This is a genomic window from Paenibacillus sp. FSL M7-1414 (assembly GCF_038003195.1).
Taxonomy (GTDB): Bacteria; Bacillota; Bacilli; order Paenibacillales; family Paenibacillaceae; genus Paenibacillus; species Paenibacillus amylolyticus.
Map to the genome: position 1 here is coordinate 1,903,161 of NZ_JBBOOS010000001.1, position 461,373 is coordinate 2,364,533.

At 45.8% G+C, this 461,373-nt stretch carries 386 protein-coding genes, 3 tRNA genes, 1 other RNA gene, 2 pseudogenes and 2 riboswitches (2 of these 394 running past the window's edge); of the genes and pseudogenes, 293 read left to right on the forward strand and 99 right to left on the reverse strand.

Going from position 1 to position 461,373, the window contains the following annotated elements; genetic code table 11:
• On the forward strand, nucleotides 1-335 hold the 3' portion of the coding sequence (locus MHH92_RS08740) for a bifunctional adenosylcobinamide kinase/adenosylcobinamide-phosphate guanylyltransferase (protein ID WP_036610092.1). 208 nt of this gene lie to the left of the window's left edge; the window shows 335 of its 543 coding nt (coding positions 209-543); its start codon lies off the left edge, out of view; its stop codon occupies nucleotides 333-335.
• Nucleotides 336-420: 85 nt separating this feature from the next.
• Here the strand turns inward: MHH92_RS08740 and MHH92_RS08745 are convergent, their stop codons facing one another.
• Entirely contained in the window at nucleotides 421-1,032 is a 612-nt protein-coding gene (locus MHH92_RS08745) for a DedA family protein (RefSeq protein ID WP_036610090.1), read from the reverse strand.
• 148 nt (nucleotides 1,033-1,180) lie between these two features.
• On the opposite strand from MHH92_RS08745, the gene MHH92_RS08750 reads away from it, so the two are divergent.
• The 8 genes from MHH92_RS08750 to MHH92_RS08785 all read left to right on the forward strand — a co-directional run bounded on the left by MHH92_RS08750 (nucleotide 1,181) and on the right by MHH92_RS08785 (nucleotide 8,495).
• On the forward strand, nucleotides 1,181-1,756 hold the full coding sequence (locus MHH92_RS08750; protein WP_036610088.1) for a cob(I)yrinic acid a,c-diamide adenosyltransferase: 576 nt from the start codon (nucleotides 1,181-1,183) through the stop codon (nucleotides 1,754-1,756).
• Entirely contained in the window at nucleotides 1,753-2,736 is a 984-nt protein-coding gene (locus tag MHH92_RS08755; RefSeq protein ID WP_340903244.1) for an RluA family pseudouridine synthase, read from the forward strand. Before MHH92_RS08750 ends, MHH92_RS08755 begins: the two co-directional genes overlap by 4 nt.
• Before the next feature lie 402 nt (nucleotides 2,737-3,138).
• Nucleotides 3,139-3,504, forward strand: coding sequence for an arsenate reductase family protein (locus MHH92_RS08760; protein ID WP_017689621.1), 366 nt, complete (start codon nucleotides 3,139-3,141; stop codon nucleotides 3,502-3,504).
• Between the two features lie 139 nt (nucleotides 3,505-3,643).
• Nucleotides 3,644-4,537, forward strand: a complete 894-nt coding sequence (locus MHH92_RS08765) for a 5'-3' exonuclease (protein WP_017689620.1) — start codon at nucleotides 3,644-3,646, stop codon at nucleotides 4,535-4,537.
• Between the two features lie 5 nt (nucleotides 4,538-4,542).
• Nucleotides 4,543-5,649, forward strand: coding sequence for a phosphodiester glycosidase family protein (locus MHH92_RS08770; protein ID WP_306068570.1), 1,107 nt, complete (start codon nucleotides 4,543-4,545; stop codon nucleotides 5,647-5,649).
• A 30-nt stretch (nucleotides 5,650-5,679) separates the two neighbouring features.
• Nucleotides 5,680-6,366, forward strand: a complete 687-nt coding sequence (locus tag MHH92_RS08775) for an MOSC domain-containing protein (protein WP_340903247.1) — start codon at nucleotides 5,680-5,682, stop codon at nucleotides 6,364-6,366.
• A gap of 72 nt (nucleotides 6,367-6,438) precedes the next feature.
• Nucleotides 6,439-7,317: an ROK family protein gene (locus MHH92_RS08780; protein WP_340903249.1), complete on the forward strand. Its 879-nt coding sequence runs from the start codon at nucleotides 6,439-6,441 to the stop codon at nucleotides 7,315-7,317.
• A 176-nt stretch (nucleotides 7,318-7,493) separates the two neighbouring features.
• Complete coding sequence (locus MHH92_RS08785) at nucleotides 7,494-8,495, forward strand: HRDC domain-containing protein (protein WP_076252426.1); 1,002 nt, start codon at nucleotides 7,494-7,496, stop codon at nucleotides 8,493-8,495.
• A 69-nt stretch (nucleotides 8,496-8,564) separates the two neighbouring features.
• Here the strand turns inward: MHH92_RS08785 and corA are convergent, their stop codons facing one another.
• Nucleotides 8,565-9,500, reverse strand: a complete 936-nt coding sequence (gene corA, locus MHH92_RS08790) for a magnesium/cobalt transporter CorA (RefSeq protein ID WP_340903251.1) — start codon at nucleotides 9,498-9,500, stop codon at nucleotides 8,565-8,567.
• Between the two features lie 451 nt (nucleotides 9,501-9,951).
• A riboswitch (SAM riboswitch) is annotated at nucleotides 9,952-10,075 on the forward strand.
• A 236-nt stretch (nucleotides 10,076-10,311) separates the two neighbouring features.
• On the opposite strand from corA, the gene metA reads away from it, so the two are divergent.
• The 6 genes from metA to MHH92_RS08820 all read left to right on the forward strand — a co-directional run bounded on the left by metA (nucleotide 10,312) and on the right by MHH92_RS08820 (nucleotide 17,209).
• A complete protein-coding gene (gene metA, locus MHH92_RS08795; protein WP_211081144.1) occupies nucleotides 10,312-11,229 on the forward strand; it encodes a homoserine O-acetyltransferase MetA in 918 nt (305 codons plus the stop codon).
• Between the two features lie 24 nt (nucleotides 11,230-11,253).
• A complete protein-coding gene (locus MHH92_RS08800) occupies nucleotides 11,254-12,441 on the forward strand; it encodes a PLP-dependent transferase (protein WP_105597999.1) in 1,188 nt (395 codons plus the stop codon).
• Nucleotides 12,438-13,610: a trans-sulfuration enzyme family protein gene (locus MHH92_RS08805; RefSeq protein ID WP_036669808.1), complete on the forward strand. Its 1,173-nt coding sequence runs from the start codon at nucleotides 12,438-12,440 to the stop codon at nucleotides 13,608-13,610. The genes MHH92_RS08800 and MHH92_RS08805 overlap by 4 nt, the downstream gene beginning before the upstream one ends.
• A 241-nt stretch (nucleotides 13,611-13,851) precedes the next feature.
• Nucleotides 13,852-14,988 carry a cyclic dehypoxanthinyl futalosine synthase gene (mqnC, locus tag MHH92_RS08810; RefSeq protein WP_074096829.1) on the forward strand — a complete coding sequence of 379 codons (1,137 nt, stop codon included), beginning with the start codon at nucleotides 13,852-13,854 and terminating at the stop codon, nucleotides 14,986-14,988.
• A gap of 233 nt (nucleotides 14,989-15,221) precedes the next feature.
• Entirely contained in the window at nucleotides 15,222-16,199 is a 978-nt protein-coding gene (locus tag MHH92_RS08815; protein WP_340903262.1) for an aldo/keto reductase, read from the forward strand.
• The gene (locus tag MHH92_RS08820; RefSeq protein WP_076252422.1) at nucleotides 16,196-17,209 is read left to right on the forward strand and encodes a zinc-binding alcohol dehydrogenase family protein; all 1,014 of its coding nucleotides are present in this window, start codon (nucleotides 16,196-16,198) and stop codon (nucleotides 17,207-17,209) included. The genes MHH92_RS08815 and MHH92_RS08820 overlap by 4 nt, the downstream gene beginning before the upstream one ends.
• Nucleotides 17,210-17,294: 85 nt before the next feature.
• Here MHH92_RS08820 and MHH92_RS08825 read toward each other — a convergent pair whose 3' ends face one another.
• The 4 genes from MHH92_RS08825 to MHH92_RS08840 all read right to left on the reverse strand — a co-directional run bounded on the left by MHH92_RS08825 (nucleotide 17,295) and on the right by MHH92_RS08840 (nucleotide 20,750).
• Entirely contained in the window at nucleotides 17,295-18,200 is a 906-nt protein-coding gene (locus tag MHH92_RS08825; RefSeq protein WP_051447155.1) for a YitT family protein, read from the reverse strand.
• 113 nt (nucleotides 18,201-18,313) lie between these two features.
• Nucleotides 18,314-19,552: a cation:proton antiporter gene (locus tag MHH92_RS08830; RefSeq protein WP_036610060.1), complete on the reverse strand. Its 1,239-nt coding sequence runs from the start codon at nucleotides 19,550-19,552 to the stop codon at nucleotides 18,314-18,316.
• A 4-nt stretch (nucleotides 19,553-19,556) separates the two neighbouring features.
• Nucleotides 19,557-20,051: a cation:proton antiporter regulatory subunit gene (locus MHH92_RS08835; RefSeq protein WP_036610059.1), complete on the reverse strand. Its 495-nt coding sequence runs from the start codon at nucleotides 20,049-20,051 to the stop codon at nucleotides 19,557-19,559.
• Nucleotides 20,052-20,345: 294 nt separating this feature from the next.
• Complete coding sequence (locus tag MHH92_RS08840; RefSeq protein WP_051447154.1) at nucleotides 20,346-20,750, reverse strand: hypothetical protein; 405 nt, start codon at nucleotides 20,748-20,750, stop codon at nucleotides 20,346-20,348.
• A gap of 171 nt (nucleotides 20,751-20,921) precedes the next feature.
• Between MHH92_RS08840 and MHH92_RS08845 the strand changes: the two genes are divergently transcribed.
• The 16 genes from MHH92_RS08845 to MHH92_RS08920 all read left to right on the forward strand — a co-directional run bounded on the left by MHH92_RS08845 (nucleotide 20,922) and on the right by MHH92_RS08920 (nucleotide 39,173).
• A complete protein-coding gene (locus tag MHH92_RS08845) occupies nucleotides 20,922-21,875 on the forward strand; it encodes a putative sporulation protein YtxC (RefSeq protein ID WP_051447153.1) in 954 nt (317 codons plus the stop codon).
• A gap of 415 nt (nucleotides 21,876-22,290) precedes the next feature.
• Nucleotides 22,291-24,228 carry a threonine--tRNA ligase gene (gene thrS, locus MHH92_RS08850; RefSeq protein WP_036610058.1) on the forward strand — a complete coding sequence of 646 codons (1,938 nt, stop codon included), beginning with the start codon at nucleotides 22,291-22,293 and terminating at the stop codon, nucleotides 24,226-24,228.
• Nucleotides 24,229-24,656: 428 nt separating this feature from the next.
• A complete protein-coding gene (locus MHH92_RS08855; RefSeq protein ID WP_081595013.1) occupies nucleotides 24,657-25,196 on the forward strand; it encodes a 3D domain-containing protein in 540 nt (179 codons plus the stop codon).
• A gap of 112 nt (nucleotides 25,197-25,308) precedes the next feature.
• Nucleotides 25,309-25,524 carry a hypothetical protein gene (locus MHH92_RS08860; protein WP_036610057.1) on the forward strand — a complete coding sequence of 72 codons (216 nt, stop codon included), beginning with the start codon at nucleotides 25,309-25,311 and terminating at the stop codon, nucleotides 25,522-25,524.
• Nucleotides 25,525-25,722: 198 nt separating this feature from the next.
• Nucleotides 25,723-26,751 carry a cell wall-active antibiotics response protein LiaF gene (gene liaF, locus MHH92_RS08865; RefSeq protein ID WP_036610055.1) on the forward strand — a complete coding sequence of 343 codons (1,029 nt, stop codon included), beginning with the start codon at nucleotides 25,723-25,725 and terminating at the stop codon, nucleotides 26,749-26,751.
• Nucleotides 26,752-26,754: 3 nt separating this feature from the next.
• Nucleotides 26,755-27,780, forward strand: coding sequence for a HAMP domain-containing sensor histidine kinase (locus MHH92_RS08870; protein ID WP_076252420.1), 1,026 nt, complete (start codon nucleotides 26,755-26,757; stop codon nucleotides 27,778-27,780).
• A gap of 18 nt (nucleotides 27,781-27,798) precedes the next feature.
• Nucleotides 27,799-28,461: a response regulator gene (locus MHH92_RS08875; protein WP_017689597.1), complete on the forward strand. Its 663-nt coding sequence runs from the start codon at nucleotides 27,799-27,801 to the stop codon at nucleotides 28,459-28,461.
• A 148-nt stretch (nucleotides 28,462-28,609) separates the two neighbouring features.
• Nucleotides 28,610-30,274, forward strand: coding sequence for a S1C family serine protease (locus tag MHH92_RS08880; protein WP_340903270.1), 1,665 nt, complete (start codon nucleotides 28,610-28,612; stop codon nucleotides 30,272-30,274).
• A gap of 174 nt (nucleotides 30,275-30,448) precedes the next feature.
• Nucleotides 30,449-31,138: a response regulator transcription factor gene (locus MHH92_RS08885; RefSeq protein WP_036610048.1), complete on the forward strand. Its 690-nt coding sequence runs from the start codon at nucleotides 30,449-30,451 to the stop codon at nucleotides 31,136-31,138.
• A gap of 1 nt (nucleotide 31,139) precedes the next feature.
• Nucleotides 31,140-32,600 (forward strand): sensor histidine kinase, encoded by a 1,461-nt coding sequence (locus MHH92_RS08890; RefSeq protein WP_253507037.1) that lies wholly within the window; start codon nucleotides 31,140-31,142, stop codon nucleotides 32,598-32,600.
• Between the two features lie 67 nt (nucleotides 32,601-32,667).
• A complete protein-coding gene (locus MHH92_RS08895) occupies nucleotides 32,668-33,621 on the forward strand; it encodes a 4-hydroxy-3-methylbut-2-enyl diphosphate reductase (protein ID WP_036669829.1) in 954 nt (317 codons plus the stop codon).
• 293 nt (nucleotides 33,622-33,914) lie between these two features.
• Nucleotides 33,915-34,979, forward strand: a complete 1,065-nt coding sequence (gene aroF / locus MHH92_RS08900; protein WP_036610039.1) for a 3-deoxy-7-phosphoheptulonate synthase — start codon at nucleotides 33,915-33,917, stop codon at nucleotides 34,977-34,979.
• 413 nt (nucleotides 34,980-35,392) lie between these two features.
• The gene (glnA, locus tag MHH92_RS08905; protein WP_074094318.1) at nucleotides 35,393-36,817 is read left to right on the forward strand and encodes a type I glutamate--ammonia ligase; all 1,425 of its coding nucleotides are present in this window, start codon (nucleotides 35,393-35,395) and stop codon (nucleotides 36,815-36,817) included.
• Nucleotides 36,818-37,056: 239 nt separating this feature from the next.
• Entirely contained in the window at nucleotides 37,057-38,145 is a 1,089-nt protein-coding gene (gene serC, locus MHH92_RS08910; RefSeq protein ID WP_340903275.1) for a 3-phosphoserine/phosphohydroxythreonine transaminase, read from the forward strand.
• A 139-nt stretch (nucleotides 38,146-38,284) separates the two neighbouring features.
• Nucleotides 38,285-38,752 (forward strand): tRNA (uridine(34)/cytosine(34)/5-carboxymethylaminomethyluridine(34)-2'-O)-methyltransferase TrmL, encoded by a 468-nt coding sequence (gene trmL / locus MHH92_RS08915; protein ID WP_017689589.1) that lies wholly within the window; start codon nucleotides 38,285-38,287, stop codon nucleotides 38,750-38,752.
• Nucleotides 38,753-38,918: 166 nt separating this feature from the next.
• Nucleotides 38,919-39,173, forward strand: a complete 255-nt coding sequence (locus MHH92_RS08920) for an AbrB/MazE/SpoVT family DNA-binding domain-containing protein (RefSeq protein WP_036610032.1) — start codon at nucleotides 38,919-38,921, stop codon at nucleotides 39,171-39,173.
• A 101-nt stretch (nucleotides 39,174-39,274) separates the two neighbouring features.
• On the opposite strand, the gene MHH92_RS08925 is transcribed toward MHH92_RS08920, so the two are convergent.
• The gene (locus MHH92_RS08925; RefSeq protein WP_340903277.1) at nucleotides 39,275-40,192 is read right to left on the reverse strand and encodes a serine hydrolase domain-containing protein; all 918 of its coding nucleotides are present in this window, start codon (nucleotides 40,190-40,192) and stop codon (nucleotides 39,275-39,277) included.
• 473 nt (nucleotides 40,193-40,665) lie between these two features.
• Here MHH92_RS08925 and MHH92_RS08930 point away from each other — a divergent pair, with 473 nt between their 5' ends.
• The 6 genes from MHH92_RS08930 to MHH92_RS08955 all read left to right on the forward strand — a co-directional run bounded on the left by MHH92_RS08930 (nucleotide 40,666) and on the right by MHH92_RS08955 (nucleotide 48,329).
• Complete coding sequence (locus tag MHH92_RS08930) at nucleotides 40,666-41,430, forward strand: alpha/beta hydrolase (protein ID WP_074094321.1); 765 nt, start codon at nucleotides 40,666-40,668, stop codon at nucleotides 41,428-41,430.
• 11 nt (nucleotides 41,431-41,441) lie between these two features.
• The gene (locus tag MHH92_RS08935; protein WP_017689585.1) at nucleotides 41,442-42,401 is read left to right on the forward strand and encodes an ABC transporter permease; all 960 of its coding nucleotides are present in this window, start codon (nucleotides 41,442-41,444) and stop codon (nucleotides 42,399-42,401) included.
• Between the two features lie 18 nt (nucleotides 42,402-42,419).
• Nucleotides 42,420-43,322, forward strand: a complete 903-nt coding sequence (locus tag MHH92_RS08940; RefSeq protein ID WP_036610027.1) for a carbohydrate ABC transporter permease — start codon at nucleotides 42,420-42,422, stop codon at nucleotides 43,320-43,322.
• A gap of 53 nt (nucleotides 43,323-43,375) precedes the next feature.
• Nucleotides 43,376-44,971, forward strand: coding sequence for an ABC transporter substrate-binding protein (locus tag MHH92_RS08945; protein ID WP_036610025.1), 1,596 nt, complete (start codon nucleotides 43,376-43,378; stop codon nucleotides 44,969-44,971).
• A 98-nt stretch (nucleotides 44,972-45,069) separates the two neighbouring features.
• Nucleotides 45,070-47,235, forward strand: a complete 2,166-nt coding sequence (gene bglX, locus MHH92_RS08950; protein ID WP_340903283.1) for a beta-glucosidase BglX — start codon at nucleotides 45,070-45,072, stop codon at nucleotides 47,233-47,235.
• A 77-nt stretch (nucleotides 47,236-47,312) separates the two neighbouring features.
• A complete protein-coding gene (locus tag MHH92_RS08955; RefSeq protein WP_340903284.1) occupies nucleotides 47,313-48,329 on the forward strand; it encodes a LacI family DNA-binding transcriptional regulator in 1,017 nt (338 codons plus the stop codon).
• Between the two features lie 298 nt (nucleotides 48,330-48,627).
• Here MHH92_RS08955 and MHH92_RS08960 read toward each other — a convergent pair whose 3' ends face one another.
• A complete protein-coding gene (locus tag MHH92_RS08960) occupies nucleotides 48,628-49,692 on the reverse strand; it encodes a phosphodiester glycosidase family protein (RefSeq protein ID WP_036669840.1) in 1,065 nt (354 codons plus the stop codon).
• A complete protein-coding gene (locus MHH92_RS08965) occupies nucleotides 49,689-50,099 on the reverse strand; it encodes a uroporphyrinogen-III C-methyltransferase (RefSeq protein WP_017689578.1) in 411 nt (136 codons plus the stop codon). The genes MHH92_RS08960 and MHH92_RS08965 overlap by 4 nt, the downstream gene beginning before the upstream one ends.
• Before the next feature lie 439 nt (nucleotides 50,100-50,538).
• Here MHH92_RS08965 and MHH92_RS08970 point away from each other — a divergent pair, with 439 nt between their 5' ends.
• The 3 genes from MHH92_RS08970 (at nucleotide 50,539) to MHH92_RS08980 (ending at nucleotide 53,374) form a co-directional block, all read left to right on the forward strand.
• Nucleotides 50,539-51,195: a response regulator transcription factor gene (locus MHH92_RS08970; RefSeq protein WP_017689577.1), complete on the forward strand. Its 657-nt coding sequence runs from the start codon at nucleotides 50,539-50,541 to the stop codon at nucleotides 51,193-51,195.
• Between the two features lie 136 nt (nucleotides 51,196-51,331).
• On the forward strand, nucleotides 51,332-52,555 hold the full coding sequence (locus MHH92_RS08975) for an aminotransferase-like domain-containing protein (RefSeq protein ID WP_036610015.1): 1,224 nt from the start codon (nucleotides 51,332-51,334) through the stop codon (nucleotides 52,553-52,555).
• Nucleotides 52,556-52,747: 192 nt separating this feature from the next.
• Nucleotides 52,748-53,374, forward strand: coding sequence for an FMN-dependent NADH-azoreductase (locus tag MHH92_RS08980; RefSeq protein WP_340903288.1), 627 nt, complete (start codon nucleotides 52,748-52,750; stop codon nucleotides 53,372-53,374).
• 112 nt (nucleotides 53,375-53,486) lie between these two features.
• Here MHH92_RS08980 and MHH92_RS08985 read toward each other — a convergent pair whose 3' ends face one another.
• Nucleotides 53,487-54,332: a DUF2161 domain-containing phosphodiesterase gene (locus tag MHH92_RS08985; protein ID WP_340903289.1), complete on the reverse strand. Its 846-nt coding sequence runs from the start codon at nucleotides 54,330-54,332 to the stop codon at nucleotides 53,487-53,489.
• Between the two features lie 361 nt (nucleotides 54,333-54,693).
• On the opposite strand from MHH92_RS08985, the gene MHH92_RS08990 reads away from it, so the two are divergent.
• The 5 genes from MHH92_RS08990 to MHH92_RS09010 all read left to right on the forward strand — a co-directional run bounded on the left by MHH92_RS08990 (nucleotide 54,694) and on the right by MHH92_RS09010 (nucleotide 64,819).
• Nucleotides 54,694-56,589 (forward strand): PrkA family serine protein kinase, encoded by a 1,896-nt coding sequence (locus tag MHH92_RS08990; protein WP_036669848.1) that lies wholly within the window; start codon nucleotides 54,694-54,696, stop codon nucleotides 56,587-56,589.
• 243 nt (nucleotides 56,590-56,832) lie between these two features.
• Nucleotides 56,833-57,840, forward strand: coding sequence for a globin-coupled sensor protein (locus tag MHH92_RS08995; protein WP_340903290.1), 1,008 nt, complete (start codon nucleotides 56,833-56,835; stop codon nucleotides 57,838-57,840).
• A gap of 129 nt (nucleotides 57,841-57,969) precedes the next feature.
• Entirely contained in the window at nucleotides 57,970-58,974 is a 1,005-nt protein-coding gene (locus tag MHH92_RS09000; RefSeq protein WP_340903291.1) for a LacI family DNA-binding transcriptional regulator, read from the forward strand.
• Nucleotides 58,975-59,250: 276 nt separating this feature from the next.
• Entirely contained in the window at nucleotides 59,251-62,073 is a 2,823-nt protein-coding gene (locus MHH92_RS09005; RefSeq protein WP_340903292.1) for an endo-1,4-beta-xylanase, read from the forward strand.
• Between the two features lie 265 nt (nucleotides 62,074-62,338).
• Nucleotides 62,339-64,819, forward strand: a complete 2,481-nt coding sequence (locus MHH92_RS09010; RefSeq protein ID WP_340903293.1) for an EAL domain-containing protein — start codon at nucleotides 62,339-62,341, stop codon at nucleotides 64,817-64,819.
• Nucleotides 64,820-64,958: 139 nt separating this feature from the next.
• Here MHH92_RS09010 and MHH92_RS09015 read toward each other — a convergent pair whose 3' ends face one another.
• The gene (locus MHH92_RS09015) at nucleotides 64,959-66,395 is read right to left on the reverse strand and encodes a SpoVR family protein (RefSeq protein ID WP_076252399.1); all 1,437 of its coding nucleotides are present in this window, start codon (nucleotides 66,393-66,395) and stop codon (nucleotides 64,959-64,961) included.
• Nucleotides 66,392-67,561 (reverse strand): sporulation protein YhbH, encoded by a 1,170-nt coding sequence (gene yhbH, locus MHH92_RS09020; RefSeq protein ID WP_036609998.1) that lies wholly within the window; start codon nucleotides 67,559-67,561, stop codon nucleotides 66,392-66,394. The genes MHH92_RS09015 and yhbH overlap by 4 nt, the downstream gene beginning before the upstream one ends.
• 309 nt (nucleotides 67,562-67,870) lie before the next feature.
• Between yhbH and MHH92_RS09025 the strand changes: the two genes are divergently transcribed.
• The 10 genes from MHH92_RS09025 to MHH92_RS09070 all read left to right on the forward strand — a co-directional run bounded on the left by MHH92_RS09025 (nucleotide 67,871) and on the right by MHH92_RS09070 (nucleotide 78,090).
• Nucleotides 67,871-69,205 carry an MFS transporter gene (locus MHH92_RS09025; protein ID WP_340903295.1) on the forward strand — a complete coding sequence of 445 codons (1,335 nt, stop codon included), beginning with the start codon at nucleotides 67,871-67,873 and terminating at the stop codon, nucleotides 69,203-69,205.
• A gap of 424 nt (nucleotides 69,206-69,629) precedes the next feature.
• The gene (locus MHH92_RS09030) at nucleotides 69,630-70,898 is read left to right on the forward strand and encodes a sulfotransferase family protein (RefSeq protein WP_100529485.1); all 1,269 of its coding nucleotides are present in this window, start codon (nucleotides 69,630-69,632) and stop codon (nucleotides 70,896-70,898) included.
• Nucleotides 70,895-72,826, forward strand: coding sequence for an asparagine synthase-related protein (locus MHH92_RS09035; RefSeq protein ID WP_340903296.1), 1,932 nt, complete (start codon nucleotides 70,895-70,897; stop codon nucleotides 72,824-72,826). Before MHH92_RS09030 ends, MHH92_RS09035 begins: the two co-directional genes overlap by 4 nt.
• 65 nt (nucleotides 72,827-72,891) lie before the next feature.
• Entirely contained in the window at nucleotides 72,892-73,026 is a 135-nt protein-coding gene (locus tag MHH92_RS09040) for a paeninodin family lasso peptide (RefSeq protein WP_179088635.1), read from the forward strand.
• 53 nt (nucleotides 73,027-73,079) lie between these two features.
• On the forward strand, nucleotides 73,080-73,217 hold the full coding sequence (locus MHH92_RS09045) for a paeninodin family lasso peptide (protein WP_174806426.1): 138 nt from the start codon (nucleotides 73,080-73,082) through the stop codon (nucleotides 73,215-73,217).
• A gap of 139 nt (nucleotides 73,218-73,356) precedes the next feature.
• Nucleotides 73,357-74,304 carry an aldolase gene (locus tag MHH92_RS09050; protein WP_340903299.1) on the forward strand — a complete coding sequence of 316 codons (948 nt, stop codon included), beginning with the start codon at nucleotides 73,357-73,359 and terminating at the stop codon, nucleotides 74,302-74,304.
• Entirely contained in the window at nucleotides 74,301-74,600 is a 300-nt protein-coding gene (locus MHH92_RS09055) for a lasso peptide biosynthesis PqqD family chaperone (RefSeq protein ID WP_036669864.1), read from the forward strand. Before MHH92_RS09050 ends, MHH92_RS09055 begins: the two co-directional genes overlap by 4 nt.
• 4 nt (nucleotides 74,601-74,604) lie before the next feature.
• Nucleotides 74,605-75,087 (forward strand): lasso peptide biosynthesis B2 protein, encoded by a 483-nt coding sequence (locus MHH92_RS09060; RefSeq protein ID WP_017689559.1) that lies wholly within the window; start codon nucleotides 74,605-74,607, stop codon nucleotides 75,085-75,087.
• Nucleotides 75,088-75,139: 52 nt separating this feature from the next.
• A complete protein-coding gene (locus tag MHH92_RS09065; RefSeq protein WP_340907650.1) occupies nucleotides 75,140-76,273 on the forward strand; it encodes a nucleotidyltransferase domain-containing protein in 1,134 nt (377 codons plus the stop codon).
• Nucleotides 76,273-78,090 carry an ABC transporter ATP-binding protein gene (locus MHH92_RS09070; protein ID WP_340907651.1) on the forward strand — a complete coding sequence of 606 codons (1,818 nt, stop codon included), beginning with the start codon at nucleotides 76,273-76,275 and terminating at the stop codon, nucleotides 78,088-78,090. The genes MHH92_RS09065 and MHH92_RS09070 overlap by 1 nt, the downstream gene beginning before the upstream one ends.
• 79 nt (nucleotides 78,091-78,169) lie before the next feature.
• On the opposite strand, the gene cysC is transcribed toward MHH92_RS09070, so the two are convergent.
• Complete coding sequence (gene cysC, locus MHH92_RS09075; RefSeq protein WP_340903303.1) at nucleotides 78,170-78,808, reverse strand: adenylyl-sulfate kinase; 639 nt, start codon at nucleotides 78,806-78,808, stop codon at nucleotides 78,170-78,172.
• 207 nt (nucleotides 78,809-79,015) lie between these two features.
• Between cysC and MHH92_RS09080 the strand changes: the two genes are divergently transcribed.
• Together MHH92_RS09080 and pdaA are read left to right on the forward strand one after the other, a co-directional pair.
• Nucleotides 79,016-79,426, forward strand: a complete 411-nt coding sequence (locus MHH92_RS09080; RefSeq protein WP_340903305.1) for a hypothetical protein — start codon at nucleotides 79,016-79,018, stop codon at nucleotides 79,424-79,426.
• Between the two features lie 97 nt (nucleotides 79,427-79,523).
• Nucleotides 79,524-80,303, forward strand: a complete 780-nt coding sequence (gene pdaA / locus MHH92_RS09085; protein ID WP_340903307.1) for a delta-lactam-biosynthetic de-N-acetylase — start codon at nucleotides 79,524-79,526, stop codon at nucleotides 80,301-80,303.
• A gap of 195 nt (nucleotides 80,304-80,498) precedes the next feature.
• On the opposite strand, the gene MHH92_RS09090 is transcribed toward pdaA, so the two are convergent.
• Nucleotides 80,499-81,347 carry a DegV family protein gene (locus tag MHH92_RS09090; protein ID WP_036609970.1) on the reverse strand — a complete coding sequence of 283 codons (849 nt, stop codon included), beginning with the start codon at nucleotides 81,345-81,347 and terminating at the stop codon, nucleotides 80,499-80,501.
• A gap of 105 nt (nucleotides 81,348-81,452) precedes the next feature.
• On the reverse strand, nucleotides 81,453-81,926 hold the full coding sequence (locus MHH92_RS09095; protein ID WP_340903309.1) for a hypothetical protein: 474 nt from the start codon (nucleotides 81,924-81,926) through the stop codon (nucleotides 81,453-81,455).
• Nucleotides 81,927-82,213: 287 nt separating this feature from the next.
• Between MHH92_RS09095 and MHH92_RS09100 the strand changes: the two genes are divergently transcribed.
• Nucleotides 82,214-82,600: a DUF423 domain-containing protein gene (locus MHH92_RS09100; protein ID WP_017689551.1), complete on the forward strand. Its 387-nt coding sequence runs from the start codon at nucleotides 82,214-82,216 to the stop codon at nucleotides 82,598-82,600.
• A gap of 125 nt (nucleotides 82,601-82,725) precedes the next feature.
• Here MHH92_RS09100 and MHH92_RS09105 read toward each other — a convergent pair whose 3' ends face one another.
• Entirely contained in the window at nucleotides 82,726-83,298 is a 573-nt protein-coding gene (locus tag MHH92_RS09105; RefSeq protein WP_340903312.1) for a hypothetical protein, read from the reverse strand.
• 269 nt (nucleotides 83,299-83,567) lie between these two features.
• On the opposite strand from MHH92_RS09105, the gene MHH92_RS09110 reads away from it, so the two are divergent.
• The 16 genes from MHH92_RS09110 (at nucleotide 83,568) to MHH92_RS09185 (ending at nucleotide 103,623) form a co-directional block, all read left to right on the forward strand.
• Entirely contained in the window at nucleotides 83,568-86,303 is a 2,736-nt protein-coding gene (locus MHH92_RS09110; RefSeq protein WP_340903313.1) for a hypothetical protein, read from the forward strand.
• Nucleotides 86,284-87,042, forward strand: coding sequence for a hypothetical protein (locus MHH92_RS09115; RefSeq protein ID WP_340903316.1), 759 nt, complete (start codon nucleotides 86,284-86,286; stop codon nucleotides 87,040-87,042). The genes MHH92_RS09110 and MHH92_RS09115 overlap by 20 nt, the downstream gene beginning before the upstream one ends.
• Before the next feature lie 144 nt (nucleotides 87,043-87,186).
• Entirely contained in the window at nucleotides 87,187-87,969 is a 783-nt protein-coding gene (locus MHH92_RS09120) for a hypothetical protein (protein WP_340903318.1), read from the forward strand.
• A gap of 19 nt (nucleotides 87,970-87,988) precedes the next feature.
• Nucleotides 87,989-88,531: a hypothetical protein gene (locus MHH92_RS09125; RefSeq protein ID WP_036609956.1), complete on the forward strand. Its 543-nt coding sequence runs from the start codon at nucleotides 87,989-87,991 to the stop codon at nucleotides 88,529-88,531.
• A 62-nt stretch (nucleotides 88,532-88,593) separates the two neighbouring features.
• Nucleotides 88,594-89,214 carry a hypothetical protein gene (locus tag MHH92_RS09130; protein ID WP_282322096.1) on the forward strand — a complete coding sequence of 207 codons (621 nt, stop codon included), beginning with the start codon at nucleotides 88,594-88,596 and terminating at the stop codon, nucleotides 89,212-89,214.
• Nucleotides 89,215-89,247: 33 nt separating this feature from the next.
• Nucleotides 89,248-89,820, forward strand: coding sequence for a hypothetical protein (locus tag MHH92_RS09135; protein WP_340903321.1), 573 nt, complete (start codon nucleotides 89,248-89,250; stop codon nucleotides 89,818-89,820).
• A 4-nt stretch (nucleotides 89,821-89,824) separates the two neighbouring features.
• Nucleotides 89,825-90,511 (forward strand): hypothetical protein, encoded by a 687-nt coding sequence (locus MHH92_RS09140; protein ID WP_338708252.1) that lies wholly within the window; start codon nucleotides 89,825-89,827, stop codon nucleotides 90,509-90,511.
• Nucleotides 90,512-90,514: 3 nt separating this feature from the next.
• Nucleotides 90,515-92,686, forward strand: a complete 2,172-nt coding sequence (locus tag MHH92_RS09145) for a hypothetical protein (RefSeq protein WP_340903324.1) — start codon at nucleotides 90,515-90,517, stop codon at nucleotides 92,684-92,686.
• A gap of 65 nt (nucleotides 92,687-92,751) precedes the next feature.
• Nucleotides 92,752-93,951: an SPRY domain-containing protein gene (locus MHH92_RS09150; protein ID WP_340903326.1), complete on the forward strand. Its 1,200-nt coding sequence runs from the start codon at nucleotides 92,752-92,754 to the stop codon at nucleotides 93,949-93,951.
• 59 nt (nucleotides 93,952-94,010) lie between these two features.
• Entirely contained in the window at nucleotides 94,011-95,444 is a 1,434-nt protein-coding gene (locus tag MHH92_RS09155; RefSeq protein ID WP_340903328.1) for a hypothetical protein, read from the forward strand.
• A 57-nt stretch (nucleotides 95,445-95,501) separates the two neighbouring features.
• On the forward strand, nucleotides 95,502-96,767 hold the full coding sequence (locus MHH92_RS09160) for an SPRY domain-containing protein (protein WP_340903329.1): 1,266 nt from the start codon (nucleotides 95,502-95,504) through the stop codon (nucleotides 96,765-96,767).
• Nucleotides 96,768-96,814: 47 nt separating this feature from the next.
• Nucleotides 96,815-98,920, forward strand: a complete 2,106-nt coding sequence (locus tag MHH92_RS09165; RefSeq protein ID WP_340903331.1) for a hypothetical protein — start codon at nucleotides 96,815-96,817, stop codon at nucleotides 98,918-98,920.
• 11 nt (nucleotides 98,921-98,931) lie between these two features.
• Nucleotides 98,932-100,890 (forward strand): DNRLRE domain-containing protein, encoded by a 1,959-nt coding sequence (locus MHH92_RS09170; protein ID WP_340903333.1) that lies wholly within the window; start codon nucleotides 98,932-98,934, stop codon nucleotides 100,888-100,890.
• 146 nt (nucleotides 100,891-101,036) lie between these two features.
• Nucleotides 101,037-101,297, forward strand: a complete 261-nt coding sequence (locus tag MHH92_RS09175; RefSeq protein WP_340903334.1) for a hypothetical protein — start codon at nucleotides 101,037-101,039, stop codon at nucleotides 101,295-101,297.
• A gap of 717 nt (nucleotides 101,298-102,014) precedes the next feature.
• Entirely contained in the window at nucleotides 102,015-102,776 is a 762-nt protein-coding gene (locus MHH92_RS09180) for a hypothetical protein (protein WP_340903336.1), read from the forward strand.
• A 544-nt stretch (nucleotides 102,777-103,320) separates the two neighbouring features.
• The gene (locus MHH92_RS09185) at nucleotides 103,321-103,623 is read left to right on the forward strand and encodes a YunC family protein (protein WP_017689545.1); all 303 of its coding nucleotides are present in this window, start codon (nucleotides 103,321-103,323) and stop codon (nucleotides 103,621-103,623) included.
• A 106-nt stretch (nucleotides 103,624-103,729) separates the two neighbouring features.
• Here MHH92_RS09185 and mtnA read toward each other — a convergent pair whose 3' ends face one another.
• On the reverse strand, nucleotides 103,730-104,803 hold the full coding sequence (mtnA, locus tag MHH92_RS09190; RefSeq protein ID WP_340903348.1) for an S-methyl-5-thioribose-1-phosphate isomerase: 1,074 nt from the start codon (nucleotides 104,801-104,803) through the stop codon (nucleotides 103,730-103,732).
• A 23-nt stretch (nucleotides 104,804-104,826) separates the two neighbouring features.
• Nucleotides 104,827-106,044, reverse strand: a complete 1,218-nt coding sequence (gene mtnK, locus MHH92_RS09195; RefSeq protein ID WP_340903349.1) for an S-methyl-5-thioribose kinase — start codon at nucleotides 106,042-106,044, stop codon at nucleotides 104,827-104,829.
• 296 nt (nucleotides 106,045-106,340) lie between these two features.
• Here mtnK and MHH92_RS09200 point away from each other — a divergent pair, with 296 nt between their 5' ends.
• From MHH92_RS09200 to MHH92_RS09245, 10 genes are all read left to right on the forward strand, one after another.
• Nucleotides 106,341-106,802, forward strand: a complete 462-nt coding sequence (locus MHH92_RS09200) for a Dps family protein (protein ID WP_017689542.1) — start codon at nucleotides 106,341-106,343, stop codon at nucleotides 106,800-106,802.
• Nucleotides 106,803-106,926: 124 nt separating this feature from the next.
• Entirely contained in the window at nucleotides 106,927-107,502 is a 576-nt protein-coding gene (locus MHH92_RS09205) for a DUF1802 family protein (protein WP_017689541.1), read from the forward strand.
• Between the two features lie 379 nt (nucleotides 107,503-107,881).
• The gene (sufC, locus tag MHH92_RS09210) at nucleotides 107,882-108,664 is read left to right on the forward strand and encodes a Fe-S cluster assembly ATPase SufC (protein WP_036609931.1); all 783 of its coding nucleotides are present in this window, start codon (nucleotides 107,882-107,884) and stop codon (nucleotides 108,662-108,664) included.
• 25 nt (nucleotides 108,665-108,689) lie between these two features.
• Nucleotides 108,690-109,994, forward strand: coding sequence for a Fe-S cluster assembly protein SufD (gene sufD / locus MHH92_RS09215; protein WP_315370735.1), 1,305 nt, complete (start codon nucleotides 108,690-108,692; stop codon nucleotides 109,992-109,994).
• Nucleotides 109,991-111,211, forward strand: coding sequence for a cysteine desulfurase (locus tag MHH92_RS09220; RefSeq protein ID WP_340903357.1), 1,221 nt, complete (start codon nucleotides 109,991-109,993; stop codon nucleotides 111,209-111,211). Before sufD ends, MHH92_RS09220 begins: the two co-directional genes overlap by 4 nt.
• Entirely contained in the window at nucleotides 111,201-111,632 is a 432-nt protein-coding gene (gene sufU / locus MHH92_RS09225; RefSeq protein ID WP_017689537.1) for a Fe-S cluster assembly sulfur transfer protein SufU, read from the forward strand. The genes MHH92_RS09220 and sufU overlap by 11 nt, the downstream gene beginning before the upstream one ends.
• Nucleotides 111,633-111,652: 20 nt before the next feature.
• A complete protein-coding gene (gene sufB / locus MHH92_RS09230; RefSeq protein ID WP_036669904.1) occupies nucleotides 111,653-113,050 on the forward strand; it encodes a Fe-S cluster assembly protein SufB in 1,398 nt (465 codons plus the stop codon).
• Between the two features lie 298 nt (nucleotides 113,051-113,348).
• Nucleotides 113,349-114,701 carry a jacalin-like lectin gene (locus MHH92_RS09235; protein WP_340903361.1) on the forward strand — a complete coding sequence of 451 codons (1,353 nt, stop codon included), beginning with the start codon at nucleotides 113,349-113,351 and terminating at the stop codon, nucleotides 114,699-114,701.
• Between the two features lie 209 nt (nucleotides 114,702-114,910).
• Nucleotides 114,911-115,630, forward strand: coding sequence for a M23 family metallopeptidase (locus MHH92_RS09240; RefSeq protein ID WP_340903363.1), 720 nt, complete (start codon nucleotides 114,911-114,913; stop codon nucleotides 115,628-115,630).
• 150 nt (nucleotides 115,631-115,780) lie between these two features.
• Nucleotides 115,781-115,921, forward strand: coding sequence for a hypothetical protein (locus MHH92_RS09245; RefSeq protein WP_017689533.1), 141 nt, complete (start codon nucleotides 115,781-115,783; stop codon nucleotides 115,919-115,921).
• 132 nt (nucleotides 115,922-116,053) lie between these two features.
• On the opposite strand, the gene MHH92_RS09250 is transcribed toward MHH92_RS09245, so the two are convergent.
• Both MHH92_RS09250 and MHH92_RS09255 read right to left on the reverse strand, forming a co-directional pair.
• Nucleotides 116,054-117,103, reverse strand: coding sequence for an HD-GYP domain-containing protein (locus tag MHH92_RS09250; RefSeq protein WP_340903367.1), 1,050 nt, complete (start codon nucleotides 117,101-117,103; stop codon nucleotides 116,054-116,056).
• 124 nt (nucleotides 117,104-117,227) lie between these two features.
• Nucleotides 117,228-117,974 carry a molybdenum cofactor biosynthesis protein gene (locus tag MHH92_RS09255; RefSeq protein ID WP_036609923.1) on the reverse strand — a complete coding sequence of 249 codons (747 nt, stop codon included), beginning with the start codon at nucleotides 117,972-117,974 and terminating at the stop codon, nucleotides 117,228-117,230.
• A gap of 120 nt (nucleotides 117,975-118,094) precedes the next feature.
• On the opposite strand from MHH92_RS09255, the gene MHH92_RS09260 reads away from it, so the two are divergent.
• From MHH92_RS09260 to MHH92_RS09290, 7 genes are all read left to right on the forward strand, one after another.
• Nucleotides 118,095-119,525, forward strand: coding sequence for a bifunctional metallophosphatase/5'-nucleotidase (locus MHH92_RS09260; protein ID WP_340903370.1), 1,431 nt, complete (start codon nucleotides 118,095-118,097; stop codon nucleotides 119,523-119,525).
• Nucleotides 119,526-119,598: 73 nt separating this feature from the next.
• Nucleotides 119,599-120,720, forward strand: a complete 1,122-nt coding sequence (locus MHH92_RS09265; protein WP_339188553.1) for an HD-GYP domain-containing protein — start codon at nucleotides 119,599-119,601, stop codon at nucleotides 120,718-120,720.
• Nucleotides 120,721-120,940: 220 nt separating this feature from the next.
• The gene (yfkAB, locus tag MHH92_RS09270; protein ID WP_091032604.1) at nucleotides 120,941-122,077 is read left to right on the forward strand and encodes a radical SAM/CxCxxxxC motif protein YfkAB; all 1,137 of its coding nucleotides are present in this window, start codon (nucleotides 120,941-120,943) and stop codon (nucleotides 122,075-122,077) included.
• A 46-nt stretch (nucleotides 122,078-122,123) separates the two neighbouring features.
• Nucleotides 122,124-123,476: a hemolysin family protein gene (locus tag MHH92_RS09275; RefSeq protein WP_339188551.1), complete on the forward strand. Its 1,353-nt coding sequence runs from the start codon at nucleotides 122,124-122,126 to the stop codon at nucleotides 123,474-123,476.
• Nucleotides 123,477-123,755: 279 nt separating this feature from the next.
• Nucleotides 123,756-123,995, forward strand: a complete 240-nt coding sequence (locus MHH92_RS09280; protein WP_036609912.1) for a spore coat associated protein CotJA — start codon at nucleotides 123,756-123,758, stop codon at nucleotides 123,993-123,995.
• Nucleotides 123,985-124,260, forward strand: a complete 276-nt coding sequence (locus MHH92_RS09285) for a spore coat protein CotJB (protein ID WP_036609910.1) — start codon at nucleotides 123,985-123,987, stop codon at nucleotides 124,258-124,260. The genes MHH92_RS09280 and MHH92_RS09285 overlap by 11 nt, the downstream gene beginning before the upstream one ends.
• 98 nt (nucleotides 124,261-124,358) lie before the next feature.
• Complete coding sequence (locus tag MHH92_RS09290) at nucleotides 124,359-124,928, forward strand: manganese catalase family protein (RefSeq protein WP_036669914.1); 570 nt, start codon at nucleotides 124,359-124,361, stop codon at nucleotides 124,926-124,928.
• A 191-nt stretch (nucleotides 124,929-125,119) separates the two neighbouring features.
• Here MHH92_RS09290 and MHH92_RS09295 read toward each other — a convergent pair whose 3' ends face one another.
• From MHH92_RS09295 to MHH92_RS09310, 4 genes are all read right to left on the reverse strand, one after another.
• Nucleotides 125,120-126,112: a 3-oxoacyl-[acyl-carrier-protein] synthase III C-terminal domain-containing protein gene (locus MHH92_RS09295; protein WP_253507122.1), complete on the reverse strand. Its 993-nt coding sequence runs from the start codon at nucleotides 126,110-126,112 to the stop codon at nucleotides 125,120-125,122.
• A gap of 54 nt (nucleotides 126,113-126,166) precedes the next feature.
• The gene (locus MHH92_RS09300; protein WP_036609902.1) at nucleotides 126,167-126,517 is read right to left on the reverse strand and encodes a hypothetical protein; all 351 of its coding nucleotides are present in this window, start codon (nucleotides 126,515-126,517) and stop codon (nucleotides 126,167-126,169) included.
• A 187-nt stretch (nucleotides 126,518-126,704) separates the two neighbouring features.
• Nucleotides 126,705-127,073: a carboxymuconolactone decarboxylase family protein gene (locus tag MHH92_RS09305; RefSeq protein ID WP_017689521.1), complete on the reverse strand. Its 369-nt coding sequence runs from the start codon at nucleotides 127,071-127,073 to the stop codon at nucleotides 126,705-126,707.
• Between the two features lie 12 nt (nucleotides 127,074-127,085).
• The gene (locus MHH92_RS09310; RefSeq protein ID WP_339188547.1) at nucleotides 127,086-128,717 is read right to left on the reverse strand and encodes a thiamine pyrophosphate-binding protein; all 1,632 of its coding nucleotides are present in this window, start codon (nucleotides 128,715-128,717) and stop codon (nucleotides 127,086-127,088) included.
• Nucleotides 128,718-129,128: 411 nt separating this feature from the next.
• Between MHH92_RS09310 and MHH92_RS09315 the strand changes: the two genes are divergently transcribed.
• Nucleotides 129,129-130,100, forward strand: coding sequence for a Gfo/Idh/MocA family protein (locus MHH92_RS09315; protein ID WP_339188545.1), 972 nt, complete (start codon nucleotides 129,129-129,131; stop codon nucleotides 130,098-130,100).
• Between the two features lie 179 nt (nucleotides 130,101-130,279).
• Here the strand turns inward: MHH92_RS09315 and MHH92_RS09320 are convergent, their stop codons facing one another.
• The gene (locus MHH92_RS09320; protein ID WP_339188543.1) at nucleotides 130,280-131,998 is read right to left on the reverse strand and encodes a methyl-accepting chemotaxis protein; all 1,719 of its coding nucleotides are present in this window, start codon (nucleotides 131,996-131,998) and stop codon (nucleotides 130,280-130,282) included.
• 294 nt (nucleotides 131,999-132,292) lie between these two features.
• Here MHH92_RS09320 and MHH92_RS09325 point away from each other — a divergent pair, with 294 nt between their 5' ends.
• From MHH92_RS09325 to MHH92_RS09360, 8 genes are all read left to right on the forward strand, one after another.
• A complete protein-coding gene (locus MHH92_RS09325; protein ID WP_047844222.1) occupies nucleotides 132,293-132,979 on the forward strand; it encodes an HAD family hydrolase in 687 nt (228 codons plus the stop codon).
• Nucleotides 132,980-133,184: 205 nt separating this feature from the next.
• Nucleotides 133,185-134,075, forward strand: a complete 891-nt coding sequence (locus tag MHH92_RS09330) for a carbohydrate ABC transporter permease (RefSeq protein WP_091014599.1) — start codon at nucleotides 133,185-133,187, stop codon at nucleotides 134,073-134,075.
• 22 nt (nucleotides 134,076-134,097) lie between these two features.
• The gene (locus MHH92_RS09335) at nucleotides 134,098-134,967 is read left to right on the forward strand and encodes a carbohydrate ABC transporter permease (RefSeq protein WP_047842312.1); all 870 of its coding nucleotides are present in this window, start codon (nucleotides 134,098-134,100) and stop codon (nucleotides 134,965-134,967) included.
• A 14-nt stretch (nucleotides 134,968-134,981) separates the two neighbouring features.
• The gene (locus MHH92_RS09340) at nucleotides 134,982-136,823 is read left to right on the forward strand and encodes a sensor histidine kinase (RefSeq protein ID WP_340903380.1); all 1,842 of its coding nucleotides are present in this window, start codon (nucleotides 134,982-134,984) and stop codon (nucleotides 136,821-136,823) included.
• A gap of 11 nt (nucleotides 136,824-136,834) precedes the next feature.
• Nucleotides 136,835-138,439 carry a helix-turn-helix domain-containing protein gene (locus MHH92_RS09345; protein WP_340903381.1) on the forward strand — a complete coding sequence of 535 codons (1,605 nt, stop codon included), beginning with the start codon at nucleotides 136,835-136,837 and terminating at the stop codon, nucleotides 138,437-138,439.
• 135 nt (nucleotides 138,440-138,574) lie between these two features.
• Complete coding sequence (locus tag MHH92_RS09350) at nucleotides 138,575-139,972, forward strand: ABC transporter substrate-binding protein (protein WP_340903383.1); 1,398 nt, start codon at nucleotides 138,575-138,577, stop codon at nucleotides 139,970-139,972.
• Nucleotides 139,973-140,040: 68 nt separating this feature from the next.
• Nucleotides 140,041-140,376 carry a cupin domain-containing protein gene (locus MHH92_RS09355; protein WP_339188534.1) on the forward strand — a complete coding sequence of 112 codons (336 nt, stop codon included), beginning with the start codon at nucleotides 140,041-140,043 and terminating at the stop codon, nucleotides 140,374-140,376.
• Complete coding sequence (locus MHH92_RS09360) at nucleotides 140,373-142,295, forward strand: alginate lyase family protein (RefSeq protein ID WP_340903384.1); 1,923 nt, start codon at nucleotides 140,373-140,375, stop codon at nucleotides 142,293-142,295. The genes MHH92_RS09355 and MHH92_RS09360 overlap by 4 nt, the downstream gene beginning before the upstream one ends.
• A gap of 62 nt (nucleotides 142,296-142,357) precedes the next feature.
• Here the strand turns inward: MHH92_RS09360 and MHH92_RS09365 are convergent, their stop codons facing one another.
• From MHH92_RS09365 to MHH92_RS09385, 5 genes are read right to left on the reverse strand one after another with little or no spacing between them, the layout of a single operon-like run.
• The gene (locus MHH92_RS09365; protein ID WP_053061509.1) at nucleotides 142,358-143,536 is read right to left on the reverse strand and encodes a YheC/YheD family endospore coat-associated protein; all 1,179 of its coding nucleotides are present in this window, start codon (nucleotides 143,534-143,536) and stop codon (nucleotides 142,358-142,360) included.
• A gap of 35 nt (nucleotides 143,537-143,571) precedes the next feature.
• Nucleotides 143,572-144,678 carry a YheC/YheD family endospore coat-associated protein gene (locus MHH92_RS09370; RefSeq protein ID WP_036669946.1) on the reverse strand — a complete coding sequence of 369 codons (1,107 nt, stop codon included), beginning with the start codon at nucleotides 144,676-144,678 and terminating at the stop codon, nucleotides 143,572-143,574.
• Nucleotides 144,678-146,051, reverse strand: a complete 1,374-nt coding sequence (locus MHH92_RS09375) for a YheC/YheD family endospore coat-associated protein (RefSeq protein ID WP_036609869.1) — start codon at nucleotides 146,049-146,051, stop codon at nucleotides 144,678-144,680. Before MHH92_RS09375 ends, MHH92_RS09370 begins: the two co-directional genes overlap by 1 nt.
• A 60-nt stretch (nucleotides 146,052-146,111) precedes the next feature.
• Nucleotides 146,112-147,302, reverse strand: coding sequence for a YheC/YheD family endospore coat-associated protein (locus tag MHH92_RS09380; RefSeq protein ID WP_340903387.1), 1,191 nt, complete (start codon nucleotides 147,300-147,302; stop codon nucleotides 146,112-146,114).
• A gap of 50 nt (nucleotides 147,303-147,352) precedes the next feature.
• Nucleotides 147,353-148,720, reverse strand: a complete 1,368-nt coding sequence (locus tag MHH92_RS09385) for a YheC/YheD family endospore coat-associated protein (protein ID WP_036609865.1) — start codon at nucleotides 148,718-148,720, stop codon at nucleotides 147,353-147,355.
• Between the two features lie 237 nt (nucleotides 148,721-148,957).
• On the opposite strand from MHH92_RS09385, the gene MHH92_RS09390 reads away from it, so the two are divergent.
• The 3 genes from MHH92_RS09390 to MHH92_RS09400 all read left to right on the forward strand — a co-directional run bounded on the left by MHH92_RS09390 (nucleotide 148,958) and on the right by MHH92_RS09400 (nucleotide 151,332).
• Nucleotides 148,958-149,305, forward strand: coding sequence for a YlbF family regulator (locus MHH92_RS09390; RefSeq protein WP_036609862.1), 348 nt, complete (start codon nucleotides 148,958-148,960; stop codon nucleotides 149,303-149,305).
• Between the two features lie 195 nt (nucleotides 149,306-149,500).
• Nucleotides 149,501-149,785 carry a hypothetical protein gene (locus MHH92_RS09395; protein ID WP_085981456.1) on the forward strand — a complete coding sequence of 95 codons (285 nt, stop codon included), beginning with the start codon at nucleotides 149,501-149,503 and terminating at the stop codon, nucleotides 149,783-149,785.
• A gap of 212 nt (nucleotides 149,786-149,997) precedes the next feature.
• Entirely contained in the window at nucleotides 149,998-151,332 is a 1,335-nt protein-coding gene (locus tag MHH92_RS09400) for a DRTGG domain-containing protein (protein WP_036609860.1), read from the forward strand.
• Nucleotides 151,333-151,480: 148 nt separating this feature from the next.
• Here MHH92_RS09400 and MHH92_RS09405 read toward each other — a convergent pair whose 3' ends face one another.
• The 3 genes from MHH92_RS09405 to MHH92_RS09415 all read right to left on the reverse strand — a co-directional run bounded on the left by MHH92_RS09405 (nucleotide 151,481) and on the right by MHH92_RS09415 (nucleotide 152,744).
• Complete coding sequence (locus MHH92_RS09405) at nucleotides 151,481-151,822, reverse strand: YtpI family protein (RefSeq protein ID WP_036609858.1); 342 nt, start codon at nucleotides 151,820-151,822, stop codon at nucleotides 151,481-151,483.
• A gap of 82 nt (nucleotides 151,823-151,904) precedes the next feature.
• Complete coding sequence (locus MHH92_RS09410; protein ID WP_017689500.1) at nucleotides 151,905-152,393, reverse strand: hypothetical protein; 489 nt, start codon at nucleotides 152,391-152,393, stop codon at nucleotides 151,905-151,907.
• 21 nt (nucleotides 152,394-152,414) lie between these two features.
• Entirely contained in the window at nucleotides 152,415-152,744 is a 330-nt protein-coding gene (locus tag MHH92_RS09415) for a YtrH family sporulation protein (RefSeq protein ID WP_026081169.1), read from the reverse strand.
• Nucleotides 152,745-153,012: 268 nt separating this feature from the next.
• Between MHH92_RS09415 and MHH92_RS09420 the strand changes: the two genes are divergently transcribed.
• The 8 genes from MHH92_RS09420 (at nucleotide 153,013) to MHH92_RS09455 (ending at nucleotide 163,340) form a co-directional block, all read left to right on the forward strand.
• Entirely contained in the window at nucleotides 153,013-157,158 is a 4,146-nt protein-coding gene (locus MHH92_RS09420; RefSeq protein WP_340903391.1) for a DNA polymerase III subunit alpha, read from the forward strand.
• Between the two features lie 309 nt (nucleotides 157,159-157,467).
• Nucleotides 157,468-157,959 carry a phosphatidylglycerophosphatase A family protein gene (locus MHH92_RS09425; protein ID WP_036609851.1) on the forward strand — a complete coding sequence of 164 codons (492 nt, stop codon included), beginning with the start codon at nucleotides 157,468-157,470 and terminating at the stop codon, nucleotides 157,957-157,959.
• Between the two features lie 284 nt (nucleotides 157,960-158,243).
• On the forward strand, nucleotides 158,244-158,432 hold the full coding sequence (locus MHH92_RS09430; protein ID WP_017689496.1) for a hypothetical protein: 189 nt from the start codon (nucleotides 158,244-158,246) through the stop codon (nucleotides 158,430-158,432).
• 405 nt (nucleotides 158,433-158,837) lie between these two features.
• A complete protein-coding gene (gene accD / locus MHH92_RS09435) occupies nucleotides 158,838-159,731 on the forward strand; it encodes an acetyl-CoA carboxylase, carboxyltransferase subunit beta (RefSeq protein ID WP_036609844.1) in 894 nt (297 codons plus the stop codon).
• Nucleotides 159,732-160,763: an acetyl-CoA carboxylase carboxyltransferase subunit alpha gene (locus tag MHH92_RS09440; protein ID WP_036609840.1), complete on the forward strand. Its 1,032-nt coding sequence runs from the start codon at nucleotides 159,732-159,734 to the stop codon at nucleotides 160,761-160,763.
• Nucleotides 160,764-160,868: 105 nt separating this feature from the next.
• A complete protein-coding gene (gene pyk, locus MHH92_RS09445; protein WP_017689492.1) occupies nucleotides 160,869-162,296 on the forward strand; it encodes a pyruvate kinase in 1,428 nt (475 codons plus the stop codon).
• Nucleotides 162,297-162,397: 101 nt separating this feature from the next.
• Nucleotides 162,398-162,934 (forward strand): acyl-CoA thioesterase, encoded by a 537-nt coding sequence (locus MHH92_RS09450; RefSeq protein ID WP_076318369.1) that lies wholly within the window; start codon nucleotides 162,398-162,400, stop codon nucleotides 162,932-162,934.
• Between the two features lie 7 nt (nucleotides 162,935-162,941).
• Nucleotides 162,942-163,340: an FxsA family protein gene (locus MHH92_RS09455; RefSeq protein ID WP_036669966.1), complete on the forward strand. Its 399-nt coding sequence runs from the start codon at nucleotides 162,942-162,944 to the stop codon at nucleotides 163,338-163,340.
• Between the two features lie 101 nt (nucleotides 163,341-163,441).
• On the opposite strand, the gene ytvI is transcribed toward MHH92_RS09455, so the two are convergent.
• Nucleotides 163,442-164,560, reverse strand: coding sequence for a sporulation integral membrane protein YtvI (ytvI, locus tag MHH92_RS09460; protein ID WP_036609832.1), 1,119 nt, complete (start codon nucleotides 164,558-164,560; stop codon nucleotides 163,442-163,444).
• 530 nt (nucleotides 164,561-165,090) lie between these two features.
• Here ytvI and citZ point away from each other — a divergent pair.
• The 4 genes from citZ (at nucleotide 165,091) to MHH92_RS09480 (ending at nucleotide 169,161) form a co-directional block, all read left to right on the forward strand.
• Complete coding sequence (gene citZ, locus MHH92_RS09465) at nucleotides 165,091-166,203, forward strand: citrate synthase (protein ID WP_017689488.1); 1,113 nt, start codon at nucleotides 165,091-165,093, stop codon at nucleotides 166,201-166,203.
• A 147-nt stretch (nucleotides 166,204-166,350) separates the two neighbouring features.
• Entirely contained in the window at nucleotides 166,351-167,643 is a 1,293-nt protein-coding gene (icd, locus tag MHH92_RS09470) for an NADP-dependent isocitrate dehydrogenase (RefSeq protein ID WP_036609828.1), read from the forward strand.
• A gap of 15 nt (nucleotides 167,644-167,658) precedes the next feature.
• Nucleotides 167,659-168,600: a malate dehydrogenase gene (gene mdh / locus MHH92_RS09475; protein WP_036609827.1), complete on the forward strand. Its 942-nt coding sequence runs from the start codon at nucleotides 167,659-167,661 to the stop codon at nucleotides 168,598-168,600.
• Nucleotides 168,601-168,735: 135 nt separating this feature from the next.
• Nucleotides 168,736-169,161 carry a hypothetical protein gene (locus MHH92_RS09480; RefSeq protein WP_017689485.1) on the forward strand — a complete coding sequence of 142 codons (426 nt, stop codon included), beginning with the start codon at nucleotides 168,736-168,738 and terminating at the stop codon, nucleotides 169,159-169,161.
• Between the two features lie 264 nt (nucleotides 169,162-169,425).
• Here MHH92_RS09480 and MHH92_RS09485 read toward each other — a convergent pair whose 3' ends face one another.
• Nucleotides 169,426-170,985, reverse strand: a complete 1,560-nt coding sequence (locus MHH92_RS09485) for a histidine kinase N-terminal 7TM domain-containing diguanylate cyclase (protein WP_340903406.1) — start codon at nucleotides 170,983-170,985, stop codon at nucleotides 169,426-169,428.
• 390 nt (nucleotides 170,986-171,375) lie between these two features.
• Between MHH92_RS09485 and MHH92_RS09490 the strand changes: the two genes are divergently transcribed.
• The 12 genes from MHH92_RS09490 (at nucleotide 171,376) to MHH92_RS09545 (ending at nucleotide 184,553) form a co-directional block, all read left to right on the forward strand.
• Nucleotides 171,376-172,248: an SDR family oxidoreductase gene (locus tag MHH92_RS09490; protein ID WP_047842322.1), complete on the forward strand. Its 873-nt coding sequence runs from the start codon at nucleotides 171,376-171,378 to the stop codon at nucleotides 172,246-172,248.
• Nucleotides 172,249-172,540: 292 nt separating this feature from the next.
• Nucleotides 172,541-172,888, forward strand: coding sequence for a cupin domain-containing protein (locus MHH92_RS09495; protein WP_036669973.1), 348 nt, complete (start codon nucleotides 172,541-172,543; stop codon nucleotides 172,886-172,888).
• Nucleotides 172,889-172,931: 43 nt separating this feature from the next.
• Nucleotides 172,932-174,752, forward strand: a complete 1,821-nt coding sequence (gene pnpS, locus MHH92_RS09500) for a two-component system histidine kinase PnpS (protein WP_036609824.1) — start codon at nucleotides 172,932-172,934, stop codon at nucleotides 174,750-174,752.
• Nucleotides 174,753-174,868: 116 nt separating this feature from the next.
• On the forward strand, nucleotides 174,869-175,597 hold the full coding sequence (locus MHH92_RS09505) for a response regulator transcription factor (protein WP_036609823.1): 729 nt from the start codon (nucleotides 174,869-174,871) through the stop codon (nucleotides 175,595-175,597).
• 152 nt (nucleotides 175,598-175,749) lie between these two features.
• Nucleotides 175,750-176,931, forward strand: a complete 1,182-nt coding sequence (locus MHH92_RS09510; RefSeq protein ID WP_340903413.1) for a methyl-accepting chemotaxis protein — start codon at nucleotides 175,750-175,752, stop codon at nucleotides 176,929-176,931.
• Nucleotides 176,932-177,158: 227 nt separating this feature from the next.
• Nucleotides 177,159-177,914 (forward strand): phosphate ABC transporter ATP-binding protein PstB, encoded by a 756-nt coding sequence (gene pstB, locus MHH92_RS09515; protein WP_036609821.1) that lies wholly within the window; start codon nucleotides 177,159-177,161, stop codon nucleotides 177,912-177,914.
• A 63-nt stretch (nucleotides 177,915-177,977) separates the two neighbouring features.
• Entirely contained in the window at nucleotides 177,978-178,637 is a 660-nt protein-coding gene (phoU, locus tag MHH92_RS09520; protein WP_036609819.1) for a phosphate signaling complex protein PhoU, read from the forward strand.
• A gap of 233 nt (nucleotides 178,638-178,870) precedes the next feature.
• Nucleotides 178,871-181,525, forward strand: coding sequence for a DNA polymerase I (polA, locus tag MHH92_RS09525; protein WP_340903416.1), 2,655 nt, complete (start codon nucleotides 178,871-178,873; stop codon nucleotides 181,523-181,525).
• A gap of 118 nt (nucleotides 181,526-181,643) precedes the next feature.
• On the forward strand, nucleotides 181,644-182,471 hold the full coding sequence (gene mutM, locus MHH92_RS09530; protein ID WP_036669994.1) for a DNA-formamidopyrimidine glycosylase: 828 nt from the start codon (nucleotides 181,644-181,646) through the stop codon (nucleotides 182,469-182,471).
• Between the two features lie 142 nt (nucleotides 182,472-182,613).
• Complete coding sequence (locus tag MHH92_RS09535) at nucleotides 182,614-183,387, forward strand: manganese efflux pump (protein WP_253507145.1); 774 nt, start codon at nucleotides 182,614-182,616, stop codon at nucleotides 183,385-183,387.
• Nucleotides 183,388-183,396: 9 nt separating this feature from the next.
• Complete coding sequence (coaE, locus tag MHH92_RS09540) at nucleotides 183,397-183,993, forward strand: dephospho-CoA kinase (RefSeq protein WP_100529451.1); 597 nt, start codon at nucleotides 183,397-183,399, stop codon at nucleotides 183,991-183,993.
• Nucleotides 183,990-184,553 carry a lytic transglycosylase domain-containing protein gene (locus MHH92_RS09545; RefSeq protein WP_036609809.1) on the forward strand — a complete coding sequence of 188 codons (564 nt, stop codon included), beginning with the start codon at nucleotides 183,990-183,992 and terminating at the stop codon, nucleotides 184,551-184,553. The genes coaE and MHH92_RS09545 overlap by 4 nt, the downstream gene beginning before the upstream one ends.
• An 82-nt stretch (nucleotides 184,554-184,635) precedes the next feature.
• Here MHH92_RS09545 and MHH92_RS09550 read toward each other — a convergent pair whose 3' ends face one another.
• Nucleotides 184,636-184,857, reverse strand: a complete 222-nt coding sequence (locus MHH92_RS09550; protein ID WP_017689472.1) for an alpha/beta-type small acid-soluble spore protein — start codon at nucleotides 184,855-184,857, stop codon at nucleotides 184,636-184,638.
• 116 nt (nucleotides 184,858-184,973) lie between these two features.
• Between MHH92_RS09550 and nrdR the strand changes: the two genes are divergently transcribed.
• Entirely contained in the window at nucleotides 184,974-185,441 is a 468-nt protein-coding gene (gene nrdR / locus MHH92_RS09555; RefSeq protein WP_036609807.1) for a transcriptional regulator NrdR, read from the forward strand.
• A 184-nt stretch (nucleotides 185,442-185,625) separates the two neighbouring features.
• Nucleotides 185,626-185,698, forward strand: a tRNA-Ala gene (locus MHH92_RS09560).
• A 160-nt stretch (nucleotides 185,699-185,858) separates the two neighbouring features.
• Here the strand turns inward: MHH92_RS09560 and MHH92_RS09565 are convergent.
• Entirely contained in the window at nucleotides 185,859-186,239 is a 381-nt protein-coding gene (locus MHH92_RS09565; RefSeq protein WP_340907653.1) for a tyrosine-type recombinase/integrase, read from the reverse strand.
• Between the two features lie 18 nt (nucleotides 186,240-186,257).
• Entirely contained in the window at nucleotides 186,258-186,383 is a 126-nt protein-coding gene (locus MHH92_RS30565; RefSeq protein ID WP_445744665.1) for a JAB domain-containing protein, read from the reverse strand.
• Nucleotides 186,384-186,997: 614 nt separating this feature from the next.
• Here MHH92_RS30565 and MHH92_RS09570 point away from each other — a divergent pair.
• The 4 genes from MHH92_RS09570 (at nucleotide 186,998) to MHH92_RS09585 (ending at nucleotide 191,878) form a co-directional block, all read left to right on the forward strand.
• Nucleotides 186,998-187,861, forward strand: a complete 864-nt coding sequence (locus MHH92_RS09570) for a HamA C-terminal domain-containing protein (protein WP_340903425.1) — start codon at nucleotides 186,998-187,000, stop codon at nucleotides 187,859-187,861.
• A complete protein-coding gene (locus MHH92_RS09575; protein ID WP_340903427.1) occupies nucleotides 187,858-190,077 on the forward strand; it encodes a DEAD/DEAH box helicase in 2,220 nt (739 codons plus the stop codon). The genes MHH92_RS09570 and MHH92_RS09575 overlap by 4 nt, the downstream gene beginning before the upstream one ends.
• Nucleotides 190,078-190,123: 46 nt before the next feature.
• Nucleotides 190,124-191,155: a phosphoribosyltransferase-like protein gene (locus MHH92_RS09580; RefSeq protein WP_340903429.1), complete on the forward strand. Its 1,032-nt coding sequence runs from the start codon at nucleotides 190,124-190,126 to the stop codon at nucleotides 191,153-191,155.
• A gap of 75 nt (nucleotides 191,156-191,230) precedes the next feature.
• Complete coding sequence (locus MHH92_RS09585) at nucleotides 191,231-191,878, forward strand: NADAR family protein (RefSeq protein ID WP_340903431.1); 648 nt, start codon at nucleotides 191,231-191,233, stop codon at nucleotides 191,876-191,878.
• A gap of 55 nt (nucleotides 191,879-191,933) precedes the next feature.
• Here MHH92_RS09585 and MHH92_RS09590 read toward each other — a convergent pair whose 3' ends face one another.
• Nucleotides 191,934-192,167 carry a hypothetical protein gene (locus MHH92_RS09590; protein ID WP_340903433.1) on the reverse strand — a complete coding sequence of 78 codons (234 nt, stop codon included), beginning with the start codon at nucleotides 192,165-192,167 and terminating at the stop codon, nucleotides 191,934-191,936.
• A 268-nt stretch (nucleotides 192,168-192,435) separates the two neighbouring features.
• Between MHH92_RS09590 and MHH92_RS09595 the strand changes: the two genes are divergently transcribed.
• Nucleotides 192,436-194,979, forward strand: a complete 2,544-nt coding sequence (locus MHH92_RS09595) for an HD domain-containing protein (protein ID WP_340903435.1) — start codon at nucleotides 192,436-192,438, stop codon at nucleotides 194,977-194,979.
• A gap of 420 nt (nucleotides 194,980-195,399) precedes the next feature.
• On the opposite strand, the gene MHH92_RS09600 is transcribed toward MHH92_RS09595, so the two are convergent.
• Nucleotides 195,400-199,020, reverse strand: coding sequence for an S-layer homology domain-containing protein (locus tag MHH92_RS09600; RefSeq protein WP_340903436.1), 3,621 nt, complete (start codon nucleotides 199,018-199,020; stop codon nucleotides 195,400-195,402).
• Nucleotides 199,021-199,414: 394 nt separating this feature from the next.
• Between MHH92_RS09600 and MHH92_RS09605 the strand changes: the two genes are divergently transcribed.
• The 4 genes from MHH92_RS09605 (at nucleotide 199,415) to MHH92_RS09620 (ending at nucleotide 210,579) form a co-directional block, all read left to right on the forward strand.
• Nucleotides 199,415-207,463: an immunoglobulin-like domain-containing protein gene (locus tag MHH92_RS09605; RefSeq protein ID WP_340903437.1), complete on the forward strand. Its 8,049-nt coding sequence runs from the start codon at nucleotides 199,415-199,417 to the stop codon at nucleotides 207,461-207,463.
• A gap of 276 nt (nucleotides 207,464-207,739) precedes the next feature.
• Nucleotides 207,740-208,549, forward strand: coding sequence for an alpha/beta hydrolase (locus MHH92_RS09610; RefSeq protein ID WP_340903439.1), 810 nt, complete (start codon nucleotides 207,740-207,742; stop codon nucleotides 208,547-208,549).
• A gap of 46 nt (nucleotides 208,550-208,595) precedes the next feature.
• Entirely contained in the window at nucleotides 208,596-209,117 is a 522-nt protein-coding gene (locus MHH92_RS09615; RefSeq protein WP_340903441.1) for a MarR family winged helix-turn-helix transcriptional regulator, read from the forward strand.
• Between the two features lie 112 nt (nucleotides 209,118-209,229).
• The gene (locus tag MHH92_RS09620) at nucleotides 209,230-210,579 is read left to right on the forward strand and encodes an FAD-binding oxidoreductase (protein ID WP_076318379.1); all 1,350 of its coding nucleotides are present in this window, start codon (nucleotides 209,230-209,232) and stop codon (nucleotides 210,577-210,579) included.
• A gap of 172 nt (nucleotides 210,580-210,751) precedes the next feature.
• Here MHH92_RS09620 and MHH92_RS09625 read toward each other — a convergent pair whose 3' ends face one another.
• The 3 genes from MHH92_RS09625 to MHH92_RS09635 form a co-directional block, all read right to left on the reverse strand.
• The gene (locus MHH92_RS09625; RefSeq protein ID WP_221823222.1) at nucleotides 210,752-211,048 is read right to left on the reverse strand and encodes a putative quinol monooxygenase; all 297 of its coding nucleotides are present in this window, start codon (nucleotides 211,046-211,048) and stop codon (nucleotides 210,752-210,754) included.
• Nucleotides 211,049-211,145: 97 nt separating this feature from the next.
• Nucleotides 211,146-211,796, reverse strand: coding sequence for a nitroreductase family protein (locus MHH92_RS09630; protein ID WP_340903442.1), 651 nt, complete (start codon nucleotides 211,794-211,796; stop codon nucleotides 211,146-211,148).
• A gap of 27 nt (nucleotides 211,797-211,823) precedes the next feature.
• The gene (locus tag MHH92_RS09635; RefSeq protein ID WP_036609779.1) at nucleotides 211,824-212,243 is read right to left on the reverse strand and encodes a MarR family winged helix-turn-helix transcriptional regulator; all 420 of its coding nucleotides are present in this window, start codon (nucleotides 212,241-212,243) and stop codon (nucleotides 211,824-211,826) included.
• 419 nt (nucleotides 212,244-212,662) lie between these two features.
• On the opposite strand from MHH92_RS09635, the gene MHH92_RS09640 reads away from it, so the two are divergent.
• From MHH92_RS09640 to MHH92_RS09705, 14 genes are all read left to right on the forward strand, one after another.
• Nucleotides 212,663-214,684: an AraC family transcriptional regulator gene (locus tag MHH92_RS09640; RefSeq protein ID WP_340903445.1), complete on the forward strand. Its 2,022-nt coding sequence runs from the start codon at nucleotides 212,663-212,665 to the stop codon at nucleotides 214,682-214,684.
• Between the two features lie 51 nt (nucleotides 214,685-214,735).
• A complete protein-coding gene (locus MHH92_RS09645; protein WP_340903446.1) occupies nucleotides 214,736-216,337 on the forward strand; it encodes an AraC family transcriptional regulator in 1,602 nt (533 codons plus the stop codon).
• A 108-nt stretch (nucleotides 216,338-216,445) separates the two neighbouring features.
• Nucleotides 216,446-217,426, forward strand: coding sequence for an ABC transporter substrate-binding protein (locus tag MHH92_RS09650; protein WP_340903448.1), 981 nt, complete (start codon nucleotides 216,446-216,448; stop codon nucleotides 217,424-217,426).
• Nucleotides 217,427-218,239 carry a (2Fe-2S)-binding protein gene (locus MHH92_RS09655; protein ID WP_036609771.1) on the forward strand — a complete coding sequence of 271 codons (813 nt, stop codon included), beginning with the start codon at nucleotides 217,427-217,429 and terminating at the stop codon, nucleotides 218,237-218,239. It begins immediately after the preceding gene.
• A 235-nt stretch (nucleotides 218,240-218,474) separates the two neighbouring features.
• A complete protein-coding gene (locus tag MHH92_RS09660; protein ID WP_253507187.1) occupies nucleotides 218,475-218,996 on the forward strand; it encodes a TetR/AcrR family transcriptional regulator in 522 nt (173 codons plus the stop codon).
• A 74-nt stretch (nucleotides 218,997-219,070) separates the two neighbouring features.
• On the forward strand, nucleotides 219,071-220,030 hold the full coding sequence (locus tag MHH92_RS09665; RefSeq protein WP_340903450.1) for an NAD-dependent epimerase/dehydratase family protein: 960 nt from the start codon (nucleotides 219,071-219,073) through the stop codon (nucleotides 220,028-220,030).
• 353 nt (nucleotides 220,031-220,383) lie between these two features.
• Complete coding sequence (locus MHH92_RS09670; RefSeq protein WP_340903452.1) at nucleotides 220,384-228,117, forward strand: beta strand repeat-containing protein; 7,734 nt, start codon at nucleotides 220,384-220,386, stop codon at nucleotides 228,115-228,117.
• Nucleotides 228,118-228,228: 111 nt separating this feature from the next.
• Entirely contained in the window at nucleotides 228,229-228,468 is a 240-nt protein-coding gene (locus MHH92_RS09675) for a DUF896 domain-containing protein (RefSeq protein WP_017689452.1), read from the forward strand.
• Between the two features lie 337 nt (nucleotides 228,469-228,805).
• Nucleotides 228,806-230,236 carry an NAD(P)-binding domain-containing protein gene (locus MHH92_RS09680; protein ID WP_340903454.1) on the forward strand — a complete coding sequence of 477 codons (1,431 nt, stop codon included), beginning with the start codon at nucleotides 228,806-228,808 and terminating at the stop codon, nucleotides 230,234-230,236.
• A 135-nt stretch (nucleotides 230,237-230,371) separates the two neighbouring features.
• The gene (locus tag MHH92_RS09685) at nucleotides 230,372-230,857 is read left to right on the forward strand and encodes a hypothetical protein (RefSeq protein WP_036609765.1); all 486 of its coding nucleotides are present in this window, start codon (nucleotides 230,372-230,374) and stop codon (nucleotides 230,855-230,857) included.
• A 251-nt stretch (nucleotides 230,858-231,108) separates the two neighbouring features.
• Nucleotides 231,109-231,855, forward strand: a complete 747-nt coding sequence (locus MHH92_RS09690) for a DeoR/GlpR family DNA-binding transcription regulator (protein WP_017689448.1) — start codon at nucleotides 231,109-231,111, stop codon at nucleotides 231,853-231,855.
• Between the two features lie 2 nt (nucleotides 231,856-231,857).
• Nucleotides 231,858-232,769 (forward strand): 1-phosphofructokinase, encoded by a 912-nt coding sequence (gene pfkB / locus MHH92_RS09695; protein WP_340903459.1) that lies wholly within the window; start codon nucleotides 231,858-231,860, stop codon nucleotides 232,767-232,769.
• Nucleotides 232,770-232,861: 92 nt separating this feature from the next.
• Nucleotides 232,862-234,829, forward strand: coding sequence for a PTS fructose transporter subunit IIABC (locus MHH92_RS09700; protein WP_340903461.1), 1,968 nt, complete (start codon nucleotides 232,862-232,864; stop codon nucleotides 234,827-234,829).
• Between the two features lie 200 nt (nucleotides 234,830-235,029).
• Nucleotides 235,030-235,818 carry a class I SAM-dependent methyltransferase gene (locus MHH92_RS09705; RefSeq protein ID WP_253507206.1) on the forward strand — a complete coding sequence of 263 codons (789 nt, stop codon included), beginning with the start codon at nucleotides 235,030-235,032 and terminating at the stop codon, nucleotides 235,816-235,818.
• A 139-nt stretch (nucleotides 235,819-235,957) separates the two neighbouring features.
• On the opposite strand, the pseudogene MHH92_RS09710 reads toward MHH92_RS09705, so the two are convergent.
• From MHH92_RS09710 to MHH92_RS09720, 3 genes and pseudogenes are all read right to left on the reverse strand, one after another.
• Nucleotides 235,958-237,098, reverse strand: a pseudogene (locus MHH92_RS09710) (zinc-dependent alcohol dehydrogenase).
• 79 nt (nucleotides 237,099-237,177) lie between these two features.
• On the reverse strand, nucleotides 237,178-238,341 hold the full coding sequence (locus tag MHH92_RS09715) for an oxalate decarboxylase family bicupin (protein WP_340903462.1): 1,164 nt from the start codon (nucleotides 238,339-238,341) through the stop codon (nucleotides 237,178-237,180).
• A gap of 142 nt (nucleotides 238,342-238,483) precedes the next feature.
• On the reverse strand, nucleotides 238,484-239,332 hold the full coding sequence (locus tag MHH92_RS09720) for an SDR family NAD(P)-dependent oxidoreductase (protein WP_340903463.1): 849 nt from the start codon (nucleotides 239,330-239,332) through the stop codon (nucleotides 238,484-238,486).
• Between the two features lie 168 nt (nucleotides 239,333-239,500).
• Between MHH92_RS09720 and MHH92_RS09725 the strand changes: the two genes are divergently transcribed.
• Nucleotides 239,501-239,938, forward strand: coding sequence for a MerR family transcriptional regulator (locus MHH92_RS09725; RefSeq protein ID WP_445744666.1), 438 nt, complete (start codon nucleotides 239,501-239,503; stop codon nucleotides 239,936-239,938).
• A 64-nt stretch (nucleotides 239,939-240,002) separates the two neighbouring features.
• Here the strand turns inward: MHH92_RS09725 and MHH92_RS09730 are convergent, their stop codons facing one another.
• On the reverse strand, nucleotides 240,003-240,938 hold the full coding sequence (locus MHH92_RS09730; protein WP_340903465.1) for an AraC family transcriptional regulator: 936 nt from the start codon (nucleotides 240,936-240,938) through the stop codon (nucleotides 240,003-240,005).
• A 240-nt stretch (nucleotides 240,939-241,178) separates the two neighbouring features.
• Here MHH92_RS09730 and MHH92_RS09735 point away from each other — a divergent pair, with 240 nt between their 5' ends.
• The 4 genes from MHH92_RS09735 to MHH92_RS09750 all read left to right on the forward strand — a co-directional run bounded on the left by MHH92_RS09735 (nucleotide 241,179) and on the right by MHH92_RS09750 (nucleotide 245,560).
• Nucleotides 241,179-241,916, forward strand: coding sequence for an SDR family oxidoreductase (locus MHH92_RS09735; protein WP_340903466.1), 738 nt, complete (start codon nucleotides 241,179-241,181; stop codon nucleotides 241,914-241,916).
• A 59-nt stretch (nucleotides 241,917-241,975) separates the two neighbouring features.
• The gene (locus MHH92_RS09740; protein WP_017689438.1) at nucleotides 241,976-242,878 is read left to right on the forward strand and encodes a LysR family transcriptional regulator; all 903 of its coding nucleotides are present in this window, start codon (nucleotides 241,976-241,978) and stop codon (nucleotides 242,876-242,878) included.
• Nucleotides 242,879-243,038: 160 nt separating this feature from the next.
• A complete protein-coding gene (locus tag MHH92_RS09745; RefSeq protein ID WP_340903468.1) occupies nucleotides 243,039-243,776 on the forward strand; it encodes a spermidine synthase in 738 nt (245 codons plus the stop codon).
• Between the two features lie 164 nt (nucleotides 243,777-243,940).
• The gene (locus MHH92_RS09750; protein WP_340903469.1) at nucleotides 243,941-245,560 is read left to right on the forward strand and encodes a sensor domain-containing diguanylate cyclase; all 1,620 of its coding nucleotides are present in this window, start codon (nucleotides 243,941-243,943) and stop codon (nucleotides 245,558-245,560) included.
• A gap of 50 nt (nucleotides 245,561-245,610) precedes the next feature.
• Here MHH92_RS09750 and MHH92_RS09755 read toward each other — a convergent pair whose 3' ends face one another.
• Nucleotides 245,611-245,973, reverse strand: a complete 363-nt coding sequence (locus tag MHH92_RS09755; protein ID WP_017689435.1) for a winged helix-turn-helix transcriptional regulator — start codon at nucleotides 245,971-245,973, stop codon at nucleotides 245,611-245,613.
• Between the two features lie 234 nt (nucleotides 245,974-246,207).
• Nucleotides 246,208-247,200 carry a Gfo/Idh/MocA family protein gene (locus tag MHH92_RS09760; protein WP_340903470.1) on the reverse strand — a complete coding sequence of 331 codons (993 nt, stop codon included), beginning with the start codon at nucleotides 247,198-247,200 and terminating at the stop codon, nucleotides 246,208-246,210.
• A 226-nt stretch (nucleotides 247,201-247,426) separates the two neighbouring features.
• On the opposite strand from MHH92_RS09760, the gene MHH92_RS09765 reads away from it, so the two are divergent.
• Nucleotides 247,427-247,510, forward strand: a tRNA-Leu gene (locus MHH92_RS09765).
• 105 nt (nucleotides 247,511-247,615) lie between these two features.
• Here MHH92_RS09765 and MHH92_RS09770 read toward each other — a convergent pair.
• Nucleotides 247,616-247,801, reverse strand: coding sequence for a hypothetical protein (locus MHH92_RS09770; protein ID WP_036609735.1), 186 nt, complete (start codon nucleotides 247,799-247,801; stop codon nucleotides 247,616-247,618).
• A 158-nt stretch (nucleotides 247,802-247,959) separates the two neighbouring features.
• Here MHH92_RS09770 and MHH92_RS09775 point away from each other — a divergent pair, with 158 nt between their 5' ends.
• The gene (locus tag MHH92_RS09775; protein WP_340903472.1) at nucleotides 247,960-249,114 is read left to right on the forward strand and encodes a sn-glycerol-1-phosphate dehydrogenase; all 1,155 of its coding nucleotides are present in this window, start codon (nucleotides 247,960-247,962) and stop codon (nucleotides 249,112-249,114) included.
• 222 nt (nucleotides 249,115-249,336) lie between these two features.
• Here MHH92_RS09775 and MHH92_RS09780 read toward each other — a convergent pair whose 3' ends face one another.
• Nucleotides 249,337-249,933, reverse strand: a complete 597-nt coding sequence (locus tag MHH92_RS09780) for a helix-turn-helix domain-containing protein (protein ID WP_017689431.1) — start codon at nucleotides 249,931-249,933, stop codon at nucleotides 249,337-249,339.
• Between the two features lie 448 nt (nucleotides 249,934-250,381).
• Here MHH92_RS09780 and MHH92_RS09785 point away from each other — a divergent pair.
• The 10 genes and pseudogenes from MHH92_RS09785 to MHH92_RS09830 form a co-directional block, all read left to right on the forward strand.
• Nucleotides 250,382-250,765 (forward strand): annotated as a pseudogene (locus MHH92_RS09785) (phage holin family protein); the annotation flags it as partial.
• A 286-nt stretch (nucleotides 250,766-251,051) separates the two neighbouring features.
• Nucleotides 251,052-251,339 (forward strand): Dabb family protein, encoded by a 288-nt coding sequence (locus MHH92_RS09790; RefSeq protein ID WP_017689429.1) that lies wholly within the window; start codon nucleotides 251,052-251,054, stop codon nucleotides 251,337-251,339.
• A gap of 173 nt (nucleotides 251,340-251,512) precedes the next feature.
• Nucleotides 251,513-251,974 carry a DUF86 domain-containing protein gene (locus MHH92_RS09795; RefSeq protein WP_340903474.1) on the forward strand — a complete coding sequence of 154 codons (462 nt, stop codon included), beginning with the start codon at nucleotides 251,513-251,515 and terminating at the stop codon, nucleotides 251,972-251,974.
• Nucleotides 251,975-251,984: 10 nt separating this feature from the next.
• A complete protein-coding gene (locus tag MHH92_RS09800) occupies nucleotides 251,985-252,899 on the forward strand; it encodes a DUF4261 domain-containing protein (protein WP_076249925.1) in 915 nt (304 codons plus the stop codon).
• A gap of 185 nt (nucleotides 252,900-253,084) precedes the next feature.
• Complete coding sequence (locus tag MHH92_RS09805; RefSeq protein ID WP_017689426.1) at nucleotides 253,085-253,462, forward strand: YtxH domain-containing protein; 378 nt, start codon at nucleotides 253,085-253,087, stop codon at nucleotides 253,460-253,462.
• Nucleotides 253,463-253,682: 220 nt separating this feature from the next.
• Nucleotides 253,683-254,492, forward strand: coding sequence for a glutamate racemase (gene racE, locus MHH92_RS09810; protein WP_076249991.1), 810 nt, complete (start codon nucleotides 253,683-253,685; stop codon nucleotides 254,490-254,492).
• 228 nt (nucleotides 254,493-254,720) lie between these two features.
• On the forward strand, nucleotides 254,721-255,932 hold the full coding sequence (locus MHH92_RS09815; protein WP_405158978.1) for a M14 family zinc carboxypeptidase: 1,212 nt from the start codon (nucleotides 254,721-254,723) through the stop codon (nucleotides 255,930-255,932).
• Between the two features lie 196 nt (nucleotides 255,933-256,128).
• On the forward strand, nucleotides 256,129-256,386 hold the full coding sequence (locus MHH92_RS09820) for a hypothetical protein (protein ID WP_017689423.1): 258 nt from the start codon (nucleotides 256,129-256,131) through the stop codon (nucleotides 256,384-256,386).
• A gap of 142 nt (nucleotides 256,387-256,528) precedes the next feature.
• Nucleotides 256,529-256,831: a heme biosynthesis protein HemY gene (locus MHH92_RS09825; RefSeq protein ID WP_036609727.1), complete on the forward strand. Its 303-nt coding sequence runs from the start codon at nucleotides 256,529-256,531 to the stop codon at nucleotides 256,829-256,831.
• 21 nt (nucleotides 256,832-256,852) lie between these two features.
• Nucleotides 256,853-257,074: a DUF1450 domain-containing protein gene (locus MHH92_RS09830; RefSeq protein WP_017689421.1), complete on the forward strand. Its 222-nt coding sequence runs from the start codon at nucleotides 256,853-256,855 to the stop codon at nucleotides 257,072-257,074.
• Nucleotides 257,075-257,173: 99 nt separating this feature from the next.
• Here MHH92_RS09830 and MHH92_RS09835 read toward each other — a convergent pair whose 3' ends face one another.
• A complete protein-coding gene (locus MHH92_RS09835; RefSeq protein WP_340903475.1) occupies nucleotides 257,174-257,572 on the reverse strand; it encodes a hypothetical protein in 399 nt (132 codons plus the stop codon).
• Between the two features lie 149 nt (nucleotides 257,573-257,721).
• Between MHH92_RS09835 and MHH92_RS09840 the strand changes: the two genes are divergently transcribed.
• Both MHH92_RS09840 and MHH92_RS09845 read left to right on the forward strand, forming a co-directional pair.
• Nucleotides 257,722-258,003 carry a hypothetical protein gene (locus tag MHH92_RS09840; RefSeq protein ID WP_036609724.1) on the forward strand — a complete coding sequence of 94 codons (282 nt, stop codon included), beginning with the start codon at nucleotides 257,722-257,724 and terminating at the stop codon, nucleotides 258,001-258,003.
• Nucleotides 258,004-258,177: 174 nt separating this feature from the next.
• Nucleotides 258,178-259,008 (forward strand): aldo/keto reductase, encoded by an 831-nt coding sequence (locus MHH92_RS09845; RefSeq protein WP_036670089.1) that lies wholly within the window; start codon nucleotides 258,178-258,180, stop codon nucleotides 259,006-259,008.
• A 298-nt stretch (nucleotides 259,009-259,306) separates the two neighbouring features.
• Here MHH92_RS09845 and MHH92_RS09850 read toward each other — a convergent pair whose 3' ends face one another.
• The 4 genes from MHH92_RS09850 to MHH92_RS09865 all read right to left on the reverse strand — a co-directional run bounded on the left by MHH92_RS09850 (nucleotide 259,307) and on the right by MHH92_RS09865 (nucleotide 263,988).
• Nucleotides 259,307-260,032, reverse strand: coding sequence for a DsbA family oxidoreductase (locus MHH92_RS09850; RefSeq protein ID WP_340903477.1), 726 nt, complete (start codon nucleotides 260,030-260,032; stop codon nucleotides 259,307-259,309).
• A gap of 82 nt (nucleotides 260,033-260,114) precedes the next feature.
• On the reverse strand, nucleotides 260,115-260,543 hold the full coding sequence (locus MHH92_RS09855; protein ID WP_340903479.1) for a cytidine deaminase: 429 nt from the start codon (nucleotides 260,541-260,543) through the stop codon (nucleotides 260,115-260,117).
• Between the two features lie 75 nt (nucleotides 260,544-260,618).
• Nucleotides 260,619-262,619, reverse strand: a complete 2,001-nt coding sequence (locus tag MHH92_RS09860; RefSeq protein WP_340903481.1) for an LTA synthase family protein — start codon at nucleotides 262,617-262,619, stop codon at nucleotides 260,619-260,621.
• 214 nt (nucleotides 262,620-262,833) lie between these two features.
• The gene (locus MHH92_RS09865) at nucleotides 262,834-263,988 is read right to left on the reverse strand and encodes a THUMP domain-containing class I SAM-dependent RNA methyltransferase (protein WP_036609715.1); all 1,155 of its coding nucleotides are present in this window, start codon (nucleotides 263,986-263,988) and stop codon (nucleotides 262,834-262,836) included.
• 238 nt (nucleotides 263,989-264,226) lie between these two features.
• Here MHH92_RS09865 and MHH92_RS09870 point away from each other — a divergent pair, with 238 nt between their 5' ends.
• Nucleotides 264,227-264,859, forward strand: a complete 633-nt coding sequence (locus tag MHH92_RS09870; protein ID WP_340903482.1) for an O-methyltransferase — start codon at nucleotides 264,227-264,229, stop codon at nucleotides 264,857-264,859.
• Nucleotides 264,860-265,037: 178 nt separating this feature from the next.
• On the opposite strand, the gene MHH92_RS09875 is transcribed toward MHH92_RS09870, so the two are convergent.
• Complete coding sequence (locus MHH92_RS09875) at nucleotides 265,038-266,249, reverse strand: asparaginase (protein WP_340903484.1); 1,212 nt, start codon at nucleotides 266,247-266,249, stop codon at nucleotides 265,038-265,040.
• Nucleotides 266,250-266,736: 487 nt separating this feature from the next.
• Here MHH92_RS09875 and MHH92_RS09880 point away from each other — a divergent pair, with 487 nt between their 5' ends.
• Complete coding sequence (locus MHH92_RS09880) at nucleotides 266,737-267,939, forward strand: cytochrome P450 (RefSeq protein WP_340903486.1); 1,203 nt, start codon at nucleotides 266,737-266,739, stop codon at nucleotides 267,937-267,939.
• A 114-nt stretch (nucleotides 267,940-268,053) separates the two neighbouring features.
• Here the strand turns inward: MHH92_RS09880 and MHH92_RS09885 are convergent, their stop codons facing one another.
• Nucleotides 268,054-269,265: an MFS transporter gene (locus MHH92_RS09885; RefSeq protein WP_211081777.1), complete on the reverse strand. Its 1,212-nt coding sequence runs from the start codon at nucleotides 269,263-269,265 to the stop codon at nucleotides 268,054-268,056.
• A gap of 204 nt (nucleotides 269,266-269,469) precedes the next feature.
• On the opposite strand from MHH92_RS09885, the gene hemE reads away from it, so the two are divergent.
• The 6 genes from hemE to MHH92_RS09915 all read left to right on the forward strand — a co-directional run bounded on the left by hemE (nucleotide 269,470) and on the right by MHH92_RS09915 (nucleotide 275,964).
• Nucleotides 269,470-270,534 (forward strand): uroporphyrinogen decarboxylase, encoded by a 1,065-nt coding sequence (hemE, locus tag MHH92_RS09890; RefSeq protein ID WP_340903489.1) that lies wholly within the window; start codon nucleotides 269,470-269,472, stop codon nucleotides 270,532-270,534.
• The gene (gene hemH, locus MHH92_RS09895; RefSeq protein ID WP_253507249.1) at nucleotides 270,527-271,477 is read left to right on the forward strand and encodes a ferrochelatase; all 951 of its coding nucleotides are present in this window, start codon (nucleotides 270,527-270,529) and stop codon (nucleotides 271,475-271,477) included. The genes hemE and hemH overlap by 8 nt, the downstream gene beginning before the upstream one ends.
• The gene (hemY, locus tag MHH92_RS09900; RefSeq protein ID WP_340903492.1) at nucleotides 271,477-272,901 is read left to right on the forward strand and encodes a protoporphyrinogen oxidase; all 1,425 of its coding nucleotides are present in this window, start codon (nucleotides 271,477-271,479) and stop codon (nucleotides 272,899-272,901) included. Before hemH ends, hemY begins: the two co-directional genes overlap by 1 nt.
• A gap of 185 nt (nucleotides 272,902-273,086) precedes the next feature.
• Entirely contained in the window at nucleotides 273,087-274,508 is a 1,422-nt protein-coding gene (locus tag MHH92_RS09905) for a CapA family protein (protein WP_340903494.1), read from the forward strand.
• Between the two features lie 24 nt (nucleotides 274,509-274,532).
• A complete protein-coding gene (locus tag MHH92_RS09910; protein WP_340903495.1) occupies nucleotides 274,533-275,285 on the forward strand; it encodes a glycerophosphodiester phosphodiesterase in 753 nt (250 codons plus the stop codon).
• A 46-nt stretch (nucleotides 275,286-275,331) separates the two neighbouring features.
• A complete protein-coding gene (locus MHH92_RS09915; RefSeq protein WP_340903496.1) occupies nucleotides 275,332-275,964 on the forward strand; it encodes a fumarylacetoacetate hydrolase family protein in 633 nt (210 codons plus the stop codon).
• Between the two features lie 122 nt (nucleotides 275,965-276,086).
• Here MHH92_RS09915 and MHH92_RS09920 read toward each other — a convergent pair whose 3' ends face one another.
• A complete protein-coding gene (locus tag MHH92_RS09920) occupies nucleotides 276,087-276,494 on the reverse strand; it encodes a hypothetical protein (RefSeq protein WP_076249913.1) in 408 nt (135 codons plus the stop codon).
• 389 nt (nucleotides 276,495-276,883) lie between these two features.
• On the opposite strand from MHH92_RS09920, the gene MHH92_RS09925 reads away from it, so the two are divergent.
• From MHH92_RS09925 to MHH92_RS09965, 9 genes are all read left to right on the forward strand, one after another.
• Entirely contained in the window at nucleotides 276,884-277,441 is a 558-nt protein-coding gene (locus MHH92_RS09925; RefSeq protein ID WP_036670114.1) for a MarR family winged helix-turn-helix transcriptional regulator, read from the forward strand.
• 58 nt (nucleotides 277,442-277,499) lie between these two features.
• On the forward strand, nucleotides 277,500-278,948 hold the full coding sequence (locus MHH92_RS09930; protein WP_340903499.1) for an aryl-sulfate sulfotransferase: 1,449 nt from the start codon (nucleotides 277,500-277,502) through the stop codon (nucleotides 278,946-278,948).
• A gap of 39 nt (nucleotides 278,949-278,987) precedes the next feature.
• Nucleotides 278,988-280,016 (forward strand): ABC transporter substrate-binding protein, encoded by a 1,029-nt coding sequence (locus MHH92_RS09935; protein WP_340903500.1) that lies wholly within the window; start codon nucleotides 278,988-278,990, stop codon nucleotides 280,014-280,016.
• Nucleotides 280,017-280,043: 27 nt separating this feature from the next.
• Nucleotides 280,044-280,820 carry an ABC transporter ATP-binding protein gene (locus MHH92_RS09940; RefSeq protein WP_074094443.1) on the forward strand — a complete coding sequence of 259 codons (777 nt, stop codon included), beginning with the start codon at nucleotides 280,044-280,046 and terminating at the stop codon, nucleotides 280,818-280,820.
• A gap of 17 nt (nucleotides 280,821-280,837) precedes the next feature.
• Nucleotides 280,838-281,611 (forward strand): ABC transporter permease, encoded by a 774-nt coding sequence (locus tag MHH92_RS09945; RefSeq protein WP_074094444.1) that lies wholly within the window; start codon nucleotides 280,838-280,840, stop codon nucleotides 281,609-281,611.
• Between the two features lie 228 nt (nucleotides 281,612-281,839).
• Nucleotides 281,840-282,649, forward strand: a complete 810-nt coding sequence (locus MHH92_RS09950; RefSeq protein ID WP_036609682.1) for a DUF92 domain-containing protein — start codon at nucleotides 281,840-281,842, stop codon at nucleotides 282,647-282,649.
• Nucleotides 282,650-282,661: 12 nt separating this feature from the next.
• The gene (locus MHH92_RS09955) at nucleotides 282,662-283,240 is read left to right on the forward strand and encodes a TetR/AcrR family transcriptional regulator (protein WP_036609680.1); all 579 of its coding nucleotides are present in this window, start codon (nucleotides 282,662-282,664) and stop codon (nucleotides 283,238-283,240) included.
• A 60-nt stretch (nucleotides 283,241-283,300) separates the two neighbouring features.
• The gene (locus MHH92_RS09960; protein WP_340903505.1) at nucleotides 283,301-285,232 is read left to right on the forward strand and encodes an ABC-F family ATP-binding cassette domain-containing protein; all 1,932 of its coding nucleotides are present in this window, start codon (nucleotides 283,301-283,303) and stop codon (nucleotides 285,230-285,232) included.
• A gap of 163 nt (nucleotides 285,233-285,395) precedes the next feature.
• Nucleotides 285,396-286,334 carry a hypothetical protein gene (locus MHH92_RS09965; protein ID WP_340903507.1) on the forward strand — a complete coding sequence of 313 codons (939 nt, stop codon included), beginning with the start codon at nucleotides 285,396-285,398 and terminating at the stop codon, nucleotides 286,332-286,334.
• A 119-nt stretch (nucleotides 286,335-286,453) separates the two neighbouring features.
• Here the strand turns inward: MHH92_RS09965 and MHH92_RS09970 are convergent, their stop codons facing one another.
• The 5 genes from MHH92_RS09970 to MHH92_RS09990 form a co-directional block, all read right to left on the reverse strand.
• On the reverse strand, nucleotides 286,454-287,494 hold the full coding sequence (locus MHH92_RS09970; protein WP_133384232.1) for a M42 family metallopeptidase: 1,041 nt from the start codon (nucleotides 287,492-287,494) through the stop codon (nucleotides 286,454-286,456).
• 113 nt (nucleotides 287,495-287,607) lie between these two features.
• Nucleotides 287,608-287,988 carry a LapA family protein gene (locus MHH92_RS09975; protein ID WP_047842377.1) on the reverse strand — a complete coding sequence of 127 codons (381 nt, stop codon included), beginning with the start codon at nucleotides 287,986-287,988 and terminating at the stop codon, nucleotides 287,608-287,610.
• A 132-nt stretch (nucleotides 287,989-288,120) separates the two neighbouring features.
• Nucleotides 288,121-289,911 (reverse strand): oligoendopeptidase F, encoded by a 1,791-nt coding sequence (gene pepF, locus MHH92_RS09980; protein WP_036609671.1) that lies wholly within the window; start codon nucleotides 289,909-289,911, stop codon nucleotides 288,121-288,123.
• 213 nt (nucleotides 289,912-290,124) lie between these two features.
• Nucleotides 290,125-290,310, reverse strand: coding sequence for a hypothetical protein (locus tag MHH92_RS09985; protein ID WP_036609669.1), 186 nt, complete (start codon nucleotides 290,308-290,310; stop codon nucleotides 290,125-290,127).
• 3 nt (nucleotides 290,311-290,313) lie between these two features.
• A complete protein-coding gene (locus MHH92_RS09990; protein ID WP_017689395.1) occupies nucleotides 290,314-290,547 on the reverse strand; it encodes a hypothetical protein in 234 nt (77 codons plus the stop codon).
• A gap of 162 nt (nucleotides 290,548-290,709) precedes the next feature.
• Between MHH92_RS09990 and MHH92_RS09995 the strand changes: the two genes are divergently transcribed.
• Nucleotides 290,710-290,907 (forward strand): cold shock domain-containing protein, encoded by a 198-nt coding sequence (locus MHH92_RS09995; protein WP_017689394.1) that lies wholly within the window; start codon nucleotides 290,710-290,712, stop codon nucleotides 290,905-290,907.
• A gap of 156 nt (nucleotides 290,908-291,063) precedes the next feature.
• Here the strand turns inward: MHH92_RS09995 and MHH92_RS10000 are convergent, their stop codons facing one another.
• Both MHH92_RS10000 and MHH92_RS10005 read right to left on the reverse strand, forming a co-directional pair.
• Complete coding sequence (locus MHH92_RS10000; protein WP_036670134.1) at nucleotides 291,064-292,236, reverse strand: MFS transporter; 1,173 nt, start codon at nucleotides 292,234-292,236, stop codon at nucleotides 291,064-291,066.
• Nucleotides 292,237-292,276: 40 nt separating this feature from the next.
• The gene (locus MHH92_RS10005) at nucleotides 292,277-293,617 is read right to left on the reverse strand and encodes a multi antimicrobial extrusion protein MatE (RefSeq protein WP_036670136.1); all 1,341 of its coding nucleotides are present in this window, start codon (nucleotides 293,615-293,617) and stop codon (nucleotides 292,277-292,279) included.
• 179 nt (nucleotides 293,618-293,796) lie between these two features.
• On the opposite strand from MHH92_RS10005, the gene MHH92_RS10010 reads away from it, so the two are divergent.
• Nucleotides 293,797-294,876, forward strand: a complete 1,080-nt coding sequence (locus MHH92_RS10010) for a tetraprenyl-beta-curcumene synthase family protein (RefSeq protein ID WP_017689390.1) — start codon at nucleotides 293,797-293,799, stop codon at nucleotides 294,874-294,876.
• A gap of 53 nt (nucleotides 294,877-294,929) precedes the next feature.
• Nucleotides 294,930-295,901, forward strand: coding sequence for a 6-phosphofructokinase (gene pfkA, locus MHH92_RS10015; RefSeq protein ID WP_036609663.1), 972 nt, complete (start codon nucleotides 294,930-294,932; stop codon nucleotides 295,899-295,901).
• 83 nt (nucleotides 295,902-295,984) lie between these two features.
• Here the strand turns inward: pfkA and MHH92_RS10020 are convergent, their stop codons facing one another.
• From MHH92_RS10020 to MHH92_RS10035, 4 genes are all read right to left on the reverse strand, one after another.
• Nucleotides 295,985-297,337, reverse strand: coding sequence for an MATE family efflux transporter (locus tag MHH92_RS10020; RefSeq protein WP_340907657.1), 1,353 nt, complete (start codon nucleotides 297,335-297,337; stop codon nucleotides 295,985-295,987).
• A gap of 204 nt (nucleotides 297,338-297,541) precedes the next feature.
• The gene (locus tag MHH92_RS10025; RefSeq protein WP_133384236.1) at nucleotides 297,542-298,723 is read right to left on the reverse strand and encodes a putative glycoside hydrolase; all 1,182 of its coding nucleotides are present in this window, start codon (nucleotides 298,721-298,723) and stop codon (nucleotides 297,542-297,544) included.
• A 163-nt stretch (nucleotides 298,724-298,886) separates the two neighbouring features.
• The gene (locus tag MHH92_RS10030) at nucleotides 298,887-299,075 is read right to left on the reverse strand and encodes a hypothetical protein (protein WP_029880762.1); all 189 of its coding nucleotides are present in this window, start codon (nucleotides 299,073-299,075) and stop codon (nucleotides 298,887-298,889) included.
• A gap of 174 nt (nucleotides 299,076-299,249) precedes the next feature.
• On the reverse strand, nucleotides 299,250-300,071 hold the full coding sequence (locus MHH92_RS10035) for a YitT family protein (protein ID WP_340903523.1): 822 nt from the start codon (nucleotides 300,069-300,071) through the stop codon (nucleotides 299,250-299,252).
• A 305-nt stretch (nucleotides 300,072-300,376) separates the two neighbouring features.
• Between MHH92_RS10035 and MHH92_RS10040 the strand changes: the two genes are divergently transcribed.
• From MHH92_RS10040 to MHH92_RS10055, 4 genes are all read left to right on the forward strand, one after another.
• Nucleotides 300,377-301,978, forward strand: a complete 1,602-nt coding sequence (locus tag MHH92_RS10040) for a DEAD/DEAH box helicase (protein ID WP_036609657.1) — start codon at nucleotides 300,377-300,379, stop codon at nucleotides 301,976-301,978.
• A 218-nt stretch (nucleotides 301,979-302,196) separates the two neighbouring features.
• Nucleotides 302,197-303,009 carry a YesL family protein gene (locus tag MHH92_RS10045; protein WP_036609655.1) on the forward strand — a complete coding sequence of 271 codons (813 nt, stop codon included), beginning with the start codon at nucleotides 302,197-302,199 and terminating at the stop codon, nucleotides 303,007-303,009.
• A 51-nt stretch (nucleotides 303,010-303,060) separates the two neighbouring features.
• A non-coding RNA gene (gene ssrS, locus MHH92_RS10050) (6S RNA) lies at nucleotides 303,061-303,252 on the forward strand.
• Between the two features lie 182 nt (nucleotides 303,253-303,434).
• Nucleotides 303,435-303,827: a DUF1499 domain-containing protein gene (locus MHH92_RS10055; RefSeq protein ID WP_017689382.1), complete on the forward strand. Its 393-nt coding sequence runs from the start codon at nucleotides 303,435-303,437 to the stop codon at nucleotides 303,825-303,827.
• A gap of 72 nt (nucleotides 303,828-303,899) precedes the next feature.
• On the opposite strand, the gene tpx is transcribed toward MHH92_RS10055, so the two are convergent.
• Entirely contained in the window at nucleotides 303,900-304,418 is a 519-nt protein-coding gene (gene tpx, locus MHH92_RS10060; RefSeq protein WP_036609653.1) for a thiol peroxidase, read from the reverse strand.
• A 148-nt stretch (nucleotides 304,419-304,566) separates the two neighbouring features.
• On the opposite strand from tpx, the gene MHH92_RS10065 reads away from it, so the two are divergent.
• Together MHH92_RS10065 and MHH92_RS10070 are read left to right on the forward strand one after the other, a co-directional pair.
• Complete coding sequence (locus MHH92_RS10065; RefSeq protein ID WP_036609651.1) at nucleotides 304,567-305,193, forward strand: rhomboid family intramembrane serine protease; 627 nt, start codon at nucleotides 304,567-304,569, stop codon at nucleotides 305,191-305,193.
• A gap of 69 nt (nucleotides 305,194-305,262) precedes the next feature.
• A complete protein-coding gene (locus tag MHH92_RS10070; RefSeq protein WP_036609648.1) occupies nucleotides 305,263-306,174 on the forward strand; it encodes a LysR family transcriptional regulator in 912 nt (303 codons plus the stop codon).
• A gap of 43 nt (nucleotides 306,175-306,217) precedes the next feature.
• Here the strand turns inward: MHH92_RS10070 and MHH92_RS10075 are convergent, their stop codons facing one another.
• On the reverse strand, nucleotides 306,218-306,898 hold the full coding sequence (locus MHH92_RS10075) for a zinc metallopeptidase (protein ID WP_036609646.1): 681 nt from the start codon (nucleotides 306,896-306,898) through the stop codon (nucleotides 306,218-306,220).
• A 28-nt stretch (nucleotides 306,899-306,926) separates the two neighbouring features.
• Nucleotides 306,927-307,355, reverse strand: coding sequence for a MerR family transcriptional regulator (locus MHH92_RS10080; protein ID WP_017689377.1), 429 nt, complete (start codon nucleotides 307,353-307,355; stop codon nucleotides 306,927-306,929).
• Between the two features lie 351 nt (nucleotides 307,356-307,706).
• Here MHH92_RS10080 and MHH92_RS10085 point away from each other — a divergent pair, with 351 nt between their 5' ends.
• Genes MHH92_RS10085 through MHH92_RS10095 form a run of 3 tightly spaced genes read left to right on the forward strand, consistent with a single transcriptional unit; the run spans nucleotide 307,707 to nucleotide 310,968 of the window.
• Nucleotides 307,707-309,107, forward strand: a complete 1,401-nt coding sequence (locus MHH92_RS10085; RefSeq protein WP_036609643.1) for an ammonium transporter — start codon at nucleotides 307,707-307,709, stop codon at nucleotides 309,105-309,107.
• Nucleotides 309,108-309,148: 41 nt separating this feature from the next.
• The gene (locus MHH92_RS10090; RefSeq protein ID WP_445744704.1) at nucleotides 309,149-310,234 is read left to right on the forward strand and encodes a DUF294 nucleotidyltransferase-like domain-containing protein; all 1,086 of its coding nucleotides are present in this window, start codon (nucleotides 309,149-309,151) and stop codon (nucleotides 310,232-310,234) included.
• A complete protein-coding gene (locus tag MHH92_RS10095) occupies nucleotides 310,231-310,968 on the forward strand; it encodes an exonuclease domain-containing protein (RefSeq protein ID WP_017689374.1) in 738 nt (245 codons plus the stop codon). The genes MHH92_RS10090 and MHH92_RS10095 overlap by 4 nt, the downstream gene beginning before the upstream one ends.
• Here MHH92_RS10095 and MHH92_RS10100 read toward each other — a convergent pair.
• On the reverse strand, nucleotides 310,954-311,445 hold the full coding sequence (locus MHH92_RS10100; protein WP_340903528.1) for a M67 family metallopeptidase: 492 nt from the start codon (nucleotides 311,443-311,445) through the stop codon (nucleotides 310,954-310,956). The two genes, MHH92_RS10095 and MHH92_RS10100, sit on opposite strands and share 15 nt — an antisense overlap.
• Nucleotides 311,446-311,671: 226 nt before the next feature.
• Between MHH92_RS10100 and MHH92_RS10105 the strand changes: the two genes are divergently transcribed.
• Nucleotides 311,672-312,223, forward strand: coding sequence for a TlpA family protein disulfide reductase (locus MHH92_RS10105; RefSeq protein WP_340903531.1), 552 nt, complete (start codon nucleotides 311,672-311,674; stop codon nucleotides 312,221-312,223).
• Nucleotides 312,224-312,305: 82 nt separating this feature from the next.
• On the opposite strand, the gene cimA is transcribed toward MHH92_RS10105, so the two are convergent.
• Nucleotides 312,306-313,925 (reverse strand): citramalate synthase, encoded by a 1,620-nt coding sequence (gene cimA, locus MHH92_RS10110; RefSeq protein WP_047842385.1) that lies wholly within the window; start codon nucleotides 313,923-313,925, stop codon nucleotides 312,306-312,308.
• 531 nt (nucleotides 313,926-314,456) lie between these two features.
• On the opposite strand from cimA, the gene MHH92_RS10115 reads away from it, so the two are divergent.
• From MHH92_RS10115 to MHH92_RS10125, 3 genes are all read left to right on the forward strand, one after another.
• On the forward strand, nucleotides 314,457-315,758 hold the full coding sequence (locus tag MHH92_RS10115; RefSeq protein ID WP_076249898.1) for a DNA polymerase IV: 1,302 nt from the start codon (nucleotides 314,457-314,459) through the stop codon (nucleotides 315,756-315,758).
• Between the two features lie 116 nt (nucleotides 315,759-315,874).
• Nucleotides 315,875-316,117, forward strand: coding sequence for a ferredoxin (locus MHH92_RS10120; RefSeq protein ID WP_017689369.1), 243 nt, complete (start codon nucleotides 315,875-315,877; stop codon nucleotides 316,115-316,117).
• 218 nt (nucleotides 316,118-316,335) lie between these two features.
• Nucleotides 316,336-317,778: a L,D-transpeptidase family protein gene (locus tag MHH92_RS10125; RefSeq protein ID WP_340903532.1), complete on the forward strand. Its 1,443-nt coding sequence runs from the start codon at nucleotides 316,336-316,338 to the stop codon at nucleotides 317,776-317,778.
• Nucleotides 317,779-317,820: 42 nt separating this feature from the next.
• On the opposite strand, the gene MHH92_RS10130 is transcribed toward MHH92_RS10125, so the two are convergent.
• Nucleotides 317,821-317,958: a hypothetical protein gene (locus MHH92_RS10130; protein WP_017689367.1), complete on the reverse strand. Its 138-nt coding sequence runs from the start codon at nucleotides 317,956-317,958 to the stop codon at nucleotides 317,821-317,823.
• Between the two features lie 255 nt (nucleotides 317,959-318,213).
• Between MHH92_RS10130 and MHH92_RS10135 the strand changes: the two genes are divergently transcribed.
• The 3 genes from MHH92_RS10135 to MHH92_RS10145 all read left to right on the forward strand — a co-directional run bounded on the left by MHH92_RS10135 (nucleotide 318,214) and on the right by MHH92_RS10145 (nucleotide 320,731).
• On the forward strand, nucleotides 318,214-319,311 hold the full coding sequence (locus tag MHH92_RS10135) for a quinone-dependent dihydroorotate dehydrogenase (RefSeq protein ID WP_017689366.1): 1,098 nt from the start codon (nucleotides 318,214-318,216) through the stop codon (nucleotides 319,309-319,311).
• 135 nt (nucleotides 319,312-319,446) lie between these two features.
• Entirely contained in the window at nucleotides 319,447-320,262 is an 816-nt protein-coding gene (locus MHH92_RS10140) for a GTP pyrophosphokinase (RefSeq protein WP_036609636.1), read from the forward strand.
• On the forward strand, nucleotides 320,249-320,731 hold the full coding sequence (locus MHH92_RS10145) for a DUF309 domain-containing protein (RefSeq protein ID WP_074094460.1): 483 nt from the start codon (nucleotides 320,249-320,251) through the stop codon (nucleotides 320,729-320,731). The genes MHH92_RS10140 and MHH92_RS10145 overlap by 14 nt, the downstream gene beginning before the upstream one ends.
• Nucleotides 320,732-320,948: 217 nt before the next feature.
• On the opposite strand, the gene MHH92_RS10150 is transcribed toward MHH92_RS10145, so the two are convergent.
• On the reverse strand, nucleotides 320,949-321,497 hold the full coding sequence (locus MHH92_RS10150) for a thioredoxin family protein (protein ID WP_047842389.1): 549 nt from the start codon (nucleotides 321,495-321,497) through the stop codon (nucleotides 320,949-320,951).
• Nucleotides 321,498-321,718: 221 nt separating this feature from the next.
• Between MHH92_RS10150 and MHH92_RS10155 the strand changes: the two genes are divergently transcribed.
• The 6 genes from MHH92_RS10155 to MHH92_RS10180 all read left to right on the forward strand — a co-directional run bounded on the left by MHH92_RS10155 (nucleotide 321,719) and on the right by MHH92_RS10180 (nucleotide 328,348).
• A complete protein-coding gene (locus MHH92_RS10155) occupies nucleotides 321,719-323,416 on the forward strand; it encodes an RsmB/NOP family class I SAM-dependent RNA methyltransferase (protein WP_340903534.1) in 1,698 nt (565 codons plus the stop codon).
• Nucleotides 323,413-324,159, forward strand: a complete 747-nt coding sequence (locus MHH92_RS10160; protein ID WP_076209012.1) for a pseudouridine synthase — start codon at nucleotides 323,413-323,415, stop codon at nucleotides 324,157-324,159. The genes MHH92_RS10155 and MHH92_RS10160 overlap by 4 nt, the downstream gene beginning before the upstream one ends.
• 268 nt (nucleotides 324,160-324,427) lie before the next feature.
• Nucleotides 324,428-325,231 (forward strand): Cof-type HAD-IIB family hydrolase, encoded by an 804-nt coding sequence (locus tag MHH92_RS10165; protein ID WP_101313407.1) that lies wholly within the window; start codon nucleotides 324,428-324,430, stop codon nucleotides 325,229-325,231.
• Nucleotides 325,232-325,328: 97 nt separating this feature from the next.
• Complete coding sequence (locus MHH92_RS10170) at nucleotides 325,329-326,369, forward strand: hypothetical protein (protein ID WP_340903536.1); 1,041 nt, start codon at nucleotides 325,329-325,331, stop codon at nucleotides 326,367-326,369.
• Nucleotides 326,370-326,475: 106 nt separating this feature from the next.
• On the forward strand, nucleotides 326,476-327,024 hold the full coding sequence (locus MHH92_RS10175) for a GNAT family N-acetyltransferase (RefSeq protein WP_036609623.1): 549 nt from the start codon (nucleotides 326,476-326,478) through the stop codon (nucleotides 327,022-327,024).
• Between the two features lie 193 nt (nucleotides 327,025-327,217).
• The gene (locus tag MHH92_RS10180; RefSeq protein ID WP_047842393.1) at nucleotides 327,218-328,348 is read left to right on the forward strand and encodes a glycosyltransferase family 4 protein; all 1,131 of its coding nucleotides are present in this window, start codon (nucleotides 327,218-327,220) and stop codon (nucleotides 328,346-328,348) included.
• Between the two features lie 134 nt (nucleotides 328,349-328,482).
• Here the strand turns inward: MHH92_RS10180 and MHH92_RS10185 are convergent, their stop codons facing one another.
• Entirely contained in the window at nucleotides 328,483-329,538 is a 1,056-nt protein-coding gene (locus MHH92_RS10185) for a YkvI family membrane protein (protein ID WP_253507299.1), read from the reverse strand.
• 204 nt (nucleotides 329,539-329,742) lie between these two features.
• Between MHH92_RS10185 and MHH92_RS10190 the strand changes: the two genes are divergently transcribed.
• The 4 genes from MHH92_RS10190 (at nucleotide 329,743) to MHH92_RS10205 (ending at nucleotide 331,560) form a co-directional block, all read left to right on the forward strand.
• Nucleotides 329,743-330,324 (forward strand): xanthine phosphoribosyltransferase, encoded by a 582-nt coding sequence (locus tag MHH92_RS10190; protein ID WP_036609617.1) that lies wholly within the window; start codon nucleotides 329,743-329,745, stop codon nucleotides 330,322-330,324.
• 97 nt (nucleotides 330,325-330,421) lie between these two features.
• The gene (locus MHH92_RS10195; protein WP_036609615.1) at nucleotides 330,422-330,751 is read left to right on the forward strand and encodes a hypothetical protein; all 330 of its coding nucleotides are present in this window, start codon (nucleotides 330,422-330,424) and stop codon (nucleotides 330,749-330,751) included.
• Nucleotides 330,752-330,870: 119 nt separating this feature from the next.
• Nucleotides 330,871-331,089 (forward strand): hypothetical protein, encoded by a 219-nt coding sequence (locus tag MHH92_RS10200; RefSeq protein WP_036609613.1) that lies wholly within the window; start codon nucleotides 330,871-330,873, stop codon nucleotides 331,087-331,089.
• A gap of 141 nt (nucleotides 331,090-331,230) precedes the next feature.
• Complete coding sequence (locus tag MHH92_RS10205; RefSeq protein WP_017689352.1) at nucleotides 331,231-331,560, forward strand: carboxymuconolactone decarboxylase family protein; 330 nt, start codon at nucleotides 331,231-331,233, stop codon at nucleotides 331,558-331,560.
• 73 nt (nucleotides 331,561-331,633) lie between these two features.
• Here the strand turns inward: MHH92_RS10205 and MHH92_RS10210 are convergent, their stop codons facing one another.
• Nucleotides 331,634-332,098, reverse strand: a complete 465-nt coding sequence (locus tag MHH92_RS10210) for a C40 family peptidase (RefSeq protein ID WP_036609611.1) — start codon at nucleotides 332,096-332,098, stop codon at nucleotides 331,634-331,636.
• Between the two features lie 5 nt (nucleotides 332,099-332,103).
• A riboswitch (cyclic di-AMP (ydaO/yuaA leader) is annotated at nucleotides 332,104-332,235 on the reverse strand.
• A 419-nt stretch (nucleotides 332,236-332,654) separates the two neighbouring features.
• On the opposite strand from MHH92_RS10210, the gene pelA reads away from it, so the two are divergent.
• Together pelA and MHH92_RS10220 are read left to right on the forward strand one after the other, a co-directional pair.
• Nucleotides 332,655-333,617, forward strand: a complete 963-nt coding sequence (gene pelA / locus MHH92_RS10215; RefSeq protein WP_340903542.1) for a pectate lyase — start codon at nucleotides 332,655-332,657, stop codon at nucleotides 333,615-333,617.
• A 176-nt stretch (nucleotides 333,618-333,793) separates the two neighbouring features.
• Nucleotides 333,794-333,877 (forward strand) — tRNA-Leu (locus MHH92_RS10220).
• A gap of 146 nt (nucleotides 333,878-334,023) precedes the next feature.
• On the opposite strand, the gene MHH92_RS10225 is transcribed toward MHH92_RS10220, so the two are convergent.
• Nucleotides 334,024-335,718, reverse strand: a complete 1,695-nt coding sequence (locus MHH92_RS10225; protein WP_445744667.1) for a carbohydrate-binding protein — start codon at nucleotides 335,716-335,718, stop codon at nucleotides 334,024-334,026.
• Between the two features lie 453 nt (nucleotides 335,719-336,171).
• On the opposite strand from MHH92_RS10225, the gene MHH92_RS10230 reads away from it, so the two are divergent.
• Nucleotides 336,172-336,966 carry a divergent polysaccharide deacetylase family protein gene (locus tag MHH92_RS10230; RefSeq protein WP_422395275.1) on the forward strand — a complete coding sequence of 265 codons (795 nt, stop codon included), beginning with the start codon at nucleotides 336,172-336,174 and terminating at the stop codon, nucleotides 336,964-336,966.
• On the opposite strand, the gene MHH92_RS10235 is transcribed toward MHH92_RS10230, so the two are convergent.
• The gene (locus MHH92_RS10235) at nucleotides 336,941-337,687 is read right to left on the reverse strand and encodes an N-acetylmuramoyl-L-alanine amidase family protein (protein WP_047842396.1); all 747 of its coding nucleotides are present in this window, start codon (nucleotides 337,685-337,687) and stop codon (nucleotides 336,941-336,943) included. The genes MHH92_RS10230 and MHH92_RS10235 overlap by 26 nt on opposite strands.
• Nucleotides 337,688-337,881: 194 nt before the next feature.
• On the opposite strand from MHH92_RS10235, the gene MHH92_RS10240 reads away from it, so the two are divergent.
• Nucleotides 337,882-338,100, forward strand: a complete 219-nt coding sequence (locus MHH92_RS10240) for a YqzE family protein (RefSeq protein ID WP_036609606.1) — start codon at nucleotides 337,882-337,884, stop codon at nucleotides 338,098-338,100.
• Nucleotides 338,101-338,229: 129 nt separating this feature from the next.
• Here MHH92_RS10240 and MHH92_RS10245 read toward each other — a convergent pair whose 3' ends face one another.
• From MHH92_RS10245 to MHH92_RS10255, 3 genes are all read right to left on the reverse strand, one after another.
• Nucleotides 338,230-339,030, reverse strand: coding sequence for a hypothetical protein (locus tag MHH92_RS10245; protein ID WP_340903544.1), 801 nt, complete (start codon nucleotides 339,028-339,030; stop codon nucleotides 338,230-338,232).
• 362 nt (nucleotides 339,031-339,392) lie between these two features.
• On the reverse strand, nucleotides 339,393-340,586 hold the full coding sequence (locus tag MHH92_RS10250; RefSeq protein WP_340903545.1) for a YqhG family protein: 1,194 nt from the start codon (nucleotides 340,584-340,586) through the stop codon (nucleotides 339,393-339,395).
• 3 nt (nucleotides 340,587-340,589) lie between these two features.
• Complete coding sequence (locus tag MHH92_RS10255; protein ID WP_051447131.1) at nucleotides 340,590-342,353, reverse strand: DEAD/DEAH box helicase; 1,764 nt, start codon at nucleotides 342,351-342,353, stop codon at nucleotides 340,590-340,592.
• A gap of 501 nt (nucleotides 342,354-342,854) precedes the next feature.
• Between MHH92_RS10255 and MHH92_RS10260 the strand changes: the two genes are divergently transcribed.
• Nucleotides 342,855-345,494: an adenosylcobalamin-dependent ribonucleoside-diphosphate reductase gene (locus tag MHH92_RS10260; protein WP_340903546.1), complete on the forward strand. Its 2,640-nt coding sequence runs from the start codon at nucleotides 342,855-342,857 to the stop codon at nucleotides 345,492-345,494.
• Between the two features lie 82 nt (nucleotides 345,495-345,576).
• On the opposite strand, the gene catA is transcribed toward MHH92_RS10260, so the two are convergent.
• Entirely contained in the window at nucleotides 345,577-346,224 is a 648-nt protein-coding gene (gene catA / locus MHH92_RS10265) for a type A chloramphenicol O-acetyltransferase (RefSeq protein WP_340903547.1), read from the reverse strand.
• A 231-nt stretch (nucleotides 346,225-346,455) separates the two neighbouring features.
• On the opposite strand from catA, the gene MHH92_RS10270 reads away from it, so the two are divergent.
• From MHH92_RS10270 to MHH92_RS10310, 9 genes are all read left to right on the forward strand, one after another.
• Nucleotides 346,456-347,016, forward strand: a complete 561-nt coding sequence (locus MHH92_RS10270) for a flavin reductase family protein (RefSeq protein ID WP_076318443.1) — start codon at nucleotides 346,456-346,458, stop codon at nucleotides 347,014-347,016.
• Between the two features lie 574 nt (nucleotides 347,017-347,590).
• Entirely contained in the window at nucleotides 347,591-349,684 is a 2,094-nt protein-coding gene (locus MHH92_RS10275; protein ID WP_340032414.1) for an acyltransferase family protein, read from the forward strand.
• A 258-nt stretch (nucleotides 349,685-349,942) separates the two neighbouring features.
• The gene (locus MHH92_RS10280) at nucleotides 349,943-351,256 is read left to right on the forward strand and encodes an extracellular solute-binding protein (RefSeq protein ID WP_340903549.1); all 1,314 of its coding nucleotides are present in this window, start codon (nucleotides 349,943-349,945) and stop codon (nucleotides 351,254-351,256) included.
• Between the two features lie 101 nt (nucleotides 351,257-351,357).
• On the forward strand, nucleotides 351,358-352,239 hold the full coding sequence (locus MHH92_RS10285; protein ID WP_340903550.1) for a carbohydrate ABC transporter permease: 882 nt from the start codon (nucleotides 351,358-351,360) through the stop codon (nucleotides 352,237-352,239).
• Between the two features lie 36 nt (nucleotides 352,240-352,275).
• Entirely contained in the window at nucleotides 352,276-353,130 is an 855-nt protein-coding gene (locus MHH92_RS10290) for a carbohydrate ABC transporter permease (RefSeq protein ID WP_235193817.1), read from the forward strand.
• A gap of 30 nt (nucleotides 353,131-353,160) precedes the next feature.
• Nucleotides 353,161-354,942 carry a cache domain-containing sensor histidine kinase gene (locus MHH92_RS10295; protein WP_340903552.1) on the forward strand — a complete coding sequence of 594 codons (1,782 nt, stop codon included), beginning with the start codon at nucleotides 353,161-353,163 and terminating at the stop codon, nucleotides 354,940-354,942.
• A complete protein-coding gene (locus tag MHH92_RS10300; RefSeq protein ID WP_340903554.1) occupies nucleotides 354,939-356,525 on the forward strand; it encodes a helix-turn-helix domain-containing protein in 1,587 nt (528 codons plus the stop codon). Before MHH92_RS10295 ends, MHH92_RS10300 begins: the two co-directional genes overlap by 4 nt.
• 90 nt (nucleotides 356,526-356,615) lie before the next feature.
• Nucleotides 356,616-359,192 carry a beta-mannosidase gene (locus MHH92_RS10305; RefSeq protein ID WP_340903556.1) on the forward strand — a complete coding sequence of 859 codons (2,577 nt, stop codon included), beginning with the start codon at nucleotides 356,616-356,618 and terminating at the stop codon, nucleotides 359,190-359,192.
• Nucleotides 359,193-359,407: 215 nt separating this feature from the next.
• On the forward strand, nucleotides 359,408-359,635 hold the full coding sequence (locus MHH92_RS10310) for a hypothetical protein (RefSeq protein WP_047842410.1): 228 nt from the start codon (nucleotides 359,408-359,410) through the stop codon (nucleotides 359,633-359,635).
• 134 nt (nucleotides 359,636-359,769) lie between these two features.
• Here MHH92_RS10310 and MHH92_RS10315 read toward each other — a convergent pair whose 3' ends face one another.
• On the reverse strand, nucleotides 359,770-360,885 hold the full coding sequence (locus MHH92_RS10315) for an FAD-dependent monooxygenase (protein WP_340903559.1): 1,116 nt from the start codon (nucleotides 360,883-360,885) through the stop codon (nucleotides 359,770-359,772).
• Between the two features lie 271 nt (nucleotides 360,886-361,156).
• Here MHH92_RS10315 and MHH92_RS10320 point away from each other — a divergent pair, with 271 nt between their 5' ends.
• Nucleotides 361,157-361,639 (forward strand): MarR family winged helix-turn-helix transcriptional regulator, encoded by a 483-nt coding sequence (locus tag MHH92_RS10320; protein ID WP_036609579.1) that lies wholly within the window; start codon nucleotides 361,157-361,159, stop codon nucleotides 361,637-361,639.
• Nucleotides 361,640-361,738: 99 nt separating this feature from the next.
• Here the strand turns inward: MHH92_RS10320 and MHH92_RS10325 are convergent, their stop codons facing one another.
• Nucleotides 361,739-362,038, reverse strand: a complete 300-nt coding sequence (locus MHH92_RS10325) for a hypothetical protein (protein ID WP_047842412.1) — start codon at nucleotides 362,036-362,038, stop codon at nucleotides 361,739-361,741.
• A gap of 214 nt (nucleotides 362,039-362,252) precedes the next feature.
• Here MHH92_RS10325 and MHH92_RS10330 point away from each other — a divergent pair, with 214 nt between their 5' ends.
• The 5 genes from MHH92_RS10330 (at nucleotide 362,253) to MHH92_RS10350 (ending at nucleotide 367,203) form a co-directional block, all read left to right on the forward strand.
• Nucleotides 362,253-364,277 (forward strand): Na+/H+ antiporter, encoded by a 2,025-nt coding sequence (locus MHH92_RS10330; RefSeq protein ID WP_253507341.1) that lies wholly within the window; start codon nucleotides 362,253-362,255, stop codon nucleotides 364,275-364,277.
• A 109-nt stretch (nucleotides 364,278-364,386) separates the two neighbouring features.
• On the forward strand, nucleotides 364,387-365,325 hold the full coding sequence (locus MHH92_RS10335; RefSeq protein WP_253507344.1) for an aldo/keto reductase: 939 nt from the start codon (nucleotides 364,387-364,389) through the stop codon (nucleotides 365,323-365,325).
• A gap of 66 nt (nucleotides 365,326-365,391) precedes the next feature.
• Entirely contained in the window at nucleotides 365,392-366,180 is a 789-nt protein-coding gene (locus MHH92_RS10340) for a polysaccharide deacetylase family protein (RefSeq protein WP_340903561.1), read from the forward strand.
• A 214-nt stretch (nucleotides 366,181-366,394) separates the two neighbouring features.
• A complete protein-coding gene (locus tag MHH92_RS10345) occupies nucleotides 366,395-366,601 on the forward strand; it encodes a YwbE family protein (RefSeq protein WP_340903563.1) in 207 nt (68 codons plus the stop codon).
• Nucleotides 366,602-366,621: 20 nt separating this feature from the next.
• Nucleotides 366,622-367,203 (forward strand): DUF4269 domain-containing protein, encoded by a 582-nt coding sequence (locus tag MHH92_RS10350; RefSeq protein ID WP_340903564.1) that lies wholly within the window; start codon nucleotides 366,622-366,624, stop codon nucleotides 367,201-367,203.
• Between the two features lie 22 nt (nucleotides 367,204-367,225).
• Here MHH92_RS10350 and MHH92_RS10355 read toward each other — a convergent pair whose 3' ends face one another.
• Complete coding sequence (locus MHH92_RS10355) at nucleotides 367,226-368,668, reverse strand: hypothetical protein (protein ID WP_340903566.1); 1,443 nt, start codon at nucleotides 368,666-368,668, stop codon at nucleotides 367,226-367,228.
• Between the two features lie 399 nt (nucleotides 368,669-369,067).
• Here MHH92_RS10355 and MHH92_RS10360 point away from each other — a divergent pair, with 399 nt between their 5' ends.
• The 20 genes from MHH92_RS10360 to MHH92_RS10455 all read left to right on the forward strand — a co-directional run bounded on the left by MHH92_RS10360 (nucleotide 369,068) and on the right by MHH92_RS10455 (nucleotide 398,413).
• Complete coding sequence (locus MHH92_RS10360; protein ID WP_076249870.1) at nucleotides 369,068-370,867, forward strand: sensor histidine kinase; 1,800 nt, start codon at nucleotides 369,068-369,070, stop codon at nucleotides 370,865-370,867.
• On the forward strand, nucleotides 370,842-372,455 hold the full coding sequence (locus MHH92_RS10365) for a response regulator transcription factor (RefSeq protein ID WP_340903568.1): 1,614 nt from the start codon (nucleotides 370,842-370,844) through the stop codon (nucleotides 372,453-372,455). Before MHH92_RS10360 ends, MHH92_RS10365 begins: the two co-directional genes overlap by 26 nt.
• 185 nt (nucleotides 372,456-372,640) lie before the next feature.
• A complete protein-coding gene (locus MHH92_RS10370; protein WP_036670214.1) occupies nucleotides 372,641-373,627 on the forward strand; it encodes an ABC transporter permease in 987 nt (328 codons plus the stop codon).
• Between the two features lie 17 nt (nucleotides 373,628-373,644).
• Nucleotides 373,645-374,553, forward strand: a complete 909-nt coding sequence (locus MHH92_RS10375; RefSeq protein WP_017689303.1) for a carbohydrate ABC transporter permease — start codon at nucleotides 373,645-373,647, stop codon at nucleotides 374,551-374,553.
• Nucleotides 374,554-374,686: 133 nt separating this feature from the next.
• A complete protein-coding gene (locus MHH92_RS10380; RefSeq protein WP_340903571.1) occupies nucleotides 374,687-376,216 on the forward strand; it encodes an ABC transporter substrate-binding protein in 1,530 nt (509 codons plus the stop codon).
• Nucleotides 376,217-376,398: 182 nt separating this feature from the next.
• Complete coding sequence (locus MHH92_RS10385; protein WP_076318457.1) at nucleotides 376,399-377,097, forward strand: hypothetical protein; 699 nt, start codon at nucleotides 376,399-376,401, stop codon at nucleotides 377,095-377,097.
• 299 nt (nucleotides 377,098-377,396) lie between these two features.
• A complete protein-coding gene (locus MHH92_RS10390; protein WP_036609555.1) occupies nucleotides 377,397-379,151 on the forward strand; it encodes a sensor histidine kinase in 1,755 nt (584 codons plus the stop codon).
• A 73-nt stretch (nucleotides 379,152-379,224) separates the two neighbouring features.
• Nucleotides 379,225-380,853, forward strand: a complete 1,629-nt coding sequence (locus tag MHH92_RS10395; RefSeq protein ID WP_237176029.1) for a response regulator — start codon at nucleotides 379,225-379,227, stop codon at nucleotides 380,851-380,853.
• Nucleotides 380,854-380,976: 123 nt separating this feature from the next.
• The gene (locus MHH92_RS10400; RefSeq protein WP_076249867.1) at nucleotides 380,977-382,662 is read left to right on the forward strand and encodes an extracellular solute-binding protein; all 1,686 of its coding nucleotides are present in this window, start codon (nucleotides 380,977-380,979) and stop codon (nucleotides 382,660-382,662) included.
• Nucleotides 382,663-382,851: 189 nt separating this feature from the next.
• Nucleotides 382,852-383,742 carry an ABC transporter permease gene (locus MHH92_RS10405; RefSeq protein WP_017689297.1) on the forward strand — a complete coding sequence of 297 codons (891 nt, stop codon included), beginning with the start codon at nucleotides 382,852-382,854 and terminating at the stop codon, nucleotides 383,740-383,742.
• 29 nt (nucleotides 383,743-383,771) lie between these two features.
• Nucleotides 383,772-384,650 carry a carbohydrate ABC transporter permease gene (locus MHH92_RS10410; protein WP_036670224.1) on the forward strand — a complete coding sequence of 293 codons (879 nt, stop codon included), beginning with the start codon at nucleotides 383,772-383,774 and terminating at the stop codon, nucleotides 384,648-384,650.
• A gap of 32 nt (nucleotides 384,651-384,682) precedes the next feature.
• The gene (locus tag MHH92_RS10415) at nucleotides 384,683-385,768 is read left to right on the forward strand and encodes a glycoside hydrolase family 53 protein (RefSeq protein WP_083656916.1); all 1,086 of its coding nucleotides are present in this window, start codon (nucleotides 384,683-384,685) and stop codon (nucleotides 385,766-385,768) included.
• A 91-nt stretch (nucleotides 385,769-385,859) separates the two neighbouring features.
• Entirely contained in the window at nucleotides 385,860-387,932 is a 2,073-nt protein-coding gene (locus tag MHH92_RS10420; RefSeq protein ID WP_340903582.1) for a beta-galactosidase, read from the forward strand.
• A gap of 211 nt (nucleotides 387,933-388,143) precedes the next feature.
• Nucleotides 388,144-389,583 (forward strand): NAD-dependent malic enzyme, encoded by a 1,440-nt coding sequence (locus MHH92_RS10425; protein ID WP_074094504.1) that lies wholly within the window; start codon nucleotides 388,144-388,146, stop codon nucleotides 389,581-389,583.
• 52 nt (nucleotides 389,584-389,635) lie between these two features.
• Entirely contained in the window at nucleotides 389,636-390,307 is a 672-nt protein-coding gene (locus tag MHH92_RS10430; RefSeq protein WP_340907658.1) for an HD domain-containing protein, read from the forward strand.
• 300 nt (nucleotides 390,308-390,607) lie between these two features.
• Nucleotides 390,608-391,675: an FUSC family protein gene (locus MHH92_RS10435; protein WP_017689291.1), complete on the forward strand. Its 1,068-nt coding sequence runs from the start codon at nucleotides 390,608-390,610 to the stop codon at nucleotides 391,673-391,675.
• Nucleotides 391,676-391,825: 150 nt separating this feature from the next.
• Complete coding sequence (locus tag MHH92_RS10440) at nucleotides 391,826-392,317, forward strand: pyridoxamine 5'-phosphate oxidase family protein (protein ID WP_340903585.1); 492 nt, start codon at nucleotides 391,826-391,828, stop codon at nucleotides 392,315-392,317.
• Between the two features lie 244 nt (nucleotides 392,318-392,561).
• On the forward strand, nucleotides 392,562-394,937 hold the full coding sequence (gene helD / locus MHH92_RS10445; RefSeq protein WP_340903588.1) for an RNA polymerase recycling motor HelD: 2,376 nt from the start codon (nucleotides 392,562-392,564) through the stop codon (nucleotides 394,935-394,937).
• A 310-nt stretch (nucleotides 394,938-395,247) separates the two neighbouring features.
• A complete protein-coding gene (locus MHH92_RS10450; RefSeq protein WP_076318462.1) occupies nucleotides 395,248-397,107 on the forward strand; it encodes an adenine deaminase in 1,860 nt (619 codons plus the stop codon).
• A 385-nt stretch (nucleotides 397,108-397,492) separates the two neighbouring features.
• Nucleotides 397,493-398,413: a hypothetical protein gene (locus MHH92_RS10455; RefSeq protein WP_076318463.1), complete on the forward strand. Its 921-nt coding sequence runs from the start codon at nucleotides 397,493-397,495 to the stop codon at nucleotides 398,411-398,413.
• A 170-nt stretch (nucleotides 398,414-398,583) separates the two neighbouring features.
• Here MHH92_RS10455 and MHH92_RS10460 read toward each other — a convergent pair whose 3' ends face one another.
• Nucleotides 398,584-399,504, reverse strand: a complete 921-nt coding sequence (locus tag MHH92_RS10460; RefSeq protein WP_340903590.1) for an AraC family transcriptional regulator — start codon at nucleotides 399,502-399,504, stop codon at nucleotides 398,584-398,586.
• 172 nt (nucleotides 399,505-399,676) lie between these two features.
• Between MHH92_RS10460 and yicI the strand changes: the two genes are divergently transcribed.
• From yicI to MHH92_RS10480, 4 genes are all read left to right on the forward strand, one after another.
• On the forward strand, nucleotides 399,677-401,995 hold the full coding sequence (yicI, locus tag MHH92_RS10465) for an alpha-xylosidase (protein ID WP_076318465.1): 2,319 nt from the start codon (nucleotides 399,677-399,679) through the stop codon (nucleotides 401,993-401,995).
• Nucleotides 401,996-402,070: 75 nt separating this feature from the next.
• A complete protein-coding gene (locus MHH92_RS10470) occupies nucleotides 402,071-403,081 on the forward strand; it encodes a phosphotransferase family protein (protein WP_340903591.1) in 1,011 nt (336 codons plus the stop codon).
• 19 nt (nucleotides 403,082-403,100) lie between these two features.
• On the forward strand, nucleotides 403,101-406,058 hold the full coding sequence (locus MHH92_RS10475; RefSeq protein ID WP_340903592.1) for a glycoside hydrolase family 3 C-terminal domain-containing protein: 2,958 nt from the start codon (nucleotides 403,101-403,103) through the stop codon (nucleotides 406,056-406,058).
• 82 nt (nucleotides 406,059-406,140) lie between these two features.
• Nucleotides 406,141-407,442, forward strand: a complete 1,302-nt coding sequence (locus MHH92_RS10480) for an MFS transporter (RefSeq protein WP_340903594.1) — start codon at nucleotides 406,141-406,143, stop codon at nucleotides 407,440-407,442.
• Between the two features lie 153 nt (nucleotides 407,443-407,595).
• On the opposite strand, the gene MHH92_RS10485 is transcribed toward MHH92_RS10480, so the two are convergent.
• Together MHH92_RS10485 and MHH92_RS10490 are read right to left on the reverse strand one after the other, a co-directional pair.
• The gene (locus MHH92_RS10485) at nucleotides 407,596-408,939 is read right to left on the reverse strand and encodes an MFS transporter (RefSeq protein WP_340903595.1); all 1,344 of its coding nucleotides are present in this window, start codon (nucleotides 408,937-408,939) and stop codon (nucleotides 407,596-407,598) included.
• A gap of 30 nt (nucleotides 408,940-408,969) precedes the next feature.
• Entirely contained in the window at nucleotides 408,970-409,416 is a 447-nt protein-coding gene (locus MHH92_RS10490; protein WP_235200756.1) for a MarR family winged helix-turn-helix transcriptional regulator, read from the reverse strand.
• A gap of 231 nt (nucleotides 409,417-409,647) precedes the next feature.
• On the opposite strand from MHH92_RS10490, the gene MHH92_RS10495 reads away from it, so the two are divergent.
• From MHH92_RS10495 to MHH92_RS10505, 3 genes are all read left to right on the forward strand, one after another.
• Entirely contained in the window at nucleotides 409,648-410,121 is a 474-nt protein-coding gene (locus MHH92_RS10495; protein ID WP_036609525.1) for an RbsD/FucU family protein, read from the forward strand.
• A gap of 267 nt (nucleotides 410,122-410,388) precedes the next feature.
• Nucleotides 410,389-410,847, forward strand: coding sequence for a GNAT family N-acetyltransferase (locus tag MHH92_RS10500; RefSeq protein ID WP_340903596.1), 459 nt, complete (start codon nucleotides 410,389-410,391; stop codon nucleotides 410,845-410,847).
• 77 nt (nucleotides 410,848-410,924) lie between these two features.
• The gene (locus tag MHH92_RS10505) at nucleotides 410,925-411,545 is read left to right on the forward strand and encodes a TraX family protein (protein ID WP_340019986.1); all 621 of its coding nucleotides are present in this window, start codon (nucleotides 410,925-410,927) and stop codon (nucleotides 411,543-411,545) included.
• 120 nt (nucleotides 411,546-411,665) lie between these two features.
• Here the strand turns inward: MHH92_RS10505 and MHH92_RS10510 are convergent, their stop codons facing one another.
• Both MHH92_RS10510 and MHH92_RS10515 read right to left on the reverse strand, forming a co-directional pair.
• Nucleotides 411,666-415,340, reverse strand: a complete 3,675-nt coding sequence (locus tag MHH92_RS10510; RefSeq protein WP_445744705.1) for a non-ribosomal peptide synthetase family protein — start codon at nucleotides 415,338-415,340, stop codon at nucleotides 411,666-411,668.
• Between the two features lie 79 nt (nucleotides 415,341-415,419).
• Entirely contained in the window at nucleotides 415,420-417,162 is a 1,743-nt protein-coding gene (locus tag MHH92_RS10515) for a methyl-accepting chemotaxis protein (RefSeq protein WP_221824293.1), read from the reverse strand.
• 510 nt (nucleotides 417,163-417,672) lie between these two features.
• On the opposite strand from MHH92_RS10515, the gene rpiA reads away from it, so the two are divergent.
• The 13 genes from rpiA to MHH92_RS10580 all read left to right on the forward strand — a co-directional run bounded on the left by rpiA (nucleotide 417,673) and on the right by MHH92_RS10580 (nucleotide 430,896).
• On the forward strand, nucleotides 417,673-418,344 hold the full coding sequence (gene rpiA / locus MHH92_RS10520) for a ribose-5-phosphate isomerase RpiA (protein WP_047842431.1): 672 nt from the start codon (nucleotides 417,673-417,675) through the stop codon (nucleotides 418,342-418,344).
• Between the two features lie 25 nt (nucleotides 418,345-418,369).
• Entirely contained in the window at nucleotides 418,370-418,969 is a 600-nt protein-coding gene (locus tag MHH92_RS10525) for a GNAT family N-acetyltransferase (protein ID WP_253507391.1), read from the forward strand.
• 15 nt (nucleotides 418,970-418,984) lie between these two features.
• Nucleotides 418,985-419,446 (forward strand): MarR family winged helix-turn-helix transcriptional regulator, encoded by a 462-nt coding sequence (locus MHH92_RS10530; RefSeq protein ID WP_036670259.1) that lies wholly within the window; start codon nucleotides 418,985-418,987, stop codon nucleotides 419,444-419,446.
• Nucleotides 419,447-419,732: 286 nt separating this feature from the next.
• Entirely contained in the window at nucleotides 419,733-420,821 is a 1,089-nt protein-coding gene (locus MHH92_RS10535; RefSeq protein ID WP_340903602.1) for a cobalamin B12-binding domain-containing protein, read from the forward strand.
• Between the two features lie 15 nt (nucleotides 420,822-420,836).
• Nucleotides 420,837-422,546, forward strand: a complete 1,710-nt coding sequence (locus MHH92_RS10540; protein WP_340907659.1) for an ATP-binding protein — start codon at nucleotides 420,837-420,839, stop codon at nucleotides 422,544-422,546.
• A gap of 36 nt (nucleotides 422,547-422,582) precedes the next feature.
• Complete coding sequence (locus MHH92_RS10545; protein WP_047842434.1) at nucleotides 422,583-423,536, forward strand: alpha/beta hydrolase; 954 nt, start codon at nucleotides 422,583-422,585, stop codon at nucleotides 423,534-423,536.
• Between the two features lie 68 nt (nucleotides 423,537-423,604).
• Nucleotides 423,605-424,318 (forward strand): class I SAM-dependent methyltransferase, encoded by a 714-nt coding sequence (locus MHH92_RS10550; RefSeq protein WP_340903604.1) that lies wholly within the window; start codon nucleotides 423,605-423,607, stop codon nucleotides 424,316-424,318.
• Nucleotides 424,319-424,386: 68 nt separating this feature from the next.
• Entirely contained in the window at nucleotides 424,387-424,572 is a 186-nt protein-coding gene (locus MHH92_RS10555) for a hypothetical protein (protein ID WP_340903606.1), read from the forward strand.
• Between the two features lie 55 nt (nucleotides 424,573-424,627).
• Nucleotides 424,628-425,065 (forward strand): GNAT family N-acetyltransferase, encoded by a 438-nt coding sequence (locus MHH92_RS10560; protein WP_340903607.1) that lies wholly within the window; start codon nucleotides 424,628-424,630, stop codon nucleotides 425,063-425,065.
• Between the two features lie 222 nt (nucleotides 425,066-425,287).
• On the forward strand, nucleotides 425,288-425,746 hold the full coding sequence (locus MHH92_RS10565; RefSeq protein ID WP_340903608.1) for a MarR family winged helix-turn-helix transcriptional regulator: 459 nt from the start codon (nucleotides 425,288-425,290) through the stop codon (nucleotides 425,744-425,746).
• The gene (locus MHH92_RS10570; protein ID WP_340903609.1) at nucleotides 425,743-428,910 is read left to right on the forward strand and encodes an MMPL/RND family transporter; all 3,168 of its coding nucleotides are present in this window, start codon (nucleotides 425,743-425,745) and stop codon (nucleotides 428,908-428,910) included. Before MHH92_RS10565 ends, MHH92_RS10570 begins: the two co-directional genes overlap by 4 nt.
• A gap of 205 nt (nucleotides 428,911-429,115) precedes the next feature.
• A complete protein-coding gene (locus MHH92_RS10575) occupies nucleotides 429,116-429,742 on the forward strand; it encodes a GDSL-type esterase/lipase family protein (RefSeq protein ID WP_017689264.1) in 627 nt (208 codons plus the stop codon).
• A 92-nt stretch (nucleotides 429,743-429,834) separates the two neighbouring features.
• Complete coding sequence (locus MHH92_RS10580) at nucleotides 429,835-430,896, forward strand: phosphotransferase (RefSeq protein WP_340903611.1); 1,062 nt, start codon at nucleotides 429,835-429,837, stop codon at nucleotides 430,894-430,896.
• Nucleotides 430,897-431,009: 113 nt separating this feature from the next.
• Here the strand turns inward: MHH92_RS10580 and MHH92_RS10585 are convergent, their stop codons facing one another.
• The 3 genes from MHH92_RS10585 to MHH92_RS10595 all read right to left on the reverse strand — a co-directional run bounded on the left by MHH92_RS10585 (nucleotide 431,010) and on the right by MHH92_RS10595 (nucleotide 434,707).
• Nucleotides 431,010-431,687, reverse strand: a complete 678-nt coding sequence (locus MHH92_RS10585; protein ID WP_026081149.1) for a tetratricopeptide repeat protein — start codon at nucleotides 431,685-431,687, stop codon at nucleotides 431,010-431,012.
• A 14-nt stretch (nucleotides 431,688-431,701) separates the two neighbouring features.
• Nucleotides 431,702-433,690, reverse strand: coding sequence for a translation factor GTPase family protein (locus tag MHH92_RS10590; protein ID WP_340903612.1), 1,989 nt, complete (start codon nucleotides 433,688-433,690; stop codon nucleotides 431,702-431,704).
• 141 nt (nucleotides 433,691-433,831) lie between these two features.
• A complete protein-coding gene (locus MHH92_RS10595; RefSeq protein ID WP_221824237.1) occupies nucleotides 433,832-434,707 on the reverse strand; it encodes an AraC family transcriptional regulator in 876 nt (291 codons plus the stop codon).
• Nucleotides 434,708-434,898: 191 nt separating this feature from the next.
• Here MHH92_RS10595 and MHH92_RS10600 point away from each other — a divergent pair, with 191 nt between their 5' ends.
• Both MHH92_RS10600 and MHH92_RS10605 read left to right on the forward strand, forming a co-directional pair.
• Nucleotides 434,899-436,416: a tagaturonate reductase gene (locus MHH92_RS10600; RefSeq protein ID WP_340903616.1), complete on the forward strand. Its 1,518-nt coding sequence runs from the start codon at nucleotides 434,899-434,901 to the stop codon at nucleotides 436,414-436,416.
• Nucleotides 436,413-437,927, forward strand: coding sequence for a UxaA family hydrolase (locus MHH92_RS10605; protein WP_340903617.1), 1,515 nt, complete (start codon nucleotides 436,413-436,415; stop codon nucleotides 437,925-437,927). Before MHH92_RS10600 ends, MHH92_RS10605 begins: the two co-directional genes overlap by 4 nt.
• Before the next feature lie 101 nt (nucleotides 437,928-438,028).
• Here MHH92_RS10605 and MHH92_RS10610 read toward each other — a convergent pair whose 3' ends face one another.
• The 3 genes from MHH92_RS10610 to MHH92_RS10620 all read right to left on the reverse strand — a co-directional run bounded on the left by MHH92_RS10610 (nucleotide 438,029) and on the right by MHH92_RS10620 (nucleotide 442,172).
• Entirely contained in the window at nucleotides 438,029-438,715 is a 687-nt protein-coding gene (locus MHH92_RS10610; protein WP_340903619.1) for an AlkZ-related protein, read from the reverse strand.
• A gap of 34 nt (nucleotides 438,716-438,749) precedes the next feature.
• On the reverse strand, nucleotides 438,750-439,706 hold the full coding sequence (locus tag MHH92_RS10615) for a helix-turn-helix transcriptional regulator (protein WP_047842441.1): 957 nt from the start codon (nucleotides 439,704-439,706) through the stop codon (nucleotides 438,750-438,752).
• Between the two features lie 438 nt (nucleotides 439,707-440,144).
• Nucleotides 440,145-442,172, reverse strand: a complete 2,028-nt coding sequence (locus MHH92_RS10620) for a beta-galactosidase (protein ID WP_340903621.1) — start codon at nucleotides 442,170-442,172, stop codon at nucleotides 440,145-440,147.
• A 128-nt stretch (nucleotides 442,173-442,300) separates the two neighbouring features.
• On the opposite strand from MHH92_RS10620, the gene MHH92_RS10625 reads away from it, so the two are divergent.
• The 14 genes from MHH92_RS10625 to MHH92_RS10690 all read left to right on the forward strand — a co-directional run.
• Nucleotides 442,301-443,134, forward strand: a complete 834-nt coding sequence (locus MHH92_RS10625) for an AraC family transcriptional regulator (RefSeq protein ID WP_101313423.1) — start codon at nucleotides 442,301-442,303, stop codon at nucleotides 443,132-443,134.
• Between the two features lie 143 nt (nucleotides 443,135-443,277).
• Entirely contained in the window at nucleotides 443,278-444,066 is a 789-nt protein-coding gene (locus tag MHH92_RS10630; RefSeq protein ID WP_036609494.1) for an alpha/beta hydrolase, read from the forward strand.
• 81 nt (nucleotides 444,067-444,147) lie between these two features.
• Nucleotides 444,148-444,813, forward strand: coding sequence for an SGNH/GDSL hydrolase family protein (locus MHH92_RS10635; protein ID WP_076208943.1), 666 nt, complete (start codon nucleotides 444,148-444,150; stop codon nucleotides 444,811-444,813).
• 12 nt (nucleotides 444,814-444,825) lie between these two features.
• Nucleotides 444,826-445,707, forward strand: a complete 882-nt coding sequence (locus MHH92_RS10640) for an SMP-30/gluconolactonase/LRE family protein (protein ID WP_036609490.1) — start codon at nucleotides 444,826-444,828, stop codon at nucleotides 445,705-445,707.
• 272 nt (nucleotides 445,708-445,979) lie between these two features.
• Nucleotides 445,980-446,318, forward strand: coding sequence for a VOC family protein (locus MHH92_RS10645; protein ID WP_133384299.1), 339 nt, complete (start codon nucleotides 445,980-445,982; stop codon nucleotides 446,316-446,318).
• Between the two features lie 320 nt (nucleotides 446,319-446,638).
• A complete protein-coding gene (locus MHH92_RS10650; protein ID WP_445744668.1) occupies nucleotides 446,639-449,719 on the forward strand; it encodes a X2-like carbohydrate binding domain-containing protein in 3,081 nt (1,026 codons plus the stop codon).
• A 269-nt stretch (nucleotides 449,720-449,988) separates the two neighbouring features.
• Nucleotides 449,989-451,536, forward strand: coding sequence for a response regulator transcription factor (locus MHH92_RS10655; protein ID WP_340903625.1), 1,548 nt, complete (start codon nucleotides 449,989-449,991; stop codon nucleotides 451,534-451,536).
• Between the two features lie 18 nt (nucleotides 451,537-451,554).
• Nucleotides 451,555-453,324 carry a sensor histidine kinase gene (locus tag MHH92_RS10660; RefSeq protein WP_340903626.1) on the forward strand — a complete coding sequence of 590 codons (1,770 nt, stop codon included), beginning with the start codon at nucleotides 451,555-451,557 and terminating at the stop codon, nucleotides 453,322-453,324.
• A 351-nt stretch (nucleotides 453,325-453,675) separates the two neighbouring features.
• A complete protein-coding gene (locus MHH92_RS10665; RefSeq protein WP_240768107.1) occupies nucleotides 453,676-454,959 on the forward strand; it encodes an extracellular solute-binding protein in 1,284 nt (427 codons plus the stop codon).
• Between the two features lie 141 nt (nucleotides 454,960-455,100).
• Nucleotides 455,101-455,991 (forward strand): carbohydrate ABC transporter permease, encoded by an 891-nt coding sequence (locus tag MHH92_RS10670; protein WP_036610887.1) that lies wholly within the window; start codon nucleotides 455,101-455,103, stop codon nucleotides 455,989-455,991.
• Complete coding sequence (locus MHH92_RS10675; RefSeq protein ID WP_062833750.1) at nucleotides 455,984-456,814, forward strand: carbohydrate ABC transporter permease; 831 nt, start codon at nucleotides 455,984-455,986, stop codon at nucleotides 456,812-456,814. The genes MHH92_RS10670 and MHH92_RS10675 overlap by 8 nt, the downstream gene beginning before the upstream one ends.
• 157 nt (nucleotides 456,815-456,971) lie before the next feature.
• Entirely contained in the window at nucleotides 456,972-460,019 is a 3,048-nt protein-coding gene (locus tag MHH92_RS10680) for a glycoside hydrolase family 2 TIM barrel-domain containing protein (RefSeq protein WP_340903627.1), read from the forward strand.
• Between the two features lie 170 nt (nucleotides 460,020-460,189).
• Entirely contained in the window at nucleotides 460,190-460,495 is a 306-nt protein-coding gene (locus tag MHH92_RS10685) for a hypothetical protein (RefSeq protein ID WP_127543817.1), read from the forward strand.
• Nucleotides 460,496-460,950: 455 nt separating this feature from the next.
• Nucleotides 460,951-461,373: the 5' portion of a hypothetical protein gene (locus MHH92_RS10690; RefSeq protein WP_340903628.1), read on the forward strand. The gene runs 12 nt beyond the window's last position; 423 of the gene's 435 nt are visible here — the first part of the coding sequence; its start codon is at nucleotides 460,951-460,953; its stop codon lies beyond the right edge, outside the window.

Here is a 461,373-nt window from a genome sequence, read left to right on the forward strand (position 1 = left end):
CCAATCTGTTTTTGGCGGATCAGCGAATTGTAATTGTAGACAGTCTGACCTCCTGGATGGCTGCCGGTTTCAGGGCAACAAAGGATCTGGATCATCAGCGTTCAGAGACACAGCTTTTGCTTGATGCATTATTGTCTTATCAGGGGAAGTTGCTTGTGATTACCAATGAAATGCATGGCACATTGCATCCTACCGAGGAAGAACGAATATTTACAGCGAGAATGGCTTCGGTTAATCGGATGCTGCAGATACATGCTGAAAAGATGTACTTGCTGGTATCTGGTCTGGCTATCGATCTTAAAAGTCAGGGTATGCGAAATGAAGATGAACGATAGCGAGATGACATAAACGGGTGATATAAAGAAGCCTCCTTAACCACGAATTGGTGGCGAGGAGGCTTTATTTATTAAGCTATTCTTTTTATTTCTGCTTTTTGCTACGTCTGATCCACCAGATGATACATCCGATGAGAATGATGGCCAGAATGACATACACTACAATGGAATAGACGTCCATAAAGTGCAAAATGCTCTCCCATGAAGCGCCAAGCGCAGCACCAACGCAGACTAGAATGACATTCCAGATCAATGTACCAATGGTTGTGAAGAGAAGGAATAAACCAAATTTCATATTGGACATGCCTGCGGGAATGGAGATAAGACTACGAACGAGGGGAACCATTCGGCAGAATAATACGGTCCACATGCCATATTTGTCAAACCATGCATCGACACGGTGAATATCCTCTTTTTTGATGCGCAGAACATGTCCCCAGCGTTCCACAATTTTCTCAAGGCGTTCGACGTCAATGAGTAGACCAATACCATACAGGATCACAGCACCAAAGACAGAACCAATAGTTGCGGCGATAATAACTCCTGGAAGAGTGAGACTGGTATAGGTGGTCATAAATCCGCCAAACGGCAAGATGATTTCGGATGGAATCGGGGGAAATACGTTCTCAAGAGCAATAATGAGTGCAATGCCTATGTAGCCGTATTGTTCCATGAAATCGGTTATCCAGTTTTGCATAATCGTCTCCTTTACTTTTGGTTTCCTTTGATTTGTCGTATACTCGGCAGAGCACACCAATTCTTATATACGTGTAAAGCGATAGACGGGTTTCTGAAAAAATGGCATTCCCGTATTCATTATTATATTACCAATTGGAGGGATAACGATGGGCATATATACACGAACAGGTGACGAAGGACAGACTTCGGTCATCGGTGGACGCGTCATCAAGGATGATGACCGAGTTGAGGCTTATGGTACGATTGATGAGTTGAACTGTTTTGTAGGCCAGGCGATCAGCCTTATTGACTCGGCTCAAGGGGAATTTGAAGATCTGCGTGAACACCTGTTGGAAGTTCAGCAGGAACTGTTTGATTGCGGGTCGGATCTGGCCTTTGTGAAGATTAGTGAGACCAAATATAAGGTGAGAGATGAAATGGTCACACGTCTGGAACAATGGATCGACCAGTATGATGCAGAGAACCCAAAAGTGGAACGATTCATTATTCCTGGTGGCAGTCAGCTGTCTTCTGCTCTTCATGTGTGCCGTACTGTATGTCGTCGCGCAGAGCGTCGCACGGTAACACTTGGACAACATACAGATATTAATCCGTCTGTACGACGGTATCTAAACCGACTGTCTGATTACTTCTTCGTGGTTGCACGGACAGCCAACGCGAGACAACAGGTGGCGGATATTGAATATGTGCGGAGCAAAAAAGTCTTCCGCCGCAAAGAATGAGCCAGTATTATTCGCCGATTGTCTACACGGTGACCGAACAAGAAGATGGCTGGCTGCTGAAGACCGTGCTTCAGCGGCGGCTGCTGGTGTCGCGTAAGCTTTTGTCCAAAATTAAGCTGACGGAGCAAGGTGTCATGCTTAATGGAGAGCGCGTGTACATTAGCGTCAAGGTAGCTACGGGTGATGTCGTTGAAGTTCGGATGGAGCAAGAGGAATCGGATGATATTTTGCCCGAGCCTATTCCATTTACCGTTCTGTACGAAGATGAGCACTTGCTTATTGTCAACAAGGATGCGGGCATCATCGTTCATCCAACACATGGACATTACACGGGGACTTTGGCAAATGGCGTTGTTCATTACTGGAAAACCAAGGGCGAGCGTTTCCGGTTTAGACCGATTCATCGACTTGATCAGGAAACGTCAGGTGTGCTCGCAATAGCCAAGAACCCTTATGTGCATCAGCATGTTTCTGAACAGATGATCGCTGGAACAGTAGACAAGAAATATATTGCACTTGTGCACGGCAGCCCTGTCCCGGAACAAGGGGCAGTAGATGGCCCGATCGATCGCGATCCTGAAGAGCCACACCGCCGAATCGTAACACCTGATGGTTACGCTGCAAGAACGTTGTACACAACCTTAACACGTTGGTCAGGGGGCAGCGCCAGTGCGATAAGCCTCAAGCTGGAAAGTGGCAGAACCCATCAGATCAGGGTACATATGACGTCCATCGGCTGCCCGTTGATAGGTGATCGAATGTACAAGACACTACCTGTGCATGAGATCGATGAGCAGACCATGGCTGTTCGAGAAGAACGGGATACCTGGATCGAACGCCAGGCATTACACGCTTGTGAATTGACGTTTGAACATCCAATTCTAAAGGAACGCATAACGTTCCAAGCTCCTTTTCCAGCAGATATGGCCGCGCTAGAGAAGCGTTTGAATGATGAGGCAGCTCCCAGAGAAGAACTGTAGGAAGCTGCGAAGGGGCTCTTAGTTTTGCACCTCGTATCGCAGTTTCCTGCACAGCCTGTCCTGTTTGGAGTTCAACGCTGTTTGTCTTACCCTTGTGAGGGATGCTTAATGCACCCGAACAACATGCCGTAGGCTAATCTTTATGGTTCTATGGTTAATGTATTGATGTTTACCAATTTGATGTTAAATATTTCAAGAATTCAAATCTCAAAAGCTTTTAAGGATACAAAAGCTGTAAGATTTTGATCCGAAAAAATATAGACGAATGTGAGTTTTTGATCTCATTCGCAAAAGTCAGTAAAATTACATGGCGATGGTATCGATTTGGAGCGACTTTTGGATTTGCGAAGCAAACCAAGGGAAGCGAGAAGTCGAAACCGGAGCAGAGGAGGAACACATACCATGAGTAACTTAAAAGTATATCAATATGCCAAATGCGGCACATGCCGCAAAGCTGTAAAATGGCTTGAAGCTCAAGGACATGAGCTGGAGTTAATCCCTATTTTTGACTCACCGCCATCCGAATCTGAACTAACAGAACTCATTCAAAAGAGCGGGCTGGAAGTGAAAAAGTTCTTTAATACGAGTGGGGAAGTATACAAAGAACAACAATTGAAGGACAAGCTTCCAGGCATGTCCGCTGATGAACAGATTCGTTTACTGGCTTCCAATGGTCGACTGATCAAACGTCCGATCGTTACGGATGGAGAAAAGGTGACGGTTGGATTCAAGGAAGAAACGTATGAGCAGGAATGGAATAACGCATAAACGCGCTGAATATCAGCCTTGAATTGTTCAAAATTCAGGGCTTTTTTGGCTGAACGATGGTTGGCGGAACTATGCTATAATGATAGAATTAGTTTCGATATTTTATATGCTAGATTTAGATAGGAGAGAACAAATTCAAGTGAATCAACGTAATGAACCTACTTTGTTGCTGGTAGACGGTATGGCGGTGTTGTTCCGTGCTTTTTATGCGACATCTGCAAGCGGATATATCAGACGTACAAAGGCAGGATTGCCTACCAACGCAGTCTACGGATTTATCCGTTATTTCTGGGATGCGGTTCAGACTTTTGGGCCAAGTCATGTCGTATGTTGTTGGGATATGGGCGGTAAGACGTTCCGCGGTGAAGAATACGCAGCTTACAAAGGCAACCGGGCCGAAGCTCCGGATGACCTGATTCCCCAGTTTGCTCTGATTCGTGAAGTCATGGATAGCCTGGGTATTCCGAATATAGGTGCACAAGGATTCGAAGCCGACGATTGCATCGGGACGCTTGCGAAGTATTATACCGAAGAGACCGATATGAATGTTATGGTACTGACGGGTGACCACGACATGTTGCAACTGATCAATGACCGCACAAGTATCATTATTATGAAAAAAGGCCATGGCAACTACATGGTGTACAACCCTGAAACGCTCATGGCTGAGAAACAACTGACACCTCGTCAAGTGATTGACATGAAGGGTCTGATGGGAGATGCCAGCGACAATTATCCCGGAGTACGGGGAATTGGTGAGAAAACAGCGTTGAAGCTTGTACAGGAATACGGCTCCATTGAAGGGATTCTGAGCAACATGGATAAACTGACCCCTTCGGTGCGTAACAAGATTGAGAATGATCTGGACATGCTTCATCTGTCCCGCAAACTGGCAGAGATTCATTGTGCTGTTCCGGTTGCCTGTGCGCTGGATATCTGTGAATTGCGTCTTGATCCGGATATGGTGATGGACAAGTTTGAACAACTTGAGATGAAGAGCCTTGGCTCTTGGATGGGAGTGGCAATAGGGTGAGCAACATGAATAACGTACGAACAGGCAAAAAGTGGTGGACAGGGGCTATGGCCCTTGTCCTGGCCTTGCCCGTAATTCTTTCGGGAGCAGTAAGTGCACCACAGACAGTAGATGCCAAAGCAGCAATTAACACCAAAGTACAGAAAGTAAAAGCAGCAGGACGTAATTTTACCGTACAGACCGTTTCGATTCCAAAGGGAACACCGGTTACCGTGGGACTCGCGAAGAAGCAAGTTGGCCAGACGGCAACATTGCCATCGATTGTGAAAGCCTATGGTGCGCAAGCAGCCATTAACGGAGCGTTTTTTGAAGCATATAACGGAGCACCAGATCCATACGGTATGTTAATAGCAAATGGTAAGGTCATACATATTGGAAGATACGGAACATCCATCGGATTTAAGGAAGACGGCTCGGCGATCATGGATTCACTTCAGGTGAGTTTGACAGGTAAAGTAACGGATACAAAAGGTAAATCACGCAGTTGGTATGCCACCTTTATTAATCGAACACCTTCAGCGAACGCAAGCATTACGATGCTGTATACGCCTGAACGAGGTGCCACAGTTGGGTTCAAAGGTGGCACTGCGGTTGTCATGGAGAAAGGTATCGTGACCAAAAAAGTGCCCAATACAAATGTAGCGATTCCTAAGAATGGCTCGGTATTGGTCTTCACAGGTAATCAGAAGTCTTCTTCGGACCGTTTCACCGTTGGTTCGACCGTAGAAATGAATTATAAGTATACGAACGCAGCAGGCAAAGAGATCCCTTGGCAAGATGTAGTGACTGCTGTTGGGGCAGGGCCCCGTCTGGTAAAAGACGGCAAGGTAGCTGTCAATCCGACGAGCGAAGGTTTCAAGGATGCCAAAATTCTTAATGCTTCCGGAGCCAGAAGTGGTATTGCGATCATGGCAGACGGTTCTGTTATGCTGGCTACCGTTTCCGGAGCAACAATCAAGGAGTGGGCAGCGGTGATGCAGAAGCTTGGCGCCAAACAGGCCATGAATCTGGATGGCGGTGCTTCCTCGGGTATGTATGCCGGGGGCAAAATGCTGACTTCTCCAGGTCGGCTATTGAGTAATACACTCGTATTTGGCGGCTCTGTGCGTTAAAAGAAAGTGATTATGGGAGGTATGACGCAAATGACACTCACATCTGATCGAAAGCCAGGGGAGGGCAATACAGCTGTTCTGGCCATTAATGTAGGACTGCCGCAACCGCTCCCTGGGCAGAAGCGTGAAGTGCTGAGCGGCATAGTGAAACATCCTGTATCCGACGCGGTTTTCCTGTCATTCACTGGAATGCCAGGGGACGCGCAGGCGGATCTGGTGCATCATGGCGGCCCTGACAAAGCCGTTTGTGTATACGATTACAGTCGTTATCCGGCGCTGGAACAACTGATGGATCGCAAGCTGGATTGGGGAGCTTGTGGAGAAAATCTGACGGTTGAAGGCTGTGCCGAAGAAGACGTACGGATTGGTGATGTGTACGAGTTGGGCGAAGCCACAGTGCAGGTCAGTCAGCCCAGACAACCTTGCTTCAAGCTGGGTGCGAGGTATGACTATAAGGAGCTGCCTGTTTATTTTCAGGAGACTGGATATACCGGCTTTTACTTTCGTGTACTGCAAGAAGGTGAGGTAAGGCCTTTATCGATATTTCGACGGATCAGCACCGATCCAGCCTCAATGACGGTTCTTGAAGCCAATCGAATCATGCATCAGGGGAAAGAAAATGTCGAAGGTATTCAGGCGTTGCTGGCCATTCCTGCGCTGTCAGACAGCTGGAGGCAAACGTTAATGAAACGATTGTCCAAGCTGGAGAACAAGTAGCGGGGTAATTATCGTGTCATCAAGTAAAGCAATTCGAATTCCTTTTTAAACTAACTTGGGAGTGTGACTAACATGACGATCTTAGGCGCAATTGAAGCAGGCGGAACCAAATTTGTATGTGGTATTGGCACAGAAAACGGAGAAGTTCTGGAACGCGTAAGTTTTCCAACAACAACACCGGAAGAGACCATGGCTCAAGTGATTTCATTTTTTGAAGGTAAAGGCATTGAAGCTCTGGGTGTAGGTTCATTCGGTCCGATTGATCCGATTGAAGGAAGCCAAACATATGGCTATATCACAACAACACCTAAACCACATTGGGGACAGTATAACGTGATTGGCAAGCTCAAGGAGCATTTTGATGTGCCGATGACATTTGATACGGATGTGAATGGTGCGGCACTTGGAGAAGCAACCTGGGGCGCTGCACAAGGTCTTGAGAGCTGTCTGTATATCACTGTGGGTACAGGTATTGGTGCAGGTGCTGTGGTTGGCGGTAAAATGGTCCATGGATTGTCACATCCAGAGATGGGACATATCATTGTACGCAGACATCCGGAGGATACATACGAGGGTTTCTGTCCGTATCATGGTGACTGCCTCGAAGGCCTTGCAGCAGGACCAGCCATTAACAAACGTTGGGAGCAACCGGCTTATGAACTGCCTGCAGATCATAAAGCTTGGGAGATCGAAGCACATTACCTGGCACACGCCCTGATGAACTATGTTCTGATTCTCTCTCCGCAGAAAATTGTCATGGGTGGCGGAGTAATGAAGCAGGAGCACCTGTTCCCGATGGTTCGTAGCAAACTGCAGGAGTTGCTGGCTGGATACGTTCAGCATCCGGCACTTCAATCCGACATTGACCAGTATGTTGTTTCACCAGGACTTGGTGACAATGCGGGTCTGTGTGGTTCACTGGCGCTTGCCAAGTTGGCATTGAATAAGTAGGTCATTAAGGGATTGACGAATTTTACCATTGTGGTATGATATGGGCAACAGCATAGTACGGTTAATGAGGAAGCACCTCTCTTGCATGGATTTTGCAGGAGGGGTGTTTTTTTGTGTTGCCTATAGGTAGTATCTCTAACTCGTATAAGCTGAATATTCAAAGGGAGGGAACGAAAATGGAAGTCATTTTCATGAACAGATTGTCCAGAATGTCAGATCAGAATGCAGAGTATGCACAGTTATGGATTGGGGAAGAGGAAGATAGTTGGCAGCTGGGATGGAGTCGCTACGAGGAAGGAGAGCGTGAGGACAGCATCTGGTATGAAGGGACTTCTTGGGAGGAGCTGCTTCATATTTACCGTCATCAGCTTGCCATACAGATGAGTGAGGGGTACCGACCGCAGTTGCAGGGGTTATTTCATGAGAATGATGATCTGAAGTCACGCAGTTATGGTGGACAGCGGCTCCATTGTTACAGTGAGTTATACGGCAATGAGCAATTATATACGGATCTGTGCACATGGCGCAGGAAGAGAGCTGTGTCTGACCGGAAGGCACCGTATTTTATTGCAACGAATCGTCTGTTGCGTTTGATCAGTGCCTTTGTTCCGCAATCGCTGGATGAACTGATGCAACTTCCGGGCGTAGGAGAGAGCAAAGCAACTGAGTATGGTACGGAATGGATGGAGATTACAACCGGATTGGAACGTTCAACGACATTCCCGCTGGACTGGGTATACACGGCGCTGAAGGAAGAAGAGTATGAGAGTTGGTTATACAAGCAGAGAGAGCAGAAGTATAAGCAGGAACTTGATAAGTTCACCACGCGTAAGCAGGTGCTTGAAGGCATGAAGGAAGGGTATACGTTAGAGGAGATTGTTAATCGATCCGGATTATCCCGACGCGAGTTGGTTGAGCTGTTAGAGGCACTGGATCACGAAGGTTATGACACCGATTGTCTTCTTGATGTGGAGCTGGCAGTGATGCCAGAGAACGAACAAGAGGCCGTATGGAGTGCGTATGAGGAGCTGGGAGATACGTTCCTGAAGCCAGTATTACATAAGGTGTATGGAGGAGAGAAACCCGATGGAGGAAGTCTGGAGCAGGTCTATGAAAGACTGCGCATGATTCGAATCCGCTTCCGTCGGCACGCAGAGACAGAGAAGAATGTTGGTTAATAATCAGAAATGAAAAAAGACGAGGCGTTTCTCCGGAGGAGCGCTTCGTCTTTGTTATTTCATACGAGTTCATACCCAGTCTTTCTTACGGAAAATGAAGAACATGCTCAGGCCCAGTGTAACCATCAGGCCAATCACAACAAAATAGCTGTATTTCCAGTTAAGCTCTGGCATATTCGTAAAGTTCATGCCGTATATACCGGTAATGACCGTCAGCGGCATGAAGACCGTGGTAATGGCGGTAAATACACGCATGATCTCATTCGCCCGGTTCGCAATACTGGATTGGTAGGCTTCTCGCAAGTTGCCCATTAGGTCGCGATAAGTCTCAAAGGTTTCAGATATTTTTACAGCATTCTCATAGATGTCACTGAAATACTTTTGCAGTTGATCATCGATGAGACGCAGATCTTTTTTGTTCAGGGTGTTAATGACCTCTTTCTGAGGTCCAAGGACTTTTTTCAGCCACAGAATCTCACTGCGCAGCCCGATAATTTCACTCAAATGTGACTTTTTGGTGTGCATCAGAATGTCTTCCTCAAGCTTCTCGATCCGTGCTTCAATTCGGTCACCTACGGTGAAATAATTATCAACAATCAAGTCAACCAGCAAATACAGCAGACGATCCGGTGTACTGATTTCCTGTTCCCACAGGATGGGTTTCAGTGTGCGCAATTCGCTGACCTTGTGCTTGGTAACACTAATAATGAAATGTCTGCCGAGGAATAAGTTGACCGCACGTAGAAATATCTCTTCATCATCAAAACGGATGCTATTAATCACAATAAAATAATGGTTCTCATAAATTTCAATCTTCGGACGTTGTTCTTCGTCACTAAGACAGTCTTCCACAGCCAGATCATGCATCAAGAACAGCGGCTGAAGTACCGCCAAATCGTCTATGTCTGCATCAATCCAGTAAAATCCTTCCGCTGGTGGAGTCAGCGCCTGCTGAATGTCGTCCACCGGAATAAATACACCGTTGTTTACCAACCGGATTTTCATCGTTAATCTACTCCTTCTGCACCCGCCAACTTGGCGGATATTATCATTATGGGCGCAAAAAGAACAAATCAGCCGGTCGGCAGCGGAGCCTGGAGATCAGGGCTGCGTTCACTATATAATCAAACGGAAGTCACGTCCCGCTGCCGGCATGCTGATGTCAGTTCTCTATGCAGTTTGTCGGAATTCGGCTGCCAGTCAGGCCTCGGGTCGCCATCCATTTAATATGTCACCTCTCACATAAGGGTTTATAACACCTTGTTTAGTATACCGCTGGTACAAGGTGCTTTCAAGCGCAAAAATGTGTCTATTTCGCGCCCTGAGGCAGTGTATGACAATGGATGATGAACGGTTCCGATCTGGGAAGCAGACATCGAACTGCAACTTGACGTGAGGGCATTAATGTAATAAAGTAGACGGTGAACCATATTCAATTACAATCTAATACAGCGAAATCTTATCAAGAGTAGGTGGAGGGACTGGCCCGATGAAACCCGGCAACCGGCGGTATACCGCACGGTGCTAATTCTTGCAGCGACTAAGTGTCAAGTGGCACTGTTGTAACTGAGAGATGAGAGAGGCGCATATCTATTTTACATATGACCTTTCTCGAAATCCGAGGAAGGTCTTTGTCATATGCCCCGACTTCTCAGCAGTGATTTTCGCTAAGGAACTTGAGGTTGTTTGTAACGTTGGATGAAAGAGCAATTCAATGTTTTTACAAGCTCAAGGCAGTCTATAACTGTATTGATGTGAAGACATCAAGCCAGGGGTGGCTGCATCTATCTATGCACAAGGAGGAGTTAGACTTACTATGCCAATCAAAATACCCGATACGCTACCAGCAAAAGAAGTACTTGAAGGAGAGAATATCTTCGTCATGGATGAAACTTCTGCATATCAGCAGGATATTCGTCCACTCCGTATCGCTATATTAAACCTGATGCCCACAAAGGAAACGACCGAAACACAATTGCTTCGTCTGGTGGGAAACACGCCTATTCAGGTGGATGTCGTTCTCGTACATCCCAAATCCCATACGTCGAAGAATACGTCTCAGGAGTATTTGGATCTGTTCTACAAAACCTTCGATGAAATTGAGCACCGTCGTTTCGATGGAATGATCATTACGGGTGCCCCGGTGGAACAGATGGATTTCGAAGACGTGAACTATTGGAATGAAATCCAGGAGATTTTCGAATGGACCAAAACCAATGTGACTTCAACCCTCCACATATGTTGGGCTTCCCAGGCAGGTTTATACCATCATTTTGACGTACCCAAGGTTGCACTTGATGAAAAGTGTTTTGGCGTTTTCCCACATACCATCAATAAACCACATGTTCCGTTGTTGCGTGGATTCGATGAAGTATTCAACGTTCCACATTCTCGTCATACGGAAGTGAGACGCGAAGATATTGAAAAGAATGAGAATTTAGAGATTTTGGCTGAATCCGAGGAAGCGGGGATCTTCCTGGTTGCTACCAGAGACGGCAAACAGATTTTTGCCACAGGACATGCCGAGTATGACCCGTTCTCATTAAAGTGGGAGTATGACCGGGATACAGCTAAAGGGTTGGATATCGCATTGCCTAGACATTATTATCCGAATGACGATCCTTCCCGTGTGCCACCAGCTACTTGGCGCGCTCATGCCAACTTATTATTCTCTAACTGGCTCAATTACTATGTGTATCAAGAAACACCTTACGATATTGGCCCGCAAATCTAATCGAGATTACAGGAGGATGCAGCAATGGAAGACAACAACAAGTTGAAAATCGAAAGCCGCTTAGCACAAATTGGGTCCATCAATGAACCGGTTACAGGCGCCATTAACTTTCCGATCTATCAATCCACTGCGTTTCGCCACCCGAAGCTTGGACAAAGCACGGGGTTTGATTATATTCGTACGACCAACCCAACTCGCAAAGTGTTGGAAGAGGCGGCCGCAGCGCTGGAGTCCGGTGATGCAGGATTTGCCTGTAGCTCAGGTATGGCCGCGCTGCAAACCATCTTTGCCATGTTTGGTCAAGGGGATCATCTGATTGTATCGCTGGATCTGTATGGTGGAACCTATCGTCTGCTGGAACGAATTCTGTCCCGTTTCGGCGTAACTGCAAGTTATGTGGACACGAATGACCTTGCAGCACTGGAGAAGGTTCGTCAGCCGAATACCAAAGCTGTATTTATTGAGACACCAACCAATCCACTGATGATGATCACAGATGTGGAAGCTGTCGCTTCCTGGGCGAAAAGTTACAACCTGTTGACCATTGTTGACAACACGTTGTTGACTCCATTTTTCCAACGTCCGATTGAACTGGGTGCCGATATCATCATTCATAGCGCTACCAAATATCTGGGCGGACACAATGATGTGTTGGCCGGACTAATTATTACCAAAGGTGAGGCGTTATCTGCAGAGATGGCGTTCCTGCATAATTCCATTGGAGCAGTATTATCTCCAAGTGACTCCTACCAGTTGATGAAAGGTATGAAAACGCTGGCTCTTCGCATGGAGCGTCATGAGCACAATGCACTTACTATTGCTAAATACTTGCTTGAGCACCCAGCGGTGGTTGAAGTGTATCATCCAGGTCTATCCGATCACCCGGGGTATGAGATACAGAACAAACAATCCACGGGTAATACAGGTATCTTCTCTTTCAAAGTGAAGGATGCACGTTATGTTGAACCGTTGCTACGTCATATCAAACTCATTGCTTTTGCCGAAAGTCTCGGCGGAGTTGAATCACTCATGACTTATCCCGCAGTACAGACTCATGCAGATATTCCGCTTGAAATTCGTGAAGCCGTAGGTGTGGATGACCGTCTGCTCCGGTTCTCCGTAGGCATTGAACATGCAGATGATCTGATTGCAGATCTCGGCAATGCTCTGACAGTTGCACAACAGGAAGTGGAAGGAGGAGTGCACTCATGAGTGAGTCCAACAACAAGCCCAATTCCGAGTTGAAATTTGATACCAAATTGCTCCATTTTGGCGATGAGATTGACAAAACGACTGGAGCCTCCAGTGTACCGATCTATCAAGCATCAACCTTCCATCATTTTGATATCTTCAATCCACCTCAACATGATTACAGTCGTTCGGGTAATCCGACACGTCAGGCTCTGGAAGATTACATCACATTGCTGGAGGGCGGCGCACGAGGCTTTGCCTATTCTTCGGGGATGGCTGCGATCTCAAGCGTGTTCATGATGTTCTCGGCAGGGGATCACATGATTGTAACGGAAGACGTATATGGAGGTACGTATCGTTTGCTTACTTCCATATTAAGCCGTATGCAGATCGAGACAACCTTTGTAGACATGACCAATATAGATGAAGTAAAAGCGGCACTCAAGCCAAACACCAAGGCAGTTTATATGGAAACACCTTCCAACCCTACACTGCGAATTACGGATATCGCTGCCGTAACTGACTGGTCGAAGGAACATGACCTGATCACGATTCTGGATAACACCTTTATGACACCGTACTATCAGCGTCCAATTGAGCTTGGTGTGGACATCGTCGTACATAGTGCTACGAAGTTTCTCGGAGGTCACAGTGATGTACTGGCAGGGTTAGCGGTTGCTCGCACGGAATCACTTGGCGTACAACTGAAACAGTTGCAAAATGGACTTGGAACTGTACTCGGGGCACAAGAATCCTGGCTTCTGATGCGCGGGATGAAAACCTTGGGGGCTCGTATGGCTCATAGTGAACGGAGCACAGCCAAACTGGCGGCATGGCTTAATGAGCGCAGTGATATTACCGCTGTGTTTTATCCTGGACTTGAGGATCATCCGGGCCGTGAGGCACATGAGCGCCAGTCCACAGGATATGGAGCTGTCGTTTCTTTTGACGTCGGTTCAGGTGATCGTGCAAAAGCAGTTCTTAACCGGGTGAAGCTCCCCATTGTTGCTGTAAGCTTGGGAGCTGTGGAGAGTATTCTGTCCTACCCAGCGATGATGTCTCATGCGGCAATGCCGGCTGAGGTTCGCCGTGACCGTGGCATTACAGATGGGTTGCTGCGCTTCTCTGTAGGTCTGGAAGATATCGAAGATCTCATTGTAGATTTGGAACAAGCGCTTCAGGAATCCTAACAAAAGTGGATGCCCGAATACGCCGATGCGTATCACTTAATCTCGAACTAATTCTTTTCCATATGTAAAAATTTTTACTTATTTTTAAAGCACCTGTACATAAGGTGCTTTTTTTCACATGTAACCTGTGTTACGATATGTGGAGTACAGAAATACGATGTTGCCACCAGAACTTGCTTCTCTTGAGCAAGTTGGGACGGATCGTTATATAATTTCTCTTCATGAGGGAGGCTTTTTTACGATGAGTACGGTAGACCGTATCTTAGATAAAGCCCTTCGGGGCGAACGTTTGGACTTGGAAGACACGATTCAGCTATTTGAATCCAATGAAGTGGACAAAATCGGGGCAGCTGCTAATGTCATTATGAAACGCATGCACCCTGAACCATACAGAACATTTGTAATTGGGCGTAACGTCAACTACACAAACGTGTGTGATGTGTACTGCCGTTTTTGTGCTTTCTACCGCAGACCTGGTTCGGATGAAGGTTATGTGCTTCCGGACGAAGTGATTTTCCAGAAGATTCAGGAAACGGAAGATGTGAATGGTACCGAGATTTTGATGCAAGGTGGAACGAATCCAAACTTGCCTTTCAGCTATTATACAGACCTGTTGAAAGCCATCAAAGAGCGTTTCCCGAACATCACGATGCACTCTTTCTCCCCAGCGGAGATTATGAAAATGGTTGAAGTATCCGATGGCCTTACATTGGAAGAGGTTGTACGTGCCATTCACGAAGCTGGACTGGATTCCTTGCCTGGCGGCGGCGCTGAAATTCTGGATGACCGCACACGTCGGAAAATCAGCCGCTTGAAAGGTTCATGGCGGGATTGGATGGACGTTATGCAAACTGCACACCGCATCGGTATGAACACCACGGCAACGATGGTTATCGGCCTTGGTGAATCGATGGAAGAGCGTGCATTGCACTTGCTCCGTGTACGTGAAGCTCAGGACGAATGTATTGCGAACAAGTACGACTCCGAAGGTTTCCTGGCATTCATTCCTTGGACCTTCCAGCCAGACAATACCAACCTTAAGCTGGAGCGTCAGACTCCGGAAGAGTACTTGAAGACTGTAGCCATCAGCCGACTGGTGCTGGATAATATCAAGAACATTCAATCCTCTTGGGTAACGATGGGTCCTGAGATCGGTAAGAAGTCGCTTGAATTTGGTTGTAATGACTTCGGTAGCACGATGATCGAAGAGAACGTTGTATCTGCTGCTGGTGCAACTTACAAAGTTAACATTGAATCCATTCTCCGTTTGATTCGGGAGTCCGGTTATATCCCGGCACAACGTAACACCCGATATGACATCGTTCGTATGTTCGACGAAGAGAATGCCGTACATGAAGATTTCGTAATGCAGAACTAATTCTAATTAATTCAATACTACTCTCCATAAACTTTGATCGTTAGATAAGTATTTATGAAGCCAAGCCCGCTGACTACTCCGTTTGGAGAGACGGCGGGCTTTTTGATTTCTTTCTGCGGTTCGAGGTCATCAAACAGTACATGTTACGCAATTGGCGATATTTTATATTGAAATTGAACTGTTACAATGAAAGGGAACTTGTGTAGTCAGACACGCTGGAAGGGGTTAAACCGATGAAGAGAAGAATACTTGGCAAGACGGAACTGGACGTACCTGTATTGAGTTTTGGAGCATCCTCACTCGGTTCTGTATTTCGTGACATTGACCGGGACGAAGGGATTCGCACTGTACATGCGGCTGTAGATGCGGGGATGAATTACATAGACGTTTCGCCTTATTACGGGCTGACAAAGGCGGAGACAGTGTTGGGTGAAGCCATCCGCAGCTTGCCTCGCAGTTCATATATGTTATCAACCAAAGCCGGACGGTATGGGGAAAATGAGTTTGATTTTTCACGTCAGCGGATTCTGGATAGTGTGCAAGAGAGCCTGGATCGATTGCATACAGACTATATCGACATTCTGTTCCTGCATGATATTGAATTTGTGCCAGCAGAGATCATTATAGAAGAAGCCTTTCCAACGTTGCTGCGTCTGAAAGAGCAGGGAGTTATACGACATGCGGGCATTTGTGGATTGCCCTTGCCGTTGTTCGAGAAGGTTCTGCCACAGATCGATGCGGATGCGATCATCTCGTATTGTCATTATTCATTGAATGATACCTCATTATTATCGTTATTGCCCCTGTTGGAAAAAAAAGAAATTGGCCTCGTCAATGCTTCGCCTCTTTCTATGGGCTTGTTGAGTACCCGAGGGGCTCCTGCCTGGCATCCGGCAGATGATCGGGTGAAAGAGCTCTGCCTGAAGGCTGCCCGCTTCTGTGCAGAACAAGGCAGTGACATTGCCAAGTTGGCCGTGCAATTCTCCACGTCGAATGAACGAATTCCGACAACACTGGTGAGCAGTGCCAGCCAGCGCAATATCCTCAATAATGCAGCCTGGATAGAGGAACCGATGGATCAGAGCCTGCTGGATGAAGTGCTGCGCATTCTGGCTCCATTGCATAACGAGACGTGGTCAAGCGGAAGACCTGAATATAATACGAAGCCAAGCAACACGACAGCAGAAGCATCAAAGGGGGAACTACGATGAGAGCCATTGTATGTGAAGAAATAGATCAATTGAAGCTCCAGGACCTGCCTCAACCGGAACGAGCAGAAGGAGAGGCGTTGGTTGCCATTCGGCGGATTGGGATCTGTGGAACGGATCTGCATGCGTACAAAGGCAACCAGCCATTCTTTACCTATCCTCGTGTTCTGGGTCATGAACTGGCGGCTGTTATTGAAGAAATCGGTCCGAACGAGGCAGGATTACAGCCTGGGGATCAGGTAAGTATTATTCCGTATCTGCACTGCGGTCACTGTATTGCATGTCGCAGTGGAAAAACCAATTGTTGTGCGTCCATGCAAGTCATGGGTGTGCACGTAGACGGAGGCATGAGAGAAAAAATCAACGTGCCTGTCTCACATCTGCTCTCAGCAGAGGGTTTGACACTGGATGAGACGGCAATGGTAGAACCATTAAGCATTGGAGCCCATGCTGTCAGAAGAGCAGGAATTAAACCTGGTGAGCATGTGGTTGTGATTGGAGCTGGACCCATTGGATTGGGTGTGATGGCATTTGCCAAACAGGCGGGGGCGCGTGTTATTGCCGTTGATCGTAATCTGGACAGGCTGGAGCTTAGCCGGACTTGGGCTGGAGCGGATGACCTGGTACAGGCCAATGAACATGCTGTACAACAAGTAGCTGAAATTACTGGTGGCGACTATGCTACAGCTGTCTTCGATGCAACAGGTAACGTGAATTCCATGAATGGGGCCATTCAATATGTGGCGCATAGTGGTCAACTCATTTTTGTAGGACTGGTGAAAGCGGATATTACCTTTCATGACCCCGAATTTCACAAGCGGGAGATGAGCATCCTGGGCAGTCGAAACGCAACCTGTGAAGATTTTGAACAAGTCCTGTCGACCTTGCGTCAAAAGAAATTAAGCATGGATGGGTATATCACACACCGAGTGGAATTTGATGAGTTACCTACTGCAATAGATCAATGGCTTTTGCCAGATTCACATGTAGTCAAAGCTATCGTTGAACTATAATATCAATTAATTATAATAACAGAAAAAAACGCTCTCTGACCTTGGTGGACAATACTGTCCATCCATAGGGGAAGAGAGCGTTTTTTTATTTTTCCGGATTCGTTACAATACCCGCATGTGGATCAATGTGACGCACAATGGACTTCAACCAGATCATCTCCAGCACATGTACCTCATAATAAAGTGCACCCGGGATTTGCCTGATCCATCCTTCCGCCATCGCGAGTTGTGTTGAGTCAGAAGTGGCTTCCAGAATTCCAGGTTCACGGCGTAGCCGTTTGCGTACAGCTTTTTCAACTTGAGAGCTTTGTGTGGTCAATATGCATACTTTGCGTTTGGAAGAGAAGCCCCTGAACGCAATGTACACCATTTCATAAGCAATAAGGTAGGCGATTACGGAATACATCGCTTGGTCCCAGCCAAAGACAACACCAGCGGCTGTCAGTATCAACAAGTTAAGAAGCATGATTATTTTTTCGATAAGCATCCGTTTTCCGCTAAACACACGTTCAGGTGGGCGGGAAGACGGATCACCGATTTCCAGCGTATCCAGTGTCCCGCCATACCGCACGACGAGTCCAATTCCGAGTCCGAGGCATAATCCGCCAAACATGGCAGCAGCCAGCGGATGCTCTACAAGTGGCGGCATGGGATGAAGCACAATGGCACCGATCGAAAAGACAACCAGACCTAGAACAGTAACCAGTACAAATTTCTTCTGCACAATCTTGTAAGACAGAAATATAAACGGCACATTGAATAAAAATAGGAACAAACCAATCCTCATTTCGGTCCAGTGGGCGAAGAGTGAGGAAATACCTGTAATGCCTCCAATAATAATCTTATTGGGGTGTAAGAACAATTCGAGTCCCACGGAGGCCAGAATTCCGCCCGCAATAACGAGAAACAGGTTTAACCAGCGGCGGGTAGACGATATCCTGGTCTTGGCGGTGTTTGGCACCGGATTAGCCGATATCAGAGGTGCTTTCATAGGTCATCCTCCTTAGTGCGGCTTTCGAGCCATTCTCCCTGGGTTAGTCACAGAAAGATCGGCGTAAGAGCCGCGAAGTACGTTAGTATGTCTGTTCTGTACAGACATAGGGATTATCCTTCTTTCTGCAGAACCTTTGGTTCTTCTTTCTTTTTCCGAGGATCTTTGAACTTAAATATTTTATCCAATAAACGGAATACATGTTTGGACTCTTTGGTTAATAAAGGACCCAGAATGGCCAGAATTAGGACATACAGCGCGGCAAACGGTTGAATCATTGGCAACAGTCCCCCGGCTTTACCCATGTTGGCCAAGATGATGGAAAACTCACCCCGTGACACAATGGTTAATCCAATATTCGCCGATGCTTTGGGTGATAGTCCTGCACTGCGCCCGGCCAGCATACCCGCTAGGAAGTTACCGAACAATGTAATAACAACTGCAATCAGAGCTAACCATACGGCATCGCCACCCAAGGACAACGGATCAATGGACAATCCAAAGCTGAAGAAGAAGATTGCTCCGAAGAAGTCACGGAACGGTAGAATCAAGTGCTCAATCCGTTTCGCATGTTCTGTTTCAGCAAGCACCAGACCAACCAGTAATGCACCAATCGCTTCGGCAACATGAATGGTTTCAGAGAAACCAGCTACCAGGAACAAGGCTCCAAATACAACGAGAGAGAATAGCTCATTCGATCGAATTTTAAGCAATTTGTTTAGTAGCGGTGTTGCTTTGCGTCCAAGGATAATCACGATAAGCATGAATCCGAGGGCAATAAGTGCGGACATGATGACGCCTCCGATGGAGGATGAATCACTAAGCACAAGTCCGGACAAGATCGAGATATATACAGCGAGGAATACATCTTCGAACATAATAATACCCAATATCATCTCTGTTTCCGGATTGGCCGTTCGTTTCAAATCGACGAGTACCTTGGCCACAATGGCACTGGAAGAGATGGTAGTTATACCTGCGATAATAAGTGCTTCTGCAACTGGGAAACCGGACACAAAACCGAATATTAATCCCAGCGTAAAGTTAATGCCGATGTAGATCGAGCCGCCTACTGCAATGGAGCGACCCGATTTAATTAAACGACCTACCGAGAATTCAAGTCCAAGGTAGAAGAGAAGGAACAGGATACCGATCCGACCCATAAATTCAATAAAAGGCTGACTCTCAATAAAACGGAAGTCCAGATGCCAGATTTTCATGGCATGTGGCCCAACGGCCATCCCGATCAGAATATAAAATGGAACGACCGAAAATCTTAGTTTTGCCGATAAAAGGCCGGCTGCTGCAATGAGCACAAGGGCCAGACCTACTTCGAATATCAAATGATCCATCTATTTACCCCCTTCCAGTCAGGAGGAGGGATTTAAACAGTTTCTGCTGATTGCGTTCGCCAACGGCTACCACCGTGGATTCTGCACTGATAACTACCTCCGGACCTGGGCTGATATGTTTTTTGTGATTTTTCTCTACAACGGCGATAACCGTTGCCCCAGAGTTTTGACGTACGTCCAATTCACCGATGGATTTACCGATACTTCCGAAGGATGGTTCGATTTTGTACCACTCGATAATCAGGTCGTCAAACGTTACTTCAATATTTTCAAGCTGTTTTGGTTTGTAAGTTAATCCGCCAACAATAGCAGCAATCTGTCGTGCTTCGTAATCGTCAAGTGTGATCATCGAGATGCTTTGATCGGGATCATCATACTCGAAGTGGTACATTTCCCGGCGACCGTCATCGTGAATAATTATGACAATTTTATCACCGCTGCTTGTTTCAATCTGAAATTTTTTGCCGATTCCCGGCAAGTCTGTTTCGCGTACATCCATGGATTGTTGCCTCCTTATAATTAGGGGCTGGCCATAGAAGACAGGCTTATTTCCCGAAAATGATTAATCTGCTGCTCAAGGGAACATCAAAAGATGCGGGTAAACAGAGCCAGAAATTCCTGACACAGCCATATGATTTGAATTTGTCGGTGTGGGTACAACAAAAATAGGTACTGTCATAAACATGGGTTTATCTAACGTGTGCTAAAAGGGTTATAAGTTATGCACAAGCGCACCGTCTTAAATTACAGAGGTGTCTTCATGCAAAAGCAACCTGTAAATACGTCGTAACGGCTAGTGAAGAGCGTTCACGTATTTTGGTGCTATAGGGGTGAGGGATACATACATGCTGGTAAACTTAATAGGTAGCAGAAATAATCTGCGTTTAAACAGACAATACCACGGTTTAAAGGACAGACCCGTTGTAGGGATTCGCAGCATCAATAACAATGCGAGGACAAGAAAGACAGGCTTATTATGCGTAACCGCAATCAGCTTGGACATAACTTGTGGATATTTGCGAATGACAGGTTTCTGCTGGGATTCGGGTATTTGCAACAGCACTTCCTTGTTGGAAGTTGCTTCTACAGACACCCCAACGGCAGATTCGGACTGCATCGGAATAGGGAAGCACAAGGCTTGGAAAACGCACAAAATGATAATGATAGTGTAGTGGAGTATTCTAGGTTGTTGTCTCATTTTGGCTTCCCTCCTTTCCCGTGAAATATACTGTTATTAAAATAATAACACATTTTTGTCTTAACTCCAAACCTCTTTATAATATACTGAGAAATCATGACACGCTTTCCATCAATCCGCTTCGTATATCCCCATCGGCCTTGCCATATACTTTGAACAGGAAGGAAAGGAGTGATTCTTGTGGAACTGTTTGCTGTATGGACCGATGTATCGGGGCAAGAGGAAGCGGATCAATTTTATCGTTGTGTCAAGGAAAAAACCAAAGGTTTACATATAAGTAAAAGAGGATTTCGGCTCACCTTCAAACATAATGATGGAAGAGCAACCTGGGTGTGCAGAGGGAATGAGAATCACGAAGACTTCCAGCAATGGCTTCCCCGGATCAGTGATCTGCTCTCCCTTGGACTCGCCGACTTCATTATGGAGACACAAGAACGGAGCATGGTGGAGGATATGATCGCCAAGGCGTGTTCTGTCATGGATGAGCATGAGGTGGAAAAGGTCAATCGAATCTGCATGCCACTTCTATTAAATGGTGATCTGGATCAGCCCGGACTTCGAGAGCGCCGTCGTACTACGTTAGCCAGTGGACTACGGCAGGACCTAGAGGATGTTCACTTTTTTCACCTTGAAGGCATTATCAACTTCCGCATACGGCCATATAAGCAGGAGCTTCAGGAATTAGTGGAGTATGCGCTGGATGAGTTCTGGATGGATCGGCAGTATGAAGAGTTTATGGGGTTGTTAAAATATTTTGTGTTTTTTCAAGAAGCCAAAGTACCTCTGGTTCATCTTGTACACAAGGGAATGCATGAATTTCAGGTCCTGGATGCTGGACTTAATCTGTTACCCGTGCAAAAGGATGAACAGGTCGTTGTGGAAATGCCGGGTCTTGAACTGGAGATGGATATTGAAGATATGATTGTAAGTACACTCATCTCAATCTCTCCTGAGAAGGTCATGCTCCATACACGCACCCCGGATCTGCCAATCATCTCGACCATATGCCAGATCTTTGAAGACAAAGTGCAAATATGTCATCATTGCCCGGAATGCGAAGTGCTGCGCTCAGGATTGTTGACAGGTCTTGACGCAAGTGATCTCGGCAATTATAATAACTGTTGATCCATGAATTTTTCATGTGAACCATTGAACCAAAAGCGTTGACAAAGACAACAACCACACGCAAGATCGGTGCAGAGAGAGGAACCAAGGCTGAAATTTCCTCCGGATATCCCGTATGGTTTACCCCTTTGTAGCTGCAATTTTGAAAGTGGAGTTAGAATATCGCCTTTATTGGGGATTATCCGCGAGTAAGGATCTGCCGGGTCATGCCCGTTATCGTCATGCCAATGAGGGCTGTATTTCCGAATATGGATGAATCAGCTGAATTAGGGTGGAACCACGAGTATATATCACTCGTCCCTTTGCCGGGACGGGTGTTTTTTGCGTTCCTTTGCAAAATGACTGGAATAGCAATAGATAATCAGTCCATAAATATCTGGACACAAAGGTTACATTAACAGGAGGAATGAGACAAATGGCAGTGAACATTAAATTACCGGATGGTTCGGTACGTGAGTACGCGGATGGCAGTAGCATTGAGGACGTAGCCGCTTCAATTAGCAGCGGATTGCGCAAAAATGCCGTAGCCGGCAAGCTGGATGGTATCGTGGTGGACTTGTCCACAACACTTCATGAGGGAGCATTGGTGGAGATCGTAACTCTGGATTCACCAGAAGGACTTGAAGTGATGCGTCATAGTACAGCTCACTTGATGGCTCAAGCAGTGAAACGTTTATATGGTAACAAAGAGGTACGCCTCGGTATCGGCCCTGTCATTGAAGATGGTTTCTACTATGATATGGACCTTGAACATGCGCTCAATCCTGAAGATCTGCAAAAGATCGAGAAGGAAATGGAACGTATTGTGAATGAGAACTTGCCAATTGTACGTAAGGAAGTTAGCCGCGAGGACGCGATCAAAACGTTCGAAGAAGTGGGCGATCCTTACAAACTTGAGTTGATTCGTGATTTGCCAGCAGACAGCGTGATTACGATTTATGAGCAAGGTGAATTCTTCGACTTGTGTCGTGGCCCTCACGTACCATCAACTAGCAAAATCAAAGTGTTCAAACTGATGAATGTCGCGGGTGCTTACTGGCGTGGAGATAGCAAAAACAAAATGCTTCAACGTATCTATGGTACGGCTTTTGTGAAAAAAGCACAGCTGGACGAGCATTTGCACTTCCTCGAAGAAGCTAAAAAACGGGATCACCGTAAGTTGGGTAAAGAGCTGGAAATGTTCACATTCTCCCAACTGGTCGGTCAAGGCTTGCCAATCTGGTTGCCTAACGGTGCGAAGCTGCGCCGTACTCTGGAGCGTTATATTGTGGATCTGGAAGAAAGCCTGGGATACCAGCATGTATACACACCAGTTCTGGGTAACGTGGAATTGTATAAAACATCTGGACACTGGGAGCACTACCAGGAAGATATGTTCCCGAAAATGGTAATGGATAACGAGGAACTTGTTCTCCGTCCAATGAACTGTCCTCACCATATGATGGTGTACAAGTCCAGCATGCACAGCTACCGTGATCTGCCAATCCGTATTGCAGAGCTTGGTATGATGCACCGTTATGAAATGTCGGGGGCATTAACAGGTCTGCATCGTGTACGTGCAATGACACTGAACGACTCACACATTTTTGCACGGCCGGATCAGATCAAAGAAGAGTTCGCTCGTGTTATCGAGTTGATTCAAACAGTCTATAAGGATTTCGGTATTAACGAATACCGTTTCCGTCTGTCCTATCGTGATCCGCAGGATACCGAGAAATACTTCCAGAACGACGAGATGTGGGAGATGTCCCAACGCATGCTGCGTGAAGTTGTGGAAGAACTTGACCTTCCATTCTATGAAGCTGAAGGTGAAGCGGCGTTCTACGGTCCGAAGCTGGATGTACAGATCAAAACAGCTCTGGGCAAAGAAGAGACATTGTCTACGGTTCAACTGGACTTCCTGTTGCCTGAGCGCTTTGAACTTGAATATGTGGGCGATGACGGACAGAAACATCGTCCAGTCGTTATTCACCGCGGTGTAATTAGTACAATGGAACGTTTCACAGCATTCTTGCTGGAGAACTTTGCAGGAGCTTTCCCATTGTGGTTGTCTCCGGTACAGGCAAAAGTGATCCCGGTATCCGGAAACTTCGACGATTATGCGCGTGAAGTGGAAGCGAAACTGAAACGTGCGGGAATCTCTGCTGAAGCCGATCTGCGGAACGAGAAGCTTGGATATAAAATCCGTGAGGCGCAGCTTGAGAAAATGCCTTATATGTTTGTTGTTGGTGAGAATGAGCGTAATGCAGAAGCCGTATCCGTGCGTAAGCGTGGAGAAGGCGATCTGGGCATGAAACCGGTCGATGAAATTATCGCTCAATTGAAAGAAGAAATTGCAACACGTTTGGTATAAATGAACAAATGATCTATCAGATAACCAGTGCATAAGTTGCGCTGATCACTCTGAATAACGTCTGAATAACATGGGATTGACCTATGTTATTCAGGCGTTTTTTCGTAGTGTTTGCAGTAAAAAGTATAGATTAATTGCTTTTTGGAAAACCTTTGCAGTGAGGGGGAGGTTATACAATGAAAAAGCAATTCTCAATTCAAAAGGAACATATACGGGGTTTATTGGTTGGCTGTGTAATATTCGCCGGGATGATGATCAACCTGAATCAGGCGGATGCCTATACATTTGAAGAGGAAAGTACAGTACTGCATGTCGAGAGTCAGAGCAGCGGCATTGAAGGTCCAATTATTGAAACTTCGAGCAAGTCTGATCAAGAATTTCCGGAACAGGTTAGCCATCAATACAGCGATGAGGCTCAGTTGACGACCATGGTGTATATGGCTTTATTGTGGTCACCACAACCAATGGTCATTCCAAGACCTGAGCTTCCAGAGAAACAAGTGGCAGATCCGTCTATGCCTGTGCTTGCTCCGCGTTCAGAACAAATCCTGGGTACACAAAAGGTTACAGCAACGGGATATACGGCAGGTGTTGAGTCTACAGGAAAAGGACCCAAACATCCTCAATACGGAATTACGTATTCCGGTGTCAAAGTACGTCGTGATAAAGAAACAGTTTCCACGATTGCAGCTGATCCAAAATTGTTCCCAATGGGTTCCATTCTGTACATTCCAGGCTATGGTTACGGAATTGTTGCAGATACGGGTTCAGCGATCAAAGGTAATAAAATCGATCTGTATTTCCCGACAACCAAGCAAGTGTACAAAGAGTGGGGCAAAAAGGATGTGGAGGTACAGGTGATCAGGCAAGGCGCTGGGAAATGCACAGAAAAGATGCTCAGCGAGTTGGCCGATGCAATCGATGTGTACAAATCTGTACCTGATTCGTGGTTGGACAAGGCCATTTAATTTCACATGTTGAACATGAATAACTGAAGTGCTCTCTTCACATAATACTGACTGGGGACGAACCCCGCGGTGTAGCAATGCATCGTAAATATGAAGAGAGAGGTGATTCGTTGTGGCTAAAAAATCACAAGGGTACCAAACGCCAAACGAGAAGTACAATGCAGAGTTTGGAGAAGAGAATGCAGCAGCAAAAGTGAAGCAATCCGCTCAAAACAAAGTACAAGATAATTTCCAAACACCTGATGAAAAATACAATGCCGAGTTCGGTGTAGAAAACACAGGCCAAACTGGCCAAGGTCAAGGCAAAGCATCGAAATACAAAAAATAATTGAAGATTCATTAATCAAATGAAGATTCAGCACCCTGGAGCTGCAGCTCCGGGGTGTTTTACATATGCGAAGTTTTTTACATTAATATCCTCCCATCTCAGTCTCAAGACCGAGATGAATTCCACCTGCCGCCGCTGTTCTCATTGTCTTGTCTGAGTTACACTGATTACATAATACAGACAAAGGAGACATGAGCGATGAAACGATCGACGCGTGACCGCTGGTGGGTTGGCATACCTCTTATTGCTATTGGTGCGATGATCTTGTTCAGACAATTGGGATATGACATTGATGTAGGATATATTTTCAGAACATATTGGCCGTTATTTCTAATCTGGTGGGGGGTCAAAGGAATCTCCGAGATTCGTCGCAACGGGGGTTACGCCTTTATAGGACCGGTAATTGTACTGGCAATTGGTGGTTACTTTCTTGCCCGTAACCTGGGATGGATTGATTACTCCATGGGGGAGTTCATTCGTTATCTGATCCCGGTTATGCTGATTGGCGGAGGATTGTTCGTACTGATCGGGCCACGACGTCGTGATCGGAAACATCATGACAAGATGCAGCCACCTCCAGCACCTGAGCAACCTTATAAACCGTTGGCTCCGGAGGATCTGGAGATGCCGTCATCGTTTGACGAACAGTTCGAGAAAACATTTGGCAAACCAAAACAGGAACAGAAAAACGATGCACATGGCCCTCACTTCACAGGATCAACGGATTCATCATCACAAGGGCATCAATATAAGAAGAAACATCAATCGTATAACTCTAACGATACCGGATACGGAGAACATTATGATGATGGCTACGGAAATGGTTATGGGGATTATGGCAGTGGCAATACCATTAATAAATCGGCGTTCATCGGTGATCTGTACATGGGGCAGGAAGTGTTCTCGTTGAAACCAATGAACATCTCGGCTTTTATCGGAGATACTGTAATTGATTTGACGAAGGCACAGATTCCTTATGGGGAGACGAAGATTGTCATTTCTTCATTTATTGGGGATGTGAAAGTATTTGTTCCGGAAGATATGGATCTGGGTGTGACGGTGACGACAAATTCCTTCATTGGAGATATGTCACTGTTGAATCAGAAACGCGGCGGATTCCTGAGTAGTGCCCAGGCTGAAACTGCCCATTACCATGAAGCAAGCAAAAAGGTACGGATTATTGTAAGTGTGTTTATCGGAGACGTCAAAGTGAATAAGGTGGGTTAATGCATGATTCGAACAATTCTCAAGGCCAATAAATGGGAACTGATGATGTATTTTGCGCTAACTGGTCTGATTACACTGGGCGGATTCTATCTATTGTATGGAGAGGTGTTGATGGGGGCTGGTCGTCAGCGGGCATGGACCTATGTTGCCGTTGTTGTGCTGGCCACCGCTATAACCGGATATATCGCTGCATTACGACTCCAACGCAAGATCGACCTGCTTGATCTCAACATGTTGAAAGTATCCAAGGGTAATCTGGCGGTGCGCATGCCTGAAGCGGATGACGCTTCGTTTGGTCGTGTCTATCAGGAGTTCAATGTCATGATGGATTCGATTGAGAAAAAGATGAGACTGCTTCAGCGCCTCGGTGAGCAGGAAGTCATTGAGAAGGAGCAAGCCTCGGAGCGGGCTGTGCTTGAAGAGCGCAAACGAATGGCAAGGGACCTCCATGACACGGTTAGCCAGCAGCTGTTTGCCATGCATATGTCGGCTTCGTCCTTACCGCGACTGCTGGAGATGAATCCGGAACATGGCGGTAAAGTACTGGACCAGTTAATCCAGATGTCGCATATTGCACAGCGTCAGATGCGAGGACTTATTGCCCAACTTCGACCGGTGGAGCTGGAAGGGCGTGACCTCACCGCAGCACTGGATAGTTGGTTTCCTGATTATTGCAGGCAGAATGGTCTTAAAGGTGTGAAAGAGCTGGAACTGGATGGCGGAATCTCGGATGCCATTGAGCACCAGCTGTTTCTTGTTATTCAGGAGGCGGTTGCCAATGTTGTGAAGCATGCAGAGGCTGGAGTGGTTAGTCTGTCCATACGGGAGAGTGAACATCAGATCAGTATGAGCATCAGCGATGATGGTCAGGGATTTTTACAGCAAGCGGAGCGTCCGGGTTCATACGGGTTATCTACCATGCGTGAACGGGCGGAGAAGCTTGGGGGGCAAGTTCAGATTATATCGAAACCGGGAGCGGGAACGACGGTGCGGGTATTGATCCCGAAATTCCCGAACGTTCCTGAGTGAACCAGAGGGGGAGACGCAATGAGTGGTAAAGTAAACGTGATGATTGTGGATGACCATGATATGGTGCGCATGGGCTTGAAAACATATCTGATGCTGGAACCTACTTTTCATGTGATGGGAGAAGCGGGCCATGGGCAGGATGCGCTTGATCAGTTACGTAAGTTAAATGATAGTGAAATGCCGGACCTGATTCTGATGGATCTGATGATGCCTGTAATGAATGGCGCTGAAGCAACAAAAGCCATCATGACTGAATTTCCAGGGATGAAAATTGTGATGCTCACCAGTTTCCTGGAGGATGATCTGGTTGTACAAGCGATTGAAGCGGGTGCGGTAAGTTATGTACTGAAGACAGTCTCTGCTGAAGAACTGATCTATGCTCTGCAAGGGGCATATAGAGGCATGCCTGTTATGACAGGTGATGTTTCGCAGGCGTTAACCCGGGGAATCAGACAACGTACAGCGAGAGAGAGTGAATCGGGACTGACTGAACGGGAGAAGGAAGTGCTGCTGCTTATTGCAGAGGGAAAGACCAACAAAGATATCGGAGAAGAATTACATATCAGTATCAAAACCGTCAAAACACATGTAAGTAACCTGCTGATGAAATGTGAGATGGACGATCGTACACAGTTGGCCATCTATGCGCATCGTCAGGGATGGGTGAAAACGAAAGGGTAAAATGCTGTCGTGACGGGGAAAAGAGTCTATTCTTATGTGCTTTTATCTCCTTTTTAATTGTTTTTAAGGTACGGTTAAGGTTTAAAGTACAAAATAAGGACAGTTAAAGAATATCTCTTGCGAATAAGAGATTGGGAGGTAGAGAGGCATGGACGAACGCAACTATAGATCGAACCGTCAAGACGAGGAAAACGAAACCAAACAAACGGAGAATCGCAATTCTTCCGGAACGGACGAATCCTCCTATTATTATTCTTATGGACCTTTTCAGTCCGTGAATCAGGAAGATACAGCAAATCACATGGGAAGCACTAATCAGCGTGAAGAAGGAAATGTAGAGATTACAAAACCTGATCCGGTGAGACCCGTACCTACTTACTATAATAGTGAACCATCCGAACAAGCGAAAAGATCATCAGCAGGCGGCGGAAACGGCTCAGGTAACGGTGGAGATCAAGGGAATGGCGGCAAAGGCAACTGGAACTATAATAACCGCAAGCCACGTTCTTCCGTAAGATCACTTCTATTTTCCTTTATTGCCGGGATGCTGGTCATCACCGTTCTCATGTACACAGCTGATAGAACAAACATGTTCACACCGGAGACGGCACTTACGAACACAGACAATCAAAGTTCAGGACAGGAAGCGTCCACAAACACAGGCGGAGGCAACAATGTCACAGCGTCGTTACTGCCAACAGGCAAAGAAGATGTGTCTTCCGTAGTAACAAGTACAAGTCCGGCTGTCGTCAAAATCGAAACACTCGCGAAGCAGTCCTCACGTACAGGATTGGGTCAGGGTGGATCAAATACAAGTGATCCGCTGTACCAATACTTCTTTGGTAATGGGGGCGGAACGGAAGGCAATCAAGGCCAAAGCCAGCAACCACAAAGCGGTAATCAGCTTGTGCCTATGGGCATTGGTTCCGGGTTCATTTTTGACAAAGAAGGATATATCCTGACGAACCAACACGTTGTTCAGGGTGCAGATGTAATCCAGGTAACCCTGGAGAACAACAGCAAGCCTTATGAGGCTAAATTGCTGGGAAGCAGCTTTGATCTGGATTTGGCTGTATTGAAAATTGAGAAAAATAGTGGTGACGATGCGTTCCCTGTAGCTCCACTGGGTGATTCCAACAGTACTCAAGTCGGTGAATGGCTTGTAGCTATTGGTAACCCTGAAGGATTCGAACACACGGTTACAGCAGGTGTACTGAGTGCCAAAGAACGTACGATCAGCATTCCAGATGAAGAAACAGGAAAAACACGTGAGTACAGCCATTTGCTGCAAACAGATGCTTCGATTAATCCGGGTAACTCCGGTGGTCCGTTGCTTAACCTGAATGGGGAAGTTATCGGAATGAACGTTGCAGTAAGCGCAGATGCACAGGGAATTGGTTTTGCAATCCCGTCGAGCGTCATCTCTGAAGCCGTTAAATATCTTAAAGAGAACAAAGAAGTTCCCAAAGAGCCAGTACCCTTTATCGGTGCGTCTCTGATGGCTCTCACGCCTGAAGTTGCTAAACAAATGGGAACAGACGTTACCGAAGGTTCAGTTGTAGCCAGCACGATCTTCCAATCACCGGCTTACCAAGCAGATCTTCGTGCATATGACATCATCACAGGTGCCAACGGTACGCCTTATGCGACAAGTCAAGACCTGATTGATTTCATCAAGAAACAGAAGATCGGCAGTGAAGTGACATTAAACGTGGTGCGTGACGGTAAGAAAATGGATCTGAAAATCAAAATCGGCAATAAAAATGATTTTGATACTTCACAAACAACAGATACACAACAGCAGCAACCATAAATATCAGGTAAGGATTGACAGAACGGAAGGGTTTGAAGGCCCTTCCGTTTTTTTGCCCTGATGAAGCAGAGTTACAATGGACCAGGACGAATTGGAGACGCCTACTTGAAGATGCAGATTGTGCTTCTGCCTGTTACAATGGATAAAACGTTAGGATAAAGGAGAAAGACCACCATGCGCTCAACTATTTTGATTGTGGATGATGACGAAAAAATTGTATCCATGCTCCGCCGGGGGCTGGCTTTTGAAGGATATGAGGTACAGACGGCTTCTAATGGAGCCGAAGGCCTCAGCAAACTGATGGACAAGGAGCCGGACATCGTTGTGCTGGATGTGATGATGCCGCAGATTGACGGATTTGAGGTATGTCGCAGATTGAGAGAAGCAGGCAGTAAAGTGCCTGTGCTGATGCTGACGGCCAAGGATGAAGTACAGAGCCGGGTGACCGGACTGGACACAGGAGCCGATGACTACCTTGTAAAACCTTTTGCGCTGGAAGAATTATTGGCACGTGTCCGTGCATTGCTGCGCCGCAAGTCAGATAGTGCGGGTACGCCGGACAACCGCTTAATGTATGAAGATATCATTTTGGACAATGACTCACGTGAAGTATTGCGAGATGGGCAGCGTCTGGAGCTGACTGCCAAAGAATTCGAACTGTTGAATCTGTTCATGCAAAATCCAAGACGGGTACTGTCCCGTGATCTGATTATGGATAAAATCTGGGGTTATGATTACAGCGGTGAGTCTAACGTGCTTGAAGTATACATTGCCATGCTCAGACAGAAGACTGAAGAATACGGTGGCAAACGTCTAATCCAGACCATCCGGGGAGCCGGTTATATTCTGAGAGGTGACTCCTGACATGTCCATTCGGTTAAGACTAACCGCATGGTATTCTGGTATTCTGGCCGCCGTGCTTATTTTTTGGGGGGTTGTCATCTATGCCTTTGTTTATTTTAATTCCTATCAGGAAGTCGAACAGCAATTAAAGGTGAAAAGTGCCCGGATTACGGATCAAATTGGTGTAAATCCTCTTTCGCAGTCGTTGGATCTGGACCCATTTACAGAGAGCCAGCTTCAGGAGGCACAAATTTACATTCAACTCTGGGATTATCAGAGTCGCTCAGGCATAATTTCCGGCAATATGAAAAAACTGGAGATTCAGTTTCCGGTATTAAAAGCCAATGAAATTCTTGAAAAGCGAGGCATATCCAAGATCTATGTGGATGGTACACCGTTTCTGGTGAATCAGCTTCCCCTTTCTCTTCAGGGAACCAATGAAGTACGTGGGATTCTTCAGGTTGGTGCGAATGTAAGTTCACAGGAGCGCTTGCTGGAAGCGTTGCTTAATATTTTGGTTTTTGGCTGGCTGGTAGCGATGGCCCTCGCTATTACCTCAGGTCTCGTCCTGGCTCGCAAGTCGATGCGTCCGCTCGTGACTGTCATTGATGCCGCCAATCAGATTCAATCTGGAGATGACTTAAGTGTACGTATTCAATATGCCGGGCCGAAGGATGAGATCGGACGTCTGATTGAAACGGTGAATAATATGCTTGAACGTACAGAATTGTCATTCCGTGGTTTGGAGGAGACGAATGCTGCCCAGCGCCGCTTTGTATCCGATGCGTCGCATGAACTTCGTACGCCGCTGACCACCATTCGCGGGAACGTGGACTTCTTGAAGAAGCTGTGGGATCAGGAAGGAACCGACCGACCGAATCTGGATGAGGAGACTGTCAAACAAATGTCGCTGGAAGCCATTGAAGACATGGCTGACGAGGGAAAACGTATGAGCAGGCTGATCAGCGACATGTTATCGCTGGCGAGAGCGGATACGGGTCAGAAAATTGAACTGAATCCGATCCCGCTGCAGATACTCGTACAGGAAGTAGCACGCAGAGCGCAATTTCTGGATCGTCAGGCAGACTGGCTTCCAGGAGATTTTTCCATCCTGAACGGCATTTATGTGAATGGTAGCAAGGACTATCTGCAACAGATGCTGTTTATTTTCATCGAAAATGCATTTAAATACACACCTGAAGGCTCTGTGACGCTGGATGCCGTATTATACAAGGGCCAGGTGGGACTACGCATTAGCGACACCGGTATTGGGATGGATCGGGACGAAGTGCCGTTCATCTTTGATCGCTTCTATCGGGCAGATGAATCCCGCGGGGCTACACCGGGCATCGGTCTGGGACTTTCGATTGCGAAGTGGATTATTGAGGAACACCATGGATCGGTTGAGGTTGTGACCAGACGTGGAGAAGGAACCACCTTTATTATCTGGTTGCCGGTTGTCTTTGCTCCGCCTATCGAATAAAGGTATAATAGACAGGACTGCAATTACATCGGCAACGTTGCCGAGAAAGAAAGCGGGTGGCAACCAAGTGGAAGTACTACGAATTTCGCCGCGGGGATATTGTTACGGCGTTGTGGATGCGATGGTGCTCGCGCGTCAAGCGGCACGCAATCTGGATTTACCACGACCTATTTATATATTGGGTATGATTGTGCATAACCAACATGTGACGGATTCCTTTGAAGATGAAGGTATTATTACATTGGATGGTCCGAACCGGATGGATATTTTGAGCCAAGTGGAGAGTGGCACGATTATTTTCACAGCTCATGGTGTATCTCCTGAAGTGCGCAAGTTGGCACGGGACAAAGGATTGACAACAGTGGATGCAACATGCCCTGATGTCACTAAGACCCATGATCTCATTCGGGAGAAGACGGCAGAGGGTTATCAGATCATCTATATCGGCAAAAAGAATCACCCTGAACCAGAAGGTGCCGTAGGTGTTGCACCAGATCTCGTTCACCTAATCGAGAAGGAAGAAGAGATCGAAGAACTGAACGTATCTCCAGGCAAAATCCTTATTACAAATCAGACAACGATGAGCCAGTGGGATATCAAACACATTATGAGCCGTCTGCTGGAGAAGTTTCCGGGCGCAGAGATTCATAATGAGATTTGCCTCGCAACTCAGGTTCGTCAGGAAGCTGTTGCGGAACAGGCAGGTCAATCGGACCTAGTTATCGTGGTGGGTGATCCTCGCAGCAATAACTCTAACCGTCTGGCACAAGTGTCGGAGGAGATTGCAGGTGTTACGGCCTACCGTGTATCCGATGTTTCCGAGATTCAGCAAGAATGGCTGAAAGGTGTAAATAAGGTGGCGGTTACTTCGGGTGCATCAACACCAACACCGATTACGAAGGAAGTCATCCTTTACCTGGAGCAGTATGAACATGACAAGCCGGAGACGTGGGAGATCAAACGTACCGTGAACATGAGCAAACTGTTGCCTCCAGTTAGAGAAAAAACACGTACACCTTAGGGCAAAGGAAATGTAAAAGTAAGTCTAAGTGTATGTGAATTAAAAACGAAATGTGAATGAGAAGAATCCTGTTATGCAGATCCGAATGTCGGAGCCTGTGGAGCAGGATTCTTTTTTTGTATATGGATAAGGAATGTGTACCTTGACGCAATCAGATAACTATGGTATATTCACTTTAACGGATAAAAGCTTAAAAGCGAACAAGCGTTTAAGCGCGACAGAGTTTTTATATTTAATCAGACGCACGTTAAGGAAATTATTGTGCTCTCATACAAGGAAGGATGGGAATTAATATGATCGTTATTGCAGGCAAAGCTACACCGGAGGAACAGATTCAGGATATCGTTGCAGTTATTGAAAAAGAAGGGCTTCAGGTGCATATCTCTCGCGGAGAGGATCGTACTATCATTGGTTTGATTGGTAAAGTTGAACCTAAAATGCAAGAGCATCTTCGCCAAATGAAAGGTGTCGAGAATGTCGTTAAAATCTCGAAGTCCTACAAGTTGGCAAGCCGCGACTTCCATCCGGAAGATACGGTGATCTCCATCAAAGGTGTAGATATCGGCGGAAAAGAACTTGTTGTCATGGGCGGACCATGTGCGGTTGAATCCGCTGCACAGATTGATGAGATTGCAGGGCTTGTGAAAGCTGCTGGTGGGCAAGTGTTACGTGGTGGTGCATTTAAGCCTCGTACGGGTCCTTACAGCTTCCAGGGAACGGGTGTAGAAGGATTGATCATGATGGCGGAAGCAGGCAAGAAACATGATTTGCTGACCATTACAGAAGTCATGACACCTGAGTATGTGGATATTTGCGCCGAGTACGCAGATATTCTGCAAGTAGGTACACGTAACATGCAGAACTTTGACCTGCTCCGCAAATTGGGTGAGTGTGGCAAGCCGGTATTGTTGAAACGTGGTTTCAGTGCGACATACGATGAATTGTTGAATGCGGCTGAATACATTCTTGCGGGTGGTAACCCAAATGTTATGCTGTGTGAACGTGGTATTCGTACGTTTGAATCCTACACACGGAATACGCTGGATCTGTCCGCGATCCCTGTTCTGCAGTCTCTGAGCCATTTGCCGGTTATTTCTGACCCGAGTCATGGTACTGGACGACGTGAACTGGTGGAACCGATGACAAAAGCTTCCGTTGCTGCGGGTGCCAATGGCCTGATCATTGAAATGCATACCGATCCGGATAACTCCATGACAGGAGATGGTGTGCAGTCTTTGTTCCCTGACCAATTCGCTAACCTATTGCAGGATCTGGAGAAATTGGCACCAATCGTGGGTAAATCATTCAGCACAGCCAAACAACCGGCAGAATTTTTCCCGGCACGTGTAGGCGTTTAATAAGAATTTCATAGTCAAGGTCTGGATCATCATCCGGGCATCTCCTCTGATCTCGTTCATTGCAACGGAATCAGATAGATGCTCGGTTTTTTGCATATTTTGCAGTTTTGAACGTATTTATTAATCAATAGTGATAAGAAACATTTATGATGTGAAGTTTTTCCCATGATTTAGGTTAAAATAGGGGTCGCTTTACCGCATTAAACCAGTTAAATGTATATAAAACTAGTTGTTATATGAATTTATGTTATTTATAAAGTGTGAGTATATCTAACATCCCTTCAAAAAATACCTTACATAAGTATTGACGATGTCATATTTTAAAATTTATAATGACGACAGAAAAAAATTCGAATTTAGACATTTTCTTAGTGGGGTTGTTTAATGTTCGGAATATTTGGGAGGACGAATACATGTCGGTTGAAAACGTATTGAAATCAATTCAAGAGAACAACATCGAGTGGGTAGATTTTCGTTTTGTAGATTTAGCTGGTCGTGCACATCATATCTCGTTGCCAGCTTCGGCTGTTGATGCAGACACGTTCGTAAATGGAGTAGCTTTTGACGGTTCTTCTATCCAAGGTTTCCGCGGAATTGAAGAGTCCGATATGGTTATGATGCCAGACCCTGAAGCGACTTATGTCGATCCGTTCACTGCACACCCTACATTGAATGTTATGTGTGATATCTTCACTCCAGATGGCGAGCGTTATGAGCGTGACCCACGCAGCATCGCTGTTAAAGCAGAAGCTTATTTGCAAGAGAGCGGTGTAGGTACAGCGGCATTCTTCGCACCTGAATCCGAGTTCTTCATCTTCGACGATGTACGTTATGAGAGCGGCACGAACAGCTCTTCTTACTATGTAGATTCCGAAGAAGCTTCATGGAACACGAACCGCAAAGAAGAAGGCGGAAACCTTGGTTTCAAAGTACGCACTAAAGGTGGATATGTTCCAGTAGCGCCAGTGGATACACAACAAGATATCCGTAGCGAAATGTGTCGCCTTTTGGAAGAAGCGGGCCTGTCGATCGAGCGTCATCACCATGAAGTGGCGACAGCGGGTCAAGCCGAAATCAACTTCCGTTTTGATACATTGAAGAAAACAGCAGATAACCTGCTTGCATACAAATACATCGTGCACAACACTGCACGTCAATATGGTAAAGTAGCAACATTCATGCCAAAACCATTGTTCGGTGATAATGGTAGCGGAATGCACGTTCACCAATCCATCTTTGATGGCGATTCCCCATTGTTCTATGACAAAGCGGGATATGCTAACCTGAGTGAAATGGCTCTGCACTACATCGGAGGTATCTTGTACCATGCTCCGGCACTGATCGCTTTGACTAACCCTAGTACAAACTCATTCAAACGTCTTGTACCTGGTTACGAAGCACCAGTAAACTTGGTTTACTCCAAAGGTAACCGTTCCGCGGCAGTTCGTATTCCGGTTGCAGCTGTGACACCAAAAGGTTGTCGTATCGAGTTCCGTACACCAGACTCCACAGCTAACCCATACTTGGCATTCTCCGCAATGTTGATGGCGGGTCTGGATGGAATCAAACGTAAAATCAACCCAACTGAGCTTGGATATGGTCCGCTCGACAAAAACATCTATGACCTGTCTGATGCAGATAAAGAAAACATCCGCAGTGTGCCAGCTTCCCTCGAAGAAGCACTTGATGCATTGGCAGCTGATAACGAGTTCTTGACTGAAGGCGGCGTATTCACAAAAGAATTCATTGAAAACTACATCAACCTCAAACGTGATGAAGCGAAAGCAGTAGCGATCCGCATTCATCCGCACGAGTACAGCCTCTACTTCGACTGCTAATCGGTTGGGGTCGGAACAGTTCTTGTTCCAACTTAAAGCCTCCGGGACACGCTCTCGGAGGCTTTTCCTTGAATTAAACAATGTAGTGCTTTAACTTTGCAGGGTGATAAAGGAATTTGATGACCTGAATTCAACACTTCAGTGCATATTGCCCTTGAAGCAGATAGAGAATACTGATATCATAGCGATAATATTCACTTTGTATGTCAGAGTTACGGATGGAAAGGGCGGGGGATTTTGTGACAAAAAGAGCGTATAACTTTAATGCAGGACCTGCGGCGTTACCACTTGAGGTACTGGAGCGTGCACAGGCGGAATTTGTAGATTTTCGTAATACAGGCATGTCGATTATGGAGATGTCTCACCGTGGAGCGGTGTATGAGTCTGTACATAATGAAGCTCAGGAGCGGTTGTTGTCGCTTCTAGGCAGTCCAAAAGGATACAAGGTTCTCTTTCTGCAGGGCGGTGCAAGCACTCAGTTCGCGATGTTGCCAATGAACCTGCTCGGTGCAGGGCAGACTGCAAGTTACGTGATGACTGGCAGCTGGGCGAAGAAGGCTCTGTCTGAGGCGAAGTTGATCGGCGAGACACATGTTGCTGCATCTTCAGAAGCAGAGAAGTTCATGAAATTGCCGGATGTTTCGAATCTGAGTTTGCCAGAACGTACGGCTTATGTGCATCTGACTTCCAACGAAACGATCGAAGGTACGCAATTCAAGTCGTTCCCGGATACCGGTTCAGTACCTCTGATTGCGGACATGTCGAGTGATATTTTCTGTAAACCATTTGATCTTAATCAGTTCGGCATGATCTACGCGGGTGCACAGAAGAACCTGGGTCCATCCGGAATTACGGTTGTAATTGCTCGTGAGGAACTGGTGAGCGAATCGCCTAAAACGATTCCAACCATGCTTCGTTACAGCACACATGTAGATAACAACTCCCTGTACAATACGCCGCCATCCTTCTCGGTATATATGGTGAATGAAGTATTGAAATGGATTGAAGAACAGGGCGGACTGGCTGGTATTGAGCGAAAAAATACGAAAAAAGCGGAATTGCTCTATAACACAATTGATGGTTCCGGTGATTTCTACCGTGGTTGTGTGGAACAAGAAGATCGTTCCCTCATGAATGTAACCTTCCGTCTTGCTTCTGAAGAATTGGAGAAAAAGTTCATCAAGGCTTCGGAGGAAGAAGGATTTGTAGGTTTGAAAGGACATCGCAGTGTGGGTGGTCTCCGTGCCTCCATTTATAATGCTGCTCCTTATGAAAGTGTTAAGGCACTGACAGATTTCATGAGCCACTTCCAGAAGACAAATGGATAATTAAGTATAGGTACGGTGTAATGGACCTTTGTGTCTTATCCTGTGCCTTACCAGAGCCTTCCACATTGACGTGTGGAGGGCTTTTCTTTAAGATTAGAGGATTGTCGTCAACATGAAATGAAAAGGAGATTGAACACATATGGCTTTACACATCGTTCTGGTTGAACCAGAAATTCCGGCGAACACAGGCAATATTTCGCGTACTTGTGCGGCAACCGGTACCCATCTGCATCTCGTACGTCCACTTGGATTTCGAACAGATGATGCTACATTGAAACGTGCAGGGCTGGATTACTGGCATGCTGTCCATATTGAATACCACGACTCATTTGCTGAGGTTCAGGAAAAATATCCGGAAGGTCGTTTCTTCTATGCAACTACGAAGGCCAAGAACCGATATAGTGATTTTAATTTTCAGGATGGGGATTTCCTCGTTTTTGGTAAAGAGACTAAAGGCCTGCCACCTGAATTAATTGCTGCGAATCCCGATACATGCATGAAAATGCCAATGACTGGTGACGTTAGATCATTAAATCTGTCCAATTCGGCAGCAATTATTGTATATGAAGCGTTGCGCCAGCTCAATTTCCCGGGGTTAGAAGGATAAATTTTGGTTATAAATGACGGCTAGAATTCGGAAAAAAAACATTTTCAAAAAAAAGGACAAAAAATGTTTATTTCCAGCAGGATTCGACAAAATCTTGGCGAATCTATAAACATAGTACAAATGTACCTAGAAATTTAGAGTAAGATAGGAGAGGTGTGCCGTAGCTATGAAGCCAGCTGGAGTAGTTCGCAAAGTTGACCAATTAGGTAGGATCGTATTGCCTAAATCTTTGCGTAAAAGGTATCAAATGAATGAGGGAGATCCTGTAGAAATCTTAGTACAAGGGGACCATATTATCTTGGAGAGATATCGTCCAAAATGTATTTTCTGCGGATCCATCGAGGAAGTCAACGAGTTCAAAGAGCGTTACATATGCGCACAATGTTTAGATGAAATGACTCAGCTTCCACAACACGGATAAGAAATAACGTCATGGGGTCCATTGACCCCGTGGCGTTTTTTTTGTTTTATTCTCAATTGAATGGCATAATTGCAATTTGAAAAACAGATAAAATACGTAGACTAACGCTGAGTGTAAAGGGGTAAAACCTCATTCCATACGGCATTCAGGATGCCTTGCATATTTTCTTCCTCACTATTAATACATATGACAGCTTCCTTTGAGGGAATTACGATACACAACTGACCATAGGCGCCATCGGCGCGGTAAGCATCATGGGAACACATCCAGAACTGATACCCGTAACCTTTTCCCCAATCACCGTCTCCAGTCGTTTCGATTTGCTGGGACGTAGCCTGTCGAATCCAATCCGCAGGTACAAGCTGTCTGCCTTCCCAAAAGCCCTCCTGCAACAGTAACTGTCCAAATCGACTCAGTTCCTCATTGCTTATCCAAAGACCTGCACAGCCAAGCGTTACCCCCAGTGGAGAGGTTTCCCACTCTACATCATGAATGCCAAGTGGATCAAATAACCGTGGAGTCAGGTAATCTTTCACGGTTTGGCCGGTAGCAGCCTGTAGCATGGCTGAGATCATAAATGTATCCCCACTACTATATGTAAATTGTTCTCCAGGTACCCTGTCCAGAGGCAGAGACATATAATATTTCGCCCAGTCCTTTTCGGTCAATGAAGCTCGTTCATCAGCCCAAAGAGGGGGAGAGTCATGACCCGAAGTCATTCGGAGAAGATCACGCAGTCTCAATTCTTGCGGCGATGGGAGATTGCGTTGTGCAACGGGTACATGATCATAAGAGAAATAATCACCAAGGGTCGCATCCAGATGCAACAGACCTTCTTCAAGCGCAAGACCAACGGCCATACATGTGAAGGATTTACTGATGGAATGTTGTACCCTGCGCTGATCCTTATCCCGGTCCCAATGGGCAAGCAGATGCCCTTTTTGTAATATGCGAATGGAAAAAACGTTCAAATGTTGCTCCGTAATCGTATGAATGAAACCTTTGAGTTGCTCAGACATATTAACCTCCCTAATATCAGGTGAAACCTGAGTAAAATCGGTTGGTGAAACGTTTCCGTAATTAGAATGCAAAATCAGAACCCATGTTAGTATAAACCTGGTTTGGTGTCAATTAAAGTTGTAATAGCACTTACTAAATTTTCATTTTTTCGTAATAATAGTGTCTTTGGACGCAAATTTAGACTTAAAAGAGCATTTTTTCGAGAAAAAAACGCGAAATTTGTAAAAAGGTTATTGACAGGATTTACTCATCGGGCTTATGATTTATTCGAAACGATTCGAAGAAATCGCTTCCACATTAAAAGTGTTGTAATGAAGTCCATGTGAATCAACGTTGGCTATGTTTTGAAACGATTCGAGAAAATCGTTTCGATAACCCATCGTAATACAAGGGAATCTACAACAGCCTGCAATCCAACGCCAGAGAAACGAATGAGTAAAGACAGCAGGCGATGATGAGAGGGGTTACATTTATGGCACATATAACGATCGAAACTGGATCGCCAACCTTATGCATGAATACCAGCATACATGTTGTGTCCAGTGACTCCGGAGAGACTTCAGGCGGTACACTATATCTGTTGCACGGGGCAGGCGATAATGCGAGTACCTGGCAGCGGTTAACCACAATTGAGATGTATGCAGCGCAATATGGCTGTACGATCATTATGCCGGAAGCGAATCGAAGCTATTACACCGATATGGAATACGGCCTGAACTACTTCCACTACATCACTCAGGAGTTACCTGAAATATGCAAGCGTCTGCTCAATCTGAATCCTGATCCGGAGAAAACATACGTCGCCGGTTTATCCATGGGTGGATATGGTGCACTGAAATGTGGACTAACTTATCCAGAGCGATATCGCAAAGTAGTGTCTCTATCCGGCGTAACGGATATCCAGACACGACTTCATGATCCCCATATGCCAGCGACCATGATCAAGGAAATGAAAGCGGTTTTTGGAGAACGTTTACAGGTGAAAGCCGATCAGGATATTTACGCACTGTCGGCCAAGCTGCTGGAACAGGGTGTTCCTTTACCGGATATCCTCAGTTGCTGTGGCGATAGTGACCCCTTTGTAGAGATGAATCGCGACTATGCGAGATACATGCAGGGGACTGCCTTTGATTTTCGGTATGTGGAGACGCCGGGGGCTCATGAATGGAAATTTTGGGAGCACCACCTGAGAACGATGTTTGATTTTCTGTACAACGACAAGACCATAGTAGAGTGAGGAGATGCAATGTGAAACCTGCAGCCGAAGGACCTAGCAAAAAGCTGAAGGGAAACGTGAAGGGCAATTCGCTCTGGACTGAAATCTGGAAGCACCGAATGACATACACCCTGCTTATTCCGGGGCTTGTCTGGCTAATTCTGTTTGCCTACATGCCGATGGGTGGCCTGTCTCTGGCATTCAAAGATTACAAGGCTAACCTGGGCATCTGGGGAAGTCCATGGAGCGGATTCGAGAACTTCAAATATGTTTTCCGTGATCCAACCTTTATCGACGCAGTATGGCGTACGCTGTACATCAATATTCTGAAATTGATTATTCAGTTCCCGTTCCCGATTATTCTGGCGCTGTTGCTGAATGAATTGCGGATGCGCAGAGGGAAAAAATTGTTCCAAACCGTTCTTACGTTCCCGCACTTCCTGTCCTGGATCATCGTATCCGGGGTAGTCATCAATGTGCTGGCATATGACGGACTGGTAAATAGCGCGCTCGGATTACTCGGATTGCCAACGATTAACTTCCTGGGGTCCGAATCCAACTTTGTACCAATGTTGCTGTTGACTGATATTTGGAAATCAAGTGGATGGGGCGCGATTATATTCCTGGCTGCCATTTCCGGTATTGATCAGGATCAGTATGAATCAGCACAGATTGACGGGGCTTCCCGTATGCAACAGATGTTCAAAATTACTTTACCGAACATCCTTCCAACCATCACAATCATGTTTATTCTCTCGGTTGGTGGATTGATGTCTTCCGGATTTGACCAGATCTTCAACTTGGCAAATGCCGCTACCAAAAATGTATCGGAAGTACTCGATGTATATATCTATCGGATTACGTTCCAGTCATCTACCGATTTCTCATTCTCGACAGCGGTCAGCTTGTTCCGTTCCCTGGTGAATATGGCCTTGCTGCTTCTTGCTGACAGATTTGCCAAGTGGCTTGGCGGAGACGGTTTGTTCCGATAAGAGAGGAGGAAAAATGAGATGAGCAAGAAAGCTAACAAAAAACCGAGAATTGGTACAGAAAAAATGACACTTCTCGATTACATTATTTTTGCCGTATTACTAGTGCTTGCCCTGATGATCCTGATTCCGTTCTGGAATGTCATCATGATTTCGTTTGCAACACAAAAAGAATATGCTGACAATCCATTTTTGATGTTCCCTAAAGAATGGACATTGGATTCCTACAAGGCATTGTTCGCTGACGGAACGATTCTGACGGGGTACAAAAATACAATTATATTGCTAGTCATCGGCTTGCCACTCAGCTTGTTCCTGACAACGAGCATGGCATATGGTCTTAGTCGCAACAAATTTCCGTTTAAGAAATTTCTCTTTTTCCTGGTACTGTTCACCATGATCTTTAATGGTGGTATCGTGCCACTGTACCTGATCATGAAATCACTTCATCTTACAGGTACGCTGTGGTCCGTTATCCTGGCGGGAAGTTTCAGTGCGTTTAACATGATTCTGATGATGAACTACTTCTACACCTTGCCTGAATCGCTGATGGAATCGGCGAGACTGGATGGAGCAGGAGAGTGGAGAATTTTGTTCTCCGTTGTTCTTCCGCTTGCTACACCAATTATGGCTACAATCACGTTGTTCTACGGTGTGGCTTATTGGAACAGTTGGTATGATGCGATGATATTCCTTCGAAAAGCGGATCAGTTACCGCTCCAGAATGTACTCCGAAATATTATCGTGACATCTACGACGAATGCATCCAATGCATCCAGTGTGGATGCTGCCCAGGCAAGCAACTTCTCAATGGGCATGAAGATGGCGGCCGTATTTGTCACCATGGTACCAATTATGTGTTTCTTCCCAATGCTGCAAAAACACTTTGCCAAAGGGGTATTAACAGGGGCAATCAAGACCTGATATACGTATAGGATTTTGCAATAAAATTCTACTAAAAAACATGGGGGTAAAACATGAAAACGAAGAAAAAGTTGTCAGTAAGAGCTCTCTTTGCTATCACGCTTAGTGTAGTTATGCTGATGGTGACCGCTTGTTCCAGTCAAGGAGCTTCAGGTGGTAACGAAAAAGATGCAGAGGGAAATTACAAAGACAACCTGACCATCTCTGTAGCTAACCTGACAGAAATCAAAAACGGGAACCTGGATAATGACTTCCACAAGTTCTGGACAGACAAATTTAATGTAACTTGGGACTACAACTATATCGATTGGGATTCATGGGGCGAGAAACTTCGTCTGTGGATCAACTCTGGCGACTTGCCGGATGTAGCGGTATGGAACTACGTACATGGCGATGCCATTAACAGCATTGAGCAAGGTTTGTTCTACAAATTCCCGGATGACTGGAAAGAACGCTGGCCTAACGTGGCAGCAGCTTACAATTTGACGGGTCTTGGAGACAAGTTGGAAGAATTGACGGGTGGAACATATGTCCTGCCTAGACCAATCTACTTCGAGAACAAACCAGCTGATCCACTGACGAACCAAATTGGTGTCATTGCGCTTCGTAAAGACTGGGCTGAAGCGGTTGGTTTTGAACTGAAAGATGCTTATACAACAACCGAATTGAACGAATATGCTGCGCTAGTAAAAGAAAAAGATCCAGGCAAAGTGGGTAACAAACTTGTACCTCTGTCCTACAATGCGGCAGATGCCATGACAAACATGATTATGCCAAACAGTGTGCATGCCATGACTGACTCTCCGTTCTACAAAGGTGAAGATGGCCAATTCCACTGGGGACCAGCAGATCCTGAAACGCTGACAGGACTTAAATTGATGCAAAAAGCCTATAAAGATGGACTGCTCAATCCTGAGTTCTACACATGGAAAAACAATGAAGGTCAAAACAACTTCAAAGTAACAGGTACAGCTGCTGTAACAAGTCTGGGCGGACTGGCTTCGTACAGACAAGGTCTGGATTCCGATATGAAAAAAAATCTGGGTGTAGATAGTGATGAACTGGTACACACAGCAATCGTAGTAGGCGATGACGGTAAATACCGTAACATGGAACAAGCCAACTTCTGGTCTGCATTGATCTTCAATCCGGAGATTAGTGACGAGAAATTCGAACGGATCATGGATCTGATCGATTACTCCGCAACAAAAGAAGGACAGTTGCTCATCAACATGGGCTTTGAAGGAAAAGATTGGAAATATGATGAAAACAACGAACTCGTTAGCTTGTTGCCAGAAGGAACGGTATTGGAAGATAAATATCCAGCACGTTTCGAAGGTCTGTATCTGCTCGGTGACGACTTCAGTGTTGTAAACCCTGCAATCAAAAAAGATTACCGTGATAGAGCCGTGAAATTGTTCGAAGAAAAAGCAAAACTTGGTACAGAAGGCAAATCGCTTGCACCATACGATTGGGATGTCAACCTGTACGATTCCAAAGCTAAGAGTCAGGCTTCATTTGACTACCAGAATGAGTATGCCAACTTGATCCTCAAAAACGGAGATCTAGAGGCAAACTGGAAAGAATGGGTAAACAGTAAAATGTCCCTGGTTCAACCTTATCTGGATGAGCTAAACGATAAATTCTAGTAATCATTCAGTAATTAATTTTGAACCCGGTGCGCGGTCTCTCCCCGAACGCAGCCGGGTTCTTTATTTCAACAACTTATAGTGGAGGATACGATTAGATGAATAACGAGCAGTTGTTAGACCTGGTAAAACAGATGACGTTGGAGGAAAAAACAGCTCAGCTTCTTCAGTTGACCGCCAACTTTTATGAAGGAACAAATGTTGAAGGTCAGATCACAGGGCCGATGGAAGAGATGGGAATTACGGAGCAGTCCGTGGATGCTAGTGGGTCCATTCTGGGGTTGTCCGGTGCGCAGGCCATCATTGATGTACAGCAAGCTTATATGAAAAAAAGCCGTTTGGGCATTCCGCTTTTGTTCATGGCTGATGTAGTTCATGGATTCAAAACCATTTTCCCGATTCCACTCGCGATCGGTTGTTCATGGGACACAGAACTGGCTGAGAAAAGTGCTGAAATTGCAGCACGTGAATCAGCTGTATCCGGTTTGCATGTTACCTTTGCACCGATGGTGGATCTGGTTCGTGACCCGCGCTGGGGCCGTGTGATGGAAACGACAGGAGAAGATCCTTATCTGAACAGTTTGTTCGCGGCTGCGTTTGTACGTGGATATCAGGGCGACAGCTTGAAGGATGAGCCAGATCGTCTTGCAGCCTGTGTTAAACACTTTGCGGCTTATGGAGCGGCTGAGGGTGGTCGGGATTACAATACGGTGGACATGTCTGAGCGTAACCTGCGTGAGTACTATTTGCCAGCGTACAAAGCAGCATTGGATGCGGGCGTGGAAATGGTCATGACTTCGTTCAATACGGTTGACGGTATTCCGGCAAGTGGCAATGAGAAGTTAATGCGCGGCATTTTGCGTGACGAGTGGGGCTTTGATGGTGTATTAATCTCGGATTGGGCTTCCATTCGCGAGATGATTGCGCATGGTGCTGCAGAAGATGATCGTGAAGCGGCATATCGTGCCATTCGCGCAGGAGTAGATATGGAGATGATGACACCTTGTTATGTACATCATTTGCCTGAACTGATTGAGAGTGGTGAAGTGGATGAGAAGCTCATTGATGAAGCCGTTCTGCGAATTCTGCAACTGAAAGAAAAGCTGGGATTGTTCGATAACCCACTTCGTGCAGCTGATCCTGAACGTGAACGTGAGATTGTATTCTCCAAAGAGCACCGTCAGGTATCGTATGAACTGGCAACGAAATCAGCTGTCCTGTTGAAGAATGATGAGAGCGTGCTTCCACTTCAAACTGACGCTAATGTTGCCCTTATTGGTCCTTTTGCACAGAGTCCTGATATTTTGGGCTGGTGGTCCTGCGAAGGAGTTAAGGAAGATGCAGTTAAGTTGGGAACAGCTCTGCAAGAACGCCTGACGGGTGGGAAAGTTCAATTTGCTCAAGGCAGTAATGTTCATACGATTACAGCTGAGCAGATTGCCGAAGCCCTGGAAGTGGCAAGCAAAGCAGATCTGATTGTCCTTGCTCTTGGTGAAGACTCCGAGATGAGTGGAGAAGGTGGCTCGCGCACGGATATTCGTCTGCCAGCAGCCCAATTGGAATTGGTCAAACAGCTCAAAGCAGCGGGAAAACCGATTGCCAGCGTTATTTTCAACGGCCGTCCATTGGATCTGCATGGTGTAATCGATGAATCGGATGCCGTTCTTGAAGCCTGGTTCCCAGGTAGTGAAGGCGGAGCAGCGATCGCAGATGTTCTGACAGGTGTAGTGAATCCATCTGCACGTCTGACGATGTCTTTCCCGCAGTCCGTAGGTCAGATTCCGGTCTATTACAACCATTTCAATACAGGTCGTCCACTGAACCCGGAGAAGACGGAAGAACGTTATGTCTCCAAATACATTGACAGCCCGAATGAACCTTTGCTTCCGTTCGGTTATGGTCTCTCATACACTTCGTTCTCTTATGGTGATCTTGAAGTGTCAAGTAATGAGATGACTACCGAAGAGTCCCTGAGCATTCAAGTACGTGTAACGAACACGGGTGAGCGCGCAGGCGTGGAGACTGTTCAGTTGTACGTTCGTGATGTAACGGGTGAAGTCGTTCGTCCTATGCGTGAGCTGAAAGGATATGTGAAACTTGCACTGGCGCCAGGCGAGAGTGGTACAGCCACGTTTACGTTAAATGAAGAACAGCTTCGTTATCACCATTCTGACTTAAGCTACCGCAGTGATCGAGGCGAGTTCCATATTCTTGTGGGTGCAAACAGTCGGGATACTCAGAAGAAATCATTCAGACTTGTTTAATCTGATGAATGGAAAGAGTAATGTGTCAGGCCTTTTGTTATGGAAGGCCTGATGAACATAACAGGGGAGCGAAGAATGTGGTCAGTATCAAGGATATCGCCAAACAGGCGGGAGTTTCCATCTCTACTGTGTCATATGCGCTGAATGGCAGCAACAAAGTGACCGATGAGACGAGTTCCAAAATTTTGGCCATTGCCAAAGAACTGAACTATGTTCCAAATGCCGCAGCAAGAACACTGAAGAAGAGGGAATCCAAAATTCTAGGTGTATTCTTGACCGATTTTAGAGGAGATGTGTATGGAGACTTGCTGAGTGGCATGAAAGCCGTATGTAATGCTCAAGGCTATGACCTGATCGTGTGCAGTGGTAAACAATCCCATCGCATGCTTCCAGAGAGAATGATTGATGGTGCGATCATTCTGGATCATACGTTTGCAAGTGAGGAACTAATGCAGTATGCCGATCGTGGGCACAAAATCGTTGTATTGGACCGTGAGATGGATCATCCCAACATTAATCAGGTTCTGCTGGATAACAAAGCCGGGGCGACACTTGCGATGGAACATCTTATTGAACAGGGACATAAGAAAATCTACGTGGTGACAGGACCGGAAGGTTCGTTTGACTCTGTGCAGCGGTTAAAGGCTGTGAGACAGGTTGCTGAACGTGAAGCCGATGTGGAATGGGTTGAGATTACGGGAGATTTCGAGAAGAGTGGTGGAGAACAAGCCGCAGATCAGATTGTGCAGGTGTATGATGGACCTGCAGCGGTATTCTGCCTCAATGATGAGATGGCTATTGGCTTGTGTGATCGTCTGGCAGACAGTACACTTGGCGTTGGTCAGGAGATTGACGTCATCGGATTCGACAATATTGAATTGAGCAAGTACGTCCAGCCGAGATTGGCAAGCATTGATTATTCCAAACGCAAGTGGGGATCGCTCGCTGCTGAACAATTGATCAAGATTATTGCTGGAGAACCCGTCGATCATGAACGAATTTATGTGACATTAGTTGAGGGTGGGTCGGTGAGTGGGCCTATTCCATCTGATTCGGTTATATCCATCCGGAATGACCGGGCGGTTAGCTATTGATCCCGAATACAGCAAGAGACAAGGCTTAGAAGAATCGAATCATTCTTTTAAGCCTTGTCTCTTGTTATTTCGAGGATGAAGCAATAGAAAAAGCCTCTCCGGAGAGAGGCTTGGCCTTTACAAGCCTTTTGTTTTGTCATTGTTGTAGGATGAAGTGAGAATGCCTGTAATGAAGAGAGTCAATACGATTGCAATAATCCAGAATGTCAGTGAAAATGACATGCCCTTCGCACCTCCTGCACAAGCTCATTTTCTTCTATTATAACCATTATAGGTAGAAAAGAAATGCTTCACCCTATTATTTGTAAAATAAAAAGTGTGTGGGCACTGGTCTGAGGCTGCCATCTGAAGGGTTATTCACAACCCGATTATTCAGAATAAGCGAGGATGATCCACCGCCATCCAGATTATAGGCGTCAATCACCCCAAGCTTGTACAACCGCCCTTGCAACTCTTCAAGGGTAGCACCGGAACTTCCGCCCTCATTATATCCGTCAACTACAATAATCAATAACTGATCATCCTTATAATTGCCAATGACTGTACGTGGTGCTCGTTTGGGTGATACTTTCCATTTGGCAGGAATTGTGGTTTTACGCCCATTCTGTAGCAGCACCGGAACAAACGTAGCCCCGAATTGCGGTTGCAGGCGATCCAGTGAGTTTTTGTCGGAGAACTTGCCTCCGACCAGTTTACCGGCATCGTTAAGTCCTACAAAAAACAGATCTTTGAAACTGGCCTGGAAACCATTCACGTATTTCCCGTCCATGACGGTTGTGCTAAGTGGATAACGTTTGCCGCCACTGTCAGCAAATCCACCTGCGTTAATCCCGGCAATTGCGCCGTTACGCTTCACAGCCTGCATGGTCGTCTCAGAACGCCCAGGTTCACTGTCTAGAGCCATCTGCATGGCTGTAGGGTCTTTTAGCTTGATCTTCATGGCATAGCCCTTATAGCTGCCAGGATTCACTCTGTACATTTCAATCGTTAGCCGGTCACTGTCTACCCGTTCAAATGGAACGCCAAGCTTGGATGAAATCCGTTTGTTGTAGATCGTTTCCGGACGATCCGCCTGGGTGGAAGCCTTCTGCACAAGTGTAGACATCGTACTAGTTGTTTTATTATAGAGCTGTGTCGTTCTTTTAATAGAAGAAGAAGTCTGGACAGCAGCATCTTTTGCCCCCGCAAGCTCTTGGCTAATTGCTTGGGTCCGGGGTGTAATCGTATCCTCTGACAGTTCGGTAGGCATCAAACCTCCGGGTTCAAGTGGAGGACGAAGCAGCAGCAGGCATAATATCAATCCAACAAAAGGAGCGAGTGCAAGCATAAAAAAACGATTAACCTGTTTGACGGGTGTAATCATTTGAGCAGGTCCATCTTTTTCTGGAGTGTCTCCAGTTGTTTTTTGACTTCGCTCAGCTGGGTATACAGTTTGTTGCTGTTATCCGTTTTGTCACTTGCATTATCCTTGGTGAAAGTCAGCAATTCATTGAAGGATTGAACCTGTCCCTGCAGGTCTTCTACTTCCTTTGATATCGTTGTTAGCTGATTTTCGTAGTCGGTTTTTAGTGCTGCAATCTGCTGCTGATTATGGGCTTGAAGCTGGTTAATCATCTGTTGCTGGAGATGGTTACTATAATAGTAGGTTCCAACGACTCCTAGTGCAATGAGAACAATCCACATTACCAGAAACAGCTTGATTGAAGATCCAGCCTTGCCTTTGGCGCTCCGGGTGTGATGGATGTCAGAGGACGGGGCAGATGGTTTCATGTCATCACTCCTGGTCATTTATAGGTACAAAAAAATTTCCAGTCCTCATTCTATCATGCCCCTATTGATTACGCAAAAATGAAATTCTTTACTTAATAGAGTAAAAAGAGATTGCATCGGAAGGAAGTCCTAGGATACAATTTCTTATAGATGCAATAAGTAGGAACTTTGGGCAGGTTTTTCGACTTTTTTAGATAGAAATGCAGGAAATTTATACTATATTTTGACCTTTCCGGGGATGGAAAGATGGACGTCATGGTGTTTTTATAACAAAATACAGTGAAAATAGAGCTTTTTTATCGGCTTCCTCCTGTATTTTTCTGTTTTTCGACATAATCCGACCTATGCTTCTTCTATACTCGGATTGTCGCATAGACGATGAAATCATCATGACAGAATTTAAAAGTTATTTGTCCAATACATAACAGGGGGAACAACAATGAAAAAAGTATGGCAGGTGGTCATCATAGATATCCACCCCACCAGCATGCTCGGTACAAAATTGATTTTGGAAGAGCAGCAAGATCTGACGGTACGTGGTATGACTTCGACCGGAACAGAAGGGCTCGATCTGGTGAATATTCACCAGCCTGATCTGATTCTGATGGATTATCGTCTTCCGGAGGGTCAGGCAGATCAATATATTGCTCAGATGAAGAATCTGTCAGCTCACAGTCACATCATTATTTTGACGGATGAAGACAATGTGAAGCTGTTTCGTCATCTGATGAGCCTTGGTGCAAGCGGCATGTTATCCAAACAGGCTTCCCCTAGCCAGCTGATTCATCTGATCTCTGGATTACGTGAGGGCCATGTGTCCATTCCATTGTCGTGGTTAAATAGTGCGGAATGGGCGCAGCCTGTGGAGTCTCCGACAGAAGCACGTGTCATTGAATTAACAGAAACCGAAACTTTTATCATGGAAAGAATTGTTCAGGGTGTAACCTATGATAAAATAGCGAATGAGATCAACGTTAGCAGACGTTCCATTGATAATTACCTGCGTAAAATATACGTGAAGCTGGAAGTGAGCAGTAGAGCACAGGCCATTGAACGTTATGCCTTGCATGCAAGACAAGTGAAGACGGGATCCTGACGAAACAGGTTTGTTCTTCCCATGATCACAACAGTTAGGTATGCATCCGGTCATATTCGATGGCGAGCAGGAATAGGTTGTAGGGCTGCGGACTGCGAGTACAGTTTCGGAATAGGGATGAAAGGGGAACGGATCGATGAAATATTTCTTTGCTTCCCGTACCAACAGGCTTTTGTCATCACCACTGAGGGATATACGTGAGATGTCTGGCAGGGATTATTTCATTTCTCTGGCAGAAGAATTGCCTGCGGAGGAGTTGTTTCCTTTCAAATTGTTGGAAGAAGCAGCGGTGTCTGTCTTTAGTTCAGGCCCCTCCGCATTGCAATATGGAGAGCCAGCAGGCTACACCCCCCTAAGAGAGTGGTTGAACAAAGACTGGAATGCACGCAAAGGCATACGAACGGTACCCGAGCAGATTCTGTTGACCACTGGTACCCAGCAGGCCATCGATCTGGTGATGCGTCTATTGCTTGAGCCAGGAGATTCTGTACTGGTTGAACATCCCACATCTCCAGGCTGTCTTGAGGTATTGGAGATGCAAGGAGCCAAGATTGTGCCCGTAATGGGTGATCGGGACGGCATACTGCCAGACCTTTTAGAGCATCACATGCAGCAGGTTAGACCGAAGCTGCTTTTTGCTGCACCCAGTTTCTCGAATCCGACCGGTGCTTTGTGGAGTATGGAGCGGCGGGAGGCTGTCCTTGAACTGTGTTCGCGCTATGGTGTACTGCTTGTGGAAGATGATTCTTACGGGGAGCTCCATTTTGATGGCCTTGAGCCAACGGAATTCTATCGTAAATATCCTTCACTCTTTGCACTGGATACTGCCGATCAGGGTGGACATGTTCTCTACATTGGTTCGTTCAGCAAAACGGTAGCGCCCGCTCTTCGAACCGGATGGGCCGCTGGACATCCTGCGCTGATTCAGGCAATGGCCTCGGTTAAACGAATTGCAGATGGTCAGTCCAGTCCGATGAATCAGCGGCTGTTGTATCAATTGCTTGCTCATTCCCCTTTTCGTTGGAGTGATCACTTATCCATGTTGAATCGGGAGTATAAGACAAGACTCAAACTGATGCTTGAACTGTTGAAGAGGCCGGGCTGGAAAGGGTGTCAGTACAACATCCCTGAGGGCGGAATGTATCTGTGGGTACAGTTGCCGGAAGGATTGGATAGTGGCGCTCTGCTTAAAGCGGCTTTGCCCAAAGGTGTATCCTTTCTTCCTGGATCACTATGCTCCACAGGTGTACAGGATCAACGTTACATCCGATTGAACTTTAGCCACCCAGGCCGGGATGAATTGCTGCTTGGCATGAACCTGATCAGTGAAGCCATTTCCGAATTTACGGCTCGTAGCTAAGTCACATCAAAAAATAGATTTTGTAGCAAAAATTAAAATTGGTTCATGACCAAAGTGATTACGTTATTGCATCCACTAACATTTTTATATATAATATGAATTAATGAGTTGTTGGTTTCTTTATATAAGCTACAATGGTGGCCAGTTCAGGAAAAGCACTCATATATTTTATCTAACGGGGGAAAATTCAACATGTCTAATATTTTATTTGTTAAAGCAAATGACCGTCCTGCAGATCAAGCAGTCAGCGTTAAATTGTACGATGCATTCTTGAGCGCATACAAAGAGTCCCACCCAGGTGACACAGTTACTGAGTTGGATCTCTACAATACAGATATTCCTTACTATGGCAACACTGTAATTACTGGTGGATACAAAGCTGCAAACGGCATTGAAGCAACTGCCGAAGAGCAAAAAGCTGCAGCACTGGCTGCACAATTGCAAGATCAATTCTTGGCAGCAGACAAAGTGGTATTTGCATTCCCGCTCTGGAACTTCACTGTTCCGGCTCCACTGGTGAACTACATTTCCTACTTGAGCCAAGCTGGTAAAATGTTTAAATACACAGCTGAAGGCCCTGTAGGTCTCGTAGGCGACAAAAAAGTGGCATTGCTGAATGCTCGTGGTGGCGTATATTCCGTAGAGCCAATGGCATCTGCTGAAATGTCCGTTAAATATGTAACTAACGTATTGAACTTCTGGGGCATTCAAAACCCTGAGCTTGTAATCGTTGAAGGTCACAATGCTTCTCCTGACCGTTCCCAAGATATCGTGGATGCAGGTCTGAAATTGGCTTCCGAAGTAGCAGTAAAATTCTAATAACAATCTTCTATATAGAACACATCAAAACACCTGTAGTCTCCAGTGGAGATTACAGGTGTTTTTTTGCATTCTCATTTTTTTCACATCCGTTACTTCATATGATTCCGGTTCAGATCTTGCCTGTATTTTTTAAGTACTGCTCCGCTGTTTCAGCAATGTGTGCTAGGTCGTCCTTATTTTCACCAGATACAGAATACGTTACATCGAGTTCATTAATGGTTCGTTCAATCATATTATTATCCTCAAGCATGTGTGCATGCTCGGTTAACGCCTGTACTCCCTTAATCGTCAAAATATACTTTCCACGGGAGAGGCGTTCAAACCAGCCATAATAATTTTTTTGCAGAATTGCTGCGGCAGAACCTACGCCTGTCTGTCTGGCAAGGTTGGCCGGAGAGGCTTCTCCGTTCGTCCGTAGAGCGGATGCGACACGCAAAGCCTTCTCACGATATGCTGTGACCAGCTGTCTTCGTGTGCTGCCTCCCGTATTGTAGTCTCCGCTGCGTTCGTCGAATTCCTTGAGCAATCGTTTCCGCCGAACACCGCTTTTACGGGCAACCTGATTGGGGCCAGTGAGGGGGATCAGGGCGGAGGGCTCGCACAATACATCAATCAGGGGAGCTTTGGTTTTGTAAAATGTGACAGTCAGCAGCCCCAGACCGAGCTGTCTGCATAGTGCGGTCAGTTCGCTCCAGCGTTGGTTCACGGCTCCGCGTTTACTGCGATTGCGCTCGACGGCCAGATACACGAACGGGCTAAGTTTCAAGCGCTGCATGCCCTGCAGCAACAGGGAGAGGTTAAATGTTTTTTTCATCTCCACAATGAGTGGTTCGTCCTGGTCTGATCTGACTCCGACGAGGTCACAATGTCTGACTTCCGCCTTGACGTCGAAGCCACGCTGCTCGAAAAAAGCCTTCACGGGCGAATATAATTCGGTTTCGTATTTCACTGCCATCGTCCGTGCTCCTTTCCAGAAGTGGCCTGTCTCTGACCATGTGTTGTCCGGTTTCCTGAATTTAGAACCCTCATTATATCATATTCGTTCTTTTTTTTCTGAAGGCACAAGATGTCTGATAGAACAGGGAAAAGCCAAAATTCGAAGCGGTTGATTGAAAAAAAGAGGTCAACTTATCCGAATTGCCGCATAGGTATGTAATACACTTTTCACAACAAAACAAGACGTTTGGACAGAGGGTGGCGGGACAACACAGGACCGCAAGATTGGTATTCAAGCAGGAGCCGCAATTCTATTGATTTCTTCATACCATTCGGAATGGTTGACAATCACACTAAAGGAGCCATGGGAGGTACCAAGCATGAATATTTTTGAACGCGTTGCGGAACATCGGGCAGAGAGTGACCGTTTGACATGGAACGGAACATTTGAAGATTATATTGCACTGCTGAGAGAGGACCCGACTCCGGCAATGACGGCTCACGCCAGAGTGTATGAGATGATTGAATCGTTTGGGGTGGAAGAAGTAGGTGGGCATAAGCGGTACAAGTTTTTTGAACAGGAGATCTTTGGGCTGGACCGTTCGATTGAAAAGCTGGTTGAAGAATACTTCCACTCGGCAGCACGTCGTCTGGATGTACGGAAGCGGATCTTACTCCTGATGGGTCCCGTAAGTGGAGGGAAATCGACGCTTGTGACGCTGCTGAAGCGGGGGCTTGAACAGTTCTCGCGGACAGAGAAAGGTGCCATATACGCTATTGATGGATGCCCGATGCATGAGGAACCGCTGCATCTGATTCCACTGGAGCTTCGTCCTGAAGTGGAAAAGGAAATTGGAGTCCGCATTGAGGGTAACCTTTGCCCATCCTGCCAGATGAGACTGCGTACCGAATATGGTGGTGATATCAGCAAGGTGCCGGTGGAACGGGTCATTGTTTCCGAAGATAATCGCGTGGGAATAGGAACGTTCAGCCCATCCGATCCGAAATCGCAGGATATTGCCGATCTGACGGGGAGTATCGACTTCTCCACCATTACGGAGTTTGGTTCGGAATCCGATCCACGTGCCTATCGTTTTGATGGGGAGTTGAACAAGGCGAACCGTGGACTGATGGAGTTCCAGGAGATGTTGAAATGTGATGAGAAATTCCTCTGGAATCTCTTGTCGCTCACGCAGGAAGGGAACTTCAAAGCAGGACGCTTTGCATTAATTAGTGCGGATGAGATGATTGTGGCGCATACGAATGAATCGGAGTATAAGTCTTTTATCTCCAACAAGAAGAATGAGGCACTGCAATCCCGGATGATTGTCATGCCGATTCCGTACAACTTGAAGGTATCCGAGGAAGAGAAAATCTATGCCAAGCTCATTCAGCAAAGTGACATGAAGCATGTTCATATTGCACCGCATGCACTGCGGACTGCAGCCATTTTTTCCATACTTACCCGCTTGAAGGAAACGAAAAAACAAGGCATGGATCTCGTTAAAAAGATGCGCATGTATGATGGTGAAGAAGTAGAAGGATACAAAGAAGCTGATCTGCGCGAGATGCAAAATGAGTATCTGGATGAAGGGATGTCTGGCATTGATCCACGGTATGTCATTAACCGGATCTCCAGTGCTTTGATTAAGCAAAATCTTCAGTGCATTAACGCGCTGGATATTCTGCGGGCGATCAAGGATGGTCTGGACCAACATGCCTCGATCACGAAGGAAGAGCGAGAGCGTTATCTGAACTTCATTGCTCTTGCACGCAAGGAGTATGATGAACTGGCCAAGAAGGAAGTGCAGAAAGCATTTGTTTACTCATTCGAGGAATCCGCAAGAACGTTATTCGAGAATTACCTCGATAACATTGAAGCATTTTGCAACTGGTCCAAGATGCGTGACCCGCTCACGGATGAAGAGATGGACCCGGATGAGCGTCTGATGCGATCCATAGAGGAACAGATCGGGATCTCCGAGAATGCAAAGAAAGCGTTCAGAGAAGAGATTCTGATCCGAATCTCGGCATACTCCCGCAAGGAGCGCAAGTTCGAATACAGCAGCCATGACCGTTTGCGTGAAGCGATTGAGAAAAAGTTGTTCACCGATCTGAAAGATATTGTCAAGATCACAACCTCAACCAAAACACCGGATGCAACACAATTGAAACGTATGAATGAAGTCATTAAACGTTTAATTGAGGAACATGGATACACCGCAGCCAGCGCGAATGAACTGTTACGTTATGTGGGTAGTCTGCTTAATCGCTAATCGGCAACGAACCATTCCGGATCAGGCTCCTGATGCCTGTTGTGAGGCTCCTTCACAGCAGGGTCAGGGCCTTTTTAATTACATGAAGGTCATATTAGTCTAAAAAGCTGACAAATAAGGTTAATTTTAAAGAGAATTAGTTCTAATGGTATATGTATATTTAGGTATTTTAGTCTATAATCAATACATATATTTACAATTTAAAGTAATTTAGTGTTTATTAAGGAGCTGACTGAACCAGATATGAGCAGTATTTCCGCAACAAGACAGAAGCAACTTGATTACATGGGATTAACCGCAGGGGATCTAAAACTGCTTGCCGATCATCGGCCTGTTTTTAAAAAAGTCGTTAATGAAGTGGTGGATCATTTCTACAATCATGTGGGGAATTATCCTGAATTGGTAGATCTGATCGCTCGATTCTCTACCATTGATCGTCTAAAAGAAACACAGAAGATGTACTGGTTATCAATGACGGATGGAATCGTGGACGACGCATATATTGAGCAACGGATTGCGATTGGACTTGTGCATTCACGGATTGGTCTGTCTGAAGATTATTATCTGGGTACCTATATGGTCTACCTGGATATTGCAACGAGCATATTCCAACAGGTTATCCCTAATTCCTGGCATCTTGTCATTCAGGCGCTCAGCAAAATGTTTAATCTGGATTCACAGCTTGTCCTTGAAGCCTATGAGAAGAAAGAAAAAGAAAAGTTACATCAGCTTGCCGATGACCAACAACATACATTACAGGCAATTACGCAGATTACCCAAGAGCTTACAGGCATGATTAGTGAATTAAATGAAAGTGCAATGGCGATATCAAGTGTAGCCAAAGAAACAGCGGCTTCTCAGGATCAGGCTCAGGTTATGCTTACCGAATTAACAGGAGAGATCCAGCAGATCGGAAAAATGGGTGAACTCATTCGCGAGATATCGGATCAGAGTCATCTTGTCGGCCTGAATGCAGCGATTGAAGCTGCTCATGCAGGAGAGTTTGGACGTGGCTTCGAAGTAGTTGCCAGTGAAGTACGCAAGCTTGCCGCCAGCTCCCGGGATGCCCAGGGTAAGATTCAGTCTAATCTGGAGCAGATCATGAAGAAACTGAGCAGTGTGCAGCAGGAGTCGGATCATACGTCCAGAGGGGCACGTAGCCAAGCGTCACGTTCGGCTGAACTCGCTGTATTTGCAACAACAATGGAGAAACTGTCTCTGGATTTGAAGAAACTGGAACAGCAGGAATAGAGCTTAAAAGCATTAGGAACCTTCCATACCGTTTCAGGCTGTTTTAAGCTATAATGGGTAGACAAACCTGCCGATGTTATAGAAAATGCAGCCGGAGACAGGGGATTCGAAAGAGGTTGAGGTGATCAGATGGCTTCTATCCATGATGTAGCCAAGGAAGCGGGAGTATCTGTTGCAACCGTTTCCAAAGTGATAAACGATTATCCTGATGTAAGTGAAAAAACACGCAAAAAAGTCAATATAGCCATTGAATTATTGAAATATCAACCCAATGTGGTCGCACGTGGACTTGTCAAACGCCGTTCATGGACGGTGGGAGTACTGTTAACGGTTCCGTTTACGAACCCTTTTGTGTCGGAGTTGCTGGAAGGGATCAAGACAGCGCTGGAGAACAGTGGATATGACCTGGTCCGGTTGTCTACTCGATTCGATGATCCGGCGTACTCGTTTATCAAACATTGCCGCAGTCGTAATGTGGATGGCGTTGTGGTATTCGGGGAAGGCAGAGAAAACACGAGTATTCAGGAACTGGTGGATGCAGAGATTCCAACGATGTTTGTTGATACGGACATGTTGGGCAAACGTGCCGGTTACATTACTACGGATAACGCGAACGGAATCTCGATGGGTGTCAAACATCTGCATGAGCTTGGGCACCGCAAAATTGCCTATATCTCAGGGACACTTGGACCTGCTGTAGCCAATCTGCGATTGGAAGGATATCGGGAAGGGCTGCGAGAATGCGGTATCCCGTATTCTACGGTATATCTGGAGATCTGCGATTATTCCTTCGACGGGGGAAGCAAGGCTGCCCGACGATTGCTGGCACTTCAGGATCAACCAACGGGAATTGTCTGTGCATCAGACATGTCTGCTTTTGGTGCGATTCATGAAATTGAAAAGCATGGACTGAGTGTACCAGAAGATATCTCGGTTGTTGGGTTCGATAACACGTATTATGCTGAGGTATTTAAACCGGGGTTGACCACGGTGAATCAGAATATCTATTCCATTGGCATTAAGTCCATCGAATATCTGATTGCCATGATCGAGAATCCATCTTATTCTCCTCCTGTGGTTACGGAACCTTCCAATCTGGTCATCCGTCAGACGACAGCACCTTTAAAAGCTTAAAAACGTAAATAGTAAAGATGTTTACACGAAGCACAGCTAATAAGCTGTGCTTTTTGTCGTTCTATATCTCATTTGGAAACATATGGTTGATGGAGTGGTGCAAGTCCTATAGTTTAACGGGTAAACAAAGTTTACTGGCAATCGTATAATGAAAGTGCTTACAATTTTCTGTCCATTAGCATCTATCCATCCTGTATAACGATCTTGTAAAGGGCTGGCACATGGCAGAGCAAAGGTTATTCTTCACAAACAACAACGAACCAAGGAGGAGATCGGATGCATTTGAGAAAATGGTGGAGCTTGTGCTTGTCGGCTGTATTGATCTTCAGTTTGTTCCCAAGTGTGGGAACAGGAGGGACACGTGCTTCGGCAGCGGACGTTAAGACTGGCGATGATAAAGTACTGTTCAAGGCTGATTTTGAAGATGGTGTGTTGGGACCATGGCGTCCACGTGCAAGTGAAAAGCTTGATATCGTAACGCAAGTAGGTCATGACAGTACACGCAGCCTGAGAACCTCTTCACGTACCGAAACGTTCCATGGACCCTTAATTGAAGTAATAGATCATGTACAGAAGGGCAGCACGGTTCATATTTCGTTTTGGGCCATGTACGATGAAGGGCCGGACAGTCAGGTCCTTAACGGTGCACTCGAGAAAGAATACAATAAGGACGCTTCGAGTCTTGAATATGCTACCTTTGCCTCCGCTACCTTGAACAAAGGACAGTGGAAAAAAGTCGAGGCAGATGTGGTGATTCCCGAAGAAAATAGTGGCATCACCGGATTCCGCATGTATGTGGAGACACCATGGAAGACGTCAGCGGAAGTGACGCCGGCAGATACGATTTCATTTTACGTGGATGATGTTCTGATTACGGCTGCTCAGAAAATTGAAATTGAGAAGGATATTCCGAATCTGGTCGATATCGTGGGACAAAATTACGCAATGGGAGCTGCCATCAATCAGTCTGCGCTAGACGCGGAAAACCAGCATTCCCAGTTGTTGACGAAACACTTTAATAGTATTACAGCGGACAATTTTATGAAAATGGATGCGATGCAGCCCAAGGAAGGAGAGTTTGTCTGGTCAGAGACAGATCGCCTGGTGAAGTTTGCCGAAGCAAATGATATGGAAATCAGAGGCCATACGCTGTTATGGCATAGTCAGGTGCCGAATTGGTTCTTTACTGATCCGAATGATGCATCGAAACCTGCCACGCGGGAACAGTTGCTTGCACGGATGAAAACCCATATTCAAACCATCGTGACCCGGTACAAAGGAAAGGTTCATACTTGGGATGTCGTCAATGAAGTCATCTCAGACGGAGGCGGCTTGCGGAATGAGGCCAGTAATTCCAAGTGGAGAGATATTATTGGGGATGTGGATGGCGACGGAGATGACAGTGATTACATTGAGCTGGCTTTCCGTTATGCACGTGAGGCTGACCCCGATGCTGTACTGGTGATTAATGACTATGGAATGGAGGGCAATGGAAACAAGGTGAATGATATGGCGAAGCTTGTAGAGAAGCTGCTTGCCAAAGGAACACCGATTGATGCGGTTGGATTCCAGATGCATGTATCCATGTACGGACCGGATGTAAAGCTCATTCGTGAGGCTTTTGAGAAAGTGATCGCTCTTGGTGTGAATGTACAGGTTACAGAGCTGGACGTTTCAATCTATTCAAGTAATTCTGAACTGGAGATGCCTGTCACAGATGAATTAATGCTGCAACAAGCTTACCGTTATCGTGAACTGTTCGACCTGTTCGACGAGCTGGGAAAACGCGGCGTAATGGACAGTGTTACAGTATGGGGACTTGCGGATGATGGTACATGGCTTGATAATCATCCAGTCAAAGGACGCAAAGATGCACCATTGTTATTTGATCGTAAGTTAAAAGCAAAACCGGCATTTTGGGCACTGGTGGACCCTACCACCCTGCCGATCTATCGTAATGAATGGACAGCATTGAAGGCCAGCCCTTCTTTCCCGAATCACAAAGGACAGGAAGATATTCTTTGGGGTGCTGTGAAAGGACTCGAAATTAATCATCTGGCAGATGGTACATCTGCGGTTACGGGTGAGGCTCGTATGATGTGGGATGCCAAAAAGGTGAATTTACGAGTGGAAGTGAAGGATACCACACGTCGCAAAGGGGATCAGGTGCAGGTTTTCCTCGCGGAAGAAATCAAGGGGACAGGCGCTGCAACTTCTGAAGCTGATCTGTCTGCCAAGAAGAAAAATCCGCCGTCTGCAAATGGTCAATATACATTTAAACGGGATGGCGGTAAAGGCAAAGATAAAAATACTTACAACGTACAGGAGACAAAAACCGGGTATGTTGTATACGCATCACTGCCTATGTCAGCTGCTTTACTTACCGAAGGCCAGGTCTTGTCTCTGGATTTTCGGATTACGGATGAATATGCTGCTGGAAAGACAGCGACCATTGTTTGGAATGATAGTTCCAATCAACAGCCCGACAAACCAGCCAACCGGGGCAAACTGAAGCTCGGTTCTGTCTTGAAACAAACCAAGGTCACTTATGGCAAACCTGTCATTGATGCAAAAAAGGATAACGCCTGGAAAAAAGCTGCATCTGTTAAAACGGATGTCTGGGTGGTCGGAAACTCCGGTGCAACGGCGACTGCACAGCTGTTATGGGATGAGAAATACCTGTACGTATTGGCAGATGTGAAAGATCCATTGCGAAGCAAATTAAGTTCTAATGCACATGAGCAGGATTCGATCGAGATTTTTATCGACCCTAGCAAAGATCAGACGACATTCTATCAGGAGGATGATGCCCAGTACCGGGTCAATTTTGATAATGAGGCTTCTTTTGGTGGAAATGCACGGAAAGAAAGTTTCAAATCAGCTACCCGATTAACAAGCGGAGGGTATACAGTTGAAGTGGCAATCCCACTAGACAGCGTTCGTGCTGAAGGGCAAAGATGGATTGGGTTTGATCTTCAAGTTAATGATGATGGCGCGGGAGATGGCAAGCGAAGCAGTGTGTCCATCTGGAGTGATTCATCAGGTAATTCTTATCAAGATACTTCCGGTTTTGGCAGTCTGTTACTGACTCGTAAATAGAATATTTAGTTGTGAATTAGAATATGAGAATGTTAGTTATTCAACATTGTATATCTGGAAATAAGTGTTGATTTTAAAGGCTGGGACGTTTAGACTATATACATTCATATAAACGGGTTCCAATGTATGACAACGGCTTCAACTAAGTCTGTTGTCACGAGTCAAATGATGCGGAGGGAGTGCCTGTCATCCAGACAGCGCACTCGCTTCTTTTTTACATTTTTGCATACATACAAGGCATTTCCCGGTTGAAAGGACAGAGTGAGTGGAGCACCTACATGGCACGTACAACTTAGAACTTGTTATTTTATCCTATATTATTGCATCGTTAGCTTCATACGCTGCCCTTGACCTTGCAGGCCGTGTAAGTCAGGCTAACGGGATGACGCGGAATGTATGGCTTACCTGCGGTGCAGTATCCATGGGGCTGGGAATCTGGTCCATGCATTTCGTAGGTATGCTGGCTTTTGTTCTGCCTACGCAAGTCTCCTATTCCACCGGTAAGGTTGTTTTATCTGTTCTACTTGCTATTGTCGCATCGGGGGTGGCCTTGAACATTGCGGGTAGACAATCGGGCAGGATAAGCAAGCTCATGATTGCTGGAGTACTGATGACGGCGGGGATCAGCTCGATGCATTATGTAGGAATGGCAGCGATGTCAATTCCGGTTACGTATGAACCAGGCAGAGTGGTGTTATCCATTCTGATTGCAGCGCTTGCTTCATTTGCGGCATTGTGGCTCATGTTTTTTTTCCGTTATCATCAATCAAGACACACCTGGGTTTACAAGATGGGCAGCGGTCTCATTATGGGTATTGGAATCTCTGGCATGCATTATACCGGGATGTCAGCCGCACATTTCCATCATTCACATGGCTCGATGGTAAGTTCAGGTATGCAGATTGAGCCAGGCATTCTCGCCTACTTGATCGCATCGGGCACATTTATTGCTTTGGGTTTGACGTTGTTTGGCATATTTATCAATCAGCGAATGTCACAGAAAGATCGACGGATTCATGAGAATGAGCAATGGTATCAGGCCCTGTATCATAACCATTCGGATGCCATTATTTCAGTGAACAAGGAAGGTATTGTCAAAGGCATTAATGCTGCTGTAACAACAATCACCGGATATCCTGAAAAAGAGGTCATGGATCGTTCCATTGATGAGATCGCTCAGCAAATCGATATAGAGTGGATAAGTGAATTTGATTCCATCGATTGGGATGATCATGGGCTGGAGCAGGCGCACTACATGGCCAAAATGAGAGATGTACAGGGTGAACTTCTGGACCTTAGTATTGTTGTAGTTCCTGTTGTCATTGATGGCAGACATGTGGGAAGTCACATTTTGATCAAAGACGTAACGGAGGAGAAACAGGCTCAGGAGAAGATTCGTCACCAAGCATTGCATGATCCGTTGACGGGGTTGCCCAATCGGCGCAAGTTGGATGATGTGCTGGCTTGTACGATTAACGATTCAGCAGAAAAAGGGAATTCTTTTGCCGTTATGGTGATGGATATAGATCGTTTCAAGATGATTAATGACTCGCTGGGACATTCCATTGGAGATGTATTTTTAAGAGAAGTAAGCAACCGGATCATGAAAGCCATAGAAGCTTCTGATCCCTTGGCTATGGAGAATGTCATGCTGGCTCGGATGGGCGGTGACGAGTTCACACTCGTTGTGACCCAGGATCAAGCGACAGAAGTACGAGTGGCAGAACTTGCAAAACAGATTGTTGAAGCCATTCAGTTACCTTATCGACTGAAAGAGAATGACTTTTACGTAACCGCGAGCATTGGAATTGCGATGTATCCGGATCATGGAGTGGGCGTGGATGCTTTGCTGAAACATGCGGATTCCGCCATGTATGAAGTGAAGAAAAACGGCAAAAATGGTTTCCAATTCTACACGGCCCAACTGGATTCGGAACTATATGAACGCATTGAGCTGGAGGGTTATCTTCGTAAAGCTTTGGAACGCGATGAGATGGTCCTGTACTATCAACCACAGATTCGTACCGAGGATAGCCGCATGATTGGTGTGGAGGCTCTTATACGTTGGAACCATCCACTCAAAGGTCTGCTCGCACCCAATGTGTTTATCCCGCTTGCAGAAGAGACAGGCATGATCTATGAGATTGGCAATTGGACGCTCCGGGAAGCATGCAGGCAGATGAAACTCTGGCATGCCAGTGGCGGACCACTCATTCCGGTATCGGTTAACTTGTCCAGCCAGCAGTTCCACCAATCCAACTTGGTAGAACAGGTCAAGAATGCACTCTTGGAGACAGGGCTGGATGCTCGATATCTGGAGTTGGAAATAACAGAGAGCATGATGATGGATGCAGCCGTATCCACGGCGATTCTTAATGAACTGACAGCACTGGGTGTCAAGATCAGCCTGGATGATTTTGGTACGGGATACAGTTCACTCAGTTATCTGAAGCATTTCCCGATTCACAAGCTCAAGATTGATCGTTCGTTTGTGACGGACATTACAGAGAGTCACAGCGATCAAGCCATTGTGGCGACCATTATATCGATGGCACAGAATCTCAAGATGGAAGTCATTGCGGAAGGCATTGAGACGAAAGGCCAACTGGATATACTGATGCAGAATGATTGCCGGGAGATTCAGGGCTATTATTTCAGTCGCCCACTGCCGGCAAGTGAAGTGGAGCATGATTTTTTTGTGCCGCTGCGATTGCAGGGTAATGGTACACCACCGGCACCATCCTAATTTTATGTATGCCAAGCAGCAAGTCCCCGTGTATGTCGGGAACTTGCCGCTTTTTTATGTCTTATCTTTTATTAATCATTAATCTCACTCATGATAAGAGCATTTATCTTTTCGTTTCCTATAATGATAATCGAAAACCTTACATAAACTTGCGGTGGTGTTTCTTGCCATCATACGTAAACCAGATCGGTTTATCCTCGACACGTGTCTCCACATGTACGGTACGTCCCCAGAGGCGATACAGATAAGGCAGGGTGCGTTCCATATATTTCAGGTCCAGCTCAATGCCTTCATATTGATGTTTGAGCACGAGTTCCCCTGTCCGCAGATAATCAGCATCTTGCACGACCAAGTAAGGGGAGCCCCCGTTGACACGTGAAAATACGAGCTGATCCCGTATGTTCTCCCAGGACTTGTCGGTGATTTTCCAGTCCGGGCCTTTTTTCTCAAATACGTAGAGGTCCAGATCCTCGGTTAATTGCTTGGTCATGTAATTGCGGATAAAGGAGGTATCGGAATCGAATTCACGCACCTCGAACATTTTGGCACGACCTTGGCCTGGTTTACGGCCCCAACGTTCCTGTTCTTCACGGGTTGGGTTATCCCAGCGCCGTTCAATATCCTCGAAAATCTTCAGTCCCAAATAATACGGATTCAGACTTTGTTTGGATGGCTGCACCACGGAGGAGTTGAGTTTGGCAAATTCGATCGTATCCTCACTGTTCAGATCGAGCTCACGGATAATGCGTTGATGCCAGTAGGATGCCCAGCCTTCGTTCATGATTTTGGTTTCCATCTGTGGCCAGAAATATAACATCTCTTCACGCATCATACTCATGATATCCCGCTGCCAGTCGGTCAACACTTCGGAGAATTCCTGAATAAACCACATGACATCCTTCTCCGGTTCAGGCGGAAAATGATGGACCTGAATACCTTCAGCGGGTGCTTCTTCCGTCTGCACGTCATCAAGTGACCATAGATCATCATAGCGACCTTCCGGCCGTGGTTTTTTCTCACCGCGCTGCTCCCGCATTTTCATCTCCATGTAGCGTTGTTTGTCCAAATGGCGGGGTTTAATCAGCTGTGGGTCCACATGTTCCTGAATTGCGATCACGGCATCGATAAATGCTTCGACCGCTTCCGTTCCGTACTCCATCTCATAATTACTGATCCGATCCGCCGTAGCAGCCATGCTTTCGACCATATTACGGTTGGATTTGGAAAAGCGGGCATTGTTTTTGAAAAAATCGCAGTGTGCCAATACGTGGGCTACGATCAATTTGTTCTGAATCAGGGAATTGCCATCCAGCAAGAAGGCATAACAAGGGTTGGAGTTGATGACAAGCTCATAAATTTTGCTTAGTCCAAAATCGTATTGCATTTTCATCTTATGAAATGTTTTGCCAAAGCTCCAGTGGCTGAATCTGGTCGGCATGCCGTAGGCTCCAAATGTATAAATAATATCCGATGGGCAGATTTCGTACCGCATGGGGTAATAATCCAGGCCAAAACCATTGGCAATCTCCATAATCTCGGCAATAGCGTATTCTAGGTCGCGGATCTCATCTGTCATCTAACGCTGCCTCCTTCCCGTTTCTGGAAAAAGCTGCGCAAAGCTTTGTACACTTCGCCTTTTTCTTTGATCACATAATACATGAACTGATCCATCTTGATATGACGATAAGCCGACATCAGTGTGCTGCTGCGGTTGTACTGATTCACTTCACCGTATCCAAACATATTGCTACGCTTCATTAACTCGCCGATCAGCTTCACACACCGTTCGTTATCCGAGGTCAGATTATCCCCATCAGAGAAGTGGAATGGGTAGATGTTGTAGCTTGAAGGCGGATATCGACTGTCAATAATATCCAGCGCCTTCATATATACAGAGGAGCAGATAGTGCCTCCGCTCTCGCCACGGGTAAAGAACTCTTCTTCGGTTACTTCCTTGGCTTCCGTATGATGGGCGAGGAAAACAATCTCAACTTTCTCATACTGACGGCGTAGAAAACGGGTCATCCAGAAGAAAAAGCTGCGCGCGCAGTATTTCTCAAACGAACCCATGGACCCGGATGTATCCATCATGGCAATAATAACGGCATTGGATTGTGGAATGATTTTGTCTTCCCATGTCTTGTAGCGCAGGTCATCCGGACTGATGTGATGGATGCCTGGCGTACCGGTCGTTGCATTGCGACGCAGATTCTCCAGAATGGTACGTTTCTTGTCAATATTGGACTGCATGCCTTTTTTGCGAATATCGTTGAAAACTACCGTATGTGTCTCAATCAGGTCTTTGTCTTTCTGCTTCAGATCGGGTAATTCCAGCTCAGCGAAGAGCATATCTTCCAATTCCTCAATACTAACTTCGGCTTCCACAATATCATGACCAGGCTGATCGCCAGCTTTTTCGCCTTTGCCGGGTTTCTGCGAAGCAGAGGGATCACGACCGATGACGTCTCCGACCTGACTGTCACCGTCTCCTTGACCGACATGTTTTTGCTTCTGGTAGTTATACACAAAACGGTACTCATCCAGACTGCGGATTGGTACCTTGATGATTTGTTTTCCATCAGACATGATGATGTTTTCTTCCGTAATCAGATCAGGCAGATTCTGCTTGATGACATCTTTCACCTTTTGCTGATGGCGCTGTTGGTCCTGGTACCCTTTGCGGTGAAGCGACCAATCTTCCTTCGACACGACGAACGAGTAAGGCTGGTGTGAATTTGACATGTAGGCACCCCCCATTGATTACGCGGCACAGTTTGGCCTGTCGGTAATTAAGTATATTCACGGGCGAGGACGATATGTGATGAGAGTGGATATAAAATGATACAATTACGCAAGTTCACCTCAGAGGTAAGGTGAGTCGTAATAACAGAACTGCACCATTTTTTACAGAAACAGTGAACAAGTGTGATATCCTTCCTATACAATAGGAGAAAGACATCGATCTGGCATCTAATAGAGGTTGTTTAAAAAGTCCAATTAGACTTGTTGAACTCGCACTAATATAGAGATGCATGAAAAGGAAGGATTTATGTGAATAAAAAGGCGATCAAGGCTTGGATTATGTATGATTGGGCCAACTCGGCTTACGCGACAACTGTACTGGCGGCAGTACTGCCTGTATTCTATGCTTCGGTGGCTGCCGCAACACTGGATACGGATACCGCCGCCTCCTACCTGGCCTATACACACTCCATTGGCATGTTGTGCGTAGCTCTGCTAACACCGTTGCTAGGCACGCTGGCTGATTTGTCAGGACGGAAAGGCGACTTCCTGCGTGTATTTGCAATTATAGGCGTCCTTGCCACATTGGGATTCAGCGCAATCGGTGAAGGGGACTGGTTTCTTGCTTCCGTGTTGCTCGTCATATCTACAATCGGTTTTGCAGGTGGTAACACCTTTTACGATGCAATGCTGCCGGATCTGGTACCCGTGGAACGAAGGGACATGATATCCTCCAAAGCTTATGCTTATGGTTATATTGGAGGAGGCTTGCTGCTTGCGGTGAACCTGTTGATGATTCAGCAACCGGGCTGGTTCGGGATGAGCAGTACATTGGCAGGCACAAGACTTGCGTTTATCTCCGTCTCGTTGTGGTGGTTGCTGTTCTCGATACCGATCTTTCGCCATGCTCCGATACGTCCTGCATCATCGGATCTGCCCGTAACCTGGACAGGGTATGCTGCGGTGGGAGTGCGCAGACTGCGCCAAACCTTTCGTCAGATGCGGCGTTTTCCCCAGTTAATCCGGATGTTGGTGGCTTTCTGGTTTTTTAATGACGGCATTAATACCATCATTCTAATGGCTACAATCTATGGGACAAGTATAGGTATAGGCACAGCCGACCTGATGCTCGCACTACTGTTAACCCAGTTCATCGGGTTCCCGTGTACATTGTTACTGGGAGCATGGGCACAGCGTTGGGGAGCAAAGCAGGTATTAATCGTTAGCTTATCGGTCTACATATGTATTGTGATTCTCGGTTATTTCATGACACAAGCGATCCACTTCTATGTGCTCGCCGGGTTGGTTGGTGTCGTGCAGGGTGTGAGTCAATCCACAGCGCGTTCCCTGTTTAGCAATCTGATGCCAGCAGGCAGAACAGGAGAGTATTTTGGTTTTGTGAATATTACAGGCAAATTCTCTTCGATCTTCGGTCCATTTGTGTTTGGTTATGTTGGGCAGATCACGGGTTCCACACGTTGGGGTATTCTGTCGCTCATCTTCTTTTTCGTCGCGGGCATTGCTGTATTGTTAACCGTGAAGGTACAGAAGGGTTTGCAGGATGCTACACGGGCAGATCAGGAAGAAGAGCGAAATGGGAGCGTTGGAGCTACTGGGAAAAGTTCAGATGTAAGATTTACCTGATGGTTGTTCACCCGTTTTCATATTAAGTTTCTCAACGGATTACGTATGGCTTCAGGCATTGTTCCTCACAGAACATGTCTGGAGCTTATTCGCGTTTGTGCAATCAGAACATAATTGATCCATGAATAAGTGCTTAAATGACAGACAGCAGAATACAGTGAAAGAGTATCAATTTATGAAAAGGTGAAAATAAAAGATTGACATGATACATTTTGTATCATAGAGTAAAACTATAAATACATATTGTATCTGAGAGTTGTCGAATGTAATCATGTGTTTTGCTTCATTCCCGGGTGAACTTCCGACGGAATATTGCAAAATGCTCACCTATAGCGTGCATATTACTCGTTTTGCCAAACACAAAGGTAGAGTCTGGTCTATCCCAGCTACACATTTATACTAATGAACAGAGGAGAGGCTGCCATTGATCGATGCTCAAGGTAACGGACTTGTTTTCTTACTATGTGTTCCCCGCAGTGGTAGTTCCTTATCCACCGTAATGCTGCAAAATCATAGTCGTATATTTGCCACCCAGGAAATGTGGTTTCTGATGAATCTTGTCGATTTACCCAAGGCTGATTCACGTGCTTACGGTGGCAGCTCCATCATGCGCCAGTTCTACAATGCCATGGTATCTGAGGATGTCTTTGAGAAGGCGTGCAGAAGTTTTGCTCTTGAAATCTACAATGGATTCCTGGAGGGGAGCGGAGCAGACTTCATCGTTGATAAATCTCCACGGTACTATTACATGCTGGAATGGCTGGATCGTCTGTTCCCTCAGTCCAAGCGTATTCATCTCCAGCGTAATCCTCTGGCCGTAGCTGCATCATTCAAAAAGGTAAACCGCCACACAGGAGAAGGATTCGACCTGATTCATAGTCTGCAGAGCCCCAAATTAAATATGAAATCCGTAGATCTCACACTTGGGATGCTCCGCTTGAATGATTATTTTGCCAAACCCCACTCCAATGCGTATGAATTGCAATATGAACGATTGGTTTCCAATCCTCAGGAAGAACTTGAGAAACTATGCGCATTTCTGGGAATTCGATATGAACAGGGAATGGAGCAGTATGGACAGTTTCTGGACAGTGCCAAGTCTGACATGTTCTACAGTATGGGCGTGGGTGATCCTTTCCTCTCTTCGCATCAAGAGGCACATCAGGGTTCTGTTAACAACTGGAAAAACATATTAGAACCACATGAAGTTGAACTGTATTGCCGTGTGATGGGGGCAGATCTGTTCCACCAGATGGGGTACAGTGAACAGCTCGCAGAAGCCGAACAATGGACGGGTGTACATTATGATGCAAGTCCGGATCAGGAGGTCATTGATCGAATCACGCATCAGTTGACAGCAGCGACCGGTTGCCAGTGGCAACCGCAATACCGAATGCAGCCAGCAGATTCTGTCGTTCATGATCCGCTTGGGAATCTTAATGACCAAGTTGTCGAAGAACCGGAAAAGACAGACCCGACGCTAGCTGCACTGGTAACGATCAGACAGCTGCAAGCCGCATTACGGGCAGCAGATCATCGTCTGGAACGGGGTTACAGTGAGCGAGAACGCTTGAAGGTCCAGCTGGCTTCTGCTCAAAGCAAAATACAGCGTATCAAATCATGGGTACCATTTGGTCATCAGATCAGCGCATGGGCTTCACAGCGCAAGATTCTACGGGGAGGCAAGTCATGAGCGCCATAGCAGGAATTGTTCACAACGATGGTCAGCAGGCGCTATGGGAAGACAGCTGGCGTCTGTACGCAAGCCTAGGGCATGTCCCTGCGGATACAACAGGAGTGTGGAAAGGCAATGAGGCGTTCCTCAGCTGTCATGCCCAATGGATTACACCGGAATCGGTTAGCGAGAAGTTGCCTTTATATGATGAGGAAAGTGGTCTGACCATCACGGCAGATGCCATTCTGGATAACCGGGAACAACTGGCAGATCAATTACAAATATCTAGAGCTGAACTGGCTATGTTGGCGGATAGTGAATTGATCTTGCGTGCCTATCAGCGCTGGGGAGACGATGTAGCCGTCCGATTGCTGGGGGATTTTGTATTCGCGATATGGGATGAGCGGAATCGAAAACTGTATGCAGCGAGAGACATTACAGGCATGAGAGCTTTTTATTACCGACATGATGGTTCACGTTTTGCTTTCTGCACACTGATGAATCCGTTGCTCGGGCTTGAAGGGGTACATAAAGAACTTGATGAGACTTGGCTGTCCGAATTCCTTGCCATTCCTGACATGCATGATTCAGCAGATATCAATTCGACCGTATATCGGGGAATAAGCCAGCTGCCTTCTGCACATACACTTGTCTTCCGGGATGGGAGACTGGAGCTGAAGCAATATCATCGCTGGAATGAAGTGGAACCTCTAAGGCTTAAATCCGATGGCGAGTATGTAGAAGCGTTTCGGGAGGTCTTTGGGCAGGCGGTTGGATCGCGCTTGCGAACGCACAGACAGGTGGCTGCTGCATTAAGTGGCGGACTGGACTCGGGAGCCGTGGTTGGTTTTGCTTCCGGAACACTGAGAAGTCAGGGAAAACGGCTGCAGGCCTATAGTTATGTTCCCGTACCGGATTTTACAGATTATACGTCGAAAACGTTGCTCGCAGACGAACGGCCTTTCATACGTTCAACCATTAATCATGTCGGCAATATCACGGAGAACTATCTTGATTTTGAAGGCAGAAGTCCACTTAGTGAAGTAGATACCTGGCTCGACATTATGGAAATGCCCTATAAATACTTTGAAAATTCATTCTGGATTCGCGGATTCTATGAAAAAGCGAGCCAGCAAGATGCAGGCATCCTGCTCACAGGCGCACGTGGTAATTTCACCATCTCCTGGGGTCCAGCTCTGGATTATTACGCCAGTCTACTGAAAAGTGGTCGGTGGTACCGCTGGTTCCGTGAAATGCAGCAGTATAGTGAACGAACGGGCATGCCCTTCTCCCGTATAGCCAAGATCACCGGGAAAAAGGCATATCCGGATTGGTTCAAGGCTCAGTCCAAAGGAGCCAGCCAGGCCGCTTCTGTACAGTTGATCCATCCTGATTTTGCGCAAAGAACGGGTGTACTGGAACGACTCAAATCCATTATTGTTCTGCAGGGTGGTGCCCAGGCGGATGCACTCAAAGTGCGTGCCGAGAAATTCAATAATCTGGCCATTGCGAACAAAAACGGTGCTGTCGCCACAAAATGTTCTCTCCGTTATCGGGCTTGGGAACGTGATCCGACAAGTGATGCCAGAGTCGTTCGATTCTGCCTGTCCGTACCGATTGAACAATATGTGAAACACGGGACGGATCGTTCGTTGATTCGCCGGGCTACTTCACCAGAGTTGCCTGACAAGGTCAGATTGAATCAGCGGGTACGGGGTGTGCAGCCGGCGGATTGGTTACATCGCATCATTCCGAATTGGGATGCTTTTACCGCTGAGTTACGTGCTTTGTGTTCTGACAGCAAGGTCGCTGGCATATTAAACACGGAGCGTATCAAGTCTGCCCTGGCCAATTTCCCGAGTCCAAGACCTGAACTTGCTTCGCATCCAGATCTGCGATTGATGATGCATAGTCTGATCGTCTATCGGTTCATTCGGAAATTCTGATATAGCCCGGTGAACTGTGGGCCCGGATTTTTCTTACATTTGACTCATGATAGGAGGTGAATACGATGCAAATGGAAAAAAAGGAATGGCAAGAACCAGCACTGGAAATATTGGAAGTCAACCAAACAATGGCGGGCACAGGTTACAAACATATCGACTGGGTTACGGTTCACGATGCGGATCTCTACGGAACTAGTTAGAAAGCTTTACCATATGCCATCATACTTAGAAGTGCGAAAAGGAGGTGAATACGATGCAAATGGAAAAAAAGGAATGGCAAGCACCAGCTCTTGAAGTGTTGGAAGTCAATCAAACAATGGCCGGTACTGGCTACAGACAAATTGACTGGATCACGGTTCACGATGCGGATCTGTACGATCCAACTTCCTAAGTTGTTTAGTTTTATGAAGTGTCATCATACTTAAAGGGCGGAAATGCAACAAATCCAGCTTTTCGCCTCCGCCCTTATATTGAGCAACATGAATATAAGGGCTTTTTTTTACATTTTATTACGAAGGAGGCGTCGTTCATTGTTGCCTGTGCATTATGTGGCGTATGGTCTGCGCTGGTCGAGTCAAATTCGAATGCCTGAACTACAGATCGCACCCAAGGATGCAGAGACTGATTTTGATGTCGTGGATGTGCACATCGAGTCTTCAGATCTGACCCTATTGTGGGAGGGTTGGGATGTAGGCAACGACAACTTTGTGGCACGAGAGGGCAGTCTATTTTTCGAAATCGAAGATACAGGTCTGTTTCTAATGGAACAAGGAAAGCGCATTGTTGTATCCCCTCAGCCAGGAGCGGATGAGAAGAAGGTCAGATTATTCATCCTGGGCACCTGTATGGCGGTCATTATGATGCAGCGTGGCATCCTTCCATTGCATGGCAGTGCAGTGGTTATTGATGGCTGGGCTTACGCATTTGTCGGACATTCGGGAGCAGGCAAATCGACACTGTCGGCCGCACTGGCATCACGCGGATATCCACTTCTCACCGATGATGTTGTTGCACTGACCTGGGATGCCGGAGGAAGAGCTATCGTATCACCTGGTTACCCGCAACAGAAGTTATGGCAGCCCAGTCTGGACGGCTTCGGCATGAAGGAGGAGGATTATGCAACGGTTCACGCAGAGATTACAAAGTATGCGATACCTGTTCAGCACTATTTTCATGAGATGGCCGTACCACTAGGTGGAATATTCGAACTTGCTCCACAACCAGAGGCAAACCATACAGCTGTTCAACTGGTGGAAGTGACGGGGCTAGAACGACTGCATCTGTTATGCTCGCATACGTTCCGTGGTGGACTCGTTGCAAGACAGGGGCTGGCACAGTGGTTGTTCGAGACGGCTTCAAGACTTTCAGCAAGTGTGGAGATTGGCAGATTAGTCAGAACGGGTGCTGAGTTTACAGCATTTGAGATGGTGGATCGGATCACAGATCATATACGCAAAGGAGTGCATACAGGACAATGACAGCGACTACGCCGATGAATGTGGAAGACCGGGTAACCCGGAAGGAAGGCAATCTGGTCAGTGATATGGGTAGTGAGAAAGTCATGATGAGCATTAGCTCTGGAAAATACTATAATCTCGGGAGTACCGGTGGACGAATCTGGGACCTGATCGCAGAAGAACGCACGCTGGGTGAAGTTGTTGAGGTACTTGCTGCGGAGTATGAGATTGAGCCAGATGTATGTCGTGAGCAGGTGGTGCAATTCATGGAACATCTGTCCCGTGAAGGTTTAATCGACGTTACTCGCGGAGTGTAGAATGATGTTGCGAAAAATAAAGGCTTATCTCTCGCTCCCGCGGTCGATGCGTCGACTGGTATGGGAGGCCTATATCCTCCTTGGCTGGGCACGCATACAGAAGGCTATGCCATTTGCCAAAATCGCGCCAGGGCTGGGTACGCCTATGGTAGAAACACCGATGACAGGACTCGAACGCAGCGAGGTCATCACTATACGGAATATTTCCAAAGCAATTTCGCTCGCCAGCAAATATACGTTATGGGAAAGCCGCTGCCTTGTAATGGCGATTGCCGGGATGAAGATGCTTGAGCGACGCAAGATAGAGAGTACGTTATATATGGGGACTGCACGGAATAAGCAAGGACATATGATGGCTCATGCCTGGCTGCGAAGTGGTAAATTGATCGTGACCGGAGCTGATACTATGGACCAATATACGGTTGTCGGTGTGTTTGGCAAACGGTGTCCGGAGAAGGGATCTGGGGAGATTGTCTATGATACATGAAAGTGAACTCTATTCATCAGGGTTTCCGAAGGAGCTTAAGCTGATTTTGAGCATGATTAGAGGTGATCTGACGGCTCTATCCCCTGAAGAACTCAAGGCGCGTTTGCAGGGAACCGATTGGCAGCTCTTTCTGCGGCTGGTCTATCATCACCGCTTATATTCTGTCCTTTATGTGAAAATGAAAGAATTGAACTCTGCAATCATTCCTGCAGATGTTATGGAGAGTCTGAGACAACAGTATACGGTCAATACGTTCCGCATGTTACATCTGACAGCTGAAATGGAGCAGGTGTGTGGAGCTTTTCGTGAACGCGGCATCCGCAATATTACACTAAAGGGACCGGCACTCGCACATGATCTCTATGGCGATGTATCGATGCGAACCTCCAAAGACCTGGATATCCTGATTCCGTTTGATGATGTGGAAGCAGCTGAAGGCATTCTGGCTACCCTCGGATACGTATCCAAGGAAGGGGAGCGGGCACCTACGGTGCGCAGCTGGAAATGGCGGGAACATCATATCTGTTACACCCATCCGGTCAAAAGGACTCAAGTGGAGATTCATTGGCGTCTGAATCCAGATTCGGGCAAAGAAACCGATTTTGAATTGCTGTGGAAACGTAGCCGGTTCAGTTCATACACACAGACACCTGTCCGTATGCTTGAACAAGAAGATCTATGGGCTTATCTCGTAACCCATGGTGCACGACACGGCTGGTTCAGACTGCGCTGGTTACTTGATATCGACCAGATGATCCGCAGCATGCCACTTGATGTGAAGAAAGTAGAGAGACGTCTGAAAGCGGAGGGTCGTTTATCGATCGGTTCGCAGGCTCTTTATCTGGCTTCGGAGCTGCTGAATACGCCGCTGGATGTAGAGTACAGGTCCTTGATGTCCTTGAGTGACCGTACAGGCAAGCGATTAGCCAACGAAGGCGCAAAGTTCATGAACGACAAGCTGGAAAGTCCGGCTGATATGAAGTCTTATCAATCGTATTTGTTTAAACTTCGAAGTACAAAACAGAAATGGTTCTTCTTTATTGAACGTTTATATCCAAGTACATGGGATGTGGATCAATTGCCGCTTCCACGTTCTTTGTTTTTTCTATACTTTCCGTTACGTCCGTTTCTCTGGTTCTGGCGGCGAATTAAAAGGTATACGGTGACGGAAAGGGGTAAAGTATGATCTCGGAATTAAGGTATTTCATGCGAAAGTTGCATCATGTCACGGGGCCCATTTTATATTGGAATCTGATAGGGATGATCTGTATCAGTCTCATGGAAGGGATCGGCATCTACATGCTTGTTCCGATGCTGAGTCTGATTGGCATATTTGAGATGGGCTCCACAGGCTTAAACATTCCCTGGCTTGGCGACGTGTTGAATCGTTTTTCTGAAAATAGCCAATTGTTACTCGTATTGTTCACCTTTGTGTTGATTGTCTCCGGACAGGCCTGGATGCAGCGTCTCCAGACGATCCGTAATACTCGAATCCAGCAGCAATTTGTACGAACGCTGCGCATGGAAACCTATGGTGCTATTATTATGGCGCAATGGTCATTTTTTCTCCAAAAACGAAAATCCGATTTTAACCATATATTAACGACTGAACTTGCACGTGTGAGCCAAGGAACGAGCATTATGCTGCAAATGGCAGCCTCGCTGATTTTTACGGGCATTCAGATCGGTCTTGCTTTCTGGTTATCCGCCAAGCTGACGGCACTTGTGCTGGTCTGTGGATTGTTATTATTTTTTGTCTTGAGAAACTTCGTCAAGCGGGCTAAGCAGATCGGAGACCAGACCTCTGAATTCTCCCAAAGTTATTATAACGGCATTACCGAGCATTTCAACGGCATTAAGGATATTAAGAGCAACATGCTTGAGCGCTCACACATGAACTGGTTTGAGCGCATGTGCAGACAGATAGAACGCAATGTCATTCAGTTTAGCCAATTGAACAGTGGAACACAGCTGATACACCGGATGTCCGCGGCAATCATTATTGCGGCATTCATCTATCTTTCTCTCCGTGTAATGACGGTACCTCCAGCAAGTCTGCTGCTCATCATCCTTATCTTTTCCCGGTTATGGCCAAAATTTACGGCAATTCAGTCCAATCTGGAGTACATCAGCTCCATGCTGCCTGCGTTTCGGGTAGTCAGAGAATTGCAAGCGCAGACGGCGAAGAGTCGTGAGATTAGTGAAGAGATTGCTTCGGCAGGAGACGTTGGAACTGATGGGATTCAACCTATGGAACTGAATGAATCTATCACCTGTGAGGATGTCTGCTATCGCTATGAGGGAAGTGATACGTACTCATTGCGAAATGTGCAAGCTTCGATTCCAGCAAGGGGCATGACCGCGATTGTGGGGAAATCGGGAGCAGGCAAGAGCACGCTGATAGATCTGATTATGGGCCTCGTAAGGCCTGAAACTGGTCGTATTCTGATTGACGGTGTGCCTCTGTCAGAAGAACGATTATTGAGCTGGCGAAGTTCCATCGGATATGTCTCCCAGGACCCATTCCTGTTTCATACGAGTATTCGTGAGAATCTGCGTCTGGTTGATCCAAATGCAAGTGAAGAACAGATGTGGCAGGCTTTGCAATTTTCCTCCTCTGCGGCATTTGTACGGAAGTTGCCTCAGGGTCTGGATACGATCATTGGTGATCGGGGTATTCGGCTATCCGGGGGCGAACGTCAGCGATTGGTGCTCGCCCGGGCCATGCTGCGGAATCCTTCTGTATTGGTACTGGATGAAGCAACGAGTGCACTCGACAGTGAGAATGAACAGTACATTCATGAGGCGCTGGAACGGTTAAAAGGACATGTGACCATTATCGTGATTGCACACCGATTGTCCACCATTCGAACGGCAGATCGTGTGATTGTGCTGGACGAAGGTCGTGTCATCCAGGAGGGCGGATATCAACAGTTATCTACAGACCCGGTAGGGACGTTCAGAAAGCTTTTGAACATGCAAGCGGGTGTTGTAGGACAATAAGTAGGTTATGACATAACGTAAAGAGGCGCGCCACGAGGGGCGCGCCTTTCATGTAAGTAGTTTGTATAATGAGCAAGAATTAATGAACGAGGGCTGTTTTCGTAGGGAGTGGCAGTTGAAGAGCGCCAATCTGCTCCAAATGCTGTACGATCTCTTGCACGGCTTCCTTAATGGACCATTGCTCTGTATCGATGATGAATGAAGGAGATTTTGGTACATCATAGGGGGCGGAAATGCCTGTGAAATGCGGGATGTCACCATTGCGGGCTTTTTTGTATAGACCCTTGGGATCACGCCGCTCACATTCTTGGATTGAACAGCGCACATAGATTTCAATGAAATCATCTGGTTCAAATAACTGTCTGACCATCTCCCGATCCTGTTCATGAGGAGAGATAAAAGCCGAAAGTACAAACAACCCGGCATCTACCATTAACTTCGATACTTCACCAATTCGACGCAGATTTTCTTGACGATCCCCTGCTGTAAAACCGAGATCACGGTTCAGTCCATGACGTACATTATCCCCGTCCAGAACATAACAGCGTACGCCTTGATCATAAAGATACTGCTCCAGGGCAAATGCAAGGGATGACTTTCCTGCACCTGATAACCCGGTAAACCATATGGCACGACTACGGTGCCCATTATGCTTCTCCCGGTCTTGTCTGTTGATGCTGGATGATTGCCAGGTTATATTGCGCTCTTCCTTCGACATGAGTATCCCGCCTTTTCCCTACCATGATATGTATAATATTTTAACATATTTACAAGATTATAGCACCTTATAGATTTCTTCAAAATAAGCGTGAATCGACAAAATATCGGGTATAGATGTAGTACATACATAAGCATTATGCATATATCCAAGGAGTATTTTGAATTGAATGATGCAAAATGCTCACATCGCAGGAGGAACAATGTCATGAACAAAAACATACAAAACATACAAGTTGGGTTCAAATGCCCGGATTGCCAACAGGATATCCGAGCGGAATTTATAGATGAACAGGTCAGCACGGTTCGTTGTAAAGGTTGTGACAGAGCGTATACACTTTTGAAGCCAACCATCGGTGATGAGATTCTACTGGATTGGGAGCAGGAGGCTTTGTATCACAAGCTGAGGGCAGAGCGGTCCGAACTGGATAATCACAATATGTCGGCCTTGATTATCAAAGTTATCGAGTTGCTTACATGGCGTGATCGGGGAGATGGACAGACCCGTGCCATACAGACCGTGAGGGAATGGCTTGCTTCCAGTGGCAAACCTCAGACCTTACTTGAATTATTCCATCAATCTCCGTCACAACCTGAAAATAAACGTTTCGATCGTTAATGATTTACATACATTAGCCGTTCCTGTGGCATATTACCTGAAGGTGTTCGTGTGTGCAAACGACTAACCGAATTTTTCAGGAACAGGAGCGGATAGAATGAAGCGAATGGTTCTATATATACTGTTGGGACTGTTATCCATCAGTATGGTACCGGCACAGACTGAAGCATCACCGGTTACCGGAGCGTATCACTTTGGCTTCAAAAAAAGTCAAAACGGTCAACTGCCCTCCATTGATCAGGAAGGCTTTAAATCAATCTTACAACATAACGATGCCATTTTCCTGGGGGATACAAAACAGAAGGAGTTGTATCTCACGTTTGATAACGGGTATGAGAATGGATTCACACCTGCCATACTGGATGTTTTGCGTACCAAGAAGGTGCCAGCTGCTTTCTTTGTGACAGGTCATTATCTGAAAGATCAGCCTGAGTTGGTCAAACGTATGGCGGCTGAAGGTCATATTGTCGGTAATCATTCATGGAGTCATCCGGACATGACTCGCATCTCCAATGAAAAGCTTAGAGAGGAACTTGAGAAGGTCAAGGCGGAGGTCAATCGGCTGACCGGTCAACAAGCGACCTTTTTACGGCCACCGCGCGGGATTTTTAACAATCGTACGCTCGCAGAGAGTCATGCCCAAGGGTATGTGAACGTGTTCTGGTCTGTTGCTTATAAAGATTGGGATACCAATGTGCAGCGTGGTGCACAATATGCTCATCAACAGGTGTTGAAACAACTCCATCCGGGCGCTGTCATTTTGCTTCATTCGGTATCCAAAGATAACACGGAAGCTCTGGGTTCCATTATTGATGAGGCCCGCAAGCAAGGATATGCATTCAAAAGTCTGGATGATCTGCGGACCAAAAGTTATTGATCCATTATCTTAATGAGCAATGGACCAAGTGTAGGTCATTCAAAAGTTTAGCAAAAATATTAAAGGGCATCCTGAGCGATTAAGCTCGGAATGCCCTGTTTAGTTTATAACGGTATGCCAGTCCAAGTATTGGATGTACCACATATAGATTTAGAAGAAAGGATTGGGTAATACGATACGATGTAACGTGTAATACTATAAAACAGTATTATAGATGATTCCAATCGTTTTCGGGCCGCAGTGACTGCATACTACACAACCAGCAGTGGTCAGTTCCACACGGGCACCCGTTTGTTCCTGCAAAGACTTCTGCAAGTCAAGCGCATCCTCTTCAGCCATGGTGTGAACAACAATCAGAAGGTCTGGATCGATCTGATCTTTCTGGCTGAGCGTATTATTCAGCATTTGTTCCAGAGCTTTTTCCCGTTTGCCGCGCACTTTATAGGCAGGTGCCATCTTGCCATCTGTTACCCGGATGACAGGACGAATCTTCAACAGGCTTCCAATCAGGTTCTGCATGCCCGAACAGCGTCCGCCTTTATGCAGATACTCCAGTGTATCGATGACAAACTCCGTGCGTACATTTGATTTCATTGCCTCAATCAGGTGTGTAATCTGAGTCAGGTTTTGCCCTTTATCAGCAGCATGTACAGCTTTCATAACCATCAGTGCAATTCCTGATGAGAGATTCTGTGAGTCAATGACCGATATTCGACCTTCAGGGAACTCGGAACTCGCTAGTCGTGCATTTTGATAGGTAGAGGAAAGTTCAGATGATAAACTGATATATAAAATCTCATCCCCTTGATCTATGTAAGGTTGAAATGCCGTTATGAAATCAGCGGGGGAAGGTGCAGCTGTTTTGGGAAGACGCCCATCTTGGCTAACACGTTCATATAGCTGTTCAGGCTTAATCTCAGCACCGTCTTTCAGTGATTCTTCACCAAACACGACATATAAGGGGATGATACCGATATCGTGCTGCTGGATCCATTCTGGAGCCAGATCACTTGTGCTGTCCGCAAAAATTTTGATTCGTGACATGTCAATCTCCTTTGAAAACAATGATTTTGGCAAAAAATATAGATTATACTTATGTGTAAACCCATTCATTTTAATTATAAGGAAACATGACGTTGATGCAAAGCGTTACATCAGCGTCATGCCTACCAAAATAAGTCCAACGAATAACAGAATCATGATCCCATTTAATATAGTTCCGATAATGGCAAAAACTTTCTTTCGATTCTTGAGGACAAGACCAATAATTCCGACGATGCCTCCGGCCAGATTGAGAATCAGGCAGACCAGAATGGCTAATGAAGCCAGAACCACTGCTGGATGCAAGGCGATCTCTTCTGTCTGCAACGGGGTGAGAACTCCGATGGACTCGTTTATAGCCATGGTGGCAATAAAGAATATCAGAATGTAACCCAAGATTGCAACCAACCCAATGACAAAGCTGGCGATCCCAGGTCCGGAATGTTTCAGTGGTGCCATTGGTTGCCTCTCATGATCTGGCGGGTAGGCTTCATACCCATTGTTATTGTATGGATCTGCATGGCTAGGATTCTGATCCGTGTTGTTATAACCTAAATTATTATAGGAATCGCGATTATCCATAATGTTGACTTGCCTCCCTTAATCATCGTACTGAGTGTTATTAACCTAATCGATGAGTAATGATTCTCCTTTTAAAATACAACGATTACATACCTGTTTACTTTTCCATAATTATCGATAAAAATCAAGGATTTACGCTTGTTTTCTACAATTAATAGGGTAGGGATAGATTTAGTAAGTATAAACAGACATATGATCTATGAAGCTCCACCCCGACTGGTAAAGGAGGAGTGGATTCGCTACAATAATAGGAGTGAAGTGTAGCTGAATTAAGGGAGAGAACTTATATGCAACGAAGATGGATGATGCTTGGAGCCGTAATGACCATGCTGTCGGTGGCAATTGGTGCGTTTGGTGCTCACATGCTCAAGGATACAATTGGACCCGCGGCCATAGCTACATATGAGACAGGTGTGCAATATCACATGATTCATGCATTGGCCTTGCTCATTATTGGCTTGACGGCTGGTCAACTTGGAGCATCTACGAAACTGAAGTGGGCAGCGCGTCTGTTGTTTATCGGAATTATCGTGTTCTCGGGCAGTTTGTATGTGCTTAGTATTTCTGGCATCAAGATTCTGGGTGCCATCACACCGATTGGTGGGGTAGCCTTCATTGCCGGATGGTTGTTATTGGCATTAGATGTATGGCAGCGAGGTAAGGATCGCTCCTGACCGCTCCAAACAAATCTCGGAGGGTTCAATCCTGTATGAACCATTGAAACTAAAAAAGCAACTTGCGTTAGAATGTCCCGTCATTCTAACGCAAGTTGCTTTTTGTTTTAATCCGATGAAGTTAGTTACAGAAACTCATCGATTTCATTGGTTCGGAACGTATACACCTGTTTTTCATCGACATGGTAGATGCTCACAATACTGGTATCTCGATCAAAATTCAGAATACGGCAAGGAATGCTCTGATGTTTACCGTTCTTGTTATTGACAACAATACGGGTGAGTTTATTCTCTTTAATGAGCGTGTCAATCCACGCGTCAAACGAGTTTCCATCGGATACATTGGATGTTTGGGTGGCAGGCTTTTTCTCGCTAACCGGTTTTTCTTGTTGATTCTGTGTTTTGACTGGAGCAGGTGAGGCAGGTGTCTGAGATGCAGTGGACGCCTTCTGTGCTGCGTTGGCTTTTTTGCGTTCGTTGTGAAGTGTGACGAAAGAGTCCTTCTTGGACTGGAGTGTCGCTTCAATAATTTTGCCTAGCTCTATGCCGGATTGAATCCGAAAGTCCGCAATTTGTTCTTCATTGTTTATGAACTCCAACAGGGACTGCAGTGCCAATGCATTTGAGCGGCTCTTAATAAGTATATCGACATTAAATAAAAAGCCGATGTCCTCTTGATTGGATAAGGTTTCTTTCATTCATCCCAGCCCCGTTAAAAAGTATGTCAGCTCAAAAAAACGCTTCAATTCACTATATCATTAAAAAGGAAATTATCATAGTGCTAGAGACGCAGAAATATGCCGATTCGAGATGAATCTAGTCCCGGAGTGCCCCTTGATTTCTCCCCAGAATAGAACAAATATTCTTCTTTTTTCGTCCCCTGATCGTCCTGTTTGCCTGCGCCAGTCGTGCGGGTCTAATCTATAATTTATTTAATCAGGACAGGAAGCAACAGGGGGAATCGGGAATGGGCAATGCATATCAGGATCGATTGAGATACGTTTATAAAATTACATCTTCCAGAATTAGAAAAGCGGATTATGATCTGCATCTTACTCATCAGGAAGCGACAGTAAATGGAGAAGTGGCATCTATTGGAAACCATCAGGTGTTTCGTTTTATAGATCGTATTCGAGGCTACAAGGATAGAGAGGCAGATCTGGCTAGAATCAAGTTGGAAATGCTGCATTTAAAAACCTTGAAAACCAATGCTGAACATAAAAGAACAATGAAGAAATTGCATGAAGAACTGAAAAATCTGAAGTTTGCCGATGATTACCTGCTGGTAGTCATTGAAAATAATAAAGACTATGATCGGCTGAATTCATCGAAAGCTTTCTCCATCAACGGCAAGAAATACAAGCGGTTATTGGCTACGACAGGTGGAGCCAAAAGTTCGACGGTCATCTATGTGAGTAAGGATATTCATTCGCTGTTGGAGAAAAGATTGAATAACGGCAGAGATCCCAATAAAGAGCTGGTTCCTGCCAAACTGGAGGCATATAAGGCCTTGGCTTGCAGTACAAGCACGCCTGTGTCACATCCCGAGCGGGTATTGGTTGTTCATGATTGTATAACTGAATTTGGCGCAGACATTATTCAGATTGATGATACCGAGACAGAATTCCCTCGCATAGAGAGTAGGAAAAATGATCCTATTCAGATGAACATGAGTGATGGGTTCGGTCTTATCTCTCCTGCACTTAGTGAACGATGGGCAATCGAGCTGGGACATGCATATATCCCGAGTGGATTTTGTATTCGTAATAGCTTCTGTAAAGGTATGGTCTTTACATTTGATTATCACGAATTTGCAGATCGAGTTGCAGGCAATTATATGGTGGACGATGCCTGGGGTAATCCTGTGGATATTCGAGAGGTAGACCTGATCATCACAACGTCCATGCTCAAACTCTGGAGCTCATACAATAGTATCGACGATTATCTGTTATGTTGCGGTTATTATGGCTACACGTTCAGCGTAACGAAGGTTACACCCAAAGAACTGGAGGATGAGCGTCATTTAAACTACCAGTTCATTCAATCGCTTCAATTAAATGATAACGAGATTAGTGAACTCATTACTCCCACGGTGGACTCGATTAAGGATGTACTGGGTGAGGACTATCGCAAGGCACTGTTATTCCTCAAAGGAATTCATATCCATGAGAATGACTACAGAAATAGTCCGGATGATTATATCAAAGGGCTGATGGTAGACCCACGACTTATAGATGATCCTTTTGTACGGAGCAAAATCTATACATTAATACGCAAGCGAATGAATGAAGCCAAGATCGGAGTTTTAAGAGTTAAGGGCAATTTCAGCATTATTTCTGGCGATCCCTATACATTGTGCCAGAGCATATTTGGCTTACCTTTAACAGGATTGTTGAGCTCGGGTGAGTTCTACTCCAGATATTGGAATGAGCAGCATGTAGACCGCGTGGCTTGTTTCAGAGCTCCAATGACTTGTCATAACAATATCAAGGTGCTTCGTTTCCAAAACACGGATGAGATGCAGCATTGGTATCGCTATATGAACACGGTCACGATCTTAAATTCGTGGGATACGACGACACATTCCTTAAATGGTGCAGATATGGACAGTGATCAGGTTTTAACTACAGATAACACAACGATTCTTGGGGCAATTCAGGAGCTTGATGCGATTGTATGTGTACAGAAAACCTCAGCCAAAAAAATTCCGGATGAGAGGGATCTGATTCAGGCCAACAAAGACAGTTTCGGTGATCTAATCGGTTTTACAACGAACAAAATCACATCGATGTTCGATGTATTAGCCAATTATGAGGAGCATAGTGCAGAATATCAGGAAATGATGTACCGAATTCAATGTGGTCAGCATTATCAACAAAATGCTATCGACCAGGCTAAAGGTATTGAATGTAAAAAAATGCCGAAGCACTGGTATGATATTCGCGCTGCGGTAACGGACGAGCCGGCCTTGAAAATGGTAGCACACAAGAAACCTTATTTTTTCATATACAATGACCCGGAACAGAAAAAAGAATATACCAACTATGTAGAAAAAACGAGTCAGAAGTGCTTGCAGTTATTTGGCATGACTGTTGATGAATTAGTTTCGAAGAAGGAGCTATCTCCGAATCAGGAACAGTTCCTTGCACAGTATGAACAGAGAATGCCTGTATCCACGGCACCTTCTGTGATGAACCGGTTATGCCATCAAGTGGAAGACGAGTTCAACAACTTAAAGTTAAAACAGACCGAGCGTCCGTTTGATCATACGATATTGATGAGTACAAAGAAATTCTCCCAGGCTCGTTACAAAGAGATTCAACGATTATATCAGATGCATAACGAAGAGCTACGTAGCTATATGACTAACTTGCGCAAGAGCAAGGTGAAAAAGGAAGAAAGATCAGCCCGATGGCAGTTGTTTGTTTCACGTTTCAAGGAGCAGGCACTGGAGATCTGCAATAACGAAGAAGATCTTTGCAATATGATTGTGGACATGTGTTATCGAAATGCCGAGAAATCAAAGCAATTTGTATGGGATGTCTCCGGGGATCAGATTATTCGCAATCTATTGCTCAGCAATGATCACATCATCCATTATCCGGTTAGAGACCCGGAGGGCGATATTGAATACGCGGGAAGAACCTTTAAAATGACCCAAATGCATGTGAAGGAGCAATGTCTTGAAAATCATTCTGAATGAACGTCATCATGCGGAGCAGGCCATTACACATGGGAAAATGGATAAGAAGCCAACCAAAACGTTGATTTGTCTAGCTAAATACGGGCTTGAACAGGGGAAGAACGCCGAAGATGCATATGCGTTGTTAAATCAGTTTATGACCAAATACTATCCAGAGTACAATGCTGTCCAGTGGGATACATTTCTCAATCGTATCATTAAGCAGTCTCAGAAGTATATCAAGGTAAGGGAGGAGGCAAGCAAGAGCACGCTAATCGAGATTGATCATGTACCTGTAACGCACGAAGAACTACAAAAGATCAAACAACTTAAAAGTAAACGACTCGAGAAATTGGCCTTTGTTTTACTGGTCTACAGCAAGATTAATAATCGAATCAATGAAAATGATACGTATTGGATTAATAATGAATGGAAAGAAATCTACGGCGATAGTCAAATGGCGGTAAGCAAAAAAGATCAGGGGTTATTGGTTCACAAACTTATCCAATTAGGGTATCTCAAAGAAAGTAAACGCGTCGATTCAACTAATGTACAGGTTTTGTTCGCTGTGGAGCATGGTGAGGTTGCCTTCCAGTTAGTTCGCTTCGATGACTTTGTGTTGGAGTACTCTCGCTGGAAAGGAGAAAATATTAAAAATTGTACCGTATGCGGAAAACGGATGCTGGCAAAATCGAACCGAATGAAATACTGCAAGGAATGCAAAAAAAACGGCATTAATCCCATTAGAAAACTTCTCTAAAGCTAGACACAGCAATGCTTTGCATGGTTGTTCAAGAATTTCTTTAATGATAAGCCAGAGACAGGTTTCCTAGTTATGGGGGAGGTATCAACTTGGAAACAGTCTTATAAAAAATATGCTACATAACGCTTAGGTAGGTGAATTATGTCAAATGGGATAGCTTTAGCACATGTAGAGTCTTTAATTAGAGAAGCGGTGAAACATAGCGGTCCTGGACAGCCTGGAGATCCTGGGGAAACTGAACTCGCCATCAAACGTGCACTGGAGGCTGCTGGCGAAGCCTTACAGGCTGCTGGCGAAGCCTTACAGGCTGCCGGAAAAGCAAAAGAGGCTTATCAGACGACTCGACTTGTGTACCAGAGTCCGGTTGCTGATTTTGAGGAGTTAAGTATGCAATACCCTTCTCCTGAAATAGGCTGGACGGTGCAGACGTATAAGGATGGTAAAAGATATCGTTTTGATGGACAGACATGGGTAGAGATTGATGTATTTGGTCAAAACCTTCAGGTGGTTAATTCCGATATGGATGGGCTCATGAGTACAGCTGAACACCTGAAATTAAATGAGATTCCGTTGGAAGTACAGGATCGGGTTATAGTCTTTTGCAAAGAATCACGGGTGTACCCGGAAGTACTGGGGATTTTAGCCCCCTTTCCATTCGATGGCGAGATTTTACATGTAAAGGGCTACTGTGGAGTTTCTGGAGATACCGCGACTGAAATAAGAATTGAACGATCCAAGGATCTCATTCACTGGCAGGATGTGATGGGGAGTCCACTGAAATTTGAAGCATTTCAACATCAAGATGATGGTGAGGCTACATTTGAGGTGAGAAAAGTGGAGGCTGGAGATATCTTCAGAATCAACATCATCGAAGCCGGTCCAAACACTCAACATCTTACGATTCAATTAACGATCAGAACATAAAAAAAGGAGATGGATTATAATGACACAACCAATTATTTCATGGATGGATGCTACACATAGTAATGAGATTATTACCCCTTTTGACTACAAGGTTATTGATGCGGATAGCAAAAGTGATATTTTTATTTTCAATGTATGGAACAATAAAAATGGTGCTTCGGACGTATCTAAAATGGAAGATTGCACGATTACAACGCGAGATATGACTGGTGGTACTGGAGACACGGAGGCTCATGATGTAGAAGTGGTGAAGAATAACTGGTTCCACGTTCAGGTTGATTCCTTGGGGGAGACAGACCTGGAAGAAGAAAGTTCACGTATTGGTAAGGATTTTTCCAAACCCATCGGAACAACAGGCAAGACAACCAAAGATCATACAGGAACTGCTTATGCAACACCATTTGCACCGGGACCGAAAGAAATCCTGGGCGTTAGTAACAATGGAAATCCTCAAGATGCGGCTGGTAACTATGTAACGCTATCCATTCAATGTGTAGTACCGCTGAACGCGAAAAGTGGCAAGCAACAGTTCAAGAAACGTATCTCTTATCGTTACGTGTAAAAAAAAACAGTTATGGGACAGGCTATTGCAGCCTGTCCTTTTTATTAAAAGGGGGAAGTCCTGTGATTCTAGGTAATACACAATTTACGCGCTCACCTGTATCTCAAGCTTATGTATGGATTGCTGATTACTATGATGGTACTTATTTAAGCGAATTCGATTTGCAGACACAACAATCAAACAGTTTTTATAAAATTAACAAGGAAAAGTTGGTCTCTTTTGGATTGATCGGGCAAGGATCTCACGTGTATCACAACGTTGCCAACGGTGTATTTCATATTAATGCGGATCGGTACTCTATATCATACGTATGTGAAGAACAAGAATACCCGCTAACGGGTAGGACCTTTCTATACAGTGACATCATTCAATTCAAGAATGTTTCTTCAGATGTGAATATGAGTGGACATTCAGGTCCTGGGAGTTCGGGGGCTTTCCATAATACGATTGAATGTTTTAACTTCGGTTACAAAAAAATGATGAATTTGAACGATGTGCAGATTAACTTTCAATGTGTGTGTTCCCTGCCATTGAAAGAAACTGCGTTTCTCCAAATTAAAATTACCTCAGATCAGGACCTGCCTGGGCAATTAGTTATTCGTAAAAATGGCTTTGTCATAGATCAAATCGTAGCCCCTCTGAAGGCAAATCATGCAGGAATCATAAACTGGGACATTCGTTGAGTTGGATTTTGAGATGAGATAGGTGGTGAAAGTATGGCGATTCAAGAAATAGCACTGGATATAGATCTATCCATAGGTGTTTTCAAAGATACGATATATCAGGCCCAGAAGTTGAAACTAAGAGAGTTGAGCCAAGATGCGGACGGGAATTCAATCTATCTTGGTAATGGATCTTGGGAGTCCACTCCCATTCGGATTCAGGATAAGATTGCTTCATTTAAAGGTGTGGCTGCAAGCGTAGATGTAGTAGGGGGAGCATCATACAAGATCTATTGGAGTACATCTGAGGATGGCTTTGAGTGGGGGGCGTATGAGGAAATTTTAGCAGATGTGACTGCTACTAAAGCTCCTGCAAAGTATATGAAGGTGAAAATTGAGATTGTTGCTGAGAAAGAATATTCGAATTTCTACATAGACGAATTTAAGGAGAATGGGAAATACAACAATTCCTTTGTCGAAAGTGACTCGGGTTCTCTAGGCTTAAAGAAGATATATCAATTGAACATGGAACGAGCATCGGACACTCTAGCAGGGATAGTGCTACGTCAGAAGGTTGAAAATACGAAATTTCAAAAAGTAGATGGAATCAGAGTGAGTAAGGGGTGATTTTATGGCAGTTCCAGCGACTATAGGCGTATTGAGATCAAATATAAGTGATATGGAGATTGGCGACTATATTGTATGGAGATATGATTCTTCTGGAGAGCAATTTATAGATGGCACTCTAGGAATAAACGAAATACCTGTAAATGGGTTGGTTGGTACTACAAGTTTAAACAACTACTACTGGTACGCTATTAAAGTAGACAAAGGTCTTTTAATCTCTGATCGCATTAGACATCATACTGTCACTTGGGATTCAATGAATGCAAATAAGATTATTGAAGGTTTGCCTAAAACCTTTGGTGGTGTCTCAGGAATTGTCCGTAGTATATCTGGTGGAGTAGGATATGCAGACAAAGATGGCAAACTGAGTATGAAGGACTTAGGATTGGGGGCATTTCCAAGTAATAATGAATATGACAAATATATTATGAAGTCCAACTTGGGTGGCAAGGCTAGACCCAATGTTGATAATGTTTGGCATCACCATAACATGTTTTGTTGGGCAAAGGAAACACCTGTTCTCGGCTCATGGACTACGAATAAAGGAACAGTCTTATCTGCACCCTCTTCAAGCAGAATAGTACGAGGATATGAACAGCGCGACGATAATAGAGGTGTTGCTTTTACAGGAAGTGCTTCGTCGCAGAATTATATTGGGTTTCGCCCAGTATTTGAATATAAGGAGGTGTAATGAATGGCAGTATTAGGAGATCAATTAGTTGCACCCGAATCAGGGTGGAGACGCTATGATGATACACATGTTGGCTTAAAGTATACAGGAACTTGGACCATCCCATCCCCATCCAATACAGTTTATTATGGTGGCAGTATAAGAGTAACTAGCCGAGCTGTCGACAATAACTATGTTAAATTTTCTTTTTTCGGAACAAAGCTTAGGATTATCTCTGACTTTTACTCAGATAGGCATTCTGATAACTCTATCACGATAGATGGTGTAACAGAGATGTATAGTGCGTTTCGTACAGTAGGTTCCCCTAGCCTTCAGCAATCCATAGTGTATGAAAAGACTGGATTACCTCTTGCATTTCACACGGTTACTATTGCAACAGGTCATAATCGTATAAATTTCACTTTAGATGCTATAGATATTGATGAAACGGGGTATCTGTATGGACACACTCTAACCTTCCCTGAAACAGGATGGAAGAGGTATGACGATACACACGATGCTTTTGTATATCATGGAGATAATTGGATATTTCAAACTCAAACAGGAACGCCAACTCTGTACAATGCAACCCATCACTATTCTGCAAAAGGGATGGGCGGCAACGAAATTAGATTTAAATTTTACGGAACCAAGTTAAGACTAATATCAAGTATAGGTTCGACTTTTGCAGATGATATTTCAGTGGTCATTGATGGAGCAACTGAAAAGTTTAATTCAAAAATGGCAACAACAATAGACGAAAGACAACGGTTAACCTATGAAAAAACTAATCTACCATTAGGTGTCCATGAAGTTAAGCTTATCAGCGGAACTAACGGAGATTGGAGATTGGATATTGATGCTATCGACATTGATGATAATGGACAACTTTTAGCTAGTGTTGGTTCGCGATTAACCGCCCCCGAAGCAGGATGGAAGAGATATGATGATAGTGTATCTTCTATTAAATATGTTGGAAGGTTCACTAACGGTGTTGGTGCGGGTGCATACAATGGATACTCTAATTACACTTCGACAATAGGAGACAAGATTGTCTTTGACTTTGAAGGAACTAAGTTAAGATTAATTGGAGCACGATATACCAATCGAAGTGATTTAATCGAAGTTTACGTTGATGGAAAATTGCATGGGACTCATTCACAACTAGGATCAGAACTTGCACAAGTACTTCAGGTTGAAATTGTGGGATTACCGAAATCAAGACATCGAGTAGAAATGGTGAATAAATCCAGTGGATCAACGACTACTTTTATGGCTCTTGATGCCGTAGATATAGACTCAGATGGTCGGTTATTTCATCCAGACGAAGTGACAAGTATTACTGAACTTGAAGTTGGTAAGCGTATTAGATGTAACTATGTTTCGAATACCGCTGGTGTGGCAGGAGAGTTTAAAAATATAGGAAAACAAACATCTGACTTTATATCAACAACATCTGTTCCAAGTGTGCCTAATGGTGACTTCTATTTCATTGTTGCTGATGCATATAATGGAAAGAAAATTTTAATTGCAGACAGGAACATTCAATCCACAATTTCATGGGATGCATTGAACAGTAGTGGTCTTGTATTTGGCGTTCAAAAGGAATTGGGAGAGAAGAATTATACCTTTCTTTATCGATTACTCAGAGGCGGTATCAACGCAACGGATAAGGATAATGAGTGGGATAAATATATTGTTAGCTCTACGCTGAATGGAGCAATCATTGCTGGAAGCAATGGTGTATGGAATTGGAGTGGAACCACTAGAAGTTGGACTTCTACTACTTACCCTTCTTTTACTGACAGAAGAGTTCAAAGAGGTGGAACATCCGCAGATGCTTTCATAGCAAACAACAACGGAAGTATAGCAACAAACACAAGTTCAACCGCTACTGGATATAGACCATTAGTGGAACTAGAAACTTTGCCAATGTTTAAATCCTTCGTCAAACATGATGGAGCCTATAAAAGGCTTGATACTGTAACTTTAGAATGGAATACAATTTCAGCAACTTTACCATCAGAAGACACTTTTATTAATGACGGAATGGATGATCTCTCTGTATTAGATAGAAAAAACGAAAGTTTCGTTCAGACTATGACTGCCAATGGATCGCTAGGATCAGGCAAGTTGTTCAAAGAAAGAATCGATCTGAAAAAGTATTTCGAAATAACAAGTGTAAGTGTGAAGTAGGGCTTAGATACTCTACTTCTTTTTGTTTTTTAAATAATGATAATATTTAGAAAGGAGGTAGCTATATGGAGAATATAGACATTAGACTTTCCAACGGTTCACTTGTCTTTACTTCGATTAATGGGAGCATTAGAACATCTATCGGCAAAACCAGTGGAAAGTGGTATTGGGAAGTGAAGCTAAATGGATCGGATGCGGCTGTGTATGTAGGAGTTGCAAACAGCAACTTTCCAGTTGGTAGCACCTCTCCAGCCAGTAATGCAAATTGGAGATGGGCATACAATGGAACAAAATATCCATCGTATGATCCATATGGAGCAAAATGGAATGTTAACGAGGTTATAGGTGTAGCCCTTGATTCTGACAATGGTACATTGGAGTTTTATAAGAATGGTGTGAGCATAGGGATTAGTCATACCGATCTAAAAACACTTGGAGAGGTTTTCCCTGTGATTGGAACTGGAGGTGGATCTTTCTCCAGAACAGCAACGATAAATTTTGGGTATACTCCATTTTCATATGCCATACCAAGAGGATATAGTTCTTACGCATCAGTCTACTCACATAAATTCTTACTTTCATCCAAAGACAAATACTATGGGTTTACTCTGGGTAGTTACAACAATTCTCTTCCCATCATGACTAGCAACACTACTCCAAGTGGAGCAGCAAGTGCTAGTAACGAAGCAAATTCTACGTATCTTGCATACAAAGCATTTGATAAAAGCACAATGACTAGATGGATAGCATCATCGTTAAACACAGGTTGGATAGCGTATTCGTTCCCTATTGTAAAGATCATTAAAAGATATGCACTTTTACCAAGAGCAGATAGCTTAGGAAATACGCCAAAAAGCTGGAATTTTGAAGGTTCAAATGATGGTGTTAATTGGGTCGTACTAGATACTCAAAGCGATATAATAGATTGGGTGGTTGGCAACAAAAAAAAATTTGATGTATGGAATCAAACAGGGTATTTGAAATATAGGTTGAATATACTAGCGACTGTATCTTCAGGAGTGCAACCTTCTATAGATGAGTTTGAATTGTTTGAAAAAACTGATAATGAGTTGGTAATTTCAAATGAAATGAATGAAGATTACTTTGCTAATTATGGTTCGAGTGGCGAACTTTCGAAGTTTAACTCAGCTATTAAAAAAATTAAATCAATTGAATCCAACTCTTCTACTTATGACTCAGGCAAAACCTTTGAACACACAATTGATATGTCAAAACGCCGAGTAGATAAAATTACACTTGGCTAAATTCATGAGGAACACATCTATAGGGTGTGTTCTATTTTATTTTGAAAGGAGATGGTTTAATGACAGAGATAGTTGCTTTAGGTGATGCTATTGATGCAGTAAGTTCTACTGGATTCATTCCTTGGGGAATTACCGTTATTGGAAATGAAATATTTGTATCACAATACAATGTAACTACCTATAGAATTAGAGTTTTTGATGCAGATGCCTATACCGTTAAAAGGGAGTTTAATGTTAGTGGTGTAACAGCAAATCAGTATGGGTCAATAGGTACAGATGGAACAAATTTAATGGTTTCCAATAGCAGTGAATGCATCGTAACTATAGACAAGGAAACTGGGGCTGTAATTAAGATAGGAACTATAAGTTATGGATTTAGTCTAACCGCAACATTTGATGTTGACCTTGAGAGAGACTTAATTGTGTTTCAAACATATTCTGGTGGTATGGTGTATATCACTAGATATTCCACAGGTGTAGTGTTAAACACATATAGAATGCCTATAACTACTTCTGGTAGTGGTGCAATTATTTATAGGAAAAAGGGGATTTCTAAAGCGCATATTGTTGTGTCTCAGTATTTCAATAATATGATTTTTGTTTCTAGCGATATAAGTAAATCTACAGAAAATCTAACATTTACTCAAATATATACGTATAACACTGCTAGATTAACAGGTTTAGGAGCGAGAGATAATCAGTTGTTTGTCGGTGTATATAGCCCCGGAAGCAAGATTTTTCGTTTGGATATTAGCAAACTGACAGCTAATCAATTCTTGATTTCAGCAGAAGATAAATATTATTCTGTAAGATCGGAGTCATACAGCCAAGATACAGTGATACCTGCCATGACTAGCAATGTCACACCACTAGGAAAAGCTTTTTCAAGTAGTGAATATTCAACAGATAGGGGCGCTTGGAGATCGTTCGACAAAACTCAAACAACCTATGCAAGTAGAGATGGAGCAGGAATGACAGGGCATTTAGGATATGAATTTAACATAGCAATAACTATCGGAAAATACTCTGTACAAAGTGCGACCGCTGATAGCTCAACTCTACAAGCGTTATCAAAGGATTGGACATTTGAAGGATCGGATGATGGGGTAAATTGGAATGTTCTAGACACTCAAACCAATCAAGCGTGGACAACTGCATACACAGATAAAGAGTATTATATTGATAAAAGCAAGATTGGAAAATATAAAATGTATAGACTGAATTGGAGTGCTACCAATGGATGGAGATATGCAATAGTGGGAGAACTAAAAATGTACCAATACACTTCAAGTTTGGTTCGGGAATTTCCACATGCCTCGGATGTTAATTTTATAAAGTATGGAATGAATAAAAATGATGCAATTGACTTAAATTCTTCCATATCTCACATACAAAATGTAGTTGAAGATGTTCAGTCTCTTGGTTCAGGAAAACTCTTCAGACAACCAATCGACAGGTCGAAGCATCAAGCAAACAAGATTATATTAGGCTAAATTTATGAGGACACATCTATATGGTGTGTTCTATTTGTTTTGAAAGGAGATGGCTGAATGGGAGATATTTTAGATGTAACACTAAGTCCCACTGATAAGAATGGTACAACTACCTTATCTAATGGGAACTTAACTGTTACTATGACCACTGCAACTACGGGGAATATTCGTGCCACACATGGTAAAACTACTGGAAAATGGTATTGGGAGATTAAGTACACTGGGCATGATTGGTTTTTTGTTGGGATCGCAAATATGAATTATCCCATCGCGAGTCCTGACTACTATGGAACAAGTGGAAATGCGTTAAATATTAGGACTATTTATGCAGCAACTGGAGCTAAATTTCCTGAAAATGTAGCATATAGTTCAAGACCAGCGGCTGGGGATGTAATCGGTATTGCCCTTAATCTGGATGAAGGAAAATTGGAATTTTATATAAATGGGAAAAGTCAAGGAGTATCTCACACAAACATATTATCAATGGGAGAAGTTTATCCGTTTATTAAGAGTCAATCTACAACCAGTAAAGTTATCACAGTTAATTTTGGTGCAACTCCATTTGATTACGATATACCATATGGTTTTTATTCTTACGATGGTAGACAAAGCAAATGGCATAATAAATTCTTGATTTCATCAGAAGATAAGTATTATTCAGTTTCAACCTTAAAATATAGCGACAATACTGTCATTCCAAAGATGACATCTAATACTGCTCCTTCTGGTATCGCAAGTGCAAGTAACACGAATATCCCATCATTTCCATATAGAGCATTTGACGGAGATATTGGTGGGACATGGTATGCAACAGCATCTTTTCCAATAACTTTACAGTATGAGTTTACTCAGTCTAGAGTTATTGGGAAGTATTCATTGCTTGGATATACCGCTGAGAACAATTCTAAAGACTGGACATTCGAAGGATCTAATGATGGAGTTAATTGGACTGTTTTAGATGAGCAAGAAAATCAGACGAATTGGACAGTTGGAGAGGTTAGAAACTTCTCATTCAAAAATACAGCCAATTTTAAGATATATAGAATTAATATAAATAGTAATAATGGCGGTAGTTTAATACAGGTTGCAGAATTGTTAATGTACGAAATATTAGAGTTTCCAAGAGTGAAATCTCTAGACTCTTTGTCTGAGTCTAATTTTTTGATTCATGGAAAGGATAAAAACGGAGAAATTGATATGCACTTGATGTTAAAACATCGCTCTTATCAAAGTACTGGTAGTAATATATTAGGTTCAGGCAAAGTGTTTAAACAAAAAATCGATACAACAAAAATACCAATCAAGAAAGCAACAATCACATAACGATGTGAAATGATTGTTTGATTTAAATTTAGAAAGGAGATGGGATTATGGCTACAATAGGACAGGCACTACTGCTTGCTGAGTCAGGTTGGCAAAGAATAGACAATAATAATAATGCTATTACTTATTCAGGTGCATGGACATCGGGAAATAGTAATGATTTTTACAATAATACGTATACATTCACATCAACTGCTAATGATAAAGTTGCTTTTACATTCAGAGGAACAAAGCTTAGAATAATCGGCGCTCAATATACTACTGGCAGTAGCGATATTAGCATTTTCATTGATGAAGTGGAAGAAAAGACAACTCAGAATGCCGGGTTAGTTTATCAGGTCCTTACTTATGAAAAAATAGGTATGGTAAATAAAGTTCACACTGTTGAGATAAAGAATAATCAAAATGCGATTGTATGGATTGATGCTATTGATATTGATAGTTCTGGTGAATTCGGTGCTACTGGCTTGTACAAAACGCTAGTCTTCCATGCCGATCAATATAAATATATCAATGGTACGAACTGGGCAACTCTGATGAATACTATTCCAACGGAAAATGATTATAAAGAATTCGGGATAGATGATATCACTACTATTCCAGAAGACATGTGGATGAAGTTGGTAGGCGAAATAGAATTTTGTTATTACACAACAGATTCAAGAGTTTCGAATGCATCCTTTAACATCGAAACCGAACCTTTTACTCTCGAAGAGGAGTGGGCAGACAAGGATATTGAAGTACTTTATTATACAGACGATCCCAATGCAACAGAATCGGTGGTAACAATCGAAACTGATCCCTTCACCCTAGCGGAAGAATGGGAAGATAAAGAGATCAAAATCATTGAATACACCGATGACCCCAACCAAACCGAATCAACGATTACAATCGAAACCGAACCTTTTACAATATACGACGAGTTGGGTGACAGTGTAGATGTTCTATACTACACAGACGATCCATCCAAAACGTCAGCGGAACTAAATACCATTGCTAACTACTCCCCATTGGATGAACTTGAGGGAGATTTTGACGTGGTAACGTGGACGAATGATGAAGAGGTAATCGCCGGAAATCGGGACATGATGCTGATGTATAACGCGCTACCGTTTGAACAATTAATTGTGCAACCAACAGACATAGCGTTATATGGAGACGTGAAAAAGGTTGTCGCTACGAAAGTAACGGAGAACAGTCCGGAAGGTATATTAAGAATGGCTGCTTCGTTCGACTCAGGGCTCACATGGAAGACATACCGTTTCAACAAGTGGCTTGATCTGGATATCCAGGATACAACGTTATTCAAAAGAAAAGGAATGAACCTGGACACACTCAACGCCATCCCTGAAAAGGATCTAATAGCTTTAACTCGAATTGCCTACTACTTCGATAGCAGTAAGCACTATGAAAACAGCTATTCGCTTGACGAAGTGAAAATGGTCGTTGATGCACCGCGACATGCAGTGGAGTTTAGAGATATGTCACTGCAACTGTTAAACACCACAGCCACAATCGACCTGACCTTCTCTGGTAACAAACTTACAGGTGTGCTGGATGATGCAGATCAGGGCAAGGTTAAATACCGCGTCTTGTTGAACGGTAAAACGTATTATCCGGCGGATGGCAATTTTACACGACTAGCAGCATCTCCATTCAATATTGAACTCAATATTGACGAGAGAAATGTTAATTTTGGCGTAGAGAATACATTGAAGGTTGAATTTCAGGATTATTGGGGTGCCGTAGACTCCCGGGAAATCAAGTTTATCGGATCGTATTCAGGATTAATGTTTATGGACGAGTCTGGAGATTTTCTTTCAGATACCTTTGGTGGTATTTTGAAACAACTTGATTATGGGGTGATCATTGCCGGACAGACGACGTTAACAAAGAAAGTCAGAATCAAAAACTTGCTTGGTTATGCTGTGGATCATGTTTACCTGGAGATGGATAAGAAATTCGAAACGGATGGTGTTGAAGTCCAATTATCCAGACAGGCCGACCCGTTTCTTCCGATCGATTATCTGACCTATGGTCTGATTCAACCGGAGGATAGCATCGATTTTTATATTCGTATCGCAACGGATATTCATGCCAAGCCGAATCCTAATGGCAATTTTGAAATGAAGGTCACAGCAGACCGGGTGTAGCTCTCAATACAATGAGACAGGAAGTGAGTGGAATTAATAACGGGGAGACTCTATTAGATAGTTATATACATATTAAAAGTCCGGAAAATCGTTTTACAGCAAAGTATATTCTGTACAATCAGGTGGATGAAGAACTGTCTTCAACCCTAATAGTTGCTACAAGAAAAGTGTCCGAGATCGTCTCTAGTGTATCCGTACGTGTCAGACGGTCACAGGAATTGAGCAATTCGCTATCGGTGATGTACAGGTCGCAAGGAGATCTGGGCGCAACCATTCAAGCGGCATCCAAAGTTGATCTTGAAGGCATGTTGTACGTTCGCCCACATAACCGTGCACACGGCAAATATGAATTACTGGAAGCACCGCGTGTAACTGTTAATCTTAAGCCTGTTGCTGATGCGACCACACGAAGCCAAACTCACCTGCAGACGCTCAACTTTGGTGATACACAGCGTATGATGATCGGTAGAGACGAGATAGAGCAATTCGAATCGTTTATACATTTCGGTGATTTGGATACTAGAATACCTGATCTGTTATATCTGGAAGACGCTAAATTGAGGTTATATTACACAGGAACCCTGGCACCTGGAGCACACATTGAGTTGCATCAGCCGGATACGTTGTGGCGTGAGTACGGGATTACGTATGCGAACAGACCTCATTCCATTCAGCTCTTATCGTCCAGTTATATCCTGGATACGACTGAACGTTATGTTGAGTTTGATATGATGGCATTGCTTCGAATGTGGAGAGAAGGTATTCTTTCAAATGTTGGAATGATTATTCAGTCTAGCGGTAACACGCCGATTTATTTCAACACTCGTGAGTCTTCCAAACCACCTGTTTTGCAGATCAAATATATCACTTCTCAAATTTATTCCATCGGTCGAACCGAAATTGAAAGTGAAGTTTTTATTTATGGTGTAGGTCGCAAGGATATAGCTTCAACGTTAGTTGTACACAGTGATATTGGGCTGAACTGGCTCAAATCTCAGTTGTACGTCCACCGTTATGAGGATCACATGCATCATGATATACCTCAAGTAATCGCGGTCAGCCGTCCGGACGTGGATGTAGATCTGATAGTAGCTAAACGTATAGATGCAGAACTAGGTTCGAACATTTCTATTGCTGAAAGTAGGACAGAAGAGAAGGAAACATGGGTTTCTATTTCTAAGCCCGAGCTTCATGCGCAGTTCATTACTGCTATACGAACAACTAAGGATACAGACGGTAATCTTGCCGTTAGAACAGGTCTAGACGACGAAAAAACTGTAGAAATCGCAGTGTCTCATCCTGACTTGCCTTCAGTCATTACGGTAGATAGACAAATGTCTCTAGTCAGTACGTTAACGATATCACAGCTGCTCGATGATGGACGGGATACGAGTTTAATTGTATCCGTACCAGATCTTCATGCTTCATTGGAAGTCTCCAATTATATAAAAGCAACTTCAACGTTGGGGTCTTTGCTTACGGTCATGTACGACGGTGATTCGACTGTGATTTCGGAGATTAGGGTTAATAACCCTGATCTGAATAGTGTTCTTCAAGTCAGAGCATTAGATCATGATGAGAGGGCAGGCAGTCTTGAGATTCCTTATTTGGAAGAACAGCTTGGGCAATTATATATTTCAAGACCTGATGTGCTTTCCAGCATTGAGGTCAAGTATATGGATGTTTTGGATGCACACATTAGTATCAAGGAAAGAGAATACTTGGATAGCTATCTTCAGGTGCGAGATTGGAAGGATATGCAGTCTACAGTAGATGTGAGACAGATTGTCGATATGGCTACTGAAGTGACAATTTCCAAGCCTGATCTGGCCGCGTATGTCTTACCAAGAGTTATTGCGAATGTAGAGTTAGATTCGATCACAAGTATCCGTAAACGGGATGCCGGTGATTTAGTGACCACAGTAATTGTGAAGAGTCCAGGAAATCAAGCGTATTTTTACATTTTATAAAATGAGTACATCATCAAAGAGGGCGTTGGCCCTCTTTTTTTTGCGTTTAGGCTCATGTCCATCCCTAAGCATCTGTACTTTATTGTGTAACAGTCGTCTTCTCGTTATGATACAATGTGTTCATCACACATTAAGGAATGAAGACCATGCATCAAGGGGACAGTGTATTTGAACAGATTATTAAGCAGAAAAGATTGAAGCCTATCAAGCCTGAAACTACAAAAGTTCTAGTTAAACCAATACATAAAAAGAAACTAGCTCAGGAGCAATTAAGTGATATGGATGTCCAGTTCAAAAAGTCGGTAGCTGAATCAATAGATCGAAGTGTACTTCATAGACGTGTACTGGGGATTAGAAGAGAGTTAATGGAGATAAGACGATTAAAGAATGATGAGCAAATGTTTTAAGGTACGCTGGACACAATGACATACAGTTTTCACGGCTCAAATATGATTAGTGTACCTAAAAAGCATGTATGTTCAACATACTACCTGTTAAATTAAACCGAGTATAGGACTACTAAGTTTACTGCATAATTGCAGATTAAGTTTATGTTTTTGCTTAAAAACGACCTCTTTCAATTTCTAATATAGGTGCTAGTCACCGTCATTGTGACGGAGAACTTTAATTATCTCACGACAATCTTAACCAACGAGATTCGTCTTATATAAATATTGAAACTCTAGTGTTAATCTGAGAACAGGTATTCTTTTGTTAACTTTATGAAATCTACCTGAAAGTAATCGGACTCAAAAGTAACAACGAATGTATACTTTTAAATCCGAGTTGAGCTTACTATGGGTATAACCACAGGAATCATTTTTTTAATAAATAAATCAACTGCAATTATCCTTTTTATAAATGTCCTTGAAAGCGTGAGGAGGACATTTGAGAGAAATAAATTCAATGATCTCTTTTTCAAGCTATATCAGTAAAGATGTACATAATTGCTAGTATTACCATGACAGCAAGAACGGCCCATAGTAGGGTATATTTTTTCATATTATCCTCCACCTTCTTGATGATAATTTAGTATAAATGTTTCAAATCACCTAATTAATGGTAACGTATATAAATCACCATGCCAATACTAATATATTAACCAAATGGGAGGAAATGATTCAATGTTAAGGAAATTCTCAAAGAGTGCTCTTGCACTAATTCTAGTAACAACGATATTTGCATCCATGGCATCTGCGAAAGATACTCCTGAACCTGAAGTATATACACCTGAGCAATATACAGAGTATTTGATACAACTTATTAATGATGGGGATACTGGAGCTACTCAGACATTAGAGCAGTTTAATAGTTTACCCACAACTAAACAAAAAGCTTTCTTAAGTTTTATTTTTTCAGAAGAATATGTAAATGCAATGAGCGAAATGTTGTCTGGTAACGAAACTTCATCGTATAAAAGCTCTAATCAAGAAATACCAATTGAAATAGAGTCCAGTTCTACTGATCAATTTCAAGCAAATCAATTATCAGCTGGCGCTTTTGCGGCTAGAGCTAATCAAGAGGCATCGGTGAGCAGGTCAGAGAAATTGAGCATATTTGGTGTAGATACATCCACAATAACTTTGACAGTTAGTTGGGAGCACAATGGAAATGCAGCTGTTAAGCCTCTTCAAGTAATCCAAGGACATCTAAATCGGAATCCAGGATTCACTCTAAGTGAGACATCAAATAATAGTCCGGGGTACATTTCAGAGGGATACTTTAATGCCACAGGGACTTGGACTATGCGAGCAACCGCATCTTTAGGTTTTGTTAGTGATACATTAGGAATTAACATTAAAGCTTCAACACCGTCTAATAAGTATTACTATACAACTTCTACTAAAAAAAATATGAATGCCACCAATGGTTGGGTGAAGTATTAATCATAGTTAAAATTTTTGGTATGGTGATGCGCAAGGGGGGAGTGCTCCCCTTGTATAATTTAAATTTATACTATCATCAAAAAATGATTGATCATGCTGTACGATATCAAGTCTTATTATTTAGAGGTTACAGTTAAACCTCAGGGTTTATTTTGCTTCCTCCTAGTCCTCTGGCCGCGGGCTTCCAATGAAAATCTGAATGGCTTGCTTCAGGAGTTTTTCATGAAAGGCACCGCTCTCTCAAATGGAGGATACAGATCTCGCCGGTTCACTGTTTCTTTAAAGTTTGGATATTTCCCTATGAAATTTCCCCATTCATTTTGAGCCATTTTATAGTCCGATAATCATGCTCATTCCCACTCTTAGGTAATACTTGGCAGTCAAAATATCAATTCCTCCATATTCTTCTATAATGTATCATGACAAACACTGTCTGAACTGTAAGTACCTACATTTTCTCAACCACGGCAGGTGTCCACACGACAATCCAGAATGAGGCATACAATTATCGTGACCTGTGGAAGAGGAGGTGGATCGGGAAATTATGGTGACGATGGAGCCTATTGTAGTTGGAGAACATGTATTAGTTGGGGTAGAAGTCAAGCTGCCCAAAACAACGTTGCTGACCATTAACACATCCAAAGGATATATCATGTGCGGAGCACTCGACGTGGGATTACTTAATGAGAAGCTCGGGGATCGCAAAATTATTGCAGCTCGGGCGGTTGGTGTGCGTACACTGGAGCAATTGTTGCATGCACCTATGGAGTCGGTGACAACAGAAGCCGAGGCCATGGGCATTACGGTTGGCATGACGGGTGTAGAGGCTTTGTTGAAAATGATCTAAGCACTAACAAAAGGGCTCCCTATGGGAAGCCCTTATTTAACGCCGTAATACAGAGCCTGGCACATCGTAGCTCCCACCTCTATACACACGAACGCTTTCTATTAAATTAAGCTTCTTCCTTCGCGAACAAGGCAGCCAGGTTTTCTTGGAAAGGAGCGCGAACAACGCCTTTTTCCGTGATAATAGCTGTTACATATTCGTTAGGCGTTACATCAAATGCTGGATTGTATACTTTAACACCTTGCGGTGCTGTACGTTTGCCAAATCCTTCAGTGACTTCTTCCGCAGCACGTTCCTCAATTGGAATGAGGTCCCCGGATGGAGTGGACAAGTCGATAGTCGACAATGGGCTGGCTACATAGAACGGAATATTGTGAGCCTTGGCAAGCACGGCCACACTGTAGGTTCCGATTTTGTTAGCTACATCGCCATTCGCAGCAACACGATCTGTTCCGACGATAACGGCATGAATCCAGCCTTTGGACATCACCATGCCTGCCATGTTATCACAGAGCAGCGTAACGTCTATGCCGGCTTGCTGTAACTCAAATGCAGTCAGGCGTGCACCCTGAAGTACAGGACGAGTTTCGTCTGCAAATACCTTCAGGTGAATGCCACGTTCCTGTGCGAGATACATTGGAGCAGTTGCCGTACCGTATTTCGCCGTAGCCAGTCCGCCTGCGTTACAGTGAGTGAGTACACCCATCCCATCTTCGAACAAAGGCAGTGCATTCTCGCCGATCATGCGACATACTTCTTCGTCTTCCTTCTGAATCAACAGAGCTTCTACTTCAAGAGCATCATTGCCCTCATCCAGGCTCAGGCCGGATTCAACGACCACATTTGCTCTCTGCATCATGCGATCCAGTGCCCAGAACAGGTTCACCGCGGTTGGTCGGGAAGTAGCCAGATGAGCACATATGGATTTTACGTGATCCAACCAACCTTGAACGGTTGTTCCGTCATATGATTTGGCACCCAATACAACACCAAATGCAGCAGCAATACCAATCGCCGGAGCACCGCGCACTTTCATGGAGTGGATGGATTCCCATACTTCCTCGGGTGTATACAATTTCAACATGAGGATCGTTTCGGGCAGCAGACGCTGGTCAAGCATTTCAAGCTTGTCCTTTTTCCAGATGAGAGAGGACAGAGGCTGATATTCAGGGGTTGTCATGGGTGGTTCCTCCGTTCCTTATGTTAAACCTTAGTAGTAGTAACAGCTGTGGATACAATATCCAGTACTTCGCCGATGGTATTCAAGCGACGATTGTTCTTGATCAATGCTTTACCAATGGCCAATGATTTACGCTGAGCATGTTCACGTTCAGTCGCATTTGGAATGGTATCTATATCCGCCACGTGAGCGAGTCCCACGATACGACGAACCATTTTGGCACCTGCGAAGCCAATGGAATCTCTGAACAATTGTTGCACATATAGATCCTGATACCCTGGCGTTTTTGCCATCGGATCAACGAGGTCATTAACCCAGAGGGCACGGAAACGAGATTCGAATTCAGTCCATACATCACGAACCATATTCAGCAAAAGCGTCTCACGCTCACGCAAAGCAGTCTCATCCTGAATCCATCCTGGCAGGGATGCGTAATTCAAGAGCAGGTTCGCAAGGACTGCACCGACATCAAATCCCATGGGGCCGTAATATGCAAATTCGGGATCGATGACCTTGGTTGATTCAGGTGTAACAAAAATACTGCCTGTATGCAGATCTCCATGAAGCAGTGCCTGCCCATGTGTCAGGAATTTTTCCCGCAGCAAGGCCACTTCAAGGTGAAGCTCTCCATCTGTACGAAGCGCTTCAGCCTCGTCTTCAATGAAAACATCATAATTATTTTTCTCAGCGATCCGGTAGGGTTCATCAAAGATCAGATCCTCCGTTATTTTGCATTGGTCCGGATTAATGAATCTGCCCTGTTGTTCCTTCTTCAATTGCTGATCCATGCCCAAGTCTGATGTAAAGAACAGCGTTCTTGCCATGAATTCCCCGATATGCTGTGCAAAAAGAGGATAGGAAACACCTTCGATCAGGCCTTTGCGCATGATCACATGATCACTCAGATCTTCCATAACCGTTAACGCAAGGTCATCATCGTAATGATACACTTCGGGTACCATCCCTGGACACAGACGATACTCTTCCTGCAGAATCTCACGTTCAATGCGGGCACGTACCAGAGAGAGCGGCCATGATTCTCCAACCACTTTCGCATAAGGAAGCGCCTGTTTGATAATGATACTTTTATCGGAGTTCTGATCCGTGATGTGGAATACCAAATTCAGATTGCCGTCGCCGATCTCGTGACAATCCAGATTTGCATCTGCCGCAAATGGACCCGGTAATGTTTTGGCCAGTTCAATTGCATCCTGGGGGGTAAACGGGCGATATTGGGACAAAGGTGCCACCTCCATATATATGAAGAAACAGGAAAACCCACTTCTTTGCTTGGTATATGTCAGTATATCGGAAATAACGCGGTTTTTGAACTTTTTTTTGAGACAAGTCAAGTCGATCCTGATTCGAACTTCCGGTTCAAGGGTAAAAACAAATAGGTCGGACGGTTGAGAGAAACACCGTTAACAAGCCTCTCCACTACATGTGGTGACACACTATTAACTCTCTGTTATGCATTGCGGGACAACCTGCTTATGATGGCATGACAGACTAATTTTAAATAAAGGATGGGATTAATATGGCTACAAAAAACAAAACAGATCAAGCGAAATCGGTGGAACAAGTACTTAATCGTCAGGTAGCTAACCTGAACGTATTGTATGTTAAAATCCATAACTATCACTGGTACGTTAAAGGACCTAACTTCTTCACGTTGCATGTGAAATTCGAAGAGTTCTACAACGAAGTTACGGTGCAAATGGATGAAATCGCAGAGCGTATCCTTACGCTGAAAGGTAGCCCAGCCGCTACAATGAAAGAGTATCTGGAGCTTTCCTCTATTCAGGAAGCAGCAGGCGGAGAAGACGCAAAAACAATGGTGCAAAACCTGATCGAGGACTTCGCTACACTTTCGAATGAATATCAGGAAGGTATCGAAGTGGCAGATGCAGCTGAAGATCAACCAACATCCGATATGCTGACAGGTTTCAAGGCTGACCTGGAGAAACACATGTGGATGCTTCGCTCTTTCTTGGGTTAATATAGCCAAGATTTTGCCTAATACAAATGGTCTCTTACGTAAGCTTTCTGAGCCCGGATCATGTTGTCAGAAACGCCCTGAGCGTCTATACTGCTGACAAGAACGATAGGGGAGGGGACCGCTTATGTTAGAACCAACGATACCGGCTTTAAAAGAATGGGCTTCTGCAATCAAAGCACTGGAAACGGGTCGCCAGATTATGGTGATGCGCAAAGGCGGGATTGTAGAGGAAACCCGACATTTTGAGCTGAAAAGTCCAGCGTTTTATCTGTATCCGACTTATGAACATCAGCGTAAAGAACTGATTAAGTCCTCGGATCAATCCTATGTTGAAGAATCACTGGCCGAATGGGTGCCCGAAGCTTCGACAATCCGTATTACTGCATATGCCGAAGTAACACAGGATCTGGAGATACGAGATCAGGAGATGCTGGATCGACTTCTTGACTTTCATATGTGGACAGCGGATTTTGCCGAAGACCGTTTGAAATGGAAACGGAAAGATCCGCTCCATGTATTGATTTTACGTGTGTACCTTTTGAAAGAACCGATGGAAATCCCCGTACTGCCTGAATATAATGGTTGCCGTTCATGGATTTCTATTCCGAATGGTCCGGTGCCGCGCGAAATGACGCCGGTGGTGGACGTTGCGGATTTTGACGAACAGGTACAGAAGATTAACGAGATGCTCAAATTGTAAATGGTAACATTATTTAACGGAGGGACTTGTCCATAATATGGATGAGTCCTTTTTTTAGATTAGTGTACAGCAGATGGCATAAAAGCTTGAATTGCTGTGATTTTTCTCACTGTGCATTTGTGCTTAAGATGTTTTCTGATTTGATTCAATTTGTCTTTTACTATAGAATCAGAAAGAATAAGGTTTCATGCAATGGACAAAGGTTCTTAGGAAATGACTTGATTATCATTGAGAATCAGTTTAGAATTATTCTAAAGTGTTCTTGCTTTGAAGATTCGAGTACAGGAGAAATTCAGGGGAAGCCCTGTTCAGATATAATAGGCGCTTTTTCGTTTTCGACAACTAACATCAATTTAATCAATGGAGGGAAACAATACACATGGCTACGAATTTCGTCATTGAAGGTCTGAAAGCGACGATCGAAGGTAAGGAAATCCTGAAAGGCATCAACCTGGAAATGAAAGGTGGAGAAATCCACGCAATCATGGGGCCAAACGGAACAGGTAAATCCACTCTGGCTTCTGCATTGATGGGTCACCCTAAATATGAAGTAACAGACGGTAAAATTACACTTGATGGTGAAGATGTATTGGATATGGCTGTAGATGAGCGCGCACGTGCAGGTCTCTTCCTGGCTATGCAATACCCAAGTGAAATTGCAGGTGTTACTAACTCCGACTTCTTGCGTAGTGCAATTAACGCACGTCGTGGCGAAGGTAACGAGATCTCCCTGATCAAGTTCATTCGTCAAATGGAAGGTAAAATGAAAGAACTCGACATGAACCCTGAGTTTGCTCACCGTTACCTGAATGAAGGTTTCTCCGGTGGTGAGAAAAAACGTAACGAGATTCTGCAAATGATGCTGCTTGATCCGAAAATCGTAGTACTTGATGAAATTGACTCCGGTCTGGACATCGATGCTTTGAAAATCGTGGCTGATGGTGTGAACGCTATGAAGAGCGAAGACCGTGGCTTCCTGATCATCACTCACTACCAACGTCTGTTGAACTACATTACGCCTGACTATGTTCACGTAATGATGCAAGGTCGTATCGTGAAATCCGGCGGACCTGAATTGGCTCACCGTCTGGAAGCGGAAGGGTATGACTGGGTAAAGGCAGAGCTGGGAATTACAGACGAAACTGTAGGCCAAGAAGCGTAAAGACAAAACGGAGGAGGATTAATTAATGACTACACAAACAATTCTTCCGGTTGAATCTGAAGCGCTTCGCGCCTTGTCGGAAAGCAACAATGAACCCGGCTGGTTGACCGAACAGCGGCTTGAAGCTTTAAAGCTTGCGAGCGGGCTTGCGCTTCCTAAACTGGAAAAACAAAAAATCGAACGCTGGAATGTCAGCGAGTACGGAACATATAAAACAAGTGAAGCTATTTCTTCTTTGACAGAAGTACCTGCTTCTATCAAAGATCTGGTTCAGGATCAAGCTGAAGGCAGTCTGGTTATCCAGCGCAATTCCGGTACGGTATACTCCAAGGTGTCTGCTGATCTGGCAGCAAAAGGAGTTATCTTCACGGATCTGGCTACAGCGGTTCGCGAACATGGCGATCTGGTAAAACAATATCTGAACACAGCAGTGAAAGCGGATGAGCATTCCCTCGCTGCATTGCATGTAGCACTTTGGAATGGCGGGGTCTTCCTGTATGTTCCGAAAAATGTCGAAATCGAAGTACCACTGCAAGCAGTGTTGCTTACGGACGACGCATCTGCAACGTTTGCACCTCACGTGCTTGTAGTTGCAGAAGCAAACAGTTCAGTAACTTATGTTGATAACTATGTATCTGGCGAATTGTCCGCACCTGTTTTCCATAATGGAGTTGTGGAAGTATTCGCAAAATCCGGTGCTAAAGTACGTTTCGCATCGGTTCATCAACTGAGTGTGAATGTAACTGATGTTTCATTCCGTCGTGCAGTGTTGGAGAATGATGCTTCCATCGAGTGGATTGTAGGCGAAATGAACAATGGCGACACAGCGAGCAACACGATGACCGTGCTGAAAGGCAATGGATCAAGTTCTGATTCCAAAGTCATCGCTGTAGGTTCCGGTTCGCAGAAAATCAACTACACCACAGAGGCTCGTCACTTCGGCAAGAATACACCAAGCCAGATGATTACACGTGCAGTTATGCGTGAAGAAGCTTCTGCAATCATCAACGGCATCACGAAGATTGAGAAAGGCGCTACCAAAGCTGATGGACAGCAGACAGAGAAAGTATTGATGCTGAGCCCTAAAGCACGTGGAGACGCCAACCCAATCCTTCTTATTGACGAGGATGATGTAACAGCAGGTCACGCGGCTTCTGTTGGTCAAGTCAATGCCGAGCAGATTCATTACTTGATGTCGCGCGGAATTAACCGTACGGATGCCGAACGCCTGATCATCTATGGCTTCCTGGCTCCGGTGGTGGCGGATATTCCTCTGGAAGCACTGCGCACCCAATTGCAGTCCCTGATTGAGAAGAAGCTGGGACAATGAACCCGTCCATTCGCGAGCAGTTCCCGATCCTCCACCAGGAAATTAACGGACACCCGCTCGTATATTTAGATAGTGCTGCAACTTCACAGAAGCCTCATGCTGTGATTGAAGCAGTCAAACATTATTATGAGTATGAGAACTCCAACGTACACCGTGGTGTTCATACCCTTGGAAGCCGTGCAACGGACGCTTACGAAGGCGCACGTGAGAAGGTAGCCAAGTTTATCAATGCCCGCCGTACACAGGAGATTATCTTTACTCGCGGTACAACGACAGCCCTCAATCTGGTGGCTTCATCGTACGCCCGCGCCAATTGCAAAGAAGGCGATGAAATTGTTATCACGCAAATGGAGCACCATAGTAATCTGATTCCTTGGCAGCAGGTTGCCAAGGAGACAGGTGCAACATTGAAATACATTCCGCTTCAGCCTGACGGTCATATTGAATTGGCTGATGTCGAGAAGACGATTACAAGCAATACTAAAATTGTAGCAATCGCTTATGTATCCAATGTTATGGGTCTGATCCATCCTGTGAAACAAATTGCTGAAATTGCACACCGCAATGGTGCTGTCATCGTTGTTGATGGCGCACAAAGCACACCTCACATGAAGGTGGACGTTCAGGATCTGGACTGTGATTTCTATGCATTATCCGGTCATAAAATGTGCGGACCAACCGGAATCGGTGCACTCTACGGCAAAAAGGCGCTGCTGGAGTCCATGGAACCCATTGAGTTCGGTGGTGAAATGATTGATGATGTGGGTCTGTACGAATCCAACTGGAAAGAGCTTCCCTGGAAGTTCGAAGGTGGAACCCCGATTATCGCAGGTGCGGTAGGGTTGGGAGCTGCCATTGATTTTCTGGAGCAGATTGGTATGGATGAGATCGCACATCATGAGAGTGTGCTGGCAGCTTATGCAACAGAACGACTGGCCGAGATCGATGGGTTAACCATCTATGGCCCAGCCAAGCGGCATGTGGGTGTTGTTACCTTTAATCTGGGGGATGTTCATCCGCATGATGTGGCAACTGTGCTGGATGCGAGTGGCGTAGCCATTCGTGCCGGACACCATTGCTGTCAACCGCTAATGCGCTGGCTTGAAGTTAGCTCAACAGCTCGTGCCAGCTTCTATCTATACAATAACGAACAAGATGTAGATCGGCTTGTCAGCGCCTTAATCCAGACAAAGGAGTATTTTGGCGATGCAACTTGATGATCTGTACAGACGTGTTATAATGGACCACTACAAAAACCCGCGTAACCGCGGAACATTTGATAATGACGCTGTCACGGTGAATTTGAACAATCCAACGTGCGGCGACCGGATTTCACTGCAAATTTTGCTGAAAGACGGAATCGTCCAGGAAGCCAAATATACGGGTGAAGGCTGCTCCATCAGCATGTCCTCTGCATCGATGATGACAGAGGCCGTCAAAGGCAAAACGATGGAACAAGCACTCGATATCGCTAACCGTTTTTCCTCACTGATGAAAGGTGAAGAAGTCGATTTCGACGATTATGAAGATCTCGAAGCCCTATCCGGTGTGAACAAGTTCCCTGCACGCATCAAATGTGCCACTCTGGCCTGGAATGCATTACGCAAAGGGATTGACGAAGAGAACAAAGTACAATAACGATAGGGAGGTAGAGCAAGATGGCTAAAAAAGCACCAGAAATGGAAGAGTACAAATATGGTTTTCGCGACGAGCACAAATCCATCTTTCAAACCGGTAAAGGTCTGACTGCAGAAGTGGTTACCGAAATTTCCAAGATTAAGAATGAACCGGAATGGATGTTGGAATTCCGTTTGAAATCTTTGAAACAATTCGAAAAGATGCCAATGCCAAAATGGGGCGGAGATCTAGACGGATTGGATTTCAATGAAATTCAGTATTATGTGCGTGCTTCGGAGAAACAAGGTAAAACATGGGAGGAAGTTCCTTCCGAAATCAAGGAAACCTTTGATAAATTGGGTATCCCTGAAGCAGAGCAAAAGTTCCTTGCAGGTGTATCGGCTCAGTATGAGTCCGAGGTTGTATACCACAACATGCAAAAGGAATTGGAAGACCAAGGTGTAATCTTCATGGATACGGACACGGCTCTGAGAGAGCATCCGGAAATCCTGCGTGAATATTTTGCAACGGTTATTCCACCAGCAGATAACAAATTTGCTGCATTGAATAGTGCGGTATGGTCCGGAGGAAGCTTCATCTACGTGCCTAAGGGCGTTAAATGTGAAGTACCTCTGCAAGCCTACTTCCGGATTAACTCCGAGAATATGGGACAATTCGAGCGTACACTCATCATTGCGGACGAAGACAGCTTTGTTCACTATGTAGAGGGATGTACAGCTCCAATCTACAGCACGAACTCACTGCACAGTGCGGTTGTTGAGATCATCTGTAAGAAAAATGCTCGTGTTCGTTACACAACGATTCAAAACTGGGCACCAAACATCTACAACCTCGTTACGAAACGTGCGGTTGCTGAAGAAAATGCAACGATGGAATGGGTCGATGGTAACATCGGTTCCAAACTGACGATGAAATATCCAGCGGTTGTACTGAAAGGCCGTGGAGCTAAAGGTTCCGTACTCTCCATCGCTGTAGCTGGTAAAAACCAGCATCAGGATGCAGGTGCGAAAATGATCCACTTGGCTCCGGATACAACATCTACGATTGTATCCAAATCCATCAGTAAACATGGTGGTAAAGTAACGTACCGCGGTTTGGCTTCCTTTGGGCGTCAAGCTGAGGGCGCGAAATCCAACATCAAGTGTGATACACTCATTCTCGATAATGAGTCCACATCAGATACAATTCCTTACAATGAAATCATGAATGATAACATCATGCTGGAGCATGAAGCTACAGTATCCAAAGTGTCTGAGGATCAACTCTTCTACCTGATGAGCCGTGGTCTGACTGATGCAGAAGCAACACAGATGATTATCATGGGCTTCATTGAGCCATTCACGAAGGAATTGCCAATGGAATACGCCGTTGAGATGAATAGATTGATCAAGTTCGAAATGGAAGGTTCCATTGGTTAATCCAATGCAGCGCCTTTCGAAGCCGTAAAGCTGAAGCTAGTTGCTGATGTTAAGCGGTAGATATCGTTTTATGTGATCGAATACCCTCTAGAACAGACTTTCTAAAAAGTCTCTCTAGGGGGTATTTTTATTCAAAAAATCTGGGGATAACAGTGATCAGAAGGTTATTCTGTTATCGGAGTGGCAAGCGGAAATATTCTTTAGTTCAATTTGTATATTTACAAATGAATAGATCAGCGTTATTCTTCCATTAACGAATATTACATATATTTGAATAGATTCTAATATGAGGAGGGGTATGATGCGAAGAAGTATAGTTAAAAAAGGAGCAGCCTTGGTATTGTCTGCTGTTGTTGCCTTTACGAGCTCTCCGTTATTTTTATCAACGGCGAGTGCTGCAGAAGGTGGATCGGTATCGGGTTCATTCAACGTACTTAGTTACAATGTAGGTGGCCTTCCGGAGCTGGTATCCAGTTCCAACCCCAAGGAGTACACCGTTCAGATTTCCCCAAAATTAAATGACTATGACATCATTAATGTGCAAGAGGATTTTAATTATCATAATGAGTTGATATCCCAAGTCACTCTGCCTTATCTGACGACAACAAGCGGAATTGCGGGTTTTGGAAGTGGGTTGAACAGTCTGTCCAAATATCCATTCCGTGACTTGAAACGTATTACCTGGGATAAGCGATCTGGTCTTTTTGACAATGGAAGTGATGAATTGACTCCAAAAGGATTTACAGCAGCTACATATGAGATCACACCTCAGGTGAAAGTGGACGTGTACAACTTGCATGCGGACGCGGGTAGCGATGATAAATCGCTTGAGGCCAGACGAGATAATATCAGACAACTCTCCAATTACATAAAGGAGCACTCGGACGGGAACGCAGTTATCGTATTTGGGGATACCAATACACGGTACACCCGTGTCGCTGACAATATAGAGCTACTCATGTCTGAGAATGGTTTAAGAGATCCGTGGATCGATTTGATTCGAGGTGGGAGTATTCCCGCTGATGGAGAAGCCCTTATGGATGCAAGCAATTTAAATGGACCCAACTATGAGATCGTGGACAAAATTTTGTATCGCGGAAGTAAAGCATTGTCCCTTAATGCACAGAGCTATCGGTTAGAAAATCAAACATTTGTTGACCCGAGTGGGAAGCAACTCTCCGATCATTATCCGATTACAGCGGAATTTGTGTACAGCACATCTTCTCAGTACCAACTAAGTTCAACAATCGGAGGATCTGGAGGAACTGGGTTTAATGATCTGAATCAGATTCCCGATGCCAGACCTAGCTCAGTGGTGCTTAATTCGGGCAACCGTGTAGACGGCATTTCAACGCTGTACAGGGATGGAACGAACCTGGTACATGGTGGTCAATCCAACATTGCCACACTGAACTTGGCAGACGGAGAGTACTTAACCGAGGCAACAATTGGTCAGGGGACACGTAATGGAGATAAACGGATCTTTTACGTGGAGTTGTCCACCAATCTTGGAAATAAAGTTGAAGGCGGACAAAAGACCTCGGATCAAATCAAACTTGAGGCACCAGCGGGGTGGTACATTGCCGGATTTTATGGAAGAGCAGGACAGGAATTGGATCAGCTAGGCGTCATATACAGACCTCTGAATTAGAAGTGAGCAGTGGTTAAAATGAAATAATAATATATACATCTCATAGAGTGTTCATATTAGCACAGCGCCGCTTGGAATATACGTTGGAGAGAGACCATAAGGTTTCCCTAATGATATTCTGAGCGGTATTTTTGTGGAATAAAATAAGACCAATAGCACAAGCCATTTCATAGATTTAAGCATTTAATGATAGAAAAGGATGTGAGTGTATGAGCGTGAACCCTTTCGAGGGATATCGGATTACAAGTTCATTCGGCTATCGAATTCATCCTATTCATGGTGGACAGACATTTCACCGCGGAATTGATCTCGTTACAGAGCCCTGGAATGGCCCCGTCTATGCCTTTATGGAAGGCAGGGTACGTTTTGCTTCCGAAGGAGTTACAGGCTCCGGATTCGGCGGTTACGGGCTTACAGTTGCCCTTCAAGATCATCGTGGCTACTTGCATTGTTATGCTCACCTTTCGCGGATTGCCGTAACCGTTGGGCAACGTGTGAAGCGAGGGCAGCTTATCGGGAATCAGGGAAGCACGGGTCAGAGTACCGGTCCGCATGTACATTATGAGATTCGTAAAACAAGTGCACCATCGTATGGGTACACAGCCAGCGAAGATGGTGTGACGGAACCGGGTGCGTATCTACAGGCTGAATACGGAACTGCATCTCAGGAACAGGAGGCACCGCCGATGACCACTGAGCAGAAGAAAATGTTTGAAGCCATGCAGAAAACGCTGGAGATTCAAGGGGGATGGATTCAGCAACAGGAGCAACTTTCCAATATGGATTGTCCCGCATGGGCGAAGCAAGCATTTGATTATTATCGACCGTTTATTATGAACGACAAAGGCAGTTATGAATTTTGGAGATTACTTGTTATCATGTACCGCAAGGAAAAAGGCATCCAGGTTCATTCGGAGTCCGACATATAGATCCCTGTAAAGAACAGGGAGTAACAAAAGGCTGATCCACTCAGGTAGATGCAGACAGACAACCATTTATCGAATGTTGCCTGTTCGCCCGGTTCATTCCAACGGAAACGTCATATGTTAGGGTATACCTGATGAAGAGGAGGCAATCACATGAGCGAAGTAGGATATGGCTGTGGTGGCAATGTAGGCGGAGTAGGCGGCGTTGGTGGATACAATATGTTCACAAACACTGGTGCAATCTTGGTACTGTTCATTCTGTTGGTTATCATCACAAAAGCATTCTGTGTCTAATCCAACATGATTGAATCGGAATAGACAAAAGGGAAGCCGATTACGGCTTCCCTTTTGTCATACGCCAACCTATAAGTTGGTTATTTCAGTTACTATGGGGTTCTTCGTATACATGCTGTGTACAATGAATAGTTACTGTACATAAATCTCAACGATAGCAATATCTCTTTCTTTCGCTAAATCGATAAAGGCCGTAGAGGTCTGAACGAGTGGTCGGAAATAATCCGCAGGATTATTCATGACAATGAGTCCCGTCTGACCCGTGGTGAGCAGAACCCTTTTACCGATAAAATTAGGCAGCATGTGCTTGATCAGTTCCTGTGTTGCTTCAGCATTTAACTGACCAAAGCTGAGGCTGTACAGCTCACACAGAACAGAGATCAGTTCCTGTTTGGTCTGGTATACCCGATTCGTCGTCATGGCGCTGTAAACGTCTGCTACAGCAGTTATACGGGCATATGGGTGGATCTCGTCTCCTCGCAGTCCATGAGGATAACCACTTCCATCCTCGCGCTCATGATGTTGAAGTGCAACCATTGCCAGAATTTCATCCTGCGTGGATTCTTTAATGATATCGTACCCATAGAATGTGTGTTTCTTCATTTCGTCAAATTCTTTCGTGGTCAATTTACCAGGTTTATGTAAAATCTCAGAAGGAATCTTGGACTTGCCGATATCATGAAGATATCCTGCTTTGGCTACAGTTAGACACTCCTCGGGGTTGTAACCCATCCAGCCGGCGATATAAAAAGCGAGCATTCCGACTTGCAATGAATGGTTGTACGTATAATCGCTATCCCCGTCAAGCATAAGCAACAAGGAGACAACATCTTTTTGTTTTTCCAACTGTTCTGTTAGGGTAAACAAAATCTCATCGACCTGTGTCTCATCAATAAAACCCTTCTCCATCGCTTGTTGAAATAGAGATTCAGTACCTTTGATCGTATCGTTAAACAAATTAGTTAACAGACGGGTTTGATCGGAAGGTAAGGTTTGTGCATCAGAGTGTAGGTCGGATGGTGTGTGTTCTACATCTGCGTACTCGATTCCATGTTGCAACAGTTTGGATAGGTCATCTTCACTGAGGGTGGAACCTTTCATCAGCATGTGGAGACCCGAACTGTTGTATACATCATTTTGTAACAGGTCACCCGGTTTAAGATCAGTAACATGCACTCTCACGTATAAACCACCTTTTCTCGACTAATATCGACACATATAATTATAATAACAAGAAAAAAATGGGTTGACAACGACTTATTTACTATTAACCCACTCTGTCTAAAAAGGTGTAAAGGCTCATTGTTTAGTTCTCCATGGGGTTCCATGGTCCTAATTGATGTCCCTTCCATTCAGATCCATCTTCCCAAATTTCCTTTTTCCAGATCGGAACGGTCTGTTTGAGTCTCTCTATGGCGTAACGGCTTGCATCATAACAGTCGTTGCGATGAGGCGAGGAAACAGCAATGACTACACTAATCTCTGCTACATCCACTTTCCCGATTCGGTGACTGATTGCACATAACACACCAGGCCAGCGATCGGAGATTTCCACACCAATGGCTGCCATCTGAGAAAGAGCCATCGGCACATAGGCCTCGTATTCAAGATGAACGGTGCGCTGTTCACCGGTCATTTCACGAGTTGTACCTACAAAAGTAAGAGCTGCCCCGTGATTCGGGGTAATCACTAGCGCCGTTGTTGCTTCCACGGACAAAGTGGATTCTGTAATTAGAAATAAGCCATCTTCAGTCCGATGCTCTGGAACGGTAGAGCGAAGCTGTTCATCGGATATATCCGTACCATCGCCTCCAGAGACGGGAGGGATCAACGCAAGTTCATCTTCTGAGCTAAGTATAGTATCGGCAGGAGCGTACTGCTGGTTAACTGCCAAAAAGGATGTCCTTATCTGAGAAGCTGCCTCTGGGTAGGCCAGACTCAGTTTTTCTTTTAAATCGGCAGCGGTTGGAATATCTCCAATGTACTCAAACTCCAGAAGGGATGTATTTAAACGTTCTGCAATGCCTGCAAATAGTTGAATTGTCAATTTCATAGATATGACTCACCTCTTTTTGATCTCTAAACCCTATAAATATATCATAACGACGCGGAAAATGTTATGCTTATCCATTAGAAGAATGAACGTTTATTGAAGAGCAGGGGAGGCGGTGTGATGAGCACCAGGGAGAAGCAAACGTTAACGATTCTGCACACCAACGACATCCACAGTCACTTCGGCTCCATGAGTACCATCGCCGCTATGATCAATGAGGAACGTGACCAAGGTGGCAACTTCCTTGTATTGGATATCGGCGATCATATGGACCGAATGGCCGTTGAAACAGAGGGAACACTGGGTACGGCTAATGTTGATGTTATTAACCTGACGGGCTACGATGCCATTACAATCGGTAACAACGAAGGACTAACCTTTACGCCAGATCAGCTCTCACAGTCCTACGCTGGACTTCTGTGTCCTGTGGTATGCAGCAATGTTGTAGAGCAAGATACTGGACTTGCGCCAGTGTGGATGAAACCTTCTCTGATTGTGGAGAAAGGTCCATTTCGCGTTGGTCTGCTGGGGGCAACGGCCCCTTTTACCACGTTTTATGAATTGCTCGGGTGGGATGTTCTGGACCCTGTGGAGTCATTAAAAGCTCAAGTGGAAACATTACGTGATGAAGTGGATGTTGTGGTTATTCTTTCTCATCTGGGGCTTTCGACAGATCGGAGACTGGCGGAGCAGATTACGGGAATTGATGTTATTCTCGGTGGACATACCCATCATGTTCTCGAAGAACCCTTAGTCATTGGTCAGACCGTGCTGGGCGCAGCTGGAAAATTTGGCCAGTGGCTTGGGAAAGTGGTTCTGGAACGAACAAGTGTGGGGGAACCTCTCCAACTGGTAAGTAGCGGTTGTATGGCTGCCAAGAGTATATTACTGGATGATCAGGTCGCGCTGGCAATCGCTACGAATCGTGCGGAGGCTCAAAGAACACTCAATCAGACGGCAGTGATAACGGATCGGGTGCTGCCCATCACGTACGACCGGGAATCCCCGTTTGCTACCTTGCTTGCACAAGCTGTTCGTCATTTCACGGGGGCACAGCTGTCTCTGGTGAATGCAGGTCAGCTTCTCGGAGAGCTTCCACAAGGTAATATTACAAAAGGAATGTTGCATTCCCTATGTCCATCTCCTATAAATGCTTGTACAATATGCTTGAGTGGAAGTCATATTCGTGAAGCACTTGAGCAGTCCTTGTTGGACGAGTTTTCAGGTAAGCCCATTGTGGGATTTGGTTTTCGTGGTCATATTCTAGGCACGTTATGTATGGACGGAATGGAAGTTCAATACAATCCAGATGCGCCAGCCTATGAGAAGATCCAGGCCATATCCATCAATGGGGAGCCTATGGACGAACAATGTGAGTATATCGTTGGGACACTGGACATGTTTACGTTCAATGTGGGGTATCCTCCTCTTGCTCATGGAACCCGTACGCTCTATCATCTTCCGGAATTCATACGCGATTTGCTGGAAACGGAAATAAAACGACCAGGGGCTCTGGACGACAGCCTGCGAGCCCGCTGGCATCAAAGCTAAATTTAAAGTACTTGCCTTCTGCTGAAGCGGCGGCTAGTGGTAATTACATCTACGGAGCGGGAGAGGATAGGCTGTGCGTTTAGTACATATAAACTTATTGCAGCCTGGCATGAAGCTGGGGAAACGTATTTATAGTGAAGAAGGCCTTGTATTACTTAGTGAGGATGTAGAGCTAACCAGTCGATTGATTGGACGCCTTAAGGATCTCGGAGTCGGTTATGTGTATATTAAAGATGCTGCGACAGAGGACATCATTGTTCCTGAAATGTTGCAGGAAGAGACCCGAAGGAAAGCACTGGTCGAGATTAAACAGCAATTTCAGAGCATGTCAGGACTGAAAACCAAAAATCGGATTCCTCATTTCGGTAAAGCGCTTAGTGGTGTGATGAATGCGATTCTGGAAGACATCGGCAGTCAGAAGGAAGCCATGATTATGCTGATGGACATGAACTCCAGTGATTTTGACCTGTATAATCATTCGCTGAATGTATGTGTGTATACACTGGTTCTTGGTGTCGCTTCGGGTTACACACGCCAGCAATTAATGGAGATTGGTCTGGGTGCCTTATTGCATGATATTGGCAAGACACAGATTGCACCAGAAATTCTGCATAAGCCTTCCAGATTAAGTGACGAGGAATTCAAAATCATTCAGCAGCACACTACATATGGACATCGTATTCTCAAAGACGAACCAGGTATACCGCTTCTATCTGCACATTGTGCATTGCAGCACCATGAGCGAATTGATGGCAGTGGATATCCCTTTGGGCTGAAGGATAAAGAGATTCATGAGTATGCCAAGTGGATTGCTCTTGCTGATTCGTATGATGCCATGACAACGAATCGAGTCTACAAGCAAGCCTTGCTGCCACATCAGGCCGTAGAGGTGCTGTATACGGGCTCAGGAACGCTTTATGAACAACGAATGCTGGAGAGATTCAGGGATTGTGTAGCGATCTACCCCGTGGGTCTATCGGTCACGCTCAGTACGGGAGAGGTTGGGGTGGTCGCAGCGATTCATCCACGTGTTCCTCAACGTCCACTTATCCGGGTGCTCAAGGATGCCGACGGCCAGACCTTATCTTCGCCCTACGAAATTAACCTGTCTACAGCACTGTCTGTGATGATCACAGGTGTAGAGGGTGTGGAGGATACACCTTCAGCGGCTCAAAGTGAACGGTTGGAAAGCTGAACAAGCTTAGGAATGATTAGCGCTCATGTCGTAATATCGGGGCCGTTTCGTGATTCGGCCCGGAGTTACCTGAGTGTTTTTTGTCATGTAATGGACAGGGTCTACGTATGCCGGAGCATTCAAAATTGTGCTATGATAAAAGATAACTCCAAAAAGAGAAACACAAGGTATGATGTAAATAAAACTTTTTAGGTTAATAAAAGGAATAAGGTGAAGAACAATGACCATGCTAAACTCAGGATCGGTACAACCGATGCCTTTATCTCCAACGAATGATCCGTGGGATCCGATTGGCTCTCTGCGTACATATGGACGCCATGTGCTGACCAGTGTAGAAATGACCGTGACACATCTGTGCAATATGAGGTGTGAGCATTGCGCCGTGGGAGATATGCTTACGATGCGTGAGGCGCCGGCTCTTCCGCTCCCTCTGATGCTAAAACGATTGGATGAAGTGGAGCATCTGCAGACGATTAGTCTGACGGGTGGCGAGCCAAGCTTTAGCCAGAAAACAGTGGATGAGATGATTATTCCGCTGCTCAAATATGCCAAGGAACGTGGAATTCGTTCCCAGATCAATTCGAATTTAACACTGGATATCAGCCGGTATGAGCAACTTTTACCTTATCTGGACGTTATGCATATCTCATTCAACTACCTGAATGCTGACGATTTCCATCAAGTTGGATTTGCGAATAGTGGCAGACCTGTGAAACGTGAAGTAGCGGTGAAGATGTATGAGAAAATGATTGAAAATTCCCGCAAACTGAGTGAAGCAGGCATGTTTATCTCTGCGGAATCGATGATTAACTTCCGTACGCACGACAAGCTGGATGGTATTCACCAATTGATTCGTGAGATGGGCTGTGTCCGTCATGAAGTGCATCCGATGTATAATTCGAACTTTGCTTCGTCACTGCCGGTCTTATCACTGGATCATATGAGAGCAGCGATTCATCGTTTACTTGATGTGCGTGACAAGGATATGTGGATGCTTTTCGGAACATTGCCGTTCTTCGCATGCAGTGCAGCAGAGCAGGATCGGGAACTGATCAACCGTTTATACAGCGAACCAAATGTGACGGTACGTAATGATCCTGACGGACGCAATCGCGTTAACGTCAACATGTTTACGGGTAATGTGTATGTGACGGATTTTGCTGATATCCCGGCATTTGGCAACATTCGTGATCGTAAACTGGATGATGTGTTCCATGAATGGTCAGCTGAACATCCGTTGAATCAAACGGTCAATTGCCATTGCGATATTGCATCCTGTTGCGGACCAAACCTGCTAGTGGCAGATATGTATTACAAGGGCGTAGATTTCAAATCTAGAAAGGCAATCACACGTTGATATTCCAGGTGTATTCCTGAAATAGATAGAAAAGGGGAGTTTCAACTTGGATATTCATACCGAATTTCATCTTGGACAACTGGTATTTAATCTGCTCTGTGTCTTTTTGCTCGTATTTTTGAATGGCGTATTTGTCGCAGCGGAATTTTCCCTTGTGAAAGTAAGGCAAACGCGCTTAACTCAATTGCAGAGTGAAGGAAACCGTTTGGCTGGTTATGCACTGAAGGTGAATAGTAAACTGGATTCCTATCTATCGGCAACTCAGTTCGGGATTACGCTGACATCACTTGGACTCGGGTGGCTGGGAGAACCGGCTATCTCCGAATTGCTCGTTGAGCCACTCATGTTTAAACTTGGTGTAGGAGATACAGGGCTTATTTCGACCGTGTCGGTCATTATCGGTTTTTGTATCATTACGTTTCTGCATATTGTGCTGGGTGAGCTTGCACCTAAATCGTTAGCCATTCAAAAAACAGACGGTGTGGCATTGTTCTTATCTGCGCCCTTGCTGTTGTTCTACAAAATCTTCTTCCCGTTCATCTGGGTACTGAATGTATCGGCCAATGCATTGCTGCGGCTTGCAGGTATCGAACCTGCCAGTGAAGGAGAAGCTCACTCGGAAGATGAACTTCGAATTCTGATGAAGCAGAGTGCCAAAAGTGGTGTCATCGATAAAGATGAGATCAAACTGATGGACAACATCTTTGATTTCTCCGATATGCTGGCACGTGAAGTGATGCTGCCACGTACAGACATGGATTGTCTGTACACACATATGTCTTTGGAAGAGAACCTGGAGATCATTAATGCAACCAAACATTCCCGGTATCCCGTAGCAGTAGAAGACAAGGATGAGATCATTGGATTCATACACATCACAGATCTGTTGCTGGCTAAACCGGAGCAACAACATGATCTGGCTTCACTCGTCCGTCCAATCTTAAACGTTCCTGAATCCATGGAAATCAGCCATGTGCTGCGTCTGATGCAGAAGAAACATTCTCAGATGACGCTGGTTGTGGATGAATATGGCGGCACAGCTGGATTGCTGACTGCGGAAGAAATTCTGGAAGAGATCGTTGGAGACTTGTATGACGAGTTTGAGGATGAGCGTCCGCATATGGAACGCAGTGGAGATTCCTTTTCCATTGATGGTCGTTCGCTTATTGAAGAAGTTCATAAGTGGACTGGAGCCATCATTGAGGATGAAGAAGTGGATACCATTGGCGGATGGCTTTTTAAAGAGCTTGGAGGTAGTCCAGCCAAGGGCAAAACTCGGGAGCTGAATGGGTACGTTTTTGAAGTGGAAGAATCGACTCGCTTGCGAATTACCCGTGTTCGAGTGTACAAGCAATCTGTCCCTCAAGACATGAATTCGGAAGAAAATCCAGCAGAATAGAACTCGTTGCAGGAGTAAGATAAGACGAGCAAAAGTATGTAATGACGCAGATTACGAAGATCTGCCAGGATATAAGACCTTTGGAAGTTACCTGAAAGGGGAACGAACCGAAGGTCTTTTTTTTATTTTAAATAAGAATTTGGAGAAATTCTGCACATAGTTGAAACGAATTTCGGATTAACTTCGGGGACAGCGTCATATGGATATAGAGACGGGAAGCGGGAAATAACTCAGTGTTATTCAATATGCACCAACGATGTAATAAGGAGGCGTTGTTTTGTGAAAGATCCGCAGCTTCGTGCTTACGCCCCTTTTGTGGGGCCGTTTGATCCTTGTCCGCCAGTAGCAATTCGGACGTATCTGGTACCTCCGCAGTTATTTATTCCATTTCAGCCCATGGGCTGGCCACAGTACAGCCCGGCGGAAGCGTTGAGATTGGGAACCTTATGGCCTGCATTATACAGCCCTTATACACCAGCCAGATCGAAGGGAAGGAAGGTGGAAGTGGATGGAACCTGAAGTGCCGAAACCCTGTGACGCTAAATACTACGAATTGCTTGAAGAACTTCAGGCGCTGGATTTCGTGTTAGTGGAACTGAATCTGTACCTGGACACCCATCCGGGAGACTTCCAAAGCATTGAGCAGTACAACAAGTTCAGCCAGGAGCGAATGAGGGTAGCCCATGAATTTCAGCAGTTGTACGGACCGTTGATGAACTTTGGGCATGCTTTCTCCAAGTATCCTTGGGAATGGTCTCAGACACCCTGGCCATGGCAAGTGTGACACATCAGCCTCAGGCTTCCTTGCAGGACTTTAGGGACAGGAAGCCCGAGGGTTAGAAGAAGGGCTGTATTTTAATAACGTAGAGGGAGGCGTCTTACATGTGGGTGTATGAGAAAAAACTGCAATATCCCGTGAGGGTTAGTAAATGTGATCCTCGTATGGCGAAATTGCTGATGGAACAATATGGCGGTGCCGATGGGGAGTTGGCCGCTGCCCTTCGATATCTGAATCAGCGTTATACGATTCCAGACAAGATTATCGGGCTGCTGACGGATATTGCTACAGAGGAATTTTCTCATCTGGAGATGATTGCCACCATGATCTACAAGTTGACCAAGGACGCGTCGGTGGATCAATTGGAAGAAGCGGGACTTGGGCCGAACTATGCTCAACGCGATTCTGCCTTGTTTTATACCAATTCCTCCGGTGTACCCTTTACAGCTGCCTACATTGCTGCAAAGGGTGATCCAATTGCGGATCTGTACGAGGACATTGCAGCAGAAGAGAAAGCCCGGGCTACATATCAATGGTTGATCGACCTGACCGATGACGTGGATCTGCAGGATAGTCTGAAGTTTCTAAGGGAACGTGAGATCGTACATTCCTTGCGTTTCCGGGAGGCTGTAGAGATCTTGAAAGACGATCGGGAGACAAAGAAGATTTTCTGAACGTTTGGTATAAAAGCAGAAGTCTGGCAGTCCAATAGGGCTGCTTTTTGCTTTGAGTTAACTGCTATGAGTTAATAAAGCCCGAAGCAGTGTACGTGGTGTATTGAGGGTTGCTTTCAAATAAAAAGACGATCCTTTTTGAATTTAAAATAAAAGGGATCGTCCTGGTTATTATTTTGGTGAATTATGGCCTAATATTCAACTACCATGGCAACATTTTGCCACCCGGCTCCAACGGTCCAGAACAGAACTTTGTCACCACGCTGAATCTGACCAGTTGTAACCGCTCGATGTAATGCGATGAATGGACTGCTGGTTGAGGTGTACCCGAATTCATCTCCGATATAGACGGCAATATCATCACCAATGCCGACATTTTCGGATACAGCCCGAATGTTACTAATGGATAGTTGGGAGAAGCAGGCGGCTTTGATCTCGTCTGGTCTAATCTCGTTGCGTGTCAGCAACGTACGAATGGACTCTGAAGCAGCATCCACACAGATGGAATCATCAAATGGGATGAATTTCACATGAAAGGCACCCGCATCTACACCCGTTTTGGCCAGCTTTGCCAAGCCTTCTGCAGGAAAAAGAGAATTACCATACACACAGGTATCCGTCTGATAGATTGAATCAATGAAACCGACAGCATGTTCATCTCGTTCTACAATAACCGCCGCTGCTGCATCACCGAAATTGGCGAAGTATACGGGATCATCGGGACTGGCGTGAGGAGCCACATAATCAGAGCCGATGATTAATGCGCGGCGAATTCGAGGATTGCCCAGCATCTGCCGGCTAACTTGTTCGAAAGCAGCAGTCATACCCGCGCAGTTGGCGTTGCTGTCAATACAGATCGTGTGAGAAGCTCCGTTAATCAGGCGATGGATCATCAGGGAATTCGTAGGAAAGATGTATTCTGGCGTTTGGCTTGCATAAGCAATCAGATCAATATCTGCACCGGTGAGTCCGGTTTTCTCCAGTAGGTTACTGGCTGCCTCATAGGCCATGCTTAGTGAATTTTCGTCATCGTTGTCAATTTTATAACGTGTATCACGACCCAGTGCCTGTAACAATCCACGAATATCTACACCTCTTGCATCAAAATGTTCAATATAAAAATCATTGTGCACCTTGGTTGCTGGATGATAGATATCGATATCTACAATACGAATTCCGGCCATCTTCATTCTCCTCTTGAGCGGAAGGGTGAATTCACAGCTTGTCCGCCTGGTTTATTAAGTGGTAACGGTAGATATGATTTCGAGATTGTCCAGACCGACTGATCGGCCGAGCCGGGACAATTGCATTTTTAGAATCGCGTTGTTCTCGAGGGTCAACACGACTTTTTTATATTCATCTTTTTTGAACAATTGAAGGCAGCCTTCCAGAAGAGGAACAATCTCCGGAGCAGTAACATTCAACTTTTTGCAATCGATGTTCAGGTCATACTCCTTGGTGTTAATAGAAGCGATCGTATCCTGATAGGCCGAGATGGAACGCAAACCGTCTTCTTGAGAGAAAGAACCCTCCAGTTCAATGTTTAACACCTTGTTTGGAACGTCAGTCTTCAGAATGAAATTTCCCATGTTTGATCTCTCTCCTTTAAATGAGTTAAGGCTATCCTGTTAGTGGATACACAGCCCCATAGGGCCTCTGCTGAAAGCTTCTAAGATGAGAGCTGGTTCGAAGGATAATTTAACCATATTATAAAGGTAGGAATGTAAAAAGATCAATAAAAAAGTCGAATCATGTATAAAAATGTAGAAAAGTGAATTACTGTATTTCGTCCAAGGTGGCAAGCAAAATATTAAATGCACTTATAATGCGTGGGGCACCCACACATGGCGCCAGATGTAGCAATATTCCCTTGAGTTGATCCACCGTCACTCCCACGCTCAGAGCCATCGTGTAATGTACGCCCAATTGTTCATACTGTCCTTGGGTGATCAACGAAGAGATGATAGCAACTTCCTTCCATTGATCCGTAATCGTGGTGCGCTGAAAGATATCCCCGTACGCCGTCCCCATAATAAATTCCGACAATTCGGGAAAATGTTCTTTGATGGGTGCGAGAGCTCTTGCGCCGTACTCACCAGATAGTTTCGCGAAACGGTCTAGTCCCTGAGCTACATGTTCACTCATGATATGCTCCTCCTAATTCAAATTTACGGTGCGGTGAGCTGTGGGTGGAATTTCATCTCGATCGGTCAGAAGCTCAATAACAGTTACCTGATTCAACGTCTGGGCTGTGTTCAACGCAGATGAGAATTCAGCAAGAGTCTCTGCTCGAAACGCAACCGCACCGAGAGATTCAGCAAATTTGGCAGCATCCATAGGAACTTCATATAATGTGCCATCAATTCTGCCTGTTGTTTTTTCCATTCCTTTGAGTGCCATGTCCAGTTGTTTGTTGTTAACGACAATGAAAATGACGTTCAGATTGTTGCATACCGCGGTATTGATCTCCGTCCCCAGCATCATGAAACATCCATCCCCGGTGATACATATAACGGTCTCTTCAGGTGAAGCTGCCTTTGCACCTATCGCCATACCAATGGCGTTCCCCATGCAGGCAAAGTAAGCGTCAAACACAAAGCTTCCTGGTTTCTTGACTTTATATCGCTGAACTGCATGAAATCCATGGCTGCCATCATCAACAAACAACTTATGATCGTACGGAAGCAGATCGCTCATTCCGTCTAGTACAGAAGCCAGAGACAGTTGGGGGAGATCTGGTAAAGGGACAGTGTAATCCATCGGTGCCGTGGTTCTCACAGGAGTAGGGAGGTCTTCTAATGTGCCCAGCAAATATTGTAGGTTGTCCTTCAAATCACCGGTGATATGTAAGGTTTGAGCGCTCAGAATCTTGCCTACAAATGTAGGATCAGCGTCAAATTGAATGAGGTGTGCCGGGTGATGTTCAGGCTTCAGATTGCAGAGGGTCATGTCACTTAGACGTGAACCGAGTACGATATAAAGGTCACTTTGGTTCAACATGTCGTCTGCATGTGGGAAACCTCCAACACCACAAGGTCCATGGTACAGGGGATGGTCCCACGCAATCGCTCCTTTTCCACCAGGAGTAGTAATGACGGGAATGTTGAACGATTCGGCCAATTGAAGCAATTCATCATGGGCTCTGGCGCGACTTACACCTTTACCAGCAATAATTAAAGGGCGGTTGGATTGTTGAATGAGAGGAAAAATGCGATTCAGGTTAGATACGCTAAGCAGAGGTTCCGGTTCGGGAATGACAATCCGGCATTGGGATAACAACTCGGTCTGTACGTCAAAAGGAATACAGAGGTGAACAGGGCCTTTATTAGGGCCGAGTGCAATGGAAAGGGCATGGTTCAGCAGTGTGCCGAAGTGATCTCCACGCTCAACCAGTTTGCTGAATAGCGTAGCAGGTCTGAACATTTCAGCCAGATCAGCCAGATAAGAAGAAGAATCCTGACACTGAGGGAGCCCCAGTTCCTGAATGGATTGATGACCCGTAATAAACAGTACAGGCAGATTGTTGGCCTTTGCATGAGCTGCTGCAGTAAGCAGATTGGTTCCGCCTGGGCCGGATGTGGCAAAGGCAACGCCGAGTTTACCTGTCTGTAATGCATAACCGGATGCGGCAAAACCTGAGCTGGATTCATGACGGCCTGGAATGAACTCTAATCCGTAATCCACCATTTTCAGTACAGCAGGACAGATGGATTTACCAATAATACCAAAGACATGAGTAACGCCTAGATTACGCAGAGTTTCTGCCAAATAGTCCGCAACTGTTCTCATGCGGGACACCTCGCTTCATGAAATAGGTTATTAGAACCATACGCATATTCCATTTATTGAATGCAAGTTACTGTCTAAGGTTGTAATAGGAAATATTCATTGTTATTAGGAAGAGTATCTTTTTTTGTGGTTTTTTGTCAACCTGTTTTTGTGAGTCTAAATTCCTGATTCTTAAGTTGGTAACGCTTTAAGTATTGCTGGATAAAGTAAAATTAATTGGTTATATATCCCTGCAACGAATTACCCAATCGCAACGAAGTTACAAATAATGTAAAATAATGACTGTAAATGATGAATTTCAGCCTCTAATAGCGACTTGAAAGCTAGAGGTTTATTTTTTTTCGTATCAATGCATCACATTCGCAATTCTTTGCTTTCTGCTATACTGGAAAGGAATTGGGAGGGGATGGAATGACAGTCATCAAGATGGCTCTGATTGGGCTGGGTAAAATGGGATTACATATGGTTCATCTAATCGAGAATACCAAGATGGACACGGAGATTGAGATTGTAGCGGTGTGTGATGCGAATGAGGAAGGTTTGGCGTCTTTTGCAGCTTCTCATCGGGGAGTTAAGACGTATACGGACTACAAGCAATTGATGAATGAACATCAGATTGATCTGCTGTATATTGCAGTTCCGCCGAAATTTCATTACCCGGTTGTCATGGAAGCACTGGAGCGCAAAATTCATGTTTTCTGCGAGAAACCGCTTGCCAATAGTGTAGAAGAAGCGAAAGAGATGCTGGATGCAGCAGAGCAGGCGGGCGTAGTTCACGCCATCCATTTCTCGATGCCGCATGAACCTTCCGTGCTGAAGTTGCAAGAGATGATTGAGCAGGGTACAGTGGGGACAATTCGCAAAATAGATCTCATTTTGCAATTCCCGCAGTGGCCACGATCATGGCAACAGAATGCATGGATTACGAGCCGGGAACAGGGTGGATTTATTCTTGAAGTGGGGATTCACTGGATTCATATGATTCAAAAGGTGTTTGGTGCCATCCGGGTTGTTAGCACTCAGGTTCAATATCCTGAGAATGGTGACTGTGAACTAGAAGTACAGGCTGCAATGGAACTGGAAGACGGAACCCGAATTCAGCTGAACGGCATCTCTCAATTTGCGGGGGAAGAACGTGTATCCATGGTGGTGTACGGTACGAAGGGTACGATTGCCTTGGAAAATTGGGAAGAATTGAAGACGGGTCTGGTGGGGCAGCCACTTTCTCCAGTGGAAGTGCTTGAATCCGCCAGTGAATTGCCGGTTCTTAAACATGTCATTGCCCGTATACAGGGCAAACCAGCTAAGATATATGATTTTAACGATGGGTATCAGGCACAATTGATACTTGAAGCGCTACGGAACACGGAACAATCGAGATAAGAAAAGGAGTGCTTAGGTTTTTTCATATGAGGTGCCCGGTGCACCTTTTCCTGATTCAGCTCTCCTTAACACCAAGAAGCATCGCAGAGGCTCGGGTGAGTCTGTCTGCGATGCTCCTTTCCTTTGATATATGTTCATGATACAGCTATTTAGATACTCGATCAGTATGTTGATTCAGTTCAAGCCAGCTTGAATTGCTTAACCAGCTGATCAAGTGCATCGGACATTTCATTCAACTGCTTGGACGTGTCAGACATTTCCTGCAGAGAAGCAAGTTGTTCCTCCGTCATCGCAGATACTTCTTCCGTGGCTGATGCAGTATCTTCCACAACAGCCGATACTTCATTGATGGACTTCATCACAGCCTCACTACCGGAAGTTAACTCCTCGACAACAGCAGATACCTCCAGAACTTCACCACTGAGGTTATGAATATGCTGAGTAATGGTTGAAAAAGCATTACCTGCATCCTCAATGGTCCGCAACCCTTCATTCACATGTAGAGTGCTCTCATCAACCACCTGCACCGTACTTTGAACACCTGCAACCACGGTTTCCAATATACTTGTAATCTCTTTCGCTGATGTTGCACTTTGGTCTGCAAGATTACGGATTTCCGCGGCAACGACAGCGAAGCCACGTCCATTATCCCCAGCGCGGGCAGCTTCAATTCCGGCGTTAAGTGCAAGCAGATTGGTTTGTCTCGCAATACCTGACATTGAATCTGCAATGTTGATCACTTGATCAGACATCTTCGAAATTTCATTAATGGCTTCCTGTACAGAGAGGAAGGATTGTTCAATGGAACTCATTTTACCTACAGCATTATCAATGCGCTGTTGCCCATCCACAGCAATGGATTCGGTACGAACTGCACGGCCTGCCACATCACTTGCCGAGGAGGCGACACGATTAAGCCCGTTGAGGGATTGCTGCATCGCAGCTACCATGGTTTGCGTAAGAGCAACCTGTTCATCAGCGCCTTCAGCGACACGTTCCATGGCAGTGGCAACTTCTTTTCCTGCAAGATGGCTATCAGCAACCCCTTTATCCAATCGATCCGAAGCTGTGCTCAGAATCATGGCATTGCTCTGAACGTCCAGCATCATTTGCTGCAAACCAGTGAGCATTGTATTGGCTGCCTCCGCGAGTTCACGAGTTTCGTCTTTCATTGGCGTAGCGATTCTCAGTGTCAGGTCACCATTGGAAGAACCGATGTCATTTAATGCCTGCTTTACGGTACGAATGTTTCTAACAATGGCACGTGACAGGACCAAAGCAGTGATGAACGAGATAATGGCCACAACGATAAGTGCCCCATACAGTTCCAAGTTCAGAATTGTGTTTTTTTGCTTCAGCGCTTCTGTACGGTTATCGGTTAACGTATGCTCGTTGGTTCGAAACGTATCGAGAGCAGTCCGTATCTGGTCCATGTCTCTTTTACCTGGATCATCTGCGAAAAAATCTCGAATGGCCTGTGTATTATTGGCTTGGCGAAGGGCGACCATAGGTTCACCAGCGACCTGGACCCAGTTCTCCATATTAGTATGTATGTCTTCCAAAAGTGCAAGTTGAGCCGGATTATCCGAAATTAAAGCAGCAAGTTCATCTCTGAGTGTAATAAGTTGCTCTTTTCCTTGGGTGTAGGGATCGAGATAGTTGTCCTGACCCGTGATGATGTATCCGCGTTGACCTGTTTCCATATCTACCATGTTTCTTTCGAGTTCATAGGTGAGGGCGTGTACCCTCATATCGTGATCGACCAGAAAATCCAGTTCCCGTTGGAGCTGACTTGTGCTGTTCTGAATCAGCAGGATGCAACCAGCCAGTACAGCCAGTACGAGTAAATATCCTAATCCGATCTTATAAAAAATCTTAAAGGTCTTTCGCTTTTTCATGTTTGTTATTCCTCTCTATGGGGTATATGTAGTTGTCGAAAAAACCGGAAATGTGATAATTATAGGTCTTTAGATTAGGTGTCTAAAGGACTATTTTTTAGTATTATACGTAAAGAAACTTCTTTTGTATATAGTTTGTTTAACTATAATATAACGTTTGGTTGATGTTGTATAAGGTTGGGGTTTATGATCTTTTACAATCGTTGGTTTACACGTTCAAACGTTATGTTTATCATGGGAAGGGAACGATTCCAATTACATATACAATAAACCAATCCGAAAGGAACATTGGACATGAATAAAGAGAAGGTATTGCTCAAACCGGAAGCGATGATTTTTGACATGGATGGTACGCTGTTCCAGACAGAGACCCTGTTGTTGCCAGCTTACCAGCAACTATTTGATACATTGCGTGCCGAAGGGCATTTTGAAGGAGAAACTCCACCCGAGGAACGGATGCTGGGAAGTTTGGGCATGTTGCTCGAAGATATATGGAAAGTGGTTATGCCTGAGGCATCGGAAGCGGCACATCGCCGTGCAGACGAACTGTTGCTTCAACTGGAGATTGAGGGGCTTGATCAAGGAAGTTCCCAATTGTATCCTGGGGTGAAAGAAACGCTGCAAGCATTAAAACAACAAGGAGTGCGTCTTTTTGTCGCAAGTAATGGGCTGGAGGACTATGTGAAGGGTGTGGCGTTTGCACACGAGATTATGCCTTTCTTTGAAGGGGTATACAGTGCAGGCCAGTACAAGACTCCTTCCAAAATTAATCTGGTGCAGATCCTGCTTGAGAAACATCGTATTCAGGACGCATGGATGGTAGGGGATCGCTCTTCTGATGTGGAAGCGGGTAAAATGAACGGTCAGGCAGTCATCGGCTGTGCATATGCCGGGTTTGGTCGTGATGAGGAGCTTGCAGGCTCAGATGTGCTCATCTCTGATTTTACAGAACTGCTGCGTCTGTATGATGAAGCAGAGTAGCCTCTACGCTGTATACGTATCCTGAGATTTAAGATTACGAACCACATGATATGAACCTGTAGACTCAACGGAAATTCGTTGAATACAGGTTTTTTTGTTTGGTCATGCAGTCACATTCTCCCCTGTAGAAAGTTGATTTCCCTATCCCGCTTTCCTCCATATTCCCTCTATACTTCATTCAAAAGCTATAGGGGGTCCGATTCTGGTGAAACCATCCAAAATACATGCCTATATGTTCATCTTTCCAAGTCTTTTTTTAACTGTTGTATTCGGGATCTATCCTCTGTTATGGGCGCTGCGTTACATGTTCTATGATTATCAAGGCATCGGGACGCCTGTCTTCATCGGGCTTGATAATTTTGGACGCATTTTGCGTGATGGGCAATTCTGGGATTCTGTAGGCAACACGGGTGTGTATGCCCTGGGCAAACTCGTCGTTACAATTCCACTGTCGTTAACTTTGGCGATTATTCTGAATCGCAAATGGAGAGGGCGATCCCTCTTTAGGGCGATCTATTATCTTCCCACTATTTTTAGCGCTTCGGTCATGGCGATTGTATTCTTTATTATTTTCAACTCTTATAACGGAATATTGAACCAATTGCTGCTCAAGTATCATGTGATCTCCGAATCCATTAGCTGGCTGGGGGCTGAACATGCCATGTTAACAACCATCATCATCGCCATCTGGGGGGCTGTGGGCAACTATATGTTGTTGTTCATTGCGGGTCTTCAGAGCATTCCTGAAGAGCTATATGAGGCGGCATCGCTGGATGGAGCGAGTGAGTTTCAGAAACTGCGAAATGTAACGATTCCGTTGCTGGGTCCTGTCTTGCAGATGATCATCATGCTGGCAATTACCACGGCGCTGAAAGGTTACGAGAGTATTATGGTGCTGACCGAAGGGGGGCCGTATGGCAAAACAGAGGTGATGTATCTGTATTTGTTCAAACTGTTGTTTCCCGTGTCGGCTGACACACAATCACTCCAGCAGCTCGGTTATGGCAGTGCGGTCGGTTTCACAACGGCTCTCATCGTAGGGGCTGTGACGCTCATTTATTTCCGTATATCCAAAAAGCTCAATGATGTCTATTAATCCCATTCAGGAGGAAACGATGATGACTCAAAACGTGCTTGCGCCCTCAGGGTCTCCCCAACTCATTCGCTGGACCAAACGAACGGTACTTTGGTTGTTTTTGATCGCAATCGCTCTGCTGTCGTTGTTCCCCATCATACTTGTATTGCTCGGTTCCTTCAAAACAAACCAGGAATTGACCGGAGGAGCTACCATCTGGCCGAAGATTTGGCAGTTCTCCAACTATGCTCAGGCTTGGAAAAGCGCCAATTTTTCGGGTTTTACGATGAACAGCGTGTTTGTTAGCATCAGTACAACAGTTGGCACACTGCTGGTAGCTTCGATGTCTGCCTACGCTGTGGATCGAGTGAATTTCAAAGGGAAAAAGGGGTACACCCTGCTCATGGCATCTACTCTGTTTATTTCCATAGGCGCGGTTGTGCTGCGTCCGCAATTTGACCTCATGGTCAAGCTGGGGCTGAATACCACGTTGTGGGGCGTTATTATTATACTGATCAGCGCACACGCTGCCACATACTTTATTCTGATTGGTTTCTTCAAGAGCATTCCGCGCGAACTGGATGAAGCGGCGATGATTGATGGCTGTAATTTCTTCACCACCTACTGGCGAATTATTCTTCCGCTCCTGCGGCCTGGACTCGCCGTTGCAGGTCTGGGTGTATTCCAGAGTTCATGGAATGAATATATTCTTCCTTTTGTGTTCACCATGAGCAATCCGGACTTGCAGACTTTGCCGGTTGGGCTGGCTAATCTGCGATATGGCATTGGAGCTGCAGCTGAGGTCCAACTGATGATGGCCGGAGCCTGTCTGTCCATTTTGCCGCTGCTCATCGTTTATATTTTTGCCAACAAATCATTCATGCAGGTGACCTTGGGAGCTGTGAAAGGATAGGCGTGAGCACAATCATGGAAACGGTTTTACGGGTTATTCCACTGTGCTATACTCATTTTAATTCACAGCGGACGGGCCAAGCCGTGTTCAAGGAGCGAGCGCCGATGATATTCGACTTTTATAAAATGTCCCTGAAAAAAAGAATACAGCTGCTGTACATTTTTCTCGTTGTCTTATGCATCAGTGTGACCGGGATATGCTCTTATCTCTTTGCTGCACGAAGCATTGAACAGAATGCACTTGAACTGAAACAAAGCATTCTGAACAAATCAGTGCAGGTTATGGATGAACATCTAAGGCACATTGTTGTATCCTCTTTTTCTTTTATGCTCAATGAAACGTTCACCCAGGTCATGAAGGACGTGGGAAAAAATAATACATCTCATTATTATCAGAATCTCTCGCTGCTGCAAACATCGTTTGCTCAATTGAAGCTCGTAGAGCCACTGATTGATACCGCATATTTGACAACACCCATCGGTGATTTTTTCTCGACCAAAGATTTTCCGAATCGCAATAACTCATTCGACAGGGAATACGGACGCTACGTGAAGCTGCAAGGCTGGAATACGATGTGGTTTGGTTCACATCAGAGTCAGTTATTCCAATCCCAAGGAAATGTGTTATCTCTGTTGCTTAAACCCATTGTGATCGATAATCATACCTATTCGAATGTATATATGGTCGTCAATATGAAGGAAGAGGCGATGCGAGACATTCTGACGCAGGATCTCATGAATAACCAGATTCAATTGTTTTTGCTGCACAAAAACGGAAATGAAGTCATTCGGCCCAGGTCCCAAAATTATGATTTCATTATGGAGCCTGACTTTACCCAACAGTTTAGCCGTGGCGATGCTGGGGATTTTACCTACAGGAACGATCAGGGGGAGGACATGCTTGTTAACTATTCGGCATTGTCGATGAACGAGGATTGGGTCATGGTAAGTGTACAGTCCAAGGCTGACTTGTTGTCCCCCCTACAAAAGATACGCTGGCTGATCATCCTGATCATGTTGTTTTGCATCTTGCTCGCACTCGGGTTGTCCAGCCTGGTGGCCTCCGCTCTGCTGAAGCCACTGAACAAACTGCGACGCCTGATGGTTGAGGTGGAGTCCAATGATCTGGATGTACGGTTTCGCAGCAAGTATGACGATGAAGTTAGCGCTGTAGGGCATCGTTTCAATCGAATGTTGGACCAGATTCAGATTCTGTTTGAAGAAGTACGGACAACGGAGCAAGACAAACGGCGGTTTGAAGTCAAGGCGCTCCAGGCGCAGGTTGATCCTCATTTCCTCTACAATACGCTTAATACGATGTTCTGGAAAAGTGAGAGCGGAGAGAAAAAGGATGTAAGTGAGATGATTGTCTCCTTATCCTTATTATTCCGTTTGGGACTGAATGATGGGAAAGACATCACCAGTGTGGAGCAGGAGATCAAACATGTCGAACAATACATGCAGCTTCAGCAAAAATGTTACGAGGATCTGTTCGTTTATCGGATTGAGGTGGGGGACCCCTCTTGTTACGCTGTTGATATTTTAAAAATATTACTCCAGCCCTTGGTGGAGAATTCCATCCTGCATGGATTCAAGGACAAAGAAGATTTGGGCGTTATCCTGATCCGCATTGATCGTCAGGGTGACACACTACGGCTGGAGGTGGCTGACAATGGATGTGGGATGGATGTAGCCAGCATCTATGCTGAGGATGTTCCTGACGGGGGACGCAAAGGTTATGCCCTATCCAATCTCCAGGGCAGATTAAGCCTGCACTATGGGGATGTGGCCTCAATTGTATTTCATAGCAGTACAGATGTGGGAACAACGGTTGTTATCACGATTCCGATCACCTGAGGAGGGGCAGTATGGGCCAATTGACGATGTGTGTTATGGATGATATCCAGGCAGTTGTAAAGGGCATATCTTCAACTATTCCGTGGGAAGATCATCAGGTTCGGATTGTAGGCACAGCGGGAAATGGAGAGCGCGGTTGGTCCTTGTTGCTGGAGCAGCAACCCGACATCGTGATTAGTGATATCAGGATGCCCAAGTTGAGCGGGCTGGAGCTAATGAAGCGGGCATTGGATGCCGGACTGCGAGCCAAATTTATTTTCATCAGTGGTTATTCGGATTTCCAATATGCACAGGAGGCCATCAAGCTGGGTGCATCCGATTATTTACTCAAACCGTTTACCCCTGAAGAAATACTCGGTGCGGTGTTGAAGGTAAGACAGGTGATTAAGGAAGAACAGGCACAGTGCAAACAGTTGGAACAGTTGGAGCAGAAGGTGGAGAGCAGCAGCCAGTACGAGCGTCACAGCTATCTACTGGGCTTGTTGCGTCATGAAGTCGGGGGATTCCTGAATGAAAGTCGCTGGAACGAGCTGCATATTGATCTCGATTCCTCCAATCTTATCGTCATAGTTATCGAGGTGGATGGTTATACGCGATATGGATACACGATGCATCTGGATGCCGAAATCGTTCCTTTTGCGGTTCAAAATATTGTTGGAGAAACCATAAATCGTTATACCAAAGGCGTTGTTTTACGGGAAAACCGATACCGGCTTGCAGCCATATTGAACACAACAAGCCAGATCGACGTCTCCGAGCTACTGGAGCAATGCCGCCAAAATGTGGAGCGATTCAGCAAAAAAACAGTCTCGATTGGTGTGGGTACGATTGCCCGCAGACCACAGGAAATTTGGACGTCCTACGCACATGCAGATCAGGCGATATCCTATCGTTTTTACAGTGAAGGAAATTGCATCCTCCAGTATGCTGAACTGGAGAATCAGGCATGTGTGGCTCCGGTATATCCTTTGGAGAAGGAGAAAGAGCTTTTTTACGCCCTCAAATGTGGTAATGAGAGCACCTGTCACCGCATCATTGATGAAATTCTCGAAGAATGGCAGGTCTCCGAAGGTTTTCCCGAGCCGCTCACGATGATTCGTTTACTGTCTGGACTGGCTTTTGCCATCTACCGTGCCTTTTGTGATGAGATTACAGCAGAGGAACGCTTGCGTCTGGAGGCCGACCTGACAGTGCTTGAGGCGATGCGCTCCTTGACGTTTGAGGGTTGGAGGGGATATATCAAACATTTTAGCAGCATGGGTTGCGAGATTATGGACAAAAAACGACTCACTGATGTCAAACAGGCGATTAGCAAAGCGCAGAAATATATCAGTCTGAATCTTGCAGAAAATCTGACGCTGCATGCCTGTGCCCAATCCGTGCATTTAAGTCCGAGTTACTTTGCCAATGCCTTCAAAAAGGAAACGGGCATAACGCCGATTCAATATATTACTAAGATGAGGATGGAAAAGGCCAAAGAATTGCTGGTTGCAGGTGTACAGGTGCAAGAGATCTGCCAGAGGCTGGGTTATGAGGACAGGCCTTATTTCAGCGGTTTGTTCAAGAAATATTGCGGCATGACGCCAACCTGCTTCCGGCAAATGTATGAGAACTGAAAACAGATACGGATCGTCATTTTTCCCACCATGCAAAGTCAGAATGTCCCTCACCTCCATGAAAGCGTAGCGATTATCATTACGTTAACGGATAACTCAAACAGGTTGTCCAGACAAGCATAAGGGGGCATATCAATGGTTAAAAAGTGGATGGTGACTACGCTAAGTGCATTGCTGGCGCTAAGTTTGGCAGGTTGTTCTGCTGACAGTGGTACTTCGGCAAATAGCGAATCGGGGACCAGCGGGGAGAATGCCGGAGGGAAAACCAAAATCATATATTGGACACCGGACCGCCATGATGCTGATTTTATGAAATCCAAGATCGATGAGTTCAACCAGACGAACAAGGACAACATTGAAGTGGAGATGACCGTGATGGGGGACAACTATCCACAGGCGGTCGATATTGCTTTTGCCAGCAAGCAGGCACCCGATGTGCTGCAAGTTAATGATTTTCAGACGTATTATCAGAAGGGGTATCTCGCCCCGATCGATGGATACATGAGTGATGAGATGAAGGCCGTGTTTAAAGACAGCTTGATTGAAAATAAAAACACGATTGATGGAAAAATATATTCCCTCCCCAATACAGGGCAGGTCTGGCGGCTTGTGTATAACAAAGATATTTTCAAAAAGGCAGGGATCGAGAGTCCGCCAAAAACGTTGGCTGAGATGGTTGCGGATGCCAAAAAAATTACCGAAGTTGGTAAAAGTGAAGGCATCTATGGCTTTGCCAGCCCATTCAAGAGCAGCAGCGGCTTCTGGAGAGCAGCCAATACAATTGCAGGTGCAAGCAATAATGTTGGTATTGATGGTTACAACTACAAGACTGGCCAATTTGATTTTGGGATGTACAAGGATATCGCAATGGCGCTTCGTCAGATGAATGAGGATGGCAGCATGCTGCCAGGGGTTGAAAGTCTGGACATCGATCCACTCAGAGCCCAGTTTGCTCAAGGCAAAATCGGAATGTACATTAACCACTCCGGTGAACCAGGTGTATATAAAGATCAGTTTCCTACAAAAGAAAATTGGGCAGCCGCTCCTGTACCAACTAATGATGGAACGATCAAGGGCGCTTCACAAGTCATCGGGGGCTCCTACATCGGCATCAATGCAGATTCTGCCAACAAGGAAGCGGCATGGAAGTTTATGGAGTATGTGTACAGCACAGATCTTCAGAGTGAGTATTACGAAAAAGGATACGGAATCTCACTGATTCCTGCTGTATTAAGCTCTGACAAAAAACCAAGCATTCCGGGCATTGAAGGTTTCCTGCCCAAACGTTATGATGCCATTTTCCCGGCAAATCCAAGTGTGGTAACTGAGAGTTCACTGGAAGGCACCAAATGGAGTGAGGCTTTTTCAATCTTTGTATTCACGGGTGGCGATCTCGATGCTGTGATCAAGGATCTGGATACAAGGTACAATGCAGCTCTGGAGAAAACCAAAGCGGCAGGGCTGACCAACATAACTGCTGATCCTTCGTTTGATTCTTCCAAACTTCAGGGTAAATTGTCCACAGAAGACTAATAAACGTTCATAGCGGCCGTGGTTTAACTACTTCGGTCGCTTATTCACAAGGAAAGGGGAAAAGCAAAATGATTATTAATCATGCGTCTATCGATGCACATATCGTGAACGAAACGAGTTCCCGGAAGATCTTGGGTATGGGCGGTACATTAATGATGGTGGAGGTTACCTTTGCTAAAGGTGGTATTGGAGAAGTTCACTCCCATGATGCGCACGAGCAGGTCAGCTATATCGTCAAAGGCAGCTTTGAGGTTCAGGTCGGTGAAGAAACTCGCATCTTAAAAGCAGGGGACAGCTTTTATGCCGGTTTTAACGTCCCGCATGGGGTTAAGGCACTGGAGGACTCCGTCATTCTGGATGTGTTTACCCCGTTCCGTCAGGATTTTCTTGAGGCGTCCGAATGAGCGATTTTTACCTTTCGGCAACGGACCTGCAACGGGCTGCCCAATATTATGAAAAACATTTTCCGGAAGAAGCCCGAAATTCGCTCACGATTGCCAATCGTGCCATCCTGAATGAATTTATCGTTCCTTATACCAACGATCTGAATCGCTGGATTCCGATGGGGACACCCGTGGACTGGCTTCACAACCCGACCAATGATCTGGAGTTCACATGGGGCATCAATCGACACTGGCATATGCTCGATCTGGGCAAGGCGTATCTGATGAAGGGCAATCCGCTATATGTAACAGCATTTATTGACCACTTCCGTAGCTGGAGACAGCAAAACCCTGTACCTGTAAATCTGGTTTACGACGAGGCTGTCTTCTTTCAAAAACCCGGTCCGTGGCGCCTGCTGGAGACGGGACTACGTGTGCAGTCCTGGATATCGGCATATAAATATATGGAAGCGAGTTCACTGATAGAAGAAGGCTTTCAGGCGGAGTTTCGACAAGGTTTGGACGAGCACGCCGAGTTTTTGACCCGTTACCTCGGCAGCACGGAAATCAATCATGCCATTATGCATATGCAAGGGTTGTTCATGATCGCTACGTTCTACCACCAGCACCCGCGAAGTCCATACTGGCGTCAAGTGGCGATGGAACGTCTTGAGCTGTGTTTGCTGCATCAGTTGGGTGAAGAGGGGATACAGGTTGAACTGACAACACATTACCACAATGCCAGCATCGAAATGTTTGGCACACCTTATCGGTTGGGTGAGATTTCAGGCCATCCTTTCTCGGCATGGTATGCCCGCTGTCTACGCCAAATGGCTGCATTCACCGAGGCGCTGATCCGACCAGATCATCAGTCTACCGGTATTGGTGATTCGGATTGGGTTGGCGATGGGCGACAACGACTGACCCTGCTTGGCGCGATCCTGGACGATGATGATTTGATGGCTCGCGGAACGGAGAGCTCGGAGTGTCTCTGGTTGTTGGGTGTGGAGAAATATGAGCGATGCCTCAGACTACAGGCTTCTTCTTCTCCGGCGTTGTCGAGCCGGGCTTTTCCGCAGACAGGATATTATGTCATGAGGGACAAGTATCAATATCTTTTTTTTGATGCGGCTGCCATGGGCGGAGCACACGGACATGCGGATGCGCTGAATGTGGAGTGGATGTGGAAGAACCAACTTTTCTTCACGGACACCGGACGTTATACGTATGAAGAAGGGAAATGGCGTCGGTATTTCAAAAGTACGCGGGCGCACAATACCGTCACGGTGGATGGTCTGGATCAGACACCTTATCTCTCCACACAGCAATGGGGTGAACCGGAGGCTCAGGCCACAACGCTACGTTGGGAGAGCAATGACAGCTATCACTTCATTGATGCTTCACAGGATGGATATACACATTTGCCAGATCCAGTTACACATCGTCGGTGGATGCTGGCAGGGGTGGAGATCCCTATACTATTAATTGTGGATTGGCTGGAGGCAGAAGCAGAGCATACTCTGGAGCAACGTTTTCACCTGCATCCGCAAGCGGATATTGCGTTGAGAATGAATGAAGCTGGAGAAATGACGGCGGATATGAGCTATGAGGCATCTTCCATAACGCTGACGATGCAATGGGTTACGGCAGGCATCGGGAAGGGAGCCTTCGCGTTGACGGAGCAGCCCGGCTGGGTATCTGAGGTGTATGGTTCCAAGTCGGAAACATCGGTCATCCAGGGCAAGACTGATTTCTCGGGTAAAGTGGGTATTCTGACGTTGTGCCTCCCCGCGGATCATACAGACCAGGTTACACGTGTAACCACATGCCAACTGGAACCTGACCTGATGAGATTGGCATTATCTTATGTGCAAGGTGAGGAAAAAGGGTATATTGTGATTGACAACGACACGCTGCGATGGTCGAAAGAACAGAAATAAAAACAGTGAAGCAGGAGCAGATGCTCGCACTTGGCGAACATAGACTCCTGCTTTTTCTTCACTCACTTGACTTTCCTTTTTCTTTTTACTCTGGGTGATTTTTGCGTAACGGGCCTGGGAATGGCTGGCTTTCTGGCCGTTCCGGGAGGTCGGTTGCGATATACCCATAAGGCATACTCCAGCGGCTGAGTGATGGCTTTATAATAGATATCCCGCTCCCCGATGCGAGCGAATACTTCACGTGCAGGTTTGGGATTAACTTCAAGCAGGTAGATACGCCCGCTTCTGTCAATCGCCAAATCCAGTGCCAACTCACACAGGTCCCCATACGTATCTTCCAGAAACGAAGCAACATCAATGCCGAATTTCTCTGCAGTTGTGTTAATTTCTGACCGGAGGTCGTCATCTTCGATCCATTGTTTCATGAGTCGGTCCATCGCTATTGCCTGACCGCCGCCATGCAGATTGGAGGTCACGCTTTTTTCTGCACCCATGCGTCCAGCACATCCAGTAAGCTCCCATTGTCCTTCACCGTTCTTCTGAACGAGCATGCGATAATCATGCACACGTCCATTCGGAAGCTGAAGTTGAATGCCCTTTTGTACAAGATACTTGTCTTTCATGTTCCAGTGCTGGAGCAACGCGCCAAGTCGTGATAAATGAACTTTACGTGGAGTGATGATACGACGCTTCTGATCCCGCCCTTGAACAAGCACTGTATTAGCCTCGCTACTGCTGCGTTCAATGCGCAGAATACCACGTCCGCCTGTTCCATTAATGGGTTTGAGATAGACCAGAGAAGAAACTTTAAGCATCCGGTTTACATCGGACATATCCTGAAATAGAGCGGTTTCCGGCAGGTGTTCACGAAAGTTGGCTTTTTGCAAAAGGGTCTGGTGGATGGTCCATTTATTGCGCAGTGGCCTGTTCAGAAAGAGCAGATGCCCATATTTCTCACGAAAAGCAAGCAATTGCTGGAACCTTCGGTTACGCTGAATCCGGCAACGATCAAAGATCAGGTCCGGGAATGATCGCCACTCCCTGGACCAGCCTTTTCCCTCATGAAAAACCATGGCTTCAATTTGTTTGCCGCCGGGGTGTACGTCGGCTGGTGTGAATACATAGATATCGAGTCCCCGCTTGCGCCCTTCAAGAATCATTCTGCGATAAACGCTTCGTTCTTCAAGAGCGCGATGTTCATTTAAGTACAACGTCATAATGCCCAGAACAGGTGAGGACACAAACAATCACCTTCTTTTTGCAGTATTCCTGTCTATCATCGTTTGGACTGACGGGCAAGATAAGCGCTGTAGTGAAATATACGTTCCAATGACCGCCGTCTGATCTGTGGTTCATCAAACTTCATGGGCTTTGCATTGGCTTCGAAGAACCAGAGTTCCCCCAGGTCATCAATGCCCAGATCCATGGACATTTCTCCGAGCGTGTAACCTGATCCCCGTTCTACCTGTCTTGCGATCATTAATGAAGTGGATTTCACACGTTTCATCAGGGTTGTTGACATTTCTTCGCCAAAAAGCTCGGTCAGCAGTTTCTCAGGGTCTTCTACGCTCCCGCCGCGCGGCACATGAGTTGTAATGCTACGGGAGCCAGCGAGTCTCGCTCCTACACCGGTTACGCTCCATTGGCCCTTGGTGTTCTTTTGTACAAGAACACGCAAATCGAAGGGGCGTTTACGAGAGGATGCCAGTTCAATGCCTTGTTGCATGATATAGGGCGTATGTCCGGTTTCTTTGCGAATTCGTGCCCATAACTTGGCAAGTGTAGATGCTTTATAGGTCGTGCTTCTACGTGTGGTTTGTATTTTGAGACGATAGGGAAGCCGTTCTTTTTCCTGAAATTTAAGCATCATGATTCCTTTGCCAGCTTTGCCGCTCTCGGGCTTAAGGTACAGATAGGGATACGCCCGCAGAACGGCACCCAGAGAAGAAGCACTTCTCATCCGCCGAGTATAAGGGATCAGTTGCTGAGTCGATTTGGATTTCCTGAGCCATTCGAACAGATCCCATTTGTTGAAAAAGAATGGGTTATACAGTTCGATTCCTGATTGCATGCATTCGTCAATTTTACGCTGCACAGAAGGTTTTCCTTCGTCTTCCCGGTTGGGAATACGATTGTACAGCACATGGGGAAGGGGGAAAGGTTGTGAAACCCACTTTCCACTCCCCTTGTTGTACGTATATCCTTTCACGGTGGGGCCACTCACGTTCAGATCCCGTACAGTTACAATGTACACCACGTACCCCATGCTCTCGCCTGTCTGTAAGATATCTTGAAAATTTTGATGATTTCCCCTGAACATACGCTGTTTATCATGCATGGTCAAAACAGCAATGACAGGTTTGAAATCATCATGAAGGGTCATCAAATCTCTTCCTTCTTCCGGAACTTGCTCAAATACAGGCAGTGTTCCAAGATGTGCTCCACCGACGATTTGCCCTCCACCCGGAGTGAAGGGTGACGGAAAATGGAGCGCCCGGGTTTGGCGTTCGCTTCGAACATCCATACATGTTCCTCCTGATCAATGCCCAGATCAAAGCCAATCTCACCAATCAGATGCTGGTGCTGGGTTTCAATCGCCTGGGCCAGTGTAATAGCGACGGATTTGGCATGCTGAAGAACTTCTCCCGCACGATCGCCGAAGTTGCGACTGAGCGCCTGCTCAGGAGTCATTAGGGAGCCGCCATTTTTGATGTGTGTTGTGACGCTGCCACGTCCTGCCTTTTTGGCTCCAATTCCGACAACAACCCATTGATTGTTACCATTTTTGTGCATGTGAAAACGGAAATCAATTGGACATTCATCAATCTCAATTAGGCGTATTCCCTGCTGAACTACATATCCGCGTAACTGTTTACCATGTCTTCCCTGAAGCATGCGCATCAGACTGTTGAAGGACCCAAAACGCAGGAGTGCATTACCGCCTTTTTTGCGATAACGTGCGAAATATCCACGTTTGGGCGAATAAGTCAGGCGGTAGATCCCGTTCCCCAGACTTCCTGCAGTAGGCTTATAGTAGACGAACTGATGGCGTTCCAACATTTCCTTCATCTGTTCAACAGAAGGATTGGTAATCGATTCAGGGATATACCGTCCTGCTGCCGGCTCGTTCTCCAGCAACGTATAGATATCCGATTTGTTGAAGAAGCTCCAGTTGAAGAACGGAATTTTTCGGCGAACAAATCGTTCCCGCAGCTGGTTGATGGCTGGTGAGAAGTCTGAACGACGGCTTGGTAACCGGTTGTAGACAACATCGGGCAGAGGTACGGTTCTGCGGGTAAAGCTTCCGTTATCATTCAGGAAAAAACCCGATACCGTCTCGTTCTGCCAATTGATATCCCGAGGAGTAAATGCGTAAATGTAGGATTTACGGCTGCCTTCACGGAGTAACTGTTTGATGAAACCAGTACGGGAACCGAATGGATTCGTGCTCGTCGCAGGCCCATCAGAAAGTACGCCGATCAGTGGACCCAACTGGACCTCATCATTTTGCAAATTACGGAGATAAATACTGCCCCGTTTGGGGACGTTCATCATATTACGGATACCTGAAGCGAGATACAGATGTTTACCTGCTTTTTTGATTGGTTTGATCGTTGCAGGTACCCGGTCACGCCCGAAGCGAAGGTGCACCGTTTTTTTGCCGGACAGGTTGAGGCTCTTCATTAAAGCGTTGGATACATAAACCACTTTATCCGGTTGCTTGGTGAAATGCAGATTGCAAAAGGTCAAACTCATGATTTATCCTCCTATCCTGAAAAGATCCTTGGGCTCCATGGCAAGCGGGCGCTGCGGGCCTCAGCCGCCGTGAATCGGGATGGGTTTCAGGCCAGCTTTGCTGGATGTATTCGGCAATTTCATTGGACGAAAGACGTCCGTGAGAACATGTTGTTGCAACAGATAACGGGCATAGGCAAGCGGCTGGGTATAAGTAAGGGTATGCATGCGTCGGTCGCCCGCTTCTGCAAATGAGGTGCGGCCTGGTTTGGAGTTGACTTCAATTAGCCAGAGTTGGCCTTCTGCATCTGCTCCGAAATCAAGCCCCAATTCGGCTAACCTGCCGAAACGGCTTTCCAGCAGGGTGGGGATAAGAGTAGCAGTCTGCCGGATGCTCTTCAGCAGAGTTTCCGTGCGGATCGTTCCATATCGCTGGAGCAGATATGCTTGGGCAGGATATGCTTTACCCCCACCGTGAAGATTGGACGTGAGTGAACCTTCGGGTCCTTCCCGTACCATACATCCGGTAAGTGTCCAGCGACCTTGCCCATTCTTTTGCATTAGAGCCCGTATGTCGAATGCTCTTCCATGATGGCTAAGCTCCAGATATGGCTGCACGATCATCTTACGCTCAGCCCGATGTAATGCTAGCCAGGAAGATACAGCCTGGGTATGGTTGAATGTAAGAAAAAAGGGTTCATTGTCCTCGTTACGCCCCTCCACGATCCATGTTGATGGAGTCGTTCCCTGAGACAGGCGAAAGGTATTTTTGCCATGAGTCCCGGATACCGGTTTGAAGAACAGTCCTTTGGGCCAACGGTCCAGCCATGTTTCCCAAGGAATATGCGAAACGATCCGGGTTGTGGGAGCAAGTTGTGACCTCAATTCAGCATTTCGGGACAACACACGATGTACCTCCCATTTTCCTGGAAGGGAAGCAGACCAATAACGGTGTTGATCTGTGCCGTTGGTTGGTATCCATTCCTTAAGCTGTTGTCTGACGTACCTGGAGATAGGGCGAAGACAACGATCCATAATGAGATCGACTGCAGGAACAGGTACCGAATTCCACTTCCCTTGATGATAGACATATCCCCATTGAAGAGGGAGATGGACTGCATCATTCGATATCGGGATCACAATAATCTGAAGGGCGTATTTCATGCTCCCCAAACTGAGACGACGGCAGAAAAGTTCATCCGTAAAGGGAGGTGAGCCTTCGGTTGCACGTACCAGAATGGCCAGTGTCTTGGTCTGAGATGTTGGAAACATTACGCTGCACCTCTCCTCTATCAGATTTGTTTCCCTTAGGGAATAACTTTTCAAAAACCCGCCAGGTAGGTAGAATATTCGAGCATGGCTTTGACGGAAGGGCGGATCTTGCTCTCACTCAGTGGTGTATTATCATTCTTGGATGGTTTGGAGTTGACTTCGAGCAGCCATACGCGCCCAGTGGTGTCCAAGGCCAGATCAATACCAAGTTCACCAAAATGAGCAGGGATGGCACTCTCGATCCCTTTGGCGATATCCAATGCTGCGGTGTGCAATCCTGCATACGCGGAAGCTTTGGCTGATCCAGACAACTGTGTTTTGGCAACAGCATCCTTGACGGTGCTGAGACTTCCACCCCGTGCCAGATTGGATACGTAGTGACTCCCGCCCGCAATCCGGGCGACGATGGAGGTTACACTCCATTTACCTGTACGGTTTTTTTGTACGAGCGCACGGAAATCCACGGGTCTGCCACTGTTGTCAATGAGAGTCAGCCCTTGTTGGATCTGATAACGCGTTGTTTTCATTTTCCCCGACATACTGGCATACAGTTTATCCAGAGAAGTATACGTTTGTTTCCGGGTACCCCCGACGCCAGTCGCCAGAGTCAGGAAGCTTCCGTCAATCTGACGTGAGACCCGGATGATCCCTTTGCCCAAAGAACCGCGGACGGGCTTCAGAAATACAACCGGATGTCGGTTGCACATCGTCTTGAGCATGGCAGACGTCTTGAGCAAATGAGACTCGGGAAGAACTCGTTTAAGCGTTGAAATGGACTTGAGTGCGTCAAACACTTCGTTTTTGTCCAGAAACTTTTCATTGAAGGTTTGCGTGCCGTAGAGCGATTTTACTTCTTTCATAAAATGCTGTACGCTAGGTTTGTTCTCAAGCTTGCGGGACGTTAGCCGGTTATTGACGACGTCTGCTACAGGCAGAACAGTCTTTTTCCAGCCGTCATCATACACCCAGCCTTTCATATAACCCGTTACCGCTCCAATATCCTCCGGTGTGAAAAAGGATACATAGGCGCCTTGCTTACGGCAGGCGTTCACCAGTTCTTGACAGAACATCGTGATGGAGCCAAAGGGCCGATCTGGCTGATCGGGATAATCCTGGCTAACCAGTACACTGATGTAGGGTCCAAGGCGAAGCGTACGGCTGGCTGAACGATAGGATACCCTCAGGACCGAACGTGGAACGAGACCGGTCTTGCTGGCAACTGTCTGATTGATGCGCAGCCCGTCATACCTTGGTACCGGAATAACAGTGACTTCGCGGCGGAAAGAGCCAAATTGCAGCTGAAGCGGCCTTCCTGAAGGGATTTTAAGCGCCTTAAGCACCCCTTCGCCCAGCATGATGACGTCGTCCTGCAGGATGCCCGAGCCGGTAACCTGAATCGTTACTTTTTTAGTGGACATCACGGATCTCCTTCCGGGCGGCAACTTGATGTCTGATCTCGAAGTTGAACGGCATCTGAACATGGCATGTGCTTCATCATATGAGGACATATAACCCTTGGTGATTGACCCATATGGATTAAATGCATTTGATTTCGAGGCAGGTTATGGATGGCCTGTTTCAGATCGCCCTTGTTTGACAGCGAAGAAAAGCGTGTATTAACACGGATGAACAAACCAATCTGAGGAGGAATAATAGTGAACATTTATGACAAAGCCAATGATTTGGCCAAAGCACTGAGAGAAAGCAGCGAGGTGGAAGAGATTACTTCCGCGATGAAGCTGATTGAAGCTGATCCGGATGCAAAAGCAATGCTGGATAACTTCCGTGATCAACAAATGGAATTGCAACAACGTATGATGAGCGGGGATATGCCAGCTCCGGATGAGATGGAGAAAATGGAGAAACTGTTTGAAGTACTGAGCTTGAATCTGAACATCCGTCGTTTGTTTGATGCGGAGCGTCGCCTCAGTGTCATCATTGAAGACGTGAATAAAATTATTGCTGATAGCCTGGGTCATCTGTACGGTGGCGCTGAAGCGTAAAAAGGTAGTTCAAAAAGTCCACTTTTGATTACGAAGGATGCCTAGCTTCATTCCATCTTCTCGGTACTGAAAACTGATCTTTTTGAACACGTACTAAAAGGTTGTCTTGTTTTTTACCTGAACCTTTCATATTAGCTCCTTATCGTTCATAGACTAGACATATAGAGTCGATCAAGAACGAAGGAGCTGTGAATGGTGAAGAGGTTGAAAAAAGCAAAACATGTGATCTATCTGCTTATTGCGTTGTCGATGCTGGTCATTGCACTGCCGCGGATTTCCTTTGCTGGAGGAATGGACTGGGTTAATATTTTTGGCATCGTATGGGTGCTGTTCTCCTTATTAATCGTTGGTGCACATCTGCATTTTATTCTCGGTGTGGATGAAGAGAAGAAGCGTGCACTGGAAGCCGTTCGCCGGGCGAAGCTGCGGCAGTGGGAGATGAAACTGTTGGACAAGCAGGAGCGGAGCGAGTCTGTATAAGGTACAGTATGAGATCCAACATGGAAGACCGGAATCCCTTGGTACAAAGGGGCCCCGGTCTTTTTTGGTACATACAGAATTAGAGGTTAATGGGATGATTAAATTCAGATGGCGAACTTGCCTGTGAGAATGGGTAGGGGTGGGGTTATTTTCCTAAAGCCGTGTTATAATAGATACAGTATAGTACAGATGCATCTTCGGGGGTGGTACAGTTGGACGGACAGGAAGAGAACGTCACGAAGCATGAACAGTTACTTCAACATATTGAACAACTGAAGGTTGGCAGCAAAATATCAGTACGTGGACTTGCGCGGGAGCTGGGTGTAAGTGAAGGGACAGCGTATCGTGCGGTGAAAGAGGCGGAGAACTTCGGGCTGGTCGTGACCAAGGAACGAATTGGAACGGTGCGGATCGAGAAGAGACCTCGGGGCATGTCGGAACAGTTGACCTTTGCTGATGTCGTGACCATTGTGGAGGGCCATGTGCTGGGGGGGAACGAAGGTCTCGCCAAACCGCTGCACAAGTATGTGATTGGAGCGATGAAAGAACAGGCAATGGCCCGTTATATTGACGCTGGGAGTCTGCTGATTGTAGGTAACCGTGAAGATGCTCACTCGCTTGCCCTCGAACAGGGAGCGGGCGTGTTGATTACGGGTGGTTTTGGGACAAGTCGTGAAGTAAGAATTATGGCTGACGAGCTTGGGCTACCGATTATTTCATCCAGACATGATACATTCACGGTGGCTTCAATGATTAACCGTGCGATCTTCGACCGGCTGATTAAGAAAAAAATTATGCTTGTTGAGGATATCATTGGTCAGAAACCTCGCTTGCAGGTATTGAAGGTGACCAGTTCAGCCGCAGATTTTCATATGTTGGTTTCAGAGACGGGTGAACATCGCTTCCCGGTGGTGGATGAATGGAACCGGGTCATCGGGATTGTGAGTCTGAAGGATGTTAGTGAGCTGAAAGAAGATCAAAGTATTGAGAAATGTGTGATACGCCGCCCGATTACGGCCTCATTGCAGACATCTCTTGCTTCTGCTGCCCAGATTATGACCTGGGAAGGCATCGATTTTCTGCCAATCGTGGATCGGAATCGCAAACTGATTGCGTCCGTCACACGCAAGGAAGTGCTTCAGGCCATGCGGGATGCACAGAAGCAGCCACAACTGGGAGAGACGTTTGATCATCTGATCTGGAACGGGTTTGCCGAGGAGCGCGGTGAACAGAACGAATTGTTATTTCACGGATTCATCATTCCTCAGATGGCAACGGATCTGGGTACGATCTCCGAAGGAGTTCTGTTGAATGTGATGACCCAGGCTGGCCGGCGGGCAGCGTGGGATGTTACAGGGAACGACCATGTGGTCGATAATGTAACGACGTATTTTGTTCGACCAGTACAGATTGAGGATCAGATCCTGGTTCGACCGTTAATTCTGGAAACCAGTCGTCGAACGTGCAAAATGGACATTGTGGTTACCCGTGAAGGCAGTGTGGTATGCAAAGCGGTAATGACATTGCAGTCGATTGACCATGCCTAGCAGGGTACGTTGCCTCGGGCATAGACAACAAAGAGAGTACTCCCTGATCAAGAAGCTCTGCCGGGTTGCGCTGTCGCGCGGTTCTGGCTTCGCTTAATGAAGGGGAAGTACTCTCTTTTTGCAGACACAATGATATAGCTTCAACGAATCATGCAGATTGTCCGGAGGTTTTACCTGATCCATTACTGGACCGTTGTTGAAGCCGCGCATAATAACTGCGGTTACGTATTCCGGCAAATACATTATACGCACCCATAATCAGAAATAGCGCTTCCACAATCACAGATAAAGTGGAACCTGTGAAGACAAACATCAGAATCAGTGCAAGCACGACAAGCATGCCACCCATCCAGATATTTGTCCACGAACGGTACAGACCGGCGCTGGTAGCATCCGAGCTTCTGTGTGAACGAATACTGTTCAACGCTGCAAAAACCATGGCAACAGCAAAGATGGCGATTAGAGCATATTTGAGTACATCAATGAACACAAAGACGCAGCTCCTTTTCTGGAAAGCATTTACTGCCCTTATTGTACCATGGAGAGATGCAGACAAGGGCAGTTTTTTGCTGTTACGCAGGAACGTGCATGCGAATCTGTACCCAAACTTGCAGTACCCCTTCCATAACCAGCATCGTTTTGACCTGAACGGTGTACTCCTTTTCCCTGACCGAGTACACTTTCTGATTCAGCATGATTCGCGTCATTTTGCTATACTCATCGATGTTGAATACATCTCTGCCCCGAAGCACCTCAAGTTCGTCTCCGAGCTTCTGTAACATCACTTTCAGAGAAGCCTCGTCTGGCCCCTTATCCGATTCTTCTGCACGGACTTTGATTTCCTTGATAACGGTTTGGCGTTTACTGTATTTTTTCAGCGTTTTGATATCCTCCTCATTCTGATGCAGCTGAAGCTGCAGCTCCTGATTGTTCAGCCACAATGCATTGTAACTCAGGTGAAATACGCCGTTGTAGACGACACATCCAGCGATCATTCCCAGAACAAACACAGCGGTCATTCGCATCAGCGGGCGGTAGCGGGAAAATGGCGGAATTCTCATGAACGCTGTTCCTGTCTCATATTAGCTCCGGCCTCCGCCGCACACCCATTTCACCAGCTCGGTTCCCATATGCGCGCCCATAAAAGCAGAGATCAAATACAGGATTTGTTTGACCGCCGGAGACAGGTTACCATCCAGGAAATTGCTCTCGATGACACGCATGGGATCTATTGTGCCGCCGACAGCGGCTGCGAGTGCCCATATCTTTATTTTTCCAGAAATATCGAGCATCGTCTGTGTCGGAGGCTGAAGAGAGATCACTGCTCCAATACCTCCGATCATCGCGCCGCCCAGCACGATTCCAAACGCAATAAAGAAATCAAGAATGGCTTTGGACAAAAATGTGCTCACTGGCAACACCCCTTTCAGACCTAGCAGCACACCTCCTGTCTTCGGTCTGTCACAGGGGGAGCGGCTTGTACTTCTATTGTATGGGCGTGCCCCCGAACGTTATGATAAAATAGAATAATAAAGTCTCCTTTTTATGAGGTTGTCATGAATTTTAATAGGTGATTCCATTTTTTTTATTTATTTAATTCATATATATGAGATAGATAGGGTAGCAGACGGATCAGAAGATCAATGCTGCGACTATCTGCGGCGAAAGGAAGAAAAAAACATGAGTTCTTTTGTGCATTTGCACGTTCATAGCGAATACAGTTTGCTGGACGGCGCTGCGCGTATTCCGGATCTCGTGAATAAGGCTGCAGATCTGGGAATGACGACACTTGCGCTGACCGACCATGGCGTGATGTATGGTGCAATTCCTTTCTATAAAGCCTGCGTTGAACGAGGCATCAAGCCGATTATAGGGTGTGAGGCATACATGACAGCAGGGTCCCGCAAAGAGCGGGGAAGCCGCAAGGATCAACCGATACATCATTTGATTTTGCTGGCCAAAAACATGACGGGTTACCGTAATCTGATGAAATTGTGCTCGATTGGACATCTCGAGGGTTTTCATTACAAACCCCGTGTAGATATGGAAAGTCTGGCTGCCCATCATGAGGGCATTATCTGTCTAAGCGCGTGTCTGGGTGGTGAAGTACCACAGCATCTGCTGCATGGGCGAGAAGAAGAGGCAAGACGTGCGGCGTTACGCTACAAAAATATCTTTGGTGACGACTTCTATCTGGAACTTCAGGATCATGGGCTTTCCGAGCAAAAAAGGGTGAATCCGCAGTTGATCAAACTGGCTGCTGAGCTTGAGATTCCGCTTGTAGCGACCAATGATGCGCATTATCTGTCTGAAGAGGATGCTGAGCTTCAGGATGTGCTGATCTGTATCGGAACGGGCAAGACCGTGGATGATGAGAATCGGCTTCGGATTGGAACCAATCAGCTCTATCTGAAAAGTGAAGAAGAGATGGCTCGTCTGTTTCCTCATGTACCGGAAGCTCTGGCAAACACCGTCCGCATTGCAGAGTCCTGTGAATTGAAGCTGGAATTCGGCAAATCGATTTTGCCGGAATACAGACCGCTTCCTGATGGACTCAGCCCTTCGGCGTATCTGCGTCAGCTGTGCGAAGAAGGAATGGAGGATCGTTATGCGCAGTCCACACGCTGGACAGATGCGGAGCTTCGATCCGAACTCGAACAACGATTGGCGTATGAGCTGGGTATAATCGACAGCATGGGATTCTCGGATTATTTCCTGATTGTCTGGGATTTTATCGCCTATGCGCATAAGCAAGGCATTGTTACTGGACCAGGCCGGGGCTCCTCGGCAGGAAGTCTGGTAGCGTACACGTTGCACATCACCGATGTTGACCCGATGAAATACAACCTGCTCTTCGAACGATTCCTGAATCCCGAGCGGATCTCCATGCCGGATATTGATATTGACTTCAGCGATGAACGGCGGGATGAGGTCATTGATTATGTCGCTCATAAATATGGCAAAGCCCATGTCGCCCAGATTATTACGTTTGGAACGATGGCTGCCCGTGCAGCTGTACGTGATGTTGGGCGGGCCCTGAATGTGCCTTATGGTGAAGTGGACAAGGCTGCCAAGCTGATTCCGGCGCAGCTTGGCATTAACATCGAGCGGGCCATGGAAGCTACACCTGAACTGAAGGCGCTGTATGAAACCAAGCCCAAGACACGTGAACTGCTGGATATGGCGATGAAGGTCGAAGGTATGCCACGCCATGCTTCGACGCATGCAGCGGGAGTGGTTATCTCCCGTGACCCGCTGACCGATGCGGTGCCCCTTCAGGAGGGCAGTGAAGGGACAGCGTTAACCCAGTATTCCATGGAAAACCTGGAGTCGATCGGGTTGCTTAAGATGGACTTTCTTGGTTTACGTACCCTCTCAATCATTGAGCGGTGTGTACGCTGGATTGGGGAACATGGAGAAATTCCGGATTTCCGCCTTATCCCCGATGATGATCCGTTAACGTACGAGATGCTTGGGCGAGGGGACACGATGGGCATATTCCAACTGGAATCTGCCGGGGTACGCCGTGTGCTGAAAGAGATGAAGCCAAGTAGTTTTGAAGATGTAATCTCTGTACTTGCCTTGTACCGTCCGGGTCCGATGGAGTTCATATCCAAATACATTCAGGGTAAGCATGGACAGATTGAAGTGGATTACCCCCATGTGGATCTGGAGCCTATCCTGAAAGATACGTACGGTATCATCGTGTATCAGGAACAGATCATGCAGATTGCTTCCCGGATGGCGGGTTTCTCGTTGGGTGAGGCAGATTTGCTCCGCAGAGCGGTCTCCAAGAAGAAACGGGAAGTGCTGGATCTGGAGCGTGGACACTTTGTACAAGGCAGCCTGAAACAAGGGTATAGGGAAGAAGAGGCAGACCTGGTCTACGATATGATCGTCAAGTTTGCCAACTATGGCTTCCCGCGTGCTCATGCCGCGGCATATGGTGTGCTTGCGTTCCAGACGGCGTATCTGAAGGCGCATTATCCGGTTCATTTTATGGCATCCATGTTAACAGCCGTAATGGGCAGTCATCGGAAAGTGGCAGAGTACGTGGTGGAATGTCGACGTATGGACATGGAGGTGCTTCCGCCGGATGTGAATGAGAGCGGTATTTTGTTTACACCTGTATTTGTGCCGTCCGGCCGCGCAGGAGCTGGGGATCAGAGCAATGTATCGCAGCAGAATGCGGGAGCAGATGCAGAGAGTAACCCTGGAAGCTCGGCTGAAGAACATGCCGCGAACGGTAATGAGAGCTCCTTCAGGGAAGATCGCGTTCATGAGGATGATGGGCATTCGGGACAAGCAGAATATGGTGAAGCACCTCTGCCGGATGATCCCGGTCCTGGACCGGAAGAGGACAGTGGCGGATATGAGTGGCAAGCAGCGACATCCATGCCTGAGGCATCCGACAACCGGAAGGAACCGGGATTGGTGACGGCTGCTTCAACGGAAAATGGTAATGACCAGGGGAAAGAAGCGTCTTCTTCGCACTCGGAGCAAGGTGAACTGTACTCTGTGAAGAAAAACGATGCAGTGTCTAATGCAAATGCGGATGAAGATAAGGAAAAATTAACGGGTGCAATACGATTTGGTCTTGCCGCTGTGAAAAATGTCGGTACCCAAGCAATGGAAAGCATTATGATCGTAAGGCAGGAGAGACCGTTCGACAGTCTGCTCGATTTTTGTCGTCGTGTGGATCTGCGTGTATGCAACAAACGGGTGATTGAATCGCTGATCCAGGCCGGAGCTTTTGATACATTACCTGGTCACCGGGCCCAATTGCTGGCGATGCTGGATGAAACTGTTGAGGCGGCGTTGAAATGGCGCAAGGAACGCGAGGATCTGCAGATTCAATTATTCGACTTTGTTGAGACGCCAAACTGGGAGATTGAATACCCGGAAATTCCTCCTTATTCCTCAGGGCAGCAACTGGAGCTGGAGCGTGAGTTGTTAGGCTTGTATCTCTCCGGGCATCCGCTGGATGACTATGAAGATGTGTTGGAATCGAGTGGGGCTGACCGGATCATGGAGCTGACCGAGGCGGCAGACGACACGATGACCGTCGCCGCAGGAATGGTTGTGTCCGTGAAGTCGATCACGACGAAACAGGGCAAGGCTATGGCGTTCATGGAGCTGGAAGACCAGATCGAACGCTGTGAAGTGGTTCTCTTTCCCGAGGTATGGAGGCGTAGCCAGCAACATGTCGGGAAAGGTGAACTGCTCGTCGTGCGTGCCAAAGTGCAGCAGCAGGACGAAGGGTTTAAGCTGCTGGCTGAGGAAGTGGTGCCGTTGTCACCGGCAGCACTGGAGCAGCAGCTGCGCAGCCGCGACCGGCGCGGCAAGCCCGGCAGCGGCAGCTCTTCGCGCCCGGCGCAGTCGGCTTCGCCGCGGCGGCCAGCGGGCGCAGGAGCCGAAGCGCAGCGCAGCAGCGCAGGCGGGGATGCTTCCGGTGCGCGCAGCAGCGGGAGCCAAGGCTCGGCAGCGACGCGCAGCGATGCGGCGGGTACGGGCGCAGCCACGGCTGCGGCTTCCCGGCCGGGCGGTGCCGCTGAGGCGGCTGGCAGCCCGGCGCAGAGCCGCGAACTGCGGGCGGTGGAGCAGCGGGTGTTCGTGAAGATTGCCCCGCATGCGGAGAAGCCTGAGCTTCTGGCACGTCTGAAGCAGCTGCTTCAGGAGCATCCCGGACCTGTGGCGACAGTGCTCTTCTATGAGCAGCAGCAGAAGCTGCTTGCGCTGAGTGATGCCTACCGGATTAAGCCATCACCAACCTTGTTCTCCGAGATGGAGAACATGCTGGGTGAAGGCACGGTCAAAATTAAATAAGAGGCTGTCCCGTAAGTGATAGCACTTATCCATAGTATGAAACCTGTTTGGCTCAATGCTGAACAGGTTTTTTTTGATTATTTTAGTGCGAGCTCGGTTCCCTGACGACAGGGTTTAAACAAACAAATTGCAGACTTGTTATAGGCCAGCTTCAGACCAGAGCGGAATGTACAATCCTGCAACATGTCCATGGTGTAAATGGTCTCAACCATCCGCACATTTTATGAACAATTTAACAGGTTGCTGCATACACTTGAGAACACCGAAGGACCTCGTGGTCCTCGGGGGATTGATGCGGGAGGTCGAGATATGTCATATGAAATCGTAGAAGCCATGCTGGCCCGGCGGGGTGTACGGATTGATGCAATCGCAGCAATTGTATACCGTCTGCAAAAAGGGTACCACCCCGAACTGACCTTGGACGACTGTGTAACCAGCGTGAAATCCGTTCTGCAGAAACGAGAGGTGCAATATACGCTCTATACGGGTATTGCTCTCGACGAACTTGCGGAGAAAAAACTCTTGCCCCAACCGTTACAGGCTATTATGGAAGCGGATGAATCCCTGTATGGAGTGGACGAGACTCTGGCCCTCGGCATTACTCATGTGTATGGTATGATTGGTTTAACCAGCTTTGGTTACCTGGATAAAGAAAAAATAGGTGTAATTCATGATTTGAACGAACACACAACAGCCATTCATGTCTTTTTGGATGATCTGGTCGCAGGGGTGGCTGCTGCGGCTTCTGCCCGGATTGCACACAAAAATATTAAAGCCAAAAAATACCCCTCAGACCTTTAACCCCCTGTATTTCCATGCTTGTCTGTTATGGTCAATCTAATGGCTCATATGAAGGTCTTCAAGGGCGGCTGACGCTGCCCTGATAAGCTTGCGGCTACTTATGGAAGAGGTATGAACAAGAAGATTTCGTCAACCATATGAGTTATTCGTGGGGGACTAATGTCCCTCATGATCCCAAATTCTCCCCAAAGGTCCCGAACCCTTTCTTGCAGAAAAAAAGTGAGGTATGTTATCATTAGTCCAATATACGGGCTCTGAACATTAGCTTAGGGGGCGGACAAGGCATGTGGACGGTGATTTACATTGCACCGACAGCAAAGGTTGCGGACAAGATCAAGACCAAGCTTTCGGAAGAAGGTTTTCTGGTACAGACCCGTCCCATCAGTTTATCCAAGCAGCAATTTGAGATTCGCGTCCCTTCTGGGGAATTGGAAGAGGTCCAGGAAGTGTTGAATTCCATTCTGCATTCCTGATTTGTTCGACATCAACGTGCCTTGGCAGATGAAGAAGTACCATCGGTACATAAGGGACTAATCGCGTAAGCGGAGAGAGGAATCGACTTGCATGTATTGTATGCTGCTGTCCTTCCTTCTTTTTTTGTTAGGACAAGGACCGACCTGGTTGCTCCCGGAGACCCTACCAAGATAGATTCAAACATCGGCGCAACAATCTTTCGGTTTTTGCAGGTAACATCAATCGTGCTGACAGAAGCCGGTGATCCTTGCCCTGTACCGGCGGATTTTTTTGTTGTGAATGCTGGACAAGGCCCATGGCAGCGTGTGGGTCGTAAGCGGTTTACCGTAACACGCGGATGAAGCTGCCACAAGCAGCGCTCTGCAGGTTGCGGCCATCAAATCAACGGCTGGAGAGGTGTAGTTGTGTTCAAAGATATATTCCAGAAGAAACGGAAGTACGCTACCATACCTTCCGAGCGTGCACTTCCCGGCGAAGGCCAGGAAGTCCTAGAACGCCCAAAACGTGAAATACCTGAAGGGCTTATGAACAAGTGCAGCAAATGCGGCACCATTCAATATAGCAAGGAATTGGAGAAAAATCTGAAAGTATGTCCTGCCTGCGGTTACCATATGCGTCTTAACGCTATGGAGCGCATTGCTATGGTACTTGATGATCAAGGATTTGTTGAGTTTGATGCTGATATGATATCGGTTGATCCACTTGGCTTTCCTGGATATAGCAACAAATTGGAACAACAGCGTCTGAAATCGGGCCTGAAGGAAGCGGTAATTACAGGGGAAGGAACCATTGATGGCCTGCCTGTAGTTGTTGCTGTCATGAGCTTTGATTTCTTCACAGGCAGCATGGGTTCTGTTGTAGGGGAGAAAATCACCCGTGCCATTGAGCATGCCACAGAGAAACGGTTACCATTGATTATTTTCTCAACATCAGGTGGTGCCCGGATGCAAGAGAGTATTCTTAGCCTCATGCAAATGGCTAAAACAAGCGCAGCTTTATCCCGTTTGGATGAACAGGGCGGGCTGTACATTTCGGTCATTACGGACCCAACGACAGGTGGAGTCTCGGCAAGTTTTGCGAGCTTGGGCGATATTAACATTGCTGAACCTGGCGCTGTATTTGGTTTTGCCGGCAGAATCGTTATCGAACAGACGATCCGTCAGAAGTTACCTGATGATTTCCAGACGGCTGAATTTAATATGCAACATGGTCAGTTGGACATGGTTGTGCACCGGAAAGAGCTTCGGGCCACTCTTGGCAAGCTTCTGGATATGCATAGTGAAAAAGGAGGGGTCTAAATGGCGGGTGAGTTGCCATATGAAGCGCCTCTGGTTGAGATGCGCAAAAAGATTGATGAACTCGTACAGTTTGGACAGGAAAAAGGGATCGACTTCACGGACGAGATTGCCCGCCTGGAAGAACGTTACCATAGACTTGAAGAAGAGATCTACACTGGCATAACAGCAGCTCAGAAGATGCATCTGGCCCGTCATCAGCAGCGCCCAACGGCGCTGGATCTGATCCAGTTGATATTTACGGACTTCATTGAGCTACACGGTGATCGCATGTTCGGAGATGATCTTGCGGTTGTTGGCGGACTTGCCAAGCTGAATGGAAAGACAGTAACGGTAATCGGACAACAGCGGGGGAAAGACACGAAGGATAATATCGCCCGCTTTTTCGGTAGCGCTCATCCAGAAGGTTTCCGAAAAGGACTGCGTCTGATGAAACAAGCGAACAAATTTGGCCGTCCTATTATTACGTTTATTGATACTAAAGGGGCGTATCCGGGTAATACTGCAGAAGAGAGAGGTCAATCGGAAGCGATTGCTCGCAACCTGATGGAAATGGCGAAGCTATCGGTTCCTGTTATTGTTGTGGTCATCGGCGAAGGTGGAAGCGGCGGTGCCCTCGCTATGGCTGTGGGTAATCGTGTGTTGATGCTGGAACATGCGATCTATTCTGCAATCTCTCCGAACGGCGCTGCTTCGATTCTCTGGAAGGATGCATCCAAGGCAGATCAGGCGGCTGAAGCAATGAAAATAACAGCCAAAGACCTGCTGGAGATGGAAGTCATTGAAGAGATTGTCCCTGAGCCACGCGGCGGTGCTCATCGGGATTATGAAGCGTCTGCTGCTTTCATCAGTGAAGCGTTGGTCCGTCATCTCGACGATATGAAGGGTTGGAGCGGGGATCAACTGAAACAGGATCGTTATGAGAAATTCCGTAAAATTGGATCGGTCACGTTTGAACCTCAAGCATCCATTGAAGCCCCTCAAGAGCTTGTAAAAGTCGATGTTGCGAGTAATTTGTCGGGAAATGCTGAATAATGTGACGAATTTCCTATACAAATGAGCAAAAGTATAGTAAATTTAATAGTTGGAAAAAGAAAAATAGATAAAGAGTAATACCTTTAAAATCGGAGGAAACCCAAAATGCGCAAAACGAAAATTGTATGTACCATCGGTCCATCCAGTGAATCTCTGGAGAACACCAAAAAATTGATTATGGCCGGTATGAATGTGGCCCGTCTGAACTTCTCCCACGGTGATTTCGATGAGCACGGCGGACGGATCATTGCGATTCGCCAAGCATGCGAAGAATTGAACAAAACAGTAGCGATCCTGCTGGACACCAAAGGACCGGAAATTCGGACAGGTAAACTCGAAGTTGAACCGATCGAATTGGTTCAAGACGAGTACATCACTTTGACAACAGAAGAAATTCTGGGAACCAAAGAACGTCTTTCCATTACGTATACAGATCTTCCGAATGATGTTGAACCGGGATCTACAATTCTGATCGACGACGGTCTGATCGGACTGACTGTGGTGGAAGTGCAAGGCACCGAGATCAAATGCCGTATCGTTAACGGCGGGTCGATCAAAAGCAAAAAAGGTGTTAACGTTCCGGGCGTTGCCATTTCTCTACCGGGTATCACCGAAAAAGACGCTAACGATATCGTATTTGGTATCGAACAAGGTGTCGATTTCATCGCTGCTTCTTTTGTACGTAAAGCAAGTGATGTACTTGAGATTCGTGAATTGCTTGAAAAACACAATGCTGGACATATCCAAATCATCTCCAAAATCGAAAACCAACAAGGTGTCGATAACCTCGACGAAATCCTTGAAGTGTCTGACGGCCTGATGGTTGCTCGTGGAGACCTGGGTGTTGAGATTCCTGCGGAAGAAGTACCATTGGTACAAAAACGCATGATCCAAAAATGTAACGTTGCGGGTAAACCGGTTATCACAGCTACACAGATGCTGGATTCCATGCAGCGTAACCCGCGTCCAACACGTGCGGAAGCAAGTGACGTGGCGAATGCGATCTTCGACGGTACGGACGCAATCATGTTGTCCGGTGAGACAGCTGCGGGTAAATACCCAGTTGAATCTGTTCTGACCATGTCCCGTATTGCTGAAAAAGCAGAATCTGCTCTGCCATACCAAGAGTTGTATCTGAAACAACGTGTTGCTCAACAAACAACAGTTACAGAAGCAATCAGCCAATCGGTTGCTCTCCAAGCTCAAGATTTGAACGCAAAAGCGATCATTACTTCGACTGAATCAGGACATACTGCACGCATGATTTCCAAGTATCGTCCAGAATCTCCAATCATCGCTGTGACAACGGAAGACAGAACTTCCCGTCGTTTGGCTCTGGCTTGGGGTGTAACTCCTGTTAAAGGAAGACTGGTTGATTCCACGGATGCTTTGTTCGAGAATGCAATTGAAGGCGGCGTAAAATCCGGACTTGTTAAAGAAGGAGACCTGGTTGTGATCACAGCAGGTGTACCTTTGGGTCGTTCCGGTTCTACCAACCTGATTAAAGTAAGCCAAATTCCAAACAACGCTTAATAGCGTCTTGGATGGAGAAGCAACAGGAAAGAAGCAATGGGGCTTTATTGTCCCGTTGCTTTTTTTCCATCTTATTGACACTTTACAACGAGGTAACACGTATGAATGATAGAGCGAAGGAGGCCGATAACGTGCGTGAACAGAGCAATGGTAACTGGTATGCGGCACGTCTTCGTGTACGCTATCAAGAAAGTGACCAGATGGGCGTGGTCTACCACGCGAACTATTTGAATTGGTTTGAAATCGGTCGAACTGAGATGATTCGCCAAATGGGGTATACATATCGTAAAATGGAGGAACAGGGGTTACTGCTTCCCGTAACCGGACTGGATGTGAAGTATCACAAGCCTGCCCGATATGATGATGAGATTATCATTTTCACCCGTATTGCTGCATTTAGTGGTCTGCGACTGAATTATGAGTATGACGTAAGACGCATGTCTGAAGAACCTGATGAGCATATGGCGATTGGAGAACGGGTATGGTCAACTGATGAATCACTCCCCGGTGAACGGCTAGTTACAGGTTCTACCCAGCATGTATGGGTGAATGGGGACTGGAAGCCAGTTCGGCTGGATAAGGCAGCCTCTGAGTTATACAGCGCGCTTGAAAAGGTGTGGCTTTCGGGAAAGGGGTAATACGTCAATGCGAAAATGGATGTGGGCTTTACTCTTAATCATTCCGGTGATTGAATTATTTGGTTTTGTTCTGATGAGTGACTGGATCGGAGCCGGAAAGACATTGCTTCTCATGATTCTCACGTCCTTGATTGGTATAGCAATGTTGCAGTTTGAAGGGCGAAAAGTACTTGTGGACGCCAAATCCGAGATGGAGCGTGGCAAGGTACCTGGAAGAAAAATGGTCGATGGTCTTTTTATTTTTGTCGGTGGTTTCTTGCTTTTGATTCCAGGCTTTGTGACGGATCTGATCGGGTTCACACTGGTATTTCCATTAACACGTCCGGTGTACCGTCTGTTCTTCCTGGGGTGGCTGGAGAAAAAAATGAAAAGTGGCAAAATTACGTTTTATCGTCGTCCGAAATGAAACACCAGTTGTTATGCAAAATGGAAAAGGCTCCGCTCAGCAGATGATTTCTGTTGAACGAAGCCTTTTTCTATTTTCCTGGGTGCTCATAAGGTCATGCCTCATCGGACACGTCCGTTGATGATATACGTTCTGAGGTCGCGTAATACGTTAGCCCGATTGAACGCATCGAGAATCACGAGACTGACAGGGCCAATAATCAAGCCCAGAACACCGAACAACTTCAAACCCACAAACATGCCAACCAGCGTGGCGAGTGGGTCGAGCCCTACACTGCTTGCAAGTACCTTCGGTTCAATAATCTGACGGGCGATCAATAAGATCAAATAGATAATACTAATCCCAATGCCCAGATACAGATCCCCATTCATAAAGAGGTACGCTGCCCAAGGCACCATGATAAGGCCAACACCCAGATAAGGAAGCAGATCGACCAAACCAATCATCAGAGCGATGGTGAAGGCTGAATTGACTTGCAATATAAGCAGTCCAATCATGACGAATAGTGCTGTAATCGAGATCATGATCAATTGTGCTCTTGCGTATCCGAACAGTGCCTTCTTAAGGTCGGTCCAGATGTCGGATATCGGCTTGCGAATGGAAGAGGGTACCCATCCCGATACGGTGATGTTGTGTCTGGTCCAGCTTTTGCTAATGAAGAATGTAGACAACAGAACAACGATTAATACCGCGCCCATGTTCGGCAGGGAAGTCAGCAGACTCAGAATCATGTTGAAAAATCCGGTGACCAGATCTGTGACGGCTGTACCCACCGTTTCAGTTGTTTTACTAATATTGCTGTTGATGGTTTCCTGGTAGTTGGGATTTTCCTTGTAAAATTCATTGATCTGCGCAGTCAAACTTTGAATGGTGTCATTCTGGGTCCAGCGCACAAACGTGTCCTTGATCTCATCAACATGAAGATCAAAGCTTGTCGTAAGTGAAATGACTTCTTTTACCATGCGGGTAATCGCCGCAGACAGCACTACCGCAATGGCTCCAAAATAAAGGATCAATGAAAGAGTCACAGCCAGCCAGCGCGGGAATCGTGCTCGATGCTGAAGCAGTTTCACTAATGGATTCATGGCATAGGCGATAATCCAGGCAATCGCAAAAGGGTACAAAAGCGGGAACAGCAAGTATATGGCAACGGCGATCAGAACGGCCGCAATGATAACCCATAAGCCACGGAGCAGGCGTTTCATTATTATTCTATCCAAGCATCAACTCTCCTTATTTCAATTAAGCCGACTTATGTATGATCCATGAAGCAGTATTAGAAATAGATGGCTATCTTAATTAATATAGAGCATTTACAAGGTTTTGAAACGCCGGGATGTTACCAGATCTTGTTCAAAAGCGGATTTTTGAACAAGATCTACGGGGATTCTTTCTTTTGCCTAGAGTATGCCTTAGTATTACAGAATATAGCAATAGAAAGTTCTCATACGACAGGATTGGTTAAAAAACATTAAATGTCAACCTTGTTTTTGTAAAGGCTTTCAAAAATGCTTTATCAGACCGATAAAGAAGTTTGATGTGCGAATGAACTCTCATCATGTTCACATAAACGACAAAATCCAGTATGATGTTATAAGTAAATACCGATTGACAGATAGGAAAACCGTAGTTTGAAATATTTGTTAATTTTAAAATGAAAATGTTTACAAAAAGAGAATAGGTGCATTTTGGCACTTATATGACACTCTGGAATGGTTCCTGATTTCGCTTATTAAAGGAGAGATGTAATATGACAGCTACCAAAGGTCTGGAAGGCATCGTTGCGACAACCTCTTCGATCAGTTCTATTGTAGACGGTGTGCTCACATACCGTGGTTACGATATCGACGATTTGGCTGAACATGCCAGCTTTGAAGAAGTTGCCTATTTGTTGTGGTTTGGTAAATTGCCAACAACGGATGAACTGAAATCCCTTCGTAAAAGCCTGAGCGATTACGCGCCGATTCCGAGCGAGTTGATTGCACAAATCCAATTGTATCCGAAAAACGTCAGTACCATGGCAGCACTTCGTTCCGCTGTCTCTGCACTTGCACTGTACGACGAGCAAGCGGATGAGATGACAACGGAAGCGAATGAGAACAAAGCGGTTAAGTTGCAAGCACAGTTGCCAACGATTGTGGCAGCCATCGCCCGTATCCGTCAGGGCAAAGAACCTGTGGCACCAAAAGAAGGCGCTTCCATCGCAGAGAACTTTTTATATATGATGACTGGTGAAGAACCATCCGAGACCGCAGTGAAAGCATTGGATCAAGCCCTTGTCCTGCATGCGGATCACGAGTTAAACGCTTCGACATTTGCAGCCCGTGTAACGGTTGCTACGCTGTCGGATATCTATTCCGGTGTAACTTCCGCCATTGGCGCACTGAAGGGACCACTGCATGGCGGTGCTAATGAAGCCGTTATGAAAATGTTGAATGAGATCGGTACGCCTGATCGTCTTGAAGCGGCAATTCAGGAAAAACTGAATAATCGTGAAAAGATCATGGGCTTTGGACATCGGGTGTACAAAAACGGTGATCCACGCGCCAAACATCTACAGAAGATGTCCAAGGAACTTGGCGAGATGAACAATGATACGCGTTTGTATGATATGTCTGTGAAGATCGAGGAACTGGTAACAGGACAAAAAGGACTGAAGCCTAACGTAGACTTCTATTCTGCTTCTGTATATACCCAACTGGAGATCGAACAGGAATTGTTCACTCCGATCTTTGCCATCAGCCGGGTGTCTGGATGGACTGCGCATATTTTGGAACAGCTTGCGGACAATCGCATCATTCGTCCACGTGCGGAGTACACTGGTCCTACAGAACAGAAATACGTTTCTATTGAACTTCGCTAATAGCCGCAAAAACAGTATAATAATATGGACGAGGTGAAGGGTTGGAAAGCAGAGGCTTTACTGGCTTAAGCTCTCAGGACCCTTCTCTCAACAAGACTAGTGGTATGATGAATACTGCATATACGAAACCTAGGAGGAATTTTAACTATGAAATTAGAAAAATTTGCTCACCCAACTGAAGGCGAAAAAATCCAAATTGATAACGGTACACTTCAAGTACCTAGTAATCCAATCATTCCATTTATCGAAGGTGACGGTACAGGCCGTGATATCTGGAAAGCTTCCAAACGTGTATTGGATGCAGCTGTTGAAAAAGCTTATGATGGCAACAAAAAAATCGCATGGTATGAAGTGTTTGCTGGACAAAAAGCATTCGATACATACGGTGAGTGGTTGCCGAATGATACACTGGAAGCCATTCGTGAGTATATCGTAGCGATCAAAGGACCATTGACTACGCCAATCGGTGGCGGTATCCGTTCCCTGAACGTAGCCCTGCGTCAAGAGCTTGACCTGTACACATGCTTGCGTCCTGTTCGTTATTTCGACGGTGTACCTTCTCCGGTTAAACGTCCTGAGTTGGTAGACATGGTTATTTTCCGTGAGAATACGGAAGATATCTATGCAGGAATCGAGTATGCTGAAGGTTCTGAAGAAGTGAAAAAAGTGATCCAGTTCCTTCAACAGGAAATGGGTGCTAACAAAATCCGTTTCCCTGAGACTTCCGGTATTGGTATCAAACCAGTTTCTTCCGAAGGTTCGAAACGTCTGGTACGTGCAGCAGTGCAGTATGCAATTGACCATAACCGTAAGACGGTTACACTGGTACACAAAGGTAATATCATGAAATTCACAGAAGGTGCCTTCAAAAACTGGGGATATGAAGTGGCTGAAGAAGAGTTCGCTGACAAAGTATTCACATGGGCACAATACGACATCATCAAAGAAAACGAAGGTACAGATGCAGCGAATGCAGCACAAAAAGCTGCTGAAGATGCTGGTAAAATCATCGTAAAAGATGCGATTGCCGATATCGCTCTGCAACAAGTATTGACTCGTCCAGGCGAATTTGATGTTATCGCAACATTGAACCTGAACGGTGACTATCTGTCCGATGCACTTGCAGCGCAAGTTGGCGGAATTGGTATCGCTCCTGGAGCGAACATCAACTACGTAACAGGACATGCTATCTTCGAAGCAACTCACGGTACTGCACCTAAATACGCGGACAAAGATGTCGTGAACCCTGGTTCCGTTATTCTGTCCGGAGTAATGTTGCTTGAGCACTTGGGATGGCAAGAAGCAGCTAACCTGATCTACAAAGGTATGGAAACATCCATTAACAATAAAACAGTAACGTATGACTTTGCACGTCTGATGGACGGCGCTACTGAAGTGAAATGTTCTGAATTCGCGGATCAAATCATTAAAAACCTGTAAGGGGAGATGTGAATCTTGACTATTCAGCGCAAAAAAATCACAGTAGTCGGCGCCGGTTTTACCGGTGCTACGACCGCATTAATGCTTGCCCAAAAAGAACTCGGGGATGTTGTGCTGGTTGATATTCCTCAACTGGAGAACCCGACGAAGGGGAAAGCACTCGATATGATGGAAGCAAGTCCTGTTCAAGGATTTGACAGTCATATCGTCGGTACTTCCAACTACGAAGATACTGCAGGTTCTGAGATTGTAATCATCACCGCTGGCATCGCCCGTAAACCGGGTATGAGCCGCGACGATCTGGTCAATACGAATGCGGGTATCGTGAAGTCCGTTTGTGAAAATGTGAAAAAATATTGCCCTGATTCCATCGTCATTATTCTAAGCAACCCGGTGGATGCGATGACTTATGCAGCTTATCAGACCCTTGGTTTTCCTAAAAACCGTGTTATCGGTCAGTCAGGTGTTCTGGATACAGCACGTTATTGTACCTTCATTGCGCAAGAGTTGAATGTATCTGTTGAAGATGTTCGTGGATTCGTTCTTGGCGGCCACGGAGACGACATGGTGCCACTCGTTCGTTATTCGAGTGTAGGTGGTATTCCGATCGATACGTTGATTCCGGCAGACCGCATTGAGTCCATTGTTCAACGCACACGTGTTGGCGGAGGCGAGATTGTGAATTTGCTGGGTAACGGCAGTGCCTATTATGCACCAGCAGCTTCGCTTGTTCAGATGACCGAAGCCATTTTGAAGGACAAGAAACGTATCATTCCAGTGATCGCTTATCTTGAAGGTGAATATGGCTATAATGATCTGTTCCTCGGTGTACCAACCATTTTGGGTGGTAATGGCATTGAGAAAATATTCGAACTTGACCTGACAGCGGAAGAAAAAGCAGGATTGGACAAATCTGCTGATTCGGTTCGCAACGTCATTTCGGTAGTAAACCTGTAAGTTTGAAAACTTTTTGAACAGAAGCTAAAAGAAAACCTCCGGTAAACCCGGAGGTTTTCTTTTCTTTGGATAAGTTCCCCAGTATAATGGGATGTGATGTATAGCACACCGAAAATGTTGAGGAGGATGAAAATTTTGACAATGATTATGTATTTGCTCCATATTGTTGGAGCACTGGCGATGGGATTCTATTTGATTCTGCCATTTGTGGTCGGTAAAATCCGTACCTTGAATGCTGCAGCACAAGAGGGAGCCTTTGCATCACTTCGTTCTTTGAACAAAGTCGCGCAGTATGGACTTGTAATCCAACTTCTTACTGGTGGTTACCTGATGACCAAAGGTGAGTATTCTCATGTTTGGATGGCTGTCGTTGTTGTTCTGCTCTTGGCTATTGCGGCTATTGGAGGAATTATGGGTAAACCGCTACGACTCGCTGCAGAAGGTGTGAAAAACAAACGTGATGTGGGTCCTGAGCAAAGCAAGATCCGTATGTTCAGTACACTTCTGGCTGTATTCTTGCTAATCATGGTGTACCTGATGGTGAATAATCAGGTGATCTAAATGCGTTGCGGACGGTTAATCCACCTTATGAAGATGTATTGTTAGTCGTTGGTTAAGCGTTTGCAGACGTACTTAGGACAAGCCGGATGAGATGTAAGATGGTGTTTCGTTGGAACAAACAAAAAATAGACAGCCTCATTGGCTGTCTATTTTTTGTTATTACCAAGATGAAATCAGCAGTACTCGGTTTATTTTGAACTGGAACTAGAGGGATCACTACCATACATATCATCATACATATTTATCTGACAAGGTCTACATTGGTTAGGTTGTACTCACAGTATACGCCCGCACTGCATTTCGACCATTACGCTTGGATTCGTACAAGGCAGTATCAGCATCGCGTAACAAGGACTCCAGCGAATCTGACCCTCCATTGTACTGGGCAATACCAAAGCTTGAGGTCAGCGTAATAAGCACTCCCTTAACATCCAGGGGGTCATTCAACAAGGCAACTCTCAGTTGTTCGGCAAGTTTCTCGGCTTCTTGAAGCGAGGTATTCGGAAGAGCGATGACAAACTCTTCGCCTCCATAACGGGCAAACAACATCTCAGGGCTTAAATATCGATTACAAACAGAGACCACATGAATGATGGCCTGATCGCCAACATCATGCCCGTATGTATCGTTGATGCGTTTAAAGTAATCAATATCAAATAAAATAAATGAAACAGGTTGCGGGTTAAGCTGAGCTTCACTCAAAATCTCCCGTCCTCTATGCAAAAATTGAGTGCGATTATAGATTTTGGTCAGACCATCAAAATAAGCCAACTGTTTCAGCTGTTCTTGCAAGAAGCGTTGTTCCGTTATATCAATTAACATAATTAGACTGCCCACAGTCTGTGCATCCTTGTTATATACGTAAGATGTCCTGACCTGATAACAGACGGTCTCTCCATTTAACTGCCAGTACAGATCAGTTTGCAATCCTTCTCTTCCGTATTCAACGGGAAATGTCTTTCCAGCAAGATTAAGCCAGATATCATCCAAGGGTTGGCCAATCATGGTTGTATTAAGCTCTGGCAACATGTCACGCAGAGATCTGTTGTAATCGACCAGTCGATTGAAACTATCCAGTACAATTACACCTTCACGCATGCTCTCGAAAATACTGTCTTTGGCGATGGGTACGATGGTCAGTAGACGTGAGGATAGAATGGCCCAGATATACATGGCAGATGTGATACACATGAGCACGGGGACGGGGTCCATCCCGCCGGGGGTCAAACCAAGCAAATACAGAAAAGCTGCGACCATAGGAATAATCTGTGAAGTAATGAGAGTAAGTAATTGACGACGATACATCTTCTTGGTGTGTCTCCATTGTCCAATCAGAATAAGGCAGGCACATAACAGACAGGAGAAGGTGAATGCACCATGTACAACATACCATTGACCCACTGCGATATCCATCAGAGGAACGGGACTATCTTCTCTTAGCCATACTTTTTTATAAAATAGATGATGAAAGTCATTGGTTGCAACCATACCTAGGGTAATGGAAGGGATTACAAACAGCGCGGCAGTTACCTTTTTGGATAACGTTTTTCCTGTGTACTTTATCATCAACATGAGGCCAAGAGATGCGGAGAAGGGCATGCCTATATACTCCACGGTGGTCCAAAACATCATCTGTTCCAGCGTGTTGCTGGCTAGCTCAATCGCATAACCAAAAGTATATATGGAGAGTGCTGCTGTGTAGAGAATGAATATTTTGGAACTGGGAATCTCGGATCTTCTGAAATAGGTATATAAACACAAAAAGACATTCAGCACAGCTGAAGTAGCGACGAGTGTTATATATGAATTAATATGCGATTCCATTGTCAGGTCTCCATGTTAGGTTAGAATGATTAAACCAATAAAGATGAGAGTTAAAGCACATCAGTATACTGTACATTGTACATCAGCCCAAGCAGCATAGGAATACACTTTGTATCATGAAACAGTCTAATTTCGAATAAATTTCGAATTTTTGGCCAAACAGGCATTGAAGCAAATTGGTTGTTTGATATCTAAAGAGAGTGGTAAATAACGATTAGAGACAGCACGCTGAGGCTTAAGTTGCTGTTCATCGCAGAAGAATAATCTGAACTGTTCATGCCATCCTACAGAATGAGACTTTTTCAGAGAACGAAAGACAAGGAAGTATACAGTTAGGGTCCATGTCTTCTGTAATCCAAACATGTTCACATTTTGAGAGGAGAATGTTAGATGTCAACCAACACACAACAAAATCAAAAAACAATGCCAGCACAGCATCAGGATCAACGCCCCGGTATTGAATCGGAGATGCATCCCAGACCGGAATTTGAGAAGCCTGAATACAAGGCAGCAGGTAAACTGACGGGTAAGGTGGCCCTTATTACAGGGGGTGACAGCGGAATTGGACGTGCTGTTGCTGTTACCTATGCCAAGGAAGGCGCGGATGTCGCCATTGTATACCTGAGCGAGCACGAAGATGCCAAGGAAACGAAGCGTCAGGTCGAACAAGAAGGACGCAAGTGCATCTTGATTGCAGGTGACATTGGTGATGATGCCTTTGCGAAGAAGTCGGTTCAGCAGACAGTAGATGAACTGGGCAAACTGGACATTGTCGTGAATAACGCAGCAGAACAGCATCCACAGCAGAATCTGGAGGATATTACGCCAGAACAGTTGGAGCGTACATTCCGTACCAATATTTTTGGCATGTTCTATGTGACGCAAGCAGCCCTGCCACATCTGAAGAAGGGCAGTACGATTATTAATACAACCTCTATCACAGCTTATCGCGGAAGCCCAACCCTGCTTGACTATTCATCTACCAAAGGAGCAATCACTTCGTTCACTCGTTCGCTATCGATGAATGTGATTGAGAAGGGAATTCGTGTTAATGCCGTTGCACCAGGGCCGATCTGGACACCACTCATTCCATCCACATTTGATGAGAAAAAAGTAAGTGAGTTCGGCGCAACGCAGCCAATGAAGCGGCCAGGGCAACCGGATGAACTGGCTCCCGCTTACGTATACCTTGCTTCGGATGACTCTTCGTATGTAAGCGGACAGGTGATGCATGTGAATGGTGGCGAAGTGGTGAACGGATAATACGTTAAGAACGTTTAGATTCAGGATAGGATTGATTATATAGAGAGGCGTACCGCTTTCAGCATGGCTGAGCGGTGCGTCTTTTTTATATCAGGTGAATATGTATGTCAAAGATGCGGATAGCACCTGTTTACAAAAGTCGGCATCTCTGTTGATACAACTATGATATTTTATTATTAGCCTTGTCTCACTGCAGTTGATAGCGTATTGCAAAGTACTGACTGAAAAGATTGGGAGTCCCCTAATCTGTGATATGATAGATCGAGCAATTATACTCGGAGGGACAAGTCATATGAAAATGAGTAAACAGAATGCAGCACATTATATATGGGGTGCACAGTGCGACGGTTGGCATCTCGTTCAAAATGAAACACTGAGCATTATTCATGAACGAATGCCCGCAGGAACGGCTGAAATACGACATTATCATTCGGTAAGCCGTCAGTTTTTTTTCATCCTCAGCGGTGAAGCATGTATGGAACTTAATGGAGAGACGTTTGTGCTGGAAACCCATGAAGGAATAGAGATTGCACCCGGAATGCCGCATCAGATGATGAATCGGAGCGACGAAGAAGTGGAGTTTCTTGTAATTTCCAATCCGGGTACCCGTGGGGACCGAATTGAACTGGATTCAATGTAGAGCAATTCATTAGATATTAATCTGATCATAAAGGAAGAGATAGATGAGACCGTTCCGAATTCGCCTTGCCATCATTATGATGGTGCTGATCGGCGTATCCGTCATTGTGGCTGGATATACGATGGGCAGAGTGTTTAAGACTACGCATATAGCCGCATTGGAGCAAACCATGGTGCGCGAAATTAATCTGCTCAAAGCAACTTTTCCATTCCATGATGCAAGTGATCCTACCTCGGAAGCCACACGAAAGTATTATTCAGATCGGGCGCTGGAACTGGATCGTCTGACGGATTCCCGGGTAACCTTCATCAATAAAGACGGCATGGTCATTGGGGATTCCGAGAGTGATCCGGCCTCCATGGATAATCACTTGAACCGTGAGGAGATTAAGGGTGCCGTCGGAGATGGATACGGGCAATCCATACGTTACAGTGAGACATTGGGACAAGACATGCTGTATGTAGCACTACCTGTGAATTCGGATCAAAGTGACATGATTGAAATACCTAGTGGCAAATTTGATGGTTACATTCGTCTATCCATGAGTCTACAGGCTGTGGATCAAGGGCTTCAGCGTGGTTGGATGATAATGTTTGCTGCACTTGGGCTATTGTTCTTAATTGTCGCGTTTGTCAGTTATCGGGTTGCACGTGGATTAACCTCCCCGATTGAGCATATTACAAAAGTGGCCCATCGGATCACCAAGCTGGAATACGATGCCAGAGTTGATGTAACGCGTAGAGATGAGATCGGACAGCTGGGGCTTGCCATAAACGGAATGGCAGACAGCTTGCAGTCCCAACTGAAGACGATCCGTGACAATGAAGCGTTGTTACAGAGTGTCCTCGCGAACATGACCGGAGGTATTGTCATGATCGACGCAGGGCAATCCATTGCACTGGTCAATCGGGAAGCGGAGCGTATGCTTGGTATTCAGGCAGGAAAGGTTACGGGTAAACCTTATACTGAATTGAAAAGACACTACGAATTAACTCGCACCATTGAAGAGAGTGTTGCACTGAAAGAACGGATGCATGAAGAAGTGAGTGTGTTCAACCCGGAGGAAAAACTGATCCGTATTGATGGAGTACCGATGTCCGAAGATGATGGTGGGTATCGAGGCATGTTGTTCCTGTTGCAGGACGTGACGGCGATTCGCCGATTGGAGTCCATGCGCAGTGAGTTTGTTGCAAATGTCTCTCATGAGCTCAAGACACCAGTCGCTGCGGTCAAAGGGTTTGCCGAAACGTTGCTCAGCGGCGGGGTACAGGATAAGGAGACAGAGCGATCATTCCTGAAAATCATCTATGATGAAGGAGATCGACTTAACCGATTAATCGGGGATATTCTGGAGTTATCCAAAATTGAATCGAAACGCGCACCGTTGCAATGCTCACCTGTGCATGTACACTCTTTCTTCGAAATGGTGCTGGGCACCTTGTCCAAGGTGGCGGAGAAAAAGCAAATTCGTCTGGAAATGCATGTTCCGGAGGAACTGTACATTGAAGCGGATGAGGACAAGATGAAGCAGATTTTCATCAATCTGTTATCGAACGGCATCAACTATACCCCCGATGGTGGACGAGTGAAGTTACAGGTGACGATGGATAACGATGATGAAGTTGTCTTTGCGGTGTCAGATACAGGAATTGGCATACCGAAAAAAGATTTGCCGCGAATCTTCGAACGGTTCTATCGTGTTGATAAAGGCAGATCCCGTAATTCAGGAGGCACAGGCCTTGGGCTTTCCATCGTTAAACATCTGGTGGAATTGCATCATGGCAAATTGTCTGTAGAGAGTGAACTGGGCATGGGGACAACGTTCCGTGTGATCCTTCCATTCATTCAGGAAGAAGAGATGTAGGCGTCTAGTATCAAAATGTAAAAAGTGTGTATTGTTTTACACCGCGTTAACAAATTAGTGCTATGATAGAAAAAGTGTTGTGGCAACAGACAACCTATGAAGAGAGAAGGGGTATCATGGCACAGCGTTTACTAGTTATTGAAGATGAACCTACATTATCAAGATTACTCACGTATAACCTGACACAGGAAGGTTATGACGTTACGGCAGAGGATCACGGATCTGCAGGATATGATCGGGCCTTGTCCCAGGAATTTGATCTCATTTTGCTGGATTTGATGCTTCCGGGCATGAATGGTCTGGACATTCTGAGCAAGTTAAGAATACAGGGTGTTAGTACACCGGTTATCATTCTGACGGCCAAGAACGGTGAAGCCGAGGTTGTACAGGGACTGAAATCAGGTGCCGATGATTATATTACCAAACCGTTTGGTGTATCTGAGTTATTAGCCCGAGTGGATGCGGTATTAAGACGTTATTCCAATGGTGAAGATTTACCACAGCTTGAGGACAAAGATGGCTCACGAATTATTCTGGGAGAGCTGGAGATTTATCCTCTGAAATATGAAGTGACACTGGGTGGACAATCCATCAGTCTGCGTCCGAAAGAGTTCGAAGTACTTCTATATTTGGCCAAAAAGCCGGGTGTGGTACTGACAAGGGATGATCTGATGAACGCTGTGTGGGGCTTCGATTATATCGGAGGTCAACGAACCGTGGACGTTCACGTCAGTTCATTACGTAAAAAGCTGGAGCTGGACCCGGAATCGGTTCACATTGATTCGATTCGTGGTGTAGGTTATAAATTGGTTGTCAAAAGAAAAACTCCCCATCATTCAAGTTAGCAATGATCGGGGAGTTTTATTTTACGTTCATTTAACATAAAGGAAGATTTTTCTTTACGTAGAGGGAGTAGCATGGACTTATCTGAGTGATGCTTTGTACCTACATAACCCGCCTCAAGACGGAGGTATTAATTAAAGGAGATTGCGCATTTATGCCCATGTTGCTCGAAGTGAAACCTGACCAGCCTCATGTTGTTTTACATAATGAAGAATTAACGACACCCATAATGGAGCAAACTGAAGTAGCACTAGTTGCTGAAGAATCTGTGATCCATTTGCAGGACTATTATCGTCAGGTACCTGTCGCGGGAGTCCATACCACCTGTGGAGAAGCTGCCACGATGATGAATCAGGATCAGGAGCACCCATGTATTGTATTGTGTGATGAGCAGATGAAACCTACTGGATTGTTAATGCGAGAGACGTTATATCGGATGTTAAATGGCCGTTTTGCCGCAGATCTATTCTACCGTAAGCCGGTCATACAAGTAGTGAATACATCTCCCGTTATTGCAGATATTCATATGGAAGCCGCAACGATTATTGATATCGCACTTGGACGGAATGAACAGCATTTCTACGATTGTCTGCTGGTTACGGAACAAGGCAGACTGCTTGGTGTGCTGACGATGCGAGACGTAATGTCCCTCTCTCGCAGACTGCAACAGGCTGTTACGGAAGAGCGTATACGTACAGTAACCGAGAGCAGACAGGAGATATCCAGAATCAACGATGCGGTCACCAAGCTGGTGCATGCAGCGAATCAGACCGTTAATGAGGCCCGTGAGATCATGGCATTGTCCAAGCAGGGCGAAGAGAGTTTGAAACACGTTGATGCTTCCTATAACCGGGTACATCAGCATATGGAGAGTCAAGGACAACATGCGGATCACATGCTGAATTCGATCAAAACAGGCTCAGGCATGGCACATTCCATTCGCTCCCTGGCAGATCAGAGTGGTCTCCTTGCCCTGAATGCTTCCATAGAAGCAGCTCATGCCGGTGAATATGGACGAGGTTTTCAGATTGTTGCAGGTGAGATTCGAGCGCTCGCAAAACAGACCCGTGAGGTTGCGGGGAACATGTCTTCATTGTTAGAGAATATTGGTGGATTGACCCTTCAGACTGTTGAACTGGTTAAGGCAAGCGGAGCGGAGATTGACGACAGTTCGGTACATGTCACCGCAGGGGGAGCAACGTTCCGACAACTGAACAGTGCGGTGAGAGATTTGTCTCGTATAGCAGAGGAGATCGCCATGGAAGGCGGGAAAGCTGGAGAAGTGGCAGAGCACATTCGTACGAAGCTGGATGAGATGGTTACGAATAGTGAGTAATATAAAGTAGTCAATAAGGCAGACATCAGCAATCAGATTGATCCATCAAGCAGATCATGAAGGTTAAGGATGTCTTTTTTACATTCCGTTAACATGAAAGTGATACTGTTTTTACAATGAAAGGGTAGGATATTAAAGATGGCCGAGCAGCGATGAAAGATTATCAGTATCGGTCTCAACGTAAAGGGAGTTTCCGTGTCCCTGCAGCGAAGGAGAAGTGAACATCCATGAAGGACCTCATTCACATTGAAAATCTTAATTTATATTATGATACGCATCACGCGCTTAAAAATATATCGATGGATCTGCCGGAAAAAACCGTTACTGCGTTCATCGGGCCGTCAGGTTGTGGTAAATCGACATTGCTTCGCACGTTAAACCGGATGAATGACATGATTCCGGGTGTTCGTGTGGAAGGACAGGTTATGCTGAATGGCTCTGACATTTACAGTAATGAGATCGAAGTGGAGACACTGCGCAAACGAGTTGGCATGGTGTTTCAACAACCGAATCCTTTTCCAAAATCCATATACGATAATGTGGCTTATGGACCGCGCTTGCACGGGGTAACCCAAAAGGCTGAACTGGATCAGTTGGTGGAACAAAGTCTTGTCCATGCTGCCCTATGGGATGAAGTGAAGGATGTATTGAAAAAGTCGGCACTTAGTTTGTCCGGCGGACAACAACAGCGTCTCTGTATTGCACGGGCGCTGGCTGTACAGCCTGACGTTCTACTGATGGATGAAGCAACGTCTGCACTCGACCCAATCTCCACATTGAAGATTGAGGAGCTAGTGAAAGAATTGCATCACAAGTACACGATCGTTATGGTTACCCACAATATGCACCAAGCGGCACGGGTATCTGGACGCACGGTATTTTTCCTGAATGGTGAAGTGGTGGAGGCAGCTGATACGGAGACGTTATTCTCCACACCGCAAGATTCCCGAACCGAGGATTATATATCTGGAAGGTTCGGTTAAGCGAGCTGAATTGGAATGATCCCGGCATACCCGGAGATGATGGATAAGGAGGACATGAAATCTATGATTCGCAGAAAAGAATTTGATCAGGAGCTTGAAGAGCTGCGTACCTTGCTCAAACAAATGGGTGAACATGTAGGAGCAGCATTGGATGGTGCTATTGAGAGTTTACAAACGATGAACGCGGAGAAAGCTCAGGTCATCATCAAGAATGATGCGAATCTGAATGCCCTTGAAGACAAAATTATGGAACTTGGCTCCAAACTGATCATCACACAACAGCCGGTGGCAAAGGATCTCAGACGTATTATCGTGGCATTCAAAATCTCCAGTGATCTGGAGCGTATGGGAGATCTTGCGCTCGACGTGGCGAAGGTGACACTCCGTATGGATGGACAGAAGCTAATTAAACCTTTGGTGGATATCCCGCAAATGGCAGAAATCGTGAAATCCATGATTGATGAATCCATCGAATCTTTCCTGAAAGAAAACACAGACCTGGCCTATAAAATGGCTCAAACGGACGATCAGGTGGACCAACTGTATAGCCACATGATCAGTGATCTCTACACGTTAATGTCAGAGCATCCGAATCAGGCTTCTCAGGCTATGCTGCTGATGATGGTTGGGCGTTACATTGAACGTATTGGCGATCATGCAACCAACATTGGTGAGAGCACGGTATACCTGGTGACAGGTAAACGTCCGGATCTGAATCAATAGAAGAGCATTGCTTTGGAATTGGGGAATCAGTACTGATTAAGTAATGCAATCATATGAATGGAAAAGGACTTTCTCTCAGGTAGGCTGTGTACAGCTGTCTGTGGAGAAGGTTCTTTTTTGTGATTAAATGTGAAGTGAAAGAGGCTATTCTTTTTGATGTGACAGGTGGGTATGGTATCATGAGAGTAGATGTAATTTGAAGAGGTTGACCATATAATACGCGAGGTGCTGGAATGGACAAGTTTATTCTCATAGATGGAAATAGCATTATTTACAGGGCGTTTTTTGCAATGCCGCCTCTGACCAACTCGAAAGGTCTGCATACCAATGCGGTATATGGCTTCACTACGATGCTGCTGAGATTGCTTGAAGAGCATAAGCCTACACATGTCATGGTTGCATTTGATGCAGGCAAAATCACGTTCCGCCACGAAGGGTATCAGGAATACAAGGGTGGACGGGAGAAAACACCACCAGAGTTGTCAGAGCAATTCCCTTTGCTCAAGGAACTGTTGAAAGGACTTGGCATTGCTCAGTTTGAGCTCGCTGGATTTGAAGCGGATGACATCATCGGAACGTTAACCAAACGCGCAGATGAAGCGGGTAGACAGGTGCTCGTTGTATCGGGTGACAAAGATATGTTGCAGCTTGCTTCCGAACATGTACATATCGGGCTGACGCGTAAAGGGGTAACCGATATTGAGCTGTATGATCCTGCTCAGATTAAGGAGCGTTATGGTCTGACGCCGCTACAAATCATTGATCTCAAGGGTCTGATGGGCGATGCGTCCGATAACATTCCGGGGATTCCAGGGGTTGGAGAGAAAACAGCGTTGAAGTTGCTGCACCAGTTCGGATCGGTAGAAGATGTGCTGAACGGCACTAGTGAGCTGAAAGGCAAGATGAAAGAAAAGATCGAGGCCCATGCCGAAGATGCCCGGATGAGCAAACAACTCGCGACGATTCACCGGGAAGTTCCGCTGGAGCAGACGTGGGAGGATATGCAATTCGCTGGATTAAAAGAAGAAAATGCGGGCCCTGCATTGGCCAAGCTGGAATTCAAATCCTTGCTCGAACGCCTGTCGTTCAGTGGTAGCATCGGTTCTGAACAGGAAGCGGTCCCTGCTGCCGAAGTTGAATCCTCCATTGCAACAGAGGACAACATCAGTGAGCTGTTCAGTTCCCTCGATTCCATTGATGTACTCCACGTGGAGACACATGGGGATAACCCGCACCAAGCGAAATTGATTGGACTTGCTGTAGGTTCCGCTGGAACGTATACGTTCATATCTCCTGAATTGCTTCATTCCGAGGCTGCGGCTCCAGTGCGGGCATGGCTTGGTAATTCAGACCAGCCAAAGCGGGGTTATGATCTTCATCGTGTAGACCTGGCCCTGCATGCGCATGGCATTGAATTTGCTGGTGCGTCATTTGATGTACAACTGGCAGCGTATTTGCTTGATCCAACCGAATCCAACCAGACGATTAGTGGACTCACGACCAAGTATGGTCTGCCGTCACTTGTGGAGGATGACACGGTTATGGGCAAAGGGGCCAAGTACAAGGTACCGGAAGTGGAGATCTTGGGTGATTTCCTATGCCGCAAAGCTGCTGCAGTAGCAGCCATTATTCCACTTCAGGAGCAGGTGTTGGAAACGGATGAGATGAATTCACTGTTCCATGAACTGGAGATGCCGTTGTCACGTATATTGGCAGACATGGAGAAACAGGGCATCAAGGCCAATACAGCCGATCTACAGGCTTTAGGCAGTGAGTTTGAAGAACAGATCAGCAGGTTGATGGCTGAGATTTACAAGCTGTCAGGAACGGAATTTAATCTGAATTCACCAAAGCAACTGGGTGAGATTTTATTTGATAGACTGGGCTTGCCAGTGGTGAAGAAAACAAAAACGGGTTATTCCACAGATGCGGAAGTATTGGAGAAATTGGCTCCTTATAATGATGTGGTCAAGCATATTCTGCAATATCGTCAGCTTGCCAAGCTGCAATCCACTTATGTGGAAGGATTGCTCAAAGAGATATCCAATCGGGATGGCAAGGTGCATACGTATTATCGTCAGACCATTGCTGCAACAGGACGACTTAGCAGTCAATTCCCGAACTTGCAGAACATTCCAATTCGGATGGAAGAAGGTCGCAAAATCCGGAAGGTATTTGTTCCTTCCGAGCCAGGATGGTCCATTTTGGCAGCAGACTATTCCCAGATTGAACTGCGAGTACTGGCCCACATTTCGGACGATGAGCGCTTGAAGGAAGCGTTTGTCAACGATATGGATATTCATACAAAGACCGCTTCGGATGTATTTGGCGTGAATCCTGAGGATGTGGATGGGGATATGCGTCGTTCCGCCAAGGCAGTTAACTTTGGTATCGTGTATGGAATAAGTGATTATGGCTTATCACAGAACCTGCATATTACACGTAAAGAGGCTGCGCAGTTTATAGATCAGTATTTTGAAGTATTCCAGGGTGTCCGCCGATATATGGATGACATTGTGAAGGAAGCTCGTCAGGATGGTTACGTCAAAACGCTGTTGGAACGTCGTCGCTACCTGCCAGAGATTAATGCCAGTAACTTCAATCTGCGTTCCTTCGCAGAGCGTACGGCGATGAATACACCGATTCAGGGAACAGCGGCAGATATCATCAAGCTGGCCATGGTACAGATGGATGAAGCGCTGCGGGAACGCAAGTTGAAGAGCCGTATGTTGCTTCAGGTGCACGATGAACTTGTATTCGAAGTGCCTGCGGATGAATTGGAACTGATGAAAGAGTTAGTCCCTTCTGTTATGGAAAAAGCATTGGAACTGTCGGTTCCGCTGAAAGCCGAAGTCAGCTTTGGTGATAACTGGTACGAAGCGAAATAAATCAAGTGCTGCGCGGTTTTTCCGGTATTTTACAATAGGCCCTTCCATGTTGGAGATATAAGAAAAGGGTCCCGCTGAGCGCCATCTTCCGTTATAATATAGGGGAGGTGAGAACATCATGCCGGAATTACCGGAAGTCGAAACAGTCAGAAGAACATTGAATCAACTTATTGTGGGCAAAACGATTGATCATGTTACCGTTAGCTTGCCGCGGATTATTCAGCGGCCGGACGACATAGATGCATTTGCAATGGAACTCGCGGGACATACCGTCATTGGGGTGGAGCGCCGCGGCAAGTTTTTGCGTATTTTGCTGGACGGGCTGGTGCTTGTCTCCCATCTGCGGATGGAAGGAAGGTACGGTGTGTACGAGCAGCATGAAGATGTGGAGAAACATACACATGTGATCTTCCATTTTAATGATGGTACGGAATTGCGTTATAAGGATGTGCGTCAATTTGGTACGATGCATCTGTTTAATGCAGGTGAGGAACTGGTGTCCAAACCTCTGCTGAAGCTGGGACTGGAGCCGCTTGATCCAGCCTTTACGGTAACTGCATTCCGCGAGGCGGTTGGCAAGCGTACAACCAAAATCAAGGCTGTACTTTTAAATCAGGCATATGTGGTTGGTATCGGGAATATTTATGTGGACGAGGCTCTATTTCGCGCAGGTATCCATCCCGAGACCATCGCCAAGACACTGACCGAAGCTCAGTTAACGGTGCTTCATGAAGCGATTGTGGCTACGTTGCAAGATGCAGTGAATGCAGGTGGATCTTCCATCAAGTCCTATGTGAATGGACAGGGTGAGATGGGGATGTTCCAGCATCAACTGAAAATCTATGGACGCAAATCAGAACCTTGTACAACTTGTGGTACGTTAATTGAAAAAACGGTGGTTGGTGGCCGTGGCACGCATTTTTGTCCGAACTGTCAGCTGCTGTAACATGAACTGAATGAACGAAATGATGAAATCATAGCACCCTTGGATTCCTCCCTCCATATACTGATATGGCAGAAATAAGCGGGCGTATACCCATACTGGCATCTTCAGTTGGCACGAGTACCGCACAGAGGAGGAGTCCGGGGTGCTGCATCATTTTATTTCATTGCTGGCGCTTGCTTTGGCGCTTAGTTTAGATGGTTTTGGAGTCGGGATTACATATGGGTTACGGAGGACTAAGATTCCCCTGTTATCTATCGCTGTTATTTCGATCTGTTCAGGATTGGTTATTGCCTTGTCGATGCAAGTAGGTGTGTTGTTGTCTCATGTGGTGTCACCGGATATCGCTTCGATCGTGGGAGCTGTTATATTGATAGGTATTGGTGCATGGTCACTGTTGCAACTAATTCGAAAGCAAGGCAAAGAACAGCTGGAAACAGACACTGGAATGGGTGAGGGAACAGAAGCAAAGGTAACTGGAGTGGGAGAAGCACAAGAGAGACTGTCGGCTTCAAAGGGCAGAAATCAGGTGCTTGCACTGGATCTGGAACAGTCGGCTTCAAGTGGATCACTGGAACGAATGGTATTTACACTGGAGCTGCGCAAGCTGGGCGTTGTCATTCAAATTCTTCGGAGTCCCTCCAAGGCGGATATGGATAACTCGGGGAGTATATCTGCTCAAGAAGCGATGTGGCTGGGTATTGCCCTGTCTCTGGATGCGTTTGGAGCAGGTTTGGGAGCGGCACTTCTGGGATTCCCTACACTATGGACAGCACTCATTATTGCACTGTTTAGTGGGGCTTTTCTGTCACTCGGCATGAAGGTTGGCCTACGATTCTCAGCTCTGCGCTGGATGCGAAGACTGTCTGTATTGCCAGCGCTATTGTTAATGATTATGGGAATAATGAAGTTGTTATGAGGTGAAACGATGAATATAGGCTTAACCGGCGGGATCGCGACAGGCAAAAGCAGTGTTTCCGCCTATCTCGCCAGTAAGGGAGCGTTGCTCATCGATGCAGACGTTATTGCCCGGGAAGTTATGATGCCCGGGCATCCCGTGTTGGCCGCCGCTGTTAAGCGGTTTGGACAAGCCATACTGAACGAAGATGGAACACTGGATCGGAAAAAGCTCGGAAGTATTGTTTTCGAACAACCAGAGGAACGAAAGGCATTGGAGGCTATCACACATCCGGCGATCCGAAGAGAGATGCGCGAACGGGCTGCTGCATACGCGTTGCAACATCCGGATAAACTTGTGGTATCTGATATTCCTTTGCTCTACGAATCAGGTCTGGAGGACGGTTTCGAGGAAGTCATGGTTGTATATGTCCCGAGATCGGTGCAACGAGATCGCTTGATGAGTCGGGATGGAATGACTGCAGCACAGGCTGAGGCTCGAATGGATGTACAGATGGATATTGAGCGCAAAAAACAGCTGGCAGACATTGTCATCGATAACAGCGGCTTATGGCCTGCGACGGAACAGCAAATTGACTCATATCTACAGCGTAAGGGTTTGTTATGAGAATATTGCGTAAGAAACGTGTATTGCTGTTGATGTTTGTTTCCTTTGTACTGGTGTTATTTCTGAATACAAACTGGATGGCATGGTTCTATCCCATACATTATAAGGAAGAGATCCGTGCCCAATCTCAGAGCTATGAGGTTGATCCGTTTCTAATTGCTTCCATTATCAAGGTGGAGACCAATTTTAAGACAAGCAAGGAATCCAAACGAGGTGCCATTGGGCTCATGCAACTGATGCCGGACACGGCGAACTGGATACTGGAACAAGCCAAAATTCCCGACACTTCGCTGGAGGAATTGAAGCACGAGCCAGAACGAAATATTCAGTTAGGCACATGGTATCTGCGGAATCTGTCCGATCAATTCGATGGCAATGAAGCAGTTATGATCGCTGCCTATAATGCGGGTCCAGGCAAAGTGAACAGTTGGCTTAGAGATGGTGTATGGGATGGCTCGTTCGATACAGTGAAAGATATTCCGTTTGGTGAGACGCGTCACTATGTACAAAGAGTCATTTACTATTATAATCAGTATGTAAAGATCTATAATACGTTCTAAGTATATAAGTAGAAGCACAGAGCAGGCCGGTTATTCACCGGCCGCTCCATGCTCCTCTGTGTAGCGTATTACGATGCAGATATTATTGGTATTGACCTGCCAATTGCTGTTCTGCAATTGTTACCAGACGCTTCGTGATGTATCCACCGATCGAACCGTTCTCGTAAGAAGTCATGTTACCTTGGTATCCGTCTTGTGGGATGCTGATTCCGAGTTCTTGAGCAACTTCATATTTCATTTGCTCGAGTGCTGCGGAAGCTTTAGTTACCACCAAGTTGTTGGAGTTACCATTGCTTTGTGCCATTGCTGTTCACCTCCTCGCGGGTTGGTAAAAGTATTATGTGTCGGCAATGCGTTTTTCATTACAAAATCAGTACAGGGAATATGTGGTAAAAAGTAAAACGTGGGAAGTGATCTGTTTTGAAGTGTCCTTATTGCGGTTATATGGGTACCAAAGTGCTTGATTCGCGTCCGGCCAACGAAGCAAAATCCATTCGTCGTCGCCGTGAGTGTGAGCAGTGTGCCCGAAGATTTACAACGTTTGAGATGATTGAGGAGACTCCACTGATCGTCATTAAGAAAGATGGCAGTCGTGAAGAGTTCAGCCGGGACAAAATTCTCCGCGGGCTTATTCGTGCCTGTGAGAAACGTCCAGTCTCCGTAGAGACCCTGGAGATGATGGTATCTGAAGTGGAGAAATCTCTGCGTAATACAGCCGATGCTGAAGTTGAGAGTCGCCAGATTGGTGAGCTGTTGATGGAACAGTTGTTTCCAGTCGATGAAGTGGCGTATGTCCGTTTTGCGTCGGTATACCGCCAGTTCAAAGATATCAATATGTTCATGAAAGAACTGAAATCCCTGTTGTCCAAAGACGATCTGGAGGATTAGTGAAGTTGGTAAAGGGAGAAGAGCAGTCTGGAGTTCCAGTCCGTGTGTACCAGAGAAATCGGTTGTTCTTCTCCAATCACTTTGGATCTTGAAAAAGTGATTGACAGCGAAAGCTGGATTTTATATGATATAGGAGTCGCCTGTAGAACGTTGCAGGTTGGACAAGTTATCTATTTCATATCCTGGGGCCTTAGCTCAGCTGGGAGAGCGCATCGCTGGCAGCGATGAGGTCAGGGGTTCGATCCCCCTAGGCTCCATAATCAAGAACGCCATCACATTATTGTGATGGCGTTTTTTTGCTATGTGAAAATGGATTGGATTTGTTGTTGTGGTCACACGAATAGGTCACAGAGGAGAATTTTTTAAATGATTTTTTAGATTGTGTGAGTCCAAAATAGTACATAATATTCCCCAAATTCACATGATACTTTGATGAATTGAAGTCGAATTATTATTGCGAACTAAAAAACATATTGAGAAGCGGTTTGTTGATGTTTGACAGGTAAAACATGAGAGTAAATATCCAGCGTTACTCTTATATCCGAAATGACCAAGAATTTCTTTTATAATTTTGGGGTTGATGTTCTCAGCAAGCATGAGACAAGCCACAGTATGTCTAAGATCATGAAAGCGAGTCGGATGAACATCTCCATTTTTTATCAGTCGATAGAAACTGAGAAGTAAATTTCGTGGATTTAATGGCTTTACTGAATTTGTACTGATAACTAAGTCGTGATCTTGATAGTCAAATCGGCGGCGAGCTTCCTTTTTGTGGACTCGCTGCTTTAGTTTCGCCAGCTCTTAGGAGACGTTTTGCTAAATTACATCCTCTGGAGAAAGTGTCGAATCTCCGCTGGGGTGACTATGAGCACAAATAATAGATGCACTACAATGTTTTAATTGATGCATGAAATACTTCTCTTGGATAAACGATAGCGGCATTTAATGAGCTGATGGATATGACTTCTTACAGATTACTTTATTTTTCGTGTTTAAGAAGAGAAGATGAAGTGGTTCCTTTGTTAAGAATTTGAAGTCGGGTTCTAGCAACTGGAATAAGTCCTTTGGAGATCGAATGCTTATTTGTTCACATAAGGGTATTGTTAGTGTCTTTTTCAAAATGGCGTTCAATTGACGTGCTTTGTTTAATTCTATTCCTCTAATGTTAACAAGCTGCTGCTCTGAAATGTCCATTAATGCTGATATAGTTGGACATTGCTTGAAAAGTTGCTGAATTGGGATGCTGTCTGGATGTTCACGTAGACAGACTGAGATCAGCTTTTTTGGGATTTGTTTTTCAATGAAGCCTCCTATATTTTTGTGTAATCATGTTTAGGTAATTTGTAATACCTTAAAAGTTAGGTGGACATAAATATTATAGGTATCAAGGTAATAATATATATTTAAATTTGTATTGGTTACAATATATGGAACGTATGTTTGGGAGGAAAAGGTAAATTAATGTCGAAATTATGACTTAAGAACCATACTTTTTGAACCGCTGATCTAATTCTATTTTAATTTAAGTGATGACTCATTCTACATAGGAGGGAATAATGAAGCAATTAACTAAACGGGCAAGAAATCTTATATTCAAATTTGATCTCAGCCACGATTACCTTAAGACTGAAAAAACTGCGATGACGTTGAATTATGAAGATGGTAAATATAGGCAAAGTGAGATCGTCAGAATAATAAGAGAATCTGTAATTCATTTTGCGCTCACGAAAAGAGAAATAAAAAAGTACAAAGATGACGATGACTTTGGCGAGATGCAAAGAAAGGCTTGGGAAAGAATATCAAAAGCTCATAAAAATTCAAAAGGTGATTTTGGAGAATTGCTTTTATATATAATACTGAGTGTGTTTTTTCCATCTGAAAAGTTTGTAACTAAAGTCAGGCTCAGAAGTTCAACTAAAGACCAGATTAAGGGGTTTGACTGTGCACATTTTTCAATTGAGGATGAGGATGTATATCTGTGGTTAGGGGAAGCGAAGTTTCATCAAAGTTTTAGCGGAGCAATTTCAAATGCAATAGAGTCTATAAAAGAACATTGTGAGATTGATTATCTAAGGGACGAGATCAGCATTCTATCCTCTAACATCGAGCTAAATGATAACTATCCAGAATATGAAAAGATTAATGATATTTTGAATAGCGGAGGAACATTGGACAAGATCAAGATTAGAATTCCTGTGCTTTTAACTTATGATTGTAAAGTCCTTACTAATCACAAAGATATTGAAAGTGAAACTTTCATAGAAGAAATGACAGGGGAGTTTCTGAAGAAATACAAAAAAATTGAAGATTTTGAGCTATTGTCAAAGCCTAATATTGAAGTTCTTTTTATTATTATGCCTTTTGAATCCGTTGCATTTATAAAAACAGAGCTAGAGAAATTAGAGGAAGTGATGAGATGAATGTGTATAGTAATAGGGTGCTTTCTACAACCCAATTGTTAGCAGAATTAAAACAAAATGCATTTTTAAGTAATTCTCAATATAAGTTTATGTTGGAGACTGCACATAGTTTACTTTCTTCTGAGGATGATGAGGAGTACAATTTAGGGCTATCTATCATATGTCATATTGCAGAAGCAAAGCCAGACGATAGATTCATACATCAGCTTTTGTTTGATTGCATCATCGAATCCAGAGTATTTCTTTATCATGAAATGTTTAAGAATCTTAACGAAAGTTATGCTGAGTATGTTGGTCATGGGTTCTTGGACTCTTTTGTACAATCGTTTTATACCCTAAATACAGGGACTGTCTTGACACGTGATCAAAAAATGTTATTTGAAGACTTCAAAAAATATAAAAGATTGGTCGTCAGTGCACCTACTTCATTTGGTAAATCAAGAATTGTCTCAGAAATAATTATTCAAGGAAATTACAATAATATTGCTGTGATTTTACCCACAATTGCTCTACTCAATGAAACGTATCTCTCATTCAGGAAAAATCTTGCAATACGAGAACGATATAATTTAATTAACACATCAACTCAAGAGCTTGGAGATACAGGAAATATTTTTATTTTGACTCCAGAAAAAATGGATTTGTTGCTAGACTCACATCCACAACTACGTATAGATTTCTTCACAATGGATGAAATCTATAAAATACAGGATGATGATGAGAGACGACATGTATTTACACATTGCTTGTATAGGTTATCCAAAATGGCCGGAGACTTCTATTTAATAGGGCCTTATTTTAAGAACTTCAGCAAAGTATTTCTTGACCGTACTAGCGCTGTTTTTAGAAGGTATACTGCGGAGATTGTTCAGAAGGATATGATTGACATCTCTAGTTTGGAAAATAAAAAAGAATTTAAAATTTCAAGACATACGTTCAAAAAAATGGCTGATGACGATAAAAATCTAATCAATATTACTTCTTTAATTGATGGACAAACTTTGGTATATCTGGGTAGAAAAGATACGGTTGAAACTAGAGCTAAAAAAATTGCAGAGAAACGATCTGATATTTCAATTCACAATGATTTAATTGACTACATAAAATCAACAATAGATGATAACTGGTCACTTGTGAATTGTCTAATTAAAGGAGTGGCATTCCATCACAGTTCAATTCCCAAGTATATTCAAACCGAGATAGTGGATGCTTTCAATAATGGAAATATTGATACTCTGCTATGTACATCTACTCTAACAGAGGGAGTAAATACCTCTGCAAAAAATATAGTAATTTATGATAATCATAAGGGGGGGAAGTTGCTAAGTGGGTTTGATGTGAAAAATATCAAAGGTAGGGCGGGGCGTTTTTTATCACATTTTATTGGTCGTGTTGTTACATTACAGCCAATAAATGAAGAAGAAGAGAAACAAACCATTGAATTTAGTTATTACGATAATATTTCTTTAACTCCTGAAGAAATAATACAGGTTGATAAAAGTGATTTATATAATGAAAATTTAAAAAATAGAGAGAAGATGGAGCAGCTCCTTTCGCAGTGGAATATTACATTTGAATTAATCAAGAAAAATAAGTTTATAACTATTCAGAATCAAATTTCTTTAATCGATTATCTAAGAAATAATACAAATCTTTTAAAGAAAATTGAATTTACTACTCAATATCCAAAAAAGGAACAGTTAGAATTGATTTTAGAGACTTGTTATTTACATTTATTTAACGAGAGAGATCAAAATGATAGAAATTTCTCAATTGGTAACTTAATCAGACTAACTAAATTTTATATTTACCAATCCCCTTCTATAAAAGAATTGATACAGAATCAGAATGGAAAAAAAATAGATACAAGAGTTCGAAGTGCATTTGCTTTAATTACTAGATATTTTGAATTTTCTCTACCCAAATATTTTACAGCATTTGAGAATCTTTTTAACTATGTTTATCTTGAAGTTCATGGAGTCAAGGATGCAATCAGTTTAAAAGCTTTAATCACTAAATTGGAGTTCGCTTCAAATGAAAAGCACGAAATAGCCTTAAAAGAGGCAGGAGTACCAACAGGAATTATTAGTAAGATCTCAAGTGAGTTAGTTGATTGTGACAACATTACAAAAATAAAGGTGAAAATAGCTTTGGATCCTAGTGTAACGAGTTCATTGTCTAACTATGAAAAACTAATTTTGAATAAATATGTGTAGTTGTAAATATTAGATTTGTAGATTTACGAAATAGGGGGATACTATTATGATGAATAAGTACGTACGAGTTATCACTGATGAAATCTCAGATTACAGAGAAGGCGAAATTGCCATCATTGATGAAGAACATGTTGAACGTTGGTTATGGCAATTTTCGTCAAGGGATAGACTTATAATTGCAAGAGAAATGGCACATATAGTGAGCAACTTTTATCTTACGAAATCTGAAGCAAAAACCTTCATTAAAACGATACTGCAAGAGAAAGAGTTGTTCGGGGATTTGAAAAATGCTCCTCAGAAAACAAAGTTTTTAAACATTCAACAAAACGGAAGAAGTCAAATTGAATTATTGGATTTAGTAAATGAAATTCTAGTTGAAGATTATAATACTAGTCTTGATGATTTGGGAAGTACACCAAATAGGTATATATATTTTGACGACTGTTTGTTTTCAGGAAAACGTTTGTTCACGGACGTCAGACATTGGGTAGAAGAAAACAAGGAGCTTGATGTTGAACTGCAAATAATTTATATTGCTTGCTATTCTAGAAATTATTTTAGTACAAAAAAGAGGATAGAAGAATTAACAAAGGATACAAAAATAAAAGTGAAATATTATGAATGGGTAGAATTTTATAACTACCATAAAGAAACATTACAAAAATATGAATGTTGTTGGGCGGGAGAACCTGGAACTCATAATGAAGATTTACAGAATTACATAGCGGAGTTACACAGACAGTGTGAATCTAAGAATAGAGGTCCTCGACTTTTTAGAGGGGAATCGATTGGATTTGAGGAAACTATATTTACTAGTCTTGAGGGAAGAAACGTTGTTGAACAGGCTTTCTTAGAACATGGTTCAGCTATTGTAAGGCTCTCTCGAAACAATAATCTGTTAATGAGACCATTAGGTTTTGAATCATATGAAAGTTTGGGTTTCGGAGCTATGTTTATTACATATAGGAATATAGCGAACAATTGTCCACTCGTTCTATGGTGGGGAGATACTACTTATCCTTCTTCTCACCCTTTTAGTAAGTGGCATCCTTTATTCCCTAGGCGAATAAATAATTAATTTGACACAAAATTTGTTGTAAATTAATGTATGATAAATTCAGGGAACTTTTATAAATTTCGTAGGTGGGGTTGAATGACAAGAATATATTCAAGAGACAGAGCTATCGTATTCAAAAAAACGAATGAAGAGTTTGGTGGTCTGTCAAATATGTCACCTGGATATCCTTTGGAGATAAATAGAATTAAAATTCGCACTTCAGAAGCCTTATATCAAGCTTGTAGATTCCCTCATAATATTGAAGTTCAAAGACTTATCATATCAGAGCGGAGTCCGATGACAGCGAAAATGCGGAGTAAACCTTTTAAAAGTGAAACTAGAAAAGATTGGGATGATATTAGATTACTCATAATGCGTTGGTGTTTGAGGGCTAAGTTACTACAAAATTGGGATAAATTTCATGAACTTTTGATTTCAACAGGTGATTTACCTATAGTTGAAGAATCTAATCGAGATTCTTTTTGGGGAGCCAAACCTGATGAAGATGGACGACTAACTGGGACTAACTCATTAGGAAGATTGCTAATGGAATTAAGAGAAGAAACAAAGACTTATGATTATACTAAATATAACTTGAATCCTCCTCAAGTTAGTGATTTCTTTCTTATGGGAGAAAAAATTCCTGTTATAAGTGCAACGCTTTTCAAATCAAAATCTGTAGATAACGTTAAAAAGAAGACAGAGATTGTTGAAGACAGCCAACTTGATATGTTTGATTTATAAAATGAATTAAAACAAGTATAGGATACTCCTATACTTGTTTATCATTACTTAGTATTTATAGTCTATTTAAAATAAATTCTACTTCTATATGTAAAACATTTTCTTCTGAAAGTAATTCTTTTAGTCGGGATTTAGCGGAATAAGCCTCAATATCTTTTAAATCTTTTCCCTGATTCTTCAGAATCGAGAAGTCGTATTGACAGACTTTTTGATTAATATGAATGTCCTCTTTATGAGTTATTCTAAAACCTTTTTGAGTATTACTTTTTCTTTCAAAGTACCATTCCACGACCGCGTCCTTTAGATTTTCTATGTTCTCTCCACAACTATCACATACTACAGATTTTGTTTTATTCAGAATAACCAAGTCCTTTCATTTATCGATTTGAGTTCTGTATTTATAGCTAATACTACTCTAATCCATAGTCTAATGTAAATAATTTGAAATATGAAAATTACACTTAACAGGTACAGCAAAAGTTTTTGTATTGATTTTCAGTCCGCCATACTACATGTTACAATTCATGTTAATAATACAATATAAGTGAGGTATTTAAATGAAAGAACTTAGTCAACTACATTTTGAAAGTAATCCCCCTTTATTAGTATCGGAGTTAAAGGAACGAAATACCGATTTATACTCAGTTGTGCTCTCAGTCTATCGTAAAACAAAAGATATTTTGGATACACGGGTTTCACAAGTTTTTCCTGATTATACACTTCATAATGTTAACCATTCACTAAGAATTATAAATTATATGAGAGAGATCATCCCAAGTGTAGAGCAACTTTCTGATCTTGAAATTACCTTTTTGATTTGTTCAGCACTGCTACATGATATAGGGATGGGAGCAACATCTAGTGAAGTTGAAAGGATAAAATCAGGAGAGCTCAGATATAAGGACTTCAGTTACGAAGCTTTTCTAAAAAAGTTTAAAAATGACCATACTAAAGCTATACAAGATTACATAAGAAGGGTCCATGCTTTACGTTCTGCTGAATACATCAAGAAGGAGCTTAAAGACGTACTCGTTGTTCCAACTATGCCAAACACTAATTTTGATGAAGAAATTTCAAAAATTTGTCAGGCGCATACAGAGGATATAAGTTGGATTGAAAAGAGTTTAACAACGTATTCATTGAAGGGAAGTTATAAAATAAACTTGCAATTTTGTGCAATGGTATTAAGACTTGCAGATTTATTGGATTTCGATAGCGAACGAACACCACCCAGTTTGTACAAGGTGCTGGAACCTACAGGCGTTAGTGACCAAGAATGGAAGCAACACTTTAGTATAGATAACTCTAACAAAATTACACTTGATAGCACAAAGGGTTATAAGATAATAGAGTTGTTTGGAAAATGTAGTAACTCCATTATTCATCGTAAAATTTTAAAGTATTTAGACTGGATAAATGATGAAATCGAAAACATAAATAGAGTAACTAGTAAAATGGAAAATCACTATATTGTAAACTTTAAATCACAAGTTAGAAATGAGATACAATCAGAAGGATATACATTTGCAGATTTAAGATTTATTATCGATTTTAGACAAATAACGAACTTATTAATGGGTGAGCAAATATATGGAGATAAAAAGAATGGATTACGCGAATTAATACAAAATTCAATTGATGCTTGTAAAACTAGAAAAGAGATTGAGGATAAGCATAGAGAGTTTGGAGATGAAGAGTACGAGCCAGTAGTAAAAATAATATTAGATCAAGATAAGAATGAAGTTATCATTAGTGATAATGGCAGTGGTATGAACATAGAAATTCTAAAAAAATATTTCCTGAATGTGGGATCTTCTTACTATACATCGGATGATTATATGTTAAAAGGTCTGAATCATAAACCTATAGGGAATTACGGGATTGGTTTTTTAGCTTGTTTCATGCTCTCTGACTTGGTTACAGTTAAGACTCGTCATTTCGAGAATTCTACTAGGTATGAGGTTGAATTGGCAAAGGAAGATGAGTTTGTATCTATTAAAGAAAGTGAAGATGTTAAACACTTCGGGACGGATATCATTCTTAAGTTTGATCAATTCATGGAAGTATGGCCTGAAGGTATGAAGGAAATACAAGCGTATTTGGAACTTTATTTCTTATCAGATGAAGTGAGTATTGAACTAATAGACAAGACCAGCAAAAGTAAAACGCCTATTTCAAACAGTTTGGTTTCAATAAATCAAGATGTTGGTCAAAAAGATATTATAATTGATTTATCTGAGTTTTTAGAAGGGGTAACTGGGAAAGTAATCGTTAAAAATCCTAATAATATCTTATTTAACTATTCTTTTAGTGATATCTCTTTAGTGGGTGATCCTTATTATTATAATAATAATGAAATGATTGATTTAGAGGAATCTGAAATCAAAATCTTAAATCTAGTTAAGGACGGTAAATTAGAAGTTGTTAATATTCCAATTATCGAACATGGCGAACGTTTAGAGCGACTCATAGAGGCTTTTAATAATGTAAAAGATGGATTAGAACATTACATGGAAAAGAACAATTTTCATTATATAAGCATCTTGGCTACTCCTGAAAAGATTGAAACAGTAAATAAAGGAACTATATCCCATTATGAGGAAATAATGGACGGATTAGAATTTAAAATGCTTTACGATTATGGGCAGGATACATTGTGTGATCACTGTTTAGTTGAAATTCAATCATTTAATATATTTTTCCTTCCTGGAAACAGCGTTTTTTTAGAATTAGTTGATAAATTACCCCATCATTTGATGCACTATAGAAGTTTGGACTCGTATGATTTCAGACTCTATATTAAAGGAGTATATGTTAAATCAATTAAAGTATCATTAGAGAAGATGCTTTATGATCTTAAATTTGAAAGGTTCAATGCAAATATTGTTGTGGATAATATTATACCGAATGTCTCGAGAGACGGTATTCAAGAAGACATCGAGAGTAATATTAGTAATGCAATCTACCAGGCTATTTGCATAGGGGTATATCAAAAAATAGAGGATATAGTTGAAAAAGAAACTTTACTTCGATATATTAAACAGTTTAAGAATACCGAGACCATATTTATGAAAGAAAAGTATAAAAAATTGATAAATTAGTTATACAATTTTGGTCACATTTCTGGTCACACTTTTTCTAATCGGAGCAATACGCTAAACTGTACGTGGAAGCAAAAAAACAAAATAAAGCCTTGTCGCTCAAGGCTTTCCTCCGCGATTCTCTTAACACTCAGAACCCTATCGCTCCACTGGCAGCGATGAGGTCAGGGGTTCGATCCCCCTAGGCTCCATAAGAACGCCATCACATTATCGCGATGGCGTTTTTTTGTGCGTGAAATAAATCAGAACATGCATTAATTAATTAGAATTTTCGGACTTGGGGACGAATATTCTAGATGCAAAAATCGAGGGTTAAAGTCCTGATCGTGGAGTTGTCAAAAAGTGCAGTTTGAAAACAAGGAGCACCTTCCGGCTGGATATTGTCCAACCGGAAGGGTCTGCATTTATCTGTATACGCTTTCAGTTAGCCGGATATTCGACGAATCTTACAAAGATCGTGGCTACTTCGGCGCGGGTGGCGGTGGCTTTGGGAGCAAAAAAGTTGTCCGGCTTGCCTAATACAATGCCGATGTCCCGCAGTGCCTGAACGGCCTCCAATGCCCAGGAGCTGATCTCACTCTCGTCCGTGAAGGGCTTAGCGTGGCTTTCAGGGAGCTCATAGCCTTTGTACTTCATGTAGTTGTACAGTATCACCAGCATCTGCTCGCGCGTCATCGGTGAATTGGGGTCAAACAGGTCTGCGTTTGTACCGTTAACTATGCTTTTTTCGGCCGCCCACTCGGCTGCCGCGGTGTACCATTGTCCGTCCGTCACGTCGTTAAAGCGGGAACTCGTGTAGCTGGAGAGGTTTACGTTCTCAAGATTGGACAGTACCTGCACGAACATTGCACGCGTCATTGCGGTGCGGGGTGAGAACGTCGTGGACGTCGTGCCGTTGAAAAGATCGTATGTGTAGGCGAAATTTATATCGTTGTAGAACCAGTCGTCCATGTTGGCATCCCTGAAAGGATTGCCCGATAGCACGAGGAAGCCCAGTGGGGTGGCGTCATCAAATGCCAGCTCCGTACCCTCACGGATGTTCAGCGACATGCCGTTATCTAAGCTAACTTTTGCGCCGCTCGGTCCTACCACAACCGCTCCGCCGCTCCGTATCTTCGATCCGCCGTGAATATCCACACGGTTGCCGTTGGGCAGGGTCACATGCGCGTCTTTGCCGCCTACTGTAACCGTACCGTCGCTCGCTATCGTCGATCCTCCCGAAATGGTCACTGTGCTGTTGTCGCCGGGTAGTATCACTTCGGCGCTCTTGTCTGCCGGAATGGTTAACTTACCGTTTGAGTCTATCGATGTGCCTTCGGGTACCTTAATCTTCGTCCCGCCTTTGGTCGCAATCTCGCCGCCACCGGGAAGGGTGGTGTTGCCGTTTTTGTCTGTGATCGCGGGTTTATCCTTCGGTGTATTCACTGTGTAGGTCGACTTCAACGTTCCAGCGTCTGTCCCGGTGCCCGTATTGTCGGTGTTGCCCGTATTACCGATGTTGCCGGTATTTCCGGTGTTTCCCGTATTGCCGCCAGAATCAGGCACAGTGGGAGTCGTCGTCTTCATCGGCGTCGTCGTAGCACTGATCTCCGCGCCGTCGCCCTTTGCATTCACCGCGATGATGGTGAAGTTGTAGCCTTGGCCGTTTGTCAGGTTCTTGAAGGTATATTTGGTCTCCGTCGCATCCAGTGTAATCGGCGTCCCGTTGCCATACCATACCTTGTAGCCCAAGATCGCACTGCCACCGTCGTCAGCAGGGGCGGTCCAGTTCAATGTGACCTGTCCGTCACCGGCTGTCGCCTTGAAGCCGCTTGGAGCACCTGGCACGACCTTTTTTCTCTGCGCGAACATCCAATCAAAGACGTCTGTGTAGTCATTGTTCCAAGCCGGCAAGTTAGAGGACTGCGCCGTGGGAGCTATGCTCCAATTCCCCATAGTTATCTGGTTGTAAAGAACCGCCGCTTCAACTTCGTGGGCTATGTAATCAGCCAGAACAGGTGTGTTGGCCGGATTAGGCCTCAGATTTGGCTGATCAAATTGATTGTAGGGCCACGTAAGGACCTCATTACTCTCAAAGCGCGAAGCCCTCGCGTTGATCATTTTCGGCATATTGTTATTGATGAAGTTATTGAGGTTAGTCTGGTAGCCTCCAGCATTATGAGCATTTACAAACATCCAATAGGCCAGGTTGTTGTGAGTGTCGTTGTCCTTAGCATTCGGTGAACCGCTTACCGGGGCCATAGGTGCGGCGGCGGCGAAGAAGCCAGGATGGCTGTTAACTAAGTTGTTTGTATACTGGCCGCCCCATGAGAAGCCCGCCGCGTAAACACGATTAGGGTCTACTTCGCCGCTGGCAATCAGGGCGTCTATGACCTTCTTAACATTCTCTGTTGAGGGAACAGATACGCCATTATAGGAAATATTCAGTACATGGCTGGCGTACTTGTCAGGATTTTCTTCCATTTTTTTCATTAGAGCGACCGAGCCGTTGGCGGATTTCATGGCCGCTTTTTGGTCTGTCGCAGCGTTTGTGCCGCCGCGTGACATGCCGTGGGTATAAACATACAGCGGCAATCCTTTGATCACTTTACTGTCTTCATCCTTGTGAAGGTAGAGCGAGCGATTGACCGAATTGTCCGTGAATGTTGTAAACTTGTCAAGGATCGGATTCACAACTTTTTCCTGTTCAAAAACCACGTTGCGAAGTGGACTCCCCTCTGTCAGTACGATCTCTCCGTTTGGGACGATGTTGTAAACCTGCTTTGTCGAGTTACTGCTGCCATCCAGCGTTGTTTTGCCGCCGCTCGCTGAATAAAACTCAGACTCAACTACGATGTAACGGCCGCTTGCCAGTCCGTCCTGATAATCCGGTGAATTGCTTACCGGCCCCAGATAGCCGCGTACCTTCGGTTCGTCATTAGCGTATACCCTTGTGATCTTGCGCGTTCCTTCAAAGGTCACCGCTTCGCCGTTCAGGGTTGTGTTCCTGGCTGACAAGGTAAACAAGCCCGAATTAAGCTCGGAGCCTAACGCTGCCTTCCCCTCGCCTAAGTCGATGATGACAGCCGTTGTGTACTCGCCACTGGCGAAGTTGTCATTCCATACGATAAAGGGAAGTATCCCCGCGTCCGGATCGTTTTTGAATGTTACGTGAATTGTATGGTCAGCCTCAATATTCGAAAAGGTATAAGTGCCAGCAGATAGAGTCACGGTCTCGCCGTCTACCGTTACGGTATCCACCATTTTGCCGGAATCGGGGGTAAACGTAAATTCTTTGTTAGAGTCCCGATCTACTCTCAGAACATCGCCGGGTGGGTTCGGCGTTATTCGGCCGCCCGGTCCCGCAGTGGCGGTGATTGAGAATCTGGTGTCCACTTCATTGGCTAAAGAGAGCTGCAGGCTGTCTGTAAAAGAAGCCGCGCTGGTGTATGCCGCGTCCGGATCTCCGAAACTGGAAACGACTTCATAACGATCACCGCCTTTTTCCGTTGAGTTATTAATATAAACCTCAAAGGTAAGCTTGCCCTCCTCCAAGGTCAAGGTTCTTTTGGGTATTCTCATCTCCACGATATATCCTGTTTCCGTGATCTGGGTCCATGCAGCTCTGCCCGGAGCGGCCTGCCCTGAGAACACGCCCGTCGCGCTGACGCGCCATTGGTTTGAGCCTCCGGTTCCGGTGCCGACATAAAACTCCAGGCTGTCGTACTGGTGATCTCCGCCAGCTCCCTGATATAGATTACTGTCATTCACAACTACTCGGGAATATAGGTAGTCATGGTCCCAAAGGATTCTGGCTGTGCCCGTGGCATGGGGTCTGGGATCGGCGGGCACAGTGCTTTTGTTGATGTGATGCTCCATGGTCTGGTCCCAGAGTGGGTCGTTTGACCCGAGTTCGGGAGTTCCAAAAATGGCGGTGGGTGTTTCATTCGCTTCTGCGTTCTCGATGTTGTCAGTGGCGGCGGCATAGCTGGTAGGCATTAGCGACGCCACCATTACCAAGCAACAGAGGAACGCGAGCATTCTGCTAAATCGTTTTGGCATAAATGAAAATCCTCCTTATTTTTCGATGCGGTACGCCCATGGCTTACCGCATCGTATTCGGACACGTTGTCCATATGACAAGCGCCCAACTATATATATTATGTTTATCAGGCGTTCAATCCTTTAATTTAAACATAGCGTATATTTAGAATGAAAACGATTACTTCGAAGTATAGGGATAGTGTTGAAGTTTGCGTGAATTGCAATAAAAAAATCCACCTTATTAACAAGATACTACATTGAATTGGAAGTGTTGAAGACGTAATATGAGAAGAAATGTAAGCGCATTCTTTTTTTAAAACGTATCTCTATTTCCTTGAGCGAGGTGGTCTGGTTTTAAAGGTGAGAGATATGGGTTGTATGCTTCTGAAAATTAATCGAAGGGAAGAATGCTATGCGGAAGCAAATTACAATCCTAATGTTAGTTTTACTTATGACCTTCAGTAACTGGTTTAATCTTGTTCTGCCATTTAGCAATCAAGCTTCAGCGGACACAATAACACCAACGATGTTGGCCCATTATCCATTGCTTGAGGATGTACAGGATATATCAGGTAATGAAAAGCATGGAACGGCCGTAGGAGACATTACGTACACCGATGGTCTCACTTTACCTGGGGGAACAGATAGTAATACAAACTACGTTCAGCTTCCTACTGGTTTGTTTGATAATCAAGAAAATACAACGATATCTGTATGGATCAAGACCAACACTGGAAGTGGGAACTACTCAGCATTATTCTACGGTACTCCAGCAGCTGGCAATAACTTGCCAACGAATTACTGGATGTTTAATCCATCGAATCCAGGTGGTGATTTTAAGTCAGTATTTACGAATAACAATAATGTTGACCAGCCTTGGACGACTGAGGTAGGGGTATCAGGCACTTCAACGACACCGTACGACGGTCAATGGGTGCACTATACGACGGTCATTACAGAACGCTCTATTACAGGTTACATTAACGGTGTAAGTATAGGCACGACCGCCAAAGAGAAAACAACAGCAAGTTTTGGTACTGATTTGCATGCTTACATCGGTCGCTCCAATTATTTAGGGGATGCTACTTTTGCGGGTAGCTTTCAAGATTTAAGAATTTACGGAGAGGCACTAAATAATGAAGATATCGCTGTAGTATATGAACAATCGTTTAATGAAAAGCAAATACAACAATGCAAAATAGAGCTAACGTTAGGTGATATATCGGCAGTTACAGAATCTCTTGAACTGCCTACTCAAGATAAGAATGGCGCAATGATCTCATGGACTTCTAGTGATGAGAGTGCGATTAGTCCAACCGGGGAAGTGTTCTTACGAGAAATGGAACAACAAGTGACGTTAACTGCAACCATTTCTTTAGGTGGAAGCCAGGCAACGAAGGAGTTCATGGTTACCTTACTACCTAAGGATGACTCTGTTGAGCAGATTGTCGTTAAGAATGTCTTGCTTAATGAACCTACATTTATTTTATCAGCGGGGGACAGCGAGATATTAGTAGCTACTATTTCACCTTCAAATGCAACAAATAAAAGAGTTATCTGGGCATCTAGTGACTCCAGTGTAGCGATTGTCAATTCAACGGGTAAAGTTACAGCTGTTAGTGAAGGTACAGCCACAATTACGGTACAGACTGAAGATGGAGAGTTTACAGCTACATCAGCCGTTACCGTTAAGGGAAAATCGCTAAAAGATGATCTTATTCTTCATTACAACATGAAGACGACTGAAGAAGTAGACGGTCAACTCGTACTGAAGGATGTTGCCAACAAGGCAGTTACATTTGACGGAATATTTAGAAATCCAAACAATGGACAATTCATTTCAAACAGTGAGGTTGGCTTTGTTTCCTTCAATGGTGGAAGCTCTACATCTAATAGTGGGCATGTTGAGATTCCTAAGGGCTCAAATGGACTAGATCTACTACACGGTCTGAATGAGATTACAGTATCTTCAATCGTGAACTGGACGAATGATGGGACGAATCGCTGGATCTTCGGTTTGGGTACTGTATTAACACCAGAAACGAACAAATATTTCTTCGTAACACCACGTCACGGTAGTGGATCAGGTAATATGATTGCTACAGGTATCTCTAAAAATGGCTGGCCGAACGAAGCATTAGTTACAGGTAGCGCAAACTCAAACCTTATCGGTGGGCAGTGGAAGCATGTAACGGTGTCCTTGTCCGAAGCTAGCAATAGGATAACGTTATTCGTGGATGGAGCTAAGGTTGCTTCGGGTAATGCAAAGGGACTAAAGCTGTCAGAAATTATTAATCCGGATGCTACTTTCTCTGGCTTTATCGGTAAATCAATCTTCTCAAACGATCCATACCTTCAAGGTAGCGTAGCTGATTTTCGAGTATATGATCGCGCGTTGACAGACCAAGAAGTAGGCGAGTTATATCAACAAGAAGGAGCAACTCAAATCTCCAAAATACGTCAGCTGACTGTTGATGATGCAGCGAATCAACTCAACATCAGTCGTTACTTAGGTGAAGGCGATAAAAGCACCGATAAGATAACAAGAAACGTTACATTACCGACAAGCGGTAAAAACGGCGTGAGCATTACTTGGAGTTCCAGTCATCCTACTGTCATTTCTAACCATGGCACTGTACAACGTCCAGCTGTTGAAGCAGGTAATGTTCAGGCAGAGCTTACGGCTACTTTAACGTATCAAGGAGTATCAACTACAGCTGTATTCCCTGTTACGATCTTGAAGCAATTCGATGATCAGCAGAAGGTTGATCTGGACGCTGAACAAATAGAGATCTACAATGCTGACAACGTTAAAGGTAACTTACGTCTTGTTGCTACAGGTGAACAAGGCTCCACAATTACATGGTTATCTAGCAAACCGGCTGTTGTGAAAGGAACGTCTGAAGCGGCTGGTAATGCTACACAGCTAGGCTGGGTAAGTCGTCAAGCTACGGATACGCCCGTTACGCTAATAGCTACAATTACAAATGGTGCAGCTTCTAAAGAGCTAACTTTTAACGTTACGATTAAACAAGCAATTGCGCCAGTACAGCATGATGCTTACTTCTTTGCGTACTTTACAGGTGAATATGAGGGTGGTGAAGAGATATCCTTCGCTACAGCTGAAGATCCATTGTTCTGGAAAGGGTTGAATAATGGTAAGTCGATCCTTCAATCTGATATGGGTGAAAAAGGACTTCGTGATCCATTCGTTATTCGGTCACCAGAAGGTGATAAATTCTATATGCTGGCAACCGATTTGAAAATGGGCGAAAGTACAAATTTCGACCAAGCTCAAATTACGGGTAGTCATTACATGATGATTTGGGAGTCGGAGGATCTCGTTCATTGGAGCGAGCAGCGTATGATCGAGGTTGCTCCTAAGACTGGAGGAAATACGTGGGCACCAGAAGCTATCTATGATCCAGTAACTGGAGAGTATATCGTATTTTGGGCATCATCGATGAAAAATACAGAGACATATGGTGATTATAACGGAAGACCTGCAGGTCAGTACAATGTGATGTACTACGCAACAACAAGAGACTTCTACAACTTCTCGGAGCCAAAGGTCATGATTGATGAGTCACTTCCGACCATTGATACAACGTTTATTGAGCATAATGATATATTGTACCGATTCACCAAATCAGAAGTGAATACTAAAGTGTATGTGGAGAAAGCACCAACTTTTTATTATGACAAGGACGGTATTGCAGCAAACGGCCTTCAATACAACGCTGTTCCGGGTACACGTGATAATAAACTTGGCTTGATCGGAAATAATGGAAACAACGAAGGGCAGACGATTTTTAAAGATAATAATAAAGACAAATGGTATCTGTTCCTTGATTCATGGCCATATCATGTTCGATATACAACAGATCTGGATAGTAGCACGCAATATATGAACAATGTATTAAGTAGTGATAAATATGCACTGCCGCCAGGACCACGACACGGGACGGTAATTCCAATCTCACGTGCAGAGTATGATGCTTTGCAAGAGAAGTATGCATGGAAAGGTCCAGCACCATCAACAGACCCGGTTGTACATTACTCATTTGATGAAGATACAGTAAATGGTACAACGTTAAATGACATTTCTGGCAATGGTCATCACGCAACACTAGTAGGTGGAGCAACGATTAATGAAGAGGATCGCATCGGTAAAACGGGTGGTGCACTAGAGCTTAATGGATCAACAGGATATGTGAAGCTGCCAGATAACTTGATTCAATCCTTGAATCTTGAGAAGGCTACGTTCTCTACATGGGTTCAAATGGACAGAAATCAAGCGAATCAAAGAATATTTGATTTTGCTTCCGAAACAGGCAGACAGGTTAACCGCAACACCATGTACTTGAGCACACAAGGTGATACAGGTAGTCTAGAGTTTGCTGTCGTAACACCTTTTACAGAGAAATTTAGCAATGACAGCACGCGACTGGGATCAGAATATAAATATGCGGTGAGAAATTCCGGGTTATTACCAACGAAGACTTGGCAGCATGTTGCAATTACAATGGATGAATTTGATGCCGTATTGTATGTGAATGGTCAAGAGGTTAAACGTAGCTCGACATTTAACGTTGAGCCGAGAATGTTACTGGAAACAACGATGAATTATATTGGTAAATCGAGAAACAGCTCTCATAGTTTATTTGATGGTAAATTGGATGATTTCCGTATTTATAATCGTGCATTATCCGTTGAAGAGATTGCAACATTAGCTGATGAAGACGTTACTCCTCCAGTAGAGCAGCCATCTGGGGCAGAGCTCATTCTTCACTACGATATGAATGATATCGATGGTGCAACGGTTATTGACCAAACAGGAAACTTCAACGGAAAATGGATCAATCCGTCTAAAGCAGAATGGATTCGTACACAAGATGCCGGTGTACTAAGCTTTACTGGTGGCACAACTAACTCTTATGTAGAACTGCCACAAGGAGTTCTCGATGGATTAACGGATATGACCGTTTCATCCATTGTGAACTGGAGCGGTAAAAACGCTGCGGAGTGGTTATATGCATTAGGAAGACCAAACAATAATACGCACTATACGTATTTCACACCACGTTATAACGCTAACGGTCTAGCTCGTTTAGGTATCGCGACGAATGCTTGGAATAATGAGTCTTCAACTTCTACCACGGGCTTAAAGAATAATGAATGGAAAGTAGTTACGACTGTTGTTTCAGGCACGGATGGTACACTAACGCTTTATATCGATGGTGTTGCTGTTGCATCAGGCTCAACGAATGGAATGACACTAGAACAAATAAAAAATACTTCAGGCAGTAGTGGAACCATCGGTAAGTCATTCTATACAGCTGATCCATACTTCGGAGGTATGATTGCAGACTTTCAAATCTATGATGGTGCTATGACTGCGGCAGATATTACATCACTTAAGGCCCATTCAGATCAGAAGATTGCTTTAATGGAGGGCATGCTTGTATCGGCTGCGACAGAGAAATTAACGATTCATGATCTTCTTGTTGCTAATGCATCAAAAGATACGATTATAAGCAATGTAACATTGCCAACATCAGGTGTTTATGGCACAACAATAAGCTGGACTTCAGATAAGGGGAATGTCATCTCAACTACAGGTGTCGTAACTAGACCAGCTAACGCAACAGGTGATCAAGTTGTAACGTTAACAGCAGTATTTACAGATGGTACAGAGACAGTTAACAAAACTTTTCAGTTGACGGTTAAGGCATTGCCAAACGATGTCACTTCTGTAGATGAAGCAAAAGCAGCACTAGTCGTTCATAACATTAATGATGTAAGAGGTCATATATCATTACCAACATCTGGACTATATGGAACAACGATTACTTGGGCTTCTGCTCAACCAAACGTTGTTTCAGTTACTGGAGAAGTAAAACGTCCGGCACACGGTAGTGGAAATGTAGACGTGAAGCTTACAGCTACGATTACATTAAATTCAGCATCCACTACGAAGGAATTTATTGCGAAGGTGAAGGAACTGCCTGCTGATGAAAAATATGCGGGATACTTTTTCACATATTTCACTGGAGAAGGTACTGCAACAGGGGAGCAAGTTTACTTTGCACTAAGTAACGACAATGATCCGTTGAACTGGCGAGAATTGAATAATGGTAAACCTGTATTAACCTCTACATTAGGGGAAAAGGGTGTACGTGATCCGTTCATTATTCGTTCGCCTGAAGGTGATAAGTTCTACATGATCGCTACCGATCTGAAAATTAACGGCAATGGTAACTGGGGTAGAGCACACACATGGGGCAGTCGTTCCATTATGGTTTGGGAATCGAATGATCTAGTCAACTGGACAGATCAACGCATGGTAGAGGTTGCACCAGAAGAAGCGGGTAATACATGGGCACCAGAAATTATGTACGACAATACAACAGGTGAATATATCGTATTTTGGGCATCAAGAATGTTTGATGATGCATCCCATACAGGCAGTGCTTATCAAAAAATGATGTATAGCAAGACAAGAGATTTCTATACGTTTACTGAACCGCAAGTATATCTGGATTATGGATATTCAATCATTGACACAACGATGATTGAGCATGAAGGAAAAGTGTATCGCTTTACGAAAGATGAGCAAAACAACGGAGATCCTGCTCCATTTGGCAAGATGATCTTCCAAGAGGTCGGTGACTCGATCTTAGATCCAACCTTCAAGATGATTAATCAAGGCGTTGGTAACATCAAATGGGTCGAGGGTCCAACGATCTTCAAATCGAATACCGATAAAAAATGGTATTTATTCGTAGATGAGTTTGGTGGAAGAGGTTATGTTCCATTCGAGACAACAAATCTTGCATCAGGTGTCTGGACATTATCTTCTAACTACAACTTACCAGCTAGTCCGCGTCACGGAACGGTAATTCCAATTACACAAAGTGAGTATGATGCACTCAGTGGGAAGAATGTACCTGTTAGCGGAATTAGCTTGGACAAAACAACGTTGTCAATCGTAGAAGGTCAATCAGGGCAATTGACAGCTACGGTAGCACCAGCTAATGCAACGAAAAAAGCAGTAACATGGAGCTCAAGCAATACAGCTGTTGCCACTGTAAGTGCGACAGGTCAAGTAACAGCGGTGGCACCAGGAACAGCAAGGATTACAGTAACTACAGTGGATGGTGGTTTATCATCAAGCGCTACGGTAACGGTAACACCATTGGTTGATGGAACACCACAAGCACCAAACAGTGGTAATGGAAATGGTGGCGGTAACGGTAACATTCCTGCACCTACAGTACCAACAGCTCCAGGTGGAAATGAGCCAGTGGTCATGGACAACGGCCAAATACACATTAAGCCGGTCGTAAATGAGAGCGGTGCTTCTAAAGTGAAGTTAAGTGCGGATACGGTGAAGCGTGCGCTTGATCAAACGACAGGCGGTAAGTTACACATGCGAGTTGAAGCTGATGAGAGCTTGAACGGGCTAACGATTGAGCTCGCATTAGATGCGCGCTTAACAAGTGGATCTTCTACGGTAGATCGCATTGAGATCAACACAGGCTCTGCAGTTGTAACAGTGGCAACCGAATTGCTTGGAACAGGAACAAGTGCGGGAAAAACGTTAGGATTGTCGATTAAGAAAATTGCAGCTAATCAATTGCCAGCTGGCGCACAAGCTCAGCTGAACGGTGAGGTCGTATACGATATTGAGCTAACGATTGATGGTAAGAAACTTACAGAGTTTGATGGCAGAGATGATCTCGTAATTGAATTGCCATACACACTAAAGGCTAACGAAAATCCAAACAACGTCGTTGTATACGATGTGAAGGACAACGGAGAGCTAAGAGTGGTGACGAATGGTAAATACAATGCAGCGACAGGAAAAGTAGAGTTCAAGCCAACGTATCTAAGTAAGTATACGGTAGCGTATGTTTCAACGAGCTTTAAGGATGTGACCCAAGATTGGGCGAAGGATGCGATCTCAGCATTGGGAGCAAGAGGCATTGTGAAGGGTGTAGGCGACGGCGAGTTTAATCCGAATGGTCAAGTGACAAGAGCAGAATTCATCACCATGCTGATGAATATGTTTGAGCTATCGGATGAGAGAGCAACGACAAGTTTTAGTGATGTGAAGCAAGGAGAATGGTACCATGGAAATATCGCAACCGCGCAGAAACTGGGGATTGTGAATGGGAAACCAAATGGACGATTCGGAGTTCATGAGAACATTACGCGAGAAGATATGGCGGTTATGGTATACAAGGCGATCCAAATTAAGCAACTAGCGTTAGCAAGTGGTGAAGCTACAGCCTTCAAGGATGAAGCAAACATCGCAAGTTATGCGAAGCAAGCGGTAAAGACAATACAGGGAGCAGGCATAATAAACGGTGTAGGTAACGATGAGTTTGCACCGAAGAAGAATGCTAGTCGTGCAGAAGCAGCAGTGATGATCTATAATTTGTTGGGTTTGATGTAGACACGTTAATTATAAGGCAGTTGCTATTGATTCACTCAGATCATAAAGTTGGGCGGAAGAACTTGTTCCGTCCACTTTTTTATTTGTTTAATCAGCGAGTTTTATTTGAAAGCGCTTTAAATTTATTGTAGACAACGGCTATGTCGGATGATATATTGTTTCTATAAGAAACAATATTATTTTTAAGAGAAATAATAATAAACGTGTCGATGGTAGGGCGGAGGAAACGATCTCTCGGAACTTATGTTTGGACACCACAAAAAGGACGGGGAAACGATGACTAAAATCGAGACAAGCATTCAATCCTTTGACGGTACACAGCTTTATTTCAGCAAGGATACAGTAGAAAATGCAAAAGCCGCTGTCGTCATTGTTCACGGACTAGCTGAGCATGCAGGGCGCTACGATTATTTGACAGAGAAGCTGAATCAGCGTGGGTTTAGCGTGTATCGCTTCGACCATCGGGGTCATGCCAGATCCGAGGGACAGCGTACGTTTTATAAAGAGTTTGATCATCTTATTGAAGATGTTCATGTCATTGTCGAGGCGGCATTGCAAGAGAGCGGTGATCTTCCGCTGTTTGTCATCGGACATAGTATGGGCGGTTTTGCAACCTCGTCCTTTGGAACGAAATATCCAGGCAAGGTCAAAGGCATCGTGTTATCCGGAGCGCTCACTCGGTACAATACAAAAGTTGCTGGAGAACTGCCGATGGAACTTCCTACAGGCACGTATTTCCCAAATGAGCTGGGCAGCGGCGTATGTAGTGATCCCACAGTTGTATCCGCTTACGCGAATGACCCGCTGGTTGAAAAGCAGATCTCTGTAGATTTATTTAATAGTCTGGGAAATGGCATAATGTGGCTCAAGGAGAACGCCAAGCAGTTTACAGATCCCGTGCTTGTACTGCATGGGGCCAATGATGGACTGGTCAGCGAAAAGGATTCCCGTGACTTTTACGGCGATATCGCTTCAACAGATAAAACACTCAAAATTTATGCTCATCTGATGCATGAGATATTTAATGAACCGACTCGTGATGATGTTATTGAAGAAGCAATTACATGGATTGAAAAACGGATCTGATTTCAGTAGAGTAAGAGAGAGAATCTGAATATGAAAGGGATTACGCATGAAATTAGATTGGATGGGCGACCATCGGGAACTGATTGAGAAAATTATCAAATACGGTAATGCGTACTCAAACACGTATAAGCTGCAGCGAAGTTATGGTACAGACATGATGTTCTCTGCCTCACAGATTCAGACGCTGGAATACATTCTGGAAGCCGAGGACAAGGAAGAGAAGATGTCGGAAATGGCAGCACGCCTGGGCGTAAGCCGCAGTACATTTTCCAAGAACGTGAAGAATCTGACGGAAAAAGGCCTGCTCGAAAAATTTCATTTAAGCGGTAACCGCAAAGACATTTACGTCAAACCTTCGGAGAAAGGTCGCGAGGTATATGCGAAGTATACCGAATTTGTAAGGGAGCTTTGCTTTGATGAGATTTTCAAGTATGCAGATCAGATTTCAGAGGCGGATAAGCAGAACTTTATTCGCATCATGGATTTGTTTGCTGACGTGCTCGTCTGGTATGGTGAAAAAGAACAGGAAGCGCGCAAGTTAATCAGAATTGATTCCTCTGAAACATGAACCTTGAAATTAAGGGCAACAGCCCATTCCCTCCGCGAATGTCCGTCATACAGTATAAAGTGCTCAATGCAGCAGAGGCTGTAGGACAATTATTCAGCAGGGAGTGGGATGTGTGAAATCATCAACAAAGCTTACCGGACGGGTTATTTATAAAGGAGATCCGGGATATGAAGCGGCGCGCAAGAACTGGGACCCGCATACCGACAAATATCCTAAAGTTTTTGTTTTTGCCCAAAAGACGAAAGATGTATCCAACGCTATCCGATGGGCTCGTGAAAACAATGTACCGATCAGGCCGCGGAGTGGAAGACATGCGCTTGAGGTTAATCTTTCACAAGTGAATGGTGGAATTGTCATTGATGTAAGTGATCTGAATTCCATCAAGCTTGATAAAAAAAATGGAACGGTTGTTGTTGGAACAGGAAACCGAGTGGGAAGAATTGCAAATACCCTTGCCAAGCAAGGATTCATAGCTCCTTTTGGTGACAGCCCTACTGTAGGGATCGGTGGAATTACGTTAGGTGGGGGAATTGGGCCTCTCCAGCGTACGATCGGTCTCATCAGTGATAACCTGCTTGAGGTAGAGATGGTGGACGCCAAAGGAAAAGTGATTCGGGCTAATAAAAATCGTAATTCGGATCTCTTTTGGGCCTCGCGTGGAGGAGGCGGTGGTAACTTCGGAGTGTACACCCGCTACAAATTCAAAGTGCGCCGTGCTCCAGCGAAGGCGACTGTATTTAAAATCACCTGGCCATGGGCTCAATTCGAAAAGGTGCTCAAAGTATGGCAGAGGTGGGCTCCCTCTGTGGATACAAGACTGGGCAGCGAGTTGTCCATCGGACCGAAAAAGGGTGGCAATGTCGTCATGGAGGGGCTGTTCCTAGGGTCAAAAACAGAGGCACTCCGTCTATTGCAGCCGATTACGAGTGTTGGCACACCGACAAGTTCCATTGTTCGTTTGTTACCTTACACGGAAGTTGTGAAGTTCTTATTACAACCTGATCCGACCGAGACTCAACGGTATAGCAACCAGTTCTCGTCCGGTTTTGGACGAAAACCATTCCCCGACAAAGCCATTAAATCGATGCGAACATTTTTGGAGAACCTGGAAGAGGGACCAGGCGGATTCTATTTCCTCAACTGGGGCGGAGCAGTAAGTCGCAAATCACCTAGATCAACCGCCTTCTTCTGGCGTAAAGAGAAGTTCTATGTGGAATGGACCAGTACGTGGCTCAAACCATCCCATGCCGCCAAAAATATCGCACTCGCTCGTAATACTCGCAAGAAATTGCAACCATACATTGTAGGTTCCTATATCAACGTTCCAGACCAAGGGATCAAGAATTCCGGTCCAGTGTACTATGGAGCCAACTATGCCAGACTGCGGAGAGTCAAAGCCAAGTATGATCCGAAAAATGTGTTCAACAATCCGCAAAGCATTACTCCTGCTCGGATAGTGTAGTCCATGTTCACTTGTTTAATACCTCTTCAATGAGTGAAGAAAACACGCCTTAATTGGCGTGTTTTTTGTTGAAGTGAACTTATTTTCAAAAGGAAACTAAAAAGCCGCCCTCGGTCATATGACCAAGAGTGGCTTCTTCACATGTTAAATACGCACGGCAGTTAAAGCGCTATTAAGCTTTAACTTGTTCTCCAGCAAATACTTCAACGTTCATTGGAGCGGCCATGAAAGCTGCTGCTTGTTGAACAAAAGCTTGGAAATGCGCGCTTGTGTTGTGGGAAGCTGTAGCAGCTTCATCTTTCCACAGCTCGATCATCGTGTATTGTTGTTCGCGTTCTGTGCTTTTTGCCAAATCGTAGCTGATGTTACCTTCTTCTTGACGTGTTGCAGCAATCAGTTCTTTCGCAGATGCGAGGAATGCTTGCTCTTGGTCCGGTTTAATTTGCAGATGAGCGTGAATGATAATCATAATGTATAACCTCCATATTGTGTTTGTTTGGAATGTGTTAAGAATATATGCTTATTGACCAATTTAATCGAAACTTACAGGGAAACCGTCCCTGATATTATGCCCAAGTTGTGATGGTTTCTACAGGCAGACGGTAGGAAGGGTGGCCTTCTTTGGCCGATTTACCGATCGAGATCAACATAACGGGTTGATAACGCTCTTTGTCCATGCCAAATGCTTCTGCAATTTGATCTTTCTCATAACCACCAATTGGGTTGGTGTCATAACCATGAGCACGAGCAGCAAGCATCAATTGCATGGAAGCAAGGCCAGCATCGATCAGGTTAACGTCGCGAAGATCGGAAGCAGCCATCTTTTCGTAATAAGGCATTACAGTTTTGAGCTGCATATCCTTAATGTCTTGTGGCATGTAACCAAGTTCTACAGCTTTACCAAAAATCTCATCCATGTATTCAACGTTGTTCATATCAATGAATACGCCAATAACAGCGGCAGAAGTCAACACTTGATTTTGATTAAATCTCGCAAGTGGAGCAAGCTTTTCTTTACCTTCAGTCGTATCTACAACCAGAAAACGCCAAGGCTGCAAATTGATCGAAGATGGTGCACGGGAAGCTTCGGACAGAATTTCAGTCATTTCTTCACGGCTAATTTTCACTTCAGGATCGTAAAGTTTAACAGAACGACGACCGTAGGTGATTTCGTTAAAATCATTGGTTTTTTGGAATTTGCTTTCAATTGTACTCATGCATGGATCTCTCCTCTATATATGGGTTTAGAAATTGTTCTGCATACGTTCCAGGAAATCGGCGAGTGACTGAACTTCGTCTTCACTGAAATCCTGTAAAATCTGGTTGATAAAATTGGTCTTCTCAGCTTTGTAGCCTTCAATCTGCTTCCGACCGTGGTCCGTCAAACGAACAAAAGTGACCCGATTATCATCAGGATTTTTACGTCTTGTAACCATCAGGTCCGCCTCAAGCTGTTTCAAGTGTCGTGTAATCGCAGCACTATCAATGTTAATGATTTTCTGCAGCATGGATTGGTTAATCTCATCGACCTGATCCAGCTCATGCAGAATTTCAAAGCGAGAGGAACTGATACCTGTACAGCGTTCGAACTTGGGACTGAGTTTGTTACCCAGCACGTTCAACAGATTAATGATTTGTTCTTCTTTGGAAACAATACGTGTCATGACTAGACCTCCCGGGTGAATCTGAATCATGAACAACGGCGCATGTTAACCAATGATTAATGTTGCAGTATACAATGCCATTGCCTAATGATTATTTGGATGCTCTCGAATCATTGATGTATCAATATTTGATGCGTCAATCATTGATGGCTCAATTAATATATCATGCCTTTTATGATTTTGCAACAGGTTAGAAAATGTTGCTGATTCTAGCGTTATTATCCCGCTACGTATACATTGCAGTCCAAGTATGTTGTCCAAATGGATAAGTTAATATTGATTGTGCATGTTATTGAGAATTGTTATCAATTGATTTATAATGAAATGAAATATACATAATGAGCGAAAATTACAGGCAGTCATAAGAGCAGCAAGAAGGTATGTCGATGTAATATGGCGGGAGGGAAAGTACAGCGGATATGAATTTGAATGATCACATCAGGTTGTGGAATCATGTATTTGTCAAAATACTGGATGTACGCCAAAACGCTTTGCATCCTGGGGAGAAGTTGAAGAATTATCAACTACCAGCAAGTACCTATTTATATATCACCGACGGAAGTGCACGGATACGAATGGATCAACACAGATACATCGTGGAGGGATTCCACATCATTCATGGAGGCAAGCAGGCGTATTTAAACATGGAGACGGATTCGGGCGTGGCGTATTATATGATTTTGTACAAAGCCATCCTAGCCTTGCCCTGTGGGATGGAAATTCAGTGTCTGATGGACCATGAACGTCCGTTTCAGGACCAATATGCACTTGTACCAACCCGTCCGCTACACATGTATCAGTGTATGGAGGAATTGAAGCAGGAGTGGGAGCAGTCTACCAAGCTTGCAAAGTTACATGCCAAAACCTTATTTCATCAATGGGTATATCTTTTATTGACAGACTTACACGAACAATCCATTCTGCCACATAAACCGGATACGGTCACACAGGCTATTGAATATATGAATGCTCACCTCCATGAGCCCATAGCTCTTGACGTAATGGCAGAAGCAATGGAATGCAGTGTGGGGCACTTGTCGAGGCTGTTCAAACAAAAGTTAAACATCAGTCCCATCCAGTATCTTGGACAGATTCGAATGGAGAGGGCCGCACATCTTCTGGTGCATACCAGTGCTACGCTGCAACAGATTGCAGAACAGATCGGCTATCCGGATGCACATTCACTGAGCCGCAGTTTCAAAAAAATAAAAGGCCTTTCTCCAATTCGCTACAAAAAAGGAGTAAGCCAACGGTTAAACAAGTCGAAACAGCCAATGGTATTGAACAACAAGCAAGATTTGCCCAGTGTAATGCAAGAAAATGCCCTTCTTTCGTTACATTCCCATCTATATAATGATATTGATTATCAATATCAAAAGAATGTTGGAGGGGAATCAATAATGCAAGGAAAATTCAAAATGACAGCACTAAGCATGATGTTGTGTCTCACGCTATTGCTCACGGCCTGTTCCAGTCCAGCACCGTCTGCAAGTGGTACGCAAACAGAGACCAATGCGGCTACTACACAATCGGGTAACCAGGCAACGGAGGCAGGGAAATCGACCGCACAGCCGGAGACGCGGACCGTCTCTACAATGAGGGGAGATGTGGTAATCCCGGCCAATCCGCAGCGTGTTGCTTCAGATCAATATATGGGGTATCTGCTGAAACTGGGCATAGTACCGGTTGGTGTAAGAACATTTATGCTGAACGAAGGATGGATTGAAAAGTCTGGCATTGCTACTGATGTTATAGCGGGTATTGAGGATTTGGGAGGAGAGTTCCCAATGAATCTGGAGAAGTTAGTGTCACTTGAGCCGGATCTCATCATCGGTTCCATTGATAAAAATATTGAGGATTACGAAAAAATTGCAACGACCGTCTTTTTACCTTATTGGGAAGGTGATAAAACTTCTGGCCCACTGGAAAAGCTGCGCCGGATTGCTGGTGTTTTTGGAAAAGAGAAGGAAGCAGAGCAATGGATCACGACATATGAAGAGAATATCGAAGAGACTAAGAAGCAGATTGATGGTGTAATTAAAGAAGGCGAGACCGTATCCATCATACAAATAGGGTACAAAGCGTTGTATGTACTTGGTGCAGAAGGCGGGAACTATGGTAGTTCCACGATCTATGAGATGCTGAAACTGCCTCCAACTCAGCAAGCACTCGAAATGAAGGATGGATTCGAGACGATCTCCCTTGAAGTACTGCCTGAGTATATGGGAGATCATATCTTCTTATATGGTTCGGGTAGTGAGGACGCCAAAGAGATCCTGAACAGCGAGGTTTGGAAACGTCTGCCTGCTGTGCAGAAAGGACAAGTCTACGCCTATGGTTCCTTGGATGGTACAGAGGATGAGTTCGTCATGGAAGATCCCTATTCACTGGAGTTGCAGTTGGATAGTATAAAGAATTTACTATTGGGAGCTGAAAAATAGAGTGTAATCAGTTCACATAGAATCGATCCAAAACGGGGAGGTGACGTCATCATGGAGGAAAATGATTGGATCAAACAACTGGAGCGACTACATTTCTCTGCTGTCCACGTCTGCCATTACTCTAGCAATCCGGGGGCTGTTCAGCGTCGGATCTGGAAAAGGTTCGCCATTTGCAGGGTCATCGCGGGCAAAGGATCTTTGTCTATGGATAACATTGTACATACGGTGTCTCAAGACGAGTGGTTTTTGTTGAAGCCAGGAATGCATGTGGAGTTTCAGACGGATATGGAAGCACCTGTCCGATATCAGATCATTTTATTTTCCTGTGTTACACTTACCCGGCGTCGGAATGCTTGGCATACCGAGGCATTGGATCTCCCTGTGACGGGCAAGCTTAATGTTCCTTCCAATACACGTGATATTCAGGAGATGATGGATACCCTGATGAGTGGAAAACACTCGTTTACGAGTCTGGAAAAGACGCGCAGGAAACATCTTTTGCATCAGTTGTTGATTCAGTTAATGATGCACGTGAAAGAAGCAACTCACCCTGTAGCGGGGATGGATTTGGCACTTGATTATATGACACATCAGTATAGGGAAGACATTCGAATTGATCAGATGGCCGGCATGGCAGGGCTTAGTGTGAATCATTTTATAAGAACATTCAAACGACAATTAAATATGACCCCGATTGAATATATCCTGAATCTACGTATGGCAAAGGCCAAGCAGTTGTTATTTTCTTCAGATAAAATCAAGGAAATTGCGGAGCAAGTGGGTTATAAGGACGAGCACTATTTCAGCAGAGTTTTCAAGAAAAACGAAGGAATCGCCCCAACGTTGTATATGAAAAATAAAGTGAATCGCATTGCCACCTTATATTACGGGTTGGACGATTATGTGATAACGCTCGGTTTGAGGCCAGTATCCGCTTTATCCTATGGTCAGAGGGTGGCTCGTCATGTTGCCATACCTGCGCTTCAAGCACACAGTCATCAGGGACTTATTCTGGATAGCTTCAATCAGAACTATGATGATTTGAGGCGAGTCCAACCGGACCTGATCATTACAAGTGATCGTTTGGAGCCAAATGACTCCCTGAATCGTATCGCGCCTACCACCATGCTGGAGCATACCAACCATTTTGGCGAGAGGCTTCTGTATATGGCGGACATTATGGGTCGCACCGAACAGGCCGTACAGTGGATAGAACAACATGCTGAACTGAGCCGGGTTCTTCGAGGACGCATTCAATCGAGGTGGGGGAAACAGAGTGCCATGTTCATCCGGGTGACTTCTCATTTCTACCGAATGTATGGATTGAACAACCAGACAGGGGCGCTATTGTATGATGATCTGGGATTTTATTTGCCTCGTGATTTTCCGGAACAACAGTGGGCTGTAGAGAGCAAAGTTTGCGATTTGCAGTTATACGACGCGGATCATGTGTTTGTAATGGTCGATCCCACAGAAGACGCACGTGCTCAACTGAGGCAATTACAGCAATCCAGTGCATGGTTGGCATTAAAGGCTGTTCAAGAAGGCCATGTATATAATGCAGGAGATATTTTTTTCAAAACGCTGGGTCCCACCGGACGCATGTGGGCCATGCGATATGTGGCAGAGCAACTTGGGGTTACCTTACGGTGATATTGTGCAAGAGAAGAGAGTGGAATAATCCATGGTAAGCCTGTATGCTTTTCCCTACTATAGTGATAATGATTATTATTATTAAATAGTAGAGGGGATTTACTACAAATGGTAAGACAGAGAGCAACAACGATGATACTGTTGGCCCTGCTTGTGCTCGTTCTGACGGCATGTAGCAAGGCATCAGAAGTAACAGAAGCAACGCCTCCGCAACAGGATACACCTGTGGAAGAGAGTGGTACGCAAACGATTGAGCATCTTAAAGGAACAACGGTTGTACCGCAAAAAATAGAGCGTATGGTGGTATTATCTGCTGCTTACATCGATCACATGTTGACGATTGGTGAGAAACCAGCAGGCGTTAATGTAGAAGTTCGTTACGGAGGAGATTATTTGCCTTACTTTGCAGATCAGCTTGCCGGCATTCCAACGGTAGGGTCTGCAGACAGTCCTAACCTGGAGGCTATCCTTCAGATTGATCCGGATGTCATCGTTATTGAGAGTCGAACTGCGGAGAGTACGTATGATCAGTTGGAGAAAATCGCTCCGACGATTGTACTGGGTACTGAATGGCTGGATTTTGTTGATGATTCAACATATTGGACACAGGATCTGTTGACCATTGCCGGGATGTACAACAAAGTGGATCTGGCAAAAGAAAAGATAGCCGAGGTAGAGCAGCAGGCGAAGCAATTAAAAGCGAAGATCGAACAACTGGATCAAAAAAAGTTGGCTTATCTGCGTGTAAGAGAGAAGACCTTACAAATTTACGCGGCAAAAGGACATCCAACCAACACACTTTTGTATCATGATCTTGGATTTGTGCCAACGACTGTGACACCTGCCGAACAACGTGAGGACCTGTCCATGGAGAAAATTGCAGATGTGGATGCTGATTTCGTAGTTCTGGAGATTGACCCGAATGCCGATGAGTATGTAAACAACATCAACGCAAGCTCACTCTGGAAGGCAGTGCCGGCTGTCGGTGCAGATCAGGTCTATACGACAGACTCGTTCTGGTTGTTTAAGGGCTGGGGAGCGATTGGGCGAAGCGAGATTATCAACGATTTTGAAGAGATGATTCAATAGATGAGACATTATCCAAGACATGATTATTCAGAGATGTCGGAAGTGTTACAGCAATTTTTTGTGACGACGATCCAAGTGGACTGCGATGATTCCAAGTATCCTTTCCGTGTGAAGGATCTGCTGAATGAAGAGAAACGAAACTTGATATTGCGTGAACAGGCTATGCAGCAAGGGCTTCAATTGGGCGGAAGAGGAAGTGCGGCCGTCGGTACACTTTTTGCCAAACGTTACTCCGTATTCGTGATGTCCGTAATTTCAGCATTCAGTCTATACGATACTATACTTAGCGTTGCAGACGATGATGTGCGGTTTGAATTGAATGGTGCAGGTGGCATGCGATATGAGACTCTGCTGGAGAGAACCTCTCTGGAGGGTGAAGATCCTGTTCAGCGCAGGTCAGAGAGTGGCTTGCTCAAGAAAAGAGTGCTGCTACATCTGGAACCTGTCCTGCGAGCGGTAGCCGTCGCTACAAGAGCGAGCGATAAGGTCATGTGGTCTCTGGTTGCCCATAATGTGCAACAATTGTATGCACGTATGATCAATGATCAGAGCATTTGGAAGACAGATGAACGGCTTGCAAAGATTCAAGAAGATCAAAGCCTCTGGCTGGATCGGCAAAACGATAATGCATGTACATTTGCCAATGAGCTGCAGCGCTTCGAACATTCCGGGTGGCAGGGACCTCCGTTCCTGCTACGCCGATATTGTTGTTTGGCCTATCTGGTTGGAGACGGAAGTCATACACATGGGTATTGTGACAGTTGTCCGAAGCTGGATTCGGAATCCCGATTGCGTAAACTTCTTCAGCAGTGAACAGACACTCTTGTACCGCATGGTACGAATCTGTTTCAGACAAACCATGTTCTCTTCGGTTTCCAGTGGATAGAATCTATGATCGACAAGTTACACAACCTGCAGCGGCTTGAGCCAGCGTCTGCGGGTTTGTTGGCTTTGTACAAGTTCACGATACCTTTGCATTGAGGGATAGTATTCGTTATACTTCAAGCTATTGATCAATTAATCACTAACTATTGGAGGGCGGATTATCATGGCAAAGGATGCAGCAGCGTCGGTTAACCGGCGAAATGATATTATCTCTGCAGCAATTGACGTCTTCGCGGAAATTGGCTATTATCGTGCGACTACAGCCCAGGTGGCTGAACGGGCACAGATCTCACAGCCGTATATATTTCGTTTTTTCAAAACAAAAGAAGCTTTATTATTAACTGCAATTGAGGTCTCATGGACACGGGTGATTGATTCGTTTCGAATTGTGGTGGAGATGGCGACACCAGATCAGTTAGAGAATGATCTCATTGAAGCCTATGATAAGATTCTGGAATCGCACAAGAGCGAGATCTTGCTTCAGATGCAGGCGCAAACGATCCGGGAGGAAGTCATTCGTCAGGCTATGCAAAAAGGCATTAGTGATGTAAGAGCCATGGTACTGGAAGCTTTCACCGTTGCAGGAATTGCTGAACCGCTAAAAAGAACCATGATTTTTCTGGCAATTGGGATGTTGTGTAATGTATCTAATGCACTGGATATGCCAGAGTTGAAGGAACGATAGAGAGGGAGGTAAAGTCCCTTTTTATATTTTAGTTATTGATCAATCACTAAATGGATGAAAGAGGTCGATCTACGATGAAAAGAGCTATTGTGATTGGAGCCACAGGTGGAACAGGTGCAGCAATTACGGAGGAATTGATTAGACGAGGGATTTCAACGATCGCATTTGGGCGCTCCCGTCAAAAGTTGGAGCAACTTGCGGTAAAATTGGGATATCCGGATCACCTGCTAATTGCAGTTGGAGATGCATTTCGGTCGGAGGATATTATTGCTGCTTCCCAGGGTGCCGATGTCATATTTCATTGTGCGAATGTCCCTTATAACGAGATGGAGAGCAGGCTGATTCCGCTCGGTGAATCTGTGATGGCGGCGGCAGAACACTTGGGTCTGAACGTGGTTGTTATAGACGGAATCTATCCCTATGGCAGAAGACAAATGAAGGAAGTAACGGAAGAACATCCGAAGCAGCCACATACCCGCAAAGGCAAGACACGACTTGCCTATGAACAGATGTTATTCAGCACAAGATGGAGTAGAACTCAGGTGATGATCGTTCGTTTGCCAGATTATTATGGCCCATCGGCTAATCAGGCTTCCTATCTGGGTTCAACCCTTGAAGCGATAGCAAAAGGAAAGATGGCTTTTTTTATCGGGAATATGAACGTGCCGAGAGAGTATATTTATTTACCGGATGCTGCGGTCATGGTGGTGGAGCTGGCAAGCAGAGAGATGACGTATGGACAGAATTGGAACATTCCTGGATCGGGGATCATCTCGGGTCATGACATCGTGCGATTGGCACAGAAGGCTGCGGGAAGAAGCAAACCTGTGATGGCGTTAGGAAGAATGGGATTGTCTTTGATTGGACTAGGTGTACCCGTTATGAAAGAAATTGTAGAAATGTTATATCTGACTGAGGAACCCCTGATCTTGAGTAGACAGAAGTATGAGGAACGGATTGGCCCGATTGTGGCAACATCTTTTGAAGAAGGAATTGCGTTGACGATTAAGGAGTTGGAGTTGCAGGGGGAGTAGAGGGGAATATATTTTTCGGAGAAAAGTAATTGATTGATCACTAACTGTGAAGGTTTTATAGGTATATTGAATAGGGGGGGCGCACAAAGCTAGTCCAGGGCATAGAGTGTACTATTGTAAAATGCGGGGATTTGACGTGGTGTACAAGGAGGGGGGATTCTCTTGTGAGCGGTATATCCAAAAGGAAACGCAAAATTTCCTCAATCAGTACAGGTAAACGGAAAGCAAAAAAATCAAAAAAGCACTCTATCCCAAAGAAGAAGAGTAAGTCTTGTAAGAAAAGCAGACGTAAATGCAAAAAAAAGAAAAGTCACAGGATTCCTTTCCTTCGCGGCCCACGGGGTTATCAAGGAATGAGAGGATTCACAGGAGCAACAGGTGCTACTGGGTTAACCGGAGACCCTGGGTATCCCAGCATATGGGGAGCAACCATTTTAACAGGACGGACCGGAGTAACTGGAACCACGGGAAGTACCGGAATAACTGGAGTCACAGGTGCAACAGGAGCTACCGGACTGACGGGCACCACAGGTGTGACTGGAACTACAGGATTTACAGGTCCGACCGGTCCAACGGGTGAGGAGGGAGCAACTGGATCTACAGGAAGCACAGGAGTGACAGGTGCGACTGGCACTGGATCAACTGGAGTCACAGGAACAACCGGCGCAACTGGAATTACCGGATTTGGTGTTACAGGCGTGACCGGTGCTACAGGAGATACCGGTATAACCGGCTTTACAGGTCCAACTGGAGTTGCAGGATTAGCTGGGGCTACCGGGTTCACTGGAGCAACTGGTCCAACTGGGATGGGTGTGATGGGACTAACGGGATCTACTGGTGAAACAGGATTCACGGGAGTGACTGGAGCGACTGGACCAACCGGAGCGATGGGTCTAATAGGTATTACAGGTGCGACTGGATTAACGGGAAGTACTGGCGAAATTGGAATCACAGGCCCGTCCGGAGCAACTGGTATTACTGGAACCACAGGCGTCAGTGGCGTAACTGGAACGACAGGTACTACGGGCGCGACCGGCCCAACCGGTGAGACAGGTATCACCGGAGTTACAGGCGCTACAGGATTTACTGGAGCAATAGGAACAACGGGAAGTACGGGTCCAACTGGAAATACTGGCATAACCGGCACGACAGGGATAACAGGTGCGATCGGCGCAACTGGTGCCACTGGGGGGATCGGGTCTACGGGAGTTACTGGTGTTACGGGTGTAACCGGATCTACTGGAAGTACTGGTGAGACGGGGCTAATAGGAGTCACAGGTCCAACTGGTGTCACTGGCACGACTGGCTTAACTGGCGTTACGGGTACAGCAGGTACGACTGGACTAACTGGCGCAACTGGTACGACTGGAGAAACAGGCAACACAGGAACGACAGGATTTACTGGTGCGACCGGAGCGACTGGCGTCACTGGAGAGACGGGTCTAACAGGTACTACGGGGGCAACTGGATTAACTGGTGTGACGGGAGCAACCGGCGAAACAGGCACGACAGGCATCACTGGCGTTACTGGAAATACTGGTGCTTCAGGGATTACTGGATTTACGGGCAGTACAGGTGCGACCGGCACGACTGGTTTGAGAGGATTCACCGGAGCGACAGGAAGTACTGGAATAACAGGTAATACTGGTGAAACAGGAGTTACAGGTACGACCGGATTACCTGGCACTACCGGTATCACAGGTACGACTGGTGTGACAGGACTCACTGGGGCTACTGGTATAAGTGGTGTCACTGGTGAAACAGGACCAACAGGTACAACCGGATTAACTGGCGTTACTGGAATTGCGGGCACAACAGGAACGACTGGAGTAACCGGTGCAACAGGTATTACTGGATTTACAGGCATTACAGGTGCGATCGGAGCGACTGGAGTCACAGGTACGACTGGTGTGTCAGGACCCACCGGGGATACAGGAGTAACGGGAACTACCGGTACCACAGGAATAACTGGCGTTACCGGAGCAACTGGTGCCACTGGAGAGACGGGTCTAACTGGGAACACCGGCACGACAGGTGTGACAGGACCGACCGGGGCTACTGGAGCAACGGGTACCACCGGAGTTACAGGTGCTACAGGATCTACTGGGGCGATAGGGGCAACGGGAAGTACAGGTACAACCGGCGTTACTGGCATAACAGGTACGACCGGTACTACGGGAGTTACAGGCATAACCGGCAATACTGGTGTAACAGGAGCCACAGGAATTACTGGAGCAACTGGAACTACTGGAGATACAGGTCAAACAGGGGTCACAGGAACGACAGGTGTGACGGGATCAACTGGCGCAACTGGAGAAACGGGGATTTCAGGTGCAACAGGAGTTAGTGGCACAACAGGAATTACCGGAGCTACCGGAATTACGGGTGCTACAGGAAACACGGGGACGACAGGTGTAACTGGAGAAACAGGGTTAACCGGAATCACCGGTGAGACCGGAGCCACAGGGATTACAGGTACAACTGGACTAACTGGCTTTACTGGAACCACGGGTATCACAGGCGTGACCGGAGCTACCGGACTGACTGGGGCGACTGGAGCAACCGGAGCAACCGGAATTACAGGTATCTCGGGAGTGACTGGCGTAACCGGAACGACGGGAATTACGGGAGCGACCGGGGCCACTGGTGTCACTGGAGAGACGGGTCTAACAGGAGGTACAGGTGCAACTGGGATCACAGGAACCACGGGTACAGCTGGTGTAACTGGCCCAACAGGTGCGACTGGAGAAACAGGAAGTACAGGTTCCACTGGAGTAACCGGCGCAACCGGAACAACTGGTGCAACTGGAGAGACTGGGCTAACAGGAGTCACAGGTGTCACCGGGGAAACGGGTCTAACTGGGGCTACAGGTGTAACGGGCTCAACCGGTTCGACTGGCCCAACAGGAGAGACAGGACTAACAGGTATAACTGGAGCTACTGGAAGTACGGGTGCGACGGGAACAACTGGTGTTACAGGTGCAACCGGAGTTAGTGGCACAACAGGAATCGCTGGTGTAACTGGCGCGACAGGACTCACCGGGGTTACTGGTTCAAATGGTAATACCGGAGCTACTGGCATAACCGGGGTCACCGGCGAAAAAGGGCCAACCGGCACAACTGGCTTAACAGGCGTTACGGGTACAATTGGTGTGACCGGAGCAACAGGCGTCACTGGAGAGACCGGAGCAACAGGTCTGACGGGAAATACAGGACCAACGGGTGACACCGGATTTACGGGTCCAACAGGTGAAACAGGAATCACTGGAGTTACAGGCCCTACTGGAGCAACCGGCTCAATCGGAACTACTGGAGATACAGGTTCAACAGGGGTCACAGGAACGACTGGTGTGACTGGACCGACCGGTGCAACTGGAGAAACGGGATTTACAGGTGCGGCTGGACTAACAGGCATTACCGGAACCACGGGTGTCACAGGAGGTACCGGAGCCACAGGAATTACGGGAGCGACCGGAACCACTGGCGTTACTGGGGAGACTGGTCTAACAGGAGGTACAGGTGCAACTGGTATTACAGGTGCTACGGGTGCGACTGGATTAACTGGTATTACCGGAACCACGGGTACAGCTGGTGTAACGGGCCCAACAGGTGCCACTGGACCAACAGGAAGTACAGGTGCCACGGGAGTAACCGGAACAACTGGTGTAACTGGAGAGTCGGGTCTAACAGGAGTCACTGGTGTCACTGGTGTCACCGGGGAAACGGGTCTAACTGGGGCCACAGGTGTAACGGGCCCTACCGGTTCGACTGGCCCTACAGGAGAGACGGGGTTAACCGGGGTCACAGGTCCGACTGGTGTGACGGGACTGAACGGTGCAACTGGAGAAACTGGAATTACAGGTACAACTGGACTAACTGGCATTACTGGAACCACGGGTATCACAGGCGTGACCGGAGCTACCGGTGCCACTGGTGTCACTGGGGAAACGGGTCTAACAGGATTCACAGGCGCGACGGGATCGACTGGGGCGACAGGAGCAACCGGAATTACAGGTATTTCGGGAGTGACTGGCGTAACCGGAACGACAGGTGTTACTGGAGAAACAGGGTTCACAGGACTGACGGGAGCGACCGGTGCCACTGGTGTTACTGGGGAGACCGGTCTAACAGGAAACACAGGTGTAACGGGTCCTACCGGTTCGATTGGCCCAACTGGTGAAACAGGACCAACCGGCACGACTGGTTTAACTGGCGTAACGGGACTTACTGGTGTGACCGGAACTACTGGCACTAGTGGCATAACGGGAACAACTGGTATTACGGGAGTAACCGGAGCAACAGGTGTCACTGGAGAGACGGGTCTAACAGGAGGTACAGGTGCAACTGGTATTACAGGTGCTATGGGTGCGACTGGACTAACTGGTATTACCGGAACCACGGGTACAGCTGGGGTAGCGGGCCCAACAGGTGCCACTGGAGCAACAGGAAGTATAGGTGCCACGGGAGTAACCGGAACAACTGGTGTAACTGGAGAGTCGGGTCTAACAGGAGTCACTGGTGTCACCGGGGAAACGGGTATAACTGGGGCCACAGGTGTAACGGGCCCTACCGGATCGACTGGCCCTACAGGAGAGACGGGGTTAACCGGGGTCACAGGTCCGACTGGTGTGACGGGACTGAACGGTGCAACTGGACTAACTGGCATTACTGGAACCACGGGTATCACAGGCGTGACCGGAGTTACCGGACTGACTGGTGTCACTGGGGAAACGGGTCTAACAGGATTCACAGGCGCGACAGGAGCAACCGGAATTACAGGTATCTCGGGAGTGACTGGCGTAACCGGAACGACAGGTGTTACTGGAGAAACAGGGTTCACAGGACTGACGGGAGTGACCGGGGCCACTGGTGTTACTGGGGAGACCGGTCTAACAGGAAACACAGGTGTAACGGGCCCTACCGGTTCGATTGGCCCAACTGGTGAAATAGGACCAACCGGCACGACTGGCTTAACTGGCGTTACGGGTACAATAGGTGCGACCGGAGCAACAGGCGTCACTGGAGAGACGGGTCTAACTGGGAGCACAGGAGCCACAGGAATTACCGGAGCTACCGGAACTACGGGGGCTACAGGAAACACCGGAACGACAGGTGTTACTGGAGAAACAGGTTCAACAGGGGTCACAGGTACGACTGGTGTGACGGGCCCTACCGGTTCGACTGGCCAAACTGGTGAAACAGGACCAACAGGCACAACGGGTGCAACTGGTATTACAGGTCCTACGGGTTTGACTGGAGAAACAGGAAGTACAGGTGCCACGGGAGTAACCGGCGCAACCGGAACAACTGGTGCAACTGGGCTAACAGGAGTCACTGGTGTCACCGGGGTTACAGGTGTAACGGGATCTACCGGTTTGAATGGCCCAACAGGAGAGACAGGACTAACAGGTATAACTGGAAGTACGGGTACGACGGGAACAACTGGTGTTACAGGAGCAACCGGAGTTAGTGGCATAACAGGAATTGCTGGTGTAACTGGCACGACAGGACTCACTGGGGCTACTGGTTCAACTGGTAATACCGGAGCTACTGGCATAACCGGGGTCACCGGTGAAACAGGGCCAACTGGCACGACTGGCTTAACTGGCGTTACGGGTACAATTGGTGTGACAGGAGCAACAGGCGTCACTGGAGAGACGGGTCTAACTGGAAGCACAGGTACGACTGGAGTTACTGGTATAACTGGTCCGACAGGCACTACAGGACTAACAGGGAATACTGGTGAAACAGGACCAACCGGTGCGACTGGCTTAACTGGAGTTACGGGTACAACAGGTGCGACTGGAGCCACTGGGGTCACCGGTGAAACGGGTACGACTGGAGCAACGGGAAGTACGGGTACTACGGGAGCTACTGGTGTAGCAGGCACAACTGGTATCACAGGGGAAACAGGTCTAACAGGAATTACTGGTCCAACTGGTGTTACGGGATTAACTGGAGCCACGGGCACGACAGGACCAACAGGACCAACCGGAGCCACTGGTGTGACTGGCATAACCGGAGTCACAGGTACGACTGGAGTTACAGGAGCAACGGGGAGTACGGGTTCCACAGGAATAACTGGCGTATCCGGGCCGACTGGTGCTACTGGAATTACTGGCCAAACTGGTGTGACAGGATCAACCGGAGTTACGGGAGTAACTGGACTTACTGGATTAACTGGGGAGACGGGTCTAACCGGGATTACAGGTGCGACTGGTGCTACTGGAATTACTGGGGCAACCGGTCCAACGGGTATTACTGGTGAAACAGGAATAACCGGCACGACCGGCGTAACTGGCACTACGGGTGTGACTGGAGCTACTGGAATTACCGGCGCCACTGGCACAACTGGCCAAACTGGTGAGACGGGAGTAACTGGACTTACTGGGGTTACAGGTACTACTGGAATTTCTGGAACGACGGGAGCAACTGGAGAGACGGGTCTAACTGGTGTCACAGGTACGACTGGTGTGACGGGGCCCACCGGGACTACTGGAGCAACAGGAACCACGGGCATTACAGGAGTGACGGGTGTAACAGGCGCTACCGGTACGACAGGTGTAACGGGACCAACCGGTGCCACTGGCATAACCGGCACGGCAGGACCAACCGGTGCGACCGGAGCCACTGGGGAAACAGGTATAACAGGGGTTGCAGGAACGACCGGGGCAACCGGAACTACGGGAGTTACTGGCGTAACCGGCTCGACTGGAGAGACGGGTGCAACAGGCGTTACCGGCACGACAGGTACAACAGGACCAACCGGAGCCACTGGTGCGACTGGCATAACCGGAGTTACAGGTACGACTGGTACTATAGGGGCAACCGGTCCAACGGGTATTACTGGTGAAACAGGAGCCACCGGCACGACCGGCGTAACTGGCATTACGGGTGTGACTGGAGCTACTGGAATTAGCGGCGCCACCGGCATAACTGGCCAAACTGGAGAGACGGGTCTAACAGGGGTCACAGGTACGACTGGAGCAACGGGAACTACGGGACTTACTGGTGTAACCGGCGCGACTGGTGCCACTGGCATAACTGGCACAACTGGCGTAACTGGTGTTACGGGTACAACAGGTACGACTGGTGCTACAGGGGCAACCGGTCCAACGGGTATTACTGGTGAAACAGGAACAACCGGCACGACCGGCGTAACTGGCATTACGGGTGTGACTGGAGCAACAGGAACCACGGGTATTGCGGGTGTGACCGGTGCTACAGGAACTACAGGTACAACGGGTGTAACAGGTGCCACCGGAAGTACTGGTTCAACAGGAGTTACAGGTATAACTGGCGCGACCGGAACAACTGGAGAAACAGGAATAACGGGAGCTACAGGACTAACTGGTGTAACTGGGACAACAGGAACTACAGGTGCAACTGGGGTTGCCGGAGTTACGGGAACTACTGGGGTTACAGGAATCACAGGAGCCACCGGCCCGACTGGACCAACTGGGGCTAATGGAATTACGGGGGCAACCGGTGTAACGAGTGCAACCGGAGCTACGGGTGCCACTGGAGCAACAGGCATAACAGGAACTACCGGTGCGACTGGGGCAACGGGGCTGACAGGAGCCACGGGCCCAACCGGCCCCAATTTTGCAACACAAGGGTTCTCGGCATTCCTGGCTACACTTTCGACAGCAACCAGCACTCAGTTAACCAACTGGACGACTACGGCTCCTTATTACGGTAATGCCAACTTCAACGCAACCACAGGAAACTATACCGTCCCGGTAACCGGAAGATACTCTATTGTGGCCACGATCAATTATGCAACGACTGCAGCGATTGCCCTATCTCTGGGCGCTGGCGTTAACCCAGCCTTTCTTGTACAGAGAACATCCCCTACGGTAACGACACTTGTCAGTGGTTTGTTGCCCGTCCTAAATGTCGCGATTACGCTACTCACACTGCGGGCAGTGCTGGGAAGTGGTTCAGTGACTTTGGCAGTAGAAGTCGCATTGAATGCGGGAGATGTGATTGGACTGTTCTATGCTGCAAACGGGTTGACGATTACATTGAACCTGGGCAGTGGTGCTACAAATGGCATTGTGTGGTCTGTGCATGAGATCACCTAAACACTTCTCAACGGATTGTGCCTATGGACAAATTCGTAAAGTTGTAATAAATTAGTTTGAAGATATTCGAAATATCTTTTGGCAAGTGGACTAACAAGTGAGGTGGATTTCATGATTCCTATTTTGGGACGCATTAACGAATTAAGTCGAAAACAACGCAGTAGCGTCGGTTTGACAAAAGCAGAACAAAGCGAGCAGCAGGAGCTTAGAAAACAATATTTGCAGGCTATTCGAGGTCAGGTACTGACAACCATGCTGGCAGTATCCGTTGTGGACCCACTGGGTCATGATGTGACCCCTGAGAAATTAACCAACGAAAAATTGCAACGCCGTGAACAAGCCGGCCAATAGCATTCCTTTAATAAGACAGACCAAGGTTACATCTTGGTCTGTCTTTTTTCATTTTCTGTAGAGCATCCATCAGGAAAAAAGCACTTTATAAGAGGAAGGTACCATCCAGTTAGGTATTTCGTGCAGATTAACAAGCATGTTATATATTTTTAGCATTGATGACAATAAATCTACCGCGAACTTCAAAAAATCCCCGATAACTCATATAATAACGCTAATATATTTCAGAAACACAAAGAAAAATCACAATTACTCTCAATATAACTGACAACAAACTTACATCAAATAATCAAAGAAAGACTAGTTCATATATGTATCTCGAAAGGGTTGATGAATCATGAGCCTGGAAGCTTTGAATGAACGTGTGAAGAATGATCTAGCTTATTTGTCATTTGGTGGCGCGAACTGGGTGCGTCCAAGAGAACATGCGGATGGTCATGTCTATGATGTCGTCATTGTGGGTGGAGGCCAGAGTGGATTAGGAGCGGCATTTGGACTTCTTCGGGAACGGATCTCCAATATTGTGGTCATTGACGAGAATGCATCGGGGCTTGAAGGACCTTGGGAGACTTATGCGCGTATGGTAACTTTGCGCACACCCAAGCATCTGACCTCCATTGATCTGGGAATCCCCTCGTTAACCTTTCGCTCATGGTGGGAAGCACAGGTTGGGCCCGAAGGTTGGGAAGAGGTAGATAAGATCCCGCGTGGGGACTGGATGAATTATTTACGCTGGTATCGGGAAGTATTGAATCTGCCTGTGCTTAATGAGGTAGAATTGATGCTGGTTGAGCCTATGGAGAACGGAATACATCGACTTCATGTGAACAAGGCTGGATCTCAGATGGATGTTATACTTGCTCGCAAAGTAGTGTTTGCTACGGGAATACAAGGTGGTGGAGAGTGGCATGTGCCGTCCATGATTGCGGATAGATTACCTCGGGAGCTGTATGCCCATACGTCGGAAGCGATTGATTTTGATCGGTTAAAAGGTAAAAGAATTGCTGTGCTTGGCGGCGGCGCTTCTGCATTCGATAATGCCAGTTATGCTCTTGCCACCGGTGTGGCGGAAGCTCATGTATTTGTACGGCGGGAACAACTGCCTAGTGTTAATCCCATTCGTCAGATGGAACAATCCGGTATGATCGAGCGATACCACGCTCTTCCGGTTGCTGATAAATATGAAGTGATCTCTCATTTCTTCAAATTCAATCAACCGCCAACCAATGATACGTTTAATCGTGCGGCAGCCTGGCCTGGTTTCGAGCTGCATCTGAACGCTCCATGGCTGAGTGTAGAAGCGACGGACCAAGGCGCGATTGTGCATACCGCACAGGGAGCATATGAGTTTGATTTTCTAATTATTAGCACAGGTCTGCTTAGTGATCCGGCACTCCGTCCTGAACTGAAGCTTGTAGAGCCATACATCGCACGCTGGGAGGACTGTTACCAGGCTCCGCCAGAGCTTCGCAATGCGTTGCTGGACGCACATCCATACCTGAGTTCCGGGTTTGCAATGACAAGCAGGAGTGAACAGGGTGAGAGACCGTTGCACGGACTGTTTGTATTCAACTACTCTGCACTTGCCAGCTGTGGTCTGTCGGCATCGGCAATATCGGGAACGAAGAGTGCAGTGCCGAAACTGGTCTCTGCCATAGCGGATCAGTTGTTCCTCGATGATCGGGAGATTATTTTGCAGCAATTCTATGCGTATGAAGAACAGGAATTTACGGCTACGTGGGCGAAAAGTGGTGCCCTCGCTGAGTAACGCACGCTATAATATTGTGAACGTGTGGCATCTGATGCTGCACGTTTTTTTTTGTTTTTCATATGAAGAAGGTTACACTTGCCTTTAATTTGTTGTAAAATGTCGGTTGGAACATGTTAAAGGCAGGGATAATAGATGAATGAAATGAACTATGAACAATTTAGAGCCCATTTGAAGAAAGCGTCGCGTAAACGAAATGTACCTTTGATTAAGATCGTAGCATTTCAAGAGAAATACATGAAGATTGAAGAAGTTCAATTTTACGATGTGGAACAAAATCATATGAGTGTTCGGGCCTGCAATACGTTGTGGATGCATCTGGAGAATAAATCTTTCCGTAATATGGTGTCCCAACATTTGCAGTTTTATAGAGATATGGAGAACCTGGGTCGCCATTCCTTTGAGAATCTGATCAAAGAACTATATGATACGTCTGTTCCTGTGCTGCTCGATTACAATCCCGCTCATTATTACACCTCGGGTCAGCTCGCTGAGATTCTGGTCATGGACGAGGAGAGGTTAATTGAACAATTGGAGATGGGCCGCTTCAAGGGTGCTTTTATTAATGAAGATGGCAAATGGCTTAAACCCAAACCGGATGCTATGGTTGTAGAGTCATAAACGTCATGCAGTTCCCATGAACAGAAAAATCCTGCAACGCCGCGCATCCAGCGCTGGAGGCTGCAGGATTTTTAATGAAGATTTGAAGGGCACGGAATTCCAACTTTAAGAACATGAAGTAAGAAAGGGACAATTGGACAAGAAAATAAGTCGAAAGATGCGGGTTTTTGAATGTTTTTAAAATATTTTGAATGAAAGTGGTTGTTTTTTGAGTGAATTATGATACTATAGAAGCAGTTGGAGGAATGAAGATGCTGACTGAAGAACGATATGCTGCAATTATAGAGCGCTTACATTTACAGGGAATTGTGAAATTGCAAGAGCTTGTTGATGTGTTGGGTGCTTCTGAATCAACGATTAGGCGTGACTTGATCGATCTGGAGAGTCGTCAGATGCTCAAACGCATCCACGGCGGTGCCGCACTGGTGAATGAAAAAACGCTGGAACCGGGCATGGAAGAAAAAACGTTCAAAAACATTCAACAAAAAACGACGATTGCCCGTTTGGCTGCACAGGAGATCGAAAATGGCGAATGCATTTATCTGGATGCAGGAACGACAACGTTAGCCATGATTCCTTTTATTGAAGCTAAAGACGTAACGGTTGTTACCAATGGACTTTCACATGTTGAGGCTTTGGTAAGCAAGCGTATTCGCAGTTATTTGCTCGGAGGTATGATGAAAATTCATACAAAAGCAGTCATTGGCAGTATCGCATTACAGAACATGGATAATTTCCGTTTTGATAAATGTTTTCTTGGAAGCAACGGAGTTGATCCCGAAATGGGGTATACAACACCGGATCCGGAGGAAGCCTTGATTAAAAGGCGTGCACATCAATTGTCGGGAAAATCTTATGTGCTGGCTGATTCCAGCAAAATAGGGGAAATTACTTTTGCCAAATTGTTTGATTTGGAGGAGGCCGATTTGATTACCGAGCAGATGCCAGAACATTGGCGGCCTGGAATCGCCCAGAAAACTAAAATAATTGAGGGATAACGATGATATATACGATAACACTTAACCCGTCCATTGATTACATCGTGGAAGTGGATGAGCTGAAGCTTGGCGGATTGAATCGAATGAATCGGGATTTGAAGCTCCCTGGCGGCAAAGGCATTAATGTCTCTCGCATACTGAATCAACTTGGAGCAGATAACACGGCTATTGGTTTCCTTGGTGGATTCACGGGACGTTTCATTAATGACAAGTTGCAAGAAGATAACATTCGGACAGACTTTGTTACGATTGCAGACGATACTCGCATTAACATCAAGCTGAAGCATGGAGAAGAGACAGAGATTAATGGTCTTGGACCTGCAATAAGTGCCGAAGAGGCGGAGCAGTTGCTTCACAAATTGTCCTCATTGCAAAAAGGAGATATTGTCATTCTCTCCGGCAGTGTACCTCCTTCACTTGGAACGGATTTTTATGATCGTCTCATTAAAGTGTGCAAGCAAACGGGTGCCGAATTTGTGATTGATACAACTGGCCCTGCGTTAATGGAAGCTCTTGAACATGCACCATTGCTGGTGAAGCCAAATCATCATGAACTGGCCGAACTGTTCGGTGTAACGATTGATACTCGCGAGGAACTGGTGTTATACGGGCGTAAGTTGCTGGAAGCCGGTGCCAAACATGTGTTGATCTCCATGGCAGGTGAGGGTGCCCTATTCATTACCAAAGCGGAAGTTCATCATGCGAATGTGCCAAAAGGTACTGTGAAAAACTCGGTTGGTGCCGGTGACTCCATGATTGGCGGATTCGTAGGTACCTATGTACAGAGCGGAAATTTGCTGGAAGCTTTCCGCACAGGGGTTGCATCTGGAAGCGCAACTGCGTTCTCGGATGATCTGGCAACACGTGAATTGATTGATGAATTGCGTAATCAAGTAACCATTACGACGATTTAGTCTAACGGCCATATAAAAAGTTTTTACTGTAATTGTTTAATGTAGTGAGGCCTGCCTATGCAGGCCGACTGAACTTAAGGGAGTGTACCAAGATGAGAATAACAGACTTGATGATCCAAGAAACGATGATCATGGACCTGCAAGCCACAACCAAAGATGAGGCTATTGATGAACTAATTGCAAGCCTGAACCGAAGCGGACGAATCAATGATCCGGTCCTGTTCAAGGAAATGATCTATAAAAGAGAAGCTGAATCCAGCACAGGTATCGGTGGCGGAATTGCAATGCCACATGCCAAAACAACAGCGGTGAACGAACCAACAGTTGTATTTGCCAAGAGTAGAAAAGGACTTGATTTTGAAGCGTTGGATGATCAGCCAGCTCATGTGTTCTTCATGATTGCGGCTCCAGAAGGCGCGGGTAATACCCATCTGCGTACGCTTGCAGCTCTTTCCAGGTTGTTGATTGATAGCGATTTCATCTCACAATTGATGAGTACAGATACACCTGCTGAAGTTAGTGCATTGTTTGATGCCAAACAGGCTGAAGCAGCTGAGAAGGAAGCAGCCAAAGAAAAAGCAAAAGCTGAAAAAGCAACAAATGCCGCATCCACTTCTACTACTGGTCAGCAACAGAATACTTCTGGTGTGATTGTAGGTAATGCCAATTCGGAAGATTTTGTTGTTGCGGTTACAGCCTGTCCAACCGGTATAGCTCATACGTTTATGGCTGAAGATGCACTTAAAAAGAAAGCTCAGGAAATGGGCATCAATATTCGCGTAGAAACAAACGGCTCTGAAGGAGCGCAGAATGTTCTCACTGCTGATGAGATCGCTCGTGCTAAAGGGGTTATCGTTGCCGCAGACAAAAATGTGGAGATGGCACGTTTCGATGGCAAACCGGTATTACAAAGACCGGTGAGTGATGGAATCCGTAAATCCGAAGAGTTGATTCGCAAGGCCGTTAACGGTGATGCACCGATCTATCGTAGCCAAGGTGGAAATGCCAAGGAAGAGGGCGCAAGCACTGGTAAGATTAGTGTAGGTAGCAAAATCTATAAAGATCTGATGAATGGTATCTCGCATATGCTACCATTCGTTGTAGGTGGCGGTATCCTGCTAGCAATCTCCTTCTTGTTCGAGCAACTCGCTAGCCCTGAGAATCCGATTGTACAATTGCTTCAAACGATCGGTGGCGGAACAGGTGCGTTCCACTTCCTGATTCCGGTACTTGCCGGATTTATCGCGATGAGTATTGGTGATCGCCCGGCCCTGATGCCTGGTATGGTCGGTGGATTGATGGCGGTTAACTCAAACGCCGGTTTCCTTGGTGGTTTGGCTGCCGGTTTCCTGGCGGGTTATGTAGTTATTGGTCTCCGTAAGTTGTTCAAAGGATTGCCAAAAGCGATTGATGGCTTGAAACCAATCTTGCTGTATCCGGTATTTGGTTTGCTGATCGTAGGTGCCATCAGTTTCTATGTCTTTGATCCAATCTTTGGTTCCCTGAACACCTGGCTTGTAGATGCACTGGGTAATCTGGGTACAGGTAATGCGGTATTGTTGGGCTTGCTGCTTGGCGGTATGATGTCCATCGATATGGGTGGACCATTCAACAAAGCGGCTTACACATTTGCTATTGGGGTATTCACATCCAGTGGTAACACAGACGGTGCATGGATGGCAGCGGTAATGGCAGGCGGTATGGTGCCTCCTCTGGCGATTGCACTTGCAACAACATTCTTCAAATCCAAATTTACAGAGCAAGAACGTAAATCAGGCCTGACTAACTATGTACTTGGATTCTCTTTCATTACAGAAGGTGCAATTCCATTTGCTGCGGCTGATCCATTACGTGTATTGACTTCTTGTATTCTGGGTTCCGCTGTTGCTGGCGGATTGACACAACTGTGGAGCATTAATGTACCAGCTCCGCACGGCGGGATCTTTGTTGCAGCACTGGCGAACCACGCATTATTGTTCCTGCTGGCTGTTGCGATTGGTTCTGTGATCTCCGGTCTGATTCTGGGACTGTGGAAGAAGTCACCAACGCTTGTGAAGTAACAAATATAAGAAACATCTCCTGGGTGAAACTCACTTGGGGGATGTTTTTTATTTCAGCTTTTTGGTTAGGTAGTGGAAAGTTGCCTCCGGATTTGTGTAAAATGCTTATTTAGCTTTTACATTCATCTATGGTAAAATAAATATTAATTATATTTTGAAACTATGTTTCGTCTAATGAAACTTATGCAGGAGGAATTGGAATGTCTGATGTAATCAAAAGTCAGGTGCAGAAGCAGTTTGCGAAAAATGCTGGTAAATACGTGACGAGTTCGGGGCATGCCAAAGGTGAGGATCTCGCGTTGCTCGTGGCTTTATCTCAAGCCACTCCAGATATGAATGTGCTGGATATCGCCACTGGGGGAGGGCATGTCGCAAACGCTCTGGCTCCACTTGTTCAGCGGGTGACAGCTCTCGATCTAACAGAGGAAATGCTACAGGTGGCTGAACAATTTATCCAGGGCAATGGACACGGTAATGTAGATTTTGTTGCCGGGGATGCAGAGAAGCTGCCATTCGATGATGATATCTATGACCTTGTAACCTGCCGAATCGCTGCTCACCATTTTCCGGACGTTTCTTCGTTTGTTCATGAGGCATTACGAGTTATGAAGCCCGGTGGAAGGTTGTTATTCATTGACAACGTGGCACCTGAACGTGATGAGAATGACCAGTTTTACAATGAAGTGGAGAAGTGCCGGGATGCAAGCCATGTTCGAGCATGGCGCAAGACGGAATGGATTCATATGCTGGAGTATGCGGGCTTCCGAATGGAAACGATGGTTTCCTTCCAGAAGCGCTTTAAGTTTGAAGAGTGGTGTAACCGTGCGGCACTGCCGGAACGGGAGAGAAGGGAACTTGAAGCAAGTATGTTGAGTGCACCGTCCATCATCAGAAAATTTTTCGATTTTGAAGTGACAACGAACGGGAAGCTCGACAGCTTCCAAGGAGAAAGTGTGTATATCCAAGCGACTAAACCGACTCATGTCTGATTAGGTACAGACCATTTCGCTGGCTGAGCAGTTTATGCAACGGTAACAGGATGAATGTCGATAAAATAAAACAAGCAGAGTACCTTGAACAGGTAGTTCTGCTTGTTTTATTTTGCATATTTATAATCAAAGCGACGGTTCAGGGTTTTAGTATAACTTTGGTACATTCGTCTTCATGATCGTTGAAAATGCGGTATGCATCGCTTGCATTCTCCAGTGAAATCCGATGGGAGATGATCTCCGTTGGATCAAATTCACCAGCAGTGATTTTGCGGAACAATTCAGGCATGTAATGTATAACAGGAGCTTGTCCCATTTTAAGATTGATATTGCGTTCAAACAAATTACCTAACGGAAACATGTTGTAGGAAGAGCCATATACACCCGTAAGTTGGAGTGTTCCGAATTTGCGGATTGCTTTCATGCCGATTTCGATCGCACTCAGTGAACCGCCATGAAGTTTCAGCTTCTGTCCGATCTCCTCCAGCGTGTTTTTTTTACCATCCATACCTACACAGTCGATAACAACGTCGGTTCCGCCTTGTGTAATCTCACGAATGTGCTCACCCATATCATCGTAATCTTCGAAATTAAAGATCTCTGCATCGTTCAAACGGTTTGGCTTTCTCCAGTCGATAGGGCAGGCGATCCACAGCAATAACACGTTTGGCACCTTTCATCCAGGCGAACTTCTGCGTCATCAGTCCAATGGGTCCACTACCGAGTACAGTAACCGTATCTCCCGGTTTAACTCCGGCATTCTCCACGCTCCAATATGCGGTTGGAAGAACATCGGACAGGAATAATAAAGCTTCATCTTCCAGTTCACAGGATTCAGGAATCACAAACGGAGTGAAGTTTCCGTAGGGAACACGCAATAATTCTGCCTGACCTCCGGGGTGATTTCCGTAACGTTCGGTGAATCCAAAATATCCACCTGTATGAATATCCGGATTACCATTGGAATTATCGCACTGGCTCTCCATGTCATGATTGCAATAGAAGCATTCACCACAAGCGATGTTAAAAGGCAGGACCACACGGTCCCCCTTCTTCACACGTGTCACTTCTGGACCTACTTCTTCTACAATGCCCATCGGTTCATGACCGATAACGTAATCTTTGGCAGCAGGCAAGGCTCCCTGATAAATATGCAGATCCGATCCACATATAGCTGTGGAAGTAATACGAACGATAATGTCATCCTTCTGTTGCAGTTTGGGATCTTCAACCTCTTTGACTTGAATGTCCTTGATTCCCTGAAACGTAACGGCTCTCATCTTTCATATTCCTCCTTATATAGTGGGATTCTCTGACAATTACCCCATTTCAGCTTAAATGATAGATATACATACTGAATTAAACGACAGGCCATTTTACTTTACGCAAGGCATTGAGCAACTCAGGCGGCGCATTCAGATTGTCACGGACCACATCCCGCGGGGTTAACGCCATCCACTGATTCAGCGATACATCCTCGAATCGATCACTTCGGAATATTTCCAAAAACCATAAAGTGTCTGTACCGGTATTTTGTATATAGTGTCCCATTGCGACAGGAACATATCCGACATCTCCAGCCCGATAGTCAAATGTGCGAGCAATGCCATTGCCTCCAAAGACAGTCATTCTCCCTTGTCCTGTCAGATAGTATTGCCATTCATCTGCATTGGGATGCCAGTGCAGTTCACGCATGGCGCCAGGTCGGATCTCAACGAGTGCGGCTGCAACGGTAGTTGAGATGGGGAAGTTGGTGGAGTCGACAATCCGGACGCTTCCGCCGGGGGTAATGAGTGGTTCCTGGGCCAGCAATCGGTGTTTGAATGTGAGAGGAACGGTACCATATGGCGACTGAACTTCTTGGCTCTCGATGGAACCCGGGACGGTATCTTGGAAAATGTAGACCTGTTCCTTCGGCATTGACTGAAAAGCGGATTCGGGCACGCCGAAATTGACAGACAATACCTCTGGTGGGGTATGGGCAAACCAATCGGATATGGATAACGTATTCAGATCGGAGAAGGACCCGTCATCAAACACAAGCAGAAATTCACAACCATCCTCCAGTCCCTGAATGGAATGGGGTAGACCTTTGGGGAAAAACCAGAGATCGCCAGGCCCAACATCCGCAATAAAATTACGTCCGTTCTGATCTACCGAAGTAATTCTTGCCGTTCCCCAGATCATATAGGCCCACTCGGATTGTTGATGCCAGTGCAATTCCCTTACACCTCCCGGTGTCAGGCTCATGTTCACACCTGCCAGTGTAGTGGCGATAGGGAGATCCCGTACGGTGATTTCACGTGACCAACCCCCATGGTTCAATTGCATATGGGTATCGGAAAAAGACATTCTCAGATTGGGCAATAACCCGTTATCGGTTGCCGGAGGTACCAGCATATCGGGGTTTTGTATATCTCTCATGACGTCTCTGGGTCCCAGATCAGGTCCTCCAGCGCCATCACTGCGAATGGGTTGCGGGATAATAAATGGTTTTTCGTTAGGTTGCTGTCCTTTGGTCATTGAGTGATCCCTCCAGATTCAATAACATATCACGCGCGACATTGTATCGTTATGTTTACACCTATGAATCAGGGCCTGGATAATATGAGGGACAAACGACAAAAAAAGACGTGACCGCATGCGGTCACGTCTTTATTCCAGATCACATTGTACGAAAACGCTGCTCGTAGATCTCGTTTACCCGCTTTAAAACAGCAGGGCCTTGCTCTGTGAAACGAAGCGCTGCCGCTTTATTTTTAACCAGGAACGCACCGGATTCGTGTCCGGTTGGGGATAAGGCCGCATTGTAGAGCAGTGAAGCGCCATGGCTTGGATGAGGAAAGAACCATTTCATGATAGGTTTGATATAGAAGGGCAGGCCGGATGTTTTGTTGCCCCTTAGCGTATTATTTCCACCGGGATCTACGCTTAGTAATTGCATGCCATCCGCATTGGGAGACTTGGCAACCTCGCGTGTCCATAGAGATAAGCCGAGCTTCGAGGTGGCATAAGGACCAAACAGTTTTTTGAATTCGGCTGGACGTTCCAGGATGTTCATATCAAATTGTCTGACCATATTGAACGAGGTGGTGGAAGTATTAATAACTGTTTTCATCTGTCCTTTGAGTAATAGCTCAACTAATTCCATGTAGATGATGTAAGGGACTACCGTCTGAAGTTCAAAGTGTAGTTCATGCCCCTGATCAGAGAAACGAAGTTCGGCAGCGCTGCCTCCGGCATTGTTAAACAAGACATCGATCGAATCGGTATCGGATTTAATCTGATCCAGTGCAGTTCTCAAACTGTCGTAGTTGGTCAGATTAGCCTGAACCCAACGGAGCTGGCCTGAACGTAAGGCGTTCTCAATATCGGTATCCTCGGATGGGAAAGCAGAACGGTTGAGACCGATTACCTGCCATCCTTCAGCCAGTAACTTGTGTGTCAGTTCAAGACCAATTCCTGACGTTGACCCTGTGATGAGAGCTGTGCGAAGTTGATTTTGTATATTCATATATACCTCCAGAAGAATGGGATTACAGAACGAATCTGTATGCTGCGCTCATTCTATAACTTGGAGTCGACTCCAAGTCAAGGGGGGGTGGGGTTGAACGGATCATGCTTGACTTGGAGTCAGCTCCAAGTTGTAATATGGAGAGAAATGAATGTGGAGGAGGCCCATATGATGAGTGAGAATGAAGTATTCTCCATTAAAGAAACGTCAGAACAGGCCGGATTATCGGAAGATACAATTCGTTATTATGAGAAGATTGGGCTGCTTCCCCGAGCGGAACGCAAAGCCAATCGCCATCGGGTATATCGCTCGGAGGATATCCATACGATGAAGTTGATCACTTGCCTGAAAAAAACAGGAATGTCTCTGGAGGAAATGAAGCCTTATTTACAAATGTCCATGGATTCCGATCTCGCAGATTTCCCGGATGAACGGGAGATGCTGGTGAATCACCGGAAGAAAGTTGAAGCACAGATTGCTTCGCTACAGCAGGTGGTTGATTTTATCGATGAGAAGTTGGAGAAACGAAGTATGTATCCTGATGAATGCCCTATTTCCGGGGAGAGTCAGATGTCTGTTTTTGAAAAACAAAACCTATTCTCTTGATGGCGCTGCTGCCTATTTAAGTCTGAAAACCCACGTCATGATGACGCGGGTCTTTTTGTTGTTTCTAGTTTTTAATATCAAGTGTAAGACGAAGTCGTTTGATATCGCTTTTGGGAGGGAGACCATACATGCGGGCATACTCCCGGCTGAATTGAGACGGACTTTCATAGCCAACCTGGAACGCAGCGTCGGCGGCATCGGTTGAACCTGCTAGCAACATTCGCCGGGCTTCATGCAATCGAATTTGTTTCTGGAATTGCAAAGGGCTCATGGCGGTAATGGCTTTAAAATGATGATGTAATGAGGAAGAACTCATGTTGATCATGGCAGCAAGTTGCTCAATCCGAAGTGGCTTAGCGTAATCAGATTGGATGACTTCGATCACCTCGGCGATGTGTTGTGCATGACTGTCCTGAATAGCAAACTGCTTGATGGAATGTCCATGTTCATCCTGGATAATACGATATAGAATTTCGCGGATAAACAGAGGGGCAAGGACAGGAATGTCTTCAGGTGTATCCAGCAGCCGAACCAATCGGATCACGGCTTCAAGAAGGGAAGGTTTGGTTGAGCTAACAAACAATCCTCTTTGTGTTGTATGGTCAGGTTTGGGTTGTGCAGAAGGCGTATCCTGAATCAGATCGAAAATCTGCCCTGAATCAAAATCCAGTCGAATACATAGATAGGGATGTTCGGTTGTAGCCTTTATAACCTGCCCTGAAATAGGCAAGTTTACGGAAGCTACCAAATATTGTGACAGGTCGTAGGTGTAGCTCTCGCGGCCGAGTATAACTAATTTGGAACCTTGGGCGACAATGCAGAGGGAAGGCTGATAAACGGAATATATGGGTTGTGAGATCTCGGAGGCACGGATTAAGGCAAGGGATGGAATTGCTGTTGGATGTATCCCGTCACTTGGGGTGAAATGCTCAATAAGTTGAGCCAATTGTTGCTGCTGCTCCGTGATGCTCGTATCCGTTTCATTTGTTTTGATAAGCATGAATTGCAGCCCCCCTTGTAAACCACGATTACTATTATTTTAAAATGCTCTGGAGGAATAGGCAAGAATATTGCGGGATTTTTCTATCGTACAACGACTGATCCTCTACATAATGGAGATAAGCAATGGAATCTTTTTGAAGCAGAGAGGAGTGAGAAACAATGGAGCGCAATTCAATGGGTGACCATGATTTTGTATAGAGAAAATGTACAATAACAACCAAATAAGGAGCGATTTAATATGTCCAATGTAAAAGGGAAAGTTGTTGTGATTACCGGTGCAAGTAGTGGAATTGGCGATTCAACAGCTCGATTGCTTGCACAGCATGGAGCACATGTAGTTATTGGGGCTAGACGTATGGAACGTTTGGAGGCATTGGCCTCCTCCATTCGTTTGGAGGGCGGATCGGTGGAGTATCATTCGCTGGATGTTACCCGATTGGAAGAGATGCAAACCATCGTTGACCTCGCTCAAACTCGCTATGGACGTATCGATGTTATTTTAAATAATGCTGGAGTCATGCCGCTATCTCCCCTTGAATCGTTAAAAGTAGATGAGTGGAATCGCATGATAGATGTTAACATTCGTGGTGTTCTGCATGGCATTGCGGCTGGACTACCCGTCATGAAAAAGCAGGGTTTCGGCCAGTTTGTTAATATCGCCTCTATTGGAGCCTATGCCGTGTCACCAACGGCAGCGGTGTATTGTGCAACCAAATACGCGGTCCGCGCCATTTCGGAGGGGTTGCGACAGGAAGTAGGCGGAGATATCCGTGTAACCCTTGTATCACCGGGCGTGACGGAATCGGAACTCGCGGATACGATTTCTGATGAAGAAGCACGTGATCTCATGAAAGAGTATCGGCGCATATCGATTCCCGCCTCGGCGATTGCGCAAAGTATATTGTTCGCCATTAGCCAGCCGGCAGAGGTGGACGTAAATGAGATTGTAGTGAGACCGACAGCAAGCATGGCTTAAGGTCGGATCCTCTTTTGGTATATAATAGATTCAATTGATACGAAAAGAGGAATAGTGCAGTGACATTACAACAACTAAAATATGTGATCGAAGTTGCCACGCGCGGTTCCATGAATGAAGCAGCCAAAAGGTTGTTTATCTCGCAACCCAGCCTTTCGAATGCCATTCGGGATCTGGAGCAGGAGTTGCGAATTACTATTTTTGAACGTACCAATAAGGGAATATCTCTGTCTAAAGAAGGCGTTGAGTTTCTGAGTTATGCACGTCAGGTGGTAGAACAAGCTGAATTGCTGGAGAATCGTTATTTGAACGCCAAGCCATCCCCGCAGCACTTCTCTGTATCGACGCAGCATTATGCGTTTGCAGTGAATGCCTTTGTTCGTCTGGTACAGCAGTATGGTCAGGATGAATACGAGTTGGCGCTTCGGGAGACAAAGACCTACGAGATTATTCAGGACGTGAAAAGCCTGCGTAGTGAAATTGGCATTCTGTATTTGAATGAGTTCAATGCCAAGGTGATTAACAAATTGTTAAAAGATGCGGGATTGGTTTTCACGAGTTTGTTTACAGCCAAGCCCCATATCTTTATCAGTGTGAAGAACCCGCTGGCGAAACAAGAGTCGGTTGCAATCGAGCAACTGCAAGATTATCCGTACTTGTCATTTGATCAGGGAGAGTATAATTCCTTTCACTTTTCCGAAGAGATCCTAAGTACGTTATCTCACCCCAAAAGCATACAGGTCAATGACCGCGCAACATTGTTTAACCTGTTGATTGGTCTGAATGGTTATACGATCTCTACAGGTGTACTTAGCGCTGATCTGAACGGAGACGAGATCATTCCTGTACCGCTGGAATGTGAGGAATCCATTAATGTAGGGTGGATAAGCCACAAGAGCACTTCTCTCTCTAATCTGGGTGTAGCATATGTCCAGGCTCTGCATGAGGCCATAGGGTCTTAGAAGTGTTAAATGGTTCATCAAAAGGCCGTTTCCGAATGAGTCGGAACGGTTTTTTTGTTGTACTATGATCTTTAAAGTATAGGGTGGTATGTTGTCATCCCGTGTAATAGAATGAAGGTATATGTCGAATGTGTGCAAGAGATTGAAGGGAGAACGGTTAGTGAGAATTCTGTATCGGAATAAAAGTGAACAGCATGAGCTGACGGTATATGATACCAAAAAGCTTTATGGAGAGAAGGGCCAGTTTCGTGTATTAGAATTCTCCAACGCAGCTGTGCAGGGAGCCATGGATCTGGATGAGCCTAACCGGATGGTGTTGGAGTATCCGAGAGCGATGGTGCATCTAATGGAACGGAATGATCCTGAGTTTGATACCGTATTTATGGTGGGACATGGTATTGGCACATTGCCAACCTACTTGTCTGATCGTCAGGTAAAGGTGGCTGAGCTTGACGCAGAGGTCGTGGAGTTGAGCCGGACCTTTTTTGGATATGAGGGAAGCCCTGTGCTCATTGGGGATGGTCGTGAATTATTAGGCCAGGAACCCGCTGCGACATATGATTATATTATTATTGATGCCTTTACGGCAACGGGTACACCCGAGCAGTTTATATCCAGTGATTTTTTTGCCATGGTCAAGGACAAGCTGGACTCGGACGGAGCTGTCATCCTTAATGTGTTTGGGCGTGCGGGCAACGATCGGCTTGTCAATGCGATCTATACGACACTTCAGGCACAGTTTTCTTATACACGTGCATTCGCATTACCTACAGAAACAGCGGATGAAGTTCAAAATCGCATTTTAATGGGTAGTCATCACCCGATCGAATTTCAGGTTCGTCAGATGGCAGGGTTTGTTGAACAAGAGCCAGAAGAAGGATATATCATTGTCGATTAGGGCGATTCTGAACAGTGATTCTTCCAGGGAAAGTAAAATGTCATTAAATCGTCAATCTTACGATGTAATTGTTAAGATTTCTCAGTCTCTTTATTTGATCTTAACAACTTTCGTATAAGATAGAAGGAATATGCTTTTTCATGAAAATCCGGGGGAAGTAAACGATGATTGCACAGATCAAGAGATCTAGAAGATTACGAAGAAAAATAAAAAACATCAAGAAGATCAGCCTCACGGCTTTACTCGGCGGGTTGGTCACTATTTCAGTTATAATGACATTGACCCTCATGGTCATCTCATCTTATACATCTCAGAAACAGTCACTCATTGATAACACCCTGTCCTTAAACTATGCCAGCGCTGTGCAAATGAGCCAAACGCTGGATTCGCTTTTTTATTCCATGCAGGAGAGCTTGAAATATGCAGCCACATATTTCACGGATATGGATAACTCCAATACAAAAGAGTTGAATTCCACATTGGATTTGGTTCGCAATAGCAGTAATTTTTTCAATTCCGTTTCTTTGGTAGATAAAGCGGGAGTAGTCAGGTCTACCTCACCTTACTCACAGGCTAGCGTAGGTCACCATGTTAGTTCCAATGCAGCAAAAGAAGCGGTTAGCTTGAGGACTTCGTATATCTCCGAAGCGTACCAGACACCCAGAACCAAACGCAGAATTGTATTTGTCAGTGAACCGATCTTTGATTCTGCAGGGGATTACCAAGGAACAATCGGTGGAAATATCTTTTTGCAGGAAAATAATATATTGAGTCTGTCTTTTGGCAGTCAGCTCAAGACAAGTAATGGGTCCTACTTTTTTATTGTGGATAAGAAGGGCACTTTGTTATTTCACCCAAACACCAACCGAATTGGTGAAAATGTCAGTAAAAATGAAGTGGTGCAAAAGCTGCTAGTAAACAAACACGGTAAAGAACAATACAAAAACCTGGCAGGTGTGGATTCGCTTGCAGGTTATTACAAAGTTCCATCAACAGATTGGGGCGTCGTAATCGTGTCTCCAACCCAAACGGTGTACGATCAGTTGAATCATCATATCCGTATGTTGTTGCTGTACACCTCAGTGCCTTTCCTGATCCTGACCCTTATTGTGGTTCGGGTTGCACGCAAGCTCGCCAGTCCTTTTGCTATGCTGGCTGATTTGGTGAATCAGGTCGATAAGGGACAAGTAGATCTGCCTGTGATGAAACCTCACTGGAATAGAGAGGCAGACCTTCTAACAAGAGCAGTTGTTGGCGCATTGGCGAACTTTAGGAAACAGACAAACCAGCTGGTCTATGATGCCAGAACAGATGTTTTAACAGGCATGAACAATCGCAGAACCTTCGAAGAAGTCATTCAGGAATGGATTCAGGATGAGGTGCCGTTCTCCATTATTGTTCTGGATATCGACCGCTTCAAGTCCATTAATGATACATTCGGGCATCATGCTGGGGATGAAGTATTAAAACACATTGCCAATATCATTCAATTGTCTGTTCGACCAGAAGATGTCTGCGCCCGGTTTGGTGGAGAGGAATTTGTAGTCTTGTTAAGAAATTCCGAGTCTAACGTCGCTTTTGAGATTGCTGAACGTATCCGAATAACGGTCGAAGAAAGCGTATTGCCTATAGATCGTTCCGTGACCATCTCGGCTGGAATTGCTGAATATCCGAAGCACTCCACAACATCCACAGAACTGTTTCACTTGGCGGATAATGCATTGTATCAAGCGAAGGAAGAGGGACGTAACCGCACGGTTACGATCCAATCGGTTATTAAATAGGCAAGTAAAGAAGCTGTTCCCTAAAAACCAGGGACAGCTTCTTTTGTGTACTATACCTCTTGTGAGGATCTGGCCAGAACTTCATTTGTATACGTTTCTCCCCAATCTCGCATGCTGAAGATAATCGGCCTTAACGTTTCACCAAATGGTGTGAGGGAATACTCCACTTTAGGTGGGATCTGGGGGTATATTTCACGATGAACAATTCCGCTGCCTTCCAACTCTCGAAGTTGCAGGGTAAGCATACGCTGGGTAATGTCAGGAAATAATTTTCGGATCTCGTTAAATCTCAATGGACCGGAGAATAAATGATACAAAATGGCACCTTTCCATTTGCCTCCGATCACACTGAGGGTAACTTCCACGGAACAGCCGTATGGCGCGGGACATAGCTTGGTCGCGTCCTTTTTCATTATAAGTACACCTCCACTTTCCGGTGATTTTCTATAGTATCTATTTGGGTGGTTATATTACATAACGTACGTATAGTACGTATAGTTCATGAAAGAGCATATCACTTATGATGCGGATTATAAACCCTAATTATAAGTCGAAGGCAGATGTGTTGATGTCTATAAGATAAAAAAAGAGCCCGGGTTTCAGGCTCTTCGCTGGATGTATAAAATATGATGATGAGCGTAAATACGCTACTTCAGTGACGATAGAATGGAGTCACATAGAGCCATCGTTGCAATATTATCCTTGGCGCTGGAATGTGGGACAGTCTGATTCTGGCAACACGCGATGAAGTGCGCCATTTCACCAACAAACCCGCGTAGATAAAGGTCCCGATAAGCTCCGGACATGGGAGATCCGGAAGGTGTAAATACAGTATCTTGCTCCTCGAGAGATTTCCAAGGAAGGCTGGTCGAGCTTCGGGATTGATGAACAGTAAGTGTGTTGATCTCTTCAGCTGACGCAAATCCGTTGTCAAAGGTGACGAGTACACTTTCACTTTCCCGTGACCAAGCACTCATGCCGGTAAAATAAGCGCTACCTACTACGCTATTCTCAAATACAAGGGAAATACTTTGATTAATGTGTTCCCCGTCCTTCACGGTTGTGCCTGTAACTCGTATTGCTTCTCCGAATAAGTAACGCATCAGATCGACCATATGAATGGCAGCGAGCTTCATGAACTGTTCCTCATCCTTGCAAAATGGGGTACTGTCTACAGCAAATTTCATCTGGAATGAACGTACCTTACCTAGCGAACCACTATCAATTAGCTCCTTCAGCTTCATGTATATGGGGGCATAACGTTTCATAAAACCGACCATGACAACGACGCCAGCCTGCTCGGCAGCTTCTGCTACAGTGGCGGCTTCCGCTGCGTTCCATCCGAGCGGCTTATCCACGTATACATTCTTGCCAGCCCGAATGCATTCGAGAACAAGAGCGGTCTGATCAACAGGCTGGGCGACCACAACGACTCCGTCACAGAGTTCCTGCTGCAACATAAGCTGAGCATTGTCATACGCTTGTCCGTTGCTGCCAAATCGCAGCAGAGTTGCTTCAGAGCGTTCCATACTGCGTGTGGCAATGGCCTGGATCTGCGCTCCGGCTTCAACAACAGAAGGGTAAATATTCGTGGATGCATGAAACCCGGCACCGATAAAGCACAGATGGGTTGTTTTCAAGGTGGATCTCTCCTTCATTTTTGCATTCTTATGGATGGTATATTTGTTGTTTAATGCTACGATAGGGTGTTTGAAGTTGAGAAAAAAGGACATATGTCCTTTTCGTGAATGAATAAAAAAAGAAGTTGCATTTTTATTTTGGAGCATGTATACTCTGAATTACGGTAAAACAAGGAATTGTTTCACCGGAACGCTTTTCATCGATGGATGAGGAGATACATATTATGCGGTCGTGGCGGAATTGGCAGACGCGCACGGTTCAGGTCCGTGTGGGCTAACCCCCGTGGAGGTTCGAGTCCTCTCGACCGCATCTAACAAAAAAGGTTCGTGAGTTGCTCTAGGGCAATTCACGAACCTTTTTTTATTTTGTGGATCATTCGTGTGAAGCCTACATTTTGCTACCAGCATGCCAATGCTAATGTTGCCGCTGGCGCAGAATGACTGCCGTGATGATCCCAGCAATGGCCCCTGCAATACCAAATAGCGTTACACTGGCAACCACTTCAACCGACTGGAGACGAAACAAAAAAGCGATACCGCTGCCAAAAGTGGTTCCGGCGAGAAATCCGAGCGAAATTCCTAATTCTTTCGTTAATTTCATTGCTTCACCTACTTGGAAATGTGAGATATGGATTTGCAAATATTGGGTACAGGCAGTAAAGTGTGATCAGGAAAATCATCACATTTTATTTCCTTTTTTATCTTGTGGTTTTAACCCGTTAATTATGCATGATATCTCATATGGGAGGGTAAGAGCGAATGAATATGAACGAACGAATTGCAGCATGGAATGAGGAAGCACAGCAGTGTGCTTGCGGTCATCAACACAGAGTGGTGGATATGCTGATACATCTGGAAGCTGGTGCCATTCAGAGGTTACCGGGTTATTTGTCTGAGCAAGGATATCGTCAAGTGACGGTTGTTTATGATCGACATACGTTTCGGGCCGCCGGATCTGATGTGCTGTGTAGTATTCGCGAAGCGGGAATGCATGTGGATGAGATCACTCTACCGGAGAATCGCACGGGGGATATCATTGCGGATGAAGCAGCTATTGTACAGGTCATGTTGGGTGTGAGACTCGAAAGTCAGGCTGTAATTGCGGTGGGTTCAGGTACCATTCATGATCTGGTGAGATTTGTTTGTTCCAAAATGAGCAAGCCCTTTCTGTCGATACCGACATCGGCTTCAGTGGATGGGTTTACCTCTGCGGGTGCACCCTTAATTGTAAGCGGAATCAAACAGACATTTCAGGCTGTTCCGCCTGAAGCCATTTTTGCCGATATGAATATCCTGGAGCAAGCTCCCCAAGTGATGACAGCTGCCGGATTCGGAGATATGCTTGGCAAATATACCTCCCTTGCAGACTGGATCGTTTCTCGTGAACTGGGCGGAGAACCGTTCTGTCCGGTTGCTTATCGGATGACAGAAGAAGCGCTGAATACCTGCATAGATCATGTACAAGCGATTGCGGAGGGGCGAGCAGAGGGAGTAGCTGTATTAATGGACGCATTAATTGTTTCCGGTATCTCCATGCTGATCATTGACCATTCCCGTCCGGCATCCGGAGGTGAGCATCATCTGTCCCACATTTTGGAGATGGATCTGATGCAAGCCGGAGAAAGACCGGTTCTGCATGGTGCCAAAGTTGGCGTAGCATGTGCATTGCTTACAGTGAAATATAAAGAACTTGCACAGACATCGGATGAACCAGTGTTTGGGATATATGATCAATTGCCGGAGGCTTCTCAGCTCATCGCATGGTTGGAACAAGTAGGTGGACCTGTGACTACTGAGCAACTCGGTGTAACCCCGGAGATGGTGGAACATGCATTCAACACAGCGCATACGCTTCGTCCTCGATATACCGGATTGAGATATATCAATGAAGTGTTAAACACGAGATTAGGATGACCTTTTAGAGAGAATGATCATGATGAAATGCATTAACTTCACTTGTAGCGGGCTGTGATGGCTCTCCTTGGGAGCAAAAGACGAAAAAGGGTAGGTTATCTGACATTTCTGATGGAATAGCCAGAACAGTGCTTCAAGTCCGAGAGAGAAGGCATGCATTTATTTTAAAAAAGGCTCTGGCCTCCCTATGGGGAGATCAGAGCCTTTTGGCTGTTCGCTTATTTAGTTGTTGCGACGATCTTTCAAGATGACATCTGCGAACAAAATAGTTTTCGGGATACGGAAAAATTGCTCCGCTTGTTCCTGAAATGCAGCAGAAGGCAGTGTTCCCTGATGCAGCCATTTGCGGAAAGTGCCGGGATGAACCCCGATCCAGTGGCTGACATCTGTCACCGACAGATCATGGACCATACACAAGCCTGTCAAAATACGGTTACTAACCGGAGAACGGGTCACCGTACGCTTCATGAAGCGAGATGACTCGGGTTGACATATGACAGGGCTATTACGCACAACTTCTTCATTGAAGAGAATATGACGCGGGTAGCCGAGTAATTGGCAAGTCTTGTCCAAATTGGTACTGCCGGGTATCCGTCCTTCATATACCCACGCACTGACACTGCGTGAAGAGATGGAGAGGTCTTCAGCAAGCTGGGACAACTTGATATCATTGGCCATCAGCACGGCAAGAAGAACACGATTGCGGATTTGACAGCGTGTCGGTTTTCGGAATCGTTTAACACGGACGCCTTTTCCCAAGTATTTACGGTTGATCAGAGACCACGCCTGGATGGAATGTTGTTCTGGTTGATTAGGCATATTTCCTCCGATTTTTTTTAACCAAATACTACAATAAACAACGGGGTACTTTCAAGTGCCGGGATTACCGGTTACAAATGCGTCAATGCGTCAATTCACGATAAAGAGGGAACTACGAACTAGACCATGCGCAATTCACATCCTAGTATATTCCTAGATTACAATGTTTCACTAAAAATGAGGGAAGAAAATGGACAGGAATAAAAATAATATAGTTCCAATTACTTATTACTAGGTCTAAAGAACTTTTATCTGTTTTTTGTTGATATGATGCGGTTTATTTCCCTGAATTCCCCAAAAGCATGTGATTTTCATTCCCCTGTTGCGAAGAGGATGTGCACAAATCTGAAATGATAAATCCGCATGTTCAGCATGACATGTGACCTGTCAAATCTCTTACTTTTACATATATTGTATGATACTCAAGTGTAAAGGAGAGGTGAGGAACGTGCATCTATCTGTGAATACCTTTGCTGTCATCTCGGGAGCATTTGTTACGTTTGCTTTTGGCGGATGGGATCAATTGCTGAGCCTGCTCGCGGTCGCGATGGCTGTGGATTATATAACAGGTTTGGCAGCGGCGGTAAGAACAGGTACCGGCTTGAATAGCAATATTGGATTCTGGGGGATTGCTCGCAAAGGGCTCATGCTGACGGTTGTTTTGCTTGCTCATCGAATTGATCTGATCATGGGAACCGATTTTATCAAAGGCGGAGCCATTTATTTCTATCTGGTGAATGAACTCATTTCGATTACAGAGAATTATGCCAAAATCGGTCTTCCATTGCCTGCAAAGCTCAGACAGGCCATTGCAGTGTTGAAGAAACAGGAGGATCAGGAGTATCTGACGAATCGTGAATGGTCCAAACCGCAGCAAACCCCGGACGACATCAAACAGCAGGCTGAAACAGGACAAACTTTGCAGGATGACTCCGCGAAACAGACGGAGGATGGATCGCAAAAGAAATCCGAATCGAAAGGAAACGGTTCGGATTAGTTTTTCTTAATCAAGAGAACGTTTCCAAGTATCCTTTCGTAATAGAGAACGTTATGATATATTTTGGATACATGAAAATTCATTCATTTCTACTATTATATTAAACGAGGTGTTTGCCCAGATGATAAAACATATTGTCCTGTTCAAAATGAAAGATCGCTCAGCAGAAAGTATTGAAGCTGCAGCTCAGGTGCTTCGCAATCTGGAAGGTAAAATTGATGTCCTGGTTTCACTTGAAATCGGGATTGATGTGCTTCGCTCGGAGAGATCGTTCGACATTTCACTCACAGCAGAGTTTGCATCACTGGAGGATCTCCAGGCGTATCAGGTACACCCGCTTCATCAGGAAGTTATCAAGTACATGAACGAAGTCAGAGAACAGTCAATTGCAGTGGACTACGAAATCTGATCTATCATTCAAACTACGTTGAGATAAAGGGGACTCTGCATGAGCGATTTAAGAGACGTTATGGAATTTCTATATATTTTTGTTGTGTTTCTAATCGCATGTCCTGTGATGATATTCTGGCTTAAGCGAAGAGGGAAACGGAACCGATAACTCACTGAACGGGAAGTGAACGAATGTATTATGTGAACAGAGAACAGATTGCCCGCCGGCTTGCTACTGTACCGGAAGTAGCTGAAGGGCTTCGCGGGGCAGCAGAAGCTTGGGATGGCAGTCTCATGCTGGGTATGGTACAGGAACGTTGTCTTCACCTGGCGATCGAGATTGTTACCGATGTGGGAAGTTATCTGATCGACGGCTTCATCATGAGAGATGCAAGCAGCTATGATGATATTATTCAGATTAATTATGAAGAAAAGGTTTTTGATAATCCGACCTATGAGATATTGCGTCAGCTTGTCACGTTACGCAAGCCACTGGTGCAGGATTATTACACTTGGGAGCGGTCTGAGCTCCATCCACTTAGCGTAGAGTTGCCGAGTATACTTGAACATTTTACTACTCAGGTTAGCGCCTACGTGGAAAAAGAACTTGGTCCTTTCAATACGGCACAAGCCGAGGGACAGCGTAAGGAATGAGGGAAATCGCATGACAAATGAATCAAAAGAATTCAATGAAGTAAATACTGAAAGTAACGAAACAAATGAAACACCTTCCGGATTCCATCCGGTGTATATGGTTGAACTTTTGTTCCGGGAACGTCCAGAGGTGGATCGCCTGCGTTTGCAGGAAGCTATGATCCGTCATACAGGACAAGTCCGACTGGATGTGAAACAAGAGAGCGGAGGGCAAAAGCATGAGATGCTTGTCTTCTATCATCTGGACCACAAGGTATCCTTCCAGGAAGGGGATATCCCTGCTCAGACTTGTATGCTTCCTGTGAATGAAATCGCAGATCGTGCTCGCTTTGGCGGTGCTCTGCAACAAGCATGGCATTGGCCGGATGCAGGACAAGCTGTGGAAGCTGCGCGTTACTCCATTCGGATACATGATATGTTCACGGCTGCCATGCCTCGTAAACAGCGCCTGGAGCTGTTTCAGAAGACTGTACTGGCAATCATGGAGAGTGTGACCTGTGACGCGCTGTATTGGTATGGCAGTGATAAGCTGGTTGAACCGGAAGCATATACGCAAGCTCAGGAACGTGAGGAACATCTGTATGCAGCCATGAATGTTCGAATGTATCAAGCCGGAGGTACAGAGGAACAGCGCGGGTTGGTCATGGATACCGTGGGATTATCTGCGCTGGGTGTACCTGATGTCCAGTGTCACTTCGTCGGTCTTGATCCCGATACGGTGGCTCAGACCTTACTGGGTGCAGCGTATTACATATTTGATCAGGGGGATGTTCTGCAAGATGGACAGACGCTGGGTTCTTCAGGTGGACGTCGCTGGCGTTGTGAACATCAGGCGGCATTGATTGCACCTGGACGATATGTCATTGATTTGGACCCGGGGGATGAGCATGCCGCGGCTGATCTCGAGCCGGCTCGTCAGAACTGAGTTTAAGCCAAGTCATTTGCATCCATTCAAAAAGGGCGTTCAGATTATTTTTAACATCTGGAGTGTCAAGTCAAGCCTGTGCTGCTTATAATGCATCAACAGAGTAGGCATTCGCCCGGATGGCTGAGCGACAGACCGTTGCTTCTAGTCCGGTACTTAAACAATAGTAAAGGGAGAGATGTGACGTGAAGGATTCTAACAAAAGTTTGTTGTGGGGAGCTCTTATTGGCTCCGTGGTTGGTTCAGTAACGGCATTATTGCTGGCACCAAAATCGGGCCGTGAACTTCGTCAGGATATTACAGAAGGTGCTCGTCAGGTATCGGAGAAAGGTCAGGAACTGGCTGGTATCGTGGGAGAACAAAGTTCACAGATCGTATCCAAAGTTAAAGAGACCGCAGATGTCGTGATTCAGGATATTCAATCCTGGCGCAATTGCGCTGAAGGGAAAGAAATTCGCATATCGGCAGCCATTGTGGATAATGATATCGATAAAACAGTGGATGAACCCGGAATTGACATCGTAGCGAAGCTTCCTGCGGATGAGTCCAAGGACGACAACTAAGCAAAGCTTGATAAGCAGGCTTTCCTCTAAATTAGAGGAGAGCCTGCTTTGTTGCGTGTCCACACATAGATGACGTAGCGCGTGGATTTAATTTGAACCCTGCGATGAAATCGGGTAAGATGTAGGTACCTTTTTGCCGGAATGTTCATACGGTAGGAAGAAAGCTCTGAGAAACAATCGTTTTGAGAACCAATTCAATGAAGAAGGAAGCGGTGTGTTCGTGCAGCAAGCAATCGCTATATTAGACTCCGGTGTGGGGGGATTGACCGTCGCCAAGGAAGTGATGCGTCAGCTCCCGCGGGAAAAGATCATTTATTTTGGGGATACTGCCCGGACACCGTACGGACCCCGTTCGTCCGAACAAGTAAAACAATTTACGGAACAAATCGTTGATTTCTTGATCCAATTCGATCCGAAGGTTATCGTTATCGCCTGTAACACAGCAACAGCAGCCGCGTTGGAGTATATCCGTGGCAAGGTGAATATGCCTGTCATTGGTGTTATACATCCAGGTGCGCGGGCCGCAATCACAGCGACACGTACAGGACGTATTGGTGTGATTGGTACCACAGGTACCATAGGTAGTGGGGCTTATACATCGGCACTCAAGCAGTTGTCCCCCTATATTGATGTGGTCAGTCAGGCTTGTCCGGCGCTGGTGCCGTTGGTGGAACAAGGTGAATTTCGTTCCGAGCACACGACACATACGGTGGAACAATCATTGGGCGAGATCAAACAACAGCCAATTGATTGTCTTATTCTGGGTTGTACGCATTATCCCTTTCTCATGGACACGATTCAGGAAGTTATGGGACAGGAAGTGAAGTTAATCAGTTCAGCAGATGAAACGGCACGTGAAATCAGTACGATTTTATATGATAAACGAAAGCTGGCCAGTGGGGATGAGACTCCGGTGCATCAATTTTTCTGCACGGGTGACCCGAGAATGTTCCAGAATATCACCCGTCGATGGTTGGGGGAGCAGATCTCCAAGACCCCTGTTGTCTGGCAAGTTACGCAATTATCATAGTTATACTCAAATTATGCATGAATAAGACTTTTAATTAATGTAATTTGGTTGTGGACTATCCCGGAACTGTGAAGTTCCGGGATTTTTTGTCGTCATTATGCATTAACCGGAGATAAACATGATTCTTGTCACATGACGGACAACCTGACCTGCATACATATGTTACAGACACGAAATTGGTCAGAACTGGACAGGAGACCTGTCTTTTCCTGTGGAAAGGAGAACAACATGGATCTGCAGTGGATTATCGTTCAGCGGGGAGATACATTGCCGCGAATTGCGTCAGCACACCATATGACCAAAGAGTTACTTGCTGCACTAAACCCGGAAGTGGCTTCCCAGCCATACTTGCTGGCAGGTCAGATGCTGCGTATTGTCCCCGGGACAGATCGCAGATACGCTGTACCGCCTGGAGAAAGTGTAGGGGAGATTGCAGGGAGATTTGGTCTGGACGAAGAGTTGTTGCGCCAGGCCAATCCTGAAATTACCAATATAACCGACTGGGTTGGTCGCTGTATTCATATTCCGGCTTCGAATGGAAAAACTATTGTAAAGATTCAGGGAGAGTATGGTTATCGAGAATTAATCAGGGATATAGACAAGCTGGAGAATCAATACCCGTTTATTGAAACGGGTTCAATCGGAACAAGTGTCATGGGCAAGTCGCTGCCTTATTTGCGTATTGGGCAAGGGGCGAGACATATCCATGTTAACGCTTCCGTTCATGCGAATGAGTGGTTGACAACAGCAGTTCTGATGAAGTTTATTGAAGAGTATGCCGAGGCGTATGGTGCGCATAGGGCATGGCATCAATACCAGACAGAACGCTGGATGCAAGAGACGACACTCTGGGCCGTGCCGATGGTTAATCCGGACGGGGTCGAACTGGTTCAGGAAGGTGTGGTCAATCAGCATCCACATGCACAGCAGTTGTTGGCCTGGAATGCCGACAGATCACATTTCACCCATTGGAAGGCCAACATCAGAGGGGTGGATCTGAATGATCAATTTCCAGCCCATTGGGATGAAGAGGCAGCGAGAAGAGGTATAACCTCACCGGGCCCCAGGGATTATGCGGGGACAGCGCCATTGACAGAACCGGAGGCACAGGCGCTTGCGCAGTGGACGCAGCAACATACATTTGATGCGGTTGTATCCCTGCATAGTCAGGGACAGGAGATCTATTGGAACTACCGTGACCTGGAACCCAGGGAGAGTGGACCGCTGTCGCGTAGACTCGCCAAAGCTTCCGGCTACAAGGCGGTGAAGCTCGGTGGCAGTGATGCCGGATACAAGGACTGGTTTATTCAAGATTTCGGTAGACCGGGCTTCACGGTAGAAGTTGGATTGGGTGTTAATCCGCTTCCCGTAGAACAGTTTGATGATATTTGTATAGAAGTGGGAATGTTGCTGGCTGAACTGTTATCCAATGGACAATGAGGCAAGACCCTGAATTATGATGGTGTGAAACTTAACAGTAGATCATTCGTATAACAGGAACGGACGCTATGAGCGACGTTCCGTTTTTATTATTTTTTATAATGGCATGTTACGTCATTCGTTCTGAATGGTTTTCGAACGGGTAATGATGGATGTGCCTTTTCGGCGACATATATAATTATACGGAGGGATTCAAATGAAGTGGAGAAGACTACTGTCGTTCAAACGATGGACACAAGTTTTCAAAAGGCTCCCCCGGCTGCTCCGGGCTCCGCAGATTCCTTTGGGAGAAAAGCTGTTGTTTATTATTCCAGCGCTGTTGTACTGGGTACTTCCTGACGTAATGCCGTTTATGCCCATCGATGATATCGGGGTCACTTTGATTCTGATGAACTGGTTTGTAAGCCGGGCAGAACGTAAATATCCTGTGCTTCAGGAGGGGGCACCTTCTTAATTTGCGGCCCAATGGATCATATTGACATTGAATTCGCATCAATGTTATTGCGAAGAGCGGTAACTTTCTTTACAATAGATGCTGTAGTTTAAGAATGCTGAAATTGTTGAAATCTGCAATTACAATATAGGAGATGAAGAGAATGAACTGCAAAATTACGCGTAATGCTGCTAAAGTATTGAAGCTTGAATTGGACAAGCCGGAGAACGAAGGAAAAAAACTGCGCGTTGTCATCACCCATGCACATGGTGACCATGCTCACTACGGCCTGGATATCGACACACCAAAAGAAAATGATACAGTTGTATCTACCGATAAAGAGATTGATGTCATTCTCGCGAATGATCAGCCTTTGTTAAACGGTGTTAAAATTGACTACCTCTACTTCCCGGAAGAGGGATTTGTTATTACGAATCCGTCCCAGGGTAATCACGGCGACCACTAAGGGCGCGAAGAAGGGGAACTCATGGCTAACGATATCCGCGTATGCGAAAAGTGTAATCATGTCCGACTGAAATCGATTGTGCCCAAGTTGCAGAAAATGGCTCCAGACACGGAGATCAAGATTGGGTGCAAATCCTATTGCGGTCCTTGCGCGAAACGTGCATTTGTCTTTATTAATGGTCGGTATATCAGTGCGCCGACAGAAGAAGAAGTGCTCGCCAAAGTCGCAAAGTTTGTGAAGTAGTAGGATATAACAAGGTGAGTGAACGAAAAGTTCAAACATCCGCAAGGAGGGGCTATGTGCCTCTCCTTTTTTGCGTTTGGATAATAGTGAGTGGCTGCTTCAAAATGCGGCATCCTCTATCATTTCAGTAATTTGGAAGGTATCTTCTCGAATTTCAATAGCAATGACCGTATTATCCTTTTTCAGAAAATGTACATGCCCCAGTCGTTCTTCCTCCAATTCGACCCAACCTGTATCCGCTAACTTCTGAAAATAATCCATTGGCGGGTAAAGTCCTTGTTCACCCCCAATATGTTTCAGTTCATACTTAGCCCCTTTTTTAAGATTGGGATCATCGGAATAAGCTATGTTTTCAATGAGCTTTGAATTGGTTGGAACCGGGATGTCTGGGTTCATGGATGACGCTGTATATCCTTCTATCTCGTATGTTGCAGGAGCGCAGCCTTGTACCCAAATGAGCAAGGGCAACATGCAGAGTGTCAATATTATTTTCTTCAAATGAATTCCTCCTGATTTGGCATGATTATCTAATAAACGTAGCCAAATCAACTAAAGTTACGATAAAAACACAAAAGAAGAATAAGAAAGCTTGTGTTATCCATCCTAAAGGGGTAACAGGAACCTGATAATCCCAAGGAGGAATACTCATGCCGAAGCGTTATGATTCCAGTTTGCAAGCCGATACCACTGTATCTCAGGCGCAAAATGCGGTGAACAAGCTTCATTATGCTGTATCTCAGGCCATGTCTCATCCGACGGCACAGACCATTGTACAGGCGGAACGACGTCTGGCACACACGGAGCAGGCGATGCGACAAGCAGAGCTTTCACTCGGAGGGCAAGGTGTTGAGTTGGCAGAGGAAATGTTCATCGAGGAGAAGAGAAGATTGAATTCAATCCAGAGTCAGCACGGTCAAGGGGATTTATAACGTTCCTGTCACATCAGAACCCGCAGGGCAGCAATGCTTTGCGGGTTTTTCATATCTTTTGCAAAGACTCTGGGTCCATGGGTTTACTCCGACAGTATGTCGAATGGTCGCTTAAAATTCTGTGAGAAGGTTAATAGAACAAGAGCAGGCAAAATTCCATACGGGAGGTACAGAATGACAAAACATATTACAGATTGTACGATTCTGAACAACGGAGTAACGATGCCATGGCTAGGATTTGGAACATATAAAGCAAAAGGTAAGGAAGTACAACAGGCGGTTGAGACCGCTTTGGAGGTTGGATATCGCAGTATTGATACCGCGTCCATCTATGGCAATGAAGAAGAAGTGGGACAAGCTATTGCAAGCAGTGGTGTTGCCCGTAACGAACTGTTTGTGACGACAAAGCTCTGGAACGAGGATCAGGGATTTGATTCAACGTTGAGAGCATTTGAAGCCAGTCAGAAGGCACTTGGACTGAATGTGATTGATCTTTATTTAATTCACTGGCCTGGCAGAGACCAGTACAAGGAGACGTGGAGAGCATTCGAACGTCTATATAGCGAAGGAAGCATCCGTGCGATTGGTGTGAGTAACTTTCAAGTTCACCATTTGCAAGATATTATAGATGAGGGCGGAACGGTGCCTGCGGTTAATCAGGTAGAGCTGCATCCGGGTCTGATCCAGCAGGAACTGCAGGATTTCTGCGGGGCGCAGGGAATTCAACTGGAGGCATGGAGTCCTATTATGAAAGGTAAGCTGAACCAAGAGTCTACCCTCAAAGCGCTGGCCCAGAAATATGGGAAAACGCCAGCACAGATCATTCTGCGCTGGGACATTCAGAATCAGATTGTGACGATTCCGAAGTCGGTTACCCCAGAGCGTATTCGTGAGAATGCGGACATCTTTGACTTTGAATTGACACCGGATGAGTTGAGACAGATTGATGCACTGGATTCCGATAAGCGGACGGGTCCACATCCGGATCAACTGTTTTGGGATTAAGTGGGTAGACGCTAATTGAATATAATTGTTTGATGAACTACTGGTGGTTGTTCCGGTTACGTAATCGTTCTTTTGATCGCTGTTGTCTCCAAATTTTTTTAATTCCTCTTTTCAGAGGATAAAATTTGGATACAAAGGCGCACGCTTCGCTTCTTCAGAATCGATTCCGTCCCCTCCACAGTAACTGTCCATCAAACACAAAAATATACAATGAGCTAGAATGGTGTGTAGTATATAAAAAAAAGCAGCCGGATCGGGAAATATCCCTGATCCGGCTGCTTTTTGTGTTTGAATTGGCTTAATTTTTTTTCGGGACTTCGCATCCGTCATCTGTGCAGATGCCACTGCCGTCTGTTTCTGTTGTGTTGGATTCAACCATGGTGAATGGGGAACGCTCGTCCCATGCTTTTTGAATGGCATCCAGGAACACCTCGTCAGGTTGAGCACCCGATACGGCGAACTTGCGGTCGAATACAAAGAACGGTACACCGCGGATACCAAGTTGCTCGCCTTCTGCTTGGTCAGCACGGACATTGTCGGTGAATTGATCACTGGACAGCACTGCCGTAGCTGCATCTCGATCCAAGCCGACTTCTTCTGCTAACTGAGCCAACACTTCAGTGTCGCCGGAGTGTTTACCTTCAATAAACACAGCTTGGAAGATTCGTTCACTCAGTTCAAGCGCTTTGCCTTGTGTATCTGCCCAGTGTGTCAAGCGGTGAGCTGAGAAGGAGTTTGTAGGGATCATGGCATCGATATTGTATTCCAGTCCTGCCGTACGAGCATTGGCATTCATCTGGGCATTCATACCTTTGGCTTGTTCCGCGCTCATATTATATTTGGCAGCCAAATATTCCGAATTGGTTTTGCCTGGGTTCAATGCAGCGTTTGGATCAAGCTCGAAGCTTTTGAATTGCAGCTTCACTTCATCACGGTGTGGGAACTGTTCCAGTACATTCTCCAGGCGGCGTTTGCCGATATAACAGAAAGGGCACAGAAAATCAGACCATATCTCAATATTCATTTTATTAAAACCTCCATCATCCTTTTAGTTGAAACTAATATGGTTACAATTATAAAGCCACTTTCTATAATTCGCAAGGAGATTACTTTTTATCCCGATATGCCTTGGACCAATGGTAAGGTTGAATCTCATCCAGTCTCTTGAAGGCCAGTTTACCAGAAGGATCGTATACGGCAGCTTTGACTTCTTCGCCCCAGTAAAATAATCGTTCCTGGCATACACCGCAAGGTGTAAGGACCTTGAATTCTGAATGCTCGTCATCACGAGCGATACAGAGGGAGTGGGTGACACGTTCGTTCAATTTGTGGGCTTCCAGATAAGCTCCTGTTTCCATACATAGATGCGTCGCATCGTTGATGACCTCTGGAGCTACACTAATCAGCAGCGATCCAGCTTCGGTATAGACGGCACCCGCGCCGCCCCATCCCTGAGGATAACGTTGCTTCACAAATTTTGCGGCTGCATTGAACAATTGCTGTTCAATATTGAGTGGTTCAGTGTGTGATGTCATGTAATGCAAGTTCCCCTTTTCAAATCCAATTTAATTCATTTCGTGTTTTTGTTTAGCTTGTCATTACGGTATTGTTCATTGCGATGTTGCTGCTCCACTGTCTTCCTCTCGAAAGCGCTGAATCAAATCATAAGTAATGACCGTGTCCGAGACATGCAATCGTTTGGTTGCTTCATCATGACTGGGGCGGCAAGCATTGATGTCCGTTTTGTCGCGTGTGGACAGGTCATAACAAGCACCGCTCTCATAGATATAATCATCCGATGGAATATAGAATACAGAACCATCCGAGAATGTGCCATTACGCAGCACAACCGTACGCCCAGACCCGTCATATACGTCGTTACCCATGTGATAATAGGACTGGTCGGATAAGCCTAGCAAATGCAGTACGGAAGGCGTGATGTCCAGTTGTCCCGAAGGTTCGTTGATGGTTCCGGCAGCTGCTCCGTCCGGTAAATGCACGAGCAGGGGGACCTCGTTCATGATCTGTGCCATATCCAGTTCGTTCAGTGAACGTCCCAGGAACTGTTCGTATTGTGATTGTTCCTTAATCGAGTTGTCGTGATCCCCGTAGAACATAAAGATGGTATTTTCCCATAAGCCCCGATTTTTCAGATCCTCGACCATCTTACCCAGTGCCGAATCCACGTAATGAACGGACTGCAGATAGTTACCAAACATGGTTCCCTGGAACTCGCCTACATCCAGTTGCTGCTTCTCTTTTGGCAAGGCATACGGATGGTGACTGGTAAGAGTGATTAGGAAGGAATAAAATGGTTCGGTCACCTCACTACTCATTTTCTCAACGGATTGCCGGAAAAAGGATTCATCAGACAGGGACCAGCCAAGCGGGTCATCCTGTGCAAAATCATTTTTACTATAAAACTTGTCGTACTTCATGTTCTGATACATTGTATACCGATTCCAGAAGCCACTCTCATAAGCGTGAAATACGTTGGTGCTGTAACCGTTATCCTTCAGGATGGAAGGAAGGGAGTCATACGTATGGTCTGCATAACGTACAAACGCTGATCCAACCGGAAGTGGATGCAGGGAAATATTTGCGCCAAAATCGGCATCTGACGTTCTGCCCTGACCGGTCTGGTGGTAAAAGTGACTATAATACTGACTTTCCTTCATCAGTTCATTAAAATGCGGTGTGATCTCCTGACCGCCAATGCTCTGGCCAATCATGAAGTTCATAAAAGCCTCACCCTGAACAATGATGACATTGCTGTCTTTATATTTGCCAAACAAGGCATCATTCTGCGGGGCAGTTCCTTGCCTTTCAGCAAAGAACGCTTTTGCTTGCTCAACATCAGCGGGATCAGCCTGCGGCCCGGAGCCGATATGGTCTTTGGCGAAGTTGTACAGATCATAACCGTGAAAAGCGAGCAGTCCGGTCACATTATACATGGATACATTCCACCAGTTGTTATCGAACAGGCCTTTGGCCCATGTTTTGCTGTAGAAATAAATCGGGCCAACCGCGAGGCCGAGTCCCAGCACAAGGGTGATGCTGCCAGCCGTGAGACGGCGGCGCAACCGTGCCTTGCCATCGTTATACGAATAACTCCCGTAACCAGTAACAGACGTACTGGAGTGCTTCGAACGGTAACGTCTGCTGAACAGTACGATAGCTGCGAACGGAATGACGACAAGCCAGTCGGCAAAGAACCAGAGATCACTTGTGTAGATCAGTGTAGCGATGCTGTCACCCAATGCGTCAACTTGTCTCGCCTGCAACAATACCGGGATGGTCAAGAAATCCTGGAAATAGCGATAATACACCATATCGGCGTAGATTAGTGCGGTAAGCAGCAGGTTAAGTACGGCGAGAGACAAGATCATGCCTCTACGTGGCAGCAACCAGGTCCAGAAGGACAAGAGTAGTAAAGATCCAATAGCAATGACTTTATCCAGCAGTCCCATCGTAATGTTATAAGCGTGAAGATTGTGATGGAGCCACATGAGTTTGAGCAGCATGAGCACAAGAAAAATAAGATATAACGTTAATGGATGATTTAGAAGCCCGCGTGGCATGGCACTGCGCGTAGGCCGAGTGACAACCATATGTATGTCCCCCTTGCTTTTGTTGTTTTGTAATCGGAGTGTAAAATAGGGCTCCATCCATTATAGCGTGGCCTCATGTGTTTTCAACTATGCCTCAGGGAGAATTGAATCTTGTCCAGCCGAAGACCGAAGTCGGTGAATTCTTATGACCAGAAAAGGGCACAAAAAAAGCGCCCCGGCCATGGATGGCAGGAGCACTTTAGATTCGTTACAATTATGAAGATTGTGGTGTTTTATTTCGTGGGGGCAGTGGGCCCAAATACTGATAGTACTGGGTTTCAATTCGTCCGTTGAACAACTTGCGACGTTTGTCTGCCTTATGACCGAAATACTCTTCGAAAGCTTTGGTCGACGTGATTGCAAAAAAGGACCATGTTGGCATGTCGAGGTAACTGCGCCCTAATGAGCGGAGCAACTTCTGAACTTCTTTTTCTTCACTCAAACGTTCACCATATGGGGGATTGGTAATGATGACACCATATTCACCCTGCGGTCTTGCGCGATGAGCGGGCAGGACGCTGACTTCAATATCTTTGGCGAACCCAGCACTTTTGATCGCTGCCATAGCCACTTCAATTGCTTCAGGATCAATATCGCTACCTGAAATCTGTAACGGGACATCGTCGCGTACAGCATCAAATGCTTCTTCGCGCGCCTGTTCCCATAATTCTTCAGGAATAACAGCCCAGTCCTCGGAGTTGAAGGTCCGACGAAGTCCCGGTGCAATGTTCCAGCCGATCATAGCGGCTTCGATCAGCATTGTGCCTGATCCACAGCATGGATCATAGAATGGACGAGATACATTCCAGCGGCTGAGCTGAATAAGAGCTGCAGCAAGTGTTTCTTTGAGTGGCGCTTCGGTGACGAGTTTACGATAACCCCGTTTATGCAGACCTGGTCCCGTCGTATCTAAAGTAAGCAGGGCGCGATCGTTCAGCAGAATGACCTCAATCACATAACGAGACCCATCCTCTGGGAACCACTCTGTGTCATAAGTCAGCTTCAGTTTCTCTACGATTGCTTTTTTCACGATCCCTTGTGATGCAGGCACACTGCTTAACTGGGATTTTTGAGAACGACCCTCTACAGGGAATTCGCCGTCGGCTGGAATCCACTCTTCCCAAGGCAGTGCTTTGGTGCCTTCAAACAATTCGTCGAAAGTCGTGGCAGGGAATTCACCCATTTTCACCAATACGCGATCCGAACTTCTCAGCCACAGATTACACCGGCATATATCAATATAATCTCCTGTAAAGAAAACCCGGCCGTTGTCGATCGTAACATCTTCATACCCCAGTTGCTTCAGTTCCCGGGCAACAACAGCCTCGAGTCCCATCGCCGAGGTTGCAATCAATTGCAATTGAGCCATGTGATTCATTTCAACTCCATTTCAAGCTGGAGAAGGATATCCTTCTCTCTGCTGTATAGTAACGGTGCGGCCTTGCCGCTTTCCGTGAAAAAACTTACAATGAGAAATGCGGTGAACGTATGCATTCCTCTTTCGAGGTGATGCACCAGTCAACCGCCTGTGTTGATAACAAACATTTATTATAGAACATTGGCATCCATATGGAAAGCAGTCCAAGTGTCCAAGGAGGATTTTAGTGGTGAATCTGACCCCTGATGAATATGTAAATCAATTATTTCAAGAGGATGATCTTTTGCTGAAAGTGAAAGAGGCCATCCGTTCGAACGGTATGCCGGAAGTTTCCGTTGCGGCTGCGTATGGACGATTGCTCACGTTTCTCGCCAAGACATCCAAAGCAGAAGCTGCCCTCGAAATCGGCGTGTTGGGCGGTTACAGTGGGATCTGCATTGTGCGCGGTTTGCGTGAGAATGGGACCCTGACTTCGCTGGAACTGAAAGAGGAATATGCGGCAATGGCGCGTGGTCATCTGGAAGAAGGCGGTTTTGGCGAAAAGGTGGAGTACCGCATTGGCCCGGCGGCAGACAGCCTGGAGCAATTGGAGCAGGAAGGTCGCACATTTGATTTCTTCTTTATTGACGCAGATAAGGAGAATTATCCGGTATATCTCGATTATGCCATTAAGCTGGCCCGGCCAGGTGCTGTTATTGTTGGTGATAACTGTTTCCTGCGTGGTCGTACACTGAATCCGGACAAGCAGGGCCCGGCCGTGCTTGCTGTTCGTCGTTTCAATGAACAGATGGCAAGTGACCCGCGCCTGGTGACGACCATGTTGCCGGATTACGATGGGCTGGTACTTGCCTGGGTGAAGTGAAAGGGAAAATTTCCTAAAGATAAAACTCCGATGGAGCACGATCTCACGCTTTTGTGTTTGTGAGGGGATCGTGATTCTGTACGGAGTTTTCTGAAAACAAAAAGAAGAGACGACACACCTTGAATCACAGGGAGTATCGTCTCTTTCTTTATATTTACAGATGTTGTAGTAGTTCGATTTATACTTCAGGTGTTCCGTACGTTTCAAACCATTTTTTGATGGTGTCAAAATCATCACTGAAGGACAAGCCCAGCATCAATAATACACGAGCTTGTTGTGGACTCAGGTTGTCGCCTGCAATGATACCTTTGCCGCCACCGTACACACTTCCTGAACCCGTCCGAGTGGTGGTCACAAAGATGACACCTTCTTCAATGGCTTTGGTACGAGCTTGTCCCATAGCTCTGGAGATACCGCCAGCTCCGGTACCGGAAGTCACAATTCCTTTGGCACCGCTGCTCACGAATCCTTCAATGGCTCCGCCGCCAGCTTCTTGATACGAGATCGCAATTTCTACTTTGGCCAGATCTGCCTTTGTGATTTTACTTAGATCAAATACGGGCTTTGCTGTGCCTTCAGGTTTCAAGGCACGTGCAGGAGCACGGTAGATTCGGATATTTTCTTCATCAATATATCCTACAGCGCCGAGCATCGGCGTTTCAAACGTATCTGTCCGATAATCATTTGTCTTGGTTACACCACGAGCAAGCTGGATTGTATCATTCAACATGAGTACTGTGCCAAATGAAGTGGTACGACCACTGCCTGCAAGTTTGATGGCGTTGTACAGATTGGCTTGAGCGTCAGAACCGATGACGGTCCATGGACGCATGGAGCCTGTGATCACGACAGGTTTGTCACTCTGAACAGTCATATCGAGGAAATAAGCGATTTCTTCCATTGTATCTGTACCCGTGGTAACGACAACACTGTCATACGTTGCCAGAGCTTTGTCTACCGTCTGCGACAAGTCATAGAGGTCGGTCATGCTATAGGAACCTGAACCTGAGTTTCCGAATTGGAGCGTGCTAACATCGGCAATCTTCTGTTTATCCGGTAAGGCGTCTACCATCTCTCCAATGGGAAGTGTACCTGCCTTGTAATTCTGGAAGCTGGTGGCATCCTCGGATTGACCGGCAATCGTTCCGCCAGTTCCAATCACCAATACATTAGGAAGTGCAGATTGTTTGGAAGAGTCTGGTATTGCAGGAATGGAAGTATTGCGAGCCGGAGTAGTAGTTGCTGTCTGAACAGCACCTGTTGTGCCTTTCACCTCTACCGTAGCTGCGTGCGCGGCGTAGGTTCCAAGGGGGGACAACGAGATGGTCAATGCTGTTAAAGCTGCGGTACTCCATACGGCCCAGGGACGAAGATTGGATGTTTTACTCATGAATAGCACTCTCCTTCAAGTAAGTGTGATGTTAAGTTTGTTAAGAAGAATATGTATACCATTTCAAATTGATTGTATTTCATGTTAAGTAATATGACAAATATAGATAATGGTAGAGTAATCGGTTACATTCATAGATAATAAGAGTAAAATGATTGTTTATAAGGAATTATGAAAGATTATTCATTTTGGTTAGAGATAGAAAAGAAGCGGTTTTAGTATTTTTGAAGGAAAATAAGCCCTTTTAATGTTAGTTAATATTACATAATGAGTCTTTTGTCCTGATAAAATGAAGCATTTTAATAAAAGAATGTCGAATTGGGACTTATATCAGAAGTAGGTAACAGAATGAGAGGATGATAGTAACGCATATTAGGTAATGGGGATCAATTACGGTCTAAAGAGTGGTTTCGTAATAGAGTTATGTTTATAATAGGGGTGATCACCATATGTAAATAAATATATAATATTGATTGGAGGAGAAACGATGAAACAGGCACCGAGAAAGTATGCAAATTACATTCCGATTCGGGAACTGGAGACTTTGGAAGAGAGGTTATCTCCCTTCAAGGTGTATGCAGAACTTCGTGATAACACTCCAGTCCGCTATGATGAGCATCGAGAATGTTGGGATGTTTTTGGTTATGAAGATGTGAAGTATGTTCTGAAAAATCCGAAACTATTCTCTTCTGCACGTGATCGTGCCAATACGAGCATGTTGACGACAGACCCTCCCAAACACAAACAGCTGCGTGATCTGGTGAACCAGGCGTTTACACCCAAGGCAATTGAAGCATTGGCTCCGCGTATTCAGGAAATCACAGATGAGTTAATTGCTCCACACCTGTCAGAAGGACATATGGAACTTATTGATGACCTTGCAACACCATTGCCCGTCATTGTCATTGCGGAATTGATCGGAGTCCCTGCAGCGGATCGTCAAAAGTTCAAAGACTGGTCTGATGTATTGGTGAAAGGCGCGCGTGATGATAGTGAGCAGGCCTTCCAGGAGTTATTGGAGGAGAAAAAAAGAAATATGCAGGAGTTGCATATCTATTTCACTGGCATTATGGAAGAACGTCGGTTGCAGCCAAAGGATGATCTGATCTCATTACTGCTTGCTGCGGAGATTGATGGTCAGCAATTGACTTCAGATGAAGTGGTAGGCTTCTGTATTCTATTACTTGCTGCCGGTAATGAAACAACAACCAACCTGATTACCAATGCGGTTCGTATTCTGTCTGAACAACCCGAGCTACAACAGGAGTTGCGCGAACAGCCTGAACGGATTACTTCTGCGATTGAAGAGACGCTGAGATATTATCCGCCAATTGTCGCGATTGGGCGGGTCGCCAAGGAAACTGTAGAGTTGAAGGGTCAGACGATTCAAGCTGGAGAGCAGGTGATTTCCTGGGTTGGAGCAGCCAATCGGGACAGTGCCCAATTTGAAAACCCGGAAGATTTCATCTCTGATCGCAAGCCGAACAGGCATATGGGTTTTGGTTTTGGCATTCATTTTTGTTTGGGTGCACCACTCGCTCGATTGGAGGCAAGGGTAGTTCTTCATACATTGCTTCAGCACATGGGAAACATTCAACTTGTGTCTGGAACGGCTCTGCAACCGATACAAAGTGCTTTTGTATTTGGTGTGAAACATTATCCGATAGAATTCAATCTAATAAATAAATAAATAAATGATGAATGGCGCATGAATGACAAAAGCCGCTCTCAGGCCAATTAGGCGCTGGAAGCGGCTTTTTCAAATGAAAAATTAAGATGGACTATTTAAGAAATGGATAGGGAATCAGGATTCCCGAATAGAAGCAGGTTTGTTATACAATTTGAATCGGACCCAAACCATATTGAGTAGTAACAGTCCACCAGAGACGATAAACAGACCTTCGATCCCGATGAATCCTGCCATAAAACCTCCAATGATCGCTCCAAGCATGTTGCCCAGCGCCAGAGTACTCGTATTAAAACTGAATGCACGGCTGATCATGCTATCGGATGTATAGGAACGTATCAGGGCATTAACGCTTGGAAGCAGGCCACCCATGAACACACCCATCATGAAACGAACTATAATGAGCTGCCACACGGTCTGAACAAATGCCTGCGGAATAAGCATGAGTCCTGTTCCTATGAGAGAGAACGTCAGCACCTTGTGAGGACCAATCCGGTCACTCAGCTTCCCGAGAATCGGAGACATGGCCATATTGGATAGTCCCGTAACTGCACCGACAAGTCCTGCCCAGAAGGCCACATTTACATCCGAAGCATGCAATTTTTGCACATACAGCGGCAAGAGTGACATGGGGCTGATCATTGCAAACTGCAACAGAAACGTTACAGCGAACAGTGCAGGCAGTTGAGGTGACTTGTTCAATTCCTTCAGACCGGACAATACGGATTGTGCCGGCAGTTTGGCTGCTTCTTGACGGTCGAACTTCTCTCTCACCAGGAACATGGCGAGCATGGAAGCAACAAAGATCAGTCCACCTGTAATGTAGAAAATGGGGCGGAAGCCTACCGCATCCGCTAACAAGCCACCAATGAGTGGACCCAGGATGGTGCCGGCAACCTGCCCGGACTGACTGATTCCCATGGCAAAACCCATGCGGTCTTTCGGTGTGGTACCCGATATCAACGCAACAGCTGCAGGATTGAAACCGGAGATGGTACCATTAAGCAAACGCAATAAGAGAAGCTGCCAAGGATTCTGTGCCAGACCCATAAGGGCAATTACGATGGCCATCCCGAATCCCGACCGCAGCAGCATAACTTTACGGCCATACTTGTCCGATAACTTGCCCCAGAGCGGTTGGAACAAAAATGAGGTGAGGAAATTGGCTGCAAAAATAAAGCCCGCCCAAATGCCAATTTCATGTTCGCCAACAACACCCAGATCTCTTGCGAGATAAAGAGACAAAAATGGGGTAATCATGGTCATGCCCGAATTGACCAAAAATTGTCCGAACCAAAGCACAATGAGGTTTACTTTCCACGTTTTCAAAGTGCTTTCACTTCCTTTCAAAGATATTTCTGTAATTCTCAAAAAAACACCATTCTTTCATTATAACATAATTGGCATATGAGGGATGGGTGTAAGGAATGTCATAGTATTGTCACGTAGAACGCATCTGCATGTGGTTGTTACGGCTGTTTAAAAAGGGCATAATGGTAATTATGAGTCCAAAAACTATTGGAGGCTTCTTACATGAGCTATAATGATCGACTGATTCGGGCAAGTTTTAAACAACAGGTAGACCGTGTCCCGGTATGGTACATGCGTCAAGCTGGACGTTACGATCCTGAATATCGCAAAATTAAAGAAAAGTACTCCTTGCTAGAAATCTGCAAACAACCCGAGCTGGCGGCTGAAGTTACACTCATGCCGGTACGCAAACTTGGTGTAGATGCGGCTATTTTGTATTCCGATATTATGAATCCGGTTGCCTCTCTGGGCATTGATTTTGACATTGTAAAAAATATTGGTCCAGTTATCGATAATCCTATTCGGTCCGCTGCAGATGTGGATCGGCTGCGTCCCATCGACGTAGAAGGAGATCTGTCACATATTCTGGAAACCATTCGAATTCTGGATAAGGAGCTTGATGTGCCTCTTATTACGTTTGCGGGCGCACCATTCACGATTGCGAGTTATCTGATTGAAGGACGACCTTCGAAAGGTTATATCCGCACCAAAACGATGATGTACAGCGAGCCTGAGGTGTGGCACAAGCTGATGCAGAAGCTTGGTGATATGGTTATTACATATGTCCGTGCGCATATTGCGAATGGCGGTAAGGCATTCCAGTTGTTTGACAGCTGGGTTGGAGCACTTTCTCCCAAAGACTTCAGAACATATGTGTTGCCTACGATTACCCGTATCTTTACCGAATTATCGGATTTGAATGTACCGAAGATTTATTTCCCTGGTGTTGCATCCGGTGAGTTGTTGCCAGCACTGCATAATCTGCAAGCCGATGTGATTGGACTCGACTGGAGAGTATCCATTTCGGAAGGGCGTCAACGTCTTGACGGCAAATTTGCAGTACAGGGTAACCTGGACCCATATTTGCTGACTGCCCCGATGGAACTGATTAAAGAGCAAGCCAAATTGATTATTGACGAAGGAATCAAGGAGCCGGGTTATATTTTCAACCTCGGACACGGATTATTTCCTGAAGCATCGCTAGAAAAGCTCAGAGAACTAACGGCGTATATTCATGAATATTCTGCCGAAGCAATGAAGAGTGGGGTGACGGTAACCAATGACTAATACTGTAGGTGTACTGGTGATGTCGTATGGCACACCGGAAAATATGGAGAGTGTTGAAGCGTATTACACACATATCCGCAGAGGACGTCCGCCTGAACCAGAGCAATTGAAAGAACTGACGGATCGTTATGAAGCCATTGTTGGCGGTGTTTTTCCACTTCGGGAGAACACAGACAATCAGGTCAAGGCCCTTCAAGAGACATTAAACCGCGATGAGCGTGGCACTGAGGTGGAATTCCGTTGTTATCAAGGACTGAAGCATGCCTATCCGTTTATTGAGGATGGCGTGGAGCAGATGGCGAAGGATGGAATTCAGACAGCGATTGGTATTGTACTGGCTCCTCATTTTTCCACGATGAGTGTAGGCAGTTATATCAAACGTGCGCGTGAAAAAGCAGAAGAGCTGGGCGTTCATATGTCCTTTATTGAGAGTTATCATCTGCATCCGAAGTTAATTCAGGCGTTGTCCACACGTGTCAGTGCCAAGTTGGACGCTTTTGAGGAAGCTGGAGCAAAACGCGGAGATGTGAAGGTGTTGTTTAGTGCGCACAGTCTGCCGGCGCGTATTGTGGAGATGGGTGATCCATACCCGCAACAATTGCTGGAGACTTCAGAAGTGATTGCCTCACGTGTAGGCATAACCAATTGGCAATTTACGTGGCAGAGTGCCGGACGAACAGCTGAGCCTTGGCTTGGACCGGATATTCTGGATACGTTACAGGAGCTTTCTCGTGAACAGGTAGAGGATGTGCTGGTGGCACCAATCGGGTTTGTCTCGGATCATCTCGAAGTGCTCTATGATCTCGATATCGAGGCCAAATCGATTGCCAAAGAGATCGACATGCGCCTGATGCGTATTGACTCTCTCAATAGCGATCCTCTATACATGGAGACGTTAAGCGACGTTATTATAAGCCAATGGCAGCAAGGGTCGGATGAGTAATGGGTGATAAGAAACGCCGTGTTGTTGTTGTCGGCGGTGGCCTTACCGGCCTCAGCGCGGCATTTTATATCCGCAAGCATTACCGGGAAGCGGGCGTTGAACCCGTGATTACTTTGGTCGAGAAAAGCTCGTCCATGGGAGGCATGATTGAGACACTGCACCGGGATGGATTTGTGATTGAAAAAGGGCCGGATTCTTTCCTGGCTCGCAAAACAGCAATGATTGATCTTGCCAAAGAATTGGAGATCGATCATGAATTGGTAAGTCAGAATCCGGAGTCGAAGAAAACGTATATCATGCAGCGTGGCAAGCTTCATCCTATGCCAGCAGGACTTGTTCTCGGTATTCCGACAGAACTAAGACCATTCTTGAGAAGTGGTCTGGTCTCTCCGGCAGGCAAACTGCGGGCGTTGATGGATTTTGTCATCCCGCCGCGTCGTACAACAGAGGATGAATCGCTCGGTTATATGATTGAACGTCGTCTTGGAGCAGAAGTGCTGGAGAACTTGACGGAACCACTGCTCGCAGGAATCTATGCAGGTGATATGCGGCGATTGAGCCTCAAGGCTACCTTCCCGCAGTTCGGAGAAGTAGAGCGCGATTACGGCAGCTTGATCCGGGGCATGATGACGGGTCGCAAACCGGCTGAGACGCATACCGGAACAAAACGAAGTGCCTTTCTGAACTTTCGCCAGGGGTTGCAGAGCCTTGTTCATGCCCTCGTACATGAACTGCAGGATGTGGACCAACGTCTGAACACTGCGGTGAAGTCGCTGCAACGCCTTGATGGAGCGCAGACCAGATACCGTGTTGAACTGGGTAATGGCGAAATGCTTGAAGCGGATGATGTAGTGGTTACTGTGCCAACATATGTTGCGTCGGAGCTGTTGAAGCCTCACGTCGATACAGCGGCACTGGATGCAATTAACTATGTGTCTGTAGCCAATGTGGTGCTCGCTTTTGAGAAAAAAGAGGTGGAGCATGTATTCGACGGATCGGGTTTCCTCGTTCCGCGGAAAGAGGGCCGTAATATTACGGCTTGCACGTGGACATCGACGAAATGGCTGCATACGAGCCCGGATGATAAGGTGCTGCTTCGCTGTTATGTTGGTCGCTCCGGTGACGAACAGAACGTAGAGCTTCCGGATGAAGCGCTGACGAATCTCGTTCTCAAGGATCTGAGAGAGACGATGGGTATTGAAGCAGTGCCGATCTTCTCCGAGATTACAAGGCTACGTAAATCCATGCCACAGTATCCGGTGGGACACCTCCAACATATTGCCGCCCTCCGTGAGGAGCTTGGCAGCAAATTACCTGGTGTGTACATTGCAGGTGCAGGTTATGAGGGCGTAGGCTTGCCTGATTGCATCAGACAAGCGAAGGAAATGTCTGTTCAGGCTACACAAGAGCTTGCAGCAGATTAAGTACAGCAAGAGAGCTGTCTCAAACGTAGAATTATCTACTGGAGAGATGGCTTTTTTTATGTGAAGATCTGGAAGCTAACTGAGTTCATACCCTTTCAATCGATACAGTTCCAAGGAATGATGGAAATCCAGAATATGCCTGATATAATGGTATGTATGGCTGTGAAGAAGAAGAGGAGTTGCTTATGTATCCCCCAAGATCAGAGCGAAGCGTAAAGAAGAAAAAAGGTAGTAAACGCACCCGCAATACAATCACAATCATCTGGACAGTTAATATTGTATTGATCATTGCAATTGGTCTGGTGGGCATTTTTTATGTCATTGATTCACGTCAGCAACAGGCAGACCAGCCAGTGAAACAAGAAATCGTTGATCAGGATCAACCTTCCATTGGAGACGATGCCAAAGGCGGCGATCAAATAAGTTCTCCAGACTCGGAATCAGATGAGACTTCGGAAGAAGATCCTAAAGCTACGGATGAAGAGACAACAGAGGATGTAGAAAAGACAACGGGCGCAGCGACATCTGACTCTTCAGGCAGCACCAATAGTGAGAAAGCAGAATCCGGAACGAAAAAACCTACGGCAGATTCGACACCGTCCGGCACCAAGGGAAATGCAGGTGTGGATCAGGAATCAGGGACGTCGAAACCTTCCAATTCAGCGAAGGATGTCACGATTAACTTTGTTGGTGATATTCAATTTTCGGGCAAAGTTGCTGAACTGCTGGATAAAAACGGTTATGATTATCCCTTTGCCAAACTCGGCAGATTATTCAAGGATGATGATCTGACCATCGGTAACCTAGAGACACCAATAACTCATGGTGGTACCAGTGCAGCTGATAAAACCTATGTCTACAAATCATCGCCCAAAGCATTGGCGGCAATGGCTTCAGCCGGTTTTGATGCTGTGAATTTGGCCAATAATCATATTCTGGATCAGGGCGTAGAGGGCTTGGTGGATACGTTAACTTATCTCAAGGAATATGGCATAGCTCACACCGGGGCAGGTATGAACAGGGATGAGGCCTATGCACCAGCATATCTGGAACGCAAAGGTATGAAGATTGCACTGCTTGGGTTCTCACGAGTTGTACCGGAAACGAGTTGGAAGGCGGAAGGCAATCGGGCTGGCGTGGCTGAAGCCTATGATTCCACAGGAGCAGTCAAAGCGATCCAGGAGGCCCGTAAGAAGGCTGATCTGGTGATCGTGGTTGCACATTGGGGAGAGGAACGTGTAAGTACTCCGAATAGTGACCAGACCCGATTGGCTCATGAGTTTGTAGATGCTGGCGCTGATCTGGTCATAGGTGGTCATCCTCATGTGTTGCAAGGGTTGGAGTACTATAAGGGGAAGTGGATTGCATACAGTACGGGCAATTTCATTTTCTCCAGATCAACAACCGAAGAGACTTGGAAAACGGCGGTATTTCAGGCTCGCTGTAGTCAAGATGCAGCTTGCAGCATGAAAGTTATCCCTTATGAGGCCGGGCTTGGTCAGGCTATTCCGATGATCGATGAGGCGAACAAACTGCTGTTGGAACAGATGGCAAAGCTCTCCCCGGGTATTGGATATGATGGGAATGGGGTCGCTTCACCTAATTAAAAACCTTTTTGAGGAGGGAATCGAATGAACAACCTTTGTGTAGCACACCGTGGATTTTCTTCTATTGCACCAGAGAATACGATGGCTGCATTCCTGATGGCCATGGAGCGGCCTGAAGTTCAGTGGATGGAGCTGGATGTGCAGTTGTCGCGTGATGGTGTACCAGTGGTCATTCATGATTTTACAGTGGATCGCACGACGAATGGCAAGGGTCTGGTTCGGGAAACTGATTGGGCTGATCTGCAACGTCTGGATGCCGGAGCATGGAAAAACAAGTCTTACAAAGGCGAACGGATTCCGGCGCTGAGTGAATTGTTAGATCGCTCGTGCGGCAGAGTGCGTTTGAACATTGAACTGAAAACGCAGGGAGACATGTACCCGGGTCTGCCTGCGGCTGTTATACATGAAGTGAGAAAAAGACATATGCAAAATGATGTTGTGATCACCTCATTTGAATCAGCCGCTCTGATCGAAGTGAAGAAACTTGCACCGGAGATCCAGACAGGGCTGATTATCGATGCACGACCAGGCGATCTGTTAACCGCCCTGCGGCAGATGAATTGTACATTCCTCTCGATTGGATACACCAATGTAGACAAATCCTTAATGAACGAGATGCGGAGTGCAGGCATTCGGGTGATGGCTTGGACAGTGGATGACAAGACCATTATGAAGAAACTGGCGGCGGTTGATCCAGAACTCATGTTATGTACGAACCGTCCTGACGTATGGGAGCTGGCATTTCAGGAGACGAGCAGCCGATTTTTCAGACCTTAACTTTACTATATGCACTAATGAATCCGATAAAGGTGGTAATATACCCATGTTGACTAACATTCGCAATGTATACTGTGTAGGACGAAATTATAAACTTCATGCGGAAGAATTGGGTAACGCGGTTCCGGATGAGCCAATGATCTTTATGAAACCTTCTCATGCAGTCGTGCCCCTGAATGGTGAAGCCCTTGAATTGCCTGCTACCAAGGGTGAAGTTCACTATGAAGCTGAATTGGTCGTTCAAATCGGCCGGAGTTATGAGCCAGGTATGGCGGTAGATGAGCTGGTGGATGCGTATGCATTTGGTATTGATTTTACGTTACGTGACGTACAGACCGTGATTAAGAAAAAGGGCCACCCGTGGACAGCGGCCAAAGGGTTCAGAAATTCCGCTCCGGTTACTGCATTTCAGGCATTCCCGGGTGCGGCAGCTTTACTTGAGAAAGACTTTACATTGACCAAAAATGGTGAGGAAGTCCAGCGTGGTAACATTCGTAACATGATCTTCAGTTTACAAGATATTGTGGATTATGTAGGTCACCATTACGGCCTGGGGCCGGGCGATGTCATTTTTACAGGAACACCTGAAGGTGTTGGACCAACACAAGCAGGAGATGTGCTCGAACTGGCATGGGACGGCGAATCCTTGGGTGCCTGCACGATTGGAGCAGCACAGTAAGGATTACACATCATACCTGCTTGACATGAATAGGGTACAAGAAAGGGGCGTGAATACGCTCCTTTTTGCTGTGTTATCGTGGATATAGGTTTATATCTTCATCGTACGGATACGCTACTAATTTAGGCCAAGCTGTATGCTGTGTTTGCGCTCTGTGTGACCAACTCTTCCAGTTCAGCTTGTTGTGCAGCATGTTGCTCCGAACTGATACTTCCACTTGCGAGCCGTTCATCCAACTGCTCTCTGAGCTGTCTTACTTGTATAGCAATGACCTCATCCAAATTCCCGTTATTTTCTTCCGTAATCGTCCTCAGTGATTTGCCGCTGTACAGTTCTTGATAGAGATCCGCTTCTGAAGCCTGATTCAGAGCGTCGAGCAGCTCATCACTGCTTCCCTCACGAGTGTCCAAGTCAACGATGGACCATTTAGCAGTAGGTATGGGAGAGATGGCGGATTGGCCCCATGCTGTTCCAGCGAAGGACATAGTGACAATCATTGTGCCTATAATAATGACTCTTTTCATATTCATATGGATAATCCTCATTTCTGTAGTTGAGTACGAACTGAATCGTAGCTTGTCGTAGATGTATTTGTTGATGTTTCGATCTGAGAATAGTGTAAACGGGAAACCTGAAGTGAAACTTAAAACAGGATAAGTAATTTCAACCTAGCGGAGAACGACCGCAACAAGAAAAGATCACTAATAAAATTCACACTTGACAGGTTGGGTTAGTTGGTTATATGATAATCTTAATTATTTTAATACTCATTAAATGAACAGTGAACTAATTTGAACTGAAAACTGCATTGAGCTGATTGGACCACCAAAGGCTCCCGGGACTACTCCTCTAAGGAATGTCTTCGGGGGCCTTTTTTTGTATCTGTATTGAAGCTTCAAACAATCAGGGAGGTTATGAAATGAGTGATAGAGACTGGGAAGCGTTGGAGCGGACGGATTGGTTATTTCGCAAAATGGTCAGACGATTTGTCAAAGAGCGGGATCGCATCTCTGTAGAAGGTATCAGCCTGCCAGGCATGCTTATCCTGCACAAAATCATTCGTGAGGGAGAACAGCGGCTTGGAGATCTGGCAGAACAGTTGGACTTTACATCCGGTGCCATTACTGCTCTAACCGATAAGTTGGAGAAAAAGGGACTCACCATCCGCAGACGAAAGGAAGACGATCGCCGGACGGTTTTACTGGACATCACATCCAGCGGGCGGGAGATGTATGCGAGAAACAGCAACATCGGTGCCCGATGTATCACGCTTCTGTTTGAGGGTTTTACGAGTGAGGAACTGGAGCAGCAAAGTCAATTCTACGAGCGGGTAGTAGCGAATCTGGAGGGATTCTCGGACACGGTGCTGGAATTGGCGGAGAGCAACGGGATACAAGAACATAATCGGTCCTCCACAAGTGACCTTGAGCAGAAGCAGCGGGACAATGCCGGGAAGAGGAACTATCTCAGTTATTGAGGTTGGGTCAATGTAACGACATTTGATATACCACAAACATTCTAGGGAGAGATGAGCAATGGGACACTCAACAATATATCCAACTGGAGCGACGTTATACAATCCGGATAAGGCTTGGGGCGGTTATACCGTTTATCAGGCAGGTGAAGAAGGCGTAGTATTGATCGATATGAATGGCAAGGAGGTTCACCTGTGGAAAGGATTGTTAGGTTTTCCGGCCAAAATATTACCTGGCGGCTACGTGCTGGGCAGCACGGGTCGGAGAGATCCGAAGTTCGGTATTCAGGACAATGTCGATCTGGTCCAAGTGGATTGGGACGGCAACATTGTATGGAAATACAATAGCTACGAACACATCGAAGATCCGGGGTATGAGCCGCTATGGTATGCCCGCCAGCATCATGATTATCAGCGTGAAGGGAATCCGGTAGGTTATTATGCACCTGGCCTTGCGCCAAAGACGAAGAGTGGTAAAACCCTTATTCTGGCACACAAAAATGTGAGTAACCCGCAAATTTCAGATAAGCCATTGCTTGATGATGCCATTATCGAAGTCGATTGGGAGGGGAAGGTACTCTGGGAGTGGCTGCCTAACGAACACTTTGAAGAATTAGGTTTTGATGAAGCTGCTCGAAATGTCCTGTTCCGTGATCCAAATACACGTTCTTTCGGTCATCTGGGTGGTGGCGTTGGTGACTGGTTACATATTAATTCTGCCTCTTATGTCGGACCCAACTGTTTCTATGAAGAAGGAGACGAACGGTTCCACCCCGACAATATTATCTGGGATGCCAGAGAGGCCAATATTATTGCCATTACAGACAGACAGAGTGGAAAGATCGTGTGGAGATTAGGGCCAGACTATACTTCAACTGAAGCGAAACACATCGGCACAATTATCGGACAGCATCATGCACATATCATTCCCCAAGGTCTACCAGGAGAAGGCAACTTGCTCGTATTCGACAATGGCGGCTGGGCAGGTTACGGCCTTCCAAATCCGGCTTCTCCATTTGGATTGAAACATGCGATTCGGGATCACTCCCGTGTACTGGAGATTAACCCGGTCACTCTGGAGATTGTCTGGCAGTATACATCGGCAGAAGCAGGTTTCTCAGTTCCGACGGATTCTTATAAATTTTATAGCCCATACATCAGTTCCGCCCAGCGTTTACCTAACGGCAACACCCTAATAACCGAGGGTTCCAATGGCAGATTGTTCGAAGTGACTGCGGAGCATGAGCTGGTCTGGGAGTATGTCTCCCCTTACATGGATGGGCGGAATACCAATATGGTCTATCGCTCATATCGAGTTCCTTATCAGTGGGTTCCACAGTTGGAGAAACCGCAGGAAGTTGCCATCGAAGCCATTGATGTCTCCACCTACAGGGTCCCGGGAGCAGCACCCAAAGGTTCTGCATCCATCGTGAGCGTAGAGACAACTCTTCCATTTGTGGAGGGTGCAGCCTGTGTGGCAACGTCGGATGAAGGCAAGTCAGGCGGTTAAGCGTCAAGAATCATGACTAGATCGAATGGGGTGTATATTGTGAGAAAACCATCCATAGTAACCGGCGTATTGATATTATTCCTGGCAACGGCACTCCTATTATCCGGATGCAGTTCAAACGCAGCAGGATCTGGAGCAAAAGACGCTACCGGTAAAAATACCGATAATGTAAAAATTCGAATCGCAGATACAAGTACCAACCCAACGTTCAGGGTAGCCATTGCCAAAGGTTTTTTTGAAAACAGGGGCATTGATGCAGAGAGTATTACGTTTGGCTCACCGGCTGAAGGTGTAAATGCACTATTTATCAAACAGGTAGATATTGCGTACGGGGCGGACTTCCCTGTATTAAATGCTTTGTCTAAAGGGGAATATTCAGTCATCGCTTCTGCAGGCCAGACTACGGATGAAGCGGCAGCCGCCTGGAAGCTGTATGCAAAGGAGGATATTCAGAGTGGAGCGGATTTGAAGGGCAAGAAAGTGAGTTTCATTCGAGGCACATTTATTCCATATCTATGGGATGAATATTTGAAAGATCAGGGGGTGGCGCTGAGTGATGTGACGCAAATTGGTCAGGGGGCTTTTGATGAGGCCTACATCGCACTGAAACAGGGAGACCTTGATGCCGCTTGGGTCATAGGTTCCGCGTTAACCGATAAATTCGATGCACTCGAAGGAGTACACCAGCTGACGGATATGTCTCAGACGCCTATACGCCTTGGTATGGGACTGGTATCAAGTAATGAATTCATCCAGGCAAACCCTGAAAAGATCAGTGACTTCCTTGCGGCGCTGGATGAAGCTTCCACGTATGCTCAAGCGCATCCTGAAGAGGTTGCAGATCTGATGTATCAAGAGACCAAACAGCCTAAAGATGCCACATTAAAAGACCTTCCGATCAATCCATGGGAAGTTGGATTTACGCAGGCTGCTTATGATAGTTTGGCAGGTCAGAAGCAATATATGGTGGACACCGGAATCATCGAACAGGATTTTGATCTCAACACCAAACTCGATCTGACTTCTCTCCAGCAGGCTCTGCGGGATAAAGTGACATATAGTAAATAATTCTTATTGAAATGGGAGGTGTCCGTTATGTCCTTACCTGCAACTCAGCATACCATTCATATTGAACAGCTACGGAAAACGTATCATGCCCCGACCAATGGGGATGTGCATTATATCATTAAGGATGTCGATCTGGTTATCAAGGGAGGAGAGTTCTTTGTCCTGCTTGGTCCCAGTGGGTGTGGGAAGTCAACGCTGCTGAACATGATCGCGGGTTTTATCTCCAAGTCGGGTGGACAGCTCAAGGTAGACAACAAGGAGATCGACAGACCGGGCAGGGATCGGGCAATGGTATTCCAGCAGGCGGATTCTTCTCTCTTTCCATGGCTAACTGTGAGGGAAAATGTTGAATTCGGACTTCGAATGTCCAAGGTGCCTAAGACACAACGACGTGAGATCTCTGATCGTTACATCCAGCTTGTTGGACTGAGTGCTCATGAGGGGAAATTTCCGAAAGAACTCTCGGGTGGCATGAAGCAGCGGGTTCAATTGGCCCGGGTACTTGCGAATGACTCGGCGATCTTACTGATGGATGAACCATTCGGTGCGCTGGACGCCATGACGAGACGAACCATGCAGAAAGAACTGGTGAATATCTGGAAAGAAACCCATAAAACCGTTATCTTTGTCACACACGATATTCAGGAGGCGTTATTGCTTGGTGAGCGCATAGGCATTATGTCTGTAGGTCCATCTTCGAATATAACGGATATTTACCACAACACGTTACCTTACCCGAGGAACATCGCCTCGTCTGAGTTCAACACTTTGTATGACCGAATTCAAGGCCACTTTGAAGAATAATTGAGGTGATATACAAGATGAAATGGTTGGAGAAAAAATGGGTGTCTATCCCGCTTCTATGGGTAACGGTCATCTTAATCTGGCAGCTTGGTGCCCTTATCTATGGGCCTGACGTAATCCCTGGTCCGTGGCATACGATCCTGGGAGCACGCGAACTTATTGCTGACGGTACGCTGATGGAGTATATCGGAATCAGCTTCACTCGTGTACTGGCGGGGTGGGTACTCGGAAGCATCATTGCTATTCCGGTAGGGCTGATTATTGGCAAAGTTCATCTCATCCGGCTGTTCGCGGAACCGTTCCTTAACTTTATACGTTTTATCCCGCCGATCGCCTTTATTACCTTATTTCTGGTGTGGTTCGGAATTGGTGAGCAATCCAAGATCGCGCTCATTATGTATGCAACCTTCTTCATTGTTGTATTGAATACACTGACAGGTGTACTCTCCGTTGAAGAAGATAAAATCCGGTCGGCCCGCAGTATGGGAGCCAATGAACGGCAGATTCTGCTGCATGTGATTGTTCCGGCGACAACCCCGTATATCTTTACAGGTGTGCGACTGGCGATGGGAACCTCGTATATGGCCATAATCGGTGCCGAGATGATTGCCTCGAATGAGGGGGTGGGTTACTTAATCTGGAATTCCAGACTCTTTTTCCGAACAGATTGGATCTTTGTCGGGCTGATTTCCCTGGGTTTTATGGGATTCCTGACGGATCGATTGTTCAACTGGTTTGGTCGCAGAGTACTCTACCGATATGGAGTCATTGGAGGAGCGAAGCGGGTCTGAAACAGAACCTGGGAACACCGAATTCCAGACGTTAATTGAAGAGGGAAGTTATCTTGTTTTAACGTTTGATCAATAACCTGTTTTGGCACTTCTACACGAGGCCAAAACGGGTTTTTTATGTGTTGGCGTAAGGAGTTTCGGCATTGGGATCAAACCGTGGTATAATTGAATTTCAAAAATACAATAAACGTCATGCGGGCTGTACATACGCTGCATGCAGGAGACATTATGGATTGGATTATTGGCGCCGTATGCGCTTCTATGGTGGCAGGTGCTGCCTATGCGAAAAAGTCGCTAACCTTGTCTGGCTGCCTGGCAGCCATCATGATGGGAACGATATATTACGGAGCGGGTAACCTGTTCTGGTTTGGCACGTTATTGTTGTTTTTCATTACTTCAACGTTGCTCTCCAGGTTTCGTAAAGATCGGAAGCAGGAGCTGGAGAAATCCTATGCCAAGTCAGGAAATCGGGATGCCGGACAAGTGATGGCTAATGGTGGAATGGGCATGTTCCTATGTCTGGGATACTGGATATTTCCACATCCGGCATGGGTGTATGCTTTCATTGGTGTAATGGCTACCGTTACATCGGATACATGGGCAACCGAAATTGGGAGTCTCAGTCGAAAGCCGCCGCGCTCTGTTCTCACGTGGAAGGTACTTACGCCAGGTGCTTCAGGAGGTGTTTCACTTCTTGGCACCGTGGCTGCAGCCGTAGGCGGGGCTCTGATTGGTGCGGGAGCATTCTTGTTTTCCTGGATCGCCGGGATAGAAGGGCTTAGTCTGTTTAGTTGGACTTTTGTTGGTCTTGCAGGCGGGTTAGCAGGTGCTTTTGCCGATTCCTATCTGGGCGCAACGGTGCAGATGATGTATCGTTGTACTGTGTGTGGCCGTGAAGTTGAGGTACATGAACATTGCGGGCATCCAACGGTTCGGGCTCGTGGCTGGGCATGGATGAGTAACGACCTGGTGAACGTGCTTAGCTCGGTGATCGGCGGATGTGTGGCGATTGGTTTAGGTAACATTTTGGCGTTGTAAGGGGGAGTACATTTGAGCACTGTACAGGGAGACAAATCGGAGGCTATTTTGGATGCGGCCTATGGTATTTTTGGCTCGAAAGGTTTTTATGAGACCAAAATGTCTGATATTGCAGACGAAGCCGGCATCGCAAAAGGCACCATTTATTTATATTTCAAAAGCAAGGAACAATTATTTATCGCAGTATCCAAGCGGGATTGTAACAGTTTTATCAGCCGTCTTGAATATGCTTTGAACTCGTATGAGAACACAGGTGATAAACTTGGAGCAATAGCCAAGACCCACCTTACGTATTATTATGAGCGTCGCAATCATACCAAGCTCTTTTTTATGGCACCCAATAATGATCCGGATCTGATGAAATTCATGAAGGCATTTATGAATCAATACATGAGTATGGTGTGTGAGGTATTGGAAAGTGCAAGTGTACCTGAGCCTGTATTGCTCGCTGAAGCCTACATTGGAATTCTGGACCGGCTGAAGATGGATATCATGTTGAATCCGGAGTTTAATGAGGAACATCTGAACAAACGAATTGCTTTTGCAGCAGCGTTGTTTCTGGATGGATGCCGTTCTTTTTTACAAGTTTAAAGTAAGTGCGCGGATGTACGTAATATTGAATTTTAATTTACAGAGAAGTGGGTACGAGCAATGAACATAATGACGGTAGAGCAAATTGCAAAAAGTTATGGCGAAAAAATATTGTTCAAGGATGCTTCATTTGGCATGGCTGATCAGGACAAGATTGGTGTCGTTGGGGTAAATGGAACCGGTAAATCCACGTTTTTGCGTGTGATATCTGGTATGGAACCTGCAGACGCGGGACAGATCTCGATCGGTAATGACGTACGTATTCAGTTCCTGGCGCAAAATCCGGACTTCAATCCGGATAATACGGTACTGCAACAAGTATTCGAAGGTGACAGCATGGAAATGAAAACCGTGCGTGAATATACGGAAACGATGGAATTATTGGAACTGAATTCGTCCGATCCAGCGTTGCAAGAGCGATTATTACGTTTGAATCAGCAAATGGAGCAGCTTCAGCTCTGGCAGATGGAGAGTGAAGCGAAGAGCATTTTGTCCAAATTGGGTATTCGTCAATTCGATGCACTGATGGGCACATTGTCTGGTGGACAACGCAAAAGGGTAGCACTTGCTGCTGCACTGATTCATCCTTGCGAACTGCTCATTCTGGATGAGCCGACGAACCATATTGATAATGATTCGGTCGTTTGGTTGGAGCAGTACTTGCAGAAGCGCCGCGGCGCACTGCTTATGATTACGCATGATCGGTATTTCCTGGATCGTGTGGCGAATGTCATGTTGGAATTGGATCATGGACGTTTGTTCCGATACGAAGCGAACTATACACGTTTCCTGGAACTGAAGGCGGAGCGCGAAGAACGGGAAGCTTCTTCGGAACAGAAGCGTAAGAACTTGCTTCGGACAGAGCTTGCGTGGATTCGTCGCGGTGCCAAGGCACGGACAACGAAACAAAAAGCGAGAATTGATCGCTTCGAACAACTTAAAGACCATCAAGGAGTCCAGCGCTCGGGTTCATTGGAAGTATCGGTTGGCTCCACTCGTTTGGGGAAAAAGATTCTGGAGATCGAGCATCTTTCCAAATCCGTGGGTGGCCGCACGCTGATCGAAGATCTGAGTTATATTGCCGTACCTGGAGATCGGGTAGGGATTGTCGGACCGAACGGTAGTGGTAAGTCCACGTTGCTTCAGATGATATCTGGCAAGCTGGAACCCGATGCAGGTGTGGTTGACGTTGGTCCTACGGTCAATCTGGGTTATTTCACACAGGAACATCAGGAGATGGACGAATCTCTTCGTGTGATTGAGTATATTAAAGAAGTGGCCGAGAATGTGAAAACGGCCGATGGCTCTCTGATTACAGCATCCCAGATGCTGGAGCGGTTCCTGTTTACCCCGGCATCCCAGTGGACGCCAATCTCGCGTCTGTCTGGTGGAGAGAAGCGTCGCCTGTATCTGCTGCGTGTGCTGATGGCTGCGCCGAATGTATTGCTGCTGGATGAGCCGACGAATGATCTGGACATCCAGACACTCGCTGTACTGGAAGACTACCTGGATGATTTTCCCGGTGTTGTCTTTGTCGTATCCCATGATCGCTATTTCCTTGATCGTACTGTAGATAAAGTTTTGTCTTTTGAGGGCAACGGTGCTGTACGTGTGCACGTCGGCGACTACAGTGAGTATGCGGAATGGATGCTGAAAAATGCGCCTGGAGCTAATCAAGAGAGTGATACAGGAGCGGCGAAGGTGAAGCTGTCATCGGAGAAGACGACTCCTGCAGTGTCAGCGGCTAAACCGAAGTTGAAATTCAGCTTTAAGGAGCAACGTGAATACGACCAGATTGATGAAAATATTGAGAAGGCTGAAGCCAATCTTGTCCGGATTAACAAAGAGATGGAAGAGTCATTTAGTGATTCTGCCCGTCTGCAGGAGTTGATGGCGGAGCAGGTTGAGGCTGAACGTCATCTGGATGAATTGATGGAACGCTGGACCGTTCTGAATGAACTTGCAGAGCAGATTGTACAGAGCAAGTCTTGATTTATAACTAAACATCGCCCTTTCTTCTACAGTGACTTTATGTCGCATTGGAGAAAAGGGCGATTTTTTTGTCTGCGAATTTGCGATTTTATGTGAAACGTTCTGTATGTTCATTACGTTGTATAAGTAAAGAATTCCATAGAAGGGAGAGAACACCACACTTATGTATAAAGAAATTAATCAACAGTTGGCAGCGCTCAAGGAAAAGGGGAGAATTTACGAGAAATGGACCAAACGTCTGGAGAAGCTTCAAACGGAGGAAAGCGAATGGGAAGCAAAGGTAAAACGTCGTCTGGAGCATCTCCAGAAGGAGCAGAAGGACGTTGATCGACTGAACAGTATGACATTGTCGGCATTTTTCTATCAACTGATTGGCAAGAAGACAGAGCGTCTGGAGAAGGAAGAGCTGGAACTCATGGAGAGCAAGGCTGCATACGACACCGCTTGTCGCATGTTACAAGACGTACAGGAGCAACGAATTCATGTGGAGCAGGAGTTGGAGGGCGGGCGGCAGTATCAGTACTGGCAGAGCGATTACAACGCGCTGTGGGGGAAGAAGGAAGGTCGACTGCTGGACCAGGATGCGGAATTGCAACAGATGGCTGAGAATCGGGAACATCTGGCGAGCGAGCTTCAGGAACTGGATGAAGCTTTCCGGGAGGGGGAATACCTGCTCTATGCCCTTGAACGTGCCGAGAAGGCTTTGGCTTCGGCAGGTAATTGGGGTGTATATGACATGATGGGTGGTGGGGTCATCTCCACACATATCAAGCGAGGAAGAATGGATGACGCTCAGGTCGCCATCATGGATGCAGGTAAGCGTCTACGACGTTTTCAGAAGGAGTTGGAGGATGTAGAGATGGCTGTACACACGGATCTGCATCTGGGAGGTCTGCTTTCATTCGCAGACTATTTCTTCGATAACCTCTTCGTGGACTGGATGGTTCAGGACAAAATTCGCAAAGCCGAACGTCAGGTGAAGGATGGACTGAGCGCGGTTCGGAAAACCATGCATGTGTTAAGAAATGAAATGCGTGACCATAAGGCAGAGTTAGAGATATTGGATCGTAAGTATCATGCATATGTCGAACAGGCAGATTAAGAGATATGACAACAAAGGCCCCTTCCAAACACACCGAATTGTGTGCTTGGAAGGGGCCTTCTGCTTAGACGAACATGTGGATATTATTCATGACAATTTCGTCGATCAATGATTCTGTTTTACTTGGTTGTAATGTAGGCTGCGAGCAATCGTGCCGTATTCAGGACAGCATCCTTATGTGTACGTTCCATGGAATGAGATGCATGAACTCCAGGACCGATCAGTGCTGCACGGATATTGTTTCCTCCGCGTAATGCTGCACTGCCATCTGAGCCATAGTGGGGATAAATGTCCACGACGTAATCCATTCCATCTTGTTTGGCCAGTTCAATGAGACGACTGGTCATATCGTAGTCATACGGGCCAGAAGAATCTTTGGCACATATAGAAACGTCGGTTTCTTTACAGCTCAGGTCATCACCCATAGCTCCCATGTCTACAGCGATCATTTCACTGATTTCCGCAGGGATATACGATGCGCCATGTCCAACTTCTTCATAGTTCGAGATCAGCAGAGAGACGTTATGTAATGGTTTCCAGCCTTCGCGATGTGCAGACTCAAGGATGCCAAAGAGGGCAGCCACGCTGGCTTTGTCGTCCAGATGACGTGATTTGATATAACCACTCGGCGTGATGACTGCGCGAGCATCAAAGGAGATAAAGTCGCCGACAGAGATCCCGAGTTTCAACACATCTTCCTTGGAGGAGACGACCTCATCGATTCGAACTTCCATATGGCTCTCGGACCGTTCAAAGGTACGTGCATCCGGATAGACGTGGACAGACGGATGAAGGGAGAGAATGGTGCCTGTGTATGTTTTTCCATCCCGGGTATGGATGCTGCAATATTCGTTTTCAATACTTTGCATCGAAAAGCCACCGACAGAGGTAAGCTTCAATGTGCCGTAGGATGTAACCGAGCGTACCATGGCCCCTAGCGTATCCACGTGAGCGCTTAAAGCGATTGTCTTGGAAGAGTCCTGTCCGGGCAATGTAAGCACAGCACCGCCCTTGTTATTCAGCTCACAAGCGATGCCCAGTGCTGCTGCTTCCTTCCGGATCATCTCGATAATATGATGTGTGTAACCACTTGGGCTTGGTGTATCCAACAATTTTTTCAGGAAAGACAGAACGTATGATTCATCAATTGTAAAACTCATTGTGTAATTTCCTCCTCGGATCATGGGTATGGTGTGAAACAAAATACAGCCTGTCTGGGGGAGAGAATGTGATACTACCATTCCTGACTCGCCAGCAGGCTGTCTCTGATTGGTTACAGTGTTCCCGTAGGGTTTCCTTTGCGCTGACTCTGGATCGAATCATTCTCCAATAGGCTGTCGGATTCATTTGAGTCAAGCGAATCCATCGATTTGAAAGAATCCAACGTAGATTTGCTTGTCGCGGAACTTTCCAATTCAGATACACGCAATTTCAATTGTTTATTCTCACGTTGCAGTCTGTATTGGCGATAGATGCCATATGACCCTACAATAATTCCACCGATCAGGGTACAGCCGAGAATCAGCAAGATCAGCGGGATTTGTACCGTGTTAAATAACAGGTTGACTTGTACGGAATCCACATTAATAACCGCAAAGATTCCCGTGAGCAGTGCAAAAACAAGACCTGCTATGAGTGCCCATTGCATTTTCATGGTGTTGCCTCCTTGTTGAACAATTGAGAACTAGATATGCATTACCCATATTCGGGTATGTTGCATCTTGCAATGATGATAAAATCCCCTGCCCGAACGGGCAAGGGATGCAGGTCACATGGAAAGACAACCTTATTTGGTTAGTTGCTCCATCTGTTCAATCAGTTCCTTGAAGACACTCATAGCTTCACGAATTGGCTGTGGTGTAGACATATCCACACCTGCTTTTTTCAGAATGTTGATGGAGTAATCACTTCCACCACTCTTCAGGAAGCCAAGATATCGGTCAACAGCCGGTTGGCCTTCTTCCAGGATTTGCTTGGAAAAGCTTGTTGCTGCGGAGAAGCCTGTAGCATATTTGTAAACGTAGAAGCTGTTATAGAAGTGGGGAATACGAGCCCATTCCATTTCAATTTCTTTGTCAACAGCCATGCCTTCTCCGTGATATTTAACGTTCAGATCATAATAGATCTCGGATAACAATTGTGGTGTTAATGCGTCACCTTGTTCCGCACGTTCATGAATGATTTTCTCGAATTCAGCAAACATGGTCTGACGGAATACCGTTGTACGGAATTGGTCGGCATAATAGGTCAACAGATACAATTTTTCCTTTGGATCTGTTGATTTGTTAAGCAGATAATCCATCAGCAACGCTTCGTTGGTTGTGGATGCAACCTCAGCCAAGAAGATGGTGTACTGTGCATCACGATACGGAAGTGTTGTATCCGAGTAATGTGAATGCAGAGCGTGACCCATTTCATGTGCGAGTGTGAACATACTGTTCAGGTTATCTTTGTGATTCAACAAGACATACGGGTGAGTGCCGTAAGCGCCCCAGGCATATGCGCCTGAACGTTTATTTTCATTCTCATATATATCGATCCAGCGGTTATCATATCCAGTCTGCAATGCGTCAGCATAGTCCTTGCCGAGTGGTTTCAGACCGTCTTTAACCGTTTGTTTCGCTTCCTCATAGGTAATATCCATTTTGTATTCGTCTACGAGTGGAGCGAACAGATCGTACATGTGCAATTGATCCACACCCAGCAACTTTTTGCGCAGGTCCATATAACGATGCAATAACGGAAGGCTCTCGTGAATGGTGTCTACCAGATTGGTATACACATCCGTTGGGATGTTATCTCCATATAGGGACATTTCCATCACGGAAGGGTACTTCCGAACATTAGCATAGAACATATTTTTGGTTACATTTGCATTCAAGGCAGCCGCAATTGTGTTCTTCTGTTTGGCATACGTTTCGTATACCGCTTTGAAGGCACGTTCGCGAACTTCACGGTTAGGGTTCTCCAGAAACTGAATGTAGCTGCCGTGTGTCAGCTCAACTTCGTTACCATGTTCATCCTTGATTCTTGGGAACTTGAGATCGGCGTTATTCAACATGCTGAAGATTGTCTGTGGTGCTTGTGAAAGGTTGCCTACCTGTGCAAGCAAAGCCTCTTCTGCTTGGCTAAGAACGTGGGCTTTTTCGCGTTTCATCTCTTCCAGCGTAAATGTATAAGCAGAAAGTTTTTCGTTTGCAATAAATGCGTCCAACTGATCATCCGGCAGGGAAAGAATCTCCGGTGTGACAAAAGAAAGTGCTTCACCAACCCGTACGCCTAATTTCTGGGCTTTTTGGGACAGGTTTTGATATGTAGGATTCGCTGTGTCTTCATCTTGATGCATGCGTGCGTAAACAAAGAGGCGTTCTATTTTGAGGCTGATCTCATCTTCGAATTCGAAGCAAGATTTGAGTACATCAGGTTGATTCAGTTTGCCTTGGAATTCGGAGGCCTTCTTGGTCAAAGACGATACTTCTTCATATTCTTGATCCCAGGCTTTCTGATCGGCAAATAAATCTTCCAGTTTCCAGCTATGTTCAGCCGGCACCTCGGAACGTTTCAATAATTGACTCATGGAAATCCTCCTTTGATGATCTGATGAATGTATGGACGAAGCTGCCTTCGTCTCGCTTGCCTGTGCGGAGAGAGACGAAGGAATCAGACTAAGTACCAGGATAACAGATAGCGATTTCTGGTATTTCAACGGCTTTCCTCCTTACGATACGAATAATCTCGTATAGTATGACCTTAGGCACGTTGAAATATTTGAGCATCTGGGTCCCCGTGATTAGGCTCCCATGTTATACAGAAAATAAACGATCAGGAAAAAGGCGAAACAAATGAGCAGGGTAGCAATAAGCGCCATTCCCCGTCTTAATCGATCCGGGATGGAATTGCGTCCCAGAATAAGCACAATACCAAGGGAGAAGGCAAGGATAATAAAGATGACGACATTGCTTGAGTCAAGCTGCATGGGTTAGACCCCTTTGAAGGCAGCCATCAATTGACGCCATTCATCCTCACGGTTCTCAAAATCTGCTTTTGGAAAACGGCGTTCAGCCCAGTGCATTAATGCAGGACGGCTAAGGAATGTATGGCATTCTTCGCCCCACTCTTCCGAAATTTCTCGCAGTACGAGATATTTGCCTTGAACTTCTACGGTCATCATATTCCACTTGTCTGTTTTGTATATTTCATGTTTTTTTATCATAGGTAGTCTCCAAACTAACGGTTTTGGTAAAATGATACCGTACCCTACGATTCAAAGCAAATTTTTTCGACATTTATGGAAAGATAAATTGCAAAATGGAAGCCCATACAGTATAATAAGGGTATTCGCCATAGATGGCGATATTTTTAGGAGGTTTTTCATTTGAAAGGTACAGTTAAATGGTTTAACGCAGAAAAAGGCTATGGCTTTATTTCAGTTGAAGGCGGCGAGGACGTATTCGTACATTTCTCCGCAATCCAAGGAGATGGCTTCAAAACATTGGAAGAAGGTCAAGCGGTAGAATTCGAAATCACTGATGGAAACCGTGGTCCTCAAGCAGCTAACGTAAACAAACTGTAAGAATTTATCCGGCTAACGGACTTCTTATATATTATAAATTTATAGCTGAATATTAAGAACCTAAGCACAGTCCCCCCATGGGAGGCTGTGCTTTTTTTGATTCTAAAATTTTCAGTGTATATAACGGTTGAATACGATGTAAGTTTCCCTGTGTGTTCACGAGACACGATTGGTCATGCTGGACCATAACTTCAATCCGAAACCGATTAGTGCAGCTAGGGAGAAAGCCATAGCGGTGAGATAGAAGGTTTGTCTGCCTGCATGTTCCAGCAGCAGTCCGCCCAACGTTCCACTAAGAAGTCCCGAAGCACTGGACCAGACAATGGTGAACAAAGCCATACCTGTAGCTCTGTAGCCGTCCGGAACTAGGCGAATGATGTAGCGGACCGCCGTAACGTAGAAAATACCAAAGGTAACACTGTGCATCGTCTGAATCGCAACAACAGCTGCAGGTGTATCGGAGACAGACATGAGAAGCAAACGAACCGTATACATCAGTGCAGCAAAAGCAATTAGCGGCAGTTCTTTATAACGGTTTCCATACTTGCTGAGCAATAGAAATATGGGGATTTCACTTACGGAAGAGATCAGCAAAGACCAGCCGATCAGCCCCTCGCTGGCACCCAGATCTTTTAGCGTGATGGTAAGGAATGCTTCGTTCATGCGATGTCCCATGGCAAGCAAAAATACACAGCCAAAAAAGGTGAGCACATCTCTGCGTTTCAAAATAGCCCATAACCCCGATAGATCCATTTTGCTACTGCTTCCCGAAGGTTGATCCTTCAATTGAAAACTGATCAATAGTGTAGTTGCAGCAAGACCAACGCAGACCCAAATCGTCCATGCTGGACCAAAAGATCCAAGGAAATACCCGATACTTAATGCAAAGAAGGCATAACCGATCGAGCCGAAGACTCGAATGGAAGTGAAATTTCGGCCGTACTTGCTGGCCGTTGTAATAGCCATCGTATCGGAGAGTGGATAGACCGGATAATAGAAAAAGTAAAACAGGGTCACGAGTACAAATACCTGACCGAAAGTTGTTGCATTGGCGAGCATGATCCCTGTGATCAATTGACCACCAAGCAGAATGATCATCACTTTGCGTACCGTTTGGTAGCGGTCGCTGGCCATGCTCCAGAACATATTGGAGAACACAGAGATGAGGGGGCCAATTCCGTAGAGATATCCAATCTCAGCCCGACTGAAACCCAGATGACTGAAGTAAAGCTGGAAGTAGGATACCACCAGGACGGTGGAACCAAAGATGGTGAACATGAGAGCCCGAAGCCAGTTCTGATCCGGGCGGGCGTTGTGACTTAATTTCATGATGAGAGACTCCAATCCTGATAACAATTCAATGATTTTATTACCCTTTCAGGGATGTTGATTTACGGGCTCTAGGCACGGACATCGTAGGTTCTTGCTTCGTGCGCCGGATGACGAGCCAGACAATGATAAGTTCGGCGAGCAGGCCAAGGGATTGGGCTACAGCGCCAATCATGCCGTTCCACGCAGGGAAGATACTAACCAGTATAAGCAGCACAATTACCGTGCAGATTGCATTCGCCGTTTGTGAACGAAACATCGTTTTTGTCTGACCGCGAAGCAGAATGAGACCATTGCTGAAATCCAGAAAAGGGAAGATCAGCGGAAATAAGACGAACGCACGCAGTGTCCACAGACTTTGTTGCAAAAGTTCGCCCTGAACGCTCATGACATTTTCGAGTACCCATGGTCCCAAGGGGGTATAGGCAATTGACACCATCATCGCAAACGGAATAAATCCGGTGACAAGTGCGAATTTTCGTACCAATTTGGCGTCCACAAGGTAGAAATTCAGCACGATCTGATGGATGTATGTAAAGAAGCTTAGCATTAACTGCATCAGACTGCTTGCTATGGCAAAGGATGAAATGGCTAGTGCGATCCCGGTCGTTTTGCCAAGTACGATGTTAATAACCGGTCCTATGAACAGCGCTACAAAGCTGGATAAAAGCAGTGGCTTATAAAAGCGAAATACGTCTCCCTTGCTCTCGACGGGATGATCCTCAAGCTTGGCTGGCATCTTGCGCTTGATGCTGTTTCCCTCCAGAAAGCTGACGAGCGCTTCAATCATCATGCCAGCAGCAAAAATGATAGCGCCTACACGTCCGCTGTCAATGCTGTCTGTGTATATGAAATAGAGGGATAGGCCGTACATTCCGGCTAAACGGAATACCATCCCGATGGTTAACCACTTGGTGCGGTTATTCGTAATGATGATCCCCTGATAGATGTTGCGGATCACTGAAAAGATACTTACATACATGAGAATTTCATATACATCGATGACTTTGTTCAGCAGATCCGGACTTACACCAAACAAGTATTTGAACACCCCGGTACCAACGGGAGAGTATACGATAAGAAACCCAATGAGAAGCACACAGGCAAGAAATATTTTGGTCACAAACGTGAGGGCCTGAAAGGAAAGGCGATCGCGAACCAGTGCGGAACAGGTTTGCCGCAGCAGGGTGGAGGGGCGTTCCGTGAGGGTTAACAAGCTACCGGCGATGGCATAGCTGGCAATAACCGTCTCGGGATGAGCGGAACGTGCTAATGTACTGTTTATAATGACGTGAGAAATGGTGACGAGAGAGGCGGAAATGCCAAGTGGCACAAAAAAAGAAAATAACCGTCTCCACGAAAGTGATTCACTTGACGACATGTCAACGACTCCTTTGATGGATGAAATATGCCTAGTATATCACAAAGCTTTGGGCGCGGATGCGATTTTTTATGCGGAATATACGGCAGATCATTTGTACAATTAAGGGGATCATATTATAATAGGAATGGTTAAAAATCGCTCTAATACGTATTCAACCAAGTGGAGGCACATTTATTTTGAGCCAATCAAATCGAAAACGTCATCAATATCCGCGTGGACCGCTGGCATTGATGAGAGGGGTGTACAAATACACCATTCCGGAAACACGGAAGGCACTGAATGGATGGCGTGCTCAAGCTGAGGCGATTCCGAATGAGGAATTGCGTACACAGGCACTTGCCAGTCTGAAGGATAAACAGTTTCACTGTGAAGGCGGAACCGTCTACGCATTAGCTGATTTGCCAAACAGACACATTCTGATTCCGCTGATCGTTTCATATCAAACTATTAGTGATTATTTGGACAATCTGTGCGACCGCAGCACGTCGATGGACCCGGATGACTTTCGTCTTCTCCATCAATCCATGCTTGATGCGGTAGATCCCGAAGCAATTCCCGTCAATTATTATGCCCTCCGTGAGGAGCAGGATGACGGTGGATATCTGCGGAATCTGGTGACCACATGTCAGGAACTGACCCGTCAGTTACCAGGCTATACGTCCGCCAAGCCCCAAATTCAGGATCTGGCAGGCCTATACACGGACCTGCAGGTATATAAGCATATCAAGCCGGAACTGAGAGAAACGGCACTGCTCGAATGGTGGTCGGAGCATCGTCATCGCACACCTCAGTTTCGTTGGAACGAATTTGCTGCTGCAACTGGCTCTACACTGGGCGTTTTCATGCTGTTTCTGGCTGCGAGTGACGATCAGTTGACTGAAGAGCAAGCGGCCTCGATCCACACGGCCTATTTCCCACATGTATGCGCATTGCACATTATGCTCGATTATTTAATTGATCAGGATGAGGACCGCATCGGGGGAGATCTCAACTTCTGCAACTATTATGAGAATGTGGAGACAATGCTGGACCGAATTGCTTTTATTGTGGAGATGGCACGCAGCGATGTGCAGAAGATTCCGGGAAGCTCCTTTCACCGGATGATCATCGAAGGACTGATTGCCATTTACCTGTCTGATCCCAAAGTTAGCGAACAACAGGAAGTTCGCGTTGTATCCAAACGTCTGCTGAAAAATAGTCCGATCACAAGAATATTTTTCTTCATTTTCAGTCGCTGGATACGGAAAAATATGTAAGTCAGGTGTGATATTGCGGAGCCTGAAGTGAAACTAGAGGAGGAAGAAACATCATGACAGCAGTAAAGAAAATCGCAGTATTAACGAGCGGTGGTGATTCACAGGGGATGAACGCGGCTGTTCGTGCGGTTGTTCGCAGCGGACTGTTTCACGGTCTCGAAGTATTTGGAGTTCAACGTGGATACCAGGGTCTTTTGAATAATGACATTTTCCCAATGGATTTGCGGAGTGTAGGGGATATCATCCAACGTGGGGGAACGGTTCTTCAATCGGCACGTTGCAAGGAGTTCTATACCGCTGAAGGTCAGCAAAAAGGTGCGGACATTCTGCGTGCGCGTGGCATTGACGGTCTGGTTGTTATCGGTGGGGATGGTTCCTACAACGGAGCAAACAAACTGAGCAAGCTGGGCATTAACACCATGGGTCTGCCAGGAACGATTGATAACGATGTTTCATTCACCGACTATACCATCGGATTTGATACAGCTGTAAGCATAGTAGTTGATGCAGTAAACAAATTACGTGATACGATGTCTTCACACGAACGTTCTTCCATCGTTGAAGTTATGGGTCGTCACTGTGGGGATATCGCTCTGCATGCCGGACTTGCTTCGGGTGCTGAAACGATTCTTGTCCCAGAAGTTCCATTTGATATGGACGAAGTAGCAGATCGGATGAAAGCTAACTTTGCACATGGCAAACGTCACAGTATTATCATCGTTGCAGAAGGCGTAGGCAAGGGTGAGGATGTAGCAAAAGAACTGATGGAACGTTGCCCAACGTATGAGCCACGTGTAACCGTTCTAGGTCACATTCAGCGTGGGGGTACGCCAACACCTTTCGACCGTAACCTGGCAAGCCGTCTTGGCGACTTCGCTGTTCGCAGTCTGATCGCAGGCGAGACAGACAAAGGTTGTGGCATTATCAAGGGTGAACTTACCCTGACGGATATTGATAAAGTGGTTAACACAAAAAAAGATTTCGATATGGTGACTTACGAGCTTGCACAACGTTTGTCCCAATAATTCGATTCATACGCAAAGAGCACAATCCCGCTTTAAGGTGGATTGTGCTCTTTTTGTTGTTTCACGGAGTGAGTATATCAATGTTACGCCTTGCGGAGTGCGGCTTGTTTTTGTACCCGAAAGAGTCTCCAGAGAAGCGCTGTTGCTCCTACAGCAAGGCCGGCAATGAGTCCAATCCAGTATCCGAAGGCACCGAGTGAAGTATACGTAGCTGTTAGGTAACCTACAGGCAGACCAATAATCCAATACGCTATGAACGTAATGATCAGTGCCGGATTAACATCTTTGTAGCCACGTAGTGCTCCTTGGGTCGGTGTAGCAATCGCATCCGAGATCTGAAAGAAAATGGCGTAGATGAGGAAATGCTGCGTAAGTGCAATGACCTCTCGATCGTTTGAATACACGCCTGCAATCTGTTCGCCGAACACAATCAACACGATCGCTGTCAGCAGTGAGAGCCCGATGGCTCCACCAATTCCAAGCAGACTGTATTGTCTGGCATCTCTCAGACGCCCCGCACCTGCTTCATAGCCCACAAGGATCGTAAGAGCCATACATATGCTCACAGGCAACATGTAGAGCGTAGAAGCGAAATTCAGCGCCGCCTGGTGGGCAGCAATGGTTGTGGTATCGAAACGGCTCATCATTAAAGTCACAGCAGCGAAGATGGACGTTTCGAAAAAAGTCGCAAATCCGATGGGCACTCCAATCTTGAGTAACTCTTTCCATTTGGAGAATGAGACACGGGTCCATTGACGGAAAATGCCATACTGGGCGAAAGGTTCGACCCGATGGACAAAAAAGAGACTAATAAGAAAGATCAGCCAGTATGTACATGCTGTAGCAACACCAGCACCAACACCGCCCAATTGTGGAAAGCCCCAGCGGCCGAATATCAGCAGATAATTTAGAAAGATGTTAACGGGCAGGGAAACTAACGTAATAAACATCGTAGTCCGTGTCTGGCCAAGTGCATCCATGAAGCTGCGCAGCACTGTATATCCGAAGAGTGGGATAATGCCAAAAGCAAGTGCGCACAAAAAATAGAAGGCAACTTGGGCAACTCGGGGTTCCAGAGGCATTCCGTTCAGTATAGGGCCAAGTAACAACGCCCCGGCTCCGATAACGACGAGACTGACTGCGATCCCGAGATACAGCGCCTGGATGACGTTATACCCGATCTGATCATTACGTTTGGAACCTAACAGATGGGAAACGACAGGTGTAATACCGATCAGAATCCCGCTTAGTCCAGTTTGAACTGGCATCCATAGACTTGTGCCGATTGCGACGCCTGCAAGGTCGGCCGGAGAAAACTTGCCTGACATATTGGTGTCGAAGAACGACATGGCAGAGAGGGCGATTTGAGTGGTGAATATGGGCAAAAATATAATCAGGAATTGCTTCACTTTTTGGGAAAAACTTGTTGTGTTCATGTTCACTGGCAGTGCCTCGCTATTCTAAAGAGATGTCATCCAAGTGTCATATCTGGACAGCTATTTATTGTAGTGGATTTTGTTCAATTTGAATAGGGACAGAAGCAGAGTAGGGGTGTACAGAGAAAAATGAACACCAAAAAACCTCGCTCCGCTTCAAGCAGAACGAGGTTGGATGAAATGAGAAGTATGAAAGAGTGCGGATTACTTATATTGTACACCTGATGTATAACGGTTGGACGCATTCCAGAGCAGATATTCATGCACATCCATGTCTTTCATCGCTCTAATCTGGTCTTCCACTTGTTTCTTGCCATACTTGATATAATGCCCACTGCCCAGCCAGCTTGCTGTGAAGTCCTGAATCCACGGACGAATGACGGGTTTGAGTTCTTTGGTAGGGTCTAGTTTCTTGTGTGTATCTTCCATTGAACCCTTGATGGTTGTGTAAGGATCTTTGTCAGGGTCCTTGACCCCATACCAGCCAGTAGAATAGTGACTAGGGTATACCATCGGTGAGATGACGTCCACGTTTTCGGATATCTTAACAAAATCCTGTCCAATGCCCTCAGCCGCAGGTACAGAAGCGGCATAACCAAAAATATCAACCGAGACACGGACCCCTAGCGGGGCCAACTCCTTGCGTGCATATTGCACGAATTCAGCCACAACATCGACGCGTGACTTGTCAGATTTGGTGTATTTCAGTACATCGGCTCGAGTTTCGAAACCTTCCGGGAAACGAACGTAGTCAAATTGAATCTCTTTAAATCCAAGCTTGGCAGCTTCCTTGGCAATCTCAATGTTATAGTCCCATACTTCCTTGCTGTACGGATTCACAAAGCTGTCGCCTTTGCCATTTGCCCATACAGATCCATCCTTGTTTCGGAAGGAGAGCTCCGGATTTTTCTTGGCAAGAATCGTATCTTTGAATACAACGACACGTGCAATCGGGTAGACCTCATGTTTTTGCAATCGTTTCATCAAGGCATCGATATCCCGAATAAAAGGTTGGGATTTACCCATTTTCTGAAGCGCTTTGTTTTCTGTGGGATAAGTTATGTATCCGAGATCGTCTTTGATATCAATGACCATGGCATTCAGTTCTGTACTGTCGGTCAGTTCCAGCAATTCTTTCATACGTGCACCGCCGGCACTGTAGGCCGTTACATAGATACCTTTGACCACGGGTGCATCAGGTTGAGGATCAATTTTGGCAGGTGGGTTATCGGCATCAATAACAACCTGATCTTTTTGAGATTGGATAATTGCGGTGTTAAAACTGTTGGTTAACGATTGGAATTGAGGATTTCCCTGGTCCGCCACTGCGGGGGCACCACCAAAGCTTCCAAAGGCCATAGCCAGTAAAGCCCAAAACATGTTCATTCATTTCCACTCCCTTATGTGTGCATTCCATGTATGAATTATACATTAAAGCCTCTGGGCTTTTAACCATATTAATCAAGTAATGAAACACATGGAAAAAATGAAAACCGCTTCCTGCTGAGGAAATCCCCTGCAAGAAGCGGCGTGATCAATCTGAAAAAAATTATTGAATGTAAATCTCATTTTGATGCTCACAAATACTGTACTGAATGATTTCCATTGCGTCTCCCTGTTCCAGGATGCCCAGCCCATCCCGGAGGACAATCAGTGAGTCGAGTTCATTCGGTTTCAAGAAAGGGAGCATTTCCGGGCACCATCTGTTGACAATCTCAAACAGTTTTACCGTTTCCATATCCACAATAATCACCCTTTCCTACTCGAATTCCAAAATGGTAAGTCATTCGGCGCGATTCGGGAAAGCATATGGCCTGTGAAATTGAAGGGTTGAACCTGCTATACAACATATTTAGGAGCCGTACACCGTTATTATACCACAATGTTGTGAATTGTTAACCGTACAGGTGTCTCAACTTCTGCGAAATGAACCCATAACACCAACCGTTTCCACAATGTTAACAAAAGCGTTTGGATCTGTATCCTTGATAATACGTTTAATTTCAACCAACTCGTAGCGGGTGGTGACGGTCATGAGCATGTCCTTCTCAATATCCGTGTAGGCTCCCTGAGTCTTAATTTTGGTAACTCCACGAGGCCGAACAAGTAATTTTTTTAACATGGCTTCGGTTTCGTTTGTAATAATGTACAGTGTTACTTTGACGTGACTGATATGGATCAGATCAAGCACTTTGCCTGTAATGTAGATGGATACCATCGAGGCCAAGGCCGTATTCCAATTGTCACTCAGGTATCCTGCAAGCATAATGATCGTACCGTTCATACCGGCCATCACTGTACCAATCGGAAAGTCTCGTTTACGCGTGAAAATGGACCCAACAATGTCGAGTCCTCCTGTGGAGCCGCCGATTCGGAAGGAAACGCCAGTACCCATTCCAATAAGCACACCGCCAAATACAGAACTAAGTAAAGGGTCTGTAGCCACAGCAAAAACAGGCAGAAGCGCAATGAACCAGGAAGTGGCTGCTACCGAAAGAATACTTAATGTAATGAAGCGTCGTCCAAGAATAAACCAACCTGCAATGAGCAGGGGAATGTTAAGAACAAAATACATTATACTAAGATTCAACGTTGTAAAATAACCCAGAAGCATTGAAATACCGGACACCCCGCCGCTTAAAAGCTGATGGGGGACCAAAAACCAGTTGAAGCCGCAGGCAATAGCTGCAGCACCCAAAATGATCACTAAAGAGTGCCAAATTATTTTGGGCAATTTAATCACCTCATTTATATTTAAAACCAGATTGCTGGTAATCTTGAATTGTTTTGTGATATAATAATTTGTGGATATTCTTGAGTAGGAAACTTTTCCTAAATGGAGCAATAAAATTTTGAAATGTTTCAAACACATGTATGTAGTTTTAGTCTTATGTTGGGGACCCATTCATGGAATTATATTCGTTAGTGAAAATAATTCGTCCCGTTGGGATACCCTATAAATATTAACGCTACTTAAGAATACAGACAACAAAGTGGATTGTCCACCATGTCCACCATATAAAAGGAGCATGAATAATTTTGACAAATTTAAACTTTACAGATTTCAATCTTGAACCACTGGTGCTGCAAGCCATCACTGAGCTCGGGTTTGAAGAAGCAACACCGATCCAATCCAAAGCGATTCCTTTGGCACTCGAAGGCAGAGATTTGATTGGTCAAGCTCAAACAGGTACGGGTAAAACAGCTGCATTCGGTATTCCGTTGATCAGCAAAATCTCAAAAAGTGACGAGAAAATCCGCGCCCTTATTATGGCACCTACACGTGAACTTGCAATTCAAGTTGCCGAAGAGATCGAAAAACTTACTCGCTTCAAAGGTCTTCGCTCCCTGCCAATCTACGGCGGACAAGATATCGTGCGTCAAATCCGTGCACTGAAAAGAAAACCACAGATCATCATTGGTACACCTGGACGTCTCCTTGACCACATCAACCGCAAAACAATCAAACTAGATGATGTACAAACTGTTGTACTGGATGAAGCAGATGAAATGCTCGACATGGGTTTCATGGAGGATATCCAATCCATCCTGAAACAAGTTCCAGACGAGCGCCAAACTATGCTGTTCTCAGCAACAATGCCTCCTAACATTCAAAAATTGGCACAACAATTCTTGAACAATCCTGAACACATTTCTGTGATTCCGAAACATGTTAGTGCACCATTGATTGACCAATCCTATATCGAAGTACCTGAGCGTCAAAAATTCGAAGCATTGAGCCGTTTGTTGGATATGGAATCTCCTGAACTGGCGATTGTATTCGGACGTACAAAACGTCGTGTTGACGAATTGGCTGAAGCTTTGCAAAAACGTGGATATTCTGCAGACGGTCTTCATGGTGACTTGTCCCAGAATCAACGTGATGCGGTAATGCGTAAGTTCCGTGACGGCAGCATTGACGTACTCGTTGCAACAGACGTGGCTGCACGTGGTCTCGACGTATCTGGTGTAACTCACGTTGTTAACTTTGACCTTCCGCAAGATCCGGAGAGCTATGTTCACCGTATCGGTCGTACAGGTCGTGCGGGTAAAGAGGGTGCTGCTTGGTCCTTCGTTACACCGCGTGAGATTGATCACTTGCACTTCATCGAGCGTGTAACACGTCACCGTATTCCACGTAAACCACTGCCAACAATGGCAGAAGCGGTTGAAGGTAAACAACGTTTGACGGCAGAGCGCTTGCTGGAAATCGTACAATCAGGCGAACTGAACGAATACAAAGGTATTGCGATTCAAATGCTTGAGCAATATGATTCTGTTCAACTGTTGTCGGCTGCACTGAAGCTCCTGACAGGTGACAAGAAAGATGCTCAAGTTGATCTGACTCCTGAAGATCCAATCCGTGCAAAACGTCGTAAACCTGATGTTCGCTCTGGCGGACGTAAACCATCGGGTTACAGCGGTAACCGCACAAGTGGTAGCGGCGGCAGTGGTGGTGGTTACAACCGCGATCGCAACAGCAGTGGCGGCGGACGTGGCGGTTACAACCGTGATCGTAACAGCGGCAGCAGCACTGGCACTGGCGGTGGAAGCAGAGAAGGTGGTTACAACCGTGACCGCAAACCGCGTCCAAGCAGTAACGAAGGACGTCGTCCAGCGAAAGATTCTTCTTTCGAGTAATATAAACGTATGATCTGAAAAATGGAGCGGGCAACTGCTCCATTTTTTTATTTTCAAAGTGACTGCATCATTTTATTTTACTATCATAAGCGGCCAGAAGCACTAGCTAAGGATAATGACGATCTCTTTTCGGGAAGTACTGGCTTTTCCTATCTATAATAAGGTATATTAATATTAGACTTCAGGTAATTCGCAAGGCTGCAGAGGAGGAGAAATGTTTGGAATTTAAAGGAGCTATGGGTGGGATCTACCGGCTTACAGAGTGGATTACGAGACTGGCCGCAACCAATCTGTTGTGGGCTATTTGTTCGTCTCCGTTCTTGTTTTTCTTGATTATGAAACTGCTCGTGATGCAGCAGAACCTCGCAAACGAATCATTGCAAATGAACTGGGCTATAGCTATTGTGGCACCGCTTACACTGTTCCCGGCGACTTCGGCGCTGTTTACGGTTGTTCGTAAATGGAATATGGGCGATACGGATGTACCGATCTTCCGTACTTTCTTTGTAGGTTACAAGGAAAACTACAAGCAAAGTTTAATTGGGGGTATTTTTTACACACTGCTGTTCGCAATTATGTATCTGGATTATACAGTGTACATGACGCAGTTCCGCAATATGCAGCTCGTGGGAATCATCATGTTAGTACTGCTTCTCTTGTTATTTGTATCACTCTTTAACTTTTTCTCGATGGTTGTACATTATCATATGTCCATCGGACTCATTATCAAAAACGCGGTATTGCTTACGCTGATCAGACCATTCCGTGTATTTTCCACATTGCTGGGAAGTGGATTGCTGTTCTACATCGGTTTCCGTTATCCGGTCTTGTTTGTTTTCTTCATTATCAGCATCATTGCTTGGTTCGCTTTCTTTAACTTCTACGCAACCTTCAACAAGATGCAGGAGCAGATGGAGAAGATGCAACTCAAGAAGGAAGAAGAGGAAGCTGCTGCACTGGCTGAACAATCAGCAGAGAATGGTGAAACACCTGAGCCATCAGACGACAAAAACATTACATTGCAAAAATAAAACATGATGAATCGCCATTTACTTTTTACACAGTTAGGGATATAATAATTGTACATCCTGCGATGTACGTTTCGGTTATTCGTTGTTTTGAACCAATGATGATGTCTTCGGGAGATCAACACAGAATGTTGCTGAAAAGCCCTGTCTATACGACATGGGGACTTCAAAAAGCATTTTTGCGGTCACCCACCTGCCAAGCAGGTTCATAAGACAATGTAGCCGGACGGCATAGGCGGGTTCCTAAATCTTCATGTACAGCACCCTGACTTTTCCTCTACAAAAGGAATTTCAGGGTGTTTTTAAGTTGTGATGAATGTTTTTGATTGGTTTTATGATAAATATGATGCTTGCCCTTTTGTTACTACTTGAACAATGTTACACTAAGATACATAAATGGAACGGTTACAATCAAAGGAGGAAGGGTCTTGACCTTAAAGAGAACGCTCGTCGGTATCATCCGCAGCATGGAGGGGACCAGCGATCGAGCCAAGGATCCCAAATTAAAAACACGGTATTATAACTTATCCAAAGACAGAGCCTGGGAAGAGGTCTCTTCGACACTCAAAAAGATTCCGGGTTATAAAGTGCTGCATGAAGTGCCTTCTGTTGGAGAAGTTATTCTGGAGAAGCGGACTACCTTTGGACGGACGATGGATATTACAGTTTCCATTATCTCAGTAAGTCCTGTTCGCAGTGCGGTGGATATGTATTCAGCTTCACGTGGTTCACTTGGAGACTTGGGTTCCAATTATCGCACGATTATGAACTTATTCTCTGTACTGGATAAAAAGCTAAGCAAGTATAAAGCAAATGATTGAAATAGATGATAAATAACAAAAAGCGAGTGAAGGTTAACCTTCCTCGCTTTTGTTCTGAACGTATGATAACTTCTACAGCAAAGCTTTTACAGCAGCAATCGCTTGTTCGAAGTTAGGGGAGTCTGTCATTTCAGGCAAATACTCCACATATGTAATCCGGTCTTCGGCATCCAAAACAAAAATGGAGCGCATGTCGAGTTGGAATTCTTTGATCAGAACGCCGTAGTCTTCACCGAAAGAACGTGTTTTGTAGTCTGACAATGTAACTACGCGGTCAACACCAGCTGCTCCACACCAACGAGCCTGAGCAAACGGAAGGTCAACGCTTACTGTCAAGACAACAACATTGTCTCCGAGTTCTCCAGCTTCCACGTTGAAACGACGAGTTTGCGCATCGCATACGCCAGTATCCAGGGAAGGAACAACGCTGATTAATTTGATTTTGCCTGCGAAGTCTTTCAGGGAAGCGTCCTCAACCAGGTTCTTGCTCAGTGTAAAATCAGGTGCTTGATCGCCCACTTTCAGTTCGGGTCCGATCAATGTAATAGGGTTGCCTTTAAATGTGGCTGCGCCTGTACGTTCTTGTGTCATAATAATGTTCCTCCTTATAAATTGGTGATCCGTGCCAAAATCCATTATAATCTTTTATGAAAGGCATTGTCCAATTCGGGCATGTACCATTACGATGGATCAGAGATGTGAGTCCGATCTGAACAGGGTGGAGTGAAAGAAGAAATTTATGATATTTATTCGCTATGAGAACTGGAAAGGTTATTTGAAGTATTTCCCTTTGACGTCGCTTTTTTTAATTGCCAATGTAGTCATGTTTATTGTGTTAACGGTGAACGGTGGATCAACGAACAATATGGTGCTGCTGAAATTCGGGGCACTTACGAATCATGAACTGTTCGCGCATGAATGGTGGCGTTACATTACATCCATGTTCCTGCATGCGGGCTTCAGTCATTTATTGTTTAACAGCTTTGCGTTAATTGTATTTGCTCCACCGATGGAGCGTTTGCTCGGGTCGGTAAGGTATGGTGTATTGTACCTGGGTGGCGGTGTATTGGGTAATATTCTTGCTGTTGCGTGGTACAACTCGGTTGGGAGCATTACCATCTCGGTAGGTGCTTCAGGAGCGATCTATGCCGTCTATGGTGCATTCCTGTATGTAGCGCTGTTCCAGCGAACGATGATGGACGAGGCTTCGCGCAAAACGATGTACACGTTGCTTTTGTTCGGAATCATATTCTCCTTTGCCATGTCAGGCATCAATTGGATGGCTCACCTTGGCGGATTGTTGGGTGGATTCTTTATTTACGGACTGTTGATCAGATTGTGGAAACCCCGCAGCTTAAAGCGGTAGTCAGAACGTTCTCAAGATGGAATACAGTCAAGGATAAGTAGGGTATAACAGATTGGAGCGATCAGGCGAGTGGAATTAAGACAGTTGCATTACTTTTTGAAAGTGGCACAGAAGGAACATGTAACACAGGCTGCTGAAGAGTTGCATGTGGCACAGTCGGCGGTGAGTCGTCAGATTCATCAGCTGGAAGAAGAACTGGGCGTGGACCTTTTTATGCAAAAGGGACGAAACCTGCAGTTGACTGCAGTAGGGCAGCTTTTTTGCAAACGAATTGAAGGTATCTTGAAAGATTTGGACAAGGCAGTCGGGGAAGTTCATGAGTTTCTGGACCCGGAGCATGGAGAAATTCGAATTGGATTTCCGCATAGCCTGGGGATTCATCTCATTCCTTCCGTGGTGGCTGCTTTCCGTCAGCGCTACCCCAACGTGAAATTCAGATTCAAGCAGGGGATGTTTCCTACGCTGATTCGTGATGTGTTATCCGGAGAGGTAGACTTGGCATTCATTTCTCCTTTTCCAGAGAAGCATGATCAAGTAGATGGCGATATTGTACTCACGGAAGAATTACATGCGATCCTTCCTCCTAATCACCCGTTAGCTGGTGAAGAGACAATTGCGCTTGAACAGCTCAAGGATGATAAATTTGTATTGTTTAGCAAAGGTTATTCTCTTCGTCCTATTGTGTGGCATGCCTGTCTGGAAGCTGGTTTTACACCCAAGATCGCTTTTGAAGGGGAAGAGACCGACACCATCCGCGGATTGGTCGCTGCGGGCATGGGGGTCAGTCTTCTGCCTGAGATGGCGTTATTCCAGACGAATCCGTTGCAACCGGCACATGTGGCTATCTCCCATCCCAAAGTAACGCGAACTATCGGGTTAATTCATCGTGCGCATGATAAATTGCCGCTGGTTGCTCAGTCCTTTCGTTCATTCTTGCTTGATTATTTCGGTTTACAACAAAACAATACCCCATCCGATTAACGGTGGGGTATTGTTTTTTTGTTTTTGTTGTATAGGTATCCAATTAATCGCGGCTGTTGAAGATTCCGATGTAACGAATCAACTCAAGCAGTGAAATCAACGCTGCAGCAACGTAAGTCAAGGCTGCGGCATTCAGAACTTTTGCAACACCTTTTTCTTCTTCATTACGGATGTACCCTTCGGATACCATAATCTCTCTAGCGCGATTACTTGCATTGAACTCAACCGGTAAAGTGATGAGTTGGAATGCTACAGTTACGGAGAAGAAGATGATACCGATACCTACAAGGTTCATGGCGTTGAAGATGAATCCTGCAATTAACAGGAATGGAGCTAATCCGGATGCAAAGTTCACAATTGGGAAGATCCGGTGACGCAGTGCCAGCATCGGATAACTTTCTTTATGCTGAATGGCGTGGCCAACTTCGTGACACGCTACCGAAACAGCTGAGATTGAGTTTTCGTAATATACTGGTTCTGATAAACGTACAACCCGATTGATCGGATCATAGTGATCAGAGAGTGTACCACGTACAGGTTCAATTGGAACATCATGCAGGCCGTTAGCATCAAGCATCTGGCGAGCGGCATCGTAACCAGTCATTCCGTTCTGGTTCGGTACCTCCGACCAACGTCTAAACGTACCTTTAACGCGAAATTGCGCCCATAAAGAGAGCAAAAAGGCGATAATGATCAATACGAACATACCGTTATTAAAACTCATATTCATTCCTCCGCTTTCTAAGAATAAGCTACATCATGGTGTTCTCAAGCAAGATTTTTAGTGCCTCCATTGTACCGGCACTTTTGGTGAGGAGTCCTGCCATCATTTTACGTGCTTGTACAGGTTTCATCTCTCCAAGTAGCGGTTTGAGTTCGTTAACCTCTCGCTCAAGTTGTTGTACGTGAAGTTCCAATGTTGTCAATTTGCTGGCAACTTGTTCTTCTGTACTAACCAGACGCCACTTCTCAAGAGATTGTTTAATCTCGTCGAGACTATACTTCTCTTGTTTCATCTGTACAATACGTTCAAGCCTCGTTAAAGTTTCATTACTATAGAGACGATAATTTTTTTGTGTACGTTCTTCGGGAGCGATTAGTCCAAGCTTTGTGTAATAATCAATCGTCCGTTCACTAACACCAGCGGTCTTGGCAAGTTCGCCAATCCGAAAAAGTTTCATATCCCCAATGATATTCACCTCGCTTGCAAGTTCAAATGTAGGGAATTGTAGTTTCCACTTGTGAATTTCTAGACTACGCCCAATTTTCTTACTAATAAGTATGATACATGATCTTTAACCGTACAGTCAAACGTTATGCTTTGACAATCAGCATGCTGCATTTCTATATCTATGTACTCATAGAATGTGATTATGTACTTAAGTGCAAGAAAAAGACGTAAGACTTTATTCCCAGAAATAATTTTCAGTTTTGATGAAAATACTCTTGTCAACTTTCCTCTCTTCTGCTTATAATGACATTAAGAGTTTCACGTTATGTGAATAAACTTAACATAAGAGGGAGTGGGGTACATGAGAAAGAAATGGTTGGTTTCCATGTTAGTAATGCTTACTTTGTTCGCTTTTCCGGTTAGCGCATTTGCGGCTGCGGAGGGTCCGACTAACATTGAACTTCAAAGTGGTTTGAACTCAGCCTTTACGTTTTTGGCTGTTGTACTCGTGTTCTTGATGCAAGGGGGATTTGCTTTACTTGAAGCGGGTTCAACACGAATGAAGAATGCAGGACACATTGCGGGTAAGACCATCCTGACATTGGGAATTTCAGTTATTGCCTTCTGGGCTTTGGGTTTCGGTCTTGGTTTCGGTAATGGTAACAGCTTCTTTGGAACAACAGGATTTTTCCTGAGCGGTGACAAGATGGCTGCTTCCTTCGAATCACTGGCTTTCTCCGATGTTCCACTGACTATTAAATTCGTTTTCCACCTCGCTTTTGCGGCGGTATCTCTGGCCATTGCCTGCGGTGGTATGGCTGAACGTGCAAAAATGAGCGTATATATTGTATTCGGTACACTTTATACCATTATCATGTATCCGGTTGTTGCTCACTGGGTATGGGGCGGCGGCTGGTTGGCTGAGCTGGGTATGCAAGACTTTGCAGGATCGACGGTTGTTCACTTGACTGGTGCGACTGCAGCATTGGTAGCGACGATCTTGTTGAAACCACGTATTGGTAAATATAACAAAGACGGCAAACCTAACATCATTCCAGGTCACAACCAAGTGTATTCCGTACTCGGGGTTATTATCCTCTGGATCGGTTGGTTCGGATTCAACCCAGGTAGTACATTGTCTGCCATGGGAGATGGATTCTTCGGTTATGTTGCATTAACTACTAACGTAGCTGCTGCAGCCGGTGGTGTTGCTGCGCTGTTGATCTCATGGGCAGTACTTGGGAAGTCTGATATTCCTAGCATGTTAAACGGTGTGCTTGCGGCACTCGTTGCGATTACAGGAGCATGTGCATTCGTTGAACCTTGGGCAGCCCTGGTTATCGGTGCTCTGGCGGGTATCATCACATTCTTCACAGCACAGTACTTCGATCGTAAAGGAATTGACGATCCAATCTACGCTTTCTCCGTACATGGTATTGCTGGTATGTGGGGTGCGATCTCCACAGGTTTGTTCGCTACTCCTGAACTTGCCGAGAATGCTGGTGTAGGTCAAGCGGGTCTGTTCTATGGCGGTGGATTCCACCAATTGGGCGTACAGCTTCTCGGTCTGGCAGGTGCTTTTGCCTTCGTACTGGTAATGTCCTTCATTATTTTGGGCGGAATGAAAGCGATCATGGGCATTCGTGTTACTGAAGAAGAAGAAACAATGGGTCTGGATATCAGTGAGCACGGTACTTACGGATACCCTGAACAAATGAAAAATGTAGATTCTAAATCCAATGGTGGTACGTTCAGCTCCTGAGGTGAATGATGCTGAATCATGCTTCAAGGAGGCTGGACATGATGGAACCCATCTCGTATACAAACTATTCCTGGTCTTATCAGGGAATCGATGGTGCGGTGTCTTCTCAAGAACTGCGCCAGGCACGTGTAATATTACAGAACGAGCTCCAGGAATTGTTGTCCGCTTCCTTGTCGCCGATCGAGTGGTACCAAACGGTAAATGAACTGCATGACCGGATTGCACGGAAAGCAGTAGAGTTATGCATTCAGGGGATGGTTGAGGAAGGCTTCGGCCAACCTCCCGTCCCCTATGCCTTTATCGTATTTGGCAGTTCCGGCAGGGAAGAAGCAACGTTATGGAGTGATCAGGATAATGGCATGATCATTAGCGATACTCCGCATGAAGGTAAAGAGGAATATTTTGCTCAGCTCGGACTGCGAATGACGGATATGTTAGAAGAGCTTGGTTACGCCAAGTGCGAAGGCAAAGTCATGTGCTCTGAGCCACTCTGGAGAAAAACGCTGGCGTCATGGAAACAACAATTAGCAGATTGGAGCGCGGATCTGAATTGGGAGCCCGTTCGTAATCTGATAATTGCTTCAGACATGCGTTTTGTTGCAGGTGAGCAAAGTCTGGCGGAGGAATGGATCACGAGTTTTTATGAGCAGTTCAGACTGGTTCCTGAACTTTCGGATGCAGTTCTTCGCAATACGGTTAAACATAAAGCTACATTAAATGTACTTGGACGTGTGGTCACAGAACGATTTGGTGAACATGCAGGCGGATTTGATATCAAGTATGGCTTGTACATTCCGCTGGTGAACAGTGCTCGTTATTTGGCTTTGCAACATGGGATCAAGGAGTCATCGACGCTAAAAAGAATGGAGAGACTGACTTCACTTGAAGCTGTTCCATTTACATTACTGGATGCATGCCAGCGGGCCTTCTTTGCCGCTTTGAAATTTCGCCGAAGTACACCGGTTGTCATCCAAGGGGATTTGCAACATAGCAGTGGGTTCCTGGATGAGAAACAGATGAAACAAAAGCAAATTCATTATGAGCTCAGGGATACGCTCGGGTTGGTACGACGAGTGCATCGTGCTTTGCAAAGACAGTTGCGTTTTGCAGAAAGGAGACGTCCATGAGAGAGCCGGCAAGGGGCAATACAGGATTCTGGAATTCGCTGCGTCAGGGAGGGGTTCCTTCCGCCATCGCTTCCATTATGGGAGCCCCTACGGCGCAACACATGGCGTTTATCCGCTCTATGATGAGAGAACAGCGCAGACCTGAGGTTCTGCATACACCTCTAAATGAGCTGGACGCAGTTGTATTTGATCTGGAAACGACGGGATTTTCGCCCCAGCACGGGGATGAGATTATCTCATTTGGTGCGGTCCGTATACATGGAGGTGTGGTACTGGAAGGAGAACAGTTTTATACGGTGGTGCAGTCCAAGACTGCGGTTCCGGAACATATTACTGAACTTACAGGTATTACACAGGAGATGACGTTGGACGCACCAACTTTGCTGGAAGGGCTGCATGATTTCATGTCTTTTGTAGGTGGAAATGTTCTGATTGCACACGCAAGTGCGCATGACCGAGCTTTTCTGAATGCAGCTCTGTGGCGGACTTCAAAGGTAAGGCTGACACATCGTTTAATCGATACGATGATGTTGGCCCGCTGGCTTGAACCGAGCAGGCCGGGGTATGGTTTGGATGAATTGCTGGAATCCAGAGGGATTCCGATCTATGGACGTCACCATGCACTGGAAGATTCAAAAATGACTGCACAGTTATGGTCCTGCTACTTGGAGGACATGACTCGTAAAAATGTGGAGACCTTGGGTGATCTGTATACCCAGCTAAGTCACGCATAACGGAACGGGAAGCAGATTGTATGAAGGCACAACGTGTTGTGCCGGATCCTGCGATTCCTTCGAAGATTCAATCAGATAACCGTTCAGATGCATATGAGATCCTAATCCGGCTGTAAGGTCAGGTGAGCCGATTAGGTACATCTGAAGCAAACCTGCGAAGGCCGGAAGCGCTTGGATGTCCTCTAAGGAAGGAACAGGCCTGGTCTGGGGATGAGAATGGAAGATACCGATGAGCTTGGGCTCGGAGAATACGCACCGAATCCATTCGGCATCGTCCAGAGTAAAATGGTGCAGCGGGTCAGGTGCTACGTTACGAATGGGCTGAAACCGACTGATTCGTATACCGCCCGCTGCGGTTTCACCCAGCATAACCCCGCAGGCTTCTTGTGGCAGCGAAAGGAACATGTGCTTTGACATCTCTTGTTCTACGGAAGAAGGGATGTAGAAGGCGTTTTGCTGCCCGTGAAGTGCTGCCATTTGTATTCACCCCTCTCTCTTTGGCTCCTGCTACGGCAGGAGTCCTTTTTCATTTTATTTTCTGTGATGCGGATTGTAAAATTTTAAAGGAAAAGGGTACAATAATAAAGAGAACATTTGGGAATCATGTTCTGGTGAACTATGATAGAGCGTGATAAACACTTAGCATGTGCAGAAATTACGGTTTCAGTTTCAATATGCTAATTATATAAAAGGGTGGCGGGTTATGAAACGAAATATATACATATTCCTTGGTGTTGTCTTGCTGGTTGGTATTGCACTGGCCCAGAATGCGGGTGACGGCATTGCAGCCGTCTTTAAGCAGGAAGAACCGATGCCTACAGAGACGGGACCACGTGCGGGTCTTCTGGCACCTGCTTTTTCTCTGACAGCAATGGATGGAAAGACGTACAGTGTGGGCGGTGCCAAAGATAAGGCCACGTTCGTCAGTTTCTGGGCATCCTGGTGTGAGCCGTGTAAGCAGGAAGCTCCAGAGCTGAACAGAATGGCTGCGAAATACAAGGATAAGCTTGACATGTATGGGGTTAATGTAACGTCATACGATAAACTCAAGGATGCCAAAGCTTTTGTGGATGAGTACCAACTGACATTCCCCATTCCTTTGGATGAGAAGGGGACTGTGTATGCTCAATACAATGGGGTGGCTTTTCCAACGAATGTTCTGATTGACTCCAGAGGAGTTATACAGGAGATTGTTCTGGGCATATTACCTGAGAAAGAGTTGGAACGTAAGATTAAAAAGTTAATTGCGAATTAATTTTCATGTAAACAAAGAAGCCTTTGCATCCATGAATCATGGGTACAGAGGCTTCTTTATATTTTCCGGGAAATAAGCGTTATTAGTGGTTGCTTATCCCATGAGCAGGAATAGGGAGTGTGCCCGGCTCATCCTGTAATTTTTCTTGAAGCAATGCATAGCGGAAACTGTGAACGAGCGCTTCCCAACTTGCTTCAATTACGTTCTCGGATACACCAACAGTGTTCCATGTGTTCTCTGTATTTTTGGATTCGATCAATACACGAACTTTGGCAGCTGTAGCATCCTTCTCATCCAGAACACGCACTTTGTAGTCCGACAGATGCATGTTGGCAAGTGAAGGGAAATATTGTACCAGCGCTTTCCGAAGGGCGTTATCGAGTGCGTTAACCGGACCATTGCCCTCAGCAGCGGTATAAGCGCTTGTTCCAGCGATATTCACTTTGACAAAAGCTTCAGAAACAACGGATTTACCCGCCGTTTTCTCCACAAGCATTTTGAATGATTCAAACGTGAACAATTCTTTCATGTCACCGTTCGCTTCACGAATTAACAATTCAAGCGAAGCATCTGCACCTTCGAACTGGTAACCCTGATGTTCCAGGTCTTTGATTTTCTCAATAATCTGACGTGAATTGGCACTGCTTGGATCGAACTCAAGCCCCAGTTCCTGGGCTTTGGATACAATGTTACTTTGTCCGGCAAGTTCAGAGACCAGCACACGTTGTTTGTTACCAACCAGTTCAGGCACGATGTGTTCATAGGTACGTGAATCCCGCAGGATGGCAGAGACGTGAATCCCACCTTTGTGAGCAAAAGCAGCATTGCCGACATAAGGCTGATTAATCGGCATATTCACATTGGCAATCTCGCTAACATAACGAGCCACGTTTGTAAGTTGTCTCATGGAATCATCAGTAACACATTCATAGCCAAGTTTCAGTTGCAGGTTCGGGATAATGGATGCGAGATTGGCGTTACCGCAACGCTCTCCATAACCATTCATCGTTCCTTGCACCTGACGGGCTCCGGCTTGTACAGCGCTGAGTGTGTTGGCCACAGCCAGTTCACAATCATTATGTGTATGGATCCCGAGATGTGCATGAGGCAGGCTTCTATGCAGTGTGGATACGATCTCGTGCACCTCGTTTGGCATCGTCCCGCCATTGGTATCACACATAACGAGCCAGTCCGCTCCAGCTTCGTGGGCCTTGGTCAAGACCGCTTGAGCATACTCCGGGTTATGTTTGAATCCGTCAAAGAAGTGTTCTGCATCAAAGATCACTTCCATTCCATTCTGTTTCAGATAGGCGATGGAATCATAGATCATGGACAAGTTTTCTTCCAATGTAGTCTGCAAAGCGGTGTGCACATGGAAGTCCCATGATTTACCGACCAGGGTTGCAGCCTGAGCACCAGATTCGATCATGCGCTTCAGGTTGGCGTCTTCACTAGCAACACTGCCTTTACGGCGGGTACTGCCAAAAGCAACAACCTTTGCGTTCAGGTTTAATTCCTTGACTCTTTTGAAAAACTCAATGTCCTTGGTATTGCTGCCGGGAATTCCGCCTTCAATATAATGGACACCCAGGTCATCAAGCTTCTTGGCAATTTTGAGTTTGTCGTCTGCCGATAAGCTGACACCCTCCCCTTGTGTGCCGTCACGTAAAGTCGTATCGAAGATGGAAATGGCCTTTGACATGAAGATCCTCCTTTGAGATAAAGCGCTCTTTTAAAAGTTTGGATTTTAAGTTAGGAAAAGCTGTTAAGTACGTTAGTGGACGAATCCTTCGATTCGGCAACGCTACACTGTGTTAAACTGGGTGCGCTGATTTGTCCTAAAGTCGTCAATTTGTATAATTAATTATTATAGCACCATTATAGCCAAATGCTACATAGAAATCGCAGTTTCATGTAACAATTAACGGATTTTAGAGAAAAAAGAAGGATGTTAATCATAATCCGGATGTATGTTATAATCTATTATTGAGTTTTAATTGGAATATATGGAAGAAAAGGAGGGTTAATTTTGACTTTTGTATGGGAAAATACGATTATTGCTCTGATCACTTTGATACTTTTTGTGAGTGTAGGCTGGTTAATTATTCGGTCTCTGATCAGATCTAGCAGAAAATAAATGCTCATGACTGAATTAACATAACGGGTTTGATATACTATAGAAGAAAGAAATTCGTTTCATTAATTAGTGTGCAAGAAAGGGCGGGGGTTCATGATGTCTTCAGGCGGCAATCCTCCAGCAAATGTGGATCAATATTACCCTGCAGCCGGACGGGTAATTCTGCATGTCGATATGAATGCTTTCTACTGCTCTGTACATGAAGCCGAGGAACCAGATTTATATAGAGGAAAAGCAACGGCCGTTGCGGGCAGCAGTGAACTGCGAAAGGGTGTAATTGTAACCTGCTCATATGCCGCTCGTAATCGAGGCATCTCAACAGGTATGGTTGTGCACCAAGCCATGAAAAAGTGCCCTGATCTCATTGTGATACGTCCTGATTTTCATTTATATCGTCAATATTCAAGAGCCTTCATGCAGATTGCGTATAGCTATACGCCTCAACTTGAGGCGACATCCATTGATGAATGTTATCTTGATATTACAGGTTCAAGGCAATTCGGGAATCCAATGGAGATTGCGGAGAGCATTCAGCGGAGAATCAAGGATGAATTGGGGCTGCCATGTTCCATAGGCATTGCGCCCAACAAATTACTGGCGAAAATGGCTTCGGATCTGAAAAAACCGAACGGTATCTCCATTTTACGCATGAGGGATGTACCCCGGATTCTTTGGCACAGACCATGCAATGAGATGTTTGGCATTGGCAAAAAAACGGCCGAAAAGTTGAAAAAATTGGGCATTGAAACGATTGGTCAATTGGCCAAGTCGGATGAGAACATGTTGACCGAACTATTTGGAGTTAATGGAGCATGGCTCAAAAATTCCGCGAATGGCATTAACCATTCCGCAGTTCACGCGGAACGTGAGGCCAATAAATCCATTGGGCATACAACCACTTTACCGGCGGATGTATCGGATATGAATGAGATTCATCGGGTGTTCCTCAATATAAGTGACCAGGTAGCCAGAAGGTTGCGCAAGCACGAAATGTTCAGCCAGGGTATTCAGATTACAATCCGGACACCGGATATGAAGACAATCACCCGATCACGTCTAATGGAAGTTCCTACGGAGGATGCAACGGTCATATACCGTGAGGCCTGTAAACTATTTGAGAAGCATTGGGGTAGTGGCAAGCCTGTACGCATGCTGGGTGTGACACTTCAGAACCTGATTCCAAGAGAAGAATCAGCTGTACAGATGGACTTGTTCGAATATGAGCAGAAGCCCAAGAAGGACAATCTGATTCGGATTATGGATCAGTTACGTGATAAATTTGGTGAGAATGCTGTTGTGACCGCAGGCATGCTTGGAGACGATCCTTCCGTGCTGCTTCGTAATCATAAAGTGCGCGGTACTTCCCTGCAAAAAGATAACTTGCAAAGTCTTGATTAAATAAGGGATAATAGAGACTTGTGGTTGCAAAATGTTTGTAATTATCCTTACTTTGTATTAATATGTTTCTAGATAAAAACACTGTACGTTTTGAATTTTAGGAGGAGAGAATGTAAATGAGTAAATATACTTGGGTTGAAAAAGACACATGTATCGCATGTGGCGCTTGTGGAGCAACAGCTCCAGACATCTACGATTATGATGATGAAGGTTTGGCTGAAGTTATCTTTGACGGCGATGCTAACCATGGTGTCAAAGCTATTCCAGACGACTTGTTTGACGATATGCAGGATGCATGCGATGGCTGCCCTACAGATTCAATCAAAGTAGCGGACGAGCCTTTCAATAAAGAAGGCTAAGTATTTCTCACATGAACATAGAGCACTTTCTTTTGTCTTAACGACAAAGGAAGGTGCTTTTTTTGCATTCATTTAACTGTGATTATCTGACTATGGATCAAGGACGAACATTGTCGAACCCCCTTTTTTCCACCGGGTACTCAAGTCCTATGGATTCAACGCCTGGTTATGCCGATATATAATGATATACGGAAAAAGGCGAAATAGTGGAGGATCGGATGCAAAATACTCATCTAAGAACATATGTCAAGAAACATCCCGACAATAAAATGGCTTGGTACTTGCTCGGAAAGGAGTATTTGGGCGAAGGACAGGAGGCCAAAGCCAACTATTGCTTTCAGCAAGCGGGCGAGGTTTATGAGGCATTTGAACGCAGTAAAGCTCCTGCTGACATCTGGGTAGACTATCAGGAGAAACTGGTGGAGATGTCTGAGCAAAAAGAGAAAAAACAACGTAGACGCAAAATGTGGCTTACGTTGCTCATGTTGCTTGTGCTGGCAGGTCTGCCACCTGCGGACGCTCCGGGTTTCAGTCGGGAAGCGGCCGACGCACTGTCAGCAGCACTGGAATCCACAGATGACATCGAAGCGCCTGTAGAAGCGGATAAACAGGTTGGAACTGCATCCATTGCGCCAAGCAATGTGTTCACTGCTGCGGCATTTGGTGGAGGTAATCATGGCGAGGCTGCGCTCGCAGCTGCCTGGTCCGGGTCTGGCCCAAAAGTAGAGACCTCTGCTGTACTGGGCATGCAAACCTCGGATGACTGGTCTTTATGGAAACGAAATATGCCTGTGAAATACATAGTACAAACCAATAAAAGCGGGAAATTGACTGCACAGAGTTATGATGCCAAGCAATGTAACTGTGAACCTCCTGAAATTACACCGAAAATCAAAAAGATGGCCTTGGCGTGGACCGCCAAGCAGGAAGCAGCTGCATCATTATCAAGTGCAATCGTTGCCTATCGCAAAAAAAATGATGCTTGGCCCAAGAGTGTAACGCAAATGGCTCAGCCATTTCCGAACAATATTCTGGGAGAGACTGCGTCAGGGATGACCGAGATGTTTCCGAAGCTGCTAGCTTTGCATCAAGGAAAGGTACAGGAAGGAAAGAACGATTCGAGTGGTAAAGAGAATGGTTCAACGACTTCGAATTCGTCTCAAAGCAAAAATGCCGCTTTTGCAGATACGCTGGGAGGTCAGCCTTTTTTGCAGGAACCGCTGGAGATTGTCATTGATAAGGATAGACATAAACTTGCATTAATCAGTGGGGATACCATTATTCGTATGTATGATGTGGGACTTGGCGGTGATCGAACACCGGAGGGCTCATTTGTCATTACAGATAAAGTGGTCAATCCGAATGGACGCTCGAACGGTGAGTTTGGAAGCAGAGGTATGCAGCTCTCGAATACGAATTATGCCATCCACGGGACCAACGAGCCAGACAGTATCGGACTGGATGAGTCCCTTGGATGTGTGAGAATGCGTACAGGAGATGTAGAAGAGTTATTCGCTCTTGCTCCGCAAGGCACTCCGGTACGCATTGGAGAAGATGTACTGCCAGATCTGACGCTTGTTCCAGAAGCAAAGCAGCGTTATCAGCATACGCTTGTTCCAAAGCAGAATAATCCGAACAAAACGTATCACTGGCTGAATTGATCTGTTTGATATGTAGAATCAGATGGATTCAGCCTGAATCATCTACATGTTGGCAATAATGATAAGAGCACCAATGATGATGATCAGGCCGCCTACACTGGCTGCTGTCCATGCAATGGCTTTGCGATTCACTTCTTCTTTCTTTTGCTGTAATGCAGGTGGTTTACGTTTGGGAGCCATGAGTTATTCCTCCTTATTTGGAATAGAACTGGTGTAGAGTAACCATGCTCTCATTGTAAAGAATTCAACTCGTCATTTCCAGTGGGCGGGTGGATTTCTTGTGAGCATTTTGTATTATTCGATTTGTGCTGTCTATGCGCAAACTACTTTCCTTTTTAATAAGAAACAGATAAACTTGTGAGTAGAGTGTTTTTTTACATATGAAAAGACGGACAACGGCTTTTTGGCGTACCGGACCAGAACGGAGTGAGTGATTTGTTATACAGAAGTCTTGCTAAACCTTTGTTGTTCAAAATGGACCCTGAACAGGCCCATCATCTGATTATTGGCGGCCTTAGTGGCGTGGGTAGCATCCGTCCGGTTCCTTCCGGACTGCGTGTGATGTACGGCGTTCGTGAAACGTCTGATCTGGCTGTTGACATGTTTGGGTGTCATTTCCCTACACCTGTTGGTCTGGCTGCGGGTCTGGACAAAAACGGGCAGGCCGTAACGGGCTTTTCTTCCATCGGATTTGGATTCATGGAAGTGGGAACCGTGACACCACTTGCACAACCAGGTAACGATCAACCACGGCTGTTCCGTTTGCCTCCAGATGAGGCGTTGGTGAACCGAATGGGCTTTAACAATCTTGGTGCGGAAGCCATGGCAGGTGAATTGGCACGTCTACAGGATCGGCGTATTCCAGTGGCTGTTAACATCGGCAAAAATAAGGCAACTTCTAATGAGGAAGCTCACCTGGACTATTCGAAGTGCATTCAGGCACTATACGATTATGCTGATCTGTTCGTGGTTAATATCAGTTCACCAAATACACCGGATTTGCGTAATCTGCAACATGGGAATGAATTGAAGGAACTGCTCGCTGCGGTTATGAACGAGATGAACGTGCAGCATGCACGAGCGGGCGGAGCGACCAAATCCGTTCTGGTGAAGATTGCACCGGATGTGAATGATCAGGAACTTGAATATATGGTTCGCACAATTGCAGACAGCGGTGTTGCTGGTATTATTGCAACGAACACAACCATCAGTCGTACAGGACTTTCCCACCAACATGCGAAGGAAACAGGCGGTCTGAGCGGTAAACCTCTACGTGATCGTTCGACGGAGATTATTCGCCAGATCTATCGCCAGACCGAAGGCAAACTTCCGATTATCGGTTCAGGTGGCATTTTCACAAGTGAGGATGCTTACGAGAAAATTAAAGCCGGAGCAAGTCTGGTCGAAATATATACAGCATTGATCTACGAAGGACCTGAGGTGAATCGGCGTATTCATGCCGGACTGCGTGAGTTACTGCGCAAGGACGGTTATCGTCATATCTCTGAAGCGGTTGGTGCGGAGCATCGTTAAGAAGGAATGTGAATCCCCGGAATGAAAATATAGAAGCATGGGAAGAGCGTAAAATGGTTCGGGACTCTTCCCCCCACCAAACATCATGTATAATGGAATAGAACAGGGGACGCTATAGAGACAGGAGGCATAAGCATGGACGGTAGAGACTGGGGTACATTTTTACTTCCTTATGAACAAGCGGTAGAGGAATTGAAAGTCAAGTTTAAGACAATGCGAGCGGAACTGAAGAAACGGGAAGAGTATGCCCCGATTGAATTCGTTACCGGTCGTGTCAAAAAAATATCCAGTATTCTGGAGAAATCCAGACGACTGAATGTGTCGCTTGATGACGTGGAAACAGGCATTGAGGATATTGCAGGTATCCGCATTATGTGCCAGTTCGTGGATGATATCCGTCGGGTTGCCGAGTATATTCGAGGCCGTAAGGATCTCACGGTACTCATTGAGAAAGATTACATTACGAATTTCAAAGAGAGCGGCTACCGAAGCTTCCATATGATTATTGAGTATCCCGTTCAGACGGCTCTGGGACAAAAGAAAGTTTTGGCCGAGATACAGATCCGGACGCTTGCCATGAATTTCTGGGCTACCATTGAACATTCGCTGAGTTACAAGTTTCGCGAAGGGTTACCTGATGAGATGAGAACCAGGCTGAAAAAAACGGCTGAGGCCGCGTTTATACTGGATAACGAGATGTCTGCGATTCGTCTACAGATTTTGGAGGCGCAGAAGGCATTTGAGGATGATTCCAATATCGTGTCAAGAACATTGAATATCATTCATCAATTATACTTCTACCACCTTGTCAGTGAAGCAATTGAAGCACAGAAGCGATTTAACGATTACTGGGAACGGCATGATATGGAAGGGCTCAAAGACTTGCTGGATGACGTGAAGAAACTTCTGAACAACGCCAGAAAGGGCGAAAACCCGGATGAGCATCTATGAGCCACTGTACGTTGACTATTTAATCTACTTTAATCGGGATCAGGATTATTTCGAGTGCCATGAGGTGCTGGAAGAATTGTGGCTTGAACGTAACCGGGATTCTCTCTATAAAGGGTTGTTGCAAATTGCAGTTGGTTTATACCACTTCAGGAATGGCAATCTCCGCGGAGGAACGATGATGTTACAGAGCTCACTTGATCTTCTGGAACCTTATCCTGCTACGATTCTGGGCATTGACCTAGGGGCTTTGGTACGGGATGTACAGGAAATCGTGAAGCAACTGTCCCAATCAGATGTTCAGTCTGTGACTTACAGGGATTTGTCAATACGAATTGTTGATGAGGTCTTAGAACAAGAGATATCTAGAAGATCGCTTGAGCTAAAACCAAATATTCCGCAACGGCGGAGTCCTACCAGAGGGCGAATATACGAAGAGAAGATGAAGGCGATGGATCAGAGTAAAAGTTGAACCGTAATCACGCTAACATTCAAATGAGCATCCCATGGATATGAAGTTCCATGTATATGAAACACCCCGACGATTCCTGTAAAGGGAACGATCGGGGTGTTTTTGAATGTTGCGTCATATTCAGATGATTGCAGGTGGTATAGCCTGTCCTTTAACAGAACAGTTTCTGGTGATACAAGTGCCTGATTGTAGATACTTGTGGGAACGGATCTAGCAGTTAGCTTGCCGAAGGAGCGGCACTGCCTTTATATTTTTGGAAAAATTGTTTGTAATCATCCAGTGTGTAGCCTTGGTCACTGCCATTCTCTTGCAGTCCGCCAACCATACGGTCTTTCTCGACACCAGCCTCATAATAGACGAGTGTAGGCGTGAACTCGATATTGTAATCGGTCCATCCTGCTTCGAATTCACGCAGATTGAACTGCGGAAGCTCAATACCTTCACTGTCAACCAGCGGCATCAACTGAGGTGTTGTTGCACGGCAGTGCGAGCAATCGGAAGCAAAGAAATAAACAAAAAAGCTGTCTTTGTTATCGATTTTGGCTTTGAGATCAGTGGGTACAATAATTTGTTGATAGTTGGGATCACTAAGTAGCTCCCGTGTAGCTGGATTAAGCTTGGAAGCAGCGATGCCATAAGCATTTTCCACTGAATCCATCTGTTTCTTGGATTGCTGGTCTACGACAACCAGTGCTGCAATCATAATGATTAAAATACCCAGGAAAATAAGGATCGCAGCACTTTTCTTTTTCTTCTTGGATTTCATTGGACATCCCCCATCGATCATATCGAAATATAGTTTGGGCAAAAATAAAGGTTGGGATAATATGCATAAACACCCGAATTTTTGCTCAGGAATCAATCTACTTGCCATTATACTACATTACACGCTGTAGTGGAATAGATACGATATGATAGGAAAGCAAAGCTTGGATATGATAAAATAAAAGGATATTGCAATCTTACCAAGACAGGATGAGTGGGAATATGGGTGTAAAGTTACCTTTGATATTTGCTGAGCGAATGAAAAGTTTGCTGGGTGATGAGTTTGAACAATTTATGAAATCTTATGAACAGTCTCCTCATGCGGGACTGAGAGTGAATACGCTAAAAATATCGATGGAACAATTCGATGAGATAGCTCCATTTGATCTAAGACCTATTCCGTGGTGTGAGACAGGATTCTATGTACCTCATGGTGTTAAACCGGGGCTGCACCCTTATTATCATGCAGGCCTGTATTATATACAGGAACCAAGTGCAATGGCTCCAGTTGAATTATTGCAGGTGGAGCCTGGAGATCGCGTGCTTGATCTGTGTGCTGCTCCGGGAGGAAAAACAACACAGATTGCTGCAAAGCTGCAAGGCAAGGGTGTACTTGTGACGAACGATATCCATGCTGAACGCACCAAAGCGCTGGCCAAGAACGTGGAACTGTACGGGGTGCGTAACGCGGTTGTTTTGAATGAGTCGCCAGAGCGGATCGCAAATACATTTCCTCATTATTTTGACAAAGTATTAATAGATGCGCCTTGCTCAGGTGAAGGCATGTTCCGCAAGGATGAGGACATGGTGAAATCATGGGAACATCATTCGGTGGAAAAATGTGTGCTCATGCAGCGAGATATCTTGGAGACTGCGGCACGATTGTTAGCCCCGGGCGGAACCATCGTGTACTCGACATGTACCTTTGCGCCGGAGGAAAACGAAGCAATGATTGCGGAGTTTCTGAATGTAAACCATGATTTCGTTGTCAGGGACATTCCTGAAGAAAAAGGATTCGCTCCAGGACGTCCGGAATGGGTACGTCAGATGATGCCGGAGAAGGCAGAAGAGACGGAAGCTGTACTGGATCAAACGCGTGGCACCGCAAGATTGTGGCCTCACCTTTTGGAAGGAGAGGGACATTATGTCGCTGTGTTGCAGCATCGTGTAGGGCAAGAAGTAGAAACAGATCAACCTGGAGTAGTTAAAGAAGGAGCAATGGAGTATGGGCAGGTCGTGGATGTGTCCAGGATTGAAGTAGAGGGGAACAAGGATCACTCTATTGCTGCTTCTTCAATTGCTATAACCAAGGCTGATCGTAAAAAGGAACGTTTATTGCGAATCGAATCCCGAGAGTCCCATGACAGACAGGCTGGCGGCGGCAAGAATTCGGGTAGACAGAGCAAAAAAGGTAAAGATCACGGTGGACGTAAATCGGAACGGGGTCAGGGACGCGGAGCTGATTCGGCAAGTATTGATCCGGTTGCGATCTACTGTCAGTTTATGAAAGAACAATTGGAGATTGAGTTAACTGGAGAGACGGTATGTTATGGAGATCGGGTGTATCAATCATCGGTTGGTGCAGCTCGGTTGGAGGGACTGAAAGTCATTCGTCCAGGCTGGTTTATGGGCACGATCAAGAATGGGCGATTTGTTCCGTCCCACCCGCTTGCATGTGCTCTGAATGCATCTGAAGCACGGCGTAGCGTAAATCTGTCATCCGCTGATGGCGAAGCCGTGAGGTACCTCAAGGGTGAAACGTTAAATATTGAAGAAGAACGAGTGGTGCTCAAGGCGGATACGTTTGCCAAAGGGTACGTTCTTGTATGTGTAGATGGTTATGCCGCTGGCTGGGGGAAATGGCTGGATGGTGTACTGAAGAATGAATATCCGGCAGGCTGGAGGTGGACATCGGTATGAGTGGAAAAGGCAAACAAACGTTGCGATTGGACAAAATATTAAGCCATATGGGTGTGGGAACACGAAGTGAACTCAAAAAAATGGTGAAACAAGGCAGAATCCATGTGGACGGCAAAGCGGTGAAAGACAGTGGTGTACAGGTGAACCCTGAGGTCAACGTCATTGAAGCCGATGGGGAGCGAATTGTGTATCGGGAGATGATCTATCTGATGTTGCATAAACCTCCGGGTGTTGTGTCTGCTACCGAGGATAACAGAGATAAGACGGTACTGGATCTGCTGCGCAAAGAGGATCGGGTGTTCAATCCTTTTCCTGTGGGACGACTGGATAAGGATACGGAGGGACTGCTCATTCTTACGAATGACGGTCCACTTGCCCATGATCTGTTATCTCCACGCAAGCATGTGCCCAAAACCTATGAAGCCCGTGTGCTGGGAAACGTGGATGAAGCGGATGTGCAACGTTTCAAGGCGGGCATTCAATTGGATGACGGATACGAGACGCTGCCGGCCGAACTGACTATACTTGGTCAGGAAGAAACGGAAGAAGGCACGATCTCGTCGATCTCGCTTATTATTCACGAAGGGAAATTTCACCAAGTGAAACGTATGTTTCAGGCGGTAGGCAAGCGAGTGATTTATCTGAAACGCGTTGCGATGGGTGAACTGGAACTAGCTTCCGATCTTGCTATCGGAAGCTATCGTGAACTAACCGCAGATGAGTTGAGCCTTCTGCGGAAGTAAAAGCTCCCGTCCTGCGCGAAGCTGAGCAGGGAGTCGTGGAGGGAAGCGGAGCCCTGCCCGTAATGGTCCCGGTTAAGCTTGGGTGGGACCGCCGCTGACCAGCGGTGTGCCCGGCAACAAGCGTTCCGACGACAACCGTGACATAGCAAGACCCGACCTAACACCGGTGAGCAAGACGGGAGTCCAGAGGGCAGAGCCCTCTTGGGCCCTCCCTCGGAAGGGAGGGTTTGGGTGGGTGCGACTACTAACAGATGAGGATGAAGCCAGAATGACTTATAAATTAATTGCACTTGATGTAGATGGAACATTGCTGAGTGATCATCATGAACTTACCGAATGGACTCAGGAGACCTTGATCCAAGCTTCCCGTCAGGGAGCAGAGATTGTCCTGTGTTCAGGTAGAGGTCCTGCCAACACGATTCCTTTTATGGAGCAGATGGGACTGGATGGATATGTGATTACGCATAACGGCGCCGTTACCGCGCAAGTCGATACCCGTGAGGTAGTTCATCATTTTGCATTAGATGGACAAGGACTGGAGCCGATCATATCCTACTGTCGAACCAATGGAGTACATTTTGACATCAATACGGCATTTGGTCTGTATGTGGATCAACCGGAAGGTTTGGGGTTGCAGGTGCGTGAGATGTATTACAACTTTATGGCCGAGCCACTGAAGTTACCCAAGTGGGTTGACATGACAGAACCGCTGGCGAAGTTCACTGCATTTGGTCCGATTGAACAGATGGATGCAGTACTTCAGGAATGGTCTACTTGGAATCTGCCTTATTATATGACACGGAGTGGTGACTTTTTTATTGATCTGATGCATCCCGAAGCGTCCAAAGGCGCTGCACTGAAAAGGCTTGCTGAATCGAAAGGAATCATGCCTTCGGAGATTATGGCGATTGGCAACTACTTCAATGATATTACGATGCTGACCTTTGCGGGCAAAGGCATTGCCATGGATAACTCACCGGACGAGGTGAAAGCTGCTGCGGACGAGGTTACACTCTCCAATAACGAGCAGGGTGTGGCACACGCAATCCAAAAATATGTGTTATCCGTCTAACCCTACATCTTATACTTAAAATGCACGCTTTCCTCATAATCTACCGTCCTCAGGGGCATCCTAAGAGAATAACGTTAGGAATGGAGGAGGACACGTGATGAATTATGATGTGGAATTGGTTGCAGACCTGCGGACATCAGGTGGAGAAGTACAGGACGTGATGGTCAATGGTCAATATGCAGGCTCACTGTTCCTTGTGTACAGAGAAGGAGATCGTTTATCAGGTAGTCTTCAGATCGAGCAGGAGTCTCTGCCAGATGATACAGAGCAACGTATCGTGGAAAAAGTACATGCCTATGTCCGATCTCTTGCAGATGCGTTGGAAGCTGCGTATTATGAAGTGCTGGTTAGTTGTGGCTCATTACATACGGTTCTGCATACGCCTGAGTCAGAGACAGTGTGGCCGTCTGAAGAGATGAATCATGACGAAGGCAGCTATGACGATATAGGTAGCAGTGGAAGTAAGGTAATCCCTGTTTCACAAGCCGAATCGTTTACATATGAAGATCGGGATCAGGTTCTGGAGATGGAAATGGTAAGCGCAGGACGCAGCATATCGACGTATATTTTCAATGATGTCGAAGGGCAGGAACTAGCAGAAGCTTCCTTAAAACAATATGGCGCTGATGTACAAGGTGAAATACACTGGTATGACGAGCCGGAAGAGAATCAATTGGAAGCTGCAGCAGAGTTACTGGTCAGAGAGCTGGATGAAGATATCATCGATACGATTACAATCCGCATGTGGCATCAGGGCAACGAACTCGAAACGTTAGAGTGGGTACATCGCGATTTCTCCGAGGAATTTGAGGATACCGATGAATCGGATCTGGATGAGCTGGAAGCTGCTGAAGAAACATGTTATGTCATGCTGAAGCGTAAGGATCGGGAGTTCCGGGTATATGAGCTGTTTCTTCAGGAGCGAGGTGGATTGCCTGTGGGAACAGCAACAATAGACACTTCTCATTCCGATCTGACGGGATACATTGATTACGAGGTTCCTGGTACCAGCATTCAGCGAAAGAGCTTGGTCGAAGTGTTGATGCAGGAGTTGGACAAGGAAATGGAGTTTGACACCTTGCACCTGACGATGTTGTATCGAAATCAGATTATTGATGAAGCCAGAATAGATGGGTAAAGGGCAACCGCCTTTTACCTTTTTTTGTTCTCATTTTGACGAAAAATCCATTTCCCGGTATAGTACCATTAGTTTAAAAGAGATCAGGAAGCGGAGGAGAACAATGATGCACTCATTCAGGATCAGTAGCGAATATATTAACGATGGTTTTCAAGCGGTTCAGGCGAAGCCGGAAGATACGGAGGATGTGATGTCGCTGCTGGTGGAGACAGCCGAATGGTTACAGAGCCAAGGTTCTTCCCAATGGAACGCTTTGCTTAAAGGTGAAGATTCACATGATACGGCAGGGGCGATTCGCCGTGGGGATGTGTTTGTATTTAAAAAAGGGGCGGACGTAGCGGGGATGGTCATCCTTTTGGTTCAGCCAAGTCCTTGGGATATTCATCTTTGGGGTTCAAAAGCTCATGCCGAGGATGGCGCAATTTATCTGCATCGGCTAGCGATTCGAAGAAAATATGCTCAGAGCGGTTTAGGACGGTCCATTTTGCAATGGTCCAGCAGCGGGATACATTTTGAAGGTAAACATACTGTTCGGTTAGATTGCGGAGCGAGCAATGCTACGTTGAACGCCTTTTACGCGCGGAACGGGTATACTTTTTTGGGAGAGACCGATGGTTACAGTACATATGAGAAGCCCGTGGAGCTACTGAGCTGAGAATTCTGACTATCCTATGAATATGTTGACGACAACCGTAAGCGATGGGCTGCTGAATTAGAGCTTTTGCTTCTGAGGGGAACGTTTCATGAATATGTTGTATATACGAGTTATCGTAATATAGATGTTCCGGCTTCCCTATGTCATAATGGATAGTAGAGTAGTACGTAAGTTAGAAAGGGGGAAACTAACGGTGAAATTGCTGCAGGCGCTTTTCTTTCCTCCGGAGCAGCCCGGAGGTGTATCCTCTATGATTCCGTATATGCAAGAGAGATTTACAACCCCGAGGTGGGAGATGGATCTGTTCTCGTTGCCAAAGCGAATTCGCAACAAGGGCAGAGAGGAAGTTCAGTTCGAAACGTTTGACTGGACGGAATATCAGGATAGTCCTGTTGTCCAAAAATATATTCAAACTTATCGTGATTATCTTTGGTGGACCAAACTGCGTATTCAGAAGCCCTATGATCTGATTCATGCCCACCACCCAATTGCAGGACTTGCGATGAAAACAGTTTTCCCGGATACACCCCTCATTCAGACGATTCACTCCAGTTATGAACGAGAATTAATCCTTAATGGACGCATTGAAACGGATGGACCGGAGCATCGATTCCTGCTTGCGATATATGGTGAGCTGGAACACCAGGCAGAGCGCCTCTTGACGGTGTCGGATTCGTTCCGTAGTTATCTCGCTCCCTACTTGAAGGAACCTGATGTCATCGGTGTGATTCCCAATGGATTTGATGAGAAGCGCTTTAAGCCGATCCCTCATGATAATGCGATACCACAACTGGTCACGGTATGTCGGCTTGTCCCGGCAAAAGGGTTGGATATTCTTTTCAAAGCTTGTGCGGAACTGAAGGACCGAGGTCATGATTATGTGTTACATATTATTGGAGATGGACCGATTCGTCCTGATCTGGAAGAATTGGCGCAACGATTGGGGATCTATAATGAGACCATTTTCTATGGTTACACACTGCACCCTGAGGAATTCATGCCATTCTTTGATATTTTTGTACTTCCTTCACGGGCAGAAGCATTTGGTTCCGTCTTCGCTGAAGCGGCGCTGAGTTGTCTTGCCCTTGTGGGTACGGATGTAGGTGGTATACCGGAACAGATCGAGAACGGTAGCAATGGGTTGCTTGTACCGGCAGAAGATCCTTCTGCATTGGCTGAAGCGCTTGAAAAGGTGATGCTGGACCCGGCTTATCGTTATGAACTTGCTCGTTCAGCGTGTGAAAAAGCCAAGACACATTACTCGCTCGGCAGATCGGTCAATGAGTTGAAAAAGATGTATCTACAGTTTCCTAGCCAAGCCTAAAATGTAGAGCAAAAAGTGCGAGCCGCTGTGCCAAACAGCGGCTTTTTGTCATGTTTAAGGAAAGAGTACCCGCGGTGACTTGTGGTTTTGAAGTAAACGGATGCTCGTATTCATGAAGTACATAACCGTGAGGTTTATATATTGTTGCGTTTACGAAAGGCGCCCCAGCGGTTCAGTACCAATTTGGCAGCCCAGATTAATGCCATACTTCCAAAGATGGGGTAAAGGATGGACAGCAGGGAACTGAATCCAAACTGGCTGAGTGAGTAACACAACAGCATAATGGTTAATGTAATGAAACGGGGATGGACACGTATATGTTGTCTCAGTTGCAAGGTCATTCCATAGATATCGGCTACAAAGGTACTGAATATTTCCATAAAAATAAGGGATACATATACAGATTGCACTGCCCATCCAAGTTGAAAGGCAATGCTGCCCATCGGGATTTCGAATTGGATGATGCCGGGCATCTGAGCTGACATGGCAAAATGAGCTGCCATCAGCATGAAACCAACGCCAATTCCACCCAATACTCCACCCCACTTCAGCACATTCCGACTACGAATCTGATTACCTACAGGCACAAGAACAGCTTGAGCCAACACCAGATTGAATGAAGTATACAATAGTGGAGACAGCCACACTTGAATAGGGTTTGAGTCTGTCGTCAGTGTGATGAATCGGGAAGCACCTGGATGATGGATCGTACTGGTGATCATGAGCAGAGATAACAGGAGCATCATGGGCACGACGATGCTATTCATTTGCAGGATGGCTTGAATGCCCCGACCGAGAAGCAAATATGTCCCTACAAGTGTGACGATCAGACCTGTCTGATAATGCAAACCCAGATGCTCGACAAAAACGGAGCCTGCTCCGGCAAGCATGACACTGTTCACGCCAATGAGAATGAGAAGGGTCACCCAGGTGATCCATTTGCCCGCCTTATGGCCGAATAAATGTTTGTTCAGATCCTCATAAGAGCGGGACCCGGTATCGTGAGCGATCAGCATCATTTTGGTGCCTAACCAGACAAAGAGCATGGTGGATAAGCCTATGGTGATGGTGGCCCATTTGCCATACTGGGTAAAAAACTGCAAAATTTCCTGCCCTGTAGCGAAGCCGGCTCCGACAACCGTTCCGATGTATGTAAATGCGATCTGCAGCACCCGAAATGCCTGTTTCATGTGTTTCCCCTCTCAGGCCCCTGTATAGTTTGGACATGCGGGTACCATGGTACAAGGTATGCTTGACCCACGAAAGTCATGACAATCGATAATGAGCTTTGGCTTGAAATGCGTCTCAAGGACAGCGCCCAGGCAATTTCGCTTGAACTTATAGATAGATATATGATACTTTTACCTCATAGGATAGGCTTGGGAGGTCAAATCATGGAATTATTGAAACAACGAATTTTACAAGAAGGTGTGGTTATCTCGGATCAAGTATTAAAGCTGGATGGTCTGTTGAACCACCAGATTGATCCTGCATTAACGATGGAGATGGGACGTGAGTTCGCTGCCCGTTTTCGTGAAAGTGGAGTAACTCGGGTAATCACGGTAGAATCCTCAGGGATTCCGGTTGCGTTTGCCGCAGCCTATGAACTGGGGGTGCCACTTGTATTCGCCCGTCGCAAAAAAACACTTCTGGCTGATCCTGATGCATACTGTGAACGTGTACCGTCCTTTACCAAAGGAATTGTAACTGATATTATGGTATCCCGCGAGTTCATTCATGAGAATGACCGCATTTTGTTCATTGATGATATCATTGCCAATGGAGATGCCGCTCGTGGCGTCATCAAAATTATCGAGCGTTCCGGTGCGGAACTCGTCGGATTCGGCGTTGTGGTCGAGAAAAGTTTTCAGGCGGGGGCACGCACGATTCGTGAACAGGGTATTCCGGTGGAAGCCTTGGTACGCATTCGTTCCCTGAATGATGGTACGGTACAATTTGACGATAACGAAATGTGACATTTTAAAGGAATAGGGCCTATTTTTTGAACTATGCCTTTGCATGACCGCCGATTTCATTTATAATGGGGTTATGTTAGGGAGAGGAGGCAACACCATGGGGAACCAACCGGCAACAGAACAATTTTTTAATGATAAGCTGGCGGAATCGAAAGTTCATTTTGAACGTGCCCTGGATTGTAAACATACGGAATTCGATGACCTTTATCCCTATATGATTGAACATCCTCAATTTTTCTGGTACAAACGCTATGTTGCCTGGTCAGAATTACTGACGATTGTAGGCTTGTGCGAAGAGTTGTCCTTCTCTTGGAAAGAACAATTTACACCGCATCAAGTGGAGTACCTTGAAGAACGTGTGATGTCCGCCAAAGTGCTTGATTTTTGGTTCGAGAAGAACGACAGCAAAGAGCACGCGCAGCGGTAACTTTCAGTCGGGACATAATTTCGAATGACATGACAGTCCAATACAGTCACGTGAGACCTAAATGACTTTTCATTTAGGTCTCTTTTTGTAAATAAATTTGAAATATAGGAGCCATGAAGATGATTAGTGATACAGAATTGGACGCCCTGCGTCTGTCAGGTGAGAAAGTTAGAGTAGTACGGGACGAGCTGGAATCGAACGACGTGAAGGGGATTGTGGTTGCCTGGGATGGCGAGCAGGTACTTATCCGTCGTCAGAATCGACGTGTCGTTAAGCTGGACCGAGGTTACAGCTATCAGCTGTTCAGCGAGCCGCGCCAGAGTCCACTTAGTGAGTAACAGCTTATAATTATGGCAGAGCCATGCGCGTTAAATGTTTGGAATTACCATGATTTCTTGGCATAAATGGCTCACTCGGGAGAGAAGATAGGTACAGTGAGGAAGATCTGTAACTATAGCCGAGAGGGTGTGCTACAAGCCATGACATTGATGAATGATAAAGTTCATGCCTACAAGGATCAGATTGGAGCATTAAGCGATGTACTGCCAGGTGTGGTGAAGTCGTATCATGAGTTTACCGGAGAATGTTTCCAACCTGGTGTGATTGATGCGAAGACAAAACAGCTAATTGCGCTTGGCATTGGATTATTCGCCAACAATGAGGTATGTACCTTCTACCATGTAGAAGAAGCCCGTGCTAAGGGCGCAACAGATCAGGAGATTATGGAGACCGTAGCCGTGGCTGGAGCTGTTGGTGGAGGACATGCCCTGTCTCAGGGTGCGATGCGAGTGCAGAAGGCGCTGCATTAGTAAGCAATGCAACATACATTTTTAAGTGCAAAAAAGGCATCCGGTTAATAACCGATGCCTTTTTGTATGTGAATCACATTTTACCTAACATTTTATCATACATAAACTGTCCAGTTACCCGACGTGCTGTTACATAACGATCATTGAAGTATGGATTCGATAACTTCGTGATGCTTACACCTTTACTGCTGGAGGCATGAGCGAATTGTCCGCCGCCGATATATACACCTGTATGTGAAATGCCTTTGCCTGTTGTATTAAAGAACACCAGATCACCTGTCCGAACATTGCTCTTGGATACGGGAGTACCTGCTTTGGCTTGCTGCTGCGAAGTACGTGGTAATTCAATGCTGTATTTGTTGAAAAGATATCTCATAAAACCAGAACAGTCGAAGCCGGCTACAGTTGTGCCACCCCATTTGTAAGGAATACCTGTCATGTTGTTCACTACGGAGTTGATACTGCTTGCCTCTGTGCTTGTTGCCCCGGATGTAAATAATACAGCTGCTCCAAAAATGGAGATAATCAGTTTTTTCAAAATCAATGTTCTCCCTTCGATGCCTACGGAGTTAGCTAAGGGTTCGGTAGAAGGTTCCCTATATTTCCTATGTATAAGAATAATTCACCCAAATTGGTTCCCCCGTTCTCAAACATGAAACTCGGCAATGAATAATTAAGTTTTTGTAACTATTTGAAACTATATTGCATAAATGCGTAATTGTCAAACCCATTTAAAACCCTTCGTAATACCTCAATGTTAGCGGAATTAAGGTTTTTATATGAAAGAAGGGATCAAGTTTGGGTATCATTCATGACAAAAACGTCATTATTGATTCGTTTAAGACGAATTTGGATAAATAGATAGGTTTGTCATGAGTTAAAAGAACTATTCCGTTATGTAGAATTAGAGAGATTATATTCATTAAGTTGCATATATTGACAAAAATCGATTTTTTGCATATTATCTGATTATCCAATCCACATATTGGATTTAAATTGATTTTATTGTGCGATAAATACAAATAAAGGAGGTTTAGAGACGCGTATCATAGGTAAAGTAGAAGTGGAAGATTTATAAAAACGAACATAGGAGAGTGTTACATTTGAAAGCGAAGAAAATAATTACTTTTGTCCTGGCATGTACGATGGTGTTCTCAGCAGTTGGAATGGCAGTTCTCCCTGTAGGGACGGTATCTGCTGCAGATGCGTCGGGTACTACAGCGAGTATTTCTGATATTTTGAAGAACCAGCTGCCAGATGGAGGTTGGAGAAAAGATTATAAACAGACAAGTGGAGAGTGGGCAAAGTCCACGATAGACAACAAGGCTACATACTCAGAAATTAGAAGATTGGCGAAGGAATTTAAAAAGACGAATGATCCGCGTTACTCCACAGCTGCAATCAAAGGAATTAACTTTTTGATCAACATGCAGTATTCAAACGGCGGGTGGCCACAAGTTTACCAAAGCTCCGGATACCACAAGCACATCACTTACAATGATGATGCCATGATTAATGTAATGATCATGCTGGATGAAGTAGCAGCACGCAAAGGTGATTTCTCATTTATCGACAGCACGCTTGCTAACCGCAGTAAAAATTCAGTTGCCAAAGGTGTGGAGGCGATTCTGAATACACAGGTCATTTCAGGTGGTAAGCTTACAGCATGGGGACAACAACATGATTCCAGCTCTCTTAAACCAGCGAGCGCAAGAATCTACGAAGTGCCATCGTTGACAGCTGGAGAGAGTGTAACGATTGTTAAATTTCTGAAAACCAGACCTGCTAACGCTAAAATTACCGCATCCATTAAAGGAGCGGAGGCTTGGTTTAACAAAGTGAAAATTACGGGTTACAAGTATGAAAGAGCTAATGGAGATAGTAAAATTATCGCTGATTCCAAAGCTGCACCAATTTGGGCACGCTTCTATGAGATCGGAACAGATAAACCAATCTTTATTGGTCGTGACGGGGTAGTTAAATACAAATTAAGTGATATTGATAAAGAAAGAAGAGGCGGTTATGCATGGTATGGCAACTGGCCTTCCAAGCTGTAATTTGTAGTATGCTTCCGTTTTAATGAACCAAACTATTTGCAGCAGTTAAAGGTAAAGCCCGAATCGACATGGACGTCTGATTCGGGCTTTATTGTTATTATTTTCAGTGTTGACATGATAGATTACGCATGATATATTATTTCTTGTCGCCGATATGGATGACGGAGATACAATATGCGGTCGTGGCGGAATTGGCAGACGCGCACGGTTCAGGTCCGTGTGGGCTAACCCCCGTGGAGGTTCGAGTCCTCTCGACCGCATCTAAAAAAAAAGACTCCTTAAGCTAACGCTTAAGGAGTCTTTTTTTGCATTTTTTGATATAACACTAACTTTAGTGATGAGTATTCAAGAGGTTAGTGCTTAGCTGCACGTACAGCAAATGTCTTCCATCAGCCATACGGAACGTTTATTGTGCTGCGGTAACATTAACGCTGTCAATATTCGGTCCTTCCGATCCAGTGGTAACCACTTTCAATGTATTGGTCCCGGTGTTCATGGGGACCTGTATTGTTTTTTCAACCCAAGTGGACCAGCTTCCCGTAGCCGGAAAGGGCTCGTTGCTAATGACTTTGGTTCCGTTCACAAAAATGTCGAGGTTCCGAGTGCCGCTTTCCAGCGCATAACGAAACTTTACGTTTTTGGTACCTGTTGTCGTGTTATTAATGCCGTTCCATTGAATGGCCGAACCAGTCATCGCATTGAAGTTAACATACCCGGAGCCAGTGTAACCGGGGTAGATTGTTTCAATGGCAGCTTCCGTAAGTGACGTTCCGGTCTCGGCTTCATACGTAGTGCCACTGCCTGTATTCCCGCCGCTATTTCCGCCAGTAACGTTGGCAACAAACGTTGTTACGCTCTGAGGCGGGAGCTGTGCCGTGAAGGCTCCATTGGATACGGTAAGCGGGTTTCCGCTTGCCAGGTTTCGACTGCTGTCCGTAATCCATGAGGACACAGTGGAGGCATTACCATTCTGCAGAACGAATTTTTGGCTTGTGGCTGAAGTTCCACGGTTAATTGCCACGACGACGACTTTGTTATCACCTTTATAGGCTGAGACAAATGTGTTTGTATCCGGATTTTTCGTTGCATCGACTCGCAGGTAGCCTGGACGCACAAATTTAGAGAAATGAGCCATATTATACCCGCGTTTGCTTATGGTACCGTCCTCTTTCATCGGACCATACTGTCTGCGGATGTACCACCACACGTAGGCCTGGAAATCACCTTCTACCATGGCATTGTGCATGTGATAGGAAACGTCTAATGCTTCAGGCCAGCGGTCTGCTGAGTTGTTGTCACTGTTTGGAACATACACCTCAGTCATCCATAGTTCTTTACCGGCTCCTTTTTGCTTAAAGAGAGGGTAGGCAAAATTCGAAATCTGGGTTCCATACGTATGTGCTCCCAGAATGTCCATGTTGGCAAGTGCCTGCGGATCATTCAGGATTGGGTCGGATATGTTCTTTAAGTATTGGAAGGATTCAGGCGCCATGACTTTGGTACCTTGAATGGACCCGGCATTTTCTTTCATGAATCGAAGGATCTCTTGTGGAGTCCACCAAGTCCAGTCATGAGCATAATCCGGTTCGTTTTGCACAGAAATGGCATACAGATCTACGCCGTTATTTTTCATGTAGGTTACAAAGTCGTTCAGATGTTGCGCATATGCGGTATATTTGTCGTATTTCAGACGTTTGGCATTTGTGTCCCCATTGCGGTTGAATGTTTCAACCATGCTGCTTGGAGGATTCCATGGGGATGCAAATACAATAGCACCCTTTTCGATAGCCCGTTTGGCTGTGGCAACTTCACGGTACCAGTTATTAGAATCTGGATCAACGTAGATCCTGAGAATGGAGAAGCCTAACTGATTCTGATCATTACCAAAAGCAGTTTCACGTTGAGCGGGAGTCAGATCACCAATCCAGGCAGGAAGGTTAATGCCCCCAAAGCCCTTGATCAGCTGTTTTTCCGAGGACAAATTAATGTTGGCATCGCTGGCTGCTGACACATTTGTCGGGGTTAACATCAAAGGCAGGGCTGTTAAACAGGCCAAAAGAACATTAATCGTCTTTTTTAGTTTGAATTTCACTACTTTCATCCTCCTCGATAATAGTAAATGGTTACATAGAGAAACCGCGACCAGGAAAACAAACAAGAATAGCGGATTGTCTGGCATTTATTTTATGTAAACCCTTTCAAAACCTCCTTCCATAAATCATAGGAATGAAATGAAGCATAGAACCTCTTTCATTTGTTGATTCTACTAAAAAATTCCTAAACTGAAAACCTGACAAATTACAGTATTTTTTCTAATTAATCTCTATTTTCTAACTGTTCAATGACAGTTCTTGTCTGAATGCTAAGGAGAAAAATGGAATGATGGAGGTCTTCACTTGAGATAGAGGTCTTCAATGGCGAGGATATTATCATTAAGGAAGGCTTTGGCTTACATATTCCTCCCTTCATTATCAAACAATGAGATCACAGAAGTTACGGGGAGGGAATCATGATGAAGGTACAGAGAAAGAATTATCGATTCATTGCAGGTATCATGGCATTATTGATTGTGTTTTACGCAGGCATCTCGGCAGGAGGGCCTACAGCGGCAGCTTCAGAGTCCACATCGAATCACAAACGGTTAGCGATTATCATCGATGATGTTGGTAATGACATGAAGGGTACGGCAGAGATCCTGGCGATGCCAGTTAAACTAACGGTAGCGGTCATGCCTTTTTTGCCAACAACGAAGAAAGATGCGATAGCTGCACATGAAAAGGGGATGGATGTGATTGTGCACATGCCCATGGAACCCAAGAAAGGACGACCGGAATGGCTGGGCCCGGGTGCAATCACATCCAATCTAACAGATGAAGAAGTCCGCTCACGCGTGGAGAAAGCGATTGATGATGTGCCACACGCCATTGGCATGAACAATCATATGGGTTCCAAAATCACTTCGGACAAACGCATCATGTCCATTGTGCTCGATGTATGCAAAGAGCGGGGCCTCTTCTTTGTAGACAGCCGTACGAACTTTCGCTCCGTAGTGGGGGAACTGGCCGTATCCAAAAACATGCCACCTGTAGGTAATGACATTTTCCTGGATGATCAAAACTCCAAGCAACACATTCGCAAGCAACTGGATCTGGCTGCTCAGCGTGCGATCGATAAGGATATCTGTGTTGTCATTGGTCATGTCGGCCATTCAGGGATGAACACATCCGCAGTAATTCGTGAATCTGTCTCCCGTCTGCAAAATCAGGTTCAATTTGTAGGAATCGGTGATCTGGTTCGAGATGTGTGGCAATGGCATTCTGCTCCTACACTACCGACAGATAATAAATAATGCCATTGGCAATGGACTGGGCGATTCGTTTTTGCTCAGTGGGGTCACTCATTCTGGTTCGATCTGCCGCATTGCTCAAAAATCCGGTTTCGACGATGACGGCAGGTTGCTTCACGTAATTCAATATATAAAAGGGCTTGCCCCATACGACCCCGTGCTCCGTTTCGTATAACTCGTTCATGGCGTCCTGAATGGATTGGGCCAGCAAATAACTCCTGCCTTCTTTCTGGTGCAATACCACCGGGCCGTGTGCATTCGATCGGGGACTCCAGTTCGCATGAATGCTGACCACGATATCTGTACTTACTTCTTCGCTAAGGCTTTTACGTTGGGCAAGATCTCTGGTATGACGGGAGCGGCTGTTCAGCCAGCGGTTCTCATCACTAAGTGCATAATCACCAAGCCGATTGATGATAACGGCATAACCTTTGCTGCGAAGCAGGAGATAGACCTTTTGGCTAATGGCGAGGTTGATATCTTTTTCCAGCACACCTTGGGCTGACGTACCACCGTCAATACCGCCATGGCCTACGTCGAGCAGGATAACGGGTGCTGCAAAGGCATGATGACTTGAGCGATAAGCATCTCCATCGGTCACTGGCAGCATGGATGGACTGTTCTGGGACGGGGCTGCTTTTTCATGCGCGACATGGTGGGGCAGGATGGGAAGACAATGGAAGCTAATGAGCAAGGCCACCGAAGCGGTCAGCAGCTTATACATGGGAATACACACTCCTTCATGAAATAGGTACTCGATGCAGATTACAGACTGTATGGATACCTTTGGCATTAGACTGTGCATTTTGAGGGTTTTCATACTTCTTTCAATAAAAAAATGTTTAACCACTGCACATCCTGCACACAATAGAACTATCGTAAGCTCCGCGAATGTGCAGGAGCGAAGGAGGCAGAATTATGGCCAAAAGTGATGAGTTGGTAAAATACATTACGCAGCGTGTTGTTCATTATATCGATACGCCGAAGGATGAGCGGAAAGGTCGCACCAAAAGGAAAGAGCCGTGGGCGATGAAATGGTTTGGTATGATCCCTTTTGCTGTATCCCTGTGGGTGGGGAAAAAGGAAAAAGAATTTGATACACAGTCTCATAAACGAAGTTCTTCGGGTAAAGGGTGACTATCCCTTACCTATTTCACTAAAGCCAAAAGACGCAATCCCTTAATAAAATGGGAAGGCGTCTTATTTGTTGTGGATGTTTGTTGTTTTTACAGGTTATCTGACTGTATGTTAAGAATTTGCTGATGATCAAGGATTTACGAGGTAAAAATGGCCCTCTTGCTGCAATGTGCTCAAAGGGATAAAGCGTTGAATGGATGATTTTCCACCTAGCGCTACATATAGAATGGACTCTGCTTCCTGATCTGCATGCCATAGCTGATAACCGCTAACGGGTAGAGGACCACCGTATACAACGTTACGATCACCCGCTGAGAAAACAATCTCTTGATTCTCCCCGTGTTGTATCACATCTTGTGCCCGGTCGGTTGCAACAGGTTTGGAGGTAAGCCACAACAGATTGTCAGCCGGATTGAAGACGGGTCGCAGATGAAGTGGGTCGACTGATAAAGATGGCGTTGTGGATAAATCAGTTATGCTGACAGAGGTCTGTTTGGAATCAGCCTCCAGCAGGTTCAGAAACTCTGACGGTAGTACATCTCCGTTGGTAGCATCAATATAAAGTGCAGGATGATTAGGTTGCTCCACTTTCCAATAAGCCAGCAGGGGAAGAGCATAACCAAGATGAAGCTCTCCTCCTCTAGCAAGTAATGCCTCAAGGTTCACATGTTGTCGATCTAAGGTTTGTCCAAGAAGTTCATTGTTGTATGGTGACTGTTCTCCATGACCATATTCACTAAGCATCAACTGACCCTGCTCTGTGGCCGTAATAATCATATATCCGATAGGTTTGCCTTCAAACTCAGCTTGTACGAGCCAGCTATGTAAACCCGGCCCCAGAGGGTAGAAGTTCAGGTCGGCGTCCTTCCAATGCGCTTCGCCGTTAGCTGTATCAAGTGTAACAGCTTGTTGCTCTGCAAACTGTTGCACAGCAGCGGGAGCTAGCCTTTCATTCTGAATGGCATGATGTTTGGGACTATACTCTGTTGATGATACGGGGGATAGCGAAGACGTTTTTAGTTCCTCTGCATTGGCTATCGACCAAAAAGAGAATAGGGCAAGACAACAGAGCAAGCCCAAGGTTATACAGGTTATTTTCCGAGCGTTGTTCCAACATGTATGAAAGAATCGTTTCAAATTTACACCTACTTTTCATTTGTCCGTTACCTGAGCGGGGGTTCTAGTTTCATTCTAGGGGACAGGCTATGCAAAGGTTGCTGCAACCTGTCGGGCAGCTGATCATGAATAAACACTACTTTTGCCAGCATTTGCAGGAAAAGTAGTGTCTTCGTCTATCTTAAGTGAAACATGCCGCTACTAATGGCAGTCACTTTCACTTTAGGTTCATATTGCCAGATCATCTCGGTCCGGCGTGTCTCATACTGCAGTTTCATAGCCTCACGATCGATTACCGCCTGTTTTGCTTTCTCTTCTTCGGCATCTGTCTCGGAGTTGATCGGTACTACGGCCTCTGCCGCCAGTTCTACATCTGCTCCAATGGGTTTAGCGTTAGTCATATCCACAACTTTTATCAGTGGTCCAGGTGGCGTGCGGTCAGAAGTGACATTCTCTGTGTCTGAGGTTATGTTACCTGGTGATTCTACCTCAGGGGTATCTTCCCGAAGTACCGCCTCATAGTAGGTGTCCAACACGTCCAGCTCCAGATCAAGTCGCTCTTGAGCTTTCTCTGCCCAGCTGTAATCGAGTTTCTGCAAGTGGTTCGTCAAATGAGATTCCAAAGCAGCCCCTGCATCGGATAACGAAACTTTAGCTGTCTGCACATGCATGTTCTCCGCGAGCCTCGGACTGAGGTCACGTCGATTCAGCTTCGTGCCGAATTTCTCTATAATTTCACCAGAGCGAAGGGAGATGCCGAGAAAATGCAGTTCCTCCCGTTTCAAATCACAGGCGAATTCCACCTTGAAACAGACACCAAGCCAAGGCTCATATACGGCTGGCGCTGTAGCCCGCAATTGCCGTTTGGCAGCCTGTTCGAACAGGTTCACGAAGGCACCGCCTTCACGGGCAGCGCCGAAAATCTGCTGCAGTCTGCGACTGCCGTACACCACTTCTTCACGTAGTATTCGTCCTGGCCCCAGCTGTGGCAGCGATGGCGTAATACCGAAGTAACGGCCTAGAATAGTTTCTTTTGGTGGCTCGCCTTGAGGACTGCTGTTGGTTACGCCATTCGTTCCATCAGGGTTAGTTCCAGCAGGAGGTGATGCTTGCGCAGCTTTGGCTTCTGCTGCCTCAATGGCCTGCTGATAACTGTCAGGATCAAATATAAATGTAAAGGACATCGTCTCAGCGGGTGCTCCGGTTCGTTCCACGAACCCCCAATAATAGGGGCGATTGGTCAACGCTTTGTCCGCCTCAGGCGAGAGTTTGACTGTAACATGGGCAGGGGAACGCTCCATAATCTGACAATCCAGTGCTTCCAGATAGGTGAGAACATAAGCCTGCACTTCATGGGGAGACATGGTCATGAGTTAGCTACCTCCTTTGCGAAGATCTAACAACCCGGATACGGCAGGCCCTTCATCTGAAACCTCACGTTGAATAGAGTTCAGCGATTGTCCAAGTGAATCCATTTTACGGCGAATATCTTCATCAGTTTGTGATTCCAGCATGATCTTGTACAAACTTTTCTCAATAGACTCCTTCTTCTCCAGCCGTTCCAGAATGACATCCAGCCCGCCGATCACCATCTCAAACATATTGATCTTCTCATGCAGCAGATTCAGAATATGTTCCTCTATGGTTCCCGTCGTAGATAAATTGAAAATGTTCACGTCATTCTGCTGTCCCAGCCGGTGTACCCGACCGATCCGCTGCTCAACCCGCATAGGGTTCCAAGGCAGATCAAAGTTGATCATATGATGGCAAAATTGCAGATTTATGCCTTCACCACCCGCTTCGGTTGCAATCATGGCCTGCACACGCCCGCGGAAGAGATCCATCATCCAGTCTTTTTTGCCTCGATTCATGCCACCCCGATAGGGTACAGCCGTAAGCCCATTGTTGCGGAAATAGTTTAGCAGATACTCCTGCGTGGCCCGGTATTCAGTGAAGATAATTACTTTTTCATTCATGTTCCGAACCAGCTCCATCGTTTTCTCCGCTTTGGTATTCTCCTTGATCGCTTTAATATGGGCAACGAGTTCCCAAATCTTGTCCCGAAGGGGAGAGTCCAGCGGAAGTTTCTTCGACAGATTAACAAGCGTCACGAATACAGCATCCCGACTGCTGCACACTTCACGCTGCAATGTAACAAGGGAGAGCATGCTGCTCAGGTTGCCGCCAGCTTCCTGGTACTGGTCTTTAACAAAGGAAGTCACGCCATCATAAAGCGCTTGTTCTTCGGGCGATAGTTGCAGATTCACGTTGGAGACGTTCCGTTTGGTAAATTGAACAGGGCCTTCGCCGCGGCGGTTACGAATCATGACTTTGGATAACTCGTTCTTAAGCTGTTCCTGATTTTTAGGAACCCGTTTGTCTACAACAAAGTTGGCCGCAAAGTCACCCTGACGACCCAGTTGACCGGGCTTGAGCAGGTTGATCAGATTGAACAATTCACTCATATCGTTCTGCACAGGTGTAGCTGTAAGCAGCAGACAATACTTTTTGCGCAATTTCAGCATGAATTGATAGTTGGTTGTTTTCTTGTTTTTGAGTTTATGAGCCTCGTCAATAATAATCATGTCGTAATCAGTATTCAGCAGCATATCTTTATGCGGGTCACGTTTGGCTGTATCCATGGAAGCAACAACCACTTCATTCTGCCAGGAATAGGCCTTTTTCTGGGCAATAGCAGGGATGCCAAATTTTGAATTCAACTCCCGTACCCATTGCAGTACAAGAGAGGCAGGCACGAGAATGAGTACCTTGGATACGAGACCTCGAACCATATATTCTTTCAGAATGAGACCGGCTTCAATGGTTTTGCCAAGACCCACCTCATCGGCGAGAATGGCCCGGCCTGACATTTCAAATAATACTCTGCGAGCAGTGTCCATCTGGTGAGGGAGTGGAGTGAGGCCTTGTAGATGCTTGAGACATTGGATCTCGTCAAAATTGGGAATCAGGTTGGTCTCTTCGGCTTGAATGCCCAGTTGGAAGAGTCGATAATCCCCCCAAGGACCTCCTTTATCCAGTCGTGATTCCAATTGATTAATCCAGGTCCGATCAAATTCCAACGGAACGGGCAGCTCAGCTACAGGTTGATTCATGTGGTGCGGGTTTTTCCGGTTCATGGTGTTTCCTCCCCTGCCATACGTGATGACGTTTTATTCGTAGGTAATAGTATGGACGAATGAGAGTCAGTTCATAACTATATGGGTTCAAATAAGGAATATTTACACTTGTCACTCCGATGACAGAATAACCTTCCAATCGCTGTTATCCCCAGATTTTTTTGATTCCCTTGTCCAAAGGGGGAAAACCCGGGGATAGCGTATGCTTTCGATGCAGCTTTCTTTCAGAAAGCTTTTAGGCCAACGCTTCGCTTCTTCAGGTTATTTCTGTCCTCTCCGTTCTTGTGTAAAAAGTTTAGTTGAACCAATGTGAACTACAGTTTATTTACAAGAAGCTTGTCCGAGTATAGGGAGTATATGAAGATGGATTATGATAAAAGTCATATGGAAAATCAATATATGGTGTATTATACTGAATTTATATCACTATATGTGGTGTCTCATCATAATTTACTCATATAGTGAACATGGAGCTTTATACCGGGGAGGTTGAATGTAGCGATGAAATCGAACCAACGATCGTACCAATTAGAAGGACTTAGCGAAAAAATATTTCTGGACCGATACGCCTGGAAGGACGCTGATTCGAATCATGCCAAGGTCGGAGATGTGGTATTGGTATTAACGAAGGATGATCCGAAGTTCCCAACCAAGGAAGTGGGCGAAATCATAGAACGTCAGGGTCAGCTTGTACAGGTAAGAACTCGAAGCGGAGAGATGATCGAGACAAGTGTGGAGAAATTGACACTCAACATAGAAAAAACACCGGAAGAGATGTGGGACCGTCTTGCCAAAGCGATGGCTTCTGTCGAATCCACAGCTGATAAGCGGGCAACGTGGGAGTCCAAGTTCCGCTCTGTGTTGGAAGATTGGAAGTTAGTACCCGGAGGCCGAATTGCTGCAGGTGCGGGGGCAAGCGATGAGTTGACACTCTTCAATTGTTATGTCATTCCATCTCCGCAAGACAGTCGGGGTGGCATCATGAAGACTTTGACCGAGATGACGGAAATTATGGCACGTGGGGGAGGCGTAGGTATTAATTTGTCCTCTTTGCGTCCTCGCCGAGCGGTGGTGAAAGGTGTCAACGGATCATCTAGCGGTTCCGTATCCTGGGGTGGCTTGTTCAGTTATACGACTGGACTGATTGAACAGGGTGGAAGCCGCCGGGGTGCGCTCATGCTCATGATGAATGACTGGCATCCAGATGTGCTTGATTTTATTACCGTGAAACAAACGATGGGGCAGGTGACCAATGCCAATCTGTCTGTATGTGTGAGCAACGCATTTATGGAGGCTGTCAAGCAGGACGGAGATTGGGACTTGGTTTTCCCCGATACAAACGATCCGGACTACGACACCGAGTGGAACGGGGATATGCAGCAATGGAAAGCCGCAGGTCATTCGGTGGTGCACTATCGTACACTGAAGGCGCGCGAAATCTGGCATACCATTATTGAATCAGCCTGGAAATCGGCAGAGCCCGGTGTGGTATTCATGGAGTACTACAACCAGATGTCCAACAGCTGGTACTTCAATCCGATTATCTGTACTAATCCTTGCGCGGAACAGGGTCTGCCTGCCTGGGGTGTATGTAATCTGTCTGCGATCAATCTGTCCAAATTCTACGATGAAACAAATCATGATGTGGCATGGGATGAACTGGCGGAAACCACTCGTATCTCGGCTAGATTTTTGGATAATGTCATCGATGCAACACCATATCATTTTGAGGAAAATAGACTGAATCAGCAGCGTGAACGCCGGGTTGGGCTTGGCACAATGGGACTGGCAGAGCTGATGATTAAGCTGCGTATTCGATACGGCAGTCCTGAATCTCTTGTTTTTCTGGATAAACTGTATGGATTCATGGCGAAGGAGGCCTATCTGGCATCGGCAGAGATTGCAGCAGAGAAGGGAGCTTTTCCAGCTTTCGAAGCTGAACCGTATTTACAGAGTGGATTCATGAAAAACATGGTTGCGACGTACCCTGAAGTGGGAGAGGCCATTCGTAAACAGGGCATTCGAAATGTCACACTGATCACACAAGCGCCAACGGGAAGTACAGGTACGATGGTGGGCACATCAACAGGTATTGAGCCGTATTTCGCCTTCAAGTATTTCCGTCAAAGCCGTCTAGGTTATGATGAACAGTTCGTACCGATTGCACAAGATTGGCTGGATGAACATCCGGGTGAAGCTTTACCAGATTATTATGTGACGGCAATGGATCTGTCGGCTGAGAATCACATACGGGTGCAGGCAGCGATTCAGCAATGGGTGGATAGTTCGATCTCGAAGACGGCCAACTGTCCGGCTGATTTTACAGTGGAGGATACGGCTGAGCTGTACGAACTGGCCTTCGACCTTGGCTGCAAAGGAGTAACGATATACCGTGATGGCAGCAGGGATATGCAGGTGTTGTCCACGTCGAAGAAGGAAGAGACCCAAGGTGAAGATCAGAACACGGCGGAAGCTGAAGAGAAGACAGTCGTATCTGCTATAGAAAACCCGAATAATGCTGAAGTACAGGCAAGTGATGGAACTTCGAATAGCCAGGTTGGTGTTAGAACGCATTCTTTCGATCAAGCCCCGTCCTCTTCTACAGTGCTGGATAAACAATACAGAAGCCGTCCTCAAGTACTGCGCGGTGCGACATACAAAATCAATACGCCATTTGGGATGGCTTACATTACGATCAATGATCTGGAGGGAACGCCGGGTGAGATCTTCCTGAACGTGGGCAAAGCGGGATCGGACGTGTTTGCCATGGCTGAGGCACTCGGTCGAGTATGCTCTCTGTTCCTTCGATACGGAGATCATGGGCACAAGGTTGAACTGTTGATCAAACATCTCAAGGGAATCGGTGGTTCGGGAGCGATTGGCTTCGGGGCCAATAGGGTTGAATCGATTGCTGATGCAGTCGCCAAAGCATTGGAATGTCATGTACAGAGCGATGTGCAGGAGAACGAAACTGGAGCATTAATAGAACAGAATCAAGTGGAGAGCACGTATCCCAAAGTGGAGGATCAGAAAACCTTTATCGAATCGAGAGATTTATGTCCTTCATGCGGCTCGGCATCCCTGATGAATGTGGAAGGATGCAAAACATGCAGCAACTGTGGGTACAGTAAATGCAATTAAATATCTTTTGAAAAAAAGAGCAAAAGAAAGGCATTCCTGACTCCATCATGAAGTCAGGAATGCCTTTTTGTCATTTAGCTAACTAACACCAATCCTGGCATCGATCTGCAAGTGACTGCAATTCATTAAATACAACACCAGCATGGTAGCCGTCGCACACGGCGTGATGTAACTGAACGGATAAGGGAAGATATACTTTATCGTTCTGTTGGACATATTTCCCCATCGTGAAAATAGGCAACAAGTAGGTTCCCTCATTGTAAATATTCAGATTAAATCCCGTAAAGTTCACCCAAGGAATACTGGAAACGGGAAAAGTATTTGGCGGTTCATTGGGTTTGGCAACAAATTGTTTGTGATCTTTGTAATTCTTCATATCTTCCAGATAACGAATGTGGAACGTCTCGAAATCTTCATGGAATGCTGTCCAGATCGTTGAGAAACTTTTGTTGTCCTCATGAAAAATTGTATAACTCGGAGACATTTCGTCCCAGTAGCCCAATCTCCCCTCGGCGTCAAAACAAGTTCGAAATTCCCTGTGTGCATTGACAACCGTAGAGATCATGTGAATAAGAGCGGGATAGAACTTCAATCCTTTAAGCTTCAGTTCGTTGATCAATAGAGTGATATCCAGATTAGCAGTTATGCTGTAGGTACATCTGACCTGATTCAAGTAGTGGTCAAAGTATGGCTTTCGATCCCACTGATCTAACACGATTGAATTAAACATAAGTTATAACCTCCTAAATTTGAATAATGGATTTATTTAGGAGGTATATTTGACTGATTTGACCATATCCTATCACATTCCCAGTATCGTATTTTTAGAAATTGACCATTTCAGTATACCATGATAGTGAATATGTCGCTTATAGCGAAATCGTCTGCAAAACGCTTTTTCAACCTGTTTCCTTCCTTTATAATTAAAATTGTCTTTATAACGAAGAAGAGAGGGGATTAGATGCGTCAGCCGATAGAAGAACCCATATTTTATTCTTATCCTGGAATGGTAGCGGTGGTGACTTCACGTCATGAGGGAGTCCAGAATGTGATGGCGTCCGGATGGCATACATACATCGGATCATCACCAGGCGTATACGGCATCTCCCTTCGTAAGGAAACATACTCCTATGAACTCATTGAGAAGAGTGGCGTATTCGGTGTTCATTTCCTGCCAGGTCATCGATCGGAGTGGATTCAAGCTGCAGGAACGTTCAGTGGGAGAGATACGGATAAATTCACAAGATTCGGCATTCCGTATGAGGAAGGAATCAAGGTAAGTGTACCCATTTTGACAGATGCTTATTTTGCTTATGAATGCAAGGTTATGGAGATTACGACATATGGTGACCATGAATGGATTGCAGGCGAAGTATTGCAGCGATATCAGGATCAGAAGTACTTTCTGGAGAATGGAATGGTTGATCTGGAGAAGTTGCAAATCCCAATGTACACAGGGCGTTCAGCATACCGGATCATGGATGCGAGGACAGAAGAAAAGATTCACCCGTTCCACCTCTAGGGTCCTAGGCAAGAAGAAGCAATTATGAGCAAAACTTTCAATCCGGTCTGACATAGGTTTATAATGGATATTGGCTGCTGAGCAAGTCGGCAGCCTTTTGTTATGAATTCAATTGTTTCAATCGATGTGTGCGTGGGTATGCTGGTTTGCGCAAGCGGGACAGGTAATTTTAGCCACTCGATGAAAAGTACTATATTTAACGACAAAATTAGAGTATGATTTTACAGCTATATGAGCTGGCAGGAAAGGTTACATCGGTTTAATCGTTTGTAACTATTCCTGTAAAGTATAAGGCTTAATACGGGCGTATAATGCTAAACGTGAACTCACGAATGAATATAAAGAATATTTTAATAATTAAACTTAATGGACAGGCAACTCGTCTTCTTTAAGATTATAGAATTCACACAGAATGTCGCATCATCGGATCGTGCTTCGAACAGAAGCTTTTCTTATGTTGTAAATGAAAGATGGAAGGTGCAATACGTATGTTAATGACAACCAGAACGATCAGGAGTTCCTTTATGCCCCCAACACCGATGTTGTTGACTCACAGTAACAAGGAGGGGCATGCATGTCACAATCGTTAAATCGTAAGAGACATATGAACGGACTTGACGGCTTGCGAGCCATCGCTGTACTTGCGGTAATCGCGTATCATCTAAATTTGGATTTTATTCCGGGCGGACTGCTCGGTGTAGGTATATTTTTTGTTCTCTCGGGATATTTAATTACAGATATTCTCGTGTCACAGTGGCAGGAACATGGACGCATTTCACTCGGTGATTTCTGGGTAAGACGGGTAAGGCGTTTGCTTCCAGGCATGCTGACCATGACAGCTGTGGTGATGATCTGGTTGGCTTGTACAGATCCATCCCGGCTTGCTGCGCTTCGTGGTGATATCGTTTCGGGTGTATTATACATAAGCAATTGGTGGTATATCTTTCACAACGTTTCCTATTTCGAAAGTTTTGGCCCTCCATCACCGTTTGGACATTTCTGGTCACTGGCTGTGGAAGAGCAATTTTATCTTATATGGCCTCTTCTACTGATCGCAGCAATCGTAGTGTTCAAAAGAAAGGGATGGCTGGTCGTTTTCATTGTCGTCGCAGCTGAATTATCTGCTGGCGCAATGGCCATCATGTATAATCCGGATTTGGACCCGAGCCGTGTATATTATGGAACAGACACGCGGGCATTTGCACTGCTTGCTGGTGCTGCTCTTGCCGTGGTGTGGCCTAGTCGCAAGCTATCGAACTCTCTGTCTGGCATGAACCGGCTTGTGCTCGATGTGTCGGGACTTGCTGCGCTCGCTTTGTTAATCTACATGATGCTGAACAGCAGTGAATACGATCCGTTTCTGTATCAAGGGGGCATGGTGCTTCAGGCTATCGCAACAACGTTGCTGGTAGCGGTGTTGGCTCACCCATCGTCTTTACTGGCACGTATCATTGGCGCGAAGCCATTACGCTGGATCGGAGAGCGATCCTACGGATTATATCTGTGGCATTATCCTGTCATTATTTTAACCAATCCCGCGGTGGATACGGGAGGAGCACATCCTGTACGCATCATTTTACAGGTTGCTGCAACGGTTGTACTGGCCTCATTGTCCCTTAAATATATTGAAAATCCGATTCGGTACAATGGATTCCGTGATTCTTGGTCCCGATTATGGGGAAGAGAGCGGTCATCAATCGGTATACGTAACGTATGGTGGAAGCGGGCAGGTCTGTTGATGACGATTCTGCTGTTGTCCTATACAGTATCTCAGATGATGGTCTCCCATGCAGCGAACTCCGATTCCCATTCGGTATCGATGTCCAACACATTAAATGGAGAGAATTCCGTAGCGGAGGAACAGGGACAGGATGTGTTGCCGGCTATTACAGGAACGTCAGGCTCTGGCCAAAAGAACGATGCTCATACCCATAAACCGGAAGCAGGAACGAAAGATGATTCGGGGAAAAATGAGAAGCCAACAGGAGAGTCTGCTCCAGATTCAAAACCTGACGAACAAGACAATTCAGTGAATGCTGGCAAGGACGGTCAGTCTGAAGATAAGCCGACTGATGACTCCGTGACTAACGAGAATGATACACCAGATGACGCTGGAGCGAATCAATCCGATAATACGGATCATGCGGATGATGCACCTGATTCATCTCAGGACAATGAAGAAACGGCTCCTCCTGCCGAGGATGGAAAGGTTCATTATACCGTTATTGGAGATTCGGTGATTTTGGATGCAAAACCGTATCTGGAGCAAAGTATATCAGGAGTGTATGTGGACGGACATGTTGGTCGTCAGATGTGGCAGGCAGGCGATGTATTGGAAGGTCTGAAGCAAAACAACCAAATGGGCAGCAAAGTGGTGCTGGAGCTCGGGACGAATGGTTCCTTTAACTCCAAAAACTTGAATGCTGTGCTTGATTATCTGAAGGATGAGGATCGGGTATATCTGGTTACTGTGCGCGTACCTCGTCCATGGGAACGAACGGTGAACAGGGCGTTGAATGAAGCAGCATCCAAATACAGCAATGTCTCGTTAATTGACTGGAACAGTGCAAGTGAGGGACATGACGAATATTTTGAAAAAGATGGCGTACATCTCACTACGCAAGGGTCCGAAGCTTTTGCAGAACTGGTGAAAAACAGTATCCAATAATACGCAATCCATATTTAATACGATTTAGCACTTATTCATTATATATAGGCTGGGGTGAAGCAGCCGACGGCTGCAACAAGAAAGAGCTCTCATTGTGAGGGCTCTTTTTATATGTTATGAACAAATAAGTCAGCAAAGTAAATTCCAAACAGGGGAACCGATATTTTTCACCCCTGCATCCGTGGATCGTCACCTTACGGTATGATAGCGTTAACATTTACAATAAGTGTATTCAAATCGCCGAGGGGGATTATAGAGATGTTGAAAAAATGGCTTTCGGGTTTCCTGGCAATAACATTGTTCTCCATTATTCTGGCTGGCTGTGCTGGCGGGGACACTTCAGAAGGAGGCAGCGGCAATGACAAAGTAACCGTCACACTCTGGCACAACTGGACCGGACAGGATGCAAAGGCGGTTGCGATGCGCAAAATTATTGAAGATTTCCGCACGGCGCATCCAGATATTGAAGTTGTGGATGAAGGCCTGCCAACAGATGGTCTCAAAACCCGGCTTCGTACGGTGGCCGCTGCCAATGAGATGCCAGACCTGTTCGTGATGTGGCCGGATGCCATGACGAAGGAATTTGTCAAAGGGGATCTGCTACAGCCCATTAATGCAGAGCTGGACGCAAAGCCGGAGTGGAAAGATAACTTTATCCCAAATGCACTGGATGGATACACTGTGGACGGGAATATCTACTCCGTGCCGATGAATCTGGCGCCAAGTTCCTTCATTTATTACAATGAAGCTCTTTTCAAACAGTACAACGTAAAAGTGCCTGAGACGTGGGCGGAACTGGAACAAGCGATTGCTACTTTTAATCAAAATAAAGTCATTCCCATGGCACTTGGCAACAAAGCCAACTGGGTAGCTCAATCAACGATATTCAGTACACTGGCTGATCGAATTACCGGCACAGACTGGTTCTTGAAAGCGGCAGCACAAGAGGGTGCAAGCTTTACCGATCCACAATTTATTGAAGCCTTGAACAAGATGCAGGAGCTTGGCAACACCAAAGCATTCCAAGATGGATTCAACAGTATCGATGAGACACAGATGATGCAGCTTTATTTCCAAGGTAAGGCAGCGATGGTCATGAACGGCGGATGGGCCTTGGCAAATCTGGTGAACAATGCACCTGAAGAGGTGTTGAACAACACACATATTACGATTCTTCCTCCAGTGGACGGAGGTCAGGGTGAACCAAGAACAACATCCGGTGTAGTAGGAACCGGGTTGGGTGTAAGTAAAAAGCTGAGCGGTGCACAAAAAGAGGCAGCGATGGAGCTGTTCTATGCGCTGGCAGGACCTGATGGTCAGAAGGCCACATTGGAAAGCAGCACATTGGTGAGTTACAAGATTGATCTGGACAAAACCAAAGCACATCCATTGTTCGTAGAATTATATGATCTGATGCAGGAAGTGAAGATCACGCCAGTATACGATTCCAAGCTGGGATCGGCAACGGTTGAGGTTATTAATAATGCATTGCAAGAGTTGCTAATGGGCGGTAAGACCGAAGACATTGCGGCTAAAATTCAGGCGGCTCAAGCCAATGCAGTTAGTCAGTAACCATTCGTTAAAACCCCTTCCCGGCAGGGGAGGGGTTTTAAGTATGAATGAGACAGTCAGTTGCAAGTTGGTAAAGGCATTTATCGAAGGGAAGTGAACAGATGAACGCACTGCGCAGTCGGCGTTTTATTATGCTGGGGCTGGCCCCGGCAGTCATCATTTATGCATTGTTTGTATTTGTACCGGTCGTGTGGTCGGCATACTACGGTTTCTTCAACTGGTCCGGTATTGGCGCATCCAAATATATTGGTATGGATAATTACGTGGAGATCTGGCGTGATCCTGTGTTCTGGCGGGCACTGAAAAATAACGTTATTTTTGTGTTGGCATCGGTATTTGGACAAATTCCGTTAGCGCTGATGTTGGCGGTCATCTTACACAAAAGTAATCCGTTACAGCGGTTTCTGCGCTCAGCCGTATTTCTGCCGATGGTGTTATCCACTGTCGTTATCGGTATGATCTGGCAGTATATCTATCATCCGCAGATCGGGATATTGAACTTTCTGCTGGACGCTCTGGGGCTGGAAAGTTGGAAGCTGCAATGGCTTTCCGATGACAAGATTGCCATTTTCTCATTGGTACCGCCGCTGCTCTGGAGCTTTGTCGGGTTGTATCTGATTATCTTTATCTCGGCACTACAGAATATTCCAGGCGAGATTCATGATGCTGCCAAAATAGACGGTGCTTCAGGAATCCGGAAACTGGTATCGGTCTCTTTGCCTATAATCTGGGGTACGGTTCAGGTAGCGATCATTCTATGTATTTCGGGTAGTCTGAAATCATTCGATCTGGTCTACATCATGACCAAGGGTGGTCCGGCACATGCGACGGAACTGCTTGCAACGTATATGTACAATTCAACCTTTACAACATACCGATATGGTTTTGGTAGTGCGATCTCAACAACCATCGTACTGATCTCCCTGCTGCTGATCGGAACAAGCCAGTGGCTAACCAGTCGCAAACGAAAAGAGAATCAATAGAGAGGAGGAGTTATCATGCGCGTGACACCTGTATCCATGCCATCACCACAAAGCAGCTCGGGCCATCCGATTCGCCGCCTACGTAGCGGAATTGTTTGGACGCTGCTAACGGTCTATGGTATTTTAACATTGTATCCGTTCTACTGGCTCGTGATTAGTGCATTCAAAACAAATGAAGATTTCTATAGCAGGCCCTTTGGTCTGCCGGAAAACTGGAATGTTGCCAATTTCAGCAATGCATGGGAAAGCTCCAGGCTGGGAACCGCTTTTGGCAATTCACTAATTGTATCGGTGGGATCACTTATTCTGACGCTGTTCATTGCAGCGCTGGCTTCATTCATCCTGGCTCGTTTCCAGTTTCGCTGGAAAGGGTTGATCATGACCTTCTTTGTTGTTGGTATGCTCATTCCGATCCATAGTACGCTTGTCCCCTTATTTATTCTAATGAAACAGATGTCCTTGCTAAATACGTACTGGGCCTTAATATTACCTTATACGGCTTTTGCATTGCCTACGGCCATTTTTGTGCTTACGGCTTATCTGACAAGTGTTCCACGTGATATTGAAGAGGCAGCTTTTATTGATGGAACAGGACTTTGGGGGCTGTTTACCCGAATCATGCTACCCATGTCTGTGCCTGCGTTGTCAACGGTTACGATCCTGAGTTTCCTGCATGCGTGGAATGACTTTTCATTTGCGCTTGTATTCATCAACAAAACCGGATTGAAAACGTTACCGCTGGCCATTGCGAACTTTGCGGATGGGTATCAAACCGATTACGGATTAACGCTTGCTGCCATGACCCTATCGGTCATTCCAACCATTATCTTGTATCTCATATTCCAGGAACAAGTTATGAAAGGCATGACAGCCGGAGCTGTCAAAGGATAGGCGAAAGCACATCCAGAGGAGGAGAAACGTTTGGCACGCTGGCTCACATCTTCGTTACAAAGGAAGCTATCGGTCGTCGTGACGGCTTCAATGATTGTGCCATTGCTGGCGTTGGGTCTGTTCGCCTTTCTGATCTCTTCCCGCATTACAGAGCAAAAAACAAAGCTGTCCGGCATGGATACGCTGAAACAGGTGGAAGCAAATCTTCGTTATATGTTACAAGATGCCGAGAATCTCTCCATTTTCCTGATTGGAGAACGGGACATCCAGCAGTATCTTAGCCACAATGAAGATCATGAGCTGGACCGGGTGGATATCCTGGGCAGGATGACCAATCTGGCGGCTTCCAAGAAATATATTGCGAACATCGCCATATATCCAAGCCGATTCGATGCCACATTGTCTACGGCTACCTGGTATGAATCCAATAATTCAAGCTTATCTTATCCACCAGTGCCGAGCGGAGAAGCATTGAAAAAATGGACGGGGGTATATCCGGTCCAGAATTATGCGGGTATACAAAATGTGATCACATTGGTTCGGCCGATTCGCAGTATCCATGATTATCGACCCATCGGCTGGTTAGCCATTAGTCTGGATGAGAAGGCCATATCCAAGGGATGGGCCGCTCTGGGATTAGGCAGAGGGCAGGGCAGACTGGAGCTCATCGGCAGTTCTGGAGAGATTCTGTCTTCGATGGACAAATCCCGGCTTGGACTTAAGCTGGAAGGTGTCGAACCAGGGATTACAACGTTAATTCAGGATGGCGGTAGCGGAACCACCACGTATGGCAGTGGTGACGATAAACGGACGTTGCTCTATTATCCGGAAGAACTGACCGGTTGGACGTTGGTCGGAACGGTTCCCTATGACCAGTACAAGTCGGAGAATCGGTATATCCTTATTCTAACCGGGTGTGCCGTTGCGATGTCTGCTGTGATTAGTGCTGGCTTGGTCTGGTTTACGGTGCGGCGTGTGACGAGGCCGCTTCGTGTGCTTACCAGACATCTGTCCCGAATTGATCCGGAGCGTCCTCTTCCGCTGTTCCGGTCTGAAAGTGATGACGAGATTGGCAGGCTTGGGGAGAGTTACAATCTGCTCGGTGCACATATTCAGTTATTGAAGGAAGAGGTTATTCGAGGTGAAGCTCGCAAAAAAGAGGCAGATCTTCGAGTGCTTCAGGCGCAGATTAACCCGCACTTTCTCTATAACACGCTCTCTTCCATTCACTGGATTGCCTTAATGTCTGAAGAGAAGAGAATTGCGGATATGGTTGAGGGCCTGAGTGATTTTCTGCGTATCAGCTTGAATAATGGTCAGGATTACTGCCCTGTGGAACAGGAGATTGCTCATATTCGCCATTATGTGCGTGTGCAGTCGATTCGTTTCCCTGATCAATTTGTGTTGCATTATATCGTAGATCCAGCGCTTGAGAAGCGAATGATGCTGAAGTTATTGCTGCAACCGCTTGTTGAGAACGCCATGATTCATGGCATTCAGCCCAAAGCAGGCGTGGGTACCATCACCATAATGATTCGTAAGGACCCGGATAATGAACAGATGAATGTGCTGGTGCTGGATGATGGTGTTGGCATGGAGCCGGACAGACTGGAACAACTAAGGATAAGTATTAGGGAATGGAAGGGAAAACAGCCGGAAAAACAGCTAAACCAAGGCGGTTATGGGCTCTGCAATGTAAATGAGAGACTGCTGCTCCATTATGGAGCGGATGCACAGCTTGAAGTAGACAGCAGGGTTGGGGGAGGTACCCGGATTTCGTTTTCCATTCCAATCTTGGAGGGTTCGCCATGAGACTATTAATTGTTGATGACGAAGTCATTATCCGTACAGGGCTTGCCAGCGTTATCGCGTGGCATGAACTCGGAATTGAGCTTCTTCAACCTGCTGCCTCGGCAGAGGAGGCGTTAACACGCATGGCTGAGGAACGTCCGAATATCCTGATGACGGATATTCGGATGACAGGCAGATCGGGGCTGGAACTGGCAGAAGAGGGACTACGATTGTTACCTGAGCTGGAGGTCATTATTTTGTCTGGATACGATGACTTTTCTTATGCCCAACAGGCCATTCGCCAAGGTGTTACAGATTATCTGCTCAAAACAAGCAAGCCGGAAGAGATCATCAAAACCGTATTACAGGCCAAACAGCGAATCACGGAACGTTGGGCAGAGAAGTCCAGAGAGGGCCAGCTTATGCGGGAGAATCGAGAGCGGTTATTTGCTGGATGGATCATTGATGGTGACACCGCTTCGGGCCATTTTCCTTCATTCTTGCGATCTGATGCTGGAAAAGAGGCAGGGGTTGTTGGCCTTGATGATGAACAGATTCTCAGACAAGTCATTATTCTTCGAGCAGAGGGTTGGGATCAATCCTCGGATGCGCTATTACGATTTGCGGTGCAGAATACCCTGGAGGATATGTTACCTGGTGCCATTGCTCATGTAGAGAAACAGCAAATTATCTGTGTAGTTTCATGGCCGCCTGTGGAACATGAAACTACGTTCAGGCTGGAGAGTGCACTACGTCGGGTGGAGCAATTACTGAAGTGCACCCTGCGCGCAGCGGTAGGTCTGCCTATGCGTGGATATGCAGATCTGCACGAAAGCTATAGAACTGCTTCAGTTGCCTTCCGATATCGGGGTTTGATGGATGATAAAGTATGGCATTATGAGCACGTTCAGGATCGCCAAGGTGGTAAAACTGTACTTACGCACGAAGAGGAGACCAGACTTGGTACAATATTGCTGGATAATGATTCAGTCACGTTAACGACATGGACGCGGGAACTTGTGGCTAATCTGATTACAGAACCGGAGGTCACACCAGAATCGTTCAATGCTTGTTTGCACTCGGCTGTCATTGCAGGTCATCGCTGGCTGACTCGCACAATGCGAGCCACAGGGCGTGAAGAACCCGCAAGGCTCGAGCCCTGGTTGCCGGAACCGGATGCCGAAGCTGGTGACCTCGGGGATATGCTGTTCCATCATCTGTATGGTCTGATGCATGTCTATCATAGCCGAATGGGTCAGGGACAGGCTGCCCATGTGCAGAAGGCTATCGGTTATATTGAATCTTCATTGGCGCAGGATATTAATCTGCAGCAGGTAGCTGGACATGTTCATTTGCATCCGGGTCACCTCAGTGAACTGTTTAAAAAAGAAATGGGTGTGACCTTCGGAGATTTTGTCACCGATATGCGTATACGAAGAGCGATGGATATGCTGGCGGTGTCTCCAGCGAAGGTCAGTGAAGTCGCTGCAATCAGCGGCTACGAGGACGTGAAATATTTTAGCAGACTGTTCAAAAAACATACGGGCAAGACCCCGAGTGAGTATCGCGAAGAGGCGTTGTTGTTCAAGCCTTCGGGAAGTTAGAAATGAGCAGATTAGGAAACATGTTTTACCTTTCTGCAAACGTTTTCGATATGGTATTACTTAGGGTTATTGGAGAGTGAGGGCATACTGATGAAGACCTATAGTTCAAGTCAGGATTTATCGGGACAATGGAAGATACAACATTTTGAAGTTGGAGAGAAGCGGGCAATGGATGTGGCAGCAGCTGCGCTGGATGACCGTTTCTGGATTGGGGCTGAAGTGCCTGGCGATGTACATGCTGCACTGGTTGAGCGCAGTATCATTGATCCGCCCTATTACGGACATAATGATGCCAAAAGTCGCTGGATTGAGCAAAAGGAATGGTGGTACCGCACAACCTTCAATCTGGTGAGCGATGCAGAGACAAAGGAGCACTTTGAATTAGTGTTCGAAGGATTGGATACGTTTGCAACGGTATATGTCAACGGCCATGAGGTCGGGAAAACGGCCAATATGCTTATGTCACATACGTTTAATGTAACGTCTCTGGTACGCAGCGGCTGGAATGCGATTGCTGTCAAGTTTGATCCGCTTCACCTGCATCACCGGGACAAAGAAACCTTTGACTGGTCCTCGTATACGAAGGAACGGCCATGGTTGCGCAAAGCAGCGATGAACTTTGGCTGGGACTGGGGTCCACGCATGGTTACGGTGGGGATCTGGGGTGCGGTAAGGCTGGAAAAACGAACAATCGCCAAGCTGGAAAGTGTATATGCTCGAACGGAATCAGTCAGTTCAGAGTTGGCAGTCTTACATGTCACTGCGGATGTGAAGTCGGTCTTGTCTTACCGTAACAGACAGAAACGTGAGCAGGCTGTGGTTGCGACCTGTAATGTTCGTCTGTTGGATCGCAGTGGACACGAGGTGGCAGGTGTCACTGAACTACCCGTAGAGGGTGGTATAGCAGATACCACATTAAACGTTACGTCACCTCAGTTATGGTGGACTCATGATCTGGGTGAGCCGTATCTGTATACGCTGGAGGTTACATTATTCGCCGATGGCGTTGAGGTGGATCGTTATAGCGAGCTTTATGGGTTACGAACGATTGAGCTGGCTCTTCACAATGAACGGGGTGAAAATGCATTTACTTTTATTCTGAACGGAGTCAAAGTATATGCCAAGGGTGCCAACTGGATCCCGGCTGATCATCTGATTGGCGCCATCCCAAACTCTCGGTATCGTGAGCTTGTCGAGCTGTCGGTGGAAGGGCATATGAACATGTTGCGTGTCTGGGCTGGTGGTATATATGAGAAGGATGTCTTCTACGATGAGTGTGATCGGCAAGGGGTGTTGGTGTGGCAGGATTTTGCATTCGCGAATGCACTGTTCCCGGATTTCAATCGTGATTTCATGGATAATGTACGGCATGAGGTAGAAAACAATGTCCTGCGCCTGCGTAACCGTGCCTCGCTTGCCCTCTGGTGTGGGAATAATGAAATAGATTGGCTCTATGATATGAAGTCTGCAAGTGGAGATATTACCAGCCCGTTCTACGGTGAACTTATCTATCATGAGCTGATCCCTGAAGTGCTGGAGCGATTGGATCTGTCTCGTCCGTACTGGCCTTCTTCGCCGTTCGGGGACAGTAACGGTCAGGATGCGAATGACCCGGATGTGGGGGATCGCCACAATTGGCAGGTATGGCATGGTTCGGTCTATCCAAGGAAGCATGGAGAGCCGCCGCTGCTGGACTACAGCATTGAAGGTGTAACGTTCAAAAATTATAAAAAGGATCATGCGCTGTTCAGCAGTGAATTTGGTATGCACGCCTCGGCCAATCGTTACACACTGGAGAAAAATATGCCCGCAGGGCAGTTTTACTGGGGCAGTCCGGAGATGGCCTATCGTAACAAAGATACCAATCACCAGAAAGGTATTCTGCTTATGGAGGGTTACACAGGCATTCCGCAAGATATAGAAGAGTATATGAACTACTCCATGCTCACTCAAGCAGAAGGGCTGCGATATGGAATTGAACATTTCCGGCGCATCAATCACCGTAACAGCGGTGCGCTTGTATGGCAATTGAATGATAGTTGGCCAGGAACAAGCTGGTCCATGATCGATTATGAACTGCTGCCGAAGGCATCCTTTTATTATGGGAAAATATTCTTTCATCCTGTTCTGTTGTCACTGGAGCATGAGACGGGTGAGCCGCTTGCGTTGTGGGTTGTGAACGATACACGTGACGTCTTGAAAGGGGAGCTTCGACTCAATGTCTATGCATTGAATGGAGAGAAGATCTACTCCAGCTCACATGCTGTTGAGGTAACATCCCAATCCTCACGGTGTATTGCTGAATTAACTGAAGTACAGGTGTTACAGGGTAGACGCGCGGAGGAAGTAATGGTTGAATTGGTATCCGAAGGATTTGCGGCACCGAGTAATCGATACTTCTTGCGCGATCCTAAGGATGTGAAGTTGCCAGAGTCGCAATTGAGCGTACATGTGAACGAGGAGGAGCAGTCTGTTACGGTTACGGCCAGTGGTGCGATTGCACGATTGGTGAAGCTGGAGCTTCCCCTTGGGCGTGTCCGATTCAGTGACAATTATTTCGATCTGCTCCCCGGTGAGAGCCGAACAGTGAGACTACGTCATCCAGAGCAAACGTCTCTGCCTCTGACGGAACTTCGAGTTAGTGCCATGAACGGCAGAGAAGGATAAAATAATAATCACAGACTTCGAATCTTATTCGAGGTTCAAGGTGGTAATCCTGAGCAGGGATGCCACCTTTTTTACTTTTGCAGCAGGGTGAGTTCCTGTCGTTGTGTCAGGTGGTTTAGTCCTTATTCCACAAGCGAAACTTCCAATCGGGTTCACATCTTGAATCATTAAGGTTAGAATGATATAGAGAAATCGTTTTCAAAGGAGGTGGATTCATGTCATTTGTCTTTTATCCGGAGATGGTTATATTCATTCTGATGTTGATCCTGCTGATTATTGGTATTGTATATATCGTTCGTAAAAGCAAACAAGTATTGCGCCGCTTAAGCAATCTGGAGAAAGCAGTATATGAAAAAGATAACATCTCATCCTATCCGAAGGACGTTGATACTGTACAAGAAGCACCCAGAGAAGACACGTTTGCTCCACGCAAACGAAAATGAAGAAGGATACGGAATTACATAAAAAAAGATAAACCAGCAAACCAACAAACCAACAAACCAAACAGCCGATTCTTCTCTATGAGGAAGTGATCGGCTGTTTGGGCATATAGGCATTTTATCTGTATTAACTGGGTTTAGAGAAAGGATTCATACCGCTGTTGGAAAGAGGATTCCATCTCCACTTGTCGTGCAAGTTGCTGCTGTACCTTTGCACCGCGAATCGTCTGAAGTTCCTGAAGTTGTGCAGTGGAACTGAATTGATCTGCAGCCATTTGGACAAGTAATTCGGAGAGCACATCCGCATCTTCGAGCGCGGCATTAAGTCCAAACGCACCGGTTGGTGTCATGGTATGAGCGGCATCACCGATGAGTACAACATTGTCCTGTGCCCACGACGGGCAATAGCTGCTTTCGACAGATAACAGAACAAAATCACTCCAGCTCTGAATGTTGGCAGCTACAGAATCAGACAGGCAAGGAAAAGCAGATACAAGTTTATCTACAAAAGGAGCAATCGGCTGCTCTCGCAGCTTGGAGTAAGCTCCTTCGGGAATGTTCCATCCAATCTGAACATAACCGCCGAACTGTGAGAACAGTGCGAGCTGTTGACCATCCATGCTGGCCATTCGAACAGCGGGTTCCCAACCTACGGGTGCCGGAATGCGTGCCCAGAGCAGATCATACCCATGCTTACGAATCTCCGGGGTTATACCGGAATGTTTGCGTACAGCAGAGTATCTGCCATCAGCACCCACAATTACAGATGCTTCAATGGAGGCAGGAACACCCTTCTGCCGAATGTTAATACCCACGACCTGGCCGTTCTTGTCTCGTAACAAACCGGTCATAATCGTATTGAATAGTACTTGTTCATATGAACTGTGCTGCTGAGCATGCGACACGATGGCTTCCAGGAGATGATCTTGGGGTACATGAATACCAACATGAGATTCTCCATTGCCTGGTGATACCGTAAGAATAATCTGCCCATTTTCCCAATACTGAATCTGTTCCAAGAGCAGCGCTCCTCGTTCCTGAATGAGGGAATAGAGGCCGTGTTTATTTAAAATGGCTTCGCCGTCCACATTAAGCAACTCCCCGCGAAACGACTTGTGCAGGTGGGGCTGCCGCTCAATGAGCATCGTGGAGATTCCTTTTTGATTCAGTAAATAAGAAAGCAAAGCACCGCCAGGTCCAGCGCCGACGATGCAAACGTCCGTTTTGAGTTGTGATTGTGTATTCTGATTCATGTGCATAAGTCCCTTGCATTATAATGGTGACGCTTTATTTACTTTATAACAACAGATTTATTAAAATCATTAAGTAACTAAAAGTAACTTTAAAGATATAGGTTATTATAAACAAACCCGTTGTCATAATGCAATAGGCGAAACCCAAAATAAAACAAGAGTCTTGCAGTCAACGATAGGGTGTCGGATACAAGCGCATTTTTCACAAACATCATAGTGTAAATATGTTACAATATAAGGTAGGTTATGATGAAAGGCAGGAGGAACGTTTATGAGCCCGGATACGGAGCGAAACTCTCAATTGGCAAATGTGGATCAATTGTTGGAGGCCTTCTTCAGATATAAAAATAAAGTATTGGATCAGCAGCAGAAGACCGAAACCAACTGTAAACTGAATCCGACAAAAAGTCATATATTGGGCATGATTTTACGTGAAAAACGCTGCATGGCGGTTGATGTGGCCAGACAACTCAGTTTGTCTTCCGGCGCAACCACCATTGTACTGAATCAACTGGAGACGGAAGGGTTGATCCAGCGGGTGCGCAGTGAAGAAGATCGGAGAATTGTTTGGCTGTCCTTAACGGATGAAGGCGCGCAGCTTGCCAAGACACTTAATGCGAATCGCGGCCGAATGACGTGGGAATTGTTGCAAGCACTTTCCGAAGAGGAGCAACAGCAGATGTTTGGCATGCTGAAGAAAATTGAACTGAAACTGCTGGAGAACATGAAGTCGTTTGAGCAGATCCACCGGTAGTCCATAATATGACTTGATTCCTTGAAGACGTGAGTCCTCATGAGTTCGTCCCTAATTGCGGGGGGGATGAACCTTGAAGACTGGCGTTTTTGAGTTGGTTTACAAATGAAAGCGAACCACATGATCTGTCATGCCTTCTTGGATCAAAATTTCTTTTTGCTTGCTGCCCATTAGGTCAAAGTGGGGAAAGGGCTGCCGCCGATGAATGTATCGCGGGTCCAGCCCATGATCGTTGCACCAACGTTCGAGACGTTCCAGATCTGCACAGCCAACTTTGGTGACACTGGTGATACCGGGGAATCGGTTGTCAATCCAGAAGTGAGTGAGGTACGCAATCTCACCACGAGCCACTTGTTCCTTCCACGCAGCAAGCTCCTGTCGTTTAATTCCAAATGCCATAGATGCAAGTTCCTTTCCAAACGGGTATTGTCCTGAGCATATTGTAACATCTTATATACAGAATCCATCAGAAATCTTTCATTCAGACTAGTCTGAGGCGAGTTGATTGGGTATATGAATATGACAACATTTTTATAATAAAGGTTGGATTATGTTAAAATAAACCTATACAACAAAGGTTTCACCACTTCTATAGCGGAAAGGGATTGTCATCATGGAAATATTTATTGCCGTACTTGTGTTACTGGTACTGATTGGTTTATCCAATATTTTAAACCGGTTTGTACCCTTTATTCCCATTCCGCTCATTCAAATTGTGCTTGGTGTAGCTATAGCTTTGCTTCCCGCAGGTGTTCACCTGCCATTGAATCCGGAATTGTTCTTTGTACTGTTCATCGCACCTTTGTTATACAACGATGGTAAGCGAACGCCAAGGAATGAATTATGGAATCTGCGTGCACCGATACTTCTGCTTGCACTAGGGCTTGTATTCGTGACAGTAGTCGTGGCGGGATATGCCATTCACTGGCTGATTCCTTCGATTCCGTTACCTGCTGCTTTTGCTCTTGCAGCCATACTGTCCCCGACAGATGCTGTGGCCGTTGGCGCCATGGCGGGCCGGGTACATTTGCCCAAAGGCATACATAGGCTTCTTGAAGGTGAAGCATTAATGAATGATGCATCTGGCCTCGTGGCCTTCAAATTCGCAATTGCAGCCACAGTTACAGGTGTATTTTCCCTGGCGAATGCAACCTTCAGTTTTATTCTGATTGCGATTGGCGGACTTCTTGTCGGGGCATTGTTATCTTTTCTGTTAATCAGGCTAGGGGTATGGATCCGTAGATTGGGCATGGAAGATGTGACCATTCACATGTTGCTGCAAATCCTGACGCCATTTATCATCTATCTGGTGAGTGAAGAAATTGGGGTATCAGGTATTCTTGCGGTAGTGGCAGGCGGTATTATCCACGCCATTGAGCGTGACCGCGCTGAATCGGTTCAGTTGAAAATGCAGGTGGTATCTGCGAGCACATGGTCAGTCATTTTATTTATACTAAATGGTCTGGTGTTTGTTATTTTGGGTGTACAGGTACCGGATGTGTTGAGTACCATTTTTGAAAATGTTTCGTTTAATAATCTGCAGGTGTTGGGATACGTGGGCTTGATCTCGGTGCTACTGCTGGTTCTGCGTTTTCTCTGGATCTATCTGTTCTGGCAAGGGAATGAATTGCTGCGTGCCAAATCCTCTATTGGCCGGCCCAGATTCAAGGATATTACGATCATTTCCCTCTCTGGGGTGCGGGGAGCTGTTACATTGGCGGGTGCGTTCTCCATTCCTTATGTGCTTCAGGATGGATCACCTTTCCCTGAACGGGATCTGATTATTTTCCTCGCGGCAGGAGTTATCCTCTTCTCCCTGATTGCGGCGAGCGTGTTTCTTCCAGTTCTGGCCAAGGACGATGGGAAATCTACAGAAGAAACACCGCAGAAGTCAGAACGAAAAGCACATGACATTATGCTGAATGCGGCAATACGAGCTGTCAAATCCGAAATGAACGATGAGAACAAAGCTGCGGCACTCGCGGTTGTCTCCGACTTGTCCAAGTACATCAGACAGGCCGCAGGTCAGCTTACCGCCGATAAACGCAAAGATATTCAGAAACAAGAAACGGCTATTAACCTGATTGCCACCCGGGCGGAGCGTAAAGAAGTTGAAGTAATGCTGGACGAAAATGCAATTGCTTCTGATGCGGCCTTCAAATGTGACAGCTGGCTGGATCGCAAGGAAATGATGCTGGCGAATCGCGCAAACACTCAGTTCATGACCTCGATCAGCGAGATCGGGCGTGTGTTAGGACATCTGTTCACCAACCGGTCCGAGAAGCCGAATCAACCATTCATGCTTGAAAATGCAGAACTGTTCCGTCAGGTGAAGCTGCGCACCTCTGAAGCGGCAATTAAGGCTATTCGTGCCCAGATGAACGATGGGAATCGAGTTGTCGCACTGTCGGTCATTGCCAAGTATGAGCGTGTAATTGCCAAATTGCGCACCTGGAACCAAGGTAAAACGGAAGATCCGTTTAATCAGGAGAAATTGGAGTTGCAGATGGTGGCGATTCAGGAACAGCGTAATACAGTGCAACAACTGTATGAAAACGGCGAAATCACCCGTGATGTGGCTGCGAAACTGCGCCGGTTTATTAACGACGTGGAAGCAACTGCGCTGAAAAACACCTAATCCGATAAATCCGATATTTTAAATATGCTAAACGGTTTGATATAATATGGGACAAGAAAGACGTTACAACTAAATTATACTTATTCGATCAGTGAAGGAGAGATGAGACATGACAGAACAACAAATTCGGTTGGGCAAGACGGATCTGATCGTGAATCCCATTGGACTGGGTGCGAATGCAGTAGGCGGACATAATATCTATCCGGACATGCTGGATGATGAGACAGGTAAGGAAGTAGTTCGTACAGCTTTAAAACAAGGTATTAACTTTTTGGATACGGCATACATCTATGGACCGGAGCATTCCGAACGACTGATTGGTGAAGTACTGAAGGAAACTGGTCAGCGGCAGAATACCATCATTGCAACCAAGGCAGCTCATAAATTAGTGGATGGCAAAATTGTCATAGATAACTCACCTGCTTTTCTGAAAACAGCCGTGGATGAGGCGTTGAAACGTCTGCAAACCGATTACATTGATCTGTTCTACATCCACTTTCCGGATGAACATACACCTAAGGATGAAGCGGTAGATTCGTTAAAACAATTAAAAGACGCTGGCAAAATTCGTGCCATTGGCGTATCTAATTTCTCCATTGATCAGTTGCGTGAAGCCAACAAGGACGGGCATGTAGACGTACTGCAATCTGAATATAATCTGTTCAAAAGAGATGCGGAGAAAGAGCTGTTGCCGTATACGGCTGAGCATAACATTTCTTTTGTTCCTTATTTCCCTCTGGCAGCGGGACTGCTGGGCGGGAAATATAATCGTGATACAACCTTTCAGGATGGACGGGCAAAGAACCCGCTGTTTACAGGTGAAGCTTTCATTGAAAATCTCGATAAAGTTGAACAACTGCGCAGCATAGCACAATCCAAGGATGTTGAGGTCGCTCATCTGGTTCTGGCCTGGTACCTGACTCAGCCTTCTATTGATGCATTGATTCCGGGTGCCAAGCGACCAGAGCAGGTCATTAACAATCTGCAAACATTAAATGTGGAATTAACTGCTGAGGAAATTGCAGTCGTGGATCAGATCTTTCGTTAATGAGTTCGGGTGAATCGGGAAATGCTAACAGGGAGTTTACGTATGAAGACAAAGTGAGGACACCACATGAACCTGAAGGTAGCCCGAGTCATCGGAATGTTCACGCTAATTATTTTGCTGGGTAGCAGTTCTGCCTATGCGAAGCCTGTACAGAAGAACCGTCAGTATTATGAGGAACGAGGAGAGATTGTGTGGGAAGTTCCCACACAGGATAAACTCATCGCCCTTACCTTTGATGATGGACCAGATCCGATTCAGACTCCGCAGATCCTGGCTTTGTTACAGCAGTATCATGCTAAAGGAACTTTTTTTGTACTTGGCAAATGGGCAGATAAATTTCCTAAACTGATTAAGCAGGAACAGCTCGAAGGGCATGAAATCGCCAACCATACGTATGCGCACACGTATGCAGTTCGATCAACTAGTGCGGACAAGTACATGAAGGATATGAACGAAGCGGAAAGTTCCATCATTAAAGCTGGCGCGGAGCGTCCCCTGTTGTTCAGACCACCGGGCGGCTATTACAATGACATGGTCATCCAGGCTGCCAAACAAAAAGGGTATACCATTGTACTCTGGTCTTGGCATCAGGATACACGGGACTGGGCTTCTCCAGGTGTATCGGCTATCGTTAACAAAGTGTTGAAGAACGCACGTAATGGGGATATTGTACTTTTTCACGATAAGGTGGAAGGCAAGTCGCATACGGTAGCAGCACTCAAAACGATCCTGCCGAAATTACAACAGCAGGGCTACCAATTCGTTACGGTGTCTGAGCTACTTGCTGTAAAGGCACGCGAAGCCGCGAAGGATGGAACTTCGCCCTCGTCTATTTTGAAGCATGTGCAGCCCTGAACATGGTAATCCAATTAGAAACCGTAGGTCTCAGTTGAAGAGACCTGCGGTTTCTTTATCTTGGTCTTCATATCAACCATGGAATCAGGCGTAGGAGGTTATTGCCGTGTCCCTTTTGTTTTGAAACCAAAACGTCTACAATAGATGGAGCTTTGTGTTTAAGGGTTATATAGTATACAAGATATGAATTACGACATAGAGGAGAGTGAACATAATGAATGGACAACAACGTGTAAATATTAAGCCAGGTCTGGAAGTGGACATTGTGCTGAAGCAGGATCAAGCTACAGGTAAGCTGACACGTGGCACTGTGAAGGATCTGTTAACCAAGTCACCTACGCATCCACACGGAATCAAAGTACGACTGACGAGTGGTCAAGTGGGACGTGTGAAACAGGTCATTACAGGAGGCTCGAACTAACTGTGGCCCAAGGCGGGGAGATGAGTACTACCGCAGAAGTAATGGCACATCTGGCATCGGGTAATACACGTCAGCAGGACGCCTATCATGTGTTACAGAGCAGTGGATTACTTGATATATTAGCTGACTATCACCCATATCCAGCAGGAACGGTGCCAATTGATATTGATATACCTGGAAGTGATCTGGATCTGCTGTGTTATGCAGAGGATCTGGACTTGTTTGAAGCCGAGATACACAATCGAATTGGAGCCGTTGCTGAGTATGAATGTGTACGTGGTGGGGATCTTCCAGACCAACGTCCTTATGTGACTTGTAATTTGCAAGTGGGACATTGGCCTGTGGAGATTTTTGCCCAATCCGTGCCAGTTTACAGGCAGAATGCATACTTACATATGATCGTAGAGTGGAGATTGTTGCAACTGTGGGGAGACGCGGGACACCGTGAGATCCGCAGACTGAAACAGGCAGGGTGGAAGACGGAGCCTGCTTTTGCTTCTGTACTTGGATTACAGGGAGATCCATATGTGGACATGCTGCATCTTGCAGAGATGAAACGTGAAGATCTCTGGAACTGGGCGCGTTCGCGCACGTCTTTTTGAACGGTTTAGCATAACCCTTTGGTCAGATTAGAAAGATGGCTACAATTGTTGTTACCGTGAGTCCCAGCAGTACAGGTTTCAGGTTGCGTCTTGCAAGTTCAAAAGGATTGACTCCGCAGATTGCAGCAGCAGGAATCAATGCCCATGGAATCAAGGTTCCGCCACCTACCCATATGGCTGCAACCTGACCTAATGCTGTCAGCACAGGTGCGGAATCTGCCGAACCTGCAAACATGGACGCAATCGAGCCAACCAGGGATATCCCCGAGAACCCCGAACCATCCATTCCGGTCACTGCTCCGGTTACCGTCATTGTGATTGCGCCTACCGTATCATTCAATGGTACCAGTCCAGCAAGGGCGACCCCAAGATCATTCACGATCCCGTGTGAACCTTCAGGAAGAGGGTTAATGAACAACTCCGTAATCGCAGCATCTCCCAGATAAAAAAATGCGGCTATGGGAATAACCGGTCCAAACACCTTGAAACCAAACTGAAATCCTTCTATTAAATAGTTGGTCGTTTCCTCTGGTCCGGCATGTCGATGTGCGGCAAGGGTGACAGCAATCAGTATAACCACAGCGGTTCCGCCAATCAGAGCTGTTGCATCGCCGCCTTGCAATTTCAATACAAACATCAGAATCACATCAACTGCGAATAACAGAGGGATAAGCAGAGCGAACACCTTTTTCAGACGGCGCGACATGACTTGACGTTCAACAGGCAGATTGCCAGGTTGAGAAGTGGACACAGCTTCTGATGAGGAAAAAGGTTCCGTGCTCACGGTACCTGATGTAACGTTTGGGGAATGAACAGGTGAACCTGATTTCATCTCTTTGCGCAGCATCCAGAAGGCTGTAAGTGTAGATACGGTGCCCATGACAATGACCAAAGGAATGCTGGCCGTCATGACGGAAGTGACTGGTAGACCCGCTGCATCGGCCGTAAGTTTGGGAGCCCCCTGAATAATGTAATCTCCCGAAAGTGCTATCCCATGTCCAAACAGGTTCATGGCAATAGCAGCTCCAATCGGAGGAAGGCCTACACGCACGGCTACTGGAAGCAGTACAGCACCGACCAAAGCTACTGCTGGGGATGGCCAGAAAAATAGTGATACTACCATCATGATCAATCCGATACCCCAATACGCGACCTGAGGAGAACGGATAAACCGGGTGACGGGTGTTACCATGACCTCATTAATGCCGGTTCTGATTAGAACACGGCTCATCGCCACAATAATCGAGATGATAAAGATCGTACTCAGCAATTCTTTTGTTGCATAGATAAAACTGCTGAAGATCCCAGCAACTGACCCGCTTAAGGTTTCGGTTGCCAGAAGTCCAATGGTCATAATACCCGCGACACAGATGATGGTGGTGTCCCTGCGCCGGATCATTACCGCAATAATCAAGACGATAAATGCCAGATAGACATAGTGTAACGCAGTGAGTTGAATATTCATCGAACAGGCCTCCCTACATCCTGGTGACTAACCCGAGGAGTGATATATCGTATGCATGTCAAGATCGGGCGTTCGTGGAGTCCGGGGCTTGCCGCAGCATTTATTTTTAGGGAGAAGCTTCTGAGTAATAATGAAGGATTTTTTTTACAACTGGAGAATTTATTACTACATGAAGCTTGTTACTCTTGAAATTGGAGTGGATGGAAGTCACCAGAATTGATATGTGAAGGTCACGGGACCCCATAGACAGTGGCAAGCAGGGGTGATTACAATAAACATGCCATCATAAGGAAGAAAATAGAAAAAAACTATGTTGAAATAAAGTGTGTGTTCAATAAGTCTGGTTTCAGTACAGCGGACTTTTTGAACTACCTCTAAAAGGGCGGGAATCCATAATCCATGAGCTTTATCCGTTCACTTCGTTTTAAATTTATAGTGGGTCTTACATTGATCATGCTGCCATTATTCATGCTGCTTTATTACAACAACGTCTACGCCATGAAAGTTGTACGTGACAAAGTATCCCTCACCAATATGAATCATCTCGCCAAGAGTGTGGAGCAGAATGAACGTGTGTTACAGGAGACGAATCGGTATTTATATAGTCTGGGCGAGCGGGACCCGGATATTATCTCTCTGTTTTTTCTGAAATACGGCAGCGGCGATTATATCATTGCAAAGCAACGGATTATGAACAAATTCATGACAGATATCGGTTTTTATAATCTAATCGATTCTTTTTTTCTATATGATGCCGTGAATGATGATCTGCTGCTCGCCACTTCAGGCAATTATGATGTCAAAAAGTCGGTTGTGCAGGAGAGTATGCCAGTCCAGATGCAGCAATTGGAAGGGGATATCCAGAAGCCGGAATGGAGCATCGTGCGTGGCGGGACGTGGAATGCGCTGGTGAAAACGGTGCGAATCAACCAGCAGTTCTATGCAGGTGCACTTGTTGATATGAATGCACTGAATCATACACAACAATTCACTGAATCCGGAGATCGGGGAGGTGCAGTCATTGTTGGAACAGACGGTGGGGCACTATCGGATTCCACATTGAATACTGCACAGATTCAGCTGGCTGCAGCGCATCTTCCCGGCCTGAAGAATCCGTATCAGGTGATCTCTGAAGTTGTGAACAAGGGAGAAGCACGTCAATATTTGATGTTGGGTACTGCCTCGGCCATGTCCCAGATGAATTATATCGTGCTGCTGCCTGAGGAAGACATGATGCGTAACCTCCCGTTTTTCCAGCAGATCATTCGTCTGCTTCCTATTGGTGCGGCAGTAATTCTGGTTACTGCACTGATCTTTTTGCGGCATCTGTTATTCCGCCCGATGAATGCGTTAATCCGAGGCATGAGAAGGGTCAGCCGTGGAGATCTCGATGTGAAGCTGGACCCGCCATCTTCGTCGGAGCTTGAATTTATGACACGAAGTTTCAATCAAATGACCAGTGAGATCCGGCATCTGAAGATTGATGTGTATGAGGAACAGTTGCGGACGCGGGAGGCAGAGTTCAAACAACTGCAGATGCAGATCAATCCTCACTTTTACCTGAATTCACTCAATATTATTCATAGCCTGGCTTCCTTGCAAAAACATGAGTTGGTGCAGCAGATGGCTGGTCATCTGGCCGATTATTTTCGATTCAGTCTGCGTGCAGGCAAACGTGTTATTCGTCTGGATGAAGAGCTCGAGCACATTCGTCATTACTTAGAAATTCAAAAGCTGAGGTTTCCAAGCAGATTCGATTTTGAACTGGATGTTGAGCCGAATCTGGGACATTATGTGATTCCGCCATTAACCATTCAGCCTTTTGTGGAGAATGCCATTATTCATGGATTTCAGCGCCGGACACAAGCCTTTGTCATTCGGATCGTGGCGCGCCTCGGTGAGAAGTCGTCCGGTCAGGTCGATGGGACGGTGCTTCAACTGATGATTGTGGACAATGGTGTTGGATTTGAAGAGGAATTGTTGGGGCGTCTGCAACATGGACAATACGCTGAAGATCCGAGTGGACAACATATCGGTATATGGAACGTGGCTCATCGGCTTTTAGTAAAGTATGGTGATCAAGCCAGTTTGCAGTTTGGCAATGAGGTGGATCATGGCGCCAAAGTCATCATTGATTTACCCGCTCAGACCGAAGAGGAAGAAGGGGGAGCCTATGCGGAACCTGTTGATCGTGGATGATGAAGTGTATGCATTACAAGCAATGGTGGAAGGAGTCGATTGGCAAGCAGCAGGCATTGACCAGGTATACAGTGCTGGTGATGCCGAAGAGGCAAGAAAGATCTTAAAGGCTAATGCTATTGATATCATGATCTGTGATATCGAGATGCCTGGTGAAACAGGGCTTGACCTGCAAAGTTGGGTGTTAAAACATGATCCAGGTATAATGACCATTTTCCTGACAGGGCATGCTTTATTCGATTATGCTCAGACAGCCATTAAGCTAAACAGCTTTGATTATGTGTTGAAGCCGGCTCCAGCGGATCAATTGATTAAGGTAGTAACCCAGGCGGTGGAGAAGATCAAGGATGGAGAGCAGCGTTCCCGTACCAACGAAGTTTATGAGACCGTATACAAACGCTGGAAAACCCATAAACCGCTGCTGACGGAACGCTTCTGGAAAGATGCCATCTCTCAGCGTATCACGTTAACCGAACAACGGTTGCAAGAGCTCGCAGAACTGTATGGTGCCGAGATTGATCCGCATGCTCGTGTGTTACCTATTGTGATCTCAGTAGAGGAATGGGTGCGTGATTTTGATTTGCGTGACGAAGAGGTATTGGAATATGCCCTTCGTAATGCAGCCAAAGAGATGCTGCTTAGCGACAAGCCCGGTGAGGTGTTTCAGGATCAAAGTGGATTAAATATTGTGCTTGCTTATGAGCAAGATGGCATCATTCCGAGTGCGAGCGAAGTGGCACAACGTTGTCAGGGATATATTCAGGAATGTGGTACGTATTTCTACTGTCGGTTGTCCTGTTATGTTGGTGCCCCGGTTGCTGTGACTGAGCTGCAAGGCATGTTAAATGAACTGATGGATATGGAGCGGCGCAATATTAAGGAGCTTGAAGAAGTTTTTGTCTATGATGAGCGGGGAAGAGATCAGGAAGATCGCTTTTTGCCTATTCCATGGTTTTCGGAATTATCTATTCTTTTTGAGACAGGTAAAGTAGGGGATTTGCGAGAACGTGTGGATGAGATTTTTGAGTTGCTTGCTGCCCAAGAGGGTTTATCTCCTGAAATGCTGCATCTCTACTATCATGCCATGCTGCATGTGGTCTATCCGCTGCTTCATCAGAAAAACGTGTCAATACGCAGTCTGTATCCGGGTGAACGGGAGCCGGAGGAGAGTATGGTGACAAGGTCGTTGCCGCAGTTGAAGCAGTGGACGGCTGATCTGATTGATCGTGTTATCCCGGTGTTGTACCCGGACGATCATAGCCCTATGACCATTGTGGATCAGTTGTGCGTTTATATTGAAACTCATATTGGTGAAGAACTTATGCGAGAGGAACTTGCAGCTTTTGCCGGATTCAATCCAGCTTATCTATCACGTCTGTTTCGGAAAGAGAAGGGGATGTCCCTGTCTGAGTTTATTCTGCAGGGCAGAGTAGCCAAAGCGAAGACATTGTTGTCCCAGTCCACCGTCAAAGTGACGGATATCGCTGGCAAGGTGGGGTACTACAATTACTCGCATTTCACCAAAATGTTCAAAAAGTGCACGGGTATAACGCCACAGGAGTTTCGAAAACAGTCACGTACCGTATAGTTCAGGGCGCAGCATGCTGCGCCTTTTGTTTTGTTTAATTTGGCACTAAAGTCATAATTTGATAAGTCAACAGGTCACCACAGCAGATAGAGGTCTTACTCGCCCCGCCGTATACTTGAACCACAGGAGCCGCAACGGAGCTTCATCCTGAGGAAGAATTCAAGAGGAGTGAGGGAGAACAAGTTATGAAGACACAACCCCAGGCGGGTAAGGGAGTACGGATATCGGAAATACCGGGAGAAACAGTCCGAAAGCGCAAGTCTGTGTGGCACAATCTTGGCAAATTCAAGGTGCTGTATCTCATGTTCTTGCCAGGTGTCCTGTTTCTGCTGGTGAACAACTACATGCCGATGTTCGGCGTTCTGATCGCATTCAAAAATGTAAACTATGCTGATGGTATTTGGGGTAGCCCATGGAGTGGATGGGACAATTTTAAATATTTGTTCTCAACCAGTGATGCATGGGAAATTACCCGAAATACACTCGCGTATAACACGGTGTTCATTGCACTGAATCTCTTAGTAGGTGTCGGGCTTGCTATTCTGCTCAATGAAGTGAAGAACAAGGCAATGTCCAAGTTATATCAATCACTTATGTTATTACCGTATTTCTTGTCCATGATTGTGGTCAGTTATCTGGTACTGGCTTTCCTGGGCAAGGATTCAGGCTTCATGAACTCAACGGTTCTGCAGATGTTCGGCGGTCAGCCGATCGACTGGTATTCAGAGCCGAAGTATTGGCCGTATATTTTGCCACTGGTGAACACATGGAAAAATATTGGATATTATGCCGTCATTTATCTGGCAGCTGTCGTGGGTATCGATGAAGAATATTATGAAGCAGCTGTGCTCGATGGCGCAACCAAATGGCATCAGATACGCTTCATTACCATTCCGTTTCTCGTCCCATTAATCGTCATTATGACGTTATTGCAAATTGGCCGTATATTCTATGCAGACTTCAGTCTGTTCTACCAGGTTCCATTGGAATCGGGAGCGCTGTTCCCTGTAACGAATGTACTGGATACCTATGTATATCGAACGTTCCTTATCGGTGGAGATATCGGGATGTCATCAGCAGCCGGTCTATACCAAGCAATCGTTGGATTTGTACTGGTGCTTGTATCCAATACCATCGTAAGGCGAATAGATAAAGATAATGCATTATTTTGAGAGGAGGCAAGTCAGCTGTGAAATCACGTGATCCACTAGCCGTATCGAAGCGTTCCGCATCCGTTATTCATGCGATGTTTCTATTCTATGCCATTGCCTGTATCGTGCCGATCCTGCTTGTCTTCGCCATCTCATTTTCGGACGAGACAACAGTAATTGCCAATGGATATAAGCTTATTCCAGAGAAATTCAGCCTGACGGCTTATGAGTTTCTGTTCAGAGATATGGATCAGATCATTCACTCGTATGGTATATCCTTTATCGTTACCGTTGTAGGTACCATTACAAGTGTTGCGCTGACCGCATTGTATGCGTATCCGCTCTCACGGAGAGATCTGCCTTACCGGGGCTGGTTCGCCTTTTTCATCTTCTTCACAATGTTGTTCAATGGGGGTCTGGTACCTTGGTACTTGGTCTATGTCAACGTATTGGATCTGAAAAACTCCCTACTGGCACTCATTATGCCGCTACTGCTATCCCCATTCTTTGTACTGGTCATGCGTACATTCTTCGCGAACTCCATTCCGGTGTCTATTCTGGAATCGGCTCGGATTGATGGTGCGGGAGAATTGAGAACGTTTGCACGTATCGTGCTTCCGCTCTCTCTTCCCGTAATGGCAACCGTCGCGTTGTTCAGTACATTGAATTACTGGAATGACTGGTACCTTAGTATGATTTTTATATCAGATAACCGGACGATCAGCCTTCAGTACCTTATGTACCGGACGTTGCTCGATATTCAATATTTAACAACCAACTCCAACGTCTCTTCACAGATTTCGTCGCAGGGTGGATTGCTGAATCTGCCTAACAAAACTCTGCAAATGGCGATGGCTGTGGTCGGTATTGGTCCAATTGTACTGGCATATCCGTTCTTCCAGCGTTATTTCATCAAAGGTCTTACGGTTGGCGCTGTGAAGGGATAACTCTGAACCGGTTAGCGGAGTGGGCAAGGTAAATGAAGATGGACTGAAAGGGCATATACAGAAGTAGTTATCGGTTTAATTGTGAATTGGGGAATTCGGTTGTATGGTTCAACACATGACAGGAGGGGTTCAATTGGTTAGATCATTAAAGGTATGGTCACGCATGATGGCAACGGTTATGGCGCTGAGCCTGGTGCTGGCAGCTTGCTCATCAGACAAGGGTGGAACAACAACACCTAGCGCAGAAGGCGGAGGAGCAAGTGAAGGTGGGGGCAAACCCTATGAAGTGACACTGTTCTACCCAGGGACACCACAGAAGGATGTCGCTCTGGTGGAAGCCGAGATTAACAAAAAGATGGAACCAAAGATCGGGGCTACGCTTAAGATCAATGCAATTGACTGGGGACAGTGGGATAACAAGCTGAATCTCATGATTTCCTCAGGTGAAAAATCAGACATTATCTTCACAGCAGCTTGGCAGAACTACACGGTGAATGTAGCTAAAGGCGCATTCTTGCCCTTGAATGATCTGCTTGATGCACATGGTCAGGATATTAAGAACAACCTGGACCCTGCCTTTCTGGAAGGTTCCCAGGTGGACGGCGTGAATTACGGCGTTCCTACGAATAAGGAACTCGCTGCCACACGTGGTGTGTTGGTACGTAAAGATCTGGCTGACAAGTATAAACTGGACCTGACAGCTGTAAAGACATGGGCTGATCTGGAGCCACTTCTCAAAACAATCAAGGAAAACGAGCCAGCCATCACACCATTCTATATGTCCAATACCAATGGTAACGGGCTGTTAGAGAATCTGGATTGGGATTATCTCGGTGATGCTTCCGTACCTGGAGTTATCTCCAAAACAGCAGGCGGAACAACGGTGCTGAATGAAGTGGAGACCCCAGAATTCAAAGAAGCGGCTGAACTCGCTCGCAAGTGGTATCAAGCGGGATATATCAACAGTGATGCTGCTACGTCCAATGTGTTCCCGAAAGACCAGGCGAAGGCTGGAAAAGCGTTTCTCTGGACGGATGGCATGAAGCCAGGCAAGGATAAAGAAGAAGAAGGGTATGTGGGTTTCCCACTGACTCAGATTGAGATGACACAGCCGACAATCACGACGGGTGATGCGTCTGGAGCGATGCTTGCAATCTCCCGTTCTTCCGAGCAACCGGAGAAAGCGATGCAGGTCATTAACCTGCTGCATTCCGACAAGGAAATTAACAACTTGTTAAACTTCGGAATTGAAGGTACACATTATGTGAAAAAAGACGGACAGGATAATATCATTGCTCTCCCTGATGGCGTAGATGCCAACAGTCGTACCTACAATCCAGGTGCACAATGGCAACTGGGTAACCAATTCCTGAACTTCCTCTGGGATAATGAAGATCCACAGAAATGGGAGAAGTTCAAAGAGTTTAACGCCAAAGGTGTGAAGTCGCCAGCACTGGGCTTTACGTTCAACAGCCAATCTGTCAAAAATGAAATTGCTGCGGTCAACAACGTGAACAAACAGTTCAAGCCGGGTATGACATCCGGCGCAGTTGATCCAAATGAGATGATTCCGAAATATCTGGAGAAGTTGAAAGCAGCGGGAATTGATAAAATTATTGCAGCCAAACAGGAACAACTCGATGCATTCTTGGCTAAGCAATAAATGATCGTCAGCCATGACAGAGAGACCTGTGTTATTACAAGCTCTTGTCAGCGGTGAAAATGGAGGACGTTTTCGGTGAACAACCGAAGACGTTCTTTTTATTGTTGTTTTTTTGATTTGGATTGTTAATCATAAATAGGAAAAATATGATATAATAAGGTGGTTGATTAGGGGGTGTTCGTGTGTCGAGAACCAGACTTGTGTTCTCAGGGGCGTTATTGCTATTTGCTATTATCTTTACATGTAACCATCATCTTGGTTTTTCTGTTGGAGATACCATGCTGTCAGCAATAGGTATATCACCGTATACTACATCTTACTTGAGTGGAGTTCATATCACACTTTTCCTCGGGTTGGGGATATTCGCGTGTGGATTTTACCTTACTCGCAAAGAAATCGGGAAATCATTCCCCGCTCTTGCAAAAGGGTTATGGATCGTAGTTATCGCTATCGTTCTCAGTTATTCGTACATGACGGATAAATTCATGTATGTAGCCAAGTGGGGAGCTTCAGGCATTAATGCGGTATCCTATGTACAGAATGCAAGTTCTTGTACCTTTAACGTGCTGAAAACGGGTGAGACCCGAGCAACCTGTGATCTGACACTCAAAAATTACGGCAGAGATTCCGTATCCGCCGTGTTATTGCCTGATCTCGCACGTAGTTATAAGTTAAAGGACGATCCCCTATTGGAAGCCTTGCAGTCTGTCCAATTAAGGCCCGTACATGTTGAGATTGAACGCCATGGAACGTTTACAGGTAAGTTGGAGTTTTACGGGAAAGCGGAATCCCCTCTGTTCGTCAATGGGAAACTTATGGATATTGTGCTGGATGTAGGCGTGGATGGAGCGAATACGGTATTTGATTATGATATTCCATAGTTGATATTTTCATAGAAAAAAAGAATAATTACATAAACAGAAGTGGAATAAAGTTTGAGTTGAATAGAACGATTAAAGATATATACTGAAATTAGATAGAGAGCTGGCTAATCGCTGGCTCTTTTTGTGCGTGGAAGTTGCATTTAGTGCAGAAATATTGGTTTTATCTCCTTTCCCCTTGAATTGGTAACGCTTACGCTAGATAATGAATCGGTTTGTCTCAAAAAAATAGTTTGTCTTTAGCGCTTACATCATTACAATTAATGTCACGACAAATTAAGACAAGGTGAGATGAAAAAATGTCATATCGGACAAACCTCTTTTCCAAAATGGTCATTCTTATTCTGATTATGCTGATTCCTGTAGTGCTTTTGTACTGGTACTCCAATCACAAAACAACAGCTGTTCTCAGAGATGAGTTGAATCGATCGAATAGTAACCAGCTTGAATTTTTCCAAAATCAAGTGAACACACACATCGAACTGTTATCCTCATGGCCGAATCTGCTCATACATGATCCTGATATTGGCAGCTTCCGGCGAATCTATGCGGACAGTAACTACTTTGATCTGGATGCGATCAACCTGGTCAAACGTATTCAGAATAAGCTGAGTATTCAGGAAAGCTCATCCAATTGGGCCACGAAATTATATCTGTATTCTCCTTCGCTGGGCAGGGTGGTTTCCGAAAGGGACGCACGTTCTTACGATAAAGAAGCGCTAAGGGAAAATATCATTTCCGGCTGGGATGTACGCAAAATTCAGGATGGGGAAGATGATCGGTTCATGTTTAGCTGGATTACGGTATCTCCATACGGTATTAAAGACCCGGCTAATAATGCAGAAACGATTATTAAACTGGAGTTTGATAGTGACAACATTCGGGATATGCTCGACAAATTCAAAGACGATGGCAGGCATGACCCCTTCTATTTCCGTGAAGAATCGGGGGTTATCTATAACCGGACTTCAGATCGTTCATTAACGAATCAGTTGATGGAAGAACTGTCCATCCATAAACTTCAGGACGTTGATAATCGTACAGTAGTGATCGGGAACGAGCCATATATGGTCAACACTGTGAAATCCAGTACAACAGGCTGGTATTTGGTGGACTATATGCCGCTATCAGATATTCTGAAGCCCATTCATCAATCAAATATGCTGTTCTATTCTTCCATGATTTGTTTGTTGTTAATGAGTTTTGGTGTGGCGTATTTGTTCTATGTACAGGTGCAGGTACCAGTGAAACAACTCATTCGAGGGTTCCAGCGGTTGAAGCAGGAGGATTATTCCGTGAGGATTAAGCCAAAGGGCCGCAATGAATTCAGTTTCCTGTCCGAACGTTTCAACTTGATGGTGGAGCAGATCCAGCAGTTATTTGAACACGTTTACCTGGAACAGATTCATGTACGTGAAGCTCGGTTGAAGCAGCTGCAATCGCAGATTAACCCGCACTTTTTCTATAATTGTTTCTCCTTCATTACAAGTATGGCGAAACTCAAGCGTATGGACGCTGTTGTAGCGATGTCGCATAATCTATCGCGCTATTATCGGTATACGACAAGACAGGAGCGGGACGTGGTACCGTTGACAGAAGAGATTGAATTTGTCAGCTGTTATCTGGAGATCCAACGGATGCGTATGGACCGCATTCATTACAAGATTGATCTGTCTGATGAGATGTTAAGACAGGAGGTACCGCCACTCATCGTGCAACCCCTAGTGGAGAATGCGGTAATTCACGGTATCGAAGCGGACGCGGAGGCCGGAGAAATAAGAGTATCCGGGGAAAAACAGGGCGGTGTCATGGTTCTTGTGGTTGAAGATGATGGGCAAGGCATGACACAGGAGGCACGTGAGGCGCTTCTGAATAAGCTCAGGGGAACGATGGATCAGGAGATGGGCTGTGGCCTGTGGAATGTGAATCAGAGACTCCAGCTTCGATATGGGGAGCAGGCAGGACTGGATGTAACGGAATCGGAACTTGGTGGATTACGCGTTACGCTGTCATGGCCTGCCGAACAGGAGTTTCTTCTGGAGAATGAAGGATAAGCACTTGGAATGTGTAGCGCAAGATGAACGATGGAATCCATTTGCAGAATGAACGAAATAGGGAGTGAATCACTTGATTGATATATTACTGGTAGATGATGAGACATACGTAACAGAAAGTCTGGAACTTACGATCCCCTGGGGAGAGCTTGGAGTAACGACCGTGCTGCGTGCCGCATCCGGTAAGGAAGCGTTGGAGATTATGGAGGAAAATGCAGTAGATATCGTGGTTACCGATATTCGCATGCCTGGCATGTCCGGACTGGATCTCATTGCAGAGGTAAGCAAGCGCTGGTCTCATATCCGCTGTATTTTACTAACGGGTCACAGTGATTTTGATTATGCTAAAAAAGCCATTCAATTGCAGGCAGCGGACTATATCCTGAAACCCGTAAACGATGATGAGTTTATGGGATCGGTGTCGGCAGCCATTACGTCTCTTCGCGATGAGTGGGATGAATTCGATAAATATCACCGGCTTTTATACAGTCGGAAGTCTGACTATAAAATTTTACGAGAAAATCTCATGCATGATCTGCTGCTGGGGCGTGAGATCACGGCGCGGGCACTTCGGGAACAACTGCAACAATATGAGATTCATATCGATCCAGAACAATCGGCTGTGATGATGCTGATTCGCCTTACAGGACGTTTCTCATCAATGGACCAGCAGTCTCTGGATCTGATGGATTTTGCGGTAGGTAATATTGCAGAGGAAGTACTCGGAGAGCAATTTAACGTGTGGTTTGGTCGCGGACCCCATGAGTGTCTGGTTATGTTCTTGCAGAATCAAGATCAGATCGTAGCTCCGCAGATGGACTTGGAGACGCTGAGAATCTCAGCTGAAACTTTCCGTGAGCATGTCATTCGATATTTACAGGGAGATCTGTCCATGGTAGTTACACCGTCATTTCCCTTTAACGAGTTGACAGCAGCTTATCGAAAAAGTCTGGGTTCGCTTGTCCTTTCAGGACCGGAAGAACACAAAATTATATATATGGACATGGATCAGGCACTCAGCAAAAGACCGGAGAATGATGCAACGCAGGCGCTCGAAGAGCTGTACAAACCGCCTGTACTTCCGCAATTGCTTGAGACCAAGCAATGGGAAGCGGCAGCCCGTAAGCTGAACACGGTCTTTGACGCGGCAGAACAGGTACGATTGTCCAGAGAACATGTGTATGAGATGTATCTGTCGGTAACTAATGCATTTATGTATATCGCCCATAAACAGGGGCATCTGGTGCATGAGATTGATCATGCGGGATTCGATCTGCTCCTTGCTCATCAGTTGATTCAATCCCCCGAGAAGCTGCGGCGTTGGGCTACCGAGATGCTGGCGAAGCTTCAGGAAGAGTTGTCCGATCAGGAAGGTGTGCAGAGCCGCAGGCATGTAATCAAGCAGGTTCAGGAGCTGGTAACAAGAGATACAGGACAGGATCTGTCGGTGAAGATGATTGCGGACAAGGTATATTTACACCCTGTATATCTATCGAAAATTTACAAGGCAGAGACAGGGGAAGGTCTTGGGGACTATATGATTCGTATGCGCATGGAGCGTGCTCTGTATCTGCTTAAGAATAGTAATAAAAAAATATACGAGATTACGAGTGAACTTGGCTATCAAAATCCGCAATATTTCAGCAAAATGTTCAAAAAACATTATGGTATGACACCAAATGAATTTCGAGATCAGGCATAATTTCAACAACATTCCAGAATATAGGTTGGCAAAGGTGCAGAAATCTTGATTTCGTATCATAGGCTCAAAGGCCTGGTCAGCCTATAATGAAAGGGTAACCAAAACGATTTAAGGGGGAACAACATGAGAGCGCAATCAACGAAAAAGAGATTCTTGACGCTTCTCGCTACAACGCTGAGTCTAACTGTCGTTCTTGCAGGATGTTCAGGAGGCAGTGGGGGCGGAGATAGTGCAACACCAAGTACATCTGGAACCCAAAACGAATACAAAGAGAAATATGATCCGGCAGTTACTATTACTACAGCATGGGGAATCGATCCAGAGCTGAAATTTAAAAATGGCGAATCCATGGAAAATAACGTGGCAACCAAGTGGGCCAAAGATCAATTCGGGATTGAAATCAAATCGTTGTGGTCAGTAACAGACACAAATGGAGCATTTGCAACCAAGCTTCGTCTTGCGATGTCATCAGGACAGGAAATGCCTGATATTGTAAACGTAGGTGATAATCTGCTTGCTCAGGATCTGATTGATTCTGGAATGTATCAAGAAGTAGGTCCACTGTTCGATAAATATGCTTCGGACACATGGAAAAAAGCAATTGAACAAGATCCAAACGTATGGAACCAGTATAGTCGTGATGGCAAAAGAATGGGTATCCCTGTTCTGGATTATGCCTACAACAATGATTACTTGCTCTGGATTCGTCAGGATTGGCTGGATAAGCTGAACATGAAGGCGCCAAAAACCATCGACGAACTAGAAGCTGTTATGGAAGCATTCAAAAACAATAACCCTGACGGCTTGGCTCCTGATAAAGTCACTCCGCTCAGCATTGGTTTCAAAACTTCCATGAATACATGGATGGGAGACCCATCTTGGATCTTCGGAGCATATGGAACATTGCCGTTCCAATGGAATCTGGGGGAAGACGGCAAGCTGGAGTATGGCTCCATCAATCCGGGTATGAAGCAAGGTCTGACCAAATTGAGCGAATGGCTCAAAAAAGGATATATCCCGCAGGAAGCAGCTCTATGGGATGAGAACAAAACAGCAGAGCCAGCAGTTGCAGGAACTGCCGGTATTATTCCAGGACCTTACTGGATGAGTGGATGGCCACTTCTCGATACAGTGAAAAATGTACCGAGTGCCGTGTGGAAACCGATTGAAATTCCTACCGGTCCTGAAGGCAAAGCGATGCGTCACGGGACACAGTTCGTTAATGGTGTTACGTTGATCAAAAAAGATATGGCGCACCCAGAAGCATTCTTTACGTACCAGAACTACCTGTTCGACAATTATGCAGACCCGGCACCAGGTAGCCCTTATGATAACGGTCTGTTTGCAGGCTATGACTATCAACTGGATGCAAATGGAAAACAAATGCCGATTGACGAGATCGAAGGCGGATACGTGAACGTTGTACGTTATTTGCTTGTTCGTGACGGTGCTCGTATTCCAGATGCACAGATGAAAGCTCTGATGAATTTGGCCAATGGCAAAGAGCCGGAAACCAAGCTTGAAAAAGATGTTGCTGTCAACTACGGTAAAGAGACTCCAGCAGCAGCGAAAGTGTTGCTGAGCCAAGAAGAAATTTCCTTCAAGAACATGTTCACAGGTCCGACAACAAAGACGATGAAATCCAAGCTTGACTATTTGAACAAAATCGAGAATCAAGCATTTAACGAAATTATCTATGGCAAAAATCCGGTTGATGCGTTTGATACCTTTGTACAAACGTGGAAATCCGGTGGCGGTGACCAAATTACGCAAGAGGTTAACGAATGGTATGACAGTGTGAAAAAATAGTTACAAGCAGCGCTCAGACGACTAACGTCTGGGCGCTTTTTTTGTTTATTCAAGTTAAGGCAAAGTGGTTGAATTTGTGCCATTTATATTGCTTTTATGTGCTGTTTGGACCCCGTAAAAGGTTGATATAATCGCATTATAAGCCACTCAGGGAGTACTTGAGTAGGAAGAAATACAGGGGGAGCAATCATGAGAACTTTGAAACGCACTTGGCCATTCCACGTTATGCTGTTGCCAGCCATTATCTTTCTGATTATCTTCAGTTATGTGCCTATGGGCGGAATCATTATGGCGTTCCAGAACTACAAGCCATGGCTTGGGATTAGCGGTTCTGAATGGGTTGGGCTGGACAACTTTAGATATTTGTTTGAACGTGAAGACAGCTTACAGGTCATCTGGAACACATTAATTATTGCTGTACTTAAACTGATTTTCAATTTATTTGTTCCATTTGTTTTTGCCATTCTTTTGAATGAGGTTCGCAAGATGGCTGTACAGCGAACGATTCAAACACTCGTATATTTACCTCACTTCTTGTCCTGGGTCATTCTGGGCGGGATTTTGATAGATCTGTTGTCAACAGGCGGCTTGGTTAACCGGGTTCTGGGAACCTTTGGACTTGGGCCATATTTCTTCCTGGGAGACAACAGTTGGTTCCGATCTACGGTCATTCTGACAGATGTGTGGAAAGAATTTGGCTATAACATGATTGTCTTTCTGGCTGCCCTTGCCGGAATTAATCCAGCGTTGTACGAAGCAGCGGAGATTGACGGAGCAGGACGCTGGAAACAGACACTGCACATTACAATCCCTTCGCTTGTGCCGATGTTGATGGTTGTAGGAACACTGGCGCTTGGTAACGTACTGAATGCCGGATTTGACCAGATATTCAACTTGTATAACCCGCTCGTATATCAAACGGGTGACATCATTGATACATTCGTATATCGTTCCGCAATGCAGAATGGTGAGATGGGCTTTGCAACCGCGATCGGATTATTCAAATCGGTTATTAGTATGATCTTGATTCTTGTATCGTACAGCTTAGCCAAAAAATACGCTGGATATCGCATATTCTAAACGAATGAAGAGAGAAAGAAGGGACCACGATGTATCATAAATCATTGCCTTATCGCGTGTTTAATATAGTCAATACCTGCTTTCTGATTTTGGTCGCCATTATGTGTATCGTACCAATGATTCATGTACTGGCAGTATCCTTTAGTACAAAGGCTGCTGCCGATGCCAATCTGGTCAATCTCTGGCCCGTAGGTTTTTCACTTGAGGCTTACAAAAAAACGATGAACAATCCAATTTTCTTGAACTCGCTCTGGATTTCACTTCTACGTACAGTGATTGGTACAGCTATTACCTTGCTGATTACGTTCCTGGCGGCGTATCCGTTGTCCAAAGAGAATAGTGAATTCAAAGGCAGAACGATCTACTCCTGGATTTTTGTATTCAGTATGATTTTCAACGGGGGACTGGTGCCGTTCTACATGGTTATCCAGAAGATCGGGTTGATGGATTCCTTCTGGGTACTGGTACTCCCAGGAGCAGTTAACACATTCCTTGTCATTCTGATGCTGAACTTCTTCCGCGGTATTCCAAAAGAGCTGGAGGAAGCGGCGCTCATGGATGGAGCTAACCATTTCAGAACATTGTTCAGGATCTTCCTTCCCATTTCGATGCCGTCCATTGCAACAATTGCATTGTTCAGTATGGTGTTCCACTGGAATTCCTGGTTTGATGGATTGCTCTACATGAATAACGCCAAGGATTACCCACTTGCTACATTTATGCAAACGGTCATTATTGGACGTGATATGAGTAGCATGAGCATGAATCCAAAAGAAATGGAAGCTCTCTCTCAAACTACGGTAAGGGCAGCTCAGATCTTCATCGGAAGTGCACCAATCTTGATTGTGTATCCTTTCCTGCAACGTTTCTTTGTTAAAGGTATGACGTTGGGCTCAGTTAAAGGCTGAGCCTGTACCCCAAATTAATGGAGGTTGATACAGTGAGCAACTTGACGGAAAAAACATTCATTCTGGGAATGGATGTGTCCTTTATGGATGAAATCGAACAGCATGGCGGGAGTTATAGTGATGTGGATGGCAAGGAACAAGACTTGCTGTCCATCCTGAAGATTAATGACGCTAACGCGATACGACTTCGAATCTGGAATGATCCTGTTGGTGGATTCTGCAATCTGGAGCGGACGGTGGAGATAGCCAAACGGATCAAGGAACAGGGATTGAAATTTTTGCTTGATTTCCATTATTCTGATCGCTGGGCTGATCCAGCCAATCAATGGAAGCCGAAAGCATGGGAGAATCTGTCCTATGAAGAGCTTCAACGTGCGGTATGCATGTATACGGCTGACGTTCTGAGAACGTTGAAGGAACACGATGCGCTTCCGGACATGGTGCAGGTGGGCAACGAGATTACACCAGGCATGTTATGGAATGAGGGACGTGTGGGTGGAGAAGAGCATGATACGGATGAACAGTGGGAGCGTTTTGCAGGCCTTGTGAAGTATGGGATTGCTGCGGTCAAATCCGTTGACGCGGATATTCAGATTATGATACATATTGATCGTGGTGGAGATAACGCCGAGAGCCGCAAGTTTTACGATCGCTTTGAAGCACTGGGTGTGGAGTTTGATATCATTGGTCTCTCGTATTACCCTTGGTGGCATGGAACACTCGATGCGTTACGTGACAATCTTCATGATCTGGCTGAGCGTTATGGCAAACCTATCAATGTAGTTGAAACCGCTTATCCCTGGACGCTGGAGCAGCCGGAAGGCATTGAATGGATTTTGAATCAGGAAGATATGTTGTTACCAGGATACCCTGCAAGTGTAGAGGGACAGACCAAATATCTGAAGGATCTATTGCAGATTATTCGCGAAGTTCCTGGTGGTTTGGGGCACGGATTCTATTATTGGGAACCTGCCTGGATACCAAGTAAAGAAGAATGGTCCGTCGGACATCCGAATAACTGGGGCAACCTCACCATGTTTGATTTTAAAGGTCGCAAGTTGGAATCGTTTACAGCACTTGCTACTGTTGAAGAATCAGATGTTGTGACATACGTGTAATCTAGCGTAATACGTATCGTCTGTGAAGTCGTTGTTATCGTTATCGTATATAAACTAAAAAAACAGTAATTAAAGCAAGGGAGTTGTCCTTATGACATACAAATTTCCACCTGTAAGTTCCAAAGCCCCGCACATGTTGCATGGCGCAGACTATAACCCGGAGCAATGGCTCCGCTATCCTGAAGTTCTGGAAGAAGATATTCGCTTGATGAAGCTTGCCAAGTGTAACGTGATGTCCATTGGTATCTTCTCGTGGGTATCCCTTGAGCCGGAAGAGGGCGTATACACGTTTGAATGGCTGGATCAGGTGTTGGATCGTTTTGCAGCAAACGGTATCTATGCATTCCTCGCTACACCAAGTGGTGCCAGACCTGCTTGGATGTCCGCGAAGTACCCGGAAGTGCTCCGTGTATCCGAGAAGCGTGTCCGCAATCTGCATGGTTTCCGTCACAACCACTGTTATACTTCCCCGGTATACCGTGAGAAGGTTACTGCGATCAACACAAAACTGGCAGAACGTTATTCGGATCATCCGGCTGTAATTGGCTGGCATATCTCGAACGAGTTCGGCGGAGACTGTCATTGTGATTATTGTCAGGAAGCATTCCGTGGTTGGGTTCAGAAGAAGTATAAAACACTCGATGAACTGAATCATTCGTGGTGGACCACATTCTGGAGCCATACGGTTACAGACTGGAGTCAAGTGGAATCTCCGGCGCCACACGGTGAGACACAGGTACACGCAATGAATCTGGACTGGCGCCGTTTCGTTACGGATCAGACAGCTGATTTTATCGTGCATGAAACGAAACCATTAAAAGCTCAGAATCCTGATCTGCCAGTCACAACCAACCTGATGGAATTCTATGGTGGTCTGAACTATTGGAAGTTCGCTGATATTCTGGATTTCCTCTCTTGGGACAGTTATCCGACTTGGCATGATGCCGATGACGACGCGAAACAGGCATCACGTATCGCGATGATGCATGATATCGTTCGTTCCATCAAAGGCGGTCAGCCGTTCTTGCTGATGGAGAGTACTCCAAGTTCGACGAATTGGCAAGATGTCAGCAAGCTGAAAAAACCTGGCATGCATCTGCTCTCTTCTCTCCAGGCTGTGGCACATGGCTCCGATAGTGTTCAGTACTTCCAATGGAGAAAAAGCCGGGGGTCCAGTGAGAAACTTCATGGTGCGGTAGTAGACCACGTAGGAACGGAACACACTCGAGTGTTCCAAGATGTTACCGACGTTGGAACGGCTCTTGAAGGTATGGAAGCGATTGTAGGAACAGCGGTTCCGGCAGAAGTTGCAATCATATTTGATTGGGAAAACCGCTGGGCCGTTAATGATTCCCAGGGTCCGCGTAATATCGGTGTGAAGTATGAGCAGACCGTGGAAGAGCATTACGAAGCGTTTTGGAAAAAGGGAGTCGCTGTAGACGTTATTGATATGGATGCAGATCTGTCCAAGTACAAGCTGCTGATTGCGCCAATGCTCTATCTGGTACGTGAAGGTGTCGGGGAACGTATTGAAAAGTTTGTAGAACAAGGTGGTACGTTTGTAGCAACTTACTGGTCTGGTATTGTTAACGAAAACGATCTGTGTTTCCTGGGTGGATTCCCAGGCCCGCTGCGTAAGACACTTGGCATCTGGTCCGAGGAAATTGACGGATTGCATGATCGTGATCTGAACGGAATCATTCCGGAGAAGGGCAATGAGCTTCAGCTCAATACAGCGTATGATGCAATTGAACTGTGTGATCTGATTCATCTGGAAGGCGCGAAGTCCCTGGCTACGTACCGTTCTGACTTCTATGCTGGACGCCCTGCATTGACGGTTAACCAGTTGGGTTCAGGAAAAGCATATTACGTAGCGACACGTCTGAAAGCACCATTCTATGATGATTTCTATGCGAAGCTAATCGCTGACCTGAACATTGAGCGTGGACTTGAAACTGAGCTGCCTGCCGGAACAACGGCACATACGCGTACAGATGGTACAGCAGATTATGTGTTTGTACAGAACTACACGCCAGATGAGAAGCTGGTTGAACTAGATGGACAGTCCTATACCGATCTGCTCAGTGGTGATGCTGTGAAAGCAAGTCTCAGCTTGAAGCCATATGACATTTGTGTTCTGCGCAGACCGGCTGCCCGGAAATAATGTAGATTCTATATGTTACTAAATAAATGAAGTTAGTAATTAGAAAAAGAGTGCCCTGAACGCCTGCATTGGTGTTCAGGGCATCTTTTTTATTTTATGCATTTGGCTGTTGAACGACTTTTTCTGGACAAGATAAAGGATAAACGTGTCCGCGCAGCGAAGACAAACACGTAACATGTAACTCAAGACTTTCAGTCTGGGAGGAATGGAAATGAATCAAAGGAATCTGGATGGTAACAGCATTATTATTCGACTGGAAATGACAACTAAGGATATCAAGTTTGGCGAAGTGGCTTCGGCCATCTCGGAAGCAGGGGGAGACATCATTGCCATCGACGTGATTTCCACCAATCAGGATGTAAGCGTGCGCGACTTGACGGTCGCAGTTACAGATGCACAAGATAACAGTAAAATTATAGAAGGGGTGCGCCAGCTCAAAGGTGTGTCCATTATTAATGTATCGGATCGGACGTTCCTGCTTCATCTGGGCGGTAAGATCGAAGTAACACCAAAGACCCCGATTCAAAACCGGGAAGATCTGTCACGTGTGTACACTCCGGATGTGGCTCGTGTCTGTTCAGCCATTTCAGAAGAACCCGGCAAAGCCTTCTCATTGACAATTAAACGGAATACAGTAGCCGTCGTATCTGATGGCAGTGCGGTACTTGGACTGGGCAACATTGGTCCCCGTGCAGCGATGCCTGTCATGGAAGGTAAAGCGATGTTATTCAAACAGTTTGCTGGTGTGGATGCTTTCCCAATCTGCCTGGACACACAGGATACCGAGGAAATCATACGTACTGTGAAAGCGATATCACCTGGTTTTGGCGGCATTAATCTGGAGGATATCTCGTCACCGCGTTGTTTCGAAATTGAACGTCGTCTGAATGAGGAATTGGACATTCCTGTATTTCATGATGACCAGCATGGCACAGCGGTTGTGTTATATGCTGGTCTGATCAATGCGCTCAAACTGGTGGGCAAGTCCATTGAAGATGTTAAGATTGTGGTCTGTGGCATCGGTGCAGCAGGTGTAGCGTGCAGCAATATATTATTGTCCGCGGGGGCCAGCCGGCTTATAGGTGTCGATCGTGAGGGTGCAATTGTACGGACACAAACCTATGAGAATGAAGTCTGGAGTGATTATGCAGCTCGTACTAATCCCGAACTGGAGACTGGTTCGCTGCGTGATGTCATTCGTGGAGCCGATGTGTTCATTGGCCTATCCCGCGGGAATCTGTTAACTCGCGAAGATGTACAGACCATGGCAGAAGATCCAATCGTGTTTGCAATGGCAAACCCGGTGCCTGAGATTATGCCTGCCTTGGTGGAAGACATTGTGGCTGTAATGGCAACAGGACGATCCGATTATCCGAATCAGATTAACAATGTGTTATGTTTCCCGGGCATCTTCAGGGCAGTTTTGGATTGCCGAGCCACCGAAATTAATGAAGAAATGAAGCTGGCAGCCGCGCAAGCGATTGCTTCGGCCATTACGGACGAAGAGCGTACACGTTATTACATTATTCCGAGTGTGTTCAATGATAAAGTAGTCAAATCGATGCGCAGTCGCGTAATAGAAGCAGCTATTAAGACGGGTGTAGCTCGACGTATTCCTCGTGAACAGGCCCGTGAAGGCGGGGAATCGTAAGATGTCAGAGAACCCTCTTCAACCTGGTGGGAATCTGCAAGAATTAGGGCACATGCATAATATAGATGGAATAACGGCAGGAGAGGCTGTTCTGCGCGCCGCCCGATCCTTTGTTCAAGGGGACTCATCCAAGCATAGTGATGGCCATGACTGGCCGCACATTGAACGGGTAACCGCACTTGCGGTTGAACTCGCTCACCGTATGGGTGCAGATCCATTTGTCTGCGAACTGGCTGCATTATTACATGATGTACCGGATGAGAAGCTGAATGAGAGCTTGGAAGCCGGGATGGCCAAACTGAATGACTGGCTGGATACCCAGCCTCTTGACCCGGATATACGTAATAAGGTTGTGGGTATTATTAGCACCATCTCATATGCGGGAGGACAGCGTCCTGCGGTCAGCTCGCTTGAAGCACAGGTTGTACAGGATGCGGATCGACTGGATGCATTGGGTGCGATTGGGATCGCGCGAACCTTTGCCTTTTCAGGCGCCAGAGGGCGCGAGATGTACGATCCGTCCCTTCCCCCACGGGAGCAGATGACCCGTGAGGAATATCGCAATGGGCGCAGCACAACGATAAATCACTTTTACGAGAAGTTGTTCAAGCTCAAGGATCTGATGAATACCTCCTATGGCAAGGAGCTGGCGGAACAGCGTCATGATTATATGGTGCAGTTTGTGGACCAGTTCAAAAGGGAATGGGAGGGCAGGGACCGTTAGGCAGGCATAATAAGCATGAGCATTCCACAGAGGTATCATAAGTAACAGAGGCGAATCTTTGAAGTGGTGAAAATCCATTTTGAAGATTTGCTTCTTTTTGGGTTAATAATGTGTATTAACATACATAAAGGAATCAATTTCATAATACCTCTGACTTATGACATGGCAACGGAAGACCTTACATGGTACAATAAATCGTTCTCCTGAATGAATTCAGGCAAAAAAAGAAATATGGGGTAATAATGAACATGATTATCAAATGTAAAATTTCAGGTTCGGTAAAGAGGAGGGGTCACCACCATGTCGTTTGGTGCGCGTGTACTTAAGACGGGGATCGCGGTCACGCTTGCCTTGTACCTAAGCAGCCTGTTCTTGAACCCGCAATCTCCCGTGCCTGCCGCAATCGCGGCTATATTCGCCATGCAGCCTTCCATCTATCGTTCCTGGAAATACTTCCTGGATCAATTGCAAACGACCACGCTGGGAGCTATTGTCGCCCTGGTGGGGGGCATGGTGTTGTCCAATGAGCCAATCGCCGTTGGATTAATTATTGTACTTGTCATCATGATCTGTCTTAAATTGAATATGGGTGAGACGGTTGGCCTGACACTGGTCACGGTTGTATCCATTATGGAAGCCTCGGGTGATTGGCATTTTGCACTCAATCGTTTTCTGTTGACATTGGTTGGTATTGTATCGGCGTTTCTCATCAACATTACGGTATTTCCTCCGAAACCGAAAGTTCAGTTCGTGAAGCAGATCCATAGTGTATTCAGCGGTATGTCGTTGCTTCTGCGAACTTCGATCTCGGACGAGATCAAGGAAGTTGTATTCCGGGAGGAGAAAAGCAACCTGGGCGGTTCCATTAAGTCTTTGTCCGACAAGTATAACTTGTTCGAAGAGGAACAGAAAAAGATGAAACGTTCGAAATTCAGCGAAACTCGTCAGATGGTGGTCTACAAACAAATGCTGCTGAGTTTGCAAAAAGGGTATGAGGTGCTGGATTCGGTGGAACGCCACTATTTCCAGGCACCGCGGACAACGGCCATGGATCAGTTTTTTGACTCACATCTTGAACTGGTTATCAAATTCCATGAGCATGCACTGCTCAAGTTCGAGGATAAGCTGAAACCTAATGGGGAAGAGGCCGCACAGTTTGTATTGGATAATGACCGTTTCATGGAGCAGGCGATCACCCAGTTTGATATCGACAAGGAAGGGATGTTACGATTGTCCATCGTGGCTGCTGCCATTTATGATTATGGATATCAGTTGGAACGTCTAAATCGACTTGCCGAACATGTGCATAGCGCCAGTGAAGACAAAGAATCGCAGGACAAAATTTTGAATTGGCTTAAGTGGCCTTAGGCATGATTCGTAATCAAAAGTAGACTTTTTGAACAACCTCTCTACGTGCGAATTGCGTACCTGCTTGGGGATCATATACAATGTAGTTACAACATAGCCCGGACAATCGTGTCCGGGTTGTTTTGTCATACATACGGCTGAAGGGCATGAATGAACATTAACGAACTGAGGGATAGAGACATGATTATAGAGGAATTGGACGCTGAACTAATGGAATGGTTGAGTGGGACAAATCTGGGGCATAAACAGCATGAAGCCATGCAACTGCTGACTGTATCTGAGGATCAGTGGCCGCATCAGGCGATGATCAGTATGGGGGAAGTGATTGCGATAAATCCGCATCAGCTTAGACTGGCTCTATGGCCAGGTACACAGACCAGTATGAACATGAGCAAAACAGGCAAGGCTACCTTGATTGCGGTTCAAGGACATCGATTGTTGCATATCCGTATAGAAGTAGAACGGCTGCCTGAGATGAAGGGGGCTGTTCATCCGAGAGATCGTTTTGAAGCACAAGTGCTCCAGGTACGTGTGGATCACGCGCCATATGCGGAGATCACTTCAGGAATAACCTTTCAATTAAAAGATGAACTTGGAGCAATTACACGCTGGAAAGAGACGATTGAAGAATTACGAAAGTAGGCAGGAGTAGCTAAGTCAGTTGAGGACCCGGTGATTGGGTAATAATGAAGAAGAAAACAACAAAAAACGCCTCCGCTTGCATCGGGACGTTGTCACTGGTACAATAAAAAATGGTTTTCAGAAAATTAGAACTAATTAACATATAATTAAAATGTTTACTTTCTAATAATTATACCATTGCCTTTTCGGGCTTGTCAAATGGGATTTTGAGGACACAATCCGGGGAAAGAGGGGCTATTAACATATGAGTACAGATCAGCAATGGAATGTGGAACAACAACGGGTCAACACCGTGACCGATCAGATTGAACGCAAGATCTCAACGCTGGAAGATGAAGTTGGTTCCTTCCGTGACGAAGTGGTTGGCATGAGAAAAGACTTCTGGGACGAAGTCACGATGAACTTTAGCGAAGCGGACGATGTCGGAGAGACATCAACCAGCATGCGGCAGCAGTCACAGGTACTATCCGATCGGGAGCGCAGCCATCTAAATACAGCGGCTGCATTGGACAAAATGAAACGACTGCATCACTCACCATATTTTGGCCGCATTGATTTCAAGGAAGACGGGTATCCAAATGCAGAACGCATTTATCTGGGTATTGCATCGTTGCTGGATGAGAAGGAAGAATCCTTTCTGGTTTACGACTGGCGTGCACCGATCTCCAACCTGTATTATGACGGGGCGCCGGGTCCAATCACGTATCATACACCCAGTGGGGAGATCAGCGGTGATATAGAGATGAAGCGACAGTTTGTCATTCGGGATGGTCGTATCCGGTTTATGTTTGACACAGGGGTCACGATTGGTGATGAGTTGTTGCAGGCCGTGCTCAGTCGAACTTCGGATGCACAGATGAAGAGTATTGTAGCGACCATTCAGAAGGAGCAAAACCGGATTATTCGTAATGACCGGACACGTATGCTCATTGTGCAAGGCGCAGCCGGCAGTGGCAAAACATCCGCGGCGCTCCAGCGTGTGGCATATCTTCTTTATAAATACCGCGAGCATCTGCAAGCGGATCAGATGGTTCTTTTTTCACCAAATCCAATGTTCAACAGTTATGTCTCCACGGTACTGCCTGAGCTTGGGGAGGAAAACATGTTGCAAACGACCTTCCAGGAGTATCTGGAGCGCCGTTTGGGTCGTGAATATCAACTGGAAGATCCGTTTATTCAACTCGAATATGTACTTACGGGGACGGAAGATCCCGATTACGATGTTCGGATGTCCAGCATTCGCTTCAAGTCGTCCGAAACGTTCCTCAAGGTGATTACACGTTATAAGGAAAGTATGTTGTCAGGTGGCATGAAATTCAAGCCGGTTCGCTTCCAGGGCCGAGCGATTGTCACGTCAGAGGCTATGGCAGAGAAATTCTACAGCTTCGAGTCATCCGTTAAGCTGGTGAGTCGACTGGAGCTGTTACGGGACTGGATGCTGAAAGAACTGTCTGCCTTTGGTAAAGGTGAACTGGATGCGCCTTGGGTTGATCAGCAGCTTGATCTGATGGAGCCGGAGGATCTGCAACGTGCGTATCAACGGTTGAAGCGCAAGCAAAAAGGAAAGACCCATACGTTTAATGACTTCGAGCAGGAAAGAGGGATTCTGGCACGTATGGTGGTCAGTGACCGACTCAAACCGTTGCGAAAATGGATTAAGTCCTTACGATTCGTTGATATAAGACAATTATATGCACATCTATTCAACGATCAGGCTCAGATGGAACGATTACTGGGTGATGAAGCGCTGCCTGCTCAATGGGATGAAATCTGTAAGATGACTTTACGCAGATTGAAGCTTCAGGAGTTAGCATATGAAGATATTACGCCATACTTGTACTTGCGTGAGCTTATGCTTGGATTCCATATTAACTCGAATATTCGTCATGTCATTATTGATGAAGCCCAGGATTATTCTGCGTTTCAGTTGGCATTTATGAAGAGATTGTTCCCACGGGCGAAAATAACAGCACTTGGTGACTTTAATCAGGCAATCTATGCCCACTCTTCAGTACTTAGTGGAACAGGACCCTTGACTAACCTGTACGGACCAGACAACACGGAAGTCATTGAGCTGACCAGAAGTTATCGATCTACCCGGGAGATCGTGGAGTTTACACGTGGCATGGTGCCTGGTGGGGAAGAGATTATTCCATTTAACCGCAGCGGTGAGAAACCTAAAGTGATCGTTTCTTCTGATTCAGAGCGTCATATGAATGTCATCACGACAGACCTCAAGCACTTGATTAAGGAAGGGTACGAATCGGTTGCAGTTATCTGCAAAACCGCCGAAGAGAGCAGAGACGTACATGCTGCATTGAGTAAGGCGCTGCCCACAGCACCGAAGTTAATCAAGAAAACGACGCTGGCTTTTGAGCAGGGTGTTCATGTCATCCCAGCGTATCTGGCCAAAGGTGTGGAATTCGATGCTGTCCTGATCTATGACGGCTCTGCGGAGCAGTATGCTCAGGAGCATGAACGCAAGTTGTTCTATACGGCTTGCACACGAGCCATGCATCTGCTGCATGTTTACTGCGTGGGCACACCGAGTCCGTTCATTACCGCCCAGTCGGAAGAACAGTATGATCTTGGCAAGGTGTCTACTGCGCAAGTGGACTGACATAACACTTCATATGCATGAGGAAGGCTTCCGTTCAATGGAACGGGAGTTTTTCTGTATATGATACATATATCGGGAAGAAGCTAGCTTAGCGAGGGAATTATACGTAATGAGGTTACAGCCATATAGGTGATCGTATTGATAAAAATACCTAACGTGAATTCGTAAGGATTGGGTCCCGTGGATAAAAATGACTTGATAATTTGTATTCAAGGACAATGGATGTGATTTTTCTTTACACATGAGGTCCGGACTCATATAATCGTAACAATATATTTTTTTTGGATCGTTTATTAAAGGAGGCAACAAAATGAACAAATCATCTTTTGAACGGCCACTTATGGCCGATTGTGTACCGGATCTGGTCGCTACAGCACGGGGAGATTTGCCAGCGACTTTGGTCATTCGGGGAGGTACGCTGGTAAACGTGATATCGGGTGAGATTTTGCCTGAGATGTCCATAGCTGTACAGGGAGCTCGAATCGCTTATGTCGGTAAAGATGTGAGCCACACCATCGGAGAACATACCCGGATCATTGAAGCAAACGGTAAGTATATCGCTCCTGGTCTGCTGGATGGACACTGCCATATCGAAAGTACACAGATGAAAGTAACCGAGTTTGCGAGAGCGGTATTGCCTTCAGGCACGACCGGAGGTTTCTTTGACCCACATGAGATCTCCAACGTGCTTGGTCTGAAAGGTCTGAGACTGATGCTAGATGAAGCACGGACCACACCGATGGCAGCTTATATGCAGGTGGCTTCCTGTGTGCCTTCCACGCATCCAGGATTGGAGACAACAGGTGCTTATATCGGGCCTGAAGAGGTAGCTGAGGCTCTTTCCTGGGGTCCGGACATGATTGGTCTTGGTGAAGTGATGAACTTCCCTGGAGTGGTCTATGGGGATGAGACGATGATTGGTGAGATACAGGCAACGCTCCGGGCAGGTAAAGTGGCAGACGGTCATTTCACCTGGGCTGCAGATGACTGGCGTCTGCCAGCCTACGCAGCGAGTGGAGTTACAGGGGATCATGAATGTGTGACCAAGGAAGATGTGGTTGAACGTCTGCGACTCGGAATGTACGCGAAGATGCGTCAAGGTTCGGCATGGCATGATGTGGCTGAGACGATCAAAGCCTGCACTGAGCTTGGTCTGGATACACGCCGGATGATGCTGGTGACTGATGATCGAAGTTCTGAATCCTTGCTCAAAGAAGGGCATATGGATTTTGTTGTTCGTCTCGCAATCTCCCAAGGGGTGAAGCCGGTTACGGCTTTCCAGATGGCAACCATTAACACGGCTGAGCGCTTTGGTGTTGCGCGCGACATTGGTGCGGTCATTCCGGGCAATATAGCCGATATTATTCTGCTGGACGGTCGGTTGGCGGATGTACGTGTAGGCATGACGATTGCTGCCGGGCAAGTTGTAGCGGAGAATGGGAAAATGACGGCGGTCTGGGACAGCTTCACCTACCCGGAGGAAGCGCTGAACACGGTGAAGTTAGAAGCTAATATTCAGCCAGAAGATCTGGAGTTGGCTGCGCCGATTGCAGAGGGGACGATTGGCGCCAAAATCATTCATGTGACAGAGAACCATGTGGATACAAAGGAGAAACACCTGCCTGTTACTGTAGAGAACGGCAAGGTTGTGGTTTCAACTTCAGGGGAAGTATGTAAAATTGCGGTATTGGAGCGTCACAAACAAACCGGGAATCGGGCGGTAGCGCTTGTAGGAGGCATCGGCTTCACATCACCTGCAGCGATTGCGATGACGGTTGCTCATGATAGTCACAACCTGTTGATTATCGGTAATGATGATGCGCTAATGGCTGAAGCCGGTAATCGCGTCATTCGTATGCAGGGCGGGGTGGCCGTGGTAACGGCAGCAGGGGTAACCGAATTCCCGCTGCGGATTGCAGGTTTGATGTCAACTGAATCTTTCGAAGTCGTTGCAGCCCAATCGGCAGCAGTCAGTGAAGCTTTACAGTCCGCAGGATGTACGTTGAATAATGCGTTCATGACGCTTTCGTTGCTCGCACTGGTTGTGATTCCAGAATTACGTTTGTCTGACAAGGGTCTTGTGCGGATTTCGGCAGAAGGTATTGAACTGGTGTCTCTTTTCGATGAAGTGGTTGACAATACACCGGTAGCTCCATCGGGAAATGAATGAACGGAAATGTCGACTAGACATCATTAAATAGGGTTTCATATAAAGCCGCCTTAGGGCGGTTTTTTGGTGTATTTTGAGAGAAAACGCTTTCTAGGTCTTCTGGAGCTTGGTGTACATATGGCAATAATGACTGAAGTCATGCTGGAATAAGGATTGAATTTGAAAATAATAAATAATTGTGACTTTTGAACTATACATACAGAACTACGAATTCCCGAAATATAGTTATATGATTCTTTCGTCGTAAGTCTTAAAGATGATATTGCATATAAAAGCAATACAAATTCGTCGTACCTAATAAGTATCCATTAAATGAATATGAAACGACACAATTTCATCCAGATTTGCACGTCAGAGCTGATAACTTCAGAGGGAGTGTACAAATATGAAAAGCAAAAGCGGTTACCGTTTTATCTTATTACTGAGTTGTTTGATCCTGTGTGCGAGTACAGCCTGTTCTTCCAAAGCCATTGCGGATGGTTCGGTCGACAGTTATGCAACGATTCATGGAGAGCTTGATGTGCCGGTGAGAGCGACTTGGGTGTGGGATACCACCCAGATCCGAAGTAATCCTCAAGAGGTGTTAAATTACGCTACAGCGAACAAGATCAATACGATCTATCTGCAGATGAACCGGGATATAAAGATTCCTGAGTATAAAAGCTTTATCCGCCAGGCGAGAGCCAAGAACATTGCAGTTGACGTCATGGATGGAAGATCAGCCTGGGGATTGACGGAAAGTCGGGAGCAGATTGCATCTTTCCTGGACTGGATCGAGGCATATCAGGCACAGGCGTTGTCCAATGAGAAATTTGCTGGTATTCATCTGGATATTGAGCCACATGTGCACCCGCAGTGGAAAATCAATCAGGCCAGTGTGATTACCCAGTGGCAAGGAAATGTGGAGTACATTGTTGAGCGAGCATCACGGATGAAGATGCCGGTAGCGGCTGATCTGCCTTTTTGGCTGGATAACTACAAAATTCCGGGTTCAACAATGGCCGTAAGCAGCTGGATGATTCGCAAGTTTGATTCCATCACCATTATGGCTTACCGCGATACAGCTGCTGCAATCTATAGTGTAGCGAAGGATGAACTTGCAGAAGCAGCTCTGCTTGGCAAGACGATCTCAATCGCCGTGGAAACAAAGCAAAGCAAGGAAGGTGACTTCATTACTTTTTATGAAGAGGGATCTGCTTATATGGAAGCACAATTAAAATTGGTCGAAAAAATGGCATCAGTACATGCGTCCTTTAACGGTTTCTCCGTACATGAGTACACTTCATGGAAGACGCTGAAAAAGTGAGACACTGTTAGCTTCAAAGCGTAAGGCTGATAGCAGCACATGAAATGAGTTCTAACCTGAGACAATGTGGCTCAGATCGTTACCTCACTCGTTCCCAGGAAAGTTGATAAAGAAGATAAAGAAGGTGTTTGCAGCTGAATGCTGTGAGCACCTTCTTCTTTTACACCCTTTTACACCTGAACCAGGGCAGACTCCATTCCTACGTTCTCATAGAACATTTTGCGATACTGTGAAGGTGTAGTGGCTTTATGCTTTTTAAATGTAGTGATGAAGTAGCTTAGATGCTCAAAACCCACATCCATGGCGATATCAACAATTTTGTGATCCGTATTCTCAAGCTGAACGCAGGCCTGTTGAACGCGGTAATAGTTAATGTAATCAACTGGGGTTTTCTGCACCATCTGTTTGAAGAAACGGCAGAAGTGTCCTTCGCTCATATTGGCTTCATCGGCCAGTTCTTTCAGCTTTAATGGTTCAGGATAACGTTTGTGGATGTACCCGAGCACGGATTTCAGGCGCTCTACCTTGTCATGACTCCCAGTAGCCACAGTGCCTTTGAGCGGAGCAGGTCTCATATGTTCGAACATTCGGGCAAATATGAGGTACAGGTACGCTTTTGTTGACATTTCACACGTTTCGGTTCGGGTGGCATGGTCTGCAAATATACGTTTCAGGAGATCCAAAATTTCTTGTCCCCAATTCTCATCTGCCTTGATATGACTGGGGGGAATCACCGTTTTGCGTATCAGTGGACCGATGAATTTCTCTTGGACCGTATCGAAGGTACGGCTGCCAAGCAGCTCGGGATTAAATACAATGGAAGAGAATACGCAGGGCACATCACTCTTCAGATACCCCGCATGAATCTCGCCTCTATTGATGAAAATCGCTTCTCCAGCTTGGACCTCAACAGTGTTCATATCGATCTGAAAGACGGCGCAGCCCTGGGTCACCATAGTGAACTCCATCTCATCATGCCAGTGGCAATCGAGAATGCTATCCCCGTTCAGTTGTTGAATATCTGGGTACACACTGACGGGATACATGGCATTGCCGTGAATCCGGTCTTCCCGTAATCGTTCACGTTCCATATCAGATTCTCCTTTTGTATCATTATTAATGTAATCGTTTCCATAGATTGGTGATGATGTTCAAGAATCGGATGTTTATTATCAAAATCGTGATATATTTGGTCAAAATAAGAGAAGAAATTCGTTATTAATATCAATATTATTATAATATAACCAAAGGGGGAAAGAAAACATGAAATTTACTGATGGATTCTGGATGACTCGTGAAGGGTACCAGATTCAAAACCCGACTGACATTCGTGATATTGTGCAAAAAGATAATTCTTTGACCGTATATGCGGCAACTAAATATATTCGCAGCAAAGGCGACACGTTGAACGGTACATTGCTGAAAGCAACGTACAGCTCACCAATGCCTAACGTTATTCGTGTAACCTTGAATCATCATAAAGGCGGAGTGAAAAAAGGGCCTGTATTTGAGCTTAACACACAAGAAGCTAACGTTGAGATCTCAAAAAATGAACAAGGCGCAGTTTTGAAAAGCGGCAACCTGGAAGTTCAAATCGACAAAACAAACGGTTGGGACGTTAGCTTCCTATATGGAGGAAAACGCATTACAGGTAGCGGTCAAAGAGCTGCCGGTTATATTACAGGTCCAAGCAAGGAAGCGTACTTCCGGGAGCAGCTTGATCTAGGTATTGGTGAATACGTTTACGGACTAGGTGAGCGCTTCACACCGTTTGTTAAGAATGGTCAAATCGTCGATACCTGGAATGAGGACGGCGGTACAAGCAGTGAGCAGTCCTATAAAAACATTCCGTTTTATTTGTCCAATAAAGGATATGGCGTATTTGTAAACCATCCTGAACGCGTATCGTATGAGATTGCATCCGAGAATGTATCTAAAGTTCAGTTCAGCGTAGAAGGCGAGACGTTGGAGTACTTCATTATCGGCGGTGACAATCCAAAGGATGTACTTGATAATTATACGAAATTAACAGGTAAACCAGCGCTTCCACCGGCATGGACTTTTGGTCTGTGGCTGACAACGTCATTCACAACGGATTACGACGAAGCAACGGTTAATCATTTCGTAGATGGCATGGCTGAACGTGATCTTCCGTTGTCTGTATTCCATTTTGACTGCTTCTGGATGAAGGAATACCAATGGTCTGATTTTGTATGGGATGAAGCGATGTTCCCGGATCCAGAAGGCATGCTTGCACGTCTGAAAGAGAAGGGCCTTAAAATCTGTGCTTGGATCAATCCATATATTGCAGAAAAGTCCTACTTGTTTGATGAAGGTATGGAGAACGGTTATCTGGTGAAAACAGCGGATGGCAGCGTATGGCAATGGGATATGTGGCAAGCAGGTATGGCTCTGGTTGACTTCACGAATCCGGATGCTGTGAACTGGTATAAGAGCAAGCTGGAAGTCCTGCTGGATCAAGGTGTAGATTCCTTCAAGACTGACTTTGGTGAAAGAATTCCGACAGATGTTGTGTACTTCGATGGTTCTGATCCGGTTAAAATGCACAACTATTATACACAGCTCTATAACAAAGCTGTATTTGAATTGCTCGAAGAGAAGATTGGCAAAAACGAAGCTGCCCTGTTTGCACGCTCTGCAACAGCAGGTGGGCAACAGTTCCCGGTTCACTGGGGTGGTGACTGCTCTTCCACGTATGAATCCATGGCTGAATCACTTCGTGGTGGCCTCTCACTGGGGCTTTCCGGTTTCGGATTCTGGAGCCATGATATCAGTGGTTTTGAAAGCACAGCGAGCCCTGATGTCTACAAACGTTGGGTACAATTCGGACTGTTATCTTCACACAGTCGCCTGCACGGAAGCACTTCGTATCGTGTGCCTTGGCTGTTTGACGAGGAATCCGTGGACGTTGTTCGTGACTTTACCAAACTCAAAATCAGCCTGATGCCGTACCTGTACAATTCTGCGGTGGAGTCGACGGTAAAAGGTATTCCGATGATGCGCGCTATGCTGCTGGACTTCCCAGAGGACCCAACAACATACAGCCTGGATACGCAATATATGTTTGGTGATTCAATTCTGGTGGCTCCAATCTTCAATAAGGAAGGCGATGTGCGCTACTACCTGCCTGAAGGAACTTGGACGAACTATCTGACAGGAGCGAAAGTACAAGGTGGACGCTGGATCAGTGAAAATCATGACTTCAAAACACTGCCAATGATGATTAAGCCAAACAGTCTGATCGCTGTGGGTGCTGTGGATAGTAAACCGGATTACGACTTTGCAAATGATGTGTCCCTGCACTTGTTCGAACTGGCTGATGGTCAAACGGCTCAAGCTGTCGTTGTGAACCAAGCTGCTGAACAGGAGCTGACAGTTAACGTTACACGTAATGGATCAGTGCTGGATGTTCGTGCTGAAGGTGCAGGTAAACCTTGGAACATCGTGCTTCGCGGTATTGAAAGTGTATCCAGCGTTGAAGGTGGTTCCCAAGTGTCTGGTGCAAATGGTGTTGTTGTTACAGCAGCAACAGGCGCAAACGCGCTTACAATCCAACTGTAAAATGATATAGTAAAAGAAAAGGACGGTGCCGAAAGGTGCCGTCTGTTTGTCTACGATGATAGGAGATTGAATGAAATGAGTACAATGAATTCTGGTTTGCACTGCACGATATCAGCAGAGATGCTGCATCATCTGGTAGAAATTAATTTTGGAAGCGATACCAAAGTGAAGGAGTTTGGTCTCCTGCAAGGTGGACTTTTTAATACAACCTATCGGATTCACCTTGAGCATACATCCTATACGGATGTGATTTTACGTTTGGCTCCAGAGCGGGGTGAGATGACGGCTGGTTCTGCGAGTGATCCCCTATTTTCGTTTGAACGTACGATGATGGCGGCTGAACCGATTGTGTATGAATATTACCGTAACGCAGGTATTCCTGCTCCCAACATTATCGCTTGTGATGACAGCGGATCGATCATTCCAAGAACGTACATGTTTATGGAGTTTATCCCGAGTAAGCAGCTCGATCACGCATCGATTTCAGATATAAACAAAGAGCGATTGTACCATCAGCTTGGCGCCTATACCGCCATCATGCATCAGATCGAGGGTACATCGTTTGGCTGGCCGCAGGGGGATGGGACGATTAAAGGATCGGATCAATGGTCCGAGGTGCTGCACTCTTTTGCAGAAGAAACGGCACTTAAAGCGGCACAAGTCAATTATATGTCAGGTGTGGGAGAAGAGATCGTTGCTATTTTCATCAAAAATAAAGACTTATTTGATCAAGTGACCCGTCCGGTACTCGTTCATAATGACCTGTGGGAAGCAAATGTACTTGTTCATCAGGTAAATGGTGAGCTAAACATTGCGGCCATCATCGACGGAGATCGTTCCATGTTTGCCGACAGGGAGTTTGAAGCCATATTGTCGTCAGAATCAGCGGCTTTTCATGAAGGATATGATCGTCCACTGGACTCATCCGCTGAAGGACAGGCACGCAGGCTTGCCTATCGAATACTGTCTTCGTATTTTAATGCCTACGTTCATGAACATCAGGTTAATCAACCTGAAGATGGTCAGAAGTATCGCCAGCGCACGCTGGATTTACTGCAGCAATGGAAGCAACTTGGACTTAACTAATTCGCAGGGGGAATGAAGGATGAAGGAGTATCATCAATACCCGATGTGGGACGCGTCACTTTCACTTGAGGAAAGGTTGGATGACCTGATTGCACGATTGACAACGGAGGAGAAGATCCGACTAATTCCTACACGCGAAGCAGCTGTACCAAGACTGGGCATTCCAGCCTACAACGTTGGGGGTGAAGCTGCCCACGGGGTTGCATGGAAAGGGGAGGCAACGGTATTTCCACAACCGCTCGGTCTATCAAGTACCTGGAATACAAGTCTCATGCGGGAGATTGGTTCAGTCATTGGCGATGAAGCGAGGGCATATCATCACCGTAATCCTGAAGTTCACGGGTTAACATTATGGGCACCAACGGTTGATCTGGAACGTGACCCACGCTGGGGCAGAACGGAAGAGGGATATGGCGAGGACCCGGTCCTCACGGGAGAAATGTCGGCGGCTCTCGTCAAAGGCATGCAGGGAAATGATCCTTTTTATCTGAAAATGGTCGCGACATTGAAACACTTTTTTGCCAATAATAATGAGAAAGATCGGCTGAATTGTTCATCCAGCATCGATCCGCGCAATCTGCGGGAATATTATTTGAAAGCATTTGAGACACCATTTGTGGAAGGTGGAGCCTTGTCCATGATGACAGCTTACAATTCCATCAATGGTACACCTGCCATTGAAAGTCCATATGTGAATGATGTGGTTAAGGGTGTGTGGGCGATGCCAGGTTTCATTGTATGTGATGGTGGAGACCTGTCACAGACGGTGAACTATCATGGTTATCACACCAGTCATGCCGAATCAGCAGCAGGTGCGTTGAAGGCAGGAGTGGATTGTCTTACAGATGAAGTTGATCTTGTTGTATCTGCTCTGGAGGAGGCTCTTGAAAAGAATCTGTTGGAAATAGCTGATTTGGACAGAGCGATCCGCAACATCTTTGGTGTGCGAATGCGACTTGGACAACTCGATCAGTCTGGACTCAACCCATATGCGTCTATTCCCGAGTCGTTATTATGTGCACCGGAACATGCCAAACTTAGTTATCGTGCCGCTGCCGAATCGATTGTTTTGCTCCAAAATGATGGTTTGCTTCCGTTGCAGCCAGAAGTGTTGCAGAAAATCAGTGTGATTGGGCCGCTTGCAGATGTTGTCTATACCGATTGGTACAGTGGCACACTGCCTTATCGTGTATCCGTCCTCGATGGATTGCGCAATCGCCTACCTGAAGCAGACGTGACCTATGTGGATGGGAATGACCGTATTCAGCTGAAGACAACAGACGGTCAGGTTATAACCTTGGGTGTGGAAGGTACACTCGTCGCTATACCGGAAGTCAGTGCACCTACAGCCGTCGAATTTGTACATCAGGATTGGGGTTGGGGAAGTCATACGCTGAGAAGTGTAAACAATAATCGATACGTTAGCTTAACCGAGCAAGGCATCTATCAGGCAAACGCACCGGAGATTGGTGGTTGGTTTGTGAAGGAAGTTGTTCGTATAGATCCTCTAACGGATGGAAGTAACACCTTGCGGTCTTGGAACGGGACCCCTGTTGGACTGAGCGAATATCAGGGACAGTCTGCTGTATCACCACTCCGGCCACAAGGAGAACAAACTACAGCTACAGGTAAAGGTACAAATCCGAATGATATTGGTGACTCTGGACACTTAAGTCAAACACCAGGCAATACACAGAGACCTTCTGCATTCAATATTGATATTGTGAACAGCGGAATACAACAAGCCGTAGAAGCTGCACATAGCAGTCAGGCATCTGTCGTTATTGTTGGCAACAGCCCATATATCAACGGCAAAGAAGAAATTGACCGCCCAAGTCTGCTGCTTCCGCCGAGTCAGGTCGAGCTTGTCAAAGCCGTGTGTGAAGCCAATCCCAATACAGTGGTTGTCATTATGGGCAGTTATCCATTTGCCTTGCAGGAGTTAAAAGGCATTGCCCGCGCAATCATTTATATGACACATGCAGGTCAGGAATTGGGGAACGCGCTTGCAGATGTGCTGTTAGGTCATTATGCCCCGGCAGGCAGATTGAATATGACATGGTATGAAGACGAATCACAGCTTCCTGACATGATGGATTATGACATCATTCAGAATGGCATGACTTATATGTATCATGAAGGACCGGTTCAATATGCATTTGGTCATGGCCTGACGTATTCGGAATTCGAATACAAAGCGATTCGTGTAAGTCGAAGTGCTTCGGCGGAAGCCGCCACCACAGATCAATTGAAGATTGAGGTGGAGGTACACAATAAGGGTGAACGTAACAGTGATGAAGTCGTTCAGATTTATGGATATTCACATACCTCGCGTGTGAAACGCGCTCAGAAGCAACTGCTTGCTTTCCGTCGTGTTCATGTCAAAGCAGGGACGCGCGTTACGATAAGTTTCGAGGTTCCTGTTCAGAAGCTGGCGCTATGGGATGTTACCCGAGATCGATACTGCCTGGAGACAGCAACCTGGGCCATCCTGGCAGGGCGTTCTTCCGCAGATATACGTCAGTCGGCTGATATTAAAATTGAAGGTGAGACGATTCCGGATCGTCCGCTGTATTTGCTTACCTTTGCCGAGAATTACGATGCTTGTGCAGGTGTTCTACTGGATGAATGTCTGGAAGGACGTTCGGCAGTTCGGGCAATCACTCCAGAGGAACCCTTATATCGAGAGGGTCAGTCGTCTTGGATCTCTTTCAACCATAATGCTGTTCAAGAAGTACAAGGATTTGAAGCCAGAGTGGCAGCTTTTGGGGAAGAGGGCAGACTGGAGATTCGTTCCGGAGGACTGGAGGGCGAACTGCTCGGTGTGTGTGAAGTTTCTGGACCTGGAGGCAGTGTGAATGGGAAAGATATCAAGTGGGCAACGGTTCAGTGTTTGCTTGAGGCGCCACATAAGGTGAATGAGCTATATATTGTCTTCAAAGGTGGAGCAGCGTTACGGCACTTTAGATTGTTGTAGTTGTAGCATGTCCTGAATAATCAACCTCCGAAACAAGCACAATAATGCTGTTGTGTGTAGAATCTGTAAAGGTGGTTGTGGTATGAACGATAAAAAGTGGGACCTCGTCGCACTTGCTTCCATCCCTTTAATTATGACCTTGGGTAATTCCATGCTTATACCGATCCTGCCACAGATTGAACGTGAGTTGAAGGTATCTGCATTTAAGGTCAGTATGCTCATTACAGTCTACGCTGTAGTTGCCATCCTGCTTATTCCTCTTGCAGGGTACTTGTCGGATCGTTTTGGCAGAAAAGCAGTTATCATTCCCAGCCTCGTTATTGCAGCCGTCGGAGGTGCTGTAGCTGGTGTGGCAGCATGGATGCTGAACGGAAACATAGCCTACTGGACCATTCTGGGTGGCAGGTTATTGCAGGGAATAGGCGCTGCCGGCGCATTTCCTATTGTTATCCCGTTGGTTGGGGACATGTTTAATGATGAGAACGAAGTAAGCAAAAGTCTGGGTATCATTGAGACCTCGAATACGTTTGGTAAAGTCATAAGTCCGATTCTGGGTGCAGCGCTGGCAGTCTGGTTTTGGTATGCGCCATTCATGGCTATTCCTATCCTTTGTGTGCTTTCGCTGGTCCTTGTTATTTTCCTGGTGAAGACTCCCCGGAAAAAAGAAAAGCCTCCCACCTTTACTGAATTTGTGGCATCCATTCGTGACGTATTAAAAGAAAAGGGACGCTGGTTGTATGCGTTGTTTGCAATCGGTGGTATTTGCATGTTTGTCATCTTTGGTGTGTTATATTATCTATCCGAAACGCTGGAGAGCGAATTTGCCCTGAAAGGTGTACTTAAAGGACTTGTCCTTGCGATTCCGCTGGCAGCGTTATGTTTGTCTTCTTTCCTGGCAGGGAAGTGGATTGGGAAGAACAAAACGCGAATGAAATGGCTTGGCTTTGCAGGACTTGCGCTTCTGACGGTATCCCTTGGCGTTATAGGTTTATTCGATAATATTTATGTTGTAGTAGGTCTTTTCACATTGGGAAGTGCCGGAATAGGTGCAACGTTACCATGTCTGGATGCTTTGATTACAGAAGGCGTGGACAAAAAACAGCGGGGCACAATTACGGCTCTGTTCAGCAGCATGCGATTCATTGGGGTATCTCTTGGTCCACCTGTCGTTTCTTTGTTGATCGGTTCTCATCATTTCCTGCTTTTTGGTGTGCTCGCTGCGTCTGGCGCAGTGGGCGGATTACTCACCTTATTTGCAGTTAAGCCGGATAAGGGAGATCAACCTACTTCAGGAAGCAAGCAGAAACAGGACGAAACATCTATGGATGTGATCCAGACGAGTAGGAGGTATGCTCCCATAGGTCGCAAGAAAAGTCCATTTTAGATAGACGGTGCTGTACGCTGCGTTCATTTCCATGCTGTCTTAAGTTTAACATTCAAATCTGTTTTAATAAAAAACGCGTTTACGCCTAAGAAAGCGGATGAATTTGCTTTCTCGGTGTAAACGCGTTTTTATGTTCAGAATGACTTTAACCAATCATTCGTGTTTACTTTTATTCGACTGTCTAGTTTCGGTGTTGCCGGCTCCAGATTCTGAATTCTTGGATTGATCTTGAGGTGGTTCCGTTGCAGTGATATGAGTATGAGCGAGCAGAGCATGAGGTTCAATGGAGAAGCTGCCGCTTCGTTTTCCCTGGATCAGATATATAAGCAAGAACAGAATCATAAACATCACGGAATATCGATACATATCGGTATAACTGGTTATGGCCGCAATGGCGCCAAGAAGAAGGGCACCGGTCGCAATACCCAGATCCAGCGAGTTCAAAAACATACCATTAGCCATACCCCGTTGAGTAGGAGATACAACTTGAATCATCCAGGTCTGCAGAGACGACTGCATGGAACCATAACCGACTCCGTAGATAAAGGCAGCAATGAACAGGAGGGACATGGAGGTTGCATACGAGAGCAGAATGAGGCCGACAGCAACGAATATTGCCCCTGGGATGAGCAGTGCTTTTGGCCCTTTATTGTCATAGATCCGTCCTGCAAATGGTCTGACCAATAACACGGCGAGTGCATTGAACAAAAAGAACAGCGCAGGATTGGCCAGATTGGCTTCCTTACCATACAAAACGATGAATCCGACAAGCCCGCCATAGGTGATGGATAATAGGCAATTCAGCACACTGGGCAGAATCAGCTTGCGGTTGAAAGGTGTCTTCTGTTTTGGGTTGGACCCTGAAGCACTTGTTGTGGCTTGTGGCATGATGGTTGTACTGTTATCGGTTCTGACTGCTTTTTTGCGTGTCAGCGAATAACTCAGTGGATAGATCACAGCTAGCACACCCGCAGTACATAACATCAGGGTTACAAAACCTGCTCCCTGGAGCAGAGTGACCCCAATGATTGGCCCCATAGACATAGCCAGGCTAGTCGATAGACCAAAGTAACCCATACCTTCACCCATTCGTTTCACGGGCACAATGTCCGAGGCCATCGTTGGAAAAGCGGTACTGCTCATACCAAACCCGATACCAAACAACATTCTGAGCAACAAGAGCACAGCTATACCGGCAGCAAAATAATAGCCGAGCGTTGCCAGCAGGGCTACGGACAGGCCTATATAGATCATGGCGTTACGAAGACCCTTCTCCAGTGCTTTCGCGGAATAGAGACGGGCTGCTATGGCACTTAGTGCAAACAGACAGGTGAATAAACTTACTTCAAATGCATTGGCGTGAAATCGCTCCTGAACGTAGGACGGAAGCGGAGAGACAATCATGTGCAGTTGCAAGAACAACAAGAAGTTGCACAGCATCAGCAGTATAAAATCGGTGGTCCATAGTCTAACTTGTTGTGTAGATTGTTCTTTCATGATGATGTATTCCCCCTGAGTTGTGATTCATTACAAGTTGCGGTTAATGAGGGAAAGAGTATGTTTAAATGCTTCCATCTGGTCTTCGGATATACCTTCAGCAAGTTCTTTATTCATTTCTCTTTCAATCGGAACGAGGATATCAATTAACGCTTTGCCCTCCGTGGTGAGATATAACAGGTAGGCTCTGCGATCCTGTTCGCTGGTCCGGCGTTCTACCCAGCCTTTTTTCTCAAGCAGATCAATAATCCGCGCAGTGGTGGGTTGGTCTTTGAAGACACGTGCAGCGAGCTCCTTCTGATTCACACCTTCACCGCGGTCAACATTAAAGAGAACAGAAAATTGCTCTGTCGTAATATCATAAGGTTTGAATCGTGTCGCAAGTAAAGCTACAGCTTTACGATGTGTGAAACCCAGCATGAATCCAACAGATTGTTCCAGTGTATAGTCCATGTGATTGCTAGACCTCGCTTCCATAATAAAATGTCCCAATTAATTAGTTGTTACAACAACTATATGTCAAACAAGTATTTTTGTCAAAATGAAATATTCTCATATCGAACTTACGTGTGCGCTGTGCAATGATCCAAAAATACTGTTAGAATAGTAATGAAACCGCTCTTATAGAATCGATGTCTAGCGTGCTTGAAAAATGGAGAAAACCAATCTGCTCTAACTAATGTTGGAGATGAACAAGGAGAGCTGTGTATGCTAAAGAATATACCCGCAATAATACCTCCAGAGTTACTCAAAATCATGTCCGAAATGGGCCATGGAGACGAGTTGGTTCTGGCGGATGGCAATTTCCCCGCAGCCAGTCATGCCAAGCGACTGGTACGTTGTGATGCACTGGGAGTTGTTGAACTGTTGGATGCCATCCTGCAATTATATCCACTGGATACCTATGCTGAGCGTCCCGCTGCTGTCATGCAGGTTGTGAAAGGGGATCAGGTGATCCCGATCATATGGGAAGACTATCGCCGGTTGATTGAAGAATATGAAGGCATAACGGATGCTTTTGATCATGAAGAGCGATTTGATTTTTATAAACGTGCTTCGAATGCCTATGTGATTGTTGCAACTGGTGAGCGAGCGCAATATGCCAATCTGATTTTGAAAAAAGGTGTCATTTTCCCCGATGCTGATCCTGGTCAGGAACAGCAGAATGCTGAATCGAACTGAATAATTACGGCGACGGAGCAGTGGATGCTTTGGTCGCCTTTTTATTTTTGCCAATACGAAGTAAATATAACAAAACGTACAGAATTGGCATGGACTAGATAAGCAGGATGCAATCTGGAAACGCGCATGAACGAATGTCAGCTCACTGCTCAAGATACTACAAACTTTGATGCAGATGATGAATGGGGAAAAGGGAAGGACTGTTTTACAATTGAAAGAAATACAAACGAGGAGACGATGGTCTCCATCCCAGAGGAGTTGAGTAAAATGCAACACCGAATCAGACAAGCGGGTCTTCTTGATAGTAACGAAGTGGGACAATTGTTTAATGAATACAGGATGTTCTACAACCAAAATGCTGACATTGAGGCAGCACGTCAGTATATTAGAGAACGAATGGAAGGCCATGAATCGGTGATTTTGGTAGCAGAAAAGCCAATCTCGAATGGCTTTATTTGTACTGGATTCGTTCAACTGTATCCCAGTTTCAGTTCGGTATCGATGGGGCCTGTCTGGGTGCTTAATGATCTATATGTGCATACGGATTATCGTCAGCAAGGCATTGCCAGGAAGCTCTTGCAAGCAGCCAAGCAATTGGCATCTGAGCGAGGAGTTCTTCGTATATCACTCTCAACTGAGTTAAGTAACAAACAAGCGCAAGCTTTATATGAATCCGAAGGATATGCACAGGATACCAAATTCATGTATTATGAACTTAATGTATAAGAGGTTGCTCGAAAAGACTCACTATATGAATGAATGGCACACTCGTGTCGTCGGCAACAAGGGAGGGGAGTCGCAACATGATGCAGTGGATTGCCATGATCACGATGTTAATTGATCATATAGGGGCTGTCTTTTTTCCACATATTATAGAGTTGAGGATCATAGGCCGTATCGCTTTTCCAATCTATGCTTTTGCAGTGTATGTCGGTTATAAACATACACGAGACGTACAAAAATACATATGGCGGCTGTTCTGGATCGCGATCATATCACAGGTGCCGTTCATGGCTGCGTTTAATCATTATTCTCTGAACGTGGTATGGACATTGTGGTCAGCCCTGTTGGTATTATTCGTTATTGATAAATTGCCATCCAAACTACTGGCGATTCCGATTGTAATTGGAGCAGGTTGGTTCATGGAAATTAGCCAAATGGATTACGGGATGTACGGGTTGTTATTGGTTCTGTTATTCCGCTATTTCCAGGGTCCTGTACTTGTCGTAGCACATGTCGTGTTAAATGGACTATATCTTCTGCTGCATAACAGCTCTGTGCAAATGTATAGTGTGCTCGCAACCGCCGGCATTGCTATTGCTCAGTATTACCAAGCGGGATTCCGTATGAAGGGGCCACGTTGGGTCTGGCGTTATTTCTATCCAGCGCATCTTGCCATCATTGCAATTATCCGATGGGTCTAAAAGAGTGATCCGGAATGAAGCCAAAAACAAAGAAGCCACTTTCATCGTCAGTGAATGACGATAAGATGGCTTCTTTCGTGTGACCTTATTTATTAATTAAATGCTAATGATAAAGTGAACTTACTCCATCGCTGTAGAAGTGCCGTTATGGCGCCGGATTGCAGACGGGAAATATCCAATCTGAACGGCGTAGTCTAACATGGCGGAGATGAAGCGATCATCTGTTTTTGCACATGAGATACCGGCAGGTTCCACATAAGCCGTGGTGACAGGGCAAGCATAGATATATGCTGAATCCTTCGCACCGTCGCCTTCAAGCTGTGCAATAGCCAACTGAAGAGCTTCCGGCTCTTTGCTGATGCTGGCATCGAACAACCAACGTGTGTAATCCGCGAATGGTAGCGTTTCGACTTCGTAACCAGCCCGATTCACAGAACGGATCAGCTCATCATAACGGATGGGCTCCGGATTACAGATGTGGAATACACGACCAGCGGTATCCTGACGTAAGGCCAGATGAACGATAGCTTCACTTGCATAGTTGATCGGTGTAAAATCAACCATCCAGTCAGCCGCAGGAGCCTTGCCGAGCAATAACATCGCTTTAATCATACGATAAAAGGCGTTGCTATCAATATTGGACTGGAAGCGTCCAGTTTCGGAGTGGCAAGTGAGATTACCTGCACGATAGATGCTGACAGGTACACCTTCCTCTGCCGCAATCATGAGCACTTTCTCGGCTTCAAGCTTGCTGTCCGAATACAGGTTGTCCACATGCAAGTCAGCCGGGAACCGATCATATTGCAGGGAAGATTCCCATTGTCCGCTGAGTGCCAGATCTTCCGGAATACCCATCGTGGATACATGGTGGAAGGAAGCACCTGGTTTGCTACGAATCAAGTCTAGCAATGCGACCGTTCCTTCCACGTTTGTTTTGGCGAACTGATCGGCATCGCCGAAATGACGTACGTCTGCAGCGCAGTGGATGACACGGTCAATTCGATCCTGAACATAAGCCCTTTGTTCATCGGACAGACCGAGATTAAGTTGTTCGAGATCCCCTTCAATAATCTCCACGCGAGTGGAGAGTTGGTCAGTCAGTTGTTTGCCGAAATATCCTTCCAGCACGTTAGTCAAACGTTCCATTGCAGTTATTCCATTGGAAGGTCGACGAACAAGGGTGTAGATTCGTGTGCTGGAATTCAGAATTAACTGTTGCAGCACATGAGAGCCCAGATAACCAGTCGCTCCGGTCAGTAACACATGCTCAGGTTCACGAATGAGCGGATAACCCAACTGGGATGTTAGCTCCACAGGGTGTTCGGATAGTTGTGTAATCATACCTTCGGTCACCACTGAATCCGTAACTACTGCTGCACTGAGAGCCAATACTTCCACACGACGAGCGAGAGCGCGGACTGTTTTCTCGGCAAAGAAGTCGGCGATTTTCAGCTGTGGATAATGTGGCTTCAGAATGACCAGTACATGAATGACCCGGAGTGAATCACCACCGATATTGAAGAAGCTGTCTTCGACACCGAAGTCATCGTGCTGAAGGATTTCTTTCCATGCGTCCAGGATAATGGATTCCGTCTCCGTCTCAGGCATGACCCGGTCAGGGCGATCTTCATGTCGTTCCACATGAGGCAGAGATATCATCGCTTTGCGATTGATTTTTCCAGTTGGTGCAATCGGCATTTCATCCAGCTGACAGATCCACTTTGGTACAAAATAAGAAGGAAGTTTCTCCGTCAGTTCTGCCTTGATGTCCGAAACAGAGAGGGTACTGCCATCTTTCGATGTAAAGTAACCAACCAGCATATTTTGTCCATCGGATTCTTTCTTCGGAATGACGGCAACGTTCTGGATCTGATCAAGCCGTGCAAAGTGATCTTCAATCTCCCCGATCTCAATCCGGTGACCACGAATTTTTAACTGAGAGTCACTGCGACCAACATATTCCAGCATCCCGGTATCCAGCAATTTGGCAATATCGCCAGACTTGTAGATTTTCTCACCTATCGCAAACGGGTTCTCAATGAATGCTTGCGCTGTACGTTCTGGCTGATTCAGATAACCTTTGGCCAATGCAGGGGTAGCAATATATACCTCACCAGGTACACCTGCCGGACAGAGCTGTTGTTCTTCATTTACAATGTATACTTTGTAGTTATGAATCGGTTTACCGATAGGGATGTTCACCACATGTTCAGGAACCTGCTCACTGATGCGGTGAGTAGTTGTGGCTACTGTACATTCGGTAGGTCCGTACACATTAACAATATCAATCTGGTTTCCGAATTTGCGCTGGAAGGCACGAACCTGTTCACCATATAACGCTTCTCCGGCTACAGTAATGATTCTGACTTTGGCCAGCTTGTGGAAACCTTCATCGGATAAGTAGGAAGCAAGCTGATTGAAGAAAATCGTAGGCAGTATCGTAATGATGGTTGTTCCTGTACGTTCAATTGCACTTGCGAATTCTTCAACGGATACACGTTCTTCCGCAGACAACAGATATAATTCTGCTCCATAGAACAAGGCGCCGATGGTATCCCACACGGATGCATCAAAGCTGTATGTAGCAAACTGGGTTAATACATCTCCTGGTTGAATGTCACAATCACGCTGAACCACACTGCCAAGATTGGTTACACCCCGGTGGGCAATCAGTGCACCTTTGGGTTTACCGGTCGACCCTGACGTGTAGATAATATACGCAAGATCATCCGGCTGAATATCCAGATTGGGGTTACTTGCTGCAAATCCGGCTAAACGACCATCCACAGAGAGAATCTGACGGACCGTAGCTATACTGGAGAACAAGCTGGAAGCTTGGGCATAAGAAGCTTCCGTTGTCAGCACGAAGGAGGACGCCGTATCTTCCACGATATAGCTGTTACGTTCTTGTGGGTGCTCAGGGTCGATCGGAACATATGCACCACCTGCCTTCAGAATACCAAGCAGGGATATGATCGTCTCCAGACTTCGATCCATAAAGATACTGACGAATTCACCTTTCTGCAATCCATTGGATAACAGAACACGTGCAACCTGATTAGCTCGTTCATTCAATTCCCTGTACGTATAACTTTTGTATGGCGATGTTATCGCTGGTGAATCCGGATATGCCGCTGCCGTTGCTTCGAACCAGCCATGAACCGTTTGATTCTCTGGTTCAAGAACAGAAGTATCATTCATTTCACGGTAAAGCAATCGATCTGAGGCGGAAAGAATATCTACCGTACCGATTGCTTTCTCACCGTCACGCACAAGGGCGAGTAGAAGAGTCTGATAATATTCTGCATATCTCAGCACGGTAGACTCTTTTAACAGTGAACTATCATAGAACAGATCGAGGATGAGCATGTTCTGATCATCTCGAACGTTCCAATTTAATATTTGAGGAGCTTGAGGCAACTGTACACTATTCAGCATAAAAAACGATTCAGGGTATCCACCGTTTTGCAACGTGTATTCAATCTTGAGCTGCTCTGAAACCTGATGACATAGTTGGTTGAAGGTCAATTTCCCCTGAATCTGTAAAGAAAGATAGGAAGCTGCCTGATCGGGGGAAAGTATACCTATGGCAAGTTCCTGTTCAGCTGACAATCGGAATAACAAGGCTGCATAAGCTGAGAGGAGTACCGGGTACACCATCTGTTCTCCATACTTCTGTTTAAGTTCACGGCTCAGAGAAGCATGTAATGTGATTTGAGCAGACTGATAAGAGAATGATTGTTGACGTCGCCCAAAATCCAGTGGAATCTGCAGAACTGGCAAGCTAGATTCCATGGAATGGGAAGAAGATGGTTGGTTTTCAATCACTTCAGTTATTCCTCCTTGGTTCAAACCGAATGTTTGTGGATTTGAATTATTGTTTGCTTACATTGAAATGAGAGATCAATTCTTGGAGTTCCTCAGACATGCTGTTAAGGCGTGTGGAGGAGTCTACCAGTGTAATCAAAGATGCTTTTTGCTCATCAACAGATGAGGAAATTTGTTCACTGCTGTTTGCTGTCTTACTTACGCTTGAAGACAAGTCGTCCGCTGTAGCGGTCATTTCCTCCGTACCCGCAGAGATTTCTTCTGTCGCGCTTGATACTTCCTGAATCTGATTAGATACTTTTTTCGCTGCTTCTAAAATATCTTCGAACAGTTGTCCTGTTTGATCGGCTACACTGAGTCCTGTATCTACTTCTGACGTACCTTGTTCCATTGCACGTACAGCTTGTTTAATTCCAGCTTGAATCTCTTGGATCAATACGCCAACCTGGCTGGTTGCTTGTTCAGACTGCTCGGCAAGTTTGCGTACTTCACCTGCAACAACTGCAAATCCTCTTCCTTCTTCACCAACACGAGCTGCTTCAATGGAAGCATTAAGAGCAAGCAAGTTAGTCTGGCTGGAGATACCTGAGATGATATTGAGAATATCGCCGATTTCCTGTGAACGACTCTCCAGAACCTCAATGGCAGAAGCGGTATTCTTAACCGATTCCGTAATCAGATTCATCTGTTCGGATACCTGACGGACAACACTGTTACCTTGTTGTGAACGACGTTCCATCTCATAGGCTTCATCCGCTACACTTGCGGAGCTACTGGCAATCGTCTGGATTACGGTAGCCATCTCGGACATGGCACGTGCACTATCCCGGGTTGCCTGTTCCTGTGAACGAATGTTGGAAGTGATTTGAGTCACATTGTTATTGATAGAATCTGCATTCTCACTGTTGCGTTCGGAAACTTCATATAGCTCTTTGGCAGACTGATTTACTTCTTGTGATGTGATTTGCACTTTAACGATAGTATCGTTGATTTTGCGAACCATGGTGTTGAACTTCTCGTTAACGAGTCCCAGATCGTCTTTGCCTGTCGGAATGTTGACATTCAAATTACCCCGACTTACGTCATCAATTCCTTTGATCAAGTGACGGATAGGGGAAAGTGTGTTTTTAACTACAAGGTATTGGATAATCAGGAATAACAGCAAGAAGGCCACAAGGATGATAATTCCGTTTTTGAGCAAGGAGTTTAGTCCCGCGGGTACGGCTGATGCATCTGCATCAACGGCAAAATATGAGAAAATCTTACCGTTGCTGTCTTTGATTGGATATGCAATGGTTGTCCATGTTCCGAAATCATCGGAATAAAATGTTGTGAATGTTGGGCGATCCGTATTAAGCATTTCTTTCAGTGCATTGGCTACAACGACCGGCTGCTCATACATGTCACCAATATTTACGTTCTCACTTTGAAAAGCTTCTCTTAGATTGGTCGGCATCGCTACAAGGGAAGTTAATCTCTTGTTATCGCCACCGAGCTCAACACCGAAGATGTAGGCTTGTGCAATGTTAGGATAATATTCTTGCATCTCATCGAAATACGCTCGTAATTTCGTTTGTGTTGCTCCATCATAGCTACCTTCCGTAATAGCAGCTTGTACCTCGGTAGGGTTGATATCTTCAGCCCACTTTTTGGTAATTTGTTCCACCTGTCCATGCAGTTGATCAACAAGAACTGTTTTTTGAAAATAGTAACTGCTTGCGATAAGTGCTACCCCGATGATAACGATATTGGTAAATGAGAGTAACAAATTTTTGGAGAAAAACGACATGCTTTTCCAACTTAATGATTTCACTAAATTCCACTCCTGATCTTCTTTAAATTAAGAAACTTTAGGGTTGCATTGGTACAGTGAACTAGATCATTCCGTGATCCCCTCCAAAGGAAATTTATGCGACCATGGTCTTGGTTTATCAGTCGCTTTCGTAGAGACTTATGTACCGTATGAACCATAGGTGTCTAATTATTAAAACACATCTATAATTAATATGTCGTATAAAATGTCGTTAAATTGAATAGTATCGTTAAATTTTTTTTAATATTTTACGTATTTATGGACATATCAGATGGTTTATAGGTATTTAGAACTGTTTATTTTAAAATTTCCCATTTTTTAGCTTCATTCTGTATTCTATAACATGGTGGGTAAAAATACATCCTTCAACAAAACAAAAATATGATGGCAGAGATGCAACAGAAGGCACGGATATACATCGGAAGCGGTTTTATCTATAATAACTACATATGCATTTCTCAAATTATGAGCAGCGGGGGTTTATAGATGAATCTTAAACAGATAGCAGCAGAGCGTGCGGCAGAATATGTTGAAGATGGAATGAAGGTTGGATTGGGTACAGGTTCAACAGCTTATTATGCCATCTGTCGGATCGGTGAGCGGGTACGTGATGGATTGAACATTCAAGCGGTTGCCACTTCAGAGGCTTCAGACAAGCTTGCCCGTGAATGGGGGATTCCCATCGTCCCATTTGACCAGATTGGACGTCTGGATCTGACCATTGATGGTGCTGATGAAGTTGATCCCGAATTTAACCTGATTAAAGGGGGGGGCGGGGCTCTTTTGCGTGAGAAAATCGTGGCGGCCAATAGTGACAAATTGATTATTGTAGCGGATGGCAGCAAAGCCGTGCAAAAGTTGGGGAAATTCCCGCTTCCAGTTGAGGTGGTTCCATTTGCTTCTGAGTGGACCTTCCAGGCGCTTGAAAAATTGGGGTGTCAACCACAGTGGCGGATGGATGGACAGCAACGTTATCTGACAGACAACGGAAACCTGATAGCAGATTGCCACTTGGAGGCGATTGATCACGCTGCGGACCTTAATGTTCAATTGAACATGTTACCAGGTGTTGTTGATAACGGACTATTTGTGGATATGGCTAGTACAGTCATTCTTGCCAATGCGGACGGAAGTATCGAAGAACTTCATCGTTCTTAATATGGAAGAGGGTGCTTTTCATCGTATGAAAGAACTGCCAATCGTTGATGGTGAACTTGTACTCAGGTGTGTGGAGAAACAGGATCTGAAAGAACTCTACGAATTGATCTACAGTGATGACATACCTGAATGGAAGCAATGGGATGCACCCTATTACCCACTTAAACACGAAAGTTATGAAAGTTTTGAACAAGGTATGCTCAAACGTATGGAAGTAGGTCCAGGCGATTCCAAACCCGTATCAATCCGTATTATTGAATCCGACAGACAAATTGTGGGTACAATCAGCTATTACATAGAAGATGAGTTATCCATGTGGCTGGAAATGGGGATTGTAATATACAGATCTGTCCAGTGGGGACGCGGGGTTGGCACACGCTCACTTGTCATGTGGTCAAGTCATTTGTTCGAACAGATGCCTTTGGTTCGGGTTGGATTGACTACTTGGTCTGGTAATAAACGTATGATGCGTGCGGCTGTGAAAGCCGGATTACAGGTGGAGGGTCGAATGCGGAAGTGTCGTATCGTTCGCGGGCAATATTATGATTCAATTCGTATGGGGATGCTCCGTGAGGAGTGGGAGCAGAAGCTGGCCCCTCATACGAGCCGAAATGTAAACAACTGATGGAGGATTATTGAAATGCTGAACACGGAGGACAACCGGGAACTGTCTTTACAATTATTCGTGGTTCTTGTTCGGGCCTACAATTCTGTGACCTCACGTTCCAATCGGGACATCCAGAGTCACGGACTGAATACGACAGAATTTGGTGTGCTTGATTTGTTATATCATAAGGGACCACAGGCATTGCAAAAGATTGGTGAAAAGGTGTTAATGTCCAGTGGTAATATTACGTATGTTGTAGATAAGTTGCAAAATAAAAATCTGCTGTTTCGTCGACCATCCAAGGAAGATCGGCGTGTCATTTACGCTGAGTTAACCGAGGAAGGAAGAGAACTGTTCACACAGATATTTCCTCAACACCATCAGGTCATCATTGATGCTTTGGAAGGACTTGACCCTTCCGAGAAAGTAGCTGCGATTAAGATGTTGAAGAAGCTGGGACTGGCGGCAGAAGGGAAAACTGACTTGCGTTCATAACGCAGGTCAGTTTTTTTGTGGATCTCGAAAAGTACAGGTATATACTGGCTGACTGACTTGCAAGGCACTCCATAATATAGGAAGATTGTTCTATACATTCATCGTGTGTAAAACATGATTATCGAAAGTTCATGTATAATGGAACATAACGATTTAAGAGCGGAATGGATGGATTGGATCAAGTAGAAGAACCTATCCCGATTGCAAGTCAGCTAACATCAATCTCATTCTGGATTAGTCACGAATGAAGATTGAGTAGGATGCGGGTATGAGGAGGGGTGCATCTATGAGTCATCAAGAAGCAGGAGAACGTTTGCTCCAAGAATCTGCGAACTTAGCTGATAAAATAACGGAGAAACAGTATCTCAGACAGCCCGATTTACTTGAGCGATTTGGCGAGAATGGAAAAATGCGAACCAAACAGGATTCGGAGTATAGCTTGAACTATTTGGCAGAAAGTGCGCTCGTACAGAGTCCAGGTCTGTTTACTCATTATATTGCCTGGCTGAAAGTTCTACTTGAGGGTTATAAGGTATCACCAGAAGACCTGGCGATTAATCTCAATCTGATAAAAGAGACCTTGGAAGAAGAATTTGACCATCCGTCAAAGTCACTTCTGCTCGAGTATCTGGAGATGGGAATATATAGAACAACACACTTGGAGTCACAGGCGGGTTACATCAACGAATCCATGCCATATGGAGATGCTGCGCAATCTTACTTACAGTGCTTGCTAGAGAATAAGCGGAAAGAAGCCTTTGAGATCATTGAAGCCCAGTTAGAAGCCGGGGTGACGATTCGTGACATTTATCGATATATCTTTCAGCCTACCCAATATGAAATTGGACGATTGTGGCAATGCCATCGTATCAGTGTGGGGCAAGAACACTTTTGTACGGCAGCGACCCAGTCATTCATATCACGTCTTTATTCTCGCTGGCTAATTCATACGGGTCAGGATAAAAAACTAGTGGCTACCTGTGTAGGCAGTGAGCAACATGAGATCGGACTGCGTATGCTCACAGATGTGTTCGAGATGGAAGGTTGGGATACGCACTATCTGGGAGCCAATGTTCCCAATGGAAGTGTCATAGAGGCTATACAGCGGCATCAGGGCGATGTTGTTGCGATTTCAGTTACGATGACGTATCACCTTCATCTGGCCAAAGAGTTGATTCATCTGATCCGTCATCATCCGGCAACGGCACATGTGAAGATTATGGTGGGGGGATATCCCTTTAATATTGATCAGGAGTTGTGGAAAACGATAGGAGCTGATGGTTATGCTCCAGGAGCCGATGAAGCGGTAGCGGTTGCAGAACAATTGCTGTCTCAGCCAGTTACATGTAATTATCTTGATATGGTTAGGGATTAGGAGAGGGATGTTGTGATGTCTAATGAGAGCGGAGAGATACAGAGGCTACGCAGAACGATTGAGCAGTTATCAGATCAGATGATCCGGAGTAAAGAGCAAGAGGAACGGACACTTACGGAATTCTCGGATATGAATAATGAACTGGTGACACTCCAGCGTCTGCTTGCAAAGAACAATAACAGTCTTGAAGCTGCACGTCAGCAAGCAGTAGATGCAGGTGATTCAAAAATCGCATTTATTGCAGGCATCAGTCATGATTTTCGTACGCCATTAAATGGCATATTGGGGATGGCTGAGATGCTGAAGTTGTCTCCCTTGTCTGAAGAACAGGAGAATTCCGTTTCCGTTATACAGGATGCTGCCAAACTGCTGCTTAAGCTGATTCAGGATCTTCTGGATCTGTCCAAACTTGAGGCGGGGCAGATGCGACTTGAACTGGGAGAAGTGGATCTGCAAGAGACGATAAACTATATCGTTCGTTTGCTCGAACCCCAAGTCAGAAAGAACGGAAATCAGTTATCGATAGACTGTGACCCCAGAATCTCTACCCTTCTTGAAGGGGATTCAACGAGAATTACACAGATACTGATCAATCTAATTCAGAATGCGAACAAATTCACATCAGAAGGTATGGTGCGGATACGAGTCACCCTTATGGAAGATGATGAAGTTACACAAATGATCCGCTTTGAAGTCGAAGACACGGGGATTGGTATCTCGGAAGAAGATCAGAACCAGTTATTTCAACCCTACATGCAGACTGAACGAGGACGCTCAAGTGAGTATGGAGGAACTGGCCTTGGATTATCGATCTGCAAGTCGCTCGTTACACTGATGGAAGGTCAGATTGGAGTAGACAGTCAGGAGGGTGAAGGATCAACATTCTGGTTCGAACTTACACTTGGTAAGAAAGACGGTAACCAGTCCGCTAACCAGTCTGTTGCTTCCGCTCAAAAATATCAGGGGCAGGATATGGATGATGAAGCTCCTTCTGTATCTGTATTGCTGGCCGATGATAATGCCATCAACCGGCAGCTGGTTATGTTGCAACTCAAAAAACTGGGAATAACCCAAGTGGACGCTGTAGTGAATGGGGAAGAGGCAATAGCTGCTTTTCTCAGCAAAAAATACAGTTTGATTCTCATGGATTATATGATGCCAGTGATGGACGGTTTGGAGGCAACACGCAAAATCCGCTCGATAGAAATGGATGAAATGCGCCATACCACACCAATCATTGCAATGACAGGTAATGTCATGCAGGGAGAGAAAGACAAGTGTATGGAAGCCGGGATGAATGACTTTATTGGCAAACCCTTCACGCTGGAAATTTTGAGTAAGATGATCGAGAAGTGGCAGCAATCCTCCGAACCGACCGAGGTACTAAATATGAGCATCGTACATGAGATTGCGGAATTAAACACCGATGGCGATCGTACACTCCTTGGTATGTTGTTGGACATGTATCGTACCGATACACCGGGCAAAATTGAGGCGCTGCGCAGACATATTGTGTCCGGTGACCATGTTGCTGCAACCGAGGTAGCCCATGATCTGAAATCAGGGAGTTTGAGCCTAGGGATTCGTTATTTATCAACTTTGTTTGCTCAGATAGAGCAGTTCGCGAAGGAAGGTCAATCACGGAAAGCAGAACCTTTGCTGGATGCTTTGTTACCCGCCTATCAAGCAGCATGTGCAGCACTGCAACGAGTAAGTAAAGATTGAATATATCTTAATAAGGAAAGAGGGTAGGGCTCGTTCATGTTATTCTACGTACTTGCAGTACTGGTACTGATCGTTCTTGCACTTCTGTGGACAGGAGGGCTTTATTTTTTCAAAACGGCCATTCGCCGTACGCCAAAAACGTTTTTGGTAGATAATCCAAATCTGATGCCTGAACCGGACAATGAAATCATTAGCAGTGCTTCTGACCTGAAGTGGCTGGATGCTCAGCCTACAGAAGAGATATCTCTTCAATCACATGATGGATTAAAACTGTATGGTACATGGCTCGGTTCCAATAAAGGGTCGAATCAGACGGTTATTCTGGCACATGGTTATTCGGGGAGAGGCAGAGAAATGGCTGGATTCGCCCGGTTTTATGCGGAAAAGCATGGTTATAACGTACTCATGCCAGATGATCGAGGTCATGGACAGAGTGAAGGTGATATCATTGGTTTTGGTTGGTTAGATCGGAAGGATTATGTCCAGTGGACCAACTGGGTGCTTGAAAAAGTGGGTACACAAGGGGAAATCATATTGCACGGCATATCCATGGGAGGAGCAACCGTACTGATGACAGGTGGTGAAGTTCTGCCGATTCAGGTTAAAGCGATTGTATCTGATTGTGCGTATACATCCGTGGAAGAAGAACTGACGTTCCAGTTGAAGCAATTATACAAGCTACCTGCATTTCCGTTTATACCTGTCACAAGTCTGATCTCCCGGTGGAAAGCAGGGTATTCCTTTAGAGAGGCTTCGGCTCTCAAGCAGCTTGCCAAAGTTAACGTTCCCGTGTTATTTATCCATGGTGAGGCTGATACGTTTGTACCAACGGAAATGGTGTACAGGTTGTATGAAGCCTGCCCAACCGAAAAGGAATTGCTGACCGTCCCCCGTGCCGGTCATGGAACAGCGTTTCAAGTCGATCGTACCGGATATGAGGCGGCACTGGAATCCTTTATGAAGAAAAATCTGTCACCTGCTTTTAATTGATTTTTTTGTGACAATCTGGGTATTAAGTAGAAGATGCAAATCATTTACTAAACGATGGGGGTATCTTGATGGGAAACGAACAATTTGAGGCTGCACGAAAAGCAGAGGAAGGTTATCATTCCAATTTCTATCAGAATAATGAATTATTCGCCTCTGGTACCTGGATGTCGAGGCCCATGCCTATGGTGATGGATATGCTGGAACGCCTACTTGCTCACAAGGAGGAATTGCGTGTCCTCGATCTGGGATGCGGAGTGGGAAGGCATACGATACCGATTGCACAGCGCCTTGCAAAAACGAAGAGTGAAGTCATCGGTGTGGATTTACTGGATGAGGCCGTAGACGGACTTCGCAAGTATGCGAAAGAATATCAGGTTGATCATATCGTGCAGGCAGTGAAAGCAGATGTTGAACATTATGCTGTGGAGCCAAACTATTTTGACTATATCGCTGCTTGTTCTTGTCTGGAACATGTCTCAAATAAGCAAGCCTTCATGGAAGCGATAGACCGGTTACAGGCCGGAACTCGTACAGGGGGCATTCATTGTATTACGATGAGTACCAATGTGGAGGAGAAAGAAATCAATACAGGCAAGGAGATTAAACCATTAATTGAACTGAACCTGCCCACAGCCGAGGTGATTGCTATACTGGAGGATGCCTACAAAGGCTGGAATATTCTGCTTCAGGAACATGTTACACAGACGATTGAAGAGGAAAAGTATGATGAACCGACACAATTTCGTTGTGAACTGCTTCGTTTCGCTGTACAAAAGCAATAAATTCTCTGCCGGGACCTGACAATGGACCCGGCAGTCTTAATGTGTGGTCTGAAGGGAGATGGTTAAGGATGAATACATATGTAATAGGGATGGATGGAGGAGGGAGTCACACGCGTGTGGCTGTCGCAGATCAGAACGGGAAGATTTTATCCTATGTACAAAAGAATGGTTGCAACCGCTATCACGATACCAATGCTGAGCAAAATGTGCTGGAGGGTATCGGAGTTGAATCGGCACACGACTTGAACTTTTAGAGGCTAACGACTACAATACGATAACGGAAACAAGCAAGGTATAGGAGGAATCAAGGTGTTAATTAATCTGAAATCACGCATACAGGAGCCGGAAGTACAGGAACTATTGTCCTACTCGGTCTTTCCTGATCCGGATCACTTGAACCGTGCGTTGCAACAATATGTAGAGAAAGACGAATTGCAAATGGGCGGTTACGAAGATGAGGGACAATTGATCGGTCTGATTGGATATGAGGAGACTGGAACAAGTGCGGTTACCATTCATCATATCTCGGTTTTGCCTGAAAACCGCTTTAAAAATTATGGACGTGGTATGATCTCACAGCTGTTGGCAACATACAATCCTGATAGACTGATTGCTGAGACCGAGCTGGAAGCCGTCGAGTTTTATCGGAATACGGGGTTCGTGGTATATAGTCTGGGTGAATTATATCCAGGTGTGGAGCGATTCCGTTGTGTGCTTGAAAAAGAGGAAGATACGGACGAAGAGTAGCACATAGGCTTTTTATTATTACTTTAAGAAATATATGAATTATAATCATTACAGGATGTTGGATTTGGCAATGAGCTGAGTCGGACGTCCTGTTTTTTTGTCGTTTTCATCAAAAAAGCAGGAAAAAAGTATTGCTTTGTAAGATTGTTTCATTATAGAATAGTTTCACAGAAGAATAGTTCGTTAAGTGAACTATATAGATTTGGGAAAGGAGAATGAAGAATGAGTACACCGGATGCAAAAAGTTTGGTGAACCGCTATTTGGATGCTTCCTTTATGGTCAATAAGCGGTTTGATACGCGGATACGCGAACAAGTGGGGCAGACCATAACGACCGATCAGTTCTGCGCACTTCGTCTGATTGAAGAGAAACCTTTCTGCACGCCCTCTGATCTTGCAGAGCTTCTGTGTATAGGTAAGAGCAGCATTACCGCTTTGGTCAACAAGCTGGTGGATCGCGATCTGGTCCATCGTGCCGGAGATGAACGTGACCGCCGCGTTGTATATCTGACACTGACGGATACCGGACGACAGGTATACAAGGAAACAGAACAGGAAATACAGCAGATTCTGGAGCCGTATCTGGTTCATTTTAAACCGGAAGAAGTCCGAATTTTCATTGAATCTTTTGAGAAGCTTGCAGCTTTGCTAACGCATGAAGGAGGACGGGAGAACGAATGAGAACGATACTAAAAGCAAGATGGTGGTTAATGGGGCTATGGGTTGTTGTAGCTGCCGTGTTGATGTTTACCGCCCCTAACATGAGTGAACTGATTCGGGAAAAGGGACAGTTTTCGGTTCCGGAAGGGTACTCTTCCACCCAGGCAGCAGCGATTCTGAATGAAGCTGCAGCGCAAAAAGGAGAACAGCAAGGCAGCCAGATCGCTCTTGTATTTTATAATCCGGATGGTCTGGGTACCACGGGGAAACAAGAGGCAGAGAAGGCCGTTAAAAACTTGGAGGCCGACAAGGAGAAGTTGGGCATTCTGTCCATTCTGGAACCTTTCTCTCAGCCTGAACTGTCAGAGAAGATGATCTCAGCTGATGGCAAAACGATTCTAACATCGCTATCCATTGATCAGGGAGATCGTACGGTCAAGGAAATGCGGGAAGACCTGAATGAAGCATTGAAGTCCGTCAATGTGGAGCACTACATAACCGGTAAAGGTCTGATTGATGAGGACACCATTGAAAGTTCCCAAGAGGGGCTTAAGAAATCGGAATATATTACCGTTGTCTTTATTTTACTCATTCTGTTCCTGGTCTTCCGTTCGTTTGTAGCTCCGTTTGTCCCGCTACTGACGGTGGGGATCAGTTACATTGTATCGCAACAGATTGTTGCATTTCTGGTGGATGGGCTGGACTTCCCGATATCCACGTTTACACAGATCTTTATGGTCGCAGTCATGTTTGGGATTGGTACGGATTACTGCATCCTGCTGATCAGTCGGTTCAAGGAAGAACTGGCTCATCATGAGAATACGTGGGATGCCATCATTGCGACCTATCGTACTGCCGGTAAAACGGTACTCTTCTCAGCACTAGCTGTGCTGGTTGGATTCATTGCGATCGGATTTGCCCAGTTTATGTTGTACCGTTCTGCGGTTGCCGTAGCTGTAGGTATTGCTGTGATGATGCTTGCCTTGGTGACCATCGTGCCATTCTTCATGGCGGTGTTAGGCAAGAAGTTATTCTGGCCGTCGAAGGGTTCACTTGAACATGCCGAGAGCAAGATCTATGGTGCAGCTGGTCGCTTTTCACTTAAACGCCCATGGGCTGCGCTGCTCATCGTTGCAGCTGTCTGTGTGCCTCTTCTGGCAACCTACGATGGCAAACTGTCGTTCAACAGTCTCGATGAGATTGGCGAGAAATATGATTCCGTAAAAGCATTCAACATTATCTCTGACAGCTTTGGTCCGGGTGAATCGCTGCCGGGTCAGATCGTCATCCAGAACGATGAAGCGATGGATAATTCGAAATATATGGCCGTTGCCGAGAAAATTAGCCGGGAAGTAGAGAAAGTAGCCGGAGTCTCTGGTGTCCGTAGTATGACACGACCTACGGGTGATGAGATTAAAGATTTTGAAGTTACACAGCAAGTCGGAACATTATCGGATGGACTGGGTGAAGGCAAGACGGGTCTGGACAAAATCCGTGATGGCCTGAGTGAAGCCAGCAGTCAGCTAAGTAAAAATGAACCACAGTTAAAAGAAGCTGCTGATGGAGCAGGTGAGCTTACCAAAGGAACCTCCCAGTTGCAATCGGGTATCAAGCAACTCAGTGAGGGACTAGGGCAGATTGAAAAAGGTATTCGAGATGGTTCCGCAGGTGCGGGTGATCTGAAAGCCGGACTTCAGCAAGCCAAAACGAGTGCAGATCAACTTGCGCAGGCGAACAATCAGTTGCTTGAAGCCTATCGTCAGGCGGGAGCAGGGGTAGCTGCACTGGGGGATGGTACCCGCGAACTGGAACAACAGCTGAACGGGGTTTCAACAGCTCTAACCAGTCTGTCCGAATCCTTCACAGCACTTGAAGAGCGTTATCCTGAATTGCAGCAAGATGCTGATTACCAACGTATCAAAGGTACGATTGGTGAAACAGGTTCTGGCACAGCGCAGCTTGCTCAAGGTTTGGGTCAGATTAAGACCAAGCTGGGAGAAGCCGCTGCTGGAATTAATCAGGCCAATGAAGGGTTTGCCTCCGCAGCAGCCGGACAAAAGGCGCTTGCCGATGGCCTGGGCCAGATTGTAACGGGAATCGGTCAGTTGCAATCCGGTCTCAAACAGGCTGCGGATGGTCAGGGTAAAGTGATTAGTGAAATTCCTTCCATTCAGGATGGACTTGGCCAGCTTCAGGGTGGTCAGGAGAAAATCCAACAAGGCTTCTCGGATCTGAGTGGTCAGCTGACACAACTGACAGATGGACTGAATCAAAGTGTCGATGGTATTAAACAGGTATCCGGTGGACTGGATTCAGCGCAGGACTACCTGACGCAATTGCAAAATTCACCAGATTCCGATCTGGCAGGCTGGTACGTTCCTGATGAAGCACTGAACAGCAAAGACTTCACACAGGTATTTGATACGTATCTGTCTGAAGATCGGAAAACGATGACGATTGATGTTATTTTCGCCGAAAATCCATACGGAACAGAAGCCATTGATCGTGTTCCTGACATTGAGGCGGCAGTACATCGCGCGGTACAAGGCAGTACGCTTGAAAAAGCAGACATCGCCATAGGTGGCGTTACGAGTACGTTTGCAGATTTGCAGGAGATCTCGAATAACGACTATACACGTACTGTAATGTTGATGCTGGCGGGTACATTTATTATTCTGGTTGTACTGCTTCGCTCGGTCATTATGCCATTGTATCTGATTGTTTCCTTATTACTGGCTTATTTCACATCGATGGCGTTAACCGAAGTGATCTTTGTTAATATCCTCGGATTCGCAGGAATTAGCTGGGTTACTCCGTTCTTCGGATTTGTTATGCTGATTGCATTAGGTGTGGATTATAGCATCTTCCTGATGGACCGTTTCAATGAGAACAAAGGCATGAAAGTACAGGATGCGATGTTGTACGCGATGAAGAACATGGGCACCGTTATTCTATCTGCCGCGGTCATTCTGAGCGGTACATTTGCTGCCATGTATCCATCCGGTGTTCTCTCGATGATGCAGATTGCCACAGTAGTCCTTAGCGGACTGATTTTGTACTCTCTGCTGTTCCTGCCATTCTTCGTCCCAGTGATGGTGAAGATGTTTGGCCGGGCCAACTGGTGGCCGTTCCCGAACAAGGAACAATCAGATTCCGTTGATTCGGATCGGACCATAGGCATGTAATGCATTGCAATGAATCAGGCTCTGCCGCGTTATGCGGCAGGGCTTTTTTCTTTTTTTTACCTCTACAGAAGAAGAAATATGGTTTTATGCAAAAAGAAAGGTGCATGCCTAAGGACACCATCCCGCGCCTTGTCTTGCCACTAATCATAAGATATAGAGCAGTTCATTATTGTTCAGAGAAATCACAGCAGAGAGGGGCGACGGGATGGTATATCGATATGTGGCTATAGGAGATTCATTAACGGTAGGTACAGGAGCGTTGCTGGGCACCGGCTTTGTTCCTTTATATCGGCGAATGGCAGAAATGAATGTTCGTACGTTTGTATCCATGGAAAATATGGGCGTGAATGGACTGACGTCGGGGGAAATGTTGCAGATGATCTCTTCGCATCCCCGAGTGCGGCAATCGCTCCGTGAAGCGGATATCATTACCATATCCATTGGCGGGAATGATCTGATTCGTACGTTCAAAGCAAGTAATGGCATTCCAAATGCCAGCAAAATGACACAGGTGCTCGGAGAAACCCGCAGTAATGTATCCCAGATCATGCGGCACATTCGGCAGTTAAAGGGCAACCATGAGTATATGGTCCGATCCATCGGATTGTACAACCCGTATCCACAAGCGACGGAAGCTGCGTACTGGGTGCGCCAATATAATTCGTTTCTGAATGGAGCGGGATCAGGCAACTATGCGTGTGCTCAGGTATATGACAGGTTTGAAGGTCGTGAACGTGAACTGTTGTTCTGGGACAGAGTGCATCCCAATGCAAGAGGGTATCGTGTCATTGCGGAGCAGCTTAATCGGACGGGATATTATCCGTTCTCTTGATCACTTTGGAACAGAGCTAGACCAAGCGATGGACTTCCTTTAAGATAAATAGAAGACAGTTCCATTTTGTGAGATAAAGGGGTTAATTTTTGGTGCAAAACATCGATTCCGGTTCCCTCCATCCTTCAGAGCAGCAGCGTATATCCGAAGTGTTGGCCTTATATGGTTTTACATCGGATTGGAAAGGCGAGCGGGGAAAGGGTGGGATGAATAATTCTACTTACATGCTCCATGTAGACGGGACTAATTACGTCATGAGACAATATGAAACACATAATGATCCGATGAAAATCGCCTTTGAACATGAGGTGCTGGAAGCCCTCCAACGTTCGAACATTAAGCTTGATACACCATCACCTGTAAGGCGGGCATCTGGCGAGGGAGGTACATTCCTTCCTATAAAAGATACCCTCACAGGTCATACCAAAATCGTGACTCTGTTTCATTATCGGGAAGGCGTCAATCCCATCTGGCATACACCAGATCAATTGATAGGGCTCGGTAAAGCGGCGGGGGCCCTGTCTTCTGTTATGGCTACGTTGGATATACCACTTGAACCTGTGTATCCACCATACTATCGAATTCAGGATGCATATCCGCTCTGTTCACCAGAACGATTATTACAGCTATGCACATCGCCGCCGGAGCAATTGGCCGCATGTGCAAATGAGTTGAAACAACTGAGAGAGGCGCTGCCAGATCTGTTTGAAGCCCTGCGGGGTATGGAACATCTGCCGCATCAATTGGTTCATGGGGACGTGAATGCCTCGAATGTATTGGTAGATCAGCAGGATGGTGAAATCTGTGCCATTTTGGATTTTGAATTTGCGACATGGGATTTGCGGGTAATGGAGCTGGCTGTTCCGATGTCTGACCTCCTTACTATGGACAAGAGTGAAGATTGGATGTGGCAGGCACAGGAGGGAATGATCAGGGGATTTCGGGAACAGGTCAGCCTGAAACCGGAAGAGTTGCTGGCTATACCTCGATTGATTTTACTGCGTAGTCTGGATGTGGTCATGCATTTCATCAGTCGGATGTTCGAGGGTACAGATGAGCCGGAAGTGGCTGTGGAGCAGATTGTGAAGCTCAAACAGCGGATCGACTGGATGCATCTCCATGAAGAACGACTGCGTGAGATATTGGTGTATTAATATCGTTGTTAAGAATAAAGTGCACTGGTTCTGCTCATACGAGGGCAGAGATCAGTGCACTTTTATTGGTTAGAAAAGTGATATATGAAGATTACAGCGTATAGCGAATGACATTACAATCCACGTTTGCGGAACCAACTGCGGACAGCCCAGCGGCGCTCCTGGCGTTTTTTGTATTTGGGCAACGAACGATACACGTTCAAGGATTGCTCGTAAGCCTGTTTTGCATCAGCATTGCGCCCAAGGGAACGGTGAACCGAGCCGAGCAGATAATATGCTTCACTGGAAGAGGAATGAATCTCCTGAAACTGATGCACATAATCCAGCGCTTTGTCCTCATGCGTATCTTTGAAGGCTCCAGCAAGGGTTAGGTACGGGCGTCCGTACTTGACTCTGGGGTTGATCTCGAGGGCTTGCAAAATATGACGTTCGCCTTTTTCGATGTTACCCAGATGAAGCTCAGTTGTCCCTAATGCCTCCCAGTACTCAGCTGATTGTTCGTATGGGCGCTCCAGTTCAAGCAATAAGGCATGTGCCTCACTGTAACGCTTGCGCTCAATTAACAGGCGAGCCAGTTCCAGCTTGGAAGAAACTTCATTGGGACTCATCGCAAGCTGTTGCCGAAGCCGTGAGATGTTACGCATACGTTTGAGAGGTTTCGTGAAGCTTGGGAACACCCCAACGTAACGACGATCCAGGAAATACAGTATAACGAGTAAAATGAGGATGGCAATGAACGGATTACCTACAATCCGCCATAGAAGGCCAAAGATAAGAAATTTAATAAGCACAAGTTCAACTCCATTTATGATGTAATCGCGTTTCGTACACTTAAAATATATTTCGACTGATCCAGTGGGTTAACTCCTCTGCGTTTGCAAGTATGATTCACATCCGCAGGACAATCTTGGTATCCGGCAAACGAAGTCGTAAGCACTCCGCGGCCGCTTGTCTCGGAACGCAGTTTCACCGGATAATCCATTGAGGTGGCAAGAGGCATAACTCCTTCAATAATACAACGTCCGCTACCAATGACGGGGGCTTCGAAGGTTGCCCGCATATGTACCAGATCACTAAGGGCCTTACCGCCGTATTCCTCCGGGACCGTCAGCCGGAACTGAAGAAGGGGTTCCAGCAACGTGGTACCTGTTCTCGACAATCCATCCATGATTCCCATAGGCGTGGCTACAACAAAATCCAGCGGATGTGTATGCCAGACATGATGTTCCCCTTCCACCAGCGTGATGCGCAGATCGGTTACTTCCCAACCGAGCATACCTTGAGACAAGGCTTCTGGAATTCGTCGTTCAACTTCATTCTGATAACGTAACAGCAGATCTTCTGTCCTTACGGTTGAGGCATAGATCAGACCGCTTCCCCGAGGTAAAGGTTCAATCTTGAAGCGGAGGATGGCCCAGCAGGGCTTAGGCATCGTATAAGCGATGTAACCTTCTCCAGCTGCACGAGGCGTTTCCTTATAGATGACGGATGGCGGATCAAACACGACATCCAATCCGAAACGACTCAGCAACAGGCTGGATAAAATCTCAAGCTGAATGGTTCCCATGACCTTGAGATGCAGTTCTCGTTCCTCCGGCAACCATTGCAGGTCGAGTAAGGGGTCTTCATCCGTCAACTCTTGCAATGCTGCGACAAGATCGGGGTAACGTGCCGTGTCCTTGCCATGTACTTGTACGGTCAGCAAAGGCACAGCCATCTGTGGCAGAGGAGGTACACCTTCAGGATTGCCGATAATGTCACCCACATGTGTGTCACTCAGTCCATACAGCGCAGCAATCTGCCCCGCGTGAACGGCACCGGTATCCGCCCATTTCCGTCCATCCATACGGCGAATCTGCGTCACTTTCTCTTCAAGCTCCCGCGTCGAATTATGGATGGTATCCCGATTGTATAAGCTGCCACCATACATACGGACGTATGCCGTGCGGCCCATCGTACGGTCACGTTCAATTTTGAACACAACACCGGATACGGGAGAGTCCACTGGTTGTGCAGGTGGAGGCAGAAATGCAAGGACCGTGTCCAGCAATGCCGTGACGCCAATTCCTTTGCCGGAAGCCCCATAACACACAGGAAACATCTCACCCTGATGCACATACCGCAGGATTGCTTCATTCAGATCCCTTTGTGATAACGGAGTCTCCTGGATGTAGGCTTCCATGACCTCTTCGTCCAGCTCGGCAAGTATCTCTACCAGACCTGGAATGGAAGGTGTGCCATCTGACAGAGAATCTTGATTCGGGTTCCAGAGGGAGTCGATGCCATGAAATGAATCTTCATGGAGCTGATACGCTTGGATTTCGCACGCGAAAGGGGACAGGGTGGAACGAATCTGCTCCATTACCGCTGGGGCAGACGCGCCAATCCGATCCATTTTATTAATATAAAAGATGGTTGGGATGCGAAGTGAACGAAGGGCATGCCAGATGGCTTCACTCTGGGACTGAATGCCTTCTACTGCCGACAGAATGAGAATAGCTCCATCCATTACCCGTAGCGTTCGCTCTACTTCGGAGCTAAAATCAATGTGACCAGGCGTATCAATGAGGTCAATGATGGTGTTCTTCCAGATCAGAGAGGTCATGGCTGCCTGAACGGATATGCCACGTTCTTTCTCAATGTCCAAGGAGTCTGTGGCTGTTGTTCCGTCATCTACACGTCCCGGACTGCGGACGACACCACTCTCAAATAACATATGCTCGGTGGTGGTTGTTTTCCCCGCATCCACATGGGCGAAGATGCCAATATTCCTGCGATTCAATTCGTTTAACATGGAATGCTAAGCTCCTCTGACAACGGAATGCAATGTTTCCGACAAGTAATAATCCAGATTATCATACCACATCTTCCATATGGAAGAATATGTGGATATATATGATTAGACCCAGGAACCTACGTCCAGTCTGATTCTATTTTAACGAGAACTGTTCATGGTTCTGCGGTATGCTGCGGGCGTTGTACCGGTTAATTTTTTGAATTGACGGTAAAAGTGGGGCAGGCTGTCAAACCCGCAAGCATCAGCTACGGCTGCCATCGTCTCATCACCTTGCACCAGATGCTCTTTTGCCATAATGACCCTTCGAGCTAATGCGTAATCCGTCAGAGTCATTCCCGTGTATCGTTTGAAGGCACGACTGAAATGGGCAGGGGATACAGAGGCGTACTGCGCCAGTTCAGGGAGGGAAAGGCCATTCCGAAGGTTATCGTCAATATGAGAGATCGTAGAAGAGAGCCAGGAGGGACCCGGAGCGGATTTACCCGGATTCGCAGGTCCCGCAGCTTCCAGACGTTCCAGAAAAATGAGCAACAGTTGCAGCCTTAACAGGGCCGCATGTGCGCTTAGATGATGACCGAGCTGGAATTCGGTCTGAATATCATCAATGAGGGCGGCCACCTGTGATTGCTCCTCTGTGTTCAGATGCCTCTTATACACACGTTGTTTACGACAACGTTCAAACAGGCTTAGCAAAGAAGAAGCAGCACCTCCGGCGGTGGATGCCAGCAAGCCCGGGCTGAAGAACAATGCGGAAGATGTGACAGGATTGCCTGCATCCGGCAAGGCTCGATGAACCGTGCTGCCCGGTATAATGAACAGATCTCCTTCCTGCATATTCTCAAGTCCCGTATCAATAAAGATGCTTCCCTGACCACGATATACATAGATAATTTCATGCCAGTCGTGAAGGTGATCTGGCAACTCGTTCTGAGGGGATTTGGTATCGCTGTACACCAGACGGAACGGAATACCGGATTCTGCTTGAATAGTCGTACGAACAGGTGAACGTTCCATAAAGCTCCTTTCCAGACGAACGTCTTAAACGAGATGTTATACCTGGTCATGAGAGAGTATATTTACCGCAATATAAGCAATTTAATTTCCTTTTATTGATGATACAATGAATTTAAAGCGTTTACAATAAAAGGGTGCAGAGCCTTTGAGCTGCATTCCCACAGTACAAATAATCGATGAGGTGAGTGTCCATGTCGGCAAGCACGAAACGGCCAAGGTTGAAGCTGAATTTACTGGGGAGCGATGGTCAGCGCAAGTGCAAGGAGATTATGGAGCGTCCCGTGAAGGTTTTGCAGATTGGAGAAGGTAATTTCTTGCGGGGATTTGCAGACTGGATGCTTCATGAGAGTGCCAGACAAGGCAAATTCCATGGAAGTGTAGCTGTTACGCAACCACGACCGGGAGGCAAAGCCAAGCTGGAGCAGATTCGTGATCAGGACGGATTATATACGATGATTACGCGTGGTCTGTCTCAAGGAAAGCCCGTTGAGCGGACAGAGTTGATCTCCATTTTCTCACAGTGTATCAATCCGTATGAGGAATGGGATGCCTTTCTGAACTTGGCGGAACTGCCTTCACTTGAGTTCGTTATTTCCAATACAACCGAATCAGGATTGAAATATACGTATACGGACTATATCGAGGGTGAACCGGTCCAATCATTTCCGGGGAAATTAACAGTTTTCCTGCATCAGCGATATTTGAAATTTGATGGTGATCCATCCAGAGGTTTGATTCATCTGCCATGCGAGCTGCTTGAAGGCAATGGTGATGTGCTGCGCAGTTGTGTCCTCCGTCATAGTATGGATTATGGGTATTCGGATGGCTTCCGTTCATGGATCGAGAACCATAATCACTTCCTGAACAATCTGGTAGATCGAATCGTAACAGGTGCGCCGACCCAGGAGGAAGCCGATTCCCTGACGAATCGCTGGGGGTATGAGGACCAGTTGATTAATACGGCAGAGCCATATCATTTCTGGGCCATTCAGGGTGATGAATCATTGGACAAAAAACTTCCTCTCAAGCAGGCAGGTCTCAATGTACATTGGGTGAAAGATCTGAAGCCTTTTCAGGTACGCAAAGTTCGTATTTTGAATGGGGCGCATACTTTAATGTCATCACTAGGCATTCTCCAAGGCAAGCAGCATGTGAGAGAAACAATGGAAGATCCACATTTTGGCTCATGGATCAGGGAAGCTGTGCATCAGGAGATCGTCCCTGCTCTGGATATGCCCGATCATCAGCTGGACCAGTATGCAGAAGAAGTGTTCGAACGGTTCCTTAATCCGTATATTGATCACAAATTGCAAGATATTGCTTTGAATACGATCGGAAAATTCAAGGTGCGTGTGCTGCCAACACTATTGTCTTACGAGCAAAATCAGGGAAGTTGGCCAGAACGTTTAATTCAAGGGTTTGCTGGATTATTGTGTCTCTATCGTCCGGTAAATACGCCAGAAGGTTACAAGGCACAACGACTGAATGGAGAGGACATTCTGCTGCGGGATGACCCGGATGTCCTGGCTGCTTTGGCTGCACACTGGGACGGTTATGACACGCTTAACAGGGATCAGAACCAACTGGATAACCGGGTAGCGGCTGTGTTGTCAGATACCCTGATCTGGGGCGAAAATCTGGATGCAAGAGAAGGGCTGCGTGCAGCACTTGTTCGTGAAATCGGATTGTTGGAAGGTGAAGGGAAATGAACACAACAAGTACAATCAATGACTGGATTGCCATTCAACCACAGGATGATGTCATTATAGCGCTTCGGGATTATGCCAAAGGAGAATGCATTACCCTGCCAGACGGTGTTTCTTTTACCTTGCTGGATGACGTGCCCAAAGGGCATAAGATTGCTGTGCACACCCTGGCACCGGGTGATGATGTGATGAAGTATGGTTTCTCCATCGGGATTGCCCAAGAGCAGATCGGGCAGGGAAGCTGGATTCATAGTCACAATCTGAAGACGGGTCTGCACGGATTGCTTGAATATGAGTATCAGCCGGGCGCGCAGGTTCAGACGGACATGCCTCCGGAACATCTGCTCTCATTTGATGGATATTTGCGCCCCAATGGTGAAGCAGGTATTCGTAATGAGATCTGGATTGTGAATACGGTTGGATGTATCAATAAAGTGTGTGAAGCTTTGGCACGTATGGGTCAGTCCCAGTTTGGAAGCCGGGTAGATGGTGTATTTCACTTTCCGCATCCATTCGGGTGTTCACAACTTGGCGATGATCTGAAGTATACACAACAGTTGCTGGCCTCCTTGGTGGAGCATCCGAATGCAGGAGGCGTGCTCGTCATCGGTCTGGGCTGTGAGAACAATCAGGTCGATGAATTCCGTGAGTGTATTGCTCCGGAATACCGAGGCAAAGTACGGTTTCTCAAAGCACAGGAAACGGATGACGAGCTTGAGGAAGGGCTTCGACTGATGGAAGAACTTGTTGAGATCGTTGAACATGAACAACGGCAGCCGCTTCCGCTCAGTAAACTCAAAATTGGTTTGAAGTGTGGCGGTTCCGATGGTTTATCCGGCATTACAGCTAATCCGCTGGTCGGTGCAGTTGCTGATATGTTGGTTGCTGCCGGGGGTACGGCTATTCTGACGGAAGTTCCGGAGATGTTTGGTGCGGAGACGATCTTAATGAACCGTGCTGCCAATGAGCAGGTATTTCACGATTTGGTGGACCTCGTGAACGGCTTCAAGCAATATTTTGTGAACCATGGCCAGAACATCTATGAGAATCCTTCACCTGGGAATAAGGCTGGTGGCATCACAACGCTAGAGGAAAAGTCACTTGGATGTACGCAAAAGGGAGGACGTTCTTCCGTAGTCGACGTTCTGCGTTATGGCAAACGTGTAACTCAGACCGGTCTGAACATTGTAGAAGCACCGGGTAATGACCTGGTATCTGTAACGGCACTGTCTGCGGCGGGTGCACATATTGTGCTCTTCACAACAGGGCGGGGGACTCCATTCGGAGGCCCGGTACCTACAGTCAAGATTGCGACCCAATCCGATCTGGCGAATCGCAAAAAACACTGGATTGACTTCAACGCAGGCCAGCTGTTGGAGGGGCAGACGATGGATGAGGTGAAAGTACAGCTGTTCAGCCAACTGATTGACATTGCTTCTGGGCGGTCACACACACTTAGTGAGCAGCATGGATTCCGGGAGATTGCCATATTCAAGGATGGCGTAATTCTCTAAATCCATTGTCGATGGGGGCTGTTGATCGTCTGGGTTACATTATAGGGTGAACCACAGCCAATTCCGGTTGAAATTTGCACTACAACCGGGATTGGCTTTATTTATATTCCACGGATGTTAAGCGCTTTGGAGATGCTTGATAATGCTGCAGGTGAAGCATGTTGTTGTAGTTGCACAATCAATAGTTCACGTGCCTCTTCTATGCTGCCTTCATATGGCTTAATGCCGTGACGTTCCATCCAGTGACCAGCAGTCTCGTATGCGGAGCTGTTCCAGGCGACTTTGCCTTCTGCGAGCCCTTCTTTTTCTTTGGTGCCACTGATCACAATGGCTGCACAGCCCTGAAGGTCCAGAAGTCCACGGTCAAATGTTTTTTTGTCCTCTTTTGCCCCGAAACCGGCTTGTGATCGCAAGGCACGTCCATCGATGCCTTCTTGTTCTGCAACTAACGCATGGAGTTTGAACGCTTCACGGGAGAGCAGACCCGCTTCATACTGTTCCTTGATGGTTCTGGAGTCGGCAAGCAGTCGGTGTACCCAAGGGAAATATTCAGATGAGACAAGAAGCGCTTTCTTTTTGACAAATTTTCCATATGCAGCAATGCCCTCTTCAGCCAGGCGTGAACGCCATAACCAAGGATCGAATTCATCATCCTTGTGCCAATGTTCTTTGGGGGTTAGCGATGACAGAGAAGGATAATCGGCAAATAGTGGTGCCAGAGGCAACAGCCCTATAGACTGGATACGCTGTACTGCTTCTTCGTACGTTATAACGGCTTCATATGTCATGATATCAGTAGGCTCCTTTTTGTGTGTAGTCAAGCTACGACTTGGTTGAAGCAAGGTATCTCCGGCTCACTTCCTCGGCATGCTGACGAATCTCACTGCGAAGTTGGAGAGGTTCAATCACTTCGGCTTCACGTCCTAATCGGTAAAAGAATCGTACGGCCCAGTCCCATTCCCCTGGTGGACAAAGGAATGATAATTCCCAGAGATCCGGGGCAATTTCAGTCATCTTTTCACCAATATGCTCGTCCTGTTCAGCTTCAATCATTCCCCGATAACTCAGTTGTACCTTAACCAGGGTTGGCGGCTGTTCTGGAGGGATCGGCTTACTCTGCTGTTGCTCTGCCTGTTCATTAAGCATCTGTGCATCCTGTGGTTCGATCGCTTTGACTTCGATAATTCGGTCAACCCGGAACAGACGTTGTTCAACATGTTCGAGGGAATATGCTTCACAGTACCAGAAGCCAGAGGAAGCATATACCCGTGTGGGACAGATATGCAACCAACGCTGACGTGATGCGGAGCGATACAGCACACTAAGCCACCCGTGTTCGGGTATACATGCCAGCAGTGCGTCCAGATGAGGAAGAATGTAATTGCGGTCTGGAATATGATGATGCAGTTGTTTGAGCATGGGATCAATTCGCGACATAATATCATCCGGAATGATAGCCTTAACTTTGTTCATCAGGGTCCAGCGTTTCTCATGAAAGGGTGTGTCGGCGTAGCGACTTAGACCTTCAAGAGCGAATAGGAGCGTCGCTGCTTCTACCGGGTCCAGCTGTAATGGGGGTAATACGTAACCCTCCATAAGACTGAAACCGCCTCCCGGACCGGAAATGGCAATAATGGGCACATTCATCTCGGAGAGGGATTGAATATCCCGAAGAATCGTGCGACGGGAAACCTCAAATTTCTCACCTAATGAGTGTGCCGTTTCGTGACCATGCTGTAATGCCATTACAATGGCAGCAAGCCGATTTGTTCTGTTCATGTCAGCCACTCCGTTTCGATCTGCGCCGCCGGAAAGTGATGTCGTAGTTATATTTCTATTGTAACAACGAATAAGTGACATCATGAGTGTCACCAATATTTCAACTGTTCATTATTTTATAATGGATCAGCATCAGGATTCACAAGCATGTTCCGGCAGGCTTTGTTAAAATGTGTTTCTCGTCCAATTCGCTTTGCATACTGATATTTCCTTCTATCAAAAAGACCACAGATCATGCCAAAAACCCGTATCCGGTGTAGACGGATACGGGAAGTAGCAGCTTTTGGCTTACAGAAGACGATAAAGGTCTGAAATCTATACCAATATCCTCGCTGAAGACAATAACAAGTATAAAAGGAATGAATATGTGACACTTTGTATCGCGGGTATTTCTATCACATTATATTATTCCGAATGATTCCAATTAAGCGAAATCGCTTATTTCATTTCGAGCAATTGCACTCCACGGGCTTCAATCTCAACACTTCCCGAAAGCTCACGATTGGTGAGCAGATCATGTGCCTTAGTTGTTCCCAGATCATAGGATTGTGTGGTTGCGTTATGGTTCATGACAAACAGGTAGGGTCTGCCGTCTTTGGTTCGTGCGCTTACTTCAACACCTTCTGGTGTCTCAAGCAAGGATTCTACGTTCTTGGCTGCTGCAAGCTGTCCCAGCAAACCATCCAGGAAGCGCTCATCCGGGTCGGATGCAACGTACCAGGCTTCACCTTGACCAAAGGTATTACGTGTCACAACAGGCATGCCTTTATAAAAGTCGTCTCCATACTCCGCGATGACTTCGGCTCCTTCACTGTGCAGCAGGTCACACAGCATGCCGCAGCCATACTCTCCTTGAAGATCACCGTAGGTTTCTTTGAGGACAATGCGGTTCTTTTGCTCAGGCAGCAGGGCATCAATCTCTTCCACCCAGATTCCGAGCAGTTTACGGAGTTCTCCCGGATATCCACCTGTAGTCACGAGGTCGTTCTCGTTGACAATGCCGCTGAAGAAGGTCGTCAGGAATGTTCCACCTGCTTCAACAAACTTCTCCAATTTGGCGGCAAACCCTGGTTTAACCATGTAAAGAACAGGGGCAAGGACAATGTCGTATTTGCTCAAATCCGTATCCACACTGACGATATCTACCTGTATGTTACGACGGAAGAAGGTTGCGTAGTATTTATGGATCTGATCCACATAGTTCAGGGCAACCGTTGGTCCGCTTGATTTTTCGATGGCCCACCAGTTATCCCAGTCGAACACAATCGCTACTTTGGATTCAACAGATGCATCCAGCGTGGTATCTCCAAGGATCTGCAATTCCTTGCCCAGCTCAGCGACTTCGCGGAATACACGTGTATTCTCATGCCCAGCATGCTCAATAACTGCACCATGATACTTCTCACAGGCACCGATGGAGCGGCGAAGCTGGAAGAACATGATGGTATCAGCCCCGTGCGCAACAGATTGATAACTCCACAGACGCATGACACCTGGACGTTTCAGTGAGTTATATGGCTGCCAGTTCTGCTGACTTGGTGTTTGCTCCATCAGCATGAACGGTTGACCATCTTTCAGTCCGCGCATAAGGTCATGAGCCATTGCCGTGAAGCTGACGGGTGTTGCGAGACCGGGATAGCTGTCCCAGGATACGATATCCAAATATTTTGCCCATTTGAAATAGTCCAATTGCTTGAAGAATCCCATCAGATTGGTAGTAACGACGGAGTCCGGAATATGTTTTTTGATTGCATCGTATTCCAACAGATAACAATCCAGCATGCTGTCGGAGTTGAAGCGAGAGTAGTCCAGCGAGATTCCCTGGAACGTTGAATTATTGTTACCCCAATGTTCGCTCAGGTTACTTGGTAATACAATTTCGTCCCAATCGTAGAAGGTATGCCCCCAGAAATTCGTATTCCATGCTTTGTTGACCTGTTCCAGAGTCTGATAGCGTTCTTTCAGATACACGCGGAACGCTTTTTCACAGTTGTCACAGTAGCACTCACCGCCATATTCGTTGGAGATGTGCCATACGAGAACCGCGGGGTGATCCTTGTATCGTTCGGCCAGTTTATCCGCAATCTTCTCAGCGTATTTGCGATAGGTCGGGCTGTTGGGACAGGAATTATGGCGCCCACCGAATTTGCGTTTGCGTCCATCGGCATCTACACGAAGCACGTCTGGATATTTCTTTGCCATCCAGGCCGGATGGGCAGCAGTGCTTGTTGCAAGGCATATATAGACACCGTTTTCATGTAAACGATTAATCAGTTGGTCGAGTTCTTCAAAACGGTAAGTAACTTCATCAGGCTGAATCAGTGCCCATGAAAATACGTTGATTGTGGCAATATCAATGCCTGCTAATTGGAACATGCGCAGGTCTTCAAGGTGGGTTTCGTGATCCCACTGTTCCGGGTTATAATCGCCCCCGTAGAACATTTTGGGCAGTTTGTTACTAATCAATGTGTTCACCTCTTGTATAAGAATAATCCTATACTATATGATACATATGACTTTTAAAATATAATAAAAGTAATGACTGATATAAGAATACGGAAGTCTATTTCAGCTTGTACCCAAGGAGGCATCCCATGTTTATCTCCCCCCGACATCAACGATATTTCATGACATCACGTGATCAGCCGTTGCCCCTTTATATTGAGAGCCTGGGTTATAACGGCAATCAGGAGAAGGTGTCCAGACCTGTGGGGTATCCCTGTTACCATTGGCTTCAGACAGTAAAGGGAGCCGGAGAATTCAAGTTTGCCGGGTCCACGGTCGTACTGGGGGAAGCATCAGGTATTTTGCTGCCGCCAAATGAACCGCATGAATATGTGCGCGCCCAAGGAGAGTGGGAGACATTCTATATTACATTTGGCGGTTCCCAGTGTCCGGCAATCTTGGAGTCACTTAGTCTGGGTGAAGCAGCGTTGCATCAGTGGGAGCAGAGCAGTCCGTTCAATGATTACGGCCAGGAAGTGCTGGATTCGATCAGAAGTGATCAGGATTTGTCGGGACTCGAGGCGTCAGCGGATATATATCGATTTCTGATTTTGCTCAAAAAACATGGCATGACCGGCAATCGCTCTTCGATCTCTCATGCCGTGGAGAGACTCGCTCCGCTCATTGCATTTATGGAACAGCATTATGCGAATCCTGAGATTGGTCTCGAACATATGGCTGACGTCACGGGGATCTCATCCAGACATCTGAACACCTTGTTCAAGCAGTCCTTTGGCATGACAGCCTACAGTTATTTCATTTTGCTGCGCATTCGCAAAGCCAAGGAAATCATGACCGGGGATACCGCCCTGACGATTAGGGAGACTGCAGTTAGGGTAGGGTTTCGAGATGCTAGCCATTTTGTAGCAACTTTTCGCAGGATTGAGGGGGTGACTCCTGAACAATTCCGTAATTTGTACTAACATGTACCCAAATGAACAAAAAGTGATGCCAGGAAGGTATTGATGCGTTAGGGTCATTACCGTTATGATGGTATCGATTCCTGAGATTCGAAAACGTTTAAACGGACCCATGGTTCCGTTCTACTTGGAGAGGATGATTGAAGATGACAACAACTATACCCTTATGGGATCATGCTGCACCTTATGCAGCCCAGGGTCATGAAGACGAGATGCCACATTTGATTCCATTTATTCAGCCCGGTTCCGAGAGCGCTGTCATTGTATGTCCAGGGGGCGGCTATGGATTTTTGGCTGATCATGAAGGTGCTCCAATAGCGGAATTGTTGAACCGTGCAGGTATAAGTGCATTTGTCCTGAATTATCGGGTGGCGCCTCACCAGCATCCTGCACCGATAACAGATGGTCAGCGTGCCATACGTTATGTTCGTGCTCATGCTGAGCAGTATGGCATCAACCCTGCCAAGATTGCAGTACTTGGTTTCTCCGCAGGCGGACATCTCACAGCAACACTGGGAACGCTGTATGACGAGGGACAACCGGATCATGAGGACCTCATCGAACGCCAGAGTTCACGCCCGGACCGAGTTATTCTCTGTTATCCGGTCATTACGATGGAGTCCTATGGACATGCCGGTTCCCGTGAGAATTTGCTTGGGTCGGACGCCTCTGCCGAGCAGATCAAGGCTTTCAGTGCGGAGCAGCAGGTAAGAGCGGATGCTCCTGAAGCGTTCATCTGGCATACCAGCGATGACCAGGCAGTGCCTGTAGAGAATAGCTTGCGTTACGCACTTGCATTGGGTGCGCATGGCATCCCCTATGACTTGCACGTTTTTGAGAAAGGGTCACATGGACTTGGATTGGCTGAGGACAACCACGCGGTTCGGGTATGGTCAGATCTGTGTCTCACATGGCTCAAGAATCAAGGCTGGTAATCACTGATTGGATAACAACTTAACGGTCTGATTAATCAATTATTCTTATATTAGCGCCTTGGAGCGAAGGAGAAAATAACGATGAAATTGCAAAAAAATGACAAACTTCTGTTTATCGGGGATTCGATTACAGATTGTGGTCGGGAACATCCTGTAGGCGAAGGTAGTTCCGGTCTGGGACATGGTTACGTAGCGCAAGTCTATGCCCTCTTGCGGTCCATCTATCCGGAATTGATGTTGCGTGTCCAGAATGTGGGTAATGGTGGAAATACGATTCGTGATCTGAAACAGCGTTGGGATCGTGATGTGCTTGACCTTAAACCGGACTGGCTGACAATCATGATCGGTATTAATGATGTATGGCGTCAGTTCGACAACCCATTGTCAACAGACTCACATGTGTTTCTTGAAGAATACGAATCCACATTGCGTGAACTGGTGGCTTCGGTTCGTCCCAACCTGAAAGGTCTGGTGCTAATGACACCTTATTATCTTGAGGCTAATCCTGAAGACCCGATGCGGGCAACGATGGATATCTACGGAGAAGCGGTACGCAGGGTAGCGAATGAGTATGATGCAGTGTATGTGGATACACAGGCTGCATTTGCTCCATTTTGGGATCATTTCTATACGTCTGTGCTGACTTATGACCGGGTACATCCGGATGCAACGGGCCATATGGTACTGTCCAAAGCATTCTTGGATGCCATCGGATTCGAATGGTCAGGCGGCGTCAAATCTGAATAAGGACGTGATGGCATGAGCGACGTAACTGTAGCAGTACAAACCCCGGCATTACTGGGGGAAGGTCCAAGCTGGGATGCGGAGAACAATCGATTGTTGTGGGTAGATATTGAAAGCTTCAAGGTGCATGTGTATGATCCAGCTACAGGGCAGGATCAGGCTTATGATGTCGGTGAACATGTCGGGGCTGTTGTTCCCTATCGTGGTGACGAAGTTGTGGTTGCTTTACGCAGTGGATTCCATACGTATCACTTGCTTACGGGTGAGCTGCAGGCTATTGAAGACCCTGAACAAGATAAGGATACCAATCGTTTTAATGATGGAAAATGTGATGCGAAGGGTCGCTTCTGGGCAGGCACGATGAGCATGAATAATGAGAGCAAAGCCGGATCATTGTATTGTTTGGAGCAAGGGCAGCCCGTTCGCACAATGGTACAAGGTGTGTCTACATCCAACGGCCTGGGCTGGAGTCCAGATCGGCAGACCATGTATTACATTGATACCCCGACACGTTCTATTGACCGGTTTGATTTTGATCTGACGGCAGGTACGATACAGAATCGGACAAGTATCATTCACATACCGGAGGAATTTGGTTTTCCGGATGGGATGACGGTTGATGGTGAGGGCATGCTGTGGGTTGCGCACTGGGGCGGAGGAAGAGTCACTCGCTGGAACCCCCATACATCAGAACTGTTGCAACAGATCGAGGTGCCGGCAGATCAGGTAACATCCTGCTGTTTTGGTGGACCGGATCTCGAAGAGTTATACATTACAACAGCACGTATAGGGATTAAGGAAGAACGTCTGAAAGAGACACCGGATGCGGGCTCACTTTTTGTCATCAGACCGGGGGTTAAAGGGCAGGAGACTCACGCTTATGGTAGCCAGCAATAAACAGGTGCCAGTCATGCAGTGAACCTTAGTGAACCTCTGCCTGGGTTTGCCAGGTAAGAAACGATTTCATTTTTTACTCTTATATAAAATGTCAAAAGGTGCTGTTCTAACAGCATCTTTTTTTGTTGATTTAGATTATCGTCTGTATAGAACAAAAATAAAACGACTTTTCATTAAAGTAACGGACCGAACACTTCCATTTTGAGGTATTATTTGGATTGAAAATAAAGCTCTACGGAGGACGCATTAAATATGTAGGAAAGGGTGTAATTATGAAATTAAATCATCTGAACCTAACAGTTACTGATGTTCCAGCTGCTCGCGAGTTTTTAGAGACTTATTTTGGTATGAAATGTGAAGGTACGAGAGGAAACGCATTTGCAGTTATGTTTGATGATGAAGGCTTTATTCTCACTCTAATGAAGGGTAAAAACGTACTCTATCCAGTGACTTTTCATATCGGATTTCCCCAACCGACCGAACAAGAGGTTGACAGAATATATAGTCTTTTGAAAGACAATGGCTTTGAATTAGACGCACCTAAGCATGCACACGGTTATACTTTTTATGTTGAAGCCCCTGGTGGATTTACTGTTGAAGTCTTGTGTTAATCTATATCCCATTGAAGTCGCTATTTTAGCGGCTTTTTTTGTTGTATAAACGATTTTAAACACTGAAAATATTTTACAAAAATCGGAATTTCGACAGAGGGGTTTGGAGATTGCCAGCGAATGTTATTTATTGAAAGTATTATCCAGATAACCGCGAATCAAGAACAATTATGTAAGCGCTTAACAATATGACTGAAAGGGGGTGAGGCTTCTTGTATCAAGGGATGCATTGATTCGTCTGGCACGCCATCATCAGCACGATGAGACAGCGGGGATAGACCGAAATGCAGTAACGAAGTAGAAGAGGAGGATAAGTTGATATGAGAACGTTTATGGGTAAATTGCGAATGATGAGTCTGACGGTTGCCGTAGTAACCGCTTCGCTGGGAGGACTTGCTGGAACGACACTGGCGGCACCAAGTGAAGCCTATGAGTGGAAAAATGTGGTGACGGGTGCAGGAGGCGGGTTTGTACCGGGCATTATTTTCAACGAGTCGGAAAAGGATCTGATCTATGCCCGTACGGATATCGGGGGAGCCTATCGCTGGAATGCGGCTGACGAGAGGTGGATACCCTTAACAGATTTTGTTGGCTGGGATGACTGGAACAAGAATGGTGTGGATGCACTGGCTACGGACCCGGTTGATCCCGATCGGGTGTATATGGCAGTTGGGACTTATACGAATTCGTGGGACCAAAATAATGGCTCCATCTTGCGCTCTACGGACCGGGGAGATACATGGCAAACCACAACACTTCCATTCAAAGTGGGTGGCAACATGCCGGGACGTTCAATGGGAGAACGCCTGACCGTGGACCCAAATGATAACAGTATCCTGTATTTCGGTGCACGAAGTGGTCATGGGTTATGGAAAAGTACCGATTACGGTGTGACCTGGACCGAAGTCACAAGCTTCCCGAATCCGGGAAATTATGTGCAAGATCCTTCGAATGAATATACCAGTGACATCGTAGGTCTGGCATGGATTACGTTTGACAAAACAACAGGTTCGGCAGGGCAAGCAACCCAGACAATCTATGTGGGTGTTGCGGATAAAGCTCAAAGCGTGTATCGCAGCACAAATGGCGGCTTGACCTGGTCAGCAGTTGCTGGTCAACCTACAGGTTATATTCCGCATCATGGTGTGTTTGATTCAGACGGAAGCCTCTATATTACGTACAGCGATGGTGTTGGACCGTATGATGGGGAAAAAGGTGACGTGTGGAAACTGAATACATCGACAGGTGTCTGGAGCAACATCAGCCCTGTTCCAAGCAGCAGCACGGATAATTATTTTGGATATGGCGGATTGGCTGTTGATGCACAGAATCCCGGTACATTGATGGTTGCTACATTGAATTCCTGGTGGCCGGATGCCACCTTGTTCCGCAGTACAGATGGCGGAGCGACGTGGACACGCATATGGGAATTTGAAGGATATCCGAACCGGAAGTTGCGTTATACACAGGATATTTCGGCAGCGCCATGGCTCACATTTGGCACCAATCCTGCCCCACCCGAAACAACCCCAAAATTGGGCTGGATGATCGGTGATCTGGAGATTGATCCGTTTGATTCGGATCGCATGATGTATGGAACAGGTGCTACGATCTATGGGACGAAGAACCTGACAGACTGGGATGATGACGAAAAAATCAATATTTCAGTGATGGCGAAAGGGGTTGAGGAGATTGCCGTACTGGATCTGATCAGCCCGCCAAGTGGTGCACATTTGATAAGTGGAGTGGGGGATGTCTCCGGATTCCGTCATAACAATCTGGACCAGGCGCCAGCTACCATATTTACGAGCCCGAACTATTCTTCCACAGAAAGTCTGGATTTTGCAGAGTTAAGTCCAAATACGATGGTTCGCGTAGGTAAAGCAGATTATGCTGCTGATCCAAATGCAAAATCCATTGGTTTGTCCAGTGACGGAGGTACTACGTGGTATAAGGCCAATGCAGAACCTGCCGGCACAACCGGAGGAGGGACCGTAGCCATCTCTGCGAATGGTAACCAACTCGTATGGAGCACATCAGATAAAGGTGTACATTATTCGACTGGCGGCAATTCATGGACGGCAAGCACGGGGATACCTGCACAGGCAAAAGTGATTTCGGATCGTGTCAATCCAAACAAATTTTATGGATTTGCAGCCGGTAAAATCTATGTGAGTGTGAATGGTGGTGCTACTTTCACGGCCTCACCTGCGACCGGACTTCCGATGGAAGGAAATGCCGATCTGGATGCCGTTCCAGGCGTTGAAGGCGAACTCTGGTTTGCTGGTGGTAGTGAGGAAGAAGGTCCTTACGGATTATGGCATTCCACGGATTCAGGAGCGACATTCACGAAGCTTGCCAATGTAGAGGAAGCAGACAGTATCGGATTTGGTAAAGCGGCCCCTGGGCAAAACGTTGTTGCGTTATACACGGTTGCACAGATCGATGGAACACGTGGATTCTTCCGCTCCGATGACGGTGGGGCTAATTGGGTTCGTATCAATGATGATCAGCATCAGTATGCTCGTGTAACCACGATTACGGGTGATCCGCGTTTGTATGGAAGAGTATATCTCGGAACAAATGGCCGCGGAATTTTATATGCTGACCGTGTTGGAGGTAACAATGGCGGTGGAGACGGCGGGGGTACACCAGTGACCAACTCTGTGATTACACCGGTTACAGCCGAATTTGATCGCAAAGCAGGCAATCAGGTTAATATTCCAGTCACGTTAACGCTGAACGGCAATACACTTGTCTCCATTCGCAACGGGAATACAACGCTGGTTTCAGGTACAGATTACACGTTGACAGGCAATGAGGTCGTATTAAGTAAAAACTACCTGGCTTCACTGCCAAATGGCGCAGCGGCGCTAACCTTTCAATTCAGCGCAGGCGCTCATGCGACCTTGAATCTGCTTAATAAAGACACGACAGCTGCACCTGTTGGAACCATACGCATTGAGATGTTTAACAGCAACACTTCAGCAACGGGCAGCTCGATTAGTCCCAAATTCAAACTGACAAATACGGATACTACAGCTTTGAATCTGTCTGATGTGAAAATCAGATACTATTATACGATAAACGGTGAACAGCCTCAGAACTTCTTCGCTGACTGGGCGACTGCTGGCAGTTCGAATGTAACAGGCACGTTCAGTGCACTCAATCCAGTTCGGACAGGTGCTGACCACGTGCTTGAGATTGGATTCACAGCTTCCGCTGGAACTCTGAATGCAGGACAAAGCACGGAAATCCATACGCGCATCTCAAAGAACAATTGGACCAACTATACGCAAACGGATGATTATTCTTTTGCAGGTAGTCAGACTTCCTATACGGACTGGTCCAAAGTCACCGGTTATATCGCGGGAAGTCTCCAATGGGGAATTGAACCATAAGTGAGTGATTTAACGAAATAGGATTGAAATAGGGGTCCTGATTCGCCAAATGATCAAATGGCGAGTCGGGGCTTCTTATTTTGTCGAAATATAGTGTAAACTATAGATAGTTACCATTGCTTAAAGGATCATTTTAAGATATAAAAAGATGTACAATCAATTTAAAATTAATGTAACCGCTAACACTGGAAAGTGTTTATAACCGATATATAATAGTTGGTATAGCCTGTACAGATATAGAGGAAAGATTAGACAAGGGGGTCGCGATCATGAACCGGTTGTGCAAGGTGCTGATTGTTGACGATGAGTTTCTGGTAAGACAGGGCATAAAGCACCATATGAACTGGGAAGCGGAAGGATTTATCATTGTGGGTGAAGCTTCCAACGGTGAAGAAGGATTACAGCAGGTGAACCTGTTAAAACCGGATATTGTGATCACCGATATTGTCATGCCTGTCATGGATGGCGAAACGTTTGTCCGTACACTAAAAGCCAGTAATCCGCAGATTGAAGTTATTGTACTTAGCAGCTTCAGTGAATTCGAGTATGTACGTTCAACGCTTCAGCACGGGGCAGCCGATTATATACTGAAACCCAAGCTGGATACAAATGAATTATTGCAAGTCCTTCAACGCACAGCGGGTAAAATTCCGGAGCTACAGTTCGAGCCGTCGCACGATGGCTGGAGACTTGGGCAACTGATGGAGAAGATGCTGTCCGGATTTACACTGGATGAAGATAGCGAAATGCCGATGATTCGAGATACCTTTCCGTATGAATCCTTTCGCTTGCTTGTGTATAAACCCGTGGGTGCTGGGGGAAATCCACTGAAGATGGATCAGGAACAGATTGAATCCAAGCTCAGGAGCGATCTGCCTGAAGTAGAATGTGCAATGGTTCCCGCAGAGGGTACATTACCTGTAATGCTTCTTAATGTCGACCCTGCAAGAGATGAATGGATGCTTGAACGGATCAGACAGTTGGCCAGTGAAAATGCAGCAGGAGAAGGCAGTCCTGGTTGGGTGCTTAGTGAAAGCTTTACTTCATTTGAACAAATGGGTGTTGTTTACCGGGAACATCTGATTAAGCTGATTGAATATCGCTTCTATTATAAGGATCGACCAATCCTGGTGTATGGTGAACTGCCTCCAATGCATCCCGCAGGTTATCAGTTTAATGTGAATATGTTTTTGCAGCATGTGAAGCGTAACCGGGTCGAAGCGGCAAGGGAGTATTTACAGGATCATGCAAAAACACTTGGACGGGATTATATTGCGGATGTGTTTGAGATCAAATCATTTCTCGGTAACTTGATCTTCAACGTGACCATTACACTCGCGGATATGGATGTCCAGTCCACCGGGCTGGAAGAGAGCAAATATACGTATTTTAAAAATGTGGACGGGGCTTCAAGTCTGGACGAAGTCATGACTGTGCTTGACCAATTCATGACCGAAGTTCAGGAGTGCACCGCTGGTTCGGGTGGAAAACGAAGTGATCCCAACATGAAGATGCTGCTGGATTACATGCATGAGCACTTTGATCAGCCGCTCGGGCTTGCTGAAGTAGCCAAGCATTTTCATTTTAATCCATCGTATTTATCCAGTTATTTCTCATCTCACAAAAAAGAAGGATTTAATGAATACTTAAATAAAATTCGGATAGAAAAAGCCGAGGAACTGCTCCGATCCGATGATGTAACGATCTCTGAGATTAGCAGTATGGTAGGCTATTCCGATCATAGTTACTTTTGCAAAGTGTTCAAAAAATTCACTGGATTATCACCAAGCCGATACCGGCGCAAATTCTGGGCATAAAGTCAGAAGGATAAAATCATGAAGAAATGGATGAACCAATTATCTCGTCTCGGATTGTTTCCCAAGTTGTTTCTGGTTATGGTGGTCAGTATTGTCCTCGTTTCTGTACTCATCTTATGGACGACCATTCACATGTCAACCAATCTGTTTACTGAGACGTTCAGTATCACAAACTCCAAGGTGCTTAATCAGATCAAGACCAATTTTGAATCCTTTAATGAGGCCATTGCTGCCGTATCGAATAATGTGATGCAGAGTGGATCGATCCGAGGATTCCTGTCCGAAGGAGATGCCGATTCCCTCACGATGGCCAAATCCTTCTATAATATGAGGGAAACGATGGATCGAATTCAATCCATCACAGAATCCTACGAAGTAGGGATAACAATTATCGGGATTAATGGACGGAGCTATTCCACGAATCGTGCTCACCTTCAGTTGTCCGTGGATGAATTGAAGCAGGAGCCAATTACGATGGAAGCCGCTGAGACGCCGAGTCGGCTTATCTTTGATGTTTACCAAAACGAGGCAACGATCGGGAGTCAGCAGATGATCTCTGCGACGAAAGCGTTGACGGACCGAACACGCAGCCGAATATACGGTACGCTCTATGTCACGATGAGAGAAGACATATTCCGGCAATTTTACAGCAGCTTTACAAGTCGTGGCAATGATGTGGTCATTATGAATGAAAAAGGTGAGATTGTATCATCGAATCGTGAAGACTGGATCGGAACAACTCAGCTGGATTTGCTATCGTATGCCCGGGATATGAACAACAACTCTCCGAGAAGTATTAATGCTCGTGTGATGGATCAGGATAGCGTTGTGCTATCCGAGTATCTACCGTTCTATCGGTTTTATATTGTCAATGTAGTGGATAAGGACCTGGCGATGGGTCAACTTATCGACATGAAGACGGTTGCCCTGATCTGTGCAGCTATCGTTGTGGGGGCACTCATCCTTGTGTTTCTCATCACCAGCCAGATTACCAAGTCACTGCGCAGACTTGTGAAGCAAATGTCCAACATTACAAAAAGTGATCTGGACAACTACATTCCGGTGAGTGGAAGCTACGAGAGCAGGCAGCTTGGTCATGCTTACAATTACATGCTTGATGAACTGCATGATTATGTGGATCAGTTAGTACAGACACAGCATGAACAACGCAACGCAGAGCTTGCGGCATTACAGAGTCAGATTAATCCTCACTTCTTGTACAATACACTTGCATCTGTCAAAGTTCTGGTGCAACAAGGCAACAAAGACAGGGCTGCGGAGACCATTAACGCATTAATTGGATTGCTGCAAAATACGATCAGTGATGTGAGTCAGACGGTTACAGTGGAGCAAGAAGTCGAGAACTTGAAAAATTATGTCTTCATTAATCACGTCAGATATGGTGGCCGGATTAAAGCAGCTTTCTACGTTGCGCCGGATTGTACACACTATCATGTACCCAAACTGGTGATCCAGCCGTTTATCGAGAATGCATTTTTCCATGGATTTATCAAGAAAGAAACGGGTACGATTCATGTCATGGTTTCCAGAGCGGGAGAATCACTCATCTGTGAGATCATGGACAATGGGGATGGAATTGAAGGGCTTGTCATGGGAGAAACATTGCCCAATCCAAAGAACAATCGTCAACTATTCAGTGGTATCGGTATTCGCAACGTACATGACCGTATTGAGTTATTATATGGTTCACCTTACGGTGTCACGATTATGAGCAATGTCGGTGAAGGGACGAGAGTAACGGTTACATTGCCTTTAATCACGAGTTGAATTGGAACCCGATTCGATTGAATACACTAAAATCGAGATCCCTCGCTTCTGTTTTCTACAGAGGCGGGGGATTTTCACGTGTCAGAGGTAAAGCGGGTGAAATCATTTTTGTACTATTTCAAGATCAAGAAATTACAAAATCAAAAGAAATTACAAAAAACCAAATTTAATGCAAACGGTTTCTGTAAAGGTTTTCATTGTGGCAATAAGATGACAAATCCGTACAAAATTATTACTAACGAATGGAGATATGGGAATGATAAGATGAATACATCGAAAGCAACCGCTTTCAGAAAACGTAAACAAATTACACACAAAGAGGTCGAAGGGGAGTTGAATGTTTTGAAAAAAATGTGGGTATTGATGCTCGTTACAGTACTGCTGTTGTCCGCATGTTCATCCGGTGGCGGAGGTAATTCCGCTAGTGGTGGTGACGAAAAAACAAACGAAATTACGGTCTGGGCTTGGGACAAAGCTTTTAACGTAGCTGCAATGGAAACAGCAAAAGAAGCATATCAAAAAGCAAATCCTGATGTGAAAATTAACATCATTGAATACGCTCAAGCTGATATCATTCAGAAACTGAACACAGGTCTTAACTCCGGAACTGCCAGCGGTCTTCCAAACGTAGTTCTGATTGAAGACTATCGTTCACAAAGCTTCCTGAATGCATATCCTGATGCGTTCAAAGATCTGTCTTCCAGTATCACGGCTTCCGATTTTGCAGATTACAAACTCGGACCAACAGCGTTTGATGGCAAACAATACGGAGTACCATTTGACTCCGGCGTTGCTGGTTTGTACTACAGAACAGACCTGCTGGAGCAAGCTGGCTACAAAGCAGCTGACCTGCAAGACATCACTTGGGATGACTACATCCAAATTGGTAAAGACGTAAAAGCTAAAACAGGTAAAGAGCTTCTTTCTCTTGACCCGAATGACCTTGGTTTGATTCGTATGATGATCCAAACTGCAGGTAAATGGTATTCCGCAGAAGATGGTAAAACACCTGACATTGCTAATAATGCTGCTCTGAAAGAAGCGTTTATTACTTACAAAGCAATGATGGATGCCAACATTGTTAAATTGCACTCTGACTGGAGTCAATTCGTTGCCAACGCCAATAACGGTAGCGTAGCAACAATTCCTACAGGTAACTGGTTCTCACCATCTGTACGTCAAGAAGCTTCCCAATCCGGTAAATGGGCTGTAGCTCCAATGCCGAAAATGGCTGGTCAACCAAACTCTGTTCACGCATCCAACTTGGGTGGTAGCTCTTGGTATGTTATGAACAACGTTCCTGGTGCAGATCAAGCAGCTGATTTTGTAGCAAAAACATTTGGTTCTGACAAACAATTGTATCAAGATCTGTTGAACAACATCGGCGCAATTGGTACGTACAAACCAGCAGTTGATGGTGACGCGTATGCCAAAGCAGACGAGTACTTCGGCGGACAAAAAATCTTCACAGACTTTGCGAATTGGACGAAAGAAATTCCAAGCGTAAACTATGGTATCAACACATATGCCATTGAAGATATTCTGGTAGTAGAAATGCAAGCATTCCTGAACGGTAAATCAATCGATGACGTTCTGGCTGATGCACAAAAACAAGCTGAAGCACAATTAAACTAAGATACCCAAGGTAACTTATAGAACCCTAGGAAACATCGGAGCCGTCTCCCATGTCCGGCGCAAGTCGAACCGGATATGGCGAGAGGCTCCGTGGGTTCTACCCATGTTCCATGGAGAGAGAGGAGCCATACTGTGAAAGCCATGAATACAGGAGACAGTCTCCAAAAGAAAAATAATTTGACTGGATGGGCTTTTGTTTTGCTGGCTGTTGTCGGGATTGTTGCATTTTACTTCTACCCGATGATCCAAGCGCTGCTCTTATCGTTCAAGTCTGGTGTAGGAGCCAATCTTGAATTTTCGGGCCTTTCTAACTACAAAAGATTGTTAGTTGATACAACGTTCCGTACAGCATTATCGAATACATTTATCTACTTGATCATTCAAGTGCCTGTAATGATTATTCTCGGTTTGTTTATTTCCGTATTGCTGAATGACAGCACACTACGCTTCCGGAGCTTCTTCCGTACAGCGATTTTCTTGCCTTGTGTAACTTCATTGGTAGCGTACTCTGTTGTATTCAAATATTTGTTTGCACCAGATGGAATGGTGAATCAATTCCTTATGGGCTTGCACATTATTGGCGATCCAATTCAATGGATCACAGACCCGTTCTGGGCTAAAATTACGATCATAATCGCCGTTACTTGGCGTTGGACCGGATATAACATGATTTTCTATCTGTCATCCCTGCAAAACATCGATCAATCGATCTATGAAGCTGCAAGAATTGACGGAGCGAATGCTTTTACACAATTCTTCAAAATCACAGTACCTTTGCTTAAACCGATTATCCTCTTCACGTCGATCACATCAACGATTGGTACATTACAAATCTTCGATGAGATCATGAATATTACCAAAGGTGGTCCAGGTAATGCGACCATGTCGATTTCACAATACATCTACAACCTTTCGTTCAAATATTCACCGGACTTCGGTTATGCAGCAACAGTGTCTTATTCCATCGTAATCTTGATTATTGTATTGTCCATCATCCAGTTTAAAGTGGCAGGTGATAATAAAAATGGCTAAAGCTAAAGCAAAACGGATTTTCACGTATGTGTTCCTATCCATCGTCGCCTTTGTATCCATTTTCCCTTTCTTCTGGATGCTGGTCAGTTCAACAAATGCATCAGTCGATGTCACCAAGGGTAGACTGCTGCCGGGTTCAGCTTTCATTGATAACTTTAACAAACTGATTGATTCGACAAATCTGGTACAGGCTCTCGGAAACTCGGCGATTATCTCTGTAATCTCCACTGTCTTGGCACTGTTTATTGGTTCCATGGCAGGTTATGGCTTCGAGGTATATCGCACGAAGTCCCGTGATGTCGTGTTTAATATCCTGTTGTTGTCCATGATGATCCCGTTTGCAGCGATTATGGTACCATTGTATCGTATGTTCGCAACAATCTCGGGAGTTGCACCGGTTATCGGAATCAACACGATGGCAGCAGTGATCCTGCCAACCATCGCAACAGCGTTCCTGATCTTTTTCTTCCGTCAGAACACCAAAATGTTCCCGAAAGACTTGCTGGAAGCTGGACGTATTGATGGTTTGAGTGAACTCGGCATCTTCTTGAAGATCTATATGCCAACCATGAAAACAACATATGCAGCGGCAGCAATCATTACATTCATGAGTAGTTGGAACAACTATCTGTGGCCACTCATTGTATTGCAAACACCTGACCAACAAACGATTCCGCTATTGATCTCAAATCTGGGTGCTGGTTATTCTCCAGATTACGGAGTAATCATGACAGCAATCGTTATTGCAACACTGCCTACAGCAATCGTTTTCTTCATCATGCAGAAACATTTTGTTGCAGGTATGGTAGGTTCCGTGAAGTAATGAAAACAGCATAATCCGTGCAAATGACGGGTGCAGGAAAGAAGAGAGGGCGCTGTTATGGCGTACCTCTGTCTTTTTTGTTTATGTAAAGCAAAAGGAAATCCAGAGTAAACCTTGAATAAGTCAAACTATAACGTTTTAAAGGGAGAGAGAGCCGATGAAAGCAACAAAGGCAGATATCAACTGGTTGGGGGACGTAAGTGTATTTGAGGTGAACCGTCTGCATGCTTATTCCGACCACCGTTATTACCAAACAATGGAAGAGGCAGTAGGTTCAAGCGCGATGTCCATGCGTTATGATCTGAATGGTACGTGGAAATTTAACTATGCTATTCGTCCAGACAGCCGTTCTGAGTTTTTCTATACATCCGATTTTTCCAGTGAAGGCTGGGATGATATTGAAGTTCCGGGGCACATCCAGCTACAAGGATACGGACAGATTCAATATGTAAATACACAATATCCTTGGGATGGCCTGAACGAAATTCGTCCGCCGGCATTGCCGCAGGATAAAAATCCGGTTGGAAGTTACATTCGCACATTCCACCTGCCGACAGGTTGGGAGTCGAATCCGGTATATATTTCTTTCCAAGGTGTAGAGTCTGCATTCTATGTATGGCTTAACGGACAATTCGTAGGATACGGGGAAGACAGCTTTACGCCATCTGATTTTGACCTGACGCCATTCCTACAGGATGGAGAGAACAAACTCGCAGTTGAGGTGTATCAACGCAGCACAGGCAGCTGGCTGGAAGACCAGGATTTCTGGCGTTTCTCGGGTATTTTCAGAGATGTTTATCTGTATACGGTCCCGGCTGCGCACGTACGTGATGTTCATGTTCGCACAGATCTGGACAAGTCCTATACCAACGGTACGTTGCAAGTGGATCTGAAGCTGGAAGGAAAAGCGGTTGCAGGAGCACGTGTAGAGGCTGAACTTCGTGATCGTGAAGGCAATACCGTTAAAACGTTTGAATCCAAAGTTAACGATGGACAAGTAAGTCTTCGTGAAGATATCGGTACAGTGAACCTGTGGAGCGCAGAGATTCCATACTTGTATCGCCTTTATATTCGTGTATATGATGCTGCGGGTACACTGGTTGAGGTTGTTCCTCAAGCCGTTGGTTTCCGTACATTTGAAATGATTGATAAAGTGATGCACATCAACGGTAAACGTATCGTATTCAAAGGTGTGAATCGCCATGAGTTCAACCCGCGTCGTGGACGTGCAGTTACGAAGGAAGATATGCTGTGGGATGTTCGTACGATCAAACAGAATAATATGAATGCTGTACGTACGTCACACTATCCAAACCAAAGTCTCTGGTATGAGCTGTGTGATGAATATGGATTGTATGTTATTGACGAGATGAACCTGGAGACACACGGATCTTGGCAGAAACTTGGTGCCGTTGAGCCTTCATGGGTTATTCCAGGTGACAAACCGGAATGGCATGATATCGTTATGGACCGCGCTGTATCCATGGTGGAGCGTGACAAAAACCATCCGTCCATTCTGATCTGGTCTTGTGGTAATGAATCACACGGTGGTGAAGTCATCTACAAAGTATCCCAATACTTCAAATCGGCTGATCCAACACGTCTAGTACATTACGAAGGTGTATTCCATGATCGCCGTTTCGATGAAACAAGTGATATGGAGACTCGCATGTATGCCAAACCGGCGGACATTGAGGAATTCCTGAATGCAAACCCGACGAAACCTTATATTAGCTGTGAGTACATGCATGCCATGGGTAACTCTATTGGCGGTATGCACAAATATACGGAGTTGGAAGACAAATATCCGATGTATCAAGGTGGATTCATCTGGGATTACATCGACCAATCCATTTATAAAAAAGATCGTTACGGCAAAGAGTTCCTCGCTTATGGCGGAGATTTTGGTGATCGTCCATCAGACTATTCGTTCTGTGGCAACGGTATCGTCCATGCTGACCGTAAAGTAACTGCGAAAATGCAGGAGGTTAAATTCCTGTATCAAAACATCAAGCTATTCCCGGATCGTGAAGGCGTTAAAATCGTGAACGGTAATCTGTTCGCAGATACATCTGCGCTGGAACTGGTATACAGCCTGGAGCGCGAGGGGCATGAAGTACTGCGTGGAACATTGGAAGTGAACGTGGATGCACAAAGCGAGACGGTTGTGAAACTTCCGCTGGGTGCAGATGCTCTGACGGGTGGCGAGTATGCTGTGAACACTGCACTTGTGTTGAAAGCTGCTACACTGTGGGCTGACAAAGGCGAAGAAGTGGCATTTGGACAGTTTATTTTCACACAGGATCAGGTAAATGATGCAGTTGAAGTCGACTTGAACCTTGTAAGTGATGTACAGGTGGTTGAAGGTGACGTTAACATTGGTGTTCGTGCTGGCAAGACACATGCGCTGTTCTCCAAACAGTTTGGGACACTGGTTTCCCTGAAATTGTCCGGTCGTGAGACGATTGCTGTGCCACCTGCACCGCTCTTCTGGCGTGCAATGACGGATAATGACAAAGGTATGGCGATGGGCTTCGAACTGGGTGCCTGGTATGCAGCGAGCCTGATGCCACGTTCTGTAGAGTGGAAAGCGGAACAGAAACCGGATCAATACCGGATCGAGTTCACGTACAAGCTCAACATTTCGGAGGATGTACAAGTGAAAGTGGTATATACCGTTCATGCAGATGGAAGCGTACGTGTGCATAATACGTACAAAGGTACAGCTGGATTGCCAAACCTGCCAATTCATGCATTGTCCTTCAGAACATCACCTGACTTCGAAAACGTGGAATGGCTCGCGATGGGACCCGAAGAAAATTATGCAGACCGCGCATTTGGCGCACGTCTGGGTATCCATGGCAGCAAGGTAGTTGATACCATGGCTCCATATCTGGTACCACAGGAATCAGGCAACCGTACGGGCGTACGTTGGGCCAAATTGACAGACAACGCGGGACGTGGCTTCAAAATTGAAGCATCCGGAACTCCAGTCGAGCTGAATGTCTCACCATATACAGCATTTGAGCTGGAGAACGCACAGCATGCGTACGAATTACCTCCTGTGCACTATACGGTCGTGACTGTAGCAGGTAAACAAATGGGTGTTGGCGGTGATGATAGCTGGGGTGCTCCAGTTCATCCGGAATACCTGATCCCTTCAGACGGCGAACTGACATTTGAATTTGTCATTCGAGCACTGTAAGTAAAAGAATCGTACAGAATAAAGAATGTATACTATAAAGAACAGAGGTCTTCGCTCATCGGAGGCCTCTGTTTTGTTATGTCAACGAACAGCTTGAGAGGCATTGTATGAAACCGTTCTCTCTCCAACCTCGTAATGTACGAGACAGGAAACATAAGAGGGGGTTCAAGATGAGTAAAAAAGCAAAGACAGGTATATGGGTGACGGTGTTGGTCTTCTTGGGTATCATTGTTGGATGTTTCATATGGTATTTCAATACCGCTTCAGGTGAACGTGCACTCAAAACGATGAGGTCCAATAACTCGGGTGGCCTGGAGAGGATTGTTAAAGTGTACAGCAATAATGGTGAATTGATTCAGACCTATGATGGCAAAATTGACGTGGAAGATACGGAATACGGCAATAAAGTATTATTTGATCTTAATGGGAAACGTGTTGTGATCTATAATGCAACGATTGTTGTTGAAGAGAAGTAAAGCAAAATTAAGGAAATGATATAAGGGTCGGGTGAGATTTTTTATGGTGGATATGTACCTCATAATCCTTGTTGCTATCTTGGGAATGATCCTGTTTTATAGTTTGATCGCTTATTTCTTAATTCGTTTCATTTCAAAAAAAGCATTCAAGCTGACGTTAACCAAATATGAAATGACGGAGATTATGACTTGGCTCGCCGTGTTGTTTATTACCTTCATGATGATTAAGAATGGTTCGATAAATCTTCTTTTGCCGGTTGTTTTGCTTATCATTCCATTGATCAATTTGCGAAGGTCTAATCGGAAGCATCGAGAGATGAACTCGTAAACTCTTGATACGTTGGGGTAAGGCACAAGAAGGATGAACATAGGAAAGGTTGACGGAGTTTACATCACTAGTCAGCCTTTTTTAGTTTCATTACGAATGTTGAAAATGAACAAGGAGGAGTTTAGTGATGATTCTGGGCCGATCAACTGACACTTCAGGTTTAACGCAAGTTGCCAATCTTTCGGATGAGTTGCAGTCTGTTTTTGATCAAGCAGAAAGCAAATATCAAATAGTTGATATTGAACTATTCTTTGTTTTCAGGTGTCTCCCTGAAGAATACGATAGAAGATCTACCGTTAGGCATGTGAAGAAGGAGAATGTCATCTATTTTGATCTGGTGGTCAGCGAGGATCGGTATAAGACATTAAGCAAAAGCAAACAACGGTATGCGTTAAGCCATGAGTTCTATGCGTTTTTGAGTGAAAAGATCAAGAAATACAAAATTGAACATCTAAAAGTGAATGAGTTTATCGCAGATATGGGCATGTGGCTGAGGGAGATTGGATGGTTGCAGACCGAAGAGCAAGCCGACATAAGTGAATTTGAAGAA

Excerpts from the sequence above, each read along its gene's own strand:
- MHH92_RS08745 (WP_036610090.1), bottom strand. The coding sequence starts at position 1,032 with ATGCAAAACTGGATAACCGATTTCATGGAACAATACGGCTACATAGGC.
- MHH92_RS08750 (WP_036610088.1), top strand. The coding sequence starts at position 1,181 with ATGGGCATATATACACGAACAGGTGACGAAGGACAGACTTCGGTCATC.
- MHH92_RS08755 (WP_340903244.1), top strand. The coding sequence starts at position 1,753 with ATGAGCCAGTATTATTCGCCGATTGTCTACACGGTGACCGAACAAGAA.
- MHH92_RS08760 (WP_017689621.1), top strand. The coding sequence starts at position 3,139 with ATGAGTAACTTAAAAGTATATCAATATGCCAAATGCGGCACATGCCGC.
- MHH92_RS08770 (WP_306068570.1), top strand. The coding sequence starts at position 4,543 with ATGAATAACGTACGAACAGGCAAAAAGTGGTGGACAGGGGCTATGGCC.
- MHH92_RS08775 (WP_340903247.1), top strand. The coding sequence starts at position 5,680 with ATGACACTCACATCTGATCGAAAGCCAGGGGAGGGCAATACAGCTGTT.
- MHH92_RS08780 (WP_340903249.1), top strand. The coding sequence starts at position 6,439 with ATGACGATCTTAGGCGCAATTGAAGCAGGCGGAACCAAATTTGTATGT.
- MHH92_RS08785 (WP_076252426.1), top strand. The coding sequence starts at position 7,494 with ATGGAAGTCATTTTCATGAACAGATTGTCCAGAATGTCAGATCAGAAT.
- corA (WP_340903251.1), bottom strand. The coding sequence starts at position 9,500 with ATGAAAATCCGGTTGGTAAACAACGGTGTATTTATTCCGGTGGACGAC.
- metA (WP_211081144.1), top strand. The coding sequence starts at position 10,312 with ATGCCAATCAAAATACCCGATACGCTACCAGCAAAAGAAGTACTTGAA.
- MHH92_RS08800 (WP_105597999.1), top strand. The coding sequence starts at position 11,254 with ATGGAAGACAACAACAAGTTGAAAATCGAAAGCCGCTTAGCACAAATT.
- MHH92_RS08805 (WP_036669808.1), top strand. The coding sequence starts at position 12,438 with ATGAGTGAGTCCAACAACAAGCCCAATTCCGAGTTGAAATTTGATACC.
- mqnC (WP_074096829.1), top strand. The coding sequence starts at position 13,852 with ATGAGTACGGTAGACCGTATCTTAGATAAAGCCCTTCGGGGCGAACGT.
- MHH92_RS08815 (WP_340903262.1), top strand. The coding sequence starts at position 15,222 with ATGAAGAGAAGAATACTTGGCAAGACGGAACTGGACGTACCTGTATTG.
- MHH92_RS08820 (WP_076252422.1), top strand. The coding sequence starts at position 16,196 with ATGAGAGCCATTGTATGTGAAGAAATAGATCAATTGAAGCTCCAGGAC.
- MHH92_RS08825 (WP_051447155.1), bottom strand. The coding sequence starts at position 18,200 with ATGAAAGCACCTCTGATATCGGCTAATCCGGTGCCAAACACCGCCAAG.
- MHH92_RS08830 (WP_036610060.1), bottom strand. The coding sequence starts at position 19,552 with ATGGATCATTTGATATTCGAAGTAGGTCTGGCCCTTGTGCTCATTGCA.
- MHH92_RS08835 (WP_036610059.1), bottom strand. The coding sequence starts at position 20,051 with ATGGATGTACGCGAAACAGACTTGCCGGGAATCGGCAAAAAATTTCAG.
- MHH92_RS08840 (WP_051447154.1), bottom strand. The coding sequence starts at position 20,750 with ATGAGACAACAACCTAGAATACTCCACTACACTATCATTATCATTTTG.
- thrS (WP_036610058.1), top strand. The coding sequence starts at position 22,291 with ATGGCAGTGAACATTAAATTACCGGATGGTTCGGTACGTGAGTACGCG.
- MHH92_RS08855 (WP_081595013.1), top strand. The coding sequence starts at position 24,657 with ATGGTGTATATGGCTTTATTGTGGTCACCACAACCAATGGTCATTCCA.
- liaF (WP_036610055.1), top strand. The coding sequence starts at position 25,723 with ATGAAACGATCGACGCGTGACCGCTGGTGGGTTGGCATACCTCTTATT.
- MHH92_RS08870 (WP_076252420.1), top strand. The coding sequence starts at position 26,755 with ATGATTCGAACAATTCTCAAGGCCAATAAATGGGAACTGATGATGTAT.
- MHH92_RS08875 (WP_017689597.1), top strand. The coding sequence starts at position 27,799 with ATGAGTGGTAAAGTAAACGTGATGATTGTGGATGACCATGATATGGTG.
- MHH92_RS08880 (WP_340903270.1), top strand. The coding sequence starts at position 28,610 with ATGGACGAACGCAACTATAGATCGAACCGTCAAGACGAGGAAAACGAA.
- MHH92_RS08885 (WP_036610048.1), top strand. The coding sequence starts at position 30,449 with ATGCGCTCAACTATTTTGATTGTGGATGATGACGAAAAAATTGTATCC.
- MHH92_RS08890 (WP_253507037.1), top strand. The coding sequence starts at position 31,140 with ATGTCCATTCGGTTAAGACTAACCGCATGGTATTCTGGTATTCTGGCC.
- aroF (WP_036610039.1), top strand. The coding sequence starts at position 33,915 with ATGATCGTTATTGCAGGCAAAGCTACACCGGAGGAACAGATTCAGGAT.
- glnA (WP_074094318.1), top strand. The coding sequence starts at position 35,393 with ATGTCGGTTGAAAACGTATTGAAATCAATTCAAGAGAACAACATCGAG.
- trmL (WP_017689589.1), top strand. The coding sequence starts at position 38,285 with ATGGCTTTACACATCGTTCTGGTTGAACCAGAAATTCCGGCGAACACA.
- MHH92_RS08920 (WP_036610032.1), top strand. The coding sequence starts at position 38,919 with ATGAAGCCAGCTGGAGTAGTTCGCAAAGTTGACCAATTAGGTAGGATC.
- MHH92_RS08925 (WP_340903277.1), bottom strand. The coding sequence starts at position 40,192 with ATGTCTGAGCAACTCAAAGGTTTCATTCATACGATTACGGAGCAACAT.
- MHH92_RS08930 (WP_074094321.1), top strand. The coding sequence starts at position 40,666 with ATGGCACATATAACGATCGAAACTGGATCGCCAACCTTATGCATGAAT.
- MHH92_RS08940 (WP_036610027.1), top strand. The coding sequence starts at position 42,420 with ATGAGCAAGAAAGCTAACAAAAAACCGAGAATTGGTACAGAAAAAATG.
- MHH92_RS08945 (WP_036610025.1), top strand. The coding sequence starts at position 43,376 with ATGAAAACGAAGAAAAAGTTGTCAGTAAGAGCTCTCTTTGCTATCACG.
- bglX (WP_340903283.1), top strand. The coding sequence starts at position 45,070 with ATGAATAACGAGCAGTTGTTAGACCTGGTAAAACAGATGACGTTGGAG.
- MHH92_RS08960 (WP_036669840.1), bottom strand. The coding sequence starts at position 49,692 with ATGATTACACCCGTCAAACAGGTTAATCGTTTTTTTATGCTTGCACTC.
- MHH92_RS08965 (WP_017689578.1), bottom strand. The coding sequence starts at position 50,099 with ATGAAACCATCTGCCCCGTCCTCTGACATCCATCACACCCGGAGCGCC.
- MHH92_RS08970 (WP_017689577.1), top strand. The coding sequence starts at position 50,539 with ATGAAAAAAGTATGGCAGGTGGTCATCATAGATATCCACCCCACCAGC.
- MHH92_RS08975 (WP_036610015.1), top strand. The coding sequence starts at position 51,332 with ATGAAATATTTCTTTGCTTCCCGTACCAACAGGCTTTTGTCATCACCA.
- MHH92_RS08980 (WP_340903288.1), top strand. The coding sequence starts at position 52,748 with ATGTCTAATATTTTATTTGTTAAAGCAAATGACCGTCCTGCAGATCAA.
- MHH92_RS08985 (WP_340903289.1), bottom strand. The coding sequence starts at position 54,332 with ATGGCAGTGAAATACGAAACCGAATTATATTCGCCCGTGAAGGCTTTT.
- MHH92_RS08990 (WP_036669848.1), top strand. The coding sequence starts at position 54,694 with ATGAATATTTTTGAACGCGTTGCGGAACATCGGGCAGAGAGTGACCGT.
- MHH92_RS08995 (WP_340903290.1), top strand. The coding sequence starts at position 56,833 with ATGAGCAGTATTTCCGCAACAAGACAGAAGCAACTTGATTACATGGGA.
- MHH92_RS09000 (WP_340903291.1), top strand. The coding sequence starts at position 57,970 with ATGGCTTCTATCCATGATGTAGCCAAGGAAGCGGGAGTATCTGTTGCA.
- MHH92_RS09005 (WP_340903292.1), top strand. The coding sequence starts at position 59,251 with ATGCATTTGAGAAAATGGTGGAGCTTGTGCTTGTCGGCTGTATTGATC.
- MHH92_RS09015 (WP_076252399.1), bottom strand. The coding sequence starts at position 66,395 with ATGACAGATGAGATCCGCGACCTAGAATACGCTATTGCCGAGATTATG.
- yhbH (WP_036609998.1), bottom strand. The coding sequence starts at position 67,561 with ATGTCAAATTCACACCAGCCTTACTCGTTCGTCGTGTCGAAGGAAGAT.
- MHH92_RS09035 (WP_340903296.1), top strand. The coding sequence starts at position 70,895 with ATGAGCGCCATAGCAGGAATTGTTCACAACGATGGTCAGCAGGCGCTA.
- MHH92_RS09040 (WP_179088635.1), top strand. The coding sequence starts at position 72,892 with ATGCAAATGGAAAAAAAGGAATGGCAAGAACCAGCACTGGAAATATTG.
- MHH92_RS09045 (WP_174806426.1), top strand. The coding sequence starts at position 73,080 with ATGCAAATGGAAAAAAAGGAATGGCAAGCACCAGCTCTTGAAGTGTTG.
- MHH92_RS09055 (WP_036669864.1), top strand. The coding sequence starts at position 74,301 with ATGACAGCGACTACGCCGATGAATGTGGAAGACCGGGTAACCCGGAAG.
- MHH92_RS09060 (WP_017689559.1), top strand. The coding sequence starts at position 74,605 with ATGTTGCGAAAAATAAAGGCTTATCTCTCGCTCCCGCGGTCGATGCGT.
- MHH92_RS09065 (WP_340907650.1), top strand. The coding sequence starts at position 75,140 with ATGATTAGAGGTGATCTGACGGCTCTATCCCCTGAAGAACTCAAGGCG.
- cysC (WP_340903303.1), bottom strand. The coding sequence starts at position 78,808 with ATGTCGAAGGAAGAGCGCAATATAACCTGGCAATCATCCAGCATCAAC.
- MHH92_RS09080 (WP_340903305.1), top strand. The coding sequence starts at position 79,016 with ATGAACAAAAACATACAAAACATACAAGTTGGGTTCAAATGCCCGGAT.
- pdaA (WP_340903307.1), top strand. The coding sequence starts at position 79,524 with ATGAAGCGAATGGTTCTATATATACTGTTGGGACTGTTATCCATCAGT.
- MHH92_RS09090 (WP_036609970.1), bottom strand. The coding sequence starts at position 81,347 with ATGTCACGAATCAAAATTTTTGCGGACAGCACAAGTGATCTGGCTCCA.
- MHH92_RS09095 (WP_340903309.1), bottom strand. The coding sequence starts at position 81,926 with ATGGATAATCGCGATTCCTATAATAATTTAGGTTATAACAACACGGAT.
- MHH92_RS09100 (WP_017689551.1), top strand. The coding sequence starts at position 82,214 with ATGCAACGAAGATGGATGATGCTTGGAGCCGTAATGACCATGCTGTCG.
- MHH92_RS09105 (WP_340903312.1), bottom strand. The coding sequence starts at position 83,298 with ATGAAAGAAACCTTATCCAATCAAGAGGACATCGGCTTTTTATTTAAT.
- MHH92_RS09110 (WP_340903313.1), top strand. The coding sequence starts at position 83,568 with ATGGGCAATGCATATCAGGATCGATTGAGATACGTTTATAAAATTACA.
- MHH92_RS09120 (WP_340903318.1), top strand. The coding sequence starts at position 87,187 with ATGTCAAATGGGATAGCTTTAGCACATGTAGAGTCTTTAATTAGAGAA.
- MHH92_RS09125 (WP_036609956.1), top strand. The coding sequence starts at position 87,989 with ATGACACAACCAATTATTTCATGGATGGATGCTACACATAGTAATGAG.
- MHH92_RS09135 (WP_340903321.1), top strand. The coding sequence starts at position 89,248 with ATGGCGATTCAAGAAATAGCACTGGATATAGATCTATCCATAGGTGTT.
- MHH92_RS09140 (WP_338708252.1), top strand. The coding sequence starts at position 89,825 with ATGGCAGTTCCAGCGACTATAGGCGTATTGAGATCAAATATAAGTGAT.
- MHH92_RS09145 (WP_340903324.1), top strand. The coding sequence starts at position 90,515 with ATGGCAGTATTAGGAGATCAATTAGTTGCACCCGAATCAGGGTGGAGA.
- MHH92_RS09150 (WP_340903326.1), top strand. The coding sequence starts at position 92,752 with ATGGAGAATATAGACATTAGACTTTCCAACGGTTCACTTGTCTTTACT.
- MHH92_RS09155 (WP_340903328.1), top strand. The coding sequence starts at position 94,011 with ATGACAGAGATAGTTGCTTTAGGTGATGCTATTGATGCAGTAAGTTCT.
- MHH92_RS09160 (WP_340903329.1), top strand. The coding sequence starts at position 95,502 with ATGGGAGATATTTTAGATGTAACACTAAGTCCCACTGATAAGAATGGT.
- MHH92_RS09165 (WP_340903331.1), top strand. The coding sequence starts at position 96,815 with ATGGCTACAATAGGACAGGCACTACTGCTTGCTGAGTCAGGTTGGCAA.
- MHH92_RS09170 (WP_340903333.1), top strand. The coding sequence starts at position 98,932 with ATGAGACAGGAAGTGAGTGGAATTAATAACGGGGAGACTCTATTAGAT.
- MHH92_RS09175 (WP_340903334.1), top strand. The coding sequence starts at position 101,037 with ATGCATCAAGGGGACAGTGTATTTGAACAGATTATTAAGCAGAAAAGA.
- MHH92_RS09180 (WP_340903336.1), top strand. The coding sequence starts at position 102,015 with ATGTTAAGGAAATTCTCAAAGAGTGCTCTTGCACTAATTCTAGTAACA.
- MHH92_RS09185 (WP_017689545.1), top strand. The coding sequence starts at position 103,321 with ATGGTGACGATGGAGCCTATTGTAGTTGGAGAACATGTATTAGTTGGG.
- mtnA (WP_340903348.1), bottom strand. The coding sequence starts at position 104,803 with ATGACAACCCCTGAATATCAGCCTCTGTCCTCTCTCATCTGGAAAAAG.
- MHH92_RS09200 (WP_017689542.1), top strand. The coding sequence starts at position 106,341 with ATGGCTACAAAAAACAAAACAGATCAAGCGAAATCGGTGGAACAAGTA.
- MHH92_RS09205 (WP_017689541.1), top strand. The coding sequence starts at position 106,927 with ATGTTAGAACCAACGATACCGGCTTTAAAAGAATGGGCTTCTGCAATC.
- sufC (WP_036609931.1), top strand. The coding sequence starts at position 107,882 with ATGGCTACGAATTTCGTCATTGAAGGTCTGAAAGCGACGATCGAAGGT.
- sufD (WP_315370735.1), top strand. The coding sequence starts at position 108,690 with ATGACTACACAAACAATTCTTCCGGTTGAATCTGAAGCGCTTCGCGCC.
- MHH92_RS09220 (WP_340903357.1), top strand. The coding sequence starts at position 109,991 with ATGAACCCGTCCATTCGCGAGCAGTTCCCGATCCTCCACCAGGAAATT.
- sufU (WP_017689537.1), top strand. The coding sequence starts at position 111,201 with ATGCAACTTGATGATCTGTACAGACGTGTTATAATGGACCACTACAAA.
- sufB (WP_036669904.1), top strand. The coding sequence starts at position 111,653 with ATGGCTAAAAAAGCACCAGAAATGGAAGAGTACAAATATGGTTTTCGC.
- MHH92_RS09235 (WP_340903361.1), top strand. The coding sequence starts at position 113,349 with ATGATGCGAAGAAGTATAGTTAAAAAAGGAGCAGCCTTGGTATTGTCT.
- MHH92_RS09240 (WP_340903363.1), top strand. The coding sequence starts at position 114,911 with ATGAGCGTGAACCCTTTCGAGGGATATCGGATTACAAGTTCATTCGGC.
- MHH92_RS09245 (WP_017689533.1), top strand. The coding sequence starts at position 115,781 with ATGAGCGAAGTAGGATATGGCTGTGGTGGCAATGTAGGCGGAGTAGGC.
- MHH92_RS09255 (WP_036609923.1), bottom strand. The coding sequence starts at position 117,974 with ATGAAATTGACAATTCAACTATTTGCAGGCATTGCAGAACGTTTAAAT.
- MHH92_RS09260 (WP_340903370.1), top strand. The coding sequence starts at position 118,095 with ATGAGCACCAGGGAGAAGCAAACGTTAACGATTCTGCACACCAACGAC.
- yfkAB (WP_091032604.1), top strand. The coding sequence starts at position 120,941 with ATGACCATGCTAAACTCAGGATCGGTACAACCGATGCCTTTATCTCCA.
- MHH92_RS09285 (WP_036609910.1), top strand. The coding sequence starts at position 123,985 with ATGGAACCTGAAGTGCCGAAACCCTGTGACGCTAAATACTACGAATTG.
- MHH92_RS09290 (WP_036669914.1), top strand. The coding sequence starts at position 124,359 with ATGTGGGTGTATGAGAAAAAACTGCAATATCCCGTGAGGGTTAGTAAA.
- MHH92_RS09295 (WP_253507122.1), bottom strand. The coding sequence starts at position 126,112 with ATGGCCGGAATTCGTATTGTAGATATCGATATCTATCATCCAGCAACC.
- MHH92_RS09300 (WP_036609902.1), bottom strand. The coding sequence starts at position 126,517 with ATGGGAAATTTCATTCTGAAGACTGACGTTCCAAACAAGGTGTTAAAC.
- MHH92_RS09305 (WP_017689521.1), bottom strand. The coding sequence starts at position 127,073 with ATGAGTGAACATGTAGCTCAGGGACTAGACCGTTTCGCGAAACTATCT.
- MHH92_RS09310 (WP_339188547.1), bottom strand. The coding sequence starts at position 128,717 with ATGAGAACAGTTGCGGACTATTTGGCAGAAACTCTGCGTAATCTAGGC.
- MHH92_RS09315 (WP_339188545.1), top strand. The coding sequence starts at position 129,129 with ATGACAGTCATCAAGATGGCTCTGATTGGGCTGGGTAAAATGGGATTA.
- MHH92_RS09320 (WP_339188543.1), bottom strand. The coding sequence starts at position 131,998 with ATGAAAAAGCGAAAGACCTTTAAGATTTTTTATAAGATCGGATTAGGA.
- MHH92_RS09325 (WP_047844222.1), top strand. The coding sequence starts at position 132,293 with ATGAATAAAGAGAAGGTATTGCTCAAACCGGAAGCGATGATTTTTGAC.
- MHH92_RS09335 (WP_047842312.1), top strand. The coding sequence starts at position 134,098 with ATGACTCAAAACGTGCTTGCGCCCTCAGGGTCTCCCCAACTCATTCGC.
- MHH92_RS09340 (WP_340903380.1), top strand. The coding sequence starts at position 134,982 with ATGGAAACGGTTTTACGGGTTATTCCACTGTGCTATACTCATTTTAAT.
- MHH92_RS09345 (WP_340903381.1), top strand. The coding sequence starts at position 136,835 with ATGGGCCAATTGACGATGTGTGTTATGGATGATATCCAGGCAGTTGTA.
- MHH92_RS09350 (WP_340903383.1), top strand. The coding sequence starts at position 138,575 with ATGGTTAAAAAGTGGATGGTGACTACGCTAAGTGCATTGCTGGCGCTA.
- MHH92_RS09355 (WP_339188534.1), top strand. The coding sequence starts at position 140,041 with ATGATTATTAATCATGCGTCTATCGATGCACATATCGTGAACGAAACG.
- MHH92_RS09360 (WP_340903384.1), top strand. The coding sequence starts at position 140,373 with ATGAGCGATTTTTACCTTTCGGCAACGGACCTGCAACGGGCTGCCCAA.
- MHH92_RS09370 (WP_036669946.1), bottom strand. The coding sequence starts at position 144,678 with ATGACCCTTCATGATGATTTCAAACCTGTCATTGCTGTTTTGACCATG.
- MHH92_RS09375 (WP_036609869.1), bottom strand. The coding sequence starts at position 146,051 with ATGAGTTTGACCTTTTGCAATCTGCATTTCACCAAGCAACCGGATAAA.
- MHH92_RS09380 (WP_340903387.1), bottom strand. The coding sequence starts at position 147,302 with ATGTTTCCAACATCTCAGACCAAGACACTGGCCATTCTGGTACGTGCA.
- MHH92_RS09385 (WP_036609865.1), bottom strand. The coding sequence starts at position 148,720 with ATGTCCACTAAAAAAGTAACGATTCAGGTTACCGGCTCGGGCATCCTG.
- MHH92_RS09410 (WP_017689500.1), bottom strand. The coding sequence starts at position 152,393 with ATGAGAATTCCGCCATTTTCCCGCTACCGCCCGCTGATGCGAATGACC.
- MHH92_RS09420 (WP_340903391.1), top strand. The coding sequence starts at position 153,013 with ATGAGTTCTTTTGTGCATTTGCACGTTCATAGCGAATACAGTTTGCTG.
- MHH92_RS09425 (WP_036609851.1), top strand. The coding sequence starts at position 157,468 with ATGTCATATGAAATCGTAGAAGCCATGCTGGCCCGGCGGGGTGTACGG.
- MHH92_RS09430 (WP_017689496.1), top strand. The coding sequence starts at position 158,244 with ATGTGGACGGTGATTTACATTGCACCGACAGCAAAGGTTGCGGACAAG.
- MHH92_RS09440 (WP_036609840.1), top strand. The coding sequence starts at position 159,732 with ATGGCGGGTGAGTTGCCATATGAAGCGCCTCTGGTTGAGATGCGCAAA.
- pyk (WP_017689492.1), top strand. The coding sequence starts at position 160,869 with ATGCGCAAAACGAAAATTGTATGTACCATCGGTCCATCCAGTGAATCT.
- MHH92_RS09450 (WP_076318369.1), top strand. The coding sequence starts at position 162,398 with ATGAATGATAGAGCGAAGGAGGCCGATAACGTGCGTGAACAGAGCAAT.
- MHH92_RS09455 (WP_036669966.1), top strand. The coding sequence starts at position 162,942 with ATGCGAAAATGGATGTGGGCTTTACTCTTAATCATTCCGGTGATTGAA.
- citZ (WP_017689488.1), top strand. The coding sequence starts at position 165,091 with ATGACAGCTACCAAAGGTCTGGAAGGCATCGTTGCGACAACCTCTTCG.
- icd (WP_036609828.1), top strand. The coding sequence starts at position 166,351 with ATGAAATTAGAAAAATTTGCTCACCCAACTGAAGGCGAAAAAATCCAA.
- MHH92_RS09485 (WP_340903406.1), bottom strand. The coding sequence starts at position 170,985 with ATGGAATCGCATATTAATTCATATATAACACTCGTCGCTACTTCAGCT.
- MHH92_RS09490 (WP_047842322.1), top strand. The coding sequence starts at position 171,376 with ATGTCAACCAACACACAACAAAATCAAAAAACAATGCCAGCACAGCAT.
- MHH92_RS09495 (WP_036669973.1), top strand. The coding sequence starts at position 172,541 with ATGAAAATGAGTAAACAGAATGCAGCACATTATATATGGGGTGCACAG.
- pnpS (WP_036609824.1), top strand. The coding sequence starts at position 172,932 with ATGAGACCGTTCCGAATTCGCCTTGCCATCATTATGATGGTGCTGATC.
- MHH92_RS09505 (WP_036609823.1), top strand. The coding sequence starts at position 174,869 with ATGGCACAGCGTTTACTAGTTATTGAAGATGAACCTACATTATCAAGA.
- MHH92_RS09510 (WP_340903413.1), top strand. The coding sequence starts at position 175,750 with ATGCCCATGTTGCTCGAAGTGAAACCTGACCAGCCTCATGTTGTTTTA.
- pstB (WP_036609821.1), top strand. The coding sequence starts at position 177,159 with ATGAAGGACCTCATTCACATTGAAAATCTTAATTTATATTATGATACG.
- phoU (WP_036609819.1), top strand. The coding sequence starts at position 177,978 with ATGATTCGCAGAAAAGAATTTGATCAGGAGCTTGAAGAGCTGCGTACC.
- polA (WP_340903416.1), top strand. The coding sequence starts at position 178,871 with ATGGACAAGTTTATTCTCATAGATGGAAATAGCATTATTTACAGGGCG.
- mutM (WP_036669994.1), top strand. The coding sequence starts at position 181,644 with ATGCCGGAATTACCGGAAGTCGAAACAGTCAGAAGAACATTGAATCAA.
- coaE (WP_100529451.1), top strand. The coding sequence starts at position 183,397 with ATGAATATAGGCTTAACCGGCGGGATCGCGACAGGCAAAAGCAGTGTT.
- MHH92_RS09545 (WP_036609809.1), top strand. The coding sequence starts at position 183,990 with ATGAGAATATTGCGTAAGAAACGTGTATTGCTGTTGATGTTTGTTTCC.
- MHH92_RS09550 (WP_017689472.1), bottom strand. The coding sequence starts at position 184,857 with ATGGCACAAAGCAATGGTAACTCCAACAACTTGGTGGTAACTAAAGCT.
- MHH92_RS30565 (WP_445744665.1), bottom strand. The coding sequence starts at position 186,383 with ATGCCGCTATCGTTTATCCAAGAGAAGTATTTCATGCATCAATTAAAA.
- MHH92_RS09570 (WP_340903425.1), top strand. The coding sequence starts at position 186,998 with ATGAAGCAATTAACTAAACGGGCAAGAAATCTTATATTCAAATTTGAT.
- MHH92_RS09575 (WP_340903427.1), top strand. The coding sequence starts at position 187,858 with ATGAATGTGTATAGTAATAGGGTGCTTTCTACAACCCAATTGTTAGCA.
- MHH92_RS09580 (WP_340903429.1), top strand. The coding sequence starts at position 190,124 with ATGATGAATAAGTACGTACGAGTTATCACTGATGAAATCTCAGATTAC.
- MHH92_RS09585 (WP_340903431.1), top strand. The coding sequence starts at position 191,231 with ATGACAAGAATATATTCAAGAGACAGAGCTATCGTATTCAAAAAAACG.
- MHH92_RS09595 (WP_340903435.1), top strand. The coding sequence starts at position 192,436 with ATGAAAGAACTTAGTCAACTACATTTTGAAAGTAATCCCCCTTTATTA.
- MHH92_RS09600 (WP_340903436.1), bottom strand. The coding sequence starts at position 199,020 with ATGCCAAAACGATTTAGCAGAATGCTCGCGTTCCTCTGTTGCTTGGTA.
- MHH92_RS09605 (WP_340903437.1), top strand. The coding sequence starts at position 199,415 with ATGCGGAAGCAAATTACAATCCTAATGTTAGTTTTACTTATGACCTTC.
- MHH92_RS09610 (WP_340903439.1), top strand. The coding sequence starts at position 207,740 with ATGACTAAAATCGAGACAAGCATTCAATCCTTTGACGGTACACAGCTT.
- MHH92_RS09615 (WP_340903441.1), top strand. The coding sequence starts at position 208,596 with ATGAAATTAGATTGGATGGGCGACCATCGGGAACTGATTGAGAAAATT.
- MHH92_RS09625 (WP_221823222.1), bottom strand. The coding sequence starts at position 211,048 with ATGATTATCATTCACGCTCATCTGCAAATTAAACCGGACCAAGAGCAA.
- MHH92_RS09630 (WP_340903442.1), bottom strand. The coding sequence starts at position 211,796 with ATGAGTACAATTGAAAGCAAATTCCAAAAAACCAATGATTTTAACGAA.
- MHH92_RS09635 (WP_036609779.1), bottom strand. The coding sequence starts at position 212,243 with ATGACACGTATTGTTTCCAAAGAAGAACAAATCATTAATCTGTTGAAC.
- MHH92_RS09640 (WP_340903445.1), top strand. The coding sequence starts at position 212,663 with ATGAATTTGAATGATCACATCAGGTTGTGGAATCATGTATTTGTCAAA.
- MHH92_RS09645 (WP_340903446.1), top strand. The coding sequence starts at position 214,736 with ATGGAGGAAAATGATTGGATCAAACAACTGGAGCGACTACATTTCTCT.
- MHH92_RS09650 (WP_340903448.1), top strand. The coding sequence starts at position 216,446 with ATGGTAAGACAGAGAGCAACAACGATGATACTGTTGGCCCTGCTTGTG.
- MHH92_RS09655 (WP_036609771.1), top strand. The coding sequence starts at position 217,427 with ATGAGACATTATCCAAGACATGATTATTCAGAGATGTCGGAAGTGTTA.
- MHH92_RS09660 (WP_253507187.1), top strand. The coding sequence starts at position 218,475 with ATGGCAAAGGATGCAGCAGCGTCGGTTAACCGGCGAAATGATATTATC.
- MHH92_RS09665 (WP_340903450.1), top strand. The coding sequence starts at position 219,071 with ATGAAAAGAGCTATTGTGATTGGAGCCACAGGTGGAACAGGTGCAGCA.
- MHH92_RS09670 (WP_340903452.1), top strand. The coding sequence starts at position 220,384 with ATGAGAGGATTCACAGGAGCAACAGGTGCTACTGGGTTAACCGGAGAC.
- MHH92_RS09675 (WP_017689452.1), top strand. The coding sequence starts at position 228,229 with ATGATTCCTATTTTGGGACGCATTAACGAATTAAGTCGAAAACAACGC.
- MHH92_RS09680 (WP_340903454.1), top strand. The coding sequence starts at position 228,806 with ATGAGCCTGGAAGCTTTGAATGAACGTGTGAAGAATGATCTAGCTTAT.
- MHH92_RS09685 (WP_036609765.1), top strand. The coding sequence starts at position 230,372 with ATGAATGAAATGAACTATGAACAATTTAGAGCCCATTTGAAGAAAGCG.
- MHH92_RS09690 (WP_017689448.1), top strand. The coding sequence starts at position 231,109 with ATGCTGACTGAAGAACGATATGCTGCAATTATAGAGCGCTTACATTTA.
- pfkB (WP_340903459.1), top strand. The coding sequence starts at position 231,858 with ATGATATATACGATAACACTTAACCCGTCCATTGATTACATCGTGGAA.
- MHH92_RS09700 (WP_340903461.1), top strand. The coding sequence starts at position 232,862 with ATGAGAATAACAGACTTGATGATCCAAGAAACGATGATCATGGACCTG.
- MHH92_RS09705 (WP_253507206.1), top strand. The coding sequence starts at position 235,030 with ATGTCTGATGTAATCAAAAGTCAGGTGCAGAAGCAGTTTGCGAAAAAT.
- MHH92_RS09715 (WP_340903462.1), bottom strand. The coding sequence starts at position 238,341 with ATGACCAAAGGACAGCAACCTAACGAAAAACCATTTATTATCCCGCAA.
- MHH92_RS09720 (WP_340903463.1), bottom strand. The coding sequence starts at position 239,332 with ATGAATATACAAAATCAACTTCGCACAGCTCTCATCACAGGGTCAACG.
- MHH92_RS09725 (WP_445744666.1), top strand. The coding sequence starts at position 239,501 with ATGATGAGTGAGAATGAAGTATTCTCCATTAAAGAAACGTCAGAACAG.
- MHH92_RS09730 (WP_340903465.1), bottom strand. The coding sequence starts at position 240,938 with ATGCTTATCAAAACAAATGAAACGGATACGAGCATCACGGAGCAGCAG.
- MHH92_RS09735 (WP_340903466.1), top strand. The coding sequence starts at position 241,179 with ATGTCCAATGTAAAAGGGAAAGTTGTTGTGATTACCGGTGCAAGTAGT.
- MHH92_RS09750 (WP_340903469.1), top strand. The coding sequence starts at position 243,941 with ATGATTGCACAGATCAAGAGATCTAGAAGATTACGAAGAAAAATAAAA.
- MHH92_RS09755 (WP_017689435.1), bottom strand. The coding sequence starts at position 245,973 with ATGAAAAAGGACGCGACCAAGCTATGTCCCGCGCCATACGGCTGTTCC.
- MHH92_RS09770 (WP_036609735.1), bottom strand. The coding sequence starts at position 247,801 with ATGAAATTAACGAAAGAATTAGGAATTTCGCTCGGATTTCTCGCCGGA.
- MHH92_RS09775 (WP_340903472.1), top strand. The coding sequence starts at position 247,960 with ATGAATATGAACGAACGAATTGCAGCATGGAATGAGGAAGCACAGCAG.
- MHH92_RS09780 (WP_017689431.1), bottom strand. The coding sequence starts at position 249,933 with ATGCCTAATCAACCAGAACAACATTCCATCCAGGCGTGGTCTCTGATC.
- MHH92_RS09790 (WP_017689429.1), top strand. The coding sequence starts at position 251,052 with ATGATAAAACATATTGTCCTGTTCAAAATGAAAGATCGCTCAGCAGAA.
- MHH92_RS09795 (WP_340903474.1), top strand. The coding sequence starts at position 251,513 with ATGTATTATGTGAACAGAGAACAGATTGCCCGCCGGCTTGCTACTGTA.
- MHH92_RS09800 (WP_076249925.1), top strand. The coding sequence starts at position 251,985 with ATGACAAATGAATCAAAAGAATTCAATGAAGTAAATACTGAAAGTAAC.
- MHH92_RS09815 (WP_405158978.1), top strand. The coding sequence starts at position 254,721 with ATGGATCTGCAGTGGATTATCGTTCAGCGGGGAGATACATTGCCGCGA.
- MHH92_RS09820 (WP_017689423.1), top strand. The coding sequence starts at position 256,129 with ATGAAGTGGAGAAGACTACTGTCGTTCAAACGATGGACACAAGTTTTC.
- MHH92_RS09825 (WP_036609727.1), top strand. The coding sequence starts at position 256,529 with ATGAACTGCAAAATTACGCGTAATGCTGCTAAAGTATTGAAGCTTGAA.
- MHH92_RS09830 (WP_017689421.1), top strand. The coding sequence starts at position 256,853 with ATGGCTAACGATATCCGCGTATGCGAAAAGTGTAATCATGTCCGACTG.
- MHH92_RS09840 (WP_036609724.1), top strand. The coding sequence starts at position 257,722 with ATGCCGAAGCGTTATGATTCCAGTTTGCAAGCCGATACCACTGTATCT.
- MHH92_RS09845 (WP_036670089.1), top strand. The coding sequence starts at position 258,178 with ATGACAAAACATATTACAGATTGTACGATTCTGAACAACGGAGTAACG.
- MHH92_RS09850 (WP_340903477.1), bottom strand. The coding sequence starts at position 260,032 with ATGAATATTGAGATATGGTCTGATTTTCTGTGCCCTTTCTGTTATATC.
- MHH92_RS09855 (WP_340903479.1), bottom strand. The coding sequence starts at position 260,543 with ATGACATCACACACTGAACCACTCAATATTGAACAGCAATTGTTCAAT.
- MHH92_RS09860 (WP_340903481.1), bottom strand. The coding sequence starts at position 262,619 with ATGGTTGTCACTCGGCCTACGCGCAGTGCCATGCCACGCGGGCTTCTA.
- MHH92_RS09865 (WP_036609715.1), bottom strand. The coding sequence starts at position 263,988 with ATGGCTCAATTGCAATTGATTGCAACCTCGGCGATGGGACTCGAGGCT.
- MHH92_RS09875 (WP_340903484.1), bottom strand. The coding sequence starts at position 266,249 with ATGAGTAAAACATCCAATCTTCGTCCCTGGGCCGTATGGAGTACCGCA.
- MHH92_RS09880 (WP_340903486.1), top strand. The coding sequence starts at position 266,737 with ATGAAACAGGCACCGAGAAAGTATGCAAATTACATTCCGATTCGGGAA.
- hemE (WP_340903489.1), top strand. The coding sequence starts at position 269,470 with ATGAGCTATAATGATCGACTGATTCGGGCAAGTTTTAAACAACAGGTA.
- hemH (WP_253507249.1), top strand. The coding sequence starts at position 270,527 with ATGACTAATACTGTAGGTGTACTGGTGATGTCGTATGGCACACCGGAA.
- hemY (WP_340903492.1), top strand. The coding sequence starts at position 271,477 with ATGGGTGATAAGAAACGCCGTGTTGTTGTTGTCGGCGGTGGCCTTACC.
- MHH92_RS09905 (WP_340903494.1), top strand. The coding sequence starts at position 273,087 with ATGTATCCCCCAAGATCAGAGCGAAGCGTAAAGAAGAAAAAAGGTAGT.
- MHH92_RS09910 (WP_340903495.1), top strand. The coding sequence starts at position 274,533 with ATGAACAACCTTTGTGTAGCACACCGTGGATTTTCTTCTATTGCACCA.
- MHH92_RS09915 (WP_340903496.1), top strand. The coding sequence starts at position 275,332 with ATGTTGACTAACATTCGCAATGTATACTGTGTAGGACGAAATTATAAA.
- MHH92_RS09920 (WP_076249913.1), bottom strand. The coding sequence starts at position 276,494 with ATGAATATGAAAAGAGTCATTATTATAGGCACAATGATTGTCACTATG.
- MHH92_RS09925 (WP_036670114.1), top strand. The coding sequence starts at position 276,884 with ATGAGTGATAGAGACTGGGAAGCGTTGGAGCGGACGGATTGGTTATTT.
- MHH92_RS09930 (WP_340903499.1), top strand. The coding sequence starts at position 277,500 with ATGGGACACTCAACAATATATCCAACTGGAGCGACGTTATACAATCCG.
- MHH92_RS09940 (WP_074094443.1), top strand. The coding sequence starts at position 280,044 with ATGTCCTTACCTGCAACTCAGCATACCATTCATATTGAACAGCTACGG.
- MHH92_RS09945 (WP_074094444.1), top strand. The coding sequence starts at position 280,838 with ATGAAATGGTTGGAGAAAAAATGGGTGTCTATCCCGCTTCTATGGGTA.
- MHH92_RS09950 (WP_036609682.1), top strand. The coding sequence starts at position 281,840 with ATGGATTGGATTATTGGCGCCGTATGCGCTTCTATGGTGGCAGGTGCT.
- MHH92_RS09960 (WP_340903505.1), top strand. The coding sequence starts at position 283,301 with ATGAACATAATGACGGTAGAGCAAATTGCAAAAAGTTATGGCGAAAAA.
- MHH92_RS09965 (WP_340903507.1), top strand. The coding sequence starts at position 285,396 with ATGTATAAAGAAATTAATCAACAGTTGGCAGCGCTCAAGGAAAAGGGG.
- MHH92_RS09970 (WP_133384232.1), bottom strand. The coding sequence starts at position 287,494 with ATGAGTTTTACAATTGATGAATCATACGTTCTGTCTTTCCTGAAAAAA.
- MHH92_RS09975 (WP_047842377.1), bottom strand. The coding sequence starts at position 287,988 with ATGAAAATGCAATGGGCACTCATAGCAGGTCTTGTTTTTGCACTGCTC.
- pepF (WP_036609671.1), bottom strand. The coding sequence starts at position 289,911 with ATGAGTCAATTATTGAAACGTTCCGAGGTGCCGGCTGAACATAGCTGG.
- MHH92_RS09985 (WP_036609669.1), bottom strand. The coding sequence starts at position 290,310 with ATGCAGCTTGACTCAAGCAATGTCGTCATCTTTATTATCCTTGCCTTC.
- MHH92_RS09990 (WP_017689395.1), bottom strand. The coding sequence starts at position 290,547 with ATGATAAAAAAACATGAAATATACAAAACAGACAAGTGGAATATGATG.
- MHH92_RS10000 (WP_036670134.1), bottom strand. The coding sequence starts at position 292,236 with ATGAAATTAAGTCACAACGCCCGCCCGGATCAGAACTGGCTTCGGGCT.
- MHH92_RS10005 (WP_036670136.1), bottom strand. The coding sequence starts at position 293,617 with ATGTCGTCAAGTGAATCACTTTCGTGGAGACGGTTATTTTCTTTTTTT.
- pfkA (WP_036609663.1), top strand. The coding sequence starts at position 294,930 with ATGACAGCAGTAAAGAAAATCGCAGTATTAACGAGCGGTGGTGATTCA.
- MHH92_RS10020 (WP_340907657.1), bottom strand. The coding sequence starts at position 297,337 with ATGAACACAACAAGTTTTTCCCAAAAAGTGAAGCAATTCCTGATTATA.
- MHH92_RS10025 (WP_133384236.1), bottom strand. The coding sequence starts at position 298,723 with ATGAACATGTTTTGGGCTTTACTGGCTATGGCCTTTGGAAGCTTTGGT.
- MHH92_RS10030 (WP_029880762.1), bottom strand. The coding sequence starts at position 299,075 with ATGGAAACGGTAAAACTGTTTGAGATTGTCAACAGATGGTGCCCGGAA.
- tpx (WP_036609653.1), bottom strand. The coding sequence starts at position 304,418 with ATGACACAAGAACGTACAGGCGCAGCCACATTTAAAGGCAACCCTATT.
- MHH92_RS10065 (WP_036609651.1), top strand. The coding sequence starts at position 304,567 with ATGATATTTATTCGCTATGAGAACTGGAAAGGTTATTTGAAGTATTTC.
- MHH92_RS10075 (WP_036609646.1), bottom strand. The coding sequence starts at position 306,898 with ATGAGTTTTAATAACGGTATGTTCGTATTGATCATTATCGCCTTTTTG.
- MHH92_RS10080 (WP_017689377.1), bottom strand. The coding sequence starts at position 307,355 with ATGAAACTTTTTCGGATTGGCGAACTTGCCAAGACCGCTGGTGTTAGT.
- MHH92_RS10085 (WP_036609643.1), top strand. The coding sequence starts at position 307,707 with ATGAGAAAGAAATGGTTGGTTTCCATGTTAGTAATGCTTACTTTGTTC.
- MHH92_RS10090 (WP_445744704.1), top strand. The coding sequence starts at position 309,149 with ATGGAACCCATCTCGTATACAAACTATTCCTGGTCTTATCAGGGAATC.
- MHH92_RS10095 (WP_017689374.1), top strand. The coding sequence starts at position 310,231 with ATGAGAGAGCCGGCAAGGGGCAATACAGGATTCTGGAATTCGCTGCGT.
- MHH92_RS10100 (WP_340903528.1), bottom strand. The coding sequence starts at position 311,445 with ATGGCAGCACTTCACGGGCAGCAAAACGCCTTCTACATCCCTTCTTCC.
- MHH92_RS10105 (WP_340903531.1), top strand. The coding sequence starts at position 311,672 with ATGAAACGAAATATATACATATTCCTTGGTGTTGTCTTGCTGGTTGGT.
- cimA (WP_047842385.1), bottom strand. The coding sequence starts at position 313,925 with ATGTCAAAGGCCATTTCCATCTTCGATACGACTTTACGTGACGGCACA.
- MHH92_RS10115 (WP_076249898.1), top strand. The coding sequence starts at position 314,457 with ATGTCTTCAGGCGGCAATCCTCCAGCAAATGTGGATCAATATTACCCT.
- MHH92_RS10120 (WP_017689369.1), top strand. The coding sequence starts at position 315,875 with ATGAGTAAATATACTTGGGTTGAAAAAGACACATGTATCGCATGTGGC.
- MHH92_RS10125 (WP_340903532.1), top strand. The coding sequence starts at position 316,336 with ATGCAAAATACTCATCTAAGAACATATGTCAAGAAACATCCCGACAAT.
- MHH92_RS10130 (WP_017689367.1), bottom strand. The coding sequence starts at position 317,958 with ATGGCTCCCAAACGTAAACCACCTGCATTACAGCAAAAGAAAGAAGAA.
- MHH92_RS10140 (WP_036609636.1), top strand. The coding sequence starts at position 319,447 with ATGGACGGTAGAGACTGGGGTACATTTTTACTTCCTTATGAACAAGCG.
- MHH92_RS10145 (WP_074094460.1), top strand. The coding sequence starts at position 320,249 with ATGAGCATCTATGAGCCACTGTACGTTGACTATTTAATCTACTTTAAT.
- MHH92_RS10150 (WP_047842389.1), bottom strand. The coding sequence starts at position 321,497 with ATGAAATCCAAGAAGAAAAAGAAAAGTGCTGCGATCCTTATTTTCCTG.
- MHH92_RS10155 (WP_340903534.1), top strand. The coding sequence starts at position 321,719 with ATGGGTGTAAAGTTACCTTTGATATTTGCTGAGCGAATGAAAAGTTTG.
- MHH92_RS10160 (WP_076209012.1), top strand. The coding sequence starts at position 323,413 with ATGAGTGGAAAAGGCAAACAAACGTTGCGATTGGACAAAATATTAAGC.
- MHH92_RS10165 (WP_101313407.1), top strand. The coding sequence starts at position 324,428 with ATGACTTATAAATTAATTGCACTTGATGTAGATGGAACATTGCTGAGT.
- MHH92_RS10170 (WP_340903536.1), top strand. The coding sequence starts at position 325,329 with ATGAATTATGATGTGGAATTGGTTGCAGACCTGCGGACATCAGGTGGA.
- MHH92_RS10175 (WP_036609623.1), top strand. The coding sequence starts at position 326,476 with ATGCACTCATTCAGGATCAGTAGCGAATATATTAACGATGGTTTTCAA.
- MHH92_RS10185 (WP_253507299.1), bottom strand. The coding sequence starts at position 329,538 with ATGAAACAGGCATTTCGGGTGCTGCAGATCGCATTTACATACATCGGA.
- MHH92_RS10190 (WP_036609617.1), top strand. The coding sequence starts at position 329,743 with ATGGAATTATTGAAACAACGAATTTTACAAGAAGGTGTGGTTATCTCG.
- MHH92_RS10195 (WP_036609615.1), top strand. The coding sequence starts at position 330,422 with ATGGGGAACCAACCGGCAACAGAACAATTTTTTAATGATAAGCTGGCG.
- MHH92_RS10200 (WP_036609613.1), top strand. The coding sequence starts at position 330,871 with ATGATTAGTGATACAGAATTGGACGCCCTGCGTCTGTCAGGTGAGAAA.
- MHH92_RS10205 (WP_017689352.1), top strand. The coding sequence starts at position 331,231 with ATGACATTGATGAATGATAAAGTTCATGCCTACAAGGATCAGATTGGA.
- MHH92_RS10225 (WP_445744667.1), bottom strand. The coding sequence starts at position 335,718 with ATGAAAGTAGTGAAATTCAAACTAAAAAAGACGATTAATGTTCTTTTG.
- MHH92_RS10230 (WP_422395275.1), top strand. The coding sequence starts at position 336,172 with ATGGCATTATTGATTGTGTTTTACGCAGGCATCTCGGCAGGAGGGCCT.
- MHH92_RS10235 (WP_047842396.1), bottom strand. The coding sequence starts at position 337,687 with ATGTATAAGCTGCTGACCGCTTCGGTGGCCTTGCTCATTAGCTTCCAT.
- MHH92_RS10240 (WP_036609606.1), top strand. The coding sequence starts at position 337,882 with ATGGCCAAAAGTGATGAGTTGGTAAAATACATTACGCAGCGTGTTGTT.
- MHH92_RS10250 (WP_340903545.1), bottom strand. The coding sequence starts at position 340,586 with ATGACCATGTCTCCCCATGAAGTGCAGGCTTATGTTCTCACCTATCTG.
- MHH92_RS10255 (WP_051447131.1), bottom strand. The coding sequence starts at position 342,353 with ATGAACCGGAAAAACCCGCACCACATGAATCAACCTGTAGCTGAGCTG.
- MHH92_RS10260 (WP_340903546.1), top strand. The coding sequence starts at position 342,855 with ATGAAATCGAACCAACGATCGTACCAATTAGAAGGACTTAGCGAAAAA.
- catA (WP_340903547.1), bottom strand. The coding sequence starts at position 346,224 with ATGTTTAATTCAATCGTGTTAGATCAGTGGGATCGAAAGCCATACTTT.
- MHH92_RS10270 (WP_076318443.1), top strand. The coding sequence starts at position 346,456 with ATGCGTCAGCCGATAGAAGAACCCATATTTTATTCTTATCCTGGAATG.
- MHH92_RS10275 (WP_340032414.1), top strand. The coding sequence starts at position 347,591 with ATGTCACAATCGTTAAATCGTAAGAGACATATGAACGGACTTGACGGC.
- MHH92_RS10280 (WP_340903549.1), top strand. The coding sequence starts at position 349,943 with ATGTTGAAAAAATGGCTTTCGGGTTTCCTGGCAATAACATTGTTCTCC.
- MHH92_RS10285 (WP_340903550.1), top strand. The coding sequence starts at position 351,358 with ATGAACGCACTGCGCAGTCGGCGTTTTATTATGCTGGGGCTGGCCCCG.
- MHH92_RS10290 (WP_235193817.1), top strand. The coding sequence starts at position 352,276 with ATGCCATCACCACAAAGCAGCTCGGGCCATCCGATTCGCCGCCTACGT.
- MHH92_RS10300 (WP_340903554.1), top strand. The coding sequence starts at position 354,939 with ATGAGACTATTAATTGTTGATGACGAAGTCATTATCCGTACAGGGCTT.
- MHH92_RS10305 (WP_340903556.1), top strand. The coding sequence starts at position 356,616 with ATGAAGACCTATAGTTCAAGTCAGGATTTATCGGGACAATGGAAGATA.
- MHH92_RS10310 (WP_047842410.1), top strand. The coding sequence starts at position 359,408 with ATGTCATTTGTCTTTTATCCGGAGATGGTTATATTCATTCTGATGTTG.
- MHH92_RS10315 (WP_340903559.1), bottom strand. The coding sequence starts at position 360,885 with ATGAATCAGAATACACAATCACAACTCAAAACGGACGTTTGCATCGTC.
- MHH92_RS10320 (WP_036609579.1), top strand. The coding sequence starts at position 361,157 with ATGAGCCCGGATACGGAGCGAAACTCTCAATTGGCAAATGTGGATCAA.
- MHH92_RS10325 (WP_047842412.1), bottom strand. The coding sequence starts at position 362,038 with ATGGCATTTGGAATTAAACGACAGGAGCTTGCTGCGTGGAAGGAACAA.
- MHH92_RS10330 (WP_253507341.1), top strand. The coding sequence starts at position 362,253 with ATGGAAATATTTATTGCCGTACTTGTGTTACTGGTACTGATTGGTTTA.
- MHH92_RS10335 (WP_253507344.1), top strand. The coding sequence starts at position 364,387 with ATGACAGAACAACAAATTCGGTTGGGCAAGACGGATCTGATCGTGAAT.
- MHH92_RS10340 (WP_340903561.1), top strand. The coding sequence starts at position 365,392 with ATGAACCTGAAGGTAGCCCGAGTCATCGGAATGTTCACGCTAATTATT.
- MHH92_RS10345 (WP_340903563.1), top strand. The coding sequence starts at position 366,395 with ATGAATGGACAACAACGTGTAAATATTAAGCCAGGTCTGGAAGTGGAC.
- MHH92_RS10350 (WP_340903564.1), top strand. The coding sequence starts at position 366,622 with ATGAGTACTACCGCAGAAGTAATGGCACATCTGGCATCGGGTAATACA.
- MHH92_RS10355 (WP_340903566.1), bottom strand. The coding sequence starts at position 368,668 with ATGAATATTCAACTCACTGCGTTACACTATGTCTATCTGGCATTTATC.
- MHH92_RS10360 (WP_076249870.1), top strand. The coding sequence starts at position 369,068 with ATGAGCTTTATCCGTTCACTTCGTTTTAAATTTATAGTGGGTCTTACA.
- MHH92_RS10365 (WP_340903568.1), top strand. The coding sequence starts at position 370,842 with ATGCGGAACCTGTTGATCGTGGATGATGAAGTGTATGCATTACAAGCA.
- MHH92_RS10370 (WP_036670214.1), top strand. The coding sequence starts at position 372,641 with ATGAAGACACAACCCCAGGCGGGTAAGGGAGTACGGATATCGGAAATA.
- MHH92_RS10390 (WP_036609555.1), top strand. The coding sequence starts at position 377,397 with ATGTCATATCGGACAAACCTCTTTTCCAAAATGGTCATTCTTATTCTG.
- MHH92_RS10400 (WP_076249867.1), top strand. The coding sequence starts at position 380,977 with ATGAGAGCGCAATCAACGAAAAAGAGATTCTTGACGCTTCTCGCTACA.
- MHH92_RS10405 (WP_017689297.1), top strand. The coding sequence starts at position 382,852 with ATGAGAACTTTGAAACGCACTTGGCCATTCCACGTTATGCTGTTGCCA.
- MHH92_RS10410 (WP_036670224.1), top strand. The coding sequence starts at position 383,772 with ATGTATCATAAATCATTGCCTTATCGCGTGTTTAATATAGTCAATACC.
- MHH92_RS10420 (WP_340903582.1), top strand. The coding sequence starts at position 385,860 with ATGACATACAAATTTCCACCTGTAAGTTCCAAAGCCCCGCACATGTTG.
- MHH92_RS10425 (WP_074094504.1), top strand. The coding sequence starts at position 388,144 with ATGAATCAAAGGAATCTGGATGGTAACAGCATTATTATTCGACTGGAA.
- MHH92_RS10430 (WP_340907658.1), top strand. The coding sequence starts at position 389,636 with ATGCATAATATAGATGGAATAACGGCAGGAGAGGCTGTTCTGCGCGCC.
- MHH92_RS10435 (WP_017689291.1), top strand. The coding sequence starts at position 390,608 with ATGTCGTTTGGTGCGCGTGTACTTAAGACGGGGATCGCGGTCACGCTT.
- MHH92_RS10440 (WP_340903585.1), top strand. The coding sequence starts at position 391,826 with ATGAACATTAACGAACTGAGGGATAGAGACATGATTATAGAGGAATTG.
- helD (WP_340903588.1), top strand. The coding sequence starts at position 392,562 with ATGAGTACAGATCAGCAATGGAATGTGGAACAACAACGGGTCAACACC.
- MHH92_RS10450 (WP_076318462.1), top strand. The coding sequence starts at position 395,248 with ATGAACAAATCATCTTTTGAACGGCCACTTATGGCCGATTGTGTACCG.
- MHH92_RS10455 (WP_076318463.1), top strand. The coding sequence starts at position 397,493 with ATGAAAAGCAAAAGCGGTTACCGTTTTATCTTATTACTGAGTTGTTTG.
- MHH92_RS10460 (WP_340903590.1), bottom strand. The coding sequence starts at position 399,504 with ATGGAACGTGAACGATTACGGGAAGACCGGATTCACGGCAATGCCATG.
- yicI (WP_076318465.1), top strand. The coding sequence starts at position 399,677 with ATGAAATTTACTGATGGATTCTGGATGACTCGTGAAGGGTACCAGATT.
- MHH92_RS10470 (WP_340903591.1), top strand. The coding sequence starts at position 402,071 with ATGAGTACAATGAATTCTGGTTTGCACTGCACGATATCAGCAGAGATG.
- MHH92_RS10475 (WP_340903592.1), top strand. The coding sequence starts at position 403,101 with ATGAAGGAGTATCATCAATACCCGATGTGGGACGCGTCACTTTCACTT.
- MHH92_RS10480 (WP_340903594.1), top strand. The coding sequence starts at position 406,141 with ATGAACGATAAAAAGTGGGACCTCGTCGCACTTGCTTCCATCCCTTTA.
- MHH92_RS10485 (WP_340903595.1), bottom strand. The coding sequence starts at position 408,939 with ATGAAAGAACAATCTACACAACAAGTTAGACTATGGACCACCGATTTT.
- MHH92_RS10490 (WP_235200756.1), bottom strand. The coding sequence starts at position 409,416 with ATGGAAGCGAGGTCTAGCAATCACATGGACTATACACTGGAACAATCT.
- MHH92_RS10495 (WP_036609525.1), top strand. The coding sequence starts at position 409,648 with ATGCTAAAGAATATACCCGCAATAATACCTCCAGAGTTACTCAAAATC.
- MHH92_RS10500 (WP_340903596.1), top strand. The coding sequence starts at position 410,389 with ATGCAACACCGAATCAGACAAGCGGGTCTTCTTGATAGTAACGAAGTG.
- MHH92_RS10505 (WP_340019986.1), top strand. The coding sequence starts at position 410,925 with ATGATGCAGTGGATTGCCATGATCACGATGTTAATTGATCATATAGGG.
- MHH92_RS10510 (WP_445744705.1), bottom strand. The coding sequence starts at position 415,340 with ATGGAATCTAGCTTGCCAGTTCTGCAGATTCCACTGGATTTTGGGCGA.
- MHH92_RS10515 (WP_221824293.1), bottom strand. The coding sequence starts at position 417,162 with ATGTCGTTTTTCTCCAAAAATTTGTTACTCTCATTTACCAATATCGTT.
- rpiA (WP_047842431.1), top strand. The coding sequence starts at position 417,673 with ATGAATCTTAAACAGATAGCAGCAGAGCGTGCGGCAGAATATGTTGAA.
- MHH92_RS10525 (WP_253507391.1), top strand. The coding sequence starts at position 418,370 with ATGAAAGAACTGCCAATCGTTGATGGTGAACTTGTACTCAGGTGTGTG.
- MHH92_RS10530 (WP_036670259.1), top strand. The coding sequence starts at position 418,985 with ATGCTGAACACGGAGGACAACCGGGAACTGTCTTTACAATTATTCGTG.
- MHH92_RS10535 (WP_340903602.1), top strand. The coding sequence starts at position 419,733 with ATGAGTCATCAAGAAGCAGGAGAACGTTTGCTCCAAGAATCTGCGAAC.
- MHH92_RS10540 (WP_340907659.1), top strand. The coding sequence starts at position 420,837 with ATGTCTAATGAGAGCGGAGAGATACAGAGGCTACGCAGAACGATTGAG.
- MHH92_RS10545 (WP_047842434.1), top strand. The coding sequence starts at position 422,583 with ATGTTATTCTACGTACTTGCAGTACTGGTACTGATCGTTCTTGCACTT.
- MHH92_RS10550 (WP_340903604.1), top strand. The coding sequence starts at position 423,605 with ATGGGAAACGAACAATTTGAGGCTGCACGAAAAGCAGAGGAAGGTTAT.
- MHH92_RS10555 (WP_340903606.1), top strand. The coding sequence starts at position 424,387 with ATGAATACATATGTAATAGGGATGGATGGAGGAGGGAGTCACACGCGT.
- MHH92_RS10565 (WP_340903608.1), top strand. The coding sequence starts at position 425,288 with ATGAGTACACCGGATGCAAAAAGTTTGGTGAACCGCTATTTGGATGCT.
- MHH92_RS10570 (WP_340903609.1), top strand. The coding sequence starts at position 425,743 with ATGAGAACGATACTAAAAGCAAGATGGTGGTTAATGGGGCTATGGGTT.
- MHH92_RS10575 (WP_017689264.1), top strand. The coding sequence starts at position 429,116 with ATGGTATATCGATATGTGGCTATAGGAGATTCATTAACGGTAGGTACA.
- MHH92_RS10590 (WP_340903612.1), bottom strand. The coding sequence starts at position 433,690 with ATGTTAAACGAATTGAATCGCAGGAATATTGGCATCTTCGCCCATGTG.
- MHH92_RS10595 (WP_221824237.1), bottom strand. The coding sequence starts at position 434,707 with ATGGAACGTTCACCTGTTCGTACGACTATTCAAGCAGAATCCGGTATT.
- MHH92_RS10600 (WP_340903616.1), top strand. The coding sequence starts at position 434,899 with ATGTCGGCAAGCACGAAACGGCCAAGGTTGAAGCTGAATTTACTGGGG.
- MHH92_RS10605 (WP_340903617.1), top strand. The coding sequence starts at position 436,413 with ATGAACACAACAAGTACAATCAATGACTGGATTGCCATTCAACCACAG.
- MHH92_RS10610 (WP_340903619.1), bottom strand. The coding sequence starts at position 438,715 with ATGACATATGAAGCCGTTATAACGTACGAAGAAGCAGTACAGCGTATC.
- MHH92_RS10615 (WP_047842441.1), bottom strand. The coding sequence starts at position 439,706 with ATGAACAGAACAAATCGGCTTGCTGCCATTGTAATGGCATTACAGCAT.
- MHH92_RS10625 (WP_101313423.1), top strand. The coding sequence starts at position 442,301 with ATGTTTATCTCCCCCCGACATCAACGATATTTCATGACATCACGTGAT.
- MHH92_RS10630 (WP_036609494.1), top strand. The coding sequence starts at position 443,278 with ATGACAACAACTATACCCTTATGGGATCATGCTGCACCTTATGCAGCC.
- MHH92_RS10635 (WP_076208943.1), top strand. The coding sequence starts at position 444,148 with ATGAAATTGCAAAAAAATGACAAACTTCTGTTTATCGGGGATTCGATT.
- MHH92_RS10640 (WP_036609490.1), top strand. The coding sequence starts at position 444,826 with ATGAGCGACGTAACTGTAGCAGTACAAACCCCGGCATTACTGGGGGAA.
- MHH92_RS10645 (WP_133384299.1), top strand. The coding sequence starts at position 445,980 with ATGAAATTAAATCATCTGAACCTAACAGTTACTGATGTTCCAGCTGCT.
- MHH92_RS10650 (WP_445744668.1), top strand. The coding sequence starts at position 446,639 with ATGAGAACGTTTATGGGTAAATTGCGAATGATGAGTCTGACGGTTGCC.
- MHH92_RS10655 (WP_340903625.1), top strand. The coding sequence starts at position 449,989 with ATGAACCGGTTGTGCAAGGTGCTGATTGTTGACGATGAGTTTCTGGTA.
- MHH92_RS10660 (WP_340903626.1), top strand. The coding sequence starts at position 451,555 with ATGAAGAAATGGATGAACCAATTATCTCGTCTCGGATTGTTTCCCAAG.
- MHH92_RS10665 (WP_240768107.1), top strand. The coding sequence starts at position 453,676 with ATGTGGGTATTGATGCTCGTTACAGTACTGCTGTTGTCCGCATGTTCA.
- MHH92_RS10670 (WP_036610887.1), top strand. The coding sequence starts at position 455,101 with ATGAATACAGGAGACAGTCTCCAAAAGAAAAATAATTTGACTGGATGG.
- MHH92_RS10675 (WP_062833750.1), top strand. The coding sequence starts at position 455,984 with ATGGCTAAAGCTAAAGCAAAACGGATTTTCACGTATGTGTTCCTATCC.
- MHH92_RS10680 (WP_340903627.1), top strand. The coding sequence starts at position 456,972 with ATGAAAGCAACAAAGGCAGATATCAACTGGTTGGGGGACGTAAGTGTA.
- MHH92_RS10685 (WP_127543817.1), top strand. The coding sequence starts at position 460,190 with ATGAGTAAAAAAGCAAAGACAGGTATATGGGTGACGGTGTTGGTCTTC.